The organism is Chitinibacter fontanus, from assembly GCF_013423785.1.
Taxonomy (GTDB): Bacteria; Pseudomonadota; Gammaproteobacteria; order Burkholderiales; family Chitinibacteraceae; genus Chitinibacter; species Chitinibacter fontanus.
This window is the reverse complement of record NZ_CP058952.1, coordinates 57,672-519,044: the sequence shown is the minus strand read 5'-3', so window position 1 is coordinate 519,044 and position 461,373 is coordinate 57,672. Positions and strand designations below refer to the sequence as shown.

The 461,373-nt window shown below is 50.1% G+C and carries 426 protein-coding genes, 5 tRNA genes, 2 other RNA genes, 4 pseudogenes and 2 riboswitches (2 of these 439 running past the window's edge); of the genes and pseudogenes, 268 read left to right on the top strand and 169 right to left on the bottom strand.

The window, feature by feature from the left end:
- From HZU75_RS02420 to HZU75_RS02405, 4 genes are all read right to left on the bottom strand, one after another.
- On the bottom strand, positions 1 to 1,227 hold the 5' portion of the coding sequence (locus HZU75_RS02420; protein WP_180307624.1) for a cytochrome b. 129 nt of this gene lie to the left of the window's left edge; only the first 1,227 of its 1,356 coding nucleotides appear in the window; the start codon lies at positions 1,225 to 1,227; its stop codon lies off the left edge, out of view.
- A gap of 11 nt (positions 1,228 to 1,238) precedes the next feature.
- Positions 1,239 to 1,823: a ubiquinol-cytochrome c reductase iron-sulfur subunit gene (gene petA / locus HZU75_RS02415; RefSeq protein WP_180307623.1), complete on the bottom strand. Its 585-nt coding sequence runs from the start codon at positions 1,821 to 1,823 to the stop codon at positions 1,239 to 1,241.
- 130 nt (positions 1,824 to 1,953) lie between these two features.
- The gene (locus tag HZU75_RS02410; protein WP_180307622.1) at positions 1,954 to 2,397 is read right to left on the bottom strand and encodes a hypothetical protein; all 444 of its coding nucleotides are present in this window, start codon (positions 2,395 to 2,397) and stop codon (positions 1,954 to 1,956) included.
- Positions 2,394 to 3,146, bottom strand: a complete 753-nt coding sequence (locus HZU75_RS02405; RefSeq protein WP_228028160.1) for a Nif3-like dinuclear metal center hexameric protein — start codon at positions 3,144 to 3,146, stop codon at positions 2,394 to 2,396. Before HZU75_RS02405 ends, HZU75_RS02410 begins: the two co-directional genes overlap by 4 nt.
- 15 nt (positions 3,147 to 3,161) lie before the next feature.
- Between HZU75_RS02405 and HZU75_RS02400 the strand changes: the two genes are divergently transcribed.
- Positions 3,162 to 4,313, top strand: a complete 1,152-nt coding sequence (locus HZU75_RS02400) for a Do family serine endopeptidase (RefSeq protein ID WP_180307621.1) — start codon at positions 3,162 to 3,164, stop codon at positions 4,311 to 4,313.
- A gap of 88 nt (positions 4,314 to 4,401) precedes the next feature.
- Here the strand turns inward: HZU75_RS02400 and HZU75_RS02395 are convergent, their stop codons facing one another.
- Positions 4,402 to 6,372 (bottom strand): monovalent cation:proton antiporter family protein, encoded by a 1,971-nt coding sequence (locus HZU75_RS02395; protein ID WP_180307620.1) that lies wholly within the window; start codon positions 6,370 to 6,372, stop codon positions 4,402 to 4,404.
- Between the two features lie 182 nt (positions 6,373 to 6,554).
- Here HZU75_RS02395 and HZU75_RS02390 point away from each other — a divergent pair, with 182 nt between their 5' ends.
- From HZU75_RS02390 to HZU75_RS02330, 13 genes are all read left to right on the top strand, one after another.
- On the top strand, positions 6,555 to 7,523 hold the full coding sequence (locus tag HZU75_RS02390) for a KpsF/GutQ family sugar-phosphate isomerase (RefSeq protein WP_180307619.1): 969 nt from the start codon (positions 6,555 to 6,557) through the stop codon (positions 7,521 to 7,523).
- 67 nt (positions 7,524 to 7,590) lie between these two features.
- Positions 7,591 to 8,106 carry a KdsC family phosphatase gene (locus tag HZU75_RS02385; RefSeq protein ID WP_180307618.1) on the top strand — a complete coding sequence of 172 codons (516 nt, stop codon included), beginning with the start codon at positions 7,591 to 7,593 and terminating at the stop codon, positions 8,104 to 8,106.
- Positions 8,107 to 8,145: 39 nt separating this feature from the next.
- The gene (lptC, locus tag HZU75_RS02380) at positions 8,146 to 8,715 is read left to right on the top strand and encodes an LPS export ABC transporter periplasmic protein LptC (protein ID WP_180307617.1); all 570 of its coding nucleotides are present in this window, start codon (positions 8,146 to 8,148) and stop codon (positions 8,713 to 8,715) included.
- Positions 8,669 to 9,184, top strand: coding sequence for a lipopolysaccharide transport periplasmic protein LptA (gene lptA / locus HZU75_RS02375; protein ID WP_180307616.1), 516 nt, complete (start codon positions 8,669 to 8,671; stop codon positions 9,182 to 9,184). The genes lptC and lptA overlap by 47 nt, the downstream gene beginning before the upstream one ends.
- 5 nt (positions 9,185 to 9,189) lie before the next feature.
- Entirely contained in the window at positions 9,190 to 9,912 is a 723-nt protein-coding gene (gene lptB / locus HZU75_RS02370; RefSeq protein ID WP_180307615.1) for an LPS export ABC transporter ATP-binding protein, read from the top strand.
- Positions 9,913 to 9,933: 21 nt separating this feature from the next.
- Entirely contained in the window at positions 9,934 to 11,334 is a 1,401-nt protein-coding gene (locus HZU75_RS02365; protein WP_180307614.1) for an RNA polymerase factor sigma-54, read from the top strand.
- A gap of 30 nt (positions 11,335 to 11,364) precedes the next feature.
- Positions 11,365 to 11,691: a ribosome hibernation-promoting factor, HPF/YfiA family gene (hpf, locus tag HZU75_RS02360; protein WP_180307613.1), complete on the top strand. Its 327-nt coding sequence runs from the start codon at positions 11,365 to 11,367 to the stop codon at positions 11,689 to 11,691.
- Between the two features lie 105 nt (positions 11,692 to 11,796).
- Positions 11,797 to 12,270 (top strand): PTS sugar transporter subunit IIA, encoded by a 474-nt coding sequence (locus tag HZU75_RS02355; protein ID WP_180307612.1) that lies wholly within the window; start codon positions 11,797 to 11,799, stop codon positions 12,268 to 12,270.
- Between the two features lie 82 nt (positions 12,271 to 12,352).
- Complete coding sequence (gene hprK / locus HZU75_RS02350; RefSeq protein ID WP_180307611.1) at positions 12,353 to 13,297, top strand: HPr(Ser) kinase/phosphatase; 945 nt, start codon at positions 12,353 to 12,355, stop codon at positions 13,295 to 13,297.
- Complete coding sequence (gene rapZ / locus HZU75_RS02345) at positions 13,297 to 14,157, top strand: RNase adapter RapZ (RefSeq protein WP_180307610.1); 861 nt, start codon at positions 13,297 to 13,299, stop codon at positions 14,155 to 14,157. The genes hprK and rapZ overlap by 1 nt, the downstream gene beginning before the upstream one ends.
- A complete protein-coding gene (locus HZU75_RS02340) occupies positions 14,147 to 14,530 on the top strand; it encodes a NusG domain II-containing protein (protein ID WP_228028159.1) in 384 nt (127 codons plus the stop codon). The genes rapZ and HZU75_RS02340 overlap by 11 nt, the downstream gene beginning before the upstream one ends.
- Positions 14,511 to 15,092: a Gx transporter family protein gene (locus HZU75_RS02335; RefSeq protein ID WP_180307609.1), complete on the top strand. Its 582-nt coding sequence runs from the start codon at positions 14,511 to 14,513 to the stop codon at positions 15,090 to 15,092. The genes HZU75_RS02340 and HZU75_RS02335 overlap by 20 nt, the downstream gene beginning before the upstream one ends.
- A gap of 1 nt (position 15,093) precedes the next feature.
- Entirely contained in the window at positions 15,094 to 15,702 is a 609-nt protein-coding gene (locus tag HZU75_RS02330) for a flavin prenyltransferase UbiX (RefSeq protein WP_180307608.1), read from the top strand.
- Positions 15,703 to 15,757: 55 nt separating this feature from the next.
- Here the strand turns inward: HZU75_RS02330 and HZU75_RS02325 are convergent, their stop codons facing one another.
- From HZU75_RS02325 to HZU75_RS02310, 4 genes are all read right to left on the bottom strand, one after another.
- The gene (locus tag HZU75_RS02325) at positions 15,758 to 17,113 is read right to left on the bottom strand and encodes an MATE family efflux transporter (RefSeq protein ID WP_180307607.1); all 1,356 of its coding nucleotides are present in this window, start codon (positions 17,111 to 17,113) and stop codon (positions 15,758 to 15,760) included.
- 6 nt (positions 17,114 to 17,119) lie between these two features.
- Positions 17,120 to 17,440: a hypothetical protein gene (locus tag HZU75_RS02320; protein WP_180307606.1), complete on the bottom strand. Its 321-nt coding sequence runs from the start codon at positions 17,438 to 17,440 to the stop codon at positions 17,120 to 17,122.
- Positions 17,441 to 17,716: 276 nt separating this feature from the next.
- Entirely contained in the window at positions 17,717 to 18,169 is a 453-nt protein-coding gene (gene dtd, locus HZU75_RS02315; RefSeq protein ID WP_180307605.1) for a D-aminoacyl-tRNA deacylase, read from the bottom strand.
- Between the two features lie 2 nt (positions 18,170 to 18,171).
- Entirely contained in the window at positions 18,172 to 18,546 is a 375-nt protein-coding gene (locus HZU75_RS02310; RefSeq protein ID WP_180307604.1) for a hypothetical protein, read from the bottom strand.
- Between the two features lie 194 nt (positions 18,547 to 18,740).
- Here HZU75_RS02310 and asd point away from each other — a divergent pair, with 194 nt between their 5' ends.
- Positions 18,741 to 19,847, top strand: coding sequence for an aspartate-semialdehyde dehydrogenase (asd, locus tag HZU75_RS02305; protein ID WP_180307603.1), 1,107 nt, complete (start codon positions 18,741 to 18,743; stop codon positions 19,845 to 19,847).
- Positions 19,848 to 19,935: 88 nt separating this feature from the next.
- On the opposite strand, the gene HZU75_RS02300 is transcribed toward asd, so the two are convergent.
- The 4 genes from HZU75_RS02300 to HZU75_RS02285 are packed head-to-tail and all read right to left on the bottom strand — an operon-like array spanning position 19,936 to position 22,871.
- Positions 19,936 to 20,853, bottom strand: a complete 918-nt coding sequence (locus HZU75_RS02300) for a uracil-DNA glycosylase (RefSeq protein WP_180307602.1) — start codon at positions 20,851 to 20,853, stop codon at positions 19,936 to 19,938.
- Positions 20,850 to 21,377: a ribosomal protein S18-alanine N-acetyltransferase gene (gene rimI, locus HZU75_RS02295; RefSeq protein ID WP_180307601.1), complete on the bottom strand. Its 528-nt coding sequence runs from the start codon at positions 21,375 to 21,377 to the stop codon at positions 20,850 to 20,852. The genes HZU75_RS02300 and rimI overlap by 4 nt, the downstream gene beginning before the upstream one ends.
- Positions 21,374 to 22,063 (bottom strand): tRNA (adenosine(37)-N6)-threonylcarbamoyltransferase complex dimerization subunit type 1 TsaB, encoded by a 690-nt coding sequence (gene tsaB, locus HZU75_RS02290; RefSeq protein WP_180307600.1) that lies wholly within the window; start codon positions 22,061 to 22,063, stop codon positions 21,374 to 21,376. The genes rimI and tsaB overlap by 4 nt, the downstream gene beginning before the upstream one ends.
- A 52-nt stretch (positions 22,064 to 22,115) precedes the next feature.
- Positions 22,116 to 22,871: a substrate-binding periplasmic protein gene (locus HZU75_RS02285; RefSeq protein ID WP_180307599.1), complete on the bottom strand. Its 756-nt coding sequence runs from the start codon at positions 22,869 to 22,871 to the stop codon at positions 22,116 to 22,118.
- Between the two features lie 175 nt (positions 22,872 to 23,046).
- On the opposite strand from HZU75_RS02285, the gene HZU75_RS02280 reads away from it, so the two are divergent.
- The 4 genes from HZU75_RS02280 (at position 23,047) to HZU75_RS02265 (ending at position 28,792) form a co-directional block, all read left to right on the top strand.
- Complete coding sequence (locus HZU75_RS02280; RefSeq protein ID WP_180307598.1) at positions 23,047 to 24,828, top strand: extracellular solute-binding protein; 1,782 nt, start codon at positions 23,047 to 23,049, stop codon at positions 24,826 to 24,828.
- A 1,397-nt stretch (positions 24,829 to 26,225) separates the two neighbouring features.
- A complete protein-coding gene (locus tag HZU75_RS02275) occupies positions 26,226 to 27,290 on the top strand; it encodes a microcin C ABC transporter permease YejB (protein ID WP_180307597.1) in 1,065 nt (354 codons plus the stop codon).
- Positions 27,287 to 28,315 carry an ABC transporter permease gene (locus HZU75_RS02270; RefSeq protein ID WP_180307596.1) on the top strand — a complete coding sequence of 343 codons (1,029 nt, stop codon included), beginning with the start codon at positions 27,287 to 27,289 and terminating at the stop codon, positions 28,313 to 28,315. Before HZU75_RS02275 ends, HZU75_RS02270 begins: the two co-directional genes overlap by 4 nt.
- Positions 28,316 to 28,396: 81 nt before the next feature.
- A complete protein-coding gene (locus HZU75_RS02265; protein WP_180307595.1) occupies positions 28,397 to 28,792 on the top strand; it encodes a hypothetical protein in 396 nt (131 codons plus the stop codon).
- Between the two features lie 46 nt (positions 28,793 to 28,838).
- On the opposite strand, the gene mutY is transcribed toward HZU75_RS02265, so the two are convergent.
- Positions 28,839 to 29,873 (bottom strand): A/G-specific adenine glycosylase, encoded by a 1,035-nt coding sequence (gene mutY, locus HZU75_RS02260; RefSeq protein ID WP_180307594.1) that lies wholly within the window; start codon positions 29,871 to 29,873, stop codon positions 28,839 to 28,841.
- The gene (locus HZU75_RS02255; protein ID WP_180307593.1) at positions 29,870 to 32,185 is read right to left on the bottom strand and encodes an AsmA family protein; all 2,316 of its coding nucleotides are present in this window, start codon (positions 32,183 to 32,185) and stop codon (positions 29,870 to 29,872) included. Before HZU75_RS02255 ends, mutY begins: the two co-directional genes overlap by 4 nt.
- 161 nt (positions 32,186 to 32,346) lie before the next feature.
- Here HZU75_RS02255 and HZU75_RS02250 point away from each other — a divergent pair, with 161 nt between their 5' ends.
- Together HZU75_RS02250 and HZU75_RS02245 are read left to right on the top strand one after the other, a co-directional pair.
- On the top strand, positions 32,347 to 32,763 hold the full coding sequence (locus HZU75_RS02250; protein WP_180307592.1) for an acyl-CoA thioesterase: 417 nt from the start codon (positions 32,347 to 32,349) through the stop codon (positions 32,761 to 32,763).
- Positions 32,764 to 33,249 carry an LEA/WHy family protein gene (locus HZU75_RS02245; RefSeq protein WP_180307591.1) on the top strand — a complete coding sequence of 162 codons (486 nt, stop codon included), beginning with the start codon at positions 32,764 to 32,766 and terminating at the stop codon, positions 33,247 to 33,249.
- A 46-nt stretch (positions 33,250 to 33,295) separates the two neighbouring features.
- Here the strand turns inward: HZU75_RS02245 and HZU75_RS02240 are convergent, their stop codons facing one another.
- Genes HZU75_RS02240 through HZU75_RS02225 form a run of 4 tightly spaced genes read right to left on the bottom strand, consistent with a single transcriptional unit; the run spans position 33,296 to position 35,915 of the window.
- Positions 33,296 to 34,249, bottom strand: a complete 954-nt coding sequence (locus HZU75_RS02240) for a GlxA family transcriptional regulator (protein WP_180307590.1) — start codon at positions 34,247 to 34,249, stop codon at positions 33,296 to 33,298.
- Positions 34,242 to 35,153, bottom strand: a complete 912-nt coding sequence (locus tag HZU75_RS02235) for an EamA family transporter (protein ID WP_180307589.1) — start codon at positions 35,151 to 35,153, stop codon at positions 34,242 to 34,244. The genes HZU75_RS02240 and HZU75_RS02235 overlap by 8 nt, the downstream gene beginning before the upstream one ends.
- A complete protein-coding gene (locus HZU75_RS17695) occupies positions 35,140 to 35,331 on the bottom strand; it encodes a DUF1272 domain-containing protein (RefSeq protein WP_228028247.1) in 192 nt (63 codons plus the stop codon). Before HZU75_RS17695 ends, HZU75_RS02235 begins: the two co-directional genes overlap by 14 nt.
- Positions 35,332 to 35,339: 8 nt before the next feature.
- Complete coding sequence (locus HZU75_RS02225; RefSeq protein WP_180307587.1) at positions 35,340 to 35,915, bottom strand: cysteine hydrolase family protein; 576 nt, start codon at positions 35,913 to 35,915, stop codon at positions 35,340 to 35,342.
- Positions 35,916 to 36,188: 273 nt separating this feature from the next.
- Here HZU75_RS02225 and HZU75_RS02220 point away from each other — a divergent pair, with 273 nt between their 5' ends.
- Entirely contained in the window at positions 36,189 to 36,806 is a 618-nt protein-coding gene (locus HZU75_RS02220) for a nucleoside/nucleotide kinase family protein (protein ID WP_180307586.1), read from the top strand.
- 16 nt (positions 36,807 to 36,822) lie between these two features.
- Here HZU75_RS02220 and HZU75_RS17545 read toward each other — a convergent pair whose 3' ends face one another.
- The 3 genes from HZU75_RS17545 to HZU75_RS02210 all read right to left on the bottom strand — a co-directional run bounded on the left by HZU75_RS17545 (position 36,823) and on the right by HZU75_RS02210 (position 38,404).
- Positions 36,823 to 37,098, bottom strand: coding sequence for a class I SAM-dependent methyltransferase (locus tag HZU75_RS17545; protein WP_265575736.1), 276 nt, complete (start codon positions 37,096 to 37,098; stop codon positions 36,823 to 36,825).
- A 2-nt stretch (positions 37,099 to 37,100) separates the two neighbouring features.
- Positions 37,101 to 37,493: a class I SAM-dependent methyltransferase gene (locus tag HZU75_RS17540; protein WP_265575735.1), complete on the bottom strand. Its 393-nt coding sequence runs from the start codon at positions 37,491 to 37,493 to the stop codon at positions 37,101 to 37,103.
- Between the two features lie 104 nt (positions 37,494 to 37,597).
- The gene (locus HZU75_RS02210) at positions 37,598 to 38,404 is read right to left on the bottom strand and encodes a M90 family metallopeptidase (RefSeq protein ID WP_180307585.1); all 807 of its coding nucleotides are present in this window, start codon (positions 38,402 to 38,404) and stop codon (positions 37,598 to 37,600) included.
- A 221-nt stretch (positions 38,405 to 38,625) separates the two neighbouring features.
- On the opposite strand from HZU75_RS02210, the gene HZU75_RS02205 reads away from it, so the two are divergent.
- Positions 38,626 to 40,950 carry an extracellular solute-binding protein gene (locus HZU75_RS02205; protein ID WP_180307584.1) on the top strand — a complete coding sequence of 775 codons (2,325 nt, stop codon included), beginning with the start codon at positions 38,626 to 38,628 and terminating at the stop codon, positions 40,948 to 40,950.
- 69 nt (positions 40,951 to 41,019) lie between these two features.
- Here the strand turns inward: HZU75_RS02205 and HZU75_RS02200 are convergent, their stop codons facing one another.
- Both HZU75_RS02200 and HZU75_RS02195 read right to left on the bottom strand, forming a co-directional pair.
- Positions 41,020 to 42,078 (bottom strand): glycosyltransferase family 4 protein, encoded by a 1,059-nt coding sequence (locus HZU75_RS02200; RefSeq protein ID WP_180307583.1) that lies wholly within the window; start codon positions 42,076 to 42,078, stop codon positions 41,020 to 41,022.
- Positions 42,075 to 42,905, bottom strand: coding sequence for a UDP-2,3-diacylglucosamine diphosphatase (locus tag HZU75_RS02195; protein WP_228028158.1), 831 nt, complete (start codon positions 42,903 to 42,905; stop codon positions 42,075 to 42,077). Before HZU75_RS02195 ends, HZU75_RS02200 begins: the two co-directional genes overlap by 4 nt.
- Before the next feature lie 134 nt (positions 42,906 to 43,039).
- Here HZU75_RS02195 and HZU75_RS02190 point away from each other — a divergent pair, with 134 nt between their 5' ends.
- The 3 genes from HZU75_RS02190 (at position 43,040) to HZU75_RS02180 (ending at position 45,417) form a co-directional block, all read left to right on the top strand.
- Complete coding sequence (locus HZU75_RS02190; RefSeq protein WP_180307581.1) at positions 43,040 to 43,261, top strand: DUF1289 domain-containing protein; 222 nt, start codon at positions 43,040 to 43,042, stop codon at positions 43,259 to 43,261.
- A gap of 112 nt (positions 43,262 to 43,373) precedes the next feature.
- Positions 43,374 to 44,318 carry an ankyrin repeat domain-containing protein gene (locus HZU75_RS02185; RefSeq protein ID WP_180307580.1) on the top strand — a complete coding sequence of 315 codons (945 nt, stop codon included), beginning with the start codon at positions 43,374 to 43,376 and terminating at the stop codon, positions 44,316 to 44,318.
- Between the two features lie 121 nt (positions 44,319 to 44,439).
- Positions 44,440 to 45,417 carry a sulfite exporter TauE/SafE family protein gene (locus HZU75_RS02180; protein WP_180307579.1) on the top strand — a complete coding sequence of 326 codons (978 nt, stop codon included), beginning with the start codon at positions 44,440 to 44,442 and terminating at the stop codon, positions 45,415 to 45,417.
- A gap of 148 nt (positions 45,418 to 45,565) precedes the next feature.
- Here HZU75_RS02180 and HZU75_RS02175 read toward each other — a convergent pair whose 3' ends face one another.
- Positions 45,566 to 46,042: a hypothetical protein gene (locus HZU75_RS02175; RefSeq protein ID WP_228028157.1), complete on the bottom strand. Its 477-nt coding sequence runs from the start codon at positions 46,040 to 46,042 to the stop codon at positions 45,566 to 45,568.
- A gap of 359 nt (positions 46,043 to 46,401) precedes the next feature.
- A complete protein-coding gene (locus tag HZU75_RS02170; protein WP_180307578.1) occupies positions 46,402 to 46,854 on the bottom strand; it encodes a Spy/CpxP family protein refolding chaperone in 453 nt (150 codons plus the stop codon).
- Between the two features lie 168 nt (positions 46,855 to 47,022).
- Between HZU75_RS02170 and HZU75_RS02165 the strand changes: the two genes are divergently transcribed.
- Positions 47,023 to 47,709 (top strand): response regulator transcription factor, encoded by a 687-nt coding sequence (locus tag HZU75_RS02165; RefSeq protein WP_180307577.1) that lies wholly within the window; start codon positions 47,023 to 47,025, stop codon positions 47,707 to 47,709.
- The gene (locus HZU75_RS02160; protein ID WP_180307576.1) at positions 47,709 to 48,776 is read left to right on the top strand and encodes a HAMP domain-containing sensor histidine kinase; all 1,068 of its coding nucleotides are present in this window, start codon (positions 47,709 to 47,711) and stop codon (positions 48,774 to 48,776) included. Before HZU75_RS02165 ends, HZU75_RS02160 begins: the two co-directional genes overlap by 1 nt.
- 4 nt (positions 48,777 to 48,780) lie before the next feature.
- Here HZU75_RS02160 and mnmL read toward each other — a convergent pair whose 3' ends face one another.
- Positions 48,781 to 49,743 (bottom strand): tRNA modification radical SAM protein MnmL/YtqA, encoded by a 963-nt coding sequence (gene mnmL, locus HZU75_RS02155; RefSeq protein WP_180307575.1) that lies wholly within the window; start codon positions 49,741 to 49,743, stop codon positions 48,781 to 48,783.
- Positions 49,744 to 49,847: 104 nt separating this feature from the next.
- A complete protein-coding gene (locus tag HZU75_RS02150; RefSeq protein ID WP_180307574.1) occupies positions 49,848 to 50,804 on the bottom strand; it encodes a helix-turn-helix transcriptional regulator in 957 nt (318 codons plus the stop codon).
- A gap of 147 nt (positions 50,805 to 50,951) precedes the next feature.
- On the opposite strand from HZU75_RS02150, the gene HZU75_RS02145 reads away from it, so the two are divergent.
- The 7 genes from HZU75_RS02145 to HZU75_RS02115 all read left to right on the top strand — a co-directional run bounded on the left by HZU75_RS02145 (position 50,952) and on the right by HZU75_RS02115 (position 61,636).
- Complete coding sequence (locus tag HZU75_RS02145) at positions 50,952 to 52,928, top strand: TonB-dependent receptor domain-containing protein (protein ID WP_180307573.1); 1,977 nt, start codon at positions 50,952 to 50,954, stop codon at positions 52,926 to 52,928.
- A gap of 69 nt (positions 52,929 to 52,997) precedes the next feature.
- Positions 52,998 to 54,149, top strand: coding sequence for an ABC transporter substrate-binding protein (locus HZU75_RS02140; protein WP_228028156.1), 1,152 nt, complete (start codon positions 52,998 to 53,000; stop codon positions 54,147 to 54,149).
- Positions 54,146 to 55,234: a FecCD family ABC transporter permease gene (locus HZU75_RS02135; RefSeq protein ID WP_180307572.1), complete on the top strand. Its 1,089-nt coding sequence runs from the start codon at positions 54,146 to 54,148 to the stop codon at positions 55,232 to 55,234. Before HZU75_RS02140 ends, HZU75_RS02135 begins: the two co-directional genes overlap by 4 nt.
- A gap of 3 nt (positions 55,235 to 55,237) precedes the next feature.
- On the top strand, positions 55,238 to 56,008 hold the full coding sequence (locus HZU75_RS02130; protein WP_180307571.1) for an ABC transporter ATP-binding protein: 771 nt from the start codon (positions 55,238 to 55,240) through the stop codon (positions 56,006 to 56,008).
- An 18-nt stretch (positions 56,009 to 56,026) separates the two neighbouring features.
- Positions 56,027 to 56,332, top strand: a complete 306-nt coding sequence (locus HZU75_RS02125) for a DUF2218 domain-containing protein (protein ID WP_180307570.1) — start codon at positions 56,027 to 56,029, stop codon at positions 56,330 to 56,332.
- A 164-nt stretch (positions 56,333 to 56,496) separates the two neighbouring features.
- Entirely contained in the window at positions 56,497 to 58,047 is a 1,551-nt protein-coding gene (locus HZU75_RS02120; RefSeq protein WP_180307569.1) for an ATP-binding response regulator, read from the top strand.
- A gap of 10 nt (positions 58,048 to 58,057) precedes the next feature.
- On the top strand, positions 58,058 to 61,636 hold the full coding sequence (locus HZU75_RS02115; RefSeq protein ID WP_180307568.1) for an ATP-binding protein: 3,579 nt from the start codon (positions 58,058 to 58,060) through the stop codon (positions 61,634 to 61,636).
- A 29-nt stretch (positions 61,637 to 61,665) separates the two neighbouring features.
- On the opposite strand, the gene HZU75_RS02110 is transcribed toward HZU75_RS02115, so the two are convergent.
- Together HZU75_RS02110 and HZU75_RS02105 are read right to left on the bottom strand one after the other, a co-directional pair.
- Entirely contained in the window at positions 61,666 to 61,887 is a 222-nt protein-coding gene (locus HZU75_RS02110) for a hypothetical protein (RefSeq protein ID WP_180307567.1), read from the bottom strand.
- A 182-nt stretch (positions 61,888 to 62,069) separates the two neighbouring features.
- Positions 62,070 to 62,453 (bottom strand): hypothetical protein, encoded by a 384-nt coding sequence (locus HZU75_RS02105; RefSeq protein WP_180307566.1) that lies wholly within the window; start codon positions 62,451 to 62,453, stop codon positions 62,070 to 62,072.
- A gap of 75 nt (positions 62,454 to 62,528) precedes the next feature.
- Here HZU75_RS02105 and def point away from each other — a divergent pair, with 75 nt between their 5' ends.
- On the top strand, positions 62,529 to 63,053 hold the full coding sequence (gene def, locus HZU75_RS02100) for a peptide deformylase (RefSeq protein WP_180307565.1): 525 nt from the start codon (positions 62,529 to 62,531) through the stop codon (positions 63,051 to 63,053).
- Positions 63,054 to 63,104: 51 nt separating this feature from the next.
- Here the strand turns inward: def and HZU75_RS02095 are convergent, their stop codons facing one another.
- Positions 63,105 to 63,458 carry a translation initiation factor Sui1 gene (locus tag HZU75_RS02095; RefSeq protein ID WP_180307564.1) on the bottom strand — a complete coding sequence of 118 codons (354 nt, stop codon included), beginning with the start codon at positions 63,456 to 63,458 and terminating at the stop codon, positions 63,105 to 63,107.
- Positions 63,459 to 63,507: 49 nt separating this feature from the next.
- On the opposite strand from HZU75_RS02095, the gene HZU75_RS02090 reads away from it, so the two are divergent.
- Positions 63,508 to 63,852 (top strand): 2Fe-2S iron-sulfur cluster-binding protein, encoded by a 345-nt coding sequence (locus HZU75_RS02090; RefSeq protein WP_180307563.1) that lies wholly within the window; start codon positions 63,508 to 63,510, stop codon positions 63,850 to 63,852.
- Positions 63,853 to 63,906: 54 nt separating this feature from the next.
- On the opposite strand, the gene HZU75_RS02085 is transcribed toward HZU75_RS02090, so the two are convergent.
- The 9 genes from HZU75_RS02085 to fliW form a co-directional block, all read right to left on the bottom strand.
- Positions 63,907 to 64,728: a thymidylate synthase gene (locus HZU75_RS02085; protein ID WP_180307562.1), complete on the bottom strand. Its 822-nt coding sequence runs from the start codon at positions 64,726 to 64,728 to the stop codon at positions 63,907 to 63,909.
- Between the two features lie 89 nt (positions 64,729 to 64,817).
- Positions 64,818 to 66,887, bottom strand: coding sequence for an ATP-binding response regulator (locus tag HZU75_RS02080; protein ID WP_180307561.1), 2,070 nt, complete (start codon positions 66,885 to 66,887; stop codon positions 64,818 to 64,820).
- A gap of 81 nt (positions 66,888 to 66,968) precedes the next feature.
- Entirely contained in the window at positions 66,969 to 67,526 is a 558-nt protein-coding gene (gene greB / locus HZU75_RS02075; protein WP_180307560.1) for a transcription elongation factor GreB, read from the bottom strand.
- Between the two features lie 23 nt (positions 67,527 to 67,549).
- A complete protein-coding gene (gene rluB, locus HZU75_RS02070; RefSeq protein ID WP_180307559.1) occupies positions 67,550 to 68,758 on the bottom strand; it encodes a 23S rRNA pseudouridine(2605) synthase RluB in 1,209 nt (402 codons plus the stop codon).
- A 128-nt stretch (positions 68,759 to 68,886) separates the two neighbouring features.
- A complete protein-coding gene (locus tag HZU75_RS02065) occupies positions 68,887 to 69,342 on the bottom strand; it encodes a hypothetical protein (protein WP_180307558.1) in 456 nt (151 codons plus the stop codon).
- Between the two features lie 93 nt (positions 69,343 to 69,435).
- Positions 69,436 to 71,997: a DNA mismatch repair protein MutS gene (gene mutS, locus HZU75_RS02060; RefSeq protein ID WP_228028155.1), complete on the bottom strand. Its 2,562-nt coding sequence runs from the start codon at positions 71,995 to 71,997 to the stop codon at positions 69,436 to 69,438.
- A gap of 55 nt (positions 71,998 to 72,052) precedes the next feature.
- Positions 72,053 to 73,438, bottom strand: a complete 1,386-nt coding sequence (tilS, locus tag HZU75_RS02055) for a tRNA lysidine(34) synthetase TilS (RefSeq protein WP_180307557.1) — start codon at positions 73,436 to 73,438, stop codon at positions 72,053 to 72,055.
- Positions 73,407 to 74,375, bottom strand: coding sequence for an acetyl-CoA carboxylase carboxyltransferase subunit alpha (locus HZU75_RS02050; RefSeq protein WP_180307556.1), 969 nt, complete (start codon positions 74,373 to 74,375; stop codon positions 73,407 to 73,409). Before HZU75_RS02050 ends, tilS begins: the two co-directional genes overlap by 32 nt.
- Positions 74,376 to 74,521: 146 nt before the next feature.
- Positions 74,522 to 74,935: a flagellar assembly protein FliW gene (fliW, locus tag HZU75_RS02045; protein WP_180307555.1), complete on the bottom strand. Its 414-nt coding sequence runs from the start codon at positions 74,933 to 74,935 to the stop codon at positions 74,522 to 74,524.
- Between the two features lie 218 nt (positions 74,936 to 75,153).
- Here fliW and flgM point away from each other — a divergent pair, with 218 nt between their 5' ends.
- Both flgM and HZU75_RS02035 read left to right on the top strand, forming a co-directional pair.
- The gene (gene flgM, locus HZU75_RS02040) at positions 75,154 to 75,429 is read left to right on the top strand and encodes a flagellar biosynthesis anti-sigma factor FlgM (RefSeq protein WP_180307554.1); all 276 of its coding nucleotides are present in this window, start codon (positions 75,154 to 75,156) and stop codon (positions 75,427 to 75,429) included.
- Positions 75,430 to 75,435: 6 nt separating this feature from the next.
- Positions 75,436 to 75,891, top strand: coding sequence for a flagella synthesis protein FlgN (locus HZU75_RS02035; RefSeq protein WP_180307553.1), 456 nt, complete (start codon positions 75,436 to 75,438; stop codon positions 75,889 to 75,891).
- Here HZU75_RS02035 and HZU75_RS02030 read toward each other — a convergent pair.
- Entirely contained in the window at positions 75,888 to 76,877 is a 990-nt protein-coding gene (locus HZU75_RS02030; RefSeq protein ID WP_180307552.1) for a type II secretion system F family protein, read from the bottom strand. The two genes, HZU75_RS02035 and HZU75_RS02030, sit on opposite strands and share 4 nt — an antisense overlap.
- Positions 76,878 to 76,972: 95 nt before the next feature.
- A riboswitch (Lysine riboswitch) is annotated at positions 76,973 to 77,170 on the top strand.
- An 83-nt stretch (positions 77,171 to 77,253) separates the two neighbouring features.
- Between HZU75_RS02030 and dapA the strand changes: the two genes are divergently transcribed.
- Positions 77,254 to 78,126, top strand: coding sequence for a 4-hydroxy-tetrahydrodipicolinate synthase (gene dapA / locus HZU75_RS02025; RefSeq protein ID WP_180307551.1), 873 nt, complete (start codon positions 77,254 to 77,256; stop codon positions 78,124 to 78,126).
- Between the two features lie 131 nt (positions 78,127 to 78,257).
- Here the strand turns inward: dapA and HZU75_RS02020 are convergent, their stop codons facing one another.
- The gene (locus HZU75_RS02020) at positions 78,258 to 79,547 is read right to left on the bottom strand and encodes a nitronate monooxygenase (RefSeq protein WP_180307550.1); all 1,290 of its coding nucleotides are present in this window, start codon (positions 79,545 to 79,547) and stop codon (positions 78,258 to 78,260) included.
- Positions 79,548 to 79,817: 270 nt separating this feature from the next.
- Here HZU75_RS02020 and bioF point away from each other — a divergent pair, with 270 nt between their 5' ends.
- From bioF to HZU75_RS01995, 5 genes are all read left to right on the top strand, one after another.
- Complete coding sequence (bioF, locus tag HZU75_RS02015) at positions 79,818 to 80,999, top strand: 8-amino-7-oxononanoate synthase (protein WP_180307549.1); 1,182 nt, start codon at positions 79,818 to 79,820, stop codon at positions 80,997 to 80,999.
- On the top strand, positions 80,996 to 81,859 hold the full coding sequence (locus tag HZU75_RS02010; RefSeq protein ID WP_180307548.1) for a Rossmann-like and DUF2520 domain-containing protein: 864 nt from the start codon (positions 80,996 to 80,998) through the stop codon (positions 81,857 to 81,859). Before bioF ends, HZU75_RS02010 begins: the two co-directional genes overlap by 4 nt.
- Positions 81,860 to 81,938: 79 nt before the next feature.
- A complete protein-coding gene (gene bioH / locus HZU75_RS02005; protein WP_180307547.1) occupies positions 81,939 to 82,709 on the top strand; it encodes a pimeloyl-ACP methyl ester esterase BioH in 771 nt (256 codons plus the stop codon).
- A 121-nt stretch (positions 82,710 to 82,830) separates the two neighbouring features.
- Positions 82,831 to 83,640 carry a MerR family transcriptional regulator gene (locus tag HZU75_RS02000; protein WP_180307546.1) on the top strand — a complete coding sequence of 270 codons (810 nt, stop codon included), beginning with the start codon at positions 82,831 to 82,833 and terminating at the stop codon, positions 83,638 to 83,640.
- 37 nt (positions 83,641 to 83,677) lie between these two features.
- Positions 83,678 to 85,165 (top strand): cobyric acid synthase, encoded by a 1,488-nt coding sequence (locus HZU75_RS01995; protein ID WP_228028154.1) that lies wholly within the window; start codon positions 83,678 to 83,680, stop codon positions 85,163 to 85,165.
- 51 nt (positions 85,166 to 85,216) lie between these two features.
- Here the strand turns inward: HZU75_RS01995 and HZU75_RS01990 are convergent, their stop codons facing one another.
- The gene (locus HZU75_RS01990; RefSeq protein ID WP_028448814.1) at positions 85,217 to 85,555 is read right to left on the bottom strand and encodes a P-II family nitrogen regulator; all 339 of its coding nucleotides are present in this window, start codon (positions 85,553 to 85,555) and stop codon (positions 85,217 to 85,219) included.
- A gap of 220 nt (positions 85,556 to 85,775) precedes the next feature.
- Between HZU75_RS01990 and HZU75_RS01985 the strand changes: the two genes are divergently transcribed.
- The 8 genes from HZU75_RS01985 to HZU75_RS01950 all read left to right on the top strand — a co-directional run bounded on the left by HZU75_RS01985 (position 85,776) and on the right by HZU75_RS01950 (position 94,592).
- Positions 85,776 to 85,860, top strand: a tRNA-Leu gene (locus HZU75_RS01985).
- 416 nt (positions 85,861 to 86,276) lie between these two features.
- Positions 86,277 to 87,578, top strand: a complete 1,302-nt coding sequence (gene tig, locus HZU75_RS01980; RefSeq protein ID WP_180307545.1) for a trigger factor — start codon at positions 86,277 to 86,279, stop codon at positions 87,576 to 87,578.
- A 34-nt stretch (positions 87,579 to 87,612) separates the two neighbouring features.
- Positions 87,613 to 88,242, top strand: coding sequence for an ATP-dependent Clp endopeptidase proteolytic subunit ClpP (clpP, locus tag HZU75_RS01975; protein ID WP_180307544.1), 630 nt, complete (start codon positions 87,613 to 87,615; stop codon positions 88,240 to 88,242).
- Positions 88,243 to 88,326: 84 nt separating this feature from the next.
- Positions 88,327 to 89,598 carry an ATP-dependent Clp protease ATP-binding subunit ClpX gene (gene clpX / locus HZU75_RS01970; protein WP_180307543.1) on the top strand — a complete coding sequence of 424 codons (1,272 nt, stop codon included), beginning with the start codon at positions 88,327 to 88,329 and terminating at the stop codon, positions 89,596 to 89,598.
- A 129-nt stretch (positions 89,599 to 89,727) separates the two neighbouring features.
- Positions 89,728 to 92,142: an endopeptidase La gene (gene lon, locus HZU75_RS01965; protein ID WP_180307542.1), complete on the top strand. Its 2,415-nt coding sequence runs from the start codon at positions 89,728 to 89,730 to the stop codon at positions 92,140 to 92,142.
- Positions 92,143 to 92,226: 84 nt separating this feature from the next.
- Positions 92,227 to 92,499 carry an HU family DNA-binding protein gene (locus tag HZU75_RS01960; RefSeq protein WP_028448819.1) on the top strand — a complete coding sequence of 91 codons (273 nt, stop codon included), beginning with the start codon at positions 92,227 to 92,229 and terminating at the stop codon, positions 92,497 to 92,499.
- A 51-nt stretch (positions 92,500 to 92,550) separates the two neighbouring features.
- Positions 92,551 to 92,627, top strand: a tRNA-Asp gene (locus HZU75_RS01955).
- A 123-nt stretch (positions 92,628 to 92,750) separates the two neighbouring features.
- Positions 92,751 to 94,592, top strand: a complete 1,842-nt coding sequence (locus HZU75_RS01950) for a SurA N-terminal domain-containing protein (protein WP_180307541.1) — start codon at positions 92,751 to 92,753, stop codon at positions 94,590 to 94,592.
- 50 nt (positions 94,593 to 94,642) lie between these two features.
- On the opposite strand, the gene HZU75_RS01945 is transcribed toward HZU75_RS01950, so the two are convergent.
- A complete protein-coding gene (locus HZU75_RS01945; RefSeq protein WP_180307540.1) occupies positions 94,643 to 95,431 on the bottom strand; it encodes an enoyl-CoA hydratase-related protein in 789 nt (262 codons plus the stop codon).
- A 220-nt stretch (positions 95,432 to 95,651) separates the two neighbouring features.
- Here HZU75_RS01945 and HZU75_RS01940 point away from each other — a divergent pair, with 220 nt between their 5' ends.
- From HZU75_RS01940 to HZU75_RS01915, 6 genes are all read left to right on the top strand, one after another.
- On the top strand, positions 95,652 to 95,990 hold the full coding sequence (locus HZU75_RS01940; protein WP_180307539.1) for a DUF4870 domain-containing protein: 339 nt from the start codon (positions 95,652 to 95,654) through the stop codon (positions 95,988 to 95,990).
- Positions 95,990 to 96,817 (top strand): dienelactone hydrolase family protein, encoded by an 828-nt coding sequence (locus HZU75_RS01935; RefSeq protein ID WP_180307538.1) that lies wholly within the window; start codon positions 95,990 to 95,992, stop codon positions 96,815 to 96,817. The genes HZU75_RS01940 and HZU75_RS01935 overlap by 1 nt, the downstream gene beginning before the upstream one ends.
- A gap of 120 nt (positions 96,818 to 96,937) precedes the next feature.
- A complete protein-coding gene (locus HZU75_RS01930; RefSeq protein WP_180307537.1) occupies positions 96,938 to 97,837 on the top strand; it encodes a D-hexose-6-phosphate mutarotase in 900 nt (299 codons plus the stop codon).
- A gap of 73 nt (positions 97,838 to 97,910) precedes the next feature.
- Positions 97,911 to 99,434 carry a 4-hydroxy-3-polyprenylbenzoate decarboxylase gene (ubiD, locus tag HZU75_RS01925; protein ID WP_180307536.1) on the top strand — a complete coding sequence of 508 codons (1,524 nt, stop codon included), beginning with the start codon at positions 97,911 to 97,913 and terminating at the stop codon, positions 99,432 to 99,434.
- A gap of 51 nt (positions 99,435 to 99,485) precedes the next feature.
- On the top strand, positions 99,486 to 100,319 hold the full coding sequence (locus HZU75_RS01920; RefSeq protein WP_180307535.1) for a CheR family methyltransferase: 834 nt from the start codon (positions 99,486 to 99,488) through the stop codon (positions 100,317 to 100,319).
- Positions 100,319 to 100,717, top strand: coding sequence for a VOC family protein (locus HZU75_RS01915; protein WP_180307534.1), 399 nt, complete (start codon positions 100,319 to 100,321; stop codon positions 100,715 to 100,717). The genes HZU75_RS01920 and HZU75_RS01915 overlap by 1 nt, the downstream gene beginning before the upstream one ends.
- Positions 100,718 to 100,767: 50 nt before the next feature.
- Here HZU75_RS01915 and HZU75_RS01910 read toward each other — a convergent pair whose 3' ends face one another.
- The 3 genes from HZU75_RS01910 to HZU75_RS01900 are packed head-to-tail and all read right to left on the bottom strand — an operon-like array spanning position 100,768 to position 104,707.
- Positions 100,768 to 101,523, bottom strand: a complete 756-nt coding sequence (locus HZU75_RS01910) for a YdcF family protein (RefSeq protein ID WP_180307533.1) — start codon at positions 101,521 to 101,523, stop codon at positions 100,768 to 100,770.
- 8 nt (positions 101,524 to 101,531) lie between these two features.
- Complete coding sequence (locus tag HZU75_RS01905; protein ID WP_180307532.1) at positions 101,532 to 102,338, bottom strand: MOSC domain-containing protein; 807 nt, start codon at positions 102,336 to 102,338, stop codon at positions 101,532 to 101,534.
- Positions 102,339 to 102,346: 8 nt separating this feature from the next.
- Positions 102,347 to 104,707, bottom strand: coding sequence for a DNA internalization-related competence protein ComEC/Rec2 (locus tag HZU75_RS01900; RefSeq protein WP_180307531.1), 2,361 nt, complete (start codon positions 104,705 to 104,707; stop codon positions 102,347 to 102,349).
- Positions 104,708 to 104,770: 63 nt separating this feature from the next.
- Here HZU75_RS01900 and ypfJ point away from each other — a divergent pair, with 63 nt between their 5' ends.
- Both ypfJ and HZU75_RS01890 read left to right on the top strand, forming a co-directional pair.
- Positions 104,771 to 105,634, top strand: coding sequence for a KPN_02809 family neutral zinc metallopeptidase (gene ypfJ / locus HZU75_RS01895; protein WP_180307530.1), 864 nt, complete (start codon positions 104,771 to 104,773; stop codon positions 105,632 to 105,634).
- 22 nt (positions 105,635 to 105,656) lie between these two features.
- Positions 105,657 to 106,013, top strand: a complete 357-nt coding sequence (locus HZU75_RS01890; protein ID WP_180307529.1) for a hypothetical protein — start codon at positions 105,657 to 105,659, stop codon at positions 106,011 to 106,013.
- 12 nt (positions 106,014 to 106,025) lie between these two features.
- On the opposite strand, the gene HZU75_RS01885 is transcribed toward HZU75_RS01890, so the two are convergent.
- The 7 genes from HZU75_RS01885 to HZU75_RS01855 form a co-directional block, all read right to left on the bottom strand.
- Positions 106,026 to 106,349, bottom strand: coding sequence for a hypothetical protein (locus HZU75_RS01885; protein ID WP_180307528.1), 324 nt, complete (start codon positions 106,347 to 106,349; stop codon positions 106,026 to 106,028).
- A gap of 77 nt (positions 106,350 to 106,426) precedes the next feature.
- Complete coding sequence (locus tag HZU75_RS01880) at positions 106,427 to 107,647, bottom strand: EAL and HDOD domain-containing protein (protein WP_180307527.1); 1,221 nt, start codon at positions 107,645 to 107,647, stop codon at positions 106,427 to 106,429.
- Between the two features lie 82 nt (positions 107,648 to 107,729).
- Positions 107,730 to 109,667, bottom strand: a complete 1,938-nt coding sequence (locus HZU75_RS01875; protein ID WP_180307526.1) for a chemotaxis protein CheA — start codon at positions 109,665 to 109,667, stop codon at positions 107,730 to 107,732.
- Positions 109,668 to 109,691: 24 nt separating this feature from the next.
- A complete protein-coding gene (cheZ, locus tag HZU75_RS01870; protein WP_180307525.1) occupies positions 109,692 to 110,453 on the bottom strand; it encodes a protein phosphatase CheZ in 762 nt (253 codons plus the stop codon).
- 41 nt (positions 110,454 to 110,494) lie between these two features.
- The gene (cheY, locus tag HZU75_RS01865; protein ID WP_028448836.1) at positions 110,495 to 110,884 is read right to left on the bottom strand and encodes a chemotaxis response regulator CheY; all 390 of its coding nucleotides are present in this window, start codon (positions 110,882 to 110,884) and stop codon (positions 110,495 to 110,497) included.
- Between the two features lie 59 nt (positions 110,885 to 110,943).
- Positions 110,944 to 111,885 (bottom strand): chemotaxis protein, encoded by a 942-nt coding sequence (locus HZU75_RS01860; protein ID WP_180307524.1) that lies wholly within the window; start codon positions 111,883 to 111,885, stop codon positions 110,944 to 110,946.
- 23 nt (positions 111,886 to 111,908) lie between these two features.
- Positions 111,909 to 112,871 (bottom strand): chemotaxis protein, encoded by a 963-nt coding sequence (locus HZU75_RS01855; protein WP_180307523.1) that lies wholly within the window; start codon positions 112,869 to 112,871, stop codon positions 111,909 to 111,911.
- A 191-nt stretch (positions 112,872 to 113,062) separates the two neighbouring features.
- On the opposite strand from HZU75_RS01855, the gene HZU75_RS01850 reads away from it, so the two are divergent.
- From HZU75_RS01850 to HZU75_RS01840, 3 genes are all read left to right on the top strand, one after another.
- Entirely contained in the window at positions 113,063 to 114,250 is a 1,188-nt protein-coding gene (locus HZU75_RS01850; RefSeq protein WP_180307522.1) for a sensor histidine kinase, read from the top strand.
- Between the two features lie 83 nt (positions 114,251 to 114,333).
- Positions 114,334 to 114,639, top strand: a complete 306-nt coding sequence (locus tag HZU75_RS01845; protein WP_180307521.1) for an STAS domain-containing protein — start codon at positions 114,334 to 114,336, stop codon at positions 114,637 to 114,639.
- Positions 114,640 to 114,655: 16 nt separating this feature from the next.
- Positions 114,656 to 116,383 (top strand): ATP-binding SpoIIE family protein phosphatase, encoded by a 1,728-nt coding sequence (locus HZU75_RS01840; protein ID WP_180307520.1) that lies wholly within the window; start codon positions 114,656 to 114,658, stop codon positions 116,381 to 116,383.
- Positions 116,384 to 116,430: 47 nt separating this feature from the next.
- Here the strand turns inward: HZU75_RS01840 and HZU75_RS01835 are convergent, their stop codons facing one another.
- The 4 genes from HZU75_RS01835 to HZU75_RS01820 all read right to left on the bottom strand — a co-directional run bounded on the left by HZU75_RS01835 (position 116,431) and on the right by HZU75_RS01820 (position 119,671).
- The gene (locus tag HZU75_RS01835) at positions 116,431 to 117,285 is read right to left on the bottom strand and encodes a hypothetical protein (protein ID WP_180307519.1); all 855 of its coding nucleotides are present in this window, start codon (positions 117,283 to 117,285) and stop codon (positions 116,431 to 116,433) included.
- Between the two features lies 1 nt (position 117,286).
- Complete coding sequence (gene ubiA, locus HZU75_RS01830) at positions 117,287 to 118,150, bottom strand: 4-hydroxybenzoate octaprenyltransferase (RefSeq protein ID WP_180307518.1); 864 nt, start codon at positions 118,148 to 118,150, stop codon at positions 117,287 to 117,289.
- A complete protein-coding gene (locus HZU75_RS17690; protein ID WP_228028153.1) occupies positions 118,147 to 118,734 on the bottom strand; it encodes a chorismate--pyruvate lyase family protein in 588 nt (195 codons plus the stop codon). The genes ubiA and HZU75_RS17690 overlap by 4 nt, the downstream gene beginning before the upstream one ends.
- 115 nt (positions 118,735 to 118,849) lie before the next feature.
- On the bottom strand, positions 118,850 to 119,671 hold the full coding sequence (locus HZU75_RS01820) for a flagellin N-terminal helical domain-containing protein (protein WP_180307516.1): 822 nt from the start codon (positions 119,669 to 119,671) through the stop codon (positions 118,850 to 118,852).
- 197 nt (positions 119,672 to 119,868) lie between these two features.
- Between HZU75_RS01820 and HZU75_RS01815 the strand changes: the two genes are divergently transcribed.
- Together HZU75_RS01815 and ettA are read left to right on the top strand one after the other, a co-directional pair.
- Positions 119,869 to 120,213, top strand: a complete 345-nt coding sequence (locus HZU75_RS01815; protein ID WP_180307515.1) for a hypothetical protein — start codon at positions 119,869 to 119,871, stop codon at positions 120,211 to 120,213.
- A 132-nt stretch (positions 120,214 to 120,345) separates the two neighbouring features.
- Entirely contained in the window at positions 120,346 to 122,013 is a 1,668-nt protein-coding gene (gene ettA / locus HZU75_RS01810) for an energy-dependent translational throttle protein EttA (RefSeq protein WP_180307514.1), read from the top strand.
- A gap of 63 nt (positions 122,014 to 122,076) precedes the next feature.
- On the opposite strand, the gene HZU75_RS01805 is transcribed toward ettA, so the two are convergent.
- Positions 122,077 to 122,685, bottom strand: a complete 609-nt coding sequence (locus tag HZU75_RS01805; RefSeq protein ID WP_180307513.1) for a TetR/AcrR family transcriptional regulator — start codon at positions 122,683 to 122,685, stop codon at positions 122,077 to 122,079.
- A gap of 182 nt (positions 122,686 to 122,867) precedes the next feature.
- On the opposite strand from HZU75_RS01805, the gene HZU75_RS01800 reads away from it, so the two are divergent.
- From HZU75_RS01800 to HZU75_RS01790, 3 genes are read left to right on the top strand one after another with little or no spacing between them, the layout of a single operon-like run.
- A complete protein-coding gene (locus HZU75_RS01800; protein WP_180307512.1) occupies positions 122,868 to 124,037 on the top strand; it encodes an efflux RND transporter periplasmic adaptor subunit in 1,170 nt (389 codons plus the stop codon).
- Positions 124,038 to 124,049: 12 nt separating this feature from the next.
- Complete coding sequence (locus HZU75_RS01795; protein ID WP_180307511.1) at positions 124,050 to 127,187, top strand: efflux RND transporter permease subunit; 3,138 nt, start codon at positions 124,050 to 124,052, stop codon at positions 127,185 to 127,187.
- On the top strand, positions 127,187 to 128,566 hold the full coding sequence (locus HZU75_RS01790) for an efflux transporter outer membrane subunit (protein ID WP_180307510.1): 1,380 nt from the start codon (positions 127,187 to 127,189) through the stop codon (positions 128,564 to 128,566). The genes HZU75_RS01795 and HZU75_RS01790 overlap by 1 nt, the downstream gene beginning before the upstream one ends.
- A gap of 127 nt (positions 128,567 to 128,693) precedes the next feature.
- Here the strand turns inward: HZU75_RS01790 and HZU75_RS01785 are convergent, their stop codons facing one another.
- Positions 128,694 to 128,864 carry a DUF1289 domain-containing protein gene (locus HZU75_RS01785; protein ID WP_180307509.1) on the bottom strand — a complete coding sequence of 57 codons (171 nt, stop codon included), beginning with the start codon at positions 128,862 to 128,864 and terminating at the stop codon, positions 128,694 to 128,696.
- Between the two features lie 128 nt (positions 128,865 to 128,992).
- Here HZU75_RS01785 and HZU75_RS01780 point away from each other — a divergent pair, with 128 nt between their 5' ends.
- Positions 128,993 to 130,612, top strand: coding sequence for a methyl-accepting chemotaxis protein (locus HZU75_RS01780; protein ID WP_180307508.1), 1,620 nt, complete (start codon positions 128,993 to 128,995; stop codon positions 130,610 to 130,612).
- A 75-nt stretch (positions 130,613 to 130,687) separates the two neighbouring features.
- Here HZU75_RS01780 and trhO read toward each other — a convergent pair whose 3' ends face one another.
- Positions 130,688 to 131,677, bottom strand: coding sequence for an oxygen-dependent tRNA uridine(34) hydroxylase TrhO (trhO, locus tag HZU75_RS01775; RefSeq protein ID WP_180307507.1), 990 nt, complete (start codon positions 131,675 to 131,677; stop codon positions 130,688 to 130,690).
- Between the two features lie 323 nt (positions 131,678 to 132,000).
- Between trhO and HZU75_RS01770 the strand changes: the two genes are divergently transcribed.
- The 6 genes from HZU75_RS01770 (at position 132,001) to HZU75_RS01745 (ending at position 139,682) form a co-directional block, all read left to right on the top strand.
- Entirely contained in the window at positions 132,001 to 134,334 is a 2,334-nt protein-coding gene (locus tag HZU75_RS01770; protein ID WP_180307506.1) for a PAS domain-containing sensor histidine kinase, read from the top strand.
- A gap of 15 nt (positions 134,335 to 134,349) precedes the next feature.
- Positions 134,350 to 134,982 carry a response regulator transcription factor gene (locus HZU75_RS01765; protein ID WP_180307505.1) on the top strand — a complete coding sequence of 211 codons (633 nt, stop codon included), beginning with the start codon at positions 134,350 to 134,352 and terminating at the stop codon, positions 134,980 to 134,982.
- Positions 134,983 to 135,244: 262 nt separating this feature from the next.
- Entirely contained in the window at positions 135,245 to 136,489 is a 1,245-nt protein-coding gene (locus HZU75_RS01760) for an ABC transporter substrate-binding protein (protein ID WP_180307504.1), read from the top strand.
- Between the two features lie 222 nt (positions 136,490 to 136,711).
- Complete coding sequence (locus HZU75_RS01755) at positions 136,712 to 137,605, top strand: carbohydrate ABC transporter permease (protein ID WP_180307503.1); 894 nt, start codon at positions 136,712 to 136,714, stop codon at positions 137,603 to 137,605.
- On the top strand, positions 137,598 to 138,455 hold the full coding sequence (locus tag HZU75_RS01750) for a carbohydrate ABC transporter permease (protein ID WP_180307502.1): 858 nt from the start codon (positions 137,598 to 137,600) through the stop codon (positions 138,453 to 138,455). Before HZU75_RS01755 ends, HZU75_RS01750 begins: the two co-directional genes overlap by 8 nt.
- A gap of 138 nt (positions 138,456 to 138,593) precedes the next feature.
- Complete coding sequence (locus HZU75_RS01745) at positions 138,594 to 139,682, top strand: ABC transporter ATP-binding protein (RefSeq protein WP_180307501.1); 1,089 nt, start codon at positions 138,594 to 138,596, stop codon at positions 139,680 to 139,682.
- A 57-nt stretch (positions 139,683 to 139,739) separates the two neighbouring features.
- Here the strand turns inward: HZU75_RS01745 and HZU75_RS01740 are convergent, their stop codons facing one another.
- Complete coding sequence (locus HZU75_RS01740) at positions 139,740 to 140,528, bottom strand: pseudouridine synthase (RefSeq protein ID WP_180307500.1); 789 nt, start codon at positions 140,526 to 140,528, stop codon at positions 139,740 to 139,742.
- 78 nt (positions 140,529 to 140,606) lie between these two features.
- On the opposite strand from HZU75_RS01740, the gene HZU75_RS01735 reads away from it, so the two are divergent.
- Positions 140,607 to 141,098 (top strand): hypothetical protein, encoded by a 492-nt coding sequence (locus HZU75_RS01735; protein ID WP_180307499.1) that lies wholly within the window; start codon positions 140,607 to 140,609, stop codon positions 141,096 to 141,098.
- A gap of 76 nt (positions 141,099 to 141,174) precedes the next feature.
- Here HZU75_RS01735 and glnE read toward each other — a convergent pair whose 3' ends face one another.
- Positions 141,175 to 143,865: a bifunctional [glutamate--ammonia ligase]-adenylyl-L-tyrosine phosphorylase/[glutamate--ammonia-ligase] adenylyltransferase gene (gene glnE, locus HZU75_RS01730; RefSeq protein ID WP_180307498.1), complete on the bottom strand. Its 2,691-nt coding sequence runs from the start codon at positions 143,863 to 143,865 to the stop codon at positions 141,175 to 141,177.
- A 148-nt stretch (positions 143,866 to 144,013) separates the two neighbouring features.
- Here glnE and HZU75_RS01725 point away from each other — a divergent pair, with 148 nt between their 5' ends.
- The 5 genes from HZU75_RS01725 to HZU75_RS01705 all read left to right on the top strand — a co-directional run bounded on the left by HZU75_RS01725 (position 144,014) and on the right by HZU75_RS01705 (position 152,505).
- Positions 144,014 to 147,931 carry a YhdP family protein gene (locus HZU75_RS01725; RefSeq protein WP_180307497.1) on the top strand — a complete coding sequence of 1,306 codons (3,918 nt, stop codon included), beginning with the start codon at positions 144,014 to 144,016 and terminating at the stop codon, positions 147,929 to 147,931.
- A gap of 62 nt (positions 147,932 to 147,993) precedes the next feature.
- Positions 147,994 to 148,830 (top strand): carbon-nitrogen hydrolase family protein, encoded by an 837-nt coding sequence (locus HZU75_RS01720; protein ID WP_180307496.1) that lies wholly within the window; start codon positions 147,994 to 147,996, stop codon positions 148,828 to 148,830.
- Between the two features lie 101 nt (positions 148,831 to 148,931).
- Entirely contained in the window at positions 148,932 to 150,383 is a 1,452-nt protein-coding gene (tldD, locus tag HZU75_RS01715; protein WP_180307495.1) for a metalloprotease TldD, read from the top strand.
- Positions 150,384 to 150,397: 14 nt separating this feature from the next.
- Positions 150,398 to 150,841 (top strand): GNAT family N-acetyltransferase, encoded by a 444-nt coding sequence (locus tag HZU75_RS01710; protein ID WP_180307494.1) that lies wholly within the window; start codon positions 150,398 to 150,400, stop codon positions 150,839 to 150,841.
- A 137-nt stretch (positions 150,842 to 150,978) separates the two neighbouring features.
- The gene (locus tag HZU75_RS01705) at positions 150,979 to 152,505 is read left to right on the top strand and encodes an HD domain-containing phosphohydrolase (RefSeq protein ID WP_180307493.1); all 1,527 of its coding nucleotides are present in this window, start codon (positions 150,979 to 150,981) and stop codon (positions 152,503 to 152,505) included.
- A 6-nt stretch (positions 152,506 to 152,511) separates the two neighbouring features.
- Here HZU75_RS01705 and HZU75_RS01700 read toward each other — a convergent pair whose 3' ends face one another.
- Positions 152,512 to 153,117: an acyl carrier protein phosphodiesterase gene (locus HZU75_RS01700; RefSeq protein ID WP_180307492.1), complete on the bottom strand. Its 606-nt coding sequence runs from the start codon at positions 153,115 to 153,117 to the stop codon at positions 152,512 to 152,514.
- A 17-nt stretch (positions 153,118 to 153,134) separates the two neighbouring features.
- On the opposite strand from HZU75_RS01700, the gene HZU75_RS01695 reads away from it, so the two are divergent.
- From HZU75_RS01695 to HZU75_RS01640, 12 genes and pseudogenes are all read left to right on the top strand, one after another.
- Entirely contained in the window at positions 153,135 to 153,620 is a 486-nt protein-coding gene (locus HZU75_RS01695) for a hypothetical protein (RefSeq protein WP_180307491.1), read from the top strand.
- Positions 153,621 to 153,788: 168 nt separating this feature from the next.
- Positions 153,789 to 154,790 carry a nucleoid-associated protein gene (locus HZU75_RS01690; protein WP_180307490.1) on the top strand — a complete coding sequence of 334 codons (1,002 nt, stop codon included), beginning with the start codon at positions 153,789 to 153,791 and terminating at the stop codon, positions 154,788 to 154,790.
- A gap of 176 nt (positions 154,791 to 154,966) precedes the next feature.
- Entirely contained in the window at positions 154,967 to 155,479 is a 513-nt protein-coding gene (locus tag HZU75_RS01685) for a GNAT family N-acetyltransferase (RefSeq protein ID WP_180307489.1), read from the top strand.
- A 61-nt stretch (positions 155,480 to 155,540) separates the two neighbouring features.
- The gene (locus HZU75_RS01680; protein WP_180307488.1) at positions 155,541 to 156,320 is read left to right on the top strand and encodes a DeoR/GlpR family DNA-binding transcription regulator; all 780 of its coding nucleotides are present in this window, start codon (positions 155,541 to 155,543) and stop codon (positions 156,318 to 156,320) included.
- Positions 156,321 to 156,514: 194 nt separating this feature from the next.
- Positions 156,515 to 157,396 carry a triose-phosphate isomerase gene (gene tpiA / locus HZU75_RS01675; RefSeq protein ID WP_228028152.1) on the top strand — a complete coding sequence of 294 codons (882 nt, stop codon included), beginning with the start codon at positions 156,515 to 156,517 and terminating at the stop codon, positions 157,394 to 157,396.
- Between the two features lies 1 nt (position 157,397).
- Positions 157,398 to 158,471, top strand: a complete 1,074-nt coding sequence (locus HZU75_RS01670) for a class 1 fructose-bisphosphatase (RefSeq protein WP_180307487.1) — start codon at positions 157,398 to 157,400, stop codon at positions 158,469 to 158,471.
- Between the two features lie 48 nt (positions 158,472 to 158,519).
- Positions 158,520 to 159,557, top strand: a pseudogene (gene fba / locus HZU75_RS01665) (class II fructose-bisphosphate aldolase); the annotation flags it as partial.
- A 229-nt stretch (positions 159,558 to 159,786) separates the two neighbouring features.
- A complete protein-coding gene (locus tag HZU75_RS01660; protein WP_180307485.1) occupies positions 159,787 to 160,512 on the top strand; it encodes an AzlC family ABC transporter permease in 726 nt (241 codons plus the stop codon).
- Positions 160,513 to 160,558: 46 nt separating this feature from the next.
- Positions 160,559 to 160,882, top strand: a complete 324-nt coding sequence (locus HZU75_RS01655; protein ID WP_180307484.1) for an AzlD domain-containing protein — start codon at positions 160,559 to 160,561, stop codon at positions 160,880 to 160,882.
- 195 nt (positions 160,883 to 161,077) lie between these two features.
- A complete protein-coding gene (gene dbpA / locus HZU75_RS01650; RefSeq protein ID WP_180307483.1) occupies positions 161,078 to 162,472 on the top strand; it encodes an ATP-dependent RNA helicase DbpA in 1,395 nt (464 codons plus the stop codon).
- A 170-nt stretch (positions 162,473 to 162,642) separates the two neighbouring features.
- Positions 162,643 to 163,926, top strand: coding sequence for a DUF445 domain-containing protein (locus HZU75_RS01645; RefSeq protein ID WP_180307482.1), 1,284 nt, complete (start codon positions 162,643 to 162,645; stop codon positions 163,924 to 163,926).
- Positions 163,926 to 164,249, top strand: a complete 324-nt coding sequence (locus HZU75_RS01640) for a hypothetical protein (RefSeq protein ID WP_180307481.1) — start codon at positions 163,926 to 163,928, stop codon at positions 164,247 to 164,249. Before HZU75_RS01645 ends, HZU75_RS01640 begins: the two co-directional genes overlap by 1 nt.
- A 28-nt stretch (positions 164,250 to 164,277) precedes the next feature.
- On the opposite strand, the gene HZU75_RS01635 is transcribed toward HZU75_RS01640, so the two are convergent.
- On the bottom strand, positions 164,278 to 165,096 hold the full coding sequence (locus HZU75_RS01635) for a hypothetical protein (protein ID WP_180307480.1): 819 nt from the start codon (positions 165,094 to 165,096) through the stop codon (positions 164,278 to 164,280).
- Between the two features lie 127 nt (positions 165,097 to 165,223).
- Here HZU75_RS01635 and HZU75_RS01630 point away from each other — a divergent pair, with 127 nt between their 5' ends.
- The 7 genes from HZU75_RS01630 to HZU75_RS01600 all read left to right on the top strand — a co-directional run bounded on the left by HZU75_RS01630 (position 165,224) and on the right by HZU75_RS01600 (position 171,699).
- A complete protein-coding gene (locus HZU75_RS01630) occupies positions 165,224 to 165,688 on the top strand; it encodes a GNAT family N-acetyltransferase (protein ID WP_180307479.1) in 465 nt (154 codons plus the stop codon).
- A 78-nt stretch (positions 165,689 to 165,766) separates the two neighbouring features.
- Positions 165,767 to 165,864, top strand: a riboswitch (glycine riboswitch).
- A 111-nt stretch (positions 165,865 to 165,975) separates the two neighbouring features.
- Positions 165,976 to 166,048: non-coding RNA, sX9 sRNA (locus tag HZU75_RS01625), on the top strand.
- Between the two features lie 111 nt (positions 166,049 to 166,159).
- Complete coding sequence (gcvT, locus tag HZU75_RS01620; RefSeq protein WP_180307478.1) at positions 166,160 to 167,281, top strand: glycine cleavage system aminomethyltransferase GcvT; 1,122 nt, start codon at positions 166,160 to 166,162, stop codon at positions 167,279 to 167,281.
- A 170-nt stretch (positions 167,282 to 167,451) separates the two neighbouring features.
- Positions 167,452 to 167,838, top strand: coding sequence for a glycine cleavage system protein GcvH (gcvH, locus tag HZU75_RS01615; RefSeq protein ID WP_180307477.1), 387 nt, complete (start codon positions 167,452 to 167,454; stop codon positions 167,836 to 167,838).
- A 212-nt stretch (positions 167,839 to 168,050) separates the two neighbouring features.
- Positions 168,051 to 170,915, top strand: coding sequence for an aminomethyl-transferring glycine dehydrogenase (gene gcvP / locus HZU75_RS01610; RefSeq protein WP_180307476.1), 2,865 nt, complete (start codon positions 168,051 to 168,053; stop codon positions 170,913 to 170,915).
- 2 nt (positions 170,916 to 170,917) lie between these two features.
- Complete coding sequence (locus HZU75_RS01605) at positions 170,918 to 171,316, top strand: hypothetical protein (protein ID WP_180307475.1); 399 nt, start codon at positions 170,918 to 170,920, stop codon at positions 171,314 to 171,316.
- A 188-nt stretch (positions 171,317 to 171,504) separates the two neighbouring features.
- Positions 171,505 to 171,699 (top strand): hypothetical protein, encoded by a 195-nt coding sequence (locus HZU75_RS01600; RefSeq protein ID WP_180307474.1) that lies wholly within the window; start codon positions 171,505 to 171,507, stop codon positions 171,697 to 171,699.
- 72 nt (positions 171,700 to 171,771) lie between these two features.
- On the opposite strand, the gene HZU75_RS01595 is transcribed toward HZU75_RS01600, so the two are convergent.
- The 7 genes from HZU75_RS01595 to HZU75_RS01565 all read right to left on the bottom strand — a co-directional run bounded on the left by HZU75_RS01595 (position 171,772) and on the right by HZU75_RS01565 (position 180,338).
- Positions 171,772 to 172,572 carry a substrate-binding periplasmic protein gene (locus HZU75_RS01595; RefSeq protein ID WP_180307473.1) on the bottom strand — a complete coding sequence of 267 codons (801 nt, stop codon included), beginning with the start codon at positions 172,570 to 172,572 and terminating at the stop codon, positions 171,772 to 171,774.
- Positions 172,573 to 172,686: 114 nt separating this feature from the next.
- On the bottom strand, positions 172,687 to 173,592 hold the full coding sequence (locus tag HZU75_RS01590) for a DUF808 domain-containing protein (RefSeq protein ID WP_180307472.1): 906 nt from the start codon (positions 173,590 to 173,592) through the stop codon (positions 172,687 to 172,689).
- Between the two features lie 49 nt (positions 173,593 to 173,641).
- Positions 173,642 to 173,866, bottom strand: coding sequence for a DUF1653 domain-containing protein (locus HZU75_RS01585; protein WP_180307471.1), 225 nt, complete (start codon positions 173,864 to 173,866; stop codon positions 173,642 to 173,644).
- A 122-nt stretch (positions 173,867 to 173,988) separates the two neighbouring features.
- Complete coding sequence (alaS, locus tag HZU75_RS01580) at positions 173,989 to 176,607, bottom strand: alanine--tRNA ligase (protein WP_180307470.1); 2,619 nt, start codon at positions 176,605 to 176,607, stop codon at positions 173,989 to 173,991.
- 217 nt (positions 176,608 to 176,824) lie between these two features.
- Positions 176,825 to 177,286 carry a recombination regulator RecX gene (gene recX, locus HZU75_RS01575; protein WP_180307469.1) on the bottom strand — a complete coding sequence of 154 codons (462 nt, stop codon included), beginning with the start codon at positions 177,284 to 177,286 and terminating at the stop codon, positions 176,825 to 176,827.
- 72 nt (positions 177,287 to 177,358) lie between these two features.
- Positions 177,359 to 178,402, bottom strand: coding sequence for a recombinase RecA (gene recA / locus HZU75_RS01570; RefSeq protein ID WP_180307468.1), 1,044 nt, complete (start codon positions 178,400 to 178,402; stop codon positions 177,359 to 177,361).
- Between the two features lie 88 nt (positions 178,403 to 178,490).
- Positions 178,491 to 180,338 (bottom strand): ATP-binding protein, encoded by a 1,848-nt coding sequence (locus HZU75_RS01565; protein ID WP_180307467.1) that lies wholly within the window; start codon positions 180,336 to 180,338, stop codon positions 178,491 to 178,493.
- A gap of 235 nt (positions 180,339 to 180,573) precedes the next feature.
- Between HZU75_RS01565 and HZU75_RS01560 the strand changes: the two genes are divergently transcribed.
- Complete coding sequence (locus tag HZU75_RS01560; RefSeq protein ID WP_180307466.1) at positions 180,574 to 181,833, top strand: D-amino acid dehydrogenase; 1,260 nt, start codon at positions 180,574 to 180,576, stop codon at positions 181,831 to 181,833.
- Between the two features lie 87 nt (positions 181,834 to 181,920).
- On the opposite strand, the gene HZU75_RS01555 is transcribed toward HZU75_RS01560, so the two are convergent.
- The 3 genes from HZU75_RS01555 to HZU75_RS01545 all read right to left on the bottom strand — a co-directional run bounded on the left by HZU75_RS01555 (position 181,921) and on the right by HZU75_RS01545 (position 188,438).
- Positions 181,921 to 183,510, bottom strand: a complete 1,590-nt coding sequence (locus HZU75_RS01555) for a peptide chain release factor 3 (RefSeq protein WP_180307465.1) — start codon at positions 183,508 to 183,510, stop codon at positions 181,921 to 181,923.
- A gap of 112 nt (positions 183,511 to 183,622) precedes the next feature.
- Positions 183,623 to 186,409, bottom strand: a complete 2,787-nt coding sequence (locus HZU75_RS01550; protein WP_228028245.1) for a PAS domain S-box protein — start codon at positions 186,407 to 186,409, stop codon at positions 183,623 to 183,625.
- Positions 186,410 to 186,518: 109 nt separating this feature from the next.
- Positions 186,519 to 188,438, bottom strand: a complete 1,920-nt coding sequence (locus HZU75_RS01545; protein WP_180307463.1) for an ATP-binding cassette domain-containing protein — start codon at positions 188,436 to 188,438, stop codon at positions 186,519 to 186,521.
- Positions 188,439 to 188,546: 108 nt separating this feature from the next.
- Between HZU75_RS01545 and HZU75_RS01540 the strand changes: the two genes are divergently transcribed.
- From HZU75_RS01540 to HZU75_RS01525, 4 genes are all read left to right on the top strand, one after another.
- Entirely contained in the window at positions 188,547 to 189,977 is a 1,431-nt protein-coding gene (locus HZU75_RS01540) for an MltF family protein (RefSeq protein ID WP_180307462.1), read from the top strand.
- Between the two features lie 254 nt (positions 189,978 to 190,231).
- Positions 190,232 to 191,674, top strand: coding sequence for a pyruvate kinase (gene pyk / locus HZU75_RS01535; RefSeq protein ID WP_180307461.1), 1,443 nt, complete (start codon positions 190,232 to 190,234; stop codon positions 191,672 to 191,674).
- 68 nt (positions 191,675 to 191,742) lie between these two features.
- A complete protein-coding gene (gene arfB / locus HZU75_RS01530; RefSeq protein WP_180307460.1) occupies positions 191,743 to 192,144 on the top strand; it encodes an alternative ribosome rescue aminoacyl-tRNA hydrolase ArfB in 402 nt (133 codons plus the stop codon).
- 48 nt (positions 192,145 to 192,192) lie between these two features.
- Complete coding sequence (locus tag HZU75_RS01525) at positions 192,193 to 192,936, top strand: S4 domain-containing protein (protein ID WP_180307459.1); 744 nt, start codon at positions 192,193 to 192,195, stop codon at positions 192,934 to 192,936.
- Between the two features lie 65 nt (positions 192,937 to 193,001).
- Here the strand turns inward: HZU75_RS01525 and HZU75_RS01520 are convergent, their stop codons facing one another.
- Both HZU75_RS01520 and HZU75_RS01515 read right to left on the bottom strand, forming a co-directional pair.
- Positions 193,002 to 194,123 carry an HD-GYP domain-containing protein gene (locus HZU75_RS01520; protein ID WP_228028151.1) on the bottom strand — a complete coding sequence of 374 codons (1,122 nt, stop codon included), beginning with the start codon at positions 194,121 to 194,123 and terminating at the stop codon, positions 193,002 to 193,004.
- Positions 194,120 to 194,635, bottom strand: coding sequence for a DUF3617 domain-containing protein (locus HZU75_RS01515; RefSeq protein ID WP_180307458.1), 516 nt, complete (start codon positions 194,633 to 194,635; stop codon positions 194,120 to 194,122). The genes HZU75_RS01520 and HZU75_RS01515 overlap by 4 nt, the downstream gene beginning before the upstream one ends.
- 90 nt (positions 194,636 to 194,725) lie before the next feature.
- On the opposite strand from HZU75_RS01515, the gene HZU75_RS01510 reads away from it, so the two are divergent.
- Positions 194,726 to 195,361: a YceH family protein gene (locus tag HZU75_RS01510; RefSeq protein WP_180307457.1), complete on the top strand. Its 636-nt coding sequence runs from the start codon at positions 194,726 to 194,728 to the stop codon at positions 195,359 to 195,361.
- 224 nt (positions 195,362 to 195,585) lie between these two features.
- Positions 195,586 to 195,789 carry a cold-shock protein gene (locus HZU75_RS01505; RefSeq protein WP_157670506.1) on the top strand — a complete coding sequence of 68 codons (204 nt, stop codon included), beginning with the start codon at positions 195,586 to 195,588 and terminating at the stop codon, positions 195,787 to 195,789.
- Positions 195,790 to 195,863: 74 nt separating this feature from the next.
- On the opposite strand, the gene HZU75_RS01500 is transcribed toward HZU75_RS01505, so the two are convergent.
- Both HZU75_RS01500 and HZU75_RS01495 read right to left on the bottom strand, forming a co-directional pair.
- Complete coding sequence (locus HZU75_RS01500) at positions 195,864 to 196,439, bottom strand: lysophospholipid acyltransferase family protein (protein WP_180307456.1); 576 nt, start codon at positions 196,437 to 196,439, stop codon at positions 195,864 to 195,866.
- On the bottom strand, positions 196,439 to 196,708 hold the full coding sequence (locus tag HZU75_RS01495; protein ID WP_180307455.1) for a hypothetical protein: 270 nt from the start codon (positions 196,706 to 196,708) through the stop codon (positions 196,439 to 196,441). Before HZU75_RS01495 ends, HZU75_RS01500 begins: the two co-directional genes overlap by 1 nt.
- A gap of 65 nt (positions 196,709 to 196,773) precedes the next feature.
- Here HZU75_RS01495 and HZU75_RS01490 point away from each other — a divergent pair, with 65 nt between their 5' ends.
- From HZU75_RS01490 to HZU75_RS01480, 3 genes are all read left to right on the top strand, one after another.
- On the top strand, positions 196,774 to 197,082 hold the full coding sequence (locus HZU75_RS01490; protein WP_180307454.1) for a nucleotide pyrophosphohydrolase: 309 nt from the start codon (positions 196,774 to 196,776) through the stop codon (positions 197,080 to 197,082).
- 65 nt (positions 197,083 to 197,147) lie between these two features.
- Positions 197,148 to 197,918 carry an HAD-IIA family hydrolase gene (locus tag HZU75_RS01485; protein WP_180307453.1) on the top strand — a complete coding sequence of 257 codons (771 nt, stop codon included), beginning with the start codon at positions 197,148 to 197,150 and terminating at the stop codon, positions 197,916 to 197,918.
- A gap of 89 nt (positions 197,919 to 198,007) precedes the next feature.
- Complete coding sequence (locus HZU75_RS01480; RefSeq protein WP_180307452.1) at positions 198,008 to 198,478, top strand: SRPBCC family protein; 471 nt, start codon at positions 198,008 to 198,010, stop codon at positions 198,476 to 198,478.
- Positions 198,479 to 198,525: 47 nt separating this feature from the next.
- Here HZU75_RS01480 and HZU75_RS01475 read toward each other — a convergent pair whose 3' ends face one another.
- The 3 genes from HZU75_RS01475 to HZU75_RS01465 form a co-directional block, all read right to left on the bottom strand.
- Positions 198,526 to 199,269, bottom strand: a complete 744-nt coding sequence (locus HZU75_RS01475) for a Tll0287-like domain-containing protein (RefSeq protein ID WP_180307451.1) — start codon at positions 199,267 to 199,269, stop codon at positions 198,526 to 198,528.
- A gap of 121 nt (positions 199,270 to 199,390) precedes the next feature.
- Positions 199,391 to 199,711 carry an RnfH family protein gene (locus HZU75_RS01470; protein ID WP_180307450.1) on the bottom strand — a complete coding sequence of 107 codons (321 nt, stop codon included), beginning with the start codon at positions 199,709 to 199,711 and terminating at the stop codon, positions 199,391 to 199,393.
- A gap of 3 nt (positions 199,712 to 199,714) precedes the next feature.
- The gene (locus tag HZU75_RS01465; protein ID WP_180308695.1) at positions 199,715 to 200,143 is read right to left on the bottom strand and encodes a type II toxin-antitoxin system RatA family toxin; all 429 of its coding nucleotides are present in this window, start codon (positions 200,141 to 200,143) and stop codon (positions 199,715 to 199,717) included.
- 121 nt (positions 200,144 to 200,264) lie between these two features.
- On the opposite strand from HZU75_RS01465, the gene dnaB reads away from it, so the two are divergent.
- The 5 genes from dnaB to HZU75_RS01440 all read left to right on the top strand — a co-directional run bounded on the left by dnaB (position 200,265) and on the right by HZU75_RS01440 (position 208,310).
- Positions 200,265 to 201,713 carry a replicative DNA helicase gene (gene dnaB / locus HZU75_RS01460; protein WP_373279644.1) on the top strand — a complete coding sequence of 483 codons (1,449 nt, stop codon included), beginning with the start codon at positions 200,265 to 200,267 and terminating at the stop codon, positions 201,711 to 201,713.
- Between the two features lie 71 nt (positions 201,714 to 201,784).
- The gene (locus tag HZU75_RS01455; protein WP_180307449.1) at positions 201,785 to 202,153 is read left to right on the top strand and encodes a cupin domain-containing protein; all 369 of its coding nucleotides are present in this window, start codon (positions 201,785 to 201,787) and stop codon (positions 202,151 to 202,153) included.
- A 3-nt stretch (positions 202,154 to 202,156) separates the two neighbouring features.
- Positions 202,157 to 205,108, top strand: coding sequence for a DNA translocase FtsK (locus HZU75_RS01450; RefSeq protein WP_228028150.1), 2,952 nt, complete (start codon positions 202,157 to 202,159; stop codon positions 205,106 to 205,108).
- Positions 205,109 to 205,310: 202 nt separating this feature from the next.
- Positions 205,311 to 207,647, top strand: a complete 2,337-nt coding sequence (locus tag HZU75_RS01445; protein WP_180307448.1) for a serine/threonine protein kinase — start codon at positions 205,311 to 205,313, stop codon at positions 207,645 to 207,647.
- Between the two features lie 108 nt (positions 207,648 to 207,755).
- On the top strand, positions 207,756 to 208,310 hold the full coding sequence (locus HZU75_RS01440) for a phasin family protein (RefSeq protein WP_180307447.1): 555 nt from the start codon (positions 207,756 to 207,758) through the stop codon (positions 208,308 to 208,310).
- 186 nt (positions 208,311 to 208,496) lie between these two features.
- On the opposite strand, the gene HZU75_RS01435 is transcribed toward HZU75_RS01440, so the two are convergent.
- On the bottom strand, positions 208,497 to 209,483 hold the full coding sequence (locus HZU75_RS01435) for a malate dehydrogenase (RefSeq protein ID WP_180307446.1): 987 nt from the start codon (positions 209,481 to 209,483) through the stop codon (positions 208,497 to 208,499).
- Positions 209,484 to 209,718: 235 nt separating this feature from the next.
- Here HZU75_RS01435 and HZU75_RS01430 point away from each other — a divergent pair, with 235 nt between their 5' ends.
- From HZU75_RS01430 to sucD, 12 genes are all read left to right on the top strand, one after another.
- Complete coding sequence (locus tag HZU75_RS01430) at positions 209,719 to 210,438, top strand: GntR family transcriptional regulator (RefSeq protein WP_180307445.1); 720 nt, start codon at positions 209,719 to 209,721, stop codon at positions 210,436 to 210,438.
- A gap of 97 nt (positions 210,439 to 210,535) precedes the next feature.
- Positions 210,536 to 210,910, top strand: a complete 375-nt coding sequence (gene sdhC, locus HZU75_RS01425) for a succinate dehydrogenase, cytochrome b556 subunit (protein WP_180307444.1) — start codon at positions 210,536 to 210,538, stop codon at positions 210,908 to 210,910.
- Positions 210,904 to 211,254, top strand: coding sequence for a succinate dehydrogenase, hydrophobic membrane anchor protein (gene sdhD / locus HZU75_RS01420; protein ID WP_180307443.1), 351 nt, complete (start codon positions 210,904 to 210,906; stop codon positions 211,252 to 211,254). Before sdhC ends, sdhD begins: the two co-directional genes overlap by 7 nt.
- Positions 211,251 to 213,029: a succinate dehydrogenase flavoprotein subunit gene (gene sdhA / locus HZU75_RS01415; protein WP_180307442.1), complete on the top strand. Its 1,779-nt coding sequence runs from the start codon at positions 211,251 to 211,253 to the stop codon at positions 213,027 to 213,029. Before sdhD ends, sdhA begins: the two co-directional genes overlap by 4 nt.
- A gap of 16 nt (positions 213,030 to 213,045) precedes the next feature.
- Positions 213,046 to 213,759, top strand: coding sequence for a succinate dehydrogenase iron-sulfur subunit (locus HZU75_RS01410; protein ID WP_180307441.1), 714 nt, complete (start codon positions 213,046 to 213,048; stop codon positions 213,757 to 213,759).
- A 69-nt stretch (positions 213,760 to 213,828) separates the two neighbouring features.
- Positions 213,829 to 214,137, top strand: coding sequence for an FAD assembly factor SdhE (locus HZU75_RS01405; protein WP_180307440.1), 309 nt, complete (start codon positions 213,829 to 213,831; stop codon positions 214,135 to 214,137).
- 13 nt (positions 214,138 to 214,150) lie between these two features.
- Positions 214,151 to 215,437, top strand: a complete 1,287-nt coding sequence (gene gltA / locus HZU75_RS01400) for a citrate synthase (RefSeq protein ID WP_180307439.1) — start codon at positions 214,151 to 214,153, stop codon at positions 215,435 to 215,437.
- Between the two features lie 133 nt (positions 215,438 to 215,570).
- Positions 215,571 to 218,378, top strand: coding sequence for a 2-oxoglutarate dehydrogenase E1 component (locus HZU75_RS01395; RefSeq protein ID WP_180307438.1), 2,808 nt, complete (start codon positions 215,571 to 215,573; stop codon positions 218,376 to 218,378).
- Between the two features lie 93 nt (positions 218,379 to 218,471).
- Positions 218,472 to 219,656 (top strand): 2-oxoglutarate dehydrogenase complex dihydrolipoyllysine-residue succinyltransferase, encoded by a 1,185-nt coding sequence (odhB, locus tag HZU75_RS01390; RefSeq protein ID WP_180307437.1) that lies wholly within the window; start codon positions 218,472 to 218,474, stop codon positions 219,654 to 219,656.
- Between the two features lie 80 nt (positions 219,657 to 219,736).
- The gene (gene lpdA / locus HZU75_RS01385) at positions 219,737 to 221,170 is read left to right on the top strand and encodes a dihydrolipoyl dehydrogenase (RefSeq protein WP_180307436.1); all 1,434 of its coding nucleotides are present in this window, start codon (positions 219,737 to 219,739) and stop codon (positions 221,168 to 221,170) included.
- A 196-nt stretch (positions 221,171 to 221,366) separates the two neighbouring features.
- On the top strand, positions 221,367 to 222,536 hold the full coding sequence (gene sucC / locus HZU75_RS01380; RefSeq protein WP_180307435.1) for an ADP-forming succinate--CoA ligase subunit beta: 1,170 nt from the start codon (positions 221,367 to 221,369) through the stop codon (positions 222,534 to 222,536).
- Positions 222,537 to 222,564: 28 nt separating this feature from the next.
- Positions 222,565 to 223,449, top strand: coding sequence for a succinate--CoA ligase subunit alpha (gene sucD, locus HZU75_RS01375; RefSeq protein ID WP_180307434.1), 885 nt, complete (start codon positions 222,565 to 222,567; stop codon positions 223,447 to 223,449).
- A 126-nt stretch (positions 223,450 to 223,575) separates the two neighbouring features.
- Here sucD and HZU75_RS01370 read toward each other — a convergent pair whose 3' ends face one another.
- From HZU75_RS01370 to HZU75_RS01360, 3 genes are all read right to left on the bottom strand, one after another.
- Positions 223,576 to 223,875, bottom strand: a complete 300-nt coding sequence (locus HZU75_RS01370; RefSeq protein WP_180307433.1) for a hypothetical protein — start codon at positions 223,873 to 223,875, stop codon at positions 223,576 to 223,578.
- 321 nt (positions 223,876 to 224,196) lie between these two features.
- Positions 224,197 to 225,093, bottom strand: coding sequence for a flagellar filament capping protein FliD (locus tag HZU75_RS01365; RefSeq protein ID WP_180307432.1), 897 nt, complete (start codon positions 225,091 to 225,093; stop codon positions 224,197 to 224,199).
- A gap of 61 nt (positions 225,094 to 225,154) precedes the next feature.
- Positions 225,155 to 225,925, bottom strand: a complete 771-nt coding sequence (locus HZU75_RS01360; protein ID WP_180307431.1) for a ParA family protein — start codon at positions 225,923 to 225,925, stop codon at positions 225,155 to 225,157.
- A gap of 197 nt (positions 225,926 to 226,122) precedes the next feature.
- Between HZU75_RS01360 and HZU75_RS01355 the strand changes: the two genes are divergently transcribed.
- On the top strand, positions 226,123 to 228,414 hold the full coding sequence (locus HZU75_RS01355; protein ID WP_180307430.1) for a Tex family protein: 2,292 nt from the start codon (positions 226,123 to 226,125) through the stop codon (positions 228,412 to 228,414).
- Positions 228,415 to 228,420: 6 nt separating this feature from the next.
- On the opposite strand, the gene HZU75_RS01350 is transcribed toward HZU75_RS01355, so the two are convergent.
- Positions 228,421 to 229,911 carry a protein adenylyltransferase SelO gene (locus HZU75_RS01350; protein WP_180307429.1) on the bottom strand — a complete coding sequence of 497 codons (1,491 nt, stop codon included), beginning with the start codon at positions 229,909 to 229,911 and terminating at the stop codon, positions 228,421 to 228,423.
- 91 nt (positions 229,912 to 230,002) lie between these two features.
- Between HZU75_RS01350 and ybaK the strand changes: the two genes are divergently transcribed.
- A complete protein-coding gene (gene ybaK / locus HZU75_RS01345; protein WP_180307428.1) occupies positions 230,003 to 230,485 on the top strand; it encodes a Cys-tRNA(Pro) deacylase in 483 nt (160 codons plus the stop codon).
- A 62-nt stretch (positions 230,486 to 230,547) separates the two neighbouring features.
- Here the strand turns inward: ybaK and HZU75_RS01340 are convergent, their stop codons facing one another.
- Positions 230,548 to 232,194: a response regulator gene (locus HZU75_RS01340; RefSeq protein WP_180307427.1), complete on the bottom strand. Its 1,647-nt coding sequence runs from the start codon at positions 232,192 to 232,194 to the stop codon at positions 230,548 to 230,550.
- A gap of 279 nt (positions 232,195 to 232,473) precedes the next feature.
- Between HZU75_RS01340 and HZU75_RS01335 the strand changes: the two are divergent.
- A pseudogene (locus tag HZU75_RS01335) lies at positions 232,474 to 232,646 on the top strand (integrase core domain-containing protein); the annotation flags it as partial.
- A gap of 199 nt (positions 232,647 to 232,845) precedes the next feature.
- On the opposite strand, the gene HZU75_RS01330 reads toward HZU75_RS01335, so the two are convergent.
- Entirely contained in the window at positions 232,846 to 234,096 is a 1,251-nt protein-coding gene (locus HZU75_RS01330) for a tyrosine-type recombinase/integrase (RefSeq protein WP_180307426.1), read from the bottom strand.
- A 337-nt stretch (positions 234,097 to 234,433) separates the two neighbouring features.
- Here HZU75_RS01330 and HZU75_RS01325 point away from each other — a divergent pair, with 337 nt between their 5' ends.
- The 11 genes from HZU75_RS01325 (at position 234,434) to HZU75_RS01275 (ending at position 247,328) form a co-directional block, all read left to right on the top strand.
- Positions 234,434 to 235,624 carry a tyrosine-type recombinase/integrase gene (locus HZU75_RS01325; RefSeq protein ID WP_180307425.1) on the top strand — a complete coding sequence of 397 codons (1,191 nt, stop codon included), beginning with the start codon at positions 234,434 to 234,436 and terminating at the stop codon, positions 235,622 to 235,624.
- Positions 235,625 to 235,728: 104 nt separating this feature from the next.
- Positions 235,729 to 235,917 carry a hypothetical protein gene (locus HZU75_RS01320; protein ID WP_180307424.1) on the top strand — a complete coding sequence of 63 codons (189 nt, stop codon included), beginning with the start codon at positions 235,729 to 235,731 and terminating at the stop codon, positions 235,915 to 235,917.
- A 115-nt stretch (positions 235,918 to 236,032) separates the two neighbouring features.
- Entirely contained in the window at positions 236,033 to 238,798 is a 2,766-nt protein-coding gene (locus tag HZU75_RS01315; protein WP_180307423.1) for a class I SAM-dependent DNA methyltransferase, read from the top strand.
- Positions 238,795 to 239,628: a hypothetical protein gene (locus tag HZU75_RS01310; RefSeq protein WP_180307422.1), complete on the top strand. Its 834-nt coding sequence runs from the start codon at positions 238,795 to 238,797 to the stop codon at positions 239,626 to 239,628. Before HZU75_RS01315 ends, HZU75_RS01310 begins: the two co-directional genes overlap by 4 nt.
- Entirely contained in the window at positions 239,625 to 240,635 is a 1,011-nt protein-coding gene (locus HZU75_RS01305; RefSeq protein WP_180307421.1) for a virulence RhuM family protein, read from the top strand. Before HZU75_RS01310 ends, HZU75_RS01305 begins: the two co-directional genes overlap by 4 nt.
- Positions 240,636 to 240,664: 29 nt before the next feature.
- Positions 240,665 to 242,806: a DEAD/DEAH box helicase gene (locus HZU75_RS01300; RefSeq protein ID WP_180307420.1), complete on the top strand. Its 2,142-nt coding sequence runs from the start codon at positions 240,665 to 240,667 to the stop codon at positions 242,804 to 242,806.
- The gene (locus HZU75_RS01295; RefSeq protein WP_180307419.1) at positions 242,799 to 244,007 is read left to right on the top strand and encodes a GIY-YIG nuclease family protein; all 1,209 of its coding nucleotides are present in this window, start codon (positions 242,799 to 242,801) and stop codon (positions 244,005 to 244,007) included. Before HZU75_RS01300 ends, HZU75_RS01295 begins: the two co-directional genes overlap by 8 nt.
- A 353-nt stretch (positions 244,008 to 244,360) precedes the next feature.
- Positions 244,361 to 244,945, top strand: a complete 585-nt coding sequence (locus HZU75_RS17250) for a KwaA family protein (protein ID WP_228028148.1) — start codon at positions 244,361 to 244,363, stop codon at positions 244,943 to 244,945.
- Positions 244,938 to 245,849: a Kiwa anti-phage protein KwaB-like domain-containing protein gene (locus HZU75_RS01285; RefSeq protein ID WP_180307418.1), complete on the top strand. Its 912-nt coding sequence runs from the start codon at positions 244,938 to 244,940 to the stop codon at positions 245,847 to 245,849. Before HZU75_RS17250 ends, HZU75_RS01285 begins: the two co-directional genes overlap by 8 nt.
- A gap of 116 nt (positions 245,850 to 245,965) precedes the next feature.
- On the top strand, positions 245,966 to 246,607 hold the full coding sequence (locus HZU75_RS01280) for a DarT ssDNA thymidine ADP-ribosyltransferase family protein (protein WP_180307417.1): 642 nt from the start codon (positions 245,966 to 245,968) through the stop codon (positions 246,605 to 246,607).
- A gap of 16 nt (positions 246,608 to 246,623) precedes the next feature.
- Positions 246,624 to 247,328: a DarT1-associated NADAR antitoxin family protein gene (locus HZU75_RS01275; protein ID WP_180307416.1), complete on the top strand. Its 705-nt coding sequence runs from the start codon at positions 246,624 to 246,626 to the stop codon at positions 247,326 to 247,328.
- Positions 247,329 to 247,460: 132 nt separating this feature from the next.
- On the opposite strand, the gene HZU75_RS01270 is transcribed toward HZU75_RS01275, so the two are convergent.
- Positions 247,461 to 247,874, bottom strand: coding sequence for a lecithin retinol acyltransferase family protein (locus tag HZU75_RS01270; protein WP_180307415.1), 414 nt, complete (start codon positions 247,872 to 247,874; stop codon positions 247,461 to 247,463).
- A gap of 1,014 nt (positions 247,875 to 248,888) precedes the next feature.
- On the opposite strand from HZU75_RS01270, the gene HZU75_RS01265 reads away from it, so the two are divergent.
- From HZU75_RS01265 to HZU75_RS01240, 6 genes and pseudogenes are all read left to right on the top strand, one after another.
- Positions 248,889 to 250,505, top strand: a complete 1,617-nt coding sequence (locus HZU75_RS01265) for a methyl-accepting chemotaxis protein (protein ID WP_180307414.1) — start codon at positions 248,889 to 248,891, stop codon at positions 250,503 to 250,505.
- A gap of 179 nt (positions 250,506 to 250,684) precedes the next feature.
- Positions 250,685 to 253,741 carry an EAL domain-containing protein gene (locus HZU75_RS01260; protein WP_180307413.1) on the top strand — a complete coding sequence of 1,019 codons (3,057 nt, stop codon included), beginning with the start codon at positions 250,685 to 250,687 and terminating at the stop codon, positions 253,739 to 253,741.
- A 105-nt stretch (positions 253,742 to 253,846) separates the two neighbouring features.
- Entirely contained in the window at positions 253,847 to 255,331 is a 1,485-nt protein-coding gene (locus HZU75_RS01255) for a GGDEF domain-containing protein (protein WP_180307412.1), read from the top strand.
- 156 nt (positions 255,332 to 255,487) lie between these two features.
- The gene (locus tag HZU75_RS01250) at positions 255,488 to 255,940 is read left to right on the top strand and encodes a chromate resistance protein ChrB domain-containing protein (protein ID WP_180307411.1); all 453 of its coding nucleotides are present in this window, start codon (positions 255,488 to 255,490) and stop codon (positions 255,938 to 255,940) included.
- A 37-nt stretch (positions 255,941 to 255,977) separates the two neighbouring features.
- A pseudogene (locus HZU75_RS01245) lies at positions 255,978 to 256,067 on the top strand (IS3 family transposase); the annotation flags it as partial.
- A gap of 181 nt (positions 256,068 to 256,248) precedes the next feature.
- A complete protein-coding gene (locus HZU75_RS01240; protein ID WP_180307410.1) occupies positions 256,249 to 256,941 on the top strand; it encodes a YuaM family protein in 693 nt (230 codons plus the stop codon).
- Between the two features lie 43 nt (positions 256,942 to 256,984).
- Here the strand turns inward: HZU75_RS01240 and HZU75_RS01235 are convergent, their stop codons facing one another.
- The gene (locus tag HZU75_RS01235; protein WP_180307409.1) at positions 256,985 to 257,989 is read right to left on the bottom strand and encodes a toxin-antitoxin system YwqK family antitoxin; all 1,005 of its coding nucleotides are present in this window, start codon (positions 257,987 to 257,989) and stop codon (positions 256,985 to 256,987) included.
- Positions 257,990 to 258,234: 245 nt separating this feature from the next.
- Here HZU75_RS01235 and HZU75_RS01230 point away from each other — a divergent pair, with 245 nt between their 5' ends.
- Positions 258,235 to 258,567, top strand: coding sequence for a helix-turn-helix domain-containing protein (locus tag HZU75_RS01230; protein ID WP_180307408.1), 333 nt, complete (start codon positions 258,235 to 258,237; stop codon positions 258,565 to 258,567).
- Between the two features lie 213 nt (positions 258,568 to 258,780).
- On the opposite strand, the gene HZU75_RS01225 is transcribed toward HZU75_RS01230, so the two are convergent.
- The 4 genes from HZU75_RS01225 to HZU75_RS01210 form a co-directional block, all read right to left on the bottom strand.
- Positions 258,781 to 259,197 carry a lecithin retinol acyltransferase family protein gene (locus HZU75_RS01225; protein ID WP_180307407.1) on the bottom strand — a complete coding sequence of 139 codons (417 nt, stop codon included), beginning with the start codon at positions 259,195 to 259,197 and terminating at the stop codon, positions 258,781 to 258,783.
- Positions 259,198 to 259,412: 215 nt separating this feature from the next.
- Positions 259,413 to 260,369 (bottom strand): recombination directionality factor, encoded by a 957-nt coding sequence (locus HZU75_RS01220; RefSeq protein ID WP_180307406.1) that lies wholly within the window; start codon positions 260,367 to 260,369, stop codon positions 259,413 to 259,415.
- Positions 260,362 to 261,366, bottom strand: coding sequence for a YqaJ viral recombinase family nuclease (locus tag HZU75_RS01215; RefSeq protein WP_180307405.1), 1,005 nt, complete (start codon positions 261,364 to 261,366; stop codon positions 260,362 to 260,364). Before HZU75_RS01215 ends, HZU75_RS01220 begins: the two co-directional genes overlap by 8 nt.
- Before the next feature lie 100 nt (positions 261,367 to 261,466).
- Positions 261,467 to 262,420, bottom strand: a complete 954-nt coding sequence (locus tag HZU75_RS01210; protein ID WP_180307404.1) for a DUF932 domain-containing protein — start codon at positions 262,418 to 262,420, stop codon at positions 261,467 to 261,469.
- A gap of 263 nt (positions 262,421 to 262,683) precedes the next feature.
- Between HZU75_RS01210 and HZU75_RS01205 the strand changes: the two genes are divergently transcribed.
- The 4 genes from HZU75_RS01205 to HZU75_RS01190 all read left to right on the top strand — a co-directional run bounded on the left by HZU75_RS01205 (position 262,684) and on the right by HZU75_RS01190 (position 266,705).
- The gene (locus HZU75_RS01205; RefSeq protein ID WP_180307403.1) at positions 262,684 to 263,391 is read left to right on the top strand and encodes a hypothetical protein; all 708 of its coding nucleotides are present in this window, start codon (positions 262,684 to 262,686) and stop codon (positions 263,389 to 263,391) included.
- A 90-nt stretch (positions 263,392 to 263,481) separates the two neighbouring features.
- Positions 263,482 to 263,742 (top strand): helix-turn-helix transcriptional regulator, encoded by a 261-nt coding sequence (locus HZU75_RS17685; RefSeq protein WP_180307402.1) that lies wholly within the window; start codon positions 263,482 to 263,484, stop codon positions 263,740 to 263,742.
- Positions 263,739 to 265,268 (top strand): YfjI family protein, encoded by a 1,530-nt coding sequence (locus tag HZU75_RS01195; protein ID WP_180307401.1) that lies wholly within the window; start codon positions 263,739 to 263,741, stop codon positions 265,266 to 265,268. The genes HZU75_RS17685 and HZU75_RS01195 overlap by 4 nt, the downstream gene beginning before the upstream one ends.
- Before the next feature lie 384 nt (positions 265,269 to 265,652).
- On the top strand, positions 265,653 to 266,705 hold the full coding sequence (locus tag HZU75_RS01190) for a YagK/YfjJ domain-containing protein (protein WP_180307400.1): 1,053 nt from the start codon (positions 265,653 to 265,655) through the stop codon (positions 266,703 to 266,705).
- Between the two features lie 169 nt (positions 266,706 to 266,874).
- On the opposite strand, the gene ssrA is transcribed toward HZU75_RS01190, so the two are convergent.
- The 8 genes from ssrA to HZU75_RS17605 all read right to left on the bottom strand — a co-directional run bounded on the left by ssrA (position 266,875) and on the right by HZU75_RS17605 (position 272,111).
- Positions 266,875 to 267,236: a transfer-messenger RNA gene (gene ssrA, locus HZU75_RS01185) on the bottom strand.
- Between the two features lie 51 nt (positions 267,237 to 267,287).
- Positions 267,288 to 267,938, bottom strand: coding sequence for an HAD family hydrolase (locus tag HZU75_RS01180; protein ID WP_180307399.1), 651 nt, complete (start codon positions 267,936 to 267,938; stop codon positions 267,288 to 267,290).
- 2 nt (positions 267,939 to 267,940) lie between these two features.
- Complete coding sequence (gene ubiG / locus HZU75_RS01175) at positions 267,941 to 268,654, bottom strand: bifunctional 2-polyprenyl-6-hydroxyphenol methylase/3-demethylubiquinol 3-O-methyltransferase UbiG (protein WP_180307398.1); 714 nt, start codon at positions 268,652 to 268,654, stop codon at positions 267,941 to 267,943.
- Positions 268,655 to 268,665: 11 nt separating this feature from the next.
- Positions 268,666 to 269,994 (bottom strand): TRZ/ATZ family hydrolase, encoded by a 1,329-nt coding sequence (locus tag HZU75_RS01170; RefSeq protein ID WP_180307397.1) that lies wholly within the window; start codon positions 269,992 to 269,994, stop codon positions 268,666 to 268,668.
- A 96-nt stretch (positions 269,995 to 270,090) separates the two neighbouring features.
- Positions 270,091 to 270,294: a hypothetical protein gene (locus HZU75_RS01165; RefSeq protein WP_180307396.1), complete on the bottom strand. Its 204-nt coding sequence runs from the start codon at positions 270,292 to 270,294 to the stop codon at positions 270,091 to 270,093.
- A 200-nt stretch (positions 270,295 to 270,494) separates the two neighbouring features.
- Positions 270,495 to 270,995: a DUF7931 domain-containing protein gene (locus tag HZU75_RS01160; RefSeq protein WP_180307395.1), complete on the bottom strand. Its 501-nt coding sequence runs from the start codon at positions 270,993 to 270,995 to the stop codon at positions 270,495 to 270,497.
- Positions 270,967 to 271,689, bottom strand: coding sequence for a JmjC domain-containing protein (locus HZU75_RS17610; RefSeq protein WP_308419440.1), 723 nt, complete (start codon positions 271,687 to 271,689; stop codon positions 270,967 to 270,969). The genes HZU75_RS01160 and HZU75_RS17610 overlap by 29 nt, the downstream gene beginning before the upstream one ends.
- Positions 271,602 to 272,111 (bottom strand): cupin domain-containing protein, encoded by a 510-nt coding sequence (locus tag HZU75_RS17605; protein ID WP_308419439.1) that lies wholly within the window; start codon positions 272,109 to 272,111, stop codon positions 271,602 to 271,604. The genes HZU75_RS17610 and HZU75_RS17605 overlap by 88 nt, the downstream gene beginning before the upstream one ends.
- A gap of 148 nt (positions 272,112 to 272,259) precedes the next feature.
- Between HZU75_RS17605 and HZU75_RS01150 the strand changes: the two genes are divergently transcribed.
- From HZU75_RS01150 to HZU75_RS01105, 10 genes are all read left to right on the top strand, one after another.
- Complete coding sequence (locus HZU75_RS01150; RefSeq protein WP_228028146.1) at positions 272,260 to 272,775, top strand: peroxiredoxin; 516 nt, start codon at positions 272,260 to 272,262, stop codon at positions 272,773 to 272,775.
- A 5-nt stretch (positions 272,776 to 272,780) separates the two neighbouring features.
- Entirely contained in the window at positions 272,781 to 273,260 is a 480-nt protein-coding gene (locus HZU75_RS01145) for an FKBP-type peptidyl-prolyl cis-trans isomerase (protein WP_180307394.1), read from the top strand.
- Positions 273,261 to 273,610: 350 nt separating this feature from the next.
- Complete coding sequence (locus HZU75_RS01140) at positions 273,611 to 276,508, top strand: ribonucleoside-diphosphate reductase subunit alpha (protein ID WP_180307393.1); 2,898 nt, start codon at positions 273,611 to 273,613, stop codon at positions 276,506 to 276,508.
- Positions 276,509 to 276,605: 97 nt separating this feature from the next.
- Positions 276,606 to 277,124, top strand: a complete 519-nt coding sequence (locus tag HZU75_RS01135) for a DUF6680 family protein (protein ID WP_180307392.1) — start codon at positions 276,606 to 276,608, stop codon at positions 277,122 to 277,124.
- A gap of 501 nt (positions 277,125 to 277,625) precedes the next feature.
- Complete coding sequence (locus HZU75_RS01130; protein ID WP_228028145.1) at positions 277,626 to 278,642, top strand: adenosine deaminase; 1,017 nt, start codon at positions 277,626 to 277,628, stop codon at positions 278,640 to 278,642.
- Positions 278,643 to 278,651: 9 nt separating this feature from the next.
- Positions 278,652 to 279,230: a hypothetical protein gene (locus HZU75_RS01125; protein ID WP_180307390.1), complete on the top strand. Its 579-nt coding sequence runs from the start codon at positions 278,652 to 278,654 to the stop codon at positions 279,228 to 279,230.
- A 37-nt stretch (positions 279,231 to 279,267) separates the two neighbouring features.
- Positions 279,268 to 280,377, top strand: coding sequence for a ribonucleotide-diphosphate reductase subunit beta (locus tag HZU75_RS01120; protein WP_180307389.1), 1,110 nt, complete (start codon positions 279,268 to 279,270; stop codon positions 280,375 to 280,377).
- A gap of 38 nt (positions 280,378 to 280,415) precedes the next feature.
- Positions 280,416 to 281,294, top strand: coding sequence for an ATP-binding protein (locus HZU75_RS01115; protein ID WP_180307388.1), 879 nt, complete (start codon positions 280,416 to 280,418; stop codon positions 281,292 to 281,294).
- On the top strand, positions 281,288 to 281,584 hold the full coding sequence (locus tag HZU75_RS01110) for an STAS-like domain-containing protein (protein WP_180307387.1): 297 nt from the start codon (positions 281,288 to 281,290) through the stop codon (positions 281,582 to 281,584). Before HZU75_RS01115 ends, HZU75_RS01110 begins: the two co-directional genes overlap by 7 nt.
- Before the next feature lie 790 nt (positions 281,585 to 282,374).
- The gene (locus tag HZU75_RS01105; protein WP_180307386.1) at positions 282,375 to 283,130 is read left to right on the top strand and encodes an alpha/beta hydrolase; all 756 of its coding nucleotides are present in this window, start codon (positions 282,375 to 282,377) and stop codon (positions 283,128 to 283,130) included.
- Positions 283,131 to 283,304: 174 nt separating this feature from the next.
- Here HZU75_RS01105 and HZU75_RS01100 read toward each other — a convergent pair.
- The 3 genes from HZU75_RS01100 to HZU75_RS01090 form a co-directional block, all read right to left on the bottom strand.
- Positions 283,305 to 283,388, bottom strand: a tRNA-Leu gene (locus HZU75_RS01100).
- 251 nt (positions 283,389 to 283,639) lie between these two features.
- On the bottom strand, positions 283,640 to 283,867 hold the full coding sequence (locus HZU75_RS01095; RefSeq protein ID WP_180307385.1) for a hypothetical protein: 228 nt from the start codon (positions 283,865 to 283,867) through the stop codon (positions 283,640 to 283,642).
- A 145-nt stretch (positions 283,868 to 284,012) separates the two neighbouring features.
- Complete coding sequence (locus HZU75_RS01090) at positions 284,013 to 285,647, bottom strand: electron transfer flavoprotein-ubiquinone oxidoreductase (protein WP_180307384.1); 1,635 nt, start codon at positions 285,645 to 285,647, stop codon at positions 284,013 to 284,015.
- Between the two features lie 164 nt (positions 285,648 to 285,811).
- Between HZU75_RS01090 and HZU75_RS01085 the strand changes: the two genes are divergently transcribed.
- The 4 genes from HZU75_RS01085 to HZU75_RS01070 all read left to right on the top strand — a co-directional run bounded on the left by HZU75_RS01085 (position 285,812) and on the right by HZU75_RS01070 (position 288,685).
- Entirely contained in the window at positions 285,812 to 286,561 is a 750-nt protein-coding gene (locus HZU75_RS01085) for an electron transfer flavoprotein subunit beta/FixA family protein (protein WP_180307383.1), read from the top strand.
- Positions 286,558 to 287,496, top strand: a complete 939-nt coding sequence (locus HZU75_RS01080; protein WP_180307382.1) for an electron transfer flavoprotein subunit alpha/FixB family protein — start codon at positions 286,558 to 286,560, stop codon at positions 287,494 to 287,496. The genes HZU75_RS01085 and HZU75_RS01080 overlap by 4 nt, the downstream gene beginning before the upstream one ends.
- A gap of 4 nt (positions 287,497 to 287,500) precedes the next feature.
- Complete coding sequence (locus HZU75_RS01075; RefSeq protein ID WP_179357139.1) at positions 287,501 to 288,277, top strand: ferredoxin--NADP reductase; 777 nt, start codon at positions 287,501 to 287,503, stop codon at positions 288,275 to 288,277.
- Positions 288,278 to 288,385: 108 nt separating this feature from the next.
- On the top strand, positions 288,386 to 288,685 hold the full coding sequence (locus HZU75_RS01070) for an STAS domain-containing protein (protein WP_228028144.1): 300 nt from the start codon (positions 288,386 to 288,388) through the stop codon (positions 288,683 to 288,685).
- Positions 288,686 to 288,739: 54 nt separating this feature from the next.
- On the opposite strand, the gene ntrC is transcribed toward HZU75_RS01070, so the two are convergent.
- The 7 genes from ntrC to glnA all read right to left on the bottom strand — a co-directional run bounded on the left by ntrC (position 288,740) and on the right by glnA (position 295,933).
- The gene (gene ntrC / locus HZU75_RS01065; protein ID WP_180307381.1) at positions 288,740 to 290,137 is read right to left on the bottom strand and encodes a nitrogen regulation protein NR(I); all 1,398 of its coding nucleotides are present in this window, start codon (positions 290,135 to 290,137) and stop codon (positions 288,740 to 288,742) included.
- Between the two features lie 17 nt (positions 290,138 to 290,154).
- Complete coding sequence (gene glnL, locus HZU75_RS01060) at positions 290,155 to 291,204, bottom strand: nitrogen regulation protein NR(II) (protein ID WP_180307380.1); 1,050 nt, start codon at positions 291,202 to 291,204, stop codon at positions 290,155 to 290,157.
- A gap of 140 nt (positions 291,205 to 291,344) precedes the next feature.
- Positions 291,345 to 291,836, bottom strand: a complete 492-nt coding sequence (locus tag HZU75_RS01055; RefSeq protein ID WP_180307379.1) for a DUF4124 domain-containing protein — start codon at positions 291,834 to 291,836, stop codon at positions 291,345 to 291,347.
- Between the two features lie 37 nt (positions 291,837 to 291,873).
- Positions 291,874 to 292,164 carry an Rdx family protein gene (locus HZU75_RS01050; protein ID WP_180307378.1) on the bottom strand — a complete coding sequence of 97 codons (291 nt, stop codon included), beginning with the start codon at positions 292,162 to 292,164 and terminating at the stop codon, positions 291,874 to 291,876.
- The gene (locus HZU75_RS01045; RefSeq protein ID WP_180307377.1) at positions 292,161 to 292,781 is read right to left on the bottom strand and encodes an HAD family hydrolase; all 621 of its coding nucleotides are present in this window, start codon (positions 292,779 to 292,781) and stop codon (positions 292,161 to 292,163) included. The genes HZU75_RS01050 and HZU75_RS01045 overlap by 4 nt, the downstream gene beginning before the upstream one ends.
- A 58-nt stretch (positions 292,782 to 292,839) precedes the next feature.
- Positions 292,840 to 294,348, bottom strand: coding sequence for a sensor domain-containing diguanylate cyclase (locus HZU75_RS01040; RefSeq protein ID WP_180307376.1), 1,509 nt, complete (start codon positions 294,346 to 294,348; stop codon positions 292,840 to 292,842).
- A 175-nt stretch (positions 294,349 to 294,523) separates the two neighbouring features.
- On the bottom strand, positions 294,524 to 295,933 hold the full coding sequence (gene glnA, locus HZU75_RS01035; RefSeq protein ID WP_180307375.1) for a type I glutamate--ammonia ligase: 1,410 nt from the start codon (positions 295,931 to 295,933) through the stop codon (positions 294,524 to 294,526).
- 355 nt (positions 295,934 to 296,288) lie between these two features.
- Here glnA and HZU75_RS01030 point away from each other — a divergent pair, with 355 nt between their 5' ends.
- The 10 genes and pseudogenes from HZU75_RS01030 to HZU75_RS00985 all read left to right on the top strand — a co-directional run bounded on the left by HZU75_RS01030 (position 296,289) and on the right by HZU75_RS00985 (position 307,668).
- The gene (locus tag HZU75_RS01030; RefSeq protein WP_180307374.1) at positions 296,289 to 296,741 is read left to right on the top strand and encodes a rhodanese-like domain-containing protein; all 453 of its coding nucleotides are present in this window, start codon (positions 296,289 to 296,291) and stop codon (positions 296,739 to 296,741) included.
- An 81-nt stretch (positions 296,742 to 296,822) separates the two neighbouring features.
- On the top strand, positions 296,823 to 297,659 hold the full coding sequence (gene aroE, locus HZU75_RS01025) for a shikimate dehydrogenase (RefSeq protein ID WP_180307373.1): 837 nt from the start codon (positions 296,823 to 296,825) through the stop codon (positions 297,657 to 297,659).
- A 78-nt stretch (positions 297,660 to 297,737) separates the two neighbouring features.
- Positions 297,738 to 298,430: a monofunctional biosynthetic peptidoglycan transglycosylase gene (gene mtgA / locus HZU75_RS01020; protein ID WP_180308689.1), complete on the top strand. Its 693-nt coding sequence runs from the start codon at positions 297,738 to 297,740 to the stop codon at positions 298,428 to 298,430.
- 87 nt (positions 298,431 to 298,517) lie between these two features.
- The gene (locus HZU75_RS01015; RefSeq protein ID WP_228028142.1) at positions 298,518 to 300,905 is read left to right on the top strand and encodes a CHASE2 domain-containing serine/threonine-protein kinase; all 2,388 of its coding nucleotides are present in this window, start codon (positions 298,518 to 298,520) and stop codon (positions 300,903 to 300,905) included.
- Between the two features lie 114 nt (positions 300,906 to 301,019).
- Positions 301,020 to 301,856, top strand: coding sequence for a Stp1/IreP family PP2C-type Ser/Thr phosphatase (locus HZU75_RS01010; protein ID WP_228028141.1), 837 nt, complete (start codon positions 301,020 to 301,022; stop codon positions 301,854 to 301,856).
- Positions 301,857 to 301,876: 20 nt separating this feature from the next.
- A complete protein-coding gene (locus tag HZU75_RS01005; RefSeq protein ID WP_180307372.1) occupies positions 301,877 to 302,545 on the top strand; it encodes an FHA domain-containing protein in 669 nt (222 codons plus the stop codon).
- A gap of 3 nt (positions 302,546 to 302,548) precedes the next feature.
- Positions 302,549 to 303,319: a 3',5'-cyclic-nucleotide phosphodiesterase gene (locus tag HZU75_RS01000; RefSeq protein ID WP_180307371.1), complete on the top strand. Its 771-nt coding sequence runs from the start codon at positions 302,549 to 302,551 to the stop codon at positions 303,317 to 303,319.
- A 161-nt stretch (positions 303,320 to 303,480) separates the two neighbouring features.
- On the top strand, positions 303,481 to 305,061 hold the full coding sequence (locus HZU75_RS00995) for an HD domain-containing phosphohydrolase (protein WP_180307370.1): 1,581 nt from the start codon (positions 303,481 to 303,483) through the stop codon (positions 305,059 to 305,061).
- Between the two features lie 174 nt (positions 305,062 to 305,235).
- Positions 305,236 to 306,323 (top strand): annotated as a pseudogene (locus HZU75_RS00990) (IS3 family transposase).
- 244 nt (positions 306,324 to 306,567) lie between these two features.
- Positions 306,568 to 307,668, top strand: a complete 1,101-nt coding sequence (locus HZU75_RS00985) for an AMP-binding protein (protein WP_180307369.1) — start codon at positions 306,568 to 306,570, stop codon at positions 307,666 to 307,668.
- Between the two features lie 692 nt (positions 307,669 to 308,360).
- On the opposite strand, the gene HZU75_RS00980 is transcribed toward HZU75_RS00985, so the two are convergent.
- Positions 308,361 to 308,447, bottom strand: a tRNA-Leu gene (locus tag HZU75_RS00980).
- Positions 308,448 to 308,478: 31 nt separating this feature from the next.
- A tRNA-Leu gene (locus HZU75_RS00975) sits at positions 308,479 to 308,565 on the bottom strand.
- Between the two features lie 119 nt (positions 308,566 to 308,684).
- Here HZU75_RS00975 and rnr point away from each other — a divergent pair.
- From rnr to HZU75_RS00955, 4 genes are all read left to right on the top strand, one after another.
- Positions 308,685 to 311,219, top strand: coding sequence for a ribonuclease R (gene rnr / locus HZU75_RS00970; RefSeq protein ID WP_180307368.1), 2,535 nt, complete (start codon positions 308,685 to 308,687; stop codon positions 311,217 to 311,219).
- A gap of 80 nt (positions 311,220 to 311,299) precedes the next feature.
- Positions 311,300 to 311,680: a hypothetical protein gene (locus tag HZU75_RS00965; protein WP_228028140.1), complete on the top strand. Its 381-nt coding sequence runs from the start codon at positions 311,300 to 311,302 to the stop codon at positions 311,678 to 311,680.
- A gap of 134 nt (positions 311,681 to 311,814) precedes the next feature.
- Positions 311,815 to 312,528, top strand: a complete 714-nt coding sequence (locus HZU75_RS00960) for an SIMPL domain-containing protein (protein ID WP_180307367.1) — start codon at positions 311,815 to 311,817, stop codon at positions 312,526 to 312,528.
- Positions 312,528 to 312,956, top strand: coding sequence for a protein YgfX (locus HZU75_RS00955; protein ID WP_180307366.1), 429 nt, complete (start codon positions 312,528 to 312,530; stop codon positions 312,954 to 312,956). Before HZU75_RS00960 ends, HZU75_RS00955 begins: the two co-directional genes overlap by 1 nt.
- A 53-nt stretch (positions 312,957 to 313,009) precedes the next feature.
- Here the strand turns inward: HZU75_RS00955 and nadB are convergent, their stop codons facing one another.
- Complete coding sequence (nadB, locus tag HZU75_RS00950; RefSeq protein WP_180307365.1) at positions 313,010 to 314,596, bottom strand: L-aspartate oxidase; 1,587 nt, start codon at positions 314,594 to 314,596, stop codon at positions 313,010 to 313,012.
- Between the two features lie 164 nt (positions 314,597 to 314,760).
- On the opposite strand from nadB, the gene rpoE reads away from it, so the two are divergent.
- The 15 genes from rpoE to HZU75_RS00875 all read left to right on the top strand — a co-directional run bounded on the left by rpoE (position 314,761) and on the right by HZU75_RS00875 (position 327,701).
- A complete protein-coding gene (gene rpoE, locus HZU75_RS00945) occupies positions 314,761 to 315,372 on the top strand; it encodes an RNA polymerase sigma factor RpoE (protein WP_180307364.1) in 612 nt (203 codons plus the stop codon).
- A 32-nt stretch (positions 315,373 to 315,404) separates the two neighbouring features.
- Positions 315,405 to 315,896, top strand: a complete 492-nt coding sequence (locus tag HZU75_RS00940) for a sigma-E factor negative regulatory protein (RefSeq protein WP_180307363.1) — start codon at positions 315,405 to 315,407, stop codon at positions 315,894 to 315,896.
- Complete coding sequence (locus HZU75_RS00935; protein ID WP_180307362.1) at positions 315,897 to 316,874, top strand: MucB/RseB C-terminal domain-containing protein; 978 nt, start codon at positions 315,897 to 315,899, stop codon at positions 316,872 to 316,874.
- Positions 316,875 to 316,894: 20 nt separating this feature from the next.
- Positions 316,895 to 317,365: a SoxR reducing system RseC family protein gene (locus HZU75_RS00930; protein ID WP_180307361.1), complete on the top strand. Its 471-nt coding sequence runs from the start codon at positions 316,895 to 316,897 to the stop codon at positions 317,363 to 317,365.
- Between the two features lie 16 nt (positions 317,366 to 317,381).
- Positions 317,382 to 318,785, top strand: coding sequence for a DegQ family serine endoprotease (locus HZU75_RS00925; protein WP_180307360.1), 1,404 nt, complete (start codon positions 317,382 to 317,384; stop codon positions 318,783 to 318,785).
- Complete coding sequence (locus tag HZU75_RS00920; RefSeq protein WP_180307359.1) at positions 318,782 to 319,024, top strand: glutaredoxin family protein; 243 nt, start codon at positions 318,782 to 318,784, stop codon at positions 319,022 to 319,024. Before HZU75_RS00925 ends, HZU75_RS00920 begins: the two co-directional genes overlap by 4 nt.
- Before the next feature lie 87 nt (positions 319,025 to 319,111).
- Entirely contained in the window at positions 319,112 to 320,905 is a 1,794-nt protein-coding gene (gene lepA, locus HZU75_RS00915) for a translation elongation factor 4 (RefSeq protein WP_180307358.1), read from the top strand.
- Positions 320,906 to 320,930: 25 nt separating this feature from the next.
- Positions 320,931 to 321,890: a signal peptidase I gene (lepB, locus tag HZU75_RS00910; protein WP_180307357.1), complete on the top strand. Its 960-nt coding sequence runs from the start codon at positions 320,931 to 320,933 to the stop codon at positions 321,888 to 321,890.
- Between the two features lie 27 nt (positions 321,891 to 321,917).
- The gene (locus tag HZU75_RS00905) at positions 321,918 to 322,280 is read left to right on the top strand and encodes a DUF4845 domain-containing protein (protein WP_180307356.1); all 363 of its coding nucleotides are present in this window, start codon (positions 321,918 to 321,920) and stop codon (positions 322,278 to 322,280) included.
- Between the two features lie 30 nt (positions 322,281 to 322,310).
- Positions 322,311 to 323,021, top strand: coding sequence for a ribonuclease III (gene rnc / locus HZU75_RS00900; protein ID WP_180307355.1), 711 nt, complete (start codon positions 322,311 to 322,313; stop codon positions 323,019 to 323,021).
- Positions 323,018 to 323,947: a GTPase Era gene (era, locus tag HZU75_RS00895; RefSeq protein ID WP_180307354.1), complete on the top strand. Its 930-nt coding sequence runs from the start codon at positions 323,018 to 323,020 to the stop codon at positions 323,945 to 323,947. Before rnc ends, era begins: the two co-directional genes overlap by 4 nt.
- A gap of 3 nt (positions 323,948 to 323,950) precedes the next feature.
- On the top strand, positions 323,951 to 324,697 hold the full coding sequence (recO, locus tag HZU75_RS00890; RefSeq protein ID WP_180307353.1) for a DNA repair protein RecO: 747 nt from the start codon (positions 323,951 to 323,953) through the stop codon (positions 324,695 to 324,697).
- Between the two features lie 61 nt (positions 324,698 to 324,758).
- Positions 324,759 to 325,499: a pyridoxine 5'-phosphate synthase gene (gene pdxJ, locus HZU75_RS00885; protein WP_180307352.1), complete on the top strand. Its 741-nt coding sequence runs from the start codon at positions 324,759 to 324,761 to the stop codon at positions 325,497 to 325,499.
- An 83-nt stretch (positions 325,500 to 325,582) separates the two neighbouring features.
- A complete protein-coding gene (locus tag HZU75_RS00880; RefSeq protein ID WP_180307351.1) occupies positions 325,583 to 325,954 on the top strand; it encodes a SpoIIAA family protein in 372 nt (123 codons plus the stop codon).
- Positions 325,955 to 325,985: 31 nt separating this feature from the next.
- Positions 325,986 to 327,701 (top strand): cyclic-di-GMP receptor FimW-related protein, encoded by a 1,716-nt coding sequence (locus HZU75_RS00875; RefSeq protein WP_180307350.1) that lies wholly within the window; start codon positions 325,986 to 325,988, stop codon positions 327,699 to 327,701.
- A 47-nt stretch (positions 327,702 to 327,748) separates the two neighbouring features.
- Here the strand turns inward: HZU75_RS00875 and HZU75_RS00870 are convergent, their stop codons facing one another.
- The 4 genes from HZU75_RS00870 to yjgA form a co-directional block, all read right to left on the bottom strand.
- Entirely contained in the window at positions 327,749 to 328,420 is a 672-nt protein-coding gene (locus HZU75_RS00870; protein WP_180307349.1) for an alpha/beta hydrolase, read from the bottom strand.
- A 117-nt stretch (positions 328,421 to 328,537) separates the two neighbouring features.
- Positions 328,538 to 329,134 (bottom strand): molybdopterin adenylyltransferase, encoded by a 597-nt coding sequence (mog, locus tag HZU75_RS00865; RefSeq protein WP_180307348.1) that lies wholly within the window; start codon positions 329,132 to 329,134, stop codon positions 328,538 to 328,540.
- Entirely contained in the window at positions 329,131 to 329,775 is a 645-nt protein-coding gene (locus HZU75_RS00860) for an HAD-IA family hydrolase (RefSeq protein WP_180307347.1), read from the bottom strand. The genes mog and HZU75_RS00860 overlap by 4 nt, the downstream gene beginning before the upstream one ends.
- Positions 329,772 to 330,341, bottom strand: a complete 570-nt coding sequence (gene yjgA / locus HZU75_RS00855) for a ribosome biogenesis factor YjgA (RefSeq protein WP_180307346.1) — start codon at positions 330,339 to 330,341, stop codon at positions 329,772 to 329,774. Before yjgA ends, HZU75_RS00860 begins: the two co-directional genes overlap by 4 nt.
- Before the next feature lie 125 nt (positions 330,342 to 330,466).
- Between yjgA and pmbA the strand changes: the two genes are divergently transcribed.
- Together pmbA and HZU75_RS00845 are read left to right on the top strand one after the other, a co-directional pair.
- Positions 330,467 to 331,798: a metalloprotease PmbA gene (gene pmbA / locus HZU75_RS00850; protein ID WP_180307345.1), complete on the top strand. Its 1,332-nt coding sequence runs from the start codon at positions 330,467 to 330,469 to the stop codon at positions 331,796 to 331,798.
- 15 nt (positions 331,799 to 331,813) lie between these two features.
- On the top strand, positions 331,814 to 332,446 hold the full coding sequence (locus HZU75_RS00845; protein WP_228028139.1) for a DNA-3-methyladenine glycosylase family protein: 633 nt from the start codon (positions 331,814 to 331,816) through the stop codon (positions 332,444 to 332,446).
- Between the two features lie 52 nt (positions 332,447 to 332,498).
- Here the strand turns inward: HZU75_RS00845 and HZU75_RS00840 are convergent, their stop codons facing one another.
- Positions 332,499 to 333,446 carry a dihydroorotate oxidase gene (locus tag HZU75_RS00840; protein ID WP_180307344.1) on the bottom strand — a complete coding sequence of 316 codons (948 nt, stop codon included), beginning with the start codon at positions 333,444 to 333,446 and terminating at the stop codon, positions 332,499 to 332,501.
- A 340-nt stretch (positions 333,447 to 333,786) separates the two neighbouring features.
- Between HZU75_RS00840 and thiM the strand changes: the two genes are divergently transcribed.
- The 6 genes from thiM (at position 333,787) to ahpF (ending at position 340,296) form a co-directional block, all read left to right on the top strand.
- On the top strand, positions 333,787 to 334,611 hold the full coding sequence (gene thiM / locus HZU75_RS00835) for a hydroxyethylthiazole kinase (protein WP_180307343.1): 825 nt from the start codon (positions 333,787 to 333,789) through the stop codon (positions 334,609 to 334,611).
- Complete coding sequence (thiE, locus tag HZU75_RS00830; RefSeq protein WP_180307342.1) at positions 334,608 to 335,294, top strand: thiamine phosphate synthase; 687 nt, start codon at positions 334,608 to 334,610, stop codon at positions 335,292 to 335,294. Before thiM ends, thiE begins: the two co-directional genes overlap by 4 nt.
- 34 nt (positions 335,295 to 335,328) lie before the next feature.
- Positions 335,329 to 336,153, top strand: coding sequence for a bifunctional hydroxymethylpyrimidine kinase/phosphomethylpyrimidine kinase (gene thiD / locus HZU75_RS00825; RefSeq protein WP_180307341.1), 825 nt, complete (start codon positions 335,329 to 335,331; stop codon positions 336,151 to 336,153).
- 126 nt (positions 336,154 to 336,279) lie between these two features.
- Complete coding sequence (locus HZU75_RS00820; RefSeq protein WP_180307340.1) at positions 336,280 to 337,893, top strand: methyl-accepting chemotaxis protein; 1,614 nt, start codon at positions 336,280 to 336,282, stop codon at positions 337,891 to 337,893.
- Positions 337,894 to 338,023: 130 nt separating this feature from the next.
- Positions 338,024 to 338,587, top strand: a complete 564-nt coding sequence (ahpC, locus tag HZU75_RS00815; protein ID WP_180307339.1) for an alkyl hydroperoxide reductase subunit C — start codon at positions 338,024 to 338,026, stop codon at positions 338,585 to 338,587.
- A 164-nt stretch (positions 338,588 to 338,751) separates the two neighbouring features.
- Positions 338,752 to 340,296: an alkyl hydroperoxide reductase subunit F gene (ahpF, locus tag HZU75_RS00810; protein WP_180307338.1), complete on the top strand. Its 1,545-nt coding sequence runs from the start codon at positions 338,752 to 338,754 to the stop codon at positions 340,294 to 340,296.
- A gap of 58 nt (positions 340,297 to 340,354) precedes the next feature.
- On the opposite strand, the gene HZU75_RS00805 is transcribed toward ahpF, so the two are convergent.
- Together HZU75_RS00805 and HZU75_RS00800 are read right to left on the bottom strand one after the other, a co-directional pair.
- A complete protein-coding gene (locus HZU75_RS00805) occupies positions 340,355 to 340,966 on the bottom strand; it encodes a nitroreductase family protein (protein ID WP_180307337.1) in 612 nt (203 codons plus the stop codon).
- 23 nt (positions 340,967 to 340,989) lie between these two features.
- On the bottom strand, positions 340,990 to 341,796 hold the full coding sequence (locus tag HZU75_RS00800) for a sugar phosphate isomerase/epimerase family protein (RefSeq protein ID WP_180307336.1): 807 nt from the start codon (positions 341,794 to 341,796) through the stop codon (positions 340,990 to 340,992).
- 95 nt (positions 341,797 to 341,891) lie between these two features.
- On the opposite strand from HZU75_RS00800, the gene HZU75_RS00795 reads away from it, so the two are divergent.
- Positions 341,892 to 342,779, top strand: a complete 888-nt coding sequence (locus HZU75_RS00795; RefSeq protein ID WP_228028138.1) for a LysR family transcriptional regulator — start codon at positions 341,892 to 341,894, stop codon at positions 342,777 to 342,779.
- Between the two features lie 167 nt (positions 342,780 to 342,946).
- Entirely contained in the window at positions 342,947 to 343,726 is a 780-nt protein-coding gene (locus HZU75_RS00790) for an N-acetylmuramoyl-L-alanine amidase (RefSeq protein WP_180307335.1), read from the top strand.
- Between the two features lie 115 nt (positions 343,727 to 343,841).
- Here the strand turns inward: HZU75_RS00790 and HZU75_RS00785 are convergent, their stop codons facing one another.
- The 10 genes from HZU75_RS00785 to lysA form a co-directional block, all read right to left on the bottom strand.
- Positions 343,842 to 346,106, bottom strand: coding sequence for an arginine/lysine/ornithine decarboxylase (locus HZU75_RS00785; protein WP_180307334.1), 2,265 nt, complete (start codon positions 346,104 to 346,106; stop codon positions 343,842 to 343,844).
- A 109-nt stretch (positions 346,107 to 346,215) separates the two neighbouring features.
- Positions 346,216 to 346,842: a prepilin-type N-terminal cleavage/methylation domain-containing protein gene (locus HZU75_RS00780; RefSeq protein WP_180307333.1), complete on the bottom strand. Its 627-nt coding sequence runs from the start codon at positions 346,840 to 346,842 to the stop codon at positions 346,216 to 346,218.
- Positions 346,842 to 348,164, bottom strand: a complete 1,323-nt coding sequence (locus HZU75_RS00775; RefSeq protein WP_180307332.1) for a pilus assembly PilX family protein — start codon at positions 348,162 to 348,164, stop codon at positions 346,842 to 346,844. Before HZU75_RS00775 ends, HZU75_RS00780 begins: the two co-directional genes overlap by 1 nt.
- Positions 348,154 to 348,759, bottom strand: a complete 606-nt coding sequence (locus HZU75_RS00770) for a PilW family protein (RefSeq protein WP_180307331.1) — start codon at positions 348,757 to 348,759, stop codon at positions 348,154 to 348,156. Before HZU75_RS00770 ends, HZU75_RS00775 begins: the two co-directional genes overlap by 11 nt.
- A gap of 2 nt (positions 348,760 to 348,761) precedes the next feature.
- Positions 348,762 to 349,295, bottom strand: a complete 534-nt coding sequence (locus HZU75_RS00765) for a GspH/FimT family pseudopilin (protein ID WP_180307330.1) — start codon at positions 349,293 to 349,295, stop codon at positions 348,762 to 348,764.
- A 1-nt stretch (position 349,296) separates the two neighbouring features.
- On the bottom strand, positions 349,297 to 349,758 hold the full coding sequence (locus HZU75_RS17535; protein ID WP_180307329.1) for a type IV pilin protein: 462 nt from the start codon (positions 349,756 to 349,758) through the stop codon (positions 349,297 to 349,299).
- A gap of 124 nt (positions 349,759 to 349,882) precedes the next feature.
- Positions 349,883 to 350,884, bottom strand: a complete 1,002-nt coding sequence (locus HZU75_RS00755; RefSeq protein ID WP_180307328.1) for an L-threonylcarbamoyladenylate synthase — start codon at positions 350,882 to 350,884, stop codon at positions 349,883 to 349,885.
- 168 nt (positions 350,885 to 351,052) lie between these two features.
- A complete protein-coding gene (locus HZU75_RS00750; RefSeq protein WP_180307327.1) occupies positions 351,053 to 351,604 on the bottom strand; it encodes a DJ-1 family glyoxalase III in 552 nt (183 codons plus the stop codon).
- Between the two features lie 70 nt (positions 351,605 to 351,674).
- Positions 351,675 to 352,886 carry a sodium/glutamate symporter gene (gene gltS, locus HZU75_RS00745; RefSeq protein ID WP_228028137.1) on the bottom strand — a complete coding sequence of 404 codons (1,212 nt, stop codon included), beginning with the start codon at positions 352,884 to 352,886 and terminating at the stop codon, positions 351,675 to 351,677.
- Between the two features lie 151 nt (positions 352,887 to 353,037).
- Positions 353,038 to 354,270 carry a diaminopimelate decarboxylase gene (gene lysA, locus HZU75_RS00740; protein WP_180307326.1) on the bottom strand — a complete coding sequence of 411 codons (1,233 nt, stop codon included), beginning with the start codon at positions 354,268 to 354,270 and terminating at the stop codon, positions 353,038 to 353,040.
- 161 nt (positions 354,271 to 354,431) lie between these two features.
- Between lysA and HZU75_RS00735 the strand changes: the two genes are divergently transcribed.
- From HZU75_RS00735 to HZU75_RS00725, 3 genes are all read left to right on the top strand, one after another.
- Positions 354,432 to 355,343 carry an ArgP/LysG family DNA-binding transcriptional regulator gene (locus HZU75_RS00735; RefSeq protein ID WP_180307325.1) on the top strand — a complete coding sequence of 304 codons (912 nt, stop codon included), beginning with the start codon at positions 354,432 to 354,434 and terminating at the stop codon, positions 355,341 to 355,343.
- Positions 355,340 to 356,305 carry a D-2-hydroxyacid dehydrogenase gene (locus HZU75_RS00730; protein ID WP_180307324.1) on the top strand — a complete coding sequence of 322 codons (966 nt, stop codon included), beginning with the start codon at positions 355,340 to 355,342 and terminating at the stop codon, positions 356,303 to 356,305. Before HZU75_RS00735 ends, HZU75_RS00730 begins: the two co-directional genes overlap by 4 nt.
- A 277-nt stretch (positions 356,306 to 356,582) precedes the next feature.
- On the top strand, positions 356,583 to 356,768 hold the full coding sequence (locus HZU75_RS00725; RefSeq protein WP_180307323.1) for a hypothetical protein: 186 nt from the start codon (positions 356,583 to 356,585) through the stop codon (positions 356,766 to 356,768).
- A gap of 43 nt (positions 356,769 to 356,811) precedes the next feature.
- Here HZU75_RS00725 and HZU75_RS00720 read toward each other — a convergent pair whose 3' ends face one another.
- The 3 genes from HZU75_RS00720 to HZU75_RS00710 form a co-directional block, all read right to left on the bottom strand.
- A complete protein-coding gene (locus HZU75_RS00720) occupies positions 356,812 to 358,554 on the bottom strand; it encodes a potassium channel family protein (RefSeq protein WP_180307322.1) in 1,743 nt (580 codons plus the stop codon).
- A 1-nt stretch (position 358,555) separates the two neighbouring features.
- Positions 358,556 to 358,939, bottom strand: coding sequence for a DUF6394 family protein (locus HZU75_RS00715; protein WP_180307321.1), 384 nt, complete (start codon positions 358,937 to 358,939; stop codon positions 358,556 to 358,558).
- 345 nt (positions 358,940 to 359,284) lie between these two features.
- The gene (locus tag HZU75_RS00710; protein ID WP_180307320.1) at positions 359,285 to 359,914 is read right to left on the bottom strand and encodes a LysE/ArgO family amino acid transporter; all 630 of its coding nucleotides are present in this window, start codon (positions 359,912 to 359,914) and stop codon (positions 359,285 to 359,287) included.
- Positions 359,915 to 360,031: 117 nt separating this feature from the next.
- Here HZU75_RS00710 and HZU75_RS00705 point away from each other — a divergent pair, with 117 nt between their 5' ends.
- The 15 genes from HZU75_RS00705 (at position 360,032) to HZU75_RS00635 (ending at position 378,494) form a co-directional block, all read left to right on the top strand.
- Positions 360,032 to 360,928, top strand: a complete 897-nt coding sequence (locus HZU75_RS00705) for a LysR family transcriptional regulator ArgP (RefSeq protein ID WP_180307319.1) — start codon at positions 360,032 to 360,034, stop codon at positions 360,926 to 360,928.
- Between the two features lie 176 nt (positions 360,929 to 361,104).
- Positions 361,105 to 361,821 carry an energy transducer TonB gene (locus HZU75_RS00700; RefSeq protein ID WP_180307318.1) on the top strand — a complete coding sequence of 239 codons (717 nt, stop codon included), beginning with the start codon at positions 361,105 to 361,107 and terminating at the stop codon, positions 361,819 to 361,821.
- Between the two features lie 9 nt (positions 361,822 to 361,830).
- Entirely contained in the window at positions 361,831 to 362,502 is a 672-nt protein-coding gene (locus tag HZU75_RS00695; protein WP_180307317.1) for a MotA/TolQ/ExbB proton channel family protein, read from the top strand.
- Positions 362,489 to 362,917 (top strand): ExbD/TolR family protein, encoded by a 429-nt coding sequence (locus tag HZU75_RS00690; protein WP_180307316.1) that lies wholly within the window; start codon positions 362,489 to 362,491, stop codon positions 362,915 to 362,917. Before HZU75_RS00695 ends, HZU75_RS00690 begins: the two co-directional genes overlap by 14 nt.
- A 293-nt stretch (positions 362,918 to 363,210) precedes the next feature.
- Positions 363,211 to 365,442, top strand: a complete 2,232-nt coding sequence (locus tag HZU75_RS00685) for a TonB-dependent receptor (protein WP_180307315.1) — start codon at positions 363,211 to 363,213, stop codon at positions 365,440 to 365,442.
- Positions 365,443 to 365,528: 86 nt separating this feature from the next.
- The gene (locus tag HZU75_RS00680; RefSeq protein WP_180307314.1) at positions 365,529 to 366,209 is read left to right on the top strand and encodes a Fe2+-dependent dioxygenase; all 681 of its coding nucleotides are present in this window, start codon (positions 365,529 to 365,531) and stop codon (positions 366,207 to 366,209) included.
- A gap of 89 nt (positions 366,210 to 366,298) precedes the next feature.
- The gene (locus HZU75_RS00675; protein ID WP_180307313.1) at positions 366,299 to 367,078 is read left to right on the top strand and encodes a substrate-binding periplasmic protein; all 780 of its coding nucleotides are present in this window, start codon (positions 366,299 to 366,301) and stop codon (positions 367,076 to 367,078) included.
- 157 nt (positions 367,079 to 367,235) lie between these two features.
- Positions 367,236 to 368,543, top strand: a complete 1,308-nt coding sequence (locus HZU75_RS00670) for a hemolysin family protein (protein ID WP_180307312.1) — start codon at positions 367,236 to 367,238, stop codon at positions 368,541 to 368,543.
- 165 nt (positions 368,544 to 368,708) lie between these two features.
- Entirely contained in the window at positions 368,709 to 369,341 is a 633-nt protein-coding gene (gene upp / locus HZU75_RS00665; RefSeq protein WP_180307311.1) for a uracil phosphoribosyltransferase, read from the top strand.
- A gap of 8 nt (positions 369,342 to 369,349) precedes the next feature.
- Complete coding sequence (locus HZU75_RS00660; RefSeq protein WP_180307310.1) at positions 369,350 to 370,579, top strand: uracil-xanthine permease family protein; 1,230 nt, start codon at positions 369,350 to 369,352, stop codon at positions 370,577 to 370,579.
- Between the two features lie 196 nt (positions 370,580 to 370,775).
- A complete protein-coding gene (locus HZU75_RS00655) occupies positions 370,776 to 372,461 on the top strand; it encodes a glutamine--tRNA ligase/YqeY domain fusion protein (protein WP_180307309.1) in 1,686 nt (561 codons plus the stop codon).
- Positions 372,462 to 372,554: 93 nt separating this feature from the next.
- Positions 372,555 to 372,992, top strand: a complete 438-nt coding sequence (locus HZU75_RS00650) for a hypothetical protein (RefSeq protein WP_180307308.1) — start codon at positions 372,555 to 372,557, stop codon at positions 372,990 to 372,992.
- Positions 372,993 to 373,062: 70 nt separating this feature from the next.
- Positions 373,063 to 374,781: an ABC transporter ATP-binding protein/permease gene (locus HZU75_RS00645; RefSeq protein ID WP_180307307.1), complete on the top strand. Its 1,719-nt coding sequence runs from the start codon at positions 373,063 to 373,065 to the stop codon at positions 374,779 to 374,781.
- A gap of 62 nt (positions 374,782 to 374,843) precedes the next feature.
- Positions 374,844 to 375,911: a uroporphyrinogen decarboxylase gene (gene hemE, locus HZU75_RS00640; protein WP_180307306.1), complete on the top strand. Its 1,068-nt coding sequence runs from the start codon at positions 374,844 to 374,846 to the stop codon at positions 375,909 to 375,911.
- 402 nt (positions 375,912 to 376,313) lie between these two features.
- Positions 376,314 to 378,494: a primosomal protein N' gene (locus HZU75_RS00635; RefSeq protein WP_228028136.1), complete on the top strand. Its 2,181-nt coding sequence runs from the start codon at positions 376,314 to 376,316 to the stop codon at positions 378,492 to 378,494.
- A 94-nt stretch (positions 378,495 to 378,588) separates the two neighbouring features.
- Here the strand turns inward: HZU75_RS00635 and HZU75_RS00630 are convergent, their stop codons facing one another.
- From HZU75_RS00630 to HZU75_RS00620, 3 genes are all read right to left on the bottom strand, one after another.
- Positions 378,589 to 378,921, bottom strand: a complete 333-nt coding sequence (locus tag HZU75_RS00630) for a hypothetical protein (RefSeq protein ID WP_180307305.1) — start codon at positions 378,919 to 378,921, stop codon at positions 378,589 to 378,591.
- Positions 378,922 to 378,939: 18 nt separating this feature from the next.
- Entirely contained in the window at positions 378,940 to 379,917 is a 978-nt protein-coding gene (locus HZU75_RS00625; protein ID WP_180307304.1) for a DUF4349 domain-containing protein, read from the bottom strand.
- Between the two features lie 133 nt (positions 379,918 to 380,050).
- Positions 380,051 to 381,763, bottom strand: coding sequence for a DUF2813 domain-containing protein (locus tag HZU75_RS00620; protein WP_180307303.1), 1,713 nt, complete (start codon positions 381,761 to 381,763; stop codon positions 380,051 to 380,053).
- Between the two features lie 144 nt (positions 381,764 to 381,907).
- On the opposite strand from HZU75_RS00620, the gene HZU75_RS00615 reads away from it, so the two are divergent.
- The gene (locus HZU75_RS00615; protein WP_180307302.1) at positions 381,908 to 384,205 is read left to right on the top strand and encodes a WG repeat-containing protein; all 2,298 of its coding nucleotides are present in this window, start codon (positions 381,908 to 381,910) and stop codon (positions 384,203 to 384,205) included.
- A gap of 241 nt (positions 384,206 to 384,446) precedes the next feature.
- On the opposite strand, the gene HZU75_RS00610 is transcribed toward HZU75_RS00615, so the two are convergent.
- Positions 384,447 to 384,743, bottom strand: a complete 297-nt coding sequence (locus HZU75_RS00610) for a hypothetical protein (protein ID WP_180307301.1) — start codon at positions 384,741 to 384,743, stop codon at positions 384,447 to 384,449.
- A gap of 238 nt (positions 384,744 to 384,981) precedes the next feature.
- On the opposite strand from HZU75_RS00610, the gene recC reads away from it, so the two are divergent.
- The 3 genes from recC to recD are packed head-to-tail and all read left to right on the top strand — an operon-like array spanning position 384,982 to position 393,908.
- Positions 384,982 to 388,401 carry an exodeoxyribonuclease V subunit gamma gene (gene recC, locus HZU75_RS00605; RefSeq protein WP_180307300.1) on the top strand — a complete coding sequence of 1,140 codons (3,420 nt, stop codon included), beginning with the start codon at positions 384,982 to 384,984 and terminating at the stop codon, positions 388,399 to 388,401.
- A complete protein-coding gene (recB, locus tag HZU75_RS00600; RefSeq protein WP_180307299.1) occupies positions 388,398 to 392,078 on the top strand; it encodes an exodeoxyribonuclease V subunit beta in 3,681 nt (1,226 codons plus the stop codon). Before recC ends, recB begins: the two co-directional genes overlap by 4 nt.
- Entirely contained in the window at positions 392,079 to 393,908 is a 1,830-nt protein-coding gene (gene recD / locus HZU75_RS00595; RefSeq protein ID WP_180307298.1) for an exodeoxyribonuclease V subunit alpha, read from the top strand. It abuts the gene before it with no gap.
- Positions 393,909 to 393,962: 54 nt separating this feature from the next.
- Here recD and HZU75_RS00590 read toward each other — a convergent pair whose 3' ends face one another.
- Positions 393,963 to 394,556 carry a metal-dependent hydrolase gene (locus tag HZU75_RS00590; protein WP_180307297.1) on the bottom strand — a complete coding sequence of 198 codons (594 nt, stop codon included), beginning with the start codon at positions 394,554 to 394,556 and terminating at the stop codon, positions 393,963 to 393,965.
- 253 nt (positions 394,557 to 394,809) lie between these two features.
- Here HZU75_RS00590 and HZU75_RS00585 point away from each other — a divergent pair, with 253 nt between their 5' ends.
- Positions 394,810 to 395,511 carry a glutathione S-transferase family protein gene (locus tag HZU75_RS00585; RefSeq protein WP_180307296.1) on the top strand — a complete coding sequence of 234 codons (702 nt, stop codon included), beginning with the start codon at positions 394,810 to 394,812 and terminating at the stop codon, positions 395,509 to 395,511.
- Between the two features lie 16 nt (positions 395,512 to 395,527).
- Here HZU75_RS00585 and HZU75_RS00580 read toward each other — a convergent pair whose 3' ends face one another.
- A complete protein-coding gene (locus HZU75_RS00580; RefSeq protein ID WP_180307295.1) occupies positions 395,528 to 396,439 on the bottom strand; it encodes a LysR family transcriptional regulator in 912 nt (303 codons plus the stop codon).
- A 197-nt stretch (positions 396,440 to 396,636) separates the two neighbouring features.
- Here HZU75_RS00580 and HZU75_RS00575 point away from each other — a divergent pair, with 197 nt between their 5' ends.
- Positions 396,637 to 397,338, top strand: a complete 702-nt coding sequence (locus HZU75_RS00575; RefSeq protein ID WP_180307294.1) for a transglutaminase-like domain-containing protein — start codon at positions 396,637 to 396,639, stop codon at positions 397,336 to 397,338.
- A gap of 81 nt (positions 397,339 to 397,419) precedes the next feature.
- Entirely contained in the window at positions 397,420 to 397,662 is a 243-nt protein-coding gene (locus HZU75_RS00570) for a DUF2789 domain-containing protein (protein WP_180307293.1), read from the top strand.
- A gap of 59 nt (positions 397,663 to 397,721) precedes the next feature.
- Here the strand turns inward: HZU75_RS00570 and HZU75_RS00565 are convergent, their stop codons facing one another.
- Positions 397,722 to 398,243, bottom strand: coding sequence for a superoxide dismutase family protein (locus HZU75_RS00565; protein ID WP_228028135.1), 522 nt, complete (start codon positions 398,241 to 398,243; stop codon positions 397,722 to 397,724).
- A gap of 144 nt (positions 398,244 to 398,387) precedes the next feature.
- Positions 398,388 to 400,445 (bottom strand): M3 family metallopeptidase, encoded by a 2,058-nt coding sequence (locus HZU75_RS00560; RefSeq protein ID WP_180307292.1) that lies wholly within the window; start codon positions 400,443 to 400,445, stop codon positions 398,388 to 398,390.
- A 99-nt stretch (positions 400,446 to 400,544) separates the two neighbouring features.
- Between HZU75_RS00560 and HZU75_RS00555 the strand changes: the two genes are divergently transcribed.
- The 5 genes from HZU75_RS00555 to HZU75_RS00535 all read left to right on the top strand — a co-directional run bounded on the left by HZU75_RS00555 (position 400,545) and on the right by HZU75_RS00535 (position 403,685).
- Positions 400,545 to 401,078, top strand: a complete 534-nt coding sequence (locus tag HZU75_RS00555; protein ID WP_180307291.1) for a gamma carbonic anhydrase family protein — start codon at positions 400,545 to 400,547, stop codon at positions 401,076 to 401,078.
- Positions 401,079 to 401,109: 31 nt separating this feature from the next.
- A complete protein-coding gene (locus HZU75_RS00550; protein ID WP_228028134.1) occupies positions 401,110 to 401,724 on the top strand; it encodes a CDP-alcohol phosphatidyltransferase family protein in 615 nt (204 codons plus the stop codon).
- Positions 401,725 to 401,816: 92 nt separating this feature from the next.
- Positions 401,817 to 402,488 (top strand): DUF502 domain-containing protein, encoded by a 672-nt coding sequence (locus HZU75_RS00545; protein ID WP_180307290.1) that lies wholly within the window; start codon positions 401,817 to 401,819, stop codon positions 402,486 to 402,488.
- Positions 402,489 to 402,560: 72 nt separating this feature from the next.
- Positions 402,561 to 402,731 (top strand): hypothetical protein, encoded by a 171-nt coding sequence (locus HZU75_RS00540; protein ID WP_180307289.1) that lies wholly within the window; start codon positions 402,561 to 402,563, stop codon positions 402,729 to 402,731.
- Positions 402,732 to 402,812: 81 nt separating this feature from the next.
- Positions 402,813 to 403,685: a mechanosensitive ion channel family protein gene (locus HZU75_RS00535; RefSeq protein WP_180307288.1), complete on the top strand. Its 873-nt coding sequence runs from the start codon at positions 402,813 to 402,815 to the stop codon at positions 403,683 to 403,685.
- Here the strand turns inward: HZU75_RS00535 and HZU75_RS00530 are convergent.
- Positions 403,677 to 404,597 (bottom strand): LysR family transcriptional regulator, encoded by a 921-nt coding sequence (locus HZU75_RS00530; RefSeq protein WP_180308680.1) that lies wholly within the window; start codon positions 404,595 to 404,597, stop codon positions 403,677 to 403,679. The genes HZU75_RS00535 and HZU75_RS00530 overlap by 9 nt on opposite strands.
- A gap of 122 nt (positions 404,598 to 404,719) precedes the next feature.
- Between HZU75_RS00530 and metE the strand changes: the two genes are divergently transcribed.
- From metE to HZU75_RS00495, 7 genes are all read left to right on the top strand, one after another.
- A complete protein-coding gene (metE, locus tag HZU75_RS00525) occupies positions 404,720 to 407,113 on the top strand; it encodes a 5-methyltetrahydropteroyltriglutamate--homocysteine S-methyltransferase (RefSeq protein ID WP_180307287.1) in 2,394 nt (797 codons plus the stop codon).
- A gap of 62 nt (positions 407,114 to 407,175) precedes the next feature.
- Positions 407,176 to 407,682, top strand: a complete 507-nt coding sequence (locus tag HZU75_RS00520) for a GAF domain-containing protein (RefSeq protein WP_180307286.1) — start codon at positions 407,176 to 407,178, stop codon at positions 407,680 to 407,682.
- 129 nt (positions 407,683 to 407,811) lie between these two features.
- Complete coding sequence (locus tag HZU75_RS00515) at positions 407,812 to 408,375, top strand: DUF1415 domain-containing protein (RefSeq protein ID WP_180307285.1); 564 nt, start codon at positions 407,812 to 407,814, stop codon at positions 408,373 to 408,375.
- Complete coding sequence (locus HZU75_RS00510; RefSeq protein ID WP_228028133.1) at positions 408,372 to 409,070, top strand: murein hydrolase activator EnvC family protein; 699 nt, start codon at positions 408,372 to 408,374, stop codon at positions 409,068 to 409,070. Before HZU75_RS00515 ends, HZU75_RS00510 begins: the two co-directional genes overlap by 4 nt.
- Before the next feature lie 89 nt (positions 409,071 to 409,159).
- On the top strand, positions 409,160 to 409,405 hold the full coding sequence (locus HZU75_RS00505; protein ID WP_180307284.1) for a hypothetical protein: 246 nt from the start codon (positions 409,160 to 409,162) through the stop codon (positions 409,403 to 409,405).
- Positions 409,406 to 409,452: 47 nt separating this feature from the next.
- A complete protein-coding gene (locus HZU75_RS00500) occupies positions 409,453 to 409,749 on the top strand; it encodes a hypothetical protein (protein WP_180307283.1) in 297 nt (98 codons plus the stop codon).
- 35 nt (positions 409,750 to 409,784) lie between these two features.
- Entirely contained in the window at positions 409,785 to 410,267 is a 483-nt protein-coding gene (locus tag HZU75_RS00495; RefSeq protein WP_180307282.1) for a dihydrofolate reductase, read from the top strand.
- A gap of 109 nt (positions 410,268 to 410,376) precedes the next feature.
- Here the strand turns inward: HZU75_RS00495 and mltA are convergent, their stop codons facing one another.
- The 5 genes from mltA to trpS form a co-directional block, all read right to left on the bottom strand.
- Complete coding sequence (mltA, locus tag HZU75_RS00490; protein ID WP_180307281.1) at positions 410,377 to 411,555, bottom strand: murein transglycosylase A; 1,179 nt, start codon at positions 411,553 to 411,555, stop codon at positions 410,377 to 410,379.
- Positions 411,556 to 411,807, bottom strand: coding sequence for a PhaM family polyhydroxyalkanoate granule multifunctional regulatory protein (locus HZU75_RS00485; RefSeq protein WP_180307280.1), 252 nt, complete (start codon positions 411,805 to 411,807; stop codon positions 411,556 to 411,558).
- Positions 411,800 to 414,088 (bottom strand): NADP-dependent malic enzyme, encoded by a 2,289-nt coding sequence (locus HZU75_RS00480; protein ID WP_180307279.1) that lies wholly within the window; start codon positions 414,086 to 414,088, stop codon positions 411,800 to 411,802. Before HZU75_RS00480 ends, HZU75_RS00485 begins: the two co-directional genes overlap by 8 nt.
- 142 nt (positions 414,089 to 414,230) lie before the next feature.
- The gene (locus HZU75_RS00475) at positions 414,231 to 414,725 is read right to left on the bottom strand and encodes a DinB family protein (RefSeq protein WP_180307278.1); all 495 of its coding nucleotides are present in this window, start codon (positions 414,723 to 414,725) and stop codon (positions 414,231 to 414,233) included.
- A gap of 46 nt (positions 414,726 to 414,771) precedes the next feature.
- Positions 414,772 to 415,785 carry a tryptophan--tRNA ligase gene (gene trpS / locus HZU75_RS00470; protein ID WP_180307277.1) on the bottom strand — a complete coding sequence of 338 codons (1,014 nt, stop codon included), beginning with the start codon at positions 415,783 to 415,785 and terminating at the stop codon, positions 414,772 to 414,774.
- A 257-nt stretch (positions 415,786 to 416,042) separates the two neighbouring features.
- Between trpS and HZU75_RS00465 the strand changes: the two genes are divergently transcribed.
- From HZU75_RS00465 to HZU75_RS00410, 12 genes are all read left to right on the top strand, one after another.
- Positions 416,043 to 417,749, top strand: a complete 1,707-nt coding sequence (locus tag HZU75_RS00465; protein ID WP_180307276.1) for a CheR family methyltransferase — start codon at positions 416,043 to 416,045, stop codon at positions 417,747 to 417,749.
- Between the two features lie 2 nt (positions 417,750 to 417,751).
- Positions 417,752 to 418,498 (top strand): methyltransferase domain-containing protein, encoded by a 747-nt coding sequence (locus HZU75_RS00460; protein WP_180307275.1) that lies wholly within the window; start codon positions 417,752 to 417,754, stop codon positions 418,496 to 418,498.
- Positions 418,498 to 421,977, top strand: coding sequence for a glycosyltransferase (locus tag HZU75_RS00455; RefSeq protein WP_180307274.1), 3,480 nt, complete (start codon positions 418,498 to 418,500; stop codon positions 421,975 to 421,977). Before HZU75_RS00460 ends, HZU75_RS00455 begins: the two co-directional genes overlap by 1 nt.
- A gap of 116 nt (positions 421,978 to 422,093) precedes the next feature.
- Positions 422,094 to 423,545, top strand: coding sequence for a flagellin N-terminal helical domain-containing protein (locus tag HZU75_RS00450; protein ID WP_308419437.1), 1,452 nt, complete (start codon positions 422,094 to 422,096; stop codon positions 423,543 to 423,545).
- Positions 423,546 to 423,628: 83 nt separating this feature from the next.
- The gene (locus tag HZU75_RS00445) at positions 423,629 to 424,024 is read left to right on the top strand and encodes a flagellar protein FlaG (protein ID WP_180307273.1); all 396 of its coding nucleotides are present in this window, start codon (positions 423,629 to 423,631) and stop codon (positions 424,022 to 424,024) included.
- 43 nt (positions 424,025 to 424,067) lie between these two features.
- Positions 424,068 to 426,071, top strand: a complete 2,004-nt coding sequence (gene fliD, locus HZU75_RS00440; protein WP_180307272.1) for a flagellar filament capping protein FliD — start codon at positions 424,068 to 424,070, stop codon at positions 426,069 to 426,071.
- Positions 426,072 to 426,098: 27 nt separating this feature from the next.
- Positions 426,099 to 426,545 carry a flagellar export chaperone FliS gene (gene fliS / locus HZU75_RS00435; protein WP_180307271.1) on the top strand — a complete coding sequence of 149 codons (447 nt, stop codon included), beginning with the start codon at positions 426,099 to 426,101 and terminating at the stop codon, positions 426,543 to 426,545.
- On the top strand, positions 426,532 to 426,858 hold the full coding sequence (fliT, locus tag HZU75_RS00430; protein ID WP_180307270.1) for a flagellar protein FliT: 327 nt from the start codon (positions 426,532 to 426,534) through the stop codon (positions 426,856 to 426,858). Before fliS ends, fliT begins: the two co-directional genes overlap by 14 nt.
- A 24-nt stretch (positions 426,859 to 426,882) precedes the next feature.
- Positions 426,883 to 427,269, top strand: a complete 387-nt coding sequence (locus tag HZU75_RS00425) for a DUF2802 domain-containing protein (RefSeq protein WP_180307269.1) — start codon at positions 426,883 to 426,885, stop codon at positions 427,267 to 427,269.
- A 2-nt stretch (positions 427,270 to 427,271) separates the two neighbouring features.
- On the top strand, positions 427,272 to 428,417 hold the full coding sequence (fliK, locus tag HZU75_RS00420; protein WP_180307268.1) for a flagellar hook-length control protein FliK: 1,146 nt from the start codon (positions 427,272 to 427,274) through the stop codon (positions 428,415 to 428,417).
- Positions 428,404 to 428,763 (top strand): EscU/YscU/HrcU family type III secretion system export apparatus switch protein, encoded by a 360-nt coding sequence (locus HZU75_RS00415; protein ID WP_373279625.1) that lies wholly within the window; start codon positions 428,404 to 428,406, stop codon positions 428,761 to 428,763. Before fliK ends, HZU75_RS00415 begins: the two co-directional genes overlap by 14 nt.
- Positions 428,760 to 429,905, top strand: coding sequence for an MFS transporter (locus HZU75_RS00410; protein ID WP_228028132.1), 1,146 nt, complete (start codon positions 428,760 to 428,762; stop codon positions 429,903 to 429,905). The genes HZU75_RS00415 and HZU75_RS00410 overlap by 4 nt, the downstream gene beginning before the upstream one ends.
- A 61-nt stretch (positions 429,906 to 429,966) precedes the next feature.
- Here HZU75_RS00410 and HZU75_RS00405 read toward each other — a convergent pair whose 3' ends face one another.
- From HZU75_RS00405 to HZU75_RS00355, 11 genes are all read right to left on the bottom strand, one after another.
- The gene (locus tag HZU75_RS00405) at positions 429,967 to 430,731 is read right to left on the bottom strand and encodes a flagellar brake protein (protein WP_180307267.1); all 765 of its coding nucleotides are present in this window, start codon (positions 430,729 to 430,731) and stop codon (positions 429,967 to 429,969) included.
- 3 nt (positions 430,732 to 430,734) lie between these two features.
- Positions 430,735 to 431,310 carry an SCO family protein gene (locus HZU75_RS00400; RefSeq protein WP_180307266.1) on the bottom strand — a complete coding sequence of 192 codons (576 nt, stop codon included), beginning with the start codon at positions 431,308 to 431,310 and terminating at the stop codon, positions 430,735 to 430,737.
- Positions 431,311 to 431,352: 42 nt separating this feature from the next.
- Complete coding sequence (gene bioD / locus HZU75_RS00395; protein ID WP_228028131.1) at positions 431,353 to 432,045, bottom strand: dethiobiotin synthase; 693 nt, start codon at positions 432,043 to 432,045, stop codon at positions 431,353 to 431,355.
- Positions 432,045 to 432,947, bottom strand: coding sequence for a malonyl-ACP O-methyltransferase BioC (bioC, locus tag HZU75_RS00390; RefSeq protein WP_180307265.1), 903 nt, complete (start codon positions 432,945 to 432,947; stop codon positions 432,045 to 432,047). Before bioC ends, bioD begins: the two co-directional genes overlap by 1 nt.
- Complete coding sequence (locus HZU75_RS00385) at positions 432,944 to 433,585, bottom strand: DedA family protein (protein WP_180307264.1); 642 nt, start codon at positions 433,583 to 433,585, stop codon at positions 432,944 to 432,946. Before HZU75_RS00385 ends, bioC begins: the two co-directional genes overlap by 4 nt.
- Before the next feature lie 62 nt (positions 433,586 to 433,647).
- Positions 433,648 to 434,583 carry a protein translocase subunit SecF gene (secF, locus tag HZU75_RS00380; protein ID WP_180308674.1) on the bottom strand — a complete coding sequence of 312 codons (936 nt, stop codon included), beginning with the start codon at positions 434,581 to 434,583 and terminating at the stop codon, positions 433,648 to 433,650.
- Positions 434,584 to 434,601: 18 nt separating this feature from the next.
- Positions 434,602 to 436,428 carry a protein translocase subunit SecD gene (gene secD / locus HZU75_RS00375; RefSeq protein ID WP_180307263.1) on the bottom strand — a complete coding sequence of 609 codons (1,827 nt, stop codon included), beginning with the start codon at positions 436,426 to 436,428 and terminating at the stop codon, positions 434,602 to 434,604.
- Positions 436,429 to 436,487: 59 nt separating this feature from the next.
- Positions 436,488 to 436,811 carry a preprotein translocase subunit YajC gene (gene yajC, locus HZU75_RS00370; RefSeq protein WP_180307262.1) on the bottom strand — a complete coding sequence of 108 codons (324 nt, stop codon included), beginning with the start codon at positions 436,809 to 436,811 and terminating at the stop codon, positions 436,488 to 436,490.
- Positions 436,812 to 436,971: 160 nt separating this feature from the next.
- Complete coding sequence (locus HZU75_RS00365; protein ID WP_180307261.1) at positions 436,972 to 438,948, bottom strand: transglutaminase TgpA family protein; 1,977 nt, start codon at positions 438,946 to 438,948, stop codon at positions 436,972 to 436,974.
- Positions 438,945 to 439,922, bottom strand: coding sequence for a DUF58 domain-containing protein (locus tag HZU75_RS00360; RefSeq protein ID WP_180307260.1), 978 nt, complete (start codon positions 439,920 to 439,922; stop codon positions 438,945 to 438,947). Before HZU75_RS00360 ends, HZU75_RS00365 begins: the two co-directional genes overlap by 4 nt.
- A 2-nt stretch (positions 439,923 to 439,924) precedes the next feature.
- On the bottom strand, positions 439,925 to 440,857 hold the full coding sequence (locus HZU75_RS00355; RefSeq protein ID WP_180307259.1) for an AAA family ATPase: 933 nt from the start codon (positions 440,855 to 440,857) through the stop codon (positions 439,925 to 439,927).
- Positions 440,858 to 440,973: 116 nt separating this feature from the next.
- On the opposite strand from HZU75_RS00355, the gene HZU75_RS00350 reads away from it, so the two are divergent.
- From HZU75_RS00350 to astE, 6 genes are all read left to right on the top strand, one after another.
- Positions 440,974 to 441,861 (top strand): histone deacetylase family protein, encoded by an 888-nt coding sequence (locus HZU75_RS00350; protein ID WP_180307258.1) that lies wholly within the window; start codon positions 440,974 to 440,976, stop codon positions 441,859 to 441,861.
- Positions 441,862 to 441,904: 43 nt separating this feature from the next.
- Positions 441,905 to 442,366, top strand: coding sequence for a C40 family peptidase (locus HZU75_RS00345; protein WP_228028130.1), 462 nt, complete (start codon positions 441,905 to 441,907; stop codon positions 442,364 to 442,366).
- Positions 442,367 to 442,486: 120 nt separating this feature from the next.
- Complete coding sequence (astA, locus tag HZU75_RS00340) at positions 442,487 to 443,509, top strand: arginine N-succinyltransferase (protein ID WP_180307256.1); 1,023 nt, start codon at positions 442,487 to 442,489, stop codon at positions 443,507 to 443,509.
- 3 nt (positions 443,510 to 443,512) lie between these two features.
- A complete protein-coding gene (gene astD, locus HZU75_RS00335; RefSeq protein WP_180307255.1) occupies positions 443,513 to 444,970 on the top strand; it encodes a succinylglutamate-semialdehyde dehydrogenase in 1,458 nt (485 codons plus the stop codon).
- Positions 444,970 to 446,346, top strand: a complete 1,377-nt coding sequence (astB, locus tag HZU75_RS00330) for an N-succinylarginine dihydrolase (protein WP_180307254.1) — start codon at positions 444,970 to 444,972, stop codon at positions 446,344 to 446,346. Before astD ends, astB begins: the two co-directional genes overlap by 1 nt.
- A gap of 140 nt (positions 446,347 to 446,486) precedes the next feature.
- Positions 446,487 to 447,494, top strand: coding sequence for a succinylglutamate desuccinylase (astE, locus tag HZU75_RS00325; protein WP_180307253.1), 1,008 nt, complete (start codon positions 446,487 to 446,489; stop codon positions 447,492 to 447,494).
- Between the two features lie 69 nt (positions 447,495 to 447,563).
- Here astE and HZU75_RS00320 read toward each other — a convergent pair whose 3' ends face one another.
- Genes HZU75_RS00320 through rpe form a run of 3 tightly spaced genes read right to left on the bottom strand, consistent with a single transcriptional unit; the run spans position 447,564 to position 449,307 of the window.
- Positions 447,564 to 448,226 (bottom strand): phosphoglycolate phosphatase, encoded by a 663-nt coding sequence (locus HZU75_RS00320; RefSeq protein ID WP_180307252.1) that lies wholly within the window; start codon positions 448,224 to 448,226, stop codon positions 447,564 to 447,566.
- Positions 448,227 to 448,279: 53 nt separating this feature from the next.
- A complete protein-coding gene (gene arsC, locus HZU75_RS00315; RefSeq protein WP_180307251.1) occupies positions 448,280 to 448,621 on the bottom strand; it encodes an arsenate reductase (glutaredoxin) in 342 nt (113 codons plus the stop codon).
- Positions 448,622 to 448,629: 8 nt separating this feature from the next.
- A complete protein-coding gene (rpe, locus tag HZU75_RS00310) occupies positions 448,630 to 449,307 on the bottom strand; it encodes a ribulose-phosphate 3-epimerase (RefSeq protein WP_180307250.1) in 678 nt (225 codons plus the stop codon).
- Between the two features lie 209 nt (positions 449,308 to 449,516).
- Here rpe and apaG point away from each other — a divergent pair, with 209 nt between their 5' ends.
- From apaG to HZU75_RS00290, 4 genes are all read left to right on the top strand, one after another.
- Positions 449,517 to 449,894 (top strand): Co2+/Mg2+ efflux facilitator ApaG/CorD, encoded by a 378-nt coding sequence (gene apaG / locus HZU75_RS00305; protein ID WP_180307249.1) that lies wholly within the window; start codon positions 449,517 to 449,519, stop codon positions 449,892 to 449,894.
- The gene (locus HZU75_RS00300; protein WP_180307248.1) at positions 449,894 to 451,684 is read left to right on the top strand and encodes an ABCB family ABC transporter ATP-binding protein/permease; all 1,791 of its coding nucleotides are present in this window, start codon (positions 449,894 to 449,896) and stop codon (positions 451,682 to 451,684) included. The genes apaG and HZU75_RS00300 overlap by 1 nt, the downstream gene beginning before the upstream one ends.
- Positions 451,685 to 451,887: 203 nt before the next feature.
- Complete coding sequence (locus HZU75_RS00295; protein ID WP_180307247.1) at positions 451,888 to 453,123, top strand: amino acid permease; 1,236 nt, start codon at positions 451,888 to 451,890, stop codon at positions 453,121 to 453,123.
- A gap of 140 nt (positions 453,124 to 453,263) precedes the next feature.
- Complete coding sequence (locus tag HZU75_RS00290) at positions 453,264 to 454,634, top strand: L-serine ammonia-lyase (protein ID WP_180307246.1); 1,371 nt, start codon at positions 453,264 to 453,266, stop codon at positions 454,632 to 454,634.
- 18 nt (positions 454,635 to 454,652) lie between these two features.
- Here the strand turns inward: HZU75_RS00290 and HZU75_RS00285 are convergent, their stop codons facing one another.
- The 5 genes from HZU75_RS00285 to trxB form a co-directional block, all read right to left on the bottom strand.
- Positions 454,653 to 455,339, bottom strand: coding sequence for an ABC transporter ATP-binding protein (locus HZU75_RS00285; protein WP_180307245.1), 687 nt, complete (start codon positions 455,337 to 455,339; stop codon positions 454,653 to 454,655).
- On the bottom strand, positions 455,336 to 456,580 hold the full coding sequence (locus HZU75_RS00280) for an ABC transporter permease (RefSeq protein WP_180307244.1): 1,245 nt from the start codon (positions 456,578 to 456,580) through the stop codon (positions 455,336 to 455,338). Before HZU75_RS00280 ends, HZU75_RS00285 begins: the two co-directional genes overlap by 4 nt.
- Positions 456,580 to 457,605: an efflux RND transporter periplasmic adaptor subunit gene (locus tag HZU75_RS00275; protein WP_180307243.1), complete on the bottom strand. Its 1,026-nt coding sequence runs from the start codon at positions 457,603 to 457,605 to the stop codon at positions 456,580 to 456,582. Before HZU75_RS00275 ends, HZU75_RS00280 begins: the two co-directional genes overlap by 1 nt.
- Positions 457,606 to 457,870: 265 nt before the next feature.
- Positions 457,871 to 458,062 (bottom strand): hypothetical protein, encoded by a 192-nt coding sequence (locus HZU75_RS00270; protein ID WP_180307242.1) that lies wholly within the window; start codon positions 458,060 to 458,062, stop codon positions 457,871 to 457,873.
- 305 nt (positions 458,063 to 458,367) lie between these two features.
- Complete coding sequence (trxB, locus tag HZU75_RS00265; RefSeq protein ID WP_180307241.1) at positions 458,368 to 459,321, bottom strand: thioredoxin-disulfide reductase; 954 nt, start codon at positions 459,319 to 459,321, stop codon at positions 458,368 to 458,370.
- A 196-nt stretch (positions 459,322 to 459,517) separates the two neighbouring features.
- On the opposite strand from trxB, the gene HZU75_RS00260 reads away from it, so the two are divergent.
- The 3 genes in view from HZU75_RS00260 to HZU75_RS00250 are tightly spaced (at most 3 nt apart) and all read left to right on the top strand, a layout consistent with a single transcriptional unit that may run on beyond the window.
- On the top strand, positions 459,518 to 460,213 hold the full coding sequence (locus HZU75_RS00260; protein ID WP_180307240.1) for an ABC transporter permease: 696 nt from the start codon (positions 459,518 to 459,520) through the stop codon (positions 460,211 to 460,213).
- A gap of 3 nt (positions 460,214 to 460,216) precedes the next feature.
- Entirely contained in the window at positions 460,217 to 460,813 is a 597-nt protein-coding gene (locus HZU75_RS00255) for a P-loop NTPase family protein (RefSeq protein WP_180307239.1), read from the top strand.
- A protein-coding gene (locus HZU75_RS00250; protein WP_180307238.1) for an MlaD family protein crosses the window boundary here: on the top strand, positions 460,810 to 461,373 show its 5' portion. 411 nt of this gene lie beyond the right edge of the window; only the first 564 of its 975 coding nucleotides appear in the window; it begins with the start codon at positions 460,810 to 460,812; the stop codon falls past the right edge of the window. Before HZU75_RS00255 ends, HZU75_RS00250 begins: the two co-directional genes overlap by 4 nt.

The following is a 461,373-nucleotide window of genomic DNA, read 5'->3' as shown; positions in this document are numbered from 1 at the left end:
GGTGTAGAAAGGCATACCCAAGAAGAAAGCAAAATAGATAAATGACAGAATCTGAGCAATAACCGTACGAACATTCGTTGATGGCATTGCACCCAAGATGCCCAAGCCAATAAATGCGATCAGGAACAGTACCAACATCACTTTAAAGCTAGTTGGACGATAACGGATTGATTTAATCGGTGAGCGATCAAGCCATGGCAGGAAGGCGATCAATACCACTGCACCACCCATGCCTAATACACCCCAAACTTGGGTGCCAAGGAATGATGGAATTGCACGCAAAATAGCGTAGAACGGTGTGAAGTACCAAACTGGTGCAATGTGGGGAGGCGTTTTCAGCGCATCAGCGGGGTCGAAGTTAGGATGCTCCAAGAAGAAGCCGCCCATTTCAGGTTTGAAGAACAAGATCGCGCAAAACACTGCCAAGAACACCGCTACGCCGAAAATGTCTTTCACGGTGTAGTACGGGTGGAATGGAATGCCATCACGTGGGATGTGTGTTACTGGATCTTTGTTTTTCTTGATTTCAACGCCATCTGGGTTGTTAGAACCCACTTCGTGCAGTGCTACCAAGTGGGCTACAACCAGTGCGAGCAGTACCAAAGGTACGGCAATCACGTGCAGCGCAAAGAAGCGATTCAAGGTGGCATCAGAAACTACGAAGTCACCACGAATCAGCACTGACAGGTCAGGACCAATTACAGGAATCGATGCGAACAAGTTCACAATAACTTGCGCGCCCCAGAATGACATCTGGCCCCAAGGTAGTAGGTAACCCAAGAAGGCTTCAGCCATCAAGATCAGGAAGATTAGTGTACCAAATACCCAAACCAGTTCACGTGGTTGCTTGTATGAGCCGTAGATCAGACCACGGAACATGTGTAGATACACTACCACGAAGAACATCGATGCACCGGTTGAGTGCATGTAACGGATAATCCAGCCACCCGCCACATCACGCATGATGTACTCAACTGATGCGAAAGCTACCGAAATGTTGGTGCCCGGAATCAGATTGCCATCAGGCTTATAGTTCATCGTCAGGAAAATGCCGGTCACGATCTGGATCACCAGAACGAGCATGGCTAATGAACCGAAGAAGTACCAGAAGTTAAAATTCTTTGGTGCGTAATATTCGGATACGTGTGCTTTCCAAGTGCTAGTCAATGGAAAACGCTCGTCAACCCAGTTTAATAGTTTTTCTGGTAATGCTTGCTGATTGCTCATGACTTAGCCCCTTATTTGTCTTCGCCGACCAGAATTGTCGAGTCGGTGAGGTATTTATGCGGAGGGATAACCAAGTTGATTGGTGCTGGTACGCCAGAGAAGACGCGACCAGCCAAGTCGAACTTGGAGCCATGACAGGGGCAATAAAATCCGCCAACCCAGTCTGGACCCAAATCGGCCGGCGCTAGGTCTGGGCGGAAAGTCGGTGAACAGCCCAAGTGGGTACATACCCCGGTGGCCACCCAAATTTCTGGCTTGATCGAGCGAGTTGCATTATGGCAATACTCAGGCTGATCGCTGGCATCAGATTTCGGGTCGAGTAGCTTAGGATCATTTTTAGACAGATCTTTTAGCATTTCTGGAGTGCGATTAACCACCCAGACTGGTTTCCCGCGCCATTCAACGGTGATTTTTTGACCTGGTTCGAGTTTGCTGATATCAACCTCGACAGGTGCACCGGCCGCTTTTGCGCGCTCGGAAGGAAAAAAGCTGGCGACAAAAGGTACTGCAACCCCTGCTGTCGCAACCGCGCCCACTGCGCTGGAGGCAATTAATAAAAATCGCCGTTTGCTATTATCTACTTGCTGCTCACTCATAACCCAATCCCTGATTTGTAGGAACGCAATAATTCTTAAACCGCCAAATTGTACCCGAATGCAGTAGGGAACTTAAAGCACTCTAGGCCGTCTTAGTAGACCTTTTCCAAAATAAAGTATAAAAAACCGATTAATTGGTCACATAACGTGCCAATTCTTCATTCAATTTATCCAATACATGCGGGGTAATGTCTTCCACTTTCTCGTTCTTGGTGGCTGGGTAGCTGATTTGAAAGACTTTGGCGCTTAATTGCCAGCCTTGGCTTGCCTGAGTGAGTGTGTACTGGATTCTGGCTTCGGTCGGAATATTGGCTTTACTTACTGTAGAGCTAAATTCCAGGCGAGTATTGCTACGACTTAATACCTTCATCCCTTTACTAGTTCGAAAGCGAACAATATCTTCGATCACGGCTTTATTGCTGCGACCGACAATCAGAACACTGGGCACGTTTGGTTGCGCTTTTGCGACAGGTTTGGGTTCGGTCTGAGGTGTTGGTGCTGGTGGTGTGCTGCATGCGCTTAGCAAAATGCTGCTGATTAATAGGCATAGCCACTGAGATGTCTGTTTTTTCATACAGGGTTATCCAAGTCGAGGTGTGTATGCTCAAGATTAAACTCTTGGGCTAAATGTTTACCTAATGCCTCAATGCCATATCGTTCTGTTGCATGATGACCTGCTGCAATAAATGCAACACCACTCTCTTGCGCCAAGTGTGTAACAAATTCCGACGCTTCTCCCGTGAGGTAACAATCGATGTCTAAATTGCTCGCTTCGCGGAAATAGCTTTGTGCCCCACCGGTACACCAGGCAATAGTGCGAATGGCTTTACCCGGATTGCCAATCGTTAGTGGGGGGCGTTTGAGTTGTATCGCCACATGCTGGCTAAAGGTGTCTAAGGACATAGGAACTGGCAGCTCACCGCGCCATACTAGCTCTTGTTCGCCAAAGCGTGCGGTTGGAATCAGGCCTAATTTTTGTGCCAGCTGTGCGTTGTTACCCAATGTTTCGTGAGCATCAAGTGGCAAGTGATAGGCCAAAAGATTGATGTCAGCAGCGAGTAGTTTGGCAATACGCTGTTTTTTGGTTCGGACAATTGTTTGATCTTCACCTTTCCAGAAATAGCCATGGTGCACCAAAATTGCATCAGCGCTTTGGCTGATCGCCGCATCGATTAAGGCTTGTGAGGCGGTTACCCCGGTGACGATCTTGTTAATTTGATCTTTGCCCTCAACTTGTAAGCCATTAGGGGCGTAATCTTTGAATCGCGCCACTGCAAGCAGTTGTCCGATATAATTTTCTAATTCTTGGCGTTGTATTGGCATAAAGATAAACGTGATATGAAAAAACTTTGGCTCATTTTCGCACAAACTACCACTATCGGTCTGGCGATCTGGTTCTTGGTTACCTTACTGAAGCCGGAATGGCGTTTGCCGGTAGCACCGCAAACTCCGGTTGTAACCGTGAAAGAGACACAAGCGACAGCTTCTGCTCCCGCAGAATTATCGTATAGCGCTGCCGCAAAAAAGGCCAAGCCTTCAGTAGTGAATATTTTTACATCGCAGCAAGCGCGCCAGCCGCGTAATCCCTTGTTGAATGATCCATTATTTCGACGCTTTTTTGGTGACCGCGGGCAAGATGAAGATGGGCAACGGCCATCTAGCTTAGGTTCGGGCGTTTTGGTGTCTTCGCAGGGCTATATCGTCACCAATAATCATGTGGTTGAGGCGGCTGATGAAATTGAAGTCGCGCTCGCCGATGGTCGTACTGCTAGTGCCAAATTGATTGGTAGTGATCCGGATACTGATATTGCCGTGATTAAAATTGATCTGTCCAATTTGCCAGCGATTAGTTTTGCCGACGCCGACAAAGTTGAGATCGGTGATGTAGTGCTGGCCATTGGTAACCCATTTGGTGTTGGACAAACGGTGACGATGGGGATTGTGTCAGCGCTGGGGCGCTCCGAGCTGGGGATCAATACCTTTGAAAATTTTATCCAGACCGATGCTGCGATTAATCCAGGTAATTCGGGTGGGGCCTTAATTGATACCCGAGGTAATTTACTCGGCATTAATACGGCGATTTACTCAAAAACGGGTGGTTCTTTGGGGATTGGTTTTGCGATCCCAGCAACGACCGTGAAACAAATTATGGAGGCGCTGATTAAGGATGGTAGTGTCACGCGCGGCTGGTTGGGGGTAGAGGTGCAGGATGTTACGCCTGAGTTGGCGTCATCGTTTCGCTTGAAAGACACCAAGGGGGCGCTGATTGCTGGCGTGGTGCGTAACGGCCCAGCGGCTAATGCGGGCATCAAACCTGGTGATGTCTTGTTATCGATTGACGGAAAAGAGGTCGTTAATTCGGCCAAAATGCTTGATATTATTTCGGCCTTAAAACCTGAGCAGGTGGTTCCGATGAGCTATGTGCGACAGGGTGAACAAGTCGATGCCAAAGTTGAGCTTGGCAAACGACCAAAATTCAATCGTCGCTAGGGTATATTGCTGAGAAACAGATTCATATTGGTTTTTCGGCTTATACTGCTTAATGTATGTGGGCTCTAGGTTATTACTTGGAGCCCATTTATTTGCCTTGTAGTAATAGCATTTCAGCTGCAGCCAAGTTTTCTGGCACCCCCAGTAGCACCATCACATCGCCGTTTTGTAGCTGAAAGTCATCGCTTGGCTGCGCTGACGCACGATTCTTACGGCGGATGCTACGCACTTCTACATCCAGCTCATTGAGCGCCAATTCACTAATGGTAAAGCCAATGGCGTGAGCATTTTGGGTGAGTTGCACGGTATGCAAACGCGCTTGATGACGGTCGGATTCATCATTGTCTTCATGCGTGCCGCGATAGAATCCACGAATCATTTGATACCGCGCTTCACGTACTTCGCGAATACGTCGCACTACTTTGTTGAGAGGAACACCGAGTAGCATCATGGTGTGCGAGGCGAGCATCAAACTGCCTTCCATTATTTCTGCCACAACTTCGGCGGCCCCGGCGTTTTTGATTAAATCAATGTCGCTATCATCTTGAGTTCGAACGATAACGGGTAGCTCAGGGCGAATCTGGTGAACCACTTCTAGAATTTTCATGGCCGAATGTGTGTCGGCATATGTGACGATTAAGGCTCGGGCGCGCATTAAACCTGCGGCAATCAGTACCTCGCGCTTGGCTGCATCGCCAAATACCACCGACTCACCCGCGGCGCCGGCTTCGCGTACTTTTTCCGGGTCCAAATCTAAGGCAAAGAAGTTAATGTTTTCCGAGTGAAGAATCCGCCCTAGTGATTGTCCACTCCGGCCATAACCGCACAGTATGACGTGCCCGGTGTTGGCCATGCTACGCACCGCAATTTGGTGCAGATTGGCTGCAAGGTTCATCCATTCGGAGCTGGCAAGGCGTAGTACCAATTTATCCGAGTGTTGGATCAGAAATGGTGTGACCATCATCGAGACTATGATTGCCGCAATGGTGCTTTGCAGTAACTCGTTGGGCATCAAATTTTGTCCAGCTGCTAATGCCAATAAAACAAAGGCAAACTCACCGCCTTGCCCGAGGGCGAAACCAGTCCGCCACGCAGCACCAGCCGAGTTGCCAAATAACTTGGCGAGCCCGGTAATAATTAGAATTTTGATAGGGCCAAGTACCACCACCAGTAGCAAGATCAGCGGCCATTGTGATAGCAAAATCGCAAAGTTAAGGTTCATCCCGACGGTGACAAAAAATAGGCCAAGTAGCAGATCGCGGAATGGGCGAATGTCGTCTTCAACCTGGTAGCGATATTCAGTTTCTGCAATCAGCATCCCCGCTAAGAAAGCTCCCAGTGCCAATGACAAACCAGCCAATTCGGTTAGCCAGGCAATGCCAAGGGTGATGAGCAGGATGTTGAGCATAAACAGCTCGCTCGAATGTTGCCGAGCGACCAAATTAAACCAAGGGCGCATCAACTTCTGCCCCAGCCACAGCAATAAAGTTAAGACGATAAAAATCTTTAAAGCCGCAAAGCTAAGTGAGGCCGCTAGTGCTTCAGCAGGCTGACTCAATACCGGAATCATGATCAGGAAAGGAACGACGGCCAAATCTTGAAAGAGCAAAATGCCAAATGCATTTTGCCCGTGCGGGGCGTGCAGCTCATTGCGATCGGTGAGCAATTTGGACACCATGGCAGTTGAGGACATTGCCATTACGGCGCCTAAGGTCAGGCCGACCTGCCAGCTTAAGCCTAAAAGAATGACTACACTGCCCACCAGTAGCAACATGGCTAGTACTTGACTCAGGCCCAGTCCAAATACAATGCGGCGCATGGCGTTGAGTTTGGCAAGGTTGAATTCTAGCCCCAAGGTGAACATCAAAAAAACTACGCCAAACTCGGCTAAATGGCTTGCTTCTTCGCTGGATGGAATCACTCCCAGCGCGTGTGGCCCAATGATCATGCCGATTAGCAAGTACCCGAGCATTGGCGGGAGTTTGATTTTTCGGCAAATCACCACGGTAAATACCGCAGTGGCAAGTAAGAAGAGTAGGCTTTGTAAATTTGAAGACATACCGCGCTAGTGAGTCTCGTTGTGTAGGGTGAAGAGGCTGACCTAGTCCAGTAAATAATGCTAAAGACTAATTAGTTTGATGTAAGTATAACTGAAGCGAATAGTATTTATTAGCAGATCGCTGTTACAGACTGCAGAGGTCTTTTATAATCCGAGCTCAAAATTCACTGGTGAGGGCTTGAATGACGCAAACTGCATACCATAGCGCCTGCCGCGTTTTGGAGATGGAAGCTGCAGCAATTTCAGCAACTGTAGCTCGGCTTGATGCCGAGCAATTTAATCGTGCCTGCGAAATGATTTTGGCCTGTACTGGGCGTGTTGTGGTGATGGGGATGGGCAAATCAGGGCACATCGCGCGCAAAATTGCTGCCACGATGGCCAGTACCGGTACGCCTGCCATGTTCGTTCATCCAGGGGAGGCCGCTCATGGTGATTTAGGTATGATTACGCGCCAAGATATTTTGCTGGTATTGTCAAATTCGGGCGAGAGTGATGAAGTTTTGGCGATTCTGCCTAGCTTAAAGCGCTTGGCAACGCCCATTATTTCGCTGACTGGTAATCCTAATTCAACGCTGGCAACACAAGCTCAGGTGCACCTTGATGCAGGGGTACAAGAAGAAGCATGTCCTTTGAATTTGGCTCCAACCGCTAGTACTACGGTTGCTTTAGCTTTGGGCGATGCCTTGGCCGTGGCATTGCTTGAGGCACGTGGATTTCAGGCGGATGATTTTGCACTTTCGCATCCGGGCGGTAGCCTAGGGCGCAAACTACTGGTGCATGTGCGTGATTTAATGCATGCAGGTGATGCCTTGCCCGTAGTGCAAACCACCATGAGTTTGCGTGATGCTTTGCTAGAAATCAGTCGCAAAGGGATGGGGATGACCGCGGTGGTCGATGAGCAGGGGCTGCTACAAGGTGTGTACACCGATGGTGATTTACGCCGTACCTTGGATCGAGATTTTGATTTGCGAACTACGCTGGTGTCGGAAGTGATGACCCGAAATCCTGCTACCATAGAGGCGCAGCGGCTCGCAGCTGAAGCTGCGGCAGTGATGGAAACGCGTCGAATTAATGGTTTGCTGGTCGTTGATGCTGGCGTTCTGGTCGGTGCTATTAATATGCATGACCTACTTCGCGCTAGAGTGGTTTAAAGGGGTATATCCCTGTGAGCCAAGTTTATACTAATGTTAAGATTAATACCCTGCTAGGGGTGGAAAAATGATTGAACGGGCAAAACCAGTAAAATTAATGATTTTTGATGTCGATGGTGTGATGACCGACGGTAGTTTGTATTTTTCTGACTCAGGCGAAGAAATGAAAGCATTTAATTCGCTCGATGGGCATGGAATGAAAATGCTGCAAAATAGCGGGGTGAAATTGGCGATTATTACCGGACGCACTTCTCGTTTGCTTGAGCATCGAGCGCGAAATCTGGGCATCGACTATTTGCACCAAGGCTCACACGATAAATTGGCTTCCTTTAAAGCTTTGATCGAGCAAGTTGGAGTGAGCGAGCACGAGTGTGGGTTTATGGGGGATGATGTCATTGATCTGCCTGTAATGCGTCGCGTTGCATTTGCCGTGTCGGTGCCAGCTGCTCCCGAGTTGGTGCAGCAATATGCGCATTATGTCACTGGCCGCCAAGGCGGTGCTGGCGCGGTACGCGAAGTATGTGAATTAATCATGGCAAGCCAAGGAACGCTGGATGCAGCTTTGGCTCCATACCTGCAGTAAGGCGATATTTTGCGTAGCCTGACTATTTGGGCCTTGCCCATGATGCTATTGTTACTGGTTGCTGCCCTAATCCTGGGTTTGAGCCGTGCGGCAATAGATATGGTTTCGACCAAGAAAATTGATCCGAATACGCCAGATATGATTACCCAGCGTGGTGTATTGGAGCGTTTTGATGTGGCGGGGCTTAAGCGATCCGAGTTGATTGCAAGCGAAGTGCGCCACTTCCGTGCCGAAGATACGCTGCTGTTTAATCAGCCACGTTTGGTACAAACGGATCCGGGTAAGCCTGTGATGACGGTGACTGGTGTGCGCGGGAAAAGTATCTTCAAAGCTTCGCAAATCTGGTTCTATGATCAAGTGGAATTGCGTCGCGCACCATTCGGCACGCAAGCAGAGCTCATTATCCATAGCCATGACGTGTTTTTGAATCAAGCAACGCATCAAGCTAGCTCCGATGCCCCTGTGGTGGCAGATATGGGGCCGCATCATGCTGAGGCAGTTGGGTTTGTTGCTGACAATAGCGCACAGACTCTTTTATTAAAATCTAAGGTAAAAATGACCTATGTTCCGACCGCTCGTGCTGCCCTTGTTGGCACTGCTACTCAGTAATACCGTTTCAGCTGAAACCGCCGATCGTGAAAAACCGATGAATATCGTCGCAGATAATTGCGCTTTAGATCAGAAAACGCAGCAAAGTGTTTGTACCGGGAATGTGGTTGTCACACAAGGGACCATGGTGGTTCGTGCCGATAAGCTGGTGACTCGCCAAGACGAGCAAGGCAATCAGTTTGCCCAAGGTGAGGGGCGTCCGGTGCGCTTTAAGCAAAGACTAGATTCGGGTGAGATGCTGGATGCTGAGGCGTTGCGCTTTGATTATGACGGTGCGAAAGGTTTTATGGTGTTGATGGAAAAAGCTTGGATTAAACGTAATCAGGATTTAGTTGTGGGTGACAAAATCACTTATGACATGAATACCGAGTACTACCAGGCGCAAAGTAAATCGGGTGGACGTGTAAATATCACTCTGACCCCTAAGAAAAAAGCCTCTGAAACCGCCAGCAAGCCCGTGAGCAAATAAAACGCATGAGCACTCTTAAAGCCCAGCATTTGCAGAAAAGTTATAAGAAACGCACTGTAGTGCGCGATGTATCACTGGAAGTCAGTAGTGGTGAAGTGGTTGGTTTATTGGGTCCCAATGGAGCCGGCAAAACCACCAGCTTTTACATGATTGTCGGTCTGGTGCGGATGGATCAGGGCACCATCGAGCTCGATGGTGTCGACGTGAGTCAGCAGCCGATTCATAAGCGCGCTCGCTTAGGATTGGGCTATCTGCCCCAAGAGGCCTCGATTTTTCGCAAAATGACTGTGGCCGAAAATATCAAATCGGTGCTGGAGCTGCACTACAGCGATAAAGCGCAAATTATTGAGCGCCTAGATGAATTATTACATGATCTGCATGTGGGGCATCTACGCAATAGTAATGCCATGAGTTTGTCCGGTGGAGAGCGCCGCCGTGTCGAGATCGCGCGTGCGTTGGCGTCTAACCCACAATTTGTCTTGCTTGATGAGCCATTTGCCGGTGTCGATCCGATTGCGGTGATTGATATTCAGCGCATTATTGGCTTCTTGAAAGAGCGCGGAATTGGGGTGTTGATTACCGATCATAATGTTCGCGAAACGCTCGGTATTTGTGACCGTGCTTATATCATTTCAGAAGGCTCGGTGATGGCAGCTGGTAAACCGGCTGAGATCGTGAATAATGAAGATGTTCGTCGCGTATATCTGGGCGAACACTTCCGAATGTAATTTCCTCCTTGTGCTGGATTTATGAAGCAATCTTTGCAGCTGCGCATGTCGCAGCAGCTCAATTTAACGCCACAATTACAGCAGTCGATCAAACTGTTGCAGCTTTCTACGCTCGATTTTAATCAGGAAGTTGAGCAATACTTGGCAGATAACCCGTTGCTAGAGAGGGAAGAGTCGGCTGGTGACTCGCCGGACTCCCTCGAGGTCGCCGCTCCTGAGACGACTGACTCCAGTACGGATCATGTGGATGATTTGGATGGACTTCGTTGGGACGAGGTAAAAAATGGTGGTTCATACGACGAGGATGATGAGCACGACCCCACTTTACGAGTCGCGATTGAATTAAGTTTGCGTGATCATTTATTGGCGCAAGCCCGTCTGATGGGGCTTTCTGCGCGTGATCATGCCCTGCTTGCCTTGTTAATTGAAGCCTTGGATGAAGATGGCTTACTCACGCAAGACTTAGAGGAAATTTTTGCGCAATTACCTGCTGAAATAGTGCAGGAGCTTGAGCTTGAAGTTGATGAGTTGCGAATCGCACATCAATATTTAATGCAGCTCGAGCCGCTGGGGGTTGGCACTCGATCCTTGTCGGAATGTCTGTTGCTGCAATTGAAATCTGCTCCCAATACTCCTGAGTATTTGTTGGCGCGTCGCTTAATTGAGACTGGATTGGAGTTATTAGCGATCCGCGATTTTGCCAAGCTAAAAAAACAGTTTCAATGTGATGATGATCAATTGCGTCAGGCTCAGCAGATTATCCGGGCCTTGAACCCTAGACCAGCGGCCAACTGGGGCGCGGATACAACACGTTATGTCGTGCCTGATGTGCTGGTGCAAAAGTTACGTGGTCGCTGGACTGTGCGCCTGAATCAGGCTGCGCAGCCCAAAATTAAAGTCAATGAAATGTATGCGCGGCTGTTGCAAGGTGAAGTTGGAGACAATCTTGCTAGCGCTTTGCAAGAAGCTAGGTGGTTGATTAAAAGCATAGAACAGCGTGGCAGTACGATTTTGCGGGTGGCCCAAGCGATCGTTGCGCGGCAGCAAGCGTTTTTTGAATATGGCGAAGTGGCCATGAAACCGCTGGTGCTGCGTGATATTGCTGAAGAGCTCGATTTACACGAATCAACGATTTCGCGCGTGACAACGCAAAAATTTATGCTGACACCGCGCGGCGTTTTGGAGTACAAATACTTCTTCGGTAGTCATGTTGAAAACGACAGCGGCGGCGAAAATTCAGCAACATCGATCAAAGCTTTGATCAAACAACTGGTAGCACAGGAAAATCCAAAGAAACCATTATCGGATAGTGCTATAACAGAAGAACTCGCAAGGCAAGGTGTCGCAGTAGCGCGGCGCACCGTTGCCAAGTATCGGGAGGCGCTGAACATTGCGCCTGCCAGTCAGCGCAAAAGCCTATAAAAAGGCGATATAAATCGAAGGAGCAATATTATGAACCTCAACATCAGCGGTCATCATCTTGAAGTTACTCCAGCTATCCGTGAGTATGTCACTAGCAAAATCGAGCGCGTGGTACGTCATTTTGACAATGTGATCGATGCAACAGTGATTCTTTCGGTAGACAAACTGCAGCACAAGGCCGAGGTCACAGTACACGTGAGCGGCAAAGACATTCACGTTGAGGCTATTGAGGAAGATTTGTATGCCGCCATTGACGTTCTGATGGACAAATTAGATCGTCAGGTGGTTAAACACAAAGAAAAACAATCATCACATCGTGGTGAAGCTCTCAAACACCAAGCGGTGGTTGAAGAATAATTCGTTGCGTAAGCAATACAACGGGAACGCCGCGAGTCGTTCCCGTTTTTGTTTCTGAGCAAGGCAAGTACAATACCCAGTCCACTAGGGAACACGATTAAGACCATGAGCCTGATTACCAAAATTCTGCCAACCAGTAATGTATTTTTAGATTTAGATGTTGGTAGCAAAAAGCGCGTTTTTGAGCATGTGGGTATTGTGTTTGAAAATAGCCATGGCATTGCGCGTAGCGTGATTTTTGATAGCTTGTTTGCGCGTGAAAAGCTCGGTTCTACCGGTTTGGGGCAAGGCGTTGCCATTCCGCATGGCCGGATTAAAGGCTTGAAAGAGGCGACCGGTGCCTTTGTTCGTTTGAAAGAACCTATCCCATTTGATGCGCCTGATGGCAAACCGGTGTCGCTAATTTTTGTTTTGCTAGTGCCAGCCAATGCCACCGATCTGCATCTGCAAATTCTCTCCGAATTGGCTCAACTCTTTTCGGATAAGCAATTGCGCGAAGAGCTCAATGCCGTGCCAGAGCCGCACTTGGTGTGGCAGCGGATCTCAAGTTGGCAGCCTTACGGCGCTGATTTTACGTAATAGCAATAAGCTAGACTCCCTTTGCTTAGCTGGTTAATATCAAGACTGCATCTGATTGATGCAGTTTTTTTTTGAGAATCGTATGCCCCAAATTACTGCCCGCCAATTATTCATTGATAACGCCGAGAAACTGCGCCTAACTTGGGTGGCTGGACAATCTGGGGCGAATAATCTGCTGTCTAACGATGCCAGTGAGCAAAAGCCATCTTTGTCGCTGGTTGGGCATTTGAATTTTGTACACCCTAATCGGATTCAAGTGCTGGGCATTGCCGAGATTGCCTATGTCAATGGCCTCTCACCCGATGTGCAGCTCAGTAGTCTTAACCAGTTATTTGCCAGCGAAATGGCGGCGATGATTGTCGCCAATGGGCAGGTAGTACCCGATGCCTTGCGTGATGCGGCTGAGCGCCATCATGTGCCTTTATTGACAAGCCCTGAGCAATCTCCGTATTTAATGGAGGTATTGCGCTATTACCTAAGTAAAGCATTGGCTGTATCTACACACCTGCATGGGGTATTTCTGGATGTGCTGGAGGTAGGCGTTTTGCTGACGGGCGAATCGTCAATGGGTAAATCCGAGCTGGCACTGGAGCTGATTTCACGCGGTCATGGTTTGGTGGCCGATGATGTGGTCGAGGTTTATCGTACTAACCCCGAAACGCTGGAAGGTCGCTGCCCACCAATGTTGCGCGACTTTTTGGAAGTGCGCGGGATTGGTGTATTGAATATCCGGACGATTTTCGGTGAAACCGCGGTGCGGCCGAAAAAAACGCTGAAATTGATTATTCATCTTGCCAAAGCCGGTGGCGAATCGCTCGCACCGGTAGATCGCTTGCAAATGCAGGCGGCGACGCAGGCGATTTTGGATGTGCCAATTCGCAAGCTGGTGATTCCGGTGGCGGCGGGGCGCAATTTGGCGGTGTTGGTTGAGTCGGCCGTGCGTAACTATATTCTGCAATTGCGCGGCATTGATTCGACGCGTGAATTCATCGAACGGCATCAAAAATTTATGGAAATGGGCGAGTAATGCCAAATTCAAAGCATCAGCAAGTCGTTTTGTTGTCAGGTCTCTCGGGCGCCGGTAAATCGGTTGCTTTGCGTGCGCTGGAAGATTTGGGCTATTACTGTCTCGATAACCTACCAGCACCATTGTTGCCACAAGCGGTCTCGATGCTCGATATGGACGGTTATCCCCGCGTGGCGATTGCTGTTGATGCACGTAGCGCGCATAACCTGACCAGCTTGCCCGAGCATCTGGATGCCTTGATGCAGTTGGATGTGGATGTCCGAGTGCTGTTTTTGGAGGCCAATGATGAAACTATTATCAAGCGCTATTCTGAAAGCCGCCGTAGTCACCCTTTGTCCAATGGATTGCTAACGGTGAGTGAATGCATCGGAATGGAGCGCGAGGTGCTCGGCGATATTCGTGAAGTAGGGCATTGTATCGATACCAGCGGCATGGCGGCATCAAAATTACGCCACTGGATTCGTGATTTTATCGCCTCGGATAAAGCCAAACTCACTCTTATTTTCGAGTCATTCGGCTTCAAACACGGTATACCGCTGGATGCTGATTTTGTTTTTGATGCCCGTTGTTTGCCAAATCCTTATTACGACCCAGAGTTGCGGCCCTTAACGGGGATGGATAAGCCGGTGGCGGATTTTCTGATGCGCCAACCGACTGTTGGACCATATTTAACGCATATTCTTGGTTTTCTGGAGCGCTGGTTGCCCGAATTTGAGCGCGATCAGCGCAGCTATGTGACTGTCGCAATCGGGTGTACAGGCGGGCAGCATCGTTCTGTTTACTTGGCTGAAGAGCTTAAGCGGCACTTTGCCCGTTCGCGCCAAGTATTAATCCGCCATCGCGAGCAAGATGGTCATTGATACCTGGCGCCTGCTGAAATGGGGTGATGTCGTTTGTGTGATGGTACTGGGCTTGTTGTGGGCAATGCTCACCTACTGGACTTGGACGCAGCCACGAGCTACCCGAGTGCGTATTTATCAAGATGGCAAAGTCTATGCCGAGCTTGATCTAATGGCCGCCAATATCCTGCATGTTACTGGTCCACTGGGCGATACCGTGGTCGAGGTTGCGGCAGGTAAAGCGCGTATCGCCCATGATCCCAGCCCGCGTCAGTATTGTGTGAAAGCAGGCTGGTTAACCCAAGCCGGGCAAAGTGCTATTTGCTTGCCCAACCGAACCAGTATTGAATTGATTGGCAATCAGCCACGCAGCTATGACAGCCTCAGCTACTAAATCAAACTTGCGAGCCGTGCAGATAACGCCGCAAGATGCATATATTGCGCAGTTGGCCGCCTATGCCATCGTGCTCAGCGTGTTGGAGTCTGGGATTCCATCGCCGATACCCGGGGTAAAGCCGGGCTTGGCAAATATTGTTACCCTGATTGCTCTAGACCGTATCGGCTGGAAAGGTGCAGCCTGGGTTAGCATTCTGCGGATACTAGGGTCGAGTATTGTGTTGGGAGGGATCTTCTCGCCCGGTTTTGCCTTGAGTTTAGCGGGGGGGCTGTGCAGTTTGTTCATGTTGGCGCTGACGCAATATTTTCCGCGGCGCTATTTTGGAATGGTGAGTATTTCGCTGCTTTCTGCGATTGGCCATACAGCAGGGCAGTTGCTGTTAGCCCGCCTGTGGCTGATCCCCCATGACGGTATTTTGTATCTGATCCCATTGTTAAGCGGTATGGCCTTGCTGTTTGGTTTTGTGAATGGCGTTATCACCGAGCGCTTGCTCCGGCAATATCCAGCCAGCCCAGCTCAGCCAAGCAGTACCTCCATAATCAAGCAGGACACCATTTAATATGACAAGCAAAACTATCACCCTCGCTTTTACCGGCGCGTCTGGATTGCCTTATGGTTTGCGTACCTTGGAGTGTTTGCTGGCGGCCGGTTGCAAAGTACGCTTGGTGTATACGCAAGTGGCACAAATTGTGGCCAAGCAGGAAATGAATCTGAGCTGGCCATCGCGTGCGGCCGATTTGGCCGAACTATTACGCAACCAATATCAGCTGGCTGAGCCCGCCCAATTGCAAGTGTATGGTCAGCAGGAATGGTTTGCGCCGATGGCCTCGGGCTCAAACCCTGGTGATGGCATGGTGGTGGTACCGTGTACGATGGGCGCATTGTCAGCAATTGCCAATGGCGCCTCGGATAATCTGTTGGAGCGTGCTGCGGATGTGATGATCAAAGAGCGTAAAACGCTGATTGTCGTGCCGCGCGAAACGCCATATTCGGCGATTCATTTGGAAAATATGCTCAAGCTGGCCAAGCTAGGCGTGGTGATTTTGCCGCCCAATCCCGGGTTTTATCACCATCCCACAGAGGTTTCTGACTTGGTCGATTTTGTCGTGGCACGGATTCTCGATCAGTTGCAAGTACCACATCAGTTAATGCAGCGCTGGGGTGAGTAGATGTATATCCGGCTAGGCATTGATTGTGCTTGTGTTGACGAATATACCACCTGTTTTAATGTGTTTGTTGCCCCAGTTTTGCCAAGCTAACCCGACGAAATAACCACAGCAGGGAGAATGCCGCAAAGGTCAGGGCGATGACCAATGCGATCCAAAATCCTTTTGCGCCGACGGGGCTGAATGGCCCAGCACCAAAGGCCAGCGCGTAGCCGAGCGGTATCCCGATGAGCCAAAAGGCCGTAATGTGCAGCAACATCGGAATGCGGGTGCTTTTATAGCCGCGCAAAATACCGCTAGCCACCGCTTGTGTCGCATCGGAAAACTGAAAAAGCCCGGCAAAAAATAATAATTGCGTTGCCAATGCCAAGACTTGAGCGTCTTGGGTGTACCAGCCGGCGATTGTTGAGTCGAGCAGCATGACCAGGCAAGCACTCAAGGTGGCGATGATTAAACCCAAACGTACGCCGTTCTGGCCAATCATGCGTGCTTCTTGCCACTGTCCAGCGCCCGCAGCTTGGGCGACCCGTACGGTTAAGGCGGTGCTAATCGCCAGTGGAATCATAAATAGCAGCCCGCCAAAATTGAGTGCGATTTGATGCGCGGCCACCGAGGTCGTCCCCAAGCGTGCAATCAGCATCGATAGCCCACTAAAGGCGCTAACCTCGACAAAAAAGGTAATCCCAATGGGTATACCTAGCTTGGCCAATTGGAGCTGGGTTGGCCAATGTATACCCCTGATATAGTCAAATGGATGTGTGTCACGATATATCGCCGCATAGCGCACCCATAACACCCACAGTAGCGCGCTAATCCACATACAAAATGCGGTTGCCCAGCCGCAGCCCACTGCACCCAAGGCCGGAAAGCCAAAATGCCCATAGATGAGTAGCCAATTGGCCGGAATATTCAGCGCCAGCGCTATCAGCGAAATCATCATCATGGGTTTAGTGTGATTGAGCGCCGAGCTATAACCGTACAGTACGCGGCTAATGGCCAGCGCGGGCAAGCCCCAGCTCACTGCCGCCAAAAAACGCTGTGCCTTATCATTGACTTCTGCACTTAGGCCCAGGTGGTTAAATACGGGCAATAAGGCATGGGCAATTGCAATCGCAATCAAGCCGGCAAATAAAGCTTGATACAAGGATTGCTGCGTAAGTGCGGGTAGCTCTGCATGCTGTTTGGCGCCGATTTTTTGCGCGGCCAATGGGCTAATCGCGAGCAATAGCCCCATTAGCGTCACAATCAGCATGGTATAAATTGATGCCCCTACTGATACTGCCGCTAAGTCGGCGGCAGAAACGTGGCCAGCCATCACTGCATCCACAAAGGATGTCCCGGTTTGAGCTAACTGGCCCACCATAATGGGCCAGGCCAGCAAGCAAGTGGCTTTTGCGTCTTTAAGTAAGGGCATGAGTTCCTAAATGATGTACTTAGCAGCGTGGCGCGCGGGTTCGTAGTGCGCCAGCAGATCAGTAAAGCGGCTTTGAAAAATCAAGGCCTCGTTCAGATTTAAATCCAATAGCAACAAGCTGCCATCGGGTAAATTATGCGTTGCGATCCCCATACTTAGTGCCGCGGCATAGGCCAAATTCAAGCGATGTGGGGCTGTGCCGGGGGCAAGCTTCAGTTGCAAGCGGTGGTGGTCACGCCAATTCAAATGCAATTGAAAGCGGGTGGATTGAATGGATGAGGTAACGGCGGGGCGATTCACTAGCTCGTACTCTAAACAATCATACATGGGGCAAACTCCTGAATGAATTTGCCGGTAGCGGCTGGTAAAACTCAGGCTACCGACGCTTTAGCGGAATTTCGGGCGCGCCCCGCAAGTTGTCGATTAATAGGCGCAAACAACAGAAATAAAAAAGCCACGGCAAGCGTGGCAATCAATCTAAACACGCTTTAGCAGAGTTTTATACCGCGCCCTGCAAGCTGCTGATCAACTCGGCGCCATTTCATTCTGCGCCGCTACGCGGTCAGGGTCAAGATCGGTAATTTCCCTTATCTCTGATCGCAATTAATCGGTTTGTTTGGAATCTAGCCAAATGGTAACCGGGCCATTATTGCAAAGTGATACCTGCATATCGGCACCAAATTGCCCGGTAGCGACGGGTTGCGCTATTTTTTCGCTTAAGGCCGCAACAAACTGGCCAAACAAAGGCTCGCTCACAGCGCCGGGCGCTGCTGCACTCCAGCTGGGGCGATTGCCTTTTTTACAGCTGGCGTACAGGGTAAATTGGCTTACTGCCAGCACTTCGCCACTGACATCGCATAAGGAGCGATTCATTACGCCATTTTCATCATCAAAAATGCGCAAATTGGCAATTTTACCTACTAAATATTGAATATCTGCCGCGCTATCCTCATGGCTAATGCCAACCAGTAGCAGTAATCCTGCGCCGATTTGCCCCACGATTTGGTTTGCCACTTCAACTTTGGCATGATTGACGCGTTGGATAAGGACCCGCATGGTTAGCGGACTGCCAGCGAGGTTAAATGAATCGTTTCATCGGCCGCGAGGCTCACTTTAAACGAGCCAGTTTGATCTTGTGGCTGTGTACCTTGAATGAGGCGCTCTTTCAATAAAGCGGCAGCACGGGGTGATTTTTGATTGAAGCGGCCTAAATCACGTACCAGATGGCGCAAAAAGAAGGGGAGGGCATCGCTTTGTTCGCGATGCTTGTCCAGCTCTCTGGACATTCCTGACATTAAAGCCATTTCGATGCGAAAAGCGAGTTCATCACGTGCGCGCAGGGTTTTTTCCATTTCGATTTTTTGTTCGGCTTCGCGCAAAATCGGATTGGTAAACTTGCGTGGCTCTTTGGCCGGAGGGTGGAAAATGTCCATGAACTAATGGGCTCGCTGGCGATAAATGTAAGTAAACGAGAAAATACACCAGCACGATGCATTCGTCATTATTTTTTCGGCAAAAAACGTGCTGCGCGGCGATTCTTGCTGTTTTCCGTCTAGCCAGACATACGGAATTTCTCTAATATCAAGGGCTTGCTGTTTGTATTTTGTAATCGGATAAGGAAAACATAATGAAGCGGGTTGGTTTAGTCGGTTGGCGCGGTATGGTGGGCTCGGTCCTGATGCAACGTATGCAGGAAGAGAAAGATTTTGACGTGATTGATCCCGTCTTCTTCACCACATCGCAAGCAGGTCAAGCAGCGCCTAATTTTGGTAAAGATGCTGGTACCTTGAAAGACGCTAACGATATTGCTGAATTGAGCAAGATGGATGTCATCATCTCTTGCCAAGGCGGCGACTACACGACCGCGATTTTCCAAAAACTGCGCGCCAGCGGTTGGGAAGGCTACTGGATTGATGCGGCATCTACGCTGCGGATGGAAGACGACGCTGTCATTATCCTTGATCCGGTGAACGACGACGTTATCCAAGGCGCATTGGCGAAAGGCGTTAAAAACTACATCGGTGGCAACTGTACCAACTCGATCATGTTGATGGGGATGGGCGGCTTGTTCAAAGCGGGCTTGGTTGATTGGGTATCGTCAATGACTTACCAAGCGGCTTCTGGCGGCGGCGCGAACCACATGCGCGAATTGCTCAAAGGTATGGGCGTGGTTTACAACTCGGTTGCGGATGAGTTGGCAACACCATCGTCGGCAATTCTGGAAATCGACAAAAAAGTAGCACATACGATTTCTAGCGACGTACCAACCGAATTCTTTGGCGCGCCATTGGCGGGCGGTTTGATCCCTTGGATCGACAAACAGCTCGATAACGGCCAATCGAAAGAAGAATGGAAAGGCCAAGCCGAAGTAAACAAAATCCTCGGCACCGATGCAACGATTCCGGTCGATGGCTTGTGTGTACGTATCGGTGCGATGCGTTGCCACAGCTTGGCGTTGACGATCAAGCTGAAAAAAGATCTGCCACTCTCTGAAATCGAAGCCATCATCAAATCAGGTAACGATTGGGTGAAATGGGTGCCAAACGACCGTGAAATCAGCGTGAAAGAGCTGATTCCAGCGCAAATCACTGGCAAGCTCGATATTGGTGTTGGTCGTGTTCGCAAACTGAATATGGGCCCAGAGTACATCAGCGCTTTTGTGATTGGCGATCAATTGCTGTGGGGCGCTGCTGAGCCACTGCGTCGTATGCTGCGCATTTTGTTGGCTAAATAAACGCCGTTTTTTGGCGCAAGAAAAAGGCTCCTTTGCAGGAGCCTTTTTTATTTTGCTTGCTGATTATGCCGATATCAGGATGCAGGCACTATTGCTCATTCAGTTGCGATTTTAGGAGTAATAAATCCTGCCAGGCTTTAGCTTTGTCAGGCATATTGCGTAGCAAATAGGCTGGGTGATAGCTCACCACCACCGGCACCTGACGATATTGATGGATTTTGCCGCGTTGCGCCGAGATTGGTGCGTCATTATTGAGCAGGCTTTGAATCGCAAACCGACCGCTGGCATACAAGACTTTGGGCGCAATCAGCTCGATTTGCCGCGCCAGAAATGGTGCACACTGAGCCACTTCATGTGCTTGTGGGTTGCGATTAGCGGGGGGGCGACATTTCAACACATTGGCAATAAATATCTTCTGCCCGCGTCGCTGACCGATGCTGGCCAACATATTGTCCAGTAGTTTCCCGGCTTTACCTACAAACGGCTCGCCTTGTGCATCCTCATCCGCGCCGGGGGCTTCACCAACGACCAGTAGTTGCGCTTGTGGATCGCCCACGCCAAATACGGTTTGGGTGCGTGTTTGGCAGAGCTCACAGGCGGTACATTCGCGTACGGCTTGCTGTAGCTGATCCCAATCCAGCTGCATAATGTGTTGGGTACGCTGATCCAGCTGCGGGGTATTTTCACTTGTGAGCGCAACTTGGCGTGCAGCAGGCGTGTTGCGTGCTTTGAGCACCTGATGAATGGCGGCAGCTTCTTGCGATGGGCCTTTTGCGACCTGACTTGGCGTTTCGGGTGCTGTTGCGATGGTGGCTTCCATACGCTGATGAGCCGCTTGCGCAATCGGGCTAAAGTGCGGGTTAGGCGTGTTAGTCACTGGCGTGGGTTGCGCCACTACGGTGATTGAGCTTGGTTCCTCGATGACTTGCAGCTGCGCTAAGACCTCGTGCCGAACCCAGACCGGATTGAGGCCCAATTCATTCAGAATTAAGGCACGTCGGTTCATGGCTGAGCCCCATTGTTGGCAGGGTGCGTTAGCTGTTTGCTGCAAAGAATGGCATCCTCACGTGTAATGTGTTCACCGGCGTCGGTTTCAATATCGCAGGGATAATAATTTTTACGGCAGCCGGCTTCCTGCCAACCATGGCGCGCATAAAACGACCGGGCGCCAGTATTGCTGCGACGGACTTCAAGAAAAAGCTGGCGGATGCCTTCACGCGCTAGCGTGGTTTCGGCGTAATGCAATAATTGCGCACCCAGACCGTGACTTTGTAGTGTTGGCGTAATGGCCAGTAGCAACACTTCCGCCTCATCTAAGGTGGCCATGCAAACAATAAAACCAGCTAATTGCCCATTGTTCCACAGGCCAAAGCAATCATGTTGTTGCAGAGAATCCAGCCATTGTTTGCCCGTCCATGGATGCGCGTTCGTGCTTTCATCCAAATCGGCTAATGCAGCCACATGGCTGGCATCGAGTCTGGCAAACTTGGGCAACAGGGGGGCGGGGCGCGTGTTGCTGGTGCAATTCATTTAGCGGCTCGTTCGTGCGTTTTTAGCGCCACTTTATCACGCAAGTAAACCAAATTCGCCTGTTCGGCACTCACTCCCTGACCTGCCGCAAATTGTGACAGCGCAAGTTTCAACATCTCACGCGCATGGGGCTGCCGAGCTGCGTCGATCTGGCTTAAGTGTGCCCCGATTCTGTCCTGTAATGCGGTTTGATAGCTGGCAAAACCGGTGCCAATACCAAACCAATCATTCCCATCGGGGATCGGTACATCTTCAGGGTTGCACACCTGAGCTGCATGGATGGTCTGCCACGCTGCGCCTTGGCGCTCAAAGGCCGCGCAATAAACTTGGTTCATACGGGCATCGATACATACATAGGCACGTATAGCGCCAGATGCCTCTGCTAGTGCTTCTAGTGTTGAGATGCCCACTACAGGAATGTTCTGTGCATAGGCCAAACCCTGTGTAATGCCACAGCCAATACGCAAACCTGTGAATGAGCCCGGGCCGCTAGGGTAGGCTATGCCAGCCATATCGGCCATGCTCAATTGCAGCTCGGCCAGCAGCTCCCGTAAATAGGGCAGGGTGAGTTCGGCGTGCCTTTGCCCTACGGGCCAGTCGCGCGCCACGATGGTTGCGGCATCCAGACTTGTGCTGATGGCCAGAGACAACTGTTCGCTGGACGTATCGATGGCTAAATAGGGCATAGTACGGGATATCTAAGGGCAAAACGCTATTCTAGCATGCCCCGCGCTTGCCTCAGCGGCTTACACTGGCCTCGGGCGTTAGATACTGCTTGCGGATTTTGTCTAATTCACCCGTGGTTTTAAGGTGTTGAAATGCCTCTTTAAACCGGTTAAAGGTTTCTGGATTGACTTTAGGGTTAAAACCAAAATAACAACCGCCGCCTTTAACAATGGTAAATGCTGGTGTGAGCTGGCTAGCATCGAGTTTTAGCTGGCGCGCGCTATAGACATGAGGGATGAGCATCCCCGCCGATAAATCAAAACGCTTGGCATACAGCATTTTGACGGTACGAATTTCCTCAGGGGAGCTGATATCCAAGCGGCTCATATTGTAGCCCATGCCTTGCAATATCTGTGCTGCCGCTGCGCCCCGCGCGGCACCTGAGTAATAGCGCTCGGCATCTTTGATGCTATTGAGTTGAATATCAGTGCGATTTTTTAATTTCAAAAACACAATATCGCAATCATCGTACGGACCCACCCATAAATATTGTGTTTCGCGCTGCGGGGTACGCACGATGGTGTAGATCAGGCTATCCGGATTGCCCTGATTGGCCTGAATCGCGCGTAACCATGGCAGGCTTTCCCGTTTAATGCTCAGGCCGGTTTGCTCGACGATGCGGTCGATAATCTGGTTGGCCAGCCCTTTGAAGTTTTGCCCTTCTGTGTAGTTGTAGGGGGCAAATTCTTCGGTGTAGGCGGCTAAGTTGTTGGCCCAAGCGGGGATGGTGCCCAAGCTCATGGCCAGCAGCAGTGCCGTGAAACGCATTGATGAATCCCCCGTGTGCAATGGCTAGCCTTTACCTTACGCTATGAGCTTTGCGTGGTTTGCGCTAGTAAGTTCTGATGAACGTCATCATACTTGCTTTCGCGGTGTTGGTCAGATGGCACGCTTGCATGGATAGTCGCAAGGGCGATAAGGGCTTTCATTTATGATGTGAAATATGAAAAAACTACTGGCCAGCTTTCTTTGTATATACCATGCCCATGTATGGGCTGCACATGCAATTTCTTTGGGTGATACAGTTAAATACCCTCAGGGCTTTACTGCATTTGCCTATGTAAACCCGCAGGCAAAAAAAGCGGGAGAGCTGATCTTGCCCAATCCGGATCGGCGTAGCAGTTTTGACTCATTCAACCCGTTTATCATCAAGGGGCAGCCTGCCGCAGGTTTGGGGGCGCTAATGTTTGAATCCTTGGGCACGATGAGCTTGGATGAAACCGCCACCATGTACGGCTTACTGGCCAGTGATATTGCCTTGGCTGCCGATGGCAAAGCCGTGACCTTTAAACTCAATCCCAAAGCACGCTTTAATAATGGCGATCCGGTTACTGCGCAAGACGTCAAACACAGTTTTGATACCCTCAATAGCAAACTCGCTGCACCGCAATATGCTTCGCAATTGAGCGATGTGGCGGGCATCGAAATTCTAGATGCAGGCACAGTGCGCTATCGCTTTAAATCGGCCAACCGCGAACTGCCACAAATTGTTGGCACGTTGCCGGTGTTTTCGCACAAATGGGGGGCAGGGAAAGCCCTTGATCAAATAGCGCTTGAGGCACCAATCACCAGCGGCCCATATCGCATTGCGAGCTATCAATTTGGGCGTAGCATTAGCTATCAGCGTCGCTTGGATTATTGGGGGAGCACTATTCCTACCCGTCGCGGACAATATAATTTTGATCGGGTCACCTATCGCTACTATCAGGATGAAACCGCGCGGCTGGAGGCGTTTAAAGCCGGTGAGTTTGATTTCATCACCGAATACAGTGCCCGCAACTGGGCGCGCCAATATCAGGGGCCGAAATTTCGAGCGGGTGAAATCATCAAGCGCGAGCTGCGCCACCACAATAGCAGCGGCATGCAGGGCTATGTCCTGAATATTCGCAAGCCGCAATTTGCCGATCTGCGTGTGCGCCAAGCTTTAGGCCTTGCTTTGGATTTTGAATGGCTCAATCGCCAGCTGTTTTACAGCCAATACACGCGCCTGAACAGCTTTTATGCCAATGGCGAGCTGGCTGCCAGTGGCAAACCGAGTGAGGCGGAACTTGCACTACTCAAACCGCTAGCCAAATTCTTGCCGCCCGAAGTATTTGGGCAATTGCCCGCTCAGCCCAACACGAATCCCCCCAATTCCTTACGCAATAATCTGCGCCAAGCGCGCGAGCTGCTCAAACAAGCAGGCTGGGAATATCGCGACGGCGCGCTGCGCAACGCCAAGGGTGAAGCGTTTACGTTTGAGATTCTGGATGATGGCGGCTCAATGGCACGCGTCTTCCCGCCGCTTGCCCGCAACCTAGCCAAGCTGGGTATCACGGCAACGATGCGCAATATCGACTTCGCGCTCTATCAGCGCCGGCTCGACAGCTTTGATTTTGATGTAACGGTATTGCGCTTTCCCGATGTGCAAAGCCCGGGGCAAGAGTTGCTCGATTATTACGGCAGCAAAGCGGCCGATGTGAAGGGCAGCAGCAACGTCATCGGCATTAAAAACCCGGCCATCGACGCGCTAATCGGCCACGTGCTGGCCGCACCGAACCGCGCCGCCCAAATCACCGCCGTCCACGCGCTTGATCGCGCCTTACTCACTGGTCATTACATCATCCCGCACTGGTACAGCGCCACACATCGCGTCGCGTGGCGGGATAGGTTTGCCATGCCGAAAGTGATGCCGCTGTATTATCAGGCGGGGGATTGGATGTTGGCGACGTGGTGGGTGAGATAGCTTTTTGGCACTCTTGGAGAGGAGTTTTATTTTGTCATTTGGGTCTGGTGCATTTTCAAAAGCGGGCCATAAGCCACCGAGGTGGATTTGGATATTGTTGGTTTTATTCCTGATCGCCGTGATTGTTTTGCTAATGAGTAAATAACACTTTTGGTGTGAATGGAAACTTTACGTGTTGGAGTCAAGATGCCATATTGCCCTGTTTGTAATTCTCAATTTGACTCAATTCGTTGGTACAAGACGGGGGGAGGACGATATGGTTCTGTCGAAACAAGATGTAATCAATGCAAATCGAGCATTGCTGCATACCTGCCATTTTGGATTGACGTGCCAATCGGTCTTATTGCGCCAATATTGATTCTAATTTTAATAGGTCGCTACCAAGCAGACCTTGTAGATTTCGCTATTTTCCCAATTGTTTTGTGGATGCTTTTTGGGCGTGTCTTTTTATTTAAGTGTTTTGGCCGAGTTGAGCTGCAATAAATGATGATGCGCAGGTCGGCTACGCTGGCTGAATAATCCAAGTGTGTGTGATTTGTTGAGCTGGATTGGCGGCTGTGCACCGCGGCACTTACTTCTCTTGCTTCGCCAAGAGAAGTAAGCAAGAGAAGGCGACCCGGGCGAAAAGCGCTCCGCGCTGCCCTTGCTGCGTCGTGAGCCAAACGATGATGCTGTTTGTCTCTCTCCTTGCTGCGGTTTTCGCTACACGGGAATTCAAGCTCTAGTTTCACGAGCGTGGCATATACATGCCGTGGTATAGCTCTGAGAATGATTTACTACATGGCTTTGGTTGGCATACCCATTTCTTGGTTAGTACGCATCGCCCGTGGAGACGCGCCGTTCGGGAGGCGGTTGGCAAGGTTTTAAGCCGCAACCTGTTTGAGCTGCGCGACGGTAGCGCGCAGCGAGTTTTGCGGCGCCTTGCCAAGCGCTGGACGGACGGGGTTTCGCGTCGATCGGGCGCGTTAGGGTTATCAGGGGCAAGGCAAGACTGCCCCTGATTCGTTTGGCGGGCGAACCCGCCGGTTTACCGCCTGCGGAGCAGGCTCTGATGCGAGTGTGACCAGCGATGAGATTTGCCATTAAACAATTTTTAGTTTTAACAGTAACGATAGTCGCTGGATCTACAGTATTCATTGCTGCAAATAATGGAGGTGTGTGGTTAATTCTTCCTTTACTGTTAATACCGGCATGGTTGCTTGGCATAATGATTTTGGCTGCGGGTGTGGCGTGTAGGCTCTGTGGGCATTCTGCTATTGACTGCCATCCTGAACATTCAGTACCCAAACAATTCATCACTATTTTTCTAACTGGCAGATGTAATTATTGTGACTCATATCTTGAGTAGATTTTTTTCACTAAATTATTGACGTGCTTTTTCTCTAGGGCTGGCATTTATGCTGCAATACATTCTCAAACGCCTGCTGCTCATGCTTCCCACGCTGTTTGGCGTGCTGCTCGTCAGCTTTGTCGTGATCCAGTTTGTCCCCGGTGGGCCGGTGGAGCAGATGGTGTATCAGCTCAAAGGCCGCGGTGCCGCTGAATCAGCGGGCAATACGTCGGCAGGTACTGGCGCGTATCAGGCGGCGCGGGGTTTGTCTGATGAGCAGCTCACGCAGATTAAAACCCAATACGGCTTTGATAAACCTGCGCCTGAGCGCTTTTGGCTGATGCTGAAAAGCTATGTCAGCTTTGATTTGGGCGAGAGCTGGTTTCGCCACGCCAGCGTGGTGGATCTAATACGTGAAAAGCTGCCGGTGTCGATGAGCCTAGGCATTTCTAGCTTGCTGCTGACCTATTTGATTGCGGTGCCGCTGGGCGTGGCCAAGGCGGTGCGGCATGGCTCGCGTTTTGATTGGGTGACTACTTTTGGTTTGCTGGTGGCGTATGCGATACCTTCATTTGTGCTGGGCGTAGTGTTGCTGGTGCTGTTTGGCGGTGGTTCATTCTGGCAGTTGTTTCCGCTGCGCGGCCTCACTAGCGATGGCTGGGAATCGCTATCAATGGCGGGCAAAGTGATGGATTATGTGTGGCATTTGGTATTGCCAGTGACCGCTATGGTGGTGGGCGGTTTTGCGAGCCTCACCTTTTTAACCAAAAACTCCTTTCTGGAAGAAATCAATAAGCAGTATGTGACCACTGCACGCGCTAAGGGGGCGACTGAGCAGCGAATTTTCTGGCGTCATATTTTGCGTAATGCTGCTTTGCCATTGGTGGTGGGCTTGCCCGAGGCGATTATCGGGGCATTTTTTACCGGGAGCTTGTTGATTGAAACCCTATTTTCTTTGGATGGATTAGGTTTGTTGTCGTATGAATCGGTTTTGCGCCGCGATTATCCAGTGGTGCTAGGGACTTTGTACTTTTTTACTTTAATTGGCTTGCTGGGCAAACTGTTGTCGGATTTGGCTTATGTACTGCTTGATCCGCGAGTGCAATTTGGGCGGGTAGGGGAAGGCCAATGAGCGCCGTGGCTGAGGGTTATTGGGTGCGGGCTTGGCGGCGATTTAAAGCACAGCGCCGTGCTTATGTATGTTTATGTTTGTTTACTTTGTGCTTTGTCTTGAGTTTAGGCGCCGAGTTGTTGTCCAACGATAAACCCTATGTGGTGAGGTACCAAGGAGCTTGGTATTACCCCTTGCTGAATGATTATCCTGAGACCACATTCGGTGGTGATTTTCCAACCCCGACAGATTATCTTGACCCATTTATCACGCAGCAATTGGCAAAAGATGGTAATTGGGCACTGTTTCCACCCAATCGTTATGGTGCCAATACGCTTAATTATTTTGCCTCCCAGCCTAATCCCGCACCACCTTCGGCGCAAAATCGATTGGGTACTGATGATAAAGGGCGCGATCTGGTGGCGCGATTGCTGTATGGCTTTCGCACCAGTGCCTTATTTGCTTTGGCTTTAACCGTTGCAGGCTCGTTATTGGGGGTATTTATCGGTGCACTGCAGGGGTATTTCGGTGGGCGTGTCGATTTATTCGGGCAGCGTTTAAGCGAAATTTGGGCTTCTTTGCCCGAGCTGTACTTGCTGATTATCTTTACGGCTATTTTTGAGCCTAGCTTGGGTTTGTTACTAATTTTGATGACCTTGTTTGGCTGGCTAGGTTTGGCCGATTACACCCGCGCGGAGTTTTTACGCAATCGCAATCAGGAATATGTATTGGCAGCGCGGGCAATGGGCTTAACGCATTGGCAAATTATCCGCCGCCATTTATTGCCTAATAGCCTGACACCCGTGCTGGCCTTTTTGCCGTTTCGCATGGGTGCGGCGATTTTGGCGCTGACCAGTCTCGATTTTCTGGGGCTAGGCGTAGGTCAGCAAACGGCATCGCTGGGCGAGTTGCTAGCGCAGGGCAAAGCCAATCTGGATGCGTGGTGGATTTCGATTAGTGCTTTTGCGGTGCTATTGGGTTTGATGTTGATGCTGGTGCTGATTGGAGAAGGGCTGCGCAATGCGTTGGATCCAAGGGCTAAATAACCTACCTGTTCGGTGTACCTATGTTCAGCTTTTGAACTCAGATTGAATTTAATAAAATATTTTTTAATTCATGGATAGTCAATGATGGTTGACGATCAAGCTAAAGTGAATCCTCATTCAGGCAGTGTATTCAAGGCTCTCTTTCATGATGCTGGGGTTCACCGATATTTTGCTGTTGCGTGTTTGGTGTGGTTCTTTTTATGTCCTCTGCTTTCATTTACTGTCGGGCGTGCTGGATTTAATCCGCGAGTTAGTGTAGCTGCAAGTCAAATATCATTATTTATTGGATTTGCCTTAATTTTGCCTGCTTGTGGCTTCTGCACGCTGTTTTTGTATAGCGCTAAAATGGCTCGGCAAAATGATAGAAACGTATTGGTCTTTACTGGTTATTGTGGCTTTTTATTTGCGGCTGGTCTGTTGTTGTTTGGCGGATGGCTTTATGTGGGAGTACTTATGAATGGCATTGTGCTGATTTGATGCATTAGTACTCTACAAAAAGTGGTATTGAATCCGAGTTTTCTGATTACTTTGGTGTTTTGCTGAGAATTTTACGAATTGGCGTGGGTATCCCTGCAGCTAGTGCAGCATCAATGTTAAACCACTGCGCATTTGATTCATGCAGAGCGCTAACCGCAATTGCATATGCAGGCTGTGGCGTGATGGTAAGTTTGTAATGAGTAAATACATGCACAAAGTCGGGTAGGGCGGGTTCCAGCTCGATTTTTAGCCCCAGTTGCTGCGCAGCTAATTCACTTGCAATAAGTGTACTTTCCACTTCGGGCAAGCTCCATAAGCCGCCCCAGATTCCCGTCGGAGGGCGTTTTTCGAGCAGGATTTGCCCTGCATCGTTGCGGATAATCAGCATCACCGTCGATTTTTCCGGGACGGTTTTTTTCGGTTTTGGGGTGGGTAATTCGCCTTGCCGATTGCTCAATCTCGCTTGGCAGTCAGCATTCATCGGGCAGGTTAAACATGTCGGTTTTTTCGGCGTACAGACCGTAGCGCCCAGATCCATCAGTCCTTGGGTATACGCCTCGATCTGCTCGGCAGGGAGTAGAGCGTGCGCCAAACCCCAGAGTTTATTTTCTACGGCTTTCACGCCCGGATAACCGTCAATCCCTGCCCAACGAGTCAGTACACGTTTGACATTGCCATCCAGAATGGCAGCACGCGTGCCATACGAAAAAGCGGTAATCGCCGCCGCGGTACTGCGGCCAATACCGGGCAGCTCAGCCACCAGTGCCGGATCGCGCGGAAATTCCCCCCCATATTGCGTTACCACCGCTTGTGCGCATTTGTGCAGATTACGTGCGCGGGTGTAGTAGCCCAAGCCACTCCACAGGGCCAATACATCGTCGAGTGGGGCGGCGGCTAAGTCGAAAATTGTCGGAAATTGAGCCAGAAACCGCGGGTAATAATCGAGTACGGTCGTGACTTGGGTTTGTTGCAACATCACTTCAGATAGCCACACGCGGTAGCCATCCGCGACTTGCCAAGGCAGGCCATGCCGACCATCCTCTTGCTGCCAAGCAATTAATCTAGTCGCGAAATCACTCATTTTTTGCTTGGCTTGTTGGTCGCTGTGGGGGCTGGTTTTTTGGCTGCGTTGCGCTGGCTTGCGGCTTTTTTCTCGGCGGCTTTGCGTTGCGCAGCAGCTTTGGCTTGTTCTTGTGCGGCTTTATGAGCCTCTGCTTGGGCTTTCGCTTTTTGCTCGGCTTCTTGGCGGGCCATGATTTGCGCTTTAAGGCTGGTGTAGTCCGCTTTGTATTCTGGAGCGTTCAGCGGGCCGCTAAACGAGATCGGCAGTGTTAAACCTTTAAGGCCTGATAACTCGGGGACATTCGGATTAGCACTGGCTTTCATATTGTAATTGAGCTCACCAGAGCCCAGATTAATCTCGCCACCACCGCTTAAATTTAAAATTCCTGCGCTGATGTTGAGGTCATTGTTGCTGGCAATACCGTGTTTGAGCTGCCAGGTGGCTTGCAGGGCGGTAAATTGAGTTCGGGCATCTTTTGCGCTAATTGGTGCCGTTTCGCCGTTCATTAATTTGATCTGCTGGCTGGCGGTACGCAGTAATGCAGGAATATCAATACCGCGGATGGCCCCTTGTTTTAGCCGCATCCGGATATTCCCGCCCGCAGTATGGCGTAAATCGGCAAGCTTATTACCGACAGCTGCCACATCAATAATAATGTCACTACGTCCCTCAAACCGGCTGGTATCGAGTACATCGGTCAGTAGGGTGTTAATGTTCATATTGGTGAGCATTTGCTCTAGGCGGAAATAGACCGGCTTTTTGCTGGCATCAATTTCAGCTCGCCCATTTAAGCGTCCTTCATAAATAGTCGCAGACAATGGGTCGAGTACGATGCGTTGGTTGCGGGCAATCAGCTTCATGGATAAATCATCCACATGCATATTTTGCAGCACCAGCTCGCCAATTTTCACCGAGCCAATGGCATTTAGATTTTTAAGCCACCAAAAATCAAGTGCTGCAGCGTGGTCAACGGTTTTGGCGCCAGCAGAGACGACCGGCAGGTAAGGGGTCAAGTCGAGTTTGGCCAGATCGATATTGACGCGATATTGCGGCGCTATAAAGTTTTCCAGATTGATTTGCGAGCTGATGTTTTCACCATCGAGTTGGCCACGACTTTCCAGGCTTAGCACTTCATTGCGCAAATCCAAATCACCATGCCCTTCGAGCGCAAGGCGAATTTCGCCGCGTGGCAGGCTGCGGTTGGAGTAATTACCTGTGAGTTTGTAGGCAGCCAAGCGCGCGAGGTAGCCTCGGTATAGCTCCATCGGCGTAGTAAGCTGTATCGCAAGGTTTTGCTCCGGACTTTTGTATTTCAGCGAAATTTGGGCTTTTTCAGTACGTAAAAAGCTGCGATGAGCACCACCTAGCGTTGGGATATAGGTTTTTGCACTCAGTTCGCTGTGCTGATCTTTCATGCCAATATCGAATTTAAGTCGATTTAGATTGAGCGAGGTATCGGTAAGCTGAATTTCGGGGATATCCAGTGCGCTAGTCCATAGCTGTCCAGCCCGATTAGCACTGCTGCTCACTTTCATATCGCCGCCGGTGAGCCGCAATGGCTCCCAACTGTAGTTCAAATTGCCGGTGGCGCTGAGCTTGGCATCTTTTACCTGCAATTCGGGGGCACTTTCGCCTTGCTGGATGAGGTTGAGCTCAATATCTGCAATACGTAAGGTGCGCTCTTTTTCCAAGTAGCGCATTGCCGCCGAGCCGCTGATTTCGCCTTGCCAAACCGGTGCCGAGGTTTTCTCCCCCATTGAGGCTTTGCCCTGTAGCGACAAATTGCCTTTTTTCGGGTCAGTGAGCTGATCCATGATTAAATCAAGCTGACTTAAATGCAGGGTTTCGCCTAAAAATTCGTCTTTCCAGCTTAGTTTGGCTTGTAGAAAGCTCAGCTTATCGAGTGCGACACCGACTTTATCGCTGTGCGGGCGCAATAGGTCTTCGAAGTTGTAGGTGCCGTTTTCATTGCGCACAATGCTCAATTCCGGCTGTTCAACCTCAATGGCGTGGATCACCGGTTTGCCTGTCGTGATCAAGGGCCATAGTCGGAATACGACTTTAAGGCTTTCAGCGTGGGCGAAAATTGTTGGGTTTTGCGGCTCGGATAAGGTGGTGTCGTTGAGTAAGATGGCTGGGCGCGGTAGCAGGACTACGTGAGCACTGCCACGAATTGACATGGTACGTTGTGTATCGGCTTGCACCTGAGCGATGATTTGCTCGCGCACGCTGTCAAACGATAGAAAATACGGCAGCACGCCCACTAAGGTGCTGAGTATCAAGACTAATAAAATTAAAATCCGTATCGGACGGGAGTGTCGCCAATCCATAAAAAACGTGTCTGTGTCGCGCGAATCGGTCGATTATCCATAAGAAAGCACTGAAACAAAAGCGCGATGTGAAAATTGTCAGTCAGCGGGGTCAAGCTGCGCATCCCTTGGCGCTGATTTCGTTTTATGATGTGGCATCCGAACCCATTGCGAGTTATTGCATGTCACATCTCACCACAATAAAGGTGCGCGGCTATCATCTTGATTTATATGGGCATGTTAATAATGCCCGCTATCTGGAGTTTCTAGAGGAAGCCCGCTGGGACATGATCGAAGATGCGGGAGGCGTAGTGTGGTTTAGCCAGCGCCGCTTGGCACTGGTTGTGAGCCGAATTGATATTCGCTACAAGCGGGCCGCAACCATGGGTGATGTATTGGTGATCAAAAGCTATTTGGCGCAATTAAACGAGCGTGATGGTTTAATCAAGCAGCAGGTCTTGCGCCAAGATAATGGCAAGCTAGTGGCAGAGGCTGATGTCACCTTTGCTGCCATTCACCCCGATCAGCCGGGTGCGCAATTGATGCAGGGTGAATTGGCCGAGCGCTTTGCGCTGATGCTATCAGCGGAGGAAGCCTAAATGCGCATGATTCGATATATAGCCTTGCTGGTGACTGCGGCAGTATTGATAGCTTGCAATGCCATTCCTAATCATTTTGAAAAGCCACAGGTGAGTTTAGCGAGTATTTCTTTGGCTAAATTCGGGCTACTTGAGCAGCAATTTGTGCTCAATCTGCGGGTGACCAATCCAAATGATTATGAAATCCCCGTCAATGGTTTGCATGTGAATGTTGATATCAATAATCAGCCCTTTGCCCAAGGTGTGAGTAATGAAAAAGTTACGCTGCCGCGCTTAGGGGAAAAAATGGTGAAAATGAATGTCACTACTAACCTAAACCAAGTTCTTAAGCAGCTTAAAGCGTTGCAAAGTGGTGATATGAAATTGGCCTACAAAATCTATGGCAAGGTTTACGCGCCACTGGTCCCCGCAGGGCTGGCTTTTGAGCGTAAGGGGGAGCTAGAGGGCTTGGGCGATCTGAGCGGAAAAATCGCAGATAAACTCTAGTTGGCGATTGGTGAGGTATACGCCCTAGAGATAATTTGTATTTGATCTAGCGACTAATACCCCGGCAATCGCTGGGTAATTGGCCCGTTGCCTGTTGCCACACCCGTCGAAAATCCCGCGTGGAGGCAAAGCCTGCTTCTGCGGCGACTTGGTCTAAATTCAGGCTGGGGTTGGCCAGAAGTTGCTGCGCCAGTGCCAGCCGGATGGCGCGCTGATAGTCATGTGGGGTCAGCGCCGCGTGTTGGATAAATAGGCGGCTGAGGGTACGCGGTGTGGTGTGCACGGCAGCGGCTAGCTCGGCCAGCTTCCAGCGACGTTTGACCTGCTGGCTGATTAAATCTTGCGCCTTATGCACTTGCGGATGGATATGGTTGCGGTGGGCTAGCCACGCGGATAGTTGCGGGTCTTGCCCGCTACGGCGCAGCCATACCACCATTTCACGCGCAATCGCTTGCGTCATGCTGGGGCCAAATTCACGCGCTACTAGATGCAAGGCCAGATCAATGCCGGCGGTAATTCCGGCGCTGGTAGCGATATTGCCGGCTTCGACAAACAAGCGGTTTTCTTCTATCAGTGCAGTGGGAGCGGTGTGCCGCAGCCGCTCGATCAGCTCATGGTGTGTGGTGCAACGCTTGCCATCGAGCAAACCGGCTTGCGCGGCGATCATAGTTCCCGAACAAATACAGGCGAGCTGATGGCGCGCCGGATCAAATTCGCGGCGCAGCCAGTCCACGATGGCTTGTGCTTCGGGGCGCTGCAGATTGTGTTTGGAATTTTGCACGCCGATTAACATGATCAGTGCTCCATCGGGAATCGGCGCAGGCAAGGGTGCAAGCTGGTGCTGGCGCAAACCAACTGACGAGGTCAACTCGGGTACTGCAGCTGCCATGTGCAAATTCAGTTCCGCGCCATGCTCGCTGGCGATTTGCAACACCTCGGCCGGACCTGCCAAATCGAGCAGCATAAACTGCGGGCTCAGGATGAAATAGACTTCACGCATTTTTTACCTGCCACGGCCAGCGCAAGCGTGCGCCAAAAATATTCAGTAATAATCCCAACATCAAAATCAGCGCGCCCAGCAATTGCTGTACGCTCAGCTTTTCATGTAGAAACAGCGCAGCCGATGCCAGCCCAAACCACGGCACCAGCAAACTAAACGGCGCGACCAAATTGGCCGAGTGGCGCTGTAGCAAATCATTCCAGATCGAGGTGGCCAAAATCGTCGCAATCAAGGCCAGATACAGCACCGCCAGTACTGATTGCATTGATAAATGGCTAAGCGCGGTGAACACGACCGTCGGGCCATCAACGAGTAAGGTCAGGATACTAAAGATAGCTAGTGGGGGTAATGCGGCCCAGATAATTAAGCTACTGGGTTTGACGGCTATACCCTGCTTGGCCGTGTGGCGAATCAGGATATTTCCCAGCGCCCAGCCTGCCGCGCCGCATAGCGTCAGGCTAAACCCCAGCAGCGTCATCGTCTGTCCATTTAGGCCTTGCCCATGCGACAAGCCAATCAGCGTCAAGCCGCCAGCCGCCACGATTAAACCCGCTAGCTGATACCAGCGCCAGCGCTCATTGAGCAATAGCAGCGCGAAAATCAGCGTGAAAAACGCCTGCGATTGCAACACCACCGACGCGAGGCCAGCGGGCATGCCCAATTTCATCGCGGTAAACAAGCAACCAAACTGCCCCACGCCCCACACCACGCCATAGCCTAACCAGTATTTGGCGGGGATCGCGGGGCGCGGAATAAAGAAAACCGCTGGCAGCGCCACCAGCAAAAAGCGCAGCGCCCCCAGCAGCAAGGGCGGTAAACCCTGCAAACCCCACCGGATTACCACAAAATTAAAACCCCATGTGCTCACCACTACCAGCGCAAGCAATAAGTCACGCCACGGCATAGTTAGGCTCCTGCGGACGACGACGTGGGCGCAGTACTAACTCGCCTTGGCAATTGGGGCATACATACCGGAAAACTTGTGTGCTGCACGTGGGGCAGAAAGTGCATTCAAACGAGCAGATATAGGCCTGCGCATTGGGCTCGAGTGGTGCACTGCAACGTTCACATTGGGGTTTCATTGCCAGCATTATTGAACTCCTTGTAATCGCGGGCGATCGATTGCAGATAGCTCGGCCAGTATGTCGGCCACGGTGCAGATGCGGGCAAAGCGTCTAGCCAGCACCAGCTCGGTTCGCTCTTTAATTTCGGCGGGGCTAAAAACCCGGCCATTGGTATGGGTCATCGCGAAGGTTAAGGTGGCCTCGGTGACAAAATCCACCGCAAACCCCAAATCTGACGCCACGCGTGTGGTGGTTTCGCAGCACTGCTCGGTGCGAATACCGCTGATAATTAAGCGCTTAATTTGCCGCTGATGTAGCCATTGCAACAGGCCCGACTCGGTAAGTGCGTTGTGAACCTGCTTTTCGAAGGTGGCCGCAGGTGTGTGGCGTAAAAAGGCCATTGGTTTTACCCAACCACTGGCTTTACTGAAGGGCGCATCACCATCCACGTGCAGTATATTAACAACGGGTATTTGCGCGGCTTCGCAACCCGCGATTAAGCGATTTAGCTGTTCAGCAAAAGTAGGTAGATCGGCATCCGTCCAAAATGGGCGCTGTTCGAAAGATTGTTGCACATCGATAACCAGTAGGGCAGAGGACATTTTTTGCTCCATTAATAATTGATTAGTGGATTATCTGCCCTGAGTGTCAGCTTGGTTAGGCCAGAGTAAGGCAAGTTAGGGGACAAATCTAGACATTATTTTTCAGAATATTGCGCTTAGTTTGGTCTGCACTACTTGGCGCGGTGCATGTCAGGGTAGTTTAATTGGGTAATTCACCTTATAGCCATTTACAAGCGCGTTCCGTCAAAGTGCAAGGTAGCGATGGTGATTAGGTCAACGCGGATTTTGCCAATCAACACCAAAGGAAAAGACATGGATTTCATGGCGCTACTGCAACAAGCAAACCAACTCATCGCCAGTGGCGAGCGACATATTTTGGGCTTAATCGGTGCACCGGGGGCGGGCAAGTCAACTGTGGCTGCCAAACTGATCGCTGCCTTGGGGGATGCCGCAGTGTTGGTGCCGATGGATGGCTTTCATTTAGCAAATGTGGAGCTAGCCCGACTTGGGCGGGCCGCTAGGAAAGGGGCACCGGATACTTTTGATGTGGCGGGCTACGTACATTTATTGCAAAGAATTCGCCTGCAATCGGCTGAAGAAGTGATTTATGCGCCAGAGTTTCGTCGCGAAATCGAAGAGCCGATCGCCAATGCGATTGCCGTGCTACCGCAAACTCCCTTGGTCATTACTGAGGGAAATTATTTGCTGCTGCCGCAGCTGGGCTGGGAGGCGGTGCGGCCATGTTTAAGCCAAACCTATTATGTTGATGTGCCTGATGAAGTGCGGCGTGAGCGTTTACTTTTACGTCATCAGCAATTCGGCCGTACGCCGGCAGCCGCACTAGCGTGGGTGATGCAAACGGATGAACCGAATGCACAGCGTATTGCTGCGCATCGGCATCTGGCTGATTATCAGCTGCAATTGGATTAAGTGGGATTAAGTGGGATTAAGTGCCCGCGCGTAGCGGCAGATAGCCATCAAAACGGGTGCTTTCGCCTTCTAGCGCAAAATCAGGTTTGCACCCAGCTAAATGGGGCGCATGGCGAGGCCGTTTCACGGTCACGCGTTTTAGTGCAATTTGGCGTGCTGGGGGCAGCAGGGCGTCGGCGTCTTCATCGCCGCCGATCAGCGTTTGAAAGGCGGCCATTTCTTTTTTTGACTTGGCGCGTTTACCCGGCTCGGGGAACATCGGGTCGAGATACACTACGTCGAATTCTTGCACGGCTAGGGGCCAGTGCCTGCGGCTCGCTCGGCGAGCCACGCACGGCCGTCGCCAAAGTGGAGTTGCATCCGATTTGCAATTTCGGCTACATGGGTATCTTGCTGCGCACGGCTTAGTCCGTCTTTTAGCAGTAAATACGCTACTGGGGTACGCTCAATAAGCGTAACCTCACACCCTAGACTCGCTAAAACAAAACCATCGCGGCCCAGCCCCGCTGTGGCATCAAGCACCCGCGGCAGATAGCCGCTTTTAATGCCGACTGCTTTAGCTACTGGCTGGCCACGGCCACCACCAAACTGGCGGCGATGTGCCGCCGCGCCGCCAACAAAGTCAACAAACACCGGCGCTTTTTCCGTTAACGAATGTAGCTCAAGATGCTCATCAACCCAGCTCAAATAGTGTGTTGCATCACTAGGGGGGTATCCCACAGTGGTAAGCCCAGTAATTGCGCTTCCGTGCAAAGCTCCGGGGGGTATTGGTACTGATTAGACCTATCATTTTAATGGACTGCGGCTTCTGCAAAATAAGGGCGATAGCCTACACGAGGCAGACGAGTTTTGGGGTCTTGCCGATAAAAGAGTTTGAGTTGTTCATATACCGCCGGGTAGGTTTCTAGCAGCGTGTGCGGGTCTTCAAAAAATACTTCTGAGCAAACGGCAAAGCATTCCGCGGCATTGGTGGCCGCATATAAATCGATTGGGCTGTATTCGCCGTGATGCGCTTTATGCTGCAAATCGATAAAGGCATGGCTAAACGCAGTCTGCCAGTGATTTTGGTTCATGCCGTGATGCAGTGGCGGGTTGCCATTGGGAAATCCATTGCGCATATCGAGCTTGTGCGCCAGCTCGTGAATAACCACATTAAAGCCATCTTGCCATGGCGCTTCCATCACATCGTGCCATGACAGTAGCACTGGGCCGTCACTGCGTGCTTGCCCTGCCAGCACTTGCTCGCCTTCATGCACAAAGCCATGGCGATCGCGCTCGCTGGTCGGGGTAACAAACTGGCTGGGATAAATAATGATTTCTTGCCAATCATCGTAGGCGTCAAAGCCTAAATTCAAAATCGGCAACACTGCTTGCACGGCCAATACCAAACGCATCGGGTCGCTAAACTCGATGTCTTTCACCGGCGAAATGGATTTGGTGTGCAAGAACCACGCGGCAAGCGCTTTTAAACGCTGTAACTCATTGGCACTGAGTCCACGCAAAATTGGCATCGTGGTCAGTGGTAGCCAGAGTTCGTCGCTGATTGGATGACGTTTAAGCCACCATTGGCGGTAAAGACCGTAAATTGCTTGCAGCATTGTGACTCACTTGGCGGAGTAATTTATTCACACATGGTTCTGCAAAGCTTCATTTTCAAGCGTGAATGGCTATATTGAAGCGAGTCTTGACGATTTTTGGCTGGAAAAAACCACAAATACAAGTGCTGTAAGTAAGTTGCAGCAAAATTAGTTTATGCTTATTTGTTTAAAGCTATTGGGTTTTTCCCGTATTTCACTTTTATTTCAAGTTTTCGGTGGTGATGATGTCAATTCAGGCGCGTATTTTTGCAGTAGCTGGCGGTGTTTATTTAGTCAGCATGTTGATGCTGTTGTTGGGCGGCAATTCAACGGCACTGAGCTGGATAGTTTTCATCATTGGTTTAATCGTCATGTTGGCTGGTTTGTTTTGGGTATTGCATGGCTCATTAGGGCAATTGCAGCGTATGGCCGAGGCTATTCGCACCCAAGCGAGCACTCATGGAGATTTAACCTTGCGCCTGCCCGTGACCGCAGGTGAGGTGGGTGAAATAGCCCAAGGCTACAACTCATTTGTGGCCAAATTTCAAAACGTGTTGCGCGATGTGCAACGCGAAATGGAGGGGCTGGCCATTAGCCTGCATGAGCTGAGTGCGGTAACAGCGCAGATGGCTAAAGACACGCGCAGCCAATCCGATTTTGCCGCGTCTTCAGCGGCGACCGTTGAGGAAATTACCGTCAGTATCAATCACATTGCCGATAGTGCGCGCGATATGGATCATGTAGTCAATGAAACCCAGCGCATTTCGGGTGAAAGTGCCGATTCGGTACAGCGCGTTTCGGAAGAGGTTGGGCAAGTGTCGAACGCCATGGTTTCATTGGGCAAAACCATGGATGGTTTGGGTGAGCGCTCCGTCGAGATTAGCGGCATTATTGGTGTGATTAAAGATATTGCTGATCAGACCAACTTATTAGCACTAAATGCCGCCATTGAGGCTGCGCGGGCCGGCGAACAAGGGCGTGGGTTTGCTGTAGTCGCCGATGAAGTGCGCAAACTAGCTGAACGTACAGCTCAAGCGACGGTAGAAATTGCTCGTAAAATTGAATCAGTAGGCATGGAAACCGATCGTGCAGTCAGCAATATGGCGAGTACTTCCGAACGAGTCGGTCAAAGTGTGACTCTGGCCGACGATGCGCGCACGCATATGTTGAATATTCGTGAGCGTATGGATCATGTCGTTAGTTTGGTAAGGCAAATTGCCGATTCGACAACCGAGCAATCGTCAGCTGCGATGTCGATGGCAACCTCTGCCGAGCAGATTAATGTCATGACCATGGCGACTGATTCGGCATTGCAACAAGCCAATAAAACAATTTTATCGCTAGATGATCGCGCCAAACGATTGCTGCAAATTGTGGGTAGCTATCGCTTGGCCGATATTGAGGTGCTGCACTGGTGGCAGGCCTCTAGTGAGGCCAAGGCCGTATCCGAGATTAAAGCTTTACTGAATCAACGTGACCATCACTGGGTTGATGCACAAATCGGTGGAGACAATCCGATGGGTTCGCTGAAACAGCGGGTAATGTCGGGAAATCCACCCACTGCGGCGGCAATTGGCGGGGTTAAAATCCAAAACTGGGCGAAAGATGGCGTTTTAGCTGATTTGAGTGATATTGCCCGTGCGGAAAACTGGTCGGCCATTTTGCCTGCGGTGCTGGATAAAATGATGCAGGCCAACGGCCAATATGTGGCAGTGCCTTTAGGCGTGGCTCGCGTCAATATGATGTGGATTAATGCGGCTATGTTTAAGCGCATTGGCCAGAGTGTGCCTAAATCTTGGGATGAGTTTTTTGCTGCTGCTGAGCGCTTTAAGCAAGCGGGGATTCCAATGATTGCCTTGGGCGAACAGCACTGGCAAATTGCGACCATTTTTGAAGCTCTTGCTCTGGGTCAGGGTGGCGCAGATTTTTATGTGAAAGCGTTTAGCCAGCTTGACCCTGCTGCATTGACTGGCCCGGCGATGATTCGTGCACTGGAAACTCTGCGCCGCATGAAGCCATATTGCACGCCTGATGCTGCTGCTCGCGACTGGAATTTGGCAACCGCCGACGTAGTCAATGGCCGTGCGGCGATGATTATTCAGGGTGATTGGGCCAAAGGCGAGTTTGTCCAAGCGGGTAAAGAGCAGGGCGTAGATTATCTGTGCGTACCATCGCCAACGATCAATGGGGAATACAGCTTTGCCGCAGATACCCTGACGATGTTCAAGTTGCGAGAGCCAAAAGCTATTGCTGCACAACGTGACTTTGTGAGCTTACTGATGAGCCAGGAAGGGCAGGAAGTCTTCAACTTGTACAAAGGCAATATTCCTGCGCGTACCGATGTTAATTTGTCGCGCTATGATGATTACGCGAAACAATCGGCGCGTGATTTTTCTGGGGCGGCCAGCAAAGGGGTATTGGTACCATCGTGGGCGCATAATATGGCGGTGCAGGATGATGTGCGGATGGCTTGGTTTGATATTGTCGAAGCCTTCTGGCGCAATGCCAATATGACGCCGCAAGATGCTGCCAAGCGTTTTGCCGATGCGGCGCGCATTAGTCGTTAATTGAAATGAACATGGCAATAAAAAAGGCGGCTAGGCCGCCTTTTTTATTGCGTAGCAGTTAGCCGAAGTTTATTCGCCGCCCGCGCCTTGTTCAGCTAAGCGTAGCTCTTGCTGAGCATGAGGGGTAAATGGGTGCAAATGTGAAGCAAATTGCCGGCTCGCTGCACCCCAAGAGTAGCGTTCCGCAAAGCGCCTTACTTCGGCGCGATCAAGCTGTAGCGCCCCCATGCAAGCTTCGTGCAGGTCTTCGTGCAGTGAGCCAGGGCCATCGGTGCCAATGACATCAATCGGGCCGGTGACGGGGTATGCAGCTACAGGGCAGCCACAGGCCATTGCTTCGAGCAATACCAGGCCAAACGTATCTGTCTTGCTAGGGAAAACAAATACATCAGCGCTGCTATACACTTCAGCGAGTTCGGCTTGATTCAATACCCCGAGCCAGTGAATATTGGGCATATTGCCATATTGGGCTTTGAGCCCTGCCGCAGCGGGGCCATCGCCGACAATCCATTTGCTGCCGGGCAAATCCAGCTCCAAAAATGCCTGCACATTTTTTTCGACCGCAACGCGGCCCACGTACACAAAAATCGGTGAGCGTGAGGTTAGCTTGTCACGGCGGCCAGGTTTAAACACTTCCAAATCCACACCACGCGACCACAGCACAACATTTTTAATGCCGCGTTTTTCCAGATCTTCAACCACGACCCGCGTCGGCGCCATCACGGCTTGTGCCGAATTATGAAAGCGCGCTAGCCAGGCATAGGTCCACGAGAGAGGAATACCAAAGCGTAGCTGCACATACTCTGGGAAACGGGAGTGATATGCCGTCGTGTAGGGCAGTTTGTGTTTCAGGCAATACTTGCGTGCAGCTAATCCTAGTGGGCCTTCGGTGGCAATGTGAATTGCATCAGGGGCAAAGTCACCAATTCGTTGATTGACCTTGCTGCCAGGAAATAGTGATAAACGAATGTCGGGGTATGTCGGGCAAGGAATGGTTTTGAATTCCAATGGCGTGAGTAGCTCCACGGTATGGCCCATTTTTTGCAGCTCGGCGCGCGTTTGTTTTAGCGTACGTACCACTCCATTCACTTGGGGTTCCCAAGCATCGGTAACGATCAAAATCTTCATGCCGCATTTCCTTTGTTCAATTGAAGTACAGGAGTTAAAGATGGGCTCGGTAGCAAAGCAGCCAGTTGTTCTGCCTGCTCACCGTAAAGCTTTTGCCAGGTGATAATTTTTAATTCGCCATTGGCCAATTCGACCAAAGCGGTTAGGCTTTCGACCCAATCGCCGTCATTGCAGTACATCACGCCATTGATGTCGCGCATTTCTGCTTTGTGGATATGACCGCAAATCACGCCGTCCAGACCGCGATTTTTTGCCTCCGCCGCGACCGCTTCTTCAAAATCGGTCACAAAATTGACTGCTTTTTTGACTTTGTGTTTCAGGTATTGCGATAGCGACCAATAACCCAGTCCCATGCGGGCACGGGCGCGGTTAAACCAGTGATTGAGTTTAAGGGTGAGGCCATAAGCGCGGTCTCCCACGATGGCCAGCCATTTGGCACATTGCACAACGGCATCAAATTGATCACCATGCAGCACCAGATAGCGTTTGCCATTGGCTGCGGTATGGATAACTTCATCTTCGATTTTGATTTCACCAAACATCAGGCCAATAAACTGACGGGCGGCTTCATCGTGATTGCCGGGGATAAATGTAACCTGTGTGCCTTTGCGTGCTTTACGCAACACTTTTTGAATCACATCGTTATGGCTCTGGTGCCAGTACCAGTTTCTTTTTAAGGCCCAGCCGTCGATAATGTCGCCGACGAGGTAGAGGTGATCACACTCGGTGTGCTTGAGAAAATCCAGTAAATACTCGGCTTGGCAGCCCGAAGTGCCCAAGTGGACATCGGAAATCCAGATGCTGCGAAAGCGTAATTCATTAGCCATAATCGCACTCCGTCGAGGGTGTAAAACCATCTTGCCGCTGTCACATGACAGTAGTGCGACCAGAATATGAATGAAATATGACGCCCAGATGGCGGCTATTTCTTGGTTCCAATGGCTTATTTGTGAGAAAAATCATGACTCAATCCGCTAATCGCCCCGATTCGCCTTGCATCGCAGTGTGCTCAACTGCTGTTGGCGATGATGTCTGCCGTGGTTGTGGCCGCACGATGCAGGAAGTGGCCATGTGGGTCGCATTGCCCGCCGAGCAAAAGGATGCGATCTGGACGCGATTGGAGCAGCACTGGGCAAGTCAGGGTTTGCCGCCGCCGTGGCTGGCTCGCGATAAACGTGGCTGAGCGCCGGGCCGATCAATGTGCAAATTACCATGCCAGCGTGGTATTTCTTAACGGCGGCTAAACCGGCCTCGGCGCTAAGCTCTAGCTACCCAAGTAAAGCTAGGAGCGCATCATGCATTTGCTGGCCAAGCAGCTATCAGCGCTGAACCGTCAAGACCTGATCCCCCATCAATTGATTGCCCAATTTCCTGCCATTGCCGATCGCATTGCCTTGCGCTGGGGCGAAGCGGGTCTGGAAGATGAATTGCTCAATTGGCTAGTGCTTGATGAAACCCAAGCGACAGCTCAGATTGCACATTCCCCCACGGTGGTGCGTGAATTAATGCGCTTGTCGGTTGCCTATATTGACTTGATGCCACACATTATTGCCAGCCGTGATGTCTGGAATGGGGTCAGATCAGTTGCGGATGCAACTGAAAATCATGGGTATATGTACAGTAGCCTTGTCAAAGATGACGCATCAGTAAGTACATTGGTCGGGTATGACTGGCCTGCCTCTGTGATGCCGCAAGTTGCACAAGATGAATGGTCTCCTCTGATGCAAGCTGCTTTTGCGGGGCGCTTGATTCGCGTGCGAACCTTGCTCGATCAAGGTCAAGGGCTAATGACAGTGGATTCCGATGGTCATCAAGCGCTGCACTTAGCCGCGTTGCAAGGACATACCAGTATCGTATGCGCCTTGTTAGATGCGGGCGCTGATCTTGATGCCTTGAGCCACCGAGGTAGTACGCCGCTCATCTTGGCGGCAGCAGCGGGGCATTTAGCCCTAGTGGAGATCTTGTTAGAACTTGGAGCCCAAGTCCACCACGCCCGTAAAGATGGTCGTACCGCGCTGCATCAGGCGGTTGCGTATGGGCATGATGCGATTGTGGTTCGCTTATTGCAGGCCGGAGCCAATCCTTTGCAAGAGACTTTGGCGGGCCAGACCGCCTTAAGCCTCGTGCCCGTCCACAAAACCCGGATGGCACAATTACTAGAATGTGCCATTCCCAAGCGCAACTTAAGCGTTCTGGCGACACGACAAATTGTGTCGCAACCTCTGATTGACTGGAGTTAGCCGGTTTGGTTTGATTGTTTTCATAGATTATTTGGGTTTATGGAATTAACCAAATGGTCTAAATGGAAATAAAAATGGCCTTTATACTGCGCTCAAATGTTTTTCACTTTGAGCGTTAGTTATGAAAATTCGCCACCCAGATTTAAGCGATAGTCCAGAAAATCTCGAGCATCAGGCGCTTGGTTTACCCCCGCTGGATACTGCCATCGGTAGCGAACGCCGGTTTTGGCAGCGCAAGCGTTACCTGGGCTTGGCAATCTTAATTCTGGTGACCGCAATCAGCTTTACCCTGCAAAACGTTGATTTACCAGCCCATCAAAGCGTACTGAGCGGCATTGAGCGTGTACTGACCTCACCCGCTTTTTGGGCCGCGGTGGCCGTCGGCTTTGCCGCGCAGGCCATTGATGGCGCATTGGGAATGGCCTATGGCATTAGCTCGAATACTTTTTTGATCGGCGTTGGTGCTAGCCCAGCAGCGGCTTCGGCTGCGGTGCATGTGGCCGAAGTATTTACTACCGGCTTTTCGGGTTTATCCCATTTAAAATTTGGCAATGTCGATAAAGCCTTATTTAAGCGCTTGGTGATTCCGGGCGTGATTGGTGGCGTGACGGGCGCATTTTTGCTGACCAATATCGATGGTAAGCTCATCAAGCCGTATGTGGCAGCCTATTTGCTATTGATGGGCTTGTATATTTTGCGTAAAGCTTGGTTGGCTACGCATCCTAAACCACACTCCGATGCGGTGAAACACGTGGCACCGCTGGCTTTGTTGGGTGGTTTTGTCGATGCGGTCGGTGGGGGCGGTTGGGGCCCTGTGGTGACTTCGACTCTGGTTGGGCGAGGTACAGATCCACGTAAAACCATTGGTTCGGTGAATGCGGCGGAGTTCTTTATTGCCTTTTCAACTGCAGGTGCATTTTTGCTGTGGGCTGAAATGGAGCACTGGATTTTGGTGGCCGGTTTAATTGTCGGTGGCTTATTTGCCGCACCGTTTGCCGCTTGGTTGTGCCACAAATTGCCAGCGCGTACGCTGCTCTGGTTTGTGGGTGGCCTGATTACCTTGCTGAGTGCCTATAACTTATATAAAGCGTTGGCGTAATTGTCTTGCTATTTGTGGTGCTAGCGCATACCAAAACCCCCAGTGAGTGCTGGGGGTTTTTGCATTTATGCCTGCGTTGTAACGATATTACCTTTGCTGCCCAGATTGGGTAGTTTGCTGGACAATGCGCTTAAAAAATCACTTAGATTCACTTTGCTACTATCACCCCAAGGCTACTGACTAGCTCGCTAAAGCTGGTTTGCAGATCTGTGTTGCTGCCATCGCTGCTGCCGCTGCCCAGCTTGCTGATCAGACTTTGTAAATCGCTCGCCATATCCGGTGGTGGGCCACGTCGTCCTTGTATACCAGTGCTGCTCGGCTGATCGCTCGTGCTGGCTGTGCTATTTTGCGCGCGCAAAGACTGCATCAGTTGTTGCATGAACGCCCCCAGCGCCTGACTGCTGTCGGTGTTGTTCGTGCTGATTTGGCTGTCACTGCTACTGCTTGAGTCGCTACCTACGCCCAGCTCGCTTAAGGCACTTTGAATGGCCGAAAGCATCTGGCCACCACCACGCCCTCCACCCGGTGGTGGTTCTGGGGGCTGAGTAGTGACTTTATTGGACGAATTGCTGGTTTGGCTTAATTGCGCTAGCCAACTGCTATTTGAAACGCTGCTAATCGACATAATTCACTCCTAGTTAGTTAATGCTGTTTATTCTGAAATGACTAGCGTTACCTAATGGGCATCGATAATTCATTTCCATCCCTGCTAAGCAAATCATCGGCCAACTGGCGCAAAATTTGGCCGTGGGAAGTGTAAAGGCAGGTAAAACTGCGTTAAGCCAAGCCATTTTTTGCGCCATAAGCCACGTTAGGGTGGAGATAGTTTCAGCAATAACAGCTGTAATCAGGTTACTTAGGGTGAGCTTGGCAAAGATTGCCGTGGGTTAAGTGGCTGATTTATTGATGTTTTTTGGTTGTAAAAAAGGACGGCAGATTCTGCCGTCCCCAAGTGAGAGATCGAGAGATAGCTTGCGCTAGCGTTTAATGCGGTGCCGGTGGATGAGGGCGTGCCAAGTTCTGTTGGGCAATCAATTGCTGTTCCGCCGTGAGCAATTGATAAATTTGCTGTTCAAGTGCCCAGCGCTGGAGTTGGTGTTCGGCCATGGCCGATTGTTGTGTCTGAATGATGGCTGCCGCTCGGCTACGATCAAAGCTTTTGGCGGTGATTAATTGCTGCACGGCGCTGCTTGGAGCCGGCGGCGCGTCGGGCTCGGAAGGTGTCGCAGCCTCCAAAATGGTTTTGAGCTGAGCTTTTTGTGCATTGCTCAGTTCAATACCGCGTAAAAGCGGCGGGGTAAGATGCTGATCTGAGTGGGTATGTTGATGAGGGGCTTTTTCACATATAGGTTCAGCGCTATACCCATGATTGACTAGCCCAATGGCTAGCGTGCCTGCCACTAACAGGCTGCGGGTTTTCGTGAGTGGTAAAAACATGATTTCACTCCGGAACAGAAGCAGGCGAATACCTGCTTTTCGAAGATTGATTCTGAGCGTCCAGTGCGTTAATGGCCGTTAAGTAGATGTAAAAGCAGGTAAATCACCGTTATTGCGCAGCTAAAATCATTTATGCTGCACATTGTTAATTCATACTCAGACCTTGCTATGCCGCGTGTATTACTAGTGGACGACGACGTTGAGCTGCTTGAGCTCTTGGGCGAATATTTAATTCAAGATGGCTTTAGTATCGAGCGAGCTTATGATGGTTTGACCGGCGCGCAAGCAGCATTAAGCGGGCAGTTTGATATTGCGGTGATTGATGTGATGATGCCGCAAATGAATGGCATTGAAACATTGCGCAAGATTCGTAGCCTAAGCCATTTACCCGTGATTTTACTCACCGCCATGGGCGATGATGCTGACCGAATTATTGGCCTAGAGCTAGGCGCTGACGATTACGTGCCCAAACCGAGTTCGGCCAGAGAAATTGCTGCGCGGATACGCGCTATTTTGCGGCGCAGCCAAGGTTTTGCCAAAGATCAATTGGCGGCAGTCACCGTGGGGCAATTAACATTATGGCCATCGGAGCGCCGTGCGAGTTGGGCAGGGCAAGCGCTAGAGCTGACCAGCACGGAATTTAGTTTATTAGAAGTGCTCGCGCAGTTTGCTGGGCGCCCCGTGAGTAAAGAGCAACTCTCGCAGCAAGGTTTAGGTCGCCCGTTGGCCAAGTTTGATCGCAGCATTGATGTGCACTTGAGTAGTATTCGGCATAAATTAGGGCTATTGCCCGATGGCCGCTCCTGCATTCAGACCGTATTTCGGCAAGGCTATCAGTTGATTCGGGAGCAATAATGGGGCGCCTGTTCTGGAAATTTTTTAGCTTCATTTTTCTCGCCCAGCTAATTACCTTTGTGGCCGTTGGCAGTACGATTTGGCTGCATGCACGTCCACCGGCCGAGCCTGCCGCCAATTGGGCTCATCCACCTTCATCAGATGCGCCACGGCCACCACCTCGGCCACATCACTTTCCCATTGAGCCCATGCTGGGAGGTGCACTTGCCAGTGTACTTTCTGCGGCTTTGTTGGCTTGGTATGTAAGTACGCCAGTACGCCATTTACGTGCTGCAGTACAAGCCGCTGCCAAAGGGGATTTGTCCCTCCGAGTTAGCCCACGCTTGGCACGACGGCATGATGAGTTATCCGATCTGGCACGCGATTATGATCATATGGCCGATCAGTTACGTGCCTTGCTCGAAGGGCAACGACGACTGTTGCACGATGTGTCGCACGAGCTGCGCTCGCCACTGGCGCGCCTGCAGCTGGCAATTGGGCTGGCACAGCAGCAACCACAGCAGCAGGAGCGTTTGCTGGAACGGATCGAGCGAGAATCAGAGCGAATTAATCAATTAATTGGTGAGCTATTGACCTTATCGCGTATCGAGGCGGGTGCGGCTCAACATAGTGAGTCATTTGATCTGATTGCGCTGTTGAGTGAATTGGTTGATGACGCCAATTTTGAGGCGCTGGCTCAGCAAAAAACCATTTACTGGTTTCCACCCCTTGCCACCTTGCAATGGGTCGGCAATCCTGAATTATTACGGCGGGCATTTGAAAATATTCTACGCAATGCTTTACGTTTTAGCCCTGCCAACACGCGCGTGACACTAGAGATGCAAAGGTTTGGCTCAAGTTGGCATTTTGCCATTGCTGATCAAGGCCCCGGTGTGCAGCAGCAAGAACTAGCGGCGATTTTTGAACCATTTTATCGTGCGGCACAGGCTGACACGCCTGCTGGCTATGGCTTAGGTTTGGCGATTGCCCGACGGGTGATCGAAGCCCACGGCGGGCAGATTCGTGCTGACAATGGTGCCGACGCGGGGTTGCTCATTACCATTGAACTCCCTGCTAGCGCGTCCTAATCGGCTAAGTCGCTTGCCATAAGCGACCATGCCAGCTATTGCGCTGTTGCAAGGTTTGGGTCAACAGTGGCGCGAGTTCGGATAGGCGCAAAGACCAATCGGGCGCAAGGCGTAATGAGGGAGGGACTTCACTACCGACGCGCTGAATCGCAATATTGGGGTTGAGATGCTCAATAAAATCGGCCAGCAGCTCCAGATATTCTTTCTGCGTCAGCAGCGGCACGCTGGCAGGGTTTTTGCGCCAAGCATTGGCTAGGCGGGTGCCTTTGACGACCTGAAGCTGATGCAATTTCAGCGAAGCCAGAGGTAATGCCGATAGCAGCTTGGCACCATCGAGCATACTACTACGGCTTTCACCCGGCAGACCAAACATCAAATGAGCGCTAACGCTTAAGCCACGTGCAGCCGCGCGCTCAATAGCATCCACGCTGCAAGCATAATCATGACCGCGATTTACTCTGCGCAGCGCGGCATCATTAGTCGATTCAAGTCCTAACTCCAGCTCGATCAGATGGTGTTGCGATAGCTGTGCTAGATAATCAAGCAGTTCATTAGAGACGCAATCGGGCCTAGTGCCAATGACCAGACCGGAGATATCGGGGTGAGCTAGGGCGGTTTGATAGGTTTTGATTAATTGCTGCTGTTCCCCATAGGTATTGCTATAGGCCTGAAAATAGGCAACCCAGCGCACAGTGCGTGGATAGCGACGTTTCAAGAACTCCAGCCCGGTATCGAGCTGCATGCGAATATCATCCTTATTGTCACGCGCATACCCTGGGGTAAAGCCTGCATTGTTGCAAAATGTGCAGCCACCAATCCCTTTGCTACCATCACGATTCGGGCAGCTAAAACCAGCGGTGACCGATACTTTTTGCACACGGCCACCGTGGGTCTGTTTAGATAAATCAATCCACGATAGATAGCGGCGTGCTTGATCACTGTGACTGGTGGCGGTGAACGCGAGCATGGCAAACTCAAAACAGGGAATGCGCTGTTATACCCAATTGCCGATCGCGCTGGCTTGATGTGGCGCATAGCTCAGTGCCATGCTCATCATGTTGCAACGGGTTATCAAGTGCTGACCTGGCGCGGAGAAATACCGAAATGGCGCTTGAATGCCGTGGCAAAATTGGCTGGCGAGTTATAGCCGGCATTGAGCGCAGCTTCGGTGGCAGAAAGCCCTTCAGATAATTGCTGATGTGCCCGCTGCAAGCGCTGGCGCCGTACATAGTCGGCAATACTGTAGCCGGTGCTTTGGCGAAAATGCTGCTGTAAGGTGGTGGGATTACTGCCTAGTTGCTGCGCTAGTTGCGTTAGGCTCCAGTTATTCGCTAAATCTTCATGCAATATATTCAATAGCTGCGCAATGCGCTGTTGCGCACGCGGTTTGAGCGATTGTGGCTGTGGCTGGATATTCAGCGCAGCAACGAGCAAGGCCAGCGCATGGCTTTCTTGCTCTAACTTGCCCAGTGGTGTGGCGTAACGCTGATGGTTTAGCAGTTGTTTAGCTGCGGAGAGCACTGTGGTGCTGGCTCCCAGACTGCGGCTCGACAGCGCAGTGCGTGGCACGCGCGCAAATGGCCCATGCTGGGCTAAATCCAAGCCGCAGCTGTGTAACCAGCTTTGGCCGCAAGTTAGCACCACCTGACTTTGATGTCCTGCCTGCGAAACAATGCGCTTAAAAGCCGTGCGCGCCATTTCACTGCCATCTCCATCTTGTTGCTGTAACAGAACGCAATTATCACGCGGCCCGCCCAGCAGGAGTTGCGTCTCACCAAATTGCGCTTGAACTTGCCCCTGCAGCATCACAATGATTTTTAGCCCCGGGCCAATTTCGCCGGACGAACATAGCGGCTGGTGAAACTCCACCTCGGTAGCGTGTAGCCACAAGCCTTGTTGCACCTGCTGCTCAAACATCAAACCATGCAGTACAGGCTTTAAATGCTGCGCTTGCCAGAGCGAATAGTGTTGCCCATGCCGCTGCCATTGCAGTTCGCTGGCATCCAAAATTGGTTCACGTTTTCCCATAAATTGCTGCTTCCGCAAATAAAAAATTGTCGCTGGCAAAAGTATTGCCGAGCTGATACTGCGACAATGACATCATTGTAATGATAATAATTCTCAATTAATAGTCGGGTTTACCATAGATAGAGCCACAAATTAGGAAGATTTGATATGACGCAAAAACCACCGTATCCGGTGCGAGTTTTAGCTGTGCTGTTGCCACTGTGTTTGAGTGCGCCAGCGGTCGCGCAAGAGCTAACAGAGCTACCCACGCTGGAAGTCACCGCCAGCACGCCGACGCAGGATGACACCTTGCAGCGGCAAACCCTGCTGGATCAGCAAGCCCAGAATCTTAGCGATGTGTTTCAGTCAGATGCCGAGATCAATATCGGCGGCGGTGGCAACCCGATTGCCCAGAAAATGTATATCCGCAGCATGGAAGAATCGCTGCTGAATCTGAGCGTGGATGGTGCGCAGATTAACAGCAAGGTGTATCACCACCAGACGGCACTGATTCTTGACCCCCAGTTGATCAAGCAAGTGGAAGTCGAAAAAGGCACGGCCGCAGCCAGCGCGGGGCCCGGCGCATTGGGCGGGGCGATTCGCTATCAAACCGTGTCGGCGCGCGATCTCTTGCGCCCCGGGCAAACCATCGGCGGTAGCGTCACCGGCAGCGTCTTTAGCAATGAGGGCTGGCGCAGCAGCGCCAATGTGTATGGCCAGGCCGGTAATCTGGATGCACTGCTTGCCGCCACCACCATGCGTACCGATGACTATCAGGCCGGCAATGGGCAAACGATAGCCAATTCGGGCACCGAGCAGGCCAATTATCTGGCTAAAGTGGGGCTGCAGCTCACCCCCCAGCAGCGCCTGAGCGCCAGTTTTCAGCGCAGTAGCGACGAAGGCGTGCGCACCGCGCGGGCCAATATGATTGGCTTTGCTCATCCGGTCTTGCCGAACGACCCAATCCCGCAAAGTCTGGCTCGCGATACGGCCACGCTTAATTACAGTGGCCAGCAGTTAGGCTGGATCGACGCCGCCAATGCCACGCTGTATCGCTCGGAAGTCGAGAGCGAGCGCACCAATAAAAAAGGCCGCAGCTGGGGCGAAAGCCTGACAACGCAAGGTGCCGATCTAATGCTCAAGCAAGCACTGGGCGAGCATCTGCTTAAATACGGGCTGAACTGGCGCGAAGAAAAATCCGCCGCCAATCGCATTGCCAATCCGTATGGCCTCACCGGTACGGGCAGCGAATCGATGCGCGTATGGGGAGGTTTTGTGGAAGGCGAGGCGAATTGGGCTAGCCTCACTTTCACCGCCGGCCTGCGCTATGACGATTACAGCTACACCGATAACCACCGCCAAAACTACACCAGCGACGGTGTAAGCCCCAGTGCTGGCGTGCGCTGGCAGGCCACCAATGCGCTGCAGCTGCGCGCCGGTTATGCCAAGGCCTTGCGCGGGGTGGGGCTGAAAGAAGCCTTTATACTCGATATTGCCCAGTGGAAAAACCAGCCCAACATCGAGGCTGAAAGCGCGCATAACACCGAGCTGGGCTTTAGCTATCAGCAAGGTGGCCTAAGCCTGGCCGGGAATGTGTATCGCCAGATTATTGATAACTACATCACCACCTTTAGCTGCGCCAGCGCCAAAGGCGGCTGCCGCGGCAATCTGGGCCGCGCCACCATCGATGGCTATGAGCTCAGCGCGCAATACCAGCTGAGCGATTGGCAATTTGGTCTCAGTGTGGCTGACAGCCGCCCCGAGCTGGATGGCCGCAAATTTAACGATGGCGATCTGGGCCTCGGTACCAGCACCGGCCGCACTTGGGTCAGCAAAGTGGGCTACCGCCTGCCAGCGCAGCGACTCGAGCTGGGCTGGATGGGTCGCTATGTTGAGGCGCTGGATTACCTGCCGGTGGGCGGTAAGGCCGAGCAAACCAAGGCTGGCTATGGCGTGCACGATCTCTACATCACATGGCGGCCACTGGCGAAAGACACGCTGCGCTTGAATCTGACCGTGAAAAACCTGTTCGACAAGCATTACTACGATCAGGCCACCTACGCCTACAACGGTTGGCAAGGCAAGGTGCTGGGCTATCCGGAGCCGGGCCGCGATGTGCGGCTGGAAGCCAGCTGGCAGTTCTGATGATTTTTTAAGTTTGCTTGCGCCACCGGCCTGCCCGGTGGCGCTGGCGTTTTGCTAAAGGAATGCAAAATGTCGGAATACAAGATGTCGGAGTGGAAGATCTCGCTGTTTCGTCCCGCCGTGCTGGTGGGTTGTCTGTTAAGTAGCCTCAGCGTGAGCGCCTGGGCCGCCAGTGTGACCGATCTGGCCGGGCGCACGGTGGAAATCCCGGCCAAGATCGAGCGGATTATCGTCGGCGAAGGCCGCATGCTGCCGAGTTTGGCGATTATGGATCGCGAGCTACCCGCGCAGCGCGTGGTGGGCATGCTGGGCGATTTCGAGCAGCTCGACCCGGGCAGCTACGCCCAATACCGGCAGGTGTATCCCAAGCTCGATCAGATCGAGCGCCTGGGGCGCTCCAGCCAAAGCTTTAGCGTGGAAGAAGCCATTGCCCTGCAGCCGCAGTTGGCGATCTTTAGCCTGCGCGGCCATGGCCCAGATGTGAAAGACACCGCTACTTTGCAGCGGCTAAGCAAGGCCGGCGTGACGGTGGTGTATGTGGATTTCACCAAAGATCCGCTCAAAAACACCGAGGCCAGCATCAGGGTATTGGGTCAGGTGCTCGGTAAACAAAAGGCCGCTGAGCAATACCTCGAGTTTTATCGCAGTGAAATGGCCAAAGTGAGCGCGGGGCTCGCTAAGGTGAAACGTAAAACACCGATGTTCCTGGAAAGCCGCGTTGGGCTGGGCAATAGCTGCTGCGAAACGCTCACGCACGGCATGCTCGGCACCTTTGTTAGCGCTGCCGGGGGCGCCAATATCGCAGATCCGCTGGTGCCGGGCGCCTACGGCACGGTCAGCCTCGAATTTTTGCTGCAAAGCCAGCCCGAAGTGTATATCGGCACCGGCATTGGCAACCCGATCACCGCCCGCGATCGCAATAGCCCCCGCATTGCGCTGGGCGCCGGCATTGATCGCGCCACCGCGCAGGCCAGCTTGCGCCATGCGCTGACGCGCCCGGGTTTTGCCCAGCTCAAAGCCGTGCAAACAGGCCGTGCGTATGCGATTTCGCATCACTTTAATTACAGCGCCGCCAATGTCGTGGCGGTGCAAGTGCTGGCCAAATGGCTGTATCCGGCCGAATTTGCCCAGCTAAACCCGCAGGCCACCTTGCAAACCTTCTTCCAGCGCTTTCAGCCAGTGCCACTGGCCGGCACCTACTGGATTGAGGTCGGCCAATGAAGGCCGAAACTGCCCAAATCGCTGCGGCTGGGGCCGGTGCGGGGGCCGGTCCGGGGGAATTAGCCCGCCTGTATCGGCGGCAAAATCACTGGCGCTGGCTCTGCCTGCTGGGGCTGGGCGCGGCTTTGCTGCTCAGTTTGGCGGCTGATCTGGCCACCGGCAGCGCGCGCTATCCGCTGGCCACCGTGCTGGCGGGGCTGTTTGATCCCAGCGGGCTGGATGCCAGCTTGCGCGTGGTGATCTTTGATGTGCGCCTACCTTATGCGCTGATGGCGCTGGTGGTGGGCGGCGCGCTGGGATTGGGGGGCGCGCAGCTGCAGACTGTGCTGAATAACCCGCTGGCCAGCCCGTTTACGCTAGGCGTCGCGGCGGCGGCCACCTTGGGCGCCTCGCTGGTGATCGTGTTTGAGCATCATTTGCCGCTGGTGCTGCCGCATGAAATCTTGCTGCCGGTGGGGGCTTTTGTGCTGGCGCTGGGCTCCACCGGGCTGATCTTGCTGCTCAGCCGCGCGCATGGCGGCGGCAGCGATACGCTGGTGCTGTTTGGGATTGCGCTGTTGTTCGCGCTGGAAGCCTTGGTGTGGCTGCTGCAATTTCTGGCTGATGCCAATGCGCTGGAGCAGATTGTGTTCTGGTCGATGGGCAATCTGGGCCGCGCCACGCTCACCCATGTGCTGATTGTGGCGGTGGCGCTGCTCTTGGGGCTGATTAGCGCGATGCGCCGTGCCTGGGCGCTAACGCTGCTGCGCAGCGGCCCGCTGCAAGCGGCGAGCCTGGGGGTGCAGGTGGATAAGCTGAGCTGGCGCGTGCTGCTGGAGGTGAGTCTGCTCACCGCCGTGGCGCTGGCTTTTGTGGGCACGATTGGCTTTGTGGGGCTGGTGGGGCCGCACATTGCCCGCCTCTTGGTCGGCGAGCAGCATCGCTACTTTTTGCCGGCCAGTGTGCTGTGTGGTGCGCTGATGCTGTCGCTGGCGTCGCTAGCCAGCAAGGCGCTGGTGCCAGGCTTGGTGATCCCGATCGGCATCGTTACCGCGCTGGTGGGCGTGCCGGTTTTGATTGCGCTGATTTTACGGCGGAGGGCCTAGGGTATGAGTCTGCAGATCAATGATTTACAGGTTATCCGTGGGTATACCCGCATTATTGATGGCTTAGATCTGGCGCCCTTGCCGGCCGGTAGTGTTACCGCACTGATCGGCCCCAATGGCGCGGGCAAATCCACGCTGATTCACGCCATTGCCGGCCTCTTGCCCGCCCGCGGGCAGCTGAGCCTGCATGGCCAGCCGCTGGCCGCGCTAAGCCCGGTGGCGCGCAGCCGACTGGTGGGCTTATTGCCGCAAACCCTGCCGCAAGCGGCGGGGCTGACGGTGTATGAGTTACTGCTGGGCGGTTTGCTCACCGGCGGCCTCAGCCGCGCCGAGGCCGAAGCGCGCATCGAGCATTATCTGGCCAGCTTGCAGCTCACCCCGCTGGCCATGCGGCCACTGGCTACTTTGTCGGGCGGACAACGGCAAATGGTGGCGCTGGCGCAATTGCTGGCGCGCCAGCCGGCTTTGCTGTTGCTGGATGAGCCCAATAGCGCGTTGGATTTGCACTGGCAGCTGGCGTTGGTGGAAGCGATCCGCAACGACGCCCGCGAGCGCGGCAGCATTGCGCTCTTGGCGCTGCACGATCTGAATCTGGCGCTGCGCTGCTGCGAGCGGCTGATTGTGCTGGATGGCGGCCAGTGTGTGGCCGATGGCCCGCCGCTCTCGGTGCTGAGCCCCGCGCTGCTGGCGCAGGTGTATGGCATTCATGGCCGGGTGGAAGCTTGCTCGCAAGGCCGGCCGATTTTTGTGCTCGACCAATTGGTTCGCGCCTAACTAAAGGATAAATACCCCATGACCGTAATTACCTCTAGCCAAGTTAATACCGAGCTTGGCAAGCAATACCTCTTTAAACTCTGTAAACATTTCGCCCGCAAAATCCCGGTAGAGTTTAGTGAAACCGAGGGCATAGCCCAATTTGGCCAGCCCGAGCGCCCGCTGGGGCAGGTGGAATTTAACGCCGACGCCGAGCGCCTGCGCTTTACCGTGCGCGCCTCCGACGAAGCCGCTGCCCGCCAGTTGCAGGCGGTGGTCGAAAGCCACCTGCAACTGATGCGCAAAGCCGAAAACCCGGCGCTGGATTGGCAGAATATAACCTAGTCCATCAAGGCTTTAACGTCTGAAAGAAACATCGGCTTAGCGGGTGATCAAGGCCAATTGGAATGGCTTTGCTTGTCCCGTGTTATAAACCTACAGTGTAAGGAGAACGAGGGCGCCACCCCGGTCGCGGATGGGGCGCCAAGCATAATAAGGATGTTGTGCGCATGATGCAGTTTCGCAAAGAAGCCATTTTGATCGTCGATGATCAAACTACATTCCGCCAAGCGCTAAAGAGTATTCTGAGCGAGCTTGGTTTCACCGGCATTGAGCAGGCCAGCAGTGGTCGCGAAGCCTTGGTGATCATGAAAAAACAGGCCATCGACTGTGTTATTAGCGATTGGAATATGCCAGGTATGGATGGCCTTGAGCTATTACAGTGGGTGAGAACCAATCCGGGCACAGAAACAATTCCCTTTATGCTGCTTACCGCCAATGCCAGCCGCAGTAGCATTGATGCTGCGTTAACGCATGGCGTGAATGATTACCTAATCAAACCGTTTACCATGCAGCGTTTTACTCAGCGGATTTTGCGCCTGCTGCAGGGAAAAGGTGTGGTGGCACCTCGCCCGTCTCCGAAGTTGAGTCAGCCTGTACTGGGGCTAACTAATTTAGATCAGGAGGAGCGTAAATCCAGCGTGCTCATTGTGGATGATGCTAAAGATAATATTGAAATTGCCGCCAGTATTTTGGAGGACGATTATCAAATACAAGTAGCATTAAGCGGGCAAAAAGCACTAGAAATCGTCCATGGCAAACAAGTGCCCGATTTAATTTTGCTAGATGTGATGATGCCCGAGATGGATGGCTACGAAGTGTGCCGTCGGCTCAAGGCGGATGAATTAACGCAGAATATTCCGGTTATTTTTATGACATCCAAAGATCAGCCGGACGATGTTGCGCAAGGTTTGGAATTGGGCGCGGTCGATTATGTGGTCAAACCTGTGCACCCGACTATTTTACGTGCCCGCGTGCGTAGCCATTTGCGCTTGTTTAAGGCGATGCGCCACCTTAATAACCAATCGCAAAGCCTGGCTGAAAATGCGCGTTTACGTGAAGAAGTTGAAAACATCAACAAACACGATCTGAAAAACCCGTTGAGCGCGGTCTTGCAGGCCACTGAGCGTTTGCTGGTCGATCCCGATATGAGTGATAAACAAAAGGAAATTACGCAACTTGCTGCCGATGCAGCGCACGCAGCATTGGAGCAAATTGATCGCACTTTGGATTTATTGCGAATGGAAACTGGCAGCTATTTGCTGGAGCCGGTCATATTTGATTTGGGGGCAATGCTACTGCGGATTGGCAAAGAAACCCAATTGGCATTTAGTGATGCAGTTGAAATTAAGCAAACCAACGATGGTCAAGCTAACTATATGGCTTGGGGGGATGAGGGCCTAAGTAATAGTATTTTGTCCAATTTGCTGCGAAATGCGGCGGAAGCCGCGCCCAGTGGCTCGCAAATTTTGTGCCATCTGAGCTTAGCTAATGAGCAATTATCCATCACCATTCACAACCAAGGTGCGGTGCCAGTCGCAATACGGGCGCATTTCTTTGATAAATACGTGACGGCTGGCAAAGCCAACGGCACGGGCGTTGGTACCTACACCTCTAAATTGTATGCCGAGGCACAAAACGGCAGCTTGCAAATGCAAACCGACGATGAGGTTGGCACGACTTTGACGCTAACACTGCCGGTTTGCAAACAAGTCAACTAGGGCCATATCGATGCTTAGCTATTCAGCGGGTCGATTTTATGCACTGACCGCCGTGCTGGCTTTATTGTTCGTCAGCTTGGCGCTGTTAGCGCAGCGCGCGGTGCTCCAAGAGCAACAACATGCGCAGTTGCAGCAACAGGCACATGATCTGGCATTGGATATTCGTGCCAAGACCAGTGAAGGGCGTGTGTTGGGGGGCGCTGAGTTAATTGGAAGTACATCGCATGCAATTCTAGACTTGCTCAACAACCCGCATAGCGCCGATATGCAAAGGGTAAATGCGGCGAATTTACGCGTCTTGCAACAGTTTAATGCCGAAAGCGTGTATGTACTGTCCGCGCAGGCTGAAGTGCTCAGTTATCTCGATGCCCAAGGCCGCTCACCATTGCTCGGCCTACAGTTGGGGGAACGGCCCTATTGGCGCGAGGCGATGGCCGGACACGCCAATGTATTTGCCGGGGTCGCGCTGGGCACAAATTTACGCGGGATTTTTTTTGCGGCACCCATCTACCAGCGTGGGGCAGAGCATCGAGTTATCGGTGTATATGTGATCAAAATGGGCGGTGCATTTATTGATCAATTATTATTGCATCGCAGCTCGCAAGCTATGATTACCTCACCGGATGGTGTTGTTTTTGCTGCAACTACGCCGCCATGGTTGCTGACCAGTATTCAAGCGATTTCTGCTACCCGGCGGGTGCAGCTAGATTCAAGCAAGCAATTTGCTTCGCTGTTTGCACATGGTGCCGTACCGGCACGCACTGAGCTGCAGTTTTTAAACGAGCAGCAAGCGCGCTTACAAAATGCATCCTACCTGTATGCTAAGGCCGAGCTAGATTGGCATGATGCTGCAGGTGCATGGCAAGTGCTGTTATTACAGGATCAGGCGAGCCTAGTGCCCTGGCAGCGACAGGTGATTGTTGCTGTGATTGCTGCATTATTTGCTGTGGTGTTGGCCTTGGCTTGGCGGTCACGCAGGCAGGTACGGATGTTGCGATTAGAGCACCAGCAATCGCAAGCTCAGGCCGCACGTGCATTAGAGGAAAGTGAGGCTGCATTTCGCACTTTGGTTGAAAATTCAGCCGATGCGATTTTCCGTTTTGATCTGCAGGCGCGCTTGTTATATGCCAGCCCCGCTTTTCTGGCTCAGCTTAATTGTACGCAAGCCGATTTACGCGGCTTGGATTTACTGCAACTCGGTTATCAGGCCGACGAGGTCAGCATTCGCCAGCAAGCGATTTACGAGTGCATTGCCAGTGCTCAGATGTTACGACGCACCTTTAACTTTGGTTGTACCGAGCACTGGCGTGAATGGCTGCTGTCGCCCGAGTTTGATGCTAAGGGGCAAGTGAGAAGTGTGTTGGTTACCTCGCGAGATATTTCTGAGCAGCTAGAGCATGAAAAAGCACTTACAGCGGCCATGCAAACTGCGGAGCAGGCCACCGAGGCAAAATCCAGATTTTTAGCCAATATGAGTCATGAGATCCGTACGCCAATGAATGCGATTATTGGTTTATCGCATTTGGGTTTACGGGCGGCTGAAAATCCAAAACAGCGTGATTATCTGCAAAAAATTCATGCAGCCGGCAGTGGCTTGCTGGAGTTAATTAACGACATTTTGGATTTTTCCAAAATCGAAGCCGACCGGCTTAGTTTGGAAGAAATCGATTTCGATTTAACTCAGGTTTTGCAGCACGTCACCACGGTAACGGCACCGAAAGCCAGTGAAAAAGGATTGCAGTTTCTTTGTGATTTTGAACCTAACACCCCGCACTATCTGCATGGTGACCCGCTGCGCTTAGGCCAAGTGCTGATCAATTTGGTAAACAATGCGATTAAATTTACCGCCTATGGGCATGTGCAGCTCCGCATTAGTGCACAAGCGCAGGGGCAAAACATAGCGCTGTGTTGCCGGGTTGAAGATAGTGGTATTGGCATGACAGACGAGCAGCAGCGTGGCTTATTCACCGCCTTTAGTCAGGCTGATAGTTCGACGACCCGCCAATATGGTGGTACTGGTTTAGGTTTAAGTATTTCACTGCGTTTGGCTCAATTAATGCGTGGTGATATTACGGTGCAAAGCCAAGCAGGGCTTGGCAGCTGTTTTCAGTTTACAGCGCTGCTGGCACCTGCTGCCAACTGTGCTGAGCAGCGTGAAGAGCTCCGCGAGCTGCCCGAGCAACACGTAGTGATCTTTGGAGCTGCAACAGGCTTACATAAAATTATTCATCAAGCCCTTACTGCCACGCCGATAGCAGTGACTTATGCCACGACTTTTTCCGAGCTAGCAGGACAGTTGGCGCAATCACAGGTGACTGAATTAATACTGCATTGGCCTGCGCCACCATTTGACTTTAAGTCCTTGATTACAGCCCTGCTGAGTTATCGCCACATTCCGCTAACCGTTTATGGAGCGCTTAATCCAGAGCAGCTTGAATGGCTTGATCTGCAAGGCCTGCGTACATGGCAGCAGCCGATGAATCAACTGCAGTGGCGGCAGGCTTTATCGCTGGTAAGGGCTGCTAGTGCCCCAAATACCTGTTGGCAAGAATCAATACCGCTGTTTCAACAGGCGCGTATTTTGGTCGCTGAAGATAATGCAATCAATTTGCAAATTGTAGGGGAGTTATTAGCGCCGACTGGTTTAGTGATAGAAAGTGCTGCAGATGGGCAGCAGGCGCTGGATTTAGTGTTTAGTCAGCCTGCCGATTACTTTGCTGCCATCTTGATGGATATGCAAATGCCTGTCATGGACGGGCATAGCGCAACGCTAGCCATTCGTAATCGCCCACAGTGGGCCAGTGTACCAATTATTGCCATGACAGCTCATGCACTCGCCAATGAACGCGAGCGTGCGATTCGTGCAGGTGTCGATGAATATTTAACCAAACCGATCGACTCAAGCCTGCTCTATGCTTGTCTGGCAAGGTTTTTGGCACCTTTGTTGCAGCCACAAACGCTGAGCCTAGCGCAGGCCGGCACGCCAATCACCGTGGAGGGTATTGAATACTCGCAAGCGTTAAAACGGGTTAATGGTAAAGCGCACGTGTTACATGATTTATTGCGCGATTTTGGTGCTCGTTACGGCGATACCTGGCAATCATTGCGCAGTGCACAAGAGCTTGCTGATTGGTCGCAATTTAAACATCTAGCCCATACCCTAAAAGGGGTAGCTGCTAATTTGGGGATGACTGAGGTCCAGTCTATTGCTACACAGTTGGAGCAATTGGCGGGCGAAGGTGCTGTAGCGAAGGGCCGCCATGAACCGCTGCTTGAGCAATTAGAGCAAGCGCTTCAGCGGGTTTGCCGCAGTATTGAGCAGTTACTGCCGCCAATGAATGCAGCTGCGTTGAGCCATGCCTTGCTTGATAGCAAACACGATGAACCGCAAGAGCTGGATACTGCTCTGAAGATATTACTCGAGTTGCTAGAAAACTCAGACCGGGCAGCGCTACGGCACTTTACGACGCTCACACCTGTAATCGCCCAAAATTATGGGACCGATTTAGTGGTCGAGCTAGAGCAAATGCTGGATGGGTATGAATTTACTGCCGCGGCAGCGCGTTTAAATCAAGCAATTTTGTCTTAAGCCGAGCAGGCTTAGCGCTAAGCTAAGCCTTATTGCGCTCGGAGTGCTTCGCGTAATTCTTCGATGCTTAAACCACTTTTGGCGATCATGGCTTGCAAATCGCTAGCTAGCTCGCGCTTTTGCTTGAGGCGCTGGATTTTCTCTGTCACGTTTGCCGCTGCCTTGGGCTTTTCTGCTGGCGCTGGGCTATTTAATCCACGCTCGCTTGGGGAAAGAAACAAGCTTTCTGGATGAGGTAGTACGGATGCCATAACGATAATTGTATTCCTTAGGCTGATCAAAAAATCTTACAGCTATAAAGATGGCGGTAAAACCTTACAAAATCAAGACCGTTTGGCGGAATAATTTTACCAATTATGGGTATATAGCTATTAGCTATGTTTTATTGAGGTTATGGTGATATACCCTTTGATTTTTGTTGTAAGAAAAATGTTTAATTTTGGCCATTAATGCGAATGGCATGTTGCAGCTGCTGTTTAGGCCAGGCTAAGGTGGTACGCGAAGCTGATTGCAACCACCGAGTTAAACTTTCACGGCGGTAATCAATTTCTTCGGCACTCAGACCCACAGCCTCGACTAATAAAATGGCCGCCTCAAAACAAACCTGCTCATCCGCAATCGGTGCCCAAGCCAGAAAGGCTTGCTCTTCACCCTGCCATAGCCAATAGGCATGCTCGTAATCGTCGGTAATCGCAATCTGACCTGACCTCAAACTTTTCAATTCAGACAATGCCAGCTCGGCCACCGCCAAATAAAACTGCCATGCGTGTAATGTGGTTTCGTCCATATCGACGGTCGGGTCATAAAAAGAATGCATGGCGATAGCTTCCGGTAAAAACGGGGTGTTAGTATTTAGCGCAAGGGCGAATTTTATGCGATAAGCGAGGAATTGATGGCGATTTGTTCGGTGTTAAAAATGGGCGACGCGCGCTTGCGACGTCAGGCGCAGTTGGTGAGCGACTTTAACACGCCAACACTGCACGCTTTGATTGTCGACTTGTTTGAAACGATGCAGGCCACGGGGGGCGTGGGGATCGCCGCGCCGCAGATTGGCGTTGATTTGCAGGTGGTCGTGTTTGGTTTCGAGCGCAGCGAGCGCTATCCCGAGGCAGACGCTGTACCGCGTACCGTGTTGATTAATCCGGTGATTACGCCGCTGGGCCAGCAGGAAGAAACGGGCTGGGAAGGCTGCTTATCGGTGCCGGGAATGCGCGGGCAGGTGCCGCGTTATACGCAAATCCGCTATCAAGGTTTTGATGAGCAGGGCGTCGCCATTGACCGGCAGGTGAGTGGTTTTCACGCGCGACTTGTGCAGCATGAGTGCGATCATCTGTGGGGTATTTTGTATCCGCAGCGTATTCGCGATATGACGCAATTTGGTTTTACCGATGTGCTGTTTCCCGAGCGAAAAGACTAGGGGTATTGCTTGCTAAGATTGATTAAGATTCATCTGGCTTGATATACCCATCTAGCCACCAGCCAATTTGACCTGCCAGCGGGTGGACAGTTTTTTTGCGATCAAGTCGCGATGATCGCCCTGTATTTCAATCACGCCATCTTTGACGGTGCCACCGGTGCCACACAAAGTTTTTAGCTCTTTGCCTAGCTGCGCCAAACCAACGGCATCGAGTAATACGCCGCGCACTACGGTTACCGCTTTACCGTTACGACCTTTGGTCTCGCGGCTAATTCGCACAATGCCATCGCCAGTCGGCATACTGCTGCGCTGGCATTGGCAAGCGGCAATCGCTTGTCGGCAGCCCGGACACATCCGGCCTTGTTCGGTTGAATAAACTAATCCACCTGCTGCGCTTTTTTTCATCGGCTGCTATCTTGAAAACAATCCTGCATTTTAACGTGAAAGAGCCGCGATGCCGAAGGTGACATTTTTGCAGCCTGATCAGGCGCCAATTGTGGTGGACGCCGAGTTGGGCGTAATGCTGATTGAGGTACTGAAGCCGCTAGTGCGGGCGGGGCAATTGGCCTTGGCTTGGCGTTGTGGGCAAGGCACGTGCGGCGCTTGCCAAGTGTATTGTGCGCATGCCGCCAGTGGGCACTGGATCGATTTGAGCGGCAAGGAGCGAAATGTACTAATCCGACATGCAGCCCAGCCGCTCAATATGCCACTGACGATTTTTGATTCACCGCGCCAAGTGAGATTGGCTTGCCACTATTGCATCGAGCGCGATGTGGCAGTCAGTCTGACAAAAATATAGGGTATATCAATCTAGGGCTGTTATGAATTGCTCTTGAACGATATACCCACTGAACTATACCGCTACTGGTGCCTTGATCGCTGGATGTGGATCGTAACCTTCGAGCGTAAAGTCTTCAAATTCAAACGAGAAAATATCGGTTTTAGCCGGATTCAGTTTGAGTACTGGCAGGCTGCGCGGCTCACGCGAAAGCTGCTCTTTCACTTGTTCAAAGTGATTGCGGTAAATATGGCAATCGCCGCCGGTCCAGATAAAGTCGCCCGGCTGTAGATCGCATACTTGTGCCAGCATCAGCACCAAGGTTGCATACGAGGCGATATTAAATGGCACGCCGAGGAATAAATCCGCGCTGCGCTGATACAGCTGGCACGAGAGTTTGCCGCGTTGATCAGCATCACCTGGCTGCGCAGGGGCAACGTAGAACTGGAAAAAAGCATGGCATGGCGGGAGCGCCATATTTTCAATTTCGCCGACATTCCATGCGGACACAATAATCCGGCGCGAATCGGGGTTGGTTTTTAGCTGTTTCACCACTTCGCAAATCTGGTCAATATGGCGGCCATCAGCGGTGGGCCAGCTACGCCATTGGTAGCCGTAAACTGGGCCCAGCTCGCCATCCTCGCGCGCCCACTCGTCCCAAATCGTTACGCCGTGCTCTTGCAGCCAGCGCACATTGGTATCGCCACGCAAAAACCACAGCAACTCATTAATAATCGATTTAAGGTGGGTTTTTTTGGTGGTCACCAGTGGAAAACCTTCGGCCAGATTAAAGCGCATTTGGTGGCCAAAAATCGATACAGTGCCGGTGCCGGTGCGGTCTTCTTTGGCTACGCCGGTATCTAACACGTGTTGTAGTAAATCTAGATATTGGCGCATCGCAAAAAACCTCACAGAAAAAATAAAAGCCACAGCGCGATGGCGCGCTGTGGCTGTCGATTTTAACTCATTTCCACGCTTGCGGCGGACTAGGCTTTATTACTAGGCGCCGAAGGCAGGGTGACGATGAATTTAGCGCCTTGGCCAAACTGGCTTTCGCAGCGAATCTGGCCGTACACTGCTTCAACCAGTTTTTTCACAATCGATAAGCCCAAGCCCGTGGTGTGCTCGCCACCTGTTGGGCGTGCAGAAAGACGGCTAAATTTCTTGAACAGCATGCCGATTTCGTGTGGCGCAATGCCCGGGCCATGGTCAATCACGGTAATCTCTACCCCATCGGCAGTTAGCTCAGCCTTGATATCAATACTTTGCTCATTGGGCGAGTATTTGATGGCGTTGGAAATCAGATTGTCCATTACTTGCCAAAGTGCCTGACGATCAGTGCGGACATGCAGCATGCTGGGGGTGTAATTGATGGTTTGCTGCTTGCTTGCCAAGCGCTCACGCCAGGTAACCATGGTGTCTTTGATTAGCTCGTCCAGATCAACGTCTTCAATCTGCATCTGCACCGAGCCTGCTTCCAGGGCATCATGGTCGAGTAGATTACTAATGATGCGTTGCATCCGGCCAGCTAGCAGGTGAATGCCATCGAGGCGCTCTTTGATTTTCTCAGTTGGCCAGCTATCAAGTCGCTCATTGAGCAAACCGGCCATACCTTGAATGCTGGCGACAGGGTTTTTCAGATCATGCGCGGCAATTGCGAGTAGTTCGTTTTTCTCTTGATTGAGATATTTCAGTGCTTCATTGGCCGCCTCGAGTTGCAAATTGCGGGTGGCTAGCTCGGCGGTGCGATCCGTCACCAAATCTTCCAGATGCATACGGTGTGATTGCACGGTGTGCGACATTTCATTGAATGTGCGTGCCAGCTCGCCAATTTCATCGCTACGGTGCAGGTCCAGTTGATTGGTGGTTTTGCCTGCAGCCAAGCTGCGAATCGCATTTTTAAGGCGGTCCAGTGGGCGTGCAACATCGTTGCGCAATACCAGTGCCAACAAACCTAGCTCAACCGCTAGAGCAAAGACCCCCAAAATGAGCACCATACTGGCTGACCAAGCGGCTTTTTCTTCCAGCAGGCGTTTCGGGTAAACGGTGACAAATAGCCAGTCAGCCCCTTTGATGGGCGCGATACCCAGCCAGTTTCTACCATCAACGCTTTCCACAAAACGATCTTTAGCACTGGCTTTACTGACCGCTTTGAAAATATCCTGCAAAGCTTGGTCACTTTTACGCATATCCAAATGACCCGCTGCCGCTTCAATCTTCCCCATGTAATCCGGGTGAGCCAATAGCAAACCGGTACGGGTAAAAATCATATTGTGAGTGCCAGGAATACTCACTGTATTGGTACGGGTGATCAGCTGTTCTAAAGGAATATCTTGCCCAACACCACCAATGTATTTACCCAAATAATCGATCGGTGTTACGACAGATACCATCCATTCCAGCGCTTGTTTGTCGTAGTAAATGCCAGTCCAGAAGGTGTTACGCGACGGGTTGCGCTCTGGCAACGCTCCCAATTCGGTTTCAATGTCCTCGGCAAAATCGGCGACCGATCCATTGCGGGCATAATTGAGCTTGGGTAAATACATCAAGCTCACATCTGAGACATTTAAATCGATAAAGGTGTCATAGCTACGGGCACGATATGCAGGGCCATATTGACTAAGGATTTGATGCCCGATCACCACCTGCCGCATTAATTCTGCAGTTTGTTTAACGCTGGGTAAAAGGGCTACTGTTGCTTGATGCTCGAAATCATCATTTTCAGCTTTTATTCGCCACATCCCATCCCGATCTTGGCGTAGCAGGGCGTGAAACTGGCTGCTCAGATCTGTGTTTTGGGCTGCAGAATATTGACGAATAAAATCATCGCGAATTAATTTGGTATTGGATTCCGCACTTAGAAATAATTCACTTTCCAGTTGGCTGCGAGTGTCAATATATTTGGAAAGGTTGACCAGGGCCTCTTCCTGAAGGCGCACGTAGCTATAGTAATAGCTAAGCGCCGAAATCAAGCAGGCTGCAATCGCAATACGAACCGCCATGCTGCGTAAAACACGACGAAATAAGCTGCTGGTAGCGTGGTTATGTGAGTTCATGCCAGAACAATACCAGTAGCATAGCAAGGCTGGCAAAACGGATTACATAAAATTACCAAGTTGTCGTTGAAAAGCAAACACTTAGCTTTCTATTTTTGTATAGCGCACTTCGATGATTTCAAGCTCTTCGTGCCCGGATGGCGTACGTAGGAGTACTACATCGCCTTCGCGCGCTTTGATCAACGCACGCGCCACCGGCGAGGTCCAGCTAATGTGATTAAGCGGAAAATTAGTTTCATCGATACCGACAATTGATACGGTTTCTTCACGCCCATCTTCACGTAGATAAGTAACGGTGGCGCTGAAGAAAATTTGATCGGTCGCCTCACGGGCTTCCGGGTCAATCACTTCCGCGGCTTCAAGTCGTTTACTTAAAAACCGAATGCGCCGGTCGATTTCACGCAAGCGCCGTTTGCCATATTGATAATCGGCATTTTCGGATCGATCGCCATTGCTAGCCGCCCAATTGACTACTTGGGTGACATGCGGGCGTTCTTTATTTACCAAATCGAACAGTTCGGTTTTCATCCGCTGCCAACCTTGCGGTGTCATGTAGTTTTTACTACCCGCAGGTACTTTGAGTTCTGCGGGTAGATCGTCTTCATCACCATCGGTTTCTTTGGTAAAGGCCTTGCTCATAGCCAAATTCCTACGTGCATGAATTAGCGCGGTTTAACCTGACCCATCATGGTCAAATCAGCCCACTTCATCACTGCAAGTACTTCTGTTTCGGTTAGCTCATAAAATTGGCCGCGTTTCAGACGCCCTGGCAATTTGAACATCCCAAAGCGAATCCGCATCAGGCGGCTTACCATCAGGTCATAGTGTTCAAACATCCGGCGCACTTCGCGGTTACGACCTTCTTTCAGAACCACATGGTACCAATGATTTTGGCCTTCACCGCCCCGATCTTCAATACGGCTGAAGTTGGCTGGGCCATCATCGAGCTCAATACCATTGACCATCTCTTTCATTTGCTCAGGGGTTAGCGCGCCATGCACGCGTACTGCATACTCGCGCTCGACCTCAAAACTAGGGTGCATCATCCGGTTGGCCAGCTCACCCGAGGTGGTAAATAGCAACAAGCCCGAGGTGTTGAAGTCCAAACGACCAATCGCTACCCATTTGCTTGAATAAATGCGTTTGAGGCGATCAAATACGGTAACACGGCCTTCCGGATCATCGCGGCTGACCAGTTCGCCTTCTTCTTTGTGATACATAATCACACGTGGCAGACGATCTTGCCATTTGAGCGCGATGCGTTTGCCATCAATACGCACCTCATCGCCGGGGCTGACTTTAGCACCCAGATCAGCGATTTTGCCATTCACGCTCACACGCCCAGCTTCGATGATTTCTTCCATTTCACGACGCGAGCCAATACCAGAAAAGGCCAATGCTTTCTGCAGACGCTCATCGCCAATTTGATCGGTGGTTAAACGTTTTTCACGTAATTGTTTCTGCGCCGCAACTTCGTGCTGAGAACCATGCCGTTGCGGCATTTTTTTTGCACGTTTTGCTGTGGGGCGGGCTTTACTATCGCGAATAATCGTTTGAGTTTCTGGGCTTGCGCTAGTTTCAGTAGTCGGTTTAATACCTTGTACTTCACGTGCCACGGCAGTTTTTGCGATTGCTTGCGCTACCATGCGACTCATGCCGCTGGTAGGTGAACTGCGTTTTTTGCTGGTTGCGGGTGTCGCCGAACGGCCCATATCGGGGCCGGAGGTTTTCTTTTTCTTGGTATTCGCAAAACGTGATTCACCAGTAGCGGACTGCCCACGAGCACCGAGTTTGGATGTTGCGCGCTGTTGATCGTTCGCTTTGGCTTCTCGAATAGCCGGTTGCGGACGACGAGCTTTAGTGGTTTTCATGGGGGTATGTGCCTGTTGAATAAGTGATGATTATACCGTGTCTACCGTTTGCTTGCGAATGAGGCGCAAATAACAGAGCCGCCCTAGAGTGAACTCCTAGTGGCGGCTCATTGTGAAGCGAAATGGATTTATTGTTCGTTGGTAAAGAATGCAATGCAGCCCAAGCTGGTCATGCCCAGATTAAATACTTGGCCTTGCATGCTCTCACCCAATGCATCGAGTTCGAGCCGACGCTGAATTTCAAATAACACTTCAAGCTCTTTAAACCATTTTAATAGACGAGTGTCATTATTGAGATAAGTTTCAATCTTCTCTTTGTCTGGATGATCGCCAATCACGGCTACTTGACCTTGTGCGGTGCTGCGCAGCTGGTAGGCTGGGGGCACGTGGACTTGGGCATGGGCAGCCAGATGGCTTGCCAGATCATCACCAAAGCGGCTCAACTCGTTGGCTGCACTGGATTTAAGATCACTTAATTCAATACCGTCTTGAGCGCCGGAATCTGAAACCATTCGAGCCAAATCCAGCAGGGTGGTGCCTTGCTGGTCAACAATCGGTTCTGAGAGGTCAGTGGCAGAATTCATGATTTATCCTTAAAGATACTTGAAGATTAGGTCCTGTGTTTAGGCTAGCTAAATTACGGTCAAGATGCCGTGTAAATATTGCCTAAAGTTGATCTAAATTAGTTCTTTGAGTTTATAGATCATCTCAAGCGCTTCGCGAGGGCTAATTGCATCAGGGATTATCCCATCTAGCATTTCGACCGCCGGATGTGATTCTGGTTCCGCTTCAATAGTTAAGCTGGGGGCAAACAGATCCGGTTGCAAGCCATGATGAAGGCTAGATTGCTCCAGTTCCTGCAATTTGCGTTTGGCGCTGCGCACCACTTCTTTCGGTACGCCCGCCAGACTAGCGACGGCAACCCCATAGCTTTGCGAGGCAGGGCCTTCTTGCACTGCGTGCAAAAAGACGATCCGATCTTTATGCTCGACTGCATCCAAATGAACATTCGCCACTTGCGCATAATCTTGCGCTAAACGCGTTAGCTCGAAATAATGCGTAGCAAACAGCGTGTAGCAGCGGTTTTTCTCGATCAAGGCTTTGGCGATCGACCAAGCCAGCGCCAAGCCGTCAAAGGTTGACGTGCCACGGCCCACTTCATCCATCAGCACCAGACTATGCTCACCGGCATTATTCAAAATATTGGCCGTTTCAGTCATTTCGACCATAAAGGTCGAGCGGCCACCGGCCAAATCGTCGCTTGCGCCAATTCGTGTGAAAATGCGGTCAAGCCGGCCGATTTTGGCGGCAGTAGCAGGTACGTACGACCCAACGTGAGCCAGCAACGCAATCAGTGCCACCTGGCGCATATAGGTCGATTTACCGCCCATATTCGGGCCGGTAATCAGTAGCAGTTTGCGCGCCAGATGAAAATCAACGCTATTGGGAATAAAGTCGTCGATTTGCTCTTCAACCACCGGATGGCGACCCGCTTCAATATTGAGTACGGCCTCGTCGCAAAATTCAGGAGCGATATAGCCTGAGAGCTGCGAACGCTGCGCCAAGCACACCAAGACGTCGAGCGTGGCGACCGCCTGAGCAGTCAAACGCAATGTTGCCAAATGTGCTTGTAGGCTGTCGAGTACTCCTTCATACAACTGCTTTTCTAATGCCAGCGCTCTATCGTTGGCTGACAGGGCTTTTTCTTCAAATTGCTTTAACTCCGGCGTGATGTAACGCTCGGCGTTTTTCATCGTCTGGCGACGACGATAATCGTCAGGTACCTGCCCAGTGTATGAGTTAGTAACCTCAATAAAGAAGCCAGCTACGCGGTTATACTCTACTCGTAATGTCGCAATACCGGTGCGTTCGCGCTCACGCGCTTCCAGCATGGTTAAGAATTCACCGCAATTGTTTTGAATGGCGCGCAGCTCGTCTAAATCGGCTGAATAGCCATCGGCAATCACGCCGCCTTCGCGGATTACCACGCCCGGTTCGGGCAAGATCGCTGCGGCGAGATTTTGGTAGATGGCTGGTTCGGCCTGCATCGCGTGCGCGAGGCCGTCGAATAGGCCTCCGCTTGGCATTTGCGCCGCCAGATCGGGCAGTACGCGCAAACTGTCGCGCAGGCTGGCCAAATCGCGTGGACGGGCAGATTTGAGTGCAATGCGCGACACAATCCGCTCAATGTCGGCGATTTCGCGCAATTGCGCATACAGATTTTCGTTCTGGCCAGCATCAAGTAGCGTGCCAATCGCCGCTTGGCGTTCCAGAATTTTGCTGTGGCTGCGCAACGGATGATGTAGCCAATTGGCTAATAAGCGTGAGCCCATGCCGGTGGCACACTGATCCAGCAATGAAAATAGTGTTGGCGCGGCTTCGCCACGGATGGTTTCGGTGATTTCCAGATTGCGGCGTGTGGCCGCATCCAGCTCTATAAACTGGCTATGCGATTCAACGCGCAATCCTGCCAGTGCAGGCAGCGCGCCACCTTGGGTGCTGCGCACGTAGTCGAGCAGCGCGCCAGCTGCACCCAGCGCCAGTAGTGGTTCACTAATCCCAAAGCCTGCCAGATCATGCACGGCAAAATGGCGGGTTAAATTGCGCTCGGCGCTGGCGCCGTCAAATTGCCAGCTAGACAAGCGGCGCACTGGTGTACGCAATTGATCAAATAGCGTGAGTTCAGCTTCATCGCTAATCAAAATCTCGGCAGGGCGTAGACGTTCGAGTTCGGATGGCAGCTTTTCAACGTCGGTGTCCATCAGCGCAAAGTCACCCGACGCGAGCGAAAGCCACGCCATACCCATTTTGCCGCGCACCATGCGGATCGCCAGCAGGCGGTTTTCTTGTTTATCGTCGAGCAGCGCCGCGTCGGTTAGCGTGCCTGGCGTAATCACACGCATCACTTTGCGCTCAACAGGGCCTTTGCTGCTGGCAGGGTCGCCAACTTGTTCGCATATCGCCACCGATTCGCCCAGTTTGACCAGTTTGGCCAAGTAAGGCTCTAGCGAGTGAAACGGGATACCCGCCATTTTAATCGGCTCGCCTGCGCTGCTGCCACGGGTGGTCAACGTTATGTCGAGCAGGCGGGCGGCTTTGATCGCATCATCAAAAAACAGCTCGTAAAAATCGCCCATGCGATAAAAAACCAGCTTGTCTTGGTGCTGACCTTTAAGAGCCAGATATTGCTGCATCATGGGGGTGTGAGTTGGAGTATCGCTAACTGTTTTTTTTGCCATGATGATATTTGCTTGGGTATCTGTTTAAAGTTATTTTTGGTATTGGTTTAGCGACTTACACCCTGTGGGTGTATGGCCGCCATTCAGGTAGCCAGCCCGTCTCGCCTGCGCTTGCTTGAAACTGCGCATTCACCCCGAGACCGGGCATTGCTGCCAGTTGCCCATCAATATAAATCAAGGGCGTGGTTTCGCGTAGCCAAGGTGCAATCGCCGCCGCTTGGCAATGGGCTTTGAGCGAGCGGGTGGGGCGGTTGGCCGCCAGTTTAAATTGCTCACCGCCTTGCCGTCCTTGAACGCTGATGGTGGCGGTATTGAGCCAGTGCTCGGCAATCCCGCCGGTTTCGCACTGGGTCCAACGCAACTCGCCGTGCCAATCCGGTAAATCATTGCCTGCGAGTAGGTTGGGCGTAATGGATTGGGTTGGCCCCGCTTGCAGACTCGCCTGCGTGATATGCAAATGTCCCTGATAGCGCCGAATCGCCGCATTGCGCCATACCAGCGCCGGGTGCGTGTCATCCGCTGCGTCGATCGCCGTGCGCAATAGTTCATTAAACGCCCGCAGCTCCAACACAATGCCCGCCAAGCCCAGCCAGTGGCGCAAGACATTTTTTTGTCGCACCGAGCTGAGTTGTTGCCACGGCGCAAGCGCTAAAGCCGCGTCATTGCGGCAGATGGCGAGATCTTGTTCGGCAATCTCGATGAGTAGTTCGTTTACTTCGCTTTGATGTATGGCGCTACGAGTTAAGGTAGTTAGGGCTTGTGGCGATATACCCATGATAGCGGGCATCACATTATGCCGAATATCATTGCGGCGATATTGCGTATCCTGATTACTTTCGTCTTCGACCCATTGCAGAGCATGTGCTTGCGCATAGTCTAATAGCTCGGCGCGTGGCGTCTGCAGTAGGGGGCGCAGTAGCTCAATAGAGCGAGTCAGCTGGCGCTGCACAGGCATAGCGGCGAGGCCGGCTGGGCCGCTGCCGCGTAGCAGATTGATCAAGATGGTTTCGGCCTGATCGTTTTGATGGTGAGCCAGAATGAGCGCATCGCAATCTTGTTGCTCGTAAACGGCATAACGTGCTTTACGCGCCGCACCTTCAACGCCGCGCCCTTGCCTCAGATCGAGTTGCACATGCTGAACTGCACATGGTACGGCAAGTTGGCAGGCGAAGGCCTGCGCTTGCAATGCCCAAGTATCAGCATTGGGCGACAGGCCATGATGCACATGTACTGCAGTTAGCTCGAAATCGAGTTCGTCCCGCAAGTTGGCCAGCCAGTGCAGTAGCACAGTCGAATCGAGCCCGCCCGATAAGCCGACGCATAATCGGGCGCGCGGCAAATTAAAACGGGAGCCTGCGCTCCCGTGTTGGATAAAGCCTGCGATCAGATCGTAGGCTGCTTGCCAGCTCTTAGGCTGCAGCTTCTTCTTTGTATTTGCCATGTTCCATCAAACGGTCAAAGCGGGCATCAAGCAATTCATCAACACTTTTCGCTTTCAGAGCTTTGAGCGAATCAGCAATTGATTTTTTCATGGTGGCCATCATCGCTTGCGGGTCGCGATGTGCGCCGCCAATTGGCTCTGGTACTACTTTGTCGATCAAGCCCAAAGTCTTCAGGCGAGATGCAGTAATGCCCAGCGCTTCGGCTGCATCCGAGGCGCGTTCGGCGGTTTTCCACAAAATCGTTGCGCAGCCTTCGGGTGAAATTACCGAGTAAGTTGAGTATTGCAGCATTTGCACGACATCACCTACGGCAATCGCCAGCGCACCGCCTGAGCCGCCTTCGCCAACAATCGTGCAAATGATTGGTACTTTAAGTTGTGCCATTTCAAACAAATTACGACCAATCGCTTCCGACTGGCCACGCTCTTCAGCGCCAATACCAGGATAAGCACCGGGGGTATCCACAAAAGTGATCACCGGGATGTTGAATTTTTCGGCTAGCTTCATCAGACGCAAGGCTTTGCGATAGCCTTCTGGGCGCGGCATGCCAAAGTTACGCGCGATTTTCTCTTTGGTATCGCGACCTTTTTGATGACCAATGACCATCACGCTCTGGCCATTAAAGCGAGCCAAGCCGCCAACGATTGCCAGATCATCGGCAAATGCACGATCACCGTGCAATTCCTGAAAATCTGTAAACAAGCCAGCAATATAGTCGTAAGTGTATGGGCGCTGTGGGTGGCGCGATACCTGCGAAATTTGCCAAGGCGTTAGTTTCGAATAAATGTTCTTGGTGAGTTCAAGGCTTTTTTTCTCAAGGTGAGAAATTTCAACCGAAATATCAACTGCCGAATCATCCTGCACGTAGCGCAGCTCTTCGATCTTGTTTTCAAGCTCTGCAACCGATTGCTCGAAGTCAAGGAAGGTGGTTTTCATGCTCTAAAACTCCAGAGGCGCTAGCATAGCGCAAGCAGGCAGCCGGCATGGCTGCCCCAAAAATTGGACGCAATCATACAACAAGGCTGCGGCAAACCCAAGTTAAACTCAGTAGTTAGATTTGTTGCCGTGCAGCAAATGACCGGCTAGGTATTGCTAAACACAATGTTGGCTTTGAGGCCGATCTTTTGCAAACCCTTGCGCGACCTGAGGTTGAGCACCAGTGGCGCCATGGTATTGGCACGGATGGCTTCATTTTCTGGTCGGGATAGAATCAGAAATAGCATTGCCTCGTTTGGGTCGGTTAAATCAATGCTAGCGCATTCATCGTCGTCCAAGGCCAGTACATAGTTAAAACCTAAGTGTTCGGCCCCAACAATTGAGAATGCTACGCTGGCATCGTCCAGCGACTGAAGCCAATAAACGCTTGGATTGGGTTTTTCTTCATGTAGAAGTTTATAATTTTTGCAATCATCAAAACCGGGCAAACCTGCGGGGAAATGAATAATAGTGTCTGGGTCAACTTCGATGGGGCCAAATTGGCTTTGAAAAACATCCATGAGATGATTCTCCCGAACGGTAGCGTTAAAATTTGATTAGCTACATTACGCGATGGCCTATAAAAATACCATTTTAGTCGCTGCTGCTGTGCAGAAATGTATTAGAATTATCTGATAAAAGGTTGAATCGCTAAAGAATTTCTCACGCAGGCCGATTATAGGCATAATACTGAAATAACTGGGCGATGACCGCCGTACACCACGGTAGGGGAAACATCATGAAAATCGATAACACAGGCAAGCCATTAGCGAGTTTAGGCGGTAAACCGTCAGAAATTCGCAGCGCTGCCAGCGGCAAAGCTAATGAGACCGCACCTGTAGAAAGTAACAGCGTCAACAGCAAGCTCTCTGGCGTTGCGAGTAATGAAGCGACATTTGATGCCGATAAAGTAGCCGAAATTCGCGCCGCAATTGCTGAAGGTCGTTTTTCTGTTAAGCCAGAGGCAATTGCCGATGGTTTGTTATCGAGTGTGAAAGAGCTACTCGCACGTTAATCGGTTATGGGTCATCACGTCACACTAGAGAATTTGATAGCCGCTGAACTTGAAGAAGTTCAGCGGCTTCTTGCTTTGTTGTCCCAAGAGCAAGATGCACTAATTGATCGCCAGTTCGATCGGGTTTCACAATTAATTGACGCCAAATCAGCCGCGCTGCAACAGTTAGAGTTGGCTAGCACGCAACGTGCACAATACTGCGCAGCGCAGGCACTACAAAGCGTGGACGCTATCGAGGCTGCATTAGGCCCCGCTGTGCAAATCTGGTTCGATCTGTTGCAGAATGCCAAGCTTGCGGAAACGATGAATCGCACCAATGGCCAATTGATTAAAACTCACGAAGAAGTAAACCAATATTTGATGTCTACACTGGCTGCGCAGCGTAACCCAAACGTCGGCTACAGTGCCGACGGCAAGCTGAGTCAGCTCACCTCGATCAGTCGTCCTTTCGATCGCGCTTAAGTCTCGTAGTGTTTGAGTGGCTCTGGCAGTTGCTGGCTAAATGCATTACTGCCAATTAATTGCCACGCCATCCACAGCGCCACCCCTGCATAGATCAAGCGCGGTAGCCATGCCGCAAATTGTCTTGCACTATGGGTGAGGTCTGCCGTTAGCTGCCCAGTAATCCGCTCTAGCATTTCAGGCAATCTGCCGCTTGCTTCCCCCGTTTGCACTAAGGCGACGATAGTAGGCTCGTTCAGCCAGGCGTATTTGCCGATGCTTTGACTTAGACTCTGCCCTTTTTGCAAATCGTGCAGTAGTCGCGTATTGCGCAGCTGAGCGCAATGTATCGTTTCGAGTGCCGATGGTATCGCATCAAACATTGGCACTCCCGCCTCCAATAGCATCGCCAGGCTGCCAAAAAAATGGCGTTGCAGACTGCGCTGGTACCATCCACCCAAGCCGGGTAGCTGTAATAGTAGCGAAGTGAATGGGGGCTGTGGATTTTGTTCTATGCCTTGCCAAATCCAGCGACCCATTTGCATCAACAGACCAATCAACAACAATGGCCAGATCACCGAGATCACATACGCACCGAACCCTAGCTTGCCAGCGGCAAGCGCCGGTAGCGGGCCAATGATTAAACCCAAGACTAGCAAAAGTGCGGGCTTGAATAGCTGCGCATACACTTGCTGGCTTAGCCGCGCATGCAATGCTGCTTGCTCGCCAATCCGTTGATAGGTGTTGGCTGGGCTGCCTGCAGTGCAAGCTGCTGCAACGAGTGTTGATTCCAGTGGAGTAAATAATCCCGAGAGCTGTCCGGCTTTGGCGACGGGTTTGCCACGGCGCAGATGTTTTGCCATTGCTTCGAGCCGAGTAGCTAAAGGGCCTGATCGTTTAAGACTGGCAAAGGCTTGCTCGGCGGATAGTCCGGCGCGTTCTAGTGCAGCCAGCTGCAAAAATAGATCGGCGCGGATGCGCCAGGGAAGTGGTTTGGGCGGGCTCATGACGCCAGTATTTACCAGCCGCCAGCGCAATGCTAGCCCGATTGTGTCAGCGGGATTGACTTTTTAGCTCACTCGCATTGAAAATACAGGCTTGTAACGACAAGAGAGGCGCCTTGCCCAGGTTGTATTGCTGAGGAAATCACATTCCAATGACGCAGTGCTAGGGGGTGCAAGGCCGAAGTGTTGAGTGCTGTGATGCATTTAACGCTGGTTGCAGGGGCTGAATCCCCTGGACTGTCAGTGCTCACTGTGTGCCTTGCCGCGCATTGGAGTGCTGGAGTGCTCTTGGTGATGATTTATATTTACGCGCCTGTTGGCGTTGTCATTGCCGCACTTTTCCTCTCTCCAATCGTTGTTTTTTGATTTGGAGAATCGCATGTCACTGAACCCTCGTACTATCACTCTATGGACCGCGCTCATTACGCCGTTCGCCTCTGATGAATCCCTCGATTTTTTCGCATTAACAGCATTGCTGCGCGAGCAAGAAGACGCTGGTGCTGGCGTGCTGCTGCTGGGCTCAACAGGTGAAGGCAGCAATCTGACGCTGGCCGAGCGTAAAGCCGTCTTACAGCACGCCTGTAGCCTTAATTTAAACGTGCCGATCATGGTTGGCGTTGGCGGCTTGGATCTGGCGAGTCAGCTCGAATGGCTGGCTTTCTGTGAAACCTTACCAATACACGCCTATTTACTGGTCACTCCTATCTACGCCAAACCCGGCGCCGAAGGTCAGCGCCGCTGGTTTAGCGCATTGATGAATGCAGTCAACAAGCCCTGTATGCTGTACAACATTCCATCGCGCGCGGGAGTGCCGCTGTCCGATGTTGCGCTAGCTGGTTTGATTGAGCATCCTAACTGTTGGGCAGTCAAAGAATCAGGTGGCAATGCTGCGCGGTTTGCCGAGCTTAAAGCCGCTTTCCCAAGCATTTCGTGGTATTCGGGTGACGATGTGCTATTTGCCGAACACGCCAAGCTAGGTGCAACCGGTTTGGTGTCGGTCGCCAGCAATGTTTGGCCGCAGCAAGTGGCGCGCTGGGTAACGCAGGGCTTGGCGGGTGAGGTAATTGGCGATTTGCTGCGTACCGCATCTGAAACCCTGTTTTTGGCCGCCAATCCAATCCCAGCTAAAGCTATTTTGCACCACCAAGGCCGCATCGCCTCGAACGAATTGCGCTTGCCACTGTGCGCAGCAGATCTGAATACGCTAGAGCCAATTTTGGTCAAAGACCAAGAAATCGCCGCTTTAGCGTAACGCTCTAGGGTGGGTATTGCTATCTAGCTATTAACTGGAATAGCTTTGCAGGTGATACCCTTTATTTTTGCGATGACTTAGCCCACAAAAAACCCGCTTAAAAGCGGGTTTTTTGTTTCGCACGGCAAAATTTAAACCGCTGTTTCATCCAGTGGTGGCAGCGCGATTTGGTTGTCGGTGCTGAACTGGTAATCTTTAAACACGTGCTCGGCAGTCAGCAATTGGTAGCGGCCGTCTGGCAAGACATTGGTCGTGTCTTTCAGGCGGTAGGTGTAGTGACCACACGTCCAGCAATCGAAATTGCGCATGTGCGTACACAGGCAGGTTTTCTCGTAAACGTGAATTTCTGAGATTTTTTTCGCTGTTGGATTTTCTTCGATGACCTTGTTGTACGCCTGAATGTACGAGCAGCTGCCATTGGCATCGAGCAGATAGCCGTAGGCTTCGCAATTCGGGCGAATGCCTGAACCAATCGCTGGCGTATTTTTCATCATGCGCATAGGGTAGCCGGTTGGTGAAATCTGATTCACCTCGATCAGCTCTTCCGATGCTTTGTAATATTCCTGCTTCACATCATCGGGCAGACCGCACTCTTTGGTGACGGTAAAGCGTGTCGCCACTTGTACGCCGCCGCAGCCCATTTCGAGGAATCGCACTGCGTCCGAACCTGTAAATACGCCACCTGCGGCGATGACGGGCATATTGTCGTAACCTTGCTCTTTAATCCACGCTACCACTTCGGCCACGATGTCTTCGAGCTTGTATTGTTCCCAGTCCATGCCAAAGCCGAGGTGGCCACCGGCGAGCGGGCCTTCAACCACGACGTAATCGGGCAGGCGGCCAGTGCGGGCCGATTTTTTGATAAAGAGCTGCAGTGCACGTACGGATGACACAATAATGCCGAGCTTAGCTTCACGGAAACGTGGGTGATCTTCGATCAGCGAGAATGAGCCCAAATGCAAGCCTGCCGCCAGCGTAATACCGTCGATGCCCGCATCAAGCGCAGCGCGCATCCGCACGCGCAGTGTTTCTTTCGGGCCATTCATCGTCAGCTTTTCCATGCAGTTGATGAAAATCAGACCGTCGCCTTGTTTGCGTTTCATCGTGCCTTCAACATGCAGGCGTGTGGCTTCTTCGAGCTGCGCGAGGTCAAACTGCACCACAGATTTGTCACTATTAGCGACATTGAATTTGTATTGTTTGAGCTTGTCTTTCACATGCTTGGTGTTATAGCGACGGTCGGTAACGGTATTGATCATCGCATCCGAAATATGGCCGATACCGCCGAGGCGACAGGCTTCGAGCGCCAAATCGGCAGTCGAAATATCAACCCCCATGCCGCCAATCATAATTGGCACGTACTTTTTTTCATTCCCTTCAAGGTCTTTAAAGGTCAGGCGAAAATCATCAACACGCTTCATTCAATCTAATCCACTGCTTTATGGGCGCCCAAATTAAAACATTCGTTTAGATTTGTGGCACATAAAATCGCTATTTTTCAGAAGTGGCAATCATATCCTTAAATGACCATGTGTGGTGCATTCCAAGCATGATGATGCGCAATAAATTCGGCATTACAACGCAAAATCTGGGGTAAATATTCCATGTTTTAAATAGGGTTATCGCCCGCACTGAGCGGCGGTGAATTTCGGTAAAATAAATCAAACTATCCTTCCCGCAGAAAGGCGCCGATGCCGCAATTAACGATTTTTTCCCAGTTGGCCGATGAATTGGCGCAGCGCAAAGCGCAAAGTCTCTACCGAACTCGCCGCGTGCTCGATTCTCCGCAAGGCGCGCGCGTTAAATTGAATGGCCGTGAAGTACTTAATTTCTGCAGCAATGATTATCTCGGTTTGGCCAATCATCCCGCGCTGATCGCCGCCGCGCAGCAGGGTGCTGCCGATTGGGGCGTGGGCAGCGGTGCGGCGCATTTGGTGACCGGGCATTTTACGCCGCAACATACTTTGGAAGAACGCCTCGCGGCGTTCAGCGGCAAACCCGCGGCCATTTTGGTGTCGACGGGTTTTATGGCCAATCTGGCGGTGATTCCTGCCTTGGTCGGCCGTGGCGACGCGGTTTTTGCCGATAAGCTCAATCACGCCTCGCTCAATGATGCGTGCCAGCTGGCGCGCGCTGACTTCAAACGCTTCGGAAACAATGATGTGGCGCAGCTCGAACGATTACTAGCGCAATCGGATGCAAAACGAAAACTAATCGCCGTCGACGCGGTGTTTAGCATGGACGGCGACATCGCGCCGCTGGCTGATTATCTGGCACTGGCCGAGCGTTACGACGCGCTACTGTATATCGACGACGCGCATGGCTTTGGCGTGCTCGGCGACGGGCGCGGCACACTGGCAGAATTGAGTATCGATTCGCCGCGCATTATTTATATGGCGACGCTGGGCAAAGGGGCTGGCGTGGCTGGGGCGTATATCGCGGCAGAGCAGGTGGTGATTGATTATCTGATTAATACCGCTAGGGCGTATATCTACACCACCGCCGCACCGCCGTTGCTGGCCTGCGCCTTGCACGCCAGCCTGGATGTGATCGAACAAGATACTGAGCGCCGCGAACGACTCCAAGCTCACATTCAATACTTCAAACAGTTTTTCGCCACCGAGTTGGCGGGAACGGGCTGCGAATTGCTGCCGTCCGATACCGCAATTCAACCCATCATCGTCAAAGACAACGCCACCGCGCTGGCCCTCTCGCAAGCCTTGCTCGACGCCGATATTCTGGTTGCAGCTATCCGCCCGCCCACGGTGCCGACACCACGGCTGCGCGTCACTTTATCGGCCGCACACAGCACCGCAGAGGTGGCGCTGCTGTGCGAGCAGATTAAGCGCGTTTTGCTCGAGTGCCACGCATGAAAACGGTGAATCTGATTGGCGCGGGACGCTTGGGTAAAAGCATCGCAAAATTACTGCAAGCCACTGGGGAGTATTGCCTTGCAGGAATTTATTCCCGTAGTTTAGCGAGTAGTACTGCCGCTTTTGAATGGATAGCTGCGGGTGAGGTGGTGGCGCAGCTTGGCAATTTGCCAGCCGCCGATTTATGGCTCATCGCCGTGCCAGATGGCGCGATTGCGGGCGTGGCCGCTGAACTGGCTGAGCTTAAGCTCATCAAGCAAGGCGCGGTGGTGTTTCACGCCAGCGGTGCGCTTGGGGCGGAGCAGCTCGCGCTATTAAAAGCGCAAGGCGCGCGCGTTGCGAGCTGGCATCCAGCGTTTTCCTTCGCCGATCCGGTTCGGGCGGTGAGCACGTTTGCCAATACGTTGTGCGCGCTCGAAGGCGATGTACACGCTGTCGCGGTGCTCAATGAAATGACCGCTGCAATTGGTGGTCGCCCTTTTGTGCTTAGTAGCGAAGCGGGTGCTAAAGTGGCCTACCACGCCGCACTCAGCATGGCGGCCAATTACTTGGTGACGCTCAGTGACTTGGCTTTGCAAACCACAGCTCAGGCAGGTATAGCGCCAGAAGTCGCGCAGCAATTGGTCTGCAGCCTAATGCGTCAGACTTTAGCCAATGTCGAAACAATCGGGCCGTATGCCGCTTTGACCGGCCCGATTGTGCGCGGTGACGCCAGCACGGTGGCGCAGCATTTGGCGGTGCTGCCTGCTGCAATAGCTCTGTCGTACCGCGCGCTAGGCGTGGCAACCGTGGCTTTGGCGGGCGAGCGCCTCAGGTCGCCGCAAGCGCAAACCCTAAGTCATCTACTGCGTAGCGAATAAGTTTCATGCCCCAAACGCAGCATTGATCGCCGTGAAGCGGTAAACTGCGCCTCTATTATTTTGCAGTTTGGTAAATGTGATGTGGATTGAAACACGGGGGCGCGGCCCCGATGTGGTGTTGCTGCACGGTTGGGCGATGAATGGCACGGTGTGGAACGCCGTCGTGCGCGAACTCGAACAAGACTTTTGCGTGCACGTCGTCGATTTGCCCGGCCACGGCGGCAGCAAGTTGGCCGACGATCAAACGCTAACTTTGCAGGCGATGGTCGACGCGGTCGATGCGCAATTTCCGTTTCCGGTGCAAGTCGTTGGCTGGTCGCTCGGTGGCGCGGTGGCGACGCAGTGGGCCTTGCAGCAACGAGATAAAGTGCGCTCGCTGACTCTGGTCGCATCCAGCCCGTGTTTTATGCAGCGGACCGACTGGCAACCGGCGATGGCGCAAAAAGTGCTCGAGCAATTTGCCGCAGTGCTGCAAACCGATTGGCAAGGTACGCTGAAACGGTTTATCAGCCTGCAAGCGATGGGCGACGCCAGCGCGCGCGGAGTGACGCGTGAATTGCTCGCCGATTTATTCAAACACGGCGAGCCTAAACTTTCTCATTTGGCCGATGGCCTGAATATCCTGCGCGACACCGATTTGCGCACCGAGGTGGCCAAAGTCGATTGCCCAGTGCTGCTGCAATACGGCGATCGCGACACGCTCACACCGCTCGACGCCGGCATGTGGCTGGCCAAAACGCTGCCGCAAGCGCAATTTAAATTGCACTACAAAGCCGCGCACGCGCCATTTTTGTCGCATTTGGCTGATTTCGTTAGCACTCAACGTGAGTTTCTTCAGGCCAATATTTGATTCTGGCTCTGCTTTGGGCTCCAGGCCACACTGTTTTTTTTGCAATTAGTTCTTGGTAACGCTTGAGCTTGCCCTTAGGGCAAGCAATACAGTAGGGATTGAATACCTGAAAGGATCATGAATGCTGACCATCGGACAAATGGCGCGCTGTTTTGGTTTAACGACCAAAACTTTACGACATTACGACAGCATCGGCTTGTTTCGGCCTACGCTGACTGGCAGCGATAATCGCTATCGCTATTATCGTGCGGAGCAGATTGAGACTTTGGGGCGTATCGTCTGGCTACGCCGGTTTGGCGTGGCGCTGGAAACGATACGCTCATTGGTTGAGCAGGGCGTATTAAATGACGCGGCAACCATGCGAGAGTTTTTGCAGGATCATGCGACGACGATGGCTGCAGAGATTGCCAAGCAGCAACAGGTACTCACCCAACTGAAGCACTATTTAACTCAAGAATGGAGTGTAGCGGTGATGCAAACCCCTCTGTGTGTAACTTTTCCAGCAAAACGAATTATTGGCATGATCTGGCAAGGCAATGACGATGAATCGATTCCCGAAATGTGGCAACGCTTTCTGCTGCGTGAACACGAAATTATTCGCCAAAATAAATCGCCAGATTCATATGGAGTCTGTCAGCCATTAGAAGATGGCAATTGGCGTTATATTGCGGGCGTCTCTGTCGATAGTCAGACCGCAATACCTGCCGGAATGGTCGCGGTTGAAATTCCAGCTCGTACCTATGCGTGTGTTGAGCACCTTGGTGCGGTTAGTACGATGCAGCAAACTTACCAAGCGGCCTATCAAGAATGGTTGCCCGCGGCAGGAATGCAGATCGATCTCGCGATTGATTTTGAATATTATGATGAGCGCTTTTTGGGGCCGACTCACCCTGATAGCATCACGAAAATCTATATCCCTCTAAAAAATTAATTGCATTCATTGCTGAATGCGTGGCGACAGGTTATCAATGCCCACCTTAATGATCCAAGGCTGCACCTCCGATGCAGGTAAATCGACTTTAACCGCCGCGCTGTGCCGATTGCTGGTGCGCCGTGGCGTGAAAGTTGCGCCGTTCAAGCCGCAAAATATGGCGCTCAACTCGGCGGTGACTGAGGATGGCGGCGAGATTGGCCGCGCGCAAGCGGTGCAGGCGGTGGCGTGTGGCTTGGCGGCGCATACCGATATGAATCCGGTGCTTTTAAAGCCCTCCAGCGATTGCCGTGCGCAGGTGATTATTCAGGGTAAGTCGATTGGTAATCTGGATGCGGTTGATTATCACGAGTATAAATCCACCGCTAAACGCGCGGTGTTTGAATCGTGGGGCCGCTTGGCGAGCCAATATGATTGTGTCATCGTCGAAGGCGCGGGCAGCCCAGCGGAAGTGAATTTACGCCAAGGCGATATTGCCAATATGGGCTTTGCCGAAGAGGCGGATTGCCCCGTGTGGCTGGTGGCCGATATTGATCGCGGTGGGGTATTTGCGCATTTTGTCGGCACGTTGGCGTGCTTGAGTGAATCGGAACAAAAGCGCATCAAAGGTTTTATTATCAATCGTTTTCGTGGCGATATTAGCTTGCTGCAACCGGGCTGCGATTGGCTGGAGGCAAAAACCGGTAAGCCGGTGCTGGCGGTGGTGCCTTATTTGCATGGGCTGGAGATCGCCGCCGAAGACGCCTTGCCTCGGACGGTGGCAAACGAGCAGGGTGAATTTCGCATCGTGATTGCGACTTTGCCGCATATTTCCAACCACACCGATTTCGACCCGCTGCGCCGCCTGCCCAATGCGCGCTGCGAATTTGCTAACCCCAATTTGCCGTTGCCCGACTGCGATTTGCTGATTATTCCGGGTAGCAAAAACACGCTCGGCGATTTGGCGCATTTGCGTGCGCAGGGGTGGGATACCCAAATCGCGCGGCATTTGCGCTACGGCGGTAAGGTGATTGGTGTTTGCGGCGGGATGCAAATTCTAGGTGAAACTATCGCTGATCCACAGGGTATTGAGTCGGATGCAAAGTTTAGTATGGGCTTGGGATATATACCCATTGAAACCGTCTTGCAAGCTGAGAAGCAATTGGTCAATGTACAAGGGCGGTTGCTGCATGATGGTGCGGCGCTCGAAGGTTATGAAATTCATCTCGGTCAGAGCCAATTATTACCACATGGGGTAAATTGGCAAAGCCTGTGTGTGCTTGAGAATGGCCGTGAGGAAGGCTGGATCTCGCCCGATGGCCAGATTATGGCGACCTATTTACACGGAATATTTGATGAAAATGCAGCATTGCAAAGTATATTAACTTGGGCAGGCTGCTTGCAGCCCGAGCTGAGCTTGCCTGATGCCAGTGCACTGCTTGAGCAAGAAATTGATCGGTTGGCTGATGCGTTGGAAGCTGCGCTGGATTGGGGGAGAGTTGCGCAGGCTGGTTTGCAATTGCTTGTAACTGGGGCGATAAAATAAAAAAGGCCTGTATATGTATACAGGCCTTTTTTATTGGAAAGCTGGATAGTCTCAAACAGCTTGATCGTTCGTCTCGCCAGTACGAATCCGTACTACATGCTCTACTGGGCTCACAAAAATTTTGCCATCGCCAATCTTGCCCGTATGAGCAGCTTTAATAATACCCTCGATCGCGGTATCTACTTGATCGTCAGATAGGACTACTTCGATTTTTACTTTTGGCAAGAAATCGACCACATATTCAGCGCCACGGTACAGCTCGGTATGACCCTTTTGACGACCAAAACCTTTTACTTCGGTGACCGTCAAGCCAGAAATCCCCAGCTCAGATAAAGCCTCACGAACTTCATCGAGTTTGAACGGTTTGATAATGGCTTCGATTTTTTTCATTGCATCTTCCTTGGCGTCAATACGGAAACTATTGAGCGCAAGTATAACGGCGCGCGGCCAAGCATGCCATGCTCAATGCCAATAATCCCTGCGCAATGAACTAATTATGCAAAAGATCTGCAAGTTTTTGGTGTTAGCTATTGTGTTTTTTAAAGGCATTCAGCATAATGCGCACCTACAAGATTTTCACGGCCTGAAACGGCTGCGGAATGATTGAAGTGCGAGCGTGGCGGAATTGGTAGACGCACTGGATTTAGGTTCCAGCGCCGTAAGGTGTGAGAGTTCGAGTCTCTCCGCTCGCACCAACTAGTAATAGTTGAGTTTAGAGAAAAGCCCCGAAAGTCCCAGTAATACTGGATTTTCGGGGCTTTTTTTATTGTTGCGCGGCTACTGCTAGCCAGTAGGATCGGCTGCTAAACCAGCACGGAATTGACCTCGTTCAACACCCTACGCAGACTGTAAAAAATCCTGTTGGCTTGGTATTGGTACGGCGGGGCTTTTGTGTTAAATTCGCCAACTTAAGTTTTTGCTAGTGGGTAGTACGGATGAATAAATGGTGGCCTTGTTTTTGCCCCATTTGACGCTCTGGTCTCGGCTTTCTCTATGGTATGTCAAGTCAAGTAGCTCTCCTTTACCTGCAGTAAATTATCTAAATATAAAGAAATATCCAAGTCTATTGCCGGGTGATCCCATCCGGAGCACCTGTGAGGAATATCTGGTCATGCAAGCACAATTGGAAACTTTGAGCGCACTTGAGCGCCGTCTGTCTATTGCCGTACCACGCGAAGAAATCAGCAAGCAAGTTGATGCGCGTCTGAAACGTGTGGCTAAAACCGCCAAAATCGACGGTTTCCGTCCAGGTAAAGCACCTCTGAAAGTGGTTTTCCAAAACTACGGTTTCCGTATTCAAGAAGAAGTGTTGGGCGAAACAGTTGAGCGCAGCTTCGGTGAAGCCGTTGTAGCGCAAAACCTGCAAGTTGCAGGCTATCCACGTTTTGAACCAAAAGAAACTGCTGAAGACGGTGACTTTGAGTTTGCTGCAACGTTTGAAGTGTACCCAGAAGTTAAATTGGGTGATTTGACTGGCGTTGAGTTGCAAAAACCAACGTTGACTGTTGGTGATGCTGAAGTTGACCAAACAGTTAATATTCTGCGTAGCCAACGTACTCGTTACGAGCGCGTAGAGCGTGCTGCTGCTGAAGGCGATCGCGTGATCATCGACTTCAAAGGCTCAATCGACGGTGAAGTCTTTGCGGGTGGTTCTTCAGAAAACTACGCTTTCCTGATCGGTAAAGGTCAGATGTTGCCAGACTTTGAAGCCGGCGTTGTTGGCATGAAAGAAGGCGAGACCAAAGACGTTACTGTGAATTTTCCAGCGGAATACCACGGTAAAGACGTCGCAGGTAAAACTGCCGTATTCGCCATCACGGTGAAAAACGTAGCTGCAGCGATCTTGCCAGAAGTGGATGCTGAATTTGCGAAAAGCCTCGGTATTGCCGATGGCGATGTAGCAAAAATGCGCGCTGAAGTGAAAGCTAATCTGGAGCGTGAAGTACGTTTCCGTCTGAAATCACGTGTTAAAGAAACTGCTTTGACTGCCGTGATCGACGCTACGCCAATCGAATTGCCAAAATCACTGGTTTCTATGGAAATCGGTCGTTTGGTTGAAGGCGCGCAAGGCGACTTGAAAGCGCGTGGTATCGACCCAGCAACTGTGCCATTCAACCCAGCACTGTTCGAAGCTCAAGCTAAACGCCGCGTTCATTTGGGCCTGACTTTGTCTGAGCTGGTAAAAGCCGAGAAACTCGAGGCTAAACCAGAACAAGTGAAAGCGATTGTTGAAGATCTGGCGCAAAACTACGAAGATCCAGCTGAAGTGGTGGCTTGGTACTACGCTAGCCCAGAGCGCCTGGCTGCTCCAACCAATATGGCTTTGGAAGACAACGTGGTTGAGTTTGTGCTGTCAAAAGCAAAAGTAACAGAAACTGCAGTTGCCTTTGACGAATTGATGGGTCAGCAATAAGCTTAAGCTTTTAGTAATTCATTAAGGGGTGGAAATGTCTCGTATGGAATTTGATCCGCAGAATATTGGTTTGGTACCGATGGTCGTTGAGCAAAGCGGCCGTGGCGAGCGTGCGTACGATATTTATTCACGCTTGCTCAAAGAGCGGGTGATTTTCCTTGTTGGTCCGGTGAACGACCAAATGGCTAATTTGATCGTGGCGCAGTTGCTGTTCCTCGAATCAGAGAATCCGGACAAGGACATTTCCCTCTACATCAATTCGCCGGGTGGTTCGGTGACGGCGGGGATGGCTATTTACGACACGATGAAATTCATCAAGCCGGATGTATCAACGCTTTGCGTCGGTATGGCCGCTTCGATGGGCGCATTCTTGTTGTCTGGTGGTACTAAAGGCAAACGCTTCTCGCTGCCTAATTCGCGCATCATGATTCATCAGCCGTTGATTGGTGGCTTGCAAGGTCAGGCATCTGACATTGAAATTCACGCGCGTGAGTTGATTAAAACCAAGCGCACATTGAATGAGTTACTGGCAAGCCATACTGGCCAAAGCCTAGAAACTATTGAGCGTGACACTGATCGTGATAACTTTATGAATGCTGATGAAGCACAGGCTTATGGCCTTGTGGATCAGGTCTTGGTATCACGAGCAGCGCTGGCAGGTTAAGCCTTAAGCCAGAACTAACTAGGCCGCCAGCACCACTGGCGGCTTTTCTTTCTCTGCATGTTTTGAAATTCGGAATGGCTGCGTATGTCAGATAAACCTAGCGATAAACTCCTCTATTGTTCGTTTTGCGGCAAGAGCCAGCACGAAGTGCAAAAGCTCATCGCTGGCCCGCAAGTCTTTATTTGCAATGAATGTATTGAGTTATGCACCGACGTCATTCGCGAAGAATCCGAACAATTGGGTGATATCACCCCGCAAACGCCAGATGGCAAGCGTTTGCCATTGCCGACAGAAATTCGCGATGTGTTAAATCAATACGTGGTGGGGCAAGAGCGCGCCAAGAAAATCTTGGCGGTGGCGGTTTACAACCACTACAAACGCCTGTCGACCAAAGGTCGCGGCGCCGATGGTGAAGTTGAGCTGGCTAAATCGAATATCTTGCTGATCGGCCCAACTGGCTCAGGTAAAACGCTGTTGGCGCAAACCATGGCTAAAACCTTGGATGTGCCGTTTGTGATTGCCGATGCGACCACCCTGACCGAGGCTGGTTACGTCGGTGAAGACGTTGAGCACATTATTGCCAAACTATTGGCGCAGTGTGATTACGACGTTGAGAAGGCACAGCGCGGTATCGTTTACCTCGATGAAGTCGATAAAATTGCCCGCAAATCGGAAAACCCATCGATTACCCGCGATGTATCGGGCGAAGGCGTGCAGCAAGCCTTGCTCAAATTGATCGAAGGTACAGTAGCTTCGGTACCGCCGCACGGTGGTCGCAAACACCCGAACCAGGATATGCCTAAAGTCGATACGACAAATATCCTGTTCATCTGCGGTGGTGCATTTGAAGGCTTGGACAAGATCATCCGCAATCGCTCGGTGAAAGGCGGCATTGGTTTTGGCGCCGAGGTATCAAGCAAAGATGAGAGCAAAGGCATTGGCGCTTTGCTGCATGAAGTTGAGCCCGATGATCTGATTCGCTTTGGTTTGATTCCTGAGTTTGTTGGACGTTTACCGGTGGTGGCAACGTTGGCAGAGCTTGATGAAGCCGCGCTGATCTCGATTCTGACTGAGCCGAAAAATGCACTGATCAAGCAATATCAGAAATTATTTGAAATGGAAGATGTTGAGCTGGAAATCGGCGCAGAAGCCTTGTTGGCGATCGCTAAAAAGGCGATGGAACGTAAAACCGGTGCGCGTGGCTTGCGCTCGATTGTTGAGCAAACATTGCTTGACACGATGTTTGAATTGCCAGCAATGGAAGGCGTTGCCAAGGTGGTGGTGACGCCTGAAGTGATTGCTGGTAAAGCGCAGCCAGAGTATGTGCCTGTAGCTAACGAAAAAGCTGCTGGCTAAGCATATACCCCGCGCCCAGTCATGATCGAGTCTCGATTGTGGCTGGGCGTATGTTTTTTTGCGCGGCGATTGAATTAATCGCTGCTTGACCGCATATTGTCTTTATATCTTCGATCAGGTCATAACAACATGTCCGAACACTCATTACTACCCGCAGAATCAACCTCATTCCCCGTTTTGCCCTTGCGCGATGTGGTTGTGTTCCCGCATATGGTGATTCCACTGTTCGTGGGTCGTCCCAAATCCATCAAAGCCCTCGAAGCGGCCATGAAATCCGGCAAGCATATCTTGCTGGTAGCGCAGAAAAATGCGGCCAAGGATGAGCCTAGTTTTGCCGATATTTACCCGATTGGTACCGTAGCAACGGTGCTGCAATTGCTCAAATTACCCGATGGCACCGTGAAGGTGCTGGTGGAAGGTCTGCAACGCGCAGTGGTTGAAGAGCTGTTGGACGACGATGGCTTCTATCGCGTAACTGCCACGCCGCAAGCCCCGGCGCCGGAAGACAGCAATGAGACTGAGGCGATGCGCCGCACTTTGCTGGCGCAGTTTGATCAGTATGTGAAACTGAATAAAAAAATCCCGCCAGAAATCTTGTCGTCCTTGGCTGGCATTGAAACTGCCGGTCGTTTGGCTGATACCGTTGCGGCACATTTGCCATTGAAGCTCGAGCAAAAACAAGCCGTGCTGGAAATGGAAGATGTTGCGGCGCGGATGGATCATCTGCTCAAGCAGCTTGAATCCGAGTTGGATATCTTGCAGGTGGAAAAACGCATCCGTGGTCGGGTGAAGCGCCAAATGGAGAAAAGCCAGCGCGAGTATTACCTAAACGAGCAGGTGAAAGCGATCCAGAAAGAGTTGGGTGAGCTGGATGAAAACGCGGATCTGGACGAGCTGGAAAAACGTATTAAATCCGCGGGTATGAGCAAAGAAGCGCGTGAGAAAACTGAAGGCGAGTTGAAAAAACTGCGCATGATGTCGCCGATGTCGGCCGAAGCAACGGTGGTGCGTAATTATATCGACACCATTTTGGCCTTGCCGTGGAAGAAAAAAACCAAGATCAGCAAAGATTTGGCCGAAGCCGATACCGTACTCGATGCTGACCACTATGGCCTAGAAAAGGTCAAAGAACGCATTGTTGAGTACCTCGCGGTGCAAACCCGTGTAGAAAAACTCAAAGGCCCGATTTTGTGCCTAGTAGGGCCGCCAGGGGTGGGTAAAACCTCGTTGGGTGAGAGCATTGCCCGCGCGACCAATCGCAAGTTTGTGCGCATGGCCTTGGGCGGCGTGCGTGATGAAGCGGAAATTCGCGGTCATCGTCGTACCTATATTGGCTCTATGCCGGGCAAAATTTTGCAAAGCATGACCAAAGTCGGCGTGAAAAACCCGCTGTTCCTGCTGGATGAAGTGGATAAACTCGGTAGTGACTTCCGTGGTGACCCATCATCGGCCCTGCTTGAGGTGCTCGATCCAGAGCAGAACCATTCGTTTAGCGATCACTATCTCGAGGTAGATTATGATTTGTCGGACGTGATGTTTGTGGCTACGGCGAACTCACTGAATATTCCTGCGCCACTGTTGGATCGGATGGAGATTATTCGTCTATCGGGTTATACCGAGGACGAAAAGGTGAATATCGCGCTGAAATACCTCGTGCCTAAGCAAATGAAAAACAACGGTGTGCGTGAAGGCGAGCTACAAATTGCCGACACAGCCGTGCGCGATATTATTCGCTATTACACCCGCGAAGCCGGCGTGCGTAGTCTTGATCGTGAAATCGCGAAGCTATGCCGCAAAGTGGTCAAAGCTTTGCTGCTCAAGCCATCAGACAAAAAAGTCGTTATCAACGCGAAAAATCTGGATAAATATCTGGGAGTTCATCGCTACGACTTTGGTGTAGCCGAGCAGAAAAACCAGATCGGTCAGGTGACCGGTTTGGCGTGGACTGAAGTGGGTGGCGAATTGCTGACGATCGAGACGGTGAAATTGCCAGGTAAAGGCAAAATGATCCAGACTGGTAAGTTGGGCGACGTGATGCAAGAGTCGATCCAAGCTGCCTTGTCGGTGGTTCGTTCGCGTGCGGTGAGCTTAGGGATTGATCCCGAGTTTTATCAGAAAAACGATATGCATATTCACTTACCAGAAGGCGCAACGCCAAAAGACGGCCCATCGGCGGGTATTGGTATCGCGACCGCGCTGACATCGGTATTGACGGGTATACCCGTGCGTTGTGATGTGGCGATGACGGGCGAGATTACGCTGCGTGGCGAAGTATTACCGATTGGTGGTTTGAAAGAAAAACTACTGGCCGCGCATCGTGGTGGCATCAAACAAGTCCTCATTCCGGAAGGAAATGTCAAAGATTTGATTGAAATACCGGAAAATGTAAAGCGAGGTCTTGCTATTCATCCGGTCAAGTGGTTTGATGAGGTGTTGGGCTATGCACTAGAACGCATGCCTGTAGCTACTCCGGTAGATGCGACGCCAGATGAAAACCTTGCCGCCACAAACGTTGATACAAACCAACACAGTCTCAAGCATTAATTGACACTTATTTTGTGGACTTGATATAAACATTAGGCAATGTACCAACCAGATTCATCTAATCAAAATTGAAAGGGGATGTAAGTGAATAAATCGGAACTCATCGACGCAATCGCCGAATCAGCAGGTCTGTCTAAAGCCGCTGCTGGTAAAGCGCTGGATGCAACCGTAGAAGCGATCTCCAACGCGCTTAAAAGTGGTCAAGAAGTGACGCTGGTTGGTTTTGGTTCTTTCTACGTTTCAGAACGTGAAGAGCGCACTGGCCGCAATCCACGCACTGGCGAGTCAATCAAGATCGCTGCTGCTAAACAGCCAAAATTCCGCGCTGGTAAATCATTGAAAGACGCAGTTCAATAAACCTGAATTGTGTGGTTTGACTAGATCAGACTTGATCTAGTGCAAGCCATTGGAGTGGTAGTTCAGTTGGTTAGAATACCGGCCTGTCACGCCGGGGGTCGCGGGTTCGAGTCCCGTCCACTCCGCCAAAATCCTCAAGGGCAAACTTATGTTTGCCCTTTTGTTTTATGCGCAGAATATTGCGTCTCTTACAGACATACGCCATGCAATCTGGCATGATAACGCGCATGTAAAGCAGGAGTGCGTCGTCCATGTTTGATTTTGTACACAATAATAAAACAGCCGTTCAGGTTATTTTGGGTTTGATTTCGGTAGGTCTGGTGGTGGGGATTGGTTTTAGCGGTTACAGCGCCATGGGGCAGGGCGATGATTTTCTGGCTAAAGTTGGCAAATCACGTATCACTCAGCGTGAGTTAGCTGAAGCTATTGGCAACCAAGCCGTACCGGATGAAATGAAGCCGATGGTGGTTGAACAATTGGTACGCCAGCAGCTACTGCAGGAAAAAGCCCGTGAGTTACGTCTATCGGTGCCTGATTCAGTATTGCGCGAAGCTATTGCAACGATTCCTGCGTTTCAAGTGGATGGCAAATTTGATGCTAAGCGTTATCAGGAATTACTTGCATCACAGCAAATGTCGCCAGCCCAGTTTGAGAGCAAAGTAAAACAAGATATCGTCTTGCGCCAGTTGATGGATGGTGTAATGCAAACGGGTTTTGTGTCAAACGCGCAAATGCAGCGTTTGAACACACTTATGGGTGAGAAGCGTGAGGTTTTTGCCGCGACATTAGCGCCAGAGCAATATTTGGCACAGGCTTTGGTTTCAGATGCCGAAATTAAACAGTATTACGATGCTAACTTGGCTCAGTTTAAATCTCCTGACATGGTCAAGCTAGAGTATGTGTTGTTTTCACAAGCAGACTTAGCTGCCAAGCAAACGGTAACCGATGCCGAAGTGCAGAAATACTTTGATGAGCATAAAGCCGATTTAGCCAAAGAAGAGCGCAAAGTTAGCCATATTTTGCTCACCGCTGGTAAAGAAATGAAACCAGATGAAAAAGCCAAAGTACGCGCGCAAGCTGAAGCAATTTTGGCCGAAGTGAAGAAAAACCCTGCGCAATTTGCAGCACTTGCTAAAGCTAAATCTCAAGATCCAGGTTCTGCTGCTAATGGTGGTGATCTAGGCTATTTCGCTAAAGGTGCAATGGTTAAACCATTTGAAGATGCAGCCTTTAAGTTAGCTAAAGGTCAAATTAGTGAAGTGGTTGAAACAGAATTCGGTTTCCATATTTTGAAACTGGATGATGTTAAGGGCGCTAGCTTAGCTGATCTTAAGCCGAAAATTGAAGAAAAATTGAAATTTGAAAAGGCGCAGGCAGCTTTCCAAGCGCAATCGGATAAGTTTAGTGAATTGGTGTATCAGCAGGCTGATAGCTTAAAAGCGGTTGCAGATGAGCTCAAACTTACCGTAAAACAGAGCGCTTGGGTGACGCGCAAAGCAGCTCAGGATGAGCTGTTGAATAATCCGAAACTCTTGGAAGCTGTTTTCTCCGATGATGTTTTGAAGAAAAAGCATAATTCGGAAGCGATCGAGATTGCTCGTGGCCAATTGGTATCTGCACGTGTGCTTGAATTTAAACCGACCCAGACTCAACCTCTGGCGGATGTTTCGGCACAAATTGCGGATAAATTGAAGTTGGAAAAAGCTGGCAAATTAGCGGCAGCTGACGGTGAGGCAAAATTGAAAGCGCTCAAATCAGGCGCTCAGCTCAACTTAGTGTGGGGTGAAGCCCAGACTCTTGGCCGCATTGCTGCGCCTGGGGTTAGTGAGGCTGATTTGAAAGCTATCTTCAAAGTGGCTAATAAAGAGCAGCCTGACTATGTTGGCTCCAGTGTGCCAGGCAAAGGCTTTGTGATTTATAAAGTAGGTAAAACCATTCCTGCACCGGCGTTGAGTCCGGAAAACAAATTTAAGATGGATGAGAATCTGTCAAAAATGTATGGGCAGGTTGAGTTTTCGGCTTATCTTGAGTCACTCAAGCGCGATATCAAAGTGCAGTACAGCAAACAATTAAGCGCGAAAGCTGCGGAATAAATCGCTTAACTGCAAAAGAAAAAGCCCAGCGGATGCTGGGCTTTTTTTATTCATGCTAGCCAGCTTGGGGTGTTTTGGTTGAGATAGGCGTTCAATCCCAGCTGCGCTTCTTCGTGCGAGCGAATATGCGCCATACGATGTGCCGTATCCGACAGCATTGCATCATCAATTGGTCGATGCTCAACAGAGGTAATAAATCGTTTCGCTGCAGTCAACGCGTGCGGGCTATTTCGTAGCATGGCGCTAATCCAGTCTGACACTTGTTGTTCCGCTAATTCTGCCGTTGCTGGGCATTCATGAATCAAGCCTAATCGCAATGCGGTTGCGGGCGTAAACCGCTCGGTACTTAAAAAGAAGCGCCTTGCCGCACTACTACCGATTTTATTGATGACATAAGGGCCAAATACGGCTGGTATGAGGCCGATACGTGTGTCTGGAATGCTAAACCAGCTATCAGGTGTACAAACCGCCATATCGCAGCACGAAATCAGGCCGATGCCAATGCCGACCGCTGGGCCGTTGATATGTGCGATGGTGGGTATAGGCAGACGGTCTAAAGTGCGCAATAGCCGCGCAATTTGCAATGCATCTTCAAAATTGTGATCGGGCCCGGCCTGACTGCCTTTGAGCATCCACTGATAATCTGTTCCCGCACAGAAAATATGCCCTACGCCAGTAAGTACTAATACTCGTGCTTGCGGATTCTGGCTGATCGCTGCCAAGGTAGCGGTGAGTTCCGCCACCATGATCTCGTTAATGGCATTGCAAACCTCAGGGCGAATCAGACGCAGTGTGACAACTCCATCGGCAGTCATTTGGCAGTCGATCGTATCACTCATTCGGCGTCTCCTCGTGTAAGCGTTGCAGGGGTGGGTTCAGTAGGGCAGAATTGCTGCATTGCACCTATGGTTTAGCGCAAAATCAATCAGTTAGCTAGGCATAAATTCTAGGTGAAGCAATGCGCTGCGGATAATGCGAATAAAGTTTGAAACAGAGCATCGATAGGGCGTAAAATCCACGGCCTTATTCGATAAACGGCATGGTTACTGAGGGCGGCTAATGAGTGATTTAACACCGAGCACGATTCCATCACAAGATTCACGCAATGTTGCTGTGCTAGTCTATCTGCTGACTATTTTCTTTAGTGTGATTCCTGGTCTAGTCATCTATGTCTTGAAAAAAGACGATGAATTCATTTTTGACGCCGGTAAAGAAGCACTCAATTGGTCTATTACCTTAATGTTGGCCTCGCTAATTTTGGGTTTGATTCCCTTATTGGGTTGGTTGATTTTGGGGATTTTGTGGATTTGTAATGTTGTGTGCAGTATTTTGGCCGCACTGAATGCCAGCAAAGGCTTGCTGTACCGTTACCCATTTGCCTTGCGCCTCATCGCTTAATGAAATATTTCGGTTTTATCCTCTGTTTTTTTGCCGCAGGTAGTTTTGCCAGCCCACACAGTGTCACGGTCGGTAAATCACGACTCAAGGCTGAATACTTTAGCCCTGTGCGCTCCAACGCTCCCGCTGTAGTATTAATGCATGGTTGTGCTGGCCTCTATGACAAAAACCAAGAGCTTGCTATTCGCTATGCGCGAATGACTAGTCAATTGCAAGAGCTCGATTTTGCGGTGCTACTGCTCAACGATATGCCTAAGCAAAAAAACGCCTGTGCAATTAGCCGAATGAGCGCCCAGAAGGCCGAAATGCAGCGCCGTGCAAATAATTTGCAACGTGCGATTACTTGGCTGAAACAGCGCCGAGAAGTTGATCCAAACCGCATTGCCGTCGTGGGCTGGGATAGTGGTGCAAGCGCAACGCTATCTATTTTAAATCGCAAAAACCCAGGCTTGCGTTCGGCAACAGTGTTTTCACCAAATTGTAAATTGTTGCTTGGGGCTGATTTCCGTGTTGCCGCGCCTACCTTGTTACTTGCGGGGCAGCAAGATGGTCTAACCCCGTTTTCATATTGCACGCAATTGAGTCAAGTTTCCGGCCAGAGCCTGTTTCATCTTGTGAGCTACCCAGAAGCGCGCCACGATTTTGATTTGATGCTTGATCATCTCAAGCACGAAGCGCTGAATTTGCCGCCCAACCATATGGCGCTTGAGTCAATTGCCGATCCAGATGCAGCACAGGATGCATGGCGACGAACCTATAAATGGTTATCGCGCTGGTTTGACCCCGAGCGCAGCATGGAAGGTATTCCCGCCCGCCACCTGCAGTAATTGCCGCCAGCACAACTTTCTTTGTGCATCGGCAATATTTGCCAGTAATTTTCGGTTTTGTCTGTAAGTGAAGCGGTGAAATGCTTTAAAATGGCGGCTTGAGAAGAGGAGCAGATTCTGATGAGCATGGTTGATTATTCCGCGATTTTAGCTGGCACTTCCGGTGTCCGTGTCGTGTCGTCCACCGAGTGTTTTTCTCACGCCGGTGCAGGCTTGCCTGTGGTCGTAGTGGAAAATAAGCTGGGTAGCGCCATTTTTGCGTTGCAAGGCTGCCATTTGCTCTCGTTTGTGCCTGCTGCGGGTGAAGAAATTCTTTGGTTATCCCCGCTGGCGATGTTTGAGCCGGGTAAAGCAGTACGAGGCGGAATTCCAATGTGTCTGCCATGGTTTGGTGGTCATCCGGCGGGCTTGCAATCGCATGGGTTTGCGCGCACTAGTGATTGGACTTTGGAGCAAGTTAGCCAACAGGCGGATGGCTCAACGCTACTCACCGTGAGTTTAAGTAGTGATGCCGAGACGCTGGCAATGTGGCCGCATGAGTTCCGCTTTGAAATGCAGATAGAAGTGGGGCGCGAATTGAAATTGACCTTAAATGTAGATAATTTAAGCGATACCCCAGCACCGTTTACGTACGCATACCATACTTACTTTGCTGTAGCTGACTATACCCAGTCACCAATTTACGGTCTGGAAGAGCTGACCTATATTGATACGCTCGGCGAAGTGACGCGCCGCCACCAATCGGGTACCCTGCAACTAACTGGCAGTACTGATCGCGTTTACCTCGATGTACCCCAGGTCCAAACCATTGTGGACGGCGCGCGTAAAATCAATATTAGTAGTACCGCGAAGAGTAGCATCGTGTGGAACCCCGGTGAGCACGCGGATAATATGGCCGATGTTGGGCAGTATCGACAGAATTTTGTTTGTGTAGAGCGTGGTGATGTATTTGATAACGCCATCACGATTGCGGCTCGATCTCGTTTTAGTGCTGAAATGGTGCTCTCCGAAGAGCGTTAAGTGCTGATGGTCGGCATTGGCCTTTGACTGAAAACGCCCGCATTGTTCGGGCGTTTTTTTTGGAAAAATACTAATGAAATATCGTGATTTGCGTGACTTTATCCAGCAGTTGGAAGTGCAAGGTGAGCTTAAGCGGGTGCAGTTGCCAGTCTCGCCCAAGCTGGAAATGACCGAGCTATGCGACCGTATCTTGCGCCAAGGTGGGCCAGCGCTATTGTTTGAGAATATACCAGGCTATGGTATGCCGGTGCTTGGGAATTTATTTGGCACCCCACGGCGAGTGGCGCTGGGGATGGGGGCGCAAGACACCAGTGCACTGCGGGAAATTGGCCAAACGCTGGCTTATCTCAAAGAACCCGAGCCACCAAAAGGCCTGAAAGACGCTTGGGAAAAACTGCCACTTTTGAAGCAAGTGCTGAATATGGCGCCGAAAGAAGTACGCAAAGGCATTTGCCAAGAAGTTATTATCGAAGGCTCGGAGGTCGATCTGGGGCAGATTCCGATCCAGCATTGCTGGCCGGGCGATGTGGCGCCGCTGATTACCTGGGGCTTGGTGGTAACCCGCGGGCCGAATAAAAAACGCCAGAATCTGGGCATTTATCGCCAGCAGGTGATAGCCAAAAATCAGGTGATTATGCGCTGGCTGGCACATCGCGGCGGGGCGCTGGATTTTCGCGAGCATGCCAAACAAAACCTCGGCAAACCGTATCCGGTGGCTGTAGTGCTCGGCTGCGATCCGGCCACGATTTTGGGCGCGGTAACACCCGTACCCGATACGCTCAGTGAATATCAATTTGCCGGCTTGTTGCGCGGTAGCAAAACCGAGTTGGTGCAATGTATTGGCTCAGACTTGCAAGTACCGGCCACGGCCGAGATTGTGCTCGAAGGCGTACTCAAACCGTGCGAGGCGGGCTATAGCGGGATGTCTGAGCACGGTGTGCCAATGAAAGAAGTCAACGGCTTCCTGCACGCGCTGGAAGGCCCGTATGGCGACCATACGGGCTACTACAACGAGCAGGATTGGTTTCCGGTTTTTGAAGTGGAGCGCATCACCAGCCGCCCAGATCCGATTTACCACAGTACCTACACGGGCAAACCGCCGGATGAGCCCGCCATTTTGGGGGTGGCGCTGAACGAAGTGTTTGTGCCGATCTTGCAAAAGCAGTTCCCGGAAATCGTCGATTTTTATCTGCCGCCCGAGGGGTGTAGCTACCGGATGGCGATTGTGTCGATCAAAAAGCAATATCCGGGGCATGCCAAGCGTGTGATGTTTGGCGTTTGGTCATTCCTGCGCCAGTTTATGTACACCAAATACATTGTCATCGTCGACGATGATGTGGACTGCCGTGATTGGAAAGAGGTGATTTGGGCGATCACCACGCGAATGGATCCGGTGCGCGACACGACTTTAGTTGAGCACACGCCGATTGATTATCTCGATTTCGCCAGCCCGATTTCAGGCTTGGGCGGCAAAATGGGGCTGGATGCGACCAACAAGCTACCGGGTGAAACCAACCGGGAATGGGGCCGGGTGATCGAACGCGATCAAGCTGCCGTCGCCCGTATTGATGCAATTTGGCGAGAATTGAACTTATAAAATAGTTTGGTCTATTCTGAATTACCGTCGTATTGAGAACTGGAAAAGCATATGTTGCCATTGAATCGAGAATTTGAATTTACCCACGCGGATTTTGAAAAGATACGCACCATGATTTACAACTATGCGGGTATTGCGCTGTCGGATTCAAAGCACGATATGGTGTATGGACGCTTGGCAAAACGGCTGCGCGCGCTCAATCTGAAAACTTTTCAACAATATTTGCAGGTGCTCGAACGCGGTGATCCTAAGGAGTTTGAGTTATTTAGTAACTCAATGACGACCAATTTGACCTCATTTTTCCGCGAGGCTCACCACTTTGATATTTTGCTGCGTTATTTGAAAGACCATCGCAGTGTGGGTAACTTTAATATCTGGTGTTCTGCCTCTAGCACCGGCGAGGAACCATATTCATTGGCTATCACCGCTTGTGAAGCATTTGATACCCTGCGCCCGCCGGTTAAAATCATCGCCACCGATTTAGATACGAATGTGCTTGAAAAAGGTCGCCAAGGGATTTACCCGGCAGAAGAGGTAAAAAAACTCTCTGCGCAGCGAGTGAGCAAATTTTTTAATTTGCAACCCGATGGTCGTTATCAGCTAAAACCCGAGTTGCGCGAGATGATTACCTTCCGCCGCTTGAATTTGATCGAACCCAATTGGAGCGTGCGCGGGCCATTTGATGCTATCTTTTGCCGTAATGTCATGATTTATTTTGATAAAGAAACCCAATACAAAATTCTTCAGCGCTTTGCACCGATGATGAAACCTGAAGGTTTGTTGTACGTGGGGCATTCGGAAAACCTGTACCACGCGGCCGAGTTTTTTAAACTGCAAGGCAAAACAGTGTATGAGCTGGCTAAGCCGGGCGCTGGAATGCGCTAATGGAACCCAGAGTTAGTTTCATCACCTTGGGGGTAGCGGATCTGGCTACTTCCTTGTCGTTTTATCGCGATATATTGGGTTTAGTGCCACACAAAGTGCTGCCGGAAGTTGTGTTTTTTAATTTGGGGTCAATACGGCTGGCTTTGTTTCCGCGCGACTTATTGGCCGCAGATGCGGGGGTGGCAGATGATGGGGGTGGTTTTCGCGGCGTTGCCTTAGCGCACAATGTACGCAGTCCTGCAGAAGTAGATCAATTACTGGCGCGGGCTAGCGATAAGCTTGGTCGACTGATCAAATCAGGCCGGCCAACCAGTTGGGGAGGGTATGCGGGTTATTTTGCAGACCCAGATGGCCATCTGTGGGAAGTGGCGTGGAATCCGGAGTTTGAAATTATCTAGGTATCTTGATCTAGCCCAATTGCAGGTTTATTTATAGACAGATACCCGTTTTATTGATCTTTCAATGCATACCAGAACTGGCCCAAACCCTCGCGCAATGCTGTACTGCTAATTTGCAAGGCACTGGCACGGGGTAAAAATTGAGTGATTGAGAGTGGTTCACGATTGATATAGTCGGTTGGGGCTGCAATCACCTGAAAGCCTTGTTTTTCAAAGCTGCGTTGCGCACGTGCCATATGATCAGCCGAGGTAACTAGTGTGATGATTTTGATATTTTCACCAAGTAATTGAGCACTCATCTTTGCATTGTCGGCGGTATCAACCGAGCCACCCTCAACCCACTTTACTTTTATACCAAATTCACCCTCCAAGACCTGCCGCATATAATGCGCCTCGCTCATGCCACCGAGTGGTGCTCCGCCCGACACGAGAATCGGTTGGGGATGTAACCGAGCCAAGTGAGCAGCAAAACGCACACGGGCAAGCGTGACATTGTTGATGGTTTCGTTTTCGAGGGTTTCCCTTGCTGTGAAGCGCTTTCCTCCACCTAATATGACCATGGCTTGGCTATTAGCCAGTACAGCGGGGCGATTTAATGGTGGTCGTTCCACAAAACCCATGAGGGTGGAGGCGATGATGGGGGTTGCTAATAACCATGTTGCTGCCAATGTAATCAAAATGATGTGCTGTCCCCAATGCCCTAGCCGTTGGCGTAGCAGATAACATACCGTGATGATTAATAGGCTGCTCCCAGGTGGCAATAAAAATGCCCGCAAGCTTTCTTTTACAAGTACGGCCAGATCCATTGCGGTGCTTATCCTGCAGATGATGATTTGATGATCTTTATGGGCATGCCAAGGTGCAGTTGCCCGAAAGTATGTGCCATTGCATTTTGTCCAAAAATGACGCCATCGCCCGCGCGGCGAAATTTAGCCAAGGTGCGCAATGGTTCACCCTTTGGCAATTTTTCCTGCGTCTGTGGGTCAAGCGTGGTGATAATGCAGCGCTCACAGGGTTTTAATAGTTCAATGCGGATATCGCCAATTTGAATAATTTGCCAGCTGTCTTCCACAAATGGTTCAGTTCCAGCGATCACCAGATTGGGGCGAAAACGGAGCATTTCAAAATTCATGCCCGCGCGGTGATTTAGCTCTGCTAATGAGCCTTCGCCAATAATCAGCAATGGGTAGCCATCGCTAAAGTTGATTGGTACATCTGGGCGTCGTCGAATTCGGCGATGACTTTCTGGCCCAACCCACATCAGAATTACTGATTGCTCGAGATAAGCAGATAGCCACTGATTGACCTCACTAGCACCGCTACGCGCGGCAAAGTGATCATCCCAGACATTGGCAGTGTGAATCTGTTGCAGTGCTGAATGTGGGGCAAAAATAGGGGGCATCCCTGGCGCTTGAAGTGATACGCCGTCTTCTGATGGCTCTGCTTTTAACTGCAGTAATTGCGGGTGAGTCCGCGCAGTAAGGTATTGCCCTTCTGGAGTGGCAATCATCCACTCGCGATCATATGCTAGGCCGCTTGCGGTCACGACTGCAGATTGAAGCGGTTGGCCTTGTCCCGATTTGAGCGGGTAACGATAAATAGCTGAGAGTGTAGCTGGCATCGGCAATCCTATTGGTTTGGCATAGTGTACCAATAGTGAGGATGAATTTGACGTTCTGCTTTCATTTGTAGTTGATCTCCAAACTCAAAATGCACCGCCCCCAATTGGCTAGTGATGAGTGGCTGGGCATGATTGACTTGGTAGCGCTCAATGATTTCTAGTTTTGGGTGGCCGAAACGATTCATGAAGCCCGCTGAAAAAACGGCATATTTGGGCTGCGTTGCAGCAATAAACTCCGGAGAGGATGAGCTTTTGCTTCCGTGGTGAGGAACGATTAGTACATCAGTCGCTGGCAAGATTGCCTGGCTGAGCAAAGCCGACTCTTCTGCTTTGCCTATATCGGCGGTGATTAAGATGCTGTGTTGTGTATTGGCAACTCGGATGACACAGCCCTTTGCATTGTCCTGCCGCGTAACCAAATCTGCTGGAGGCCAAAGGACATTGAATTGGACATCATCCCAGCGCCAATTTTGCCCTGCATGACATTCACTTACTGACTTGATCGTTGCATTAGCCTGCACGATAGGGTGTTCTGCAGGTAGCGAATGCAAAATTTGCCGGATAGGCCAGCGCTGTAGCAAAATCGAGCCGCCACCAATGTGATCATTATCGTTATGAGATAACAGTAAGGTATCAAGTTGGCCAATGTTGAAATATCGGAAGGCCGGCAAAATAACACGATCCGCATTGCTTTGTGTGCCCGTATCAAATAACAGTGCATGGTGACGGGTTTGGATTAGTACCGATAGCCCTTGGCCAACATCCAGTGTGATAGCGCGAAAAGTGCCGCTGGGTAACTTCGCTGGGCTAAAGATCAGTAGCGGGAGTAGTAGCAATCCCCCCAGATATCGCCCGCTAAAGCCACGAGGTAATAAGATAAGCATCACCCCGACTAAGGCTGGGGGTAATAAGTAAAACGGTGGTTGAGTATGTTGCCAAGTGGCCAGTGGTAAGTGAGTGCACCATTGCAGGATCGTATCGCAATCGGCCATTAAATCAGCCGCTAGCCGCAGAAGGTATCCGCTTGGATCAATCAGCCCCAGCAGTGCAAGCGGGGTAATTACGATGCTGATTAATGGGATAGCAATGATGTTGGCTAGTGGCGAAACGAGGGGAAATTGCCCAAAAATAAATAGCAAAAGTGGCAGCATAGCTAAAGTGGCCGCCCATTGGCTACTTAGCCATTCTCGCCAGCGTGCGGCTGGATGAATGCGGTTAGCACAAGCCCATAACAGAATGCCAACACTAAGAAAGGAAAGCCAAAAACCGATCGAAAGTGCCGCCAGCGGATCTACCAATAACACAATTGCTAGTGCAGTCAGCCATGCGAGGCTTAGTGGAATAGGGCGATGTTGCCAGATTAATGCGCTAGCTATCATTAGCATGATAATCGTTCTCTGGCTAGGTATACCCATTCCAGATATTATAAAATAAGCTGTTGCAGCACATACCCCAAATAAAATAGCTGCCTTTGGTGCAGGAATAACCTGATTTAGCTGGGGTATATAGCGCCAAATAAACCGTGTTAGCGCCGCAACTAAACCCGCCAGCATGGTGATATGCAAACCCGAAATTGAAATCAAGTGTGTAATGCCTGTTTGGGAAAAGCGCCACCATTGCTCCGCTGATATTTGACTTTGTTCCCCCAGTGCTAGTGCTTTTAGCACGCCTGAATATGGATGGTGCGCTAATTTCTCACTGGTTTGCTCATTTAGTCGGCCACGCCAGCTCTGTAAAACAGTTTTCCAGTTTGCTAGGTGAAACGGTGTATCTGCCAAGCGCTGAGATTGTTTTGCAGTTGCAGTTGCTGCAATATTGTTTTGCAGAAACCAGCTTTCCAGATCAAAACTAGCGGGATTTATTTGCCCGTGCACTGGTTTGAGCTTGACTTCAAACACCCATCTTTCCCCTGCTTTGATTGCTAATTGTTTGTTGTTTACTGCCACTTGAATTTGAGTAGGATGCCAGTCGGTCTCTGAATAGATTATGTCTGGCTCAAGTAAGAATCTTTGGCCAAATTGGTTAGTTTCCGGAATGCTGATAATGCGCCCTACAATTTTGACTGACTGACCCACTAAAGTTATCGGTAGTCGTTGTGCTAGTCGCTGAGTTGCAAAATGCTGTGCATAAGAAAAACCAATTAAATAGATACCCATGTAGATAATTACGCGGTGAAAAAGTGGGTTGTTGGCTAGTACTCGATTAATAAGCATTAGCCCGCCGAGAATAAGGCCACACATACTTAGCAGCGAACCCTCGGTAAGCTTGGCCTGCAACTGAACAGTAGTGATACCTAAAATCAATGCGAGCAGAAACACACAGTATTGGCGTGTGTTGATACAAGGTGGGTTAATTTCGTTAAGATTCATACTTATTGCTAGTTGAACTCATAAATCAATACAAGCTGTTTACTAAGCATTCGAGGTGAATCAATGCGCTGGAAAGATATGCGGGAGAGCGATAATGTTGAGGAGCAAGCTGATAGTCGCTCTTTTGGAGTAAATGGTCGTCGCTTAGGTTTGGGAGGCGTTGCGATCGTGGTGGTGCTTGGTCTAGTGTTAGGCAAAAGCCCGCTGGAAATCCTCAACTTGGTCGCTGGTTCATATGACACTGGAACAAATCAGCAGGCCGCTCCTGCTAGGACAAACACCAACTCGGAATCGCTTCAGTTTGTGAAGCACACATTAGGCGATACTGAAGATACATGGCAGGCCATTTTCAAACAGCATGGCACGATCTATCAGCAGCCTAAGTTGGTATCTTTCCATGGAGCTGTTCAATCTGCATGTGGCAACGCTAGTGCTGCTATGGGGCCTTTTTATTGCCCTGCAGATCAAAAGGTATATATTGATCTGACCTTTTTTGATGAGTTACACCGTAAATATGCGGCTCCGGGCGATTTTGCTCAAGCCTACGTCATTGCGCATGAGGTTGGCCACCATGTACAGAATTTACTGGGTATTTCAACTAAGGTTCATACACGTCAGCAGCAGCTAAATAGTGTCAAAGCAAATGCGCTTTCCGTGCGTCTAGAGCTGCAAGCGGATTGCCTAGCTGGGGTTTGGGGGTATTCGGCGGCACAGCGAGGTTTACTGGATGCAAATGATATGGAAGAGGCTCTACGCGCTGCAAACGCAATTGGTGACGATACTTTACAAAGAAATGCCGGTCATGCAGTAGTTCCTGATGCATTTACGCATGGAAGTTCCACCCAGCGCATGGCATGGTTTAAACGTGGCATGCAAACGGGTAACATTCAGGCCTGCAATACGTTTGATCAGTCGATTGATCCATAAATTAAAAAGGGTGGGGAGAACTATGCACTATCTCAAATTTATCATTGCCGCGGCATTGCTGCTGAATTTATCCGCTTGCGGAGACAAAGCGGAAAACCAATCTGCTGGACAACAAAATGCTCAAACACAATCTAGCGACCCTCGTTATCAAAATGGCCTGCTCAATGCAAATCCACAGCAATTCACCGAAATCTTGGCTGATTGCGGCAAATTAATGTTTGGCGAACATGTTGCGCCTGAAGAAGTTCAGCTTAAATGTCGGCAGGATATGATAGCCCGTGCTGAAAAGTTGGGGATCAAAATCAATGAAGCAAATATCGCGGAGCAATTAGTCAAAGATCGCTATAACTTCATGCTGCGTGAAGGAAGCAAAAAGTAATTCGTGTGTTGCTCACAAAAGGCCTTGATCGCTATCGACTAGTAAATCAAGGCTGTTGCTGAGGCGTTGACGCAAGGTTTTGCGGGATAGCAGTTTTTCCTGAGCGGCCACAGGTAGGTCGGTTAGCCGTAATAGATTTTTCGAAATCAGCACATCTACTACGTCTTCAATGACGCGAATTAACGCAGTGTCGGAATGATTGAAATTGGTGTTGGCCATGTTGATAAATTCAATCACTTCAGTGCTATCGGGGGATAATGCTTCAACTGCATTCGGACGTGGCTCTTTATAGATAGCGATAATATCCGCTTGCGCGTTTCGTTCAACATAAACCATGTCAATGCTCCTAGTTCTAAAGGTCCAAAATAAAAAACCACGCATCACGTGGTTTTTTATTTGAGAAAGTCAATGTGCTAAACACCAAGTTCTTCAACCCAGTTTAGTGCCTGCACGTGTGCTTTATTAAGCATGTCTGGGGTGATTTGCAGTTGTTCACATAACCGTGGTACCTCAGCCATTTCAGGATCCTCACATGCCTCAGCGAGCTCTAGGAATGGACCATAGATTCCAGTTCTAGTTAATAAAGCATCACTTACGGTTTCCGGTAAGATCAAAGTCTCCAGAATGGTATCCATTGGCATGTCTAGTAAGACATCCAAGAGCGAGAACATGCCAACAATGAACAGGTTGTCTTTGTCCTGACCATCAAGCAAGTGCGCGCCCAATAGCTCAACTAAACGCCCGCGAGTAACTGCAGTTTTGAGCAGTGCTGGCGGTGAACCTGTTTCTGCTCCTGCAGTTACTAATAGCAGAGTGAGCCAACGGTAAAGTTTTTGGTAGCCCAGAATAGTAACCGCGTGGCGGAATGACTGTATTTCACATGACAGCCCGAAGCCAGCCGAATTAATGTAGCGAAGAAGCTTGAATGATAGAGCTACATCGCGTTTCAGTGCATTTTCAATATCGCGGATTTCGGCGTTATTGCGCAGCATATTCAGCAGATTCAGAATATTTGCATAACCTGGATTGATGACTTTTGCTGACAGTGTAACCGGATGAGCGAAGTAGTAGCCTTGAAAGCAATCCATTCCAATGTCGAGGCATTGTTTGAATTCTTCTTTGGTTTCGACTTTCTCTGCTACTTGCAGTAAAGGATATTTGCGTAGCTCTTTTGAGATGGTGGGTACTTGTGCCATCCCTAATTGCTGGATATCAAGTTTCACATAGTTAGCAAACTCGATCATTGGAGCTGTTTGTGGAGTAAGTACAAAATCGTCCAGGGCAATGCCAAAACCTTGCGTCCGCAGATCAGCCAATCGAGTTAGTAATTCTGGTGAAGTTTGCGTGGTTTCTACAATTTCTAGCACTACTCGTTGCGGTTGAAGTAGCTCGAGAAAGTTACTTTCGAGCATGGATTCAGCAACGTTAATAAATGCAATTTTGTCCCCTACTAGCCAATCCGTCCCCATATTGGAAATGGTATTAACCAATACATTGGTGCCAGCTTGCATATCGCTGGAAAAGTCTGCCGTCACCGCCTCTTGATTTAGGCGGAATAGCAATTCATAACCAATAATCTGCTGTTGCCGATTCAAAATCGGCTGACGGCCAATAAATGCATGTTCTTGCGTCATATGTGATCGGCCTTGGCGGGCTGTTTTCCTAAGTTATGTATATTAGCTAATTCTTATGTTTTCAGGCAACAAGGCTCTCGCACTACAGAAGTTCTTGCGCAAACCTCGATGTTTTAATTGCCGAATGGTCAGCATTAGCTGAGGCGAGTAGGTCTTCCATATCCAATACTAGGACAATTGAACCATCGCCAGAGAGCGTGGCTCCGGCAATCCCTTTGGGCCTGATGTGCTGTAGCGGTTTGATCACAACATCATCACGGCCAATAAAGCTATCAACCGCCAGAATGAATGAGTGCTCAGCCGATTGCATCAGAACGCCAAATTGCGGAATTTGAACCTCTTGCCAGCCGATTAGATTTGCCAGTGAACGTACCGATAATATTTCATCACGCACCACAATTGTGGCACGACCCGAAACTTCTTGTACTTGCTCTTGCCTGATCGTAATAATTTCACGGACCATAGCCAAAGGCACTGCAAATGGTTGATCACAGACTTTTACGACAAGCACCGGCAAGATTGCCAATGTTAGTGGTAGTGAAATTGTAAAGCGGGATCCATCACCGACAACGGATTGAATGTCTACGCGCCCATTTAGTTTCTGGATGTTAGTTTTCACCACATCCATACCGACGCCACGGCCAGAAACACTTGATATCTGATCTTTTGTTGAGAATCCAGGCAGGAAAATTAGTTGCAATGATTGCTTATCATCTAAGCTATTTGCCGTTTCAATATCAATGAGGCCTTTTTCAAGCGCTTTACGACGAATAACGTCGGGGCGCATGCCGCGTCCATCGTCTGTAATCTCGATGCGAATATGATCGCCAACTTGGGTCGCAGATAATTCCACAACCGCCTTCGCTGGTTTACCTGAGGCAATTCGTTCCTCAGTTGTTTCCACCCCATGGTCTACTGCATTGCGCACCAAGTGAACTAGAGGGTCATTAAGATCCTCTAGCATGGTTTTATCAAGCTCGGTTTCTTCACCTGAAATGATTAGTTCAACATCCTTACCCATTTGGCGTGCCAGATCACGAGCCAAGCGTGGATATTTTTGAAAGAGGCGGCCAATTGGTTGCATCCGTGTTTTCATCACGGCATTTTGCAAGTCACCAACGAGCAAATCCAATTGACCAATCGCTTCATCTAATGCTTTTAGCGTTACTGTATCCATCTTGCCCGACATGATGTCAGTGCGTAATGTAGTAAGACGATTTTTTGTTAGCCCAATTTCACCAGATAGGTTCAGAACTTGGTCAAGGCGAACCGTATCAATACGAATTGTCGTCTCTTGTGTGGCCAATTGTTGAGTGCTTGCTTGCTGTGGGCGTTGTTGCGGGGCTGGGGTAGAGGCTGCCGCAGGCTTCAATGCTAGCATCGGCTCTGCAATTGGCGCGGGCACGATTGCAGGTATAGGATCAATTCGTGTTGCTGTGGACTCAATAATTCCAGTCTCTATTTCTATGGTTGGTTGCTCATCCAGCAAAACATTGTAAAGTTGTTGCCAATCATGCTCAGTCGATGTGTTGTTAGTGGCAGCCTCTTGTTGGGCTGCTTTAACAGTATCATTAATTGCTTCGTCATGGGTCGCATTACTAGGTGTTGAATGCTGAGTCGACGCTGGGCGTCCCTCCAGTACATCATCAAGAGCCTGCAGTAGCGCAGGGTCAACAGGGGAGGGGAGTCGTGATTGTGCCATGGCACCAAACATCTCGCGAACCACTCCTGTTGCCGCAAGGATTTCATCCATAATCTCTGGATTTAGCTGCAGCTCGCCATTACGCAATTTGTCAAACAGGTTCTCGGTCCGATGGCACAAACTCACCATGGCATCAACATTTAGAAACCCAGCGCCACCTTTGATGGTGTGAAACCCGCGGAAAATATCATTTAGTAAGGCCTTGTCGTCCGGACGTTTCTCAAGCTCAACCAGTTTATTGTCAACTTCAGATAGCAGTTCGGATGACTCGGTTAGAAAGTCTTGCAGCAGGTCTTCCATGCCAGCGAAATCACTCATGATTATCTCCTTGGGCCAGTGGATTTAGAAGCCGAGGCTTTCTAGTAGGTCGTCAACTTGTTCTTGATTTGTTACTACGTCAGTACGACCTTCAGATTTAACAACAGGGCCATTAAGCAGGCCTGTATCTTCGGTTTTACCGGCATTCGGGCTAAACATTAGCAAAAAGTCTAGCAAATGGGATTCCATTTCTTTTGCCATTGCTAGTACTTTTTTAATAACTTGGCCGGTTAAGTCTTGAAAATCTTGCGCCATCATAATTTCAAGCATCTGATTGCTAACTTGTTCGGATTGCGAAACAGTCGTGTGCAAATGTGCTCTTGTTTTTTCTACGAGAACTTTAAATTCGTCAACAGACATTTGTTTGGCATAAAAGCGATCCCATTCTTTTGCCAGTGCTGTCGATTGGTCTGTAATACTGTCTTGTAATGGTTTGGCAACATCAAGTGCATTCAACGTACGTTCAGCGGCTTGTTCTGTCATCGTTGCTACGTAAGACAGTCTGTCACGTGCATCAGGAATTGAGCTAGCGGCCGTTTCAAGTGATTTATCCAGACCTAGTTCGCGTAAAGTATCATGCAGCTTTCTAGTTAGATGCCCGATGTGCGAAAACATAGATTTCGCAGGCTCAACCATTTCAGATTGTTGCTGCGGTCCTGCTGAATTAATCGTGTCTACTTGGCTAGCATTGTTGTCCGATTGATCTTGTTGGTTGGCTTGAACAATACTGTCAAATAACGCTTCGAGATCTACGGAATCACCGCCTTGCAATGCTGGATCACTCACAGTCTTCTCCTGCGAAAAATTTATGTTTGCGGTTATTAAAATTATTTGCCCATATTGGCAAAGATTTTTTTCAACTTTTCATCTAGTGTTGCCGCTGTAAAAGGCTTCACTACATAACCGCTTGCCCCTGCAGTTGCTGCTTCAATGATGTTTTCTTTTTTTGCTTCGGCTGTAACCATCAGTACTGGCAGATGTTTTAATTGTGCATCAGCACGAATTGCCTTAAGCAATTCAATTCCAGTCATATTGGGCATATTCCAATCGGTTACCACAAATTCAAATTGTCCATTTTTGAGCTTATGAAGCGCGACCTGGCCGTCTTCGGCCTCATCTACATTGGTAAATCCGAGTTCCTTAAGAAGATTTCGGACAATGCGACGCATGGTAGAGAAATCGTCTACCACGAGAAAACGCATGTTCTGATCTGCCATAACTTGCTCCAGTTTTGCACCGCATAAGGTGCGTAATAATGTGAATCTAATGCAAATAATCAGCTAGCCAATAAAGGCGCTAAGGTATCTGCCAATATGAATGGATCAAATTTTGCTACATAAGCGTCAACACCGACGCTTGCGCCCATAGCACGATTTGCATTGGACGATAATGATGAGTGCATCACAACTGGAATACCTTGGAAGCGGTGATCAGACTTGATATGTTTTGTTAGCACATATCCATCCATCTCCGGCATTTCTGCATCAACCAAAATGAGTTTGAGCTTGTCTTTAAGGTATTCGCCATCGTGAACGGCGCGGTTTGCGAGGTTTTGCAGTTTATCCCACGCTTCTTTACCATTGTTTGCTTGGTGATATTTAACACCGACTTTGTCCAGCACGCTGACAATTTCTTTGCGCGCAACCAAAGAGTCGTCTACGAAGAACATAAATGTGTCGGGATTAATCTGCGGTTTAGGTAAATCTGGAACAACGGGCTCTCCAATCACCGTAGCAAGGATTTGCTCAACATCCAAAATAGAAACTAGTTTTCCATCTGGCAATTCGGTAATGGCGGTAATTAACGCTTGATTGCCCGCTAGCATTGTTTCAGGGGCTCTGACTTTATCCCAGTCGACACGAATGATCCGGTCTACATCATGAACTAGAAATGCTTGGGTATGTTTTGAAAACTCAGTGACGATCATCGTCCCTGTTGTATCCCCTGTCGGGACTTCTTGCGTGGATACAAAGCGTGATAATGCAATTACTGGGATTATATTACCGCGTAGCGAAAGTACCCCTTCTACGCCATGTGGCATATTGGGGGTTTTCGTTATTTTTGGGGTTTGAGATACTTCTCGAACCTTAAATACATTAATCCCGAAAATCTCGCGCGTTCCAAGTGTAAATAGCAGAATCTCCATTTTATTGGAGCCGGCTAATTTTGTTCTCGCATCAACGGTATCAAGCAAATTTGTCTGTTCAGGCTTGCTCATGGAGTGCTCCAAGTCAAAATTTGTTAGTTGGCAGGCTCATTGCGTAGCAAGAAATTCGCGATGCTTTGTGACAATTTGTGTGGCTCAAATTTTGCTACATACCCGTCAACACCAACGGATTGCCCCAATTTTTGATTTGATAAACCGGAGAGTGACGAATGCATTAATACTGGAATGCCAGCAAACCGTGGATCACTTTTGATCTGTTTGGTCAGCATATAGCCATCCATTTCAGGCATTTCTACATCAGTTAATACGAGTTGAATCATGTCCTTAACCATGACACCTTGAATTTCAGCAGCCTGAGCGATTCTTAATAATTCGTCCCATGCTCTTTTGCCATTAATGGCATGCATGTGGCGAATATCCATGGCGTCAAGGGTCTGTTCGATCTGGCTGCGAGCGACTAAAGAGTCATCGGCAAAAAACACTGTTTTATTGACGACTTTCTGATTTTGAATGACCGTGGTGGTATCAACTCGATTGCTGTGCTGGGTCGTTTCCGCGAGTACTTTTTCGACATCAAGCATCATGACCAGTTTGCCATTTTCAAGCTCTGTCACCGCAGTAACTAGCCCACCCATTTGCATGGTTAGCATGTCCGGTGGTACCCGCATAACCGACCAATCAAGCCGCAAAATTGTATCAACAGCTTCAACCAAGAAGCCCTGTGTGTGTCCGTTGTATTCAGACACAATCATGATCTCTGGCCGGCTCTCAGTTTGAATTCCAGCATATCTGGCAAGATCAATAACAGGAACCAATGAACCACGTAAGCTAACCATGCCTTCCACAGAGGATGGCATATCTGGTGCTTGAGTAATTTCTGGTGTGCGCATTACTTCGCGAACTTTGAATACATTGATGCCAAATGTCTCACGGCGCCCTGAGCGCTGGTCCAAGCCCAATGTAAATAACAGAATCTCTAGCTTGTTTGTGCCGGCTAGTTTGGTCCGTGCATCAATGTTTTTTAGAAGTTCTGACACGAGGTTGCTCCATTATGCGTCGGTTGATTGCAGCTCAGATATATCGGCAAAATTACATTTAAATTTAGTTGACTCAAGGGGACGAGTGAATAAATTTACTCGCTTTAATCGAACTAGCAATATTCAGTCTTAGCTACAGCGATTAAGGCATTTATAATGCAAAAATTGCAAAGCAACAAGGACGCTTTTTTGTGACAAGTCAAGATCAGCAAATCAATTCGAAAGACTTGGAAGAGGCGTTTGCGCTTTTTACTGAAGCTTCTCATCAATTATCAAATGCTTATGCAGGTCTGCAGCAAGATGTTACATCCCTCACGGAACAGCTTGCAGTTGCAAATGGCAATCTAAAAAAACAGTTTGAAGAGAAGGCAGTGTTGTCACGGCGTCTCACTTTGTTGCTCGATAGATTACCTGCCGGGGTGTTGGAGGTTGATGATCGAGGTATGGTGATTCGCTGTAATGAGCGCGCTCTTGGCCTTTTAGGTGAGTCCTTGGTAGCTAAAAATTGGGATGATTTTTGTACTGTCCATTTTCAGGAAACCTCTGAGAGCGGATTGCTGCTATTCGAATCTGTCGATTTGAAGCGCTATATTACTGTTGAACAAGTGCAGGTAGTCGAGGAGGCTGTGACCGTGGTATTGCTGCATGATGTGAGTGCATCTGTCGAAATGCGGCAAACTTTGCAGCGCAATAGTCGTTTGGTGGCGATGGGCGAGATGGCTGCGGGACTAGCTCATCAGCTTCGTACACCATTGGCAGCTGGGTTGTTGTATGTGGGGCACTTACAGCGTGAACAGCTTCAAGAGGCCGATCGTATCAAGTTCGCAGTAAAAGCCAGTGAACGTTTACAGCGATTGGAGGCACTGGTCCAAAATATGCTGTTGTTTGTTCGTGGTCAGCCCCAAGAAGTAAGCCCTATTTCATTGCAAGAGGTAGTTCAGGATGCATTTATTGAAGTAAAGTCGGTTTTTGAGCAGCAAGGGATTTTGCTGCAATTAGAATTGCCAAACGATTCTGCCGTTGTGATGGCAAACTTCAAGGAGCTGAGTGGCGCATTCAGCAACTTAATTGAAAATGCTTGTCAAGCTTCTGTCGCAGGCCAGCTCGTGAGCTGCCGTGTTGAGTTGAGTGAGCGGCAAGTAACGGTATTGGTGAGTGACCGAGGTGTTGGAATTTCTGCTTCTGCACTTGAAAGGTTGTTTGAACCTTTTTTTACAACCAAAAAGGGCGGTACTGGCTTGGGTTTGGCAATTGTAAGGAATTTGATTTCCAGCTATGGTGGGGAAATAACTGTTACTTCAACTCCAAATTTGGGTAGTGAATTCAAGATTTGCTTGCCTCGAGTGCTCGAGACAACTAATGTGTTAAGACAAAGCTGAGTTTGGTTTTCTACCTAACTTGTGTGTATAGGCTCTGGTTAGCCAAATTTATAAACATAGATTAGCGAAAGGTTGGTGTGAGAATGACTCCTACGGTACAAATTGAAGGCAGTGTAGGCCGAGTAATCTTGTCGGGTCAGTTTGATTTCAGCGCTCATCGTGAGTTTCGCCAAGTTTGTGAGTCAATTATTGCCAATCCAGATATCAAAGAAGTTCTGGTGGATTTTCAGAATGTAAACTATCTGGATAGTTCAGCATTGGGTATGCTTTTATTGCTCAAAGAGAAAATTGCCGCAGCGAGCAAGACGCTTGCTCTGGTGAATTGCCGCGATACGGTAAAGCAGGTCTTGGAGATCGCTTGTTTTGGCAAGATCTTTACGATCCGCTAACAAGTAGGTTCGATTTATGAAGATCTTGGTCGTTGACGATACCGAGGCGATACTTTTATTAATCTCTCGATTTGTTGAGGCTTTAGGTCACAGTGCATTGGTTGCCCGCAACGGGCAAGAAGCGGTTGAGCTTTGGCGTGCAGAGCAGCCTGATTTGGTCTTAATGGACGTGATGATGCCCATTATGTCTGGGCCAGAGGCGGCGGTTCAGATTAAAGCCGAAGCGGGGGGCACTTGGGTTCCTATTGTATTTGTCACGGGTGTTGGCGAAGAAAATGCCTTAGCTGATGCTATTGAGCGTGGTGCTGATGACTACATCAATAAGCCCGTTAACTTCCGTGTTCTAGAAGCAAAACTCAAAGCTTTTGGCCGTACCCTCGATTTGAATCGGAAGGTGCGAGAGCAATCACAAACCCTTGCTGATTATTACGAACGGGCAGAAGAAGAAAAACGAGTCGTTCGCCATCTGATGGATCAGATGGTCAATTCGGAGCGGCTTGCGGATCCCCAGTTTGACTATTTGCTATCACCTGCCGAAAGCTTATCCGGTGACCTGATTGCTGCTGCCCGTACGCCTGGGCAGGCATTGCATATTTTGCTGGCAGACGGAATTGGGCATGGACTAACTGCAGCCTTAAATGTCTTGCCACTGACCCAGCCTTTTTACAGCATGACTGAGAAAGGCTATTCAATTACCGATATCTTGTTTGAAATGAATGCCAAAGTGCGCCAAGTATTGCCGATTGGGCGATTTGTGTGTGTTTCGTTGATTTCAATTGATGAAGTAAGTGGCACTATCGAAATTTGGAATGCAGGCATGCCGCCAATTCAAATTCTCGATGCTAATAAGCAAGTGCTGAGGGTTTGTAGTTCCAGTAATTTGCCTCTAGGAATCGTGCCATCACATTCGCTCGACTTGGTACCAGAGCGAATCTACTACAAAGAGCCGGGTTACATTATTGCGTACTCGGATGGTCTGGTCGAAGCTCGTAACCCGTCTCAAACAGAATATGGCCTAGCATCGCTACTTGGTGTTTTAGCGCAGACGCACGCTGAATCTATGATTCAAGCGGTACAAGAGCATTTGAATGATTTTCTCGCGGGTGGGCAGCATCACGATGATGTCTCACTGGTCGTTGCGCGTTTTGGTTTGGATGAGCGTGAATTGCAGGCCAAACTGGATATCGAGGCCGTCAAGCCAAAGGTTGACCCCAGTACCATTGATTTTAATCTTGCAACCGAATGCAATTGGCGCTACAGCCTGATCTTGAGTGCGGATGAGTTACGTTATGTCAACACCATCCCATTTATGATGTCGTTTGTTAAAGAAATTAAATCGCTTAGCCATGTGCAATCCGATATTTTCCTGATCCTTACCGAGTTGTTCGTAAATGCAGTTGATCACGGCTTGTTGATGCTCGATTCGAAAATTAAAACCGCACCCGATGGGATGGAAGTCTACCTAGCTCAGCGTGCTGAGCGTTTGGCGCATTTGCAGGAAGGCCGAATCGAGATTGATTTGATGGGTTTGCAGTATAAAGATGCTGAAATTTTGAAGATTCGTGTTAAAGATAGTGGTGCCGGATTTGACTGGCGGGCGATCTATAACGCCCATGATGCAGCAGCCATTCCATCATCAACCTTTGGTCGTGGCGTATCGCTGGTGCGGGCGCTGTCTCTCAAGGTTCAATTTATCGGCTTGGGCAACGAGGTTGAAGTTTACTATTTGCCCACGCAAACGTGACCGTTTTATTCTCACCTCAGCGCAATGTTTCCTGCTGGTTGTGGGCCTTAAAAGTAATGCGCGATTGATGCTAGAGCAAACCCACCGACCCAACTTACCAACATCATTAAACGCGCGGAGCGCTGCTGGTGCAGCAAAAATGCAATGGCTCCGAGCAGGCATAATGCCAATAAGGCATTCCACGGCGCTATAACCAGCCCCAGCAATTTACTGCTAATAATGCCAGGAATAAGCCAAGCTAGCCCGCTTAGCCATAATTTATTAGGCAGGTTGGGTTCTGGGCTTGGTTTCAGCCGCGGGCAGTGAAGTAGCAGTGGGGGAGTAAATGTCGCGGGGTCCTGTTTAAGCCCTTTGACTAGTGTGAGGCTTAACTGGGCATTCACGCCTGCGGCCAGTAAAATGCTCGCTAAACCCAGACTTGATTCCGCGCTAGGTAATGCCTCGCTATCGTTTGCTTCTATTGTCTCGTCGGCTTTACTTTTTTTACTGAGCCTAAGCTCATGCATGATTTGCCAAGCTGCGCCTAGTAGTGCTGTACACCAAGTGGCAAATTGCAAACTGGCAGGAAGCAATTGAAAGCCAGCCATTAATCCAATCAGTGTGCCAGTAAACAGCAGTGCATCGTTAAGTTTTTGTCTGACGTATGTTGTTAATCGCTGCGCACTATCCAAGTATAAATCCGCGCCTTTGATTTTTAGCTTGATAAGTATTGGGCTTAGCGCCTTGATGCCCAAGGTTTTGAAGGCTATACCTAGCCAGTGTATGCGTTGGGTTGGCTTAGCGGTGGGCAAAGTATGTGCAATTTCTAGCCAATACCATTGGCGCGCATCGCCGGACTCTAGGTCAGAAAGAATTCCAATCAGATAACGCTGTTCGGCGTCAGTCAGTGGTGCTGGGCGCATGTTAACGCACTGTATAGTCGAGCAAGATTGCCAAAAAAATCACTGCTCCTACTCGGTTGTTACTCAAAAAGGCCTGAAAACAGCGTTGCCGCTCGCGATGGCGTATCTGGGGATATTGCAGCGCAATCAGAACTGCCGCCAGACCAAGGCCAGTTGAGTAGAAATACCCCATGCCAATGGATTGCCCGAGCCAATACATAATGAGTAGAAATGCTAGATGGCACAGCATTACGGCTAGCACATCATATTGGCCAAAAGTAATGGCAGATGTTTTGATGCCGATTTTGAGGTCGTCTGGCTTGTCCACGATGGCGTACTCCGTATCGTAGGCAATCGTCCAGAGCAAATTGGCTAACATAAGCCACCAAGCCATTGATGGAATTGCTCCATTTTGCGCGGCAAATGCCATCGGAATGCCAAAGCTGAAGGCAATGCCTAGATAAGCCTGTGGGATGGCCAAAAAACGTTTGGTAAATGGATAGGAACCCGCTAAAAACACGGCAGGAATCGTTAAAGTTAAGGCCAGTGTATTGAGTGGCAAAGCAATGATCAGCGCTAGCAATGCAAGTGCCGCCGCTAAGTATAGCGCTTCGCGTGAGGAGACTTCGCCTGCTGCGAGCGGACGTGCTTTGGTGCGTTCAACGTGCCCATCAAAATCGCGATCAGCCCAATCATTAATCACACAGCCCGCAGAGCGCATCAAAAAAGTGCCCAGGCAAAAAATAACTACCAGTTGCCAATCAGGCAGCCCCTTGCCTGCAATCCATAAGCCCCACAGGGTGGGCCACAGCAGTAGCAAGGTGCCAATCGGTTTATCCATGCGGGCCAGTCGGTAATAGGCAGAAAGGCGATGTTGAAGTGTCATGGTATGAGCAAAGGCGACAAAAAGACTTCAGTAATCAGGAGTTGATCCTGTCCGGAGTAAAACACAGAGCGGCGTGCCCAGAGGGTTTTAGCCTGTGGGCCTGCCGCAGCAACTGCCTTGCGCCATAGTAAGTGGCGCCGATCAATTTGCCGACACGATAAGCATGATCGTTTGATTTTGGGGTCGGCAAAAAGTAAAGCACCTAATGGGCGGCTTCCAGTGCGGCCAAGTAGATAAAAACCACGGCGCATGCTGCTCCGGCTTGTGATGCTGTGAGCGAATACTAGCGGAGTATTTTCGCTGCACAGAAGTACTTCCCGCGTCGCTACCCGCTCAAATCGGGGGGTGAAAATCAGTTGTTCATCCAGATGGGCTCGATAATAGCCTTGCCGCAAGACTCGCACCGAAAAGCTTGGAAAATGGGCAATTAAGCGTTGAGTTAATGAGCCTTGCTCACATAACCAAGGCCGCAAATGCCGTGGTGCGCGTGCCAAGGGTGAATGCCAAAATGAGGGGGAGAAGTGCTTTGACAAAACAAGGGCTTCGGTGCAATCAACAAGAAGTCTATTATGCCACAAGCCCATGCACTCGTAGTCCGCTTGTCTACGGCTTATCGTTGAGCTGCATTTAAATTAGGTTTTTCGCAGGTATATTCCCCTGGCTCTTTAAAAGAAGGCCCTTTAGGGCTATACCCACGGTTTATCTCAATAGGCTGAGCACTTGTTTACTGGACGCATTTGCCTGCGCTTGCATGGCTAAGCCTGCTTGGCTCCGAATTGATTCTTGCGCCAGATTGGCAGTTTGCGCGGCGTAATCTGTATCTGCAATGCGCGATTTGGCTGCGGCCTGATTTTCGATCGACACGCGTAAATTGTTGATGTTCGCTTCAATCCCATTTTGAAATGCCCCAAGATTGCTGCGTTCGTTACTAATGCGTTGCAGATCTTGATCCAGAGCATTCAGGCTTGTGTTGGCCGCTGCCACGCTGGAGAGATCAATTTGGCCAGCAACACTGGCCAAAGCACCACTTCCCGCCAGATTGCCAGTGTTTAGATTTTGCAATTGGCCACTGTTGGCGCCTCCTTGAAAATTAAAACTGCCACCTTGCAAAATAGCCATGCCATTAAATTGTGTGTTTTGAATAATGTCGTTATTACTTTGGCTAAGCTGATTGACTTCTGCTTGTAGGGCTTGCCGGTCACTGGCCGATAGAGTGCTATTACCCGCGGCCACGGTCAGCTCACGAATTCGCTCGGTATTGTCAGAGATTGACGAGATGGCGCCTTCAGCCGTTTGGGATAATGAAACGGCGTCATTCAGATTACGAATGCCTTGGCTGTTCCCGATGATTTGCGCCGCAAAGCGCTCGATAATGGCCGACCCAGCCGCATCGTCCGCCGCAGAGTTGATGCGTTTTCCCGACGAAAGAGCATTCAGCGTTCTGGCTTGTGCATCCTGAGTGTTCGTCGTGTATCGCTGAGCGGACAGTGATGTCACATTGGTATTGAGTCCGAGGGCCATGATGCACCTCCAAAAGACGATTTATTTATGTACTTACTGTAAAAATACTACTTTTTCAATGTTTTAGCGAATCGATGTGACTGGCGGTCTCACAAAACTTGCCATGTTGTTTTTGTAGAACATTCGTTCTTTTTTTGCTTGAGGTTTAGGCAATCGTCTTGTATTGTGAACGTACGTTCTATTTGAGGTGGCTTTCAATGACTTATCGTTTTCGAGTTTCAAGCGTTGCATTTGCTCAACAAAAACAGCTTCAAGTACCTATGGCTTTAATTGAATATTTGGCTCAACCAGCTTTTCGTGGCGCAGCGCCGATGTTATCAAGTCGAATGATTGGGCGTATGCCGCTGGCTTTGCGTTCTATGGCACAGCGTTTTATCGGTTTGTATGTCACGGCCGATGGGCAAGGCAAGGTAACGCAAATTGGTCGTGTTACTCATCGCTTGCCAGTGAGCGCCCAGGCAGATCAATATGGTTTACAGCTTACTAGCGACCGATCAGTTGTGTCGATCGAGTGCGATTGGCAAACGCCTATCGGTGCTTGATAGGTATTCGTTTATGAGCTTTTTTCTTTAATGCTTAAAGAGTAATACGGTGTGGGAGTATTAATGTTGGCTGGGCGCAGTGCCCGAGTATTTGCTACACTCTGCACCATTCTTTAGCATTGGATCTATCTCATGGCCCAGTACGTTATGTCCATGCTCCGCGTGAGCAAAATTGTTCCTCCCAAGCGCCAAATTATTAAAGACATTTCCCTGTCTTTTTTTCCGGGCGCAAAAATCGGTCTCTTGGGTTTGAACGGCTCAGGTAAATCGACTGTATTGAAAATCATGGCTGGCGTCGACAAAGAATACGACGGCGAAGTCCAGCATTTGCCCGGCATTAAAATCGGCTATTTGGCGCAAGAGCCAGAGTTGACCGCCACCAATACCGTGCGCCAAGAAGTTGAAAGCGGTTTGGGCGAAGTATTTGAAGCGCAAGCCAAGCTTGAAGCCGTGTACGCAGCGTATGCCGAAGAAGACGCTGATTTTGACGCGCTGGCCGAAGAGCAAGCGCGATTGGAAGCGATTATTTCGGCAGGTTCCGGTGAAAATGTTGAGTTGCAACTCGAAATTGCCGCCGACGCGCTGCGCTTGCCAGAGTGGGACGCGATTGTTGGCAATCTATCCGGTGGTGAAAAACGCCGCGTAGCCCTGTGCAAATTGCTGCTCTCGAAACCAGATATGCTCTTGCTCGACGAGCCAACCAATCACTTGGATGCCGAGTCGGTTGAATGGCTGGAGCAATTCCTGGTGCGCTTCCCGGGGACCGTCGTGGCGGTAACACACGATCGTTACTTCCTCGACAATGCCGCTGAGTGGATTTTGGAGTTGGACCGTGGCCAAGGTATCCCTTGGAAAGGCAACTACTCATCTTGGCTGGAGCAAAAAGAAGCTCGCTTGAAACTGGAAGAGTCGCAAGAATCTGCGCGCCAGAAAGCCCTGAACAAAGAGCTGGAATGGGTACGCCAAAACGCCAAAGGTCGCCAAGCTAAATCGAAAGCGCGTATTGCCCGCTTTGAAGAATTGAGCAGCTTTGAGCATCAAAAACGCAATGAAACTCAAGAAATCTTTATTCCCGTCGCTGAGCGTCTGGGCGATAAAGTGATTGAGTTTAAAGGCGTGTCGAAAGCCTTTGGTGATCGTCTGTTGATCGACAATCTGAGCTTTAATGTGCCAGCCGGTGCGATTGTCGGCATTATCGGCCCTAATGGCGCAGGTAAATCGACACTGTTCAAAATGATCGCTGGTAAAGAATTGCCTGATAGCGGTGAAGTGGAAATCGGTAAAACCACGCAAATGGCTTTTGTTGAGCAAAGTCGTGAAGGCTTGGAAAACAGCAAAACAGTCTTTGAAGACGTATCAGGTGGCCATGATCTGATCACTGTCGGCAAGTTCGAGATGAGCAGCCGCGCCTATCTGGGTCGCTTTAACTTCAAAGGTGCCGATCAAGCAAAAATCGTCGGTAATCTATCCGGTGGTGAGCGCGGTCGTTTGCATTTGGCCAAAACGCTACTGAAAGGCGGTAATGTTTTGCTGCTTGACGAGCCATCGAATGACTTGGACGTGGAAACTTTGCGTGCATTGGAAGACGCTTTGCTTGAATTTGCCGGTACGGCTTTTGTGATCTCCCATGATCGCTGGTTCCTTGACCGTATCGCCACGCACATTTTGGCGGCTGAGGGCGATTCGCAATGGACATTCTTTGACGGTAACTATCAAGAATACGAAGCCGACAAGAAGAAACGTCTGGGTGAAGAGGGAGCGAAACCGAAACGCATTCGCTACAAGCCCATCTCTCGTTAATCGATCATCAATTCAAAAAGCCACTCTGCGGAGTGGCTTTTTTATCACTATAAGTTGCCTTAATCAGCTACGCACAATTTGAACGATGGTTCTTTGTAATGCCGGCAAGATTGCCTCGGTATCAAGATCGGGATTACTAATGGCACGCATACTAAGCCCATTAAACAAAGAAATAATCAGGTCGCACCGCGCATCGTTGTCCGCTTCACTCAGTGCTGGCAATCCTTGCCGCGCTTTAGTAATAATGTCTTTACCAAATTCATGTAGAACTCGGTTCGAGGCTTGCAGCATTTCTGCGACTTTGGGGTTGCGAGAAGCTTCGGCGATCATTTCAAAATTAAGCGCTGAATTAGATAAATCGAGGCTGTCAGCCAAGCCTTCAGCCGCATGTTCAATCAATGCGGCAATGGTGTTCTCAGCATGCAGCAGCATATGAATGACTTGTAGCTGTTTGTGCTGCTCACGATCGATGATGGCTGAAATGATGGCTTCTTTATTGTCAAAGTAGTGATAGATATGACCGACGCTCATTCCTGCCGCCTTGGCGATGGACGCCATACTGGCGGCGTGAAAGCCTGCAACGCGAAAACAGGTGGCAGCAGCATCGAGCACCTGCAAGCGCCGGGCTTCAGCTTTATCAATTTCTGGAATGTCGATTAGTTGGGCGCACATTTGTACACAGTTCCCTAAGTTCCTCAAGCCATATTAGGTGGGGAATTATACTGACTTGTCATTTTTTTGGTAAGAAATTAGAATGATCGTTCATTCTAGAATGATCATTCTAAAAAATACAAGCTGGCCAGCAGGATCTGGTTGGCTTTTCATTGATAAGTATTTGATTAAGAGAACCAATTATGTCCAGATCGCTAAAGTCCCTGCCTCGTGTATTGACGCTGACGCTGCTAGCCGCCACTTTGGCCGCGTGTGGTCAGCATGGCTCGCAAGAGGGGGCCGGTGCAAACGGCCCAGTGCCAGTTGGCGTAGTCAATTTGAAAGTGCAAGACGTCAAGATTGAGCGCGAATTACCGGGCCGGACCGTTGCGCATCGTATTGCTGAGATTCGTCCACAAGTCGGCGGTATTTTGCTCAAGCGCTTGTTTGCAGAGGGCGCTGAGGTAAAAGCAGGTCAAGCCTTGTACCAGATTGATGACGCGAGTTTCAAAGCGAGTTATGACAGTGCCAGCGCGGCATTGGCCCGCGCGGAGGCTACGCTGGTTAGCACTCGTCTTAAAGCTGAGCGTTATCAGGAATTGATTGCAATTAATGGCGTGAGCAAACAAGAAAACGACGATGCGCAGGCCGCTTACTTGCAGGCCAAAGCCGATGTTGCTGCGGCAAAAGCCGCGCAGCAAGTTGCCAAAATCAATTTGAACTATAGCCAAATTACTTCTCCGATTAGTGGTCGAATTGGTAAATCGGCTGTGACTGAAGGGGCTTTGTTGGCCGTTGGCCAAGCAAGCGCCTTAACCACGGTACAGCAACTGGACCCGATTTATGTCGATATTAGCCAGTCAAGTGCTGAGTTAGTACGACTAAAAGCTGAGTTTGCTGACTCGGCAGCCAAACGGGCAGGGCTGAGCGTCACCTTAATCACTGAAGATGGCCGCGAATATCCACAGCCCGGTACTTTGCAATTTGCTGATACCACAGTCGATCCCGATACGGGAGGCGTAACACTGCGAGTATTAGTGCCAAATCCAGACAAAACCCTGCTGCCGGGGATGTTTGTGCGCGCCAAATTGGCTCAAGCCAATGTGAGTAATGCGGTACTGATTCCGCAGGCGGCCCTGATCCGTACTCCTAAGGGCGGGGCGATGGTCATGGCCGTAGATGCCAAAGGGCAGGCACAAGCGATTCAGGTTAAGGCAAGCCGTGCCGTGGGTGATCAGTGGCTCATTACCGAAGGCTTGAAAGGCAACGAGCAAATCATTGTGGAAGGCTTGCAAAAAGTACAGCCAGGCGTACCGGTGAAAGCCGAAGTTGCCAAAACTGCTACGCCATCCAGCGCAGCAGCCCGCCAATAAAGGAGTAACAAGATGGCGCGTTTTTTTATTGATCGGCCCATTTTCGCATGGGTGATCGCTTTGATTATTATGCTGGCCGGTGTGCTTGCCATTCGCGGCTTGGCCGTCGAGCAGTACCCGCCTGTGGCTCCGCCGGCAATTACGATTTCGGCGCAATACCCAGGTGCAGCGGCTAAAACCGTGGAAGACTCGGTAACTCAAGTTATCGAACAAAAGATGAAGGGGATCGATAAGCTGAGGTATATCAGCTCAAGCAGCGATGAATCTGGCTCTGTGAGCATTACCCTGAGTTTTGAAGCCGATGCAGACCCAGATATTGCCCAAGTGCAGGTGCAAAATAAACTGCAACTGGCGTTGACCCAATTGCCGCAGGAAGTGCAGCAACAAGGGGTGACGGTTACCAAGTCGTCATCGAGCTTTCTGATGGTGGTTGGTTTTGTTGCCAAAGATGGCAATATGACGAAAACCGATCTCGCCGACTATGCAGCTGCCAATATCATTGACCCGATCAGCCGGATTAACGGCGTAGGTAATGTGCAACTATTTGGTGCGCAATATGCGATGCGTATCTGGGTTGATCCTAACAAACTGGCTAGCTACAAACTCACCACTCAGGATGTGATTGCAGCGATTAAAGCTCAAAACGCTCAGGTGTCGGCCGGTCAGGTCGGTGGGATGCCTGCATTACCGGGGCAGCGCATTAATGCTGCGATTATTGCCCAAAGTCGACTGGAAAGCCCCGAGCAATTTGGCCGTATTTTGCTACGGGTTAAAGCGGACGGTGGCCAAGTGCGCCTGTCAGACGTTGCCCGGGTAGAGCGCGGAGCTGAAAGCTATGACGTAGAAAGTCGCTTCAATGGTAAACCAGCCGCTGGTATTGGTATTAATTTGGCAACGGGTGCTAATGCGCTGGAAACGGCGAAACTGGTTCGCGCCAAAATGGCTGAAATGCAGCCATATTTCCCGGCGGGTATGGATGTTGTGGTGCCGTATGACACCACCCCATTTGTGAAATTATCGATTGAAGAAGTCGTTAAAACGCTGGTTGAGGCCGTAATTTTGGTGTTCTGCGTGATGTATCTATTCTTGCAGAATTTCCGTGCTACGTTGATTCCAACCATTGCGGTGCCTGTGGTGTTGCTAGGTACTTTCGGGGTGATGGCGGCGTTTGGCTTTTCGATCAATACACTAACCATGTTCGGGATGGTGCTAGCCATTGGTCTGTTGGTCGATGACGCCATTGTGGTGGTGGAAAACGTCGAGCGGGTGATGAGCGAAGAGGGCTTAAGCCCAAAAGAAGCCACCCGCAAATCAATGTCGCAAATTACTGGCGCGCTGGTCGGGATTGCGCTGGTGCTGTCAGCCGTATTTGTGCCGATGGCATTCTTTGGCGGTTCAACTGGGGTGATTTATCGCCAGTTTTCGATCACTGTCGTGTCTGCGATGGCGCTATCTGTGCTGGTCGCGCTAACGTTAAGCCCAGCGCTGTGTGCCACTTTGCTCAAACCTTTACCTAAAGGTTCGCATCATGGCCAAAGTGGTTTCTTCGGCTGGTTTAATCGCAGTTTTGAACGGCTGAATCAGCGCTACCAAAATACCGTGAGTGCATGGCTGTTGAAGTCCGGCCGCTATGTTGTCGTGTATTTATTGCTGGTTGGCGTGATGGTTGCGATGTTTATGCGCTTGCCGACGTCGTTCTTGCCCGATGAAGATCAAGGTATTTTGTTCACACAGGTGATGTTGCCTGCAGGATCAACGCAAGAGCAAACCATCAGTGTGTTGGACAAAGTTGAGAAGCACTTTTTGGTTGATGAAAAAGCCAATGTGGCATCGATTTTTACCGTGGCTGGTTTCAGCTTTGGTGGTAGCGGGCAAAATGCCGGTATCGGCTTTGTGATGCTAAAAGATTGGTCCGAGCGCCACGGAAAAGACCAGCACGTTCAGGCCGTGATGGGGCGTGCCTATGGCGCGTTTGCCCAGATCAAAGAGGCGATGGTGTTTGCTTTTGCCCCGCCTGCAGTGATGGAGCTGGGTAACGCTTCGGGCTTTGATCTGCAGTTACAAGATCGTGGCGGTGTAGGGCATGAAAAGCTCACCGAAGCGCGCAATATGCTGCTGGGGATGGCGGCCAAAGACCCAAATGTGGTCGGTGTACGTCCCAATGGTCAGCCCGATTCAGCGCAATTGCTGCTCGATATTGATCAGGAAAAAGCCAGTGCTTTGGGCTTATCAATTAGCGAAATCAATCAAACGTTGTCCGCGGCTTGGGGCTCTGCGTATGTGAATGATTTTGTCGATCGTGGCCGAGTGAAAAAAGTGTATCTGCAGGCAGATGCGCAATTCCGGATGAAGCCCGAAGACCTTAATCGCTGGTATGTGAAAAACGCCAGTGGTCAGATGGTGCCGTTCTCTGCGTTTGCGACCAGCCGTTGGGATTATGGTTCGCCGCGTTTGACGCGCTACAACAGCGTACCGTCGATGAATCTGCAAGGGCAGGCGGCACCCGGTAAAAGCTCGGGCGATGCGATGAAGGCCATGGAAGCGATGATTGCCAAATTGCCACCCGGCATTGGCTATGAGTGGAGTGGTTTATCACTGGAGGAGCGTGAAGCCGGTGCGCAAGCGCCAGCGCTGTACGCCTTATCTTTGCTGATTGTGTTCTTGTGTCTAGCGGCGCTGTATGAAAGTTGGTCGATTCCATTCTCGGTGATGCTGGTGGTGCCATTGGGCGTGATCGGTGCGCTAGCGGCGACGATGGGGCGTGGCTTGAGTAATGACGTGTACTTCCAGGTGGGTCTGCTAACGACGATTGGTTTGTCGGCGAAAAATGCCATTCTGATCGTCGAGTTTGCCAAAGAGCTGGTCGATGATGGCATGGAGCTGATGGCCGCAACCTTGAAGGCGGTACGCATGCGCTTGCGCCCGATTGTGATGACTTCACTGGCCTTCGGATTTGGTGTCTTGCCATTGGCTTTAGCGGGTGGTGCCGGCTCGGGGGCGCAAAATGCGATTGGTACTGGCGTCTTGGGTGGCATGCTGACCGCGACTGTGTTGGGGATTTTCTTCGTTCCCGTCTTTTTTGTTCTGATTAGCCGCTACTTCTCGGCTAGCCGCTATCGTGCGGCTGAACCTAATAAGGAGCCACGTTAATGACGCGCTCACTGATTTCAATTGCCATTCTGGCAATACTTTCTGGCTGCACGAGCCTTGCGCCTCAATACGAGCGCCCGGCGAGTGTAGTGCAAGCTGAGATAAATAATGGGTATGCGCCAGTCGCTAATGCGAATCAAGAGTTGCAGCCATATACCCAGTGGGAGCAATTGTTTACTGAACCAGCACTGCAAAACCTGATTCGTACTGCTTTGGCCAATAATCGAGATTATCGCGTGGCGGCACTGAATATCGAGAAAGTGCGGGCGCAGTATCAGATTAATCAGGCTAGCCGCTGGCCGACGATAGGGCTGAATGCCGGTAGCAATGTCCAAGGCAAAACCAGTGGTAACAGTAATATCAATCGCCAGTACAGCGCGACCGTGGGCTTGACTAGCTATGAAATCGATTTGTTTGGCCGGATTAAAAGTTTAAACGATGCCGCGATGGCGCAATATCTGGGCTCCCAAGCGGCGCAGCAGAGCCTGCGGCTGAGTTTGATTGCTGAGGTCGCCAATGCGTATTATAACTTGGCGGCAGATCAGGCCAACTTCAAGCGTGTGAGTGCCACCTTGGCCAGCCGTGAGCAATCGCATGCGCTGATCGAGCGCCGCTTCGCAGCCGGAATTATTGGTGAGCTGGATGTGCAACAATCGAAAATTGCGCTCGAAACTGCGCGTAGTGATCGGGCGCGTTATCAAGCTTTGATCGTGCAGGATCAAAATGCGCTGCGTGTTTTGTTGGGTAGCGAACTGCCAGTCACTGATTTGCCCACTGATTTTGCCCTTGCTACCGCTAACCCAGTTTTACCGAGCCAGCTTAAATCGGAAGTATTGCTGCGTCGGCCGGATGTGCAGCAGGCCGAGTTAGCACTGCAAGCGGCCAATGCCAATATCGGTGCGGCGCGCGCGGCGTTTTTCCCGAGTATTACGCTCACGGCCAATACCGGCTTTGCGAGTAATAGTCTGTCGAATTTATTTCAATCAGGTAGCGGGATGTGGTTATTTGCGCCACAACTGAACCTGCCCATTTTCGACGGTGGGCGCAATCAGGCCAACTTAGATATCGCTAACGCTGAGCGGGATATTGCGCTGGCCAATTACGACAAAGCGATTCAAACCGCATTTCGTGAAGTGAGTGATGGCTTAACGCAAGCGAGCAGTGATCAGGATCGCGTGAAAGCGCAGCAGGCACAAGTAGCTGCCGCGCAACGTGCATTTGATATTGCCCAAGCGCGATACCAGAAAGGCGTAGCTGCCTATCTGGAAGTGTTGGAAAGTCAGCGCTCGTTGTATTTAGCCGAGCAGACGTTCAATACACTTAAATTGCAGCAAGCACAAAATCTGGTCAATGTGTATAAAGCCACTGCCTTGTATTGAAACAATACGCGTAAAACTAGAGCGTCGAAAACCGGGCACGAGTGGCCCGGTTTTTTTATGTGGCTAGCACTCTAGATTAATGTATAGCCAGCTAAATAAGGCTAATCATAGCTTTTTTGGATATACCCTAGCTAGGTTGCGGTTCGAGCAGCTTAATACGCTCAATAATAATTTGTTTTTCATCGTCGCTGGCTTTTGACCAACGGCGTAGCTCGTCCAGTGTGCGCTGGCAGCCAATGCAATATTGGCCCGCGGCATCGAGCTGGCATAACTTAATACAGGGGGAGGCGATCGTCATCCGGTGTTTCCTTGCGTCAGGCGCGCATTGAAGCTGAAATTGGGCATAAATGCAATCGAGAATCGCCTGCATTTCTTGCCTTCTGTCTACTTGAGACTTAAAACACAGTGTTGCTCAAGGAGTGTGTGATGACGATTAAAACGAAACTGATGGTTTTAAGCGCAGGTCTATTGCTGCTAATGATGGTGATGGGCGTATTGGCGTTGCAGGGGCTGGAAAAAACCAATGCGGCATTTGAGACCACCTATAGCGATCGTATTTTGCCGCTGGCGCAATTAAAAATCGTCGCAGATCAGTACGCCGTCAATATCGTAGATACGACGCACAAGGCCAATCATCAAACATTAAGCCCAGAAGCTGCACAAAAATTAATCCGCGATGCTCAAGCCAAATTGCAAACCGAATGGCAGGCCTATAGCGCCACCGAAATGACCACAGATGAAGCTGCCATTGTGAAAGAAACGCTGACCCGTATGCAGGCGGCTGACCGGGAGATTGATCGCGTAGAGCAAATACTGGCACAGAAAGACATGGAAGCGCTAAATCAATTTGCGCGTACTGCACTATACCCAGCCATTGATCCGGTGTCGGCCAGCATCTCCAAATTAGTGGATCTGCAATTGAGTGAGGCGAAAAATAATTTCGAGCTGGCACAGCGCAATTTTGCAAGCACCCGACAGCTAACCATCGGTTTTATCGTCTGTGCCGTATTGTTTGGCGCGCTGTTTTCGGCTTGGGTGATTTGGGGCATGAGCCGGAAAATTAACGCACTGCGTGATCAGCTCAATCGTGCCACCGAGCATCAGGATTTAACGGTGCGCGTAGCCGTGAGTGGGAGCGATGAAATTGATACGATTGCCATTGCCTACAATCAGTTGGCGGGCAAAATGCAGTCGCTGGTGACAAATGTGGCTCAGGCGATTGATACGGTATCGCGCGAGACTGAAAACTTAGCCAGTAGTAGCGATCAAGTCTCCAAAGCCTCGCACCTCGGGGCTGAGTCTACTAACTCAATGGCGGCCGCAGTAGAGCAAATGACCGTGGCAATTAGCCACGTCGCCGAAAATGCCGACGATGCACGCCATATGGGGCAAGCCATGCTGCAGCGTGTTGCCGATGGTGGGGCGCGTATTGAGAAAACCGTGGCAGAAATTCGCAATATTGACCACGAAGTGGCCGATGCCGCCAGCAAGGTGGCGATGTTGGGTGCTGATGCCAATAAGATTAGTTCAGTAGTCGGTGTGATTAAAGAGGTGGCCGAACAAACCAATTTGTTAGCTCTCAATGCGGCAATTGAAGCGGCGAGGGCGGGTGAACAAGGGCGGGGTTTTGCCGTGGTGGCCGATGAAGTGCGTAAACTGGCCGAGCGCACCGCAGCGGCAACTGTAGATATTCAGCTCATGGTGAGTCGTATCGATGAAGCCAGCAAGCAAGCGGTGAATGCCAGCAATGCGACCGTACAACGAGCCCATGATTGTGCAATTGTGGCCGATGAAGCAGGGATGGCGATTGCAGAAATTAATCTCGATGTTGAGCGCGAAGATCACGCCATCCGCAATATTGCCGATGCTCTGAATGAGCAAAAAGCAAGTACACAATTGATTGCCCAGCAGGTGGAAGTGGTTGCGCAGATGACCGATGAAAATACATCGGCAGTACAAAGCATGAGTCAGTCTGCCCAGCTGCTGGAAAAAATGACGCAAAATTTGCGCAGTGAAGTGAATCTATTTTGTTATCGCGCTGGGTGAGGCAATGTGTGTTCGGTACGAAAAAAAGCCGCAGCAAAGCTGCGGCTTTTTACGATACGGATTTGATTTAGCAATTTAAGACTTGCGGTTTTTTTCGCGGTCCTGCTGTTTTTTAAGTTCTTTGGCCTGGCGGTGTGCTTCGGCGGCGCGTGCTGCATCGCTGCCAATATGGGCTTCACCACGTTCTTGTGCTAGACGGACTTGTTTTTGACGCTCTGAAAATCGTTGTTGTTGCTCGGGGGTATGCTTGCCAAAGCAATGTGGGCAGCAAGCGCCAAGGATATACTGCTCGCTTTTTTTATCCGCTTCGGTCAGTGGCATGCGGCAGGCATGGCATTGATCGTATTGGCCTTTTTCGAGTTTGTGGTTCACCGCCACGCGCTCGTCAAACACAAAACACTCGCCCTCCCACATCGTGTCTGCTTCGGGCACTTCTTCCAGATATTTCAGAATACCGCCTTCTAGGTGGTAGACCTCTTCAAAACCTTGCTCTTTCAAATAGGCGGTTGATTTCTCGCAGCGGATACCGCCGGTGCAAAACATCGCGACTTTTTTGTTTTTCGCCGGATCAAGGTTTTGCTTCACATAGTCGGGAAACTCGCGGAACGTCTCGGTTTTCGGGTTGATCGCGCCCTTAAACGTGCCGATCTGTACTTCATAATCGTTACGTGTATCGACTAACACGACGTCTGGGTCAGAAATCAGTGCATTCCAGTCTTTGGGTTTGACATAGGTGCCCACCACACGGCGCGGATCGATGCCTTCGACGCCCATCGTCACGATTTCTTTTTTCAGCTTCACCTTGCTGCGGTGAAACGGCATTTTGTCGTCATAGGAAAACTTGGCGACGATATTGTCCAGCCCTGTTTGTTTGTCCAGCCAAGCCAGCAGTGCATCGATGCCTTGTTGTGTGCCCGCTACCGTGCCATTAATACCTTCGAGCGCCAGCAGTAAAGTACCGCGAATGCCGTTGCCCAGCATTTGATCGAGCAGCGGCTGGCGCAACTCGACGTAGTTTTCCAGCGATACAAATTTATATAAAGCACACACAACGATTTGAGACATGTCCACAACTCCTCGCCAGTTCGGCAAAACCTAGTACGCCTAACAGCTGTACCTAGGGTGGGGGATTTTTAAGCAGGCGCAATTATACGAGTAATATTGAAAATCGCTATCAGTTAATCGGCTTAGTACATAGCCTATACCCCAAGTGCTGGGAGCCGCCACACAGCAGTAAGGATGATATTGGGGGGCGCTGCGTGGGCTTAATGCGACAGTTTTAGCTGTTTTGCCGCCAGTAGGAACAGAACGGCGCTTCTGCTTTGTGTATTCCCGCTTGGGGTATTAAGGTATGGATATCGGTTAAATACCCAAAGTATGCTCGTGCCATGAGGCTGTTTTCGACACTATTTTCCCGCTTTAAAGCTCGCTGGCACCGGCAATGGCCGTGGTGGCTCGCGTACAGCCTGGTTTTGCTGGTACTGGGGTCTTTGGCATTTTATGTTTTACAAAATGACCGTAAAACCCAATTAGCGCGCGAGGCGGCATATGCACAAGATTTGCTCTGGCAAGAGCAGGAGCTGCGTGTTCGGCTGCAAAGCAATCAGAATGCGCTGGAAAGCTTGGCGTATTCCTTGGCATCCGATGCCATTGATCTCGAAGAGTTTCGAGTCCGCGCAGATTTGCTCATCAAAAATAACCCGGAAATTTTGGCGCTGGAATGGGTCGATGCCAATGGGTTTTATATTGGCGGTATGCCCAAGTTTACGCATCGGCCACCCGAGCTTGTGCCATTGAATGACCCTAAATTAGTCGAAGCCATCGATGGGGTGGCGACCTTAGGTTACCCACTGTATTCAAATGTTGTGATGCGTCATGAGCCCCTGATGATGCAAATGGTGCCGGTGTTTCGCTTTGCCAGCTATGACGGTGCCGTGATGGCCACTTATAGCCTTGAGCGCATGTTGCAGCATCGGGTGCCATGGTGGTTGGTGCAGCGCTATCAATTGCAATTGGTCGATTCGCAAAATCGCGTGCTGGCGCCCAGCGAGTTTCATAGCAAGCTTGAGGGGGCGGATGTGCGTGAAATCGCTTTTGGCAATATGGGCTCAGGAGTGCGCTTATTGGCCAAACCGCTAAAAACGCCTTCGCGCTTTGAAAATGCGGGCTGGCTGGTGCTGGTTGTCTTGCTGATGGCGCTGCTTATCTGGGCTTTAAAACTGCTGCGCTTACGAATGCAAGAGCGGCAGATGGCCGAGATTGCGTTGCAGGATGAAATTTTGTTCCGCTCCGCGATGGAGAATTCCTTGGTGACCGGTTTGCGGGCCACCGACAAAGAAGGGCGCATTATTTATGTGAATTTGGCCTTTGCCAACATGGTCGGCTGGAGTATGGAAGAGCTCAAAGGGCAAAAAGCACCGTTGCCATTTTGGGCTCCTGAGGCGCTGGCCCAATGCGATGCCGCGTATCGCGCGATACTGGCTGGGCAAAACCCGCACAATGGCTTTGAGCTGCGCTATATGCGCAAAAATGGTGAGCGTTTTGATGTGCGTCTGTATTCCTCGCAACTGGTCGATGGTAAGGGCGAGCACCGTGGTTGGATGGCATCGATTAATGATATTACCGAGCTGAAACGTGACCGCGAAGCGCTACAGCAATCCCGTCAGCAATTGCGGACCGTCTTAGAAGGGCTAGATGTGGCCGTATGTGTGAGCGATGTTAAAAGCGGCGACGTGCTGTATCGAAATCGCAAGCACCAAAAATGTTTCCCGATAGAACATTTGGTGCATCAGGCCGAAGGGGCAAGCTACTGCTGGGTTTCTTGGCGTAGATCTAATGGGTATCAGCCTGGAAGTTATGAATTTGAAGACTTGGATGTAATTACAGGTCGGGAGTATCAAATAGGTCAGCGCTATGTGGACTGGCTGGATGGCCGTGCTGCCTTGTTGGAAATCTGCGCGGATATTACCGAGCGCCGGCAAGCGGAAGAAGAAACCCGCTTACGTAATGAACGCCTGCAGCACACCGCACGCTTGGTTAATATGGGTGAGTTAGCCTCCAGTCTGGCGCATGAGCTGAACCAGCCTTTGGCTGCGATTGCCAGCTATAGCACTGCCTGTGAAACCATGTTGTATAAAAAAGAGCCACCGCTGGGTAAGGTGCAGGAAACCCTAGTCAAAATGACCGAACAGGCACGCCGCGCAGGGCAAATTATTCGCGGCATACGGCAGCTGGTGGTCAAACGTGCTAGTGAGCAAGCCCCATGTACCTTGGCCGAACTCATCGACATCGTGGTACCGCTGCTCAATCCATTAGCGCAAACCATGAAAGTTAAAATCGAGGTTGCATTGCCTGAGCCAAGCCCGGTGGTGATGGGGGATGCAGTGATGCTAGAGCAAGTGCTGCTTAATTTAATCAAAAACGGTCTAGAAGCCATGGCCGAGACGCCTGTTGCGCAGCGCAGCTTGACGATTACAGCTCGTTTGGTGGCCGAAGGCGTAGAGCTGCGCATTGCTGATCGCGGCTGTGGGGTCGCCGATATGAATCAACTATTTCAGCCGTTTTACACCACCAAATCTGAAGGGATGGGGATGGGGCTGAATATTTGCCGCTCGGTCATCGAGCAACACAAAGGCCATCTATGGGCCGAAGTTAATCCCGGCGGCGGTACGCAAATGTGCTTTCGCTTACCTACAATCTATCTAGACGACATTGTTTATTGAACGGAGTGCAAGTCCATGAAAAGCAACCCCATCCCTATGGTGGCAATTATCGATGATGATGAAGCGGTACGTGATTCACTCAGTTTATTGCTGGAGACCGAAGGCTGGACTGCGCTTAATTACCCTTCTGCGGAAGATTTTCTAGAAGAAGGCGACGCCAGCCGCTTTGCCTGTTTGATTGTCGATGTGCGTATGGATGGTATGAGCGGTTTGGAATTATTTACCGAGCTCAAGCAAGGCAACTATCTGCCACCCGTGATTTTTCTTACTGGTCATGGTGATGTGCCCATGGCGGTCAATGCCCTCAAAGATGGTGCGATGGATTTTATGCAAAAGCCTTGCGATCAGCGCGAGCTGCTAGCGCGGGTTAATGAGTGCATTGAAAAAGACATTGCCCGGCGTGGTGCTACGGCCCATCAGCAAAAAGTGAGCGAATTGGTCGCCGAGCTAACACCACGCGAGCGAGATGTGCTCAAGGAGATCATGCTTGGTAAATTGAACAAACAAATCGCCGACCGCTTGGATATCAGTACCAAAACCGTGGAAGTTCATCGTGCACGTATTTTTATCAAAATGAAGGTGCATTCTGCGATGGAACTTGCCGCAATGTTGAAAGAAATCCCAATGGATGAATTGCTTGGCTCTTAAATTGTATGCTTTGCTTGTATCTCTAACAAAAAGCCCATTGCTGGGCTTTTGTGATTTTTAAGTCCTTATTTTTACGGCTAATATTTCAATCTTGTCAGAAAAAGACTCTGAATCTGAATTGGTCTATAAGGGTATAACCCTAGGGCGTCAGCCTGACAGGAGATTACCTGATTTCGAGCAATGTGTAGTGTGCGTATTCTGACTACAACCGGAGCGGAGTGAACCGTATTCGGCGCGATAAAAAACCATTGGAGATTCGATAATGCGCAACTTGAAATTGGGTTTGTTGGCCACCAGCATGGCGCTGGCTTTTTCTGTACAAGCTGCTGAAGTAGAAGTTCTACATTACTGGACTTCAGGTGGTGAAGCCAAAGCCGCTGCCGAGTTGAAAAAAATGATGGAAGGCAAAGGCAATAAATGGAAAGACTTTGCCGTAGCGGGTGGTGGCGGTGAAAATGCGATGACCGCCTTGAAAACCCGCGTGGTTTCGGGTAACCCACCAGCTGCAGCACAAATCAAAGGCCCATCGATTCAGGAGTGGGGTGACGAAGGCGTATTAGGCTCGATTGACGCGGTGGCCAAAAAAGAAGGCTGGGATAAAGTATTGCCGCCTGTTGTTTCCAATGTGATGAAGTACAAAGGCCAATACGTGGCAGCACCAGTAAATGTTCACCGCGTAAACTGGTTGTGGGTTAACCCAGAATTGCTCAAGAAAGCCAATGCCAAAGTTCCAACTACTTGGGACGAATTCTTCGTTACCGCTGCCGCATTGCAAAAAGCGGGTATTCAGCCTTTAGCCTACGGCGGTCAGCCATGGCAAGATAGTACGGTGTTTGAATCAGTGGCACTGGGCGTCGGTGGTGTGGACTTCTACAAAAAAGCCTTTGTTCAGCTCGACTCAGCCACTTTATCCGGCCCCACGATGATTAAAGTGCTCGAGACCTACAAAAAACTCAAACCATTTACCGACAAAAATGCAGCAGGCCGCGAGTGGAATCTGGCCACTAGCATGGTGATCAATGGCAAAGCGGCAATGCAGTTTATGGGCGACTGGGCCAAAGGTGAGTTCCTCGCTGCTGGCAAAGTACCAGGCAAAGATTTCTTGTGTGTGGCAGCACCTGGTACAGCGAATGCCTTTACCTTCAATATCGACAGCTTTGCGATGTTCAAGTTAAAAGATGCTTCAGCAGTGAAAGGTCAGAATGATTTGGCCAGCACCTTGATGAGCCCTGCGTTCCAGGAAGTCTTTAACTTGAACAAAGGCTCGATCCCTGCGCGTACTGATTTGGCAATGGATAAATTTGATGAGTGCGGCAAAAAATCTGCCGTGGACTTCAAAGCGACCGCAGCCAAAGGTGGCTTAGTGCCATCGTGGGCGCATGGTATGGCGATGAAATCGGCCACCCAAGGCGCGGTTTATGATGCCGTTACTCAGTTCTGGAATGACGACAAAATGAGCGCCAAAGATGCGGCAATGAAATTGGCTGCAGCAGCAAAAACTAAATAAATCCACTGAGTAAAGCCCTTGCTCATCCCATACGACGGATGAGCAAGGTGCCCTGCAATTTGTTGTGTCTGTGTGAATGAAACGTCTGCGGCAGAACGATCCCACTTCCACCGCGCGCATTCCCGTCACTCGTCGGTCTTCGCGCATGTGCTGTGCGTTCCAAGCTGCTGTCATTCGTTGACGGGTATTCAGTTTTATCTTTGGGTTTTCTAGGAGTTCCCCATGTCTACGCCGAACGCCCATTATGGGTTTGCCGAGCGCTGGCTGCCGCGCCTTGTTTTAGCGCCATCCTTTTTATTAACGCTGGTTTTTCTTTACGGCTTTATCGCGTGGAATGGCTATTTGTCGTTCACCAATTCACGCCTCTTACCCAATTACGAATGGGCTGGCTTGGTGCAATACGCCACCTTGTTTGAAAACGAACGCTGGTGGGTGGCTGTACGTAATTTGGGCGTCTTTGCCGTACTGTTTATTGGTGGTGCAATGGCTATCGGCATTACTTTGGCCATTTTGCTCGACCAAAAAGTCCGTGGTGAAGGTGCTATTCGCACGCTGTATCTCTACCCAATGGCACTGTCATTTGTGGTGACCGGCACCGCGTGGAAATGGATGCTTAATCCTGGCTTGGGTCTGGAAAAGCTGATGCACGACTGGGGCTTTACTAGCTTTACTTTTGACTGGTTGGTCAATTCGGATATGTCGATTTACACCGTGGTGATTGCGGGTCTGTGGCAGTCATCCGGTTTTGTGATGGCTTTGTTTTTAGCAGGGCTACGTGGCGTCGATGATTCGATCATCAAAGCGGCACAAATCGACGGCGCTACTCTACCGCGTATTTACTGGAAGATTATCCTGCCGGCACTGCGCCCGGTGGTGTTTTCTACGCTGATGATTTTGTCGCATATCGCGATCAAGAGCTTTGACTTGGTGATGGCGCTAACTGGCGGCGGCCCGGGCTTTTCGTCTGATTTACCCGCGACCTTTATGTATTCAATGGCGTTTACCCGTGGCCAGACTGGTCTGGGTGCGGCTAGCGCGATGATGATGCTGGCGACTGTGGCAGCCATTGTCGTGCCGTATTTGTATTCGGAATTAAGGAAAGATCATCATGGCTAATACTGATCGGATTTGGCGCTTTGCGCTGTATGGGGCCTTGCTGTTTGCCGCCGCATATTACTTGCTACCCCTATATGTGATGGTGACTACCTCCGTAAAAAGTGTTGAGGAAATTCGTGCAGGCAATTTGCTTTCGATGCCCATGGCGGTGACTTTGGATGCCTGGAGCAAGGCGTGGAGTACTGCGTGTACTGGCGTCAGCTGTAATGGCCTGTCGGGCTACTTTTGGAATTCGGTGCAAATGGTGATTCCGGCGGTGGCGATTTCGACCATGCTGGGCGCAATTAATGGCTATGTGTTATCCAAATGGCGCTTTTGGGGCTCGGAAGTGGTGTTTGCGATGATTCTGTTCGGCGTGTTTATGCCGTTTCAGGTCTTGCTATTGCCGATGGCACAAACTCTGGGCATGTTTGGCCTGGCTAATACTACGGCGGGCTTGGTTTTTGTCCACGTAGTGTGCGGCACGGCTTCTACCACGCTATTTTTCCGTAATTATTACGTGGGTATTCCGGATGAGCTAATCAAAGCGGCACGGCTCGATGGCGCGGGTTTCTGGCGGATTTTCTGGCGCATTATTTTGCCGATGAGTACGCCGATCATTATGGTGACCTTGATCTGGCAATTTACTCAAATTTGGAATGATTTCCTGTTTGGTGTGGTGTTTGCATCGGGTGATGCACAGCCGATTACGGTGGGGCTCAATAACCTGGCCAATACCTCAACCAGCGTGAAGGAATACAACGTCGATATGGCCGCCGCGCTGATCGCCGCCTTGCCCACGATTTTGGTCTATGTGTTTGCAGGTAAGTATTTCGTGCGTGGTCTGACCGCTGGAGCGGTAAAAGGTTAAGGGTATTGCTCTGTAGGGTATTGAATATATTTTCTACAGGGTAATACATCACTAATGTATATAAAAATGGGCCTGCTGCATCGAGTCATCGATACGCTGAGCCATTAAAAATGTGCACAGGCACGCTGGAGAATCAACATGGGCGCATTAGCCATTAAAAACGTCACCAAAAGTTTTGGCGATACCCACATTTTAAAAGGCATCAATATTGATATTGAGGCCGGTGAGTTTCTGATTTTGGTCGGCCCCTCGGGCTGCGGCAAATCAACGTTAATGAATATCATCGCCGGGCTGGAGCAAGCGACATCGGGCGAGGTCTGCATTGCTGATCGTGTGGTCAACAATGTCGCGCCTAAAGATCGGGATATTGCGATGGTGTTCCAAAGCTATGCGCTGTATCCAACGATGAATGTGCGCCAAAATATTGCATTCGGCATGGAAACGCGCGGCGTGCCTAAAGCTGAGCAAAATGAAATCATCAATCGCGTCGCCAAAATGCTGCAAATGGATCATTTGCTCGATCGTAAACCATCGGCTTTGTCCGGTGGTCAGCGCCAGCGGGTGGCAATGGGTCGTGCTTTGGCGCGGGATCCAAAATTATTTTTGTTTGATGAGCCGCTATCGAATCTGGACGCCAAGCTGCGCGTCGAAATGCGTGTAGAGATCAAGCAACTGCATCAACGCCTAAAAACCACGATCGTGTATGTGACACACGATCAGATTGAGGCGATGACGCTGGGCGACAAAATTGCCGTGATGAAAGACGGTATCATTCAGCAATTTGGCTCGCCGCAAGATATTTACGAACGCCCAGCTAATCTGTTTGTTGCTAGTTTTATTGGCTCACCATCGATGAACTTTATCCCGTGCCATTTGGTACAGCAGGGGGAGCAAATCGGCGTGACTTTACAAGGCAATGGCGTGCCGCAGTTTATTGCGCTATCAGATCGCCCTGAGTTGAAAGATCGGGTCGGCCAAAAAGTGATCTTGGGTGTGCGCCCTGAACAGTGGGATGTCGAACATAGTGAGCACGCATTGCAATGCGCAGTAAAAATCACCGAGCCAACCGGCCCCGACACAATGATTTACAGCGAGGTCAATGGTGTCGAAATGATTGCGCGGGTGCATCCCCGTGCAGCTACCGCACCAGGCACTTCACTGTCCTTGATTCTGGATGTGAAAAAAGCGGTGTTGTTTGACCCCGAAACCGAATTACGAATTGCCTAGTATTGTTCGCAGCTTCAAATCAAAAGGCCCGCAGACGCGGGCCTTTTTTATGCTGTGCTATACCCAAATATTGCGTCGTCGTGGGCAGCTGACTTGTGGGGGGAGCCATTCGATTTGAGCTGCTTCTAAGGCGCTTTGAGCGCCCAGTTGCAGCAGCACATGCGCAAAATCTCCGGTTAAAGGGCAATTAAGGCTGATTTTTTGCTGGCTACGGGGATGGGTAAAAGCTAGGCCGGTGCATGCAAGCAACAGTCGATCGACTTCGAACGCTTCCGCAAAGGCGCGATTATGCCGCCCTTTTCCATAAGTGCTATCGCCGATAATTGGATGGCTTAAATGTTTTAAGTGGCGACGGATCTGATGTCGACGTCCGGTAATCGGTGTGAGTGCCAATAGGGCATAACGACTGGTCGGATATTTATCCACTGCCCAATCGAGGCTAAATTGCGCCAAACGCTGGTATTGGGTGGTAGCCTGCTGTGGTGCTTTGTGATCGATCGGCGTGCGTGGATCTACATCATCCTGACGGATCGACAAGGGGTGGTCTATTACTCCAGCCTCGGCTGGCCAGCCACGTACTAAGGCCAAATAGCGTTTATCGACCTGCCGTGTTGCAAAAGCATCACTCATCAACCGCGCCATCTCGCTATTGAGCGCAAAGAGTAATGCACCCGAGGTCGCTTTATCTAGGCGGTGAATAGGGTAAACATGCTGGCCAATTTGATCACGTAATTGCTGCAATGCAAACTCTTTTTCGAAGAAGTCGAGTTCGGTTTTGTGAACCAGCAAATTACTAGGTTTATTGATGGCGATCAGTTCATCGTCGCGATAAAGGATAGAAAGCATATTTGAGTTGATTAAAGGTGTTTTGTGTCAGCAATTGCTGTGTTATTCTGAATTCTTGCTTAAGGATTGGAATGACTAATGGAAATCGTCGTTAATCAAACGATCTATAAATGCGGACATGCGCACCCGATTCTGCCGTACGATGAGCGCAAAGAACATTTCGCAGAGCTTGTAGAAACAGGCAAAGCCTTCCTATGTCCGCAATGCTGCCGCACTGAATTTAAATTGCTCGAACTGAAGTGCGAAGCTTATGCTAACTTGCAACAAATGTCGCCTGAGATGTGTGCATTTGTGATTGAAGTGACGCGTGTAATCAGTCCTTTAAGTGAGATTTTGGCGCTAAATGACTATCAGCAACGTGCGCCTTCAATTGATGAGCTTACCCCAGGTGGTGACCCGCTAGATTTGCCTCATGCGGTATGGCGCAAGGAATTTTGGTTTGCCAATAACACTAATCCGGTACATGTCGTGATGCTCATGGAACATGTTAAGCAAGAAATTGATTGGCTGGCGAGCTATATGCCATCAGGAAAATCTGCGGCCCACTTTGGTCAATTTGTTGGCATGTGAGCAGTTGACCTATCTGATAATGATAAATAAAAACGGCGCCTATGGCGCCGTTTTTGTCTGCCACTCAATTGTGTCTTCAGGCTGGAAAAAGCTGTTGCCATAAGGTTTGCACGGCCGCCAATTGGGGCTCAATTGGGGCAATCATAGCCAAATCCAATGCGGTACCATTGAGTCTGTGTCGGTGTTGCAAGCGCCGTAGTTCACGATAAGCGGTGCGTGCTTGCTCAGCCGCGTCGGTACTCAGGAGTGTATGTTTGGCGGCGACATCTAATAACGCAATATTGCCGCTATTGGCTGTGAGTGCAGGTATTTGGGCCGAATAGCCCAAAATTAAAAACTGCACAATGAATTCAATATCTACAATACCGCCGCGCCGATGTTTTACATCGCTGGCCAATGCCGGATGAGTTTCCAGCATTTTATTGCGCATATTGAGCACCTCGGCTTGTAAATCGGGCACATTCCGGTTCGAGCATAGGACTTGATGACGGATCTGTTCAAAGGCGGCCCCCACTTGCCGATCCCCTGCACAATAGCGGGCGCGGGTAATGGCCTGGTGCTCCCAAACCCAGGCAGATTTCTGTTGATACTCTGCAAAGGCTTCTACTGTTGAAACCAGTAAACCAGACGAGCCATTCGGTCGTAAGCGCAAATCAATATCATACAATTGTCCGGCGCTAGTCATTGAGGTGAGCCAATTGACAATACGCTTGGCTAGCCGAGCATAGATGTCGGCCGCACTAGGGTGGTCATCATCATATAGATAAACAATATCCAGATCCGAGGCGAACCCCAACTCTTTGCCGCCGAGTTTACCGTAGCCGATGATGGCAAATGACGGATGCTCACGATGCTTATTGGGCAAATCTTGCCAAGCTTGCTCGAGCGCAACATTCAAAATCAAGTCGGCTAGGTCGGATAAATGATCAGATAATTTTTCTAGCGGCAGTAACTCGGCTAAATCTTGCGACACCAAGCGGAATATCTGCGAATGCTGAAAATGGCGTAGGCAATCCATCCGTGCCTCAACATCATCAGCCAGCTCCTGCATTTCGTGTCGCAATAATCGCCCCAATTTTTCCCAGTCGGGTACTTGATGTAATAAGCGAATATCTAATAATTCATCCAGCAAAATCGGATGTCGGGTTAGGTATTCGGATACCCAAGGGCTGGCGCTATATAGGCTGGCCAGTCGTTTCAGGGTTTGTGGATGCTCGGCTAGTAAGGCCAGATACGACTCCCGACGGCTAATGGCATCGAGTAAATCCAGCAGCCGCATTAAGGTGGCATCCGGCTTATCAAATTGCGCGGTGGTGCTAATTAGGTTGGGCAAAATGCTATCTAAGCGGCGCCGGCAGCGATCAGGCATTTGCCGGTATTTACTGCTGTCTTGCATCGCGGAAAGGCGACGCTCAATTTCTGCTGCTTGCTGGTAACCTAGCTGAGTGTAATATGGTGTATTGCCTTCACTAAAAGCATCAATCTGCTCTTCGGCTTTATTCCCCTGGGGGGTATTTTGATCAGGTTGCAGAAATACTTCTTCAAAGTGTTTACTTACGAGGTGGCGATGCGCATCGAGTTGAGCACGGAATTCATCCCAATTGGCAAACCCCATACTCAATGCTAGTCGCTGTTGGTCTTCGCTGTTGCCCGGTAGCATCTGAGTTTGTGCATCATCCAGATACATAATCCGGTGCTCGACATCGCGCAAGAACACATACGCCGCTTGCAGTTCAGTAACGACCTCATCGGGTAAATGACCTTGCTCAGCCAGCTGTGCCAAGATCTGCTGGCTGGCGCGTGAACGCAGGGTTTTGTTACGCCCCCCCCGTATTAGCTGGAAGACTTGACCAATAAACTCGATCTCGCGAATACCCCCTGGCCCCAATTTCACATTGTCGAGCCGATCTTTGCGTTCGACTTCACGGCGAATCTGGCTGTGTAGCTCGCGCATCGACTGATAAGCACCGTAATCCAGATATTTGCGATACACAAACGGTGTGATCAGATCCATTAAGCCCTTCACGCTAGCCTCGTCGCCAGTGAGCGCGCGGCCTTTGATCCAAGCATAGCGCTCCCACTCACGCCCTTGGGTTAGCAGGTAGTTTTCTAACGCGGCAAAGCTGCAGACTAATGGGCCCGAATCGCCAAAAGGCCGCAAGCGCATGTCAACGCGAAATACAAAGCCATTGGCATCGGTGTCGCCAATCAGGCGGATCAGCCGTTTGCCGATGTTGACGAAATATTCATGGTTGCTGATTTTGCGCCGACCATTGGTTTCGCCATCTTCGGGATAAATAAAGATCAGGTCGATATCGGACGAGACATTGAGCTCACGCCCGCCCAGTTTGCCCATGCCCACCACAATTAGTTCTTGTACCGTGCCGCTTTCCTCGCCGATGGGTTGACCAAAGCGCTCATCAGGCTGGCTTACCCACGCCAATGCGCGTTCAATCGCGACCTCGGCTAGATCTGAAATGGTGTGCATGGCTTCGGTCAGGTCGGATAAACCATTGATCTCGCGCACGATCAGACGGGCCATGACTGCTTGCCGTAGTTGTCGCAATTGCAGGCTTAGTGCTTCATCGCTAGTGGCAGGATTGGCCTGGAGCTGTTCCAGCATGGCCTGCCGCGTAAATGGCTGCTGTGCTTGCTCCACAGTAAGTTGCGCCAATTGTGGGTGGCAAAGAAACAGTCTTTGCAGATAACGGCTATGCGCTTGCGCTGCAACAAGGAGAGGTTGAGGTTCTAGAAGCTGATCTGTCATGGCATTTACTCAATTTTTCTTGGTTTTAAGTCGTGCATTGCAGCTGTTTTGCGCCGGAATTCAAGGTAAAATGCTCGGCAATTTCATACCCCCTAACCGTAGCACAGCTTCTTGCGTTTGAGTGCACGGTGTCTTACTCGGAACCTAGATGTCCTTGGATTTATTGCGTCAGCTCAAGTCGCTGACCGCGCGTTTAACTCATTGGCATCTTCGGTGGCTCAAACGGCTGGTTTTGACCTGTGGCTTGTTGCTATCCCTTTGCGCACTGCTGTGGCAATTCTGGCTGGTGCCACGTTTAAATGATTACAAACCTTGGTTAGAGCAAATGTTGAGCCAGCGCATTGGCGCACCTGTGCGCATTGCCAAGCTCAGTGGCGGCTGGGAGGGCATTCGCCCTCAACTCGCTTTACAGCGCTTTCAGTTACTCAATGCTCAGCAACATGCCGCACTAGAGTTCTCCAACATGGAAGGGAGCTTGTCTTGGTGGCATTTATTGTTGGGGCAGCTTAACTTTAGCCATTTGCATTTACAGGCTCCGCAATTAGATATTGTTCGGCTTAAAAATCGGCAGTGGCAAATTGCTGGGATCACTCTGGCAGGTGGCCAGCACAGCGACGGACAGTTACTCAATTGGCTACTAGAGCAGGGCGAATTGACGATTTCACGTGGTATATTGCGGCTGGAAGATCAGCGGGGCGAGTTTCCTGCGCTTAGCGCAGATAATGTGCAGCTGAATGTGCAAAATTGGTTTTCCCGGCACAAGCTGTTGCTCAAATTTTCTCCCACTCAGCTTGCTGGGTCGCCCGTTGAACTCAGTGCAAATTTGAGTGGTAGCGATGTGAATCAGCTTGCTCAATGGAGTGGTTGGCTCAAGTTCGAGCTGCCTCGTGCCAATTTAAGCCATGCCGCGCCATGGCTATCACCATTGCTGCCACAGTTGCAAGTTCGTTCTGGCATTGGTGCGCTCGCACTCAAATTAGAATTGGCCGATGGCAAGCTAGAGGGGGTAGCTAGTGATCTAAAGCTAACGCAATGGCGGTTAAAGTTGGCAAATCAGCCAGAGCTAGATTTGCCACTCTTTAATGGGCGCATTATTTGGCAAGATCGCGATCAGCTGCGTACATTACAAATTTTGGCCGAGCAGATTGATGGTGCTGGTCAAACTCTGTGCCGTAATTGTGAATTGGAATATTTGCAAACGGCACAAAGCCAGACGCTCACGGCACGAAATTGGTCACTGGCTGGTCTTAATGCCTATAGTGTGTTTTTTCCTGCCAGTCTGAGCCAATATCGACATGCCCAATTGGGCGGTACTCTCGAAAAATTCAGTGTTGAATGGCCCGGGCGCTGGCCGCTTGAACCAAATGCGCCTTTACCTGCCGTGCGTGACTTAAAGGTTGAATTAGAAACCTCGCAATTCGCGCTGAAAAATGCGCCAGCTTGGCCCGAAGTGGCTGGCATTGATATTGATCTGCAGTTTGAGCCTCGTGGCGGCCGGCTAAAGCTGCTTGGACAAAATGCGCAATTTAACTACCCCGCACAATTTTTGGAGCCAATGCAGTTTTCCCGCTTGCAGACCCAAGTCGATTGGCAGCGTGAAGGTAAAGGTTGGGCGCTCAATATCGATGGCTTTAAGGCTGTGAGTGATGAGCTAGATCTTGCTGCGGAAGGTCGTTATAGCTGGCCTGGACAGGGAATGGGGCAGGTAGATGTTAGTGCCAATATTAATCGACTGGCGGCTAACCGTGTTTTTGCCTATTTGCCACGCGTCTTGTCCGACGATGTGCTGATCTGGTTAAAAACCTCGCTACTGGCTGGGGAGGCTCAAAAAGGTCAACTTATCTGGCGTGGCGATGTGGCGCAATTTCCCTATACCTTGGGTACGCCAGCGGCAAAGGCTGGGCAATTTATGGTGAAAACGCAAGCTGCGAATGTCACCATTAATTATGGTGATGATTGGCCGGTGATTACCAAGGTTGATGGTCAAGTGCTGATTGATGGTATGCAGCTGACCGTGGATGCACAGCGTGGTGATATTACAGGCACAGCGTTTGATAAGGTCAAAGTGACCATTCCTAATTTGGAACAGCAGCAGCATGTGCTGGTTGATGGCCGACTCAAAGGTAAAACGGCCGATTTTCTCTACTTCGTGCAGCATAGCCCTGTGCGACAGGCGACACATGGCTTTCTGAATGAACTGAAGTCTGAAGGTTCAGGTGAGCTGGCGCTACAGTTGGATATTCCGATTGAGGACATCGAACAAACCCGCATCAAAGGCCAATTTGCGTTCACCGGGAATCAGCTTAATTTTGGAGCCACTATTCCCGTATTAACTCAGGCCAAAGGTGCCGTGAGCTTTACTGAGTCGAGTATGAAAGTGCTGCCCTCTACCGCAAAGGCTTTGGGTGGAAGCGTCATCATTCAAGGGCAGACCGATGCCAAAGGCGAGCTGCTGCTGAGCCTAAAGGGGCAAGCCGAGTTGGCGCAGACTTTGCAGTACTACGCTCCCCCACTTAGCAGCTGGTTGCAGGGAAGCGTGCCATTTCAAGCTAATTTGCAGGTGGATGAAGATAGCTACGCATTAAACTTAAGTTCGGAATTACAAGGTGGCATAGTCAATTTGCCAGCCCCTTTAGGAAAAACTGCGCAGCAAACGCGCCCATTTCGACTCAAAGTCAGCCGTGAGCATGCCTTACCACGACTCGATTTAAGTTACGGCAAGGCCCTGCAAGCCGCTTTGTTACTCAGTAGTGAGCCAGCTGCGCTGCGCGGCAAAGTGCTATTAGCCAATGAAACGTCTGCTACGGTGTTAAGCCAGCTCACATTAGATGGCAAGGGGATACAAATTGGTGGGCAATGGTCGCAATTAAACCTGAATGATTGGCTACCAATGTTGAGTGTGGCACAACCAAGCGGAAAATCCGTGGCCAAAACTATCCCGCAAATCGTGATTGATCAGCTGGGATTCGATCAAGTTAATGTGGCTGGTAAAGTGCTTAGTGATGTGGTGGTATCGGGTCAATTGAGCGATAAAGGCCTACAAGCCAGCCTGAGTAGCCAACAAATTGCAGGTGATGTGCAGTGGCAGATTGCCAATAACCGCATCCATGCGCAATTGCAAAAACTGTGGCTACCGCTTAAAAATGCAAGTACCGCTAATAACGCGCTGGATAAAAAAGGCAAATTTCTGCCGCGCGGCCCCTTGGCAGAGCCTGCGAAGGAAGAGTTGGAAGATTGGCTAAATTGGCCAGCTTTGCATTTGGTCGCCAATGATTTCCGTTTTAAGTCGATTGAATTGGGCACCTTAACTCTACAAAGTAAGCCACAAAATCGTGGGATTGATTTTGATGAACTCAGCTTGCGTAACCCCGATGGGCAAATTACTTTTGAAGGCCAGTGGTTTAAGCAAGATTTCAGCGAGCGAACTCAGGCCAAGGTGCGGGTTGAGTCCCCTAATCTGGGTAAATTGCTAAAACGCTTGGGCTACCCAGAGGCGATGAAGCAAGCGCCGTTGCACTTTTATGGTGATGGTCAGTGGCAGGGCGCACCGTGGTCGCCGGAATGGAATACGCTCAACGGTAAAATGGATCTAACCATCGGGGCGGGGCAGTTTACTAAGCTTGAGCCTGGTGTCGGTCGCTTTATTTCAATTCTGAGCTTGCAGGCATTGCCACGTCGCTTAAAGCTTGACTTTAGCGATGTGTTTAGTGCTGGGTTTGAGTTTGATGAAATCTCTGGTTCTGCGACGATAGAGCAGGGCGTGGCACGAACGAATAATCTGAAAATTAATGGCCCGGCCGCCAAGGTGCGCTTTAGCGGTGACGCTAATTTTGTGGCGGGGACTCAGCATTTACGAGTACGAATTGTGCCAAGTATCGGTGGTGCGGTCGCTCTGGGGGTTGGCGTGCTCAATCCCTTGGCGGGCTTGGCTACGCTGGCGGTGCAATCGGTAATGGATAACCCATTAGGTGAACTCGTTGCTTATGAGTTTCAAATCGACGGTAGTATGAGTGATCCACAAATTAAGAAAATTGGCGTCAAACCTGAGTCCCCTCGCTTAAATTGACGGGGGTATGCTCTTGCGGCTATTTGTGAGTATGGTTCATCGGTTGATACAGGGTTGAGTATATGCAAAGTCTAATTGCTTGTGCAGTACAAATGATCTCGGGCCCAGATGTGTCCACCAATTTGGCGCGCGCGGCGCAATTGATTGCTGAAGCGGCCGCATCAGGCGCGCAATTGGTGGTCTTGCCCGAGTATTTTGCGATTATGGGCCATAGTGATCGCGATAAACTGGCACACCAAGAGCCATTTCGTCGCGCCGACACCGCATCCGATAGCACGCCATTGCAAACATTTTTGGCTGAGCAAGCTCGCTTGCACCATATCTGGCTAGTGGGCGGTACTATTCCGCTGGTGTCGGGCGATCCCGATAAAGTAATGAATAGCTGTCTGGCGTTTAACCCCGCGGGCGAGTGTGTCGCGCGCTATGACAAAATTCATCTATTCGGCTTTGCCAACGGCACCGAATGCTTTGCCGAGGCCGATACCATTAGCGCTGGGCAGCAACCGGTGGCGTTTGACACGCCATTTGGCCGTGTCGGCTTGGCGGTTTGCTATGATTTACGCTTTCCCGAGCTATTTCGCTCGCTGGATACAGTCGGCGAAGTTGATATTTGGGTGCTGCCCGCCGCGTTTACCGCCACCACCGGACGCGCGCATTGGGAAGTTTTGCTACGCGCGCGTGCGATTGAAAACCAGTGTTTTGTGGTGGCATCGGGTCAAGGTGGTGTGCATCCGAGCGGGCGGGCCACCTTTGGCCATAGTATGCTGATCGACCCATGGGGCGTGGTGCTCAATGTGTTGCCTGAGGGCGAAGGGCTGGCGCGGGCCGAACTCAAAGCCACGCAATTACACAGAGTCAGAACGATATTGCCTGCTCTGCAGCATCGTGTGTTTAAATAAGTAAAACGGCAGCAATTATCTCGCTGCGTCTTGCATGACGTGGTGGCTGGCTTGAGGTTTGGCTAAGTCACTTCGTGGGACAGATTAAATTAGGTAGAACAATGAGCACTTCACTGGATCATTTTGCAATCGCCGAGCAACAATTGCTCACGCCATTTTCACTCGATGATCAGGCGATCAACACCGTCTTTGGCCAGATGCTCAGCCATGAAATCGATTATGCCGATTTGTATTTCCAATACAGCCGCTCCGAGGCGTGGAGTCTGGACGAAGGCATTGTGAAGTCGGGCAGCTTTAATATCGATCAGGGCGTTGGCGTACGCGCGATCAGCGGCGAGAAAACCGCTTTTGCCTATTCGGATGATATTAGTCTTGCCGCCTTAAGTCAGGCCGCACAAGCGACTCGTGCGATTGGTCGGCAAGGTGGGCAGGGTATTGCTCCGTTTGCCAAGAAGCAGCAGGGTTTGCAGCTCTATACCCCTAAAGATCCATTGGCGAGCTTGGATGAGGCGGCCAAAGTGGCATTGCTGGAAAAAATCGAACAAATCGCCCGTAGTCTGGACCCGCGCGTGGTGCAGGTGACGGCGAGCCTCGCCAGCGAGTATGAAGTGATTTATATCGCCCGTCACGATGGCCATCGTGCTGCAGATGTGCGCCCGCTGTGCCGCCTGTCGATCAATGTCATCATCGAGCAAAACGGCCAACGCGAGCAGGGCAGCGCCGGTGGCGGCGGGCGTTTTGATTATGCTTATTTCACCGATGCCGTTTTGCTCGATTATGCCAAACGCGCAGTCGATCAGGCGGTGCTCAATCTCGATGCGCGCCCAGCGCCTGCCGGTGAAATGACCGTGGTGCTAGGCAGTGGTTGGCCAGGGATTTTGCTACATGAGGCGATTGGTCACGGCTTGGAAGGCGATTTTAATCGCAAGGGTAGCTCGGCATTTGCGGGCAAAATCGGCCAGCGCGTAGCCGCCAAAGGCGTTACCGTCGTTGACGATGGCACCATCGCCGATCGTCGTGGCTCGCTCAATATCGACGACGAAGGCAATCCGACGCAACGCACCGTGCTGATCGAAGACGGCATTTTGCAAGGCTATTTGCAAGACAGCCTGAACGCCCGCCTAATGGGGATGCCAGCTACAGGCAATGGTCGGCGCGAAAGCTACGCGCATATCACGATGCCGCGCATGACCAATACCTTGATGGAAAACGGCGATAAAGACCCCGCTGAAATCATCGCATCAATCGATCGAGGTCTCTATGCAGTGAACTTTGGCGGCGGACAGGTGGATATTACCAGCGGCAAATTTGTGTTTTCGGCTGCGGAAGCTTGGTACGTTGAAAACGGCAAAATGCTGTATCCAGTTAAAGGTGCGACGCTGATTGGCAATGGCCCAGACGTGCTGACGCGCGTGTCAATGATTGGCAATGATATGGCGCTTGATCCGGGCGTTGGTACTTGCGGTAAAGACGGCCAAAGTGTGCCGGTGGGCGTGGGGCAGCCGACTCTGCGCATCGACGGTGGCCTCACCGTTGGCGGAACTGCGGGTTAAGGTCTGGAACGACGATGGCATTAGAAATCCGCGAAATTTTATTCTCTGAGTATGACCGTGCCGCCGAGGTAGTGTGGGCCTCGTTCCAACACCTTGCCGCGCAGTACCAAAGCCCGGCGGGCATCGAGCAATTTCGACTGTTTGCCCAGGCCAGCGAAATCCGCGCGCGAGATGCGGTGGGTGGCAAATGCTATGTGGCGGTGATTCAGAACACCGTCATCGGTGTGCTGCAGGTGCGCGCCGATGCACATATTGCCTTGTTATTTGTGCTACCCGAATTTCAAAGTCGCGGTGTTGGCCGTGCGCTGATCAAAAAAGCCGATGCAGATCAGCGCTTACTCACTGTAAACGCCAGCGTCAATAGCATGGGTGCTTATATGCGCTATGGTTTTATGCCGGTGGGCGCCGATCAAACTAGTGAAAGTGGAATACGCTTTGTGCCAATGCAGCGCAATTAGCCCTTGCCTACATTAGCCACTGAAAACACCCAAGGATACGCTTGTGTGTTTTGTTTTGCTGTCACCGATTTGATCGGGCAAAAGTGCATTTATCAAACTATGATGAAACCTTATTGATTGCAAAGATAAGTGCTGGCATGGATTTTCTGCTGGATGATGCACCAGTGTTGGCCGATGAGCTACTGATGCCGTGGAAGGTGGCGGTGATTGATGATGAGCGCGATATTTTTGAAGTAACGCGTTTATCACTCTCGCGGGTGAAGGTTGATGGCCGACCGCTTGAGCTCTTGTATGCCGACAGCGGCAGTAGTGGTTTTGAGTTGCTCAATGCCAATCCCGATATTGCCGTGGCCTTTATTGATGTGGTGATGGAGTCGCCGGAAGCGGGCTTATTGTTGGTTGAGAAGATCCGTTCCGAGTTAAAAAATCATGCATTGCGCATTATCTTGCGCACTGGCCAGCCGAATCAGCATCCTGAAGAAGTCGTGATTCAGGAATATGACATCAACGATTACAAAGCAAAAACTGAGCTAACTAATATCAAGCTCAAAACTTGCATCTATGCAGCAATCCGCTCCTATCGCGATATTGTGACCATCAGCAATACCCAGCTGGGGATGGAAAAAGTTATTACTTCCTCGCAGGCGGTATTACGCAGCCGCACACTGCATCAATTTGGCTCGGCCGTATTGCAGCAATTACTTGATCTACTCAATATTCAAACCAGTGAAGTCTATCTTGTTTCACAATCGATTGATCTGTACGGCGATAAGGTCAATAACGTGCTGGCTGCGACCGGTGAGAATGTGCGGGTTGAAGATGACCTCAGTACACCTATTTTGCCTGATCATGTCCGCGAACTGGTTAATTTTGCCAATGCTGGCGGGCAAAACCAGCTGCCTGATTTTGCATTTCTGGCCTGTTTTCAAATTGGCGAAAACTCATCCAACGTGCTGTACGCAAGCTTGGCTAAGCCACTCGATGAATTGCAGACGAAACTTTTGCAAATGTTTGCCAGCAATGTGGCGCTGATTTTTGAATCGCTCTACACCAAAGAAAATATTCAGGAAACGCAAAAAGAGTTGCTGCTGGTAATCGGCGATGCCATTGAGCAACGCTCAAAAGAAACGGGCATGCATGTACGTCGCGTGGCCTTGATGTGTGAGTTGCTGGCCCGGCAATTGGGGCAGTCTCCGGAGTTTTGCGAAACCATTCGCTACGCATCACCGTTACATGATATTGGCAAGATCGGTATCCCTGAGCACATTCTGCATAAACACGGCAAGCTTGATGCTGACGAGTGGGCAGTGATGCAAACCCATGCCGAGCTCGGTTATCAGCTACTGAAAAAAACCAAACGGGTGATTGCCAAAATGGGGGCAATTATCGCGCGTGATCACCATGAAAAATGGGATGGCACCGGTTATCCACGCGGCTTGATCGGCACTGATATCCCACTTGAGGCGCGGATAATGGCCGTCGTCGATGTGGTCGATGCTTTGGCTTCTCGCCGTGCTTACAAAGAGCCATGGACTGACGAGCAAATTCTGGCGCATTTGCAGGCTGAAAAAGGGCGGCATTTTGACCCGCAACTGGTTGATTTAGTGCTCAGCAGCTATGCCGATTTTCAAGCAATCCGACGGCAATTGCCTGATCCTGAATAAACCCCTTCAACGCTGGCCATGTGGCGCGATATATGCAGCTTGTTCCCATGTCATTGCTTGCAGCTGCGGATAAAACGCCAAAAATGCCGCTTCCAATTGCGTGTAATGTGCCCTTAAGTCATCAATTCCCGCTGCAAAATGACTGGTGCGCTGGATGCGATATTTGGCAAAGCCCGCCAGCACCTGTGCGACGCGTTCCAGATGCTGATAGCCGGCTAGCCAGTCGTTACGGATCATATTGGGCAATATTTCCTGCAACCTTTTCGGCAGTAGCCCCTCATAGTGAGCTAGCTCGGCATAAATTTGCTGGCTAAATTTGGGCAGTGCTTGCGGGTGAAACTTCGCCCAATGGCTCGCCAGAAAATGGTCAAAAAAGATATCGAGCAAAATACCAGCATAGCGCTGGCGTTCAGGTGCGATAAACTGTTTGCAGTCGCGCACCAGTGAATGTGCATCGGTATATTGATCAATTTGGCGGTGCAATTGCATGCCCAGTTGCATCGCTAGTGGTAAATGTTGCGCATGCGCAGGCTTGATAAAATCACCCAGCAAATTGCCGATTCTCGCTTGCGCGTCATTGGGCGCGAGATGCAGATGGGCCAGATAATTCATAGGCAAGGGATACTCTAGTGAAAATGACAATGACCGAGCTCGAAGCCATTCGGCAAGAATGTCGTGATTTAGTCAATCAACGCTCGCTGATTTCGGCGGCCGCTGCCGCCGTGCCGATTCCTGGTTTGGATGTGGGCGCTGATGTTGCCATTATGACGCGAATGATTGCGCTGATTAATGAAAAATTCCATCTTGGTGAGCAGGATCTGGCTCAGCTTGACGATGGTACGCGGCGAAAATTGCTGGTGATTATTAGCTCAATCGGCAGCTCGCTTATCGGGCGCTACGCCAGTAAAGAGCTGATTATCTTGGCACTCAAACGCGTTGGCGTGCGGATGGTGTCAAAACAAGCGGCTAAGTTTATACCCATACTAGGTATGGTTGTGGCTGCGACTATCAGCTTTGGCGCTATGCGTATACTGGGTAATGCGCACATTGAGGATTGTTATCAGGTATTAAAGCGGCAGATTGAAGACAACGAAAAAATCGTCGCTGAGCAATAAATTCCAACCCTAAGTGCTGCCTTCGCTTTCCGTTCTGTTCCGTATGAACTGATCGGCGGCATTTAGCTTTGTAGGCGCGGTGTAGACGTTGTTATTCGGCGATGAAGCTGGCTCAACGGGCTTAAGGGTGGGAAAATAGCGGCAACTTCAGTTCAAATAAGTCCAACCATGTCGCTCAATACCATCGAACACCTGATCATCCATCAACTGCACAAAGAGCCCAACGGCCCTGCGCGCGTCGCGCTTGGCTCTGCGCCGTTGGCGGTCAATAGCGCCTCGCAGCGTTTGGTTGATCACTTGTGCGAACTGTATGGCACGCGCAATGGCAAAGGCTTTGGCAAGTTCGATCTGGACGATGAGAGCTTTGCAATGCCCAAGCTAATCAACAGTTTCGCGCAAGCACAAAGTATCGATTTTCTCACCTTAAGCCAGCAAATGATGGCCGAGCTACAAACCCGCGCCGAAGCCGAGCCGCTAGCCAGCGGTGGCTATGTGTTGATTGCCCAGGTCAGCAATGCGGCGATGCAGTTTATTTTTATAGCCATCATTAGCGAAGTCATCGGCACCGCGATAAGCGACGAGATGGGTGTCGTTGATAGCATCCATCTGGATATGGATCATCTGCGCGTTGCAGGCCGGATTGATCTGGGGGGCTGGAAGTCCGGTGGCGAGCGCTATGTTAGCTTCTTGCGCGGTCGTGGCGATGTCGCAGGCTATTTCAAAGCCTTTTTGGGCTGCAACGACGTCAAGACCCCACTCAAAGAAACCCAAAAACTGGTTAAAGGGCTGGAAGCCTTTGCGAATGAGCAAGCGATTGCCGGCAACGAGCGCGACGAGTTGTTCCAACGCGCACATAGTTATTTAGATGCCTTGGGCGATGGCCAAGGCGAGGTTGATCTCGCTACCGTCGCCGAGCAAGTCTTCCCGAGCTCGCCCGCGCAACTGCAAACCGCCTTGCAAAGCGATGAGCTGGGTATTAACGACGGCTTTGTGCCTGATCGGCGCGCGATCAAACCGCTGATGCGTTTTAAAGCCAATGGCCCACAATGGAAACTCGAATTCGATCGCGCCAGCCTGCGCAGCGGCGCGGTGATCTACGATAAATACAGCGACACGCTGGTGCTGTCGAATATTCCGGATGAGTTGAAGAAAGCATTGCTGGAGCAATAATTTTACTTTGAGGGTATTTCATTTGGAGCTATTAAAGTAAAGCCCTGCACAGGGATACCCAGTAGAGTGAGTGGGCTTGGTAGCGTGAAGTATTTAATCCGTTGCTAACCTTGTTCTTGTCAGTCGATGATTTTCCTTGGCTGCTAGTAAGGGGCTTTGCTTAATTTTGGGGTCGTATGCTAAAACTTCGCCGCCTTATTTCGAGTGATGCATCGGTTTTTCAAGCGTTGCGGCTTGCTGGATTGCAGGAATCGCCATTGGCCTTTGGGTCTAGCTACGAAGAAGAAAAGGATTTACCGCTTTCAACGGTGGAGGATCGTTTGGCTGCAAGGCCTGATCGGGGTGTCTTCGGTGCGTTTATCAATAACGAACTCAGCGGCATCGTTGCCCTTGGCAGGGAAAACAAGCATAAGCTGGCGCATAAAGCGCTGATCTGGGGGCTGTATGTCACACCTCAGGCTAGGGCTCGCGGTCTTGCCCGTGCTCTATTGCAGGAGGCTATCGCTTTGGCGCAAGCCACCAAAGATATCCAGCAAATTAACCTTAGCGTGAATGCTGGCAATGGTGCGGCGATTGCTTTGTATCAATCGCTTAATTTCAAAAGTTTTGGGCATGAGCCCAATGCTTTGTTGGTTGATGGTGAGTTTCACGATGAAGTGCACATGTACCTGCCACTGAACAAAGTCTAAAGGCATCTTTGAGTAAAAATCTTAAGCAAACCGACTAAATATTTTCACTGGACAACCCCGCATGATCTTCAATCCCCGCCAACAAGAACTCCTCGAATGGGTGCAGCGCGCTGGGCATGTTAGCGTCGATGAGTTGGCGCATCATTTTGGCGTAACGCCGCAAACGATACGCCGCGATATCAACCAGCTGGCGGACGAGCGCAAATTGCATCGCGTTCACGGTGGCGCGAGTGCGCATTCGAGCGTTGAGAATGTCGAATACTCGGCGCGCAAGGTGCTTAATATCGACGCCAAAGAGCGTATCGCCAAACTGGTCGCCGAGCATATTCCGAATCATGCTTCGGTGTTTATGAACTTAGGAACGACCAGCGAAGCGGTGGCACGCGCGCTGCAGCACCATATTGGCCTGCGTGTGATCACCAATAATCCGCATATCGCGATGACGATGTGCCATTACGCTGATAGCGAGGTGATTTTGGCCGGCGGCGTGATGCGCGCCAAAGACAATGGCATTTGCGGCGAGGCGACGATTGAGTTTATCCGCCAGTTTCGCGTTGATTACGCGGTGCTCGGTGTGGCGTGTATCGAGATGGATGGTACGCTGCGCGATTTTGAAATGCGCGAAACGCGCACATCCGAGGCGATTATCGCGCAGGCGCGTAATGTGTTTCTGGTGGTCGATCACACCAAATTTGGCCGCCCATCCTTGGTGCAAATGGGGCATTTGCGCCAAATTACCGCGCTGTTTACCGATCAGGCGGTGCCTGAGGCGCTGTTGCCGGTACTGGAAGAAACCGGCACCGAGCTGTATGTGGCTGAAGAGTTGTTGGGCGCGAGCTAAAACTAAATATTCGCAAGTGAAAACACCGACCCTCGTTTGGTCGGTGTTTTTTTCGTCTTTGAATTGCTTTTTTTTCGTTTTTACGCAAAAAATGTTTGTAAAGTGAAAATATATGAGCATAATACGAACATAAATGCGCGAATGAATGTTGTTTGATGTTCGCTTTTGATTCGCTTGCTAGGGTAGGAAGATCAATGAACGCCGCAATTTCACCTCAGACTCAGCAATACTTCATGGTAGAGCCACATGTGGGTGCTGCCGCAAACCGCGATGTAAGCCCGCGTCGCCGCCAAATGGTGGTGGCCAATTGGAAAATGCACGGCAGCTTTGATTTTTGCCGCGCGATGATTCCTGCCTTGGGGCGCGCCGCGCAAGATGCGGTCGAGCTGGTGGTTTGCCCGCCAGCACCATTTTTAGCCACGGTGAGCCAGCTCGCGCTGGGTACTGGCGTTACGTGCAGCGCGCAAGACGTGGCCGAGTTGCCCAGTGGTGCGCGCACTGGCGAGTGGTCGGCGGCGATGCTGGCCGAAGTTGGCTGTCGTTATGCCTTGGTCGGGCATTCCGAGCGCCGTCAACATCATTATGAAGATGACGCGCTGATCGCCGGTAAAGCCCGCGCTTGCTTGTTGGCGGGTATTACGCCGATTGTCTGCATTGGTGAAAGCGCCGCCGAGCGCGAGCGTGGCGAAACCGAGCAAGTGCTCTGCAATCAGCTCGATTGGTTAATGAGCACGCCGCTGTGGCGGCAGGCGATTGTGGCCTATGAGCCGCGCTGGGCTATTGGTACGAATCAAGCCGCGACCCCCGAAGTGGCGCAAGCGACCCATGCGCTGATTCGCGCCTATCTGGCGCAATGCGATGCGCAAGCGGCGGCCCGGATGCCGCTGCTCTACGGTGGCAGTGTCAAGGCCGATAACGCGCAGCAATTACTGGCGATGCCCGACATCGACGGCGTGCTGGTTGGTGGTGCTTCGCTTGATATTGCCGCTTTTCTGCCGATTTATAGCGCCGCGCTGCAAGTGCAGCACACTGATTCGGTTTATCAATCCATACCAACATTGCAGCAGGTGGCCTGAGATGTCGTTATCACTGAATGAATATATCTGGCAGCACCGCAGCGATGCCAGTTTGCAGCGCGTTGCGCCTTTACTGCTGGGCGTGGCGCAAGCGTGCAGCCAGATTGCCAGCGCGGTGCGCAATGCCGCGCTCAATCACGCGAGCGGCGCGGCGGGTACTGACAATATCCAAGGCGAAGCGCAGCAAAAGCTCGATGTCATTAGCAACGACATCATGGTAGCCGCAACCCAAGAGCTGGCGCGGGTGCTGGCCAGCGAAGAGGTCGAGCAGGTAATTGCTGGCAACCCCACCGCTGATTTGGCCTTGGTGTTCGACCCGCTCGATGGCTCCAGCAATCTGGACGTCAATATCTCAGTCGGCACGATTTTTTCGATTTTATCTGCTCCGCAAGGCGGTAGCGATGAGGCTGTCTGCCTGCAAAGCGGTACACGGCAATTGTGCGCGGGCTATGCCTTGTATGGCCCAGCAACGATGTTAGTGATTACGACCGGAATGGGCGTGAATGGCTTTACTTACCAAGAAGAAACTGGGCTGTTTGTGCTAACGCACCCTGATTTGCGCATTGCACCGCAGGCGCAAGAATTTGCGATTAATGCGTCCAATCAGCGCCATTGGGAGCAGCCGATTCAAGCCTATATCGCCGATTGCCTCGAAGGGCGCGATGGCGTGCGTGAGCGCGATTTTAATATGCGCTGGGTGGCCTCGATGGTGGCCGAAGTGCATCGCATTTTATTGCGCGGCGGCGTGTTTTTATACCCCGCCGATAGTCGCGCCAAAACCCGCAACGGCAAATTGCGGCTGCTGTATGAAGCCAACCCGATGGCGATGTTGGTGGAAGCGGCCGGTGGCGCAGCCTCTACTGGCCAGATGCGACTGCTTGCCATTGAGCCGACCGAGCTGCATCAGCGTGTACCGGTGATCTTGGGCGCGAAAGATGAAGTGGCTTTGATTGAGGGGTATTTCAATCAAGGCAATTCAAAATATGGTCTAGCGGCTGATACATCTGGAGGTATATCAATGCGACAGGCACATCCACCTTCGCATCAAACCCTGTTCGAAACCATTTTCAATTAAACCGCAAGTACAGCAAAAACCTGCATCAACAGCATCTAGGAGTAAGCCATGTCTCTCGTCTCAATGCGCCAATTGCTCGATCATGCCGCCGAAAATCAATACGGCGTGCCCGCCTTTAATGTGAATAACCTAGAGCAAGTGCGTGCAATTATGGAGGCGGCCGATCGCACCAATAGTCCGGTAATCATGCAGGCTTCGGCTGGGGCGAGAAAATATGCTGGCGCGCCGTTTTTGCGGCATTTAATGCTGGCGGCAGTGGAGGAGTTTCCGCATATTCCAGTCGTGATGCACCAAGATCACGGTACTAGCCCGAAAGTGTGTCAGCAGGCGATCGAGCTGGGTTTTAGCTCGGTGATGATGGATGGCTCGCTCGGAGAAGACGGCAAAACGCCGACTGATTACGACTACAACGTTTCAGTGACGCGCCAAGTGGTGGCTATGGCTCATGCCTTGGGCGTATCAGTGGAAGGTGAAATTGGCTGCTTGGGTAGTCTGGAAACCGGTTTGGCTGGTGAAGAAGACGGCATCGGCGCGGCGGGGCAACTCAATCACGCCCAACTACTGACCGATCCCGAGGAAGCGTATGCGTTTGTGCAAGCTACTCAAGTGGATGCGCTGGCGATTGCCATCGGCACCAGTCACGGTGCGTATAAATTTAGCCGTCCACCGACTGGCGAGATTTTGTCGATTGAACGAATTCGCCAAATCCACGAACGTTTACCGAATACGCATTTAGTGATGCACGGCAGCTCGTCAGTGCCGCAGGAATGGCTAGAGATTATCAACGCACACGGCGGCGAGATCCCTGCTACTTGGGGCGTGCCGGTCGAAGAAATAGTCCGTGGCATTCGTTATGGTGTGCGCAAAATTAATATCGACACCGATTTGCGCCTTGCCGCCACCGGCGCGATCCGCCGCTTTATGGCGCAAAACCCGGCCGAATTCGATCCGCGCAAATATTTACAAGTGTCGGTGAACGCGATGCGCGATATTTGTATCGCGCGTTTTGAGGCCTTTGGTGCAGCAGGACAGGCTAGCAAAATTGTACCTCTCAGCTTATCCAGTATGGCCAAACGCTATGCACAGCCTATCCCGCCGCTGGCTTCCTTACTTGGCGGGGGTGCCGTGCATACCTTGGGAGCCAATGTGCTCAGTATTACCAGCGAGCATTGGCTAGACCGCCGCTTGATGACGGGGGATTGTTGCTGATGATTCGGAACATTCTTTTGAATTTTTAGTCTGCCCGCCGGCTCATTGAGCCGGTTTTTTTCTGCCAGTAAGCGGCTGGCGCGCTGGCTTCTGCTAGTATCGTCAGATGACGACTTTAACCAATCCTCATTCTGCTCGTGCCGCATTAAAGCAGGGCTTTGTTGCTACGTTGCCGATGCAATTGGGCGTAGCTCCTTTTGGGCTGATTTTTGGCACGCTCGCCGCACCGTCTGGCTTGCCGCCGTGGGCGGCGCTGGCGATGTCCATCTTTGTATATGCTGGATCGGCCCAATTTCTGGCGCTCACTTTATTGGCCGCGAGCGCCAGCTGGCCGGTGATTGTGCTAACGACGCTGGTGGTTAATCTGCGTCATGCGCTCTACAGCGCCACCTTACAAAGCCCGCTGTCCCATTTGCCATTTTGGCAGCGTGCCGGTTTGGCGTATTTTCTGACCGACGAAACCTTCGCCGCCGTACAGTCGGGCATCAATCAAAACGTGATGCCGATTAGTGCGTATATGCTGGGGTCGGGTCTGTGCAATTGCTGCTGCTGGGTGCTGTGTACCGCACTGGGTATTGCCTTGGGGCAGGCGGTGCCGCAAATTGCCCATTGGGGGCTGGAGTTTGCGATGGTCGCCACTTTTACCGGCATCGTGGTGCCCATGCTGGTATCGCGTGCGCAAGTGTTCGCGGCGCTGGCCGCTGCCATCACCGCGCTATTGGCGGCGAGTTTGCCGTATAAACTAGGGCTGATTTGCGCTGTTATTGTTGGTGTGAGTGCTGGCATGCTGGTGGCGCGTTTTGCCGCGCCGCCGCATTCGGTGGCTGACTAATACTCGGCTATGTATAGGCTGCAAGGTTAAATAGGAATTTGGTTAGGTGGATATACCCTCGTTATTATTAATGTTGCTTGGTATGGCGGCGGTGACTTATGGTCTGCGGTTGGTGTTTTTTTTGCCGGGCGTGGGTGATCGCCTACCGCCGCGCCTGCGCCAAGCCATGGCCTATGTACCCGTTGCGGTATTAACTGCAATTGTCGTACCTGAGGTTTTCTTAACGAAAGGCCAATTCAATACCGATCTGCTCAACCCTCAGCTATGGGGCATGCTGGCTACAGGTTGGATGATGTGGAAAAGTGGCCGCTTGCTGTTGGCGATTGGAGCTGGAATGGCAGTGTATTACGCATTTCGGCTGCTGGCTTGAGCTGATTGTTTGACGCGCATGATTGCGCGCAGAAAGCTGACAAGCCGCGCGCCAAATCAGGTAAAATAGCGAAATTCGTAAATCATTCAACGGCTTTGCTCAAGCGAGATAGCGCTTTGATCAAGGCCGTTTTTATTCGAACCGGTTTTATCCGAACAGTTTGTATTAGAACACTCAAAAGGCAGCATCAATACCATGTCACAAAAAACGTCATTTACCACGCTCGAACAACTCACGCCCGACTGGCACGACAATCTGGCTGGCTTGGGCTACGAGTTTATGACACCGATTCAGGCCGCCAGCCTGCCGCTGGTGCTGGAAGGTCGTGATCTGATCGCCAAAGCGAAAACCGGTAGTGGCAAAACGGCCGCTTTTGGTATCGGCGTGCTGCATAAACTTAACTTGACGCTGTTCCGCCCACAGGCGCTGATTTTGTGCCCAACGCGCGAATTGGCCGATCAGGTTAGTAAAGACCTGCGTCGCTTGGGTCGCCATTTGCCGAATTTGAAAATTCTGACTTTGTGTGGCGGCACGCCGCTGGCACCGCAGGCCGCGTCGCTCGCGCACGGTGCGCACGTGGTTGTCGGCACGCCAGGCCGGATTCAGGATCATTTGCACAAAGAAACGCTAATCGTCAAACAAGTCAGCACACTGGTGTTGGATGAAGCTGACCGCATGCTGGATATGGGCTTTGGCGGCGAAGTGCAGGACGTGATTTCATTCCTGCCCAAATGGCGTCAGACCTTGCTGTTCTCGGCGACATATCCGGAAGGCATCCGCAAACTGTCGGCTAGCATTCAGCGTAGCCCGGTTGAAGTGACCGTCGAGGCGCTGCATGACCAATCGTATATCGAGCAAGCGATTTTTGCGGTGAAGGATAACGCCGATAAACCCGACTTGATGAAGCGTATTTTCGCGCATTACCAGCCAGTATCGAGCGTGGTGTTTTGTAACACCCGTGCCGATTGTATGGCGCTGGCTGATTCGCTGGTTGAAGACGGGTTCGACGCGATTGCGTTGCATGGCGAACTCGATCAACGCGACCGCGATCTGATGCTGGTGCGCTTTGCCAACGGCAGTTGCCCGATTCTGGTCGCCACCGATATGGCCGCACGCGGGCTGGATATTAAAGAATTGTCGCTGGTGGTGAATTACGAGCTGCCGTACGATCCCGAAGTGTATGTGCACCGCATCGGCCGTACCGGTCGTGCCGGCAATAAAGGGCATGCGGTGAGTTTGGTTTCGCCGAGCCAAGTGAAGCGCCAGCGCCAGATCGAGGAATACCTAAAATCCGAGCTACCGAAAGGGCGCGAAGACGATCTGACTGTCGAAGGCGATTTCGCGCTGCCCGCGAAAATGACGACGCTGTGTTTTGACGCGGGCCGCAAACAGAAAGTCCGCCCCGGTGACATCGTTGGCGCGCTGACTGGTGATGGCGGTTTGCAGTTTGAATCGATCGGCAAGATTGATCTATTTGAATTTCAAACCTATGTCGCCGTTGATCGCTGCCACGCAACACAAGTGATCAAGCGACTTGGTAATGAAAAAGGCAAGCTCAAAGGTAAACCTGTCAAAGTGCGGATTATTTAAGCAATTCGATTAGACATTAAGGGTATGCAATCAGAGGTCAACTTGTTATTGATCTTTGGCTGTATACCCTTTGTTGTTTTTGGCAGCGGGTTTAATCTGCGGCAAGACGTATTAGTTGTTTATGGCTAAACTCAGTGCATTGATCGATACGACTTCGCAAGGAGAGCGCCATGTCGGCCACGCACTCTGGATTTGCTGCTAAATCAGAACGCCTGCGCGCGATGAAGCGCCGCGCCACCGGGCTGTTGATTGCGATGGCGCTGCTGCTGGTTTGGGTGATCTGGCTGCGCACTCAATATCCGGCTTGGGGCTGGCTCGGGTTTATTGAGGCCTTTGCCGAAGCCGCGCTGGTCGGCGGTTTGGCCGACTGGTTTGCGGTGACCGCGCTGTTTCGCCAGCCGCTCAATTTGCCGATCCCGCACACCGCGATTATCCCTAAAAACAAGCACCGCATCGCCGATAGCTTGGGCGAATTTATCGAGGCGCATTTTTTATCGACCGAACGCATTATGGCCAAGGTCAGCGAATTTAACCCCGCTGCCAAACTATCAAATTGGTTAATGCAGCCCGCCAATGCGCGCCAAAGTGCCGAGCAGCTGACCAATTTGTTGCACTATATTTTGCAAAGCCTCACCGAGCCGGAGATACAAGCCCGGCTGCGCGAATTGCTGCGCCAGCAATTGGGCAAAATCGATCTGGCCGCGCCCGCCGCCGAAGTGCTTAGCTTGGTGCGCCAAAGCGGCGCGCAACAACAATTACTCGATGTGGTACTAAGCCATGTCGATCAGCAATTGCAAAAACCCGAGCTGCAGCAACATCTGGCGCAGCTGATCGCGGCTGAGCTCGATTACCTGAAATGGATCGCGCTTGACGAAGCCGGTGGACGCTATCTGGCACGCAAGCTGGTGCACGCCGCCGCGCGCGAGGTGCAAGGTATGCGCGAAAACGATCAGCATACCTTACGTGTTCACGTTGATGAGACGCTGGCGCAGTTGCAACAACGCTTAAAAAATGATCCCGAACTTAAAGCACGCCTTGCCGCTGCGCAGCAAAAAATGCTGGCTGAACCCACGCTGATGGATGCGCTCGATAAAGTCTGGCTCAACGTGGTTGGCCTTTTGGCCGGTCAATTAAAAGAGCCTGATTCGGCTCTGCGCAGTAAGCTGGCCAAAGGCTTAAGCCATTTGGCGCAGCGCTTGGCACAGGACGAGAGCCTATCGGACTGGCTCAACCGCCATGCGCGTATCGCCGCTGGCCAATTGGTCAAACGTTATCGCCATCAGATCGGCGTTTTTATCGCCGAGCAGCTCAAAGCGTGGGATGACGAAGTGATGGTTGAACGCCTTGAAGTCAATGTTGGTGTTGATCTGCAATTTGTCCGCCTTAATGGAACCTTGGTAGGCGGTTTGATTGGCTTGGTGCTGTATGGTTTGCATCAATTGGTGGTGCTGTGATGTGGCGGCTATGCGTACTGATGATGTGTTTGCCAGTAATCGGCTTAGCTTCAGGTGGCACCCCGCCGTCCCCGTTAGATTGGCCTAATCAGCGCGAAGTGCTTTGGTACCATTCTTGCGGCTGTGCTGATGCTTGCTGGGTCGCTGAGTTGCGCAACAGGAAAAACCAGCAAATCAAAGCACGCTTGCGCTGTGATTGCGAGCAAGTGTTTTTTCGGCTGGGTAAACAGCCTGAGCAGCAATATGCATCAAGCTGTTCGGCGTTTAGCGACGAAAACAAATTCCAAGAAATTACCCGTACTTTGCACGAGCTAGTTCAGTAGCGTTTCGAGCCAATTGTAAGCAGGGGGGCTATGGCCGCGCAGCTATTTTTAGTTGATACACCAGCACTCCAGCGGCCGCTGTGGCTAATAAATGCTTCAACGTGTGGCCACTGATGAGACTGAGCTGGTGAAACATCTGATGGTCTTGTAGCTCGGCTACTTTAGCGAATACATACAGCAAAATGGCACTGGCAAATGCCAGGCGTTTGGCGCGGCTGACTTGGGCTTGCCAGTGCAGTAGTGGAATCAAAATTAGCGGCAGCATTTGCAGTAATAAATAGGGACGTAAATCGCCTAAGCCTTGTGGTGCCGCCTTTGTTTGACCAAGTAAATCGGTGCTGGCAAAGCTTGGCACGTCGGTGTATTGCCACCACCATACGCTTAGATAAGCCAATACTGCCAATAGTGCACAGTAGCCCAGTTGAACATTGCGTGGCTCATTTTGCCCATAACATTCTTGCCAGGCCGCAGCCAATAGGCCCGCACAAGCGATGGCTATCGGAATACGATCAAAAATCAACCGTGCATTATCCGGGGCGAGGTGATACCAGCCTGAACCTAGTGAGGTAAAAAAAACCGCGCTGAAGAATAAATAGTAGGCGACGCGTGCACTGCGCACCAATTGTGGATCTTGCCATAGTCGGCATACCCCCCAGGCACCGGCAAAGGCAAAACCTAAGTTGGAAAGTACATCGGCCGCATTGGGGATAGATAGCCAAGCGCGGCGGTCGGCAAAATGGTGGTAATTGGGTAGCTGCAAAATCGGACCATGCAACAACATGGCAATGGCCAGTGCCAGTATAAGCAGGCTAGGCAATACATACGGCAGGCGGCGGAACAAGGACATGCGGTTTTCTCGTGCAGGGATTAATGACGAAAATGGCTGGTGGTTTTGTCAGTTTGAATTTAAGCTGTTTGTTTTTGTAAGTTGAGCATTGTGGCGACAAATGCGCCCAAGATCAATTAAGCCACCTATGAAAATTACCTTCTGTGAATTAAAACCCGACAATTTAGCGCCATTTTGTGATCTTTATTTGCGCGTCTTCAACGCAGCGCCGTGGCATGACGGCTGGCATATTGACGCGGTGTGCGAGCGCTTTGCCACGTTTAGCCAATTTCCGCGTTTTTATGGCTTGGGCATGTTGGCGGATGATGTGCCGGTGGGCTTGGCGTTTGGCTGGGGCGAGCGCTGGATTGAAGGCTGGCACTTCTTTATCAAGGAGTTTTGCATTGATAGCCAGTTGCAAGGGCAGGGTTTGGGCAAACAATTGTTTGCTGAATATGAGCGGCGCTTGCATGCACAAGGCTATCGCTGGACCTTTTTGAATACCGCACGCGCGGTGCCTGCCTACCATTTCTACCGTAAAATCGGTTTTCTGGAAGAAGACCAGACGATTTTGACCAAGCAGCTCACCAGCCCTGCAGCCATGTTGGCTTAAGCACTTTGCGCTTATCCTTTTCTGGCTGATTTTTCGCTTTTCTAGCTTGCCATTGTGCCCACTTCCCCCGATAATCCAGCCCGTTAAGCAGGAGAGTGTATTTGTCTAGTAACAAATACCACCGAAGGCGCAATGGCACCCGCGAATCGCTCAGGTCAAAGGACTGCTTAATCGACGTAAACACTCTGGAGAGCGCTCAAAAGAGCCACCGAAGGGGCTAACGGCGGAAATGCTTTAAACTTGCTGCGCGAGCTGTGATCACATCTCGGGCGGTGCTCGGAATCCTCACGTACTGCATGTACGCTCCGGTTCCTGTGCTCCGGCCTCAATGCACTAACAGCCGCTCGCTGCGTTTAAACTCATTTCCTAGCACTTGCTGCAGCCGGAAAATCTCAGGTACATGGACAGAGGGGTGTTGCCCGCTACATCAATAAAGTAGTGGCCTATGAGGGTATACCCTAGGAAAGTCTTATGACCGCAACGACCCAAGAAGCTACACCAAAAACCACTCCGCTGTACGACTCACACGTCGCAGCTGGCGCGAAAATCGTTGATTTTGCCGGCTGGGCGATGCCGATCCACTACGGCTCGCAACTCAAAGAGCACGAAATCGTTCGCAATGACGCAGGCATGTTTGATGTATCGCACATGTGCGTCATCGACATCACTGGCGCGGACGCCAAAGACTGGCTGCGCACGCTGATCGCCAACGACGTTGAAAAGCTCGGCTTTGAAGGCAAGGCACTGTACTCGGGCATGCTGACGCCTGAAGGCACCGTCATCGACGATCTGATCGTTTACCTGACTTACTACGGCTACCGCATGGTCGTGAACGCGGGCACGGCGGACAAAGACATCGCGTGGATGTTGAAACAAGCTGAGGGTCGCGACGTGGTGCTGACTGTGCGCCGCGAGCTGGCAATGATCGCCGTGCAAGGCCCGAACGCGATTGAAAAAGCGTGCAAAGTGCTGCACGAAGACTGGGAAGCGACGGTCAAAGGCCTGAAAGTATTCCAAGGCTTCCCATTTGGCTCGGTTGAAGAAGGCTGGTTTATTGCCCGCACCGGTTACACCGGCGAAGACGGCCTTGAAATCATGTTGCCAGCCGACGAAGCGCCACTATTCTGGAAAGCCTTGATCGGTGTTGGTGTTGCGCCAATTGGCTTGGGCGCACGCGATACGCTGCGACTGGAAGCAGGCATGAATCTGTACGGCCACGATATGGACGAAACCATTTCACCATTGCAAGCCGGTATGGGCTGGACGATTGCGTGGGAGCCCGCGGATCGCAACTTTATCGGCCGCGCGGCGCTCGAAGCTGAACGTGCAGCGGGTGTCAAAATGAAGCAAGTTGGTCTGGTACTCGAAGGCCGTGGCGTATTGCGCGAAGGCTTGAAAGTCGTCGTCGAAGGTGTCGGCGAAGGTGTCATCACCAGCGGTACATTCTCACCAACGCTGAAGCATTCGGTGGCAATTGCCCGCATCCCAGCCGGAACTGGAGCGTCAGCGCAAGTTGATCTGCGCGGTACGCTGACCGATGTACGCGTAGTGAAAATGCCATTTGTACGCAACGGCAAAAAAGTTTTCGAATAAGTAAATCAGGTAAAAGTTCTCACGCGGCGTTGCTTGGCCTTGCCATACCCAATCTACAGTCTGTGGCTGTGCGTCTGGCGTGAGTCTTTTGAATAAATACGGTTGCAGGGTATTGCCCTATAAACGAATTAAATAAAGATCTCCAATTAAATACCTTAGAGGATAAAGTCATGAGCAATGTTCCAGCAGAATTGAAATATGTAAACAGCCACGAGTGGTTGCGTCTTGAAAGCGACGGCACGGTAACGATCGGCATTACCGACCATGCGCAAGAATTGCTCGGCGATATCGTATTTGTTGAATTGCCAGAAGTCGGCGCACAACTGGATGCAGAAGCGACCGCCGGCGTGGTTGAGTCAGTGAAAGCCGCTTCTGATGTGTACGCGCCAATCGCGGGTGAAGTGGTTGAAGTGAACGTTGAACTCGAAGGCTCTCCAGAATTGGCGAACACCGATCCATACGGTGCGGCGTGGTTTTTCCGCGTGAAGCCTGCGAATGTGGCGGATCTGGAAGCATGTTTGTCAGCTGCTGAATACACCAAAGAAATCGGCGCCTAATTAAAAATCGGCTGCGAAGCCCAATCACTGCGTTAGGCCGCGAACTCAAAATCCTCATTGGCTGCAGCCAACTCCGGTTTTTCGTTCTTGCCTGCCTTGTGCTTGGGTCTTCGCGCACGATTTTTGGCAATTTGCTGATTTAAAAGAATAATTTATTGCAAAGCGCGGCTAAATGGCTGCGCTTTGCTACGCCTTGACCCTGAAGGTACCCCATGACGCTTTCTACTTTGTTTAATCGCGACGAATTTGTCGCGCGTCACATTGGCCCCAATAGCGCCGATCAAGCGGCGATGTTGGCTGAAATTGGCGCGACATCGCTCGACGATTTGGTTGGCCAGACGATTCCAGCCGATATCCGCTTTAATCAAGCGCTGAACCTGCCCGATGCATTGCCAGAGCACGAAGCACTGGCCAAACTCAAAGCCATCGCCAGCAAGAACATCATTAAAAAATCATTCATCGGCTTGGGCTACTACCCCAATCTGACGCCGGGCGTGATTTTGCGCAATGTGCTGGAAAATCCCGGCTGGTACACCGCGTACACGCCGTACCAAGCTGAAATTGCACAAGGTCGCCTCGAAGCATTGCTGAATTACCAGCAAATGGTGATCGACTTTACCGGCCTTGAGCTGGCGAATGCTTCCTTGCTCGATGAAGCCACGGCAGCCGCTGAAGCGATGGCCATGGCGCGTCGTGTGTCGAAAGTGAAGGCAGACGTTTTCTTTGTTGATGCGCAGGTATTGCCTCAGACACTAGACGTGGTGCGAACTCGCGCGAAATACTTCGGCTTTGAAGTTGTGGTGGGGGCTGCGGATCAGGCTGGTGCTGGCGATTATTTCGGTGCGCTGTTCCAGTATCCGGGCGCTGATGGTGTGGTGGCTGATTTGTCAGGCCCGATCGCAGCACTCAAAGCCAAAGGTGGCGTGGCGATTGTGGCAGCTGATTTGCTGTCACTCGCGGTATTGAAGTCTCCAGCCGAATTGGGCGCGGACGTGGCCGTCGGTAACACGCAGCGCTTTGGCGTGCCAATGGGCTTTGGTGGCCCACACGCGGCTTATTTTGCATTCAAAGACGACATGAAACGCTCGGCTCCAGGCCGGATTATTGGCGTGTCGATCGATGCCAAAGGGAAGACAGCTTTAAGGATGGCGCTGCAAACACGCGAGCAACATATCCGCCGCGAAAAAGCCAACTCGAATATTTGTACCTCGCAAGTGCTGCTCGCCAATATGGCCGGCATGTACGCCGTGTACCACGGCCCAGTGGGTGTAAAACGTATCGCGCAACGTGTACACCGTTTGGCTGCGCTGTTTGCTGCGGGCGTCGTACAAGCAGGCGGTAAAGTGGTGCACAACGCTTTCTTTGACACGGTACAAGTGGAACTCAGCAATGCCGCTGCGGTTTACCAAGCCGCGCAAGACGCGGGTTATAACTTGCGCCAAGTGTCAGACAGCATATTGGGCGTGGCTTTCCACGAAGCGGCATCGCAAGACGATCTGGCCACCTTGCTGAAGCTCTTTACGGGTAAAGACGTTGATCTGGCGGCACTTGATGCAACTGCCAGCGATGCGATTCCAGTGGAACTGGTTCGTACTTCAGCCTACCTGACGCACCCGGTGTTCAATAGCTATCACACCGAACACGAAATGCTGCGTTACCTCAAACGCCTCGAAAATCGTGATCTGGCGTTGAATCACTCGATGATTTCTCTTGGTAGCTGCACGATGAAGCTTAACGCTACCAGTGAAATGATTCCGGTGACTTGGCCAGAATTTGGCAATATCCACCCATTCGCGCCAAGCGAGCAGACCGCAGGCTACCAGATTTTGGTCGATACCCTGGCCGATCAATTGAAGGCCATCACCGGTTTTGCCGCGATTTGTATGCAGCCGAACTCTGGCGCACAAGGTGAATACGCTGGCTTGTTGGCGATCAGCCGTTACCACGAAAGCCGTGGCGACGCGCATCGCAATATCTGCTTGATTCCAAAATCTGCGCACGGCACCAACCCGGCAACGGCGCAGATGATGAATATGAAAGTCGTGGTGATCGATTGCGACGAGAGCGGTAACGTCGATGTGGCTGATCTGAAAGCCAAAGCTGAACAGCACAAAGACAACCTCGCCGCGCTGATGCTGACTTACCCATCTACGCACGGTGTATTTGAAGCTGCAGTAAAAGAAATCTGCGCAACGGTGCATCAGTTTGGTGGTCAGGTGTATATGGACGGCGCGAACTTGAACGCGCAAGTGGGCTTAACGCGTCCAGCCGATATCGGCGCGGATGTGAGCCACATGAATCTGCACAAAACCTTCTGCATTCCACACGGCGGCGGCGGCCCCGGCATGGGCCCGATTGGCTTGGCGGCACACTTAGCACCGTTTATGGCTAACCACGCTGTAGCGCCAATCACCGTGGGTGATGCGAGCGTAGCGCAAGGGCAAGGTGCAGTCTCTGCGGCGCAATTTGGTTCGGCATCGATTCTGCCGATTTCGTGGATGTATATCACGATGATGGGTGCGGCAGGCATGAAACGTGCGACTGAAATCGCTTTGCTCAACGCCAACTACGTCGCGAAGAAACTCGGCGCGCATTACCCAGTGTTGTACAGCGGTGCCAATGGCCGTGTGGCGCACGAATGTATTATCGACATTCGCCCATTGAAAGCGGCGAGCGGTATTACTGAAGTCGATATTGCCAAACGCCTGATGGACTACGGTTTCCACGCGCCAACGATGAGCTTCCCAGTGGCCGGTACGCTGATGATTGAGCCGACTGAATCAGAAGCCAAGCCAGAGCTGGATCGCTTTATCGCCGCGATGGTGTCGATTCGCAACGAGATCGCCAAAGTAGAAGCGGGTGAGTGGACGCTGGAAGACAATCCGCTGAAAAATGCACCTCACAGCAAAGGTGATATTTCAGGCGAATGGAACCACGCCTACAGCCGCGACACGGCGTTTTTCCCATTGCCGTATGTGCTGGATAATAAATTCTGGCCATCGGTGAATCGCATTGATGATGTGTATGGCGACCGTAATCTGATTTGCTCTTGTCCAAGCATGGATAATTACAGCTAATCATGTTAAAAAAGGGAGGCTTAGCCTCCCTTTTTTTGTTCCATGTGAAAGCAAATCTAATACAAACCCTACGTTTTCTGCTGCTCGCCGTTATTTTGCTGCTGCTAGGCCTGTTGACGTTGCACCAAGTTTGGCAGGCGGTGTTCTCAGGTGAATTATTTGGCTCAGATTTTGCAGAAGCACCATTCGAGTTTTGCTTATTGCTTGCAATGAGCGCTGCATTTGGCATTTTTAGTTGCAAACTGGGGGTGTCTTGGTTGCAACTAGTCTTGCGTAATCGGCATCACTTACTCGCATCCAAGTCACTGGCCGATATCGAAAACGCTTTACCTGCTGGTGTGAGCTTAGCTTGGGTATGCCTAGCCGTGTTGGCTGTGCTTGCTTTGATTATCTGTAATTGAGCGAACAAATCCCATTTGATTTAGCACCTTCTAACGTCGATTTAGTGCCGTTCATAATTTATTTGGCGAAAACAATATAAAGGGATTGAAATTTCAAACAAACGCGCCGATATTCAAGTTGTAAGGATAAGTTTGTAAGGGTCTCCGTCGCGAATCGCGGATTTTGAAATACTAGGGAGGGCCACATCATGGTACGCATCTTTGATATGTCAGCAAACGAAGCAACGCAAGACGACGCGTTCGAATCACAAGCATTACAAGCTAGCGCGATTCATTTGGACTCGCTGGCGATTGATCAGCCAGTATGTCAGCTCCGCTTGCTCACGGTGGCAGAGGCGGAAGAGCAGCAGCGCATTCCCCGCCCTCGTCCATGGCTAGGTTAAGCGGCCTAAATTAGTATTGCAATCCTTCTACTGTCTCGCGGCCCCACCAATGTGGGGCTTTTTATTTTTGTATTAGTGGCGATACAGCCTGACTAATTCAGCCAATTTGCCATCTTTGCGCATGCTTTCCAATGCTTGGTTCATGCGCTGAAAATCCCCGTCGCTGACACTGATTTTGCTGAAGGCAAAATGTGCATCCTCAATAGTCCAACCCACCGCTAGTGGTGAAATCGTATTAAGCCGCAAAGATTTTATGACTGCGATGGCCGAGAGCGAAGACGCGAAGGCCAGATCAATACGGCCATAGGCTAGTTTTTGTAGATTGGCCTGCATGGTTGGGGCTACATCGACCACAATTCCCGGGTGGCTTTGCGCTAGCCATTGGTCAATTTCAGAACCAAAACTATCCCCGCGTGCAACACCTATTCGAACGCCTGGATAGCGTTCCAGATCTGCTAGAGTGCGAATATTCCAAGCTCGTGCTGAATTTGTGTTGTGATATAGCTGAATGACCGTTGGGCTGTAAGGCCCGGAAAATAGTGCGAACTGCTCGCGCTCAGGTGTTTTGAGCGTTTCCATGGCAAGGTCGACATCGCCAGTAGCCAATTCATTGAGCGTGCGTTTCCATGGGCGCTGTACATAGCTAAGCTTGCACTGTGCTCGTTTGGCCATTTCGTTTAAGACTTGTACGGCATAGCCTTGCATTTGTCCGTGGGCATCTTGGTAATGAAATGGTGCCCATGTATCCCAGCTTACTTTGAGGCTGGTTAAGCATGAACCAGCCTCAACTGAAACGTTGATTAGTGTACTAAGCACCACGGCAGTAAGGGTTTTGCTTAGTATTGAATGAGCATCAGTGGAGCCACGGGGCATGATGACTTACTTTTGAATGAATCTTCCTAGCTATAGGTCAATCAACCATGACCTGCAAGCAGTGGACAGACCAGCGCAATATTATGACCGCGCTAGTCATGCCTTTGTAATGAGTTACTTTTTACCAAACAACTTGCTGCCTAGTGCAACAGCTGCAAGTGCAATTGCGCCAGCTAGCACGCCGACCAGCAGATTCATTGCACTTGGTATGACTGCCGCCATCACATTACCGCTTTCGGCTGCTAGATGCTCAATGCCATGATGAAGTTGTGGGATGCCATGCGTCAGAATACCCCCACCCACCAAAAACATCGCCGCAGTACCAACAACGGTAAGCAGCTTCATCAGTTTTGGTGCAGTTGCTACCAGCATTGCTCCTACTGTTTTTAACGCGCCATTGGTTTTCTTTTGCAAATAAAAGCCGATGTCATCCAGCTTTACAATGCCCGCCACCAAGCCATAGACGCCAATTGTCATAATCACGCCAATGCCTGCCAAGACAATAAATTGGGTCGATAAAGATTTATCTGCAACGGTACCTAGGGCGATAACGATAATCTCAGCCGATAAGACGAAGTCGGTGCGAATTGCGCCTTTAATTTTGTCTTTTTCTAGGCTAACTAAATCGACATTTTCATCACTAATGGCGGTGATCAAGGCCTCGTGGTTTTCTTCTTCTGCGTGTGGAAAGAATTTATGGGCTAGCTTTTCTACCCCTTCAAAGCACAGGTATAAACCACCCACCATTAATAATGGGATCACTGCCCAGGGGATAAAGGCACTAATGGCCAATGCCGCGGGCACTAAAATGATTTTATTTTTGAGTGAGCCCACGGCAACGGCCCATACCACCGGCAATTCACGTTCCGCACGTACCCCATTGACTTGTTCGGCATTGAGTGCCAAATCATCACCCAAAACCCCCGCAGTCTTTTTTGCGGCGACTTTAGTCATGACGGCAACATCATCCAGAATCGTAGCAATATCGTCTAAAAGTGTAAGTAAACTTGCTCCAGCCATTGATCTTCCCTGTGCATTTGTTAATTTTTGTTAATGTGCTAGTTTGCTGTTAGTCAGTGATTTTGGCAAATCTGGCTTGCGGTACACCATCAATTACGACGTTTTCCACAAACATCGCAAAGGGGCGTACCCACAAGCCTCCTTCGCCATATAGTGGCCGATACACCACCAGCCACTCGCAAGTTTCAGAGTGGCGGGCTAGATCAATCACTTCATATTGATTGCCTTTGTAATGACGATAACGCCCTAAGGGTAATTCTGGCTTAGCTGTCATATTGATACCCTGTTATGTATATCTCTATTGTTAATAAATAATGAGGCTTTTAACGAGATACCCCGTAAAAATGGCCACCCGAGGGTGGCCATTTTCTGTGAAACAATATGTGGTCAAATTGATTAAAGCTTAGTTTCCAGCCAAGCCGCAGCTGCTTCCATCGCCTCTTTGACTTTGCTGGTATCGGTACCACCCGCCTGAGCCATGTCAGGGCGACCACCACCTTTGCCGCCCACGATTTGCGCCGCAACATTCACCAATTCACCCGCTTTAACCTTGCCGGTGAGGTCTTTGCTAACCCGGGCGATCAGGCTCACTTTATCGTCGCTCACGCAAGCAAGTAGGGCGATGCCGCTTTCAACGCGATCCATTAGCTTGTCGCTCATTTCACGCAACATACCCGCTTCAACACCGTCGACGACGCTACCGATGCATTTCACGCCATTAATGGTGCGCATACCAACGCCGATCAACTGGTCGAGCTGGGTAAACGCCATCTGCGCTTTCAGTTGCGACACTTCTTTTTGCGCGGCTTTCAGATCCGCTTGCAGTTTTTCCAGCTTCGAGAGCAATTCGCCCGATTGCGCGCCTGCGATTACGGCTGCGGCTTTCAACTCGGCGTCTTGCGCTTGTACAGCTGACAATGCAGCAGTGCCCGTGATCGCTTCAACGCGACGGATACCAGCAGCTACGCCACCTTCCGATACGATTTTAAACAGACCGATGTCACCAGTGCGGCCAACGTGCGTACCTCCGCACAATTCGGTCGAGAAGTCGCCCATTTTCAATACGCGCACTTCATCGCCATATTTTTCGCCAAACAAGGCCATCGCGCCGTTTTTGATCGCCTCGTCGTAGCTCATCAATTTAGCGACGGCTTCTTCATTGGCCATGATGACTTGGTTGACCAAGTCTTCCACTTTGGCGATTTCGTCGCTGGTTAGTGCTTTCGGGTGCGAGAAGTCAAAACGCGTACGCTCGTGATTGACCAAAGAGCCTTTTTGCTCAACATGCGTGCCCAAAACTTCGCGCAATGCAGCGTGTAGCAAGTGTGTGGCCGAGTGATTGCGTTGGCTGGCTTGGCGTTTGGCGATGTCGATGCTGGCGGTTACGGCGTCGCCAACTTTGAGCGTGCCGCTGATAATCTGACCTTGGTGACCAAATACATCGGCTTTGATTTTCTGCGTGTCTGTGACGTTGAAAACGCCCGAGCCAGCGATGACGCCGGAGTCACCCGCTTGGCCACCTGATTCCGCGTAGAACGGCGTGTGATCCAGTACGATTACGCCTTCGTCGCCATCGACCAATTGCTGAACTTGCTCGCTGCCTTTATACAGGGCAATCACTTTGGCTGCGCGGCTGCTCTCGGTATAACCGTGGAAGCACGAAGCTTCGCCTTCGTACGCCAAGCCTGCCGTCATTTTGAAAGTGCCAGCGGCTTTAGATTGTTTGCGCTGTGCTTCGAGCGCAGCTTCAAAACCGGCGATATCGACGGTGACATTGCGCTCGCGGCAAACGTCGGCGGTCAAATCGATTGGGAAGCCGTAGGTGTCAGACAATTTGAACGCCACATCGCCGTCAAGCACTTGCTTGCCGCCGCCCAAAACGGTGTCGAGCAAGGTCATGCCGTTTTCTAGCGTGCGCCCAAAGATTTCTTCTTCGGTCTTCAGTGCGTCGATAATGTGTTCTTTACGCTGACGCAACTCTGGGTAGGCATCGCCCATTACGTCGGCCAATGGTGCAACCAGCTTATGGAAGAAGTAGCCTTTCTGACCTAGTTTGTAGCCGTGACGAATCGCGCGGCGAATAATGCGGCGCAGTACATAACCACGACCGTCGTTGGCTGGCAAAGCGCCGTCAGCGATCAGGAAGGCACATGAGCGGATGTGATCGGCAATCACTTTTAGTGATGGTGATTCTGGATCGGTCGCGCCGGTTTCACGTTGCGCTGCCGCCAATAGGTGTTGGAATAGATCGATTTCGTAGTTCGCATGCACTTTCTGCATTACTGCAGAAATCCGCTCCAGGCCCATGCCGGTATCAACCGATGGTTTTGGCAGTGGATGCAATACTCCCGCTTCGTCGCGGTTAAATTGCATGAATACGTTGTTCCAGATCTCGATGAAACGGTCACCGTCTTCTTCTGGTGATCCTGGAGGGCCGCCCCAAATGTGGTCGCCGTGATCGTAGAAAATTTCAGAACATGGACCACATGGACCGGTGTCGCCCATTTGCCAGAAATTATCTGATGCATATGGCGCGCCTTTGTTGTCACCGATGCGTACGATTTTCTCTGCTGGAACGCCGACTTCTTTGTTCCAAATGTCATAAGCTTCGTCGTCCGTTGCGTACACGGTGACCATCAGTTTTTCTTTAGGAATACCCAGCCATTCAGGGCTAGTCAAGAATTCCCATGCGTACAAAATCGCTTCTCGTTTGAAGTAGTCGCCAAACGAGAAATTACCGAGCATTTCAAAAAAGGTGTGGTGGCGGGCGGTGTAGCCAACGTTTTCTAAGTCATTGTGTTTGCCACCGGCGCGGACACATTTTTGGCTGGTAGTAGCGCGCGTGTAAGGGCGTTTATCAAAACCCAAGAACACGTCTTTAAATTGGTTCATCCCGGCATTGGTAAACAGGATCGTCGGATCGTTAGCCGGAATCAGCGAGGATGAAGCCACGACTTGGTGGCTTTTGCTTGCAAAAAAGTCCAAGAACTTTTGGCGAATCTGGGATGATTTCATAAGACGTTACGCGCGCGCAGTTTAAATTCAAGGGAATAGATTCTAATGCAAAGTGGCGTGGGCGGGTAGGCGCACAGGGGATTTGTTGTCCTGAGTGACGATGTTACTAATCGCGAAGATAACGACGACTAGATTGGCATTTTTGTTTAGAGTGGTGGGGTATATCTGAAATGATCATTTAAAATCTAGGCTATATCCGTATACTTGGTGGTGTATCTCAATCACAGTCAAACTCGTCAAATGTATCGTCATCCGCACCGTTGACTACCCGATAAATCACGCTAGTGCTAAAGCCGCGACTGGCTAAAAAACGCAACTGCTTGGCGCGCTCTTTAGCATCTGCTGGGGATTGGCCAAATTTCTTCTGCCATAGCCTGCGCGCGGTACTTTCTTCGTTCTCAGCGACGGCTTCAATGCTGGCATCAATAATCTCGCTGGCGACGCCGCGTTGGCGTAATTCTTGTTTGAGCTTACCAAGGCCATAGCGCTGGCTGCGATAGTGCGTCCATTGCTCGGCAAAGCGGCTGTCCGACAGCCAACCTCTCGCCTCAAAATCGTCGAGCAGCGCCGGGATCTCGTCTGGCGTTTCAGTGTGTGCTTTTAGTTTTTGCTCTAGCTCAGCGCGCGAATGGTCGCGCCGACCTAGCATTTGCAGTGCTTTATTGCGCAGTGAAACCATATTTTCTCCCGCCCACATAATGAAAAAAGGCTCCCACGAGGAGAGCCTGATCAGAATGACTAACGCCGCCGCTTATTCGGCAGCTTCGACATCATCGCCGCCCATTTCGATCGGCAAGCTGCTGCCGATCAACTTATCGCGGACTTTCTTGATGATTTCGTCGGCCAATTCCGGATTATCTTTTAGGAATTGACGTGAGTTTTCCAGACCTTGACCAATCTTGTTGCCATTGTAGCTGTACCAAGCGCCGGATTTTTCGACAATCTTATTGGCTACGCCTTGCTCGATGATCTCGCCTTCACGCGAAATGCCTTCGCCGTACAGGATATCAAACGTGATCACGCGGAATGGTGGTGCAACTTTGTTTTTGGCGACTTTGACTTTGGTTTGGTTACCAATAATTTCTTCGCCTTTTTTCACCGCACCAATGCGGCGAATGTCGAGACGGACTGAAGCGTAGAATTTCAGCGCATTACCACCGGTGGTGGTTTCCGGGCTTTGCCCTGGCATCATCGCGCCGATTTTCATACGCAACTGGTTAATAAAGATTACCAGTGTATTGGTGCGTTTGATATTACCAGTCAGTTTACGTAAAGCTTGGCTCATCAAGCGGGCTTGCAGGCCGACGTGTACGTCACCCATTTCGCCTTCAATCTCGGCTTTTGGTGTTAATGCGGCAACCGAGTCAACGACGATGATGTCAACGCCACCAGAGCGCACCAGCATATCGGCGATTTCGAGTGCTTGTTCGCCAGTATCAGGCTGAGAAATCAGCATGTCCGATACGTTCACACCAAGTTTTTGCGCGTAGATTGGGTCAAGCGCATTTTCCGCATCGATATACGCGGCAACACCACCCAGTTTTTGAATCTCGGCAACCACATGCAAACACAGCGTGGTTTTACCTGAAGACTCTGGCCCAAAGATTTCAACAATCCGGCCGCGTGGCAAGCCACCAACGCCCAGAGCCAAGTCCAAGCCTAGCGAGCCAGTTGATACGACTTGCAGATCATTTTCAATCTGGTTGTCGCCCATTTTCATGATGGCGCCTTTACCAAATTGGCGTTCAATCTGTGCTAATGCCGCGGCTAGAGCTTTGCTTTTGTTATCATCCATGGTGGTGTCCTGAGCAAAAATAATGAGGTAGTGCGATTATAGAACAATCGTTCTGTTTTGCAAGCATTTGTAGTTCGATTGTTGAAAATTATGCGGCATGCAGCAAATGTGCGGGCAGAGTGAAGTAGAAAATTGTTCCCTCATCTGGGGAAGATTTGGCCCAAATACGCCCCCCGTGCCGGCTAATAATCCGCTGTGCTGCGGTAAGCCCAATGCCATTTCCGCTGTATTGGGACTGGGAATGTAGCCGGTAAAAAGGTGTGAATAGGTTTTTGGCTAGAGCCATATTGAAACCAATCCCTTCATCGGCGATGTAGTACACCATTTGCCCATTTACGTGAGTGCTGCCGAAGGAAATTTTGATAATTTCTTTGGTTTGAGAATATTTCCACGCGTTTTCTAATAGATTGAATAAAGCAATGCGGATGAGGCGCGGGTCGGCATCGGCCTGCATCTGATCATCGATCAAAATCTCACGTGCGCGATCAGGCTGCAGCATGGTAATTTCGTCCATGATGTCATGTGCCATGGCACTGATATCAATATTTTGTGGCCTGATTTCAGTGCGGGAAAACTGCTGTAGCATCAATAAATCATCAATTCGGCTGGCCATACCGTTGATACTACCGCGAATTCGCTGCAGGTAATTGCGGGCGTTGCTATCGAGATTATCTTGGTAGTCATCGACGAGTACCTGACTAAAGCCATCGATGGTGCGCAGCGGGGTGCGTAAATCTTGCGCCAGAATATTAGTCAAAATTTCTAATTCGTGGGTACTCGTAGCCAACTCGCGGCTGCGATCCTCAACGACATCTTCCAGATGGTGGCGGTAGTTTTCCAGCTGAATTTCGGTGTGTTTTCGCTGGCTAATATCAAACAAGAAGCCCTGTAAATGAGGGTGTCCGTTCGGGTCTAGATCACACGTTGCCATGATTTGCACCCAGACTTCTTTGCCGCTTGCTGCGAGCAGGCGACACTCAAATTCATAGACTTGGCCTGGTTCATGTACATCAGCAAACAGAGGGTAGGCATAGTGCCGATCGTCTGGATGCAGATAGCTACTTAAAAAGCCCTCGCTATACCAGACTGACAGTGGATAGTTGAGTAATTGTTCGGCTTGTGGCCCCACGTACGTAAAGCGCCATTCTTCCGGGCGGGCATCCCATGGAATAAGGCGGGTGGATTCGACCAAACGGCGCATACGGTCTTCGCTGACACGCAGGGCCGATTCAATCTGCTTGCGGCTCATCAGGTCTGCTTCTAACTGCAGATTTTTCTGCTCCAGCGTACCAATCATATCGCGCAGGGCTTGCCGCGTTTGTTCTAGCGCGCTACCTAATTGGCCGATTTCATCTTCCCGGTGCCAAATAAAAGGGCGATCTAGCTGATCGTTGGCTAGTTCCGTGGATTGTTGGGTTAATTTCTCTAGTGGGCGTAATACTCGCGAGTTGAGTAGGAACAAAATCAAACCGAGGCTAAAGCACACCTGCACAAATACGGCGAATAAATATTGCTGTTGCTTACGCTCAATGGCTTGTTTGGCGATGCCATCATCCAGCTCCAGAGTCACATTACCAATCACATTGCCTTGCTTACTCACTAAATGCGAGAGGGAAGATAGCTTGCCAATGCGGCGTTCGGGCTGATTGGTGCTAAGAAAAACCCCCAACGAAGCATCATTCACGACAATCCGAACGACGCGTGGATCACTCATGACCGAGTCAAGTAGCGGTTTGCCAGATTCAGGTGCCAAGTTCCACAGCGGCTCTTGCATCCCCAATACCAGGATTTCCACTAGCCGTTCATGATCGAGGCGGATGTTTTTTTCGGCCGTAGTGAGGTCGGTGCGAATGCTCAAATAGCCATTAATTGTGGCTGGCAACAGCAGGCCAAGCAAAATAGCCAAGATAACCGCAGGGCGAAGTGACAGGTTCATGCAGAGTTTTTCAAGTATCGGCTGACAAATTTGACAATGTTGGCAGTCTAATCGAGTTTTTTTATTCCGACCATGTATTCAGACATGCGATAGCGCTTTGATAGGGCGGTGTTGTAAAGCAACTTCAACTCGGCGATTTACTAAGCTTTGATCTGTCGCAGCATCGCGCCAGAATCTGCTTCGATCCCGCAGATCTGCACGGCATAATAGCGACAAATAGCAAGGGGAGCGCCAAATGAAAGTCATAGTATTGGGAGCAGGGGTGATTGGGGTGACAACCGCATGGTTCTTAGCCCAAGAGGGGCACGATGTGACGGTGATTGAACGCGCTCAAGAACCGGCGCGTGAAACCAGTTATGCCAATGGGGGGCAGATTTCGGTGTGCCACGCCGAGCCGTGGGCCAACCCGAAAGCGCCGTGGAAAACCTTGCAATGGCTAGGGGAAGAAGATGCGCCATTGCTGTTTCGTTTGAAACTGGATTGGAATCAATGGCGCTGGGGGCTGCGCTTTTTAGAGCAATGCACCAAGGCCAAAGCCAAATCGAATTTGCAAAATTTAGTTCGGCTTGGGTTGTATAGCCGCGATACCCTGCAGGCCGTGCGTGCACAAACCGGTGTGGTGTATGACCAGCGTACCGAAGGGATTTTGCATTACTACACTGATCCGGCCGAGTATGAGGCCGCAATTCCTGCTGCTGCACTAATGCGTGAAGTGGGCTTGGATCGACAAGTAAAAACCGCGGCCGAGTGCCTTGCGATTGAGCCTGCGCTGGCGCAATCGCGCTATCCGATTGTGGGCGGCACTTATACTCCGAGCGATGAGTCGGGTGATGCTCGGCAGTTTACTAATGAATTGGCCGATCGCTGTACGGCGATGGGCGTGCAATTTCGCTACGACTGCGCGATCGAAGCGCTGATTCGCGAAGGCGATGATGTCAAAGCGGTACGTGTGCGCAGTGAAGAAGAGGGCGTTGAGCACTTGCAAGCGGATCAGATTGTGGTCTGCTTGGGTAGCTACAGCCCACTGTATTTGCAATCACTAGGCATCACACTGGACATTTATCCGGCCAAGGGCTACTCCGCTACGATTCCGGTGACTGATCCTGAATTTGCGCCGACCGTGAGTTTGACCGATGACGGTTATAAACTGGTGTTCTCGCGCTTGGGCGATCGCTTGCGAGTGGCTGGCACGGCGGAATTTAATGGCTACAACCTCGATTTGAACGAGATTCGCTGTAAAGCGTTAATCCAGCGCACTAGTCAAATTTTCCCGCGTGGGATGGATTACGACAAGGCTGAATTCTGGACCGGTTTGCGCCCTGCAACGCCGGGTAATCTGCCGTATATTGGTCAGACGCGTTATCCAAGCTTATGGCTCAATACTGGACACGGTACGCTAGGGTGGACTGAATGTTGTGGCTCGGCCAAAGCGATTGCCGATTTGATGGCGCAGCGTACACCTGAGGTGGATTATCCGTTTGTGAAAGGTATTTAAGCGTTACAAATAAATGTAAAAAGGGGTATAGCTACCAAGATTAGAATTAATCTATTCTCGGTAGCTATACCCCTTATTTTTTTTGCCTTAAAGTTTTACGGCGTGCTCGCGTGTGGCGTGGAATTGCAATTCTGGCCAGCGTTCCATCGTCAGATCCAGATTGACGCGGCTGGTTGCCAAGTAGGCCAAGCTATCTGCAGCATCGCGACCCAGATTGTTGACCAGATTTTTCTCAAAATCAGCGAGTTTTTTCGTGTCTTCGCAGGACACCCAGCGCGCGGTGTAAATCGGTGTCGATTCAAACATGGCCTCTACACCGTATTCGTTCAAAAGCCTTGATGCGACGACTTCAAACTGCAATACACCCACCGCACCCAAGATCAAATCGCCACCGTTCAGCGGTTTGAAGACCTGTACAGCGCCTTCTTCACCGAGCTGTTGCAAGCCTTTTTGCAATTGCTTGATCTTCAGTGGATTTTTGATGCGCACAATACGGAACATTTCCGGCGCGAAGTAGGGAATCCCGGTGAACGACAGCAATTCGCCTTCAGAAAACGAGTCACCAATCTGAATATTGCCGTGATTGGGCAAGCCGATAATGTCGCCGGCGTAGGCTTCTTCGACCTGCTCGCGACCCTGTGCCATAAACGTGACCACCGAGTTGGCGGCGATTTCACGGTTTAGGCGCAAATGCTTGAATTTCATGCCACGCGTGAATTCGCCCGAGCAAACGCGCAAGAAGGCGATGCGGTCGCGGTGCTTCGGATCCATATTGGCTTGAATCTTGAACACGAAAGCCGAGAATTTTTCTTCGGTCGGCTCTACATCGCGCTGAATCGCGTGCGTTTCCGATGGCTGAGGTGCCCAATCAACCAGCGCATTCAAAATTTCGCGAATACCGAAGTTATTGATCGCCGAGCCAAAGAACACCGGTGTCAACGTGCCGGCAAGGAATTCTTCCAGATCGAAAGGGTGTGAAGCCCCACGCACGAGTTCGAGCTCCATGCGCGTGTTTTCGATTTCGAGCGGGAATAGTTCATCCAGACGCGGATTGTCGATGCCTTTGATGATTTCAACTTCATCCAGCGGGCCTTGGCCCGGCGTGAAGATGATAATTTCATCGGACAAAATGCTGTAAACACCACGGAAAGTCTTACCCATCCCGATTGGCCAAGTAATTGGCGCGCAGCGGATTTCCAGTACGCTTTCGACTTCGTCGAGCAATTCGAGGTTATCACGCACTTCACGGTCGTACTTATTCATGAAGGTAATAATCGGCGTGTGGCGCATGCGGCAGACGTTCAGCAATTTGATCGTTTGGGCTTCCACACCTTTGGCGGCATCAATCACCATCAAGGCTGAGTCAACGGCGGTCAGTACTCGGTAGGTGTCTTCCGAGAAGTCTTGGTGGCCGGGTGTGTCGAGCAGATTGACAACGTGATCGCGATAGTCGAACTGCATCACTGATGAGGCGACCGAAATGCCCCGTTGTTTTTCAATGTCCATCCAGTCGGACGTGGCGAACTTGCCACCTTTTTTACCCTTCACCGTACCGGCAGCCTGAATCGTGCCCGAAAAATATAATAATTTTTCAGTTAGCGTGGTTTTACCCGCATCAGGGTGGGAAATGATGGCAAACGTACGGCGACGCGCCACTTCACTGCGAATATCCGGCATGGTCTTGATGGAATAGGGGAAAAACGCGCAATTCTACGCCAATTGCCAGCCTGAGAATAGGGTGCTTTCCCCATGCCTCAGTAGCAGGGCGTTCAATTGTGGTCGGGTAGAGTTAAACCGGTGCAGTAGGCAATAAAATTGTAAATACCGCCCCGCCTTCGGGATGATTGCGCGCGCTAATTTGCCCGCCGTGATCAAGCATAATTTGTCGGCTAATCGCTAAGCCCAATCCTGTGCCGCCCCCCATGCGTACCCGACTGCTTTGGATGAATTTATCAAAGATAGTTTCAAGCTCGCTTTCGGGAATTCCGGGGCCATGATCGCGCACTTCAATACTAATTGCAGGTGCGCCATTATCGAGTAAATCGACCTGGTTGATCTGGATATCAATCGAGGCCCCGTTAGGGCTAAATTTAATGGCGTTGGACAGCAGATTAACGATTACCTGCGTGATCCGGGCTTTATCAAAGATCGTGCTGATGTCTTCTTGGCCTTCATTAAACTCGAGTTGTAGTTGTTTGCCAGCCAATAGCGAGCCCATTTCGGCAATTGCCATCCGAATAATCAATTGCAGGCTGTGTTTCCCTTTGTCATAGGTCATCTTATTGGCTTCAAGCCGTGACATATCTAAGAGGTCATTTAGCAGCACGAGCAAACGTTTACCCGAAGCATTGATGCGCTCGTAATAGCGGTTCAGATGTTGTGCTTCGGCGAGTTCTAGTTTGCTGGTTTTGGCTAAGCCCATTTCCGAGAACGACAATATGGCGTGCATCGGGGTGCGCAGTTCATGGCTCATATTGGCGAGGAATGATGATTTGGCCATATTGGCATTTTCGGCTGCATCTTTGGCATCGACCAAGCGTTTTTCAATTTCTTTTAACTGCGCAATGTCGGTGAAGAAGGCATAGGCGTATTCGATGTTTTCCTGCTCGTCCAGTACCACGCCACTATTGATCAGGAAGGGGCGGATAAGCCCATGTTGATCGGCAAGCTCAATATCCATGGTGGTATGTTCTTGCAGGGCAAGATCCATAAGGTCTTGCGGGAAGAACGGGGTACAAGTATCTCCCCAGATCGAGCGCGGATTTAAGCCAATCAAGGTTTCCCGGCTAAAGCCTAACAGGCGGGTGAACGAGTGATTAACGTCACGAATCCGGTGATCTGCATCAATCAGCAAGAAGCCGTCGGCAGTTTGATCAATAATGGTGCGGTTTAATCGCTCTGATTGGCGTAGCGATTGAGCTGCAATCCGCTGTGAAGTAATGTCTTCAATCACCGCAATCATGCCTTTGCTCATGTCGCCAGCGACTAAAGCTTTGGCATAAATCATGGCCCAGAACGGGGTATGATCTCGGCGGTATAGCTCGGTTTCTCCACGGTAAACGCCGCCGGTGGCAATACGTGACCAGATTTTTTGCCGGATGTCGTCAAACTTCTCGGGCGAATGAAAGATGTGGTGTGTTTCGGTGCCGATGATATCGCTACCTGCAAAGCCAAACAGAAGCTCAAAAGCAGGGTTAACCAAGCGCACTACACCATTCATCGATAGCATAATGGCCAATGGGCTGGCATCGAGCACGGTGCGGATCTCTGCGGTGCGTTCTTGCACCATCTCGTGCAGTTGATCGCGGTGCTGGCGTAATTCTTGTTCCGCAACCCGGCGTAATGAGATATCACGTGCGGTGCAGCAAACATAGGCCTCACGCTGGTATTTGATCAGTGATAGCGTCAACTCCATCGGTAGTTTTTCGCCACTGCTGATCTGTAATGGGCTTTCAATACTGATCTGCTTTTGATCTTGTAATTTTTGCCAGTATTCCAGCCAATCATGATCGTTCATTTCAGTGAACAAATCGACAAAATGCTGGCTAAGTAGTTCTTGTTGGCTAAGACCAGATAGGCTGGCCAGACTCTTATTCGAGTAGCGAATCAGCCCACTATGGTCGCACCAAAGTGTTAAATCGGGGGATTCATCAACGGTATGCTGGGTGAGAAACAGTCGTCCCTCAATATCCTCAACCCGGCGAATTTGGCGTAACAGGATATACAGTAGAACTGAGACCACGGCCATCAAGCCTAATGCGACCAGTATGCGAGTTAAGGTTTGTTCATGGAACGGGGCTAGAACGACATCAAGATCGTGTTTGATGGTGATAATGAGCGGTAGCTGGCTTTGGTTAACCATGAAGGTTAATAATTGCTCACCACCCTGAGCGGTGGGCTGGGTAATCGTGCTGTGGCGTTTAAGGCGAAGTTGCTCAAATACCAGAGAATTGTTGGTACGCTCGTTCGTGGCCAGCTTGCTTTCATCGAATGGATAGTTGACCAGCACAATGCCATCACTGCGCAGTAGCTGGATGGACACCCCTTTAGGTAGGCTAAGCGACTCGTAAAATTTCAGGAAGTAGGTCGGCTCCATGCCTGAGAGCAGCACTCCGCCGAATTCCCCGCTTGGGGTGTTAATGCGGCGGGTGAGCGGAATAAGCCACTTCCCATCAGTGCGCGATAAAATCGGCTCGCTAATAAATGGACTAGTGGTGTTGTATAGGCCGTGGTACTGGAAATAGGTACGATCTGCTAAATTGATTTTTCGCGCGGGGTATTCCAGACCATGGCTGTGAATGTTGCCGGTGGGGCCAATGGTGATAATGCCGCGGATTTGCGGTGTTAAGCGTACTTTATCTTTGAGCAACAAGTGCATTAGGTATTCGTCGGCTTTCTCAACCCCGCCTTGGCGATCAAGGTCTTCAGCGACGTTTTGCATCGCTTGTTCTACCGATACAAATGCCCGCGTCGCATTTTCATCCAAGGCCCTAGCGAGTGATTGATCGCTGCGCTGTGCTTCGCTAATCGCTTGGTGATAGTCACGCACAGTGATCCATGCCAGCGTTAGCAGCACTATCAAGACCATAACACCATAAAAACTCAACAAACCCGTACGCAGTCCGCGCAGGGTTTGACGAGTAATATTATTGTTTGGTGTCTTGTGAAAGGCTAAATGGCGTGCGTCAAAGATTTTTCTTATTCTCCAAGGCTTCCCAGCGCTCGAGTTTTTCCAATGTTAGCAACTCAATTTCCTCGATTCTAGCCTGCATTTCGCGTGCTTTGAGCGGGTCGGTACGATAAATAGCTGGATCAAGTAATGATTGTTGTAATTTCGCCTGTTCTGCTTCTAGCGCTTCGAGTTGAGCTGGGATTTGTTCTAGCTCGCGATTTTCGTTGAAACTCAATTTATTGCGGCTGTTTTTGGGCTTGTTCTCTACCGATTTGGCCGCCGGCGTTGGTTCTGGTGCTTTTTTGGATTCAACTTGGCTTGCCAGCATCCGAGCCCGCGCACTAATCCAGTCGGCATAACCGCCCGCATTCTCGAGTAAGACGCCATTGGGTTCAAACACAATCGTTTGAGTCACGACATTATCTAAAAAGGCACGATCATGGCTTACCACAAAGACGGTGCCCGTGTAGCTGGACAATAACTCCTCAAGTAATTCAAGCGTGTCGATGTCCAAGTCATTGGTGGGCTCATCAAGCACCAAAATATTGGCCGGTTTGGTAAATAGGCGGGCCAAGAGCAGACGATTGCGTTCACCGCCCGATAGTGATTTGACCGGGCTGCGGGCGCGTTCGGCAGGGAAGAGGAATTCTTCCAGATAGCCGATGATGTGTTTGCGCTGACCGCCGATTTCGACGTAATCATTGCCTTGACCAACCGTATCGGCAACCGATTGTTCTTCATCGAGTTGCTCACGGAATTGGTCAAAGTAAGCCACTTGCAAGTTGGTACCTTGCTTGACACTACCGGTATCAGGCTGCAAATCACCCAAGATCATTTTCAGTAGCGTGGTTTTGCCCGCGCCATTGGGGCCGATCAAGCCGATCTTGTCGCCACGTAACAGGCGGGTTGTGAAGTTTTTGATTAGTACCTTTTCACTGCCATCCGGATTAGTATACGACTTGCTGACGTTTTCCAGCTCGGCCACCAGCTTGCCGCTACGCTCGCCCGCATCGAGCTGGAACGAGACATTACCTACGCGCTCGCGGCGTGCCGCACGTTCGCGGCGCAATGCTTCAAGGCGGCGTACGCGGCCTTCATTGCGCGTGCGGCGCGCTTTAATGCCCTGACGAATCCATACTTCCTCTTGAGCGAGGACTTTATCAAATTGGCGATTGGCCGTTTCCTCGACCGCCAGCAGCTCGGCTTTTTTGACTTCATAGACCGAGAAATTACCAGGGAAGCTAACGATATTGCCGCGATCGAGTTCGATAATGCGGGTGCTGACATTGTCGAGAAAGCTACGATCGTGGGTAATAAATAACACACTGCCAGCAAAGCTTTTCAGCAAAGTTTCCAACCATTCAATGGCTTGTACATCGAGGTGATTGGTTGGCTCGTCAAGCAATAAGATATCTGGTTCGGTGACCAAGGCACGAGCCAAGGCCACGCGTTTTTTCCAGCCGCCAGAGAGTGAACTAACCAAGGTGTCGGGAGGCAAGTTTAGAATCGACATTGTATTGGCGATCAGAGAATCGAGCCGCCAGCCGTCTTGGTTTTCTAATTCATGCTGCAATTCAGAAAGACGCTGCATGCCCACTTCTGAATCATCCAGATCATGAATGGCAGCATGATAATCGACCAATAATTGGCGGACATTGCCCAAACCTTCTGCGACTGCTTCATACACAGTGTGACTAGAATCAAACACTGGTTCTTGCGGAACAAACGCCATTTTGGCGTTGTTAATCAGGCGAATCGCGCCGTCATCCAACTTATTCACACCGGCAATGGTCTTGAGTAATGATGATTTGCCCGCACCATTGCGCCCAATTAAACCGACACGTTCGCCGGGTTCGAGCACCAGACTGGCACCATCCAATAATGGCCAGTGACCAAAGGCGAGGTGGGCGTTTTCTACGATAAGCAATGGCATGAGTTTACTTGGGCTGTGTTTTTCTAAGGCGCAATTATACGGCTTACGTTTGGACATTGACATGGCGCACGATAGAATCGAGCTCAAATTAAATGTGAGGGGGCCTTAATGAGGCGAATTTTGGCATTGTTTTTATGGAGTTTTTTGTTTGTTCAGCCAACGATGCTGTGGGCAAAAAACAGCGCTGCAAAACAGAAAAAAACGCCCGTTGCGGCAGCAAACAGCCATCACCCAAGCTTGACGACACCTTCTGAATTAAGTGCCGCTACGCCTTATGACCCCAGCAATCCGCCAAATCGTTTACGCGTCTTGGTCGCCTTAGGCCCTTCAAGCTATTTTTTGAAAGATGGTAAACCGCACGGCCTTGAATTTGCCATGCTGCAGGGGTTTGAGTCTGAACTTAATCGCCGACGTAGCAAAAAATTACCTCCGATACGATTACAGTTTATTCCGGTCGATGCTGGTGAATTGATTCCTGCATTACGAGAAGGGCGTGGCGATATTGCCGCCGGCTTAATGCCATTTAATGAAGGTTTAAAGTCGCTAGCCTTATTAACCGAGCCATACGCTAAGGATGAATGGTGTTTACTAAGCCATCGTGACAACCCCTTAAGTTTTGATGCACTTAGCCAAAAACCGCTCACTTTGAGTACCGCAAGCTTGGGACGCAGATTGCTGAGCCAAGAAGACAAAACCGTTGAGTTTAATGAGCCAGCCGTCGGCGTAAGCCCTGAGATGCTGTTGCGTGACATCGATAGCAATTTGACGATACAAACCTTGAGCAGCCGGCTAGTTTTTAGGTTGTGGTCTGCGACCTATCCTAACTTGAAGTTGGGTGAGTGTTTAAATACTTCAGTGCCTTTAGTGTGGGCAGTGAGCAATACTCAGCCTGCTCTATTGGAAGACTTGAACAAATATATTGCCAGTACTAGCCGAGTTGGGATTGAAAAAGCCATAGAGTTGACGCGGCGGTTTTTAATTACCGGCGGTAAAGTTGAGCAAAGCACTAAGGTAAGCTCAATGGATAAGCTAGCGATTTTTGCCCCAGTGTTTCAGGCTGCGGCTGCTGCTAATAATCTAGATTGGCTGTTACTGGCAGCAATTGGGCAAAAAGAATCCAAATTAATGCCGGTGATACGCGCAAATGGGCCCACGGGAGTAATGCAAATTCACCCATCGACCGCTCGGGCGATGGGGGTGAAAGATCCCCATAGTGCTGAAGGTAATGTGTCGGCTGCGGCGGTATATTTAAACTATTTGCGCAAAATGTACGATCGCGAAGGGGTGAGCGAGGAAAATCAGCTGTATTTCATGATCGCCGCATATAACGCAGGTGAAGGGCGTTTGGCGCAATTAAGGCGAACAGCCAAAGCCAAAGGCCTTAACCCAAATGTCTGGGTGGGAAATGTTGAGCAGATTGCTTTAAGTTCAGTGAGTAAAGGAATGGTTGATTATGTTTCTACAGTTAATCGTTATTACCTTGCTTATCAGGCCGCAGAGCGAGCACAAGGGAAACAGAAAAAATCCGAGCCTAAATAGCCCCCTAGCCAGCCCTAAGCCCAAAAGGCATACGGAGGCTGGACGACTTTGGCTGCTCTACCATTAGTTTATTTATAGATATGTAGTAAAACTACGTGATTGTTGCGTTCAAGTTTTGTGATTTGTTTCGAAAAAAAATGTTAAAAAAAATTACAGGTTTAGCTTTTTCCCTGCTTTAAATCATGTATTTCGCTCGCTAAGTGGCGTATTGTTCTGCCTGACAACCCCGCTTTCTATTTCGGAGACTTCTTTTTATGCATTGCGGCACAAAAATTGTGGCCACGCTTGGCCCAGCGTCTACAGACCCAGCAGTACTTGAAAGCCTGATTCAGGCTGGTGTGAATACCGTCCGCTTGAATTTCTCGCATGGTACCGCGCAAGATCATATTGATCGTGCAGCAACCGTTCGCGCAATTGCCAATAAACTGGGTAAATCTGTGGCCGTTCTGGCCGACCTGCAAGGCCCAAAAATCCGCGTTGGCAAATTTGAAAAGAATAAAATCGAGCTGGTAAAAGGCGCTAAATTTGTTCTTGATGCAGAGTGCGAATTGGGTAATCAAGACACAGTCGGTTTGGATTACAAAGAATTGCCGAATGATGTTGAGCCTGGTGTTGTCTTGCTGCTGGATGATGGCAAAATTCAATTGGTTGTGGATTCAGTTGTTGGCCCTAAAGTATTTACTACGGTAACCGTGGGCGGCCCTTTGTCAAACAACAAAGGGATTAACCGTCAAGGTGGTGGTCTTACTGCGCCAGCACTGACCGCCAAAGACATGGAAGACATCAAAACTGCTGCTGTACTCGAAGCTGATTACATCGCGGTGTCATTCCCGAAATCGGCTGCCGACATGTATATGGCGCGCACTTTGGTCCGCGCTGCTGGTGGCCATGCTTTGCTGATCGCCAAAATCGAACGCACTGAAGCGATTACCAATCTGGAAGAAATCCTTGATGCCTCAGACGGCATTATGGTGGCGCGTGGTGATTTGGCGGTTGAAGTGGGTGATGCGGCGGTTCCTGCGCTGCAAAAACGCATGATCAAACTGGCGCGTAAAAAACACAAATTGACCATCACTGCGACGCAAATGATGGAATCAATGATTACTAGCCCAGTACCAACGCGTGCTGAAGTTTCCGATTGTGCCAATGCGGTCCTTGATGGTACTGATGCGGTAATGTTGTCGGCTGAGTCGGCTGCGGGTAAATACCCACTCGAAGCCGTGCAAGCGATGGCGCGTACTTGCTTTGAAGCTGAGCGTTCGGGCGAAGGCAAAATTGAAGGCGAATTCGATAACGTTAGCGACTTCGAGCGCATCGATATCGCCGTGACGATGTCAGCGGTATATGCAAGCAGCAACATGAACGTGAAAGCCATCGTATGTATTTCACATTCGGGTGCTTCAGCGTTGTGGCTGTCGCGTTATATCACTGGGGTGCCTATTTATGTATTTACCCAAGAAGTAAATACTTACCGCAAGCTGGCGCTATACCGTCACGTTACGCCGATTATGGTGGATGCGAAGCTCGGTCCAGATCGCGAAGCTCACGTGGCTTACGCGCAACTAGAATTGCTGCGCACTGGCAAAGTGGTACCTGGTGATCGCGTGATTGTCACGCTGGCTTCGCAAAGCAATGGTGTGAATACCGGTGCTAACACTATGCGGATTATTCAGATTGCTCAAGGCCAACGCGCTTAAGCATTCCAAGCCGCAAGAATCAAACAGCCGACTAAAGTCGGCTGTTTTCGTATGTAGAGGATAATTGGATGAGCCAACTCATCAATCAAGACGAGGTTGTCATCACCGCGATTCGGGCGCAGGGCGCGGGCGGGCAGAATGTCAATAAGGTCTCCAATGCAGTGCATCTGCGGTTTGATATTCGGGCCAGCAGTTTGACTGATGATCTAAAGCAGCGTGTGCTCCAGTGGCCAGACCAGCGGATTAGCAAAGAGGGCGTCATCATTATCAAGGCGCAAGCCTCACGCAGTCTGGAAGCCAATCGCTATGAAGCGCTGCAGCGCCTGCAGGCCTTGATTGATCAGGTGGCCTATCGCCCCAAAGCGCGACGAGCCACCAAGCCCAGCTGGGGTTCGCAACAAACCCGAATGGATAAAAAGAACCAGCGTGGCTCAATAAAATCATTGCGCGGGAAAGTTCGCATCGATTGAATGGGCTCAAGGCGCGTACAATAGCGTTTTAGCAATGAGATTCGCACCATGAGCACTGATAATCCAGCAGCAGTCCGCCTATCCAAACGTATGGCGGAATTGGGCCTTTGCTCACGTACCCAAGCCGATGTGCTGATCGCCGAGGGGCGGGTGATGGTCGATGGCCAAATCGTCGATGTACTAGGAAGCCGGGTCTTACCGCATCAGGAAATCAAGATTGTTGAGGTCGATTTACTTAGTAGCGCACTAACGCCCAACGATAAAATCACTGTGCTGTGGCATAAGCCAGTGGGCATTGCGGCATGGCCAGGTGCAGAATTTACGTCATTTTTTGTCCCGGAGCAGCGTGCTGCAGACGATCGCTCCGGCATTGTCTGGCTTAAAAAACATCGCTCACGTTTGGTGACACCGCTGGGCTTAGATGCCGATGCCAGCGGCTTGGTGATTTTGACCCAAGATCAGCGTTTGGCTCAAAAGCTGGCGCAGGTGAATGATTTTGAGCAGGAATATTTAGTCTGGTTAAACCAAGTGGCCAGCAGCGAGCAAATTGACGCGATGAATGCCGTCAAAATGTTTGACGAGCAGCCGATCAAGGGTTGGAAAACCAGTCGCCAAAGCGAGCAACAGTTACGAATGGTGATACGCGCCAATGCCGAGGGCGTCGTGCCCGATTTGTGTGATGTAGCCAAGCTGACGGTCAAAGCCTATAAACGCCACCGCATTGCGCGCTTGCCACTGGGTAATTTGCCAGAAGGGCAGTGGCGTTATTTAATGCCGCACGAGAAAATCTGATTTGGTTTGTTGGGTATAGCTCTGTAGGCTAGGTAGATAATAATCTACAGAGTTATACCCAGTATTTAGGCATTCGTCTCAATCTGATTGCGGATCACCTGATTAAATGCCTTGACCCAAGGCGCCGAGAATTGCCGATCCCCAGCGTTAATTTCGGCGATTGCGCGCAAGGTCGATTTTTGCTGTCCACGGTGGCTGTGCTTGAGCAAGATGGCTTCAAAAGCGTCGACAATCGCCAAAATCTTTGCACCATCGCAAATGTCTTTTTCACCCAAGCCATTGGGATAGCCGCTACCGATCACGGTCTCGTGGTGTTGCAAGATCATCTGCGTTGCTTGCTGCCAGCCCACAAAGCGATTGGCGATTTCGGCCGCCCATAAAGGGTGACGTTGCAGCGCCACTTTAGCTTCATCGGAGAGCTTTTCTGGTTTGAGCCATTGTGATTCAGGCAAGAACATCATGCCGATATCATGTAAATAAACCGCTGCCTCCAGCTGCTCAGGGTCGACGCGATTACCGGCGATTTTGTTGGTTGCCAGCGCATAGCTCAGATTACGCTCGGTGCGCCCTTGAAACAGCGGTGAGCGCGCTTCCAGCTGCAGCGCCAGCTCGCGGAAAAACACCAGATCCTGATGCAATTCATTACTGCTGCGCTGCTGAGTGCTGGGTGAAAAATCTTTATTCAGTGCGCTACCGGGCTTAAATCCGGTTACCGCTTCAATCAGCCGAATGGTCGCCGCATCCAGTTCGGCGACGGCTTGGCGCGATAGGCTGTCCAGCCCATTGGCCAGAGACAGCAGGCCCAGCGGTGCTAGAGGTTGCCGCTCAGCCAGCAAATCAATGGCTTGTTCAATCCGATCCAGCGTCAGTAAAAAAATTTCTGCCAAGCCATCGCTGCAGATAATCTCCCCATCGCGCATTCTGGAGAGCAAGGTTTCGGCGCTATGAATAATCGGAATCACAAATGGCAGCCGACACAAGCCTGCATCGCCTTTGATATTGTGAAACTCGCGAAATAAATTGGTGATAATGACGCGATCTTCTGGCGCCTGTTTTAGTTTGGCGACTAGCGTTTCAATTTCCGGTGCGTGATCGGCCAAGGCATCGCGAAAGTCTTGAAATGAATTCCAGTCTTCCACTTGCGGATTAATCAGGTCAACACTGGCAATTTCGATCGGGCTGCTCATGGGCAATCTCCAAGGCGCCGGGCTTGTCCTTTGAGGTGCATCGCCGTGCCGTCTGCGTGAATTAAATGGTCAAAACGATATTGCTCCCGATTGGCGCTAAACTCAATCTCGCTGTGCAAGGTGGCGGGTTTCGGTTGGCTGCAACGCACATCAATGCTGATGTGGAGCCCTTTTTGCTGCATAGCGGGCGCCTCACAATACAGATTTTCTTCTAAACCAAGTCGGTGCCATTGCTTGAGCTTAGCGGCATCTAGGCACTGCTCCAGCGTAACTGTGCCCGCATCCGCGTCAAAACTCAGACCATTTTGCCGCGATTGAACAGTAATTTTGGATTTCATCTTGGCCAGCGCAGCTTTCTGTTCCGCCGGTATTTCGCTAGTGATCGACCATAGACCCGGTTTGGGGAGGAATTCTGCCGCCGAGACGCAGCCGATTGTGGTGATGTTGATTAAAAACAGACTTAGCGCTAGGGCGCAGGTTTGGCGTCGCTTATTTGCGGTTGTAGATTTCATCGTTGAGTCCAATAAAGCGGTAAGATAGCTGGTATTGAGTTTGTTTATAGCTGCTAGCGGCGCTCAAGTGTCTTTTTTGGAGTATTTGGTATGACGCAGTTTTCAGTATTGTCCGCAGTGCAAGTGCGTGTCTTAGGGGTGTTGATCGAGAAAGAACGCACCGTGCCCGATACCTATCCCTTAACTTTGAATAGCCTGTTGGCCGGTTGCAATCAAAAAAGTAGCCGCGAACCGGTAATGGAGTTAACTGAGTCTGAAGTGCTCGAAGCACTTGATGAGCTTAAAGCCACTGGCTGGGTAGTTGATCATCTAAGTGGCCGCGTTGCGCGCTATAGTCACCAATTTGGCAAAGTATTACAAATTCCAAGTCAATCAGTGGCGGTGTTAGCGGTGCTGATGTTGCGCGGCCCACAAACGGCTGGTGAGTTACGCAATAATTGCGAGCGTTTGCATCGGTTCGCCGATATTTCGGCAATTGAGGCTTTCTTGGCAGAATTGGCTGAGCGAGCCGAATCTGCATTAGTCACATTACTACCACGTCAGCCAGGGGCTCGTGAATCGCGTTGGGCTCATCTGCTTGCCGGTGAAGTCGATTTGAGTGCCTCTGTGGTGAGCGCTGCGCCATCCAATCACACTGCCTTGCTTGCAAGAGTCGAGCAGCTTGAAACGGCCTTGGCGGCGCTGCAAACCGAGTTTGCTGCGTTTAAAACTCGCTTGGGCGAGTGAAAATTCACGCTTAGCGGAAAAACGCGTCGCAATTATGCGATTTTGCTCAATTTTTGTGGTTTTGATGCAAAAAACGCTTGCCAGCGCTGCCGCGCTCGGCGAATATATCAACCGCAGGATCTTCAAGCAGTGGATGTGTGTGTCGTAGTGGCCTTGCCGTACCGCAGTGCTTTCCCTTGATTTTCGTGCATCTTTTATTTATTCCGCATTTTAGGATACGAAAAATGGCACAAGGTACCGTTAAGTGGTTCAACGACTCTAAAGGCTTCGGCTTTATTACTCCAGACGAAGGCGGCGAAGATCTGTTTGCTCACTTCTCTCAAATCGTGTCTAAAGGTTTCAAAACCTTGGCTGAAGGTCAAAAAGTTTCTTTCGAAGTAACTACTGGCCCTAAAGGCAAACAAGCTTCTAACATCCAACCTCTGTAATTCAGAGTTGCTTGTTTAAGTAAGTAGAAAACCCAGCAAAAGCTGGGTTTTTTGTTTTATGTGTGCAATTTGATTTACTGGTTTTCTGGGTTTTTGCCTTTGATCGGGGCGTAAAAGGCGCGTATTTTTGCCATATCGGCTTCGATATCGCCAGTAGGGTAAAACACTTCACCGCAGCCGCCCACTTTACGACCAAAATCGATAAAACCTAATACGATCGGCAGCTGGCTACCCAGTGCGATGTAGTAAAAACCGGTTTTCCACTTCTCGACTTTTTTGCGAGTTCCTTCGGGGGGGATCGCAACTACCAGTCGTTCATGTTCGCCATAGACGTGCACCATTTGCTCGACCAGCGAATTTGATTTGCGTCGATCAACAGGGATGCCACCCAGCCAGCGGGCAATCGGCCCTAAAGGGCCCCAAAATAGGGTATGTTTGCCCATCCAGTAGACTTTTTGCTGGCGTGCAAAGCAAATGGCAATCCCGACTGGAAAATCCCAGTTGCTGGTATGTGGTGCGCCGATCAGTATGTATTTTGGTAGATCAGGAAACTCGCCTTCAATTTTCCAGCCAAAAATCCGAAGCATCAGCCGGCCCAATCCAGGCAAGATATGCCGCAAAATCGGCGAATCGAAAATCGTGCGCTGCATTAGCCAACTAAGCCTTTACGTACTAGTTCGTCCATCAAATCATTAATACCTACATTACGCTCGGCGCAGAGAGCGTGTAGTTCTTTAATGAGGTCTTGATTGAGTTTGCAGGCAAATGGAACAAGGCCTTTGGCTTGATCGAGTTTGCGTTGCTCTTTTTTATCAAGTACCGCACCAGCCGCGAAGCGGTCAGGGGTGCTGGCACCGTATAAATCATTGTGTAGTTTTTCTGCTTTGCGCTTTTCTAATTCGTACTTTTTCATCGTCATGCTGGTTATCCTTTGTATAGAGGGCGTATTCTACGGATTACTGCCCACAAAGTCTTAAAAAACCCATGAATCTAGCCGAACTCTCGATCAAAGTCCGTCAATTTGCCGACGAGCGTGATTGGCGTAAATATCATAATCCCAAAAATCTGGTGATGGCCATGTCAGTAGAAATGGCGGAGCTGGTTGAACATTACCAATGGCTCACTCCTGAACAGGCTGCCCATTTGGATGTTGATGAGCATTCCCCTATTGCACAAGAAATGGCTGATGTGATGCTGTATATGCTGCGGCTGGCCGATGAGTTGGGTGTAGATATGGAAGAGGCTATTTTGCATAAAATGCAGCTAAACGCGAAGAAATATCCCGCAAAATAATCATGTATGTGCTGATTTCTTAGTATTTTATTAAATTTCAGAATGATACCCAGTAGGAGTATTTGATGGTAACCAGCGTAATTTCCGATATGGATGGTGTAATTTACCGTGGTAAGCAGTTAATTGCTGGCGCAAATGAATTTGTGCAAAAGCTATTGGCTGATAAAACGCCGTTTTTATTTTTAACCAATAATGCAGAGCAAACGCCACTGGATTTGAAACTCAAGCTCGAATCTCTGGGTATTCATGGTTTGACAGAAGATAATTTCATCACCAGTGCGATGGCTACCGCGATGTTTTTGCGCCAACAAAAAGAGCGGGCCAAAGTCTATGTGATCGGCGGTGGTGGTTTAATCAACGAGCTGTATAACGTGGGCTTTTCGATTTCCGAATCAAATCCTGATTATGTTGTCGTCGCCAAATCATCGACGTTCAGCTTTGAGCAATTGAAAAAAGCCGTGCGCTTTATTGATCATGGTGCCAAATTTATCGGTACGAACCCCGATATGATCGATCCAGTGGAAGGGGGTAACGAGCCGGCTGCTGGCACGATACTGGCTGCGATTTCAGCCGCCACTGGTAAGAAGCCGTATATCGTCGGTAAACCAAACGCGCTGATGATGATGTTGGCTAGCAGGAAACTGGGTGTGCATCCGGAAGAATGCGTTATGGTTGGTGACAGGATGGATACCGATATCGTTGGGGGGATGGAGGCTGGGATGAAAACTGCGCTGGTGCTTTCTGGTGTGACCACGACCGATATGCTCAATGATTTTCCTTATAAGCCCGATTATGTGTTTAACCATGTCGGTGAAATTGATTTCAAATCATTGTAAAGGCTGCTGCGGCAGGCTGTATGACGAGCTTGTCGCATAACAAGAGCATTTGGCTATAATCTAGAGCTTTGCGTCGCGAGAATTGATTTATGAAATTTGAGCATATCGTTCAGATTAACGATTTACAGCATCCTAGCGCGACCATTCTGACTCGCAACCAAGTTTGGCAGGGCTTGGTATATCGCGCAGAGTCGCCAATGGAGTTTGTCGAGCATATTGATGAGGCTGCGGTGTTGCATCGGCACGAACAAGGTATTCATCGCCGTATTGTGATGGGTAAACTTGAAGTGATTGATCACATCTATTACGAGCACGAAACCTCGGTGCATTACGATACTCAGCCTAGCGAAATGCATTTGGGCGGGCAGCTCTGGATGAAAATCGAAGAGCCACAAGAGGCGGCGCTATTTGTCCGTTTCAGCTATGAAACCCCGCACCCCGTGGGTGCTGATCCCGAATTGGATAAATATCTGAGCTATCTAAAATCTGCCTGGCAAGAAGCCGATATTGACACCATCAAACTGATTCGCCAGCTGGCGCAAGAAGGAAAGCTTGGGTAGTGGCTTTGCACATTTGGATGTTTAAAAAGCGGGGCAAGCCCCGCTTTTTATTTCTTTCTTGTGAACGCAAACGTAATTAAAGCTAATGCCGCTAAGGCTAAAGCGCAGCTGACATTGAGTACGTTAAATATGGAGGAGAGACTGTAGCTGGACGGAATCCGAACGGAGATTACGCCCGCTACCTTTCCTAATTCATACCCATAGCCCTGATTGGGGTAAAGGCTGCGTACCGCATACGGGGCTTTTTCGGCGGATTCATGACAACGCATGCATGCCGCAGTTGCTATCAAACCACGCGCATACATGGTCTCACCGTTCTTGATTACGCTGTATTCGGTTTGGTTATTCGCACGCATATATTTAATTGCGTCAGTTTCAAAAACAGTAGGGCTGTTTTTGGTGTTCATGTATTTATCGGAGGTAATTCGGTATGAAGAATTTAGTTTGTTGGCGCTCATTAAGTCAGAAATTTCACGCTGAACAAGGGCGGGGTTTTTAAGGTGAAAGTTGAGTGTAGTTGCCATGTTCTCAGCGCTGGTTACTGAGTTGTCATCGTTGGCGAGCGCTACTGTTAATGTGTCTAAATGTGACCCTAAGTCTACAGCATCACCTTTCGCCTCCTTGATCCAAATTCCTCGATACTGCGATGCCCACTGCCCAATATGCTCAACCATATTCGCTATTGTGCGAGCTTGGTTTAGCTGTTCTTTTTCATATATGGATTGACCAATTAAAAAAGAGCTTAAAAGTGAAACCGCAATAACAATTAAGCTTTTACCAAAACTACTCATCGCAATACCTCAGTCCTAATCGAGAATGCCCTAATTCAGGCTAGGGAAAGATTGTATTGCAAAATTATTAAAATCTGAGATGTGTGTGCTGTTGGCTCTAGTGGTGTTGTATAAAAGTTGTTTAGGCGTCCCCGCCACCTTTCTTCATTACCTTGCCTTCGGCTGCGCGTTGCCGACGCACTTCTTTTGGGTCGGCAATTAGTGGGCGGTAGATTTCCACGCGGTCTTTTGCGCGTAATACGGTATCAAGTTTCACGGCTTTAGCGAAAATACCGATTTTTTGTGTAGATAAATCAATCTCGGGAAACTCACTGAGAATGCCGGATTTTTCAATAGCACCTTGTGCCGTAGTGCCGTTAGGTACTTTCACGCTAAGCAGCTTTTGTTTAGCAGCTGTGGCGTAAACCACTTCGACTGTGATCATTGGGTCGGTTTGAGTCATGGCTTATCCGTGTTTTCGATCGGCTTCTTTGACAAAAGCATCAACAAAGGTGGAAGTGATTTTACCGAAAACTGGCCCGATTACCGCATCAATTGTGCGGCTGGAAAATTCATAATCGAGCTCGAATTCAATTTTGCAAGCATCTTCCATCAATGGGGTAAAGCGCCAAGTGCCTGTCAGTGCTTTAAATGGGCCGTCGACAAAATGCATGATAATTTCGTGTTCGGTTTTGGTATCGCGCGTGCGAAAAAAGGTACTCACCTTCAAAAACTCGATTTTGATGGTGACATCTAAAATGGTTTCGCTGCGCTCGTGAACTTCAACGCCACCACACCAGGGTAAAAACCGTGGATAGTCTTCGACACGGTCGACCAATTCATACATTTGTGCGGCAGAATGGGGAACAAGTACTGATTTGCGGATGGACTGCATAGTCATCAAAGGTGCGGCGGAGTAAAATGATGGTCTTGCGATGCTGAACGTCCAGCTTTTCGCTTCTGAATCACCGTTTCCAGTTGCATTTCGACTGGAAACACCCGCCATTAAAGTGAAAATGAACGAATATCCTACCGAGCTAGTCCGCGACATGCAAGCCGAATACAACGCCGCCACTCAAGTTGATGAGACGGCCGCTTATCGCATCCCGCCGCATTCGGTTGAGGCTGAGCAATCGGTGCTCGGCGGTTTGATGCTCGATAACACGGCATTTGACCGCGTGGCAGACATTATTGGTGATCAAGATTTCTATCGCGAAGACCATCGCCGTATCTATCAGGCCGTAATTAAACTGATTGAGCACAATCGCCCAGCCGATGTCATTACGGTAAAAGAATCGCTCGATATCACCAACGATTTATCCTATGTCGGTGGCCTTGCATATCTAGGCTCTTTGGTACAAAACACCCCATCTGCCGCTAATATTCGGCGTTACGCCGAGATCGTGCGCGAAAAATCGGTATTGCGTCAATTATCAGGCGTGGCCACCGAAATCGTTGATGCGACGTTCTTTCCCAATGGGCGAGATGCTAAACAAATTCTGGATGAAGCCGAATCCAAGGTATTCCAGATTGCTGAGCAGTCGGCCAAGGGCCAGCAGGGTTTTCATGCGATGCCACCGATTTTGAAAGAAATCGTCGAGCGCATCGATTATCTGTATCAGCAAGACAATCCATCCGAAGTCACCGGTACGCCGACTGGTTTTATCGATCTGGACAAGATGACTTCGGGTCTGCAAGGCGGCGATTTGATTATCGTCGCAGGGCGTCCATCAATGGGTAAAACCGCATTTTCGGTCAATATTGCCGAAAATGTGGCGATCAATAGCAAGCTGCCAGTGGCGATTTTCTCGCTTGAGATGGGGGCCGCTCAGCTCGGTATGCGTATGGTCGGCTCGGTGGGCAAGATTGATATGCATAAACTTAAAACCGGCCGCTTTGAGGATGAAGATTGGCTCAAGCTCACGCATGCGGTGGGGAAATTATCCGAGGCGCCGATTTTTATTGAAGAGGCGGGCGCTTTGACTGCGCTGGATGTGCGCACGCGTTCGCGGCGTTTGGCGCGCCAGTGTGGTGGTCAGCTTGGCTTGATCGTGATCGACTACTTGCAGCTGATGGCGGGTCGCCCCGGTGGTAAAGATCAAAACCGTGCTAGTGAATTGGGCGAGATTTCGCGTTCGCTCAAAGGTTTAGCGCGCGAGCTTAAATGCCCGATTATCGCGCTGTCGCAGCTCTCACGTTCGGTGGAGCAACGTACCGACAAACGCCCGATGATGTCCGATTTGCGCGAGTCAGGCGCGATCGAGCAGGATGCGGATTTGATCATGTTTATGTACCGCGATGAGTACTACAACCCGGATAGCCCGCATAAAGGCTTGGCCGAGTGTATTTTGGGTAAGCACCGTAATGGTCCGGTAGGGCGGATTCCGTTGGTATTCCAAGGTATGTATTCACGCTTTGATAATGCGCTGATGCGGCCCGATGATTGGAATAGTGATCTGGAGTAAGGCGTGCGCCTTGCTGCAGTCGGTTTTGCTCAGAAGCCAGCTTGTCGCTGGTTGAATAGTTTGGATTAGGTATGACGATAGCGCGTATTACTCATTTTAATCAGATGATCACACCGAGTTATGATCAGCCTCGGCCTGATCGTCGAGTATCGGGTGCGCCGCAGCGCACCACTTGGGAGCATTACACTTCGAGCGATGGTCAGTTATCCTGCGGCATTTGGGCCTGTGAAGTGGGTAGCTGGAATATCCGCTTTGCGCCGGATAAAGAAGAGTTTTTTTGCGTGATCAGTGGACAGGTGCGGTTAGTGGCCGACGATGGGCAAGCTACTGTGGTTAGCGCAGGGGAAGCTGCAGTGATTCCAGCTGGTTTTATTGGCCGTTTTGAAGTGATTGCGCCAGTTAAAAAGTATTTTGTCGTATTAGATCGTTCAGCGAAGTAGGGCATGAAAAAGTTACAGCAGTTATTTGAAGTACTTAATCAGAAGCTCGAAGGCGACCTCTCTGGGGTTGAACCGCCAAAAGCAGCACTCGATGAATCCAAACCGCAAGCAGATCCGGCACCGAATACGAGGACGGCGGATGACTCGCGTTTGGATAGCATGTTCGAGTTACCGATCGCATCGGTTACTCAGGCCGCAGCCAAAGGCGTCGGCTCTCTGAAATCGTTCATTAGTCCGGTCGCTAGTAAAATTGGTGCCAAAATGGCGGATGTACTGCACTCAGCCAAGCCTGATGCTGCGCCAATTTCAGCTCCTGATCCTTTATTAACGTCAACGCACAAGAGTTCTAGTCGCGAAGCTGTTAACGTGCAAGTAACGCCTACTTCGACCGTGGTGAGTAAAGAGCTTGCTTCTATTCAGGCAACGAATAGTTCACCGTTGATTCGAACCAAGGGGTATCAACACACACAGCTTTCTGAATATGAACTGGCTGAGGATACCCTTGCAGCTAGTATCGCTAACCTGCCATCTGGATCGCCTGAGCCAACAGCAGCGTCTGTGCCGCAACGAGATATAACACCACAAGATGTTTTGACTGAGCGCAGCCATAATGCGCCCCCCGTGAGTTTTGCTCCGCCACTGGGCCAGCAAGAACCGCCAGTGCTGGATACCGCCCAATCGCGCCCCGCGCCAGCCATATTAACTGCAGAGCAGGTAAAAACACCAAGCCAGCCGATTGTTGCTCCGCGCAAATCCAAGTGTGAATTGCCGGTGCTCGATATGAGTCATATTCAGCGCAATCTAGAGCGCAGCCAGCGCAAATTGGCAATTGAAGGTGCCAAGATGCCAGAGCGCAAGGCGCCCGAACCATTGCCGGTGATTGATCCTTCTGAAATCCGCGAGCGCTTGCAGGATATTCACAGCGGCAAACGTCCTAGCCCGAAAATTACGCCGAGCCATGGTTACCGCACTGGTCAGTCTGTGCCTGTTCAGGCGCAACAGCCAAAGTCCAGTGCAGCAGCTCGCCCAGCGCCGGTAGTGCCAAGCAAACCTGTGCCTAGTGCGCCTGTAGTGCGTGCGCCTGCGCCCGAAGTTATTCGAGTATTTCAATCCAGCCAAACCGTGGCCAGCAATGTGGCTCAAACAAGCTCATCCTCTGCTACGCCTAGCCATGCAGTTGAGACCCCAGCTAGCGCAGCGAGTGAAGATGGGTTTTATCCTCTCCATGCGCCTGCGATAATTCCGCTTACTGATGTCGCACCTCCGGCGCTGAGCATGGATAGTCTTGTGTCGCAGTATGTGGAGCAAGAGCAATCTTCAATTGGTGTAGCTGGCAATACTGGCTTGGGTATGTCGGAGGGGGTCGCAGAGGTGCCCAGCGCCGCCCCCGTTTTACAACGGCCGACACAGTTTTTGCGCCCAGATGCCTTAGCGCCCGCACCTAAAGTCGCGGCTGATCCAGCGTGGCGTGGTGAAGATGGTCTGTGCTTGCCTTTGGAGCTATTGCGCCCCGCCACCGTGCAGGCGATTACGGTGACGCAGGAAGAGCTGCTCGAGCGCAGCATTTTGATCGAAGAAAAACTCAACGAATTCAAAGTCAAGGTCAGCGTGCTTGATGCCTATGCTGGCCCTGTGATTACGCGCTTTGAAGTCGAGCCAGCAACTGGTATTCGCGGTGCGCAGGTGGTCAATCTGGCTAAAGATCTGGCGCGCTCGCTGGGCTTGGCTTCGGTGCGCGTGGTTGAGACGATTCCGGGTAAAACCTGTATGGGGCTGGAATTGCCCAACCCGACGCGGCAAATGATTCGCCTGTCCGAGATTTTATCCGCACCAGAATACCACCAGCAGGTATCCCCACTGACAATTGCACTAGGCAAGGATATCAGCGGTATACCCGTTGCTACCGATCTGGCCAAAACGCCGCATATGCTGGTGGCGGGGACGACTGGTTCGGGTAAATCGGTCGGCGTCAATGCGATGATTTTGTCGATCCTGTTTAAAGCCACGCCCGACGAAGTGCGCTTTATTATGATCGACCCGAAAATGCTGGAATTGTCAGTGTACGAAGGCATTCCGCACTTGCTCGCGCCGGTCGTGACTGATATGAAGCTCGCTGCGAACGCATTGAACTGGTGCGTTGGCGAGATGGAAAAACGCTATCGCCTGATGAGCGCAATGGGTGTGCGTAACTTGGCCGGCTTCAATCAGAAAGTGGCTGAAGCCGCAGCGGCGGGCAAGAAGTTGACCAATCCATTTACGTTGACGCCGGATGACCCTGAGCCGCTCGAACATCTGCCGATGATTGTGGTGGTGGTCGATGAGTTCGCCGACTTGATGATGGTAGCGGGTAAAAAAATTGAGGAATTGATTGCGCGCTTGGCGCAAAAAGCGCGCGCTGCGGGTATTCACCTGATTTTGGCGACACAGCGCCCTTCGGTTGATGTGATTACCGGCTTGATCAAGGCCAATATTCCAACGCGTTTGGCCTTTCAAGTTTCCAGCAAAATAGATAGCCGCACGATTCTGGATCAAATGGGCGCCGAGGCTTTATTGGGGCAGGGTGATATGCTGTTCCTGCCACCGGGTACTGGTTATCCGCAACGGATTCATGGCGCCTTTGTTGATGATGCCGAAGTGCATTGCGTGGTTGAATACCTCAAGCAATTGGGCGAGCCCAACTACATCGAGGGTGTGCTCTATCCTGCCAATGAGGCCGAAGCAAATGGTAACTGGTCAGGTGTGCCAGGCGATGCTGAAGAAAGCGATCCTTTGTATGACGAGGCCGTGGCTCACGTGATTCGTAGTCGGCGGGCTTCAATTTCGGCTGTGCAACGGCAGTTTCGGATTGGCTACAACCGCGCAGCTCGCTTGATCGAGCAGATGGAAAGCGCAGGGATTGTGAGTGGTATGGAAAGTAATGGCAATCGCACAGTATTGGTGCCGCCGGGTGAATAAATCCAATCCATCGTGATTAGCTTTCGGTGTAGGTGATTACCTGTGCAAATTGCGAATTATTCTCAATCTAAGGCCAGTCTTGCGACTGGTCTTTTTATTGTTGGCTGTATTTTGTGCTCTATCATTTATTTATGTGAGCAAAATCACCAAGCTTAGATCGAACAGGTTATATTCCAAATAATAAAAAATATATGGGTGTGAAATGAAGTCGTTTTCGAATGGCCGCTTTTTGGTTGAGAAAAAAATTGGCCAAGGTGCCCAAGGCTTGGTTTATCTAGCGCGTGATACCCATCTAGATCGGCAAGTGGCCATTAAAGTCCTACACAGTCAGCCCCTGCAAGCATTGGTCGAGGCCCAGTTAATTAGCCGTATTCAGCACCCGAATATTGTTACTTTATATGATGCATTTGCCGATCAATCTCATCCCTGCTTGGTGTTTGAATATGTGGCAGGCGAAACATTAGCCGATCTGCTGCGCCAGCAAAAAACGCTAGCGCCAGTTGCTGCGGTGCAAATGATGGTGGCGGTGCTGGATGGTTTGCAGGCTGCGCACCTTAAAGGCGTGATTCATCGTGATATGAAGCCACAAAATATCATGATTGATGAAAACGCTCGCCCACGCATTATGGATTTTGGCGTGGCCAGTCAGCGTGGGCAAAGTTATGAAGGCCTCAGTGGTACTGCCGGTTTTATTTCGCCCGAAATGATCAAAAATCTGCCGGTTGATGCTCAGGCCGATGTGTTTGCCTGTGGCGTGATGTTGTATCAAATGCTGACCGGGCGCTTAGTTTCGGATGGCGACAGCGTGATGGCGATTTTGTATAAAACCGCTAATGAAGAATTTGTTCCACCATCTCGATTTAATGATCAAATTGATGAAAGGCTTGATCATCTGGTAATGGCCGCGCTGTTTAAAAACCCTGAAGCACGGTATGCCGATGCCGGGCAAATGCGTGAGGCACTGATTGCTTGGTTAGAGGCCGCTGGTGTAACAGAACAAAGTGACAGTAATGATGGTCGCCATAGCACGATCGATTTTTTATTGCGGCGCATGCGTCATTCCGCAGATTTTCCAGCCTTATCCCAGACTATTAGTGCCATTAATAAGGTTGATGAATCACAGGCAGAAAAAGTGCAGAGCCTTTCTGGGGTGATTTTACAAGATTTTTCGCTGACCAATAAATTGCTCAAGGTAGTAAATTCAGCGAGTTATGGCCAGTTTGGTGGGGCAATTAGTACGGTGTCGCGGGCGATTGTTATTTTGGGGTTCGATCGAATCCGCGCCCTAGCTGTAACCATTCTGCTATTTGAACACATGCAAAATAAAGGGCATGCGGCGCGTTTACGCGATGTGGTGTTGGAAATTTTTTTTGGTGGCATGCTGTGCCGCAAATTGGCCGATAAAAGTGGTTGGCGCGACGTTGAGGAGGCGCTGATTTGCGGTATGTTTCAGCATCTGGGCCGTTTACTAACCCATTTTTACTTTAACGAAGAAAGTATCGAAATTATTAAACGCAAAAGCCAAACTGGTGAAAGTGAGTCTATTGCGGCGGAGGCGATTTTGGGGGTGAGTTATGCTGATTTAGGCGTAGCGATTGCACGTGAATGGAATTTTCCTGACCGAATTGTTACCAGCATGCGACCTTTACCAGAAACTCGGGTGCGTGAGCCGGTGAATCAGGTTGAGCGTTTGCGGGTATTTGCCAATTTGGCAACCGATTTGCTGCCGTTAATAAATATGAAGCCCAGCGAGGCCTCGGTTTATACCCAAGGGATTATGAAGCGATTCTCTCCCATTGTTTCTTGGTCCGAACGCGAATTCCATGAGTTGATGCAAGACGCTGCTAAGCAGTATTTGTCCTATTTGTCCTTACTTAATATTGATCTGGGCTACGCTGATTTTGCGAACAACTTGCGAAGTTTGGCGGGGGTCAAACCGCCGCCGGAGGCAAAACTAGTCAATAACTCCACAGTCGATCCTCAGGTGGGAGTAGGTGCTGCTCAAACTACGATAACAAATCCTGCCGCTATGTTGTCAGCCGGTGTGCAGGATATTACCAATACTTTGGTCGGGGATTTTAATCTCAACGATGTGCTGCGAATGATATTGGAAACGATGTTTCGCAGTGTGGGGTTTGACCGTGTTTTGTTTTGTACCCGTGATGTTAAGAAAGGCACGATGGTCGCTCGGTTTGGATTTGGCAAGGAGCTAGACGCCATTTTACCCAAGTTCAGTTTTCCGATTACACCTTTGGTTGATGTGTTTCAGTTGGTGCTGGCCAAAAATGCCGATGTATTTATTGAAGATGTTGATGCCGGTAGTATTGCGCAGCGAATACCTACTTGGTATCGCAGCATTGCCCAATCGAAAACTCTGGTGATTTTTCCAGTCGTGATTGATAAAAAACCCATCGGATTATTTTATGCTGACCGCATGGAGGCTCATTCTTTGCATTTGCCGCATGAGCAGCTTAACCTATTAAAAACCTTGAGAAATCAGGCAATTCTAGCCATCAGACAAAAGCAAATGGGGAGTTGATGGCGCGGTTTGCATAATTTTGTGCAATGCACAAAATTATGCTTGACAGGGCTTATAATCGGTATAAGAATGTGTATATTGCAGTGCACAATCAACCGGAGAAATGCCATGTTTAACGCACAAAAACAGTTTGCTGAGCTGGGCCAAGCTAATCTTGAAAAATCTTTGCGTCTGACTAACATCGCTTTGGCGGGTGCCGAGCGTTTGTTTCAGTTGCAATTAAGCATCGCACGCGATTTACTGGCCGAAAATGCTGAAACCGCTAAATCGTTGTCACAAGTGAAAAGCGTGCAAGATTTGGTCGAGTTGCAAAAAACCTTGTCACAGCCTGGCGTGGAAAAAACCATCGCAGTTGCTCGCACGGTATACGAAGCAGCAAGTAGCACACAAGCAGAATTGAATAAATTGATCGAAGAGCAAGTGCTGGAATTTAACAAAAATCTGGTTACTTCTTTGGATCAAGTGGCGCAGCAGGCACCAGCAGGTAGCGCGGCCGTTAATCTGATCAAAAACGCAGTTGAAAGTGCTAATACTGCATTCGATACAGTGCAAAAAACTGGCAAACGTATCGCTGATAATTTGACTGAAGCGACAGTTGCAGCCGTTGAAACTGGGGCGAAAAGTGTAGCCGCGGCGACTAAAGCGGCTAATAAAGCAGCTTAATTTCTAAGCGCTTAAAAAAGCCACACAGTGCTGTGTGGCTTTTTTATTTGGGTATTGCTTTAAGTGTGGCGTTAATATTGAGCCAGCAGCCAATACCTGTGTAAATGTAGCTCGTTGCCCCAATAAGTTGCGATTTGTAGGTACAAAAAAGCCCATCACTAGGATGGGCTTTTTTACGCTGATCGCTTAGGCGATCAAGTGTTTAACTGCATCACGTTCTTCAGACAATTCTTTTGCTGTTGCATCCATGCGTGCACGGCTGAACTCGCTGATTTCCAGACCTTGGATGATGGTGTATTTGCCATCTTTACAAGTTACTGGGTAGCCGTAGATCAAGTCTTCATAGCCGTACTCGCCGTTGGCTGGTACGCCCATTGTTACCCAATCGCCTTCCGGTGTGCCCAATACCCAGTTACGGATATGGTCGATCGCTGCGTTCGCCGCAGAAGCCGCAGACGACAAGCCGCGCGCTTTAATAATTGCCGCGCCACGTTGTTGCACGGTTGGGATGAATTCGGTTTCGAGCCATTTTTGATCGTTGATCAAAGTTGCCGCGTTCGCGCCCTTAACCTCAGCGTGGAACAAATCTGGATACTGAGTTGCTGAGTGATTGCCCCAGATGATCATTTTCGTCACATCAGTAACGGCTGAACCGGTTTTCTGAGCGATTTGAGTCAGTGCACGGTTGTGGTCCAGGCGCATCATCGCAGTGAAGTTAGCTGGGTTCAGATCTGGTGCGTTTTTCATTGCGATGTAAGCATTGGTATTAGCTGGGTTGCCGACTACCAAAACTTTAACGTCACGGCTAGCTACTTTGTTCAGTGCTTTACCTTGGGTTGTGAAAATTGCGCCATTGGCTTCGAGCAGATCCTTACGCTCCATGCCTGGGCCGCGTGGACGTGCGCCAACCAGTAGGGCGATGTCAGCGTCTTTAAACGCTACTTCAGGGTCATCACTTTGTACGATGCCTTGCAACAATGGGAATGCGCAATCATCCAATTCCATCACTACACCGTTCAATGCTGGTAGTGAAGGAGTAATATCCAACAATTGCAAAATAACTGGCTGATCTGGGCCGAGCATTGCACCAGAAGCAATACGGAACAACAGGCTATAGCCAATTTGACCAGCTGCGCCGGTAACGGCAACGCGTACAGGTTTTTTTTGTGACATTTGAGAACGACTCCGAGTAGCGGCGAATTCGCCGGCGACAACAAAAATTGTATGGGTGTGCTTTTACTGCACAACTTAAGCAACAAGGCTTTGATGTTTAGCAAGGCAAGTTTAGCACGCTGTAGCTTTTTGTGGAAAAAAGTGACGGTTTTACTGGTTAAAATGTATTACATCTTTTGTCTTATATAAGACTGTAGTAGACTCTAGTCCGACAACATGATAAAAAGCGCGTAGGATGAAAAAGTTAGCGGCACAACCTTTATATAAGCAGGTCATTCGCGAAGTGATGGCGGCAGTAGAGGCGGGTGAGTGGCAGGAAGATGAAAGCCTGCCGAGCGAAATGGAGCTGGGGCATCGCTTTGGGGTGAGTCAAGGTACCGTTCGCAAAGCCCTCGATGTTTTGGTGGCCGAATCTGTGTTGTATCGGCGCCAAGGCGTTGGTACTTTTGTCGCTGGGATGAGTGACTTCTTGATGCGTGGTCGTTTTGCTCTGTTGACTGATCCGAAAGGCGAAACACCTAAGATTGAATTGCTCGGTTGTGTGCGTATTCATGCTGGCGAGCAATTGGCTGAGATTTTAGGTTTGCGCCGTGGTGCGGCATTGTGGCAAGTGCGTCGCTTGCTGCGAGTTGCGGGGCAAATTGTCGGTCTGGAAGAGTTGTTACTTCCTGAGGCGAATTTTCCAGAGCTGGAAATGCGTCGGATTCGTGAGTTGAAGGGTAATTTGCGAGAGTTGTGCTGGCGTGATTTTGGTGTGCGCTTGCAAGATGGCGAAACTCGCTATCGCGCGGTAAGTGCGGGTTCCGCTGAGGCGCGTTTGTTGCAAGTTGAGCTGAATGAACCGCTGTTGCAGTTGGTGCGTTTGGCGAAAGATTTTTCAGGTAAGCCGCAGGTTTGGAGTGTGGCTTGGCTTAAAACTGAGCAGCTGGCGTTTGAGCCATCTGTCGCAGCCTAAGGGTAGTTTGCAGGTTTTATCAAGCTGGCGCATTGATTTGGGTCAGATTGTAATTAGTAGTAAAACATCGTTTGGTTAATACAGAGGAATAGAGCGTATGCAAAAAGCACGCCCCAAGCACCTTGCGCTGTGGCAGATCCGTCTGCCATTGCCAGGGATTGTGTCCATCTTGCACCGGATTAGTGGTGCGCTGATGTTCGCGGCCATCCCATTCATGTTGTATGCCTTGGAGGGCTCTTTGTCTTCCGCTGAGCGCTTTGCGGCTTTCAAAGAGTGCATCGCTCATCCAGTGACCAAACTATTTTTGCTGGCCGTGTTGTGGGCCTACCTGCACCACGCCTGTGCGGGTACTCGTTTCCTGTTTTTGGATATCCACAAAGGTACTGATCTGAAAACTGCTCGCGCGACTGCTTATGTGGTGTTGGCTGTGAGCTTGTCTTTAACAGCGATTATCGGAGCGTTGACATGGTAAAGCGTCATGTAGTGGGTGCGCACTATGGTTTGCGCGATTGGTTGGTGCAGCGTGTGACTGCTGTGATTATGCTGGCTTACACCATTGGTGTGGTAGCGTTCATTTTGTTAGCAAATGGCGCTTCTTTTGAGGCTTGGCAACAATTGTTCGGCTGTACATGGGTGAAAGTGGTTACGACGATTTCGATTACTGCTTTGCTGTGGCATGCATGGGTTGGTGTGCGTGATATCTGGATGGATTACATCCAGCACGTAGGTGTTCGCCTGACGATGCACGTTCTGACATTGCTGTGGTTGCTGGGCAGCTTGATTTATATGGTTAAAGTAGTGTGGGGTGTTGCATGAGCAAGGCTATTCCAGTTCGCAAGTTTGACGCCATTATTGTTGGCGCGGGTGGTGCCGGTCTGCGCGCCGCATTGCAACTCTCTGAAGCGGGTATGAAAACCGCTGTATTGTCGAAAGTATTCCCAACGCGTTCGCACACGGTAGCGGCACAAGGTGGTGTTTCGGCGTCTTTGGGCAATTCAGAGCCGGATCATTGGCACTGGCATATGTACGACACGGTAAAAGGTTCGGACTGGTTGGGTGATCAGGACGCAATCGAATTTATGTGTCGTGAAGCGCCGAATGTTGTTATTGAACTTGAACACTTCGGTATGCCGTTTGACCGCAACTCTGATGGCACGATCTACCAGCGCCCATTTGGCGGCCACATGAGCAACTTTGGTGAAAAACCAGTTCGCCGTGCCTGTGCTGCTGCTGACCGTACTGGTCACGCCATGTTGCACGCTTTGTACCAACGCAACGTACGCGCCAATACTCAATTCTTCGTTGAGTGGATGGCGCTAGATCTGATTCGTGACGAAGAAGGCAATGTGCAAGGCGTGGTGGCGATGGAGATGGAAACATCTGAAGTCGTGATTTTCCAAGCCAAAGCAACTCTGTTTGCAACAGGCGGTGCTGGTCGTATTTTCTCATCGTCTACTAATGCGTTTATCAATACTGGCGATGGACTGGGTATGGCTGCACGTGCAGGCATTCCGCTGGAAGACATGGAATTCTGGCAATTCCACCCAACTGGCGTCGCTGGCGCGGGTGTCTTGATTACCGAAGGTGTACGCGGCGAAGGCGGTATTTTGCGTAACTCGGAAGGCGAGCGTTTCATGGAACGTTACGCGCCAAATGCGAAAGACTTGGCATCACGTGATGTTGTGTCACGTGCGATGGTGACCGAGATTAACGAAGGCCGTGGCTGTGGTCCAAACAAAGACCACGTTTTGCTCGACATCACTCACCTCGACCCAGAAGTGATCATGTCGAAATTGCCAGGTATTCGTGAAATTTCGATCAAGTTCGCCGGTGTTGACCCGATCAAAGCGCCAATTCCTGTGGTACCAACTTGCCACTACCAGATGGGCGGTATTCCTACTAACTACAAAGGCGAAGTGGTGGTGGGCGATCAAATCGTTCAAGGCTTCTACGCTGCGGGTGAGTGCGCGTGTGCATCAGTTCACGGTGCGAATCGCTTGGGTACCAACTCATTGCTCGACTTGCTGGTATTCGGCAAATCATCCGGCAATAGCATGATCGACTACATCAAATCTGCGCCAAAAGACTTACCAGAGTTGGCGATGCAAGACGTTGAGCGCTCGGTTGCACGTGTTGCCCGTCTGGATAACCAGAAAGAAGGCACCAACGTCAACGAAGCACGTTTGGCAATGCAACGCACGATGCAAGCGCACTGCGGTGTATTCCGCTTTAACGACATGCTCAAACAAGGTGTATCCAAGATTTTGGAAGTTGAGCAAATGGTGAAAACCACCGTCATTGCCGACAAATCGAAGACTTTCAATACCGCACGTCTTGAAGCGCTGGAGCTGGAAAATCTGATCGAAGTCGCCAAAGCCACGATGATCTCTGCGGAAGCTCGTAAAGAGTCTCGCGGCGCGCACGTACGGGATGATGCCGAAGACACTGCTGAGCGTCCAAATGGCCGTGATGATGCCAACTGGTTGAAACACACCTTGTGGCACCGTGAAGGTAACAAACTTGAATACAAACCAGTCAATATGAAGCCTTTGACTGTTGACACGATCGCGCTCAAAACGCGTTCGTACTAAGAGGATAGCGAAGATTATGGCTACTCAAACCGTCAAATTCCGTGTTTATCGCTACGATCCTGATAAAGACGCAAAACCGTATATGCAAGACATCAGCGTTGAAGTCGATACCACGACTGAACGCAAATTGCTTGATGCCTTGGTGAAACTGAAAGTTGTTGATGAGTCATTGTCATTCCGCCGTTCATGCCGCGAAGGCGTGTGTGGCTCGGATGCGATGAATATCAATGGCAAAAATGGCCTGGCCTGTATTACTGACATCGACACGCTCAAGCAGCCGATCGAAGTGCGCCCATTGCCAGGCTTGCCAGTGATTCGTGACTTGATCGTCGATATGACGCAGTTCTTTAAGCAATATCACTCGATCAAGCCGTACGTAATCAACGACAGCCCCGCGCCGGATCGTGAACGTCTGCAAAGCCAGGAAGATCGCAAAGAGCTCGATGGCTTGTACGAATGTATCTTGTGCGCATGCTGTTCGACCTCTTGCCCGTCGTTCTGGTGGAATCCAGACAAATTCGTTGGCCCAGCCGGCTTGCTGGCGGCGTATCGCTTTATTGCTGATACACGCGATGAAGCGACTAGCCAGCGTCTGGATGATCTGGAAGACCCATATCGCCTGTTCCGTTGCCACAGCATCATGAACTGTGTGGATGTGTGCCCGAAAGAGCTCAATCCGACTAAGGCCATCGGTAAGATCAAAGATCTGATGGTAAAACGTATTAGCTAATAAGATGGGTATGTGCCTGTGGATTTTTCTGAAATTGATCTGCAGGCCAATACTCACTAGGGGTGTGCAATGGATGAAGTAGAACTGAAACGAATTATCTGGCGTTCACGGCGCGGTTTGTTGGAGCTGGATTTGCAACTTGAACGTTTTGTGAATGAAGTTCTACCGACATTGAACGAGCAAGAACTGGCGGTGTACGAGCAAATTTTGATGCTGCCAGATTGGGATTTCTTGGAATACGTCAACGGTAAATCGGTCTGTCCAGACCCCGAACTTGCCGAGATGATCGCGCGGATTGCTGCAGCCAATGCAGGCAGTCATGGCGAAACAAACAATAACGCAGCCGGCATTGCCGAGCGCACTACCGAAGCGCTTTAACAGGAGCAACACGATGGAAAAGAAAGTCACGCTGACTTATAACGATGGCCAGAACACGCTGGAAATGCCTGTTTTGAAATCTACTTTGGGTCCAGATGTAGTCGACATCCGCAGTTTTTCTAAAACTGGTATGTTTACTTTTGACCCCGGCTTTTTGGCAACTTCTAGCTGCGAATCGAAAATCACTTTCATCGATGGTGATTTGGGTCAGCTGTACTATCGTGGTTACCCGATCGAGCAATTGGCTGAAGAGTCTGATTACCTCGAAGTATGCTACCTGTTGATCAACGGCGAATTGCCGACTGCAGCCCAAAAAGCTGAGTTTGAAAAAACCGTTTCAAGCCACACGATGATTCACGAGCAATTGACCGCCTTCTTCAAAGGCTTCCGTCGTGATTCACACCCAATGGCAATGATGGTCGGTGTGGTTGGCGCCTTGTCTGCGTTCTACCAAGACAGCTTGGACATCAGCAATCCAGAACACCGCAAAGTAGCAATGTTCCGCCTGATTTCTAAGATCCCAACGATTGCGGCAATGTGCTACCGCTACAACCAAGGTCTGCCGTTCGTTTACCCACGTAACGATTTGAGCTACACCGCGAACTTCATGCACATGATGTTCTCGACGCCTTGCGAAAAATACGAACCAAATCCAGTACTGGTACGTGCACTTGACGTGATCTTCACGCTGCACGCAGACCACGAGCAAAATGCTTCAACGTCAACTGTACGTTTGGCAGGCTCGTCTGGCGCGAACCCATTTGCATGTATCGCAGCCGGTATCGCATGTCTGTGGGGCCCATCGCACGGCGGCGCCAACGAAGCAGTATTGCTGATGCTTGACGAAATCGGTTCGGTTGAAGCCGTTCCAGCCTTCATGGAAGGCGTGAAAGCCAAAACGCACAAACTGATGGGCTTTGGTCACCGCGTCTACAAAAACATGGACCCACGCGCCAATGTAATGCGTCGCATCTGTCACGAAGTGTTGAACGAACTCGGTCTGCAAGATGATCCGAAATTCAAACTGGCGATGGAATTGGAAAAAATCGCGCTGGAAGATCCGTACTTCATCGAGCGTAAGCTGTATCCAAATGTCGACTTCTACTCAGGTATTGTTCAATCGGCCTTGGGTATCCCAGTACCGATGTTCACAGTGATCTTCGCCTTGGCGCGTACCGTAGGCTGGATCAGCCACTGGAACGAAATGATCTCTGATCCAGGTATGAAGATTGGTCGTCCACGTCAGCAATACACTGGCGCGGAAAAACGCGATTACGTACCAATGGACAAGCGCGGTTAATACATAACCGCGGTTCCTGCGCCCTTGTGCTGATTGAATAAGGTACAGGGGCGTAGCTGCATTGACCGGCCTTGCTGCGTTTGCCTTTGGGCATCAGCTTGCAAGCAGGGCGGAAAAAAATGGATACACGGCAATGATGAAAGAACTTGAAACGAATTCTCAGCTGTTCGGCGGGAATGCTCCGTTTGTAGAAGACCTCTACGAACAATATTTGATTGATGCGTCTTCTGTTGATGCGCAATGGCGTACTTACTTCGATCAGTTGCAGCAAACGCCGGGTTCTGTGGCCCGTGATGTGGTGCGTGCGCCGATTGAAGAGTCATTCCGCCAATTGGCTAAACAGTCTGTGCGTGCCGTCGGTGTAGTCGATGAGGCTGCCACTGAGCGTCAAGTGAACTTGCTGCGCATGATTTCGGCTTATCGCATTATGGGTAGCCGTGCTGCGAAGCTTGATCCGCTCAAACGCATGGAAAAAGGCCCGATTGCTGAATTGGAGCCAAAATCGCACGGTTTGACCGACAGCGATATGGCAATCAAGCTCGGCACCAATATCGTCGGCCTTGAGCGCGCAACGCCAACTGAAGTACTGGGCTTTTTGCAGCAAACTTATTGCGGCAATATCGGCCTGGAATACATGCACATCACCACGGGCGAAGAGCGCAAGTGGGTGCAGGACTTCTTCGAAAGCCGTCGCTCACAGCCAAGCTTTAATGTTGAGCAGAAAAAACGCATTCTGAAGCAAGTGACTGCCGCAGAAACGCTTGAGCAGTACTTACACAAAAAATATGTAGGTCAAAAACGCTTCTCGCTGGAAGGCGGCGATAGCATGATTCCAGCGGTTGATTACCTTGCGCAAGCAGCAGGTGCCGTTGGCGTGCAAGAAATCGTCATCGGTATGGCCCACCGCGGTCGTTTGAACATGCTGGTGAACATCCTTGGCAAATTGCCGCGTGATCTGTTTGGCGAGTTCGAAGGCCGTTACAACACGCAATTGGCATCGGGCGATGTGAAATATCACATGGGCTTTAGCTCTGATATTCCAACCCCAGGTGGTCCATTGCATTTGACATTGGCATTTAACCCGTCTCACCTTGAGATCGTGAATCCAGTGGTTGAAGGCTCGGTGCGTGCGCGTCAACACCGTCGTAAAGACCTAACTGGCGATCAAGTATTGCCACTGTTGATTCACGGTGATTCAGCGTTCATCGGCTTGGGTACTAACCAAGGTACGTTCAACCTGTCGCAAACGCGCGGTTATGGTACGGGTGGTACGGTTCACTTGGTAATCAATAACCAAGTTGGTTTCACCACTTCGGATATTCGCGATAATCGTTCTAGCTTGTTTAGTACTGACATCGCCAAGATGGTTGAAGCACCGATTTTCCATGTGAACGGTGATGATCCTGAAGCGGTTTGTTTGGTGACTGAAGCTGCGTTGCAATACCGTCAGAAATTCCACAAAGACGTGGTGATTGATCTGGTTTGCTACCGCAAACACGGCCACAACGAAGCGGATGATCCATTTGTAACTCAGCCAATGATGTACAAAAAGGTTGCTGCTCACCCAGGCCCACGTAAAGTGTACGCGGATCAATTGATCGCTCAGGGCGTCGTTACGCAAGCTGAAGCTGATGGCATGATTCAGGCCTACCGTGATGCGCTCGATCGTGGCGAGCACGTTGAGCAAACCACGCTGACCGATTACAAACGCTCTTACGCAGTCGATTGGACCAAATACTTGGGTACGCACTGGCGTCATCCAGTGAATACCTCAGTGCCGCAAGCCGACTTGGTGCGCTTGACTGAGAAATTTACGCAATACCCAGCCGATTTCAAATTACGCGGTAACGTTGAAAAAATCGTTAAAGAGCGCGTGTTGATGGCCAAAGGTGAAGTACCAGTAGATTGGGGTATGGCTGAGCATTTGGCTTACTCAACGCTGCTGACCGAAGGCATGGGCGTACGTATTTCAGGGGAAGACTCAGGTCGCGGCACGTTTAATCACCGTCACGCGGTGTTGCATGATCAAAACCGCGAGAAGTGGGATCACGGCGTACATATTCCGCTGCAAAATTTGTCTGAAAACCAAGGTCATTTCTTGGTGATTGACTCGATCTTGAACGAAGAAGCGGTTCTGGCGTTTGAATATGGCTACGCTTGTTCGGCACCGGATGAATTGACGATCTGGGAAGCGCAGTTTGGTGACTTCGCCAACGGTGCACAGGTGGTGATTGACCAGTTTATTACTTCCGGTGAAACCAAATGGGGCCGTTTGTGTGGTCTGACGATGATCTTGCCACACGGTTATGATGGTCAAGGTCCAGAGCACTCATCAGCGCGTGTTGAGCGTTACTTGCAATTGTGTGCTGAGCACAATGTGCAAGTATTGATGCTGTCTGAATCAGCACAAATGTTCCACGCGCTGCGTCGTCAGATGCTGCGTCCATATCGCAAGCCTTTGATCATCATCATGAGCAAAAAACTGCTCAAAGCGAAAAACGCTTGCAGCCCAATCGAGCATTTCACTAGCGGCGAATTCCGCCCTGTGATCGGTGAGGCGCAAGAGTTGGATGCGAAGAAAGTAAAACGCGTGATCTGCTGCTCAGGTCAGGTGTATTACGATTTGATCGCTGGCCGTACCGAGCGCGATTTGAAAGAAATCGCCATCGTCCGCGTTGAGCAGTTGTATCCGTTCCCAGCTGAAGAGCTGCAAGCAGAGTTGCAAAAATATCCAAACGCCAAAGAAATTATGTGGGTACAAGAAGAGCCACGTAACCAAGGCGCATGGCATCAGATTCGTCACCGCCTCGAAGCGGTGCTCGAAGCGAAGCAGACACTGACCTTCGCAGGTCGCCCATCGTCAGCTTCGCCAGCCGTAGGGTATATGAGCAAACACAATGCACAGCTCAAGGCCTTCGTCGAAGAAGCAATGACCTTGTAATAAATAGCGCGGCCTCCAGCATGGAGTGCCGCGTTTTTGCCCTTGTGCGCGACGCAAGCATAAAGAATTTTAAAATTAACTGGAGTGAACGTAATGATCATCGAAGTTTTGGTACCACAATTACCCGAGTCGGTTTCAGAAGCCACACTGATTTCTTGGCGCAAAAAAGTTGGCGAAGCCGTTGCCCGTGATGAAAACCTGATCGACTTGGAAACCGATAAAGTCGTGTTGGAAATTCCAGCGCCACAAGCTGGCGTTTTGGTTGAAATCGTTCAAGCTGACGGCGCGACCGTGGGTAGTCTCGATGTCATCGCTAAAATTGATACTGCAGCGGTTGCCGCTGCTGCTCCAGTACAAGCTGCTGCACCTGCAGCCGCCGCACCTGCGCCTGCAGCTGTTCAAGCTGCACCTGCGGGTGGCGCGAACGCAATGCCTGCGGCGAAAAAAATCGCTGCTGACGCCGGCGTGAATGTAAACGACGTTGCTGGTACTGGCCGCGGTGGTCGTGTATTGAAAGAAGACGTACAAAATCACCTGGCTAAACCAGCTGCACCAGCAGTAGCGGCACCAACGGGTGATCGTCCAGAGCAACGCGTACCAATGAGCCGTCTGCGCGCGCGCGTGGCTGAGCGTCTGTTGCAATCTCAGCAAGAAAACGCGATCTTGACCACGTTCAACGAAGTCAACATGAAGCCTTTGATGGACTTGCGCAACAAGTACAAAGACAAATTCGAGAAAGACCACGGCGTGAAATTGGGCTTCATGGGCTTCTTCGTGAAAGCTGCGGTTGCCGCACTGAAAAAATATCCAATCGTGAATGCATCGGTTGATGGTAACGACATCGTTTACCACGGCTACTTCGACATCGGCGTGGCAGTAGGTAGCCCACGTGGTTTGGTGGTGCCAATTATCCGTAACGCAGACCAACTATCATTGGCGGAAATCGAGAAAACCATCGCTGACTTCGGTAAACGCGCGCAAGAAGGTAAATTGGGCGTTGAAGAATTGACTGGCGGTACTTACACGATTTCTAACGGCGGCACTTTCGGTTCAATGATGTCAACGCCAATCATCAACCCACCACAAGCTGCCATCTTGGGCATGCACGCCACCAAAGAGCGCGCTGTGGTTGAAAATGGTCAGGTTGTAGCTCGCCCAATCATGTATCTGGCTCAATCTTACGATCACCGTATCATCGACGGCCGCGAAGCTGTGTTGTCACTGGTTGCGATCAAAGACGCGATCGAAGATCCAGCTCGTCTGTTGTTGGATATCTAGTTGAAGTGGGGTATGTGGCTGTAGGCTGCATACCCAATTGCTTGCATGAATATACCCAGTGATGGGTTAAGGTGGACTGAATGTCACAATCATTTGACGTTATCGTAATTGGCGCAGGCCCTGGCGGCTACGTAGCGGCGATTCGCGCAGCGCAGTTGGGTTTTAATACTGCGTGTATCGACGAATTCAAAAACAAAGAAGGTAAAGCGTCTCTGGGCGGTACTTGCTTGAACGTGGGTTGTATCCCTTCTAAAGCTTTGCTCGAGTCGTCTGAAAACGTAGAACGTGTCGAGCATAAATTTGCATCGCACGGTATCACCGTTGAAGGTATGAAATTTGACGTTGGCACGATGCTGGCGCGCAAAGAAGGCATCGTGAGCAAGCTGACGCAAGGTATTGGCTATTTGTTCAAAAAGAACAAAGTCGCTAGCCTGCACGGCCACGGCAAAATCTTGGGTCGCAACGGTGACAAGTGGCAAGTTGAAGTAACTGACGGCGACAAAGTAGAAGTCGTTGAAACCACGCACATCATCTTGGCAACGGGTTCAACCCCACGTCAATTGCCACAAGCGCCTGTTGATAACGTACTCGTACTCGATAACGAAGGCGCATTGTCGATTCCTGCGGTACCAAAACGTTTGGGCGTGATCGGCGCGGGCGTTATCGGCTTGGAAATGGGCTCAGTGTGGAAACGTCTGGGTTCTGAAGTAACCATTCTGGAAGGCGCCCCAGGTTTCTTGTTGGCTGCTGATGAAGCGATCGCCAAAGAAGCACACAAAATTTTCACAAAAGATCTGGGTTTGATTATCAAAACCAGTCTGAAAATCGGCAATATCACCAAAGGCGAAAACGACGTTACTGTTGAATACACTGATGCTGAAGGTAATGCCTTTACCGAAGTATTCGACAAATTGATCGTGTCGATTGGTCGCTTGCCTAACACTTGGAATCTGGCTGCTGAATCAGTGGGCTTGCCACTCGATGAGCGCGGTTATGTGATTGTGGATGGCGATTGCCGTACTTCATTGCCGAACTTGTGGGCGGTGGGTGACGTAGTCCGTGGCCCGATGCTGGCGCACAAAGCGTCGGAAGAAGGTGTAGCTGTGGCTGAGCGTATCGCTGGTCAGCACCCACACATCGACTTCAACAACGTACCTTGGGTTATTTACACCAGCCCAGAAATGGCTTGGGTTGGTAAAACTGAGCAGGCGTTGAAAGCTGAAGGCGTTGAGTACAAAAAAGGCCAATTCCCATTTGGCCCGAATGGCCGCGCGCTTGGCTTGGGTGAAACTGCTGGCTTCGTTAAAATGCTCGCTTGTGCCAAAACTGATCGTATCTTGGGCGTTCACATCATCGGCCCATTCGCTTCAGAATTGATTACTGAAGCCGTGGTGGCGATGGAATTTAACGCGTCGGCTGAAGACATTGCCCGTATCGTACACGCCCATCCATCCTTGGCTGAAGCGATGCACGAGGCGGCGCTGGGCTGCGATAAACGCGGCTTACATTCTTAAGTTTTTAGCGTTTTGTTTTAAGCAAAAGTCGCTCACGGTGCGTTACTACGTTTTGCGTGAAAACTTTTGAGCAATAGAAGTTATTGAAATTTGTAGGGCGGGTGAGGGCAGGTGCTCTCACCTAGCATGCGGTACCAAATGGTGGGTAATTTTGTTGTCCACCCTACAACACTCTCCTCACAAAGGATAAATAGAGATGAATCTGCACGAGTATCAAGCCAAGGAATTGCTGGCTAAATATGGTTTGCCAGTACAACGCGGCATTTTGGCTAACAACGCTGAAGAAGCTGCTGCTGCTTATGACACTTTGGGCGGCAAATTTGCTGTAGTTAAAGCCCAAGTTCACGCCGGTGGCCGTGGTAAAGCGGGTGGCGTTAAAGTCGTAAAAAGCCGTGAAGAAGCTGCAGCAGAAGCAGCTCGCTTGATCGGTACTAACCTTGTTACTTACCAAACTGATGCAGCTGGTCAGCCAGTTCACAGCGTATTGGTTTGTGAAGACATGTACCCAGTACAGCGCGAGTTGTACCTTGGCGCCGTGGTAGATCGTAGCTCACAGCGCATCGTATTCATGGTTTCAACTGAAGGTGGTGTTGAGATCGAGAAAGTCGCTGAAGAAACCCCAGAAAAAATCATCAAGATCGAAGTTGATCCGCTGGTAGGCATGCAGCCATACCAAGGCCGTCAAGCTGCGTTTGCTTTGGGTCTGGAAGGCAAACAAATCGCTGCCTTCACCAACCTGATCTTGGGTTCATACAAAGCATTCGTTGAAAACGACTTTGCCTTGTTCGAAGTAAACCCATTGGCTTTGCGTGAAAACGGCGAATTGGCTTGCGTTGACGGCAAAATCAACCTTGACTCTAACGCATTGTTCCGTCACCCAGAATTGTTGGCACAACGCGACAAGTCACAAGAGAACGAGCGCGAAGTAAAAGCTTCTGAGTTCGAGTTGAACTATGTGGCTTTGGAAGGCAATATCGGTTGTATGGTGAACGGCGCAGGCTTGGCAATGGCGACGATGGACATCATCAAACTGAAAGGTGGTCAACCAGCTAACTTCTTGGACGTTGGTGGCGGCGCAACTAAAGAACGCGTTATCGAAGCATTCAAACTGATCTTGGCTGATACATCAGTTCAAGGTGTGTTGATTAATATCTTCGGTGGTATCGTTCGTTGCGACATGATCGCTGAAGCGATTATCGCTGCGGTGAAAGAAGTCAATGTAACAGTACCAGTAGTGGTTCGTCTGGAAGGTAATAACGCCGAATTGGGCGCGAAAATCCTTGACGAATCTGGTCTGAAATTGACTTCAGCCCAAGGCCTGAACGACGCAGCTGAGAAAATCGTTGCTGCTGTTGCAGCCTTGTAATCACAGCACGAATAAAAGGATATAGACCATGAGCGTTTTGGTTAATAAGAACACAAAAGTGCTGGTGCAAGGTTTCACTGGCAAAAACGGTACTTTCCACGCTGAGCAAGCGTTGAAAGTGGGCACTCAAGTCGTAGGTGGTGTTACCCCAGGTAAAGGCGGTTCAGAGCACCTCGGTCTGCCAGTATTTAACACCATGCGTGATGCTGTAGCTCAGACTCAAGCTGATGCATCTGTGATCTACGTACCTGCAGCTTTCGCTAAAGATTCAATCTTGGAAGCGATCGACTCAGGCGTTAAATTGATCGTATGTATCACTGAAGGCGTGCCAACAGTTGATATGTTGTACGTGAAAAAAGCGGTTGATGAAGCTGGCATCCGCCTGATCGGCCCTAACTGCCCAGGTATTATCACACCGGGCGAGTGCAAAATCGGTATTATGCCGTGGCACATCCACAACCCAGGTCGTATCGGTATCGTTTCACGCTCTGGTACATTGACTTACGAAGCCGTAGCGCAAACTACCGCTTTGGGTCTGGGTCAATCTACTTGTATCGGTATCGGCGGCGACCCAATCCCAGGTACTAGCCACATCGACGCATTGAAACTGTTCCAAGATGATCCTGATACTGACGCGATCGTGATGATCGGTGAGATCGGTGGTTCTGCCGAAGAAGAAGCAGCAGAATTCGCTAAATCATACGTTACTAAGCCAGTCGTTGGTTACATCGCTGGTGTAACTGCGCCGAAAGGCAAACGTATGGGCCACGCTGGTGCGATCATCTCTGGCGGTAAAGGCACTGCAGAAGAGAAATTCAAAGCCTTCGAACAAGCTGGCATCGCGTACACCCGCAGCCCAGCTGAAATCGGCAAAACCATGTTTGAATTGCTGAAATCAAAAGGCATGATCTAATTCCCGATGGTGAATAGAAAATGAAAAAAGCCACCTTCGGGTGGCTTTTTTGTTGGGGTATTGCTCTGTGGGTTATTATTTAATTGGTTTTTAGAGGTATACCTACAGGTTCTGTTTGTTTTGGTGTCAGTGGTTTGCTCGGCGGTGATAATAATCTCGAGCCTCATCGTAGATACCTTTGACAAAATAAAACAAGCCGCCAATTTCATGTGCCTTATTGTATTCCGCCAATGGGTAAATCATCCCACTATTGAAATGATCGATCGCTTCCTGATCATTACTGGCGTAAATCATGTCACCAATGACTTCAAAGCCCTGCCCAAGCAAAAGCTCTTTGGCTGGAAGGAAATCTTCCCGATCAGTGCATAAATAGCGTACAAGGTTTTTGCCATTTTCAGATAATTGGAAAAATTGATATTTTGCCATGATACAGTCCTCGTCGATTGAAGAGCCTAAACTGAGTGTCTAACTTAATAATTGCTTTCAATTGTATTTCTGATCGATTTGATTATCTATTCGCAAAAAACGTACTAACCCTCAGTTTTTCCCAGAAGATTCTTAGGCTAGTCGGGCAAAAAACAGCAAAATCCGACATGGGGCTTCGCTTTCATACCTCTGGACAGCTTGTCGCAATAATTCGGTTGCCGCCACTCATATAAAACTAGCAAGGTGCAATTAGCACTTCCTGCCTACATTACGGCAGATTTCTGAAAAAAGCTTAGCAAGCTAGTCCTTCACAAATTCAATTTATACAAGGCCATATTTCTGCTGATAATCCGCATACGCCCGCGCCACGCTGCTGGATGGTTGTGGCGGATCGCCTAACCCGAATTCCTGCTGTAGCTTAGCTTTATTGTTATCCATATAGCTAATCACCTTGGCCAGATTGGCTTGCTGCTTGGCGAAGAAGTTATTTTGCTCGGTGAGTAGCGTCGCGCTTTGCGCAAAATGGTTGGCAAAGTCGCTGACCGCAGCGGCTGCGGCAGTAGGTTGTTGTGACCAGACGGAACTGAATTTTTGGGAATCGAGTTGCGCCATATTGGTGATGGGATCAATCGTTAGCCCCAGCGCCGCCATGCCCTGAATGCCTTGTTGCGCGCCGTGAAACGGGCTGGCGATGCTTTGGGCCAGCTCATAGCGTGCCACTTGTGCCGCTTGCGTGGCTGCCAGCAATTCGGGGTCTTGCAGGTCGGCGTCGAAATTGCGTCGCCATTGATTGTATTGATCGGCCAGATTTTGTAATTGCGCTTTTACGCTGGCAAAGTCTGCCGTCGAGTCGATTTTACTCAGTGATTTTGCCGCCTGTGCCAGCTCGCTCACGCCGGTTTGCATGTCACTCAAGCGCGCCGATTGCGCAGGGTAAATCACGCCCAGCTGATTGATATACGACATCATTTGATAGGCGCTTTCGGGGTCGGGCAGTGCTAGATTGCGGCCAATTGCGTTGATTGAGCTGCTGGCCGATATACCGGTGGTGGTATTGCTTGCTGCAACTTGCCCTGATTGGTGCGTGGCAAGATACCCACTGGCCAAGCTGGCGATGTCAAAGGTTGGCTGCGGTGTGGCTAGCGTGCTGACAGTCTGGGTTTTAAATAGCGCGATTTGCTGCGCCAGTTGCTGGAGATCTTTGGTATTGATGCTCATGAGCTTGCTCCCGCTGGGTCGTCATGTCATTCAAGCAAATTTTAGACCAGCTGGGGAGGCATTATTCTTCGATGGCGATCAGGCCTTTTTCAATCAATTCATCGAGCAAAAAGCTAAAGTCGGTGCCAGCCGAGCTATCGGGCGCGTAGCTAAAGACGTCGAGGTTATCGCCCACCGCCGCCATAATGTCGTCGTTTTCGTGGATGATGGTATTGAGTAATTCGCGTGGAAAGTGCTTTTGCAATTGGGCACGCACTTTTTCGTGTGTTTCATGGCCTTCTTTAAAGCGATTGACCAGATAACGACGCTCGCGACGGCGATCGAATTTTTCCAGCCCGAACAAAGTGCGCTCCAGCATGCACGCTCCATTGAGCGCCAGATATTCGGCGGCCACGGGTATCAGGATCAAATCCGCAGCCAGCAAGGCAGAGAACGACAATACCCCCAGCATTGGGCTGCAATCAATAATAATCGGTGTGCCGCTACCGGCCAGCATTTCGGCCTCGAGCGCGAGTTTGAGCCGCCACAAATGATCGCGATGTTTGCCCAGCTGCGAGTCGACGCGGGCCAATTCTAGGTGCGAAGGGATGAAATGAATGCCGGGCCCCGAGGTCTGAATTAGATCGGTCAGCGGTGATGTCCCCTGATAAAAGCGGTACATGGTTTGATTGGATTTGGGGTTGAGCCCCCAAGTGGCAGTCAGATGAGCTTGGGGATCAAGATCGATCACCAAAGGCGCAATGCCGTTTTGTACCAAAGTGGCGGCCAGATTGGCAGTGACCGTGGTTTTGCCGACGCCACCTTTCTGATTAAACACTGCAATTACCGTCATCTGAGTCCCGTTTTTGTTTCCCGCTGCGGACGTTGATTATGCCATGACGACAGCCAAGCGGCATGGATAAGTAGATAAGCCAAAGTTTTCCAGCTTCGTTACCTCGCCTTGCCGTACTGTCTTCGGCTCGGTGCCTTGCTGGCAAGTTTTGGTGCGATTACCTACAATGCCACACCTTTCGCATCTGAGCATATCGTATGTCCAATCTCTCCCAACGTCTGGCGCAGGAACTCAATTGCAAACCGGCGCAAGTGGCCGCTGCCGTGGCTTTACTCGATGAAGGCGCCACCGTGCCATTTATCGCCCGCTATCGCAAAGAGGTGACCGGCGGTCTGGATGATGGACAACTGCGTTTGCTCGCTGAGCGCTTGCGCTATCTGCGTGAACTGGATGAGCGCCGCGCCAGCATCATTGCGACGATCACCGAGCAAGGGCAAATGAGCGCCGCTTTGCGCGCCCAGCTCGATGCCGCGGATAACAAGCAAACGCTGGAAGACCTGTATCTGCCGTATAAGCAAAAGCGCCGCACCAAAGCGCAAATCGCCCGCGAGGCGGGGCTGGCGGCGCTGGCTGAGCAATTGCTGAAAAACCCGCAGCAAGACCCTGAGACACTCGCAGCCAAATTTATCTGCGAAGGGTTTGTCGATAGCAAGGCGGTGCTGGAAGGTGCTAAAGCCATTTTGTTAGAGGGCTGGGGCGAAGACGCCGCGCTGATCGGCCAGCTGCGCAGCCATTTGCAAAGTAGCGGTTTGGTGACCAGCAAAGTGGTGAAAGGGCAGGAGCAGGCGGGCGCGAAATTTGCCGATTATTTTGATTTTGCCGAAAAATGGGCGGTGATGCCCTCGCACCGCGTGTTGGCGGTGTTGCGCGGCGCGAATGAAAAAATCCTCAGTATCGGTATTCAATTACCGGAAGAAATCGAAAACGGCGTGCGTAGCAAAATCTGGAGCAGCGCCGAGCAACGCATCGCGCGGCATGTTGGCATTAGCGCAAATTGTGCTGATCTGTGGCTGGGCGATGTGGTGCGCGCTGCGTGGCGCACCAAGCTGGGCGTCTCGCTGGAAAACGAGCTGCTCACCGCCGCCCGTGAGCGCGCCGAGCTGGAAGCGATTAAAGTCTTTTCGCGCAATCTGAAAGATTTGCTGCTGGCCGCACCCGCGGGCCCGCGCTGCACGCTGGGGCTGGACCCGGGCCTGCGCACCGGCGTGAAAGTGGCGGTGGTCGATGCCACCGGCAAATTGCTGGCCACCGATACCATTTACCCGCACGAGCCGCGCCGCGATTGGGACAAATCATTATTCATTTTGAAAAAATTATGCGACACACATGGCGTTGAGCTGATCGCGATCGGCAATGGCACGGCCAGCCGCGAAACCGAACAGCTCGCCACCGACTTAATCGCCCAGATCGACGGCAAAAAACCAGTAAAGGTCGTGGTGTCCGAAGCGGGCGCTTCGGTGTATTCGGCCTCTGAATTGGCCGCCAAAGAGTTTCCGCAGCTCGATGTCTCGTTGCGTGGCGCAGTATCGATTGCCCGCCGCCTGCAAGACCCATTGGCCGAATTGGTGAAAATCGAGCCCAAGGCGATTGGCGTGGGGCAGTATCAACATGATGTGAATCAGGCTGAGCTGGCGCGCATGCTCGATGCCGTGGTGGAAGACTGCGTGAATGCGGTCGGCGTTGATGTGAATACCGCCTCGGCGGCATTGTTGGCTAGGGTATCTGGCTTGAGCCCTGTATTAGCAAGCAATGTGGTCGCATACCGTGATGAGTATGGCGCATTCAAAAACCGCAAAGCGCTGCTGAAAGTGCCACGGCTGGGGCCCAAAGCCTTTGAGCAGGCAGCCGGCTTTTTGCGCATTATGCAGGGCGACAATCCGCTGGATGCCTCGGCCGTGCACCCCGAAGCCTATCCACTGGTGGAAAAACTGCTGCAGAAATTAGGGCAAGATCTGCGCAGCACCATGGGCAATCGCGCCGCGCTGCAAGCGGTGGCACCCGAAAGCCTGACCGATGCGCAGTTTGGCCTGCCCACAGTCAAAGACATTCTGGCCGAGCTGGAAAAACCCGGCCGCGACCCACGCCCCGAATTCAAAACGGCCACCTTTGCGGCGGGTATTGAGAAAATCAGCGACCTGCAAGTGGACATGGTGCTCGAAGGCGTGGTCAGCAATGTCACCAACTTTGGCGCGTTTGTCGATATTGGCGTGCATCAGGATGGCCTCGTGCATATCTCGATGCTGGCCAATACCTTCGTCAAGGACCCGCATGCGGTGGTGAAAGCCGGGCAGGTGGTGAAGGTGAAGGTGCTCGAGGTCGATGTGCCGCGCAAGCGCATTGCGCTAACGATGCGGCTCAACGACGAGGCAAAACCAGCCGATCGCGGAGCTGCCAAGCCTGCACGTAGCGCAGAGCGGCAGGCTAGCGCCAAATCCGCCGCGCCAAGCAATTCAGCAATGGCCGATGCCTTAGCTAAGTTAAAGCGCTGATTGGAGTTAAGACGAGCAGCTGACCGAAATCTCACGCGCCCAGTCGGGTGGTAGGGCTGCGTAGGCTTCGAATTCGGGCTGCTCGGCAAACGGCTGCATCAGGCAGCGCTGCAGGCGCTCGATTTCTGAAAAATCGCCTGCTTGCGCCTTGGCGATGGCATTTTCGGCCAGATAATTGCGCAAGATGTATTTGGGATTGGCGGCTAGCATGGCTTGGCTGCGCGCCTGCATAGCCAGTTCGTCTAATCCTGCCTGCTCGTCATTAAGTCTAAGTCGGCGCTCATAGCGTTCCAGCCAGTCGTCAAATTGCGCGCGCGCTAAAAATAGATCGCGCAATTGCGCCGTATTGCGTTGCACGGGCCAGTGCGACAGCGTGCGCCAGAAGATTGTCCAGTCGGTGTGCGTCGCCTGCATCAGTTCAAATAGATCGGTGACGAGCGTCCAATCGTCTTCCTGCCACTGCGTAAAGCCCAATTTACGGCGCAATTGTTCGGCGAAAGCGGCTTCAAATTGTGGCTGGTATTGGCCAAGGGCTGCTAATAGCTCGTCTTTATTGCTCAGTGGTAATAAAGCTTGCGCGAGGCAATGCAGATTCCACAGCCCTATTTGCGGCTGCTGGTTGTAGGCATAACGCCCGCTGTCGTCCGAATGATTACAAATATGCCCGGCGTCAAAACCATCGAGAAAACCATAAGGGCCGTAATCGATGGTGAGCCCCAAAATCGACATATTGTCGGTATTCATCACGCCGTGGCAAAAGCCGACCGCTTGCCAGCGCGCGATGAGTTGCGCGGTGCGGCTAATGACGGCGTTCAACAGCGCTAAATAGGGATTTTCGGCGTTTGCGCAGTCGGGGTAATGGTGCTTAATTACCCAATCGGCTAGCTCGGTAATTCGCTCGGGTTCGCCCTGATAAAAGAAATATTCAAAATGCCCAAAGCGCACAAAGGTTGGCGCTAGGCGCATGACCACCGCGGCTGTTTCGCGTGTTTCCCGCCAGATGGTTTGCGGCGAGCCGCCGATGGCGAGTGCGCGATTAGTTGGGATACCCAGGTGGTGTAATGCCTCGGAGGCTAGGTATTCTCTAATGCTGGAGCGTAATACTGCTCGGCCATCACCTCGGCGCGAGTAGGGTGTGGGGCCAGCGCCTTTCAGTTGCATTTCCCAGTGTTGGCCGCTCGGGTCGGTAAATTCGGCGATGAGCAGCGCGCGACCATCGCCCAGTTGCGGCACGTTGACGCCAAATTGGTGGCCCGAATACACGCTGGCAATCGGATAAAATGGGGCGCGGCTGCCTTGCGGTAATTGATTGCCAATCAGATAATCGCTCAGGTTCTGTTGTTGTTGCCAATCAATCCCCAATTGCTCGGCCAGCGCGTGATTGAGCGCGACGACATGCGGCGCAGGCATCGGCGTGGCTGGGGTGTAATCCCAAAAACGCGAGTGTAATAAGCTAAAGCGCGGGGTCAGTGGCAATTGAGCAAAAGAGAAGGCCATGGAGCAAATAAAGTTGAGTAGATTAGTCGGGTATTTTAAGCCGATTGCTAACTGCTTGTCATGAATAAAAGTGGGTCTGGGTAGATTAAATATGAGTGAAAAGATGCCGGTAACGACGGCGATCCGTTTTTTGCGCCAGCACAAAATTAGCTTTGGCGAGCATTTGTACGCCTATGAAGAAAAGGGCGGTACCGCGGTTTCTGCGCGCGAGCTGGGGGTCGATGAGCATATTGTGATCAAAACGCTGATTATGGAAGATGAAAAAAAACAGCCACTGATTGTGTTAATGCATGGTGATAAAGAGGTGAGCACCAAAAATCTGGCGCGCCATTTGGGGTGTAAGACCATTACCCCTTGTACACCGGAAGTGGCCAACAAGCACAGTGGCTATTTAGTGGGCGGAACCTCGCCATTTGGCACCAAAAAGACCATGCCGGTGTATATGCAAGACAGCATCATGCAACTCGATACTATTTACATCAATGGCGGCAAGCGGGGATTTTTGGTGAGTGTGAGCGCTCAAGCGGTGCAGGCTAGTTTACAGGCTACTTTGCTCGATATTGCAACGGCCTGATTAGGGTATTTCTCGCTGTGCAAATTCCAAATTTGAACATAGGCATATACATAGCTGGGTATCTAATGTGACGCGCTGGATAAACCGCTACTCTGGCCGATTAAACCTTGGATGTCTTGGTTGAGGCTATGGAAAGTACCCGCATCAATCATGCCCTCAAGCCGATTGATAAACTGGTAGGCCTGATTAAGTAGGGCGTTACGTTCTTTGGGCTCGACTTGAGCTGGGCTTTTCAGGTATTTGATAATGGCATGGGTACTTGAGAGCATTAGGCGTTGATTGCAGGTGTTCTGTGCTACGGGCAATAGTTTGGCGATGGCATCTTCAAATTGCGCCTTCAGCATCAGTTGCACGCCTTCATTATTGAGTTCGGTAATTTCAGTGCCGGCATGCTGAATAAATGCTTGCCAAGTTGGGCGCATATTGGCCGAACTTTCCAGCATCCCCGAAATATGTTTGGTGGTAATAAAGCGCTGTGCAATATGCAGCAGCCATTTATAGGGGGCGGCTGATCCTGTTGCTTGTTCACCTTCGATGGTGGCGGGGCAGACAATATCGGCGGTCATGATAAAGCTCACCGCGATTTCCAGCACAAACTCGGGGTCGGCCATATAGGTTTCAATTTGCTCTAAGAGCTGGGGCTTGCCTTCATATACTGCAGAAGCCATTAAATCGATAATACGATTGCTGGTGGTATCCTCGCGCTTGGCAATTTCGCGCACCATGCGCAGGTATTTATCGGCATCCGAGCTATTGTTCTCGCGCCGTGCCGCCAGTGCTAGTTGCAGCACTGTTTCGCCACTGAGTAGTGAAGAATTGCCGCCGCAGGTAACGGCTCGCTCTAGAAACTGTTTGGCTTTGCTCGAGTCGCCGAGCATATTGGCCAGATTGCCGGCTTTTTGCAGGCGACCGACATTATTGGGGGTCATCGCCAAGCATTTTTCAAACACCGCCATTGCTTCATTAAGCCGACCTTCGGCCATATACATCGAGGCGAGTTCTTCATAGGCATCGACATATTGCGCGTGTTCCACAATTGCTGCCTGCAATGAGCTTTCGGCCTGCGTTTTTTTGCCTTGTCGGCACAGGGTGCGGGCCAGTCCTAGCTTGGCCCAGGGCACTACGCGCTGTGACAGTATCTCTTCATATAGCCTAGCCGCCTCATCAAGCTTGCCAGCCTCTAGCAACAGCGAGGATAAAATCCGCATCAGATCATTACTAAAACCAGCAGCTTTGGGGACCAATGATTTGGCAACATCGATGGCGCCTAGTGTGTCGCCCTCATTGATTTTGTCGTAAATCGGTTTGAGAAAACGCTTGCGACTCCAGGCCAAAGATAGGCGCTGGGTGAGCTGCTTGCTGGTAAACGGCTTGATTAGATAATCATCTGGGCCGATTTCAGCTACCGCCACGACTTTCTCGTACGAGGCTTCGGCGGTGATCATAATCCAGATCGTGTAGAGCGGTAGTTCACCGCTGTGGCGCAGCTCTTCCAGTAATTCCTGCCCATTCATGCCCTCACCAAAGTGATAGTCGCACAGCACCACATCGTATTCACCGTTGCGCAGACGACGACGAGTTTCACCAATACTGCTGGCCGCATCGGCACGATTAATCCCCGATTGCGCCAGAGTCATGCGGATTGATTGGCGTACCGTCGGCGCATCATCGGCGACCAGCACGTGGGCTTGGGCTAGATCTTCGGACATAAACCTTAGCGTTTTTCAGGGTATTAATCTGTACTATCGGCTAATTTGGCACAAGCTCAAGCATTGAATGGGGTTTGTCGTGCAGAAATCACAAAGCAGGCCACGAAGCTCGACAATTGTGACCGGTGCTACATAGTAGACAGGCTTCTCTTAGACTATTTGCTTGGGGTGGTGTGGACTGTCCCAGGACAGTACAGTACCCCTAAACGTATCCCTAAAATAACTGGATTGGGTCTGTAGTGGTCAACAAATTTTGGCCGCATCGTTATGGCCAAGCCAAGCTTGCGGGATGAGTGCTTAAACGTACATTGGTTACTCTGTCATTGGATGATGCCCGTGACAAGATCGAACGTGGGCGACAGGATTACAATGAGTTTAGACCGCATAGCGCGCTGGGCGACTGGACTCCCAGGGTGTTTCGGCTCGCCCACCTTGACGCCCGGGATCTCTAAGTCAGACCGCTCGGTTTGTAAGGAGGAGGTTGATTGTAAGTTGTATGCCAACTTTACATTGCTGTGAATATTGGTTGCTTTCTATATTCTAAAAGCTACAGTTGATTTCTGTGCTGCTTAGTATTTTTGTTTTTAGAAATGGCGGCAGTTTTGTAGGTGGGATTTTTATTTTGATAATAAAAATCGCTATCGTTACCGATTAGGCGCTTGCAGATCTACTCGGAAAATGCAAAATATCACCACCAGCTTTTAATTTATCCAGATAGTCAGCCCACCACTGCATCATTTCTGTCCGTTCAGGTAGATGTTGAGCGTGGTTATAAGTTGCTGCAACAGTGTCTTTTTCGCCATGAGCTAATTGCCGTTCAATGGCGTCTCGATGCCAAAGGTGTGATTCATTGAGTTGAGTTGAAGCAATTTTACGGAAGCTATGGCCGGTAAATTCTTCTTGGCTGTAACCTAACCTGCGTAATGCAACGTTGATGGCAGCCTCACTCATTGGTCTGCCATTGGTTCGACCACCTTCAAAGACATATTGCTTGTGCCCGCTGAGTGGTTGAATCGTACGCAGTATCTCAAGCGCTTGTCTCGACAATGGGACAATGTGAGGCGCTCTGCTTTTCATTTTTGCAGCTGGAATGCGCCATTGCTTTCGTTCGAAATCAATCTCAGACCATTCAGCCTTCCTTAATTCCCCAATGCGCGTAAATACAAGGGGTGCTAATTGAGTAGCACACTTCACTGTTAGGCTTGCTTCAAGGCTATCAATAGCACGCATCAATGCGCCAATCTTGACCGGATCAGTGATTGTAGGAAATGGGATTGTAGTCGGCGATTGCAATACATCGGCTTTGGCTAGTATGTCTGCTGGATTATGTTTTGCCCGCCCCGTAGCGATAGCGTACGTAAACACCTTTCCACATGACCAGCGTACCCGATGTGCTGTTTCAATTGCCCCGCGCTCTTCAATACGCCGTAGGCAGGTTAGTAGTTCAGGTGCTTCGATAGTGGAAATATCGCGTTTTCCCAGCCAAGGAAAAATATCACTCTCAAGCCGGTTCATAGTTCGATCTCTATGACTTTTTGACTTGTTTGCCATCGCTCTATCGAACCACTCATGAGCAATAATTTCAAAACTGGACGAATTTTCAGAGCGTGCTTCTTCCTTTTTGCGATTACGCTCTTCAATAGGATCCAAACTTTTTGCGAGTAATGACTTGGCTTCCTCACGTAAGCCACGAGCATTGGCCAGAGTCACTGCGGGAAACTCACCGAAAGACATCAAGGTTTCTACCCCATTCGGTTTGGTGTATTTAAAGCGCCAAATCTTGGAGCCGTTACTTTTGACTAAGAGGAATAATCCGCCGCCGTCATACAAGCGGTAGTCTTTCTCTTTAGCTTTCGCGCTAGAGCATTCTGTCGGGCTTAGGGGTTTCGTTTGACGTGCCATAGGGGTACGGCCTCGCAATTGAATGGGGTATTTGCATAATGTACCCCTAAACGTATCCCTAAAACAACTGGATTGGGTCGGACGGCATGGGATGTGACGGGAAACAAAAAACCCGCTAAAGCTAGGCTTTATGCGGGTTTCAGAACTTTTACGTACTTGGTGGGACGAGTAATTGGTGGAGGTGGGGACTGCCAATGATAAGTCCAAGTGAGTCTAATCTGTTCTATAAATCATTTTAAATACAGTTGTTTGTAGTTTTTTTGTCTATTGCAGTCCAATGTTGATCAGTGATGACTAACTCTTGGTGGTACACTAAATGGTACACTAATGAGGTGCTATGGCAGTGCTAACTGATACTAAAGCTAGGGCAATCAAACCGGGTGATGTCCAGATCGCTCATGGTGGAGTTACTGGTCTTGCGCTTGAGCCAACGGTTAAAAAAGGGCACGGCAAATGGATTTTGCGCTATGTCAGTCCCGTTTCTGGCAAACGTAGAAAAATGGGGCTTGGCAGCTATCCAGAGGTTTCAATTGCCAAAGCAGCAGAGCTTGGAAGGCAATACCGTGAACAAATAGCTAATGGTTTTGATCCGATTGATGAAAAAAATGCAGCCGCGTTAGAAACAAAAATACCTTCGTTTCAAACTGCTGCAGAGCTAGTTCATCAAGAGTTGTTACCCAGCTGGAAAAATGAAAAGCATGGTTGTGATTGGATTAATAGCCTAAAGATGTATGTCTTTACGGATTTGGGTTCAACTCCCATTTCAGATGTCATGCCAAAAGATGTTGCCAATGTTTTGAGGCCTATTTGGTTGGATAAACCCGAAACCGCCTGTCGGGTAAAGCAGCGTATGCATGCAGTAATGGGATGGGCTTGGGCGCATGGCTTTGTGCCCTCCAATCCTGTCGATGTGGTTCATCACTTGCTCCCTAAGCAGGGAGATGCAGCAAGAGCCGAGCACCAACCCGCAATGCCTTGGCAGGATGTACCCAAATTTGTTGCTGAGCATTTGTCTGGCGAGGGGCGAAGCGTTAGCTGTAATGCGTTGTTGTTTTTAATATTGACGGCGGTTAGGTCTGGTGAACTGCGCGGCGCGACTTGGGATGAGATCAACTTTGAAGCAGCGATTTGGACGATCCCCGCCGAGCGCATGAAAACTGGTGTCATTCATCGTGTACCACTATCTGAAATAGCCGTTAAGATTTTGAAGCAGCAACGTGGTGCCCATAATGAAATCGTTTTTCCAAGTCCGCGCGCTGGGGTGCAACTGTCTGATAATGCGCTCACGATGTTTTTGCGCAAACATAATGCACAAAGTGATATTGAAGGAAGAACAGCTACCGCACATGGTTTTCGTAGCAGCTTCAGGGATTGGGCTAGTAATCACCAATATCCGCGAGATTGGGCTGAGCGAGCCTTGGCGCATGCGATTAGCAATAAAGTTGAAGCAGCGTACCATCGAACTGATTTGCTAGATCATCGACGCGGGATGATGCAAGCATGGTCAGATTTTGTTATGGGCAAATGAGTAAACAGAGGTTTTATTAACTTTGTTTCCTTGCCGTGTTCCCTTTGTTGCTTTAGTCATGTAGAGGCAGTACATTTGCCATACATGGCTTTCAGGTTACCAAGATGTCGCGCATTAAAGACGAAACACTATCAATCCGTACGTCTGCCGAAATCAAACAATTACTACGTATGGCCGCCGAGCGTGAGCGACGCTCGGTGGCTTCGATGATTGAGGTTTTAGTGCTTGAATATGCAAAAGTGCATGAATTAAAGCCAAACCAAGATACGCAGACGGCTCCGGCAAATTCTTAGCCCCAGTTCTGGCTCCTTAGCTCAGACAGTTAAAAAACCACAATTCGTCAAGAAGTATCGCCCTCCAGATCGGCTAGCTTTTTAAGCCCGTAATGATGCAATAGGTAGCACCACAATGAATGCAGTAGAAATCGAAGCAGCAATATCCGAGTTAGCCGAGCAGCCTTTTGATGCGGCAGAGTTTCCGTATGCGTTTTTAGCCGCCTTTGGCAATAAAGACACGACGCTGAAACGCCTGCGCTCTGGCAATAACAACTCCTCGGACATTGCTGGCGGCGTTCTGCTGCGTGGCAATATTCATCTTGCTACGTGTGAGCCTGGTCGAGTTGGCGAGACTTTAAATTTACTGCGCGCTAGTCCCGCAACAGCCAAAGCAAAGGCCAAATTCATCCTAGCCACCGATGGCCAAACGCTTGAAGCTGAAGAATTGATCAGCGGCGAAACCATTGCACCAAATTACGCAGACTTCCCCAATCATCTTGGTTTTTTCTTACCATTGGCAGGCATCTCCACGATCAAGGAGATCAAAGACAACGCCATCGATGTACGTGCAACGGGTCGCTTAAACAAGCTGTACGTCGAACTCCTGCGTGAAAATCCAGACTGGGCAAAGGCCGAGCGTCGCTCTGATATGAATCACTTCATGGCAAGGCTGATTTTTTGCTTCTTTGCCGAAGATACCGATATTTTCAATGGCAAAGGTTTATTTACCCGAACGGTCGACCAATTCAGCGAAAGCGATGGCTCGAATACACATGAGGTCGTATCTGAAATCTTCCGTGCCATGAACATCAAGGTCGCGGATCGCCTCAGCGAACAGCCACGCCTACCTAACTGGGCAAATGGTTTTCCCTATGTGAATGGCGGCTTATTTTCGGGTAGCACTGAAGTGCCACGCTTCACTCGGATGGCGCGCACATATTTATTGCATGCGGGCAATTTGAACTGGCAACAAATCAATCCCGATATTTTCGGCAGCATGATTCAAGCTGTTGCTGATGATGAAGAACGGGGCGCACTGGGCATGCACTACACCAGCGTGCCCAATATCCTCAAAGTGCTCAATCCACTATTTTTGGATGACTTGCGTGCGCAACTCGCCGAGGCTGAGGACAATGAGCGCAAACTTTTGAACCTGCGCAAACGCATGGCGCGTATTCGCGTTTTCGACCCCGCCTGCGGATCGGGTAATTTTTTGGTCATCGCCTATAAGCAAATGCGCGAGATCGAGGCCGAAATCAACAAGCGCCGCAATGAATCCTATTTAGGTAGTGAAATCCCACTGACGAACTTTCGCGGCATCGAGCTGCGAGACTTCCCCGCCGAGATAGCCCGTTTGGCGCTGATCATTGCAGAATTTCAATGCGATGTATTGTATCGCGGTCAGCAAGATGCACTGGCTGAATTCTTGCCGCTAGATTCGCAAAACTGGATTATTTGCGGCAATGCCTTGCGCCTCGATTGGTTGAGTATTTGTCCACCGACTGGCACAGGGGTGAAGCTGGTGGCCGACGATTTGTTTGATAGTCCACTACTTCAAGTCGAAATCGACTTTGAGAACGAAGGTGGAGAAACCTATATCTGCGGTAACCCGCCGTACAAAGGAAACGCAAAAAAGACTGCGGAACAAAAGAAAGACTTGGGCGATTTGCTCGACAATAAGATTGATGGGTGGGGTTTGTTTGATTATGTTTGCGGCTGGTTTTTCAAAGCCTACGAATACGTAAAGTATACACGGGCAACATTTGCTTTTGTGGCAACGAACAGCGTTTCGCAAGGACAGCACGTTACGGGATTTTGGAGGCCGCTTTTCGACGATGGATTGAAATTCAACTTTGCGGTTCGCTCTTTTAAATGGAGCAATTTGGCGGCAAACGATGCGGGTGTTACCGTTGTTTGCATTGGCGCGGGAGCGCAAGCTACTACCGCATACCTTTATAACGAGGATATAAGGGTTACGACGAAGAACATTAATGCATACTTGATGCCAGCCGATGACTATTGGATTACTCCATCGTCTAGCCCTGTTTCTGACATTCAGCCGATGCAGAAAGGTAACTATTACGGAATGTCCGAACATTTGATTTTCGATACGAATGGAAAACACACCTACTTGAATGCTGGGCTGGATGCTTCGTATATTCGGAAATTCTATGGATCATCTGAAGTTATCAAGGCCAAACCTCGTTATTGCCTCTGGTTTCCTGAAGAGCCACCAGCGAAAGTTCTTGGAATTGCAGATATTAAAAAGAAGCTGGATCAAGGAAAAGCAGCGCGGCAAACATCAAAAGATGCTGTCTCCAATGGAATGGTTAAAAGACCGCACCAGTTTCGTGAAATGCGGAGTTGTGAAAATCATTTCTTCGCTATTCCGGTCGTGTCATCGGAGAACAGAAACTACTTGCCAGTTGACTTATTGGACAAACAATCAGTCGTTTCCAACAAATGCTTTGCCCTCTATGACGCTCCATTCTGGAGCATGGCACTGATCGCCTCCCGCCTACATTGGGTTTGGATTGGCACTGTTTGCGTGCGACTTGAAATGCGGTTTTCGTACTCCAATACCCTTGGCTGGAATACCTTTCCTGTCCCATTACTAACCGAGCAGAACAAGATCGATTTAACACACTGCGCCGAAGATATTTTGTTAGCGCGCGAGGCTCATTTCCCGGCTTCGATTGCCGATCTCTACGATCCAGAAACCATGCCAGAAAACCTGCGCCGTGCGCATGAGCGTAACGACGAAGTGCTGGAACGAATTTATATTGGCCGTCGTTTCAAGAATGATACCGAGCGACTGGAAAAACTGTTTGAGTTGTATACCAAGATGGCAAGTAGGACAAAGACCTCAGGCAAAAAACGCAAGGTTGAACTGTCATGAGCAGCATAACAGACAGCGAAAAACGCTATTTTGAAAAATTGCTTGGCATGAGTAGTGGCTATGTTTTGGACTATACTGACCCAACGTTTGACGAGTTTTTTAAACGCCATAACGTCAATATTCATGGGTCAAAATATCAAACCTATGGCACATCGAAAGCCAAGCGGCTGCGTGCCTTTTGGGTGCAAGAGCAAGATGCACTCGTGGGAAAAGTGCTAGGCGAAATGCTTGATGCATATGAAGCAATCTGCGCCTTAAACAACAGCAACACAGAGGCTCTCGCTCTACAGAAGGCTCGAGAAATCATCGCTCGGCTGACTGGGACCCCCTTGCCTTCGGCACAAGCTGAGGCACCAAACGATTTTTTGCAGACTGAATTTTCAATACCCTCCATTCAAAAGTTACCCATTGAAGCAATGGCGGTTTCAATTATCGAAAGCCGTGTAAACGAAGCGCGAACAGCAATGGCTGCTGGCGCTTATCTTTCGACTATTTTGCTATGTGGTAGCGTTCTTGAAGCAACTTTGCTCGGTGCAGCACAAAAAGAACCTGCACGATTCAATCAATCTGCTGTAAGCCCTAAATCTGCAGAGGGCAGTGTCAAACGCTTTCACGAGTGGAGTCTTGCGCAGTTTATTGATGTGGCCTGCGATATTGGCTTATTAAAACCAGATGTGAAGAAGTTTAGCCACGGGCTTCGTGATTTCCGAAATTACATCCATCCATACGAGCAAATGATGTCTGGGTTTTCACCCGATGAGCACACTGCCAAAGTATGTTTCCAAGTGCTCAAGGCGGCGCTTGCTAGTGTTGCAGGGGAAAGAAAGTGAGCGATTTTATTCTCTATACCGCTGATGATGGCAATACTCGCATCAACTTACGAGTAGATGCGGCAACGCTATGGCTAAGCCAAATTGAAATTGCTGAGTTGTTTCAAACGACCAAGCAAAATGTGTCGCTACACGCTAAGAACATTTTTGCTGATGGAGAGCTAAGCCTGCAGGCAACTGTCAAGGAATCCTTGACAGTTCAGAATGAGGGTAGTCGAACCGTAAAACGTACCATTAGCTACTACAACCTTGATTTGATTTTGGCAATTGGTTATCGCGTGCGTTCTTCGCGCGGCGTGCAGTTTCGCCAGTGGGCAACCGAGCACCTGAAAGAATTCATGACCAAGGGCTTTGTCATGGATGATGAGCGCTTAAAAAACCCTGGAGGCTGGGATTATTTTGATGAATTGCTGGCGCGAATCCGCGAGATTCGTGCATCAGAAAAACGCTTTTATCAGAAAGTGCGCGACTTATTTGCACTCAGCTCTGATTACAAAGCACGTGAAAAAGACACTCACCTATTTTTTGCCGAAGTCCAAAACAAGCTGCTCTATGCAGCTTGTGGGCTTACTGCAGCTGAACTCATCACAAAGCGTGCAGATCCAAATGCGCCCAATATGGCGCTAACCAATTTCAGTGGTTCGCGGGTACGCAAACATGACGTGATTATTGCTAAAAATTACCTTAATGAAGATGAAATCGACACGCTTAATCGCTTGGTGGTGATCTTTTTGGAACAAGCAGAGTTACGCGTAAAACAGCAGCGTGAGTTATCACTAGATTTCTGGCGCCAAAATGTGGACGGTATGTTGGCCTTTAGCGGTCAAGCTGTATTAAAAGGTTCAGGCTCGATGAGCCACGACACTATGGTACGTATCGCGCATGAACGCTACGACCAATTCGATAAAAATCGCCGCATAACTGAAGCCAAAGATGCCGACGATGCAGATGCTGAAGAAATAAAGCAGTTAGAACAGCTAGAAAAATCGCTAAAATCTAAAAAATAATCTGGTGCTTTCACCATCGCTAGGAACGCATGAATACTACAAGCAATCCAACCAATGCCTATACCGTACCTGCGGTATCTATTTCGACCGCACGCACAGGAGCCTCCAGCAAGGCTAATTCATTGGGTATGCGCACCATGCAAGAGCGGGCTTTTGCTAAACGCGGCGAACAGTATTTGCTGATCAAATCACCACCAGCATCGGGCAAATCGCGTGCATTGATGTTTGTGGCACTAGACAAGCTCAATAATCAGGGCTTAAAGCAAGCGATTATTGTGGTGCCGGAGCGCTCTATTGGAAGCAGTTTTGCTGATGAACCATTGACTAAGCATGGATTCCATTGGGATTGGCAAGTTGCTCCCCAATGGAATTTATGCAATGCACCTGGTATTGATGAGCCTCGCGTTGCCAAATCCAAAGTTGAAGCAGTGCGTCAGTTTCTATCTAGTGCGGATAAATCCTTGGTATGTACGCATGCGACTTTTAGGTTTGCAGTAGAAGAATTAGGTGTTGACGCCTTTGACCAACGCCTGATCGCGATTGATGAGTTTCACCATGTTTCTGCGAACCCCGATAATAAATTAGGTAGCCAGTTAGGCGCATTTATTGCCCGCGACAAAGTTCACTTGGTCGCTATGACAGGGTCTTATTTCCGAGGCGATAGCGAAGCGGTACTTAGCCCGAGCGATGAGGCCCTATTTGAAACGGTAACCTACACCTACTACGAACAGCTCAATGGTTATAACTGGCTCAAATCGCTGGATATTGGCTACTTCTTCTACACAGGGCGCTATGTAGATGCTGTCGCGAAAGTGCTAGATCCAGCACTAAAAACCATCGTGCATATCCCTAACGTCAATTCGCGTGAGAGCCTGCAGGATAAAGATCGCGAAGTAAATGAAATTATGCACGCTTTAGGTGAGTGGAAAGGAATTGATCCCACGACTGGCTTCCATCTCATTTTGGCTAAAGACGGCCGCATTTTGAAAGTTGCTGACTTAGTCGATGATAGCGATGCGGCAAAACGCTCTGGTGTATTAGCTGCACTGAAAGACCCAGCGCAAAAAAATAATCGTGACCATGTGGATATCATTATTGCACTGGGAATGGCTAAGGAAGGCTTTGATTGGATTTGGTGCGAGCATGCACTGACTATTGGCTATCGCAGTAGCTTGACCGAGATTGTGCAAATTATTGGCCGTGCTACTCGCGATGCAGAAGGCAAGGATAGAGCACGCTTTACCAATTTGATCGCTGAACCGGCGGCAGATCAGTCTGCCGTAGCTGAAGCTGTCAACGATATGCTCAAAGCAATCTCTGCCAGCTTATTGATGGAGCAAGTTCTGGCACCACGGTATGAATTTACGCCTAAAGACACAGGGCCAAGAGATGGCTTTGACTATGGTGAGGATGGCTATAAGCAAGGTGCACAGAATGTTGGTGTGAATAAAGATACCGGCCAGATTCATGTTGAGATCAATGGATTGGTGACGCCGCAAAGTCCAGAAGCAACGCGTATTTGTAAAGAAGACTTAAATGAAGTTGTGACCAGCTTCTTGCAAAACAAACAAGTGCTGGAGCGTGGGTTATTTGACACGGACAATACCCTGCCTGAAGAGCTAACCCAATTACAGATGGGTAAGATCGTGCGCGAACGTTACCCCGAACTAAGCCCAGAAGATCAAGAAGCTGTACGGCAACATGCCATTGCAGCAATGAATCTAACGCAACAAGCCAAACTGGGTTTGACAAATGCGGATGACAGCGGCCAAGAACAGGATAACGACGGCGGCAATAGTGATGCCCAAGGTAATACTGCGTTGATTGATGGAGTTCGCAAATTTGTAAATGTGCGTGATCTGGATATTGATTTAATTGATCGTATCAACCCATTTGAAGCAGCCTATTCGATCTTGGCAAAAGCCATGGATGAGAAATCACTGCGTCAAATTCAATCAAGTATCGCTGCGAAAAAAGTTAGCATTCCTGAAGATGAGGCACGTGAGTTAGCTAAACGAGCCCTGATGTTTAAAAATGAGCGAGGTCGTTTGCCAGATATTAACTCTGCTGATGCTTGGGAAAAGCGCATGGCAGAAGGTGTTGCAGCGCTAGCACGGTACAGAGCCCAAGCAAAAGCTGAGCAAGCTCGTGGAGTACCAGTAAATGGCTGAAATGAATGATGATGATTTGCTTGATGCGTTAGGTGTAGAGGTTATTCCTCTTAAAACATCGAATCGCACGCCTCGTGAAGAACGAATTATCGCGGGTTTTGAAGACATCTTGCGCTTTTACCAAACCAATGGCCGAGCGCCTCAGCATGGTGAAGAGCATGATATTTTTGAGCGCTTGTATGCGGTGCGTTTAGATCAGTTGCGTAAACTACCAGAAGCCAAGTTGCTGCTTAGCGATATTGATACCCCAGGTTTGCTGAGTGCAAGTGGTACCAATTATGTTGATGTTGATGCGCTAGATGAAGATGCGTTGCTAGCCGAGCTAGGCGTAAGTACTGAAGCGGTAGATCAGAATGAGATCACCGTTTTGCGGCATGTTCGTCCATACGCTGAAATCAAGGCCGCCGAAGAGATTGCCAATAGAACTCCTTGTGCCGATTTTGAAGCACGCTTCAAATTACTGTTTGAAGAGGCTAAAGAAGGGCTGAAAAATGGCTGCTGGATGACTAAACCTTTCGTTAAAAATGCGAGTATTGAAGTCGGTGACTTCTTTATTATTGGTGGGCAGATTGCTTATGTCGCAGAAATGAACGACGGAAATAAAACCAAAGATGGTCGCGATAATCCACGATTACGCGTTATTTTTGATAACCATACCGAAGGTAATTTACTGCTTCGCTCGCTTTCTCGCTCGCTATATCCTGATGGCGATATTCCAGTTGGACTGCGCTTTATTCGTAAAGATGATGGGCCATTGTTTGGTAGCACGGTAGAGCCTGATGACATCGAAACAGGAACTATTTATGTCCTGCGCAGCTTATCAGACCACCCATTTATCACTGAGCATAGAGAGCTGATCCACAAAATTGGTGTGACCGGTGGCGATGTCTCAAGCAGAATTGCGGGCGCAAATAAAGAAGCGACCTACTTGCTCGCTGATGTTGAAGTTGTCGCTACCTATAAACTGCACAATCTAAATCGCACCAAACTTGAGAAAATATTCCACCGAGTATTCGGTGCAGCTCAGATTGATATTGTTATTGAGGACCGCTTTGGCAACCCAGTAAAACCACGCGAATGGTTTTTGGTGCCATTGCATGTGATTGATCAAGTGGTAGAGCATATTCGGAGCGGGGCGATTTCCGAGATAGTTTATGACCCATCTAATGCTCAGCTCAGCGATTTCAATCAACAGGAGTAAAGTGTAGAAGTTCAGGACGGTGGTGAATCGACCCTAGTTTCGTCGCCGGTTTTGTCTGCTTTGGCGGAGCTGCGCAAGCATTAGTCCTGAATATTAAAGGCCGCAACCAATTGGTTAGCGGCTTCTCGTTTTTCACCCGTCGGCATTGACACTTTGGCCATAGCCGCCGTTCATGTGTTCTCTCAACCACATTGGATATCTTACGCTTGCGTCAGTTTGAGGGTGAGCTGACAATTAATCTTTTGTACGTTTGGTGAATAGGATCAATCCAACGTCATCGAGTGGTAAATACCTAGGACATAGGTAGAGGTAGGCTTCTTTAAATTTTAAGGCAAGAGCGGAGATATTAAATTATGCAATTTCGCTTGATCCCCGCACTTCTTGTTTTTCTAGGTTCTTATTTTCCTCTTGCCCTGATACTTGCACTACAAGATGTTAGCCCTCAAACATGGGCGGCTGGCCTATGCTCCAATTTGCAAGCATGTATAGCCCCAAGATTCGATCACCCCTGGCTGGCTGTTTTCGGAGTTATTATTACTGGGTTATGCTTGCTGCTAACATTTAAGGTCGTTTCGACTCTTCGGTATAAATATCCCATTAAGATTTTAGAGTCGAAGCCAATTCCTAGTGAGCTAATAAGCTATAGCTTTCCTTATATCGTTTCTTTCATGGGGGTAGATTATGCTTCTCTCGGAAAAATCGCTGGGTTAGTAGCGTTTCTCGCTTGGCTTTTTTTGATTACTTATAAGGCAGGACAGATAGTCATGAATCCAATTCTTCTGGTCTTCGGTTGGAATCTCTACGAAGCGAGAATTGTTATTAACAATCATGAGCGTACTTCAAAATTCCTAAGTAAGAAGATATTGCCCCCCGGCAAGTACCTATGCCAGGAGGTTCAAGGAAGCTATATTACAAACGGGGAACCTTGCAATGACTGACTTTACTGCCTGGAGAGGCTTTAATTATGATGCGGCGACTGTTCAGCTATGGGTATTTAAAAAAAGTACGGCCGAATCTAAGTTTCGTGCTTGGCATGTTAGAACGGATGAAGCAATCGAACAGCTTTTTCGTGATACTGTCAAAAGAGAGGTCGTCATAACCACTGAACAAATAGCCTACAGCCCAATATCGCAGAATAACGAGAGCAGTTGCCTTACTCATGCACTAGAAGAAAGTGAAGGGCTGATTGCGCTCTTAAATAGAGTTGATATTCCTGAGGCTGAGAATGTAGATGCCGAACTTAAGCATCTTAAGGGGGCAGCCGGGTATTTAGTTAAGTTTCAATGGCAGGAGCAGATCGTGTATGCAGTGCGCAGAACTGCACCTACATGGCGACCGAAGGTAAGAAGTAGTTTAATTAATGCGATATTTCAAAATGGTGAGCTATCTGCAACTCCAAATGAGACTTTTTCGTTTGACTCTTTTTTTGATTTCTATTGTCTAAATGAAACTGTTTTTGTAAAAGCCAAACGTGCCTATGAAAGCACAGTATCTGAGAAAAAAATTTATCAAAGAAGCTTCGAAGATCTTACGGTAGACCTTAACTTTACATCTATTTTTGCAGATGTGCAGCCTCTAAAGGATTACGTTGGGAGTAATTCAATGCAACTCCGCCGCATAACCGTAATCCAACAAAAAGCACTCTACTTGCGCCCAGGATTTTCGCAAAAAGTACGGGAGGTAAATGGCGTACGGGGCTATGGTTTGAATTTTGATGCGGGAGGAAAAATCATTGCTTGTCAGGATACAGCTAAAACAATAATGCAAATCCTTTTGGATCACCGTCTACTCAGTGAAATTACTGAAACAATTTACGACGTACCTGACGTAGAGGCTGTTTGAAAATTTAACCTGCGTGTAATTGAAAAACAACTAATGGCAGTTTTAAAATTTTCAGAAAAAATACATGCAATACCGACCAAGTAAAAGTCATCGATAAGCAGCATAGGGGGAGCACAATGCTACGGCAGACCATCCAAGCACATGCGAAAGAGTTTCAAATTCCTTACTTGCTGCACTTCACGCGCACGACAAACTTACCTTCAATCATATCTCATGGGCTGTACCCGATTGCGCGTGTTTCAGAGATAGGCGCATCCCCTGCTATTAATGACCTATACAGATTTGACGGCCATAACAACAGTACGTCAGTTTCAATTGGGTTTCCTAATTGCCAGATGTTTTATAAATACCGCAAGGTCGATGCTGCGGTTGATTGGGCAATTTTGGTTCTAAATCCTTCGATTATTTGGGCAAAACCCTGTGCATTTTGTCGCCACAATGCTGCTGATGTTCGTATTAGCACTCAACCTCTGGCCAACTTGATGACCCCCCAAGCATTTACCCAAATGTATAGCGAGATTGAGGGGCTCCCCACTAGGGAGGAACAAAAACTGAAAGCGTACGATCCAACCGACGTACAGGCAGAGTTACTGGTTTTTGATGTAATCGAGCCGCAGTACATTGCTGGGGTGATTTTCGAAAAGGCAGCAGTCCGAGATACCTATCTTCAGCTTCTGAGCAAGTGCAAAACCTACATACACGCGAACAATAAAGGGATGTTCGCAAATCGGAAATACGCGAGGACATGGGGCAATTAAGCCTCGTTAACAAATTATGGCAGCACGACCTCTATTTATTCCCGCAATCGAAGGGCCGGCTCTCGTCAAGACCAAATACGTCGAGTTCCAATGGTTTCCTGGGATGTCCGTCATGCAGAAACAAAAATCAGTCGATTCGCTTCATGCGGCCGCATGCAATTTGCCAGATGTCCGCAAAGTGCTAGAGGTATCAAGCAAGTCCCGTGAAGACATTGGCATCGCACTCAGCGCATTCAACCTCAGTTTTACTACAGTCAAGCATAAGCGCACATTTAGCGTGGAATGTGCGTATCAAGGTAGTAAGGTCTTTGAGCACGGCGGCCCCTTCGTAGATCTCTTTGGTAAGACATCCCGTGAGGCGAAGAAGGATGAACGCCTGCTATCCTCGGGCAGACTAACCGGTTTCCGATTCTTTGGTACAGACTGGGAGTTAGAGCCATTAACGGCGTTCTATGATTGGCTTTACATCAACGCTTTAAAGAAACAACCTCGAATGACTGAGCAACTTCTGGAATATTCAGCTTTCACTGATATCGAGTTCAACCCTGAGCGTTCCATCAACTGCCAAGCCTATTCCATTGCGTTGTATATTTCTTTACATAAGCGTCATCTATTAGAGGAAGCAACATCCTCCAAGGAAGCATTCTTGCGAACTGTGGGCAAAGCCACGATAAGCAATGCTCGGCAAGACGAAACCGTGCAAGGCGGCTTACGACTCTGATTCGCTAGCTGAAATACGAAACTTGGCTCATAGTTTTTGAATGTCGCTTTCGAGTTGCATTTCAGCCACTCAAATACAAAAAAACGAGTATGGCTACTCCATTATGGAGTAGCCATGTTTGCATTTATGCTTTCAAAAAGAATGCTGATCTCGGCCTGCTAACTTTGCTGCAATCACACAAACCGGCACGACGCTCAGTGTTGCTGCATCAATTAATCGACTGACTTGATGGCTGTGATGAAAGCCTTGAATGCACCACGTTGCAAAGTGCTCGCAGTTATTCAGGATCACGCTGTACCACTCTTCGCCGAGGCGTGATTTGGCAAGCTCCACGGTTTCATCACGGCTGAATGTGCGAAATGGGTAGGTTTGAGTGGTGTAGCCATTGCCTTGGCAGAAAGTCTCAAGATCGACGATTTCAATCACGCCTTTTTCGTTTTTGCCAAGCGATGATCCCGAGTAATGAATGACCTTATTACGGCCAATATAAATCCCGTGATGAGAGTAGCCGATACGGGCTGAAATTAGGTGGTCGTCTTTTTGCATCGTGCTCTCCTTAATAAGTTGCACGCATAATAAAGCCTCGGTCATAACGTTGGTCTGGCATGTGTGCTTATGCTGGCGGAATCTTACCTTTTCTTTCCTGTTTCAGCCCCGCTTAATCCAGCGGAGCAGTAAGTTCTCGCCCACATTTTCATGGCTTTGCTGGCTTGGGTTACTGTATGGCCTTGATCTACCTCCGGGCTGGCCGTCTCAGCTTTAAATTTCGAGGGAAATGTCTTCGAACCTTGCTCATGAAGCACGTCGTTCATGGGGGGGAAATTACCATCGAAGTTGGGATCCGAAATCATCGAGCGACAACACATGCGTTTTAATAGGAGAGATTAGAACAAATTCACATTAAAACAGGATATTCCAAGTCGGTAACTCTTCAGTTAGCCTGATAAATCATCAATGAAGTAGGACGGAAGACTTTATAAATAGTAATTCATAAAGTCTAAAAATAAGGACGAGAGGGGAAGAGTAGTGTGTAGCACTCCTTACGTTGCTCACGTGTGAAAAATATATGGTTACGAACTATTCCTCTGTATGTATGGAATTAGTTAATTTTAAGTAATGACTACTGATGTTGACTAAAGTTTTTTTATTGGGTTATTTTCAAGTTGGACATAAATGCCAATGACTTTTATCTGCGATAAACTATATGGTCATGTAAAATGAAGCGATGCTGAAATTGTTTTTTTAGATTGATAGTGCTTCATTATGTGCTGATGCTGATTGGTTTGAAATAAATACGGTTGGTGTTTTATGTTGCTTTTGTAGATTGATTGATGTATTCGAAATAATTTTTTGTTCTGTCAAAAATTTTTATTTATTATAATTTTTGAAATTTTTGTTGGTACTAACTTGTTGTCGGGTTAAAGCGTGCTTGGTTGGAAAAGGAGTATGGTGTTGCTCAATATAAATATAAATTACTAAATTTGTTGCATTAAAGTAATTGCAGCTCGATAGAATAAATGGCTAAGCCACATAACTCTTTAATACAAGGTGCTGACGGTCATGAGACTTAAATTTAAAGCATTACTCCTGTCAATATTTGTCTTGATTTCTCTTGTGGGAGTCATGGTCGTTGGCCTTTTTAGTATGAAATCAGCTGCAAATGAAGATAACAAAGCACGAATTGAACAATTGTTGCGCAGCACTTACTCTACAATTGTACAGATGGAAAATATGGTTGCCGTTGGTAAATTAACAGAAGATCAGGCCAAGCAGATTGCAGCACAAATATTGAGGGAGAATAAGTACCACAATTCGGAATATGTTTACGTTGTGGATGACAAATTAAATTTCGTCGCGACCCCCCTTGATCCTCAACTGGTAGGTACCAGTTTCAATGATTTCAAGGATGCTCAGGGCAAGAGCGTTGGTGGCATTGCTGTTGATGCATTGCAAAAGTCTGGCGGAGCTTTGACTGAATACTGGTGGAACTCTCAACGTGATGGCAAGGTGGTTGATTTGTTGTCAGTGGCTGTGCAGACTCCACGTTGGCATTGGATCGTCGGTAATGGTGTTAGCTTTGCCGAAGCAGATGCCCGTTTTTGGAAGGGCGTCCGTTGGCAAGTATTTATCTGTCTACTAATCGCTGGAATGGTGGCAGTGATCCTGCTGTCTTCCGTGCGTAAATTGTTGCTACAGCTGGGGGGCGAACCAGATTATGCTGCTGATGTAGCAATGGCTATTTCACAGGGTGACCTCGGGCGCAGCATCCAGGGGGTTGTACCACAAGGTAGTCTGTTAGGTGCTGTAAGTAGCATGCAGAGTAGCCTGCGTGACATGATCCAAGGTATTAAGAGCGGCGCCGAAGAGCTGGGACATGCAGCCAGCAGTCTGAGTAGTCAGATGTCTGCCATCAGTCATGCTTCGCAATTATCGTCAGATGCAACGCAATCGAGTGCAGCCGCGATAGAGGAAATGTCAGTCAGTATTGACCATATTTCGCAAAGTGCGCGTGAAACTGAACAGAATTCCTCTAGATCAACGCAGTTAGCCAACGAAGGCGAAAAGCTAGTCAGCAACGCAGCTAGTGAAATACAACAGGTTGAACAACAAATCTCAGCAGCATCAACTCTGATCTCAGGTTTAGTTGAGCGCTCTCGCGAAATCGACAGTATCGCCAGTGTAATCAAGGATATCGCAGATCAAACCAACTTGTTGGCGTTGAATGCAGCCATTGAGGCTGCACGCGCCGGTGAGCAGGGGCGCGGATTCGCCGTTGTTGCGGATGAAGTTCGTAAACTGGCGGAGCGAACCACTCAGGCAACAGGGCAGATTACCAACATGATTCAAGGGGTGCAGAATGATACATTATCTGTGGTCACTAGCATGGACGAGGCCAAGCCGCAAGTGGCCCATTGCGTGGAAATGGCAGGTCAAGCTGCCAATATGCTACGTGAAATTAGTTGTGGTGCAGCAGAAACGCTAGTCAAGATTCGTGAAGTTGCTAATTCGACTTCAGAACAAAGCAATGCAAGTAGCAGCCTAGCTGTAAATGTCGAGCAAATTACACAAATGGTAGAAGATTCGGCTACATCAGTACTTGCCGCTGGCCAGAATGTCCATTCACTTGAACAATTGTCAAGCAAATTACATACGGCAATCGCAAGGTTTAAGTTATGACTTTACTAAATTAAAGTTGGGAAATTCAAAGAAATATAATTCCATAATTTTATTAAAGCAATGCAATTGTTTTTATGTATTTTAATTTCACACAAGTTACGTTGCTAGTACGTTTGAGGTTGGCAAAGAGTTGACTGATATTTTTTAGTGGGGATGCTCGAAGATAATAAGGTGCAGTCATGAGAAAACGATTTTGCTCTCCCTTTCGATGCGCCATTGCTTTGGTATTTGTATCGCTTTGTTTAATTTTGTTTTTTAATGCCATCGTTGATTTTTTTATCTGTTTGCCTAGGGGGCAGGAGTTAGAGGTAAGCAAGTTTGCGGAATTTCTTTTGCTTGGCTTGATATTGTTGTTTTTTTTGTTATCCATAATGATGATTCGGCTTGGATATTCAATAAATGAAATTAAATCAAAAGAAATAATGAATAATTATGCTAATCAACTTGCCTTCGAATTGATAAATAACTCACCAGATGCTATTTTTACCAAAGACAAAAGTGGAAGGTATACATTAGTAAATAAAGAGGTTGAATATCTTACCGGAAAGTCCGCTTGTCAAATACTTGGACATAAAGACATATCTTTGTTTCCCATGGAGCAAGCTTTAAATTTGATGGAGAATGATTGCAAGGTCATTGATGGCAATACTATTCTTCATGTTGAAGAGCAAGTTTCTACGACCGATGGTAATTTGCTGTTTTTAGTAACCAAAGGTCCACTCCATGATTCAGATGGAAAAGTAAATGGAATATTTGGTATTGCTCGCGATGTAACAGACCATGTAAACGAAAGAGAAAGACTTGTTGAAACGTTAAATGATCTAAAAACATCACAAGAGATTTCTGGCCTTGGAAATTATGTTCTCGACATTGAAAATGAAACATGGTGGTGCACAGAAATAATAGACACTCTTTTCGGAATTGATATAAATTATCCGCATACAACTAAGAGTTGGTTTGACTTGGTTGATCTACGTGATAGAGAGAAAATATCCGCGTATTTTTCAGAACACGTAGTAAATCAAAAACAGAACTTTAATTGTGAATACAGAATCATTCGGCATAATGACAATATGCTTAGGTGGGTTCACGGGACTGGGCGGCTAGAATTTGGGGATTCTGGTCAGCCGACTAAAATGCGAGGCACGATTCAAGATATTACCATTCGAGTCGCTGCAGAAGAGATCCTTCGTGAAAGTGAAGAACGATTTCGTGCATTGGTTGAGCAGACTATGGTTGGCATTTACATTATTCAGGATGATGTGTTTCGCTATGTTAACCACGCCTTTGCTGATATGTTCGGATTTGTGTCGGCTTCAGAATTGATTGCGGATAACAATCCGTTAAACATGGTTTGTGAAATTGATCGTCCACTGGTCCGTGATCAACTTCAACGGCGCTTAGCCGGAGAAATCAAACATGCTCATTATGCTTTTACTGCTTTACGCAAAAATGGTGACTCTATATTAGTAGAAGTATTTGGTCAGGCGTTTATTTACCAGGGACGGCCTGCGGTGCTGGGGTTAGCTTTGGATGTAACATCTAACAAAAAAGCGGAAGACGAGCTCCGTATTGCAGCCATTGCATTCGAAGCTCAGGATGGCATTATCGTCATGGATGACAATGTCGTTATACAGCGCGTCAATAAAGCATTTACACGTATCACGGGCTACAGCGAACAGGACGCCCTTGGCAAAACTCTGCAACAGCTTCAGTCTGGACTGCAAGATGGCACATTTTATGGTGACCTATGGAGCACCCTAACCCAAAATAATTATTGGTATGGTGAACTATGTAATAAACGCAAAGACGGTAGTTTTTATATAGAGCGCTTGGCCATTTCTGCGGTGAAGGATGCCAATGATACGATCACCCACTATATCGGATCTCTGTCTGATGTAACCAAGGAACGAGAGGCTGAAAATCATGCCCAGCACCTTGCCAATTTTGATCCATTGACTGACTTACCCAACCGTCGTTTACTGTGTGATCGCCTTGAACAAGCGCTTTCTTGTAGTGCGCGCTGCCAGACCTATTGTGGACTGCTATTTATTGACCTCGATAATTTCAAGCATATTAATGACACGATTGGACACCGGGCAGGAGATGAGCTGCTGAAGCAAGCCAGTGTTCGTATGAGGCACATGGTTCGTGACGTAGATACGGTAGCGCGCTTTGGTGGTGATGAGTTTGTGGTTGTCCTTGAGGAATTAGGTTCAGACCTTACCACTGCGGCATTACGTGCAGGGCAAATTGGTGAGTCGCTGCGTACCAATCTTGCTACTCAATATTTCATTGATGGGCATGCACTTTATTGTACGGCTAGTGTCGGAATTACCTTATTTATAGGTGGTGATATCTCAATCGAGAGTATCTTGATGCATGCGGATTTGGCTATGTATCATGCCAAAGAAGATGGTAGGAATGCTCTGCGCTTCTTTGAAGTTGCTATGCAGACTGAACTGACATTGCGGACTATATTGGAAACCGAGCTACGTATTGGCATCGAAAAGTGCGAATTTGTTTTATTTTATCAGCCCCAGTTCAACCGAGAAAACCAACTTATTGGTGCCGAAGCGCTGGTCCGCTGGCAGCATCCAACAAGGGGGTTATTGGCTCCCGCTGACTTTATCAAAGTAGCTGAAGAAACCGGGTTAATTGTGCCTCTGGGTCAATGGATATTGAAGAGTGCGTGTAAACAGCTTGCACTGTGGCAAGAAGGTTTGGAAAGCAATCATCTTGTCTTGGCGGTCAATGTAAGTGCTCGGCAATTTGCACAGAAAGATTTTGTCGAAACTACTCTCAAAGCTCTAGAACTAGTCAAGGCCCCGCCAGAGAAACTGAAACTTGAGATAACTGAAAGCATCGTATTAGATGATATCTCAGATGCGTTTATGAAGATGGGCTCTTTGAAAAATGCAGGTATAACCTTTTCGCTCGACGATTTTGGCACAGGTAGTTCTTCTCTGTCCTATCTGACTAGGCTTCCCTTGGATCAGCTCAAAATTGATAAATCATTTGTTGATGGGCTGCCAGAAAGAAAACAGGATGCATTGGTGGCTCAAACTATTATTAACATGGCCAAGGGTTTGGACCTTCACGTTGTTGCTGAAGGCGTTGAAAACACCGAGCAATTGACTTTTTTGATTCATCACGGATGTGATGCTTTTCAAGGGTACCATCTTGGACGGCCCATGCCGATTGCATTATTTACTACTGTCTTGTCAGTGTATTAGGGTCAAGGTCATGCATGAAGATTAAACCCTCATTCTACGTTCTCCATGCTAGTGCTTTTATGTACGTATATGTTGTCTAGGTTAACTGAGGCTCGGAGTAATTCAATGTGGAGTAAGGAGGCGTTTCGAGCAGTTCGTTGGTCTATTGCATTAATAACCTTCATTCTCGTCGTGCTGCAATGTGCACTTCATGTCAATTTGCTACTAAAAAACCGAGAGCTTACAGAGAAAAGCACGGTCCGTGATATGCACAACTTAGCCAAAGCAGTTGCAGAGCAAGCAGATGGAACTTTTGGGTCAGCAGAGAACTTGTTGTTCGGTGCCGAGAAAATTGTTCGTGAACTCGGGCATCAGCCTGAAATAGCTGATGCTACAAAGTTAAAAACTGAACTAAAGGGAATGCAGAGTCTTCATGGAATTTTCCTTTCTACTTTCGTTGTAAACCGAGATGGCTTGCTTTTGTCTGTTTCAGACCGAGATGTGAAGCCAATTAATGTGGCAGATCGCAACTATTTCATAACGCACCATGATCGGACTACTTCCGTCACATTGATTGAGAACCCTTTTGTCTCTCGAGCCAGTGGAATATGGTCTACCACGATGACCCGAGGTGTCTATGATTCGAAGCACCAATTTCTTGGAGTTGTAGGTGTTGCTTTACGAGTACCATATTTCGTTAACTTTTATTCAAAACTTGATCTTGGCTTAGATAGTTCTGTCGTTCTTATACGAGCAGATGGTCAAATATTGGCTCGTTATCCCTTTATTGAGTCTGCAATGACGACGCGACTTGATGAGGCCTCTAAAGAACTTGCAAAGTCGGGAAACAACATTGGATCGTTTAAGGCGAAAAGCCCATTTGACGGCATTGATAGACGCGTTGTGGTAAAGAGGCTGAATAATTATCCCGTGGCCGCAGTAATTTCTGTTTCACAAAAGCGAATATTAGAGGGGTGGTATGAGACTTTGGCCTTGCATGTTGTCTTGCTGTGTGTGGGCTCATTATGTTCTTTGGGAGCCGGGGCATTGCTTTGGTTCCAACTGATAGCAATTGAGCAGAGAACAGCGGAGTCTTTGTTTGATGAACTTACTGGTCTTCCCAATCGCCGTGCTTTTGAGCATCATCTGATTCAAGAGGCTAGACGAGCTCTTCGATCAGGTCGGACATTGTGTTTACTTATGATTGACGTCGATAACTTCAAACGTTACAACGATGTCAAGGGACACGGCGCTGGTGATCAATGTCTTCGGATTGTAGCCTCTGCTCTTGCAGAACGAATTAATCGCCCCGGAGATATGGTTACTCGGTGGGGAGGAGAAGAGTTTTGTTGCATCTTACCTGAGTCCGATGAGGCTGGCGCTTTGTCAATGGCAAATTCAATGCTGAATGCTGTTCGGCAACAGAACATTGCCCATCCGGACTCAGCCTATGTCACTATCAGTGTTGGTTGCGCGTTGGCTACCTTGGAAGAACTTTCATCAATTGCTGGCTTAAAGGAACGTGCAGATGCCGCACTTTATGAAGCCAAACGGTTGGGGCGTGATCGATGTGTCGTTTCAACCAAGACCAAATGCATGGAAAATATATAACAAGAGATGCCAGATGCTGCTCCGCTACCCATTGCCCAGCGTGGGTCCCAGATGGCGGCGAACCCGCTTGCTAAGGGCACTTCCAGTGGTGTGCAACCCAGAAAAATCGCCATATAGATTACCATCACCCAGCCCCTGCATTGAGGGGGAGCTGCCATGCAGTGGGTTACTCGTGAAAGTCCAAAGATTGATCGCATCGCTTGCCCTTGGCTCATCGCGCGCTTTATTGACCATGACGCTGAATTTTTATATGTGCCTTCGGGTTATGTTTTACGAGTAGCCGCTGAAACTGGAGCGATTCCATATGACGTGCCGCATGTAGAACTCACTCATGTGGGCGAGCTATGCAGTTTTGATGCTTTTCTTAGCAAGTATCAACTGGATCAACCTGCCTTGCAGCAATTGGCCGTCATTGTGCGCGGGGCAGATACCTCACGTCTCGATTTGGCTCCGCAAGCGGCTGGTTTGTATGCACTGTCGTTGGGGTTGTCGCAAACCTTTAGCGATGACCATGAAATGCTCAAGCATGGCATGGTGATGTATGACGCGCTGTATGCATGGTGCCAACACTGCCAAAACGAAACACATAACTGGCCGCCCAATATGTAATTGAGCTCAATGATAGAGTTGGTGGTCGAAGACCTGCATTAGATGGTATAACGAAAAGCGAATTAAGGTTTCAGTCGGTGCAGTTAGTCCGATTGAATATCGAAAAAGGCTTGGGTTAATTACATAAAACCAGTCCAAGATTTTATCCGTATCCGCACTGGTCAATTTTTGGTCGGCGCGAGAACTTATTTGATATTCAGGGATTAAATTAGAGATTTTCCTAAAAGGTAGCCCACATGAGGGCATTGTTATTTTTGTGTGCAACTGGAAAATAGAAAAAAAATTTTATCTATAATGGGGGGCGATTGATGAATCAACTAGATGCGCTTATTAAACTGCTATGCAGCATGGAGCCTGTCAAGGCAAAAAAAACACACTCAGAAAAATTGGCCAGTAAAACGGCAATTAGGATTATTTTGATTTCTGCCGTCTTACTATTTGTACTGCTTGTTTTAGCTGGTGTGCATGAGTATATTGGGCCATTACCCAATTGGGCTATGCTATTCGCACAATGTTTAGTGATTGCATGTATGCTTTTGCCAATGGTTGCTATTTGTATTGAACTATTTTTTAGTATGCGCTTCCTGTTAAACTTCAAATCATGGGTATTTGATTTTTTTAATCTTGAAATCATGCATGATAAAAAACAGATTGCACTCCTTCAAAAGTATGACAAAGTAGTGCTGGAAGAGGCTCAACAATGGCTACAGCTAAAAATAACAAGAATTAACAATAAGATTGGTTTCTTGATGGGTAACTCGGAGAAGGTGGCTCTATTCGCTTTGATCGGTACAGCTTGGGCCGTTTGGGAGGCTCTAACAAAGGATAATAAACTAATGGTTCAGTCTCTTTCAATCGGCCATTTCCCCCAGAATATTGTGGTATTCATTTTGGCTTTTCTAACCGGACTCGCTGTGGGTGCAGTCCTGATGAATGCCATGCGGCAAAAGTATATATATTTTCTTGAGCTGGTTACTCTGGCTTTAGCAAAAAAAAAATAACAATTACCCCCATGCCAATCGCATGGGGGTAATGAGAAAATAATTAATTACTACCTAATTCATAGGATTTACTCGAAACGACTTCATCATCTTTATATTCGATTTCTTCGTTTAGTTTTCCTTCTCGGGTATAGATTTTTACCAGGCCATTAAGTTTGTTATCTACATAAGGTGATTCTTTCGTTAGGCGAACCTCTTTGCCTTCATTGTCAAGAGAGGTATACTCATTAACAACTGTTTTTTTGCCATCTTGATAATGAGTCTCATCGTACATTGGCAAACCTGGACGATAGTTTGAGCTAAATCCTGTTTGTAACCCACTATTCCATTTTAACTCTGTTACTAGCTTACTACCAATAAACTTTTTCTCATAGCCACTAGGCTTTCCATCAACCCAATTCAATTCTGTTAATAACGTCTTCCCATCATCGCTCCATCCTTGTTGCAACCCCTTCTTAGTACCATTTTCAAAGTTAATTTTCAAAATTAATGCATTATTTTTAGAGTTGAAAAATTCTTGAACTCCATCCATCTTGTTGTCTTTCCAGTTTAATTTGTCAATAACATTTCCTGTGGCAGTATCTGTATGAACTTGAGCTCCATTTTTAATTGGAGGTTCCTGATTGGCAACTAAAGTTTCAATTGAATTACGAACCTCTTTAGCATAAACCTCAACCTGAGGTTCGCCCTTATCTTTAAGTATTGAAACAATGTAGCTAAAATTCAGTTTACGGGCACTTCCATTATAAATAAAAGAGTAGTCTGCATTGCAGGTGCCTGTTTCAATTTCGTCATTTTTACTCGTTGTTTTGACGTTCTCAATTTTAAAATCAGTGCCAAATGCAGGTAGTGCTTCTCTATAGTAAATTGATTTGTTAAGTTCTTGCCCAATAATACTCAACGCTTGCTCTTTAACTGTCGAGTTATTGCAATCTATTTTGGAAGAGCAACCGGTAAGCAAAATCAATGTTGAAACAAAAAATAAGTTTATTTTTTTGCTAGAGATAATTGATGTTGTATTAACGAGACTAAGTTGAGATTTGATCATAATTTATCCATTTGAAAATCAGAGGGTAAGCTGTAAAGGAATGATCTCCATGAGGGTACTCATGCGTTTACTTGAGACTGTATTGCGCTGTTGCAGAATGGATCACAACAATTTGCAGTTCAGATCAACATAAAGTCAGCATTAATAGACTCAATATGTTGATTACAACACATTTGAACCTTATCAGCTCGGCCGTGTGAGTGCAACTTTATCTGTTCAAATCAACAGATAAGGTGGGTAGTTCGATGGCAGAGATGATGGCTGTTCGTCTGGGAGATAAACTTGCACGACGAAGATTGCACCTTCAATTAACACAAGCACAAATTGCTGAACGTTTAGATGTAAATACGGAAACCATTTCGCGCTTTGAACGAGGCGCGACATTACCGTCTTTGCAAACACTGGATCGATTGGCTAATGCTCTTAATACAGATTTGGCGAGCTTGGTAGGAGGAATTACAACGCAGCCACATGAGTTAGCCAATGAGTTGGCTACCGAATTAGAGGCGCTGAATGAGTCCGATCGAGTATGGTTGTTGACTGTAATACGAGAAATGATTGCTCGCATGAGTCGATGAAAAATTTGTTGATACCTTGATCGTCGCTGTGAGTCGTCTAGTGTTTCGTTGGCGGTTCGTTGTAGTTGCTAAGGCCGAACTGCAGAAATGCGCTTAAAGCCAAGTAGTGCCCGCTTGCATTATTGGAGTAGTCATTCATGCCGAAAAGGAAAAAATATACCAACAACTCAAGCTACCCGATCAAGGTGTAGCCTGAATCGTTTTTATCAATCTTTAATTTCGTAGCTCATGACGCAATGTAAGCCACTTGGCGAGAATCAAGCCACTTGGAATGACAATGAGTGTCGTTGCATCAATCAGTCTGCTGGTTTGCTGACTATCGTGAATACCTTGAATGCACCACGTTACAAAGTGCTCGCAGTTATTCAATAGTACGTTGTACCAGTCTTCTCCCAATCTAGATTTTGCGCGTTCGATTGACTGTTCCCGGCTGAATGCGCGAAATGGGTAAGTTTGAATGGTGTAGCCATTGCCTTGGCAGAAAGTCTCAAGATCGACGATTTCAATCACGCCTTTTTCGTTTTTGCCAAGCGATGATCCCGAGTAATGAATGACCTTATTACGGCCAATATAAATCCCGTGATGAGAGTAGCCGATACGGGCTGAAATTAGGTGGTCGCCTTTTTCCATAATCTTGCTCCAAATAAAAATAGCAATAAAAAAGCCCCAGATCGCTCTGGGGCTTGGGTGGCTTATGTTCGTGTTACTTCGTTTGTTCTGGTATGGCCTTCGGTCTGGGATAAGGCTCACGAATACACGGCGGTTGCTTGGATCGGCAGTACCCTTTGATTAACTTCGAGCACAACAAGCCTGCGCCAAAGACTAAAGCAAAGGCGATCAAGGTGTCAGTGGTTGAGTTTTGATTCATGATTGCTTTCTCCTGCTGTGGATGTGCCGAGGCGTGGGGTTAAAGTGGTTGAACGAATTGTTGGATTGGTTTTGTTAGCAGATTTGCTGGTGCTGACTTGGGCGGGTAAAGCTTCATCGCCGATTTCTGATTCGGGATAGAACTCTTCCAATACCAGCGGCATGTCATCGGCACTCTCTTCAAACTGGCCATTACCGAGTAAAGCTTTGGCGGTCTGTTCAAGTAGCGTGATATTGATACCCGCTTCGGCATATTGCTGTGCTGCTTGATGGGCTGTAGTGACCGCGCTGACCAAGGTGTCGTCATCGCGCAAAGTCAGATCAACATAAAACACCGGCGCTCGATAAGATTGCGTGGTGCTTTTGGCGCGTAGCTTCAGTTGCAAGGGCAAGAAACGCGCAAGAGCATTCGATACGGCGGCAAAGTATTGCAAACGTGCTGCCAGTGTTCGCACCGAGTTGTAACCGGTAGTGCGAAACATAAACGAACCTAGCTCGTCGTTCTGACCTTCCACTTGCACATTCAATCGGCCATACAATTTGCAGCCTTTCTCCTGTGCGTACTGGCAACGCTCGGGCGTTGGGCAATCGACATCCTCAATGCCTTCCCCTGAAACCCGTTTGGCACATTCACCATTACCGACACATAAAGGCCGTCCGGTTTGCCGATCAAATGCACTGAACTCGGCACGCAGATTCAGATCACTGTCGTTAAACAGTAATTTGACTGGGATTGAGCGGATTTTGTTATTCGGGCTGGTTTCAGCCAATTGAGCATGTAATGGGTGAAGTAGCCAACCGTCTTTGCCTTGTACCTGTGTGGTCAACGTAAATGCGTCGTCTTTTTCTGGCACCCACCTGTCTTTCTTTTGCACCAAATGACCAATACTGATCCGCCCAATCACGGGCGGGGTTATCGCTAAGCCTTTAATCATGATTCGGACCTCCTGAAGGGATCAGCTTTTTGGGCTGAATTAAGAAACGGCGCGAGCCTTCCACCGATTTGATATATTGCTGAATGATCTCGGGGTGTTCGGCGCTGAGTTTGTCCAGATCGGGCGTGAGCCGATCTTTGGCTTTTTTCCAAGTAATACGACCGGCAGCGAAGATGGCTGCAGTTGCGCTACCCAACGCGTTTTGCAGTCGTTGGCGGATGAGTGCTTCTTTGGCTTCGACTTCTTCTTTACGCTCACGCAACTCGATTAAGTTGCTAAACAGCGCATTGAATTCCGCTGATTCAGACAGATCGATGGTTTGCCCATCGTCACGGGGAAATAGCCATTGCAAAGCAGCACTGGCATCATCAGAGCCATCGGGGTCAGGCTGAATATCGGCAGTGACGTATTTCCAGAATTGCGTTTCAAGTTGAATCAAATCCGCAATCTTGGCGTCATCGCGCTCAACCCGATAAATCCGGAAGTCTTGCCCACCAATCAACACCGCTACATCGGCCCAAGCAAAACCGGTTACCGCCAGTTGGTGCAATACCTGGCATTGATACGCCAGCGGAATACCGTCTTCCCATTGCGCTGCCATGTGATAACTGGCGGTTTTGATTTCCAGTACACCGGTGCCTTCAGGCTGACCAATCACTTCTCGATCTAAATTGGCCAACATGAAACGATGCTCAGGATGCTGCAAAATCGCATTCACTTTGCGCACTTTGTAACCAGTCCGTTCGGCATAGACTGAAGCTAAAACCGGTTCGAGCACCGTACCCCACAACACCGCCGGTTTGTCGGCGATATCGTCGGTTTGTTTACGGTGCGTTTTCTCGAGCCACAGCGTGAGTGGGCTTTTGTATTGTGAGAAACCAATTGAACTGGCTGCATCTGAAGAACCAATGCCTAGTTCACGATACTGCAGCCATTGCTCACGACTGAGATTGACGGTGGATGCCAAGCGAATGGCTTGGCCATAACGTTCACGCATGATGAAACCTCCAAAAGCAAAAAGCCCCGCTGGCGAACCAGTTGGGGCTTGAATGAAATACAAAAAGAAAGAAACCAATGAAACCAAATAAGAGATTGAATTACTGCAGCAAGGCCATCGCTTGATTGAGTGCTTTGCCTTTCAGCTGTGCGCCTTGGCCAAACCACGCTGAATCAAGGCGGTAATCCTGACTACGTGCACGGCGTTGGTGATCGACATATTCAGTCACGGCATTGAGTAAACCCCAAGCCGTACCGCGACTACCGGCTAGCAATGAGCCCATACCGGCACCACTGTATAAAGCCGTAACTTGTTGCATGGCTCGCGATACAGCGGGGTTGTCCATATCGAGTACTTGCTCGCCCAGCACATCGCCAAAATACTGTGCTGCTTCGGTAGCCGTGAGCGGTCGTTGTGACAGTTGCTTGATATTGGCCATGAATTGATCCCAGCCTGATAGGCCTAGACCCAGTGCTTCTTTTACTGCCTGCGGATCAAACTTGGTTGAGTGTGGCACTTTGACCGCGCCGGTTGAATCACCCACCGCCATCTGCAACGTGTTATTGCAGACCACCCGAACTGAAGTGAATTGCGCCGTAGTACACATCGAGCCATCACAACTGGTCGCCAGTAATAGATACGCCTTCACCCGATCATTGCCGCGCACGAGTGCTTCTTGCCCAGTACGCGCCAGCGCCCACAGTTTTTTACCACCTTTCAGCACGCCAGCCGTTTCCAACTCAAAACCACCAGCCTCAACCAGATCTTTATAAAAGTGCAGCACCTCAGTCGGCTGTACCACCTGATACCGATTTGAAACGACTGACAACGGTGCCAGCGTATCAGAGCGATACAGCACCTTGGCATCGCTATGCGAGCGAATGTGCATGCCGGTGTTCGATACATTGAACAGCACATCGCTCTGATCAATCGACCACTCCATGCCTGCCTCACGCAGCCACACTTCAAGCGGTTGCTGCTCAGTTAAACGATTCCCTAAACCGTGCCACGGCGTGTCACGAACAAAAGCCATAGATTCGACAAGATGAGCCATTTGAATTCTCCAGACGTAAATAAAGCCCAAGTCGAAACTTGGGCGAATGATGAGTTGATGTGAAAACAACAATGTTTCTATTACAGTGATATAGGTCTGAAGAAATCTATATTATTAATTTCTAATATTGAAGAGTTGGGTTTCTCTGACTGTATGTAAAACGGTGAGGGTAGCCAGATCTGCATGATGCAAGCATCAGGCTGAGGGGAGGGCACAGTACATTGTTCAGTAGGACTCATCATTTTATATAAAGGAACGCTAAGATGGGCTCATCGATTTTGCCGCAATATCACGATCAGAGTTTGGCTGATATTTATAAAACAACACATGATTCTGTCCAAGAATGCTTCTTACACTTAACCCTGGAAAAAACTGATGAAGAAGTGCTTATTCTCGCAGAATATTTGAAGCAGCAATGTAATCGGGATTTAAAAATACTTGACGAAAAAATCGAAAAACTTGCAATTGAAAAATTCCGTCAACCTTCTCGCGATGATTTGTTCATTTACATAGAAGTTGTATATCACGCACTTTATCTGGCTGGAAGATATATGGAGAGCGTAGATGTAAATGGCACTTGGTATTATTTGTTACAGGCTCAAAAATGGCTTGGAATCCTTCAGTACATATGTGCGAATGAATGGATAATGCAGCAAAGTCTTAAAAAGATAAGTAGCCAAAAAGCACAAAAAGGTGGGGTGGCGAAGCAAAAAAAATACCAACCGATTAAAGATGAGCTACATCAGCTATTGAAAGATGCGGTTGAAAAAACCGGCGAACCTTGGAAATCCGCTTATGTTGCAGCGGCTAGATTACAAGACCAGGCTATTGAGATCGCAGGTAGGCATGGTATTGAACTTTCTGAAAACTCGGTGCAAACAAGATTGCAGGAATGGTTCAACGCTTTTGATGATCGTGACGCCCTGTTTGCTAGCAAACGCAGGAGTTCTACCACCAACGCAGCCAGATGAGCTGGCACGCGGGCAGAATAATTTTTTTCTTGAGTTTATCTTGTGGTTGTCACTCCGGTGACATCCATTTCAAACTCAAGGAAACTAACAATGTCTGCCACACCGAAACAGATCTGCATTTTACGACGCAAGCAACTTCAGGATCGTCTGGGTATTGCTCGATCAACGCTGTATGCAAAATTAAACCCCAATAGCGCTTCATACGATCCCAGCTTCCCACGACCATTTAAGCTTGGAGCAGGTGCTCGCCTTGTTGGCTGGCTTGAGTCCGATGTTGAGGCATGGATTCTACATTGCGCAAATCCTTCGTTGGTAGCAAATCAAAACCAATTCGTTGGAGGTGCAGTATGAACTATGCAACTTCATTGGCTCAAAATAGCTCTTATGAATGGGACTTGCCCAAACGTACAAGTCAATATGTTGAACAAATTCACAAAAAAACGGGCTCTCCAATCTCACTGATTGTCGCTATGTTGTTGACCGTTTATTCAGAGGCAGGTCAAGGGGTTTATGATCTTCAGATGCCTGATGGGCGTATGACCCCGCTGGGACTTTTTTCCTTGATTATCGCAGACTCAGGTGAAGGTAAAAGCGCAGTACTTGACTTAATTCGGCAAGCTATTGTAGATCTCGAAAGCGAACTTGCGGATCAACACACTACTCGAATGAAGGAGTTCAGTGTAGCCGAAAAAATCTGGAAAATTCACGATGATGCCTTGAAAAAGGAGTTGACCAGAGCTGTTTGCAAAGATCTCCCTATTGAGGAAATTGAAAAACGTATCGAGCTGCATCAAGATGCCTCACCCAAAAAACCACGGCTGATTAAATTTAGTTATAGCAAATTTACGCCAGAGGCATTTTTGTCTGGCTTGAAAATTCACTGGCCAAATGTGTGTATTGATCTTGATGAGGCGGGAGAGTTTTTTAATGGCCGACCAGCTAATGATTTGCCAATTTTCATCCATGCTTGGGATGGTAAAAGTCTCAGTAAAGACACAAGCGTGGAACAAACAACCGTTTTTGTAAAATCTCCTCGGGTTGCAGGTATGTTTGCATTGCAGGAATCTCAGTTGCTGCGCTACTTTGAGCGTCGGCAAGGGGAAGCACGAGGAATTGGTTTTTGGGCTCGTTTTCTTGTATGCAAACCAAAAAGTACACAAGGCTATCGCAATATTGAAGATTTAAATTTTACGTCGCCTGATCTCGATTCATTGTATGCCCGCATGCGTGAGCTTATGCTTAGTAGTATTGACTCAAATGGTGAGCCTGTTACTACTAGAAAAGTCTTATATTTTGATCCTCATGCCGCTAATTATTTAATACAATTAGGGCAGAAAATTGAGTCTTCAATGATGCCAGATGGAGCCCTCTCAAAAGCAAAAGATCATGGTTCAAAAAAAGTTAGAAATATTGCCCGGATCGCTGCTGCTTTGTCGTTATTCGAATCGGATTGGGATGTGATTACTGTGGGCTTCGTTAAATTTGCAGAAAATATCATGGATTATTTTACTGATGAATTTTTAGCTGTATTTGGGGAGCCAGAGAAACAGAGTCAATTACATCAAAATGCTGAGGCTCTTTGGGAATGGCTTGTTGGATTCACTCTTAAGAATAGTAATCGCTATGTCTTGAAGTCTGAAATAATGAAACTTGCCATACCAACTAGGCTGCGTAAAATTGAGGAATTAAATCCAGCGATTGAATATTTAGCAAGTATTAACAGAATAGGTAACTTTTTTTACGAAAACCTTAACTACATAGATACATCTCCTAGAGACAATTATGACACTGCGTCATTAGGTTTGGCTATAAATCGATATCGTTTTGGCCGTAAGAAAAAAACACCATTTAGTGCGTTTTCAACTTTTACTTTGTGATGCGAACATGCGGTCAACGCGGTCTGTTCGCGGTGAACCAGTTGTTTGTAGGGTAAGGTTCGATTTGGTTTTTTTATACCTTACCCTATGCTTTTGCCTTTCATTGTAGTGCCCGATTAATCGGGCATTTTTTTATACTGGTTTTTAATATGGTGACTAAGTTGTTTTGAATTGGAAAATGGATGCTAAGTATGTACATTGCTAATTATATGAATTGTATTGCGTATAATCTATTTGCTCTTGTGAATTTGATGTGCGCAATGTAGTTTGTTCTTCTTTTTGGTCCGGTTATTAGTGTTATATGGTTTTATATTGCTTTACTTGTGGTGGCAATAAAATAATACAGTCTAATATAATTGTCATGATAAAGCATCGGAGCTAATAATGTTGTCTACTGAATACCTGAGTTGTCACCTTAAAGATATTGAGAAATCTGAGAGTGTTGCATTAAATTTACAAATATATCATTTATCTGGGCATGAATTCACTTTGATTGATCGTGGCTGTTTGTCAATTGCAACGTTGGCAAGAATTGAAAAAATGATGAAGCAAATTCAAATGATTAACGAGCCGCCTTTTGAAGAGAGAGTTTCTGTACAAGGTCAAGTTCAACTGAAGACCAATATACTTGGAAAACTGTTTAATACCTTGTCTCGATTGCCTGCAAAACAAGCGCTTAGTCACACACTACCTAAAAAAGCATTCAGCCCTACTGTAGAGCTTTTGCTGACGATGCTAGATGGTCAAGAGTGGCGGTATGTTAGTCCAAGCTATGTGATGTTTGATGGTCGTATGGCTGCGTATCACTTTAATGATTTCATCGAACGCATGCGAATAGCAGTGCGCCAACCCAAATTTCAAAAGAAGGTCGCGTATTGGTGTGGTCTTGCTAGTAAAAATCACCAAGGGGCGGTTAAGTATTTGTGTCGCTTGTTGGATAAATACAAGCGATTGCGCGTAGTACGATTGGATCTAACTTACCAACTAAACTCTCCTGAAAGGCACGATGAGGTGCTCTGTAAAAAGCACTTTAAGCGCTTTACTGAAAATCAGAGAAATAATCAGCTATTTAAAAATGTAGTGGGTTTTATCTGGCGGCTGGAATATGGCAAGGAAATGGGGTTCCATTTCCATTGGATACTACTATTCGATGGCGATCATGTCTGGAAAGAGGAGTGGTATGCAGATCAGATCGGGAATTACTGGAAAGAAACAATCACTGCTGGGCAAGGTGCTTTTCATAATTGCAATCGAGCAGCCAGAATCAATGGGCATCGAAATAGTGCGGGCTATGGTTTAGGGGAGTTGAAGTTAAATGATCGTCAAAAGCTCGATACTGTGTGTAAAAACGTCATTGGCTATTTGACCAAGGTTGATGCGCTCATTCAGTCAAAAGGTGTAAATGGCAAAACATTTGGGCGGGGTGTCATGCTTTGAAGTGTTCAGGCACGTTTGAGTGCATCTTCTTATCTGGGAGGTCAAAGAGTGTCTACAGTGTTCCAGAAAGTGCCAAGACAAGCCACTGCTGCATGGTACATTGAATGGTACACCGAGCTATGTATTAAAAGATAAAGCCCTTAAAAATCAGGGCTTTATCTTCGCGTGTTGGTGGAGGTGGGGGGAGTTGAACCCCCGTCCAGAAGCACTCTACAGTGAGTTCTACATGTTTAGCCTTATCATTTGGGTTTTAACTCTCAATCACGCCGATGGGCAGGCTTGAAGAGAGCGAGTCACCTTAATTTAACCTTGATCCAAGTAACCCGAATCAAAGCGATCCCATCTAAATGACTCTGCTGCCGGTTTTACCCGACCCGCCCGATGGGCCTTGCGGTGCAGAGTCTAGCTTAAGCAGCTAGAGCGTAAGTTTCGTCGTTTGCGACTATTTGTTTTCAGTTGTTTTTACGGGCAGCTGAGACCCCGACATGCCCTCATCCGCTTTGCAACCCCTGTCGAAACCATGGCACCCCCAGTTTTTACAGCTGTCTTCATGCGAAGTGAAGAATGGCGATTATACCTTGCTTACCCCAAATGGCCTAGCAATTCGAGCGGATGATTAATACTCAAATCGGCGCCCCAGCTTTCGGGCTGGTCGGTGTCGCTGATGTAGCCATAGTTGGCCAGCACAGTTTTCATCCCTACGCGGCGGCCCGCCTCGATGTCGCGCTCGGCATCGCCGACATACAGACAATGAATCGGATCAATGCCCAGCTCTGCGGCGGCATGCAGCATGGGCTTGGCATCAGGCTTGGGTATGCCTACAGTATCTCCAGAAACACAAGTCTGTGGGGCGATAGGTAGGGGGAGTAATTGCACCAGCGGGTCGGTGAAGCGCATCGGCTTATTGGTGATAATGCCCCAGCGCATACCGCGCGCGTCGATCTCGCTAATTAGCTCGCTAATGCCGTCAAATAGCGTGGTGCCTTCGCAAATCTTTTCGGCGTAGAGGTCTAAAAAGCGTTCGCGCAGTTCACCAAAGCGCGTGTGGCTTGGCCCAATGCCAAAGCCCAGCTCCAGCAAGCCCCGCGCACCGTGGCTGGTCACCGGACGAATATCGTCCAGCGAACGTGGCGCAATGCCCTCTTCGATCAGTAGCCGATTAAGCGCCGCGCCCATATCGGGTGCGGTGTCGGCCAAGGTGCCATCGAGGTCAAACAACACGGCTTTGATCATGTTCATACGCCTTTACGCGTTGCGACGAGGTAATTCACGTCGGTGTCGTCGGTAAGTTTATACACTTGCGTCAGCGGGTTGAACGTCATGCCGGTGACCGCGACAGTATCAAGCCCCACGGTCCGCGTCATGCGAGCCAACTCCGATGGCTTGATAAACTTATCGTAGTCGTGCGTGCCACGCGGCAGCATATTGAGTACATATTCAGCACCCACCACCGCGAGTAAGTACGATTTTGGGTTGCGATTTAAGGTCGAGAAAAACACCCAGCCGCCCGGTTTTACGAGGCGCGCGCAGGCTTCGACAATGCTGGCGGGTGAGGGTACGTGTTCGAGCATTTCCATGCAGGTAACCACGTCGTAGCTTTCTGGCTCGGCCGCTGCGAGCTCTTCAACCGGGATTTTGCGGTAATCGATGGTGAGGCCTGACTCGAATAAATGCAGTTTGGCAACTTTGAGTGATTTTTCAGCCAGATCAATCCCAGTGACTTGCGCGCCGCGCTCGGCGAGGCCTTCGGACAAAATACCACCACCGCAGCCTACATCTAAAATTTTCAGGTCTTTAATACCCGAATGCTGGTCGATAAAGCCAATGCGCAGCGGGTTGATTTCGTGTAGTGGTTTGAACTCGCTGGTTTTATCCCACCATTTGTGCGCGAGTGCAGAAAATTTGGCGATCTCGCCATCATCAACATTGATTGTATGGGTATCAGTCACAACGGTAATCCCTAGTTGGTTTGCGGGGCAATACTGTCTTGAATTTTGCCTTGCCAATGGCGCGCAGTGCTAAGCACTTCTGCAAAATTCAAGCTCTGGTGTTCGTGTCGGCGGTAAACGGCACGGCCGGCAATCCAGACATCACTGACCTGTGTGCGATCGGCCGCATAGACTAAATGTGAAATGGGATCGTAGCATGGTTGCGTGCCTGCTTGCGCTAGATTTAGTGCAATCACATCCGCTTGTTTTCCCACTTCTAGGCTGCCAATTTTATCCTGTAAGCCCAGCGCTGTCGCGCCATTGATGGTAGCCATTTCTAGTGCTTGCCAGGCGGGAACCGCTTCGGGGTTATCACTTTGTCCTTTGGCCAGTAGCGCGGCAAGGCGCATTTCGGCAAACATATCCAGCTTGTTATTGCTGGCTGCGCCATCGGTACCGATGCCAACATTAATGCCCGCGGCCAGTTGTTGGCTAATCGGGGCGATGCCAGAGGCGAGTTTTAGATTGCTGGCCGGATTGTGGGCAATATGAATGCCTTTTTTTGCCAGTAGGGCTATTTCACTTTCGGTAGTGTGCACCATGTGAGCGGCAATTAACGGGCTATCGAGTAATCCTAGCTCTGCCAGTCGCTCCAGTGGACGTACGCCATATTCTTTAAGGCTGCCTGCAATTTCATCAGCACTTTCATGAATGTGGCAGTGAATGGCTAATTCCAGTTCGTCGGCTAGTGTGATAATCCGGCGGAAGGTCGCGTCGCTCACCGTGTACGGCGCGTGTGGAGCCAGCGTAAATTGCACCAGATCTTCCCCGATAAATTCGTCGCGGCAGGCTAAGGCTTTGCGAATGTAGTCATCGGCATTGCTGGCGTATGGGGTGGGGAATTCCAGGATAGAGCAACCCACGGTGATGCGGAATTGAGTATCGATTGCCGCCCGAGCCACCGCTCCGTGGTGGAAGTACATGTCATTGCAGCAAGTGGTGCCACCCGCAATCATCTCGGCAATCGCCAGTTTGGTGCCGTCAAAAACAAATTCATCGCTAACGTGCGTGCCTTCCGCAGGCCAAATGTGTTCATTGAGCCAGCGCATTAGCGGTAAGTCATCGGCAAAGCCACGCAGCAAAGTCATCGCCGAGTGGGTGTGCAGATTAATCATGCCGGGCATGAGTGCATGATCGGGTAATTTGATGATTTCTGCGCTAGGGTAGCGGCTTAGTGCATCAGCTGTGGCTTGTAGCGCGATAATTTTTTCGCCCTGAATCACGAGCGCATGATCGGTGTAAACAGTGTGGCGGGGGATAACTGGGATAATCCAGCGTGGTAGCAAGATTTGAACTGACATATCAGCAGCGTGGCGTTAGAAGTGCGTTTATTGTACGCCAGAAATGCAAAAAGCCGACCTTGCGGTCGGCTTTTCAAGCAATCGGTAAAAACCGAATTACTTAGCAGCAACTTCAGAAGCTGCAGAAGCAACTGCAGAAGCAGCTTCAGTAGCAGCAGAAGCTTCAGCAGCTGGTGCAGATGCTTCAACAGGAGCAGAAGCTTCAACTACAGCAGAAGCAGCTTCAACTGGCTCTTCTTTTTTACCACAAGCAGACAAAGCAACAGCCAACAAAGCAGCAACGAGCAAAGATTGTTTCATTTTGAAATCCTTTAAAGATTAAGTTTAATTACTAACCAATTAGGTAATCGGGTTATTAGCCAATTACCGAAAATTCACTTCGGTGTGTGTTTGTTCACAACCAACGGACTGAATTCTAATCAGCTCACTTCCAAATTGCTAGTGTTCTGCACGCTTTTCCGCAGTGGAATCTGCTACTTCATGTAACGTCGTGTACATCCTTATAAATCAAGGCGTTGCAGTGCACTCGTCGCGGTGGATTGTTCCCAAAGTGTGGCAAATTGCTGTTTGAGCAATGCGATGTTTTTAGCGTCATTCGCTAATTCACCACGATACCAGTCGTAATGATGACGGACTAAATAGCTATGCCCGTCCGCGATGCCCCAGCCTTTTTGCCAGTGACTTAAATGCACTGGAATTTGGCGCAGCTCAATTAAATGTGCAAACCGATCTTTTAATTGCAAAAAGCGGGGGCACTGCTGGGCGAGAAATTCAGTCTTAGCCACGAGCACTTGCAGGCGACCAGGTGCAGCTTGCGAGAAAAAATCCCAAAGGCGTTGATAGTTGCGCAAGCTACCTAAGTCGCTTTCGGCCAAATCGTTCTCGCACAATATTAATGTATGTCGCGCTTGCGTAATTATTTCGTTGAACGCAGTCTGATACCCAGTTCGGGTATCAAACTTCATTGCTGCGTTATTCGGCGGTGGGGTGGAGGTAGCCATATTCATGGTAGCTATAAAGTAAATCGAGTAACTCATCTGAATACTCGTCTGCTGGCAGCGTACGGGTATCGGCTAGGGTGTGCAGCTGGGCGAGGTCTTCATCGCTGGCGTCGTCGTATTCGAGCTCTTCACCATTGATATAAATTTGCTCGGTGCTGTAGAGCATCTGGCTTTTTAGGTCGAGCGACACACCTCGCGCGGCAACTGCTGCTGCAAAGTCGTCAAAATCCAGCGGTGCTTCAGTGCGATCAAAAAAGACATGCGGTTTGGGCTCGGAAAAATAGCGGCCAATAAATTGCTGCACTAAGCGCTCATCCCATTTAACCTGTTGCAGCATCTGGCTAATTTGCGCAACAAAAGCCTCATCGATCTTGGCCGGTGTGTCAGTGGCTTTGGCGTCTGGATCGCTATACATGCCTTCAAGGCAAATTTCATCTTGCAAGAATTCTAGAAACTTGGTCGCCATTTCCTGGGTTTTCGGTGCCCGAAAGCCTACCGAATACGTCATTCCTGGCTCAAGCGCCACGCCGTAATGCGCGTATTTTGGCGGCAAATACAGCATGTCGCCGTGCTCTAAAACCCACTCTTGCTCAGGATTAAAGTCTTTCAAGACGCGAATAGGGGCGTCTTCAATAAAGCCCGAGGCATCATCACTCGAAATCTGCCAGCGCTTTTGGCCACCAACTTGCAGCAAAAATACGTCATACGAGTCATAATGCGGCCCCACTGTCCCGCCGGGGGGGCGTAGGAGATCATCACGTCGTCCAGCCGGGTATAAGGCAGGAAGTTAAATTGATATAAAAAATCGGCAATGTGAGGCACTAAGTGGTTCACATTCTGTACCAAGATAGTCCAATCCGTGGCTGGCAAACGATTGAGGCGATGCTGGCTAAACGGACCGTTTTCTAGCTTCCAACGGCCATGGCTAAATTCAATTAGCCTGGATTCAACGTCATCGCGCTGGGCAAATTGAGCCAACCGAGCAAAATCGATCAGCTCTGGAAACTGAGTCCATGCCTGACGAATGAGCAGGGGTTTTTTTTGCCAGTATTCGGCCAGAAATTGTTCGGGGGTTAAATTTCCCAACAGTGCTACATCGAAAGGTGTTTTAGGCATGGCTTGTGACTATAAAGAAAAAAATAATGAATTTACTGCCAGCACGCCCAGTATCAAGCTAAAGGCAGCGTGCCGGTAGTGAATAAAACCTAAGAGATTGCACTGCATGGTTTGCGCCAATTGCCGCTCGCACAGAGCGCGTGGTGCCATGCTGCAATCCGATAATAATCGTATTATTGCACCGACTGGAGACACCATGCTCAATGTAGGCGATTTAGCCCCAGATTTTTCTTTACCCGATGCCGCGATGGAGATGGTTCAACTGAGTCAGTTTCAGGGTAAAAAAAACGTAGTGCTGTATTTCTTTAATAAAGATCATACGCCCGGCGGTATTGTCGAAGCGGTTGAGTTTTCTGATTTGGCTGACGCATTTTCGCAATGCGAAACCGTTATTCTGGGGGTGAGCCTGGATGATTGCCTAGCCCACGATAGCTTTATTGATGAGCAGGGGCTGTCATTTGATCTTTTGTCGGATACTGATGTGATTGTCAGCCGCCTCTATCATACTGTGCACGAATGGGAAGCGCAGGGCGTGGTAAGATGCGGGATAGAACGCTCAACGTTTGTGATTGATAAATCCGGGGTGATTCGGCATGCTTTGTATCATGTCGCACCCAAAGGCCACGCGGCCGAAATTTTGAAACTTGTAAAACAGCTAGGATAAACACTATGCAAATCGCCAAAAATTCCGTTGTTACACTGACTTATGAGATGTACGACGCTGAAGGCAATCAAATCGACAAAACCGAAGAACCGATTGCTTACCTGCACGGCGGTTACGACAATATCCTGCCGCTGGTAGAAGAAGCGTTGCACGGTAAAGCCGTGGGCGACAGCATTGAAGTAACGATGTCTCCAGATGACGCATTTGGCGAATTCGAGCCAGAATTGGTACGTGATGAAGACAAAGAAGGTTTCCCAGCTGATGTAGCCGTTGGCATGATGTTTGAAGCTGATGATCCTGAAACTGGCGAAGTGATTTTGTTCCGTGTGACTGAAGTTGAAGGCAACCGTGTGACTGTAGATGGCAATCATCCTTTCGCAGGTATGACGATCCGTTTCGCTGCGACTGTAACTGGCGTGCGCGAAGCAAATGCTGAAGAACTGGCGCATGGCCACGTGCACGGTGAACACGGTCACCACCACTAAGATGGTGCGCCTGCCGCTAATGCGGCGTGCGAAATAAAAAAAGGCGGATTGTTCCGCCTTTTTTTATTGGCCGCACAGTAGAGCTAACGCAATGAGTGGGCCAGACCTGATGTTGCAAACTTGCAACTGCCTGTCATGTAAGTGTAATGCAGCAACAGGGAATAAACTCAAGTAAACATTGGGTTTAGTCAAATCATGATTCCGTCTGTCTGCTAGCACAGCCTGTGCTAGTTGCACCAGTCCCCCTCTTTCCCCTAGTATTTGTGCCACAACAGTGATTGAGACACAAGATGTAGTGTTTCTTCACAAACTATACACAGACTTATACACAAAGCTTTGAGGAACCGTGCATGTACGCCACGCTCGATAGTACCCCAACTAGCCGCTCGGACAGCGCTGAAATCCAGTCGCCATCTCACGATGCTGCCCACTATGCCAATTACAAGATTATTCGTCGTAATGGCGCAGTGGTGGCGTTTGAGCCAAGCAAGATCTCGGTAGCCGTGACTAAAGCCTTTATCGCAGTACAAGGCAGCCATGCAGCATCTAGCGCAGCGGTGCGCGAGCAAGTGTCGCGTTTGACCGATTCAGTCGTTACAGCACTGATGCGTCGCAAGCCAGAAGGCGGCGCGATTCATATTGAAGATATTCAAGATCAGGTTGAGTTGGCGCTGATGCGCTCGGGTGAGCACGATGTAGCACGTGCCTACGTGCTGTATCGTAGCGAGCGTCAGCGCGAGCGCGATGCGGCGCGCCATGAGGCTGAGCCAGCCGAACAGCACACGATCAATGTGGTGTTTGAAGATGGTAGCAAACGAGCGCTCGACCTGAGCAAACTCAAAGCACTGATCGCCTCGGCTTGCTCGGGTCTTGAGCAATACACCGATCAAACCTTGATCCTGAATGAAACACTGAAAAACCTTTACGACGGCGTGCCAGCAGAAGAATTGCGCAAATCGGCTATTCTGGCCGCACGCACTTATCTGGAAACCGACCCAGCTTATGGCTTGGTGACGGCACGTTTGCTGCTCAACAGCATTCGCCGCGAAGTATTGGGCGAAGAAACGAGCCATGAAGAAATGGCGGAAACCTACGCTAGCTACTTCCCGCGTTATGTGAAAAAAGGCATCGAAGCCGAGCTGCTGGACGAAAAACTAGGCCAATTTGATCTGGCTAAGTTGGCCGCCGCATTAGATCACAACCGTGACTACCAATTTGGCTATTTGGGTTTGCAAACCCTGTACGACCGTTACTTCCTGCACATTAACGAGCGTCGCATCGAGTTGCCACAGGTGTTCTTTATGCGCGTGGCCATGGGTCTGGCGCTGAACGAAACCAATCGTGAAGAGCGTGCGATTGAGTTTTACAATGTGTTGTCGAGCTTTGACTTCATGTCATCAACGCCAACGCTGTTTAACTCAGGCACCCGCCATAGCCAGATGTCGAGCTGCTACTTGACTACTGTGCCAGATGATCTCGATGGCATTTTCGAAGCGCTGAAAGAAAATGCGTTATTGAGCAAATTTGCGGGTGGTCTGGGTAATGACTGGACTTCCGTGCGTGCGATGGGTAGCCACATCAAGGGTACCAACGGCAAATCACAAGGTGTTGTACCGTTCCTGAAAGTGGTGAACGACACCGCGGTGGCCGTGAACCAAGGTGGTAAACGCAAAGGTGCGGTATGTGCTTACCTCGAAACTTGGCACGCCGACATCGAAGAATTCCTCGAATTGCGTAAAAACACCGGTGACGACCGTCGACGTACGCACGACATGAATTCAGCGAACTGGATTCCTGACTTATTCATGAAGCGGGTGATGGAAGGCGGCGAGTGGACTTTGTTCAGCCCATCTGAAGTGCCGGATTTGCACGACAAAGTGGGTAAAGCGTTCGAAATCGCCTACACCAACTACGAAGCCAAAGCCGCACGTGGCGAAATGCGCGTGGCCAAAACCATCCCAGCTTTGAGCCTGTGGCGCAAAATGCTGACGATGTTGTTCGAAACTGGCCACCCATGGATTACGTTTAAAGACCCATGCAATATTCGTAGCCCGCAACAGCACGTTGGCGTGGTTCACTCATCAAACTTGTGCACTGAGATTACCCTGAATACCAACGACGAAGAAATCGCCGTATGTAATCTGGGCTCGATCAATCTGTACAACCACCTGAAAAATGGCGAGTTGGACGCAGAAAAACTATCGCGCACGGTCAAAGTGGCGATGCGTATGCTCGACAACGTGATCGACATTAACTTCTACCCAGTGCGCAAAGCGCGCACATCCAACTTGAAGCACCGTCCAGTGGGCTTGGGCATTATGGGCTTCCAAGATTGCTTGCACGCGCTGCGTATTCCATACGCATCTGACGCAGCAGTTGAGTTCGCCGATGTATCGATGGAAACCGTGGCTTACCACGCGTACTGGGCTTCAACCGAATTGGCACAAGAGCGCGGCATTTACGCTAGCTACAAAGGCAGCCTGTGGGATCGTGGCATCTTGCCGCAAGACTCACTGCGCTTACTGGAAGAAGAGCGTGGCGGCTACCTCGATGTGGATCGCAGCTCACGTCTGGATTGGACCATGTTGCGTGACCGCATCGCCGCCTACGGCATGCGTAACTCGAACTGCTTGGCGATTGCGCCAACCGCCACGATTTCCAACATCGTTGGCGTGGACGCGTGTATCGAGCCGACTTACCAAAACTTGTTTGTGAAATCGAACTTGTCTGGTGAATTCACCGTGATCAACGAGCACTTGGTGCGCGATCTGAAAGCGCGCGGCCTGTGGGACGAAGTGATGGTGTCGGACTTGAAATACTTCGACGGCTCAGTAGCGCAAATCGATCGTATTCCGCAAGACCTGCGTGATCTGTATGCGACTGCATTTGAGATGGATCCGAAATGGTTGGTGGAAGCAGCAAGCCGTCGCCAGAAATGGATCGACCAAGCGCAATCGCTCAATATCTACATGGCCGGTGCGTCAGGTAAAAAACTGGACGAGCTGTACAAACACGCATGGTTGCGCGGCCTGAAAACCACTTACTACCTGCGCACACTGGCAGCTACGTCGGCGGAGAAATCAACCGGTCGTGGTGGCGAGTTGAACGCCGTACCGGTGGATGGTGGCTATGCGGCATCGCAAGCGCAAGCGGCGATTGCGGCAGCGGCAGCGGTAGTGGATAACACGCCAGCGACTGATGCGAAGTTCTGCTCGATTGATAATCCAGATTGCGAGGCGTGCCAGTAAATCTAGCGTTGAGTTTGTGATGTCATAAAAGCTTGAAAGCGGCTGCGAATTTGCATTTGCCGCTTTCGGTTCGATTCAAATTTCGATTGGGAAATGTATGACAGAAATGACAGTCTCAGATTGGATTATGATTGCTGCAGTATTGCTTGGACCTATTATTGCAGTTCGACTAACACGCTATCTCGATGATCAAAAGGAACGTAGATCAGGCAAGGCCAATATATTCAAAACCCTAATGGCGACTAGGGCACGAAATGTTTCTTGGGCGCATGTAGAGGCGTTAAATAGAATTGATCTTGAATTTAGTAAAAGAAATAACAAAGAGAGAGAGGTCTTGGATGCATGGAAAATGTATCTAGATTTTCTTTCAAATTCTCAGTTAAAAGACGAAGCTTGGGCAACTAAACGGGTTGAGCTTTTAATTGAGTTATTGCACAAGATGGCAAGAGTTCTTAAGTATGATTTCGATAAGACACATATTAAAAATTCTTGTTACTTTCCAGAAGTTCACGGAGAAATTGAAAAAGAGCAATTCGCCTTGCGAAAAAACATGCTTGAAGTTCTAAATGGCGTCCGCCCATTGCCTATTTCAATTACAAACGTTGGGCAAAATTAATACTCCTGCCGTATGGCACTCACTTTTCTTGCTTCGCCAAGAAAAGTGAGCAAAAGAAGGCGACCCCACATCAGCGTCGGCTACGCCGATTCCCTCGTTGCGGACAGTCGAGGCGGCGCTTGCGCTTAACAAAACAGGCGCAAGCGAATTCCCGCCCCGCCTGTTCCTCGCTCGGCTTGATGTAGGGGATTCGCCCAACCCAACCAGCGCGGTTCTGCCGTAGGGTGGGTTAGGCCGTAGGACGTAACCCACCATCTTGCAGGTTGATGGGTATGCTTCTGCAGGCTTTGTTGAGATTTGGCTGTATTGATATACCTCGGTGCCGCTGTGCGGTACCGATATTTAAGACGGTTTTGCAAGTCGTTTTAAATATCGGTGATCCCGATTTTTAATTTATGCAAAAGTCGCCTAGCAAGGCATTGCGCCGAAGACAGTACAAGTAGTACGTCTAGGCACAGTAACGCAGCTAGGTGAATTTTGCTTTAACAGATAGGAATGATTGTGACCCAACACCCGCTCGATTTACTGATCACCCGCTTGCCGAAAACCGAGCTGCACCTGCATATCGAGGGCTCGCTGGAGCCAGAGATGATGTTTGCCTTGGCACAGCGCAATGGCGTGGCTTTGCCGTATGCCGATGTGGCGGCGGTGCGCGCGGCGTATCAGTTTGACAGCCTGCAATCCTTCCTCGATTTGTACTACGCCGGTGCATCGGTGCTGATCACCGAGCAAGATTTTTATGACCTGACTTGGGCCTACCTTGAGCGTGCCAAGGCCGACAATATCGTTCACACTGAAATTTTTTACGATCCGCAAACGCACACTGCACGCGGCATTGATTTTGCGGTGCCGCTGACTGGCATTCGCCGCGCTTTGTCTGACGGCGAAGCCAAGCTAGGCATTTCGTTCAAGTTGATCATGTGCTTCCTGCGCCATTTAAGCGAAGAAGACGGCTTTGCTACGCTAGAGCTGGCGATGCCGTATCTGGCGCAAATTGATGGTGTGGGTCTGGATTCCAGTGAGCTTGGCCACCCGCCAAGCAAGTTTGAACGCCTGTTTGCCCGTTGCGCCGAGCTAGGCTTGCCCGCAGTAGCACACGCTGGCGAAGAAGGCCCAGCCAGCTATATCTGGGAAGCGCTTGATCTGCTCAAATCACGCCGCATTGATCACGGCGTACGTTGCACGGAAGATGCGACGCTGGTGGCACGCCTCGCCGCCGAGCAGATTCCGCTCACCGTTTGCCCGCTGTCGAATTTGAAGCTGTGCGTCGTTAACGATCTGGCGCAGCACAATCTGCGCGAGCTGTTGGCCGCAGGTCTGTGTGCGATGGTCAATTCGGATGATCCGGCGTACTTTGGTGGGTATCTCAATACCAATCTGCTGGCCTGTCGTGCCGCACTGGATTTATCGCAAGCGGAAATTGTCCAACTAATCCGTAACAGTTTTGCTGCCAGCTGGTTGAGTGCCGAGCAAAAAGCCCACTGGCAAGCACAAATCAGCCAGCAGATCGCCGGCTAAGGAGAACCCATGCAACGTATTTTGAGTATTGTACTGCTCGTCCTGCTGTCTGCATGTGCCAGCAATTATCCCGCCCGCCAAGCGTTGCCATTAACGGCAGGGCAGCTCACGCCAGCGGCTAACCAAGGTATTGCAATTGTGGCGTTGGCTTTGCAAGGCATTGATCAAGACAGCACCCAAGCCAGTGTGCAATTGCAAGGACCGCAGGGCGAATTGTATTTGCATACCCAGATTCGTGGCGATATGATCCGCGCCCCGGGTGAAATGGCCAACCAGCCGGGTAAATTGTTTGCCCTGCAATTGCCCGCCGGTGAATATACCTTTACCCGTGCTACAGGCAGCTGGATGATTCCATCAGCCATGATCGGTGGGCGCGAATATTTCACTTTGCCACTCAATACCCGTTTCCGCGTCGCCGCCGGCGAAGTGGTGTATTTGGGCAGCATTAATCTCAATATCAATTACCGTACTGCGGTCAGCTACAGCGCCGCGTGGGAGCGCGATCAATTCGATCTGCTTCAGCGCCATGGTGTCACCGACCGCAGCAATATCCAGCTTCGCCCGCTAGCCGCGCCAGCAGGCCAGTAAACATAGCAACATCGAATTAAAACAAGGAAATCACATCATGCTCAGTTTTGACGAAGACGTAATCGCCCGCCCAGCGCCAGCCACACCGCACGCCGCGCCAGCACCGCACAGCGCCCCGGCCAATGCCATCCCGCCACGCATTACTGCCGATGACAAACGCGTGATCAACGGCACCACCGACGTGAACCAGCTCGTGCCGTTCAAGCATAAATGGGCATGGGAAAAATACCTCGCCCAGTGTGCAAACCACTGGATGCCGCAAGAAGTGAATATGCAGCGCGACATCGAGCAATGGAAAACCGGCCAGCTCTCAGCCGACGAAATGCGCATCGTGAAACGCAATCTGGGCTTCTTCGTGACTGCCGACTCGCTCGCCGCCAACAACATCGTGCTGGGCACCTACCGCCAGATCACCTCGCCAGAATGCCGCCAGTTCCTGCTGCGCCAAGCCTTCGACGAAGCGATCCACACCCACGCCTATCAATACATCGTTGAATCATTGGGTCTGGACGAAGGCGAAGTCTTCAACGCCTACAACGAAATCAAATCGATCCGCGACAAAGATCAATTCCTGATGCCGTTCATCGACGTACTGACCGACCCGGCGTTCAAAACCGGCACGCTAGCGAACGACCAGGCTCTGCTGCGCTCGATCATCGTGTTTGCCTGCATTATGGAAGGCCTGTTCTTCTACGTTGGCTTCGTGCAAATCTTGGCGCTGGGCCGTCAAAACAAAATGACTGGCGCGGCTGAGCAGTATCAATACATCCTGCGCGACGAATCAATGCACTGCAATTTCGGTATCGACTTGATCAACTCGATCAAAATGGAAAACCCACAATTGTGGACCGAACCATTCAAAGCCGAAATCACCGAATTGTTCCGCAAAGCCGTCGAGCTCGAATACGCCTACGCCGAAGACACCATGCCACGCGGTGTGTTGGGCCTGAATGCGGCGCAGTTTAAAGAGTATCTGCGTTTTATTGCCAATCGCCGTATGCAGCAGATTGGTTTGAATGAGTTGTTCCCAGGCGTAACAAATCCATTCCCATGGATGAGTGAAATGATTGACTTGAAGAAAGAGAAGAATTTCTTTGAGACTCGGGTGACGGAGTATCAGACGGGTGGGGCGTTGAGCTGGGATTAATTCATAGCGGCCATGTGGCCGCTTTTTTGTGAGCATTTATGACGATCGTTGTTAAAATCCCTCCAAGAATGAATGTTCTTACGATTGACACATTGCTGAAGCAAACTGTCAATGAGGCGCTGGTCCCAATTTCTAAAGAAATAACGTACGACCTAACTGGTTTGGAGAAAATTGAACCTGTAGGCGTAACAGTATTTAGTAATTTATTGGAATGGTTGTTGGCTTGTGGCGTTTCTCAGAAATTTAATATACCAAATAGAAATTCTGGTGCAATTAAATATCTAGATGATTCTCTTTTTTTTGAGAGATACACTGGAGCAAAAATTTTTAATAATGCCTCTGTTCGTGATACTACGTTGCCATTGAAATGGATTAATCACCCGCAAAGTCATTTGTGGTTGGAAAATCATCTGATTACATGGCTAGCTAAGGTTTTAGCTACATCGAAAAAATCTTTAATTGAATTGCGTATTTGCCTGTTAGAACTTTTTAACAATATCCGAGATCACTCAGGAGAGAATGCTGGCTGCATTTTTGTTCAGTTTTTCCCTAAGCGGAAAAAGGTGGTTATTTCATTATCTGACTTTGGAGTTGGAATACCTGCCAATGTTAAAAAAATACATCAGGGCCTGTCTGATGGTGAGGCTGTCAAGCTTGCAATGCAAGAGGGTTTTACTACAAATACCACGGTAAGGAATCGTGGAGTAGGACTGTTCTTGCTTGCCCAAACGGTAGTGGATAATAATGGTGGTGAACTTACCATCAGATCTGGGGATGCACATGTTTGCTGCAACAAGGATGGTGTAACTGACTTGAGTGATTATTCAGGGTTCTATAAAGGCACCCTTTTTGATATAACCTTACATACAGACAAGTTTGATAAGACCTTAGCAGATGACGAGGAGTTTTTATGGTAACCGTCGTGGTTAAAGAAATTGCTAAACAGGCTTATACATATGAAGATGGTGCGGCCGTTAGTGATCTAATTGCGTCTGCATTTGAGGCGGGAGATACTGTAAACCTATCTTTCAAAGGTATTGATGGTATACCCTCATCTTTTGCAAATGGTTGTTTTGTTCGTCTTTTTGAAATTTATGGTTTGGAAAAGATTAAATCTAACTTGATTATTTCTGATTCAACGAAGCAAATAAATTTGATGATTAAATCTAGATTGGTTTTTGAATCTGAACATAGAAAAACTACCTAGTGCTGTAGGTTGGCTAAGCCTGGGCAGCCCAACGTTTACTGCGACAAAAAAACCGCTGGACGATTCTGGCGGTTTTGTTTTATGCGCCGTTGGCGCGATATTTTCAATGCGCGTTCCGCCGCGCTAACGGGAAGGGGTATTTGCTTCTGCAAATACCCCTTCACCCCAAAGCAGCCCCCGGCATCCGCGTCGGCTACGCCGATGCCCTCGACTGCGGACGGATCGAGGCGGCGGTTGCGCTTACCAAAACAGGCGCAACCGAAACCCCGCCCCGCCCGTTCCTCGCTCGGCGCTGATGCAGGGGAAATTAGTGCAGACCAACGATTGCGGTATATACATGGCTAGGTGTTACTCTATAGGTCAATCCTGATATGCCTTTCAGCATAATACCCATGCTTGTTTTGTTCGCGCGGTGTGGTCTGGGGCTTTAATCCCCTGTCGCCCATCGCCGAGGGAGTGGAGCGAGACAAATGGCTTTATCGTTTGGCTCGCGACCGACTGAGGGAAGCCCGGAGGGCCGCAGGCGGGGGGGGCTCCTTTGGGGTGTTGGGGGCTTTGGAGAAGCAAAGCCCCCAACCTGCCCGCGCGGCGGAACGCGCATCAAACATCGCGGCGTAGCCGCATAAAATCGAACTTGTTCGTTTGGTTGGCGCAATGGGCACTCACCGCCTGCACTGCAGCATTGATCTCAGATACCCACCCAAGTATGACGCTATAGATTACTATTCATCTGAATTTTAGTAAGATACCCATGGCCGATTACCCAACAACGCTCAACAAGGACCCCATCATGGATACCCTCAAATTAAACTGGAATGGCCTCGATTTAATCGGTAGCGCCCATATTCCCGCCGGGGCCAGCGATGCGGTGCTGATGCTGCATGGCTTTACGGGTAACCGGATCGAGTTTACTTATTTGTTTGTCGATCTATCGCGCCAATGGGCGGGGCAAAATCTGGCGAGCTTTCGCTTTGATTTTCCCGGTTGCGGCGAAAGTGATGGTGAATTTGCGCACATTACCGTGGCGCAGCAGATCGCCGTGACTGAGTTTCTGATTATCCAATTGCGTGCGCTCTACCCGCAGCTGCGCTTGCATTTGCTGGGCTTTAGCATGGGCGGGCTGGTGGCTTTGCATACTTTGGCGCAGGGGTCGCGTGAGCTGCTGCAGGCGGTGACCTCGCTGTGCGCGCTTGCGCCGGCACTGAATATTGCCGAGGTCGTGCCGCAGCAAGCAGCCGCTATGGCCAAGCCTTTGCCGCAGGGAGGTTTTGATTTTCTGGGTATTGAGGTCGGTACGCCTTTGCTCAATGAGCTGGCGACGTTTGATGCGCTCGCAGGCGTCACGCAGTTGACGCTACCGGTGCATATTGTGCATGGCGAGTGCGATGTCGTCGTGCCCGTGGCTGGCTCGGCCAAATTGGCGCAGCAGATTGCGGGGGCGAGTTTTCTGCAGATAGATGCCGCCGATCATGTGTTTGCGCAGATTGGGCATCGGCAAGTATTGGCTGCTGCCGTGGCGCAGTGGGTGGCATCCCACAGCAAGTAGGGGTAGCTCATCCGCCGCGGTAGGGCGTACATGCCAAAGGGGTTGTGCCGCACGCAAAGGGGGGGGCAGTGCGGCGCGCTTTGCAGGCTCAGGCTGTGTTGGTGTTTGCAAAAATGGCAGGCGTAAAAAAAGACCTGACGTTTTTACGTGAGGTCTTAATTTACTCGCGACTGTTGGTGCCCAGGGTCGGACTCGAACCGACACACCTTGCGGCGGGGGATTTTGAGTCCCCTGCGTCTACCATTTCGCCACCTGGGCAGTCACTGGTTTAGGAGGCGGATTATTCATGGATTTGCGATGCTTGGCAAGCCTTTTTTACCGCTTGATGACTACTGCTTTGATTTTTAAGGTAATTGAATTTTGGCGTGGTAGGTGTTGGCTAAGGGCGGCGGGTGTAGCTAGGTAGTGAGGCAGTAGTGCTCTGTATTGGTGATACTGCGTCGGGTATACATGGCTCGCCATTGCTGGCTATGCGCTAGCTGGCTATACGGTCAAGGGGATGCAGGGGCTTAGGTGGGTAATACTTCCAGATCGCTAATAGGGTGCTCCATCGTGATTTCAGTTTCACTGGGGCGGCGGGCAAACCAGCGTACTTTGACTACGGCTTCTTTGGCGCCCAGTGGCACATACACTTCAACTACCCGGCCTTTGCGGCCATCCAGTAGTCGGCCAGTGGCGGCGGGGTAGATTTGCATCCGGTCGCGGCGAATTTTGACATTCTGTTTTTCGCTGATCATGTTCTGCTCCGTAAGCTGATCCTCCTCCTATTATCGGCGGCAATTTCGTAAGCTCAATTGCTAAATGTAATCAAGCCCACCGATTAACGGTGGGCTTGTGGGTATATTAATTTAGCTCATATCTAGTAAAGACTTTGCTTAGATACTACATGCCGGTATACATAGGCCCGCCACCACCTTCGGGAGTAACCCAGTGGATGTTTTGCTGACGGTCTTTAATGTCGCAGGTTTTGCAGTGTAGGCAGTTTTGTGCGTTGATCTGGTATTGCTTTTGGCCAGCCAGCTCGACGATTTCGTACACCCCAGCCGGACAATAGTAGCATTCAGCTTTGATTTCGGTGCTTAGATGCACTGGGGTAATCAATTCAGGATTACGCAGCTGTAAGTGCACTGGCTGGTCGTGTTCGTGTGAGACGTTGGCTAGCGTTAACGAATCGAGCTTGCTAAATGTAAGTACGCCATCCGGTTTCGGGTATTTGATTGGGCTACAGTCTTGCTTGCTATAGGTGTGATCGGGCTGGGTGCTGCGCAAAGTCCACGGCAGTTTTACACCAAATTGGGCTAGCCACAGTTCGGTGCCAGCATACATCGTGCCCGCCAGCGTGCCCAGTTTGGCTAGTGCTGGTTTGATATTGCGTACGCTGTGCAGCTCGGGTAGTACACCGCTGGTGTTGAGGTTGGCTTGGTAATCGCTTAATTCATCCTGTTCGCGCCCAGCGGCAATCGCCGCGCTCACCGCCTGTGCCGCGGCGATGCCCGATAGCATGGCGTTGTGCACGCCTTTAATGCGCGGGAAATTGAGCAAGCCTGCAGCACAGCCCATCAGTACGCCGCCGGGGAAGCTCAGTTGTGGTAGTGATTGCCAGCCACCTTCGGCAATCGCGCGTGCGCCGTAGGCAATGCGTTTACCACCTTTGAACAAGGGGCGAATACTTGGGTGAGTTTTAAAGCGCTGCAATTCATCAAATGGCGATAGCGTTGGGTTGCTGTAATTAAGGTGAACCACGTAACCCACAGCGACCAGATGATTAGGCAAATGGTAAATAAACGCGCCACCTTGCGCTTCGCTACCCAATGGCCAGCCCAATGCGTGCTGTACCTTGCCCAGTTGATGCTGCTCAGGTGCTACTTGCCAGACTTCTTTCACACCCAGCCCGTAGTGTTGTGGATCGCTTTGCTTGCGCAAGCCAAAATGCGCTTCTAGCTCGCCAGTGAGTGAGCCGCGCGCGCCTTCACCGATCAGTGTGTACTTGGCTAGGATCTCAATGCCACGGGTATAGTCGGCTTTGTAGCTGCCATCTTTGGCGATGCCCATATCGCCGCTAGCAATGCCGCATACTGCGCCTTGCGCGTTGTATAGCACCTCGCTGGCCGCAAAGCCGGGGTAGATTTCGACGCCAAGGTTTTCTGCTTCTTCAGCCAAAAATGCGCATACCTCGCCTAGGCGAACGATGAAACAGCCATCGTTACGCAGTGGCGGTGGTAGCAGTGCATGAGGCATGCGGTAGCTGCTATCTTCATCGAGCACCAGAAAATCATCGGCGCTCACTGGCGTAGCTAGTTGCGGTTTTTTGCTTTGCCAGTCTGGAATCAGTTGATTTAAACCAATAGGGTCAATCACCGCGCCCGACATAATGTGCGCCCCAACCTGCGCACCTTTTTCCAGTACGCATACGCTCAACTCGCTATTGTGCTGCTTGAGCCGGATGGCGGCTGATAAACCGGCGGGGCCAGCGCCAACGATGACTACATCGTATTGCATTTGATCACGATCGCTCATGATTGATCCTATATAGATTTAATGAATATATTAAATTTAATTAATCTGATTTACAGATATTCTACGCCTCTCTACAATCGTTGCAAAGTTAAACAGTAATGCACACCTTCAGCTAGGCAGATTGTTGCAATGGCGGGCTTGATCGGGTGCTTGAAGGATAAAACATGAAAATCTTGGTTGGTATTAAGCGGGTGGTTGACTATCAAGTCACCGTACGACCCACCGCCGATGGCACTGGCGTGGAAACTGCTGGCGTAAAAATGAGTATCAATCCATTTGATGAAAATGCGCTGGAAGCGGCAGTACGCCTGAAAGAAGCTGGCGTGGCAACTGAAGTGCTGGCGGTGGCGATTGGTGCTGCAGCCAATCAAGACGTGTTGCGCCACGCTTTGGCCATGGGCGCAGATCGCGCCTTGTTGGTTGAAACCGATGCGCCAGTGCAAACACTACAAACGGCCAAAGTATTAAAAGCCTTGGTTGAACGCGAAGCGCCACAACTGGTGATGACCGGTAAACAAGCGATCGACGACGATGCTGCTGAAACTGCGCAAATGCTGGCGGCTTTGCTCGATTGGCCGCAAGCGACTTTCGCCTCGGATATTCAAATTGCCGATGGCCGCGCTACTGTGGTGCGTGAAATTGATGGCGGGCAAGAAACCGTTTCGTTTGCGCTCCCTGCTGTGATCAGTGCCGACTTGCGCCTGAACGAGCCACGCTTTATTAAATTGCCCGCCCTGATGATGGCCAAGAAAAAGCCGCTGGAAAATATTGCGTTGGCCGATCTGGGCAATACCGCTGCGCCAAGCTTGACACTGCAAGCAGTGAACGAGCCGCCAGCGCGTAAAGCCGGTCGTGTATTAAATAATGTTGCTGAATTAGTTGCTGCCTTGCGCGCAGAGAAGGTGCTGCCATGAGTATTCTTGTAATTGCCGAAATCGATAGCCACGGCATTAAAGCGGCAACGCGCTCGGCCATTGCGGCTGCTGGCCAATTTGGTGAAGAAGTGCATTTGCTGCTGGCGGGCGCAGATCTGGCAGGTATTGCCACCAAAGCCAAGTCTATTAATGGCTTGAGCAAGATACTGGTGGCTGACGCGTCAGAATACGCCCACGGCGTAGCAGAAAACCTCACGCCATTGTTGGTGAAGTTGGCGCCGAGCTACAGCACTGTTGTCGCTGCTGCGACCAGCTTTGGTAAAAACCTGTTGCCCCGCGCCGCTGCATTGCTTGATGCGGCGATGGTTTCAGAAGTAACAAAAATCGCTAGCTCACGCACTTTTGTACGCCCGATTTATGCCGGCAACTTGAATGCAACGGTTGACGCGCCAGCAGGTTTGGCTCTGATCACGATTCGTCCAACCGTGTTTGAAGCCGCAGCAGAGACTGGCGGTGATGCCGCGATTGAAAATATCGCCGCAACCGGTGATGCGGGCAAAACGACGTTTGTCAGCCGTGAGCTGGCTGTCTCGGATCGCCCTGAGCTGGCGACAGCGAAAGTGGTGATTTCGGGTGGGCGCTCATTAGGTAGCAAAGAAGCCTTCCACGACACGCTTGCGCCATTGGCCGCGCAATTGGGCGCAGCAATTGGCGCAACCCGTGCCGCGGTTGATAGCGGGATGGCGCCAAATGATGCGCAGGTAGGCCAAACCGGTACGGTGATTGCGCCTGATCTGTATATCGCTTTTGGTGTATCGGGAGCTGCCCAGCACGTTGGCGGCATTAAAGATTCCAAAGTGATCGTTGCGGTGAATACCGACCCCGATGCGCCAATTTTCCAAGTGGCCGATTATGGCTTGGTTGCTGATTTGTTTACTGTGGTGCCTGAGCTCACCGCAGCCCTGAAAGGTTAAGAAGATGTCAAAGTTTGCCCATGAAACCGTGCTGACAGTCCGTCACTGGAATGATTCGCTGTTTAGCTTTACCACTACGCGTGATGAGTCGTTGCGTTTTGAGAATGGCCAGTTTGTGATGATCGGCTTGGAAGTCGATGACAAGCCGCTAGTGCGTGCCTATTCGATTGCTAGCGCCAACTACGAAGAAAATCTCGAATTTTTCAGTATTAAAGTACCGAATGGCCCGCTCACTTCACGTCTGCAGCATTTGAAAGAAGGCGATAAATTGTTGGTGAGCCGCAAGCCCACTGGTACGCTGGTGCTGTCAGATTTGAAACCAGGTAAAAACTTGTACTACCTCAGTACTGGTACTGGTTTGGCGCCATTCATGAGCCTGATTAAAGACCCGGAAGCCTACGAGCGCTTTGACAAGATCATTTTGGTGCACGGTGTACGTACTGTGAGCGAATTGGCTTACGCTGAATACATTCAGCACGACTTGCCAAACAACGAATACTTTGGTGATATGGTCAAAGACAAACTGATCTATTACCCAACAGTGACGCGTGAGCCATTCCGTAATCAAGGCCGTCTGACTGATTTGTTTGAATCGGGCAAATTGACCGACGATATCGGCTTGCCACCACTGAACCCAGAAACCGATCGTGCCATGTTGTGCGGTAGCCCAGCCATGCTGGAAGACACCTGCAAAATGCTCGATGCACGTGGTTTCCAAGTATCGCCACGTATTGGTACACCGGGCGATTACGTGATCGAACGCGCTTTTGTTGAGAAATAAGGTTTAGTTGTTGCAGGGCTGTTGTGAGAGCGCAATAGAATTTGCGCTAACTGTGCGGCCTGACTAGACTTCCACCTTAAGAATGAATTAAGCAATTGGGGTGGAAATATGCAAACACAAATCAGTTTTGATCAAGGTCGTGGCCGAATTGCCATGACGGGCAATTTTACGTTTGAGTCGCATCGCGAATTCAAACAAGCAACGACCACTGTGTTGGAGCACCCTGGTTTAACCGATATTGAGCTGGATTTTGCTGAGGTCGATTACATGGATTCAGCTGCTCTGGGGATGCTGTTGCTGCTCAATGAGCGGGCCAGTGGTCGCAAAGTGACCTTGGTTGGCTGCAAAGGCACGGTGAAATCAGTATTGGATATTGCCAATTTTGGCAAGATCTTCGAAATTCGCTAAGCACAGCAGCGCAAATAAAAAACCGGCCTAGGCCGGTTTTTTAATGACCACTGCCTAGACAGTTTCATCCATTCCAAGCTCTTGGATTTTTCGAGTAAGGGTATTTCTTCCCCAGCCAAGTAGTTCTGCTGCCTCTATGCGCTTACCCCCGGTATGTATTAAGGCTGCTTCAATCACTGTACGCTCAAACGCGGGCATAATTTCATCCAGAATGCGGGCGTCGCCACGGGTGAGGCGCAGGGTGAGCTCTTGGCTCAGAGCTTGACGCCAATCACCCAGCGGTAGATTGAGATGACCTTCGCTTTGAATTAGCTCAGGTGGTAGATCTGCCGCTTCCACCACTTGCCCTGGCGCCATCACGGTAATCCAGTGGCAGACGTTTTCCAGTTGACGCACATTGCCCGGAAACGGAAAGCTAGCTAGCCAAGCCATGGCCGCATCTGAAAGTCGTTTGCTTTCTACGCCCAAATCTTGCGCTGATTTTTGCAAGAAATGTTTTGCCAATAAAGGAATGTCTTGGCTGCGTTCGCGCAGGGCAGGTAGGCGTAGACGGATAACATTTAGGCGATGGAATAAGTCCTCGCGAAACTGCCCAGCTTTCACCCGATCTTCCAAATTTTGGTGGGTAGCTGCGATAACACGGACATTGGCTTTGATCGGCTGGTGGCCGCCCACCCGATAGAAAAAACCATCCGATAGTACGCGCAGCAGGCGGGTTTGGAGATCCAATGGCATATCGCCAATTTCATCCAGAAACAGCGTGCCGCCTTCGGCCTGTTCAAAACGTCCAACCCGGCGGGCATCGGCACCGGTAAACGCACCGCGCTCGTGACCGAACAATTCAGATTCAAGCAGATCTTTCGGGATGGCTGCACTATTGATGGCCACAAACGGTTTGTTGGCGCGCTGACTATGGCGATGCAAGGCGCGGGCAACCAGTTCCTTGCCGCTGCCCGATTCACCGGTAATCATCACGGTGGCGGCTGATTGGCTAAGGCGGCCAATGGCGCGAAATACTTCTTGCATCGCAGGGGCTTGACCTAGCATTTCAGGTACATTGGCAGCCGGTTCTGGCTGATCGCTAAGTTGCTCACTTTCCTGCAGTGCACGGCGGATTAGCGCAATGGCCTGATCGAGATCAAACGGTTTGGGTAGATATTCAAAAGCGCCACCTTGAAAGGCAGATACCGCACTATCTAGATCAGAATGCGCCGTCATGATGATTACCGGTATTTGCGGCCAATCGCGTTTAACCAGCTCTAGCAACGCTAGGCCTGATTCGCCCGGCATCCGAATATCGCTAACAATGACCTGCGGTTGTTCTACTTGTAGGTGGTTCAGTGCTTCGGTTGCGGAAGGGAAAGTGGCATGCGCAATTTGTTCGCGGCTCAATGCTTTTTCAAATACCCAACGAATTGAACGGTCGTCATCAATAACCCAAACTGTATTCATGGTGTTTTATCCTGTTTTCAATCTTGTTTCTGCCATGCATTAAGCGGCAGTAAAATTGTGAATGTCGTTTGACCTAGACGGCTGTCAAATTCAATGGTGCCGTGGTGTTGGGCGATATAGGTATGCGCTAGATGTAGACCGATGCCAGTACCGCCCGGGCGCCCCGAAACTAGCGGGTAAAACAGCGTTTCTTTCAGGTGCTCAGGGATGCCCGGACCGTTATCAACGATCTCGACCCGCAGTGCCAAAGGGTAGCGGCGCCGGTTTAGGGTAACTTGGCGGGCAATCCGTGTACGCAAAATGATTTCGCCAATGCCGCTCATCGCTTGAATGGCATTGCGGGTGATATTGAGTACCGACTGGATTAATTGTTCTTTGTCGGCAATCAGATCGGGTAGGCTGGTGTCATAATCACGCCGCACCGCCAAGCCGTTCGGGGTTTCGGCCAGCACCAAACTGCGCACGCGCTCAAGCACTTCATGGATATTGAGTGGGTTGAGTTGCGGCAAGCGATGCGGCGTGAGCAAGCGATCGAGCAGGCTTTGTAGCCGCACCGCTTCGTCCACGATGACTTGGGTGTATTCCTTGAGCTGCGGGTCGGGTAACTCGTGTGCGAGCAATTGCGCCGCGCCGCGAATCCCGCCGAGCGGGTTTTTGATTTCGTGCGCTAAATTGCGAATTAGCTCACGGTTAGCTTGCTGCTGTGCTTGTAATCGTTCTTCATTGACGATTCGGCGTTGCTGATCAATGCGGCGAATCTCTAGTAGTAAATCAGCTGCATCCGATTCAATAGGGGTGGCTTCCAGCGTAACGTACATCTCGCCTTCCGAGCCCAGCACAATCAATTCATGCTCAATGATCGAGATATTTTGCAGCAAAGCTGCCTGTGCGGATAACACGATGGCACTATCAGGGCCAAAGCAATGCGCGAGATGGGTGCCATCGACTGCACGTAAATTAAACATGCTTTTCGCTGTGGGGTTGGCATAACGAATGAGGCAGCCCTGATCGACGGCAATCACGGCTGCATCAATAAAATCGAGGCCAGCAAAGGCAGGGTGGCTCATCTGATTACTCCACGGTGGGATCGTTATTTCGGTTTGCCAACACTCTAGCAAAAGTCAGGCCAACTTTTTTCAGCGCTACTGCCTTAAGCATACAAAAAAACGCACCATTTAGGTGCGTTTTTTACGTGGGGTGTGATGCTTTAGCGCATGCGGGATAGTTCGGCCTGCAAGGCAGCGGTATTTTTTTCGTGCATCACAATGGTTTCTCGCAGGCGGCCAATTCGATCTAGGTAGAGTTTTGGATTGGCTTTTTCTTCGGCGCTACGATTTGCATCGGCTTCTTGCAGTGCTTTTTTGGCCGCATTGAGCGATGCCTGTTCGCTATTTAATTCATCGGTGAGAATTTGCTTGCGGTTGCTATCCCGACTTTTCTGGGTGGCAGCGTCAACCCGAGGGAAATTAATCGGGGAGGGGGCTGCGACCGACGGTGCGCGAGGTTGCGTTGCTTTGCCGCTGGTCTCGCTGGTGCTGCGGCGTGGCGAGCTGGGCTCGGCCATAATCCGCACAGCACCTTTGATGGGCGAGTTGGTAAACGTAACGTTGCCATTTTCATCGACATATTTATAAATGTCTGCCCAGCATAGGGCGCTGGTCGTGGCGAACAATAATGTGAAAAGCGTTTTCTCGAACATGCCCGTAAGGTATCACAGTCTGGCGTTGAGTTTGAAATTACTGCGCTGCAGTGTCTGAATGACCCAATGGTTTGTCGGGGGCGATGTGATCACGCACACGCTGTTTCAGTACTTTGGCCTCCGGAAAACCGCCATCCACTTTCCGATCCCAAATTAGTGCATCATCGCAATGAATGACAAATACCCCGCCCGTACCGGGCTGTAGCGCAACTTCTCCGATTTCGAACGCAAAAGTATGCAAGAGTTCCTGAGCTAGCCAAGCGCTGCGCAGCATCCAGTTGCATTGGGTGCAGTAATGAATGGTGATACGCGGTTTGGCGGTGGTCAAAATTGCAGTCCTTTTTCGCGCAGGATACGCTCGGTGTTGGCGGCGCTGGTGTGATGTATGCCTTGCCAGCCTTGCTGGCTGGCACCTTGGGCATTGATCAGTGAATCATCAATGAAGATTAAGTCGCTCACTTGCGCCGTGGGGTGGTGACGCAAAATACGCTGATACATTAGCTGGTATATGGCTGGATCTGGCTTAATAATTGACTCGTGGCCAGATACCACGATGTCGGTGATCTCGTGTAAAAATGGATAATGATCCCAGGCGTAGGGAAAGGTTTCTGCCGACCAGTTAGTTAGCCCAAAAATCGGATAGCCCGCTTTTTTCAAGGCTTGATACAGTGCCATTCCCTCGGGTAATAGCCCGCGCAAGGTTTCGGGCCAACGCTGATAAAAAGCCGCAATCTGTGTGGCGTATTGTGGGTATTCCGCGGTTTTAATTGCAATGGCTTCGGCTGTACTGCGACCACGATCTTGCTCAATATTCCATGCGCCATTGCAGACATGCTGCAGAAACCAGGCTCGTTCTTGCGCGTCGGGGATGAGTTTTTGGTACAGGTAATCTGGATTCCAATCGAACAGCACACCGCCAAAATCAAAAACAATGATCGCTTGCATCACAGGGCTCGCAGGGCAAAAAAGCATTTTATTCGATTTTGTGTGAGCTAAGGGGGCTTTAGCGTTGTGCTGAGTGATTCATTCCGGGGCTGAGATAGCTGGTGCTCATGGTGTCAGAATTAATCACACAATTGCGGCCATTAGCTTTGGCCGCGTACAGTGCTTCATCAGTACGGGTAATCAGGTCATCGAGGGTTAAATCAATCATGCTTAATGCGGTAACACCTAAGCTAATGGTAGCCCGAATGGCCTGGCTGCCCTCAAAATTAAGTGGTTCGGCTTCGATAGTTTTACGCAGCTTTTCAGCCACGATGGTTGCTTGTTGCTGATCTGTTTCTGGCAGCAGAATAACAAACTCCTCTCCACCCCAGCGTGCAAAAGTGTCAATCGTGCGCAGCTTGCTCACGCAGATTTGGCTGATTCGTTTGAGTACCAAATCCCCGATTAGATGCCCATGTCGATCGTTGATTTTTTTAAAGTGATCAATGTCGAGCAAAATAATCGACATTGGCTGTTTGTAGCGGCGACTACGCACAATCGCTTCAGCGCAGCGTTTTTGCCATTCACGCCGATTGGGGACTTGGGTGAGATCATCGGTACTGGCTAGTTCGAGTAACTGAGCGTTGGCTGAAATTAGCTCTTGGGTTCGCGCCTGAATTTGTTGCTCTAGTTCGCCTTGGCGTCGTTGCAGGCTTGCTTGGGTGCTGGCGTGATATTGCATGGTCAGCATGATGGCGAAAATGAAGAGCTGCAAATTGAAAAAAGCCAGGGCACTGGACGCGTTGGCAAATTGCCCGTAACCCATTGCGGTGCCGACTACACACAGCTGGGTCATGATAAACAATGCAATGCTGACTCCGGGCTGCAAATACCGCACGGCAATGTACAGCATGATCGGTAGCGATAACACCATCAAATATTTGTAAAAGAAAATTGCAATGACGGTAAATACGGTAACCCCGAGCATCGGTAGCCAAGCGCGGCGTAATGTGTGCATGAGTCGCCGACTTAGCCAGCATTGATATAGTGGCAGCATGAGTAATATCCCTGCTGTGTCCCCCATGATTAACGAGAGGGTGCTACGAATCATTTCAGATGGCGTGCCGCTTTGCATTAGTCCAATACTATGCTGTAACAGAATCAGGGCGGGCATGGTTAATGCACATGGGAGTAAGCCGATGCGCAACCAGTGAATCGGCAGTCGATGCGATGCTGGCCATATATCCCCTTTTTCGGTGAGTAGTAATTGTTGATATTGGCGCTGTGCTAAATACGATTGTAAGGTATCGACTGCCGCCGTGGTTAGGCCACAAAGCAGAGCAACACGAACACTGAGGCTATCTTTGGCAATATAGAAGGGGGTATTGACTGCAAAGCTAGATAATAAAACGGCATACGGGGCAATACGCCCTAGGCGTAACATTAAGATTAGACCCGCACCAGATGCCAGCCATACCACGGCTAGGTTGCCTTCATTTAGGCTGCCTAGCTGGATGCTGAAAAACCCCAGACCGATGTACATTAGCATCAGTAGCAGGGGCGTGATAGCGGTGTGATTCTGTTTCATTGGTTTGGCTTGGTTGTTTTTCTGATAATAGCAGTAAGAAAATGCCTTTGGTTTAAATTTCAATAAATAGTCCGATCAATCAAATGCAGTCGCCTGAATGTAAAAAACCCGCACCAGCTTGGCTGGATGCGGGTTTGTGCATCAATCGGCCTGCGCAAGCACAGGCTAAAATTGATTACAGAGAGTAGTACATATCGAATTCAACTGGGTGCACGTTCATGCGTGAACGAGTTACGTCGTTCATTTTCAGTTCGATGTATGCATCGATCCACTCATCAGTGAATACGCCGCCACGAGTCAAGAACTCGCGGTCTGCGTCCAGAGCTGCCAGTGCTTCGTCCAAAGATGCGCAAACTGTAGGGATCAGTTTATCTTCTTCTGGTGGCAAGTCGTACAAGTTCTTGTCAGCTGGATCGCCTGGGTGGATCTTGTTCTGGATACCATCCAAACCTGCCATCAGCAATGCTGCGAAACACAGGTATGGATTAGCCAACGGATCTGGGAAACGCGCTTCGATACGACGACCTTTGTCGCTAGAAACGTGAGGAATACGGATTGACGCAGAACGGTTCTTCGCAGAGTAAGCCAATTTAACTGGCGCTTCGAAGTGAGGAACCAAACGACGGTACGAGTTAGTACCTGGGTTAGTGATCGCGTTCAATGCTTTAGCGTGCTTGATGATACCGCCGATGTAGAACAGGGCTGTTTCAGACAGGCCAGCGTAGCCGTTACCTGCGAACAAGTTTTTGCCGTCTTTCCAGATAGACTGGTGAACGTGCATACCTGAGCCGTTGTCACCAACCACTGGTTTTGGCATGAACGTTGCAGTTTTGCCGTATTGGTGCGCAACATTGTGTACCACGTATTTCAGGATCTGAGTCCAGTCAGCACGTTGAGTCAAAGTAGAGAATTTAGTACCGATCTCGTTTTGACCGGCATTGGCCACTTCGTGGTGGAATACTTCAACTGGCACGCCCAATTCTTCCAGCACGATAACCATAGTCGCGCGGATGTCTTGGTGGCTGTCAACTGGAGGAACTGGGAAGTAGCCGCCTTTAACGCGTGGACGGTGACCCAAGTTGCCGCCTGCTGGTTCGTCAGCAGTAGCCCAAGCGCCTTCGTCAGAACCGATCTTAACGAAAGTACCTGACAAGTCAGTGTTCCAACGGATGTTATCGAAAATGAAGAATTCTGGCTCTGGACCGAAGAATGCAGTGTCACCAATGCCTGAAGTTTTCAGGTAGGCTTCAGCGCGTTTAGCCAAAGAGCGTGGGTCGCGGTCATAGCCTTTACCAGTAGCTGGCTCGAGTACGTCACAAGTGATGAACACAGTTGGTTCGTCAAAGAACGGGTCGATTTTAGCTGTTGATGCATCTGGCATCAGCAACATGTCTGAAGCTTGAATACCTTTCCAACCTGCGATCGATGAACCATCGAAAGCGTGGCCGTTTTCGAACCATTCTTCGTCAACTACGTGTGAAGGAACAGTTACGTGTTGCTCTTTACCGATAGTGTCGGTGAAACGCAGATCAACGAAACGAATGTCGTTGTCTTTAATAAGCTTGAGAACGTCGGCTACAGCCATGTTGTCGCTCCTAGTTGGGACAAGTGAAAACAAGAAATGGGTACTGCATGTGCGCTGTCGCGCACTGGACGGCGTTACTACAAGCACAAACCGTGCCAAGCGGAATAACAGCTACCAGCTATTGTGCCACAAGTATTTGTCTTCGCGCATGCTTCTTGTTGGTGATTAATCATGGTGCAGAATGAGGTTTTACGCACCAATGTGGTGCGATTGGCGCTGAACGGGTCAGAGAGGTTGCATAGTGTGATTGGCAATATGCTCAGTGCCGATCATTCCTTGGCTTGTAGCCAATCCCAGTCATAGAATAGCGATTTAGAGCACAATTGCCGATTACAAAATCAATAGGGGTGGCCCAATGAGTCAAGCGAATGAAATTCTTCAAAATGCCCGTGGTCGTGCAAGCAGCGCAGGTTTGCCCTATGCAGGGGTGGTAACTCCAGCCGAGGCGTGGTCTTTGTTTCAATCGCTGCCAGCCGTGCACATCGTAGATGTTCGTACCAGTGCAGAGTGGCAGTGGGTGGGCGTTGTGCCGGAAACCGATCAAATTGAATGGAAAAGCTATCCTGGCATGGCAAATAACCCTAACTTCATCACGCAGCTAAAAACCAAAGTAGACCCAGAGGCGGTGGTGATGTTTTTGTGTCGCTCCGGCGTGCGCTCGCACGATGCTGCGGCATTAGCTGCGCAGCATGGGTATGCCTCGGCAATGAATATCTTGGAAGGTTTTGAGGGTGATAAAGACAGCGAAGGGCATCGCGGTCGCAAAAATGGCTGGAAAGTAGCGAATTTGCCGTGGGTGCAAGGCTAGGTCGATTTAAGACCTTCGCTGTAAGAAAAGCAAAGTGAGGTGTTACACTACGCCTCACTTTTTTGTTATCGGCTAATCACTATGACCGCCCCCACTTATGCCGTGTTTGGCAACCCGATTGCCCATTCTAAATCGCCCCAAATTCATGCTGCGTTTGCTACGCAATTTGCCGATCATCCCGCCGTCGCCAATTTTGTGTATGACAAATTACTGGCACCTGTTGATGGTTTTACTACTGCGGTGGCTGATTTTGTCGCAGCAGGCGGCTTGGGCGCCAATGTGACCGTGCCATTTAAAGAAGATGCATATCGCCTAGTGCAAACGTTGAGCCCGCGCGCTTTAGCAGCTGGCGCAGTCAATACTTTGCAGTTGCTGCATGACGGTAGCCTGCTGGGTGACAATACGGATGGTGCCGGGCTGGTGGCGGATGTGCTGCGATATACCCAGATACGGGGGGCGCGTATCTTGCTACTGGGCGCTGGCGGTGCAGCGCGTGGCGTGATACTGCCATTACTTGGCCAAGAACCTGCAACGCTAACTTTAGCCAATCGCACTTTGGCTAAAGCTGAGCAATTGATTGCGCATTTCCAAAATCACACCACTATTTCACTCCATACATGTGAGTACTTGGCTTTAGCGGGTGAGTTTGACCTAGTGATTAACGCCACTGCTGCCAGCCTTGGTGGAGAGCGCTTGCCGATAACCGATGCGGTGTTTGCCCCTAATGCTCTGGCCTACGACATGATGTATGGCAAAAATGAAACGCCATTTTTAGCACAAGCGCGGGAAGCTGGTGTGGTGCAACGCGTAGATGGTTTGGGTATGTTAGTGGGGCAAGCAGCCGAAGCCTTTGAGCTATGGACTGGGTTGCGCCCAGATGTGGCGCCGGTGCTGCAAATGATGCGTGCCCAACTCTAGTTGGTGGGTATGGGTTTGAAATCTACACTGCACATTGCTTGCATTGATATACGTGGCGTTATTGCGTGATGAAAAAAAATCAGTTTTTGGGGTTGGATCGGCCGTGGCTTGGGGCTTTTGCTCGCGTTGTTTGTGGCTTGGAATCTGTGGATGATGCTGCATATTGTGGCTTGGCGCTGGGTCAATCCAAGCGATACCGCCTTTATGCGGGTGCAGCTAGAGCGCCTGCAGGCGGAAGACCTTGCCGCGCAGTTGAAATTTGAGTGGGTTGATTACGACAAAATTTCTCCCAATCTCAAACGTGCACTGGTGGCCTCCGAAGATGCCAAATTTCTCGATCATGAGGGTTTTGATTGGGAAGGTATGCAAACCGCATGGGAAAAAAACATCAAAAAAGGTCGCATTGTGGCGGGTGGCTCGACGATAAGTCAGCAGTTGGCCAAAAACCTATTTTTATCCGGTAATCGCAATCCATTGCGCAAAGTTGAAGAAGCGATTCTTACCGTGATGATTGAAGCGCTGTGGGATAAGCGCCGTATTTTTGAGGTGTATTTAAATGTAATCGAATGGGGTGATGGGGTGTTTGGTGCGCAAGCGGCGGCACAACATTACTATCGCACTAACGCAAATCGCCTTGGCGTTGGGCAAGCCGCGAAACTTGCTTCCATGGTTACCAATCCGCGTTATTACGACAAAAATCGCAGCGATCGCCGTTTGCTGCGCAAAACAGCGATTATTCAACGGCGAATGGGTTACGCCGATATTCCATAATTTGCGACATTCTTGCTCCGGTGTGGGCCATGACGTAATCAAACTGCGCCGCTTTGTACGATAATGGCGGCTACTAGGGAGAGAGCGATGACAAGACACTGGTGGCGCAGCGATTGGGCGTTAGGCTTAGGCTTAGTGCTGCTGTTTGTTTTGTTATGGCAAACAACCCCGCTGATTCGGGATTTGGAAAGCAAGGCCTACGACCTAAGTATGGCCACAATCGAGCGGGCTCCTTCGTCGCGTATTGCGGTGATTGGGATCGATCAGCCTAGCTTGGACAATCTGGGACGCTGGCCTTGGTCACGTGATGTGCATGCCAAAATGATCAACCTGCTACAGCAGGGCGGCGCAGCGCAGATTATCTCTACCGTTTTGTTTACCGAGCCACAACAAGATCGTGGCTTGGCTTGGCTGGAAAAATTGCAGGATGAAGTTACCGCCAACCCGGAGGCTTATCCGCCTGAGTTTTCGGCCAACTTAGAGGGTGCTATTGCCAGCCTGAATGTCGATCGGCAACTGGCTGGCAGCATTGCTCGGGCGGGGAATGTCATGCTGCCGATGATGTACTCGTTCGGCGCGCAAGCTGGCAATCCAGACCGCGAATTGCCCGATTTTGTCCTGAAAACCGAAATTGATGCCACGGGCGATGCCGCGCAAGGCAAGCCACGCTCGGTGATTGCACCCGTGGTGCCGGTGGCGGAAATTGGTGCAGCCGCCAAGAAAGTTGCCCCGCTAGTGTTTGATCAGGATAAGGATGGCGTGCTGCGGGCCGTGCCGTTAGCGGTGCTGTATTACGATGCCATTTTCCCCAGCTTTTTTACGCAAGCTGCGGCACAAGCGCTGAATGTGCCGCAGACGCAGCTTAAAGTTGATTTTGGCCGCAGCGTGCACATTGGGCAGTTGCAGCTCGCTACTTCGGCTGAAGGGCAAGTATTTCCTCATTTTTATGCTGAGCAACACGGGCAGCCAGTATTTGGCATTGATTCATTCTATGACGTTCTGGCTGGCAAAATTCCTGCGCAAAAATATCGCGATAAGATTGTCTTGATTGGCGTGACGGCCCCCGGTTTGGGAGATAGCTTGAGTACGCCCGTCGAAGCGAGTATTAGCCCGGTAGTCATGACCGCACAAACTGTTTCGGCTTTGCTGGAGGGGCAAGTATACCGGCTACCCGCTTGGGCTTTGCCGTTCTCGCTGGTGCTGATGACTGTGGTGGCGGTGTATCTGAGCTTGCTTTTGCCGCGACTCAAAGCGGGTTACGCGGCGGTATCTACTGCAGGGCTAGGGCTAGCAATGCTTGTAGGGCAATACCTGCTGATGCGATACGCCCAGCTGTGGTTACCCCTACTTGCACCTGTATGTTTATTATTGATCGGACATTTGGCACTAACGACTAAACGCTTTTTGCTGACCGAAGCGAAAGAAGAAAAATCCAGTGCTGAGTCCGCAGAATCCAATCGTATGTTGGGTCTGGCGTTGCAAAACCAAGGTCAGCTGGATATGGCGTTTGATAAGCTGCGACGCGTTCCGCTGGACGATGGCATGATGGAAGTGATGTACAACCTTGCGCTGGATTTCGAGCGCAAACGCCAATTTAACAAAGCCGAATCGGTTTATCGTTTGATGTATACACATCAAGCCAACTATCGTGATTTGGCCGAAAAAATGAAAGCGGCTAAGCAGTTGTCGGAAACGGTGTTATTGGGGGCTGGGCAGCATGGCGGCACCCAAATTATGCTCGATGGTGAAGTCGCCAAACCCATGCTGGGCCGCTATGAATTAGAAAAAGAGCTCGGTAAAGGTGCCATGGGCGTGGTTTATTTGGGCAAAGATCCCAAAATCTCACGCACTGTCGCGATTAAAACCATGTCATTAGCTCAGGAGTTTGAGGCTGATTTAATCGATGAGGCACGCGAGCGGTTTTTTCGCGAAGCCGAAACGGCTGGCCGGCTTAATCACCCCAATATTGTGACGATTTTTGATGCAGGCGAAGCGCATGATTTGGCCTATATCGCTATGGAGTTTTTACCGGGTGAAGACCTAACACCCTATACACGTGCTGGGCACTTATTGCCCGTATTGGAGGCTGTGCGCATTGTGCGGCAAGTTGCGCAGGCCTTAGATTATGCCCATGCTGCTGGTGTGGTACATCGCGATATTAAGCCAGCCAATGTGATGTACGATCTCAAAAACAAAAGTGTCAAAGTTACCGATTTTGGCATCGCGCGGATTACCGATGCATCTAAAACCAAAACGGGGATGGTATTGGGAACGCCATCGTTCATGTCGCCCGAGCAATTGGCGGGTAAACATATTGATGGGCGTTCTGATTTATTCTCTTTGGGCGTGATGCTATATCAAATGCTAACGGGATATTTGCCGTTTGTGGGCGACTCAATGGCCGAATTAATGTATCGAATAACCCACCAACCCCCACAGATCCACGAAATTACAATCCAAAATTACCGCCAGTAGTGATAAAGATTATTATGAAGGCCTTAGAAAAAAATGTAGATGAGCGCTTTCAATCAGGGGCCAAAATGGCAAATGTATTGCTCAAATTAGAAGCAGCCATTGAAGGAGCGGCGAATGCGAAGTCTGTCGGCCGCACTTGAGATGGTGGGGCGCACCGATACCGGAATGGTGCGTGACCACAATGAAGATTCGATTTATTTTGAGCCAGATTTAGGCTTGGTCATTTTGGCTGACGGCATGGGTGGCTATAACGCTGGTGAAGTTGCCAGTGGGATTGCGACACAAGTCACGGCCGAGGTGATGCGAGCGCAAATGATGGCAACACCGCCGCATATTAAAACCGCAGGCAGCATGTGGCCCATTGCTCATGAAATGCTGTTGCTATCGATCGATCGTGCCAACGCGATGATTTACCAGACGGCTCTGGAGCACCCCCAGTGTTCAGGAATGGGCACTACATTGATCGCTGGCTTGTTTTATAACAACCATTTGGCGATTGCCCATGTGGGGGACTCGCGAGCGTACCGTCTGCGTGGCGATGATTTTGAGCAATTGAGTAAAGATCATTCATTCTTGCAAGAGCAGATTGATGCGGGCTTACTCAGCGAAGAAGAAGCAAGGAATGCGCCGTATAAAAATTTGGTGACCAGAGCGGTTGGCATCGCTGGGGCGGTACAAACAGAATTAAGGGAATATCAAGTTGAGCCAGGTGATGTGTATCTCTTCTGCTCGGATGGCTTAAGCGATATGCTGCAGGACGAAACAATGTCCCAATTAATTAAGTTATTCATCGATAATTTGCCACATGCTTGTGATATTTTGCTTGAGCAAGCCAATGCCGAGGGTGGTCGGGACAATATTTCTGCGATTTTAGTCAAAGTGACCCGTGATTATTCGGTTGAAGTAGGGATATGGAATAAATTTACCGGCTGGTTCGGTAGCAGTTCGTAATTTCGGTGGGATCATCGCAGATGGCAAAATTATTTCTTAGTTTAGATGGCAATCCCGTTAAAGAGTTTCGCTTAACGCGCGCGCGCACCAGTATTGGGCGACGCCCCAATAATGATATCCAGATTGATAATCTGGCCGTTTCAGGGCAACATGCCGTCGTTGAAGTGGTAGGGCAAATCTATTTTGTTGAAGACTTGGGGAGCACCAATGGCACTTTGCTCAATGGCGAAAAAATCACCCGCCATCCACTTAAAAGTGGCGATGAACTGACGATTGGGAAATACTCAATTACCTTTTGGCGTGAGCCCGCAGTTGCAGCCAAACAAGAAGAGTTTGAGAAAACTATGGTCATGCAGGCCCCAGCTGTGCCTGTCGCTTCCATGGCCACCAAGCCAGTAAAGTCAGCTAAACCGATGCCCGAAAATGCCCCTGTGGCAGTCATTCGGGTACTTACCGGCAATAATGCGGGCCGCGAAATGGTGCTCAATAAAAATGTCACCTCGCTGGGCAAAGCGGGCTTGCAGGTGGTGGCATTTACCAAGCGCGGCAATGATTTTTATATTACTCACGTAGAAGGTGAGCAGCGCCCCTTGGTGAATTCGCGTGAAATTAGTGAAAAACCACAGCTTTTGATGGAAGAAGATCTCATCGAGGTGATGGGAATTAGGATGGCCTTTTTCTTTAGGTAACGCATGAGCTGTCAATTACGAGTACTCGGATGTAGTGGTGGGATCGGTGGCGATAATCGCACCACTGCGTTTTTGCTCAACCAAAATATCCTGATTGATGCCGGCACCGGAGTCGGTGATTTGCAATTATCCGAGTTGCTGGCGATTGAGCATGTGTTTTTAACGCATGCCCATTTGGATCATATTGCGTGTTTACCATTGCTACTCGATTCGGTGGTTGGTGCGCGTACCAGCCCAATTTATGTCTATGCAACTGCAAAAACCATTGAGCTATTGCGTAAGCATATTTTTAATTGGCTGATTTGGCCTGATTTTTCCACCATACCGAGTGCTCAGCAGCCAAGCATGGTGTTTGTCGAGCAGGAACTTGGTCAGCCTATCACTCTGGGTGAAGTCACTATCACGCCGTTGCCGGCGGTTCACACAGTACCAGCGGTAGCTTTTTCGTTTACTTCCTCGCAAGGCTCGGTCGTGTTTAGTGGTGATACCATCGCTGGACCCGATTTTTGGCAGGCTGTGAATCAGCTTGATGCGCTGAAAGCGCTAATTATCGAGACCGCCTTTGCTGATAAAGAGCATCAGTTGGCCGATGCGGCCAAGCACCTGTGCCCTAGTACATTGGCCGAGCAGTTAAGCCATTGGCGCGGCAATGCCGAGATCCTCATCACGCATCTTAAACCCGCCGATAGTGAGCTAACGATTCAAGAAGTCCTCGCGCTTGATCACCTTCACCCGATTCGCCGCTTGTTGCAAGGCGAAATCATCGAGTTTTAATAAAAGTCTGCGCAAGATGGCTACTGCATGCTAGTTTGAAGCGTGCATTTCTCGCATTCATCCGTACCTATTAGCGATGAGTTAGCTTGTTTCTAATGGGTATTGCTCGCTAGCTAATATTCTAAATAATTTACAGTCGATAACCCCGGAGGGGTATTCTGATGGAAGAGCGTGAATTCCAATTTCGGCTCAATAAACTCAATGCCATTGGGGTGGCCTTATCGCGTGAAACCCAGATCGAGCGGCTGATCGAAAGCATTTTGATCGCCGCGATCGACTTGGTGCGCGCCGAGGCCGGTACGCTGTATCTGATTCGCGATCATCGGTTGCACTTTGAAATTTTGCTCAATAACCGCCTAGGCTTGGCGCAAGGCGGCACCAGTAGCACTGATGTGAGTTTGCCGCCGGTGCCACTCAAATTGGCCGATGGCCGCCCCAATCTGGCCAATGTGGTGGCTTGCGCCGTTAACCAAAACTGCACCATCAATATCCCTGATGCCTATGCCACTGAGGAATACGATTTTTCTGGTACGCGGCGTTTTGATCAACACTCGGGCTACCATTCCACTTCGTTTCTGGCTGTGCCAATGCGCGATCACGAAGGGCGAATTATTGGTGTATTGCAGCTGATTAATGCGCTCAACGAGCACAATCAGATCGAAGCATTTACCTTGAGCGATCAGCATTTGGTCGAATCGCTGGCCTCGCAAGCGGCCATTGCGTTCACCAACCGACGCTTAATTTTATCGCTGCAAAAGCTGTTTGAAGGCTTTATCAATCTGATCAATTTAGCCATTGATGATAAATCACCGTACACCGGCGGTCATTGTCAGCGTGTACCAGAGTTGACGATGATGCTAGCCGAAGCGGTCGAGCGCTGTACTTATGGCGAATTTGCCGATTTTGCAATGAGCGAACGTGATCGCTACGAGCTAAAAATCGCCGGTCTTTTACATGACTGCGGCAAGATTACGACACCAGTTCATGTGGTAGATAAAGCCACCAAGCTGCAAACCATTTTTGATCGTATCGCGCTAATCGATACCCGTTTTGTGGTGTTAGAGCGTGATTTGGAAATTGCCAAGCTACGTGGCCAACTGAGTGCTGCCGCCTATCAACACGCCGTGCAGCAACTCACTGCCGATCGCCTGTTTATCCGCAGTATCAACCGAGGTGGGGAAGCTATGAGTGACGCCGATATAGCCCGTGTTGAGTACATTGCGCGTCAAACATGGCGTAATGCCGAAGGTGAAACGGTAGCCTTTTTGTCGGCGGATGAGCTGGAAAACCTCACCATTCGCAAAGGTACACTCACTAAGGCCGAACGAGAGATTATCAATCGCCACATTGAAATCACCATCCAAATGCTCGAAGCATTACCATGGCCTGCACACCTGAAAAATGTGCCGGAATACGCCGGCGGTCATCACGAAAGAATGGATGGCAAAGGCTACCCGAAAGGTCTCAAGCGCGAAGAAATGAGCGTGCAAGCGCGGATTATGGGCATTGCTGACGTATTTGAAGCGCTCACCGCCCGAGATCGTCCGTATAAAGACGGCATGAAGCTCTCCGTCGCCTTGCAAATTCTCACCCGCATGGCCTGCGAGCGTCATGTCGATAAAGAATTGCTGAAAGTCTTTTTGCAATCGCGAGTCTGGTACGACTATGCCGTGCGTTTTTTGAACGAAAGTCAGTTTGATTCTGTGGATGTTCAGGCATTATTGCGACAGCTTGAGGGGTGAGACAGCTCTCGACCCAAAGTGGAACGTCGTCCTAAGTTGATGCTGCGTCTTGGGATTCTGTGAATTGAAGTGGTTAGAAGTCGCTCCGAGCGCCCACTTACAGTGGTAATCCCCCCACAAAATAATTGTCGTTTTAAGTAGAATTTTCTCCCATCAGCACAGAGGAAGTTCCACATGAAAGCATCACGTTTTTCAGACAGCCAAATCATGGCCATTCTGAAGCAAGCCGAAGGCGGTTCTCCTGTGCCGGAGCTCTGCCGCGAGCCCGGCTTTAGCTCGGCCACGTTTTACAAATGGCGCGCCAAATTCGGTGGCATGGATGCCTCACTCATGGCAAGGCTCAAAGAGCTCGAAGATAAAAACCGGCGGCTCAAAAAAATGTATGCCAAAGAGCGCCTCAAGGCTGAGATCGTGAAAGAGGCGCTCGAAAAAAAGTGGTAAAGCCATCTCAGCGGCGTGAGATGGCGCACCAAGCGGTACAGCATCGTGGCATCAGTATTGGCTTGGCCTGTCGCGCCTTTGGCATCAGCCAAACTTGTTATCGCTACCAATCTCAGCAATCGGCGGTTAATGATGAGATTGCCGATCACCTGATTCGATTGACCCACAATCAGCGCAACTGGGGATTCGGGCTTTGCTTTTTGCACCTTCGTAATGTCAAAGGCTTTCGCAGGAATCACAAGCGGGTGTACCGGATTTATCGAGAACTGGAATTAAAGCTGCGCATCAAACTCAAGCGCCGCATAGAGCGCGCTCAACCTGAGCCGTTGGCGGTGCCTGAAGCTGCGAACGAGTGTTGGTCAATGGATTTTATGCACGATCAGTTGGCCGATGTGCGCAGCATCCGGTTATTCAACGTCATTGACGATTTCAATCGTGAAGCACTGGCGATGGAAATTGACTTATCGTTGCCTGTGGAACGAGTCATTCGCGCGTTGAATCAGGTGCTTGAGTGGCGAGGTTAGTCCAAAGCCATTCGCTGCGACAATGGGCCAGAGTACATTAGCCAAAAGGTCAAAGATTGGGCAGAAAAGCTAGGTATCCGACTGGAATATATTCAGCCAGGAAATCCGCAACAGAATGCGTATGTAGAGCGCTATAACCGGACGGTAAGCTGCGATTGGCTTAATCATTACCAATTCGATTCGGTAGCTGAAATGCAAGAGTTTGCGACCGATTGGGTATGGACTTACAACAATGAACGGCCGAATATGGCTTTAGGTGGTATCAGCCCGAAACAGAAATTAGCATTAGCTGCTTAACCCTTTACTTCTAACCTCATTTAAAAATGGGGGGATTACCGATTAACCTCAACGAATATACATGCCCCTTTATCATTAAAGACCGCAACCCGATAGATTACAGACTTTCGTTTTTGAATGATTGGCATCGACACATCGGCCTTACCGGCTCCAGAGCACGAAACGGGGGTATTTAGGTCAATCGCAATGTGACTAGGTTCCTCGCTTCCATCAGCCGGAAATATCGGTCTGATATGATAGTGACATGGAGATGGATTTCTCCTGTCAGCCAAAACAAACATACGAAGCTCCTTTAATGACCTATCTGTGGCAGCGGAGCCGCGAAGAATCTGATAATTCTTCGTACTATTTTCTTGATGGGGAAGGTGATGTTCAGCATCGACTTTCATATTTGGAGTTACATCACCAAGCATGTGCAATTGCTCATGCGTTACGCCAGAAGTTAAGTCCTGGTGAGCGGTGTCTTCTTCTATTTCCTCAAGGGATAGATTTTGTTATTGCTTTTTGGGGTTGTCTTTATGCTCGTGTAGTTCCCTTGCCAGTTTTTCCTCCTACAAAATCACAACAAAGCAGTAGGCTACTTGCGATTATTGATGATTCTCAGGCTCAACTAGCGCTGACAAATGCCGCTTTTAAGGATAAGTGTCTGAAATGGCTTGGTGACGCCTCTGAAAGCAAGGTTGAGCTCTGTGTGCTCGATGATTTACAAAAAAACCAGCAAGGCGAGGATGGCTGGGCATTCATAAATGAATGGAGCGAAGACGATCTGGCATTTATTCAGTACAGCTCGGGTTCAACAGGGGCCCCAAAGGGTGTTCCTATTTTTCATCGTGAATTGCTGGAAAACCTTGAACAAATTCGCCAATGTTTTCATTTAACTAAGGAAACAATAGGAGCAAACTGGTTACCTCTTTATCACAACATGGGATTAGTAGGACATTTGCTCTGTCCAATTTATGTCGGATGTCAGCAGTACTTTTTTGGCGCACAAGACTTCTTACGCAAGCCGAAGTTATGGCTTGAAGTTATAGGCCGCAACCAAGTAACTACAAGTGGTGCCCCTAATTTTGCATACCAGTACTGCATTGATCGCATAAATGATCATGACTTGAACGGGTTGGATTTAAGCTGCTGGGTTCAGGCATATTGCGGTGCTGAGCCTGTTCAAGCGAATACACTGCAAGACTTCCATCGCCGATTTGCTACTGTCGGCTTTCGGCAGGAGGCCTTGTTACCCTGCTATGGTCTGGCTGAAACCACGCTTAGTGTTACTGGCTTTAAACCTAAAGGGCTGATCGCAAATACGCTAGAGGTAGATAAGTCCGAACTTGAGCAGGGGCTGTAAAGACCTTGCCGAGTAGCGGCCATCGATTAGTTAGCTGTGGCTCTCCAACCAACCAGGCCGAGATCTTTATCATTGACCCACCTACGCGGGCGATGTTGCTGGTGGAACGGCAGGAGAATCTGCTGTTCCAAATATCATCGAAAATTAGGATTTTATTCGTCAATGGTGGTGCAGCTAGAGGGAGCATGTTAATTGCATTCTTGCCGTCCAGTATTTGTTTGTGCCTTGATACGGGTTTTCAAGATGGACCTTGGACGTATATTAAGATAGCAGGAGAGCTTTTTGGAGTGTTGAATTTACCATGGCGGGAATTGCGATAGATTTTGTAAAAAATAGTGTAGTTTGGACGGACTCGAACACGTTTTGTGAAATAGCACGTTTTTTAAGTGATGCAACGGTTCTAGGGGAGATTGTTGGTATCGAAAATGGTGTCAATACCAACAATGATACCAACAAAAAAATTTAAATTGATGGGGGCAGTCGGGTAAGTTTGTGGGTGTGCCATTTGTCGGCTGTTTGACAAGCCACTGCAAGTTGGATGTGGTGGTGTTGAATGAATTTTGCGAAAATATACCAACAATGGATATTGGATTTACTTAGATAGGTTTGGATCGCGTTGGATACAAAAAACCCCGCAAACCTAAGTTTTACGGGGCTAATTGGACTTCTTTGTACTGCTTTGCATAACAAAATGGTGCCCAAGAGAAGACTCGAACTTCCACACCCTTGCGGGCGCTAGGACCTGAACCTAGTGCGTCTACCAATTCCGCCACCTGGGCACGACTAATGCTATTATGCTGATTGAAGAGTTGGTGCCCAAGAGAAGACTCGAACTTCCACACCCTTGCGGGCGCTAGGACCTGAACCTAGTGCGTCTACCAATTCCGCCACCTGGGCTCTTCACAGCATTTCTTTGCAACTTTGCTACTAATTCGCAGCGCCTCTACAGCAGAGAGGCGCTATAATATGCAATCAGACGTATATCGTCAATCCTAGATATGAAAAAAACAGGTCCAATGGAAAAAAAACTGGAAAAAACGCCCGTACCTAAGAAAAAAACTACTCGCAAAATTACTGGCTTGCGTGCCCAAGACCCTTATCTCGAGCGCGAAAAAGGCCGCTACGAATTTCCGCTACCGTCGCGCGAATTTATTCTGCAAATCCTCGCAGAGCGCGGCGCACCCATCATGGCCGAAGAATTGGCCCAATTACTCAATATCCGCGAAGATGAATTAGTTGCGTTCGAGCGTCGCATGCAGGCGATGGGCCGCGAAGGGCAATTGTTGCTCAATCGCAAAGGCGCGCTGTGTTTGCCGGAAAAACTCGATCTGATCCCGGGTAAGATCCAAGGCCATCCAGATGGTTTTGGCTTTTTGCTGCGTGATGATGGTGGCGATGATTTATTCCTTGGCCCCAAGGAAATGGACAAAGTGCTGCACGGTGATCGTGTATTAGCGCGCTTGATTGGGGTAGATCGCCGCGGCCGTCCTGAGGGGGCGATTGCCGAGGTGCTGGAGCACGTTAATCAGCGTTTGGTTGGTCGTTTGCATAATGAACGCGGCGTGTTTTTTGTCACCGCCGAAGACAAACGTATCAGCCGCGATATTTTGCTGGAAGCCAAAAACACTGGCGGTGCAAAAGCCGGGCAGGTGGTGATGGTCGAGTTGCTGGTGCAGCCTTCGCGCTACTCGCAACCCGTGGGACGCGTGATTGAATTACTTGGCAATTACGATGATCCTGGCATGGAAATCGAAATTGCACTGCGTAAACACAATCTGCCACATGTGTTCTCGCCTGAGGCGCAAGCGCAAGCCGATGCCACGCCGCAAAAAGTGAAGAAGAAAGACTGGAAGCCAGTGCAGGGCGTTGAGCGTGTTGATTTGCGCGATTTGCCGCTAGTGACCATTGATGGCGAAACCGCCCGCGATTTTGACGATGCGGTCTTTGCTGAGAAGAAAGGCAAAGGTTGGCGACTGGTCGTGGCGATTGCCGATGTGAGCCATTATGTTACACCCAATGATGCACTTGATTTGACTGCGATCGAGCGCGGTAACTCGGTGTATTTTCCGCGTCGCGTGATTCCGATGTTGCCTGAGGCGTTGTCTAATGGCGTGTGTTCGCTCAATCCTGATGTTGAGCGGCTCTGCATGGTCTGCGATATGCGTGTGACGCAGACGGGTGAGATTAAAAAATATGAATTTTACCCAGCAGTGATGCTCTCGAAGGCACGGCTGACTTATACCCGGGTGTGGGATATGCTGCAAAACCCCAAAGGGGAGGATGCGCAGGCCAATACCCATCTATTGCCACATCTAAAAACACTGTATGACTTGTTTAAGGTCTTTGTAGTGGCTCGTCATGAGCGCGGCGCGATTGATTTTGAAACACAAGAAACTGAAATGCGCTTTGATGAATTTGGCAAAATAAAAGCGATTGTTCCGGTGGTGCGCAATGACGCACACAAGCTGATCGAGGAATGCATGCTGGCAGCCAATGTCTGCGCGGCCAATTTCCTGATTAAAAACGAGCACATCGGCTTATACCGCGTGCATGAAGGGCCAACGCCGGAAAAACTCAAGAATCTGCGTGAATATCTGCGCACAATGGGCTTGAGTTTGGGTGGGGCGGAAGACCCGAGCGCAAAAGATTACGCGCAGTTGCTCGAGAGCATTAAAGAGCGCCCCGATGCTCCTTTATTGCAAACGATGTTGTTGCGCAGTTTGTCGCAAGCGGTGTACGCGCCCGAGAATGAGGGCCATTTTGGGCTGAGTTATGAGGCCTATGCGCACTTTACTTCACCGATTCGCCGTTACCCCGACTTGCTGGTTCATCGTTCAATCAAAGCGATTCTGGCCGGCAAAAAATACAAGCCAGCGACCAAGTGGGAACAACTGGGTGTGCAGTGCTCGATGACCGAACGCCGCGCTGATGAAGCCAGCCGCGATGTGCAAAACTGGCTCAAGTGCTACTACATGCAAGACAAAATTGGCGAAGAGTTCATGGGCTCAGTGTCGGCCGTTACCGGTTTTGGCATGTTTGTCTTGCTCGACGGTTTGTACGTCGAGGGTTTGGTGCATGTCTCCGAGCTGGGTACTGATTACTTCCATTACGACGAAAAGCGCAAAGAGCTCAAAGGCGAGCGCGGCGGTCAGGTGTATCGAATTACTGATCGTGTGAAAGTGCGCGTCGTTCGCGTTGATCTGGAAACCAGCAAAATCGATTTTGCACTGGTCGATGATTTTGGCCGCTTGGTTGGGGCTAAAAGTGCGGCTGGTAGCAAGCCGGTTGTGAAAGTGAGCGCTCGTAATAGCCGTACTGCACCAGTCGTCGAGGCCAAACCCGCAGCTAGAACCACGGCTAAACCCGGTGCAAGAACCAGTACAGCCAGAGTGGGTAGCACTGCGGCAGCTAAGGGCGGCGCTGCGGCCGTTGATGAGCCGAGCGTTCGGCGTAAAAAGCCGGGTACTGCGACCCAGCGACGTCGTGCCCAAGCGGCGCAGGGTGATGCTGTGCCTGCCAGTGCCGGTACGCGCCGCCGTCGCCGGCGTTAATCTCGGTGGGTATGGTTGCGCTTTGCGTAATTGTCCCCACTTACAGTTACCAGTATTTAGAACAGTTTAAAAATTAAAAGATGAAACCTGAAGGAAACCGGATGTTTATTGTTGATCGTTCCGCAGCCATTATTCGCCCAAAACAGCCTTTTTTGGATTGGCTTAATGCGCTGCCGGGTAATGATGTTACGTTGACCTTGGCCGAAATTCGCTCGGATTGTACGGTGATTTTGGTGCCGGAAGCGGCTGAGCCTGAGGATTCAATTGCGTTTATTGACGATATTGCAGATAAATTATTTGATCAGGAGTTGGCATCGTGGGTGGCCGATGATGCTTTGTGGCCGCCGAAGCGCTCTTTAAAACTATTCTGGGAATGGTTTGATGTTGAAATTCACTTGGGTGTAATGGATGCGGTGTCGGATGATATTCATAACACACCAACGGACCACAATTATCACTAAAGTGGCAGCTTGCTGAACTCAAACTGAATAGTCGCCATCATTGATGGCGACTTTTTTACGCTGCGATGCATACTTTGCTGTGCTTAAATGACTTTCATTCAGCCGTAGTTTGGCGCAACGCAAGGAATGTTCTTATGAAGAAAAAAGCATTGATCGCCGCTTTACTAGCTGCTCCGTGTTTGGCTTGGGCCGATAGTGCAGTCCAATATAATGTGGTGAGCTTGGATGCGAGTGCTAGCCGTCAAATTGATAATGACACAGCGCAGGCGACTTTATTTGTCGAGCTTACCGACACCGATTCGAGCAAATTGGCCGATAAAATTAATCAAACCATCGCTGCTGCGCAGAAAACCCTAAAGCAATTTCCTAGTGTGCAATCCGCTGGCACAGCTTATAGCAGCTACCCGGTGTACAACAATAAAAACAACCAATTGCAATCTTGGCGCAGCCGCGGAGAGCTAAGATTAACATCCAAAGATTTCTCGGCTTTGTCGCAACTGATTGCGCAATTACAAAAGCCGCAGCCTAGTGGCGTGGCTTTGCAGTTGGCTGATATCCGATATGAAGTATCAGAGCAAAGTCGCAAAGTAGCGGAAGATGCTTTGATTGAAGAGGCGATAAAGGCATTCCGGCAACGTGCAAATGTTATCCAGCGCACTATGGGTGGGCAGGCTTGGAAAACCATGCAAATGAATATTCAAACCCAAGCCAATTATCCCCAACCACGACCAGTGATGTACAAGAGTGCGGTGATGGCCGCTGAAGCGGCGCCAGCCCCGGCACCCGTAGATGCGGGTGAAAGCCGTTTGGTGGTCAATGTAAATGGCAGTATTCAGGTCGGCGAGTAATGTTGCCTGCTGTGTTGCACATCAACCCCGTATCCAAATGGCAGCGGGGTTTTTTGTTGCTAACACATTCGCTGACCTTGCTGAATGCTTGGTGGATGAGCTGGCCTTGGGCAGTACTTGTAAGTGGAGTTGTATTGGCTTCATGGTGGTGGCATTGGCACCAGTTGCCTGCCGTGTTGCAGGTTCAGTGCCTTGCCTCCGGTCAGTTGGAGGTGTGTATGCGTGGGGGCGAAAAGTACTCGATGCGTATTTTGCCTAGCAGCGTGTTAACTGCCCATGTGCTGGTATTGCATCTGCAAGGTGACGGCAAAAAACTGTATTTGGTGTTGTGGCCAGATAGCGCCAATGCTGAAATATTGCGGCAGTGGCGAGTCTATTTGCGCTGGATTTGGCCTGCTAGTCTTGTCCGTGATGAATTAGATTTTTGATAGGTATATGCCCCTAGCTCAATTTTAATCTGGCCTGGGGCTATATACGTTGGCTATTTTTTATTTTCGGGTATCAAAAGAGTTGGCTTTGAATTGGTGTCGATGCCTGGGTAATCACGACTATAGTGCAGGCCACGACTTTCCTTGCGTGCCATTGCGCAGCGCACAATCAATTCAGCAGTAATAACCAGATTGCGCAATTCCAGCAAGTCATTCGAAACTCGGAAATTCCGATAAAACTCGTGAATTTCACTTTTCAGTAATTCAATCCGGTGTAGTGCACGTTCCAGCCGTTTATTTGTGCGCACAATGCCGACGTAATCCCACATAAAGCGGCGTAGCTCATCCCAATTGTGCGAAATCACCACTTCTTCATCCGGATCGGTGACGCGGCTTTCATCCCATTCAGCGACATTAGGCAGCGGTTGCGGTGTTTGTTGCAAAATCGCGTGTGCTGCAGCTTTGCCCAGTACCATGCACTCAAGTAATGAATTGGAGGCCAGTCGATTAGCGCCGTGTAGGCCGGTGCAAGCGACTTCGCCCACGGCGAACAGGTTGGCCAGATCGGTGCGGCCATCTAAATCAGTCACCAAGCCGCCGCAGGTGTAATGCGCTGCAGGCACCACAGGGATCGGCTCTTTGGTAATGTCGATGCCGAGTTCCAAGCAGCGCTGATAGATATTCGGGAAATGCTCTTTCACAAAAGCGGCTGGCTTGTACGAAATATCCAGATACACGCAATCGTACCCACCGCGTTTCATTTCAAAGTCAATCGCACGGGCGACGACATCGCGTGGTGCTAACTCGGCACGCTCATCGTGGCTCGGCATAAAGCGGGTGCCATCGGGGAGACGTAAAATACCGCCTTCGCCGCGGACTGCTTCGGTAATCAGAAAGGACTTTGCGTGCGGGTGATACAGGCATGTTGGGTGGAACTGGATAAATTCCATATTCGAAACGCGGCAACCTGCACGCCAACCCATCGCAATACCATCGCCGGTCGCGACGTCAGGATTGGTGGTGTACAGATACACTTTGCCCGCACCGCCGGTGGCCAGTACAGTAAACGGTGCAAGTATCGTTTCGACGCGATCAGCGGTTTTGTCATAGACATAAGCGCCAACACAGCGGCTTGTGTCTCCACTGCGCTCAGTGATTAGATCAACAGCAATATGTTCTTCCAGTAAGGTGATATTCGGGTGTGCCGCGACCTTGATCGCCAGTGTGTCAATTACAGCCGCGCCAGTGGCATCGGCCGCATGGATGATGCGACGGTGGCTGTGGCCGCCTTCGCGCGTAAGGTGATAGCCCTGATAACTGGTGTCGCCCGATTCATCTTTGGTGAACGGAACGCCCATTTTGATGAGCCAATCAATCGCATCTTTCGAATTCTCAATGATAAAGCGTGTTGCATCGGTGTCGCACAATCCGGCGCCTGCAACATGAGTATCCTTGATGTGTAATTCAATGCTGTCGGAGTCATCTAGTACGGCAGCAATTCCGCCCTGCGCCCAGCCGCTACCGCCATCACGCAGCTCGCGTTTGGTGATTAAACCGACTTTCAATTTTTCTGCCAATTGTAATGCGATGGTCATGCCACCAAGCCCACTACCCAGAATCAGCACATCAAATTTGCGCATGCGAATTAGTCCTTTATTTGCCGCGGTGTCTTCACAGAGATGCAATACTATCAGAGCTGGCAGAACGCTGCTTTGCTGCAATTGCCGGATAGGCGCTTGTAATTTGCAGCTCTGCCCTGATAATGTCAGGGTGAAATGCAATTGATACCCATAGGAAGACAAGCTTGACACAGGTCACCGACCGCGATTTAGATCAGGAACTCGTACGCCGAGCTCAGGCAGGGGATCAGCGCGCCTTTGAAATGCTGGTAGTCAAATACCAGCGACGCATTGCCCGGCTGCTGTCACGCATGATTCGCGACCCCGCAGAGCTTGAGGATGTAAGCCAGGAGGCATTTATTAAAGCCTACCGTGCTTTGCCATCATTCCGTGGGGAGAGTGCGTTTTATACTTGGCTGTATCGGATTGCAATTAATACGGCGAAAAATTATCTATCCTCACTCGGCCGTCGGCCGATGATTGCTACAGAATACGAGGATGAAGAGGGTGAAACGCTGGATGCGGTAGCGCAGGTGCCAGATTTTCACACTCCAGAAACTGAACTATCCAATCGGCAGATTGTCTCTACTGTGAACGAAGCTGTGGATGCATTACCAGCTGATTTGCGAGAGGCCATTACGCTGCGCGAGATGGATGGTCTCAGTTACGAAGACATCGCTTTGGCGATGGATTGCCCGATCGGTACCGTGCGTAGCCGGATTTTTCGGGCGCGTGAGGCGATTGCTAATCGCTTAAGACCTTTGCTTTCCGAGGTGGGGAAAGATAAGCGATGGTAGCCCAACACGCCAATTCGAGTGAGGATTCAACGATGAAAGAAAAATTGTCAGCTCTGATGGATAACGAACTTCCCGCAGAGCAGTGGGGCGCTGTGCTCGATGCGGTAAAGCAAGATCCGCTCCTGCAGGCGCAATGGCAAGAATGGCACGCCACGAAAGATGCTTTGCAAGGATTCGCGCCGGTATCCGGTGATTTTATGGCCAAATTTTCGGCACGTTTGGCAGCCGAGCCGGTAGTGATTGCGCCAAAACGACTGGCAGAGCCCAGAGCTAAACGCTGGATGGTGCCATTAACTGCCGCGGCGTCGGTGGCTTTTGTTGGTTTGGCGGTTTGGCAATTTAGCATTGCTCCGGCTGCCGTACCGCAGCAAATGGCTAGCTTAAATGCCGTACCTGCTCAGCATGTGCAAGTCGATGCCGCAGAAGTGCGTGCCTATTTGGCTGCGCATCGTGCTGGTGTCGCCAATCCGATGGGGGATGATCATTTGGCTCAAGTCTCGTTCGAAGTGGGAGAGCAGCGCTAGATGTTAATGGCTCGCAGGAAAATTCGACTGGTGTGGCAGTCTGTGCTGTTGCTGTTCTGGGTGGCTAGTGCACAAGCAGCTGAGCAATTAAGTAAAGATGCTGCACACAAATTATTGGAACGTGTCGCTACTGCGGCCAAAAGTGCAACCTACTCAGGTACCTATGTGTACCAGTATGGCGAAGAGATTTCTACTTACCGCATGATTCATGTGCTGGATGGCGCAAATGATGCCGAGCGGCGCGAGACACTGGACGGGCCGCCACGTGAATATTATCGCCATGGCACGCAAGTTAGTATTTATCCTGCAGATCCGCAGCAAGCAGCCTTAGATCGACGTTATACCTCTAAATTATTCCCGCGGCAGTTGCCCGATCAGCCAGAAAAGCTACTGGTAGCCTACGGTGTGCAACTGTTGGGGCATGAACGTGTAGCCGGTCGAGATGCGACGGTGTATCAGTTAGAGCCGCTTGATCAATTCCGTTATCCACATCGCTTTTGGGTTGATGATGGTTCAAATTTATTACTAAAGTGGGTGGTTTTGGGTATGCGTCGGGAGGCAACACAAGCCTTCGCCTTTACGGATATACAGTTGGGGGGTAGTGTAGATCGCAAGCTGCTCAAGCCGACGCGCCAATTGCAAGCAGTGGTCATTGAAAGTAGTAATGGTGTAAGCACTTTGGCGCAGGAGCCAAACTGGGATATCAAAGCGCCGCCAGCGGGCTTTAGGTTGCTTAAACAAACCAGCAAAACGCTGCCAGGTAAAAACCGCACTGTCATTCATCATTTATACAGCGATGGTGTCGCCACGGTGTCGATCTTTATTGAGCCATTTCATCACCGGCTGCCGTTGGGCTTGGCTCATCAAGGGGGGACGCACTTGTTTGCTCGGCAAAGCGGTGCAAACCTGGTGACGGCTCTGGGGGAGGTGCCGGCCGTGACGGTGGAGGCTTTTGCTAACGTGTACAATGCGCGTTAAATTTTCCGCAGATCCACTTTATGATTGAAACGCAAGCTCAAGTAGTACGCACCGAAGGCAATTATGCCTGGGTGAAAATTCGCCCCCACACCCCTTGTGGTCATTGTGACCCCGAAAAAGGTTGCAAATCAGTTGCGATTACCCGCATGTTTGGTAACGCGCAAGAAAGCTACCGCGTGCACAACCCCCTTGCGGCTAAGCCTAACGAGCTGGTGACGATTGCCGTGCAAGAGGGGGCCTTGCTCTCTAGTGCCTTGTGGGCTTATGGGTTGCCCATGTTGCTATTGCTGCTTGGGGCAGTAATTGGTCATTTTATTGCTTCGAATAGTGAATTAGCCACTTTAGTCGGCGCAGCTTTCGGGTTTATTCTCGGTTTCTTTGTCTTGCGGCTGCTACCCAAAACTAATCTGCAGCCAGCGGAACCGGCCATTGTGGCCAAACATCCAACTGGACAGGTTGTCAAAACCTGTGAACTTAAACGTACTCATTGACCCAGAGGAAGGGACTATGCTGAATCGATTAATGCTCACAACAATTTTGCTTGGCGGTAGTGTTGCTGCTCTGGCGGCCCCAGCTGCGTTGCCTGACTTTACAACTATTGTTGAAAAAGAAGGCAAGGCCGTAGTCAATATTTCAACGACCGCTTCAATACGTGATGATGAAGCAGCTGCCCCTGGGGTGGACCCAGAAACGCTGGAGCTATTACGCCGCTTCGGCTTCCCAATGCCTCCCGGTGCGCGCGGCGGCCAGCCTCGGCAGCATCAGGCCCAGTCTTTAGGGTCGGGCTTCATCATTGATAGCAACGGCTACATTTTGACCAATGCCCATGTTGTGGCAAAAGCCGATGAAATTACGGTCAAAATGATGGATAAACGCAGTTTCAAGGCCAAGGTGGTTGGCTCTGATGCGCGTACTGATGTTGCTTTGCTCAAAATTGAAGGCAGTAATTTGCCCAAAGTCGATTTGGGTGATGCCAATAAATTAAAGCAAGGTGAGTGGGTGTTGGCAATTGGTCAGCCGTTTGGTCTAGATAATACGGTGACTGCCGGTATCGTTTCCGCTAAGGGCCGCAGCCTGCCTGATGAGAACTTTGTGCCATTTATTCAAACTGATGTAGCCATCAACCCCGGCAATTCAGGTGGCCCGCTTTTTAATATGAATGGTGAAGTGGTCGGTATTAACTCGCAAATTTACAGTCGCTCAGGCGGCTATATGGGGTTGTCATTTTCCATTCCAATTGATGTTGCCATGAAAGTGGCGGATGAGTTGAAGTCCAGTGGTAAAGTGACGCGCGGTCGGATTGGCGTTTCGATTCAGGATGTTAGCGAAGATTTGGCAAAGAGCTTTGGTTTGGCAAAAGCGACTGGTGCATTGTTGAGCTCAGTGGAAAAAGATGGCCCAGCTGAAAAGGCGGGCTTGAGAGCCGGCGATATCTTGCTCAAATTTAATGGCCAACCAATCAATAGCTCGGGTGAGTTGCCGCGAATTGTTAGTGCTGTCAAACCTGGCTCAAAAGTGCCGGTTCAGGTATGGCGTGATAAAGCTGCGCGCGATGTATTGATCACCGTAGGCCAACTTGAGGAAAGCGACAAAAGCACCGAGAGTCGTGAATACAAGGGCAAGAGCGATGATGCCGGCAAATTTGGCCTGACAGTACAGGATTTGAATGCCCGACAATTAAAACAGCTTGGTATCGGCTTTGGTTTGCTGGTGCGCGATGCGCAGGGGGCGGCTGCAAAAGCGGGTTTACAGCCAGGTGATGTGATTGTGGGTTTGGCTGGGCAGGATCTGACTAGCTCTGCGCAGTTGAAAAAAGCGCTGAACGATTTAAAACCGAATGATTCATTACCATTGCGGGTGCTGCGTAATGGCAATCCAGCCTTTATTGTGATGAAGGCACCGGCCAAATGATTCGTTTGAAGCTGTTTGGCCGTGAATACTGCAGCCTGTGCGTAAATATGCGTGAGCAATTACGTGCACTGGCTGCGGGGCGCTTTGAGTTAGATTGGATTGATATTGACGATATCGATGAACTTGAGGCGCGCTATGGTGAGTTAGTGCCAGTGTTGGCTGATTCAAATGAGCGGGAAATCTGTCACTATCATCTTGATGTTGCGGCATTGGATGCTAGGCTCGCCGATTTAGGCTAAAATCGCGGATTAACGCAATTCTCGGGCACGCGTGGCGTGCCCAATTTTTTATATTGAGTTGCTCTTTATACAGACTTGGCTGGACACATGGATCATATTCGTAATTTCTCTATTATCGCCCACATTGACCACGGTAAAAGTACCTTGGCGGATCGGTTTATCCAATTTTGCGGCGGTTTAGAAATGCGGGAAATGAGCGAGCAAGTACTCGACTCAATGGATATTGAAAAAGAGCGCGGTATTACCATCAAGGCGCAAACCGCTGCGCTTAATTACAAAGCGCGTGACGGCAAAGTCTACAACCTGAACCTGATCGACACCCCAGGGCACGTTGACTTTAGCTATGAAGTAAGCCGATCACTGGCTGCTTGTGAAGGCGCTTTGCTGGTGGTTGATGCCTCACAAGGTGTAGAAGCGCAAACCGTAGCCAATTGCTATACCGCGATTGAGCAAGGCGTTGAAGTGCGTCCCGTACTTAATAAGATCGACCTGCCAGCCGCCGATCCTGATCGCGTAGCACAAGAGATCGAAGATATTATCGGGATCGAAGCGACCGATGCGGTGCATGCTTCAGCAAAGTCAGGTATTGGCATAGAAGACATTCTGGAAGAGGTGGTCACGAAGATACCCCCTCCGAAGGGTGATATTGATGCGCCATTGAAAGCACTGATTATCGACTCATGGTTTGATAATTATGTTGGCGTCATCATGTTGGTGCGGGTGGTGGATGGTGTACTGCGCCCGAAAGATAAGATTTTGTTTATGTCGTCCAAAGCCCAGCATTTATGCGAGCAGGTCGGGGTGTTTACACCTAAATCGGTGCAACGCGAAATGCTCAAAGCTGGTGAAGTAGGCTTTGTGATTGCTGGCATTAAAGAGCTGGCGAGCGCCAAAGTCGGCGACACAATTACTACCGTAAAAACCCCGGCTGCTGAGCCTTTGCCAGGCTTTAAAGATGTGAAGTCGCAGGTATTTGCGGGCTTGTATCCGGTTGAAAGTCACGATTACGAAAAATTGCGCGATAGCTTGGAAAAGCTGCAGCTCAATGACGCTTCGCTGAACTACGAGCCGGAAGTATCAACTGCATTGGGATTTGGTTTCCGTTGCGGCTTCTTAGGTCTGTTGCACCTTGAGATCGTGCAAGAACGTCTTGAGCGCGAATTTGATATGGATTTGATTACCACCGCACCAACAGTGAAATACGAGCTGGTGCTGCGTGGTGGTGAGACGGTACAGATTGAAAATCCATCCAAATTGCCTGATCCATCCAAATACGACGAAGTACGTGAGCCGATTATTACCGCGACGATTTTGGTTCCACAGGATTATGTCGGTCCTGTGATGACGCTGTGTAACCAAAAACGCGGTAATCAGGTCAATATGCAATATTTAGGTCGTCAAGTGATGTTAACTTACGACTTGCCGATGGCCGAAGTGGTGATGGATTTCTTTGATAAATTGAAATCAGTATCGCGCGGTTATGCCTCACTCGATTACGATTTTAAAGAGTTCCGTGTTGGTGATTTGGTGAAACTTGATGTGCTGGTCAATGGCGAGCGAGTTGATGCCTTAAGTCTGATTGTTCACCGCTCAATGAGCCAGTATCGTGGCCGTGAGTTGGTGGCCAAAATGCGCGAATTGATTCCGCGCCAAATGTTCGATATCGCCGTACAAGCAGCGATTGGCAGCCAGATCGTCGCGCGCGAAACGGTGAAAGCCGTACGTAAAGACGTATTGGCCAAGTGTTATGGTGGTGACGTATCGCGTAAACGTAAACTGCTGGATAAACAAAAAGCCGGTAAAAAACGTATGAAACAAGTGGGTAATGTGGAGATTCCACAAGAAGCCTTCTTGGCGATTTTGCAAGTATCAGATAAATAAACACTCACAGCATTAGGGATATGGCATGAACTGGTTGTTGATTGGCGTAGTGTTGTTGATTTTAGGTCCGGTTTTGATTGGGGCTGGTGCAAAGCATGAGCGTAAAGGCACCGAGCCGCCGCAACTGGTTCAGTACGGCTACCTATCCATTGTGGTGGGGGTGTTTATTTTGATGGTGCAGTTCTTGTCAATCAGCACCGCGATGTTGCTATTCGTACTGATTACCGGCGTGATTTGGGCGCTGGATAAATTCATGTGGCAAAAAAAACGTGGCCAGAACCCAGTTGCCGATTGGGTAGAGTATGGCCGCGGCTTTTTTCCGGTGATTTTGGTGGTGTTCTTGTTACGCTCATTTTTAGTGGAGCCATTTCAGATTCCATCTTCATCAATGCGACCTGGCTTAGTCGTTGGTGACTTTATTCTGGTAAATAAATATGCATTTGGTTTGCGGATGCCGGTGACAAATCAGGTGGTGATCCCTGTGGGTAAGCCAGAACACGGCGATGTGATGGTATTTAATTACCCAGTTAACCCGCAGGTTAACTACATCAAACGTGTGGTTGGTTTGCCGGGTGATACGATTGAATATCGTAATAAAAAATTGACTGTCAATGGTCAAGCGGTGCCAATTGAATCAGCAGGTGAGCATAGCTATATTGAGCAAGGTGTTTATGAAGTGCGTAACCAGCAGTTTACTGAAACGATGGGTGTGCACAAATTTCATACTTTGAATATGGCCGATACGCCAACGTTGAGCTTATCTGAAGTGGGTGATTTCCCAGGTCGTGAAAATTGTCGTTATGATGAGTCTGGTTTTGTGTGCAAAGTGCCTGCAAATCAGTATTTTGCGATGGGCGACAATCGTGACCATAGTGCAGATAGCCGCTACTGGGGCTTTGTGGATGATAAATTTGTAGTGGGTAAGGCGTTCTTGATTTGGATGAACTTCAAGCATCTTGATCGTGTAGGCACGATGATTCGATAAAATTAGCGTATTGGCGGGGAAAATGAGATGAAAAAACAGCTCGGTTTGTCTTTTTTTGGCTTTATCATCGTAGCGATGTTTGTTGCGGTGGCTTTGATAACCGCGTTTAAAGTTGTGCCTACCTATATTGAGTATTTCAATATTAAACAGGCGGTTAGTACAATTCTGAACCAAAATAGTGGTGCAACACCGCAAGCAATTCGTGATGCTTTTGCGCGCCATGCAGATATCAGCGAAATTCATGCAGTCAAACCTGCTGATTTATTAATTACTCAAACTGGTGGTGTTACCACGGTGCGTGCCGATTATGAAAAGGTCGTGCCTCTGGTTGCAAATGTCAGCTTTTTATTCCAATTTGAAATTGAGAAAAAGTCAGGCTCTGCGGAATAAGGCATAACACCCGAAAATTAGGAATATATTTTGTCAGTCGTACTACCCGCCGAGCGCTTGCAAAAAGCGCTCGGTTATATTTTTTCTGAGCCCAAGCTTTTGAAGCAGGCTTTAACGCATCGCTCTTATTCTTCAACGCACAATGAGCGTTTAGAGTTTGTCGGCGATGGCATTTTAAACGCACTGGTTGCACGACGTTTGTATCAAGTGTTTCCGCAGTTCAGTGAGGGTGACTTGTCGCGTCTGCGGGCTCACTTTGTACGGCAAGATTCACTCGCTGTGATTGCCACTGAATTGCAGTTGGGTGATTACCTCTCATTGGGTGAGGGTGAACTCAAAAGTGGTGGGCATCGCCGTCCGAGTATTCTGGCTGATGCACTAGAAGCGGTGTTAGGTGCTATCTGGCTCGATGGAGGCTTTGATGAAGCCGCTAAAGTGGTTGAACAATTATTCGCCACTCGTATCGCTGAAGTTAACCCACTAGACGCGATGAAAGACGCAAAAACATCGTTGCAAGAGTGGTTGCAAGCGCGCAAGTTAGCATTGCCTCAGTATGAAGTTTTGCGTCAGATCGGTGAATCTCCTGATCAGATATTTGAAGTGTCATGTACTTGTGTAGAGCTTAAAGTTGCAACAAAAGCGGAAGGTACAAGTCGCCGCGCCGCAGAGCAGGAAGCGGCTGGGCGTTTACTGCATCAGCTTCGCCTACAACATCCCGGTAAAAAGGTAGCCAAAAAATGAATGAAGAAATCTTGAATGCACCTAGTGCGAATGGCTACCGTTGCGGTTTTGTGGCGATTGTAGGGCAGCCTAATGTGGGTAAGTCGACGATGATGAATCATCTGATCGGCCAGAAATTGAGTATCACTTCTCGCAAAGCCCAAACTACACGCCACCGAATTACCGGGGTGTTAACTTTGGAATCGGCTCAATTCGTATTTGTTGACACGCCAGGTTTTCAGACCAAGTATCGCAATGCGCTAAACCAAGCGATGAATCGCAGCGTGACGACGACCTTGGCCGATGTTGATGCCATTTTGTTTGTGGTCGAAGCCGGTCGATTTGGCCCTGCAGATGAAGCGGTTTTAAAATTACTACCCCGTGATCGCCCTGTTATTTTGGTAATCAATAAAGTCGACTTGCTCGATAACGTCGGCACGATGTTGCCGTTTATTGAAAAAGTGGCTGGGCAATTTAATTTTGCTGCGATTGTGCCCATCTCTGCGCAAAAATCTCAGAAGCTAGATGTTTTGCTCGAAGCCGTTGAACCTCTACTGCCAGAGTCTGTGCCATTGTTTGAGGCTGATCATCTAACAGATCGTAATGAGCGCTTCTTGGCGTCTGAAATCATTCGCGAGAAGATTTTCCGCATGATGGGTGAAGAGCTACCGTACGTGATGGCCGTCGAAATTGAAAAATTTCAGGAGGAAACATTAGCCAATGGCAAAGAATTGCGTCGTATCTATGCCGCGATCTTGGTTGAACGTGAAAATCAGAAAGCCATTTTGATCGGTAAAAAAGGCGAAAAACTGAAAAAAATAGCAACCGATGCTCGCATTGATATGGAAGCCATGTTTGACGCTAAGGTCTTCCTCGAGGTTTTTGTAAAAGTCAAAAGTGGCTGGGCTGACGACACGCGTTTGATTCGACAATTTGGTTATGAGTAAGTCATGGCGCGTGGTGCAGTAAAAGAACGAGTGGTCAAAAATCGGATTAATGATCACCCCGCATTTGTGTTGCACCAATATGCCTATCGTGAGACTAGCCGTTTACTGGATGTATTTACTCGCGATCATGGCCGGCAGACGATTTATGCCCGCGGTGTGCAGCGACCAGGCTCGCAGATTCGCAGTGTGCTGCTGAGTTTTCAACCTCTGTTGTTATCCTGGTTCGGCCAAGGCGAAGTAAAAACCTTGCATGCTGCGCAGTGGCAGCCTGGGTTGCCGCAATTAACTGGTTTGCCCTTATTGTGCGCGTTTTACTTGAATGAATTGTTGCAAAATTTGTTGCCAAAAGAAGAGCCTCACCCGCAACTTTTTGTCGCCTATTTTGACGCAATTAAAGCGCTGTCGAGCCTTGCTAAAGAAGGGGCTGCGGTAGAGCCGGTGCTCAGACTGTTTGAAAAATCATTACTTAGCGAGCTAGGCCTCGGTGTTGAATGGGCCTTAACCGCACAAGGCGGGTTGGCGATTGAACCGCAGTATCATTATCACTTTGTGGCTCAGCAAGGATTTAACCGAAGTGAGGCTGCAGATGCCTGCCCGGGGGCTCTGATTTTACAATTTGCACAAGATCAGATGCACGATGAAGCTTTGTGGCCATGGGCTAAAGTGTGGATGCGTCAATCCTTAGCTGCGGTGTTGGGTGACAAGTTATTGCATACTCGGCAGCTATTACTTGATTTACAGCGTATCTAGGGTATGTTTCTGGGCGGCTTGCTGTCTGAGTTGTATCTGTATATACATAATAGGGGTAGTTATGAAGCGCCATCTTCAACTTGGGGTAAATATTGATCACATTGCTACGGTTCGAAATGCCCGTGGTACTGCTTATCCAAGCCCAGTCTTGGCGGCTCAATTGGCCGAGCAAGCAGGTGCCGATTTAATTACCCTACATTTACGTGAAGATCGTCGGCATATTCGGGATGAAGATGTGCGTTTGATTCGTGCCGTAATTCAAACCCGCATGAATCTTGAGATGGCACTGACCGAGGAAATGCTGGCGCACGCACTTGAGGTTGCGCCACACGATGTTTGCTTGGTGCCAGAGCGTCGTGAGGAAGTCACTACTGAAGGCGGTTTGGACGTAAAACGGTATGCACAAATAACTGGGCAGTTTGTTCAGAAATTGAGCGATGCAGGGATTCGCACCTCAATCTTTATTGATCCTGACCTTGAGCAAATTAAATTAGCTCACGAGCTAGGTGCGCCAGTTATTGAAATCCATACCGGTCGTTACGCAGATGCCACGACACCTGCTGAACGGGTGCATGAGCTGCAACGTGTGCAGCAAGCAGCGCAATATGCTGCGGATTTAGGGCTGGTGGTCAATGCGGGTCATGGTTTGCATTACCATAATGTACAGGCTATCGCGCAGATTCCGCAGATTGAAGAATTAAATATTGGCCACGCTTTAATTGGTCATGCGCTGTTTGTTGGTTTGGACAATGCGGTGCGGGAGATGAAGCAGATTATGTATCAAGCGCGAGCTGTAAGCTAAAAAATGCTTAGGTTTTGCGCTGATTTAGCTCTAATCTTAAAGTAGGTGGCAAATGGTGCGTTGTGCATCGTTGAGGAGGCGCTATGATCAGCATTTCACACGAAGCAAACTATATTCATGTTGTGATCTTTGGGCAATTTACGTTACAAGATTACAAAGAGTTTGAAGACAACGTAGTATATGACATCAGTTTCCATGGCCCTACGCGTTTGCTGTTTGATCTATCGGAAATGACAGGCTACACGCTGGACATGGCATGGGAAGAACTGAGCTTTGCCAAAAAACACACGCAGGATTTTGAAAAGATCGCCGTGGTTAGCGATGATCAATGGGTGGTTTGGTCGGTCTGGATTAGCCGCGCAATTGCTGATGCCAATGTAATGGTCTTTGACGCGGTCGCCGACGCTGTAGATTGGTTTTCGGAACCAGCACAGGCTAGCGAAATTATCGAATAATACGATTGCTCAAATTTAGGCTGGATTTAGCATGCTTGATCGCATTTCATCATTGTTTTCCAAAGAAAAATCACCACTGGCTAATATCAAATCAGCCACACAGTGGTGTAAAAATCTGGATATGGTCGACCCTGCGACGCGCAGTGCCAAGGTGCATGGCATTGTCAGTGATTTTGTTGCTGGCAACCAAGCGGTAACTTTTGATAGTCTGCAAGCATTAATGTTGATCGACGAGCACGTGCAAGAAGCATTTGATGCCGTTCGTTATCAATATGTCTCTAATCCGCGCATGTCCAAAGAGATCGAGCAAAAGCTCTGGAAGGACATCGTGACCTATTCGCACGATATGGTGGATGCCTACCAGCGTTTTGTTCAGGCCGAATCTAATGAAGCCTTGCAGAAACAGTTTGCACCATTAATGCCTGTGGTTTTGGCGCGTAGCTTGCGCTACTTGTCGATTCAAGCGAAATGGCACTATTTCCGCTTTGAACGGGTGCCGCCTAAAATCTGGACTGCTGCTCATCAGCTATATCGCCTGTCTGAAATTGGTGGTTTTGATAGCAATCCATTTTCTCTGTATCCCGCAATTTCTGAAGAAATATCGTCCTGTGCGGATGAATATATTCAGATGCTGATGCTCAATACCTTGGCGAATAATAATTTGTCGGTAAGACAAATTGATATGGTGGATTTCTGGCTGGAGAAATGGTCGAAACTGATCCAGATATCCCGCAAATATATGGAAGACCGTCATCATTTTTGCGTGAACTTGCAAGAGTCGCAAGGTGCACAAAAAATTAACCCAGAGTTGATGGGGGAGCCATATCGATACTGGGGTCTGAACGATCTAGTGAATCAGGTGCAGGAAATCTTGGGGCGCTTGATGACTGGGGCAAGCTATGCCTCGCTCGACTTGGGGCCAGATGCACGTGGACCAGCAGTTTCAGAGTTACTCAAGCATCTCGATGTGTTCTGGACCATGAGCATGCGCAATAGTCAGGTCAAGCGGAGTGAACGTACCAAAGTCACCAAAGCTGCGGATATTATTCATGGCTTAGACCGCATTTGTGGTTTTATCAAAGAAGATAACGATAAATTTATGCGTCAAGGGCGCGAAGCAAAAGATCAAATTGATTACGATGAAATCATGGACATGCGACTGTATGGCTTTGTTTCATCGAGAACCAAGCAAAAGAGCGCTGCAGCTAGCAATCCATACGTCGTCAATAAAAAGCAGACCGATTGGCAAACGTGGGCCATTGATAATGAAAGCAATGGTGGTTTTGGCGCCATTTTGCGCTTCTCGGAAAATGAATGGATTCGCCCTAATGTGTTGCTAGGTATGCGTTTGAGCAATAGCGAGAACTGGCAGATTGGTGTACTGCGCAGGATCGCTCGCCTCAATGATGACGAGATTTCTGCTGGCATTCAGATACTAACCTCGACCCCCGTAATGGTGGGCATGCATTCGGAACAAAATGATCGCATTGAGAACATGACGGTTACCGAGTTGGGGTTTACCGGCGGTTTAGAATTGCCAAATGTAAAAACAGCGCTCTATGTGCCGCATCAAATCGATGGTAAAAGTGTGAATACATTAATTATGCATTCTGCTGATTATGGCCTAGATAAAATCTATCAGATTCGTGCGCGTGATAAGCGTTTTTCAGTTAGTTTGGGCTTGGTGCTAGAAAAAGGCGTAGATTGGATTTGGGTGGCTGTGAACGTACTACGGCAAGAAAATTGATCATAGCCACATAAAAAACGGCGCTTTTTGCGCCGTTTTTTATGTTCTTAAGCTAGCTGCTGTTTAATGAACTGTCCAATCAGCTGAATCTCCGGTAGGCAGACCGAATGCTGGATGGGGTAGGTTTGCCATGTCACATTCACGCCCAAGTCTACGACGTATTGCTTGGCTTTTTCGCCCAAGCTAATGCCGACCACTGGGTCGTGGCTGCCGTGGGCCGCCAGCAGCGGGGTGGCTTGGTTGTTGGCGATGGTATCTTTGCTCAGCAATTCTTCGGCTGGCAGATAGGTCGACAAACACACGATGCCAGCTAGCGCATCGGGGTGAGTTAGACCGGCGGTATAGGCGATTGCGCCGCCTTGGGAAAAGCCCGCCAGAATGATACGGCTGGTGGGTATGCCTTTAGCGTTTTGGTCGGCGATTAAATCTCGCACATATTGCACGCTTTGTTTTACGCCGTTCACATCGGCTTGGCGGCTGATTTGGTCAAAATGAACGATGTCGTACCAAGCGCGCATCACATAGCCATTGTTGCAGGTGATCGGCATCGTCGGCGCGTGCGGGAAAACAAAGCGTACAGCTAAATTGGCGGGTAGACCTAATTCGGGCACAATCGGCGCAAAGTCGTTGCCATCGGCGCCCAGACCGTGCAGCCAGATCACTGCGGCGCTCGGGTTGGCGCCAGTTTCGATTTCGACACAGGGTAGTAGATTGCTCATCTTTAATCTCTTCTTCGGTCTTAAGCAAAAATTCTCCAGCATCGTTAGCTTGCCTTGTCGTACTGCTTGTACTGCCTACGGCTTCGCTGCCTTGCTGGCGAGTTTTTGCGCGATTATTTATGCCTGCGGGAGAATCGTTGCTTTGGGGCGAAACGCCGCGACAACGGCGCTGTGCGTTTCAACGTAAGGGCCTTCGAGTAGCTGGATGCAGTAGGGCACCGAGGCGAAAATGCCGTGAACTAGTACTTTGCCATCGGCGTCTTTAACGCCTTCGAGTGTTTCTTTAATCGATTTAGGTTGGCCGGGCAGATTTAAAATCAGGCTGCTGCCGCGAATTACGCCCACTTGGCGCGATAAAATCGCGGTGGGTACGTAGTGCAAGCTGATCTGGCGCATTTGCTCGCCAAAGCCGGGCATTTCGCGCTCGGCAATCGCCAGCGTCGCGTCGGGCGTCACATCTCGTTTGGCTGGGCCTGTGCCACCTGTAGTTAGCACCAAATGGCATTGTTGTTGATCGACCAGATCAATCAGCGTCGCCTCAATCGTCGGCTGCTCGTCAGCAATTAAGCGGCTGACGATTTCAAATGGACTTGAGATTGCTTGGCTTAGCCACTCTTGCAGTGCCGGAATGCCTTTGTCTTCGTACACGCCACTGCTGGCGCGGTCAGACACCGATACTAGACCAATTTTTAAAACTTCAGTTTGCGTTGTCATTTGATTTTTACGTTCAAAGTGCCGTTGTTTTGCTCGATCTGCACTTGGGCAAAATGGTTGATTTGCCATTGCGCCAGACCGGTTGTGTCTTTGCCGCCAGCGGCGCTGACCAAGCACACTTGCGCGCCAGCGCTGTGCGCAGACTGAATGCCTGCGCTGGCGTCTTCAAACGCTAAACATTGATCAGCGGTGAGCCCCAGTTTGGCTGCGCCCATTTGAAAGGGGGCTGGGTGCGGTTTGCCATCCTTTACATCGTCTGCGCCAACAATGTGCGTCGGCAGCGGTAAGCCCGCAAAGGCGAGCTTGGCCAAGGCCAGATCGCGCGGAGCCGAGGTAACGACTGCCCATTGATTGGGGTCTAGGCTGCTGAGTAATTCCTGCGCGCCTTCAATCGCAACGATGCCTTCGAGCATTAGCGCTTCTTCGGCGAGCAGCAGCTCGACCTCGGTTTGCGCGTCGAGATGCGGCGCAACGATTTGGATGGTTTCAATGCCACGGCGGCCGTGCATCACGGCCTGGATTTCGGCGAAGTTGAGATTGTGCCGTGAGGCCCAGTTGCGCCATAGCAGCTCGATACATGATCGTGAATCAACCAAAGTACCATCCATGTCAAACAACAGACCCTTCACGGCAATGCTCATTCTTCGTCGTCCTCTGCGTCGTTGCTGTCGCTCAAACTCGGCAGCGCCGGCTCTTTGATATGCGATTTGATCAGCTGGAATAATTCACGGAACGCTTTAGGTGGCATGTGTTTGCCACTTTCCTGCGCTTGGCGCTCTTTGATTGCGTTGCGAATCAGCTGGCGCAAGTGCTGAATATCCACGTCGGGGAAATCGGCAATAAATTGCTCAACCGCTTTACTGTCGACCAAAAGCTTTTCACGCAGGCGCTCGACCTGATGCAGCCACGCAGTGTGTTTATCCGAGTCGCCATTGAGCGCATCTAAAAATGCATAAATCGGCGCAGGATCTACATCGCGCATCAATTTACCAATGTATTGTTTATGACGAGCGGTAGCGCCATTGGCGGTAATCCGTCGGCCTTCGTTCAGGGCATCGACGAGTTTTTCAGGCAAATTGAGCGGTGCCAGTTGTTTGGCGCTGTAGGTCATCAGCGTAGCGCCTAGCTCTTGCAGTGCTGCGGCTTCGCGCTTTAATTGAGATTTACTGACGCCTTCAATTTCATCGTCGTGTTGTGGTTTGGCCATATAGGGTATCTAACGCCGGTGCAAAAGCAGTATGATAACAAACTTGGGCTCAAGCTTCTTGCTCACTGCTGCAATTTACGAGCCAGCCATTACTTTTTCCAATTTATCCAACGGAACTTAAATACGTGTCTGAATTCAGTTTTAGCGAAAGCGCTTTGCGTCAATTGGCCAGTCAGGTGTTAGATATCGCCAAGCAGCAAGGGGCCAGCGCCTGCGATGTGGAAGTTTCCGAAGGCTCAGGACAAAACGTTTCGGTGCGACTGGATGAAGTCGAAACCATTGAATACAACCGCGATAAAGGGGTTAGCGTTACCGTTTATCTGGGGCAACAAAAAGGCCATGCTAGCAGTAGCGATTTTTCGCCGCAGGCGCTCGCCGATACGGTAAAAGCCGCGCTGGCGATTGCCAAATACACCGCCGCCGATGAATTTGCCGGTCAAGCCGACCCTAAACGGCTGTGTACCGTGTTCCCCGATCTGGATTTGTATCATCCGTGGGATTTGTCGGTCGAAAACGCGATTGAATTGGCGCGCGAATGCGAGCAGGCCGCGCTGGCGGTGGACGAGCGGATTGATAATTCGGATGGCGCAACGGTATCAACGTCGGCTTCGCGCTGGGTGTATGGCAATTCGCAAGGCTTTATCGGCGCGGGCACTAGCACGCGCTATAGCGTATCGGCTGCAGTCATTGCCGAAGACGATAGCGGCATGCAGCGCGATTACTGGTATACCGCCGCCCGCGCAGCCAGCAATTTGGAAGCCGCCGCCGCCGTGGGCCGCAAAGCCGGCGAGCGCACCGTGCGCCGTCTGGGCGCGCGCCGCCTGAAAACCGGTGAATATCCGGTGCTGTTTGAAGCCAGCGTCGCCAGTTCGCTGATTGGGCATTGGGTGAGTGCGGTATCGGGCAGCAGCTTGTATCGCAAATCAAGTTTCCTCGTCGATAGCTTGGGTCAGCCGGTATTTGCGCCGTGTGTGACGATTACTGAAGATCCATTCACGCCACGTGGTTTTGCCAGCGGCGCGTTTGATGCCGAAGGCGTAGCCACGTCGGCGCGTACGGTTGTCGACAAAGGCGTTCAGCAGGGGTATTTCCTTGGAAGCTATTCTGCACGCAAGCTGGGGATGGATACAACTGGTAATGCCGGTGGCCCGCATAATTTATTTGTTGCGCCAACTGATGTCGCAAGCAGCCTGTTGGCCAAAATGGGCACCGGTCTGCTGGTGACCGAATTGCTCGGTCATGGCATCAATATGGTGACCGGTGATTACTCACGCGGCGCGGCCGGTTTCTGGGTTGAGAACGGCGTGATTCAATATCCGGTTGAAGAAATCACCATTGCAGGCAATTTACGCGAGATGTACCAGCGCATCGTTGCAATTGGTGACGATGCACTTGCTTCCAGCAGCCGCAAGGTCGGCGCGATTTTGATTGAACGCATGACCGTCGCTGGCGATTAATAGGCTGATAGCGCATTGACTCCTCCGCTCGATAAACCCGATTACTGGTCGCAGGCCACGCTGGAATTAGCCGTGGCCGATCCGGTGATGGCGCAGCTGATCGCGCAATACCCTGATGTCAGCTTGCGCACGCGTGGCGATGCTTTTCATACGCTGGCGCGCTCGATTGTGGGCCAGCAAATTTCGGTGAAAGCCGCCGATTCAATCTGGAATCGGCTGGTGGCTTGCTTAGGTGAAGTGAGCAGTGCAGCGGTGTTAGCCACCGATGTGGATGCACTGCGCGCGTGCGGCTTGACGCAACGTAAAGTCGAGTATCTCAGCGATTTAGCGCGCCATCATGTTGAAGGTCGACTTGACCCGACTGCTTGGCTCGCTTGGGATGATGAAGCGGTAATCAAAGAGCTGGTGTCGATCCGCGGCATCGGCCGCTGGACGGCCGAAATGTTCCTGATTTTTTATCTTGCCCGCCCCAATGTGCTGCCGCTCGACGATATTGGCCTCATTCGCGGCATCGCCGAGCATTATCACAATGGCGAGCGCAAACCGCGCGCCGAGCTAAAACAACTCGCTCAGCTGTGGCAGCCATGGTGCTCAGTGGCGACGTGGTATTTATGGCGTAGCCTTGATCCAGTTCCAGTGGAATACTAATAAAAAAGCCGTCAATCAATGTGACGGCTTTTTGTATTTCAGGCAACGTTAATTAGGCGATGGTTTTCAACTTGCCACGGAAGTCGGCGATGGTTTTATAGCCTTTATCGTCCATAATCGCAGCCAATTCGTCGAGCACGCGCGGGAAAATGCCCGGGCCTTCTTCATACAAACTCGTACCAATTTGCACTAGCGTCGCGCCAGCTAATAAGTGCAAGAAGGCTTCGGTGCCCGATTTCACGCCGCCGCAGCCGATGATGGTTTTTTCCGGGCAACGACGGTAAAACGCGTTGACGTTCGCCAGCGCGGTTGGCAATACATAATCGCCGCCCAAGCCACCAAAGCCGTCTTTCGGTTTGATTAGTGTGGTTTCGCTGTCGATATCAATGACCAGTGCGTTGCCAATCGAGTTAATGCAGGTCACAAAGGCCACTAATGGATAGCGATTGAGAATTTCAGCCGCTTCATCAAAGTGCGCCATATCAAAATACGGGGGCAATTTGACGCCAAATGGGCGCTGATAGCCCGATGAGACTTCGGCGAGCAGCGTATCCATCGCATCAAAATCATAGCCAATTTGCGATTTGCCCGGCACATTGGGGCATGACAAATTGACTTCTAGTAGCGCGGGGATCACCGCATCTTTTAAGCTATCGACCATCGTGAGGTTGTCGTCTAGCGTCAGCCCCGAGATCGACATAAACAACGGTTTTTGCTCGTAATCATGCCGCTGTGCATAGCGTAGATAATAGGCGAAACCTTCATTGGGTAGGCCCATTGAATTGATGCTGCCGAAAGTGCGTTCGCCATTGATGACACGATAACGCGGCTCAGGATTGCCATCGCGGGGCTGTAAGGTGCAGCTCTTGCTCACCATGGCCCCTGCGGCGGATTCAGCCAGCGCTTCTAGCTGTGAAGCTACGCTGCACCATACCCCTGATGCATTCATCAATGGGTTTTTTAACGGTAGCTCCAGAAATTGTGTGGTCAAGTCCGCCATGACCTTCTCCTTAAATCATCATTGACATTGATTGTAGGGAATCATGACGCACCGCAATGTGAGCAAGGTCAAACAATTAGATGCTGTTGTCGTGAGTTTTACCAATCCCGCAGCAAGGCTGGCACAGGGGGTTACGGCAGCATGTAATGTTGTTCGATGATACTCATTGCGAAGTGGGCATCATTTTTCCAGCGTGTAGCAGGATCAAAACACAGCATTCAGATCAAACCCATCATCCGGTGGCGCGTTACAATAAGCACATCATAGCTAGTGGCTCAGTGATTTCTTTGTCATATATCAGGCAAAGTGCACATGGGCGATTTCAAAGGATGTATCGATAATGACGACCCCGATTTCAGAATTCCCATTTACCTTGCTGGCCGATGAATTACAGCGCGTGCGGGCAAATACCCCGCTGGTGCATGTGCTTACTAATGAAGTGGTGCAATGCTTTACAGCCAATACCCTATTGGCAGTGGGGGCGTCGCCCGCGATGGTGGTGGCCAAGGAAGAAGTGGCCGATTTTGCGGCGATTGCCGATGCGCTGCTGATTAATGTCGGTACCTTGTACGCCGAGCGCCTTGAGTCTATGAATCTGGCAATTGCCGCCGCCAACGCCGCAGGCACGCCTTGGGTGCTCGACCCAGTGGCGGTGGGGGTGTTGAGCTATCGCACCGAGGCCGCCAAGGCGATGTTGGCACTCAAACCCGCAGCGATTCGTGGCAATGGTTCGGAAATCATCGCGCTGGCCGCTGGCATGGGCTTGGCGCAAAGCAATCATGTTGGTAAAGGCGTGGATAGTACGGCGAGTTCGAATGCGGCGCTTAGCGCGGCACAAGCACTGGCTCAGGCAACGGGCGCGATTGTGGCGGTGACAGGCGCGATTGATTACATCACCGATGGCGAGAAAACCTGGTCGGTAGAGTTGGGCCATCCATTGATGACTAAAGTAGTGGGGACTGGATGCGCATTGTCGGCAGTGGTGGCGGCATTTGTGGCGGATGCGCCCAATCGGCTCGATGCGGTGACTGCGGCTTGCGCGTTGATTGCTTTGGCTGGCGAGCGCGCTGTTGAATGCGCCGATGGCCCGGGGACGTTTGTGGCGCCATTTTTGGATGCGCTGCATATTATCCATCCGAATCAATTGCGGCAGGTGGGTGTATGAGTGCTGAGCTGAACAAAGCCAAAATTGATGTCAGCCTGTATCTGGTGCTCGATCCCGATTTGTGTGGCGGCGAGGCGGCGATGGTGGAAACGGCCAAAATCGCCGCGCAAAATGGTGCCACGGTGGTGCAGTTGCGCGCGCCGAATTGGAAAAAAGGCCTGTGGTTGCAATGTGCGCAGCAGCTAAAAGCGGTGCTTGCACCATTGAATGTGCCGCTGATTATCAACGATCACGTTGATATTGCGCTGGCGGTCGATGCCGATGGCGTGCACGTTGGGCAAAGTGATATTCCAGTACAGGTGGTGCGCCAACTGATTGGCCCGAACAAAATTGTCGGCTTGTCGACCAATAATCTGGCCAATGTTGAGCAACTGCTGACGCCCGAGATTGCCAATTGCATTGATTACATCGGTGTTGGCCCGGTTTATCCAACCAGTACCAAAAAAGACGCCTTGCCGGTGATTAGCTCCGCTGAAATGGCCGCGATGTTTGCCAGCACCGGATCGCTACCGGCTGTGGCGATTGGCGGCATTGGTAGCGGCAAGATCGCGCCGCTGATTGCCGCCGGGGCTGATGGCGTGGCGGTGGTGTCGGCGATTTGCGGGCAAGCCGATGTGGCGCTGGCGACGCGCAATCTGGGCGCAGAGCTGCAAGCGGCACGTGCGCAATCGAACGCAAATTGATAGTGAATTGAGTTGAATTTTCAGGAAATCAAACATGAGCTCAAGTAACACCGAAACCGGCGCAATTTCCCATGCTTTAACGATCGCCGGCTCTGATTCGGGCGGTGGTGCAGGTATACAGGCCGATTTGAAAACCTTTTCGGCCTTAGGCGCCTATGGCATGAGTGTGCTCACCGCCTTGACCGCACAAAATACCCAAGGTGTTAGTGCGGTGCATCCGGTGCCGCCAGAGTTTATTGCCGCGCAGTGTGATGCGGTATTTAGTGATATTCGCGTTGACGCAGTCAAAATGGGCATGTTGGCCAATGCCGACATTATCTCGGCTGTGGCCGCCAGCCTGCGCAAATACCAGTCTAGGTATATCGTGCTAGATACCGTGATGATTGCCAAAGGCGGGCATGCCCTGCTAGATCCCGCAGCGGTCGATGCGCTGCGTGAGCAATTGCTGCCGCTAGCCAGCATCATCACGCCCAACTTGCCAGAGGCCGCCGCCTTGCTTGGTGCGAGGGAGGCCACCACTGAAGCGCAAATGCGTGAACAAGGCCGCGCCTTGCTGGCTGCCGGAGCGCAAGCGGTGCTGATGAAAGGGGGGCATTTGGGCGGCGAGCAGTGCCCGGATTGGCTGATTACCGCAGATGCTGAGGTGAATTTCCCCGCTGCCCGTATTGCCACCCGCCATACCCACGGCACCGGTTGCACCTTGTCGGCGGCCTTAACCGCCTTGCGTCCCCAACGCGCCGACTGGGTCGAAACCGTGCGCGATGCCAAGGCGTGGCTGCTGGAGGCTATTGCCAATGCCGAACGTCTGCAAGTAGGGCACGGCATCGGCCCGGTGCATCATTTTCACCGGTGGTGGTAGTTTGTGGGTAGTAGCTTGTGGCCCTAAGGTAGGTGGCCGGTAATCGGATGCCTTTTTGCTGGGTAAGTTGGCAGTCTTTGGCTATGCTGAATTTCGAATTTAGCCTTGGGCAAAGGGGCCTGCATCATGAATATCAGCCAGCGTTTACTCGCCATGATTGCGGTTGCCTTATTGGCGCTAGTCGCTCTGGCCGCCTTGGGGAGCTACAAACTTAAGCAAGACGTTGATCAATTTACTTCGCTCGATAGCAATGTGGTCCCCAGCTTAGTGTTGATCAACGATCTGGATGCTGCGATCAGTCAAAATCGCATTGCGATGTTTGCCCACATTTTGGCGCCAAATGATCAGCAGAAAAGCGAGGTTGAGCAGCAATTACTGCAACGTAATCAGCAGATCGATCAGTTATTGGTGCGCTACCAAAGCTTATTAATCGATCAGCAGGAGCAAGAGTTATTTGCCAAACTTAAAGAAAGTTATGGCCAATATCAGGAAGTGTTTTTGAAAGTCGTGCAGCGCTCGAAAGCGCGTGATAATACTGGCGCCTTTGCGTTGGCTGACGGGCAGGGGGCTTCGCTGAATCGCCGCCTGATTGCCGATTTACGCAAGGTAATTGAATTTAATCAGCAGCATGCTAGCGCAAGCGTGGCACAGGCCAAGAATGGGGCTTCACACTCGATTACCTTGTTTATAACCTTGGCGGTGATCGCCACTGCCGCGGTGATGGGCTTAGGGCTATGGATCTTGCGCGCTATCCGCGAACCTTTGCGCCAGACTTTACGAGCCGTGAGTCATATTGAATCTTCGCTCGATTTTACTCATCGCGTGCCAGCGGCAGGCAAGGATGAGATTGGTGAGTTGGTGATTGCATTTAATCGCTTGCTCAATACCGTGCAGCAAAGTTTTGGCAGTATTAGTCAGAATATTCGCGATATGACGCATTCCGCGCATCAAATGGTGGACGCTTCTAGCGAGCTTTCGCTCGTGGCGGCCAATTCAAGCGAGGCGGCTGCGCACATGGCTGCAACGGTGGAGGAAGTCACCGTTAGTATTAATCATGTTGCCGAGCGTGCACGCGATGCAGATCAGAATGCCGAGTCATCAGGGCATTTGGCCGCTGAAGGCGAGCAGGTAATTCAGGCTACCGTGACTGAAATCAATAGCATTTCCAGTACAGTCAATGAGGCCGCCGGTGAGATCACCGCCTTGCGTGAGCAAAGTCAGCAAATTCAGGCTGTGTTAGGCGTGATTAAAGATATTGCGGATCAAACTAATTTATTGGCACTCAATGCTGCCATTGAGGCCGCGCGTGCAGGGGAGCAGGGGCGTGGTTTTGCTGTGGTGGCCGATGAAGTGCGTAAATTGGCCGAGCGCACCAGTAATTCAACTCATGAAATTACTGCGACGGTGACTCAAATTCAGGATGGCGCCAATCGTGCGGTCAGCCGCATGAATCAGGTGGTTGATTCGGTAAACCAAGGTGTTGGTTACGCCCAAAATGCGGGTGATGCCATCTTACGTATTCGGGGTGCATCCGAGGGTGTGGTAGGGTATGTGTCAGAGATTTCCGCTGCAATTGGTGAGCAAAGTAGTGCTAGCACGGCCATTGCTCTGCAGGTCGAGCAAATTGCCAAAATGGCGGGAGACACGAGCGGAGCTGCACAGCAGGCGGCAAGTTCAGCGAGCCAATTGTGTGCGCTGGCGGATGCTGTGCAACAAACGGTTGGCCGTTACCGTATTTAATGCATGGAATTGAGTTCGATACAAAAAAACTAATTGCATGATATAAACAATTCATTTTACCTATTTTGATGTGATCGCTATAGTAGCTCCTGTCACTAACGCACAACGCGAATTACTCAGGAGCTACATCATGGCAATTATCAATACTGTAATCAAACCATTCAAAGCCACTGCTTACCACGAAGGCAAATTTGTCCCTGTGAGCGATGAGTCGCTCAAAGGCAAATGGTCGGTGGTGTTCTTCTATCCCGCAGACTTCACTTTTGTTTGCCCTACCGAGCTTGGTGATCTGGCCGACCTTTACCCCGAATTCCAAAAATTGGGCGTAGAAGTGTACTCGGTTTCTACCGATACCCATTTCACACACAAGGCTTGGCACGATGCTTCGGACACCATTGCAAAAATCAATTACCCAATGATCGGTGACCCAACAGGCACAATTAGCCGCAACTTCGACGTAATGATTGAAGAAGAAGGCTTAGCTTTGCGCGGCACGTTTGTAATCAATCCCGAAGGCGAGATCAAGGTCGCTGAAATTCACGATCTGGGTATTGGTCGTGATGCCAAAGAATTGCTACGTAAAGTGCAGGCCGCACAATACGTGGCGAGCCACCCGGGTGAAGTATGCCCAGCGAAGTGGACTCCAGGTGAAGCAACGCTGAAACCATCACTGGACTTGGTGGGTAAGATCTAAGCCTCATTGATGATCTGTGCCGCCAGCACGGCGGCACGGATTTTAGTGATTAGTGCGGCTGATTCCAGATACCTGCCAATGTATTGCCTTCTAGATCAATTTATATCTCGGCTGGTCTGAAATACCTCAGTTGATTGATCAGTAAAATTCCACGGAGAACACCTATGCTTGATGCACAAATCAAAGCCCAGCTACAGGCTTACCTCGAAAAACTGCAAGCACCGATTGAGTTGATTGCTTCGCTGGATCAGAGTGCCGCGGCTGCAGAAATTAGCCAATTGCTGACTGAAATTGCAGCGCTGAACCCTAAAATTAGCGTTCGTACTGATGGCAATGCGGTTCATCGTCCTTCATTTGCTATTGCCAAGGTTGGCGAGGCTGCGCGAGTGCATTTTGCCGGGATTCCACTGGGGCATGAATTTACTTCGCTGGTGCTGGCTTTATTGCAAGTTAGTGGCCATCCACCTCGGGTAGAGGCTGAGTTAATTGAAACCATTCGCCAGCTATCGGGCCCGCTGTCATTTGTATCGTTTATTTCGCTGTCGTGCCATAACTGCCCAGATGTAGTGCAAGCTTTAAATTTATTGGCAGTATTAAACCCACAGATTCAACACACTATGGTCGATGGTGCTTTGTATCAAGATCTGGTGGCCGAGCATCGGGTAATGGCAGTGCCCACCGTTTTGCTCAATGGTCAGCCGTTTGGTCAGGGGCGGATGAGTATCGAAGAAATTGTCACCAAGCTTGATGCCGGTAGCGCAGTGAAAGCCGCTGAGGCCATCAATGAAAAGGCTCTTTTTGATGTCCTTGTGGTTGGGGGCGGCCCAGCTGGTGCGTCGGCTGCCGTATATGCTGCTCGTAAAGGCATTCGTACCGGCGTCGTTGCTGAGCGCTTTGGTGGTCAGGTGCTCGACACGATGGGGATTGAGAACTTCATTTCAGTTAAAGCCACCGAAGGCCCCAAACTGGCTGCGGCGCTGGAAGCGCATGTGCGTGAATACGAAGTCGATATTATGAATTTGCAGCGAGCCAGCCGCTTAAACCCAGGGGAATTGATCGAGGTAGAGCTGGAAAACGGGGCTAGCTTGCGTAGTAAAACCGTGATTTTATCTACCGGTGCACGCTGGCGCGAAATGAATGTGCCGGGCGAGCAAGAGTACCGTGGGCGCGGGGTGGCATATTGCCCGCATTGTGATGGGCCTTTGTTTAAAGGAAAACGCGTCGCGGTAATTGGCGGTGGTAATTCTGGAGTTGAGGCTGCGATTGATTTGGCGGGTATCGTTAGCCATGTCACGTTACTGGAGTTTGGTGATCAGCTACGGGCTGATGCCGTGCTGCAAGCCAAATTGCGTAGCCTGCCCAATGTACAGATCATCACCCAAGCTCAAACCACTGCAGTGCTGGGCGATGGTAGCAAGGTCACTGCGCTGACTTATCTTGACCGTGTAAGTGGTGAGACGCAACAAATTGAGTTGGAAGGCATTTTTGTGCAAATTGGCCTGCTGCCCAATACCGATTGGCTCAAAGGCGTGGTGGAATTATCGCCGCGCGGTGAAATTATTGTGGATGAGCGCGGGCAGACGTCTGTTCCCGGCGTGTTTGCTGCTGGTGATGCAAGCACTACTCCGTTTAAGCAAATTATCATCGCGATGGGTGAAGGCGCGAAAGCATCACTGGCTGCCTTTGATCATTTGATCCGTGCTGCATAATGCAATGCATGTTTAGCAGAAATCGACAAGGGCTCTCCAGTAGAGCCCTTGTTCTTGCTTAAGCGAAGCTCAGTACCTCGTGCACTGGTTTACGTGGTTTTTGCGGCCAATTATTACTGGCAGCCTGGCCGATGGTAACTAGCATTACTGGTATTTCATTGTTGCTTAATGCCAGGTATTCGCTGACGCCTTCGGCATCGAAGCCGATCATCGGACAACTAGCCAAACCAAACTCTTGCGCCGCGAGCATGAGGGACATTGCCGCCAGTGAGGCCGAGCGGATGGCTTCATCACGCTGGCGTTGCGGTTGATTGTGATAGCCCTCAGTGGCGTGGTGCACCATGGTGCTAAGTAGCTCTTGGGAGAGAATGCCGGCGCTTACACTGCTAGCTAGTGTATCGGCGAGCTGTGTATGTAAATCAAGCCGCCCGCAAATCACGATGGTAACTGCTGCTGCGCCGATTTTTTCTTGCCCATACGCCAGTGCTTGTAGCTGTTGCTTGGCTTTGGGTGAGTGCACCGCAATAAAGCGCCAGTTTTGCCCGTTGTAGGCGCTAGGTGCCAAAGTGGCAAGTCGGATGAGCTCATTAATTTGTGCCAGGCTTAGGTCTTGCCCGGGGGCGAAATAGTTGCAGGAAAAACGCTGCTCAAGCAGAATTTTGATCGACATAGGGTTTCCTTGTTAAGTTGGATTTAATGTGGCGCCACCCACTGGCGCATTCGCTGTAAAGTCAATTCAATATTTCGCCCGACGATATCAGGCGCTGTTTCTGCTACGCATTCCAAAAACACTGGGCCGCTAAACTGCAGTTGGTTTAGGTTGTAAAACAAGGCGGCAAAATTGACCTCGCCTTCGCCCGGATTAATCGCGATGCTAGGCCCTGATGGGGTGACGGCATAATCTTTGATTATGAAATTGGCACAGTAGGGTGCTAGTTGTGCAATGTGTTCTTCAGGGCGGATTTTTCCATTGCTGTAATACAGGAAATTGCCAGGGTCAAAACTTAAACGAAAGCATTTGCTGTCGAGTATTTCTATTAAGCTAAGTATTTGCGATGGCTCTGAGCTAATACCCCCGTGAGGTTTGATGGATAGGGTGATGTCGGCGGCTTGTAAATCTGGCTCTAAGGCTTGTAGGAGCGCGATGTATTTCGGTAGTTGTGCTTTAGATTCACAGGCAAAATCCAACAACATCGAGGCGCCTAAGGTGTGCGCATTGGCGATCAGTTGTTGGTACTGTGCGATGCATTGCTTTAGCGATAAGTGGGCTGGCCATTCGCCAGCCAATAGCAATGATGGGTTTAGCCCGGCAGCTTTGCAGGTGTTACGCACCGCGCATATTTGCTTGGCGCTACTTGTTGCGCTCAGTATGGGTGCTGCACCAGAGCTGGTGTTTGCGGAGAAGAGACCAATTTCGGTAAAGCCCAGTGTTGCAATCAGTTCGCAGGCTTTAGCAAGCTTGAGGTGTTGCAAGGGGCGGGTGGTGCAGCCTAATCGCATGGCAAGTTCCAGCTGAGTAATGGCTGGATTATTATCCAAACTAATTTAACAATAAATGCACGTATAATTTGTTAATTGCTAATTATTGGTTTGTAATGATGGATAAGCTGCGCTGCATGGAAGTACTGGTAGCTGTGGTTGAGTGTGGCAGTTTTAGTGCTGCAGCTACTGAGTTATCAATATCAGCTGTTATGGTGGGGAAATATATTGCCCAACTTGAGCAGCAGTTGGGGATGCGCCTCATCGAGCGCACTACGCGTAAGCAGGCATTAACGAGTGCAGGCATTAGCTACTTTGCCCAATGCAAACAAATTCTAGAGCAGGTGCGTGAGGCAGAATGTTCGTTGGAAAGTATGCAGCAGCAAGCCCAAGGCGTGCTGCGGGTTAGTGCCCCCGTAAATTTGGGCTCGACCTTTATTGCGCCGTTGATCGCGGACTATCTGCGGCAGTATCCTTTGGTGAAACTAGAGTTGCTGTTGAGTAATACGCGCGTTGATTTAATCGAAGATGGCTTTGATCTGGCTATTCGTACGGGGGCCTTGCGGGATGATGGTGTGGTGGCGCGCCCGCTACTGGCTTACCGTATGCAAATGTGTGCTTCGCCGGCGTATTTGGCGGAAAATGGTATTCCACAGCACCCTTCTGATTTGTTTCGGCATCATGTGTTAACCCATTTGGTGTGGGGGCAGCGCAATGAGTGGCCAAATTTGGTTTTGGCAGATGGGCTAGTTTGGCCGTGCAAGAGCCGTTTTGCGACGAATGATAGTCAGGCTTTGCGCCAAGCCGCGCTGCATGGGGCGGGGATTGTATACCAGCCTGAGGTGGTTTTGGCCGACGATATTCGGCGGGGTGATTTGCTGCCAATTCTAGAAAAATTCTTACCCCCGGCACAAGCCGTACATTTAATCTATCTGCCCAATGCTCGCCCAAGGCCAACTTTAAGCAGCCTGGTTGAGTTCTTGCTGGCTGCTGCGGGGGATTAAAGCTGGGGTATGTTGTTACAGCTGTTTATAAAAATAGATCGTGGGCATATACATGGTTATGTATTTCTATTCGTTTGCTGGGCTAAATAAAGGTGGGTCACTTTTTGCGAAGTATTAATTTCAAACCAAGGTGTCCGATTACTGTAAGTGGCGCTTTGCTAATCGGTATGCTGGTTTTCTTGCCTGTGGCGCATGCGGCCAAAATTGCCTTGGATGTTGGGCATAATTTGCAGGCCACCGGTACCACGAGTGCATTTGGTGAGACTGAATTTAGCTACAACTTAGCTGTTGCTGAAGTGATTGCAAAGCGTTTGCGGGCGGCTGGCCACTTGGTCACGGTCATCGGTGCGGATGGTCAGATGCTGGAGCTAAAGCCTCGGGCTGCGGCCGCGGCAGGGCATGATTTATTTATTTCCCTGCATCATGATTCGATGAAAGAAGAATATCTCGATGAATGGGTTTGGAATGAGCAGACCTACAAAATGAGCCGCCGTTTTGCGGGGTACTCATTATTTGTATTTGATGCAGATCCAAAATATGCCAATACCACCACCGCCATGTCACCTAGTAACCCATTGGCTGGGTACGGCGCACAGCTAGCAATTAGCTTGGCTTGTGCCACGCGTTTGGCGGATGAGTTGATTCAGGTCGGGATGAAGCCCACGTTGCACCATGCCTATGGTATAGCCGGTGGCTATCGCCCCCTGCTGGATGAGGGGCGTGGAATTTACCAAGCCAACTTTGCGGTTTTACGCCACAACAGTGTGCCAGCAATCTTGTTTGAAGGTGGGGTGCTGCCCAATCCTGAAGAAGCAATTACGCTCAAAACGCTCGAGCATCGCGAGAAGGTTGCCACGGCAGTGCTCAATAGTTTGGATTGTTTGCCTGCTATTAAGTCTAAAACAGTGGTGCCACTTCCCAAAGGTAGTGGGCGCAACTCGCCTTAAAACTAAAACAGGCGGGCTACTTTGGGTTTTCTGTTGAGTTAGTTGGTGGAGTGATGACTTGTTATTGCTTGAATTGGTGAAAAATAAGCCCGCATCTAGCGGGCTTATTTTTTGCTTAGGCTTCTACGCAATCAACAAAATAGTGGGTCTCACTATCTCGTTTTTCGGCGACTAGGCCGTGCGTATAGGTCTCAAAACCTGGGAATTTGCCGTTAAATGCGCGCACAAATTTCAGGTAATCAACGATCGTTTTGTTGAATACTTCACCTGGTACCAGCAGTGGAATACCTGGCGGGTATGGTGTGAGCATTACTGCGGTGACTCGGCCTTCGAGCTCATCCAGTGCTACGCGCTCGATTTCTTTATGGGCCATTTTGGCGAAGGCTTTTGATGGCTTCATCGCCGGTACAATGCCTGACAGATACATCTCGGTTGTCAATTTGGCCACATTGTTTTCGCGATAGATGCCGTGAATTTGCTGGCACAAATCACGCAAGCCGATGCGTTCGTATTGCGGGAATTGCACGACGAATTCCGGTAGTACACGCCACAATGGCGCATTCTTGTCATAGTCGTCTTTGAACTGCTGCAAAGCCGTCACCATCGTGTTCCAACGACCTTTGGTAATGCCAATCGTGAACATAATGAAGAAGGAGTATAGGCCAGTTTTCTCAATCACCACGCCGTGTTCAGCCAGATACTTCGCCACAATCGCGGCTGGGATGCCCTGATCGGTGAAGTCTCCGTCCACATTTAGACCTGGGGTCAGGATGGTCGCTTTGATCGGATCAAGCAGGTTAAAGCCTTCAGCGATGTCACCAAAACCGTGCCAGTTTTCACCGGCTTTGAGCATCCATGCATCGCGGTGATCCAGGCCTTCATCGGTCAAATCATCTGGGCCCCAGACTTTAAACCACCAGTCTGCACCAAATTCTTCGTCGACTTTACGCATTGCACGGCGGAACTCGAGGGCTTCAGCAAGTGACTCTTCAACCAGTGCCGTGCCGCCCGGAGCTTCCATCATGGCCGCTGCGACGTCACACGATGCGATAATCGCGTACTGTGGGCTGGTAGATGTGTGCATCAAATACGCTTCGTTGAATAGATCACGGTCGAGCTTATTGTCGGTCGCGTCTTGCACCAAAATTTGTGATGCTTGCGAAATTCCCGCCAGCAATTTATGCGTCGATTGTGTTGAGAAAATCATCGAATCTTTACAACGCGGGCGATCTTCGCCAATCGCGTGATAGTCGCCGTAAAAGTCGTGGAAGGCCGCGTGTGGCAACCAAGCTTCGTCGAAGTGCAGCGTTTCAATTACGCCGTCGAGCAAGCCTTTAATTTCTTCAACGTTATACAAAACGCCATCGTAAGTTGACTGGGTGATTGTCAATACACGTGGCTTGATATTTGGGTTTTCGGCTAGTTTTTCGCGGCAAAATGGGTTGGCTAGCATTTTCTGACGGATCGATTCTGGCTCGAATTCGCTGCGTGGAATCGGGCCGATAATGCCGTAGTGATTGCGCGTTGGCATCAGGAAAATCGGTACCGCGCCGGTCATCATGATCGCGTGCAGAATCGATTTGTGGCAGTTGCGATCCACCACGACGATATCGCCAGGCGCAACGGTCGAATTCCAGACGATTTTGTTGGAAGTCGAAGTGCCGTTCGTCACGAAGTAGAGATGATCCGCGTTAAAAATGCGAGCCGCATTGCGCTCCGACGCCGCTACTGGGCCGGTGTGATCGAGCAACTGACCGAGTTCTTCCACCGCGTTGCACACGTCGGCGCGCAGCATGTTTTCACCGAAAAATTGGTGGAACATCTGGCCGACTGGGGATTTCAAAAACGCGACGCCACCTGAGTGACCCGGACAGTGCCAAGAGTACGAACCATCTTGCGCATAGTTGGTCAGCGCGCGGAAGAACGGCGGAGCAAGGCTATCAAGGTAAGATTTGGCTTCGCGGATAATATGGCGTGCCACGAATTCGGGGGTGTCTTCGTGCATGTGAATAAAACCGTGCAGCTCACGCAATACGTCATTGGGTATATGACGCGCGGTGCGGGTTTCACCATACAGATAGATTGGAATGTCGGGGTTGCGGCGGCGAATTTCAGCTACGAATGTGCGTAGATGCTCAAGTGCATTTTGGGTTTCTTCGGGCGTGCCGCCACCAAACTCCTCGTCGTCAATCGACAAGATAAAACCGCAAGCGCGGCTTTGTTGCTGGGCGAATGAGGTCAGATCACCATAGCTGGTATAGCCCACCACATCCGTACCCTCGGCCTCAATGGCCGCCGCCAATTCACGGATACCGGAACCGCTGGTGTTTTCCGAGCGGAAGTCTTCGTCAATGATGACGAGGGGGAAGTAAAAGCGCATGGTGATTCCCAATTTAGACGTCTGAAAAAGAAAGAAGAGGGCTCGAAGAGCCCCCTTAACTAATGCCGCATATTCTAGCTGAGTATAAGGAATATGTATTAAGTTTCAGCTAAACACATTCGCCTAAATCGGTCCATGCATCCTGCCAATTTGTACCTTGTCCGGGGGCATACCATGCAGCCGCTGCGCCGCTGCTGCACCAGCCTGATACTTTGCATGAATAGTGGCGGCCTAGGTATTTTGCTTTAGCGCCATTGCTATAGGCTGTTCCGGCCACATATGCTGGCGTTGTGCAGCTAGCTGCTGTTGGCGCCGGGGTGCTACCTGCAGTTGGCGCAGGTGTAGCTGCCGCCGCCACCGATGTTACGCCTACTTGAGTGGCAATTGACATCTCTTGCTTGGTGCTATTCGCATCAGTCCAGCAAACGTAGATTGCTAAGTTTTTTGCATTACTCAGCGTGCCGACACTGCTCACGGTCCATGTTCGGTGGGGTGTGCTATCAGCACAGCTGCCAGGATCGGTTCCTGATGTAAGTGCGGAGAGGTCTTCCGAGCGAGCCTTATCAATTAGCACCTGAGCGCTGGCCATTGCTTTTGCTCTGTCGTTGCTATAGCGGACACTTTTATAAAGATTGCCGTTAAAACCAGCCAGAGCAAGTAAACCTACCGATAAAATAACAACCGAAATTAACACTTCTAGCAAGCTAAATCCGGCCATGCTTTTAAGCTGGCGCATCAAAAGTCTCTCCATGTACCCAGGGCTAGATTGGCCTTGACTCCGCCCCCGTTTGGATCTCGGGTGTAACCTGTTTGGGTATATACGGCAAAAGAAGAGTTGACCGTCACACTCCCTCCAAATGCTGCTGAGCCATCAACCCGCAATGAGCCAGAGAATGGAGTGCCGTCAGGGTCAGTTAGCGTATTGCCACCTACATACAAGAATCCCCAGATGTTGGCGGCCGTATTCATTTTGAAATCGCCATTGATGACTATTTCAACGCCCGTAATGCCATTGGCGTTCATGTTATAGCCAAAATTGTCTATTCGATTGTCTGTGCCTAAATTTAGATTGCCATTGACGAAAATGCGATTTAAACCAAGGGCTTTGCAATTGAGTAAATCGGCTGCAGTCGCTTCAGCGCCACCCGAAGGGGTAATTACGCAGGCAGTCTTTGGAGATGCTGCAGCTTGCGTCGTACGCTCGGAAAGTAGCTGTGCCATGGTTTTTCCGGGGAAGTACTTATTGAAATGATCTTGTTTGCTGGATGATCCAGTCGTGCTGTAGTTAGGAGTTAAGCGATCACCGGGATTGTTTTGGCAGTCGTTCTGACACCCTGTTACTTGAGAGAGACTTCCTCCACTTGCAGTTATGCTGCCGACCGAAATGCCACAGTCAAAACGAGGATCATTTCTCAGTAGAGCATGAATGGATGAGTTGTTTTTAACTGTCGCATTGCCGTTGATATCAAGGGCGCACGTTGGCGTTGAGCCGATAGTAAACTCACTGGTTACATAGGCTGCAGCGTATGTGCAGTCAGTTGTATCTGCGCAGCCACGCGACACAATCAAAAAGCGATTCGGAGTTGTTGTGCTTGCGAGGTAAACCGCATAGGCTTGGACGATTGCAGTGCTGTTATTGGCCGCATCTTTGGGCGCATCTAATAATGTGTTGGGTAGTGCAGCATTTGCAGTTGAAATGTCGTGCGTGTATGCACTTCCATTGCTATTAATGTAGCCATGTGTATTGAGTGCAGCTTGATTTTCATAGCTGGACTTTAGTGTGATATTTGAGCCACTTTGAGTGAAGAATTTCTGCCAATTAATTGTACTGTCTGCGCTACTTAGTTGGGCCATAAACTTAGCCATGCCAGACTGTGCAGCTTCCAGTGCCTGCGCTTGCTTGTATTCATTTGTTGCGCTGCGTTGCTCAATAATTACTGACCTATTGGTGTATAGCGTCATGATACCGAGAATGAATAAAATCATAATCGAAACCAAAAGCGTGGCCACGCCTCGCTGTTTGCTTAGGCTGCGCTGAGTTTTAAGGTTATGCGCCATTTGTGGCATCTCCTTTTAAAGGGGAGTTCGGCATGACAACTCGAATACTTAAGGGTAGTTTGACGTTTGTGTCAGATGACAGTTGGCCTTTGATGTCAAGTAAAATACTTGGTCGATTTCCTGCCTGGTAGCCGACTTTAAATTCCGTGTATTGAACATTGCTTGCACTTGTTACTGCACTCCAGTCAGTGCTTGAGGCTGAGCAGGTATTACCGTTGCCAGTGGTCTTCATGTAAATCTTGCCATCGGTATGCAATAAAAAACCGCTATTTCTTAAATTTCCTCGTTCATCAACATACCGATAAATAAAACAATTTGAATCGGCCAATGAGCCATCTGTTTTTCCTAGCCAGATGGTGCGTACTACGGCCTCATTAGGATTGCCAACTGGCGCGTAGCCTGCGCGACGAACGTCACGTTGAATTAAGTTTGCAGTGCTTCTAACTTCTTGCTGCAGTTTGCTTTGCCCCAATAAATCTTTGCTAGTTTTTAATGTGCTTAGGAAGTATGAAAAAGCGCCTCCAATAATTAGCAGGCCTAAGGCTAGAGCAATTAAAACTTCAATTAAGGTAAAGCCAAGTTGTTTTTTATTCATTGTTAACATGCTGCGGGATAGCCAGCTACTTTTTTGCTTCCAGCAGCTGAGTTAATGCAAACGCTGCCAATTACATTTAAATTAACGGCAACTTTTGCAGCGGTATTTTCAATGGTGAGTACCTGCGTAGCAGTGAGTGTGCCGAAGGTATTGGTAACGGGAAGCCCGCGTACAGGATCAAAGACAATGCCGTTAAATCCGCTTGTCTTGGTGAGTGACATGCCTGTGCTGGTATTTACCTGTTTTATTGCGCAATGATTGCTGCTGGTGGTATCGGTAATTGTGCAGTCGCAGGCGGTATTCCCTGCTCTCATCCCATAACAGCCATTACGAACGTCAAGCTGAACTGCTTGATTAGTTCTAATTGCTTCTGTTCTGGCCATGACCAAATCTTGCGCTAGATTTTCTGCAAATCCTTTGGCGCGATTGATTGCTATGTATTGCGACAAGCTAGGCGCTGCAATTGCAAGTACGATGCCAAGAATAACGACAGTGCTCATCATTTCGATGAGCGTAAACCCAAAATCTTTCTTCATTTTATCGACTTACGCAGGTTTGATTGGTGCCAGTGGTGTCGTCATAGAAATTGCTGTTGCCATTGCTAACCACCAGCCTGATTGTTTGACAGGCAGACTTGTCACTTGTCTGAGCCCCCATCGCTTTGGCGCTTGCGGTGTAGCCTGTACCCGAGTTGCCACTTAAACTCAGGCAGTAGTAACCATTTTCTGATTTGATACCGTTATTGCCGCCGCCGCCACTTGCCACACAATCAGGGCTTTTGCCCAGTAGCGTACCGATCGAACCTGAGTAGCCGGTTTGATTGGCACGGTATTTTTCTTGAAGTTGCTGGATGTTGCTTAGCGCGGTTGTTGCATCTGTTCTGCGAGATTTGCGCACGTAGTCTTGGTATGCAGGAATAGCGATAGCCGCCAAAATCCCGATGATCGCTACAACAATCATTAGCTCGATCAGTGTGAAGCCAAGTTGTTTTTTGTGCATACCAAGTTCTCCAGTTCTAGTTTTTTGCATCGTAAGGTTTTTACCTTACAGCCGCAAGTGAGGTGTGATCTGAGGCGCAGAGCGGTTACTAATCGAGGATAAGTGGTCGTTTTTCTCTAATTGCTTAATACAACTTGTGATGTGCTGCACGTTGCAATCGGTCTTGAACTGCTAGCCATTCGCTGGTGCTGGGCGGTAGCTCTAGCAATAATGCATCGTAATCGGCTAAGTCCAGTGATCTAAGCGTGGCATACAGTGCTTGTGCGTATTTATCACTGTTAGCAGGCATTAGGTGCAGTGGAAGTTTTGTTTCATCTCCCCGTGCTTCGGCGGTGATAATGATCACCCTTTGACCCTGTGCCTGTCGTTGCTGTGCTTGCTCTAAAACTGCTGGCCAGTTGCCGGTGATGAGTGGGGTGCGCGGTGCGTAGTGCGAATCAAGCAGACCAGAGACGCGCTGTTTGGCGCTGTGTTGATTGGTATGGTGCTCTAGATCATCGCCCAACACCGCTTCGATCGCTTCGCGGGAAACGCCGCCTGGGCGTAATAATTTCGGTTTTTCGCCTACTAAGCTCACTATCGTTGATTCAACCCCCACTTCGCAGGGGCCGCCATCAAGGACTAATTGCAAAACCTCTGGGCTAAATTCGCTACGGACATGGGCTGCTGTTGTGGGGCTGACGTGGCCAAATTGATTGGCGCTTGGCGCCGCGAGGCCGCCGCCGAATTGTTGCAACAGTTGGTGAGTTAGCGGGTGTGCTGGTGCACGCAGCCCAACAGTGTTTTGCCCGCCAGTTACAGCGTCTGATACGTGGGGCTGACGCTCCAAAATCAGCGTGAGTGGCCCTGGCCAGAAATGCTCGGCTAATAAATAGGCTTCATCAGGGATATTTTGTGCCCAGTGTTCTAATTGTGCGGCGCCTGCAATGTGCACGATGACGGGGTGATCAGCTGGACGACCTTTGGTCGCGAAAATTTTAGCCACTGCTGCGGGCTGACTTGCGTCGGCTGCTAGCCCATAGACAGTTTCGGTCGGAATGCCAACCAACTGGCCAGCCCGAAGTAGCGTAAGCGCAGTGTCCAGCGATTCAGTTGAAAGCTGGCTGATTGATGAAGTGCTATTCATGAAGATATGCCGCAGAGTATTTCAAGTATCTTGGCATTATAACATCTCCATCAAATCAACTTGTTCCAGTGTGCTGTAAGGCCTTTGGGGTGGATTTTTGGGGGGTATCCCTTTGTGATTAAGTAACTAATTTGATTTTGGTGAAATACGTGTGTGGGTATTGTGCTTTCATAGGTAAAGCATGGCTTTGCCAACCTGCTGTGCGGTCGCATCATCTTTCAATTGACGAACTAACTCTAACGCAAAAAGCGCTGCTGTCGCGGGGCCACGGGAGGTGGTGATAAGGCCGTCGGTGACGACATTAAAGGCCGTAATTTGGGCTTGTCCAGCCAGAAGCTGGGCTTCACAGCCGGGAAAGCAGCAGGCGTTTTTATTGGCTAATAAACCAATCTGTGCCAACACCATCGGCGCTGCGCAAATGGCAGCAAGGCGTTTACCCGCATCAATTTGACTAATTAAGCGCTGGTGCAATGGGTGATGTTGTAACATGGCTTGCGTGCCCGGGCCGCCACCGGGCAAGATAATCAGTTCGGGTTGGTCCGAGGCTGCACTAAATGGTAAATCTGCGCAGATAGAGATGGCATGTGCGCCCACCACATTGAGCTGTTCGTTGAGCGAGATAAGCTGAGTTGGGATTTCGCTGCGACGCAAAATATCGGCCACCGTAATGAGTTCCACTTCTTCAAAACCAGTTGCCACATAAATATGAACCTGACTCATAGTATTTTCTCTTAACGGTATAGTGCTAACGCGCATTTATTGATTAGTGTATGGGGATATGCCTGGTGAATTAAAAAATCGGCAAGGCCATAAATAATTTAATAATGATCGCATTTGCAATATCGATGAAAAATGCGCCAACCATGGGTACAACAATAAAGGCCAAATGCGATGGGCCAAAGCGATGAGTAACTGCCTGCATATTTGCAATCGCAGTTGGGGTTGCGCCCAAGCCAAAGCCGCAATGGCCTGCTGCCAGTACCACTGCATCATAGTTTTTACCCATCACACGGAAAGTGACAAATATGGCGTAAGCGGCCATGGCACCGGCTTGTACGATCAAAATCAATAGCATCGGCAGCGCCAAATTGGCCAGCTCCCACAGGCGTAAGCTCATCAATGCCATCGCCAAAAACAGCGCCAAGCTCACATTGCCCAACACCGAAATTTCGCGATCAAACACTTCATACCAGCCCAAGCCAGACAGGATATTGCGCAGTAACACGCCATTGAATAGCACGCAGACAAAAGTCGGCAGTTCGAATGCAGTTCCTGCTAGCGCTTCGGCTAGCATATGGCCGCCCGCCAAGCTCAGTACAATCAGAGCCAGTGATTCGATGAAAGAATTCACCGTAATCAGCCGAGTGGCTTGCGGTTCTTCAAACATGCTTGGGTCGCGGTCTTGATTGTGTTCTGCGCCGGGTGCGGTCACTTTTTTTAGCAAAATTTTGGCCACCGGCCCACCAATTAAACCACCCAATACCAAACCAAACGTCGCGCAGGCCATGGCTAGCTCGGTGGCACCGGTAATGCCAAATTGTTCGGTAAAGACTTTGCTCCATGCAGCCCCAGTGCCATGGCCACCCGATAAGGTAATCGAGCCTGCGAGTAGGCCTAGATGACTATTGAGCCCGAGTAAGTTGGCTAAGCTAATGCCGATGATGTTTTGCATCAGCAGCAGGCCAAGCACCACAAATAGAAATTTCACCATTACGCTGCCACCCGCGCGCAGGCTGGCCAGATTGGCGGATAGACCAATGGTGGCAAAAAACGCCAGCATCAACGGGGTTTGAATGCTGGTATCAAATTTCACGCTAACTCCGGCCACTTGCTGTGCTAGTAGCATCAGTAGCGCGACGACGAGACCGCCCGCCACTGGCTCGGGAATGGTAAAGGCCTTGAGCGGCGCAGTTTTCTCGACTAGTACGCGGCCAAAGAGCAAAACTAATGAGGCGGCGACCAGCGTGCCATAAGTGCCAATGGTAATAATGTTGGTATTCATTTTATTCTCCGCATTGCCTCGATCAGCACAATGGCTGCGCTAAGCGCAATAAAAATGGCTTGCAAACTGTGCAAGCCATTTTATTTGAAATGAATACCACCGCGCTGTTAATTAATTGGCTTGTGGTTTTTCCTGCTGCATTTTGCTGAGCTTAGTTTTCCAGCGCCAGCAATTCGGCGACGGTTTGGCGGCGGCGGATTTGCTTGACTTGCTCGGCATTAATCATTACTTCGGCGATCAGCGGGCGGGTATTGTAGTTACTCGACATGCTGGCGCCATACGCGCCGGTATCGTGCAGCACCACCCAGTCCCCGATTTCGCAGGTGGGCAATTCGCGTGGCGTGACTACGCCACCTTCTTCTTGCGTGAATACATCGCCCGATTCGCATAATGGGCCGGCTAGCACTGTGCCGCGTGTGTTGCCACCTGCTGCAGAACCATCCGCGCGCAATACGCTGATTTCATGGAAACTGCCGTACATCGCTGGACGCATCAGATCAGAAAAGCCTGCGTCAACCAGTACAAAATGATTGCTGCCGACGTCTTTTTTGGCGCGCACTTCAGTAATCAATTTGCCGCTTTCGGCGACGAGGAAACGGCCCGGCTCAATTTCTAAATGAACAGGGTGACCCAGATGCGCGGCAATTTCATTGCGCGCCGCATCCCACAGGCTGAAATAATGCGCGGTGTCGATGGTTTCACCGCCAACGCGATACGGGATGGATAGGCCGCCACCGGCCGAAATTGCCTGAATATCACGGCCAGATTCTTTCACCTGTGCCACCATCGCAGCGCAGACTTCTTGCAAATGGCTGTAATCCACGCCCGAGCCAATGTGCATATGCAGACCGACGAGTTCCAGGTTGTATTGGTTAATCAGCGCCAGCGCTTCAGGAATTTGCTCGTGCCAGATACCGTGTTTGCTTTGCTCGCCGCCGGTGTTGGTTTTCTGGCTGTGGCCGTGACCAAAACCGGGGTTTACGCGCAACCATACTCGATGGCCGGGGTGGGCTTGGCCCAGTTGTTCCAGCATTTGCGGGCTGCCGCAGTTCACTTGAATATCCAGCTCGACTACGCGTGCCAGTGTGGCGCGATCGAGCAAATCGGCGGTAAACACAATATCGTCGCTGCCTGCTCCGGTGGCGAATCCCGCTGCCACGGCGCGCTCGATTTCACCCAATGATACTGAATCGACTTTAACGCCTTGCTCGCGCATCAGACGCAGGATATGGATATTCGAGTTGGCTTTTTGCGCAAAACGAATCGTGTCGAACATTTTGAGCTGGCTAATCCGCTCGCGAATCGTGGCGGCGTCATAAGTCCAGACTGGGGTGCCAAATTGCTGGGCGATTTGCGCGACTTGCGCGCCATTCAGTGGTTTCATGATGTGGGCTCGTTGATGAAGTCGTTTTTTGATGTAGCTATTCAAACAGAGCCCGTAAACATGGTAAAACGATAAATTCTTGCCCTCATGCAATTTGGCTAAAGGATGCCCGCCTGACCGTGACTGGGTAGCGATGCAGTTGGCGGTTGGGCTGATGAATTATGTTTGATTACAAACTTCTTGAAGCACTGGATATGGTATTGCGCTGTGGCAGTTTTGATGCGGCTGCCAAACGTCTGCACTTAACGCCCTCCGCAATTTCGCAGCGGATTCGCCAGCTCGAAGAGCGACACGGCGAAGTATTGCTGCGGCGTGAAAACCCTTTGTGTGCGACGCAAACAGGTGAAAAACTACTGGCGCATGTGCGGCAGGTCCGCGCACTGGAAGGCGAGCTGGCCGAGCAGGTGGCGCAGCAAAATAATGTTGGCGAATGGCTCACGCTGTCGGTGGGGGTCAATGCCGACAGTTTGGCCTTGGGCTTGCTGGCTGCCTTGGCGCCGGTGTTGGCCGAGCAACGTTTGTTGCTCGAATGCGTGGTTGATGACGAGGCCTATACGCTTGATTTGCTGCGCTCGGGGGAGGTGTCTGGATGTATTAGTACGCAGCCCATTGCAGTTGCTGGCTGTGGCGTATTACCACTGGGTAGTATGCAATATATCGGGGTCGCCACGCCGCAATTTGTTGCGCAGTATTTAGCGGCTAGCCCAGCCTCGCCTGATTGGTTGCCGCAATTGATACAAGCTCCCGCCGCAGTGTTTTCGCGCAAAGACAGCCTACATCGGCGTTTGCTGCGCGAGCGCTGGGGCTTGCTTGAAGGGCAATACCCCTGTCATGTGATTCCGGAAAGTAATGCTTTGTATGCCGCCGCTGTTGCGGGCGTGGCCTATGCCGTGGTGCCGCATCAGCAAGCGGCCGCCGCGCTGGCGAGTGGGCAATTGCTGGCGCTGCCCGCGTTTGCGCATGCCACGCCGCTGTTTTGGCACCACTGGGCGCGCCAGACGCGCCCGGCGCAATTATTTAGCCAAGCGCTGCAAGCGTTTGCGCAGCAATATTTGAAGACGGAAAACCCATGACTCAGCCCGATTTAATAGTATTTCTTGACCAAAACACCTTACCCGTTCCGCTCAAGCCGCTGGATGTGCCGCATCGCTGGCAAAGCTATCCACAAACCGCGCCCGAGCAAGTCATCGAGCGCTTGCAAGGCGCGACGGTGGCGATTACCAATAAAGTGCCAATTACGCGCGAGATGCTGGCTGCTTTGCCAGAGCTAAAACTGATCGCAGTAGCGGCCACGGGCTACAACATCATTGATATGGCCGCCGCCCGCGAATATAGGGTGGGGGTGTGTAATATCCGAGACTATGCCATTCATGGCGTAGCGGAACATACCCTAATGTTATTGCTCGCCTTGCGTCGCCAGTTGCTGGTGTATCGCCAGCGGGTGCAAGCGGGTGAATGGCAAAACGCGCCGGGCTTTTGCCTGTTTGCACGCACGCCAGCCGAAGCTATGCACGACTTGGCGGGTAGCCGGATGGCGGTAATTGGCTCGGGCGCGCTGGGGCAGGCAACGGCCAAACTGGCGCAAGCATTTGGCATGCAGACCTTTTTTGTTGAGCGCAAAGGCGCTAGCAGTGTGCGGGCTGGATATTTAAGCTGGGAAGCGGCCTTACAAACTGCCGATGTGATCAGCCTACATTGCCCGCTTAACGAGCAAACCCGCAATTTGATTGGTGCAGCCGAACTGGCACAAATGAAACGTAGCGCGATCGTGCTCAATACTGCGCGCGGCGGGCTGATTGATGAAGCGGCTTTGCTTGCGGCATTGCAAGCCGGCGTGATCGCTGGCGCGGGCTTGGATGTGCTGCTGACTGAGCCGCCACGGGCTGGTGCTCCGCTGTTGCTGGCTGATTTACCCAATCTGATTGTCACGCCGCATGTAGCCTGGGCCAGTGTTGAAACCATGCAAACGCTGGCCGACCAGTTGATTGATAATGTGGCGGCTTTTTTGCGCGGCGAGCCACGTCATCTGCTTTGATGGCTTTCAGTGATGAATTTAGCAAAAGGCACTCACTTGAGTGCCTTTTTTATTGTTCAACAGTTTGTTTTCCACTGGATTAGGCCTTCGTACACATTTAGCGTGCATAAGAAAATGTATAGCCTGTGGGTAAACGCGCTAAATGGCTGTCTTAATGGATTTTTCTTGTAATGCTTAAAATTTAGGCTATTGTGGCGCGAATAAACGGCTTATTCCCATTCAAGCAGGATAGCTAATGGGGTAAGTTGTGGATAAGCCGATTAACTGGCTGTATTGATTGAATAAAATTGGATTGATTAAAAAATGGGCAAATAAAGGCCGGATTTTTGCTTTTTGCCCACAATTTGGCTATCTATTTGTGTTGCTGGCTGGAAATATTCAATCCGTGGGCTATATTGCCGCCGTTTGGGAATTACTCCCGAATTTGCAGGATAGCTACTTGGGTAAGATGTGGATAATCTAATTAACTAATTGTATCAAAAGGAAAATATTAAACTGATTAAAATTTAATCAGCTCCTTGTTCGGCGATGCTAAGCGGTGGGTTTTTCTGGTCTTGTCGATATTGTGCGATTCGGCGGAATAGCCAGCTTTGCGGCTGCTCTTGGCCGGTGCGAATGTAATCGAGCAAGCTAATGCTCTCTTGTACTGCAGTGTGCGCTAGCCGCGCGTGGTGATTACCAATAAATAAGAGCTCGTCACCAAAATACAGCGGCGTATCGCCAGTTGGCAGCAATGTGTCTGTGCCTGCATGGCGGTGCAGCAAGGCTAGGCAGCGCAATGAATCGCCATGATTCAGCGCATCGTGGGTGTAATGCTCAATACGCAGCGGCGGAAGGGGTTGGGCCAGCATGGCATGCACGGCAGAGGCGTTGCGGGCGTTAAATTGGATGCGCCAGATTTCTGGCACTTTCCCTTTACAAAGTTCAAGCAATTGTGGGAGTAATTGCGCGGCCCAAGCTTCAGATTGCTGACTAATTAGCGCCATTGCATCGGCCAATAATGGGTTCTCCATCGCGCGTAGGCATTCGTGCGCAATAATTTGTGCCCGAATCGACGTGATATTAGGTTTAAAGGCAGTAAACAGGATGTGATTATGGGTTAGGTTTTGGCGCGCTACTGTGAATAGCTGCGGGTTAATTTCCCGTGCAGTGGCCAGTGCAGAAAGATTATTGGCATCATTATCGTGGCTCACCAGCAAACCAACGGCATGCTCGATACCTGCTTGTTTCAATGAGGCCGCATCCACACCTAGGGCATGAATAAAACAATCTGGCGGTAGTTGCGCTTGCGGCTCTGGGTCTATCACGGTCACGCTGCAGCCTGCCGCTAACAACGCCTGATACACAGCAGCGCCAAATCGTCCAAAGCCAACAATGACCCAATGCCCAACTGGCGGTTGGGGCTCCGTTGCGATTGGGTTGCCCGGAAAATCAGCCAATACATCGCAAAGCTGGGCCACATTGGGTTGTTGTAAGCGCCGGGCGAATTTTCGCCCAACGGTTTCAAATAAATTGATGACTTTATTGGTGCCAAAGGAGGCCATGTTTTCGGCCACGGAGCGGTTGCGGCTGCGACAAATGGATAGTATCTGTGGCCGTAGTACATAGGCGCTAATCGCGATGGCTAGATTGGCCTCTTCATTGCCGGTAATACCTACGATGCCAATGCAGTGCGGGTGTTCAATGCCGGCGATTTTAAGGAGCTCGGGGTTGGCCGCATCACCTGCAAAACTTGGCGTATCGTAATGAAAATTGGCCAAAGCAATGTCGTTAATTCGCTCTTCACGCAGCTCTAGAATGACAAAGCGAATATCCAGATCATCCAGCACTTTGCATAAAATCCGCGCCGTTTGTCCGTAACCGCAAATTAAATAGAAAGGCTCGCTGATGCGGCGTACTTTGCGCCCGAAGCGCGCATGGGCAATTGCTTTGCGCAGCGATTCATCACGCATTAATCCAAAAATTGAACCAATCGCATATGCCCAGCCAGTTACCGCCAGATAAATGCACAGCAGCACCCATAGGCGCTGCTGGTAAGTAAATGGATGTGGTATTTCACCAAAACCGATTGAAGTGGCGGTGTAGCTAATAAAATAAAAAGCGTGAAAGAAGTCGATGTGGTATGGCTTGCCATTGCCATCGATGCCGGGAATTAATACCAGCCCAAGCACGGCAATGGCATAAATACTGATTAGCATGATGATGGGCGCTCGCAAGCGCCGCAACATCAAAAAGAAAATGCCGTCCATATCAGCGGCGGTGTTGCAGAGTTTCGCCGATCAGTAGCACGACCGACACCAAATTGGCGGCTAGTGCGCCTGCCGCAAATGACACCACCATTGAAGTCACGCCGGGCGTCATGCCGGTGCCGCTGACGTATTCTGCGTGTCCCCAGATCAAGGCCGCGGTGACGAGCTGCAAATCGGCCACCAAACTCGTGGCCAAGTGTAATGCGCCAACTTGAGTGCGGTCGCCAAATTTTAGTGCGGTGGCGATGAAATTGATGACGATAGCTGCAAAGAGCTCAAAAACATCATGCTGGTGCGGGACATCGATTTGCCCAAGCACAAAGCCAAAGTTCAGTGTGAAGGCCAATAAAATAAAAAAACCAAAAATGACTTTTTCGATATTCATAGAGGCGCTCGATTAGGGCTAGCTAGGGGGTATGGGGCTGTATGCCAGCTTGAATGGCGCTGCAGCGGTATACGTCTGATTGTGGCTTAGTCCACCATTGAGTTCAAGGCATTTGTACCGCAGCTGCTTGTTATCCACCTTTTTCGTGGATAACAAGGCTCACAGCTGTGGGTAAGTGCTTTAAGTGTTTGATGCAACAGGAGGTGGCGCCGTTGCTGCAAAAATGAGCGGTAGCCAACTAATCGATGAGGTTTTCCCCGCTTTATTGGCATAGCTGTATGAATAAGCTGTGGATGAGTTGGCTAATCAACTGTTTTATTTAATTAAATTTGGATTGCCTAAAATCTAGGCAAGCAAGACGCCGCTCATTTTTAATAAGGAAACACCAATCGCCACCATCATTAGTGCAATAAGGCCATCCAGAATGCGCCAAGCCGTTGGTTTGGCAAACAATGGGGCTAGTTTGCTGGCCCCATAAGCCAAGGAAAAAAACCACAGCGCGGAGAAGCTGACCGCGCCCAATAAAAACATTGGTTGGTGGCTGCTTGGTTGTTGCGCACCGATGCCGCCGACTAAAACGACAGTATCCAGAATTGCGTGGGGATTCAGTACAGAAAACCCCAGCGCGGCAATGGCGACATGTTTGGCGGTTTTCGCTTCACTTTGGCTGGTATCTATGCTCATCGCACTGGGATTGATGGCCTTTTGTAATGATTGCCAGCCGAACCAGAATACAAAGGCAGCGCCGGCCAGTGCCATCCAAACTTCGAGCTGGGGCAGGGTTTGCAGCATTTTGCCCATTCCCAATACTCCTGCCGACATCAGCAGGAAATCACAAGTCACGCAGGTGATTGCCGCAACAAATAGATGCTGACGGGAAATACCCTGACGCAATACAAAGGCATTTTGCGCGCCGATGGCCATGATCAGGCTGGCGCACAATGCCATACCTTGGAAAAACACACTGCTGTTCATGTTAAATGCTCGTGATCAATCGATTTATGATGATTGATTGTCCAAAGTTATGCTTGCTAAATAAAGAATATTTAAATTATCTTGTTGATCATTAAAAATACTTAATTTAGGTGTGCGATGCAATTCGATCATCGGCAGGCAGAAGCGCTATTGGCCGTGGTGGATAGTGGCAGTTTTGAGCAGGCCGCACTAGCTCTGCATCTGACTCCTTCGGCTATCTCGCAGCGGGTTAGGCAGCTAGAAACTGCGTTGGGTACACCTTTGCTGGTGCGCTCCCGCCCATGCCGTGCCACGCTGGCTGGTCAGCAGTTATTACAGTATTTGCGCCGAGCGCGGCTACTGGAGCAAGATTTTTTGGCCGGCTTTTCTGGTGAGGCCAGCGCGCCGCTGGCTGTGCCATTGGCGGTTAATGCAGACACCTTGAGCACTTGGCTTCTGCCTGCCTTGAGTGAGTTTTTGATCACGGAAAACGTGTTGATTAGCCTGATTGTGGACGATCAAGACCATACCTACAGCTTAATGCAGGAAGGTCAGGCTTTGGCGTGTGTATCGGCCGAGCCTCATCCAATGCAGGGCTGCGTCGTGCATCAACTGGGTATTTTGCGCTACCGAATGTTGGCTTCACCGGCGTTCTATCAACGATGGTTTGCCCATGGTTATGAGCGCGAAGCGGCGCGATTAGCGCCGGTTATGGTGTTTAACCGCAAAGATGCATTGCAATCGAATTTTTTGTTGCAACTATTTGGCCTGCGTCCTGGTGCGTACCCAGAGCATCATGTCCCGGCTAGCGAGCCTTATTTGCAGTCGATTTTACTGGGGCTGGGCTATGGCATGGTGCCGCATTTGCAGGCCGATCCCTTGATTGGGAGCGGTGAATTAATCGATGTTGCTCCACAGAAGCCCACAGATGTGATGCTGTATTGGCATCACTGGAAGGTTCAGCCGCCGCGGTTGGAGCGTTTATCGCGGCGCTTAGTTGATTCGGCGCGTCAGCGCTTATTGCAACCGGATTAATTGGATGTATATCCGCGAATCTATTTAATTAATTGATTTATGTGTGTATACCATGCCGGGTATTGTGCTTTGCTATGGCGAATTTTGTTGGGTTGAAGTGTAAAAAGCACGGCTAAGCAATGAAAAAATACCATTGTTTTGTTGCAAATGGGAATGGTTATCAGTAATATGTGCGAATGATTCTCGATAACAAATTTACATTGATCGCGGTAATCGGTGTGCATTGTGCGCTGTTTTATCAGCTAAGCCAGCATTCGCGGCCAAGTGCACCAACCGAACCGATTTTTATGCAGGCCATGCCGCTGGCAATGGGGCCGCGCCAAGCTGAGCCGCAAGTCCAAGAGCAGAAGCCGCTACCGAAAGTGCGGCAAAAAATCAAAGAAGTGCGACAGAAGGTTCAGGAACGTGTGGCTAAGTCTACGCAGATTAAAACTACGCAACTCCAGCCTGAAACGCCGGATCGTGCGGCAACACTGGAAGTCGCTGCGGCAAAAAACAGCGCACAGCGTGACGAGCCACTGCGTGGTGAGGCAAAAACAAGTAATGAGGCTGCCGTTAATCCGAGCGGTGGGCAAGAGGGGCAGAGCAAACAAGTCGAACCCGTACTCAGTGCACCGAGTTTTCATGCCAATTACCTGAGCAACCCCAAGCCGCCATATCCGCCAGCGTCTTTGGCGTTGAATGAGCAAGGCGTGGTGTATCTGCGGGTACAGGTGAACGCAGCAGGTTTGCCGGAAAAAATCGAATTACATAAAAGCAGCGGTTTTGCGCGGCTCGATGCGGTGGCACAAAGCACCGTGCAGCGCTGGCGCTTTGTGCCGGCCAAGCGGGGTGATGAGCCGGTGGCAGGTTCAGTGGTAGTGCCGGTTAATTTTTCAATCAAGAAGTCGTAAGGATAAGTGATGGATTTGTCTCTGGTTTTGCATTCGGGCGATCCGATTTTGCAGTCGGTGTTTGGCTTGCTGGTGTTGATGTCGGTGGTGAGCTGGGTGGTGATTATTGCGCGTTCACGTTTGTTGTGGGTGATGAAGCGCCATCAGCAAAAATTCATGGCCTCATTCTGGGAGGCGGGTGATTGGCAAGAGGCGCTGGGCTTGGCGGAGCGTCATCAGGCACCCGCTGCAAAGCTCGCTCGTGCCGGTGCCGATAGTTTGCGCCATTACCGCGCGCACGAAGGTGGTGGTTTGGGCAAGGCCGTGTCGCTGGATGATTATCTGGTGCGTAATCTGCGCACCAAACTGAGCCAAGAGACCGCCAAGATGGAGCGTGGCCTGACTTGGTTGGCCACGACGGGGTCGGTATCACCCTTTATTGGTTTATTTGGCACGGTGTGGGGTATCTATCACGCTTTGGTCGGTATCGCGACGGCGGGTAATGCATCACTGGCCACGGTCGCTGCGCCGATTGGTGAGGCATTGGTGGCCACCGCTGCAGGCTTGGCGGTAGCAATCCCCGCTGTGATTGCCTACAACGCGTTCATTCGTACCAACCGCCGGTTTGCGCAAGAGCTTGATGGCTTTACCCATGACTTGCATGCCCAATTGCTGACGGAGGGTGGTCATGGCGTTCGGTAGTTTTTCCTCGCAAGATGCGGCGCCGATGGCAGAAATTAACACCACGCCATTGGTTGATGTGATGCTGGTGCTGTTGGTAGTGTTTATTGTGACTGCGCCGGTTATGACGCACGCAGTTCGTGTTGAGTTGCCTAAGGCGAGTGCGGCCGTGGTTGAGCAAACTAAACAGCCAATTAAGTTAACACTGCAGGCTGAAGGTGGTTTGTTGGATGATCAAACGCCGGTGCAGCCTGAGGCACTTGATGCGCGCTTTGCTGCGGCATTTGCTACCGACCCGTTAACCGAAGTGCATTTGTATGCGGATAAAACGGTGCAATACGAACGGATTGCGCAAACGATGGCTGCGGCACAACGAGCCGGTTTGACGCGGATTGGTCTGATGACCAGTGCGGAAAACACAGCAGGAAGCAAGTGATCTAGCTTTAAGTGATCACTCACGAAAATTGTATTTACGCGGCCCATTGCAGTGCGCGATTGGCCAACAACGAAAACGCTTGAACGGGCGGGGTGGCCGCCGCAATTGGATTAATCACGGAATGTCAATGAATCAAGCAGGGACTAGCGGCTGTATTTGCCGGCGACTGTTTAACTCCGTCAGCTCGACGGCGGGTACGGCTGTGCCTTGATTTTGATTGATTAACCAACACGCGGCGGGTTAATCCCGCCTTTTTTTTGCCCATTTTTCCTAGTAGCAACACAGAGAAGACCATGAGAGAGATACATAAAAAGAAAACAGGCGTTCGCCATTTGGCGAAATACCCGGCGGCGGCAGCGTTATTTGGCGTTGTGGCTGGTGGTGCGCAGGCGGCTGATGCTGTGCTTGCGCCTGTTGAGGTGACGGCGCCAGCTGCCAATAAAAACGGTACTGCGGATACATATAAGGCGCCGACCGTTTCGGTAGGCCGCACCAAGCAAGATGCACGGGATGTGCCGCAATCGGTAACCAGCATTACCCAGCAAGTGATGCATGACCAAGATGCAAATACCTTGAAAGAGGCGCTGCGCAATGCGGTTGGCGTTACATTTAATGCTGCTGAAGGTGGTGCCAGTGGTGATGGCGTGCGGATTCGTGGTTTTGCGGCATCGAACGATTTGTATTTGGATAACTTCCGCGATTCTGCGCAATACAACCGCGATACGTTTAATACCGATACGGTTGAAGTACTGCGTGGCCCTGCTTCTATGTTGTATGGCCGTGGCTCTACGGGGGGTATTGTAAATCAGGTTAGTAAAGCGCCGTTCCGTGGCGATTTAAATCAGCTAACGACCACCATTGGTACCGATAGCTATTACCGTGCCGAAGGCGATTTTAATCGCTCAATTGGTGAAAGCTCGGCGGCGCGTTTGACGGTTATGGGGCAGAAGGCGGGTAGTTTCCGTGAGGGCGCTGAGTTGAATCGCTGGGGCGTGGCTCCGAGTGTGAAATTTGGGATTGGCGAGCCGACCGAAATTACCTTGTCTTACCTGCATTACCAAGAAGACAACGTACCCGATTACGGTGTGCCGTATTACCGCAAGGCAACGACATCAAGCAATCGCCCGAGCAGTAGCTCAATCCACGGCACCGATACCCCGATTGATCGCGCCGATACTTTTTATGGTTTGAAAGATTTCGATAGCGAAAAAACGCAAACCGACGTACTAAGCGCCATTGTGCAGCACCAATTGGCGCCGAATATGGTGCTGAAAAACAGTACCCGTTATGGTCAGTATGATTTGGATCTGCGTGCGAGCGCACCGGGTATTAGCTTTGCCAATACCAATGAAGCTCTTAGCGATAAAACGACCATTACCCGTGGCCGCAAACTACGCCAGCGTGATCAGGAAATTATCTCAAACGTTACGGATCTACTGTGGGATTTTGAAACTGGCACTCTGCGCCACAATGTGCTAGCTGGGGTTGAATTAACCCGCGAGAAACTCCTAAGTACTGGACGTACACAACTGGCCGCTGGTGGCAAAACTAGCTGCGCTCTGCCAAGCACAACGGTTGGCAATCCGATCACCAGCGGTGTGCCAAATTGTAACGAGCCAATCAAAACAGGCGAGTCAGAATCAACCGCCGATACCCTAGCATTTTATGTGCAAGATATGATTGATCTGAACCCACAGTGGAAAATGCTGCTGGGAGCACGTTTTGATCGCTTTAAGGCACAAACCGAAAATCGCAGCTTTACCGCCAGCAAGGCCGCTGATCCAACTGGCCGCACTGATAATGTCTGGAGCTGGCGTACCGGCCTGATCTATCAGCCTGATCAGCAGCAATCGTACTATATCTCTTACGGCACTTCGTTTAACCCATCGGCAGAGGCTTATTCCACCGACCCGCGTGGTGCGATGACCGATCCGGAGAAAAACGCCAATTATGAAATCGGTGCTAAATGGACGCTGCTAGAGGGGGATCTCGCCTTGCGCGCAGCACTGTTCCGTACCGTGAAAACCAATGAGCGCCAAACTGATATCGAGCAAGGTGTTATCAAGCCGTATCTCTTGTCAGGTAAGCGCCATACCGATGGTATTGAGCTCGAAGCGGCGGGTCGGATCAGTGATAAATGGCAAGTCTTTGCCGGTGTCGCGCTGATGGATCCAGTGATCGATAAAGTGGCAGGAACTTCACCGAAAGAGCAAGAAGGCAATATGCCTGATAATGCACCACGTTACACCGCCAACTTGTGGACAACCTATCAAATTGATGGCAACTGGAAAGTGGGTGGTGGCGCCAATGCGATGGGTAAACGCTATACAGATTTGAATAATGTGGTGAATTTGCCAAGCTTTGTGCGTTGGGATGCCATGGCTGAATGGAATCAGCGTGATCTGAGCGTGCAGCTAAATGTGTATAACGTATTTAATACCGCACATTATGAAGGCTTGTACCGTGGTTTTGCGGTGCCTGGCACTGGTCGCGCAGCACGTGTAACCGTTGGGTATAAGTTCTAAGTCTAGATATTAATTTTTGTTTAGCTAAATACATGGCCGGGTATTGCCCGGCCATGCGTCTTTGATGTTTGATCTGGAAGCCAATTATGCTGATTCATATTCCTCAGGTGCTCGATACTGCAACAGTAAAAGCCTGCCGTGCTCGGCTCGATCGTGCAGAGTGGCTAGATGGCCGTATCACGGCTGGCACTCAATCGGCCAAAGTCAAAAACAATGAGCAATTGCCTAATGATGATCCAGAAGCAGTTGCGGTGCGGCAAGTGATTTTGGCGGCTTTGGAAAAAAACGAGTTGTTCTTTGCTGCGGCGTTGCCGAAGCGAATTTTCCCGCCTTTGTTTAACCGATATGGTGCCGGCATGACCTTTGGTAACCATGTTGATAATGCGATCCGCCGTATCACCGAAACCGGGGAGTGGGTACGTTCAGATTTATCAGCCACCTTGTTTTTTTCTGAGCCGGAAGAGTACGAGGGCGGCGAATTGGTGATTGAAGATACCTTTGGTCTGCATGAAGTGAAGCTCGCGGCAGGCGATATGATTTTATATCCATCAAGCAGCCTGCATCGTGTCGAACCAATTACGCGCGGAACTCGGGTAGCTTCGTTTATGTGGATGCAAAGCATGATTAAAGATGTTGGTGAACGCGGTCTCTTGTTTGATTTAGATACCGGTATTCGCCAGATTCGTGCGGAGCTGGGGGATACGCCAACCGCAGTCCAATTAACCGGTGTGTATCACAATCTGTTACGCAAATGGAGCGAAATCTAAGCATCTGTTGCTAAGGCTTTGTACGGGAAAACCCTAGTGGTTGCGCTTTGACTATCCTCTATAAAGTAATTTTACCCTCAGGTTTCAATATGGCCACGCACTTAGCCTGCCGCAGTCGCAAAATTTGCTGGCCCATTTTATTGTTTGCTACTTGCCTGAGTGCCGCCGCGTGGGCTGAGCCCCTCGAGTTACTGGTCGAAGATGCGGCCGAACCTTTTTCCAAAGCAGATGGCACCGGCTACTCCAATGATGTTGTGCGCGCAGCCTTTGCCGCAGTTGGGGTCGAGGTAAAGTTAACTGTAGTGCCATATTCACGCTGTAAAGCCATGGTGCTCGATGGTGCAGTGGCGGGCTGTTTTAATATGGCTTGGGAGCCTGCGCTAGAAGGAAAAGTAAAGTTTGCCGACGAGCCGCTGTACCGTGCACTTGGCGTTTATTTTCAGAATAAAGCGCACCCACTGAGCGTGAAAAAAGAAAGCGAGCTCGCCGCCCCAGTTCGGATTGGTACTGTCAAAGATTACGAATATGCTGATTCCGCCCTGCAAACAAAGGCGCGTGGGGCAACTTTCTTCCCCGGGCGCAGTGAGCAAGTTAGTTTGCGGCGTTTGGCAGAGGGTAAGCTTGATGCAGCTTTAGTGATTTCCAATGAATTGCAAGGTTCACAATATTGGGCCGAAAGTGCAGGGGTCGATAAAAAAGTCGAAGTCGCTTTTCCAAGTACCCATACCTTGGTGTTTATCGGTTTTAGTGCCAATCACCCGCAAGGCGCTTGGGCGCTGGAAAAATTTAATCAAGGCCACAAAATCATTCGTGATAACGGTTTGGTTACGCAATTACGCAGCAAATGGTCTGCGCCGACTAAAAAATAATTTTTCTCGAGGTATGTGGCTGTAATCCTTTTTATTTAATGGATGGCTGTATATACGGTGTAATTATTTGGGTTTTTGCCAGTTTTATTGCACCGACTACCTGTGCAATGGCGGGCTTGTGGCACAATAGACTCCCCTTCTTTCTTGTTTGTGATTCATGGAAATCTTTATTTTACTCGGCTTGATTTTGCTTAACGGTGTGTTCGCGATGTCCGAAATCGCACTAGTGACTGCGCGCAAGGCGCGGCTGAACAAAATGGCTGAGGCTGGAAATAAGGGGGCGGCTGTTGCGTTGGAGTTGGGGGCTGATCCTACAAAATTCATGTCTACCGTGCAGATCGGTATTACGTCGATCGGTGTATTAAGCGGCATTGTGGGTGAATCGGTTTTGGCGGCACCCTTTGCCGATTGGCTAATGACATTTGGGTTGCCCGAGCAGCTGAGCGACACCAGTGCCACGGTCTGCGTTGTGGTTAGTGTGACGTATTTTTCAATTGTCTTGGGTGAGTTAGTCCCCAAACGTCTAGGGCAAATTAGCCCTGAATTAATTGCCACGCTGGTGTCACGTCCTTTGCAAATGCTGGCATTGGTTACTCGACCATTTGTGCGGTTGTTAAGTGTGTCAACTGCCTCAATTTTGCGTGTGCTGGGCGCCAATCAGCATGCCACGCCAAGCGTAACGCAAGACGAAATCGATGCAATGTTGATTGAAGGCTCTGAAGCAGGCTTAATTGAAGCCCATGAGCACACCATGGTACGAAATGTTTTGCGCTTGGATGACCGCATGGTGACTTCATTGATGGTGCCACGTGGTGACGTGGCTTATCTTGATCTGGCCGAGCCACTTGAGGCCAATTTGGCCCGAGTGGCGCAAGCTGATTACTCGCGCTTTCCGGTGTGCCGCGATGGGCTGGAAAATTTGCTAGGAGTGCTGAGCACCAAAGAAATCTTGAAGAAGATGCTCAACGGCCAGCAGGTTGATTTATCTGCGCAATTACAGCCTTGCGTGTTTGTACCTGAAACCCTCACTGGGCTTGAACTATTAGAGCAAATGCGCTCCTCGGGCGTCGAGTTAGTGTTTTTGGTTGATGAATATGGCGAATTGCAAGGCTTGGTTACACTGCAAGATGTATTGGAAGTCTTAACTGGCGAGTTTATGCCGCAGAATATTGAAGATGCGTGGGCTGTGCAGCGGGCTGATGGTTCATGGCTGCTCGATGGTCTGATTCCTATTCCAGAACTCAAAGATAAATTGGCGCTGCAAACTGTGCCAGATGAAGATAAAAATAGTTACCACACCCTAAGTGGGATGGTGATGTTATTGTTAGGGCGAATGCCACGAACTGGCGACATCACTTATTGGGAGCATTGGTCTTTGGAGGTGGTCGATATGGATGGTCATCGCGTAGATAAGATTCTTGCCACCGAGCACATTGGTGCCGATAGCATCACCAAAAATGGCTAATGACGAAAACCACCCTTAGCGGTGGTTTTTTTTCGCCTAAGATGGGCATCAGTGCTGCTGCAGGTTTTTGATACCGAACAAATAACTCGCAAACACAGGAATTTCCTCAATAGCGAATTTACGGCAAATATTTACAATGGCGTCATTAAAAAAGAGGATAAAAATATGCAAATCACCGTAGTGAACCACCCCCTTGTGCAGCACAAGCTGGCTTTGATGCGCGAAGCCGATGTGTCGACCAATAAATTTCGCCTGTTGACTGAAGAACTGGCACGCCTACTGGCTTATGAAGCTACGCGTGATTTGGAATTGGAAGATGTCACGATCAATGGCTGGTGCGGTGAAGTGCAGGTTAAAAAGATCAAAGGCAAAAAACTCACTGTGGTGCCGATTCTGCGTGCGGGCTTAGGAATGCTCAATGGCGTGCTCGATCTGGTGCCGTCGGCCAAAATCAGTGTCGTCGGCTTGGCGCGCGATGAAGAAACATTGCAGCCGGTGCCATATTTCGAGAAATTCGTTGGCGATCTGCAAGATCGTCTGGCCTTGATTATTGACCCGATGCTGGCAACTGGTGGCTCGCTGGTGGCAACCGTCGATATGCTCAAACGCAATGGCTGCAAAGACATTATCGCGATTGTGATGGTGGCCGCGCCCGAAGGCGTTAAGTTGATGAATGAAAAGCACCCTGACGTCAAAATTGTTAGTGCCTCGCTCGACTCGCATCTCAACGAGCAGGGATATATCATTCCTGGTTTAGGTGATGCAGGCGATAAAATTTTTGGCACCATCAATAAATAAGGCGCGCTATGTTTAACGAAATTAAGCAGTTTATTTCTGGTGCCCAGATTTTATTTGTCGCCTTTGGCGCGCTGGTATTGGTGCCATTGCTGACGGGCTTAAACCCTGCGATGGCGTTGTTGGGTGCAGGTGTTGGTACCTTGATGTTCCAACTGATTACCAAACGGCAAGTGCCGATTTTTCTGGGCTCTTCATTTGCATTTATCGGGCCGATTATTTTTGCCATGCATACCTGGGGGCAGGGCGCGACGCAGTTCGGGCTGTTTTTTGCCGGACTGATGTATTTTATTATTGCCGGTTTGATCAAATGGCGTGGCATGGGGTTTATTCATAAATTACTGCCGCCAGTGGTGATTGGCCCGGTGATTATGGTGATTGGTTTGTCGGTGGCGGTTGCTGCTTCTGGTATGGCCATGGGGCAGGGTGGTGGTAAGCAGTTGGTGCCGTATGGCGTGTCGCTGTTGCTGGCGACTATTTCGCTGACAACAACCATTATCGTGTCGGTGTTTGCCGGTGGCATGCTGCGCTTGGTGCCGATTTTATCGGGCGTGGTGGCGGGCTATATCGCTGCAGTGTTTTTGGGCGTGGTTGATTTGTCAGGTATTGCTAATGCACCGTGGTTTGCCATGCCGCATTTTGTAACGCCGGAAGTGAACTGGGCAGCGGCGCTGTTTATGTTGCCGGTGGCGATTGCCCCGACGATTGAGCATATTGGTGGTGTGATGGCGTTGGGCAAAGTCACTGGTCAAGATTACACGGTCAATCCTGGCCTGCATCGCACCTTGGGTGGTGATGGCTTGGGCGTGTGTTTTGCTGGCTTGATTGGTGGCCCCCCAATTACAACTTATGCCGAAGTCACAGGCGCGCTGATGATTACGCGCAATTTCAATCCGGTGATCATGACTTACGCTGCCGTATTGGCGGTGATCTTGGCATTCTTTGGCAAATTTAATGCCATTCTGGTGTCTATTCCAATGCCGGTGATGGGCGGGATTATGGTCTTGCTGTTTGGTACGATTGCGTCGATCGGCCTGAAAACACTGATCGACAGCAAGGTGGATCTGATGCTGCCGCGCAATCTGGTGATTGTGTCGGTGGTGCTGACCTGCGGGATTGGCGGCCTGATGGTGCAAGTGGGTAATTTCAACTTGGTGGGTGTAGGCTTAGTGAGTGTGTTGGCAATTGTGCTGAATTTGCTATTGCCTAATCCGCCAGCCGAGCCAGCAGCAGAGATTTAATTGTTATGGGTATATTCTTGTAGATTATGTTATTTATAGTCTGCGAGGATATACCCTAGTTGTGTGTTAAATGGCGAGCCAGTCTCGCCATTTTTTATCGTGCCGTGAAAATCGCCACACCTTTAAGACAGCCCGCGATGCGGCTGGGTTTGGTAGAATCACGGCTTAAATTCAATTTATTGTCGAACCGAGTGTTATGAGCCAAGAAAACGCAGTTGCCCCGACCAGTAATTTTGTCCGTCAAATCATTGATGCCGATCTGGCTAGCGGTAAACATCAGGCTGTCCAGACGCGCTTTCCACCGGAGCCCAATGGCTATCTGCATATTGGTCATGCCAAATCGATTTGTCTGAATTTCGGCATTGCCGCGGATTATCAAGGTCGCTGCAATCTGCGTATGGACGACACCAATCCAGAAAAAGAAGAAGACGAATACGCCGCAGCGATTGAAGCCGATGTGCGCTGGTTAGGTTTTGAGTGGAATGGCGATGTACGCCATACCTCGGATTATTTCGACCAATTGCACGGCTACGCCATTGAGCTAATCAAAGCTGGCAAGGCCTTTGTGTGCGACTTAAACGCCGAAGAGATGCGCGAGCACCGTGGCGATTTTCAAAAACCCGGTCGTAACAGCCCATACCGTGATCGCTCGGTGGTAGAAAACCTCGACCTGTTCGAGCGGATGAAAAACGGCGAATTTGCCGATGGTAGCAAAACGCTGCGCCTGAAAATTGATATGGGCTCGCCCAATCTGAATTTGCGCGATCCGGTGTTCTACCGCATCAAGCGCGCAACGCACATCAAAACCGGTGATAAATGGTGCATCTACCCGATGTACGACTATTCGCACTGCATTTCCGATGCGCTGGAAGGCATTACGCATAGCCTGTGTACGCTGGAGTTTGAAGACCATCGCCCGCTGTACGACTGGGTTTTGGATAACATCACCATCCCTTGCCATCCACAACAGATCGAGTTCTCGCGTCTTGAGTTGCTGTATTCGATTACGTCAAAACGCAAGCTGAATCAGCTTGTGACCGAAGGTCTGGTCAGCGGATGGGATGATCCGCGTTTGACGACCATCAGCGGCATGCGTCGCCGTGGTTATAGCCCAGCCGGTATTCGCCTGTTTGCGCAGCGCATCGGCGTGAGCAAAGGCGAGAACATCATTGATTTCTCGATTTTGGAAGGCGCTGTGCGTGAAACACTGGAAACTGAAAGCCCACGTGTGATTGCGGTGCTCAACCCAATTAAAGTGACGCTGACCAATTTTGAAGCGGGCGTGACCGGTAGCCGTAGCGCACCGTTCCATCCCCATCACGAAGAAATGGGCGAGCGCGAGATTCCAATCAGTCCGACTTTATGGATCGAGCGCGATGACTTTGCTGAAGAGCCACCGAAAGGCTGGCAACGCCTGACCTTGGGTGGCGAGGTGCGCTTGCGTTACTCCTATGTGATTAAGTGCGATGAAGTGATCAAAGACGCTAACGGCGAAATCGTTGAACTGAAATGCTCGATTGACCCGAAAACGCTCGGCCAAAATCCAGAAGGGCGCAAAGTGAAAGGCGTGATCCACTGGATTTCGGCGGAGCACGCGATTGAAGCTGAAGTGCGCCTGTATGAGCGCCTATTCACTGAGCCGCGTCCTGATGCGATTCGTGGCGAAGATGGTCAATATCTCGACTTTAAGCAGTTCATTAATACCGAATCGCTCAAGACAATTACGGCCTATGTCGAAGCGTGCGTCAAAGATGCCGCACCAGAGACTCGCTATCAGTTTGAGCGTTTGGGCTACTTTGTTACTGACCGCCATGATCACAAAGCGGGCGGCAAGCCGGTGTTTAACCGCACGGTGACGCTGAAAGATTCTTGGGCGAAATAAGCTGTAGTGCTCGCAATTTGTTGTGATGATTGATGGGGCAGTTTGGTGACGCCAATCTGCCCTTAACGCTGAATGGAAATTGGAAAACACACCATGAAACTTGGATTGAAATCGGTATCTATTAGTGGATTGCTTTTGCTCTCATCCATCGCGCTGGCCCAAGACCCAGCGAGCACTGAGCCAGTAGTTAGTAGCAAACCTGAAGTGATTATCGCCAAAGGCAAAGTGGGCCAAGCTCCGGTGCAATTGGTTTACGATTATTTAGCTGATCGCATTGCCAATGAATATGGGGTTAGCGAGTTTCAAAATCTGCAAATTACGCAAAAATCAGCAGGTGCAGAAGACTTTAGCAATGTATCACTCGAAGTTTTACAAACCGGTTTGCTCGATGATGCCATCGCTGCGCAGCGCTATCGGTTTAAGCTAAATGTCAATGAGGAATCACGCGTCTGGCAAATCAAATCTGTTTCGCAAGAATGGCAATGCCGTCGTGGTAATAAAAAGGCTTGGACTCAAAAGCCTTGTAAATAAACCACTATTGTCCTTGTAACGAGCGCGCTGGCGCTCGTTTTTTGTATTTGCGCATAATTTGGATCAGAGTATGTCGGCCGCTAAAGCTCCTACTGTTCGTCATTTGTTTCGCAATTTCTGGCGTATCGCCAAACCGTATTGGGTATCAGAAGATAAGTTATATGCTTGGGGGTTACTGGCGCTGGTGATTAGCCTGTCGCTCGGTTTGGTGTATATGAATGTCCAGTTCAATAGCTGGTACAACGAGTTCTACAACACCCTGCAAAACCTAGATGCCAAAGGCTTTAAAGCCGCTCTGTATAAATTTGGCTATTTGGCTTTTGCTTATATCGTGATTGCCGTATATGCGATCTGGTTCCAACAAATGCTGGAAATCCGCTGGCGCAAGTGGGCAACGATTCATTACACGCAAAAATGGTTGAGTGAAAACAACTTCTACCGCCTGCAACTGACCGACGCCAATACCGATAACCCTGATCAGCGTATTGCCGAAGACGTTGGCCAATTTGTGTCGATCTCATTGTCTCTCTCTTTAGGCTTATTGCGCTCGGTAGTGACGCTGGTATCGTTTATCGGTATTTTGTGGACGCTTTCCGGTCCGCTTAAATTCATGCTGGGTGGCTCGGAAGTCACGATTCATGGTTATATGGTCTGGGTGGCGATTATTTACGCGCTGATTGGTACTGGGATTACCATTTTGCTCGGCCGCCCTTTGGTCGGGTTGAACTTTATGCAACAACGCTATGAAGCTGATTTCCGTTTTGGCTTGGTGCGTGTGCGGGAAAATGCCGAATCAATTGCGCTGTATGCTGGCAGCAAAGACGAGCAAGAGCGCTTGGGCTATCGCTTTTTGAATGTGGTAAATAATTTCTGGTCACTGATGCGCATGAACAAGCGCCTGACTTGGTTTACCTCATTCTGGGGGCAATTGGCGATTATTTTCCCACTGATCGTCGCCGCGCCGCGCTTTTTTGCCAAAGAAATCCCACTCGGTGGTCTGATGCAAATTAACTCGGCTTTCGGTCAAGTATACGGTGCGCTGGACTTTATCATCGGCAGCTTTAGCACGCTGGCCAATTGGAAAGCGGTGATTGATCGTTTGACCACTTTTGAGCGCAGTGTAGACACTGCCGCTCAATTGCCGCGCATTAACCCGCAGCCCATTAGCCAAGGCTTGGAGTTAAAGCAGCTTAATGTCACTAAGCCAAACGGTGAAGTGCTGCTAGCTGATCTCAATCTGGAGCTCGGAGCTGGTGATACAGTACTGATTCGCGGTAAATCGGGTAGTGGTAAGTCGACGCTGTTGCGCTCCTTGGCAGGTATATGGCCATATGCGCAAGGTTACCTTGGTGTGCAGAGCAATACCCGTAGTTTATTTCTGTCGCAAAAACCATATATGCCGCTGGGTAGCCTGCGGGCTGCGCTGTATTACCCTAATGATGTTGAGCAGGATGATGGCCAAATCGCCGAATTGCTGACGATGGCCGGTTTGGCGCATTTGCTGCCACGTCTCGATGAAATCGATGCTTGGTCACATGTCTTGAGTTTGGGTGAGCAGCAACGAATTGCCTTGCTACGCGCGATTTTGGTGAAACCCGATTTCCTGTTTATGGATGAATCAACCTCGGCGCTCGATGCTGATGGCGAAGCGGTGCTGTACCAAGCGGTGCGCGAAGCGATGAAAAACGGCGTAATGATCAGTGTAGGCCATCGTGTTGGCTTGACGGAATATCATGCCCAAGTGCTCGATTGTCATGGTAACGGTCAATGGGCACTCAATACGCTGTAACGCGATTTAGATTTTGAATTAATTAATGATGAAAAGCTCTTAGCCGAGCTGATTGGAAAAACATGCTAAAAAATGACACCTTCCTGCGTGCGCTATTGCGTGAACCTGTTGACTACACGCCAGTGTGGATGATGCGCCAAGCGGGGCGCTACTTGCCCGAATACTGTGCAACGCGCAAACAGGCGGGTTCGTTCTTGCTGCTGTGTAAAAACACCGATTTGGCGACCGAAGTGACGCTGCAACCCTTGGAGCGCTTCCCGCTTGATGCGGCGATTTTGTTCTCTGATATTTTGACTGTGCCGGATGCCATGGGTTTGGGTCTCTATTTTGCCGAAGGCGAAGGCCCGAAATTCGAGCGCACGGTGCGCACCGAAGAAGACGTGGCCAAGCTATTTGTGCCGGATGTGAATACCGAGCTCAAATACGTGATGGATGCGGTGTCTTCTATTCGCAAGGGCCTCGATAATCGCGTACCGCTGATTGGCTTCAGTGGCAGCCCGTATACGCTGGCCTGCTATATGATCGAAGGTGGTTCATCGGATGACTATCGCAATATCAAAACCATGATGTATGCGCGTCCAGACCTGTTGCACCGTATCTTGGAGGTGAATACCCTCACAGTAATTGACTACCTCAATGCGCAAATCGAGGCCGGTGCACAAGCGGTGCAGATTTTTGATAGCTGGGGCGGCTCACTGCCATTTGGCAAATATCAGGAATTCTCGCTGCAATACATGGCCCGCATTGTGGCTGGGCTGAAACGCGAAAATGAAGGCCGTAAAGTGCCGGTGATTGTGTTCACCAAAGGTGGTGGCCAGTGGCTTGAAGATATCGCCGCCACCGGTTGCGATGCAATTGGTTTGGATTGGACTACTGACATCGGCCAAGCGCGCCGTCGTGTCGGTGATAAAGTCGCTTTGCAAGGTAATTTCGACCCCGTAGCCTTGTTTGCTCCGCCTGCTGCGATTGAGGCCGAGGTTAAACGCATTATCGCTAGTTATGCCAGCGCAGGTGAGGCAAAAACTGGCCATGTGTTCAATTTAGGGCACGGTATTTCGCAGTACACCAACCCCGATCATGCCGCAGCGCTGGTGGCCGCAGTGCATCGGTTTTCTGGCAAAAAAGCTTAATGCTTACAGCCGGTCTTTTATTTGTAATGTAATTAAAAATCAGTAGCTTGGCGTGATGTTTTGAAGTGTTGTGCTGCAAACAAACGCCAAGTTATGCACAAATCAAAATTAGCCAATTTGTGCTTGTCAATAGGCTGCAAAAATAAAGTTGCAAATCGTTGACAAATGCTAAGATGTTGAATTTATTGAATATAATTTTGCAGCTTAATTTTTGTGCAATCTAAACATCATCAAGCGCCCATTGGGTTTTTTCTGGTTTTAAGCACTTAGTCCACAAAATTATCCACAGAATCTGTGAATAACCATTTTACGGCAATTTTTGTGCCAGATTGGCCGTGGAGGGGCTAGACAAATGGGTGATTTGATGATTTTTAAACTTCAAAAACAGGGTGCGCAAACGCGGTGAGCGGCAGCTTTGTGATGGTGGCGCTGGATGTGCCGCTGAATCGTCTTTTTGGCTACGGTGTCGGTGATTTTGACCCGCAGGTCGGTCAGCGCGTCATCGTGCCGTTTGGCCCGCGTCAGTTATCGGGCGTGGTGATCGAGCGCCGCACCGATGCGGGTGATTTCACTGGCAAAACGCGCAATATTCTGGCTGTGCGGGATGATTTGCCGGCCTTGCCAGCGGCGACGCTCTCTCTGTGCCAATTTGTGGCTGATTATTATCACCATCCGATGGGCGCGGTGATTAGCAGTGCTTTGCCGACGGTATTTCGCAATGTGCCCGCGTTTAAAGCACCTGCCCCAGCTTGTGTTTACTACACGCCAGATCTGCAAAAATTGCTAGCCAGTATCGGCAAACGCGCCCATGCGCAGCGGCGCGTGGCTGAGTCGCTCGCCTTGCCGCATACCCCCGCAGCGCTGCGCCGTGTGCATGATAGCGGCGTGAAATGGGCTAAAGGCTGGCTGGAAGCGGGTTTGGTGTGTACGGCGGCAGAAACCTCGGTGCTGGCCGCGGCTAGCCCATGTTTACCGCTGAATGCTGAGCAAAGCGATGCGGTGGCTCGGCTGAGCTCAGCACAAGGATTTGAACCGTTTTTACTGTATGGCATTACCGGTAGCGGTAAAACCGAGGTCTACCTGCAAACCATCGCCGCCGTGCTGGCACGTGGTAAACAGGTCTTGGTGCTGATTCCCGAAATTAACCTGACTCCGCAGCTGGAAGGGCGTTTTCGTGCACGGTTTCCCGGTGTGCACATGGCCTGCTTACACAGCGGCTTGAACGATACCGAGCGTGCGGTCAATTGGCTGGCCGCCTTATCGGGTAATGCGCGGATTGTATTGGGAACGCGTTTGGCGGTGTTTACCCCGCTGCCGCAGCTTGGCATGATCGTCGTCGATGAAGAGCACGACCCATCATTCAAGCAGCAAGAGGGTTTACGTTATTCGGCGCGCGATGTCGCGGTTTATCGCGCCCGCACCGCCGGTGTACCGATTGTATTAGGCAGTGCTACCCCCAGTATCGAGAGCTGGGCCAATGCTAGAGCGGGACGCTACCAGATACTCCAGCTCAAAGAGCGCGCAGTGCCCGGAGCGGTGTTGCCCAAGATCACGTTGTTGCCAGTTAAAAAAGCGGGTTTGATCGATGGCTTTAATCGGATGGCCTTCGCCAGAATGCACGAAGCCCTTGATCGCGGCGAGCAGGTTTTGGTGTTTATCAATCGCCGTGGTTATTCGCCGGTGCTGCAATGCGGTGAGTGTGGCTGGATGGCGTCGTGCCAGCACTGCTCGGCGCGGCTGGTATTGCATATGCGTGATCGCCGGCTGCGTTGTCACCATTGCGGCTTTGAAGAGGCGATTACCCATGCCTGCCCTGATTGCGGTAACCAAGACCTGAAACCTGTCGGGCAAGGTACACAGCGGCTAGAAGAATCACTTGCCACGCATTTTCCCGGCAAAATGATCTTGCGCATTGATCGCGACAGTACGCGCCGTAAGGGGGAAATGGATGCGGCGCTGGCACAAGTACATTCGGGCGAGGCTGATATTCTGATCGGCACGCAAATGCTGGCCAAAGGGCATGATTTTGATCGGCTCAATTTAGTCATTGCGCTCAACGCCGATACCGGCTTATTTAGCGTTGATTTTCGCGCCGAAGAGCGCCTGTTTGCGCTGCTAACGCAAGTGGCAGGTCGAGCAGGGCGGCGCGAAACGCCGGGCGAGGTGATGATACAGACCGCGTTTGCCGACCACCCGTTTTATCACCAATTGCTGGGCCGCGATTACGCGCCGTTCGCCGAGCGTACTTTGATCGAACGTACTGAAATGTTGCTGCCGCCTGCCGCCGCATGGGCGCTTTTTCGCGCCGAAGCGCCGGAAATCGAGCAGGCCTTGGCAATTCTAAAATTGATCCGGGCGTGTTTTGAGCAACTCGATAGCAATCTGCTACAGCCGATTACGCTTAATCAACCCGTGGCGGCCACAATGGTGAAGCGCGCCGGGGTTGAACGTGCCCAGCTATTAATCGCCGCGCCGCAACGCGCCCAATTACAACGCGCACTGCATCAGGCCATGCCGCACATCGAAGTGATCAAAACCGGCAAGGGACGCTGGAGTTTGGATGTTGATCCTATTGAGGTATAGCTATCAAGGCCAATGAATGTATTGGTTTGATGTCTATACATGCATCGGTATGGTCAGGTCGGGTGACGCGCAGAGCATCGATGATGCCCCGCGTTTAAAAACGTCCCATCGGCGACCAATAGTTAAAGGCCACAATACTTAATGCCACCCAAGCCCACGTGCCGAGGGTTAATAGCAGCCATTTTCTTTGGTAGGTCCATAAAAACAGCAGCCAGCAGAGTGCAGACATCAGCAGTGGCAAACATTGTATCCACAGCGATAGCCAAAAATAGACTTCGACTTTTTTCGGATGCATGTGCCCGAGCGCAATCACAAACAGCGTCATGCCATAAAAGAAATAGGCCAGCATTAAGCCCAGCAGGCTTTGCAATGCATGTCGCCAAGGCGCAAAACGCTGGCTTTTTTTGAAATCTAGGCGTGTCAGCATTTGATTGTTCCTCTGCGATTATTCCACTGGGTCTGGCTGCGAGGCTGTAGCAGGATGCTTACTCCGCCAGTTGTGCCACGCCAGTGTAAGCAAACCGAGCAATAGCCATAGCGGCCATAGATAGCTTAGTCCCACCAATACATCTAATGCACCAGTCCAACCGGCATGCAGCCCAGTCAGTACCCTTTCGCCAAATCCCAGCCCTGCGGCGGCAAGCTCTGCAGCAATATCGGCGTGTTCGCTGCGACTGATTTTTCGTTCTTGATAAAGTCGTAGTTGGATCGTGCTAAACGCCACTTGATCGGCAATTAGCTTGCTCTGTAGCAAGGCCATATCCTGCTGAGCCTGAAGCTGGTTTTTCGCCAGTATGCGCTCGGTTTGGCTGGCTGCGTTGGCATTCACTGGGTTGCTCAGCGCCTGCGCACTGGCTTGATTGCGCGCTTGAGCCAGCTGCTGTTGCAGCAGTTCTAGCGCCACATCTTGCGCGGTGAATTCTCGCTCGTCCAAAAACACCACCAGCGGCGCAATCTCATGCAGCAAGGCTTGAGTATTGGCGCTAGGCACGCGCAACGTGATTTCGCCGTTGAGGCTGTATTCGGTGAGCCGCAAGATCTGGCCATTGGGCTGTTTGCTTTCATGACTGCTGTGTTGCTGCGCGGCGATGTGATTGAGGGTAACAAAACCGCCCAACTTAGTGACGATGTTCTCAATCTGCAAGCTGGACTGATACACATCTTTGACTTGAAAACGAACGTTTGCCTCGCGAATTAATTGCCGATTGCTGGGCGTTTCACTCGTTGCGCTCGATGTGAGCTGCTCAGTCTTGCTCGGTGCTTGATCTGCTGCTTGATCTGCTGCTTGATCTGCTGCTGGGGCTGCACGCACTGGTGCCGAAGCTGCGACCGTTGCAGACATTTCGCTGCTCATTTCTTCTTTTTTGCCACAGGCGGTGATTAAGCAAATACTCAGCAGGGCGGGGATGGCAAATGCGCGCATGGTCATGTCCAAGTGGAAGGCTTGTCGCAGTGTAGTGCCCTACAGCGCAGGCACGCTGTAACCAAATGGCATTGAGTTTTTACCAAAGTAAGTAAAATGTACGAAATTTGTAATGCTACGGAGGGCCTTAAATTTAATAGTCGGGAAGGGTATTGCTTAGCGCTTGCAGCGTGCTAAACATCGCCTGCAGTTGTTGCGGAATGCTGTCGCGACCTTTGATCTCGGCCGCTTCGGCGATTTCCAGCGCCATGCCCGGTTTGCTGTGATAGCGCAGCGCGCGGGCGATAATTTCTTCATCGCTATAAATGACCGGGGTTTGTAAGGCTAGCGCTGCGGCGTGTTGCGGTGACATTGGTGTTTTCAAATTGCTGGCGGCTTGGCGGTACACGGTGTCAAAACCATGCTCCCACAAATAATGCTCGATATCACGGCTGGGCAGTACGGTAATGTGGCGCTCTTGCGCGCGCTCGCGTAATAGCTTTTGCGCACGTTGTAGGTATTTTTGCCCTGCATCGTCGCCATCGCAAATTACATGCCAATGAATGCCCAAGTGATCGGCAAATTTGATCAATGGCGCGAGGCCTGCCTGCGCAAACTCGACGCAGCGGATGCCTTCCAGCGGGAAATTAAGCCCGCAAATACGCGCCAATTCAGGCAATAACCAAAACTCGGTTTCACCCTCGACCAGTAGCCAAACCCGCGCAAACATGCTGCTGGCGCGGTTGCTGCGGATATGAAATGCCACCTTGCGCGCGTCGCTAATCGACAGGGCATTAGCCGCCAACTGATACACATGCACATGATTCGGCCAGCGCACCAGCCGGCGCAGCGCGTGCTGTGGAAAGCTGGCCAGTAAATCGCCATGATTGGTAGTAATGATTTTTTGCAGCGGCAATTGCTCGATCAGGCCCCAGATCATCGCCAACTGTATTGGGTGCAGGTGGGTTTCGGGGTCTTCCATTACCAGAATTGGGCTGGCTTCACCACTGAGCGCTTGCTCGCCGCGCGCATGTAGCAAAGCACCAATCAGCATCAGCAAGGCCACGCGTCGCAGATTTGAGCCAGAGCGATTGGCGATTTCCAGCAGGCTATCGTCATCACGAAAATTGAGCGGCGCAGTGGCAATTTGTTCGGCCAGCCTTTGGGTTGGCGCATCAGGCTGAACCAAGCTAGCGTTTTCGCTCAGTAGCTGTTGCATCGCGGCCAGACCTTGGCGTAATTCCTGCGGGTGCAATTGATGCGGTACGGTCAAAATCCGCTCAAACACGGTGCGTACTGCATCGCTAGCCGGTAGTTGTGGGTCTTCCGGCTGTGGCTGGTTAGAAAGCCGTGGGTGCTCCAACCAATCGGTCAATTGCATATCGCGAAAACGCAGTACGGGGTGGAGCTTGATCAAACCATCGGCCAGTACATCACTCTGGGCGTGCTCGATTTCGGTGCCGTCGGCATCCACAAAAAACCGTCGCGCCCGAATCTCGCGGTGGCCAAAGCGCTCGGCGATAAACCGTAGCGCCAAGGTCGGGATCAAGCTGCTGTTATCACTGTTGCGGGTAGGATAAAAGCACAGTGGTTCATAGTCACTAGAGGGGGTATTGCCTTGAAAGTACAGTGTGATATTGAGTCGGCGGGCAATACTGGCACGGCTATTGGCTACGCGATGAAAGTCTTCGTGTGTAAAAAGACTTGCCACTGGCGCAGGCGCAGTCAGGCAACGGCATAGCGCGACGATCAGGCTAGTTTTGCCCCAGTTATTTTCGCCAAACAGCGCCGTCGCGATCTCATCCAGCGTTAAATCAATCTGGCTGATGCCGCGAAAATTGGTCACTTGCAGGCGTGTGAGTTGCATGATGAACTTTTGTTGCAGAGGTCAACCCATAGAGTTTACACAAAAACCAAGTGAAAATATTACTGCCTATATTGAAATATTTGTAAGAATTTGGTCAGCTTTGCGTTAAAATGGCTTTGCTTTCTATCACGGGTGCTTCAATTTATGAAATCATCAAAGCACAAAATTAGCTGGCTTTACGTGCTGTTACTGATAGCTTCGTGGTCCGCGTGGTCTAAAGAATACGTTATATGTGATCAGTATTGCGGTGTTGTTGACGAGCATGGCAAGCCGCGCTTTGCGCGAATTTTTGATCAGCTAAAGCCATTTGTGGGTGATTTTGCACTTTTCAAAAATGAAGGGCAGCCGTGGGGGCTTATTGATCGAGCAGGGCAAACACGCTATGAGTTTCCTACGGTTGAAGAGGGTCAAGCGCCTAAAGCCTGGTACGAGCCTCAAGCTTGGTTTGCGGGAACTTGGTTAAGGGTGAACAGCAATAATCAAAACTTTGCTTTGCATGCCCCATCGGGTGAAGTTTTACTGAGCGCTGTGTTGCCAGTTAGACGTGCAAATGACTGGAGCAAGGAAGGAAGTTTGCCCTATGTATACAAAACACTGCAGGGCGCGGGGCGTGAATACTACGAAATTTATAATCTGCAGGGCCAATTAAGGCTGACACTGGACTCACGGCCGGAGTATACCGACCACACAATAATGCCAGCCCAAGATCACGCCACAGGGCTGTGGGGGTATGTGAATAGAGACTTGAATTGGATTATCCCGCCGCAATATACGCTGGCATGTAAATTAATTGATGGGAGTGCCGCAGTTAAAAGTGGCGAGCGCTGGAATTTAATCAATTCGCAAAACGAACGGCTCAATACCTTTGCGTTTCTTGATCAAGACCAGGATTCAAACCCTTGTGCCAATTTTGAGAAGGCTAGCTTTGGCGTCCGCTCGCTCGAATATCAGCGTTATTACGTGCAATATCGCGATGGTCGCGCCATTCAATTGCCACTCGGTACCAAGTTGTCATCATATGGACACGATAGCCCTTACTTAATTGAGGTGTATCAGGAAAGCCAAGGTGTAACACGCGGCGTTGTTCGCACCGATGGTCGCTGGGTGATTCCGTTAGGGAAACGCGATTTTGCCATCATTGGGCCCAACGCTATTGTTTTAAAAGGTTCAAATGGCTTGGATGGTTTGCTTGATAGTCACGGCAAAATCATTGCAGAAGCGCAGTACCAAAACATTTGGCCGCTAGGCAAAAATTCTGATCTGTTTATTGTGACGAAAAACCATTTAAACGGGGTATTGAGTCGCAATAGCGGGCTGGTCATTCCCGTTCAGTATGACCGCATTGTATTGGCACGTCCGGGGATGCTGTTGGCCCAAAACCCCAAGACGAGCAGGTATCAACTTTTTACAGCAAAGGGCAAAGAGCTGGAATTTCCGCCTATTGAATATCTCAAAGGTACGTTGCCTGATGGCATTCAACGTTTCAAGTTGCTTGATGGCCGCGAGGGTTTTGTTAATGCGGCAGGGCAGTTTGTCGCTGAGCCAGAGGTGGAGCCGGCCCTAGCTAATGCCACCGAATATGATGAATTAGGCTTGGCTGCGGTCGGCGATACTTTGCTCAACAAGCGAGGTAATAAGATTGCCACCTTTAGTTCGGTATGGCCGCAGTACCGCTATGAAACAGATGACCTTAGCTATGGTCATCAATTTGAGCTTGATCCTTGCCTGATTGAGCACCCCGTTGCGTATTCGCAAGGGCAAGGCGATCGCATTCCCACCTGGTGCCCGCAAGCGAGCTTGCGCGCGGCAGTGAAAAAAACGATGACCGAATTTCATCTCTCAATGACCCTGCAAAATGCCGCGCGCTTGGCAAAGCAAAAACAACAATACCGCGCCGAACTGGCTGCACCTAGTGCAGACGTCATCGCCATTAGCCAGCGCTGGCAAAAGCGTATCAATAACATTCCCAAAGAGCCGGCTCAGCGGCCTATCAAAAGGCTAGCAGGCTCAGTTCCCGCAATGCTGCAGCAGCGCTTGCAGCATTTACTGCCCAGTGACGAGGCGATTGATTGGTCGGAGCCCACACCTTTTGATGAATGGTATTGGGTTGATCTGAACCGAGATGGCAGAAAAGAAGTGATCTTTAGCACGCCAATTGATGGCGGGAGAGGGCAGCAGTTGTATATTTTTGCCCGAACCTCATCGGCAACATGGGAGCTGATCGCACAACCCTACTCATTTGATGATCAGATCTTAGTGCGCGCCAAGCAAGGGCTGTGGCCTGAAATGGCGACGCTATTTCTTTCTAGCCAAGGTGAAGGTGGCAGTAGGTTATGGCATTATCGCCATGGCAAATACGACTTAGTGCGTCGTTGCTCGGTTTATCTTTATGAGAGCGGCGACATGTTAAATTTTTGTGTTAAAAGTGCTGAAACGAGGTAGGAAGCAGTATGTTGGGTATTGATAAATAGGCCTCTATTTTCAAAAGATCAATCATAATACGGGGTGCGACTCATCTTTATCTTCCTCGAGGGTTACGCGGCGTGTGACTATCGCATGGGCACCAAAGATCAAAGCGGCAATACCGCCTAGTAAGTCAGTAGTAATTTCCATTGTTATCCACTTGCGTGCGTAATGAACGCCTTGCAATTGAGCTGAAAATGACTTACTAATCGTAGCTAGCTTAATGTTTGTGAGGTTTTAGTTTACCCATGTATTTGAAAACGGCCTCACGATACCAATTTAATTCAAAAGAATTAGGCAAAGTGTCCGCGCTTTCCAATAAAGGGCAAGCCATCTCCGCGTTAAAGCGTTCAAAGGCTACGGTTTCATTTGGCGCGTAAATTAAATAGCCAACTACTTCAAACCCTTGGCCCAGCAACTGCTCTCTGCGGCTTATAAAATCTGCTTCTTCAACGCTTAAGCAGCATACCTTTTCTTGACCTTCAATAGCTCGCTTAAAAAACTGATATTTTGACATTTAAAATACGCCTCAATGAGTAAATGCAATCCTGTTTTTGAAATTTTGCTGTCTTTTTTGTTGCATGTATTGTAATTATTTTCAATTTTCACTGCACGATGTTTTTAAGCGATCAATCATGAAATGTATAGCTAGGCTACTCAAAGTGAGTGTGAGTCATTGTAATAACGCATTCCTGTCAGCCCATCGTCAGAACCGAAATCAGTTAGAATAAAGGCCTCCCGTCTCGGACTGTGCCATGACTAATGCTGCGTCACGCCTGAACCTCTTTCAATCCAATCGCCTAGAAAATCTGTTTGAACTGATGCAAGCGCTGTTTGCGGTGCCGCTGTCCGACCCGTTTGCCAGTGAAAAAATCATTGTGTCGAGCAAGGGGATGGAGCGCTGGTTGCGTTTTCAGTTGGCCGAGCGGGTGGGGATTTGCGCGGGGGTGGATTTTGCGCTGCCGGCGGGGTTTATCTGGCGCTTGTTGCAGGACGCGATGCCGGGCTTGCCAGCCGATTCACCGTATAGCTCGGGCCCACTGGCTTGGAGGCTGTTTGGCCTATTGCCGCAATCGCAGGCGCGCGAGGCCAGCCCGATTGTGGCGGCGTATCTGGCTGAAGGCGATGCGCGGCGGCGGATGGCGCTGGCAGGCAAGCTGGCTGATGTGTTTGACCAATATCTGGTGTTTCGCAGCGACTGGATTTCGGCGTGGGAAGAGGGGCGTTTGCTCGGTAATCTGGGGCCCGATGAAGCCTGGCAGGCTAAGCTATGGTGCGAGGTGAAGGACAGCATCCGCGCCGGTCAATATGGCGACGCCGCGCCGCATCGCGCCGAGATGTTTGTGCGGCTGTTTACCGAATGGGCAGAGCATCAGCCGCAGCGCCTGCCAGAGCGCCTCACCGTCTTTGGTGTTTCGAGCATGCCACCCGCGTATATCGATGTGCTGGGCGCGCTCTCGCAATACATCGACGTGAATCTGTTTTTGCTCAACCCGTGCATGGCTGAATGGGGGGCGATTGTCAGCCCGAAGGCGTTGGCGTTTCATGCCGTGCAGGCCAAGCGCGAGGCGCGTGAGCAAGAGAGCATGTATCTGGATGTTGGCCATCCACTATTGGCGAGTATGGGCAAGGCGGGGCGCGATTTTTTTCGGGCGATTACCGAGCGTTTTCCGTGGAGTGTCGGCGGTGAAGGCCCGCTGTTTAGTGACCCGTGCGCCAACTTGGCTGATGCCAATTTACTGCGGCAAATTCAATCCGATATTTTACATTTGCACGAGCGTGGTCATGATCAACGCTATCGCGTCGTGGCCGATGATAGATCACTTACTTTTCATAGTTGCCATAGCGCGATGCGCGAAGTGGAAGTGCTGCACGATCAATTGTGCGCCATGCTAATGCGCGATACGACGCTCAAGGCGTCTGATATCGCCGTGTTGCTGCCCGATCTGGGCCCGTATGCACCGCTGATCGAGGCCGTCTTTGGTGGCGCGGCGGCAGCGGGCGCACCGGTGCTGCCGTATAACATCGCCGATTTAACCACCGCGCAGGAATGCCCAGCGATTGAGGTGTATTTGCAGTTATTTAATCTGCCCGATAGCCGCTGCACCGCCGATGAGATTTTTGGCCTGATCGAAACGCCGCAATTGGCGCGTCGCTTTGGTATTGCCGCCGATGAGTTGGCGACGCTGCAGCACTGGATTGCTGCGGCGGGCATCCGCTGGGGGCTGGACGCGGCGCATCGCGCAGAATTTGCCGATCAACTCGGCGGCCCCGCCGCTCTGGCTGCGCTGGGGCAGGCCAATACCTGGCAGGCTGGGATCGATAGCCTATTGCTCGGCGCAGCGTTGCCGCAAAGTCTGGCGGGCGAAACTGTACCGCTGTGGCACGGCATTGCGCCGTGGGATCAGCTCGAAGGCTCGCAAGTGGCGCTGCTGGCCAAGCTCAAAACGCTAATCGATACGCTGTCACTATGGCGCGCGCGGCTGGCGCAGCCGCGCAGCTTGCACGATTGGAGCCTGACCGCACTGCAATTGCTGGAAGACTTTCTGGCGTTTGACGACGAAATCGATGCCGAGCGGCTGCTGGTGCAGTCGATCCGTGAATCGCTGGCCAATCTGGCGGAGCAGGCTCAACTGGCCGAGCTGCAACTCGAGGTAGAGCGCGCCGTGGTGCTTGATGATCTGCGCTACCGCTTTGATACCTCCAGCCGAGGCTCGGGCTTTATGTCGCGCGGCATTACTTTTTGTACCATGGTGCCGATGCGCGGATTGCCGTTTCGGGTGATTGCGCTATTGGGCCTGAACGAAGGCGATTTTCCGCGCAATCCACCTAGCGCTGGTTTTGATCTGATTGCGCAAAATCCGCAATTGGGTGATCGCTCGCGGCGCTTGGATGATCGTTTTCTGTTTTTGGAAATCATGCTGGCTGCGCGCGATGCGCTGTATTTATCGTGGGTGGGGCGCGGCGTGCTCGATAACGAGGCCTATCCGCCGTCGGTGCTGGTGGCGGATTTGCAAGACTGCGTACGGCAAGGCTTTGGTTTGGCGGGGGATGCGGATGATGATGGCAGCGCCTTGCTTAAATCCATTACGACAGAGTATCCGCTGCAAGTCTTTAGCCCAAAAGCCTTTGTAGGCAATACCCCTTCGTATAATCCGCTGTGGGCCGATGCGGCCAATCGATTGCTGGGCTTGGAAGACGACTCTGCGCCGGCTAATGAGGTGACGGCGACATCATCGTTTGACCTCGCAGTGCCTGAGCAGCTGAGCCTGAATGATCTGGCCGATGCCGTGATCAAACCGGCCGCCTATTATCTGCGCCTGCGCGCCAATCTGGTGCTTGATGAGGCTGATGGGGCCTTGCCTGAAGATGAGCCCTTTGATTTGCGCGATTTTGCTGACCGCCAAGTGCGCGATGCCGCGTTGCAATATGGTGAGTCAGCGATTGATTTATTACGCGCGCAAGGCAAAGCGCCCCTCGGCGCGCCGGGGCAATTGCTGCTGACTGAGCAAATTAGTGCCGCGCTGGTGCTGCGCGAAGCATTGCCGATTTATCGGCACGCAACACCATTACCGGTGTTTAGCACGAGCCTTGAGCTGCACGATGCGGACTGTGGCGTAACGACACTATTGCAAATCAGCCTGAACGAGCTGTATCCCGCCGGGCAAATCATTGCACGCAGTACCGTGTATCCCCGCGATGTGATTCGCTACTGGTTACGGCATCTGGCTTTGTGTGCCGTCCAATCGCAATTGGCGCTGACCGTTGTACAAACCCGCGTACTGTCGCCCGAATGGGTGTGGTATTTCCCGCTGATTGAGGCCGACAGCGCCAAAGAGCAATTACTCGAATACCTACGCTTTTATCGTGCGCATTGGCAAGCGCCGCAGCCATTGTTTACCAAAACGGCGCTGGCGTGGATTGCTGCCGAAGAAGACAAACGCTGGAGCAAAGCCGAGGGCGTGTGGTACGACAGCTACACCAAAGTGGGCGAGGGCAGCGATGCCAGCAATCGATTGCTGTGGCCAGATGACGCGCTGGCCGAAGATTCGCCACTGCGCGAGACATTTGCCGATTGGTCGCTGCGGCTATTTGAGCTGATGCAGGCTACTGTGCAAAAACGCGATTTAGCCGCCGATATTGAGCAATTTCAAGCGCAACAGGAGCCCGTATGAGCACCATCCAGTTTCAGCCGCTCGACGTGCACCAAGTGCCGCTGGCCGGGCGCAATCTGATTGAGGCCTCTGCCGGTACCGGCAAAACTTTCAACATCACTGGCCTGTATGCTCGGCTGATTTTAGGCGCCACAGATGCCACGGCCACGCCGCGCTTTGATTTAAGCCGCGCCTTATTGCCCGAGCAAATTTTGGTGGTGACCTTTACCAAGGCGGCCACCGCCGAGTTGAAAGATCGTATCCGCACCCGCTTGGCGCAGCTGGCGCAAACGCTGGCTGAGCGCACGCCGTTTGCCGTCAATGGCGAGCCCGAAGCCTTTTGCTCGCAGGTGTGGCAGCAAATTACCGAGCAAGGCCAAGATCCTGCGCCACTGTTGGAGCAATTGCGGCTGGCGCTGGCCACGCTCGATTGCGCGGCGATCTCGACGATTCATAGTTTTTGTCAGCGATTACTCACCGAGCAGGCATTTGAAGCCGGCTTTGATTTTGACCGTACGATGGTGAGAGATGAGAGCGAGGTATTGGCGCAGATCGCTCGTGATTTCTGGCGTAGCGACGTGTACCCCGCTGAAGTATCGTGGGCGACTTATTTGGCCGAGCACAATATCACCGTCGACACGCTGGCCAGATTAGCCAGCCAGCTAGCCAAGCTCGACCCAGCTGTCTTGTTGCCATTACCCGCAGCCAGCACTCTTGAGCAAATCGAGCAGCGTTGGCAAGCGGCGCTGGCGCGTTGCCACCAAAGCTGGCAGCCAACTGAGGTGGCGGCTATCTTGCGCGCGGGTTTGAGCGTGCAAAAATTTAAAAAAACCGCCAAACTCGATTTTGCCGCCGAGCCCGCATGGTTAGATCAATTTGCCGCGTTTTTCGCGCAGCCCAAGCAGCCCTTGCCGCGCCAATTTGCGCTGCTAGCGCAAAGCAAACTCAATGACTCGCTGCTGGCCAAATTTGTTAAACAGGGCGATATGCCGCCGCAGCATGCGTTTTTTACGGCGCTAGATGATTTGCTCGATAGCCAAAAATCGCGCGATGCAGATCTCGAGCTCTACTTTAATCATTGGCTATTGCGCTTCGGCGAGGTGGTGCGTCAGCAATTGGCGCTGCGCAAAGCGCAAGCCGGACAAATGTCGTTTGACGATAGCCTGACGATGTTGGCGCGCGCCTTGCGTGACCCGCAGCGCGCTGAGCATTTGATCGCCAAAGTGCGGCTGAAATATCGGGCGGCCTTGGTTGATGAATTTCAAGACACCGACCCAACCCAGTTTACGATCATTAACTCGCTCTTTGGCGCCACCAGCGATCAGGCCGAGCCGCTGCCGTTTTTCATGGTGGGCGATCCGAAGCAGGCGATTTATGCTTTTCGTGGCGCAGATGTGTATGCCTATCTGCACGCGCGTGAGCAGGCGAGTGGACGCTATTCGATTGATACCAATTACCGCTCTGATGCGCCGATCATTGCGTTTGTGAATGCGCTGTTTGCGCCGGAAACGGCGTTTATCGAAGAAAAAATAACGCATCCGCATATACAGGCCAAACAAGCCGGTGCGTCCAAGCTGCAAGTGCGCGATGAGCGCAAAGCGGTACATGCTTTTGTGTTTGATGGCTACAAAGCCGCCAAGGCCGAGCAGCTCTGCCATCAGGGCGTGGCGCAAGAAATCGCCAATTTGCTGCGGCTGGCGCAAGCGGGGCACGCGCAGCTGGGCGAGCGCGCCTTAGCGCCGGGCGATATAGCGGTGCTGGTCAGCAGCCATCAGCAGGCCAGCCAGATGCGGCGGGCACTCAGCGACTTGGGCGTGCCCTCTGTATCGCAATCGCGGCAAAGTGTGTTTGATTCGGATGAGGCGCGCGGCTTACTCGCCTTGCTGCAGGCCGCCAATGAGCCAGCCAATTCGGCCTTGCTGCGCCGCGCCTTGGTCAGCAGCATTGTGGGTTTATCGGTGCCGCAATTGCAGGCGCTGATCGCCGATGATGCGGCTTGGCTGGCGCAAGTAGAGCGTCTGCAGATCTTGCGTGATGAATGGCGTAAAGCTGGGTTTATGGTGATGTTCCGCCGCTGGCTGGTGGAAAGCCGCACGCCTGCGCGGCTGCTGGCTTTTGCCGATGGCGAGCGCCGCTTGACCAATTTATTGCACGTAGCCGAGCTGATTCAAAACGAAACGCGCGCTCGCCCCAGCCCTGCGCTATTGCTGGCTTGGCTTGATCGGCAGGTGGCCGAGCCCGATCACAGTGCCGAAAGCCAGCAAATGCGGCTGGAAAGCGATGCCGATCGGGTCAAGATTGTCACCATTCATGCCTCCAAAGGTTTGGAATACCCCATCGTGTTTTGCCCGTATGCGTGGAAAACCCGTACTGAACTAGTGCGCGATCAGCAATTGGTGGCTTTTCACGATGAGCATGAACAATTATGGGTCGATGCCGGAACCAGCGAGCGCGCCGCGGCCATTGATCGTGCGCAGTTTGAGGCCAAAGCAGAACAAATGCGGCTATTGTATGTGGCCTTAACTCGCGCCAAGCATCGGCTGTATTTGGCGTATCCGGCGTTTGAAAAACTGCATGCCAGCTCAAAATCGGGCATGCAAAACGCGCCGCTGGCGCAGGTGCTGTACCACGAGCAAAAACCACTCAATACCCAAATTGGTGAATGCACGCTCGACGAAATACAAGCGGCGTTTACGCAATTGGGTGATGTCTCGGTCAGTGCGTGGCCCATCGAGCGCGCTGCGTATCAGCCCGAGCGCCGCACGCAGCAAAAATTAAGCGCCGCCGTGTGGCTGCCGCGGCCATTGGCGGCGCCGTGGCGGATGGTGAGCTTTTCGGGTTTATCACGCGGGCAGGCCAAGCACAGTGAAAGCGGCGCCGATCACGATGCCGCTGCGATTGAGGCTGGCGCAACGCAGCTCGCGCCAGACCTGCCACTGCGATTTACATTTAAACGCGGTGCCGACGCGGGTACGGCGCTTCATGGCATGTTTGAACATTGGGATTTTAGCCAGGTTGATCGCCAAGGCTGGCAAATACCGATCGCTGCGCAATTGCAACGCGCGGGTTTGCTGGCTAAGGATGCCGATCTGGCCGAGCAGGATGAGGGTATGTTGCCAGAGCTGGCTAATTGGCTGGGCGAAGTGATTGATACCCCTCTGGGTAATGTGGGCTTTGCGCTGCGCGATTTAAGCAAAAAGCAGCGTTTGAATGAATGGCCATTTTTGATGCATTGCCCCAAGCTCAATCTGGCGGCCTTTTGCCGCGTATTGGCGCAGCCCGAATTTGGCCTGCCAGCCGAGTTTATTGCCGCCAGCAGTCGACTCAAGCCCGAGCAGGCGCAGGCGTATTTAAATGGTGTGATTGACTTGGTGTGCATCCACCAAGGGCGCTATTTCATTGCCGATTACAAATCAAACTACTTAGGCGCTGATTTTGCCGACTATGGCCGTGCCGCGCTGACCGAGGCGATGGCCGACGCGCATTATTATTTGCAATATCTGTTGTATGTGATTGCGTGGCATCGGCATATGCAAAGCCGCATGGGCGATGCTTATGATTACCAGCGCGATTTTGGCGGCGTGTTGTATTTGTTTATCCGCGGGATGCACCCGCAAGCGGGCGAAAATGGCATTTGGTTTGACAAGCCCAGTGCCGCGTTGATTTATGCGCTCAATCAAGCCTTGGGAGGGGTGTAAATGCCGCCAATGATGACCACAAGCGCCGCAATCGATCCGCTGATTGAGCGCAATAGCTCCGCCTTTGCGCAAGCCTTTGTGCAATTACTGCGCCGCCAAGTACCTGCCGCGCCACCTGATTTATTGGGGCTGGCGCTGCAGGCGGCCAGCGCCACCGAGCGCGGCGATGTGTGCGTGCCGATTCCAGCGGGTACTGATGTCGATGCGTGGTATCGCACGGGTTTGGTCGGGCGCGCGGGCGATTTTTGCCCGTTGATTGGCGAGTTAAATCGCTTGTATCTGGCGCGTTATCACGCCTATGAAGCACGGCTAGCCGCCCAATTGCGCGAGCGCTGCGAAGCCCCCGCCGTTGGATTGAACGCTGCCGTAGACTTGAGCGCGCAAATCAGCCGCCTGTTTGGCGCGCCCAGTGCCGAGATCGATTGGCAACGCGTCGCGGCAGCGGCGGCGCTACAAAAACAATTGATGGTGATTAGCGGTGGCCCCGGTACGGGCAAAACCACGACGGTGGTGCGGCTGCTGGCGCTATTTCAGGCGCAGCAACTATCGCAAGGCCAGCCGCCACTGCGGATTATGCTGGCCGCGCCCACTGGCAAGGCGGCCAACCGGATGCAGGAGGCCATTCGCCAAGCGCGCAGCAAATTACCCGCCGATTTAAGCGCGCTGATCCCCGATACGGCCAGCACCTTGCACCGGCTATTGGGCAATCAAGCCAATGCGGTGCAATTTCGTCATCATGCCGCCAAGCCTTTGGTGCTGGATGTGCTGGTGGTCGATGAAGCGTCGATGATCGATTTGGCTTTGATGAGTAAATTACTCGATGCGATGCCGCGTCATGCGCGGCTGGTGCTGCTGGGCGATAAAGACCAGCTCGCCTCCGTCGAGGCCGGTGCAGTGATGGGCGATTTATGCACCGATGCCGCCTTATCTCCTGCGTTTGCCGCGCAATTAAGCGATTTAACCGGCCAAACGATTAGCCCCGAATTCTCGCCTAGCATCATGGGCGATCACGTGATTACGCTGCAAAAAAGCTACCGTTTTTCAGGCGTGATTGGTCAGCTGGCCAAAGCCATTAATGGCGAGCAAAGCAAAAAGGTGTTTGAGCTGCTGCATGAATCAGCGCAGAGCGCGCCGCAAGCCGATGCGCCGCTACAGTGGCAAGACAGCAACCCAGCCACGCACAGTGCCGCGCTTTTAGCCCCGATTTGGGCGGGCTACGCGCCGTATTTTGCGGCGGTGAAAGCCTTTGCTGAGCGTATGCAACAGCAGCCCGACGATGAAAACGCCGCCAGCGTGTTTGCCGCCTTTGATCAATTTCGCGTGCTCAGCCCCTTGCGCCGTGGCCTAGCCAGCGTCGAGCAAATCAATGCGCAGCTTGAGCAAAGCCTCGCCAAACGTGGCCTGCGCCTGCCTGACCAAGCGTGGTACGCCGGCCGCGCCGTACTGGTGCCGCAAAACTTGTACGAGCTTAATTTATTCAATGGCGATATCGGCCTGACTTTGCCCGATGCCAACGGCAAGCTATGGGTACATTTTCTCGAGGCTGAAGGCGGCACACGCAAAGTCGCGCCATCGCGCCTCGCTAGCGTCGAAACCGCCTTTGCGCTCACCGTCCACAAGTCGCAAGGCTCGGAATTTGCGCATGTGTTGCTGCTGCTACCCAGCAGCGAATCCGGCGCTAGCCCATTGCTGAGCCGAGAGCTAGTCTACACCGCCATCACCCGCGCCAAAACCAAAGTCACCCTCTGGGGCGAAGCGAGCACAATACGGCAAGCAATTGCCAAAAAGGTTGAGCGGCAGTCGGGGTTAGCAGAGCGATTGTTGATGTGATTGATATAGGTATGGTTTCACAGGCTTTATTTTTAAAAGCTTACGTAACTATACCTAGGTGGAGGCTAGGCGAATCACTAACTGTACCAGCATGGTTTTGCTGTGGCTGAGTAAATCCACTAGCTGGGTTTGCAAGTCGAGTCGCAATGGGGCAATCCACTGATTGCCCGGCCGTTCAAGCGCCACCCAGACAAAATAACCCACGCCAAGCCAGCAGGCGCGATAAATACTGTGCTCCATCCAGCCGTCTGATTTAAACAGATTCAGCGAAAATTTCTGCCGAACTGGCCACAGTAATGGCACGCCTGATGGGGTGAGCATATCGCCGATCAGATGCGAAAGATAGCCAACAACCAGCGGCAACACCGGCCAATTGTGTTGCTGATGATAGGTCAGTAGTAAATACACCATGCTGGCGACCATCAGCAGTGAATGAGTGAAGCCGCGATGCCCCAGAATGGCGGCGAGTGGGATCGAGATATACGGCACAATTCGGCCAAAAGTCGATTTGGGGTGATCTAAATCGGGTAGCAGCCCGGCCGCGCCCGCTAGGGCAACTTCATGCAATTGCGGCATGCGCTGCAAAATGCCAACACTGCAAGCCACCATCATCAGTGAGGCAAATGCAATGTGGGTTCGGGCCATCATGGGTGAATACCTAGCAAACAGGGCACACACCTAGTTGGGTATGTGCTTGTAACCGTTGAAAACCATAGGGGCTGCGAAGATACCAGATTTGTTGTCAGCTTGCGCAGGATTTTGTAAAGCCTGTCGGCATCGGGGTCGGTGCTTGCTTGGAATTTAGGCTAATACAGTCTACGCACACGATGCCGCGCAAGGCGGCTGAGTCTGGCATGATGCGGGCAAGACACCGATTGAATGACGAGCGAGGACGCTGTAGATGAGCGAGATCACGTTATATGGTTTTGGGCCAGCTTATGGCTTACCCGATATTAGCCCCTTTGTGGTAAAAACCATGACGGTGCTCACAATGGCTGGCTTGCCATTCACTATTAATCGGCGCGGCTATGGCAATGCCCCCAAAGGCAAGCTGCCTTATCTGCAAGATGGTGAGCAGATTATTGCCGATTCGAGCTTTATTTATTGGCATCTGGAGCAAAAATACGCGCTCACCCTCAATGCGCATTTAAGCGCTGCGCAATTGGCTATCGCTTGGGCATTTGAAAAAATGATGGAAGACCATCTGTACTGGGCCATGCTGTATGAACGGTGGATCAATGAGGCAAATTTTCAGCGGGGCCCGAAAACCTATTTTCGCTTTTTGCCATGGCCGTTACGTGAACTAATTCCGACCTTGGTACGGCGTAAAATTGGCCGCAGCTTGCAGGCGCAGGGTATGGGGCGGCACCAGAGTGCTGAACGCATCCGCCTGGCACAGCAAGATTTGGATGCCTTGGCTGATTTTCTAGCCGACAAGCCATTTTTGCTAGGGGAGCAAGTTTGCTCTGCCGATGCCACCGTGTTCGCTTTTTGCCAGAGTGCGATCTGCCCGCATTTTAGTGGTGAATTGCAAGCCTACGCTGCCAGCAAAGGTAATATTGTGGCGTATGTGGCCAGAATGAAGGAAAAATATGGCCTATAGAGCAATACTCCCGACTTTATGCTTGAGCTGCTAACCGTGGTCGTAGCGCTTCAACAATAAAATCAATGAAAATCCGGTATTTGCGCGGCATGCTGGACCGATACGGATAAACCAAAAACACCGGAATCGGGTTGGCATGCCATTGGGGCAGAATGGCTTCTAATAAACCCAATTTGCAATAGGTTTCCCCCACAAACTGCGGCAGCAGGGCCACACCGTAGCCATTGATCGCGCTCACCGCCAAAGTTGGATTGGTGTCACTGCACAACACTGGTTTTAGGGCCGCTCGATATTCTTCCTGTCCATTCATCAATAACCATTGGCGCGAATATTGGTAATCGTCATTGATTAAAGTGGCATGATGAATCAAATCTTCGGGGTGATTCAGCGGCGGTGCACTGGCCAGATAGCCGGGGGCTGCAAACAATTTGTCTTGCGCAAAGCCCAGTGCTTTGGCCACCAAACGTTCGTCGCCCACTCGGCCAACCCGAATGCAGAAATCGACACCATCGGCGCCCGGTGAAATCAGCCGATTATTGGAATCCACCCGGATCCGCAGCAGTGGGTGCAGCCGCGCCAGCTCAGCCATCAAGGGACCGATGGCATATTGCGATAGCGATGGTGTGGTGCTAATCCATAACTCGCCTTCAATCAGTTGTTGGGTGTCTTCAATATCGAGCCGCACTTGCCCTAGTAACTCACGCAGCGCAACTGCATGTGGCAATAGTTTTTGTCCCGCTTCGGTGAGCGTCATGCTGCGAGTACTGCGTAGCACCAGTACGGTACCGAGTTCTTTTTCCAGCTCGCGAATTAATTGGCTAACGTGGCTTTTGGCGCAGCCGCGTTCTTGTGCTGCGGCGGTAAAGCTACCAAGACGTGAAAGTGATTCGAAAGCAAGCAATGCATCTGGATCTAGTATTGTTTTCATATCAGAACAGTGTATTCCAAAAATGGCGCTTATCGGCCGATGAAGTGCCATCTATGATAACAACATCTAAAGATTTGAGAACAAAGAGGCAACAAAATGCGCCGATTTCTGACAAAACTGTACACATTCTTACGAGGAGTGCTGTCCGGGATTCATTACGATGCTTTCTCGCGCTCGCCTTTCTATTTGAATAGCGAATGGAATCAACCCCGCCGTTGCGCGCCAATGTCTTGCGAAGAAGAAACTTTGGAGCAATTGCGCGATCGCTGGCGTTTTCATTAATTTATCAGAGGCTGATTTTGCAAGATCTTGACCCTTATTTAGCAGCTTGCCCGGTAATTGATTGGCATCATCCAGCGATTACCGCGCAAGCTTTAATTTTGGCCGATGATTCGGTTGAACAAACCGTGATCAATTGCTTTGAGTTTGTTCGGGACCAAATCGAGCACGTGATTGATTTTCAGCGCGACACCATGACGATTAAGGCATCGGAGGTCTTGATTCAGGGGAGTAGCTTGTGCTTTGGTAAAAGCCATTTGCTGGTCGCATTACTACGTGCCAATGGGATTGCTGCCGGTTTGTGTTATCAGCGCTTGAGATGGGACGGGGCTGATTCAGCTTTAAGCTGGCACGGTTTGGTGGCGTATTGGTTGGCTTCGCACGGCTGGCATCGGTGCGATCCGCGCGGCAATTCAAGCCTTGGTGTTAATGCACAGTGCAAAATTGGTCAGGATGATTTTGCCTTTGCGCTGACTCATTCTGGTGAGCAATTATTTGCCGAGATTTGGGCGCAGCCTTGGCCAGCTTTAGTCACTCATTTAGAGCGCTGCGCCACAGTTGATGCCTACTGTAATTACCCGTTTGATGACAGCGCCGCAGAATTGACGTTAGTCGCTTGATTTTAAATAATTCATCTTTGAACTGCGCGGTACTGTGTAGGCTAGAGCATGCCAGTGAATTCACCGCGCAGGAGAAGCATCATGCAAGCGCCATTTCATCCCATGTCGCAATTATTTAGCCAGTTGGGTCTAGACAATCGGCCACAGGCCATTACTCGTTTCGTCGATGAGCACCCACTGCCTCAGGAAATCAGCATTGTTGCGGCGCCATTTTTCAGTTATTCCCAATGCGAGTTTCTACGTGAAGGGCGCGAAGAAGACTCCGATTGGTGTGAACTAATTGATCAGCTTGAAGTGATGCTGCATTGGAAGGCTTTGCACTAGAGGTATAGAGTTGAAGTTGCCTGATGATAGGAGCTTCAACTTTATACCTAGTGTGGGTATTACATTTGGCTAATCACCGCGCAAGCGATGCGCCCACCCGAATTGCCTGCAGGCTGAGTGGTGTAGTCATCAGGGTTGGCATGAATAACCACGGCACGGCCGATTAGCGTATTGGCTGCTCCCGGATCTACACTTAAATCCATCAGCATTATTTCAATTGGTGCTTCACCTTGGGCGTTCGCCTGCAGGTTTGGTAAATCCCCCGCGTGATGAACATCGTCTGGCGCACCGTGCTTAGTTTTCGCAGGGTTAAAATGCCCACCTGCACTGCTAAAATCAGCCTTGCTGCAATCGCCAACTTCATGGATATGAAAACCATGTTCACTATTGGGCTTTAAGCCCATCACCTTGCCCTTGAGCATCAGATGACCATCCATGACGTGTACCATCAGCATGCCTTGGATCGCTTGATTGGCTGCAGACTGAAAATGTCCGCCGATCATCGGGTTCATAGGGTGCATTGCAGGCTGCTGCGCACAACCTGCAAGTACTAAGCTGGCTAAAATTACTTTGATTTTCATACTCTTAACTCCTGCTGCGGTGAGTTTTTTAGCGTAGTTGCTTAGTCGAAAGAGCGCAGGTGGCTAGAGTGCAGAAAGCTAGATAAACGGCGAAAAAAAGCCCCAGACTGGCTGGGGCGGGTGTAAACGTGCGGCCTAAGCGAATTAATTGCTCAAACCATTGTGCCGTAAGAGCGCATCAATCGCTGGGGAACGGCCACGGAAGGCAGCGAACGATTCAGCCGCTGGGCGTGAGCCACCGACCGCGAGGATTTCCTTGCGGAACCGCGCACCGACCGTTGGGTTGACCACGCTGCTGCCGGTTTGATCCGCGGCTTCTTCAAATGCCGCGTACGCGTCGGCGCTCAAGACCTCAGCCCATTTATAGCTGTAGTAGCCCGCCGCATATCCACCGGCAAAGATGTGGCTAAACGATTGCGGGAAGCGGTTGTATTCCGGTGGTAAAGGCATGGCCAATTCTTGCTGCACCGCTTGCGCAAACGCGGTTAAATCGCCGGCCGAAATCGCTTCGGATTTTTGGTGTAGCGCCATATCAAAAATCGAGAAATACAATTGGCGTTGCAGCCCTGAGCCGCTCTGGAAGTTTTTTGCTGCCAGCATTTTATCAAATAGGGGGCGGGGTAATGCCTCAGAGGTCTCGATATGCTTGGTCAGAGCTGGCAATACCTGCCATTCCCACGCAAAGTTTTCCATAAATTGGCTTGGCAATTCAACCGCATCCCATTCCACGCCGCTGATGCCCGAAACTTCCAGCTCGTCCACTTCGGTCAGCAAATGATGCAGTGCGTGGCCCATTTCGTGGAATAGCGTAATCACATCGTCGTGCGGCAACATTGCGTCTTTACCGTCAACGCCGCTAGCGAAGTTACACACGATCAGTGCCACTGGCGTTTGCACTGTGCCATCGGCGTGTAGTTTGCGGCCGCGTACATCGTTCATCCACGCGCCGCCTTGCTTACCTTCGCGGGCGTGCAAATCCATATACAAGCCGCCGACCAACGAGCCATCGTTGTTTTTCAGCTCGAAATACTGCACGTCGGTATGCCACACCGGCGCTTGGGCTGGCACAAATTGCAGGCCATACAGCTCAGAAATTAATTTAAACAAGCCAGCCAATACCGTCGGCTCGGTGAAGTATTGCTTCACTTCCTGCTCGCTAAACGAGTATTTCTGCTCGCGTAGACGTTCCGACACCAGCGCCAGATCCCAAGCTTCAAGTTTTTCAATGCCAAATTCAGCTTTGGCAAACGCTTCCAGCTCGGCGCGGTCTTCCAGCATATAGGGCTTGGCGCGCGCAGCCAGGTCTTTCAAGAATGAAATTACCTGCTCTGGGCTATCGGCCATTTTGGTAACTAAGGAAGTTTCGCCAAAGTTTTCATGGCCGAGTAATTGCGCGCTTTCTTGGCGCAGCGCCAAGATCTCTGGAATCAACACGCCGTTGTCCCACTCAGCCTTGCCAAACTCAGACGCGCGCGTCACATAGGCGTGATAGAGCTTTTCGCGCAGCGGGCGGTTTTGCACGTATTGCATCACCGGCAAATAGCTTGGCATTTTTAGCGTGATTTTGTACAAACCTTCTTTACCATCGGCGGCCGCTTGCGCAGCGGCTGCCGCGAGGTTGTCGTCCGGCAGGCCGACTAATTCATCCTTGCTGACATACAGCGCAAAATCATCGGTGGCGTCGAGCACGTTTTGTGAAAAGCGCGTCGTGAGCTCAGATAATTTTTCTTCGATTTCTTTAAAACGCTGTTTTTGCTCAGCTGGCAATTCAGCACCCGACAACACAAACCCACGAATCGCGTCGTCGATAATCACTTTGCGCGTGGCATTGAGCGAGTCGTATTCGCGCTCTTTAATGCCTTTGTACAAGGCAAATAGCCGCTCGTTTTGACCTAGCTCGGTAAAGAAATTGGAAATGCGTGGGATATTGCTGTTGTACACTTCGCGCAGCTCGGGCGTATTCACAACCGATTCCAGATGCGCCACCACGCCCCAGGCGCGGCCTAGTTGCTCTAGCGGCTCTTCCAGTACGGCAAGGCCATCCCAGCTTGGCTCGGCAATCGCTTCGGCAGCAGCAATCGCTGCGCTGGCTTTTTCCAATAGCGTATCGAGCGCAGGGTTAACGTGCTCAGGCTTTACAGCCGCATACTGGGGTAGGGTAGTAAAGTCGAGCAGTGGATTTGGCTGGGTGATCGTCGTCATGGGTGCTCTCAGGTAGAATTAGATAATGAGTGTAGTGAATAAATGGGCGCCAAGTCGGTAAATTCAAGCTGGTGGCTCCACTAACAAGGGTGAAAACAAATGACAGTGGAAGTGTTTGACGGCATCGCGCCAGAACTGAGTGCTGGCGCTTGGGTGCATGCGCAAGCGAGCGTAATTGGTGAAGTGAAATTGGGCGAAAATGTGTCGATCTGGCCCGGCGCAGTGCTGCGCGGCGACGTGAATCATATCCATATTGGTGCGGATTCCAACGTGCAAGATTGCAGCGTGCTGCACACTACGCATAAACGAGCTGATGATCCGCTCGGCGCGCCGTTGGTGATCGGCGAGCGTGTGACGGTAGGGCATGGCGTGATGCTGCATGGCTGTACGATAGGCAATGAATGCCTGATTGGCATGGGCACGATTGTGCTCGATCGCGTGGTCATTGAAGACCATGTGATGATCGGTGCTGGCTCATTGGTGCCACCGGGTAAAGTGCTGAAATCGGGCTATCTGTATATGGGTCGCCCGGCCAAGGAAGTGCGCGCACTCACCGAAGACGAAATCGCGCATTTCAAATATTCGGCGGCTCACTATGTGAAATTGATGAGCAAATACCGCGATGCGGTGTAGTGCTCTCAAATGTTGATTTTTTAGAAGGTTCATGATGGCTAAACCCTTTGCGATGATTCGCGAATTTCATCTGGCAGACTGGTTTACACTGGGTAACGCAGTCTGTGGGACTGGCGCGTTGTTTGCGGTGATGTCTTTTATTCAATTATCGGATCCGCTGCATCTGCATTTTGCCGCGGCGCTAATTTTTGTCGCGCTGGTGTTTGATGTGCTCGATGGGCGCATTGCACGCTGGCGACAAAAATCGTCGGCCTTGGGGCGTGAGCTCGATTCGCTGGCTGATGTGATTTCGTTTGGCGTTGCACCGGCGGTGATGGGTTATGCCTGCGGGATGCAGGGCTTGTTTGATCGAATTATTTTAGTATTTTTTGTCGCTTGCGGCGTATCGCGCTTGGCGCGGTATAACATCACCGCCGAGGCTCTCTCGGATGGTAGCGATAAGGTGAAATACTTCGAAGGCACGCCGATTCCTACGTCGCTATTGCTGGTGCTGATACTGGCCGCGGCGGTGTCAAATGGTGCAATTGGGGCGCAACTTTGGTTCGGTAAAATCGAAATTGCAGGTTTTTATCTGCACCCGCTCGCGCTAATGTTTGCGGCATCTGGCTCGTTAATGATCAGTCGGATTCGGATTCCTAAATTGTAACTTGATGTATTTGCCGCAAGCGCTTATCAATAGTGAGCTTGAGGCTGATACACTCTGGTAGTATGGTTTTTTCAGACTTAGTGCAGGAAAAAATGGTTAAAAGAAGTTTAAACAGCATGTTGCGCACTTGGCTGGCGGGGCTGTTGGCCCTTTTGCCGCTGCTAGTGACGGTATCACTGCTGGCTTGGGTGGTGAATCTGCTCAATCATTATGTTGGCCCAAGTAGTTTAATTGGGCGCATTTTTGCTTTTTTCGGGCAAACCTTTGTAAAAAATCCTGCGCTGGAATACATCACTGGCACGCTGCTGTTGGCTGGTTTTATTTATGTACTCGGTATCGTGGTGCAATCGCGGCTAAAAAAACCGCTGGCAGCATTGGTAGACCGTACGGTGCGTCGCCTGCCGGTGATTGGTAGTCTTTATAATCTGGCCGATCGCTTTGTCGGTTTGCTAGATCAAAAACAGGATGCCGATATTGGTGCAATGAGCCCGGTATGGTGCTTGTTTGGCGGTGATGGGGTCGCAGTGTTGGCCTTGATGCCCAATCCTGAGCCAGTTGAAATCGAAGGTCGGGAGTATCAAGTAATTTTGGTACCGACCGCACCAGTGCCGATTGGCGGCGGCTTGCTCTATGTGCCCAAGGATTGGATTCGCCCGGCCAATATTGGGGTGGACAAACTAACCAGTATTTATGTTTCGATGGGTATTACGCCGCCCCCCAATTTTGCCAAAGCAACTTCAGCGACCCCTGTGGTAATGAAATAGTTGTGGTATGCGCACTGAAATGCATTGGGTGACGATGTATAATCAGCGCTGAATTTATCAACGAGGTTGACCATGAACGCGAAAATTAAACGCTTAAGCAAACGCCAACAGAAACGCTATTTGTTGCGTGAAGCAGAAAAAGTCCTGCAAAACTTGTTGATCGCCAATAAAGGTATGCCATCAGAAGATCAGTTGGAAGCGGCAGTATCTGTGCGTTACAACGAGATTTTGATTAAATCTTAAGCCGATTTTGCCTAGTCTTAAGCCCTGCCTTGCAGGGCTTTTTGTTTTGCTGTGAAAGAGTGAATCGCAATGGAGAGCTTTATGCTATCTGCCCCTCAATGGCTGAATGAACTATTACCCTCTGCCGTCGATAAACCGACGCAGCATGATGTAGTGGCATCGCTGCTGTTTGTGCTGTTGCTGATGATTGGGCGCTGGTTAATCCGCCGCTCGGTGATCGCACGCACCGACCTGAGTGTAGAAGTGAAGCGCCGTTGGCTGGTGACCTTGCGCAATGTCTGGCTGATTATTTTTGTGGCGGGTTTAACCTTGATTTGGGGGCGCGAACTGCAAACGCTGGCGGTCTCGATGGTTGCCATTGCCGCGGCCTTGGTATTGGCAACCAAAGAAATGATTATGTGCCTAATGGGCTCGATTTATCGCACCAGTACCCATGCGTTTAGCGTAGGCGATCGGATTGAGTTCAATAAGCTCAAAGGTCAGGTTGTCGATACCAATGTGCTCTCGTTCACGGTGGCAGAATCTAGCTATGCTAGCTCACAGCAAGGTACGGTGGGGCGAGTGGTAACAATACCGAATAGTTTGCTGCTGGCCAATCCGGTGTTCAATGAAACGCGGCTGGGTCATTTTGTCATGCATACCGTGCATGTGCGCATCCCGCGTGAAGATGATTGGCATGCCGCCGAATTAATCTTATTGTCGGCAGGACAGCAGGCTATTACCGAGTATGACCATGAGCTAGCACAGCACGCGCTTGAGCAGCAGAGCCTGCAAGTGCTTAATGCACTGGTACTGGAGCCGCGGGTGCGAATCGATTTAGAAGATATTGATTCGATTGCATTCCAATTGCAATTACCTGTGCCATTAGGGCAGCGTGCCAAGGTGGAGCAGGCTATTTTGCGGGCATTTTTGCGCCAGCATCAGCCTGCTCAGCAAGGTGGCGACTCAAAGTAAAACCACGTCGGCCAAATTTTGCACGCTCACCGTGCGCATCGTTTCTACAAAATCAACTAAATATGCCGCCTGTTGGCGATCAGTATGCATTGCCGCATACAGCTCGCTTTTTAATCCTTGTGCCGTGATGGGTTTGGCCACGACATAGCCGCGGTCCAGATAACTTTGTACGCTCCAGCGTGGTAGCGCAGCAATGCCGCGGCGGCTGGCGACCAATTGCAGCATTGCTACAGTTAGCTCGGTTGGACGACGTTTAGGGTTGATGCCGGCAGGTTTGAGTACTTTGCGTAGCAAATCAAGCATCTCATCCGGTACCGGATAGGTAATGAGCGTTTCGTTAGCGAAATCGGCGGCATCCAAATAAGGTTTGCTTGCTAGGGCATGATCGGTTGCCAGTAAGGCCACCATGTCGTAGCTAAACAAGGGTAAATGGCTTAGCTCGGGCTGTGACTCAACCTCCGACACAATCGCGATATCAGCGCGATCTTCATACAGCAATTGCACCGGGTCAGCATGAAAGCCCGACACAATATCGAGTTCAACCTCGGGCCAGTGCTGGCGAAACTGATCCATTGCCGGCATTAGCCAATCAAAACAAGTGTGGCACTCGACCGCAATGCGCAATTGTCCCGCCTGACCTTCGCGCAAGCGCGCAATATCGCGCTCGGTTGCTGCAATACTTGGCAGCACATCACGGGCTAGCGTGGCAAGTTTTTCACCCGCGGCAGTGAGTTTAAGCGGATTAGATTTGCGCGCAAACAAGGGCAGGCCGTAATGATCTTCCAATAATCGTACCTGATGCGAGAGAGCGGATTGCGTTAGATGTAGCCGTTCGGCAGCGCGGGTTAGGCTGCCGGCTTCGGCAATAGCGGTAATGGTTTTGAGGTGACGTAGTTCTAGCAGCGATTGCATGTTGGGCTCGGTTACAGTGTGTGAATTAAATAAATTCATGCTTTTCACAAAAATAATGAGCTGTAATCATAAACTGCTGAGGCGTAGTATGCAAATCACTTTCATGGATGAGGTGTTTTGCAATGAGTAAAAATAATGCAGTGGCAGTAAAAGCGCATGTCTTGGGTTTTCCACGCATCGGTGCGCAGCGCGAATTGAAATTTGCCGTCGAGAAATTCTGGCGCGGTGAGATAACTGAGGCTGAGCTGACGCAAGTGGGTCAAACGCTGCGCCGTCAGCATTGGGCTTGGCAGGCGGAGGCTGGTTTAGATTTTGTCACCGTTGGCGACTTTGCTTGGTACGACCAGATTTTGAATACCGCCGCGCTACTAGGCGCGATACCGGCGCGCTTTGGTTTTGATGCCCAGCAGTTAAGCTTGCCGCAATACTTTGAGCTGGCGCGCGGTAATCCAACGCAGTTTGCGATGGAAATGACCAAGTATTTCGACACCAATTATCACTATCTGGTGCCAGAGCTTAGCAGTCAGACCCGTTTTGACGGAGGGGTCGAGTGGCTGTTTGATGAGGTTGCCGATGCCATTTTACACGGCCATGCGGTGAAAGTGGCCTTGCCTGGCCCGCTAACATTTTTGTGGCTGTCAAAATGCAAGCAGGATGGGTATAACAAGCTAGATCTTTTGCCATCTATTGTTGCAGCCTATACCCGTATTTTTAATAAACTGACAGCCTTGGGCGTTGAACAAATTCAAATCGATGAGCCGATTTTGGCTTTGCAATTACCGGCCGAGTGGGTGGCAGCATTTGAGCCCACTTATGGCACTTTGGGTCGGCAGGGCCTGCAAGTGCTGCTAACGACCTATTTCGATTCAGTGCTTGAGCATGCCGGACTGTTGGCCAGCTTGCCCGTTGCAGGCGTTCATATCGATGCGGTGCGTGCACCAGAGCAATTAAGTCAGTTTGCGGCACTGTGGCCAGCCAATAAAGCATTGTCAGTGGGCGTAATCGATGGTCGTAATATCTGGGCGACTGATTTAGTAAAAACGTTGGCGGTGCTAAAGCCAATTCATGCGCAATTGGGATCAGCGTTGTGGATTGCGCCAAGCTGCTCATTACTGCATGTGCCTGTCGATCTGGCGCAGGAAACGCAGCTTGATACCGAGCTGAAGTCATGGTTGGCGTTTGCCAAGCAAAAACTGCAAGAGCTAGGCGCCCTCAAGCGCGGTTTAAATGGTGGTGATATCACCAGCGCATTAACGAGCAATGCCGATGCCCAACATGCTCGCCGCATCTCAAAGCGTATTCATAATCCGTCGGTGGCGGCCCGCTTGGGCGCTTTAACTCATCAAGGCAAGGTTGATCAGCGTGCGGCGCCATTTGTTGCGCGCCAAGCTGCACAACGCCAGCGCTTTAATTTACCGTTGCTGCCAACCACCACCATTGGCTCATTCCCGCAAACCAAAGAAATTCGCGCAGCACGAGCCGCATTTAAAAAAGGTGAGATTTCAGCTGCGCAGTATCAGGCTGCGATGCAGGCCGAAATTGCCTTGGTGGTCAAAAAGCAAGATGAGCTTGGGATTGATGTGCCGGTGCACGGCGAAGCCGAGCGCAATGATATGGTCGAGTATTTTGGTGAGCAGTTAGCAGGTTTTGCGTTTACCCAATTGGGTTGGGTGCAAAGCTATGGCAGCCGCTGCGTGAAGCCACCGATCTTGTTTGGCGATGTATCGCGTCCAAGTCCAATGACTGTAGCTTGGTCGAGCTACGCGCAAAGCCTCACGACTAAACCAATGAAGGGCATGCTGACAGGTCCAGTGACGATCTTGCAATGGTCATTTGTGCGCGATGATCAGCCGCGCTCGGTGACGTGTGATCAGATCGCGCTGGCGATCCGCGATGAGGTGTGCGATTTGGAAAACGCAGGCATTGGCATTATTCAGATCGACGAACCTGCATTCCGTGAAGGTTTGCCACTCAAGCAAAGTGACTGGGCAGATTATCTGAATTGGGCAGGGCGTGCATTCCGCATTTCGGCTTCTGGTGTGGCGAACGATACGCAGATTCATACGCATATGTGTTATTCGGAATTTAACGATATTTTGCCAGCGATCGCCGCGATGGATGCCGATGTGATTACGATTGAAACTAGCCGCTCGGATATGGAGTTACTGGAAGCCTTTGCAGGCAAAACGGTTTCAGAAACTGCGGGCGAAGCTTTCATTTACCCCAATGAAATTGGCCCTGGTGTTTACGACATACACAGCCCGCGCGTGCCACAGGTGAATGAAATGGTGCGCCTGATCGCCAAAGCACTGGAAGTTGTACCTGCAGAACGCTTGTGGATTAACCCAGATTGTGGCTTAAAAACGCGTGCTTGGCCGGAAACCGAAGCTGCTCTGGCCAATATGTTGGCAGCGGCACAATTGGCGCGTGCCGCTTTAGCGGCAGGGCAACGCTTGTCGTTTGGGGGCGCGACTGTGCCTACACCGACGGTGTTGGGCGGATGTACTTGTAACTAAAGCATTGCTGCATGGGAGGTGTTGGCTATAATTGGTCGGTATTCTTTGTCGACAGATCAATCATGCAAGCACCTGCCAAACCCAGCAATGAAGAATTGCGTATTGAAACGCTGCGTCAGTTTTTGATTTTAGATACCCCGCCGGAAGAGCGGTTTGATAATCTCACTCGGGCAGCGGCAGCGTTTTTTCGCGTGCAAATCGCAGTAGTCAGTTTGGTCGATGTTAATCGGCAATGGTTTAAATCAGCCTGTGGGCTCGACGCCAAAGAAACACCACGCGATGTGTCTTTCTGTGGCCATGCCATTTTGCAAGATGATGTGATGGTAGTACCTAACACTTTGCTGGATGAACGATTTATCGATAATCCGCTGGTTACAGGTGAACCCAAAATCAGGTTTTATGCCGGGGCGCCACTAAAAGCACGCAATGGGGTTAATGTGGGCACCTTATGCCTCATCGATCGAGAGGCCAAAAACTTGAGCCCAGCGGATCTTGATATGCTCAAAGACATGGCCAAGGTGGTGGTGCAGGAGTTGGAAAAAACGCCGTCAATTCGCAATAGTCTGTGACTGACTAGCCAGTTTTACCGACCAAACCCACCTTGTGTGGGTTTTTTTATACTGGTTTTATTTACGCCAAACATGCACAAGGCCATGAAGCTCGGTAAAATTGGGCCAATTGCATAATTGGGTAGTGACATGAGCGACGAGAAAATCATCGAACAAACGCAGCATTGGCTAGAGCAGGCTGTTATTGGCCTTAATTTGTGCCCATTTGCGAAATCGGTGTATGTCAAAAACCAGATTCGGTTTGTCGTATCCCATGCAAAACATCTGGATGGTTTTTTGGATGATTTGGATCGAGAACTCGATTATTTGGCCCAAATACCCGCTGAAGAAATCGACACCACCCTGTTGATACACCCGACCTTATTCCCAGATTTTGAAGTCTTTAATGATTTTTTGACTATTGCGGATGAGGTGGTTGCCGAGCATGAGCTGGAGGGGGTTTTGCAAATTGCCAATTTTCACCCCGATTTTCAGTTTGCCGATACACAAGTAGGCGATATCAGTAATTACACAAATCGCTCGCCCTATCCAACTTTGCATTTAATTCGTGAGGATAGTATCGCCAAAGCAGTTGCTGCATTTCCAAATCCGGAAGCCATTTTCGAGCGCAATATAGCAACATTGCAAAAGCTAGGCTTGGCAGGTTGGATTGCTCTAGGCTTGCAAGAGTCAAATGCGGGGAAAATAGCTTGATTCCGTCCACATTAGGCTGGTTTAAGCGTTGTGTAGTACTGTGCCTGCTTGCCGTATTGAGTGCCTGCGGGACAACCTCGGGTGGTGGCGCTGGGGGCGAAGTGCCAGCCGGATTTTATCGGGTTAAAGCTGGCGATACGCTGTATCGGATTGCAAAAAATCATAATCAGACCGTGGCCAGCCTTAAAAGCTGGAACAAGTTGGCGAGTAATGATATCGAGGTTGGGCAGTTATTGCGGGTTATGCCTGTAAGTACGGCAACGGGTAAACCTGCAAGCGGCCCAACACCATCGACGCCGGTAAATACGGCCACGCCACAGCCACGTAGCAGTATTGCGCTCATTTGGCCACATAGTGGCCCGATACTTGGCAAATATGCGCCGCCACGTAATAAAGGGATTGATATCTCAGGTAAAGAGGGTGATCCGGTGCTGGCGGCGGCTGATGGCAAAGTAGTTTATGCCGGGGATGGAATTCGCGCGTATGGTCACATGGTGATTGTGCGTCATAGCGGCGATTATTTGACTACCTATGCGCATAATCAGCAATTGCTGGTTGCCGAGGGTGCCCAAGTCAAGCAAGGGCAAGCGATCGCCAAAATGGGAAAAACGGGAACTGATACGGTGAAATTGCACTTTGAGGTACGCTACAAAGGGCAACCGGTTAATCCGATTGGTCCGCTGCCGGATCGCTAGGGTATTGGCTGCTAGTCTGCATTTATAAAACCCCATGAGGTTATACGTTGCGGGGTATCATAGCTTGTGTCCGTTGTAGGGGGTTAAGTATGGCTGATGCACCGCAATACTGGTTTTATGCAAAACGCTACGGTTGGGGCTGGGGTTTACCCAGTTGTTGGCAGGGCTGGCTGGTACTGGCCACTTATGTGGTGTCGTTGTTACTGACTTCACTACTAGTCTCGTCTGCGGTTCATCCATGGTTGTTTTATGGCGCAGTTGGCGCCTGTTCCGCGATTTTCCTCGCGGTGTGTTGGTATCGGGGTGAGCCGCTGCGCGGGCGATGGGGGAAGTAATTTTAGCCGTGCCAGATCGGATGATTTGGCCATGATGGGAAGATTGGATGTTAAGTATCAAACAGCTGGCTTTTTGCCACACCGTTACCTTCTGGATTAGTTTATTTCTGGGTATGTCACTGGCGTATATGTGGCTCAATACGCCACTAGGTACGAGCAGACCTGGAATGTATCTGCTCGTTTGGCTGTATTTTGCCGCCTTAATCGCCTTGATGATTGCCAGCGCAGCTTTGGCCAAGGCATTGCAAAAAACCGTGTGGCTTTGGAGTCTGCTGCCGCTGGTTTTGGCGCCATTGGGCTGTTTGCCCAGCTATTTAGTGCTGTCACGCGCTGCTCGCGCCTGATCGAGCCTTGGGTGGCTTGTTCATTTGGAGATGTTATGGAGCTTGCTATTATTTCTGCCGTTGCTAGCAATGGCGTGATTGGTATTGAAAATCGCCTGCCGTGGCGGCTGCCTGAGGATTTACAATATTTTAAGCGGCTGACAATGGGTAGCCCAATGCTGATGGGGCGTAAAACATTTGAGTCTTTGCCCGGATTACTGCCCGGTCGCCGTCATTTGGTGGTGAGCCGCAATGCCAACTGGCAAGCCAGCGGCGCCGAAGTATTTCCAAGTATTGAGGACGCTATTGCTGCGTGCCAAGGCCTGGATAAATTGTTTGTAATTGGCGGGGGAGAAATCTACCGTCAGGCATTTGCCTTTGCTGATACGCTCTACCTTACCGAAGTAAATCTTGCCCCTGAAGGTGATGCATTTTTCCCTGAGTTTGACCGCACACTGTGGCAAGAAACGCAGCGTGAGGCGCATCGCTCAGACAAAGGAATTGAATACGCTTTTGTAACTTATCAGAGAAAATCTTAAGCGTATGTCATGCTAGGCATTGCTATGATTTGCTTATAAGCAAATACATGATTACGCAAATAAAAAGCCGTCGATTGACGGCTTTTTATTTGTGCAATTATGGCTGCGTCTAGTTTGGAAGTGGCATACCTTTTGGCCACAGCAGCCACAATCGGCCATCTTGCTTCATTTTTCCTGCCAGCTCACCTGCCGCGTCGCCTGTACCCCAGAAAAAATCTGCTCGTACCGAGCCACGAATTGCGCCGCCGGTATCTTGCGCAGCCACCATACGATGAATGCCGCCCGCATTATCGGGGCGTGTGGTGGCAATAAATGCCAAGCTGCCCAATGGGATGGTATTGGGGTCGACTGCAATACTATAACCCGCGCTCAGTGGTACGCCTAAACTGCCAATTGGCCCATCTTCACTGGTCGGTAACGTGCGGAAGAACACATAGCTAGGGTTGCTGTTGAGCAACTCATCAATTCGGGCCGGATTGGCTTTGGCCCAAGCGATAATAGACTGCATCGATACATCGCTGGCATCCATCAAGCCTTGTTCAACCAGCCAGCGACCTACCGGTTTGTAAGGGCGGCCATTTTGATCTGCGTAGCCTAGTCGCAACTGCTGACCATTCGTGAGCTGTACGCGGCCAGAACCTTGGATTTGTAAAAATTGCACATGCACTGGGTCGGTCAGCCAGGCCAGCACTGGCGCATCAATGCCTTTGGCGACGATTTGTGCGCGATCAGGGTAGGGGACGAGTTTGTTGCCGACGATCCGCCCGCGCAGTCGCTTGCCTTTGAGCTCAGGATAAACTTCGTCCAAGGCCACGGTGATCATGTCTTTTGGTGGGGCATAAACGGGCTGATTGGCGGTGGTGGTGCGCGTTAAGCTGCCGGGGTAAACAGGCTCGTAATAGCCAGTAATCAATCCAAGCTCATTACCATCGGGATTAATTAATTGATAAGGGCTTAGTTTGGTTTCGATAAAGCGGCGAATAGCGGCTGTATTATTAGCAACCGATTTTGCTTCAGCACAAATTGTGGCCCAGGCTGCGCGAGGCTTAGCGCAACCTTTGAGCCAGCTCGCCCAGCCTTGTGTTAGCTGATCGGCTTGCCAGGCTGGCAATTCATGCCATGTTCTTTCTTGGTAGCGAAGGGGTATGACCTCAGAAGCCTTATTTGATTTAGGCTTGGCAGGTGTACTGAGTTGGGTATTGCTTTTAAAGGGTTGTGTGCTCGTACATGCTGATAAAAAAACGGCCAGAACACTGGCCGTTAGGGTAAGCGTGTTGCGAAATTTCATTTACGGGTTTTCCGATGATTTTGGCTCTAAGCCTTGCTTGAATGCGGCCAAACCGGCTTTTTGCATTTCCAGAGTTTTAATTGTCATCTGCAGCATGCCCACTTGCAGGCTAAGCCATTGCTCGACGGTGCGACATTCGACAATTTTGCGGTCGATTTCTTCTTCAGACAAGGGCGGTAGAAAAGGGTTGCTACCTGGCTTCATCATTTGGCTAAAAAAAGCGAAGGGGTCGGCGGGGTTAAATTCACTCATGCGCTTCTCCTGATTGTTGGGTGGCCGCTTCAACTGCTGCTAGTGCCGCCATATTAATGATACGCCGCACCGACGCCGTTGGTGTCAGAATATGCGCCGGTTTGGCCAAACCCAGCAAGATAGGCCCGATGGTGACACCGTCTACCGAAGTCGTTTTCAGCAAATTAAATGAGATATTGGCGGCATCTAGATTAGGCATCATCAGGATATTGGCTTCACCTTTGAGGCGCGAATGCGGGAAAACCTGCTGGCGAATGGTGCTGGAAAGCGCTGCATCGCCATGCATTTCGCCATCGATTTCCAGCTCGGGCGCGCGCTGGGTGACCAATTCAAGCGTTTCTTGCATTTTTCGGGCTGACGGTGTGTCATAGCTGCCAAAGCTCGAATGGCTAAGTAGCGCGACTTTGGGGACGATGCCAAATTTGCGCACCGCATCGGCCGCCATCAGTGTCATATCAGCTAATTGCTCGGCAGTTGGATCTTGGTTGACGTAGGTGTCGCAAATAAACATATTGCCGGTTTGCAGCAGCAAGATATTCATTGCTGCAGTCACCGTCGTGCCAGCTTTTTGCCCCAACACATTCATTAGATGGTGATGGTGGTGGTGATATAGCCCGTAAGTGCCGCAAATCATCGCATCGGCTTCACCGCGCTTGACCATCAGCGCGCCAATCAATGTGGTTTTGCGCCGCACTTCAGCCTTGGCGAGGTTTTCTGATACGCCTTTGCGCATCATGATGCTGTAGTAGAGCTGCCAGTATTCGCGATAGCGCGGATCGTTTTCCGGGTTGCAAACCTCAAAATCGATGCCGGGGCGGATGCGTAGCCCTAGTTTATCGATACGAGCTTGCAGCACTGCGGGGCGGCCGACCAGGATTGGCTGACACAACTGCATATCGAGTATTTCCTGCACTGCATGCAATACACGCTCGTCTTCACCCTCGCAGAACACTACGCGCTTTTGCGCTTTCTTGGCAGCAGCAAACACTGGGCGCATGAATAGATTGGTTTTATAGACGAACTGCGTTAGCTCATCGATATAAGCTGCAAAGTCTTCAATCGGCCGCGTTGCCACGCCGCTGTCCATCGCCGCTTTAGCCACCGCGGGCGCAATTTTGATGATCAGGCGCGGATCGAACGGCTTTGGAATCAGGTATTCGGGGCCAAATGAGAGCTCTTGCCCACCATAGGCATCAGCGACCACATCCGATTGCTCGGCATGGGCCAACTCGGCAATCGCGTTGACGGCTGCGTGCTTCATTGCCTCATTAATCGTCGTTGCACCTACATCGAGTGCGCCACGGAACATAAACGGGAAGCACAGCACATTGTTGACTTGATTGGGATAATCCGAGCGTCCGGTACAAATAATTGCGTCAGCGCGTGCTGCTTGTGCTTCGGGCGGGGTGATTTCGGGGTTGGGATTGGCCAATGCTAACACCAATGGATTAGGAGCCATGCTTTTGAGCATTTCGCCCGTCACCAAGCCTTGACCAGAAAGCCCGAGGAAAATATCGGCGCCAACCAAGGCCTGGCTCAAGGTGCGCAACTCGGTATCACGCGCATAGCGCTGCTTGGTTTCATCCAGCGGCCCACGCTCAGTGTGGATGACACCTTTGGAGTCGCAAACAATAATATGCTCACGCTGTACGCCCAACGACACCAGTAAATCCAGACACGCAATCGCTGCTGCTCCCGCACCAGAGGCGACTAGCTTAACCTGATTGAGCTGTTTGCCGATCAGGCTAAGCGCATTTTTTACTGCCGCGCCAACAATAATCGCGGTGCCGTGCTGATCATCATGAAACACCGGAATTTTCATCCGTTCACGCAGTTTGCGCTCAACATAAAAACACTCGGGCGCTTTGATGTCTTCGAGATTAATGCCGCCAAAGGTCGGCTCGAGCGCCGCGATGATTTCAATCAGTCTATCGGGGTCTTTTTGCTCGATTTCGATGTCAAATACATCAATGCCGGCAAACTTTTTAAATAAAACACCTTTGCCTTCCATGACTGGTTTGCTGGCCAGTGGGCCAATATCCCCAAGGCCAAGCACGGCAGTGCCGTTGGAGATGACTGCGACTAAATTACCGCGTGAAGTGAGATTGCGAGCCTCAGAGGGGTCAGCAACGATGGCATCACAGGCGGCCGCGACGCCTGGCGAATAGGCTAGGGCCAGATCACGCTGGCTGGCTAGTCCCTTGGTCGGGACGACTTGGATTTTGCCAGGTTTGGGAAAACGATGATATTCCAGTGCTTTTTTGCGTAATTCTTCGTCCATGCTGCACCTGCGCCCCTGATTGATGATGTTTCATTCTAGACGCAGAAAGTCGCTTGAGTATTGCCGAAAGGCTTTATATCGCAGCGCAGCAATTTTATGTTGCAAAATAGCGAAAGCAGCATCGTATGGTGTTGCTGTGCCCTTAGTTTAATTCGCGATTGCGATGCAAAAATCCAGTCAAAATATCGGGCGAGATTTTTGCATTGCTGTCGTAAATAACACGTCCAATTTGACCGCGGTGATAGCTGCCGTGCGTGATTAAATGCATCAGTATTTCCGCTGCGGTCATACTGCCGTGTTTGCCATCGGTAAAGACAAACTCAATCCTTTGCTCAAAAAAAGTCGCAGGCTGAGTGCTGACCAAGCTAATCAATTGCTGATCGGTTTGCATCGTGCGTGATTGCAACTCCAGCAAATCTGGTGTTTCTGGAGTATTGGTTGCCGTAAAACTGTGCGTTTTACCCGTAAGATGGGCAATAAATATCTGATCCACGATATTGAGGTGGTTCATCAAGCGCGTTGCCAAGCGCCAACTCTTGGCATGATCAGGCTGTTGATGCGTGATCAATTGAGTGAGCAGGTCTTGGTTAGCCCAGGCTTTGTGTTCAAACAAGGTGCGAAAGAGTGTGGCAGGCATGGTTGAATCCTCGGTCATCGGTGGTGTGCTAGCCATGGCTAAGTGCTTAGAAGTAGTACATCCCCATAGCGGTTTTCACTTTATGCAAAGTCAGCACCGCAGTTTGGCGCGCTTTTGCTGAGCCACACAGCAGCATTGATAGTACTTCATCGGGTTGCTTGGCAAACTCGGCACGGCGCTCACGAATCGGCCCGATCAATGCTTGTAAAACATCATTGAGGCGAGCTTTGATCACACTATCACCAAGGCCACCGTGTTGGTATTGTGCTTTCAGCTCGGCAACTTTGATGCTGTCGCTATCGAAAGCATCCAAAAAGCTAAACACCGCATTGCCTTCCACCTGCCCCGGCGTGCCGATCGTGATGTGATTGGCATCGGTGTACATTTTATTCACGGCGGCGGTGATCTCATCACTGCTGGCCGAAAGGGAGATGTGATTGCCCGCAGCGCGGCTCATTTTACCTTTGCCATCAATCCCGGGGAGGCGCGTGGTGTCGGACAACAGGGCTTCGCACTCGTTTAGAATGTTTTCCCCAACCATGCGGTTAAAGCGGCGAACGATTTCATTGGTTTGCTCAATCATCGGTAGTTGATCAGCGCCCACGGGAATCAAAGTGCCACGCAGGGCGGTAATGTCGGCTGCTTGGCTCACCGGGTAAGTTAAAAAGCCCGCGGCGACGTCGCGATCCTGCCCTTTGTGGCGCAATTCAGTCTTGACAGTGGGATTACGTTCCAAACGCGCAACACTGACTAGATTCATCATGTAAAACGATAGCTCTGCCAGCTCTGGCACCATAGACTGAATCAAAATAGTGGATTTTTTCGGGTCGATGCCGACAGCAAGGTAGTCGAGAGCTACATCGATTACTGCTTGGCGCACCTTGCGGTAATCACCTTGGTGATCAGATAAGGCTTGGGTATCGGCGAGTAGGATAAATGGGCTGTGCTCTTGTTGCAGTTGTAAACGAGTTTGCAGCGAGCCAGCAAAATGACCAAGATGCAAAGGCCCAGTCGTGCGATCACCGGTAACGACAACAGTTTGAGTTGGATGGTGAGACATGGTGTAGCTCCTAAGTTTCGATTTTGGAGCCGCCGGATGGGGGAGGGAGATAAAAAAACCTGTCACCGTATCCGGCGGCAGGTTTTGTCAGAACGAACAAACCCAGTGCCGCCTAAGGACGCCACTTATAATAGGTTGCTGACAGGGTTAATTTATTCATTTGAATATGATTGCATTTGTTTGAGCTTTCTGTCAATAGCTGTTGAATTTTTTATTGAATTGACAACGGTGGTTTTTTTCTGATTTTTGGAGTTTTGATGCCTAATTCAATTATGTATTTGCATGAGGGATTTGAAAATCCCGGAGATTGTTTTAGTTATGCAGGGGTAAGGAATTATTTAAACAGACTTGGCGTGGTTTATGAGCAAAGTGTCAATTTAAAAACAACGCGTGATATTCCTAGCTTTTTAAGTGTTTCTGGTCCGGAGATTGTTGTTCTGGCAGGGGCTCCGTGGATTTGGGATGGGTGTGTTTTAAGCGAAAAATACAAGGCTGCTTTCGCCGTATTATCAATGGCACGAGAATCGAAAAAGGTGGCTTTTGGTGTTGGTAGTTGCTTTTTGTCTAACCAAGTAGATTTTGCTATTGGTGATTTTGTCAAAAAGAATGGAAGAGAGCTCTATATATTTTGGAGTCAGTTTGATCTTATTATTGTTCGCGATATATTGATGTGGAAGATTTTAGACTTGATAGGTGTAGAGTCGCATCTTGCACCTTGCCCATCTATTGTAGTGAGTGATTGGTATGGAACGATTAAGTGCGAAAATAGTAGGATGCTACTTCTTAGTGAAAGGCTAGATTTGAATTTCATGCATGATTATCTAAGTGATAAAGATTTTGATTTTTATAGAAAAAGAGTCGAGTTTGAAAAGGCTAACGGAGCAAAGGAAATTGGTTGGGTGCAAGGAGATAGATTGGGAGCATCAAAACGATCACTTTTAACAATTTGCAATGAGATTAATGCTGCTGCGTGCGATAGGTTCTTCACTGCGCGTGTGCATGCTGCATTGGTCAGTCATGGTATGGGGTTAAGAGGGGAGTTAATGGTGGTAGATAGTCGCGCACTGTCTGCTCATCTCTGTGGCATTGAGCTTGTTGGTGTGCAGGCTGAAGTATTGCTGGATGGTGTGTCGGGTATTGCTGGTGCAACTAGTATAGTCGAAGATTGTGAAAAATTGATTTTTGATAAAATACTGAATGAATGTAACGAAAAAGGCGGAATTATAAATTATCTTCGAGAAGATTGTGTGCCTATTTGTGATGTAAAAAATACAACGAGGTTTTTTAGAAATAGATTGCAGCATCAAGTGGCGCTAAAAAATTTTAAAGGGCGGAAGGTGTTGGTTGTTGGAGCTTCAAGAGGTTGTGAAGCTTATGCATTTGTTATTGAGTCTTTGATAAAAAATGAGTGTAATTTTGAAGTTCTAGCAATAGACATTGACGAAGTAAATATTGATCTAGCAAAGCATGGTGTGTATGGCTCAGAAGATTTTATAGACTTTGATGGTGAGTCGCTATTCGCAAGTGATGTTTTACCATATTTTACTAAGTGCGATGATGGGTTGTATGAGGTTTGTACGGAAGTTAGGCGAAGGGTTGAATTCAAATGTAGAGATTTATTTTTTCTCGATGGTGAGTTTGATTTGATTATTTGTAACAATGTGCTGATTCATTTTTCTGATGCTATGGCAACTAAAGCGCTGAGAAAACTATTCGGGTTGCTCACAAAAAATGGTGTGCTACTGGTTGGGGGATGTTCTTTAGATGTACTGAGCAAGTATACCAAGTCTGAAAAAAATATTGTTTCTGTTGCAGATAGTGTTGAAGAAATTTGGGATTCCTGGAAAGGTGATCGGCAGAGTTGGGAAACTGATCGTAGTCAATATGTTGCAATGCCACCTGTTGATAAAAGCATTGCAGATTGGGAAAGAGTATATTCAACAATTTTTTATAAGGCGAATTGAATATGGGTTGGAATAAAGAGAATTTGGGGCCTGAAACAAGAAAGGCTTTTGCAAGGAGAAAGCATGAGGGGTTTTTTGAAAAATTTTTTGGATCAATTGTGCTGGATGTAGGTTATAGAGGTTACGAGGAAATTGATGTTGTGCCTGTTTTGCCAGATGCAATTGGGATTGATCTAAATTACCCAGGATATGATGGCAAAGTTCTCCCATTTTTAGATGAAAGTGTTGATACCGTATACACGTCACATACCCTGGAGCATATAGATGATCCGATTGCTGCAATTAGAGACTGGTTCCGTGTCTTGAAGGTTGGTGGTTACTTAGTCATAACGGTACCTCATCAGTTTTTGTATGAAAAGAAACAGGAATTACCTTCAAGGTGGAATTTAGATCACAAAAGATTTTATACCCCGAGAAGCTTGATTGGCGAGGTGGAGTCTGCGCTATTAGTCAATTCTTATAGGATTGTTCATTTGGTCGAAGATGATGAATTTTATGATTACACAATTCCACCTGAGTTGCATGCTGGTGGCGCCTATCAAATTGAAATGGTAATAAAAAAGATAGACCAACCTTCATGGGGCTTGGTTGCAAATGGGGATGGCAGGGTTGGGCGTGAAGAGGTTGCCACTGCTTTTAAAGAGATAGTGCAAGAGTTGGCTGGTGTATCTATTTTGATCGGAGATGCAGGTTCTAAAGTTGATCAATTAAAAATGGAGTTAAGTGATTTTGTTGATGGGGTGGACTAATGAACGTGGTTGTTTTTAAACATTCTGGGAATTTGGGTGATGTGATTTATGCATTGCCTTCAATTAAAAAGTTCTGTGAGTTAAATAATGTTGTGGCAGGATTGCTGCTTGTTGTTGATGCGCCAATGTGGCTCCCTGACCATTTAACCCACCCATCTGGCAATGTCATGATTACCGATGAAGGGGCTAAATTGCTAAAGCCACTGCTTTTGGCTCAAGAATATATAAAAAATGTTACTTTTCACAAATATAACTCAGATGCGCCTCACTTGTTTGATGTGGATCTTGATCGTTTTCGAGTGATAGATAAATTAAATCTAGCAATGGGTTCTATTGCGAGATACTACCAACCTATTTTAGGGTTTGCTCCTGACCTAGAGTTTCCATGGTTGTCGGTTGAACCTAAGGTTCATAGTGATATTGTAGTTGCAAGGTCAAGTCGCTATAGGAATCCAAATATCAATTATAAATTTCTTAGTGGGAAAAGCGTGGCTTTTTTAGGGGTGCCAGATGAGTTTGATGATTTTATAAAATCGGTACCTGATGCAAAGTATATGAGATTTGATGATTTTTATGAGCTGGCATGCTATGTGGCGGGTGCATCATTATTTATTGGGAATCAGACATTTATATATTCAATTGCCGAGGCTCTTAAAATTAATAGAATTTTAGAGCCATGTCTTTATGCTGGTAATGTGATTCCATCTGGTGGTAATAACTTTGAGGCATTTACACAAGGAAGCTTTGAAGAAGCTGTAGAATCAAATTTTGGCGTAAGAGTTAATGCTGTATCAAATATTAAAATTCGAGATTCTATCGCAGCTTATCAGGAATGGCTTGCTGGTTTTAAAGTCTATAAATCACATGGACGACTTATTGATCAATTTCTCTCTAGTCAAAAGCCTTTCAAATCTTTTGTGGTTTTTGTTTTTGAGTATGGTCGTGGTAGAGCTGCAGTAGAGGCGACTATTTATTCCCTCAAATCCCAACTTCTAGAGCCTGACGATATATATGTTTTCTCAGAGGAATATATTGGATTACCTGGTGTTAAGGAGGTTAATTCTCAATCTATTATTGCTGGAATTAGTTCGGCTGTTCGATCTCTTTCTGATGCATGCTGGATTTATTTTGCCTCTGCAGGTGATACGTTTGAATCTTACGCACTTCTCCAGTTCAAAATAAAACAGTTTGAGAATAAGGGAGCTGCATTAATTTATTCAGATGAAGATGTGCAGCTAAGTACTGGTTCGTTCTATCCAGCATTGTTTCCGGAATTTAATATTGATTGGATGAGAAGTAGGCCTTATCTGGTTGAAAGTTTTGCAATTAAGAAAGAGGTGTTAGTTGCATGCTTTCCAGATGAATTATTTGGATGTTTCTTCTCTTTAGATTTGATCTTTAGGGTTTTTGAGGTGTATGGCTCAGCCAATATACATAGGATACCTCTTGTTTTGAGGCATGCTCTAGACCCCTTTAGAGTTAAAATCAATGTGGAGTCAAATAATAGAGAAGTTTTGGCTGCGATAATCGAGAGACATTTGTCACGTAGTGGCATTCGCGCGAAGTTAGTTCGTCAGCAAAGCAGTTATCGATTACTCTACGATAGAGATTTTTCGCCGATCGTCTCGATAATAATACCAACAAAAGACCAATTGGAGTATCTGTCTAGATGTGTTGACTCTCTCATATCTCTTACAAATTATAAAAGGTATGAAATTATTATTGTTGATAATGGTAGTGTTACTGTTGAGTGCAAAAAATATCTAAGTGGCTTGTGCTCATTAGGTGTAGGCTTTATTAAGGTAATAAACCATCCTGGGGAGTTTAATTTTTCCAAGATGAATAATCTTGCTGCTACGCAAGCATCTGGAGATTATTTGCTGCTACTCAATAATGATACAGAAATAATCGATCCTGATTGGCTTGATGCTATGTTAAATCATGCGTGCCGCAATGAAGTGGGAATTGTTGGGGCAAAATTGCTTTTTCCTGATGGTACGCTGCAGCATGCTGGTGTTTTTTTAGGGCTTCGAGGGGTTGCAGATCATCCTTATATAGGCATGCAGCCTGCTTCTAGCTTGATGGAGAGAGACTGTATTGATCAAGTACTGTCTGCAGTCACTGCTGCGTGTATGATGATACGAAAAGAGATTTATCTTGAGGTTGGTGGTTTTGATGAAGAATCATTAAAAGTGTCATTCAATGATGTCGATTTATGTTTAAAGATTAAAAAGCTAGGTTATTTAATCGTTTGGACGCCTTTTGCTCAGCTAATTCACGTGGGGAGTGTAAGTCAAAATTCAATTGAATCAGAGAAGAGCGCAGAGAAATTAATACGCTATCGCTCAGAACAATCTGTGATGTATTCACGTTGGTTGCCTCTATTGGCTGACGATCCAGCATTTAATCCCGGCCTTTCTAGGGATGGAAATGGGGTCGAGCTTGAAGATAATAAATTACTCCATTGGCGGCCTGTGGGTAATAGAAAAAGGCCTTTTGTATTAGCCCATCCCTCTGATTTTTTTGGTTGTGGTAATTATAGGGTAATTAAGCCTTTGGAGGCTATGGAGTCCAGTCTGATGGTTGAGGCTGCCATTTCTAGCGAATTTTTTAATCCGATAGATTTGCAGCGCGTGTGCCCTGATATTATTGTAATGCAACGAAGGACCGATTCTAATGATATTCAAAGGGTACTTGAATATAAAAAGTATAGCCGATCTTTCAAAGTGTTGGATTTAGATGACTACGTGATCAATTTACCGTTGAAAAGTCATCACAGAGAAGTTATGCCGAAGGATGTTTTGAAATCGGTTAGGACTATTTTATCAAATGTGGATAGATTCATTGTTTCAACTGAAGAGTTGGCTAATTTTTGTTCAAATTGGCATAATGATATCCGTATTGTCCGTAATTTACTACCTGTCACTTGGTGGGCAACGTTGGATAGTTCAATTAATGAAAATAAAAAAATTCGCATAGGTTGGGCTGGTGGGGTTGGTCACACTGGTGATTTGGAGTTGATTAAAGATGTTATTAAACATTATAGTCAAAAAGTTGAGTGGGTTTTCTTAGGCTTTTGTCCGGCTAGTTTGGCCCCTTTTGTCTCCGAATACCATCCGGGCGTCAGTATTGAAACGTATCCGGCAAAACTAGCAAGCCTTAGATTGGATATCGCAATTGCTCCTCTGGAGGAGAATGCCTTTAATAGTTGTAAAAGTAATTTAAAACTTCTTGAATATGGTGCGTGCGGTTTTGCTGTGGTGTGCAGTGATTTCGGTCCTTATAAGGATAAAAATTTCCCTGTTTTGAGGGTTAAAAATAAATACAAAGATTGGTGTGATGCGCTAAACACTTTGATCGAGGATGCTGATGCAAGACGCAAGTTGGGAGGCGCTCTGAAGGCGTATGTTGCCGATCACTATATGTTAGGTGGCGATGAGCTCCGCAGGTGGGTGTCTGCTTGGACAGAGGGCGCTTGATGTCGAAAAGTTGTTTGTAAATTAATCCTAAAGTTCTGCTTCCTTCTGACGATAAATCAAGTGTGGACGCGGCGGTGCGTCCGATTTTGAATCACATCTTCTAGGAGATTAATATCATGCAAGTTATTAACACAAACGTGCCGTCGCTAAATTCTCAGCGAAATCTAGCTCAAACGGGCTCCGCTTTGTCTACGTCCTTGACTAGACTGTCATCGGGTTTACGTATCAATAGTGCGAAAGATGATGCTGCTGGTTTGGCGATCTCTGAGCGTATGACTAGCCAAATTCGCGGCTTAGATCAAGCTCGTAGAAATGCAAATGATGGCATTTCTGTTTCCCAAACTGCTGAGGGTGCACTCCAGTCTTCAGGCGATATTCTGCAACGTATTCGTGAATTGGCTGTGCAGTCAGTCAATGGATCAAATAGTGGCTCTGATCGTCAGGCACTAAATTCTGAGGTGTCTAATCTAGTTAGTGAGCTTGATCGGATCGCAAATACAGCAGAGTTTAACGGTCTTAAATTACTTAATGGATCATTTGGCTCGCAATCTTTCCAAGTAGGAGCAAATGCTAACCAAGTGATTAGTGTCGGGACTGCTGATGTTCGTACAAATAAATACGGATTAGCGACTTCATCCTCATCTGGGGTGGCCGCTGGTGCTTCAGCTGCTTTTGGTACTGGAACACTGACTGTTGGTGGCCTTACAAGTAAAGATGTTACGATTGCAACTGGAGACTCTGCGAAAACAATTGCGGATAAAATTAACGCAGTCCAGGGTGAAACTGGCGTCGCGGCCTCTGCCCAATCATTAGCGAAGCTGGATTTTACTGCCGCTTCTTCCGGCAGTATTCAGATCAAAGCAGATAATGCTACTGCTGTAGGCGTATCGTTTACCGTTAGTAATGTAGATACCGCTGAAGGACTGTCTCAGGCGGTTGCTGAAATTAATAAAGTTAGCTCGCAAACGGGAGTGACTGCTAAAACAAGTACGGACGGTACTTACATTGAATTAACCAATGCTTCTGGTTCTGATATTGAGATAACAAATAAAGATGCTTCTGGTACGAATATTCAAGTAACGGCACAGCGTATCAAGGAGGATGGAACCAGGGAAGATGTTGGAGCCGCTGATAGTCCGGCTGTTTCGGCGAAATCTGTAGTTAAAGGTAATGTAACGTTAGATTCGGCAAATGGGTTTACTACATCTGCGGTAACTGGTCTCTTTGGTGCTGCGTCTGCTGATCAAACTAATAAAGTGAATAAGCTGGATGTCTCAACAGCTGATAAGGCTACCTTGGCTATTCGCATAGTTGATTCAGCCTTGCAAAACATTAATAGTGCACGTGCCAACTACGGTGCAATCCAGTCCCGTTTTGAAACTACAATTAAGAACTTGCAGACAACTTCGGAAAATCTATCGGCTTCGCGTAGTCGGATTCGAGATACAGACTTTGCGAGTGAAACAGCAAACTTGACTCGGGCTCAGGTTCTGCAGCAGGCTGGTACAGCGATGTTGGCCCAGGCTAATGCATTGCCTAACCAGGTGCTAAGTTTGCTACGTGGCTAATCAGGCCTCTGAGTATGCCGTAAATTAGTTTGCATGCCCCGAGGTGAGAATCTCGGGGCATCTGTGCATAGAGGAGTAGAATCATGCAAATCAACTCAGTTTCTGGAACTGGCCAGGCTCAGCCCATTTTGAGGGATGAACCTCGGCAGATGCCGAGTCAATCTACTGCAGCTAGGGCGGTGGGTGATAGTTTGCCGCCGATTGTCGAGGTTCCAAAAGAAGCTGTTCAGGCTGTTGATGCCAAGGCACAGGCTGAGCAAATTAATGATGCGGTTAAAAAAATTAACCAAACGATTGGCTCGATGAACAAAAATGTGGGTTTAGAATTTTCAACAGATGAAGATACTAAATTGCGTCTTGTTAAAGTAATTGATGTTGCTTCAAAAGAAGTATTGCGCCAAATTCCTACCGAAGAAGTGATTAATATTGCTAAAGCAATTGATAAGCTTCAAGGCTTATTGGTGCGGGATAAAGCCTAAGTGCTGTTTTTGTGTAGTTAAGACGTTATTGAAGGGGTAAATCATGGCGATTACGACTGGTGGCATGAGTGGGATTGATATTAATGGCCTAGTCTCGCAGTTGATGTCGATTGAACGGCAGCCCCTGCAAAAAATGACGGTCAAAGAGGTTGGACTGCAAGCAAAGATTAGTGCTTATGGCACTATTAAAAGTGGGCTTACCAGCTTTCAATCTGCCTTAGCAAAGCTCAATAATGTTGCAACTTATACTGGCTCAACTTCAGCAACATCTTCAGACGATTCTGCGGTTAAAATTAGTGCTTCTGCAGGCGCGCAGGCTAGTAAATACAACATTGAAGTAACGCAGCTTGCGACATCCCAAAAACTTGCAAGTAGAACTTATACAAAGGCCAGTGATGTAATTGGTGAGGGCGTGTTAACTATTGATTTTGGGTCGTATGGCTCAGGTTTTACGCCTAATACCGCGAGAACATCAATTTCGGTCACGATTGATAGCACCAATAACACTTTAGAAGGTGTTAGAGATGCGATTAATAAGGCCAATGGTGGTGTAAGTGCAAGTATTGTTAATGACGGTACTGGTTATCGTTTGGCCTTATCATCATCTCAATCGGGTAGTGCAAATAATATGCGCATTACGGTTGCAGAGGCTGGTATTTCGGCAAGCAATACTGATCTAAATGGTTTATCAGCACTAGCGTATAATCCTGCTGCAACTCCTGCCGCAATTACAAATATGACACAGAATCAAGCTGCAAAAGATTCAATCTTTAAGCTTGATGGCATAACGATCACTAAGCCTACAAATGTTGTTACTGATGCAATTGATGGCCTGACATTTACTCTTGCAAAGGAAACAACGACGCAAGTTCAATTGAGTGTCAATAAAAATTCGGCCTCGATTACAGCACCGCTGAAAGAAATGGTTAAATCATACAATGATCTCATCAAAACAATGAGGGATTTGACCAAAGCCGACACTTCCAAAGCTGCTCCAGGTGAATCCAATAACGCACAAGTATTAAATGGTGAATATGTTCCACGCATGATCGAAACTGAGCTTCGTGACATGATGAATCAAGTGCTCGATTATACTGGCGGTGATATAAAGCGATTAAGCCAAGTTGGTATTTCGGTTGATCGAAATGGTGTAATGACGCTCGATGAGACCAAATTGAATAAGGGAATGGCTGATGATCCTGATGGCGTTACTAGCCTGTTTGCATCAAATGCTCGTAGTACTGATCGGCAGATCAAAATTGAGACACTCGGGAAAAATACATTAGCAGGTAACTACGATTTAAATGTTACAGCCTTGGCGTCACAAGGCACTTTTGTAGGTAGCACAGCTGCAACGTTTACGAGCGGTGTGTTTCCGATTAATTCTACAAATAAATCAATCTCTTTGACTGTAGATGGCAAAGCAATATCAATTGATCTAGCTGAAGGAAGTTATACTAGCACACAATTAGCTGCTGAAATACAAACGCGAGTGAATTCAAATTCAACTTTGAAAACAGCTGGTTCTACTGTGGCTGTAAGTATTGATGCTTCAAATAAAATATCAATTACCTCAAATAAATATGGTGCTAGTTCAAGTGTGATGGTTTCTTCTGCTGCAGCTGAATTTGGATTGCAAGGCGGGACAAACTCATCAGGTGTCGATGCTGCGGGTAGTCTGAATGGTATTGCTTTAAAGAGTGATGGCCAAAAACTATACAATGATGATGGTTTCAAATTATCCGTTTTAGGTGGAACAATTGGCGATCGTGGCGGTATCGCAGTATCGCAAGGTTTTGCTTCTCAGCTGGATAAAGCCGTGGCAAAAATAATTGATGGTAAAGGTGCAATTGGCACTAAATTAGAAACGTTGAATAAAACGGTAAAAGATATCCAACAACAAAGAACCGCTTTTGAACGTAGGATGACTGCAACAGAAGCTCGTTATCGGGCTCAATATGTCGCATTAGATACTATGCTGACGCAGATGCAGCAGACTAGTAGCTCCTTATCCCAACAGTTGGCCACGTTGCCGAAATTTTCTTAAAAATTAAACTATAATGGGGGTGGCTCAATGAGTGCCCAAGTTCGCCGTGCAATGGCTGCGTATAGCAGCCAAAGTCTAGATGCCGACGTTAATACGGCATCACCTCATCGTCTTATTGTTCTGCTTTATGATGGTGCTATCAAAGCAGTTACTATCGCTAAACTTCATATGCAAAATATGAATATTGGTGAGAAAGGTGCTGCAATTTCAAAAGCAATATCAATCATTGAGGAAGGGCTGCGGCTATCTTTGGATCGTGAGTCGGGTGGTGAGCTAGCTCAAAATCTCGATGCTTTGTATGAGTACATTGCCTATTTGCTATTAGAAGCTAATATCCAGAATGATATTGAAAAGTTAGATACGGCATTGAGTCTTTTAAAAGATTTGAAAGAATCTTGGGATTCTATTGCGTTGGAGGTGCAGCAAAATCATCAGGCTGGACAAGAGCAGATGGTGCAGTATGGAAGCATTTGATTTTGAAAGTCTTTGCTTGCAGTATTCAGATTTGCTAAAAACTTTGCAGCATGTTTCCTTGCTGGCTAAACAGTCCCTATGGGACGAATTGCATGAACAACTGCCAAACGTAATCAATTGCATGGCAGCCTTGCCTGAGCAAGTTCAGTTATTAAATAAGGAACAAGAGCAAAAGTATAGTATGCTGGTAACTGAAACTATTAATGAAATTAATGCTCTGCAGCCTGTATTGAGTGATTGGCATGAAGAGTTAGCCAAATTATTGCAGGGTAGTGCAAATGAAACCAAATTGTTTAATGCGTATCGTGCATGACAAAATTGAGTTATTGATCTGTATATGATTACAATCGATTATTTGACTGCCGCAATGTTTTTATTAACTGTTCTAGCCGTATATGCTTGTGAAGCGCTTATTTTCTGGTTGAAATTGCGAAAAATGCGCCCAGCTCAAAGTGAAACCTATGCAGATAAATTGGTGGAGCATGAATTTAAAATTGAACAATTGATGATGAAAATACAATCGCTGCAGTGTGAATTTGAATCGCAAGTCACTCAAATACCCGTAGAAGAAGTCACTGCGGTGTCAGAAGAGCAAAATTATGCTCTCGCAATCAAACTGGCTCAGCAGGGGGCTGATGTAACACAATTGATGGCCGCGTGTAGCTTGTCTCGAGCGGAAGCTGATTTGATTGTTGCAATCTACCGTGGTGTCTATAAGGGGTAATTATGTTACCCGGGAATACTTCCACAACGCTCATTGGCAATTTTGTCCGTGCACAGCAGGGCTTGATCGATTCCGTACGAGTATCTCCAGATGATGTAAGACTCACTGTCGGCGAAAAAGTACAGGCGGTTGTGACCAATCAGCTTAATAATGGGCGTTTCCTAGTTTTAATCAAAGATCAGTTGCTTGATCTGAATCTACCGCGCAATACCCAACCAGGGCAGCAGTTTGAACTGACCGTTCTGAGTAAAAATCCGCAATTAACCTTCCAACTCAACACTGCGCCAAATCAGCCTGCAACAACAGCTTTGAACCAAGATGCGCGAGTCGGTTTAAGCAAAGGCGCGGTAATGATCGGTGAGCTGTTGCAAAATAGTGATCCGGCAGAGGTAGAGTCACTCAAGCAATCGCTACCCCTATTTACCGGTAAGCCTGAACCAGTACAATTAGCGTCGCAATTGGCAAATCGTCTAGGTCAAAGCGGCTTATTTTATGAGTCGCATCAAGCGCAATGGGTGGCCGGTGAGCGCACCTTGCCAGCACTGCAAATGGAATCAAAAGCCTTTGTGACGCCAGAGTCTTTGCTAACAATGTCACCAAGCAACCTTGCCTCACAGTCAGAGCAACAAGCAAGCAGCTCGATTGGAAAGATAGAAGTCAATGCGCATCTTTTAAGCGAGGAGCAAGCCACTACTTCAAACAAAGCTGAATTTACAGACTCTAAATTCGCGCTCAATGGTCATGCTGCGGCAAAAATGCCCTCCATTGATGAAGCGCATTTACAGCAAATTGTACGTCAGCAGTTGGATTTGATTGAAAATAAGCCCCTGATTTGGCAGGGGCAGGCGTGGCCGAATCAAGATTTACTTTGGCAGATTCAGCACAATGAAGAGCGATCGCACTCAGAGGCTGAAGTGGAGCTAGTACCTCAGTGGCAAACTAGCTTACAGCTCTCGCTACCGAGGCTAGGGGAACTGGGAGTTATTGCCCAGCTAAAACCAGATGGCTTTCATCTGCGCTTTCAGGCTTTAAATGAATCAACGCTCAACTTATTGAAGGCGCAGCAGCCTGCATTATTGGCACGATTTGAAGCCGCTGGCCTTAAATTGTCTTCGGCCTTGGTACATCGAGGCGATGATGAGCGATAAAACCGCGAAAAGATCTCAGGCCATTGCCCTTGCATATCGTGAAGGTAGCGCAGCTCCACGTGTGGTTGCGAAAGGTAAAGGCATGCTGGCCGAAAAAATTATTGAGAAAGCTAGGGAAGCGGGCATTTTTGTGCATGACTCACCAGAAATGGTGGCTTTACTGATGCAAGTTGATTTGGATAGTCAGATTCCTCCTCAACTGTATCGAGCTGTGGCAGAATTGTTGGCCTTTATTTATATGCTGGAGCGCGGTGAAGATATTGCCGCTCCGGATTTTAGTTATTTGTCCGAAACTACTCAGGAAAACTCAGTGGTGTCGGATACTCACCATTCGGATCTTTTGTGAGCCCTCACTCTACGCAAACTGCTGTTTCTTCAATTCGACGCACCCAACTTGCTATTGCCACTCTTTTTCTAGTTTTGGGCTTTAATTTTGGTACTTGGGCTTCACGAATCCCCGCCCTGAAAGTACAGCTGGGGCTAAGTACCGCAGAGGTCGGCTTTTTATTATTGGCTAGTGGGCTGGGTGCGGTTTTTTCATTTCCAATCACAGCCAGTGTATTGCACAAATTTGGGTCCAAAATGGCGTGCATGATTGCTGGTGGCTTGTTGCCACTGGTGTTGATTGGATTAGCATTAGCTCCTAATTATCCTACCGCGTTGCTGGTGATGGTGTTCGAGGGCGTACTGGCCAGCCTGCTTAATGTCGGCATGAATGCACAGGGAGTCAAGGCTGAAACGGTTGGAAAACAGGCCATTATGTCCCGTTTGCACGCAGTGTTTAGTCTGGGTGGATTGGCTGCGGCTCTTTTTGCATCCGCGATGACATTTATTTCCGATGTGGTTTTATGGCATTTTTTAAGCGCAGCGATCATTTTGTGGTTCGCGGTTGCAATTTCGATTGGACATCTCTTGTTAGACAAGCAAGAGCAAGGCAACGGAAAGAGGTTTGCTTTGCCGACTGGTATTGCGCTCTGGTTGGGGCTGATGGCATTGTGCGGCACAATTGTTGAAGGCTCAATGTCCGACTGGTCTGCCCTCTATTTGAAAGATGTAGTTGGCGCCAGCCTGCAGTGGGTGCCACTAGGGATTGCTTTCTTTTCTGTAACAATGTTTATTGCCCGCTGGTTTGGCGATGGTTGGCGCACTCGGTTTGGCGCACCGAAGATGCTACTGTGGGGAGGCGTTATATCTGGAGTAGGCCTTTTTACAGCATTGCTCATTGGCGGGCTTATTCCGGCATTGCTCGGTTTTGCTTTGGTAGGTTTGGGCATGGCTGCCGTGTCACCATGTGTATACGCAGCCGCAGCTAAACATGGTGCGGTGGCGCTGGCGGCTGTGACAACTATGGGCTCAATTGGAGCGTTAATGGGGCCGCCGATGATCGGCTTTGTGGCTCACGAGACGAATTTGAGCTGGGGGATGGGTCTAGTCGCATTGGCTGCGGTATTGATTGCAGTGCTCACCCCCAAAATAAATTGGGAATAATTTGCAGGGTATATTTTGTAAGCTCAGTTGTTCTCTGATGTTGCAAGATATACCCAGTGTTTTAGCCTGTTAAGGCTTTCTTTTCTCGCTCAAGCTGCACAATCAGCTTTTGCAGCATTGATTCACTAGCGCGTGATAATTCGGCAAATTTTACGCCTAGCATAAATCGACTAATGCCTTGCTTGAGGCTCACTGGATGAAGATTGCGGATTTCTAGATCTGCCTGAAACCTGCCTGCAGGCCCCAAATCCAATGTGGCTTTATGAATTAAACTACCAAGCTCGAACAATTTTTGCTGTTCGTCATGTTTGAGCCAAATCCCGAGTCCACCCAGAGATATATCATGCACATCTAAAGTGAGGCTGGCTTGGTTGGCAGGTTGTAAAGTGATCGTGTAGGGGGTTGTAATTGGTGTGGTTAGCCGATAAAACTCTCTTCGCTGCAATTTCACTAGGTCGGCGGGCAAGGCGCTGAGAAAGGCGGGCTTACCTTCCAGTTGAGATCTAGTCGGTGTGCTAATGCTAAACTGAATCTTTACACCATCAAGGTCGGTGACAAATAGCAGTTTGGGCGCGTTGAGTATTTCTCTATTACTTGGCTCGTGGCCACCAATATCAAAAACAAACTGCTTAGCCTTGCCATCAACGCTGAGTATGCGCGTTAGCATCATGTCTTTTCCGGCATTAAAATAGACAGCGATATTGGTATTGTTTTGTTCCAGCATCCGCAATACATAAGCGATTTCCATCGGCGTTTTCAGCAGATAGGGCGCAATATCTAATTCGGAGTGAATTGGGCTAGGGCCCACTGCAATTTCTTCGCTCATTCTTTATTCAGCCAGCAGTAATTGGATGTCGTGTGTAAAGGTGGCTGCACCTGCGCCGTAATTAATCAATACTCGGGTTTTACCCTGACGGTCAATTAAATAGCTCCCTGCAGTATGATCGACGGTATAGTTTTTATCTTTACCCTGTTTTTGATAAACAGCGTGATAATTTTTCACCGCAGTATCAATTTGTGTTTTTGAGCCGGTTAAACCGATAAAACTGGGATGAAATGCGGGCACATATTGCGATAGTAAAGCAGGAGTGTCGCGCTCTGGATCTACGCTGACAAATAATACTTGCACCTCTTTGGCTTTCGCCCCTAGTGCAGCCATACTTGTGCGCAATTCTGCCAAGGTAGTAGGGCACACATCAGGGCACGAGGTATAGCCAAAGAACAGCACGCTGACTTTCCCTTGAAAATCTGCCAAAGTGCGTTTTTGCCCATGCATATCAATGAGCTCAAAACCTGAGCCGATATTTGCTTCACTGATGTCGCTACCCTGAAATTCAGGCTTACTACAGGCATTGAGCAGTATGGTAGCAATTAATATTAAACAGCCGCGGACAATTGAATTCATTCGTGAGCAATTAAAACTGGTTAATTAGATGGTATGTGAGGATTACACGTTCTGCAATTTTAGCCGTGTAATTGCTTGCGGATTGAGACAACCAGTTGCTGCATTAGGTGAATGTAAGATCTCATCTAGTAATGGTGCAGCTAGATTGGCTTTTAGATAGGCCAAGTTTTCGCCATAGCGAGCCATCTGCGGATCGATGCAGTTTGCAATCCACCCTGCTAATTGTAGGCCTGCTTGGTTGATGGCTTGTGCAGTGAGGAGTGCATGATTGATGCAGCCCAGGCGCATGCCAACTACCAGAATAACCGGGGCTTTTAATGCAATAGCTAAATCGGCGATGTATTCTGAGTCGCTCAGTGGTGCAAACCAGCCCCCCGCGCCTTCAATAATTACGGTTTGAGCGTAATTTTGCAAATCGGCTGCACATTGCACCAGGTGATGAAGGTCGATTGCAATACCTGCTTCTTGTGCTGCAAGGTGAGGTGAAATTGCGGGAAGGAAACGATACGGGCTGACTAAGTCCAGTGGGGCATCAATCGGGCTAGCTGCACGCTGGAGTTCGACATCTTCATTGATTAGTATATCGCCCTGAGCCAAGCAACCAGAGGCTGCTGGCTTCATACCAATGGCAGGTATATTGTTCTGGTTCAGGCTACGCAGTAGTTGAACGGTCGCGATTGTTTTACCAACTTCGGTATCGGTACCGGTAATGAAATATCGTGATGCGATCGCCATTAGCTATTCCGTGGACGAAATTCAATGATTTGGCTGCCATCGGGGCGTACACCTTGCGGGCGCGGGCGGTCATTTTTCCACGCATGTCCATAAATGACTTCGTAGGTGCACGGTAATTTGCCATCTCGGCGTAATACTTCATATTGGGTCTGCACTTGTTGCCAAGCGGCTTTGCCAAACATGCCAGTTCTACGACCTTGCATAGTGTTGTGTGCGCCAATCCCTTTCAAATCTTGCATGACGGATTTAGCGTCTTGGTAGGTTAAGGTTAAGTATTCCATATCCATCACCGGTGTGGCGAAACCTTGCGTAATCAAGGCGTCACCGAGGTCATGCATATCAATGAACTGATTCACGTGTTCATAACCATCAATGCCAGCAAAAGCACTGCGTAATTCTTTTAATGTATCGGGCCCTAGTGTAGCGAACATCAGCAGTCCCCCGGGCTTAAGCACGCGCTGAAATTCTGCGAAAGCCGCATCTGGGGTATTGCACCATTGCAGAGTGAGGCTTGACCAGATCATGTCGAGCGAATTATCCGCAAAAGGCAGTTGTTCAATATCGCTACAGACTTGGGCCGGAGTGGTGCTGCTTAGTCGCTTCAATAGTTTTTTAACGCCAGTCCCTAACTGCTTTTCCCGCGAAACAGACAGCATGGAATGCGCTAAATCGAGCTCGATGATTTGTGCATCAGTAAAGCGACTCCGTAACTTTGGTACTGCGTAGCCTGTTCCGCTACCTGCATCGAGCACACGCGGCGGGCTGAGGCGAATCAACTCAAGCCGTTCGAACATGCGATCTACAATTTCTCGCTGTAGAACGGCGGCAGCATCATAGCTGTGCGCAGCTTTTTCAAACGATGTTCGTATTGCGTGCTTTTGTGTGTGAAATTGCTCGCTCATGCTTGAGCCTTATTCATTTTATGGCGAATAAACTCCATAAAAACGGGCAGAAATGAGATCGCCACAATTCCAATCACCATAACAGAGAGGTTTTTCTTAATAAATTCCACATTACCGAAGAAGTAGCCCAAGGTGACCAAGCCGCCGACCCAAAGAATGGTGCCCAGTATGCTGAACGCTATAAAACGGCTATATGGCATTTTGCCCACCCCTGCTACAAATGGGGCAAAGGTGCGCACAATTGGAATAAACCGCGCTAGGGTTACCGTTTTGCCACCATGTTTGTCATAAAAAGCATGGGTGCGCTCTAGATAGTCACGGCGGAATATTTTGGAATTTGGATTTTTAAATAGCTTCTCACCCAATGTGCGGCCAATTAGATAGTTGGTGCTGTCACCCAAAATAGCAGCACTCGCTAGTGTTGCGGCCAGTAGCCAAGGATCCATTCCACCAAGTGCTGCAACGGCCCCAGCAACAAAAAGCAGTGAATCACCAGGTAAAAATGGCGTTACGATAAGGCCCGTTTCGCAGAAAATAACCGCAAATAAAATCGCGTAAATCCACACGCCATAGTTTTGTACTAACTGTGCCAGATAGATATCTAGGTGAAGGAAAATGTCGATTGGATTAAATTCCATGATTGGCTCTCAAAGAAAACGCCGACCATGGTCGGCGTGGATTGGATGGCGGTAATGATAACTTAGACGACCGCTTCTTCTTTAATTTTCTCGGGTTTAATCATGCGTTCGCGAGTCACGCCAAACATCAGTAGCAGTGGTGAAGCAACCAAAACCGATGAGTAAATACCAAACACAATACCAATTGTGAGTGCCATCGCAAAGCCATGCAGGGCAGCGCCGCCGAATAATAGCATGGCCAGTACCATCGCCTCGGTTGAGCCGTGGGTAATGATCGTACGGCTCATGGTGGCTGTAATGGCGTTATCGATCACTTCTGGCACTGTTTTGCCGCGTAAATTTGGCTTGCGGAAGTTCTCGCGAATTCGGTCAAAAACTACCACCGATTCATTCACTGAGTAACCTAATACCGCCAAGATACCCGCTAATACCGTCAGACTAAATTCCCATTGGAATAGTGCAAATACGCCCAAAATAATGACAACGTCGTGCATATTGGCGATGATTGCTGACAGAGCGAAACGCCATTCAAAGCGAATCATCAGATACGCCACAATACCAACGCAGACCAGAATTAATGCGGTCAGACCATGGGTGAAGAGTTCATCACCGACCGAAGGGCCAATGAATTCAACTTTACGCAGTTCAACATCCGCACGTTCTTTTTTCAGGCTATCGAGCACTTCATTGGATAACTGCGCACTGGTTTTACCCTGAATATTCGGAATTCGTACCATCACGTCTTTAGTGCTGCCCAAAGACTGAACTTGTACTTCACCGTATTTCAGGCCTTCAACGCCGTGCCGTACCTGATTAATTTCTACTGATTGCTGATAGCGCAGCTCCATGACTGTGCCACCAGTAAATTCAACGCCGAAATTCAGGCCCTTACTAATCAGGAAGACAATGGCCAGAATAAACGTACCTAGCGAGATGGCAGTTGTGAGCTTGCCATAGCTCATAAACGGGATGTCGCGTTTTACGTGGAAAAATTCAATCATTATTATCTCCCGCTCTTACACCGCAAGCGTGGTCAAGTTGCGACGACGGCCGTAGATCAGATTAATCAGAGCACGGGATACAAACACCGCGCTGAACATAGAAGTCATGATGCCTAGGCAGTGTACCCAAGCAAAGCCTCGTACCGCACCCGAACCGAAGATCAGTAGTGCCAAACCCGCGATTAGCGTGGTGATATTTGAATCCAAAATGGTATCAAACGCGTGTTTATAGCCATTCGTAATAGCCATATGTGGGCTTTGACCCTCGCGTAGTTCTTCACGCACCCGTTCATTAATCAAAACGTTGGAGTCAATTGCCATACCCAAAGTCAGTGCAATGGCTGCAATCCCTGGTAGGGTCAAGGTAACACCGAGCAATGAAAGTAAAGCAATCAAGAACAAGAGGTTAGCGCCCAGTGCGATCGTTGATACTACGCCGAATACGCGGTAGTAAATCATCATGAAGATTGCAATGGCTGCAAAGCCGTACAGGGTCGAGTTGAAGCCTTTGCTGATGTTTTCTTTACCCAGTGATGGGCCAATTGTGCGCTCTTCTACAATTTCCATTGGGGCCGCCAAAGAGCCGGCACGCAACAACAACGCTGTATCATTGGCTTCGGCAACGCCCATTGAGCCAGAAATTTGTACGCGGCCACCGCCAATTTCACCGCGCACAACTGGTGCAGTGACAACTTCGCCTTTACCTTTTTCAATCAAGATCATCGCGATGCGTTTATTGACGTTTTCGCGGGTAAGGTCTTTGAAAATAGTCGCGCCTGTGGAATCTAAGCCCAAATGCACTGCTGGTGCATTGTGATCATCAAAGCCCGCTTGCGCGTCATTGATATTTTCACCAGTAAGCTCAACTTCTTTGCGAACCAAGATAGGGACGCTTTTGCCCGAGCTGTGACGCTCGGTCATCAATTCATAACCAACGGGTACGTTGCCATTGAGCGCTTCGCTCAGTTTGGCTTGATCATCTTCTACTAGACGTACTTCCAGCGTTGCCGTGCGGCCCAGGATGTCTTTGGCTTTGGCGGTGTCTTGTACGCCAGGCAATTGCACAACAATCCGACCTTCACCTTGTTGCTGGATCACGGGCTCTGCCACGCCAAGTTCATTGACGCGATTGTGTAAGGTGGTGATGTTTTGTTTTACAGCATCATTTTTAAGTTGTAACAGTGCGGTTTCGGGATAGGTAACAACCAGCTTGTAATTGCCATCGGCACTGATGCTTTCAACTTTCAGATTTGCCAGCGTATCGCGCAAAGCTTTAGTAGCGGCAGCCAACGTTTCTGCATCACGTAATTGAACTTCTACACGATCACGCTCTTTGGTGATTTTGCCGTAGCGTACTTTTTTTGCTTTCAGTTCACGGCGAATATCACCTGAAGTTTTTTCCAGCGCTTTATCGACCGCTGCTTTCATGTCAACTTCGAGCAGGAAATGTACGCCGCCGCGCAAGTCCAGACCCAAAACCATTGGTTTTGCGTTTAATTTGCTTAGCCATGCTGGGGTGTCAGATACCAAGTTGAGTGCAATGACATAATCGCTACCTAAGGCAGATTGAATCGCATCTTTGGCCTTGATTTGGCTGTCGGTGTCTTTAAAGCGCAGCTTCACTGAACCCGCTTCAAAGTAAGCGTCGATCGGTGTTACACCAGCAGCAGTGGCAATTTGCGTTGCCTGAGCCACCATGGATTCGGTCACTTTGACGGTGACTCGACCACTAGAGACCTGAACAGCCGGACTTTCACCAAATAAATTAGGCAGGGTGTACAAAGTTGCCACAACCAGTGTGACAATCAAAAGGATGTACTTCCAGAGCGGATAGCGATTCATGCTGAGCCCCTGAGAGGCGGCGTAAAGGCCGCCCAACTCGGTAAATTATTATTTTTGAATTACTTATTAGATTTCAAAGTGCCTTTTTCCAGGCGTTGGCCAATGGCCGCGCGCTGGATCACAATTTCAACGCCATCAGAGACTTCTAGCGTTACAAACTGCTCGTTCAATTTTGCAATACGGCCAACCAAGCCACCGGTCGTGGTTACTTCATCGCCTTTTTGCAATGCGCCTAGCATAGCTTGATGTTCTTTAGCTTTTTTCTGCTGCGGACGAATCATCAAAAACCAGAAAATCACAAAGATCACGATCATGGGCAGAAAAGACATGAAGGCGTTTGGTTCTGCCGGAGCAGTCGATGCGAATGCAGGTGTGATAAACATAAATGAAAAATTCCGTTTGTAAGCCCAACAAAGGCGGATCATTCTAGCCTTTGAGGCTATTAAAATCCACCGAATTACCGCCTTTTGTCCGTCTGAAGTGATCTAGGCTTGATTTGAGATAAAGGTGAAGGGGGTCAGACTGAGGATTAGGGGCAAAGTTTCACGATTTCCGTTGGGGGTTAAAACGTGCCACTTCACGCTGTAGCGCACGTAAAGCAGCGGGCTCTTGGGCGTAGCGTGCCTTTAGATAGAGCTGAGTAATCGTCACTATTTGTTTTGCATGGTTTGGAAAATGCTCACTGGCCCGTGCAGCGAAATGCTGCGGAGCTTCACTGTCGGCACGCAGTATGGGCCGGAGTTTTTTGCTAAAGAGCCGATAAGCTTGACTTGCAGCATCTGGCCGAGGTGGGCGGTTTTTATAAATTAACCATGCGGCAAAGCTGCCTAAAATGACAGCCAAACCTCCAATTAACCACAGCAAAAAAGCACCAGTTAAAAAATCATCGATCCCTAGTTTTTTTAAAAAATCACTTTGTCGTTGCTGGTCGTAGCCGACAACCCACTGATTCCAGGTGTTGATCACAATATCGGCTTTGAGTCTTAAATTACGTACCCAGGCATTATCGCTGCGCAACATAAATGGCAGCGCGCTACTTTCTACACTGCGGGCAATGCCGGCATTAATCCGAGTGGGTGAAATAACAAAGGTTGGATCAACGCGCTGCCAGCCGCGGCTTTCCAGCCATACTTCAGTCCAGGCATGGGCATCCGCTTGGCGGATTAGCCAATAATCGCCATTTTGGGTGGCCCCCTGATAGCCTGTCACTACCCGTGCGGGAACACCTGCGGCTCGCATTAAGAATGTAAAAGCACTGGCGTAGTGCTCACAAAAGCCTTGCTTGCTTTGAAATAAGAATTCATCAACACGATGTCGGCTGGTCAAAACAGGAGGGGTCAGGGTGTAGCTAAAGCCGCCCTCAGTCAGCCATTGCAGTGCCCGCGCAACACGTTGCTCGGTTGGAAGGTTGAGCCACTGTTCTGCCAATGCGCTTGCTTGAGGATTTAGCTCTGCGGGCAATGCAAGACTGCGCTCGATTTGTCGGTTGCTTTCCCCGCTAGTGATCCAGCTGGTTTGTGCCTGCAGCTCAAAACGCTTGCGTTCTGTAATGGGTACTTCACTTAATACTTGCAGGCGATTACTCAGATGCGTGTTTGCTGGTGTTTGTGTTGCAACATCGAGGGCTAGTACCCAGTTCTGCTGATGTGGCTCAAGGGTCAGGCTGTACTGATAGCTTTGGCCAAGCCCAATGATTTGAGCTGGATTCTTGTTCACCCATTGAGATTGCGCCGCTCCCGCCTGAAGATTTTGTTGGGTAAATGCTGGACGCCAACGTTCGCCATCAAAATCTTCAAATACTGGGCCACGCCAATACATGGCGGATTTTGCCGGTGTGTTATTTTTGAACTGCACTCGAAACGCAATGCTTTCGTCCTGAATCATATTACCAATACTGCCTGGACTCATCTGATCGCCTGGCAAGCCGCTTTTTGCTGTGTTGTTATCGGGCATTGACCAGAGGGGCGCAGGTAGGCGTGGAAAGAGTACGAAAAGCAGAATCGCAATAGGTATACCTTCCAGGATTAATCTTAGCGTGGTCTTGGTGTTAGTACGTATGGGGAGTATTTCTTGTTCAATTTTTTGTCCGCAATACAAAATTGTAGCGGTTGAAGCTAGGGAATAGGCGGCTAACCAAAGCTCCTGTGAGTGCAGAAAAGCGATGCCTGTGAGTAAAAACATCAACAAAATTAAGGCACGCGCATCCCGTAAATATCGTGTTTCAACCAGTTTAACGATACACAGGGCCAATAAAACGGCGACGCCACCTTCGCGTCCGACTAAGGTTTTGTAGGCCTGAAATACTAAAATGGCGACTAATAAACCCAATACAATATGAGTGTAACGCGGTATGCGTAGACGCAAATCGGCACTTAAGCGGCTTAAGGCCAGCAGGATGATCCCTAAACTGACAGCCAGCCACCAAGGTTGCTCCAGCAAATGTGGAATCGCACAAACAGCCAAGGTGAGGCTTAATAGCTGCTGTTCATTGGCGTGTAGAGGTCGATTGGCACGTTTCATGAGTCGGCATACTCGGCTAGAGCGCAGAGGCAACGCTGTAGATGATCCTGGCCATGACCAGGGGAAATTGCCAGTGTAGGTAAAGCCAAACCATATGGTCGATTAAGTGCTTGCGCTTGCAATACCCACGCTGTTAGGCGTGAGAGCTTGGCTTCAAGTGCCAAGCCCTCGATGTCATCCCACGATAACCATAAGGTGGCGCCCTGTGTGGATTGCTGTTGTCTCACCAAGATTTTTTCGCTCCGCGCGCTTTGTTTCCAAGCAATATCATGGCGCGCATCGCCACGCTGAAACTCACGCAAGCCAGCAAAGTCATCGTTACCACTGAGTAGTTTTTTCCTCCCTTGGCTGATATTGCCTTGCTCCGGCAAGGGAGGGGGATTTAGCTCGGGTTGTGGGTAAATAAGAACTTCGCTGTCTAAATTGACATAGGTCCAGCACCGGAACAGCCCCATCGGCATGCGACTACTGATGGTGAGGCGGGGTATTTTTAGCTTGCCACGTCGCAGCGTATTGATGGGGAGTGCGACTAATTGATGAGTTAAACCCTCGATATGGCAATCAACAGGCTCCTGGCTCATCGTGTGTAATTGAACACCATAGCGTGCCTGCACTTTCTCGTTGTGTAGTGTAATCGGAAAGTAGACATTTTCACCGGCAAAAACCCCCACGGCATTGCCCGCGCTCAGCTGTAAGCCCAGCAGATTGGCATAGCTGCGTAACAAAATGGCGTGACCAATGCCAATGAGCAAGAAGGAAAAAAAGAAGCCCAAACTGAGTTGATAATTTAGCGCGCCGATCAGCATTGTTAACGCAATTAAGGCAAAGCCTAAGCCATATAGCGTGGGTAAAATATACAGCCGTTGATGCCTAATGCGTATCCGCCCTGTTTCTGTGGGGTGACGTGAGCGCAGAAACTGCAGCCAGTAACGCTGCCAATAAGCCACGATCGATTGCTTGACCGATACCATCATGCTTATGGAATCGCCACGGTGTGCATTAGTTGCTCGGCCAACTGAGGATCTGAGCGTCCCGATTGTCGCAAAATCAAGCGGTGTCCCGCTAAAGCCGGGAACACGCGTTGTACATCCTCAGGAATGACCATAGTGCGGTTACCTAGCCAGGCGCTGGCTTTACATGCCTGGACTAAACCTAATGCTGCACGTGGCGATAGCCCGCAGCTAAAGCGTTGATCTTCGCGGGTAGCCGCTAGAAGCGCTTGAATGTAATCGAGTAGCGGTTCGGCTAATTTTATGCTTTGGATCATTGCTTGAGCTTGCATCAGGCTAGCTGGGGACAGAATAGGCTGTATCTGTGCCAAAACGGCGTGTCTGCTTGTGCCTTCGAGTAGCGCGCGCTCGGCTTTAGCATCGGGGTAGCCCAGCTCCAGTCGCAGTAAAAAGCGATCGAGTTGAGATTCAGGTAGCTCGAAGGTGCCTATCTGGGCTTGCGGGTTTTGTGTTGCTATAACAAAAAATGGCTCGGGTAAGCGATTGGTTTCGCCATCAATAGTGACTTGTTGCTCTGCCATTGCTTCCAATAATGCGGATTGGGTTTTCGGTGTGGCCCGATTAATTTCATCCGCCAGCAACACTTGGGTAAAAATTGGGCCCGGATGAAAGCGAAATGCCTCAGCGTTGCGCTCATACACCGACACGCCCAGTAAATCGGCCGGTAGCAGATCGCTGGTAAATTGCACGCGCGCAAAACGTAAACCTAAAACGGTGGCTAGCGCGTGCGCCATCGTGGTTTTACCAACACCCGGTACATCCTCGAGTAATAAATGCCCGCGGGCCAAGATGCAAATCAGCGCTAAGCGCATTGCGGCCGCCTTGCCCAGAATGATTTGATTTAATTGGCGCTCGGCTTGGTGCAGAAGTTGCAACATTTCACGGCTTTGTAGCGTCATTCTTTTCCTCGTAGCGACTCAAGCGTAAACTTTAAGCGAATAATATCGGTAGATAGGTAAAGCCATTGTACGGTTCTAGCGGCGCAACTGCATTGATCGGGCACTCAGCGTGCAGTATGCACGAAATGGGGAAGGGGCATCCAGAATGTCCTGAGCGTATCGCAGCGATTCAGGATCGCTTGATGGCGGCAGGCATCTGGGATTATTTATTGCATACAAATGCCCATCCTGCCACACGGGAGCAATTGCTGCGAGTCCATCCCGAAGAATATCTCGATAAACTGGCGATGATGTCGCCCGCCACGGGGCATGTGCATCTTGAGCCAGATACCGCGATGAACCCCTATTCGCTAAACGCGGCTTATTACGCTGCCGGCGCTGGTGTGCAGGCGGTAGATATGGTGATGACTGGCAAAGCACAAAACGCTTTTTGTCTGGTGCGCCCACCGGGCCACCATGCCGAGCGCGAACGCGGCATGGGGTTTTGCTTTTTGAATAATATTGCTGTCGCGGCACGCCATGCAATTGCCGAATACGGCCTGCAACGCGTGGCAATTGTCGATTTCGACGTTCATCATGGTAACGGCACTGAAGACGCTTTTTTTGATGAGCCTAAAGTGCTGATGGTCAGTATCTTTCAGCACCCGTTCTTTCCGTATAGCGGCGATGTACCCAAGGGCAGCAATATGCTCAATATTGCCATGCCGCGTGCTAGTCGCGGGGCGGAGTTTCGCGAGGTGGTGACTGAAAAATGGCTGCCAGCACTGAATGATTTTGCACCGGAATTAATCCTGATTTCAGCTGGGTTTGATGCGCACCTCGAAGATGATATGGGCTCAATGGGGCTGGTGGAAGCCGATTATGCCTGGGTGACCAAGCAGCTGATGAAAGTGGCTGAAACCCATGCGCAAAAGCGCATTGTGTCTTTGCTTGAAGGTGGCTATGACTTATCGTCTTTGGCGCGGAGCGTCACTGAACACATCAAAGTGCTGGCCGATGTTTAAGTCGCTGTTGCCCTTGGTTTTATTGCTAATACTGGCTGGGTGTATGAGCACCAAGCCTATACCAAGCAAGCCTAGTAAGCCAATACCCACCAAGCCTAGTTTGAGCAAAATACAGGTCGAGGGTGATGCCAGAGAAGTGATTATGGTGGCCTTGGGATTGCTCGACACCGGTTACCAATTTGGTGGCAATAATCCAGAAGCGGGTCTTGATTGCAGTGGTTTGGTGAAATACGTTTACAAAAACGCGCTACAAGTCGAGCTACCACGCTCGGCCGCCGAGATGGCGCAGGCCACGCATCCAGTGGAAAAAGACCAGCTCAAGCCGGGTGATTTGGTGTTTTTTAATACACTGGGGCGGCCGTTCTCGCATGTGGGCATTTATCTGGGTGATGGCAATTTCATCCATGCGCCATCGAGCAAAGGCAAAGTCAGAATTGAATCAATGAACAACAGCTATTTCGCGCCACGCTTTGAAGGTGCGCGCAGTTTGTTGGTTAGCCGCTAAACACCAGCCCACCCAAACATCAACCGGCCTCAGCGTTTGCTGGGGATAGACCCAATACGCATTATTTTTCCCCTTTGCTACATTGAGTAAGTCCTGTCTCTCTGACCCAAGGCCTACTCAATGCTGATTCGTCCCACCCGTCTTACCGATCTTGATGCGATTCTGGCCTTAGCCAGCAACGCTGGCGTAGGGGTGACTACATTACAAGCCAACCCTGAGCGCTTTACCGCACGAATTCAAGCCAGTATTGATAGTTTGAATGGCGATCCTGAATTGGGGCAGGCCAGTTATCTATTCGCGCTGGAAGACGACGCCACTGGCGCGGTGGTCGGCATTTGCGGCGTTGAAGCAGCTGTCGGGATGGATGACACTTGGTACAACTATCGGGTCGGTTTATCGGTGCACGCCTCGCGTGAGCTGGATATCTACAAGCAATTGCCCACCTTGTTTCTGACCTCGGATTTAACTGGTGCCAGTGAGCTGTGCACCTTATTTTTATCGCCCGATTATCGCAAAGATGGCAACGGCGCCTTGCTGTCAAAATCGCGGCTGCTATTTATGGCCGCGCACCCTGCACGTTTTAGTACGCGCGTGATCGCCGAAATGCGCGGTGTGTCTGATGAAGCAGGGCGTTCGCCCTTTTGGGAGAGCTTAGGCCGCCATTTTTTCAAAATGGATTTTGCCCAAGCTGATTTTCTCTCGTATGTCGGCAGCAAATCATTTATTGCCGAACTAATGCCCAAATATCCGATTTATACCTGTTTGCTTTCTGCAGAAGCACAGAGCGTGATTGGTCATGTGCATCCCGCTACGATGCCCGCACGCGCGATGCTGGAGGCCGAAGGCTTTCGCTATCAGGGCTATATCGACATCTTTGATGCTGGCCCAAGTCTGGAATGCCCACGCGACACGATCCGTGCGGTCAAAGACAGCCGCATTTTCCAAAGTTTGGCCGTGGCGCAGGCGCCTAAAAATGGCACCGCATGGCTGGTGAGTAATGGTGAGCTGGCTGATTTTCGCGCCACTATTGCCTACACCCGCCCGCTCGAAGACAGCTTGCCGCTAACTGGCGAGGTCTTGAAACGTCTTAATCTTGAAGATGGTGCGAATGTTCGCGCCGTTGCACTTTCCGCTAAGGGGTAAGCAATGAATTTGATTCACGGCCAGTGGCAGCAAGGCTCAGCTAGTGCATTTTCATCGAATAATCCGGTGACCCAGCTTCCCGTTTGGCAAGGCCATGCCGCCAGCGCTTCCGATGTGGATGCCGCTGTCCGCAGTGCGCGTGCCGCCTTTGTTGCGTGGCGCGATCTGGAATTCGCGGCGCGAGTCGCGCTGATTCGCAATTTTGGCGAGTTGCTCAAAGCCAATCAGGCTGATTTGGCTGCCACCATCGGCTTGGAAACCGGCAAACCCCGTTGGGAAGCGCTGACCGAAGTCACCACAATGATCAATAAGATCGAGATTTCGGTAAAAAGCTATGAAGAGCGCACCGGCACCAAAGAAGCGGCGCAAGGCGACGCGATGGCCGTCTTGCGTCACCGCCCACACGGTGTCGTTGCGGTGTTTGGCCCGTATAATTTCCCCGGCCATTTGCCAAATGGCCATATCGTGCCAGCCTTACTGGCCGGTAATTGCGTCGTGTTTAAACCGTCTGAACTTGCGCCGCTGACTGCGCAGAAAACCGCCGAACTGTGGCTGGCCGCTGGCCTGCCGGCGGGCGTGTTGAATGTGGTGCAAGGTGCGCGTGATACCGGTGTGGCGCTGGCTGCGCATCCACAAATTGATGGTTTGTATTTTACTGGCAGCGCGGCAACGGGCTACGCGCTGCATAAACAGTTTTCCGGTCAACCCGAGAAAATCTTGGCGCTGGAAATGGGCGGCAATAATCCGCTGCTGGTTGAAGAGGTCGCCGACGTCAAAGCGGCTTTGCATCATGTGATTCAATCGGCGTTTATTTCTGCCGGCCAGCGCTGCACCTGCTCGCGCCGTTTGCTAGTGCCGCAAGGCGCGTGGGGCGATGCATTCCTCACACGTTTAGTTGAAGTCACATCTCAGCTGCAAGTGGGCGCATGGGATGCCGAGCCCCAACCATTTATGGGCGCGGTGGTGTCGGCTGCCGCGGCGCAAAACCTGCTGGCGGCGCAAACTCGCCTAATTGCGGCAGGCGCGGTCAGCCTGCTCGAAATGCGTAATCTGCAAACAGGCACGGCGCTGCTGTCAGCCGGCATTGTTGATGTCAGCGCTGTGGCCGATTTGCCGGATGATGAATATTTTGGCCCGTTACTGCAAGTGCAGCGCTATGCATCGTTTGAACACGCGATGACTCTGGCTAATGCGACCCGATTCGGTCTAGCGGCCGGTATTTTGAGCGACTCGCGTGAGCAATACGAACGCTTTTGGCGCGAATCGCGTGCCGGGATTGTGAACTGGAATAAGCCGCTCACCGGCGCATCGAGTGCCGCGCCATTTGGTGGCGTCGGTGCATCGGGTAATCATCGCGCCAGCGCGTACTACGCCGCTGATTATTGCGCCTATCCAGTGGCGTCGATTGAAGCCGAGCAGTTGACGTGTCCTAGTCAATTATCACCAGGGATGACCTTGTAATGAGCGCACCACATTTGACTGCAGATCAAGCAGGGTTTGAAGCCAATTTTGACGGCCTTGTTGGCCCAACCCACCATTATGGTGGTCATTCTTTCGGTAATGTCGCCTCAACCGGTAATGCCAAACTAGTCGCCAATCCGCGTGAAGCGGCGTTGCAAGGCTTGGCCAAAATGAAAGCGCTGGCCGATATGGGCTATCGGCAAGGCGTATTGCCACCACAAGAGCGCCCTGCGACTTGGCTAATGCGAGAGCTGGGGTATACAGGTAGTGATCAGGATATGATTGCTGCTGTAGGCAATACTAATCCAGGGTATTTGTCGGCGATGTGTTCGGCCTCATCAATGTGGACGGCCAATGCAGCCACGGTAAGCCCATCGGGTGATACCGGTGATGGCCGTGTGCATTTCACAGTAGCCAATTTGCAAAATAAATTTCACCGCGCCATCGAGCATCGCCAGACTGCGCGTACTTTGCACGCGATCTTTGCCGATCAGCAACATTTTGCCGTGCATGCGGCGCTGCCGATGCTAGCTGCCATGGGTGATGAGGGCGCAGCCAATCACACGCGATTTTGTCAGGATTATGCGGGGCAGGGCGTCGAGTTTTTTGTCTATGGCCGGCAACACTGGGGCGGTAGCGTTGAGCCGCAGCGTTTCCCGGCGCGCCACACGCTAGAGGCTAGCCAAGCCGTTGCGCGTCGACATGGCTTGCGCGAGACGCACACGGTCTTTGCCCAGCAAAATCCGGCCGTGATCGATGCGGGCGTATTTCACAATGATGTGATTGCGGTGGGTAATCAGAATGTGCTGTTCTGCCACGATCAAGCCTTTTTGAATGCGCCGCAGGTGTATGCCGAGCTGAATCAAAAATATGGTGCGGGTTTTGAGTTGATTGAAGTGCCAAGCTCGGCCGTTAGTGTTGCCGATGCCGTCAAATCGTATCTGTTTAATAGCCAATTGCTTGCCAAGGCTAATGGCAAACAGCGGCTGCTGGTGCCCGAAGAATGCGCCAATACGCCAGCGGTGTGGGCTTATCTGCAGCATCTGGTGCACGATAATCGCGCGATTGATGAATTACTGGTGTTCGATTTAAAGCAAAGTATGCAAAACGGTGGTGGCCCGGCCTGTCTGCGTTTGCGCGTAGCGTTGACTGCGGCCGAAGCGGCGGCGGTTAACCCGGCAGTGTGGATGAACGATACGCTGTACGGCCAGCTTACACAGTGGGTGCAGCGCCATTATCGGGATCGCCTGCATGAAAGCGATTTGCTCGATCCGTCGCTGCTTAATGAGGTTCGCACCGCTTTGGATGAATTAACGCAGATTTTGCAGTTGGGCGCGATTTATCCATTCCAGCGCAATGGCAGTGATGCCGAGTAAATGCCACAGCTCAGGCCTGTTGGCGCAGCCAGATCGTACCAAGGCTGCTAAACTGACGGCCAACAATGCTTTGGTTTGGCCTGCGGTGTCGCTGTTGGTGTGGCGCACTGGGCCTGAGCCAGTTTTAACGAGGTTATCCGATGTCGAATTCCACCTTCTTACAAAAAACCCTAGCCGGTGAAACATCAATGGGCTTGCAGTATTGCTTGCCCAATGGGATGTGCGTTCAGGTACTGGATGAAGGGGTGATTCGCTTCGAGCCCAATGATGCTAGCAGCAGTGGGCTCGATTTGGTGGTGTCATGCGGTATTCATGGCAATGAAACCGCGCCGGTCGAGCTGGTCGAGCAATTGATCGAGCGTATTTTGCGGCAAGAGTTGCGGGTAAAATCGCGTGTGCTGTTTATTTTTGGCAATGTGGCGGCGCTGCGCGCGGGTAAACGGTTTGTTGAAGAAGATATGAATCGACTGTTTAACCGTAGCCCCGAAGTAGAAGATGGCCCTGAGAAGCGCCGCGCGATGATGCTGGAAATGCACGTTGGGCGCTTCTTTGGCAGCAACACCACGCCGCGTTTTCACTACGATTTGCACACGGCGATTCATGGCTCATTGATCGAAAAATTCGCCATTTACCCGCTACCCAAGCCCGGTTGCCGCTTTAGCGCGACCGAAATCGCCCGCTTAAGCTTGGCTGGTGTTGAGACGGTATTGCTGCAATCAACCAGTTCAAGTACGTTTTCTTATTCGTCCAACTACAAATACGATGCGCACGCTTTTACCATTGAATTAGGCAGTGCGCGCCCGTTTGGCCAAAATACCGGCATTGATCTGAGCAAAATGGATGCCTACTTGAGTGGCCTGATTCAAGGTCAATTGCCGCACCCAGAGCTGATTCCACCGCAGGTGCAGATTTTCCGTGTTTCGCGCGAAATCCCGAAAACCAGCCATGATTTCAAATTTGCCATCGACGGCAAAACCGATAATTTCACCCCGCTAGCTAAAGGTCTCACCTTGGCAGAAGACGCGGGTGTGCCATTTGTGATTACCGAAGACGACGCGCGGATTATTTTCCCCAACCCAGATGTACCGCCGGGGCAACGGGCTGGTTTGGTGATTGTGCCAGCGCGTAATTATTTGGCTGAGCAGTAATCGATCTACCCCAGGCAATAATAAAAAAGCCCGATCAATAGATCGGGCTTTTTTATGCTAGAAACCGATTTACTCTTCCAGAAAAGCAAACAGCTCATCAAAGCGATGGATAATGGCATCGGCGCCCATTTTTTCCAGTTCGTCACCATAACCATAGCTAACCAGTACATTCGGGCAGCCAGCATTTTTGGCGGCCAAAATATCATTTTTTGAATCGCCGACCATCAGCATGTTTTCCAACTCAATACCAAGTTTATCGGCGGTGTGGGCCAGTGGCAGTGCCGATGGTTTGCGCTCGGGCAGCGTGTCGCCCGCCACAATCACATCAAAATGCTCGAACACGCCCAGCTCGCGCAGTAGTGGCAAGGTGAAGCGCTCGGGTTTGTTGGTGATAATCGCCAGCGGCAGGCCACGCTCGTGCAGCGCGTGTAGGGTTTCTTGTACTTTAGGGTAGAACTTGGTCGCAATCGTCAGGCCCGCACGGTAGTGCAGATTAAATTGCGTCATGCCTTTTTGTTGCAACTCGCTGCCGTCAAATTCGGCGGCCATATCATCAGCTAGGACGCGGGCAACTAGGCTGGCTGCGCCGTCGCCGACATAGCTTTCAACGGTGTCTTGCGCCAACGGCGCGAGGCCCAAATCGGCGCGTGCGGCGTTGGCGGCGCGAGCGAGGTCGTGAATCGAATCGACGAGGGTGCCGTCGAGGTCAAAAGCGATAGCTTGGATACTCATGTGGGTATTGCTCTGTAATTATTTTTGAATGTGGCTTTGGGTTGTATACATTGCTAGTCAAGCAGGGCTAGGATATTTTCTAATGGCCTGCCAATCGCCGCTTTGCCGTTGTGAGTCAAAATCGGGCGCTCGATCAGTTTGGGGTGGCTGGCGAGTAGGGCGATGATGTCATCATCGCTCAGTGTTTTATCGCTACTCAACTCCCGCCACAGTTCTTCCTTGGTGCGCACTAGCGCGAGCGGTGCGATGCCAAGTTGCGCCAGTAATTCTCGAATTTGTGGCTCGGTCAGTGACTCATCCAGATAACGCCACACTTCTGGAGTATGGCCAGCATCTTGCAAAGCCGCGAGTGCTTCGCGGCTTTTGCTGCAGCGGGGGTTGTGCAGTAACTTCATAAATATCCTTATTTGACGGTGGCGAGTTCAGCGCGCATTTGGTCGATCACGGCTTTGTAATCAGGCTGGCTATAAATTGCCGAGCCAGCCACAAAGGTATCGATACCTGCAGCGGCAATTTGCGCGATATTGTCGACTTTAACGCCGCCGTCGATTTCCAGCCAAATTTCGCGGCCAGTTTTTGCGCTGTAGGCATCGATCAGCGCGCGCGCTTGGCGTGCTTTATCCAAGGTGGCAGGGATAAACGATTGACCGCCGTAGCCCGGATTCACTGACATCAACAAGATCATATCAATTTTATCCATCACATAATCGAGGTAATGCAGTGGCGTGGCGGGGTTAAATACCAAACCGGCCTTGCAGCCACAGTCACGAATCAGGCCGAGCGAACGATCGATATGCTCGGACGCTTCGGGGTGGAAGGTGATGATATTGGCGCCAGCCTTGGCAAAATCTGGGATGATGCGATCAACGGGTTTCACCATCAGATGCACATCAATCGGCGCATCGGTCCATGGGCGGATCGCGTCGCATACTAAGGGGCCGATGGTCAGGTTGGGCACATAATGATTATCCATCACATCAAAGTGAATAATGTCGGCACCGGCTGCGATGACGTTTTTAACTTCTTCGCCCAGGCGGGCAAAGTCGGCAGATAAAATACTTGGGGCGATGCGGAAAGTCATTGGTGGCTCCCTTGCTAAGTGTGATCACATTATGCCAGTTTGCCATTGGCTGAGAAATGCACCCTGATTAGCAACAAATTGTCGCGATATGATGGTTGGTGGATTGGTATTCTGAACTTTGGCCGCATTTGTTGCTGATCAGGTTAAAATTTTTCTTGCTGCGATGCCTTGCAATCAAAATTGTTGTCTAGGTTTTTAGGGATCAATATATGGAACACAGCTATCAAATTCGTGTCACCGCACGGCCGTTTTATTTGCCCGAGCAGTCGGATGAAGCTGAAGAGCAATATACGTTTGCGTATCAAATCACAATCGAAAATGCCGGCAGCATTACTGCCAAGCTAATCGCGCGGCACTGGATTATTGAAGACGCTGGTGGCAAAACACAGGAAGTGCGCGGCCTTGGAGTGATTGGTGAGCATCCGGAGCTGGCGCCCGGCGAAACTTTCGAATATACCAGCGGTGTTACTTTGGCGACTCCGGTGGGCACGATGCGCGGCACTTACCAAATGATCGCCGCTGATGGCACCGAATTTGAAGCCGAAATCGCCCAATTTGTACTTTCTATGCCAAGGACTCTGCATTAATGCGACCAAGTAGCACCGCGCCCATCGAGGGTGGCAATAACTGGAAAACCTTGAAGACCCTGCTGCCGTATTTGCTGCAATACAAATGGCGCGTCGCGCTGGCGCTCAGCTTGCTGGTGCTGGCTAAGCTCGCCAATGTGGCGGTGCCGCTGGTGCTTAAAGACATTGTCGATCAAATGGCGGCCAAAGACTTGGCGCTGGCTTTACCGGTGACATTGATTCTGGGCTATGGTGCGCTACGGTTGAGCTCGGCGGTGCTGGGCGAGATGCGCGACGCGGTCTTTGCCAAAGTCACGCAAGGCGCGATCCGCAAAATTGCACTGCAGGTGTTTGAGCATTTGCATCGTCTATCACTGCGGTTTCATCTGGAGCGCCAAACCGGTGGCATGAGCCGCGATATTGATCGTGGCACCAAGGGCATTTCGTTTTTACTCAATTTCACGCTATTTAATATCTTGCCGACTTTGGTCGAGATTGGCCTGGTGGCGGCAATTTTGCTGCAAAAATATCACTGGACCTTTGCCGCGGTAACGTTTGCGACGATTGCGCTGTATATCGGCTTTACGCTGGGCGTGACCGAATGGCGCATGCATTTTCGCCGTGATATGAATGATCTCGATTCCAAAGCCAATACTCGCGCGATTGATAGTCTGATTAATTACGAAACGGTGAAGTATTTTGGCAATGAGCGCTGGGAAGCCGAGCGCTATGACCATAGCCTGAGCAAATGGGAATCTGCGGCGGTTAAAAACCAAGTCTCGCTGTCGTTTCTAAATGCCGGTCAAGCGTCGATTATTGCCGTCGGCGTGACTTTGCTGGTGGGCATGGCGGCCAATGGCGTGGTGAAAGGTACGATGACTTTGGGCGATTTGGTGCTGGTCAATGCCTTCCTATTGCAGCTGTATGGTCCGCTCAATTTCCTCGGGTTTGTCTATCGCGAAATTAAAAATTCGCTGGCCGATATGGAAAAAATGTTTGGCCTGATGGCACGCAATGCCGAGATCAAAGACAGTGATAACGCCAAAACCGTCAATCTGGATAATGCCAGCGTTGAGTTTAGCAACGTCGATTTTGCCTACGACAGCAATCGCCCGATCTTGCATGGCATCAGCTTTCAGATTCCTGCCGGAAAAACCGTGGCGGTGGTGGGCTCCAGTGGCGCGGGCAAATCAACCCTGTCGCGGCTGTTGTATCGTTTTTATGATGTGAACCAAGGCGCAATTCGCATTAATGGCCATGATGTGCGCGAGCTGGCACAAAGCAATTTGCGTGCGCAAATTGGTATCGTGCCCCAAGACACCGTGCTGTTTAACGACACGATTTATTACAACATCGCCTACGGCAAACCGAGCGCGAGTCGAGAAGAAGTGATCGAAGCTGCCAAATCGGCGCATATCTACGATTTCATCATGCAATTGCCCGATGGGTTTGATACCACCGTCGGTGAGCGTGGCTTGAAATTATCGGGCGGTGAAAAACAACGCGTGGCGATTGCGCGTACCGTGCTGAAAAACCCGCCGATCTTGATTTTTGACGAAGCGACCAGCGCGCTCGATTCGCAAACCGAAAAAGCCATTCAGGCCGAATTGAAAGCCATTTCAGCAAATCGCACGACGCTCGTTGTTGCGCATCGTCTGTCGACGATTTCGGATGCAGATGAAATCTTGGTGATGCAGCATGGGCAAATTGTCGAGCGCGGCACGCATCGTCAATTGTTGGCCGCTGCCGGGGTTTATGCGCAAATGTGGGCGTTGCAATTGCATGATGAAGGTGAGCCTCAAGCGATTTAGCCAGTACCCCACAGGCATAATTTATTGCGCCTGATCAAATTTAACCCGTTAAATCGAATGGCTGTGGCAATTGTTCACAGCCATTTTTGCATTCTCTGCGCTCTAATTGAGTTATTCGCACTGCATATAGATTGCGCCGGGTTGAAGGCCGATCGTGCTTGGCGGCAATCGCCCGATCAATGGGCTTGTGTGGAGAATGCCTGATGCGCTTAGACCGTAAAGATTGGGAGTGGGTATTAACCTGCTTTGGTACCGCCGTAGGGGCGGGGATTTTGTATTTGCCGATACGGGCGGGCTTGGGCGGAATCTGGCCGCTACTGATTTTAACCGCGCTGATTTTTCCGGTAACCATGCTGGCGCATCGCGGTATTACACGGGTGGTGGCGTCCTGCCCGCAGCCGACCGATATCGTCGGCGCAGTCGAGCATGATCTGGGACGCAATGTTGGGTTTGCCGTATCGATGCTGTATTTCCTCTCGATTGTGACTATCTGCGTCGGTTACGCCACCGGTGTGACCAATATCGTGCAATCGTTTTTGCAAAATCAGTTGGGCATTGATGGTATTTCGCGCCCGATCCTGACCTTTTTGCTACTGGCTGGTTTAACCAGCGTGATTCTGGCCGGTGAAAAATTCATGGTGCGCGTGACCTCATTGATGACGTTCCCGCTGATTATCATGCTGGCCGGTTTGTCTCTGTATATGGTGCCGCAGTGGAACGGCGCAATTTTGGCGCAACCCTTTGTGGCGGGAGATGTGCTAAAAAATTTGCTGCTGCTGTTTCCGGTCTTGGTGTTTGCAATGAATTTTTCGCCGGTATGTTCTAGCTTGGCAGCCAGTTATCGCCAGCAATATAGCGCGCTAGAAGCGGTAGCGCGCACCGATGGCATCATCAAATGGACATCGCTGATTTTGCTGGTGTTTGTGATGTTTTTTGTGTTCTCGATGGTGCTGGCGACTTCGCCGGAAGTCTTGCTGCAGGCGCAGGCCAATAACGTCGATATTCTGACCACGCTATCGTTGCTGGTGCATCAACCACTATTGAAATATCTGATTCCTGTGATTGCTTTTCTAGCGATTGCTAGCTCGTATTTTGGTCATTTTGTAGGCACGCGCGAGGGCTTGGTTGGGATTAGTACGCGGTTGATGTGCTGGAATAATCCAGCCAAAGAAGCCCAGCTCGATCGCAAAAAAATCAACGCGGTGGTCACGGTCGTGATGATGGTCGGCTTGTGGTTTTTGGCGGTGTTTAATCCCCCGATTTTGAAGATTATTGGTGCACTGTCAGCGCCGATTATCGCGATTTATGCCTATTTGCTGCCGGTGATGTTGATGAAGCGGATTCCTCGCTTGATGGTCTATCGCTCAAGTTTCGCTAGCTTTGTGTTTGTGATGGGGTTAGTCGGTATTGCTGGTGATTTGGTGGGTAGCTATCTTTAATCATTCTGGAGTCTGTTATGTTGACCACAGTGCGGGTGAAAAGGCGAAGTGTCCGGCGGCGTGCCGTGTATCACTGGCTTAAGCAGCACGACCCGCAACTTGGCCAAACTGATTTGTCGCCAATCATGAGGAGTGGGGCCATGCTCAGCGTATTTGATCTATTTAAAATAGGCATCGGCCCGTCAAGCTCGCACACCGTGGGGCCAATGCTCGCGGCGCAACAATTTGCACAGACCTTGCTTGAGCGCGATTTGTTCCGACAAACCACCCGCGTGAAGGTTGATCTATATGGTTCGCTGGCATTGACTGGGGTGGGGCATGGTACGGTAGACGCCGTTGTGCTTGGTTTAGAGGGTAATACACCACGGGGTATTGAGCCTGATTTAATCGCTCCTCGCATGGCGCAATTGCGCGCAGGTGCACCATTACAGTTGGCTGGTCAGCAGCCAATTGACTTCGTGCTGGGTCGGGATGTTGAGCTGCATAAACTGCACTTTTTGCCGCAGCACGCCAATGGTATGTGCTTTTCGGCCTTTAATCAGGATGGCAATCGCTTGCTACATGAGACTTATTTTTCGGTAGGCGGTGGTTTTATAGTCAATGAGCGGCAATGGGGAGAGCAGAGCCCGAGCGAAACGCGCGTTGTACCCTATCCGTTTAGTAGCAGCGTTGAGTTGATGCAGCATTGCCGCCGCACAGGGCTGTCGATTGCGCAGTTGATGCTGGCTAATGAATGCGCCTATCGCGATCAGGCAACGGTGCGAGAGCTGCTGCTTGAAATCGCAGCGGTGATGCAGGCCTGTGTTGCAAAAGGTTGTCAGCACGAAGGCCGTTTACCTGGGCCGTTTGCGGTCAAACGGCGTGCGCCAGCACTCTATCGGCGTTTGGAAGCGATGCATATGGAAGGGCGCGCCGATGTGATGTTGTGGCCGATGTTGTACGCGATGGCGGTGTCGGAAGAGAACGCCAGTGGTGGCCGCGTGGTGACCGCACCGACCAACGGCGCGGCAGGGATTATCCCCGCAGTGCTGCAGTATTATCGCGATTTTACGCCCGATGCCAGCGACGAGGGGATTGTCGATTTTCTGCTCACCGCAGCAGCAATAGGCATGCTGTATAAAATGAATGCGTCAATTTCAGGCGCCGAAGTTGGCTGCCAAGGAGAGGTGGGCGTGGCGTGCTCAATGGCGGCGGGTGCTTATTGTGCTGTACTTGGCGGTACGCTGGCGCAAGTAGAAAATGCCGCTGAAATTGCGATGGAACATCATTTGGGGCTGACCTGCGATCCGGTTGGTGGGCAAGTGCAGGTGCCATGTGTTGAGCGCAACGGCGTCGCAGCTGAGAAAGCGATCAAAATCGCCCAACTGGCCTTGCTCGAAGATGGCGAACATTTGGTCAGCCTCGATAAAGTCATCGAAACCATGTATCGCACCGGGCTGGATATGAAAAACAGCTACAAAGAAACCTCACTCGGTGGGCTGGCGCTCACCGTAGCGCAGCCGGAGTGTTAGCGCGCGACTGCTGGTAAATCAGGCTTGCCATGTCGTATTGATTTGCCCATCGACGATGCTGATTCGGGTATCGGCTGCCGCTGCAAATTGCGCATCATGGGTAACGGCAATGACTGTTTTTCCCATCTCGTGCGCCAGATTTTTTAGTATTTCGCGTACATTGCCTGCCGAAGCGGAGTCGAGATTTCCCGTCGGCTCGTCGGCCAATATGATTTTCGGGTCGTTGGCCAGTGCACGGGCAATTGCCACCCGCTGGCGCTGGCCACCTGATAGCTGATGCGGGAATTTGTGCATTTGTCCGAGCATTCCGAGTTTTTCAAGTAATAACTCGGCTCGCTCATCGATCTCTTTGGTGTTGAGTTTTGCTAGCTTTCGCATTGGTAATGCCACATTGTCGCGAACGCTGAACTCGGCCAGCAAAAAATGAAATTGAAATACATAACCGAGATGCTGTAGGCGCTGCTCGGCTAATTCATCCTCGCTAAAACCAGCAGTATCAACGCCATCGAGCCAGATTTTGCCTTGGTTGGGAATATCCAACAGGCCAAGCAAATATAGTAATGAAGATTTGCCAGAGCCTGAAGGCCCCATAATGCAAACAAATTCGCCTGCTTGAATATCCAGTGAAATATTGTTCACCAGTTTGACGGGGACTTCGCCTGAGATTTCCCGATGCAAATTTTCGGCGCGCAGCATGCTGCTCATGTTGCACCTCGTAAGACATCCACCGGATGCAAGCGGCTGGCGCGGCGGGCTGGTAGGTAAGATGCAGCAAGACAGGATAGCAACGCAAATGCCGCCGCAATGATAAATTGCTCTGCCCCCCACCAAATGGGCAAATTACTGATTTGGCTGGCTCCCGGTGGCTTGATCTCGACCATGCCAAGCCCCTGCATCAGACCAGCGCCCAAGATTAATCCTAAGATACTGCCCAGCACGCCAATAATCGCTCCTTCCAGCAGAAAAATGGTGAGTACATCGCGGGCATGAAAGCCCATCGATTTTAAAATCGCAATGTCACGCGTTTTTTCGATCACAAAAGTCGAGATGGTGTTGTAAATGCCGAAAGAAGCCACGACCAAAATCGCCGCTACCACGCTGAACATGATCAGATTTCGTATGACTAATAGGCTCAGAATATCTTCGGAGGCTTCTAGCCAAGAAACTGCTTTGTAGCCAAACTGTGTTTCTAATTGTTGTGCAAGCTCGCGGGCCAGATAGGGGTCTTTGAGTTGTAAAATAAACCGATTAATCCGCTGTGGCCTCTCTAGCAAGGCTTGAGCCTGTTTGAGAAGTACGAATGTCTGGTTTTCATCGTAACTGGCGTTGCCTGACTTAAAAATACCGACCACTCGCAGCGTGCGAGTGGCATTTTCACCCGCAACGATGCTGATGGTACTCCCGAGGCGCAAGCTAAATTTCTGAGCTAGATTATTGCCGATAATAATGCCGCCCGGCTCGATATCCAGTGAAGCCAATTCCCCCGCGATGAATTTATCCTCCAGAAAAGACACCTCGCGCATCATCACTGGTACGACACCCGACAAGCTCACCCCTTGTTGGCGGCCCGCAAATTGCAGCACTGCAGAGCCAACCAGTACAGGCGCAACTTTGACGCCATCTATCGCTTGCAAAATAGCCAGTTTTTGCTGATAGCTACGAATGCCGCGGGTTTCATTGAGTGGTTTTACATGGCGAATTGCCACCGCGGCATCAGGCCAGCGTATCTGCGCCGCTTGCTCGCTGGCCGAGCGATTTTCATCTGAAATGGTGATGTGCGGACTGCTGTCGATCAGTCGTTTGATAAAGTCTTTTTCCGAGCCTTGCATCAAGGCCGAGACCGCTAGAAAAAAAGCGACGCCCAAAATAACACCGCCCAACGACACCAAAGTGGCGCGTAGTCTGCTGGTTAGGTGGGTGCGGGCAACCGCAAGCAGGAGTCGCATTATGGTTGGTTAGCTTTGTTAGGTATATGTTCAGATACTAATCTTAATGAGCGGTTGGGACGAATACCCTTGGGAATTGGCCAAATGATTTGCGTGTTTTCATCAAGCCCCGCCAAGACCTCACTTTGCTTGGCTCCCATAATTCCTAGTTTGACTGCGCGTTGCTTTGCCTGACCTTGTTCAAAAATCCAAACCTTGCCCCCTTGTATGGTTTGAGTGGGAATCAGCAGTGCGTTGGCTTTTTCTTGCATAATCAGATTAGCTTCAACCGTCATTCCAACTCGCAAATCATTGGCGTTGAGTACGCCAATTCTGACCCGATAACTGCGCGATACCGGATCGCCCTTGGGGGTGATCGCAGCTACTTTGCCATCCAGCACGACATTGGGAAAAGCGGGGGCGTGTAGCACTACATTTTGCCCCACTTTGACATGAGGAATATCTTCTTCATCGACCTCGGCACTCACGCGTAAAGGTGCACAGCAAGACATGGAAAGTAGTACTTGTCCTGCGCTGACAAATTGCCCGACTTCGGCGTCGCGTCGCAAAATAACGCCATCGGCAGGTGCGTGTAGCGTGGTAAATCCTTGTAGCGCCTGGGCGCGTCTGAGCGCTGCCTGAGTTGCATTGGCTTCCGAATTAACGCGATCCAGCTCGGCGCTGGAATAAAACCCTTGGGCTACCAGTGAGGCAGTACGCGCTTGTTGCTGCTTGGCGTATTGCGCACGTGCTGCTTGTTCATCAACGGTGCGTACAACGTCCAGCGCTTCAAGTTCGGCCAGTAGTTGCCCTTTGCGAACCGTTTCACCTTCAATGACGTGCAGGCTCTTGATATGGCCGCCCACTCGGGGAGCGATAGGCAGCAGGATGCTGGGTTCAACCAAACCGGTGGCATAGATCGCCTCAATGGCGATACCGCGCTGGGGTTTGCTAACGCTGACTGTGAGTGGCGCATAGTAACTCCACCCAAAATAGGCGAGTGCTGCGCTTAGCAATAATAGAAAGATTAACCACGAACGTCGCATGCCGTGCCTGTGCCGATGAGTAATAGAGGGCTTGAAAATAGGCGATGTATCGAGAGCCTGCTTCATTATGGCTGATTGCATTAGCGAGACTAATTTTCTTTGCGTCTATTTGGCGCCGCTTTGATCTAAGCTGCGTAATCGGTGTAGTCGTGTGGGCGCGGGTAGCGAACTTAAAAGCGAAAAATTTGATCAGTTGTTGCGCAGTATTGTGGAGTAAACGGTAATAAAAAACCCCTTTCTGCTGGGAAAGGGGTTTGCACGGGGTTTAAGGTTGCTCGAGATAATCGAGTGACTTTTCTGCTCTTTCCGCGGCAAGATCAGCCAAGGCGTTACGGATCTGGCGTTTGGTTTCAAATTGTTTTCGGTACGTGCCCATCACAGCGATTTCCATATTGCGCTGCGCTTCTTCCAAAGAACGACGTTGACGAGAGGTTTTGAACGTAGACGGCAGAGACATGGTGATTCCTCTTAAAGGTTAAACCAGTAATTCTTGGCTTTTTAGCCCCGAGTACAGCCCAGCAAGCATGTCAATTATGTATGTCAATTTAAAGACAGAACATCATTTTTTTCTGCATATTGAATCTATGCAACAGATGTGGTGAAAGATAGCGGTCAGCTCGTTGCGGTGCACCATGCTGGTGCTGCCGATGCAGTATTTTTCCTGTCAAAATAAAAAGCCCCAAACAGAAAATACTGATTGGGGCTAGGGGTATGCGCTTAAAGCCTAATATTGGTAGAGCATATAGGGCGATACCTGTTTAATTAACGAAGGCTTTCCAAGTAACGGTCGGCATCGAGTGCGGCTTGGCAACCGCTAGCCGCTGAGGTCACAGCTTGACGGTAGATATGGTCTTGCACATCACCGGCGGCAAAGACACCCGGTACGCTGGTGGCGGTCGCATTGCCGTCACGACCACCTTTGGTAATCAGGTAGCCAGTTTGGTCCATGTCGAGTTGACCTTTGAAAATATCGGTATTTGGCTTGTGACCAATTGCGATAAATACGCCGTCCACTTTGATTTCTTTAGTTGCATCGCCACCAAATTGTTTCAAACGCGCGCCAGTCACGCCGCTGGCGTCGCCCAATACTTCATCTAAAGTTTGGTTCAGTTCAAGGCTGATTTTGCCTTCAGCGACTTTTTCCATCAGATGATCAATCAGGATTTTTTCCGAGCGGAAAGTATCGCGGCGATGGATCAAAGTCACATGGCTAGCGATATTGGCCAAATACAGCGCTTCTTCAACTGCAGTATTGCCACCACCCACTACCGCAACTGGTTTGCCACGGTAGAAGAAACCATCACATGTCGCACAAGCTGAAACGCCGCGGCCAGCAAATTCTTCCTCAGACGGAAGGCCTAAGTACTGAGCCGATGCGCCAGTGGCGATAATCAGCGCATCACACGTGTATTCACCCGAGTCACCAACCAGACGGATTGGCTTTTCGTTGAGATGCGTGGTGTGAATATGATCAAAGATCATTTCGGTGCCAAAACGCTCGGCGTGTTTTTGGAAACGACTCATCAATTCTGGGCCCATTACGCCATCGGCATCGGCTGGCCAGTTGTCCACATCGGTTGTGGTCATCAATTGACCGCCTTGCGCAATGCCGGTAATTAAAACCGGTTTCAAGTTCGCGCGCGCGGCGTACACTGCGGCGGTGTAACCGGCAGGGCCTGAGCCAAGAATCAGCAAACGGTGGTGTTGAGTCGCCATGGTGGTTCCTTTGGAGTAATGTAATCGTCTGTAATGTAATTGATCTGTCGCTATGTTGCAGGTGCAAACAATCGCGCTAGTTTAAAGCTTTGTGCGGTGACGTTCTATTCGTTTGTTGCTATCGTTGCAATAGAAATTCTCTCGCTTTGGCTTCTAGCAAGCCATTGATACATGTTAGATGGGGTGGGTTGCTGTTTTGAAAAGATGGTTGCGGCATTATTTACAGGCTTTTTCAGGGCTGGCCAGAGCGCCGGTACGACGCGTTTATCTCAAGCAAGTGTATTTCACCGCCAACGAAGCAGCCTGGTTGATGTTTTTTATTGGTTTTGCTTTGGGTGGCATTGTGGTCACGCAATTGCACGGTCAATACGGGCAAAGTCGTGATGCCGCGATGCGCTTATTGGGCTCGCTGACTTTTACCGAGCTGGCCCCGCTATTAACGGTGTTGATTATCATGGCGCGATCGGCTTCCGCCATTGCGATTGAGTTGGCATCCATGCGAATTAATGGTGAAGTGCGCGAGCTTGAGCGTATGAATATCTCTATTCCTAGCTATTTATTGTTGCCGCGTGTGCTAGGGATGATGACCTCTGCGGTGTTGCTAACTGCTTGTATGGCGCTGGGGTCGATGCTGGGGGGCGTGCTGATGATTTCGGGTTGGGATGCCAGCTATCAAGTGTTGGCGATAGATCGGGTATTGGGGATTACGGCTGTGCTGCTGGCCTTGGCCAAGGCGGCTACTTTTGGTTTGGCCGGCGGCTTATTAGCCTGCCATGCTGGCTTGAATGTGCAATTGAGTGCCACCGAAATTCCACGCGCTGCATCACGTGCGGTGATTCGTGGCTTATTTGCCCTGTTTGTGCTCGATTTGTGTTGGGCTTTTGTGAGTTAGTCAATGAGCTTGCGCCGTAATAAACCCAAACAATGGCACTTTACGCCAGACCCGCTGCTCAAGCCTGGGGTATATGCTTTGCATGTGCTGGATGAAGATGCTAATGCCAGCTTGATTGATGCCTTGGCGCGACAAATTCATGCGCTCGATCAAGGTGCGTTGGGGATTCTGGAGGCTAAGCCAGTCTTTATTAGCAATTTACGCGTGTGGGAAAATATAGTATTACCAAGTTGGTATCATTCCGGTGAGCATTTATCGGGGCTGGATCAGCGTTTGCAAGATTTTCTGGCCCCGCTGAAATTTGATTCCACGACGTTGATAGATAATTTGGCGCTATTGCCTGCTCAGCTGGATACTGCGCATCGCCGTATTGCGGCCTTGTTGCGCGCCTTGCTGCAGCAGCCCAAATACTTGCTGATCGAGCAAGAATGGCTAACCTGGCTGCAGCAATCACGGCAGCGAAATACCTTACTTGCACAGCTCTACGATGCATATACTGGCGCTGAGTATGTTTTTGTAATTACATCAGAGGCTGACTTACCTGGGTATACCTATGTAAATACGTCCACTGATATGGCTAAAGAAAGTAGTTGGATATGAAGCAACACCACTTATTAAAAGACCTGGATCCGCGCTTTCAAATGTTGGGTTGGCGGGTAGGTTTATTTGCGGCAGTGATTGGCGTGATTATTGTTGCTTTGCTGCTAATCTTGGCCGAGCGGCAGGGGCTCTTTAATGCTAAAGAGCGCCTACATTTTGTTGCCGAAAGTGGTGCGGGTTTGGCACCGGGGATGCAAATTCGCCTCTCTGGTTTTCGTATTGGCGTTGTCGACGAGGTGTCACTCAACGAGCAAGCTAAAGTAGATGTGGAAATTTTGGTTGAAGAGCGGTACATGAAATGGATTAAAGCCGATTCGATCGCGATTTTGCAGCAGGATGGTCTGATTGGTGACCATTTTATTGAAATTTCAGGTGGCACAGCCGCAGCAAAAAGAATGGAAGAGGGCGGTGTGTTGAGCTTTGTTGCAACAATGAGCTTGGCGGATATTGCACTCGATATGCGCAGTCGCGCCGAGCCTATCTTTGAATCCGTGCAGGAAACATTGCGCTATGCTAATGATCCGCAGGGAGACTTGCGGCAAACGATGAAGAATGTGCAG

Coding starts and splice junctions, on each gene's coding strand:
- bioH (WP_180307547.1), top strand. CDS start 81,939: ATGTGGATTGAAACACGGGGGCGCGGCCCCGATGTGGTGTTGCTGCAC.
- HZU75_RS00655 (WP_180307309.1), top strand. CDS start 370,776: ATGAGCCAAGAAAACGCAGTTGCCCCGACCAGTAATTTTGTCCGTCAA.
- bioD (WP_228028131.1), bottom strand. CDS start 432,045: ATGGCGATCGCATCACGATATTTCATTACCGGTACCGATACCGAAGTT.
- HZU75_RS01270 (WP_180307415.1), bottom strand. CDS start 247,874: ATGCAAAAAGACGACCACCTAATTTCAGCCCGTATCGGCTACTCTCAT.
- HZU75_RS00645 (WP_180307307.1), top strand. CDS start 373,063: ATGTCGGCCGCTAAAGCTCCTACTGTTCGTCATTTGTTTCGCAATTTC.
- HZU75_RS00280 (WP_180307244.1), bottom strand. CDS start 456,580: ATGCGACTCCTGCTTGCGGTTGCCCGCACCCACCTAACCAGCAGACTA.
- tilS (WP_180307557.1), bottom strand. CDS start 73,438: ATGGCAAATACAAAGAAGAAGCTGCAGCCTAAGAGCTGGCAAGCAGCC.
- HZU75_RS01690 (WP_180307490.1), top strand. CDS start 153,789: ATGTCGCTCAATACCATCGAACACCTGATCATCCATCAACTGCACAAA.
- HZU75_RS01705 (WP_180307493.1), top strand. CDS start 150,979: ATGGATTTTCTGCTGGATGATGCACCAGTGTTGGCCGATGAGCTACTG.
- HZU75_RS00445 (WP_180307273.1), top strand. CDS start 423,629: ATGCAAATCAACTCAGTTTCTGGAACTGGCCAGGCTCAGCCCATTTTG.
- HZU75_RS00955 (WP_180307366.1), top strand. CDS start 312,528: ATGTTGCCTGCTGTGTTGCACATCAACCCCGTATCCAAATGGCAGCGG.
- HZU75_RS01250 (WP_180307411.1), top strand. CDS start 255,488: ATGCAGTGGGTTACTCGTGAAAGTCCAAAGATTGATCGCATCGCTTGC.
- HZU75_RS01765 (WP_180307505.1), top strand. CDS start 134,350: ATGAAAAGCAACCCCATCCCTATGGTGGCAATTATCGATGATGATGAA.
- HZU75_RS01595 (WP_180307473.1), bottom strand. CDS start 172,572: ATGCCCCGTGGCTCCACTGATGCTCATTCAATACTAAGCAAAACCCTT.
- HZU75_RS01365 (WP_180307432.1), bottom strand. CDS start 225,093: ATGAGCATCAATACCAAAGATCTCCAGCAACTGGCGCAGCAAATCGCG.
- dbpA (WP_180307483.1), top strand. CDS start 161,078: ATGTCACAAAAAACGTCATTTACCACGCTCGAACAACTCACGCCCGAC.
- tldD (WP_180307495.1), top strand. CDS start 148,932: ATGAGCACTTCACTGGATCATTTTGCAATCGCCGAGCAACAATTGCTC.
- HZU75_RS01220 (WP_180307406.1), bottom strand. CDS start 260,369: ATGATTAAAGGCTTAGCGATAACCCCGCCCGTGATTGGGCGGATCAGT.
- HZU75_RS02225 (WP_180307587.1), bottom strand. CDS start 35,915: ATGTCCTCTGCCCTACTGGTTATCGATGTGCAACAATCTTTCGAACAG.
- HZU75_RS00585 (WP_180307296.1), top strand. CDS start 394,810: ATGAGCGAGATCACGTTATATGGTTTTGGGCCAGCTTATGGCTTACCC.
- HZU75_RS00515 (WP_180307285.1), top strand. CDS start 407,812: ATGAGCGACGAGAAAATCATCGAACAAACGCAGCATTGGCTAGAGCAG.
- HZU75_RS02405 (WP_228028160.1), bottom strand. CDS start 3,146: ATGCCAATACAACGCCAAGAATTAGAAAATTATATCGGACAACTGCTT.
- HZU75_RS00960 (WP_180307367.1), top strand. CDS start 311,815: ATGAAGAAAAAAGCATTGATCGCCGCTTTACTAGCTGCTCCGTGTTTG.
- HZU75_RS01435 (WP_180307446.1), bottom strand. CDS start 209,483: ATGTCACAAAAAAAACCTGTACGCGTTGCCGTTACCGGCGCAGCTGGT.
- tig (WP_180307545.1), top strand. CDS start 86,277: ATGCAAGCACAATTGGAAACTTTGAGCGCACTTGAGCGCCGTCTGTCT.
- HZU75_RS01860 (WP_180307524.1), bottom strand. CDS start 111,885: ATGAGCAAGCCTGAACAGACAAATTTGCTTGATACCGTTGATGCGAGA.
- HZU75_RS00700 (WP_180307318.1), top strand. CDS start 361,105: ATGATTCTCGATAACAAATTTACATTGATCGCGGTAATCGGTGTGCAT.
- HZU75_RS01170 (WP_180307397.1), bottom strand. CDS start 269,994: ATGTCAGTTCAAATCTTGCTACCACGCTGGATTATCCCAGTTATCCCC.
- HZU75_RS01885 (WP_180307528.1), bottom strand. CDS start 106,349: ATGGTTTATGTTGAACGAAACGCGCAAGCGGATATTATCGCTATCTAT.
- tpiA (WP_228028152.1), top strand. CDS start 156,515: ATGAACGCCGCAATTTCACCTCAGACTCAGCAATACTTCATGGTAGAG.
- HZU75_RS00520 (WP_180307286.1), top strand. CDS start 407,176: ATGCAAGCACCTGCCAAACCCAGCAATGAAGAATTGCGTATTGAAACG.
- HZU75_RS00995 (WP_180307370.1), top strand. CDS start 303,481: ATGGAAGAGCGTGAATTCCAATTTCGGCTCAATAAACTCAATGCCATT.
- mutS (WP_228028155.1), bottom strand. CDS start 71,997: ATGGCAAAAAAAACAGTTAGCGATACTCCAACTCACACCCCCATGATG.
- ahpF (WP_180307338.1), top strand. CDS start 338,752: ATGCTTGATGCACAAATCAAAGCCCAGCTACAGGCTTACCTCGAAAAA.
- glnA (WP_180307375.1), bottom strand. CDS start 295,933: ATGGCTGTAGCCGACGTTCTCAAGCTTATTAAAGACAACGACATTCGT.
- fliK (WP_180307268.1), top strand. CDS start 427,272: ATGTTACCCGGGAATACTTCCACAACGCTCATTGGCAATTTTGTCCGT.
- HZU75_RS01750 (WP_180307502.1), top strand. CDS start 137,598: ATGGCTAATACTGATCGGATTTGGCGCTTTGCGCTGTATGGGGCCTTG.
- dapA (WP_180307551.1), top strand. CDS start 77,254: ATGTCACTGAACCCTCGTACTATCACTCTATGGACCGCGCTCATTACG.
- HZU75_RS01540 (WP_180307462.1), top strand. CDS start 188,547: ATGAGGCGAATTTTGGCATTGTTTTTATGGAGTTTTTTGTTTGTTCAG.
- HZU75_RS00450 (WP_308419437.1), top strand. CDS start 422,094: ATGCAAGTTATTAACACAAACGTGCCGTCGCTAAATTCTCAGCGAAAT.
- HZU75_RS02110 (WP_180307567.1), bottom strand. CDS start 61,887: ATGGCATCCGTACTACCTCATCCAGAAAGCTTGTTTCTTTCCCCAAGC.
- astD (WP_180307255.1), top strand. CDS start 443,513: ATGAATTTGATTCACGGCCAGTGGCAGCAAGGCTCAGCTAGTGCATTT.
- hemE (WP_180307306.1), top strand. CDS start 374,844: ATGCTAAAAAATGACACCTTCCTGCGTGCGCTATTGCGTGAACCTGTT.
- HZU75_RS00460 (WP_180307275.1), top strand. CDS start 417,752: ATGGGTTGGAATAAAGAGAATTTGGGGCCTGAAACAAGAAAGGCTTTT.
- HZU75_RS01275 (WP_180307416.1), top strand. CDS start 246,624: ATGGCAGCACGACCTCTATTTATTCCCGCAATCGAAGGGCCGGCTCTC.
- HZU75_RS02140 (WP_228028156.1), top strand. CDS start 52,998: ATGTCGGAATACAAGATGTCGGAGTGGAAGATCTCGCTGTTTCGTCCC.
- HZU75_RS01260 (WP_180307413.1), top strand. CDS start 250,685: ATGAGAAAACGATTTTGCTCTCCCTTTCGATGCGCCATTGCTTTGGTA.
- astE (WP_180307253.1), top strand. CDS start 446,487: ATGTCGAATTCCACCTTCTTACAAAAAACCCTAGCCGGTGAAACATCA.
- recX (WP_180307469.1), bottom strand. CDS start 177,286: ATGGTTTCACTGCGCAATAAAGCACTGCAAATGCTAGGTCGGCGCGAC.
- sucC (WP_180307435.1), top strand. CDS start 221,367: ATGAATCTGCACGAGTATCAAGCCAAGGAATTGCTGGCTAAATATGGT.
- HZU75_RS00775 (WP_180307332.1), bottom strand. CDS start 348,164: ATGGCGCATAACCTTAAAACTCAGCGCAGCCTAAGCAAACAGCGAGGC.
- sdhC (WP_180307444.1), top strand. CDS start 210,536: ATGCAAAAAGCACGCCCCAAGCACCTTGCGCTGTGGCAGATCCGTCTG.
- HZU75_RS01525 (WP_180307459.1), top strand. CDS start 192,193: ATGAGCACTGATAATCCAGCAGCAGTCCGCCTATCCAAACGTATGGCG.
- HZU75_RS00590 (WP_180307297.1), bottom strand. CDS start 394,556: ATGATGGCCCGAACCCACATTGCATTTGCCTCACTGATGATGGTGGCT.
- HZU75_RS01515 (WP_180307458.1), bottom strand. CDS start 194,635: ATGAAATCTACAACCGCAAATAAGCGACGCCAAACCTGCGCCCTAGCG.
- tsaB (WP_180307600.1), bottom strand. CDS start 22,063: ATGCCCTATTTAGCCATCGATACGTCCAGCGAACAGTTGTCTCTGGCC.
- HZU75_RS01315 (WP_180307423.1), top strand. CDS start 236,033: ATGAATGCAGTAGAAATCGAAGCAGCAATATCCGAGTTAGCCGAGCAG.
- HZU75_RS01760 (WP_180307504.1), top strand. CDS start 135,245: ATGCGCAACTTGAAATTGGGTTTGTTGGCCACCAGCATGGCGCTGGCT.
- HZU75_RS02250 (WP_180307592.1), top strand. CDS start 32,347: ATGTCACATCTCACCACAATAAAGGTGCGCGGCTATCATCTTGATTTA.
- HZU75_RS01075 (WP_179357139.1), top strand. CDS start 287,501: ATGTCAAAGTTTGCCCATGAAACCGTGCTGACAGTCCGTCACTGGAAT.
- HZU75_RS17690 (WP_228028153.1), bottom strand. CDS start 118,734: ATGGGCTTGTGGCATAATAGACTTCTTGTTGATTGCACCGAAGCCCTT.
- HZU75_RS00795 (WP_228028138.1), top strand. CDS start 341,892: ATGATGGATAAGCTGCGCTGCATGGAAGTACTGGTAGCTGTGGTTGAG.
- HZU75_RS00405 (WP_180307267.1), bottom strand. CDS start 430,731: ATGAGCGAAGAAATTGCAGTGGGCCCTAGCCCAATTCACTCCGAATTA.
- HZU75_RS01120 (WP_180307389.1), top strand. CDS start 279,268: ATGCTCAGTTTTGACGAAGACGTAATCGCCCGCCCAGCGCCAGCCACA.
- HZU75_RS01445 (WP_180307448.1), top strand. CDS start 205,311: ATGAAGTCGTTTTCGAATGGCCGCTTTTTGGTTGAGAAAAAAATTGGC.
- HZU75_RS00400 (WP_180307266.1), bottom strand. CDS start 431,310: ATGAATTCAATTGTCCGCGGCTGTTTAATATTAATTGCTACCATACTG.
- clpX (WP_180307543.1), top strand. CDS start 88,327: ATGTCAGATAAACCTAGCGATAAACTCCTCTATTGTTCGTTTTGCGGC.
- HZU75_RS02065 (WP_180307558.1), bottom strand. CDS start 69,342: ATGAATTCTGCCACTGACCTCTCAGAACCGATTGTTGACCAGCAAGGC.
- HZU75_RS00630 (WP_180307305.1), bottom strand. CDS start 378,921: ATGCTGACACGCCTAGATTTCAAAAAAAGCCAGCGTTTTGCGCCTTGG.
- HZU75_RS00925 (WP_180307360.1), top strand. CDS start 317,382: ATGCTGAATCGATTAATGCTCACAACAATTTTGCTTGGCGGTAGTGTT.
- HZU75_RS01115 (WP_180307388.1), top strand. CDS start 280,416: ATGACGATCGTTGTTAAAATCCCTCCAAGAATGAATGTTCTTACGATT.
- HZU75_RS01240 (WP_180307410.1), top strand. CDS start 256,249: ATGAATCAACTAGATGCGCTTATTAAACTGCTATGCAGCATGGAGCCT.
- HZU75_RS02245 (WP_180307591.1), top strand. CDS start 32,764: ATGCGCATGATTCGATATATAGCCTTGCTGGTGACTGCGGCAGTATTG.
- ntrC (WP_180307381.1), bottom strand. CDS start 290,137: ATGAATACAGTTTGGGTTATTGATGACGACCGTTCAATTCGTTGGGTA.
- HZU75_RS01795 (WP_180307511.1), top strand. CDS start 124,050: ATGGCGCGTTTTTTTATTGATCGGCCCATTTTCGCATGGGTGATCGCT.
- HZU75_RS01755 (WP_180307503.1), top strand. CDS start 136,712: ATGTCTACGCCGAACGCCCATTATGGGTTTGCCGAGCGCTGGCTGCCG.
- HZU75_RS00765 (WP_180307330.1), bottom strand. CDS start 349,295: ATGAAGAAAGATTTTGGGTTTACGCTCATCGAAATGATGAGCACTGTC.
- HZU75_RS02050 (WP_180307556.1), bottom strand. CDS start 74,375: ATGAAAACCACCTTCCTTGACTTCGAGCAATCGGTTGCAGAGCTTGAA.
- HZU75_RS01785 (WP_180307509.1), bottom strand. CDS start 128,864: ATGACGATCGCCTCCCCCTGTATTAAGTTATGCCAGCTCGATGCCGCG.
- HZU75_RS00920 (WP_180307359.1), top strand. CDS start 318,782: ATGATTCGTTTGAAGCTGTTTGGCCGTGAATACTGCAGCCTGTGCGTA.
- HZU75_RS02280 (WP_180307598.1), top strand. CDS start 23,047: ATGAAAAAACTACTGGCCAGCTTTCTTTGTATATACCATGCCCATGTA.
- sdhD (WP_180307443.1), top strand. CDS start 210,904: ATGGTAAAGCGTCATGTAGTGGGTGCGCACTATGGTTTGCGCGATTGG.
- HZU75_RS01915 (WP_180307534.1), top strand. CDS start 100,319: ATGGAACCCAGAGTTAGTTTCATCACCTTGGGGGTAGCGGATCTGGCT.
- HZU75_RS00320 (WP_180307252.1), bottom strand. CDS start 448,226: ATGAGTATCCAAGCTATCGCTTTTGACCTCGACGGCACCCTCGTCGAT.
- HZU75_RS01080 (WP_180307382.1), top strand. CDS start 286,558: ATGAGTATTCTTGTAATTGCCGAAATCGATAGCCACGGCATTAAAGCG.
- HZU75_RS00560 (WP_180307292.1), bottom strand. CDS start 400,445: ATGACGACGATCACCCAGCCAAATCCACTGCTCGACTTTACTACCCTA.
- HZU75_RS02095 (WP_180307564.1), bottom strand. CDS start 63,458: ATGAAAAAAAGCGCAGCAGGTGGATTAGTTTATTCAACCGAACAAGGC.
- HZU75_RS01330 (WP_180307426.1), bottom strand. CDS start 234,096: ATGGCACGTCAAACGAAACCCCTAAGCCCGACAGAATGCTCTAGCGCG.
- HZU75_RS00675 (WP_180307313.1), top strand. CDS start 366,299: ATGGCCACGCACTTAGCCTGCCGCAGTCGCAAAATTTGCTGGCCCATT.
- HZU75_RS17535 (WP_180307329.1), bottom strand. CDS start 349,758: ATGCACAAAAAACAACTTGGCTTCACACTGATCGAGCTAATGATTGTT.
- HZU75_RS01340 (WP_180307427.1), bottom strand. CDS start 232,194: ATGTCCGAAGATCTAGCCCAAGCCCACGTGCTGGTCGCCGATGATGCG.
- ettA (WP_180307514.1), top strand. CDS start 120,346: ATGGCCCAGTACGTTATGTCCATGCTCCGCGTGAGCAAAATTGTTCCT.
- gcvT (WP_180307478.1), top strand. CDS start 166,160: ATGACCGCAACGACCCAAGAAGCTACACCAAAAACCACTCCGCTGTAC.
- HZU75_RS01040 (WP_180307376.1), bottom strand. CDS start 294,348: ATGAAACAGAATCACACCGCTATCACGCCCCTGCTACTGATGCTAATG.
- HZU75_RS02385 (WP_180307618.1), top strand. CDS start 7,591: ATGATTGAACGGGCAAAACCAGTAAAATTAATGATTTTTGATGTCGAT.
- HZU75_RS00805 (WP_180307337.1), bottom strand. CDS start 340,966: ATGTCGATCAAAATTCTGCTTGAGCAGCGTTTTTCCTGCAACTATTTC.
- HZU75_RS01030 (WP_180307374.1), top strand. CDS start 296,289: ATGAGTCAAGCGAATGAAATTCTTCAAAATGCCCGTGGTCGTGCAAGC.
- HZU75_RS00480 (WP_180307279.1), bottom strand. CDS start 414,088: ATGGACGAAGAATTACGCAAAAAAGCACTGGAATATCATCGTTTTCCC.
- rapZ (WP_180307610.1), top strand. CDS start 13,297: ATGCCAAATTCAAAGCATCAGCAAGTCGTTTTGTTGTCAGGTCTCTCG.
- flgM (WP_180307554.1), top strand. CDS start 75,154: ATGAAAATCGATAACACAGGCAAGCCATTAGCGAGTTTAGGCGGTAAA.
- HZU75_RS02335 (WP_180307609.1), top strand. CDS start 14,511: ATGACAGCCTCAGCTACTAAATCAAACTTGCGAGCCGTGCAGATAACG.
- HZU75_RS02325 (WP_180307607.1), bottom strand. CDS start 17,113: ATGCCCTTACTTAAAGACGCAAAAGCCACTTGCTTGCTGGCCTGGCCC.
- HZU75_RS01110 (WP_180307387.1), top strand. CDS start 281,288: ATGGTAACCGTCGTGGTTAAAGAAATTGCTAAACAGGCTTATACATAT.
- HZU75_RS02160 (WP_180307576.1), top strand. CDS start 47,709: ATGGGGCGCCTGTTCTGGAAATTTTTTAGCTTCATTTTTCTCGCCCAG.
- HZU75_RS02035 (WP_180307553.1), top strand. CDS start 75,436: ATGGGTCATCACGTCACACTAGAGAATTTGATAGCCGCTGAACTTGAA.
- HZU75_RS01685 (WP_180307489.1), top strand. CDS start 154,967: ATGCTAAAACTTCGCCGCCTTATTTCGAGTGATGCATCGGTTTTTCAA.
- arsC (WP_180307251.1), bottom strand. CDS start 448,621: ATGAAGTTACTGCACAACCCCCGCTGCAGCAAAAGCCGCGAAGCACTC.
- HZU75_RS02235 (WP_180307589.1), bottom strand. CDS start 35,153: ATGCCGTGGCGTGACTTATTGCTTGCGCTGGTAGTGGTGAGCACATGG.
- HZU75_RS01230 (WP_180307408.1), top strand. CDS start 258,235: ATGGCAGAGATGATGGCTGTTCGTCTGGGAGATAAACTTGCACGACGA.
- HZU75_RS01820 (WP_180307516.1), bottom strand. CDS start 119,671: ATGGCCCTCGGACTCAATACCAATGTGACATCACTGTCCGCTCAGCGA.
- HZU75_RS01010 (WP_228028141.1), top strand. CDS start 301,020: ATGCGAAGTCTGTCGGCCGCACTTGAGATGGTGGGGCGCACCGATACC.
- lptB (WP_180307615.1), top strand. CDS start 9,190: ATGAGCACTCTTAAAGCCCAGCATTTGCAGAAAAGTTATAAGAAACGC.
- HZU75_RS01680 (WP_180307488.1), top strand. CDS start 155,541: ATGATCTTCAATCCCCGCCAACAAGAACTCCTCGAATGGGTGCAGCGC.
- def (WP_180307565.1), top strand. CDS start 62,529: ATGGCGATTTGTTCGGTGTTAAAAATGGGCGACGCGCGCTTGCGACGT.
- HZU75_RS01635 (WP_180307480.1), bottom strand. CDS start 165,096: ATGTCCTTGTTCCGCCGCCTGCCGTATGTATTGCCTAGCCTGCTTATA.
- HZU75_RS00705 (WP_180307319.1), top strand. CDS start 360,032: ATGCAATTCGATCATCGGCAGGCAGAAGCGCTATTGGCCGTGGTGGAT.
- HZU75_RS01495 (WP_180307455.1), bottom strand. CDS start 196,708: ATGACGATGAAAAAGTACGAATTAGAAAAGCGCAAAGCAGAAAAACTA.
- ubiA (WP_180307518.1), bottom strand. CDS start 118,150: ATGACACTTCAACATCGCCTTTCTGCCTATTACCGACTGGCCCGCATG.
- trhO (WP_180307507.1), bottom strand. CDS start 131,677: ATGTCTCAAATCGTTGTGTGTGCTTTATATAAATTTGTATCGCTGGAA.
- HZU75_RS01105 (WP_180307386.1), top strand. CDS start 282,375: ATGGATACCCTCAAATTAAACTGGAATGGCCTCGATTTAATCGGTAGC.
- ubiD (WP_180307536.1), top strand. CDS start 97,911: ATGAAATATCGTGATTTGCGTGACTTTATCCAGCAGTTGGAAGTGCAA.
- HZU75_RS01565 (WP_180307467.1), bottom strand. CDS start 180,338: ATGAACCTGTCACTTCGCCCTGCGGTTATCTTGGCTATTTTGCTTGGC.
- HZU75_RS00670 (WP_180307312.1), top strand. CDS start 367,236: ATGGAAATCTTTATTTTACTCGGCTTGATTTTGCTTAACGGTGTGTTC.
- HZU75_RS00385 (WP_180307264.1), bottom strand. CDS start 433,585: ATGGAATTTAATCCAATCGACATTTTCCTTCACCTAGATATCTATCTG.
- HZU75_RS01350 (WP_180307429.1), bottom strand. CDS start 229,911: ATGGCCTTCTCTTTTGCTCAATTGCCACTGACCCCGCGCTTTAGCTTA.
- HZU75_RS00650 (WP_180307308.1), top strand. CDS start 372,555: ATGAAACTTGGATTGAAATCGGTATCTATTAGTGGATTGCTTTTGCTC.
- HZU75_RS00580 (WP_180307295.1), bottom strand. CDS start 396,439: ATGAAAACAATACTAGATCCAGATGCATTGCTTGCTTTCGAATCACTT.
- HZU75_RS01355 (WP_180307430.1), top strand. CDS start 226,123: ATGTCCAATCTCTCCCAACGTCTGGCGCAGGAACTCAATTGCAAACCG.
- HZU75_RS00455 (WP_180307274.1), top strand. CDS start 418,498: ATGAACGTGGTTGTTTTTAAACATTCTGGGAATTTGGGTGATGTGATT.
- HZU75_RS01235 (WP_180307409.1), bottom strand. CDS start 257,989: ATGATCAAATCTCAACTTAGTCTCGTTAATACAACATCAATTATCTCT.
- aroE (WP_180307373.1), top strand. CDS start 296,823: ATGACCGCCCCCACTTATGCCGTGTTTGGCAACCCGATTGCCCATTCT.
- mog (WP_180307348.1), bottom strand. CDS start 329,134: ATGACAACGCAAACTGAAGTTTTAAAAATTGGTCTAGTATCGGTGTCT.
- HZU75_RS01815 (WP_180307515.1), top strand. CDS start 119,869: ATGACTTATCGTTTTCGAGTTTCAAGCGTTGCATTTGCTCAACAAAAA.
- HZU75_RS01780 (WP_180307508.1), top strand. CDS start 128,993: ATGACGATTAAAACGAAACTGATGGTTTTAAGCGCAGGTCTATTGCTG.
- HZU75_RS01000 (WP_180307371.1), top strand. CDS start 302,549: ATGAGCTGTCAATTACGAGTACTCGGATGTAGTGGTGGGATCGGTGGC.
- HZU75_RS00345 (WP_228028130.1), top strand. CDS start 441,905: ATGAGCACCAAGCCTATACCAAGCAAGCCTAGTAAGCCAATACCCACC.
- HZU75_RS01205 (WP_180307403.1), top strand. CDS start 262,684: ATGGGCTCATCGATTTTGCCGCAATATCACGATCAGAGTTTGGCTGAT.
- HZU75_RS01070 (WP_228028144.1), top strand. CDS start 288,386: ATGCAAACACAAATCAGTTTTGATCAAGGTCGTGGCCGAATTGCCATG.
- HZU75_RS00565 (WP_228028135.1), bottom strand. CDS start 398,243: ATGAAAATCAAAGTAATTTTAGCCAGCTTAGTACTTGCAGGTTGTGCG.
- HZU75_RS01990 (WP_028448814.1), bottom strand. CDS start 85,555: ATGAAAAAAATCGAAGCCATTATCAAACCGTTCAAACTCGATGAAGTT.
- bioC (WP_180307265.1), bottom strand. CDS start 432,947: ATGAGCGAGCAATTTCACACACAAAAGCACGCAATACGAACATCGTTT.
- recD (WP_180307298.1), top strand. CDS start 392,079: ATGCCGCCAATGATGACCACAAGCGCCGCAATCGATCCGCTGATTGAG.
- sucD (WP_180307434.1), top strand. CDS start 222,565: ATGAGCGTTTTGGTTAATAAGAACACAAAAGTGCTGGTGCAAGGTTTC.
- HZU75_RS01190 (WP_180307400.1), top strand. CDS start 265,653: ATGTTGTCTACTGAATACCTGAGTTGTCACCTTAAAGATATTGAGAAA.
- HZU75_RS01840 (WP_180307520.1), top strand. CDS start 114,656: ATGAAGATCTTGGTCGTTGACGATACCGAGGCGATACTTTTATTAATC.
- HZU75_RS00820 (WP_180307340.1), top strand. CDS start 336,280: ATGAATATCAGCCAGCGTTTACTCGCCATGATTGCGGTTGCCTTATTG.
- thiD (WP_180307341.1), top strand. CDS start 335,329: ATGAGCTCAAGTAACACCGAAACCGGCGCAATTTCCCATGCTTTAACG.
- HZU75_RS00940 (WP_180307363.1), top strand. CDS start 315,405: ATGAAAGAAAAATTGTCAGCTCTGATGGATAACGAACTTCCCGCAGAG.
- HZU75_RS00685 (WP_180307315.1), top strand. CDS start 363,211: ATGAGAGAGATACATAAAAAGAAAACAGGCGTTCGCCATTTGGCGAAA.
- HZU75_RS02130 (WP_180307571.1), top strand. CDS start 55,238: ATGAGTCTGCAGATCAATGATTTACAGGTTATCCGTGGGTATACCCGC.
- HZU75_RS00295 (WP_180307247.1), top strand. CDS start 451,888: ATGCGCTTAGACCGTAAAGATTGGGAGTGGGTATTAACCTGCTTTGGT.
- apaG (WP_180307249.1), top strand. CDS start 449,517: ATGGAACACAGCTATCAAATTCGTGTCACCGCACGGCCGTTTTATTTG.
- HZU75_RS00930 (WP_180307361.1), top strand. CDS start 316,895: ATGATTGAAACGCAAGCTCAAGTAGTACGCACCGAAGGCAATTATGCC.
- metE (WP_180307287.1), top strand. CDS start 404,720: ATGAGTAAAAATAATGCAGTGGCAGTAAAAGCGCATGTCTTGGGTTTT.
- HZU75_RS02410 (WP_180307622.1), bottom strand. CDS start 2,397: ATGAAAAAACAGACATCTCAGTGGCTATGCCTATTAATCAGCAGCATT.
- HZU75_RS00730 (WP_180307324.1), top strand. CDS start 355,340: ATGACTCAGCCCGATTTAATAGTATTTCTTGACCAAAACACCTTACCC.
- glnL (WP_180307380.1), bottom strand. CDS start 291,204: ATGAGCCACCCTGCCTTTGCTGGCCTCGATTTTATTGATGCAGCCGTG.
- HZU75_RS01905 (WP_180307532.1), bottom strand. CDS start 102,338: ATGCCAGCTACACTCTCAGCTATTTATCGTTACCCGCTCAAATCGGGA.
- HZU75_RS00715 (WP_180307321.1), bottom strand. CDS start 358,939: ATGAATATCGAAAAAGTCATTTTTGGTTTTTTTATTTTATTGGCCTTC.
- HZU75_RS01740 (WP_180307500.1), bottom strand. CDS start 140,528: ATGCTTTCTATCCTTTATCGCGACGATGAACTGATCGCCATCAATAAA.
- HZU75_RS01215 (WP_180307405.1), bottom strand. CDS start 261,366: ATGCGTGAACGTTATGGCCAAGCCATTCGCTTGGCATCCACCGTCAAT.
- HZU75_RS01735 (WP_180307499.1), top strand. CDS start 140,607: ATGGAAATCGTCGTTAATCAAACGATCTATAAATGCGGACATGCGCAC.
- HZU75_RS00355 (WP_180307259.1), bottom strand. CDS start 440,857: ATGACGCTACAAAGCCGTGAAATGTTGCAACTTCTGCACCAAGCCGAG.
- HZU75_RS02395 (WP_180307620.1), bottom strand. CDS start 6,372: ATGTCTTCAAATTTACAAAGCCTACTCTTCTTACTTGCCACTGCGGTA.
- HZU75_RS01790 (WP_180307510.1), top strand. CDS start 127,187: ATGACGCGCTCACTGATTTCAATTGCCATTCTGGCAATACTTTCTGGC.
- sdhA (WP_180307442.1), top strand. CDS start 211,251: ATGAGCAAGGCTATTCCAGTTCGCAAGTTTGACGCCATTATTGTTGGC.
- HZU75_RS01165 (WP_180307396.1), bottom strand. CDS start 270,294: ATGAAACAATCTTTGCTCGTTGCTGCTTTGTTGGCTGTTGCTTTGTCT.
- HZU75_RS01920 (WP_180307535.1), top strand. CDS start 99,486: ATGTTGCCATTGAATCGAGAATTTGAATTTACCCACGCGGATTTTGAA.
- HZU75_RS01005 (WP_180307372.1), top strand. CDS start 301,877: ATGGCAAAATTATTTCTTAGTTTAGATGGCAATCCCGTTAAAGAGTTT.
- HZU75_RS01880 (WP_180307527.1), bottom strand. CDS start 107,647: ATGACGCAAGAACATGCATTTATTGGCCGTCAGCCGATTTTGAATCGG.
- HZU75_RS01150 (WP_228028146.1), top strand. CDS start 272,260: ATGCTGCAATCCGATAATAATCGTATTATTGCACCGACTGGAGACACC.
- HZU75_RS01320 (WP_180307424.1), top strand. CDS start 235,729: ATGTCGCGCATTAAAGACGAAACACTATCAATCCGTACGTCTGCCGAA.
- recB (WP_180307299.1), top strand. CDS start 388,398: ATGAGCACCATCCAGTTTCAGCCGCTCGACGTGCACCAAGTGCCGCTG.
- hprK (WP_180307611.1), top strand. CDS start 12,353: ATGCCCCAAATTACTGCCCGCCAATTATTCATTGATAACGCCGAGAAA.
- HZU75_RS00690 (WP_180307316.1), top strand. CDS start 362,489: ATGGCGTTCGGTAGTTTTTCCTCGCAAGATGCGGCGCCGATGGCAGAA.
- HZU75_RS00300 (WP_180307248.1), top strand. CDS start 449,894: ATGCGACCAAGTAGCACCGCGCCCATCGAGGGTGGCAATAACTGGAAA.
- HZU75_RS02085 (WP_180307562.1), bottom strand. CDS start 64,728: ATGCGCCAATATCTAGATTTACTACAACACGTGTTAGATACCGGCGTA.
- HZU75_RS00290 (WP_180307246.1), top strand. CDS start 453,264: ATGCTCAGCGTATTTGATCTATTTAAAATAGGCATCGGCCCGTCAAGC.
- HZU75_RS01145 (WP_180307394.1), top strand. CDS start 272,781: ATGCAAATCGCCAAAAATTCCGTTGTTACACTGACTTATGAGATGTAC.
- HZU75_RS01500 (WP_180307456.1), bottom strand. CDS start 196,439: ATGCAGCGCACGATTTTCGATTCGCCGATTTTGCGGCATATCTTGCCT.
- HZU75_RS02200 (WP_180307583.1), bottom strand. CDS start 42,078: ATGAAGATTTTGATCGTTACCGATGCTTGGGAACCCCAAGTGAATGGA.
- ahpC (WP_180307339.1), top strand. CDS start 338,024: ATGGCAATTATCAATACTGTAATCAAACCATTCAAAGCCACTGCTTAC.
- odhB (WP_180307437.1), top strand. CDS start 218,472: ATGATCATCGAAGTTTTGGTACCACAATTACCCGAGTCGGTTTCAGAA.
- HZU75_RS01195 (WP_180307401.1), top strand. CDS start 263,739: ATGAACTATGCAACTTCATTGGCTCAAAATAGCTCTTATGAATGGGAC.
- HZU75_RS00285 (WP_180307245.1), bottom strand. CDS start 455,339: ATGAGCAGCATGCTGCGCGCCGAAAATTTGCATCGGGAAATCTCAGGC.
- yajC (WP_180307262.1), bottom strand. CDS start 436,811: ATGTTTATCACACCTGCATTCGCATCGACTGCTCCGGCAGAACCAAAC.
- HZU75_RS00550 (WP_228028134.1), top strand. CDS start 401,110: ATGATGGCTAAACCCTTTGCGATGATTCGCGAATTTCATCTGGCAGAC.
- HZU75_RS02330 (WP_180307608.1), top strand. CDS start 15,094: ATGACAAGCAAAACTATCACCCTCGCTTTTACCGGCGCGTCTGGATTG.
- HZU75_RS01285 (WP_180307418.1), top strand. CDS start 244,938: ATGACTGACTTTACTGCCTGGAGAGGCTTTAATTATGATGCGGCGACT.
- lepA (WP_180307358.1), top strand. CDS start 319,112: ATGGATCATATTCGTAATTTCTCTATTATCGCCCACATTGACCACGGT.
- HZU75_RS01090 (WP_180307384.1), bottom strand. CDS start 285,647: ATGAGCGATCGTGATCAAATGCAATACGATGTAGTCATCGTTGGCGCT.
- HZU75_RS01465 (WP_180308695.1), bottom strand. CDS start 200,143: ATGCAGTCCATCCGCAAATCAGTACTTGTTCCCCATTCTGCCGCACAA.
- HZU75_RS01510 (WP_180307457.1), top strand. CDS start 194,726: ATGACGCAGTTTTCAGTATTGTCCGCAGTGCAAGTGCGTGTCTTAGGG.
- gcvP (WP_180307476.1), top strand. CDS start 168,051: ATGACGCTTTCTACTTTGTTTAATCGCGACGAATTTGTCGCGCGTCAC.
- HZU75_RS01930 (WP_180307537.1), top strand. CDS start 96,938: ATGAGCATGGTTGATTATTCCGCGATTTTAGCTGGCACTTCCGGTGTC.
- HZU75_RS01405 (WP_180307440.1), top strand. CDS start 213,829: ATGGATGAAGTAGAACTGAAACGAATTATCTGGCGTTCACGGCGCGGT.
- HZU75_RS02125 (WP_180307570.1), top strand. CDS start 56,027: ATGACCGTAATTACCTCTAGCCAAGTTAATACCGAGCTTGGCAAGCAA.
- HZU75_RS01210 (WP_180307404.1), bottom strand. CDS start 262,420: ATGGCTCATCTTGTCGAATCTATGGCTTTTGTTCGTGACACGCCGTGG.
- HZU75_RS02340 (WP_228028159.1), top strand. CDS start 14,147: ATGGTCATTGATACCTGGCGCCTGCTGAAATGGGGTGATGTCGTTTGT.
- HZU75_RS01645 (WP_180307482.1), top strand. CDS start 162,643: ATGTCGGCCACGCACTCTGGATTTGCTGCTAAATCAGAACGCCTGCGC.
- HZU75_RS02285 (WP_180307599.1), bottom strand. CDS start 22,871: ATGCGTTTCACGGCACTGCTGCTGGCCATGAGCTTGGGCACCATCCCC.
- HZU75_RS01095 (WP_180307385.1), bottom strand. CDS start 283,867: ATGATCAGCGAAAAACAGAATGTCAAAATTCGCCGCGACCGGATGCAA.
- HZU75_RS02300 (WP_180307602.1), bottom strand. CDS start 20,853: ATGAACCGACGTGCCTTAATTCTGAATGAATTGGGCCTCAATCCGGTC.
- HZU75_RS00425 (WP_180307269.1), top strand. CDS start 426,883: ATGATTACAATCGATTATTTGACTGCCGCAATGTTTTTATTAACTGTT.
- astA (WP_180307256.1), top strand. CDS start 442,487: ATGCTGATTCGTCCCACCCGTCTTACCGATCTTGATGCGATTCTGGCC.
- HZU75_RS02310 (WP_180307604.1), bottom strand. CDS start 18,546: ATGGACATTTTCCACCCTCCGGCCAAAGAGCCACGCAAGTTTACCAAT.
- HZU75_RS02135 (WP_180307572.1), top strand. CDS start 54,146: ATGAAGGCCGAAACTGCCCAAATCGCTGCGGCTGGGGCCGGTGCGGGG.
- trxB (WP_180307241.1), bottom strand. CDS start 459,321: ATGGCGACTCAACACCACCGTTTGCTGATTCTTGGCTCAGGCCCTGCC.
- HZU75_RS00350 (WP_180307258.1), top strand. CDS start 440,974: ATGCACGAAATGGGGAAGGGGCATCCAGAATGTCCTGAGCGTATCGCA.
- HZU75_RS00880 (WP_180307351.1), top strand. CDS start 325,583: ATGATCAGCATTTCACACGAAGCAAACTATATTCATGTTGTGATCTTT.
- HZU75_RS00275 (WP_180307243.1), bottom strand. CDS start 457,605: ATGCGACGTTCGTGGTTAATCTTTCTATTATTGCTAAGCGCAGCACTC.
- HZU75_RS17685 (WP_180307402.1), top strand. CDS start 263,482: ATGTCTGCCACACCGAAACAGATCTGCATTTTACGACGCAAGCAACTT.
- HZU75_RS01140 (WP_180307393.1), top strand. CDS start 273,611: ATGTACGCCACGCTCGATAGTACCCCAACTAGCCGCTCGGACAGCGCT.
- HZU75_RS01125 (WP_180307390.1), top strand. CDS start 278,652: ATGCAACGTATTTTGAGTATTGTACTGCTCGTCCTGCTGTCTGCATGT.
- greB (WP_180307560.1), bottom strand. CDS start 67,526: ATGAGCAAGGCCTTTACCAAAGAAACCGATGGTGATGAAGACGATCTA.
- HZU75_RS01225 (WP_180307407.1), bottom strand. CDS start 259,197: ATGGAAAAAGGCGACCACCTAATTTCAGCCCGTATCGGCTACTCTCAT.
- HZU75_RS00615 (WP_180307302.1), top strand. CDS start 381,908: ATGAAATCATCAAAGCACAAAATTAGCTGGCTTTACGTGCTGTTACTG.
- HZU75_RS01835 (WP_180307519.1), bottom strand. CDS start 117,285: ATGCGCCCAGCACCACTGACTGACGCCGAACAGCGTTATCTGATTGGA.
- HZU75_RS01300 (WP_180307420.1), top strand. CDS start 240,665: ATGAATACTACAAGCAATCCAACCAATGCCTATACCGTACCTGCGGTA.
- HZU75_RS02090 (WP_180307563.1), top strand. CDS start 63,508: ATGCCGAAGGTGACATTTTTGCAGCCTGATCAGGCGCCAATTGTGGTG.
- petA (WP_180307623.1), bottom strand. CDS start 1,823: ATGAGTGAGCAGCAAGTAGATAATAGCAAACGGCGATTTTTATTAATT.
- asd (WP_180307603.1), top strand. CDS start 18,741: ATGAAGCGGGTTGGTTTAGTCGGTTGGCGCGGTATGGTGGGCTCGGTC.
- HZU75_RS00625 (WP_180307304.1), bottom strand. CDS start 379,917: ATGCGCGCATTTGCCATCCCCGCCCTGCTGAGTATTTGCTTAATCACC.
- HZU75_RS01875 (WP_180307526.1), bottom strand. CDS start 109,667: ATGAGTGATTTCGCTGGCATGGAAGACCTGCTGCAAGACTTTCTAACC.
- HZU75_RS02145 (WP_180307573.1), top strand. CDS start 50,952: ATGACGCAAAAACCACCGTATCCGGTGCGAGTTTTAGCTGTGCTGTTG.
- HZU75_RS17695 (WP_228028247.1), bottom strand. CDS start 35,331: ATGAAACCCCAATGTGAACGTTGCAGTGCACCACTCGAGCCCAATGCG.
- HZU75_RS01560 (WP_180307466.1), top strand. CDS start 180,574: ATGAAAGTCATAGTATTGGGAGCAGGGGTGATTGGGGTGACAACCGCA.
- HZU75_RS00905 (WP_180307356.1), top strand. CDS start 321,918: ATGAAAAAACAGCTCGGTTTGTCTTTTTTTGGCTTTATCATCGTAGCG.
- HZU75_RS02020 (WP_180307550.1), bottom strand. CDS start 79,547: ATGAAGCGTGTTGATGATTTTCGCCTGACCTTTAAAGACCTTGAAGGG.
- HZU75_RS01605 (WP_180307475.1), top strand. CDS start 170,918: ATGTTAAAAAAGGGAGGCTTAGCCTCCCTTTTTTTGTTCCATGTGAAA.
- lysA (WP_180307326.1), bottom strand. CDS start 354,270: ATGAAACCACTGAATGGCGCGCAAGTCGCGCAAATCGCCCAGCAATTT.
- HZU75_RS01660 (WP_180307485.1), top strand. CDS start 159,787: ATGACGACTTTAACCAATCCTCATTCTGCTCGTGCCGCATTAAAGCAG.
- upp (WP_180307311.1), top strand. CDS start 368,709: ATGCAAATCACCGTAGTGAACCACCCCCTTGTGCAGCACAAGCTGGCT.
- lpdA (WP_180307436.1), top strand. CDS start 219,737: ATGTCACAATCATTTGACGTTATCGTAATTGGCGCAGGCCCTGGCGGC.
- mnmL (WP_180307575.1), bottom strand. CDS start 49,743: ATGCTCGCGTTCACCGCCACCAGTCACAGTGATCAAGCACGCCGCTAT.
- HZU75_RS00660 (WP_180307310.1), top strand. CDS start 369,350: ATGTTTAACGAAATTAAGCAGTTTATTTCTGGTGCCCAGATTTTATTT.
- HZU75_RS00785 (WP_180307334.1), bottom strand. CDS start 346,106: ATGCGCTTTTACTTCCCCCTCGTCATCATTGACGAAGACTTCCGCTCG.
- HZU75_RS02320 (WP_180307606.1), bottom strand. CDS start 17,440: ATGTATGATTGTTTAGAGTACGAGCTAGTGAATCGCCCCGCCGTTACC.
- rpe (WP_180307250.1), bottom strand. CDS start 449,307: ATGACTTTCCGCATCGCCCCAAGTATTTTATCTGCCGACTTTGCCCGC.
- HZU75_RS02265 (WP_180307595.1), top strand. CDS start 28,397: ATGATGGTTGACGATCAAGCTAAAGTGAATCCTCATTCAGGCAGTGTA.
- HZU75_RS00735 (WP_180307325.1), top strand. CDS start 354,432: ATGTTTGATTACAAACTTCTTGAAGCACTGGATATGGTATTGCGCTGT.
- astB (WP_180307254.1), top strand. CDS start 444,970: ATGAGCGCACCACATTTGACTGCAGATCAAGCAGGGTTTGAAGCCAAT.
- HZU75_RS00495 (WP_180307282.1), top strand. CDS start 409,785: ATGGAGCTTGCTATTATTTCTGCCGTTGCTAGCAATGGCGTGATTGGT.
- ypfJ (WP_180307530.1), top strand. CDS start 104,771: ATGCGCTGGAAAGATATGCGGGAGAGCGATAATGTTGAGGAGCAAGCT.
- HZU75_RS02275 (WP_180307597.1), top strand. CDS start 26,226: ATGCTGCAATACATTCTCAAACGCCTGCTGCTCATGCTTCCCACGCTG.
- HZU75_RS02240 (WP_180307590.1), bottom strand. CDS start 34,249: ATGCGTGAAGTCTATTTCATCCTGAGCCCGCAGTTTATGCTGCTCGAT.
- HZU75_RS01450 (WP_228028150.1), top strand. CDS start 202,157: ATGAAAAAGTTACAGCAGTTATTTGAAGTACTTAATCAGAAGCTCGAA.
- HZU75_RS01430 (WP_180307445.1), top strand. CDS start 209,719: ATGAAAAAGTTAGCGGCACAACCTTTATATAAGCAGGTCATTCGCGAA.
- HZU75_RS00465 (WP_180307276.1), top strand. CDS start 416,043: ATGCCTAATTCAATTATGTATTTGCATGAGGGATTTGAAAATCCCGGA.
- HZU75_RS00985 (WP_180307369.1), top strand. CDS start 306,568: ATGGAGATGGATTTCTCCTGTCAGCCAAAACAAACATACGAAGCTCCT.
- mutY (WP_180307594.1), bottom strand. CDS start 29,873: ATGAGTGATTTCGCGACTAGATTAATTGCTTGGCAGCAAGAGGATGGT.
- HZU75_RS02105 (WP_180307566.1), bottom strand. CDS start 62,453: ATGCATTCTTTTTATGACCCGACCGTCGATATGGACGAAACCACATTA.
- HZU75_RS00860 (WP_180307347.1), bottom strand. CDS start 329,775: ATGAGCATTGCCGTGAAGGGTCTGTTGTTTGACATGGATGGTACTTTG.
- HZU75_RS01455 (WP_180307449.1), top strand. CDS start 201,785: ATGACGATAGCGCGTATTACTCATTTTAATCAGATGATCACACCGAGT.
- HZU75_RS00840 (WP_180307344.1), bottom strand. CDS start 333,446: ATGGCGGACTTGACCACACAATTTCTGGAGCTACCGTTAAAAAACCCA.
- HZU75_RS02195 (WP_228028158.1), bottom strand. CDS start 42,905: ATGGCTAATGAATTACGCTTTCGCAGCATCTGGATTTCCGATGTCCAC.
- HZU75_RS01600 (WP_180307474.1), top strand. CDS start 171,505: ATGGTACGCATCTTTGATATGTCAGCAAACGAAGCAACGCAAGACGAC.
- HZU75_RS01135 (WP_180307392.1), top strand. CDS start 276,606: ATGACAGAAATGACAGTCTCAGATTGGATTATGATTGCTGCAGTATTG.
- HZU75_RS00870 (WP_180307349.1), bottom strand. CDS start 328,420: ATGAGCAATCTACTACCCTGTGTCGAAATCGAAACTGGCGCCAACCCG.
- gltA (WP_180307439.1), top strand. CDS start 214,151: ATGGAAAAGAAAGTCACGCTGACTTATAACGATGGCCAGAACACGCTG.
- HZU75_RS00255 (WP_180307239.1), top strand. CDS start 460,217: ATGAGCTTGCGCCGTAATAAACCCAAACAATGGCACTTTACGCCAGAC.
- arfB (WP_180307460.1), top strand. CDS start 191,743: ATGAGCCAACTCATCAATCAAGACGAGGTTGTCATCACCGCGATTCGG.
- hpf (WP_180307613.1), top strand. CDS start 11,365: ATGAACCTCAACATCAGCGGTCATCATCTTGAAGTTACTCCAGCTATC.
- HZU75_RS00415 (WP_373279625.1), top strand. CDS start 428,404: ATGATGAGCGATAAAACCGCGAAAAGATCTCAGGCCATTGCCCTTGCA.
- cheY (WP_028448836.1), bottom strand. CDS start 110,884: ATGGCAGATCAGAACATGCGTTTTCTCGTGGTAGACGATTTCTCTACC.
- HZU75_RS01800 (WP_180307512.1), top strand. CDS start 122,868: ATGTCCAGATCGCTAAAGTCCCTGCCTCGTGTATTGACGCTGACGCTG.
- HZU75_RS01045 (WP_180307377.1), bottom strand. CDS start 292,781: ATGCAAGCGATCATTGTTTTTGATTTTGGCGGTGTGCTGTTCGATTGG.
- rnr (WP_180307368.1), top strand. CDS start 308,685: ATGGAAAAAAAACTGGAAAAAACGCCCGTACCTAAGAAAAAAACTACT.
- HZU75_RS01910 (WP_180307533.1), bottom strand. CDS start 101,523: ATGGATCTGGCCGTACTTGTAAAAGAAAGCTTGCGGGCATTTTTATTG.
- HZU75_RS02080 (WP_180307561.1), bottom strand. CDS start 66,887: ATGAACTCACATAACCACGCTACCAGCAGCTTATTTCGTCGTGTTTTA.
- HZU75_RS01585 (WP_180307471.1), bottom strand. CDS start 173,866: ATGACAGCTAAGCCAGAATTACCCTTAGGGCGTTATCGTCATTACAAA.
- secD (WP_180307263.1), bottom strand. CDS start 436,428: ATGAATCGCTATCCGCTCTGGAAGTACATCCTTTTGATTGTCACACTG.
- HZU75_RS02390 (WP_180307619.1), top strand. CDS start 6,555: ATGACGCAAACTGCATACCATAGCGCCTGCCGCGTTTTGGAGATGGAA.
- HZU75_RS00500 (WP_180307283.1), top strand. CDS start 409,453: ATGTTAAGTATCAAACAGCTGGCTTTTTGCCACACCGTTACCTTCTGG.
- HZU75_RS01555 (WP_180307465.1), bottom strand. CDS start 183,510: ATGCCGGATATTCGCAGTGAAGTGGCGCGTCGCCGTACGTTTGCCATC.
- HZU75_RS00535 (WP_180307288.1), top strand. CDS start 402,813: ATGCTATCTGCCCCTCAATGGCTGAATGAACTATTACCCTCTGCCGTC.
- HZU75_RS01720 (WP_180307496.1), top strand. CDS start 147,994: ATGCAAAGTCTAATTGCTTGTGCAGTACAAATGATCTCGGGCCCAGAT.
- HZU75_RS01845 (WP_180307521.1), top strand. CDS start 114,334: ATGACTCCTACGGTACAAATTGAAGGCAGTGTAGGCCGAGTAATCTTG.
- HZU75_RS02255 (WP_180307593.1), bottom strand. CDS start 32,185: ATGGATTGGCGACACTCCCGTCCGATACGGATTTTAATTTTATTAGTC.
- HZU75_RS00570 (WP_180307293.1), top strand. CDS start 397,420: ATGCAAGCGCCATTTCATCCCATGTCGCAATTATTTAGCCAGTTGGGT.
- HZU75_RS02010 (WP_180307548.1), top strand. CDS start 80,996: ATGAAAACGGTGAATCTGATTGGCGCGGGACGCTTGGGTAAAAGCATC.
- HZU75_RS01180 (WP_180307399.1), bottom strand. CDS start 267,938: ATGATCAAAGCCGTGTTGTTTGACCTCGATGGCACCTTGGCCGACACC.
- HZU75_RS01590 (WP_180307472.1), bottom strand. CDS start 173,592: ATGGCTGGAGCAAGTTTACTTACACTTTTAGACGATATTGCTACGATT.
- HZU75_RS01745 (WP_180307501.1), top strand. CDS start 138,594: ATGGGCGCATTAGCCATTAAAAACGTCACCAAAAGTTTTGGCGATACC.
- recC (WP_180307300.1), top strand. CDS start 384,982: ATGACTAATGCTGCGTCACGCCTGAACCTCTTTCAATCCAATCGCCTA.
- gltS (WP_228028137.1), bottom strand. CDS start 352,886: ATGAATACCAACATTATTACCATTGGCACTTATGGCACGCTGGTCGCC.
- HZU75_RS01710 (WP_180307494.1), top strand. CDS start 150,398: ATGGCATTAGAAATCCGCGAAATTTTATTCTCTGAGTATGACCGTGCC.
- HZU75_RS01545 (WP_180307463.1), bottom strand. CDS start 188,438: ATGCCATTGCTTATCGTAGAAAACGCCCACCTCGCCTTTGGTCACTGG.
- HZU75_RS00530 (WP_180308680.1), bottom strand. CDS start 404,597: ATGCAATCGCTGCTAGAACTACGTCACCTCAAAACCATTACCGCTATT.
- HZU75_RS01505 (WP_157670506.1), top strand. CDS start 195,586: ATGGCACAAGGTACCGTTAAGTGGTTCAACGACTCTAAAGGCTTCGGC.
- HZU75_RS01325 (WP_180307425.1), top strand. CDS start 234,434: ATGGCAGTGCTAACTGATACTAAAGCTAGGGCAATCAAACCGGGTGAT.
- dnaB (WP_373279644.1), top strand. CDS start 200,265: ATGAACGAATATCCTACCGAGCTAGTCCGCGACATGCAAGCCGAATAC.
- HZU75_RS01055 (WP_180307379.1), bottom strand. CDS start 291,836: ATGTTCGAGAAAACGCTTTTCACATTATTGTTCGCCACGACCAGCGCC.
- HZU75_RS01700 (WP_180307492.1), bottom strand. CDS start 153,117: ATGAATTATCTGGCCCATCTGCATCTCGCGCCCAATGACGCGCAAGCG.
- lon (WP_180307542.1), top strand. CDS start 89,728: ATGTCCGAACACTCATTACTACCCGCAGAATCAACCTCATTCCCCGTT.
- era (WP_180307354.1), top strand. CDS start 323,018: ATGAATGAAGAAATCTTGAATGCACCTAGTGCGAATGGCTACCGTTGC.
- recO (WP_180307353.1), top strand. CDS start 323,951: ATGGCGCGTGGTGCAGTAAAAGAACGAGTGGTCAAAAATCGGATTAAT.
- HZU75_RS00780 (WP_180307333.1), bottom strand. CDS start 346,842: ATGCGCCAGCTTAAAAGCATGGCCGGATTTAGCTTGCTAGAAGTGTTA.
- HZU75_RS01995 (WP_228028154.1), top strand. CDS start 83,678: ATGCCCACCTTAATGATCCAAGGCTGCACCTCCGATGCAGGTAAATCG.
- clpP (WP_180307544.1), top strand. CDS start 87,613: ATGTCTCGTATGGAATTTGATCCGCAGAATATTGGTTTGGTACCGATG.
- HZU75_RS00875 (WP_180307350.1), top strand. CDS start 325,986: ATGCTTGATCGCATTTCATCATTGTTTTCCAAAGAAAAATCACCACTG.
- HZU75_RS00750 (WP_180307327.1), bottom strand. CDS start 351,604: ATGAGTCAGGTTCATATTTATGTGGCAACTGGTTTTGAAGAAGTGGAA.
- HZU75_RS17605 (WP_308419439.1), bottom strand. CDS start 272,111: ATGCCTAAAACACCTTTCGATGTAGCACTGTTGGGAAATTTAACCCCC.
- HZU75_RS01470 (WP_180307450.1), bottom strand. CDS start 199,711: ATGACTCAAACCGACCCAATGATCACAGTCGAAGTGGTTTACGCCACA.
- HZU75_RS00575 (WP_180307294.1), top strand. CDS start 396,637: ATGGAATCAACCCCGCCGTTGCGCGCCAATGTCTTGCGAAGAAGAAAC.
- ybaK (WP_180307428.1), top strand. CDS start 230,003: ATGAGTGAAAAGATGCCGGTAACGACGGCGATCCGTTTTTTGCGCCAG.
- HZU75_RS02150 (WP_180307574.1), bottom strand. CDS start 50,804: ATGGGAAAACGTGAACCAATTTTGGATGCCAGCGAACTGCAATGGCAG.
- HZU75_RS01490 (WP_180307454.1), top strand. CDS start 196,774: ATGAATCTAGCCGAACTCTCGATCAAAGTCCGTCAATTTGCCGACGAG.
- HZU75_RS01890 (WP_180307529.1), top strand. CDS start 105,657: ATGCACTATCTCAAATTTATCATTGCCGCGGCATTGCTGCTGAATTTA.
- fliW (WP_180307555.1), bottom strand. CDS start 74,935: ATGGATGTTTTTCAAAGCCAATTTGGCCCCATCGAAGTTGACCCAGAC.
- HZU75_RS00770 (WP_180307331.1), bottom strand. CDS start 348,759: ATGAATAAAAAACAACTTGGCTTTACCTTAATTGAAGTTTTAATTGCT.
- HZU75_RS02190 (WP_180307581.1), top strand. CDS start 43,040: ATGACTCAATCCGCTAATCGCCCCGATTCGCCTTGCATCGCAGTGTGC.
- HZU75_RS00555 (WP_180307291.1), top strand. CDS start 400,545: ATGACAGTGGAAGTGTTTGACGGCATCGCGCCAGAACTGAGTGCTGGC.
- HZU75_RS01945 (WP_180307540.1), bottom strand. CDS start 95,431: ATGAGTGATACGATCGACTGCCAAATGACTGCCGATGGAGTTGTCACA.
- HZU75_RS01360 (WP_180307431.1), bottom strand. CDS start 225,925: ATGACGGTAATTGCAGTGTTTAATCAGAAAGGTGGCGTCGGCAAAACC.
- glnE (WP_180307498.1), bottom strand. CDS start 143,865: ATGACAGATCAGCTTCTAGAACCTCAACCTCTCCTTGTTGCAGCGCAA.
- HZU75_RS00485 (WP_180307280.1), bottom strand. CDS start 411,807: ATGAGTGAATTTAACCCCGCCGACCCCTTCGCTTTTTTTAGCCAAATG.
- HZU75_RS01670 (WP_180307487.1), top strand. CDS start 157,398: ATGTCGTTATCACTGAATGAATATATCTGGCAGCACCGCAGCGATGCC.
- HZU75_RS00755 (WP_180307328.1), bottom strand. CDS start 350,884: ATGAATAGCACTTCATCAATCAGCCAGCTTTCAACTGAATCGCTGGAC.
- HZU75_RS01280 (WP_180307417.1), top strand. CDS start 245,966: ATGCTACGGCAGACCATCCAAGCACATGCGAAAGAGTTTCAAATTCCT.
- HZU75_RS00720 (WP_180307322.1), bottom strand. CDS start 358,554: ATGGACGGCATTTTCTTTTTGATGTTGCGGCGCTTGCGAGCGCCCATC.
- bioF (WP_180307549.1), top strand. CDS start 79,818: ATGCCGCAATTAACGATTTTTTCCCAGTTGGCCGATGAATTGGCGCAG.
- pyk (WP_180307461.1), top strand. CDS start 190,232: ATGCATTGCGGCACAAAAATTGTGGCCACGCTTGGCCCAGCGTCTACA.
- rimI (WP_180307601.1), bottom strand. CDS start 21,377: ATGAATTGCACCAGCAACACGCGCCCCGCCCCCCTGTTGCCCAAGTTT.
- HZU75_RS17250 (WP_228028148.1), top strand. CDS start 244,361: ATGCAATTTCGCTTGATCCCCGCACTTCTTGTTTTTCTAGGTTCTTAT.
- HZU75_RS02205 (WP_180307584.1), top strand. CDS start 38,626: ATGATGTCAATTCAGGCGCGTATTTTTGCAGTAGCTGGCGGTGTTTAT.
- HZU75_RS02165 (WP_180307577.1), top strand. CDS start 47,023: ATGCCGCGTGTATTACTAGTGGACGACGACGTTGAGCTGCTTGAGCTC.
- HZU75_RS01520 (WP_228028151.1), bottom strand. CDS start 194,123: ATGAGCAGCCCGATCGAAATTGCCAGTGTTGACCTGATTAATCCGCAA.
- HZU75_RS00270 (WP_180307242.1), bottom strand. CDS start 458,062: ATGTCTCTGCCGTCTACGTTCAAAACCTCTCGTCAACGTCGTTCTTTG.
- HZU75_RS01395 (WP_180307438.1), top strand. CDS start 215,571: ATGATGAAAGAACTTGAAACGAATTCTCAGCTGTTCGGCGGGAATGCT.
- lepB (WP_180307357.1), top strand. CDS start 320,931: ATGAACTGGTTGTTGATTGGCGTAGTGTTGTTGATTTTAGGTCCGGTT.
- pdxJ (WP_180307352.1), top strand. CDS start 324,759: ATGAAGCGCCATCTTCAACTTGGGGTAAATATTGATCACATTGCTACG.
- HZU75_RS00610 (WP_180307301.1), bottom strand. CDS start 384,743: ATGTCAAAATATCAGTTTTTTAAGCGAGCTATTGAAGGTCAAGAAAAG.
- thiM (WP_180307343.1), top strand. CDS start 333,787: ATGACGACCCCGATTTCAGAATTCCCATTTACCTTGCTGGCCGATGAA.
- HZU75_RS00710 (WP_180307320.1), bottom strand. CDS start 359,914: ATGAACAGCAGTGTGTTTTTCCAAGGTATGGCATTGTGCGCCAGCCTG.
- HZU75_RS01295 (WP_180307419.1), top strand. CDS start 242,799: ATGGCTGAAATGAATGATGATGATTTGCTTGATGCGTTAGGTGTAGAG.
- HZU75_RS02000 (WP_180307546.1), top strand. CDS start 82,831: ATGCTGACCATCGGACAAATGGCGCGCTGTTTTGGTTTAACGACCAAA.
- nadB (WP_180307365.1), bottom strand. CDS start 314,596: ATGCGCAAATTTGATGTGCTGATTCTGGGTAGTGGGCTTGGTGGCATG.
- thiE (WP_180307342.1), top strand. CDS start 334,608: ATGAGTGCTGAGCTGAACAAAGCCAAAATTGATGTCAGCCTGTATCTG.
- HZU75_RS01950 (WP_180307541.1), top strand. CDS start 92,751: ATGTTTGATTTTGTACACAATAATAAAACAGCCGTTCAGGTTATTTTG.
- HZU75_RS00475 (WP_180307278.1), bottom strand. CDS start 414,725: ATGCCTGCCACACTCTTTCGCACCTTGTTTGAACACAAAGCCTGGGCT.
- HZU75_RS00790 (WP_180307335.1), top strand. CDS start 342,947: ATGCTGGTTTTCTTGCCTGTGGCGCATGCGGCCAAAATTGCCTTGGAT.
- HZU75_RS00680 (WP_180307314.1), top strand. CDS start 365,529: ATGCTGATTCATATTCCTCAGGTGCTCGATACTGCAACAGTAAAAGCC.
- HZU75_RS02355 (WP_180307612.1), top strand. CDS start 11,797: ATGAGCCTGATTACCAAAATTCTGCCAACCAGTAATGTATTTTTAGAT.
- HZU75_RS00545 (WP_180307290.1), top strand. CDS start 401,817: ATGGTTAAAAGAAGTTTAAACAGCATGTTGCGCACTTGGCTGGCGGGG.
- HZU75_RS02030 (WP_180307552.1), bottom strand. CDS start 76,877: ATGAGCCCGCCCAAACCACTTCCCTGGCGCATCCGCGCCGATCTATTT.
- HZU75_RS01265 (WP_180307414.1), top strand. CDS start 248,889: ATGAGACTTAAATTTAAAGCATTACTCCTGTCAATATTTGTCTTGATT.
- HZU75_RS02175 (WP_228028157.1), bottom strand. CDS start 46,042: ATGTCGATTAGCAGCGTTTCAAATAGCAGTTGGCTAGCGCAATTAAGC.
- HZU75_RS01475 (WP_180307451.1), bottom strand. CDS start 199,269: ATGAGTAGTTTTGGTAAAAGCTTAATTGTTATTGCGGTTTCACTTTTA.
- HZU75_RS02170 (WP_180307578.1), bottom strand. CDS start 46,854: ATGTTTTTACCACTCACGAAAACCCGCAGCCTGTTAGTGGCAGGCACG.
- HZU75_RS01255 (WP_180307412.1), top strand. CDS start 253,847: ATGTGGAGTAAGGAGGCGTTTCGAGCAGTTCGTTGGTCTATTGCATTA.
- HZU75_RS01900 (WP_180307531.1), bottom strand. CDS start 104,707: ATGAATCTTAACGAAATTAACCCACCTTGTATCAACACACGCCAATAC.
- dtd (WP_180307605.1), bottom strand. CDS start 18,169: ATGCGGGTCCTTATCCAACGCGTCAATCATGCCAAAGTTGAAGTGGCA.
- HZU75_RS02365 (WP_180307614.1), top strand. CDS start 9,934: ATGAAGCAATCTTTGCAGCTGCGCATGTCGCAGCAGCTCAATTTAACG.
- HZU75_RS01485 (WP_180307453.1), top strand. CDS start 197,148: ATGGTAACCAGCGTAATTTCCGATATGGATGGTGTAATTTACCGTGGT.
- HZU75_RS01770 (WP_180307506.1), top strand. CDS start 132,001: ATGAGGCTGTTTTCGACACTATTTTCCCGCTTTAAAGCTCGCTGGCAC.
- trpS (WP_180307277.1), bottom strand. CDS start 415,785: ATGTCTCACCATCCAACTCAAACTGTTGTCGTTACCGGTGATCGCACG.
- HZU75_RS02400 (WP_180307621.1), top strand. CDS start 3,162: ATGAAAAAACTTTGGCTCATTTTCGCACAAACTACCACTATCGGTCTG.
- HZU75_RS02115 (WP_180307568.1), top strand. CDS start 58,058: ATGCTTAGCTATTCAGCGGGTCGATTTTATGCACTGACCGCCGTGCTG.
- fliT (WP_180307270.1), top strand. CDS start 426,532: ATGGAAGCATTTGATTTTGAAAGTCTTTGCTTGCAGTATTCAGATTTG.
- HZU75_RS00800 (WP_180307336.1), bottom strand. CDS start 341,796: ATGCGATTAGGCTGCACCACCCGCCCCTTGCAACACCTCAAGCTTGCT.
- HZU75_RS00540 (WP_180307289.1), top strand. CDS start 402,561: ATGAACGCGAAAATTAAACGCTTAAGCAAACGCCAACAGAAACGCTAT.
- HZU75_RS01480 (WP_180307452.1), top strand. CDS start 198,008: ATGAAATTTGAGCATATCGTTCAGATTAACGATTTACAGCATCCTAGC.
- HZU75_RS01370 (WP_180307433.1), bottom strand. CDS start 223,875: ATGGCAAAATATCAATTTTTCCAATTATCTGAAAATGGCAAAAACCTT.
- HZU75_RS02220 (WP_180307586.1), top strand. CDS start 36,189: ATGGATTTCATGGCGCTACTGCAACAAGCAAACCAACTCATCGCCAGT.
- rluB (WP_180307559.1), bottom strand. CDS start 68,758: ATGAAAACCACTAAAGCTCGTCGTCCGCAACCGGCTATTCGAGAAGCC.
- lptA (WP_180307616.1), top strand. CDS start 8,669: ATGTTCCGACCGCTCGTGCTGCCCTTGTTGGCACTGCTACTCAGTAAT.
- fliS (WP_180307271.1), top strand. CDS start 426,099: ATGAGTGCCCAAGTTCGCCGTGCAATGGCTGCGTATAGCAGCCAAAGT.
- HZU75_RS00965 (WP_228028140.1), top strand. CDS start 311,300: ATGAAACCTGAAGGAAACCGGATGTTTATTGTTGATCGTTCCGCAGCC.
- HZU75_RS02210 (WP_180307585.1), bottom strand. CDS start 38,404: ATGCTGCAAGCAATTTACGGTCTTTACCGCCAATGGTGGCTTAAACGT.
- HZU75_RS01160 (WP_180307395.1), bottom strand. CDS start 270,995: ATGGCTACCTCCACCCCACCGCCGAATAACGCAGCAATGAAGTTTGAT.
- HZU75_RS01410 (WP_180307441.1), top strand. CDS start 213,046: ATGGCTACTCAAACCGTCAAATTCCGTGTTTATCGCTACGATCCTGAT.
- HZU75_RS01725 (WP_180307497.1), top strand. CDS start 144,014: ATGTCCTTGGATTTATTGCGTCAGCTCAAGTCGCTGACCGCGCGTTTA.
- HZU75_RS01935 (WP_180307538.1), top strand. CDS start 95,990: ATGAAATATTTCGGTTTTATCCTCTGTTTTTTTGCCGCAGGTAGTTTT.
- HZU75_RS00365 (WP_180307261.1), bottom strand. CDS start 438,948: ATGAAACGTGCCAATCGACCTCTACACGCCAATGAACAGCAGCTATTA.
- HZU75_RS01015 (WP_228028142.1), top strand. CDS start 298,518: ATGACAAGACACTGGTGGCGCAGCGATTGGGCGTTAGGCTTAGGCTTA.
- HZU75_RS02185 (WP_180307580.1), top strand. CDS start 43,374: ATGCATTTGCTGGCCAAGCAGCTATCAGCGCTGAACCGTCAAGACCTG.
- HZU75_RS02120 (WP_180307569.1), top strand. CDS start 56,497: ATGATGCAGTTTCGCAAAGAAGCCATTTTGATCGTCGATGATCAAACT.
- HZU75_RS02270 (WP_180307596.1), top strand. CDS start 27,287: ATGAGCGCCGTGGCTGAGGGTTATTGGGTGCGGGCTTGGCGGCGATTT.
- HZU75_RS00360 (WP_180307260.1), bottom strand. CDS start 439,922: ATGATGGTATCGGTCAAGCAATCGATCGTGGCTTATTGGCAGCGTTAC.
- lptC (WP_180307617.1), top strand. CDS start 8,146: ATGATGCTATTGTTACTGGTTGCTGCCCTAATCCTGGGTTTGAGCCGT.
- HZU75_RS01805 (WP_180307513.1), bottom strand. CDS start 122,685: ATGTGCGCCCAACTAATCGACATTCCAGAAATTGATAAAGCTGAAGCC.
- HZU75_RS01630 (WP_180307479.1), top strand. CDS start 165,224: ATGAAAATTACCTTCTGTGAATTAAAACCCGACAATTTAGCGCCATTT.
- gcvH (WP_180307477.1), top strand. CDS start 167,452: ATGAGCAATGTTCCAGCAGAATTGAAATATGTAAACAGCCACGAGTGG.
- HZU75_RS01085 (WP_180307383.1), top strand. CDS start 285,812: ATGAAAATCTTGGTTGGTATTAAGCGGGTGGTTGACTATCAAGTCACC.
- recA (WP_180307468.1), bottom strand. CDS start 178,402: ATGGATGATAACAAAAGCAAAGCTCTAGCCGCGGCATTAGCACAGATT.
- fliD (WP_180307272.1), top strand. CDS start 424,068: ATGGCGATTACGACTGGTGGCATGAGTGGGATTGATATTAATGGCCTA.
- HZU75_RS00695 (WP_180307317.1), top strand. CDS start 361,831: ATGGATTTGTCTCTGGTTTTGCATTCGGGCGATCCGATTTTGCAGTCG.
- HZU75_RS02180 (WP_180307579.1), top strand. CDS start 44,440: ATGAAAATTCGCCACCCAGATTTAAGCGATAGTCCAGAAAATCTCGAG.
- HZU75_RS00620 (WP_180307303.1), bottom strand. CDS start 381,763: ATGCAACTCACACGCCTGCAAGTGACCAATTTTCGCGGCATCAGCCAG.
- alaS (WP_180307470.1), bottom strand. CDS start 176,607: ATGAAATCATCCCAGATTCGCCAAAAGTTCTTGGACTTTTTTGCAAGC.
- HZU75_RS01640 (WP_180307481.1), top strand. CDS start 163,926: ATGTGGCGGCTATGCGTACTGATGATGTGTTTGCCAGTAATCGGCTTA.
- HZU75_RS01940 (WP_180307539.1), top strand. CDS start 95,652: ATGAGTGATTTAACACCGAGCACGATTCCATCACAAGATTCACGCAAT.
- yjgA (WP_180307346.1), bottom strand. CDS start 330,341: ATGGCCAAACCACAACACGACGATGAAATTGAAGGCGTCAGTAAATCT.
- mltA (WP_180307281.1), bottom strand. CDS start 411,555: ATGAAATTTCGCAACACGCTTACCCTAACGGCCAGTGTTCTGGCCGTT.
- HZU75_RS00935 (WP_180307362.1), top strand. CDS start 315,897: ATGTTAATGGCTCGCAGGAAAATTCGACTGGTGTGGCAGTCTGTGCTG.
- HZU75_RS01440 (WP_180307447.1), top strand. CDS start 207,756: ATGTTTAACGCACAAAAACAGTTTGCTGAGCTGGGCCAAGCTAATCTT.
- HZU75_RS00505 (WP_180307284.1), top strand. CDS start 409,160: ATGGCTGATGCACCGCAATACTGGTTTTATGCAAAACGCTACGGTTGG.
- HZU75_RS01310 (WP_180307422.1), top strand. CDS start 238,795: ATGAGCAGCATAACAGACAGCGAAAAACGCTATTTTGAAAAATTGCTT.